Raw genomic sequence first — 461,373 nt, 5'->3', positions numbered from 1 at the left:
CACCAAGGGGACCGCTCATGAACATGCTCCAGCACCTCGCCTCGCAGACGCCAATCTGGGTGTGGCTGCTCCTGGCCTTCCTGATCACCCGTGGCATCGCCGCCATGAAGCCGGCCGAGACCTCGCTGCAGAAGCTTGCGATCGTACCCGCCTTGTTCGCCGTCTGGGGTGCGTGGTCGGTCAGTCATCGCTTCGGCGCTTCGCTGAGCGCCTGGAGCGAATGGCTGGCCGGCATCGCCACGGGCGCGACGCTTGCCTGGCTGCTGTTGAATCGATTGAAGCTGACGCTGGACCGCAGCACCGGCAAGCTCTGGCGCAGCGCGGACTTCAGCCTGCTGCCGCTGCTGCTGGCCACCTTCCTGGTGAAGTACGGCTTCGAAGTCGCATTTGCGGTGTCGCCGTCGCTGTCCGCCCATGCCGGCTTCAGTGCCGCCTACCTGCTGCTGACGGGCGGGTTCACTGGCATCTTCGTGGGCAAATACTGCCGGTACCTGGGCTCGCTGCGGATGGATGCGGCGGGCAAGGGGCTGGAAACCGCAGGCTGATTGTCCGAGGCGTGCCGGCCGCTGGCCCGCGGCCCCAGGCAGGGTTGTGCGGCGCTGGCGCAGGCGTCACGATGCCCGCCACTGGCCACCACCGGAAACGCTGACGTCATGAAGACCACATCCTGGTTCTGGATCAACGTGGTCAGTCACTTCAGCATTGTCGCCGCCCTGGCCTGGCTGCCCGCACGGTGGACGGGGCAACTTGTGGAGGCGCTGGCCGGGACGCAGCCGGCTATCGGTGATACCCGGTATTTGGCCTTCATCAGCGCCATGTTCGGCTTCTGCGTAACCGCGCTGATCCTGATGGGGGCGCTGACAGTCACTGGCGAACTGCTGGGTTTCTCCAGGCCCTATGCGCGGCGGCCGGAGTCCCGGAACGAAGCGCAGGTCGTCCACCGGAAGGTGTTGCTGGTTGCATTCGCCACGCTCTCGTGGGTGGCCGTGGGATCGCTCGCGGGTATTGCGTCGATCTTCGTGGCTTCGTGACGAGGGCGTTCTGTAGGCGCGGCAACGCACGGAAGCTGCTGTCCACCGGCTGGGGCGGAAGGTTGCGAATCCGCAAAGTCCAAGGGTCAGACAGGTTAAATGAAGGCTCCAAGATGAAGATTCTGATCTCTTCCCTCATGTTCCTGGGCCTGGTGGTTGCGGCAGGAATCGTTTGGATAACGTATCCAACCTCTCTCGAATCTGAGCTCAGAACATTCCGCTCACTTCCACCAGAAACATTCAAGATGCTTCGCGACGATGCGATCGCCTTCGCTCGGGCGAACGCATCGAAAGGCATTGCCATCGAAGCAGGCCCCCCGCAATCGAGCGTGTTCGAACTTCGGTGCAGAGAGGTTCCATTACTCCTGGTCGAGAACGGGCATGACCTGCTCACCCTCGATATCTTTGGATACGCAGACCGACGTGCGCCAGGCATTGCCAAGTTTCAGGATCAGACGATATCGAGACTGATCCCGGAGGGTCAGCCCGGCAAGCCCGGCCCGATTTCTGGAGAGCCCTCGGGGCTGGAGGCGCTCATCATGAAGCATCGAGACGGCATCGATGTCGCGCAGCAGTGCCATTGAATCCAGGGGCGATTGAAGTGCGCCAAACGCATTGATCTCCTGACTTCGAATCCGCCGCACCCTATGCACGCCGCCTGATCGACCAGGTGGGCGTGCCCGACGTCGATGCCACCGATGGGCCGCCACCGGCGGTGGCTCTGCAGCAACCGCGCGGTGCCAGCAATGCGCGATCATCGGTGGGGTAGCGTGACCACGCTGTCCAGCCTGGTGCGCATGATGTACTCGCGCGCAGGCGCCTACCCGGCCAACCAGTTCCACCAACATGGCCACTTCACGCGAAAGCGGCTGTCGCTAGAGAGCGGGTATCGTGATCCTCTGCAGATCAAGCTTGGCCCTGAGCGCATAGTGCTTGCGGGTGACCGGCACGGTGCAGGTCAGGCGGGGATCCAGGTAGTCCTTGAACAGCGGTGGCCGCCAAGCATCCAGATAGAACAGCCGATCCTGTTTGACCGCCGCGGGCAACGGCACGTCGGACAGGTCGCTGTCCGACGCATCGGTGATCAGGCAGGGTGCATGGCGGAAGCCCAGCCTGCGCAGCAGCCCAGCCAGATGTCCAGCGCCTTAGACGGTCCCGCGCCACTGGCTCATCAGCATCTGCAGGAATCGCTCCGCCGTGGGCGAGAGCAGGGCGCCGCGGCGGCGGACGATGCCGATCGTGCGTGACACCACCGGGTTGCCGATCGCGCGCGTCACCAGGGTGGGGTGATCCCCATCTGGCGTAGCCATCTTCGGCAGCACCGACACCCCGATGCCCGCCTCGACCATGCCCAGTGACGTCGACAGGTGCGTCACCTCGTAGTGCCAGCTCAACTTGAGGTTCTCGCGCGCCAGCGCGCCGTCCAGCAGCGTGCGGTTGCCGCTGGTGCGATGCACGGTGATCAGCTGGTGCTCGGCCAGATCAGCCCATTCCACCTTGCGCTTGCGGGCCAGCGGATGATCACGTCGGCAGGCGAGGACGAAGGGGTCCTCAGCCAGTACGTCGAAGTCGAGATTGGGATCGTTGGCGCCCATAAAGTTGATGCCGAACTCGACTTCGCCACGTTCCACTGCCTGCAGACCCTCCGTCGCCGGGATATCCAGGATGCGGAAGCGCACGTTCGGGTGCGCTTCGTGGAAACGCGCCATCACGCTGGGCAGGAAGTAGAACGCCGCCGTCGGCAGGCACGCGATGGTCACGGTGGCGCCGCGGGTGTCCTCCCGGCCGCGCAGTGAGAACAGCGAGCCATCGAATTCCTCCAGCATGCGGCGTACCAGCGGCAGCAGGTTCTCGCCGACAGCGGTGGTACTGACGCTGCGCGTGGTGCGCTCCAGCAGTGGCGAACCCACGGCCTGCTCCAGCTTCTGGATCCGTCGGCTGAGTGCTGGCTGGGAGACGTGCAGGATTTCCGCGGCGCGATGGAAGCTGCGGGTCTCCGAGACCAGCAGGAACGCACGCAGATCCAGGATTTCGCAATTGATGCTCATGGGGTATCAATCATCAAAAAATCAGCAATTCACAGATCAATTGGGGTCATGCCAGTATCGAATCACAGAGGGGTCATTCATCCCCTATACGCATCAATCTAGCACACGTATGTCCAACGATCTGCTCAGCATTCCCTGCGTCCTCATGCGCGGCGGCACCTCCAAAGGCCCGTTCTTCCTGGCCAGCGACCTTCCGATGGACATCGCTGAACGCGATCGCCTGCTGCTGGAAGTGATGGGCTCGGGCCATCCGTTGCAGATCGACGGCATCGGCGGTGGCAACGCGCTGACCAGCAAGGTGGCGATCATCGACCGCTCCAGCCGTCCGGACGCCGATGTCGACTACCTGTTCGCCCAGGTACGGGTAGAGCAGCAGGTGGTGGATACCTCGCCCAACTGCGGCAACATGCTGGCGGCCGTAGGCCCGTATGCCATCGAGCGTGGGCTGGTGCAGGCGCAGGATCCGCAGACCGAGGTGCGCATCCACAACGTCAACACCGGCAAGCTGATCATCGCCACGGTGGAAACGCCGGGCGGCAATGTGGTCTACCGCGGTGATACGCGCATTGCCGGCGCGCCGGGCTCGGCCTCGCCGGTCAGGCTCTCCTTCCTTGATGCGGCAGGTGCCCGCACCGGCAAGCTGCTGCCCAGCGGGCACGCGCAGGAGACCATCGATGGCGTGCCGGTCAGCCTGGTGGACTGCGCGATGCCGATGATGCTGGTACGTGCCGAAGACCTGGGCGTGCGCGGCGATGCCCCGCCCGCCGAACTGAACGCGGACGCGGTATTCATGCGCCGGCTGGAAGCGCTGCGCATCGAGGCAGGCGCCCGCATGGGCATCGCCGACGCCGGCAACAAGGTCATTCCGAAGCCGGTGCTGCTGTCGGCGCCGCAACATGGGGGCGATCTGCAGGTGCGCTATTTCATGCCGCATCAATGCCACACCGCGCTGGCCATTACCGGCGCGGTTGGCCTGGCCACCGCCGCCGTTACGCCGGGCACGCTGGCCCACACTTTGGTCGGATGCCTGTCCGTTCCCGGCAGCATTACCCTCGAACATCCGAGCGGGGCCCTGGAGGTGGGCCTCAGTCGCAGCTCGCAGGATGCGCCGGTCGTTGCCAGCGTCGTGCGCACCGCACGCCGCCTGTTCGAGGGCCGCGTGTTTGCCACCACGTCAGCACTTGCCGTGGCCGGTTCCACCCAAGCCCGCCAATGGACGTCAGCGGCATGATCTGAACCCAGACGGGCCGGCGCAGGTGCGCATGCCCGCCATTACAACGTAGATGCTTCACTCCTGGGAGGGATGATGTACAAGCAGTTCTTGATGGCCGCGCTGTGCGCGGCTGGTCTGGCCGCGGCCGGATGCAGCAACAGCGGGCGCACCGAAGGCGCATCCGCCGGCGGTGGTGACAATGCACCGGTACGCATCAGCGTCGGCTCCTACAACCTCAACAACCTGCCGTTCTTCATCGCCGACGCCAAGGGGTACTTCAAGGACGTCGGCCTGCAGGTGAAGACCGAGAACTTCGCCCAGGGCGGCTCCAAGGTATTGCAGGCGCTGGTGGCCAATTCCACCGACGTGGCCGTCGGCTTCTACGACCACACCATCCAGATGCAGGCCAAGGGCAAGGACGTGGTGGCCTTCGTGCTGCTCTCGCGCAACTCCGGCCTGGTGATGGCCGGCCGCGAGGATGCCACCTTCGATCCGGCCGGCCCGGAGACCATCAAGGGCCAGAAGGTCGGCATTACCGCACCGGGCTCATCGTCGGATTTCTTCGTCCGTCACTTCCTCGCCCAGCACGATATTCCGGCTGACAGCATCTCGTTGATCGGCGTCGGCTCGGGCGCCGCAGCGGTAGCCGCGCTGGAGCAGGGCAAGATCGACCTGCTGGTCAACTACGATCCTGCCGCCACCCTGATCACCGAACGCAAGGTCGGCAGGATCCTCCTCGACGCGCGCAGCGACGACGGCGCCCGCCAGGTCTATGGCGGCCTCTATCCAACCTCGGTGATGTACGCCAACCAGAGCTTCCTGGACAAGCGCCCCGAAGCGGCCGAGAAGATCGCCCGCGCCGAGCAGATGGCATTGAAGTTCATCGCCGACAACAGTGCTGAAGACATCGTTGCGGCGCTGCCGGACAGCTACGTCTCCGGCGACCGCGCCACCTATGCCCGCGCAGTGGAGAACGCCCGCGCAATCTTCACCCGCGACGGTCATTTCACGCCGGCTGATCTGGAAACGCCGTTGAAGGTGCTGCGCGAGTTCAATACGGACGTGGCCAAGGCCGACATCGATCTGTCCCGCACCTACACCAATGCCTTCGTCGAGCGTGCCAACGCCGCGGCGCCGGCTGCCCAACCGTAAGCGGAGGTAACCCCATGGCCCTCAATGCCACCGTGCGCCAGCTCAATGGCGCACCGCAGCTGGAGCCTGCACAGACCATGGTCGCGCTCAACAAGGTGACCATGTCCTTCGGCGAATTCACCGCCGTTCGTGATGTCGACATCCAGGTAGGTGATGGCGAGTTCCTTGCCATCGTTGGGCCAACCGGCTGCGGCAAGAGCACCATCCTCAATTCCGTGGCGGGCCTGCTGAAGCCGTCGTCCGGCCAGGTCAGCATCGACGGCCGTGCGGTCAGCGGCGTTCAGGAGTCGGTGGGCTACCTGTTCCAGCAGGACGCGCTGCTGCCGTGGAAGACCGCGTACCAGAACGTTGAGCTCGGCCTGCGTTTCCGTGGCGTGCCCGAAGCCGAACGCAAGGCCAAGGCCAACGCGTGGCTGGCCAAGGTCGGCCTGGCCGGTTTCGAGCATCGCTACCCCACCAGCTGTCCGGTGGCCAGCGCAAGCGCGTGCAGATGGCGCAGGCGTTGATCGTCGAGCCGAAGGTGATCCTGATGGATGAGCCGTTCTCGGCGCTGGACATCCACACCCGGCACCTGATGCAGAACGAGCTGCTGCGCCTGTGGCAGGAGGACCGGCGCTCGGTGATCCTGATCACCCACGATCTGGAAGAAGCGATCGCCCTGGGCGACCGCGTGGTGGTGCTGTCCTCCGGCCCGGCCAGCCGTGTCGTGCGCAGTTTCGACGTGGATCTGGAACGGCCGCGGAACGTGGCCGAAATCAAGCTGGATGACCGTTTCACCGACCTGTACCGCGACATATGGGCCTGCCTGCGCGGCGAAGTGGAGAAGAGCTATGCACGCCAAGACTGACAAGTTCATCCAACTGGCCCTGGTTGTGGCCGTGTTCGGCGGCTGGGAGGGCGGCATCGCGCTGGGCGTGATCGATCCGTTCTTCTTCCCATCGCCAACGGCGATCGTGCAGCAGGCCTGGACCTGGCTGTCCGATACCTCGTTCTACCAGCACGTCTACATCACGCTGACCGAAACCGCGCTGGGCTACATCATCGGCACCGGCCTCGGCGTGGCCGGCGGTGTCTGGCTGGGCCTGAGCCGCCGCTCGGCGCGCATCCTCGATCCCTTCATCAAAGGCTTCAACGCAATTCCGCGCGTGGTGCTGGCCCCGATTTTCGTGTTGTGGCTGGGGCTGGGCCTGTGGTCGAAGGTGGCGCTGGCGGTCACCCTGGTGTTCTTCACCACGTTCTTCAATGCCATGCAGGGCGTACGCGAGGTGAATCCGGTGGTGCTGGCCAATGCCCGCATCCTGGGCGCAAGCCGCAGCGACCTGCTACGCCATGTCTACTTCCCGGCAGCGGCCAGCTGGATCCTGTCCTCGCTGCGCACCTCGGTGGGCTTCGCCGTGGTCGGCGCGATCATCGGTGAGTACCTCGGCGCCTCGGCGGGCCTGGGCTACCTGATCGCGCAGGCAGAAGGCAACTTCAACGCCGTCGGTGTGTTTGCCGGCATCATCATCCTTGCCGCCTTCGTGCTGGTCATCGACGCGCTGCTGGACGTGGTCGAGAACAAGCTGATCACCTGGCGTCCCAACGCCCAGGCCCAGGCCACCAGCTGACCGGGCCGGGCTGAGCCCGCCTGCCGCGCCGCCGGGCCGATCCGGCGGCGCGCGCTTCCTCCCCCGATCTTCCCCCGCACCACCGCAACAGGCCAGCGCCGGGCCAGGGGGCCGGCTGGCCGGAGAGAGTCCATGAACCATTCCACCGTGCTGCCGCTGGCAGCGCTGTCGGTCGCGCTCGGCCTGCTGTTGGCCAGTGGCCATGCTGGCGCCCAGTCCACGTCTTCGCTGCCCGCACCACTGAGCCAGGCCGAACTCTCACGCCTGGTGCAGCAGCAGGCGCTGCAGATCCAGCAGTTGGAGGCGCGCCTGCGTGCCGTGGAGGGCGGGCACAGCACCGCCGGTGCTGTGCCCGCAACGCAGGGCCCCGCGCTGGACACCCGCGTCGCCGCACTGGAATCCAGCCAGGCCAAGGCGCCCAAGGTCACCTGGTCCAAGGGCGCACCGGAGTTCAGCAGTGCCGATGGCAGCGTGGCGTTCCGTCCGCGCGGGCGCCTGTTCGTCGACGCATCCAGCACAGACGGATCGTCAGTGAGTGACCGCAACATCTCCGGTACCGAGATCCGCTCGGTGCGGCTGGGCGCCGAAGGCCGCTATGGCATCCTCGGCTGGGCGGTGGAAGGTGACTTCGCCGACAACGCGGTGGCGTGGAAGTCGGTCTACGCCACCGTGGACCACCGCCTGTTCGGGCTGCCGGCCGACCTGACCGTGGGCAACCGCCTCAACGACCGGGGTATCGACGGCTCCAGCAGCACTTCCAACACGCCGTTCCAGGACCGCAACGTGGTCGGCACGCTGATGCTGCCGCAGCGCGGGCTGTTCGGTGTCGGCCTGACCGAGCGCGTGTACGGCAAGGACTGGCATGCCAGCCTGTCGGTGGCCGGCAACGATCTCAACAACGCCGGCACCGACAACGACAGCCAGACCTGGGCCACGCGCGTGCATTGGAACCCGGTGGCCAATGATACGGTCACGGTGCACCTGGGGGCCTGGGCCTTCCACGAGGAGATCGCCGCAGGCGCCAGCGGCGTCGTCCGCAGTTCGGCCATCGCCGGGCACTTCAACGACCTGGTCAAGATCGCGCCGGGCACACTGCTGGGCGCCGAGCGCAGCACGGCCTATGGCGCGGAACTGGCAGGCTTCTTCGGGCCGGCCTGGGCGACCGGCGAATGGGGTACGCGCAACCTGCGCGGGGCCGACGCCAGCGGGCGCTACGATCTGGACCACCAGGCCTGGGCGATCTCGGCTGGCTGGTTCCTGGCCGGTGCAAGGCCGGCCTATTCTGGCAAGGCCGGCACCTGGGGCCGGGTCAAGGTGGCCGATCCTGTCACCCGCGGCGGTGCCGGGGCATGGGAACTGAAGGGGCGCTACGAGGATGTGGACTATGCCGAGCTGCCCAGTGGCGGTACCGGCCACGCGTGGACGCTGGGTGCGAACTGGTATCTCAACGATTTCAGCCGCGTGATGTTCGAGGCGATCCGTTGGCAGACCCGCAACCGCAGCGGCACCGGCCAGGGCAGGGATGAAGGCACCACCTTCAACACCCGCCTGCAGGTGGCCTTCTAGAAGCGCATGCCGCTCGTGCGCCGATCAGAGCAGCAGCAGTGCTCCGATCAACGCCGGCGGCATCACCAGCGCGCCGACGCGCAGGAAGTCGAGCGCGCTGACATGCTCGCCCTCGCGGCGCAGCGCCACCAGCCACAGCATCGTCGCCAGCGAACCGGTGACCGACAGGTTGGGTCCCAGATCCACGCCGACCAGCAATGCGGCACGGGTCTGCGCCGGCAGGTCGGCCATCTGCCCGAGCGAACCGGCGGCCAGGCCGACCGGCAGATTGTTGGCCACGTTGCTCAGCAGCGCAGCCGCGCCACCGGCCAGCCAGCTGGCCTGGCGTGGAGACGCCTGCGCCACGGCCTGCAGCGCGCTGGCCGCGCTCTGGATGACACCGGTCTGCGCCACCGCTTCCACCAGCACGAACAGTCCCGCCACCAGCGGCAGCACGCCCCAGGACACGTGTCGCAGCAGTGGCAGCGGGCTGCGCCTCTGGCGGATCGCCACCACGGCCACACTCAGCGTGCCCGCACAGAACGTGGTCAGGCCCAATGGCCCGTTCAAGGCGGACGTGACCAGCAACACGGTGCCGGTGAACAGCACGCCCAGTGCGCTCAGTCGGCCGCCGTCGGTCAACGGGCGATGCGCCGGCGCGGCCACCAGCGGCTGGGCGATCTCGCGCCGGTGCACCCAGCGCAGGACCAGATAGGTGGCACCGATCGCCGCCGCCGACGGCAGCGCGAACTGCGCCAGCCATTGCAGCAGCGGCGGCAGGTGCTGGCCGTACACCACCAGGTTGGCCGGATTGGAAATGGGCAGCACGAAGCTGGCCGCATTGGCAATGAATGCACAGACGAACAGGTAGGGCAGGGGATTGGCGCGCGCCGCCTTGCAGGCAGCGTAGACCGCCGGCGTCAGCACTACGGCCGTTGCATCGTTGGACAGGAACACCGTCACCAGCGTGCCGACCAGGAACACCAGGTCGAACAGGCGTCGCCCGGATCCGCCCGCATGCCGCACCGCGTACAACGCGACCCAATCGAACAGGCCTTCGCGCCGCGCCAGTTCGGCCAGCATCATCATGCCGACCAGGAACAGGTAGACGTCGCGGCCTTCGGCCACCGCACCCCATGCGGTATGCAGCGACACCGCGCCCAGCAACGGCAACAGGGCGGCAGCGCCCAACGCCCACACATATTCGGGGATGCGCAAAGGACGGAACAGCAGACCGAGGGTGGCAACGGCGACCGCTGCCCAGATCACGAGGGGGGCTTGGGGGCGAGCATGGAGTGGGGCTTCAGCGGCACCTGCAGCGACCCCGGCGCAGGTGGGGCCTGGCGCGCGCGATCAGCGGATGGGCGGCCGCTGCAAATCATCGCAGGTTCCGGGTCGCCGCATCATACCGTGCGGCGCGGCTTGGCGACCGCTGCCGTCGACCGCGTTGCAGGTGGGCCGGGGGGCGGCGCCCAGCCCACGTTCAGCACTCAAGCGCGCCATGACTTCAGGCACTGCAGCGTGACTACACATGTAGTCAATCTACGCACACACCCATTGGACGAGATTGCGATGCCAAGATCCTGCTGGTTGTCCTGCGCCCTGGCCCTGGTGTTCGGCATCGCCGGGCCCAGCCAAGCGGCGACACGTGCCGATGCCCTTGCCGCGATTGAGCGCAATGCACGCGCCGCGCATTCCGATGCGGTCCTGGTGATGCATGAGCGGGAGACGCTGCTTGAGCTGAAGCCCGCCGCCGGGCAGGAATCCGTTCACCTGATGTCGGCCACCAAGTCGGTCGTCGCGCTGGCCATTGCATTGCTGCTGGACGAAGGAAAGCTGGCTTCGATCGATACGCCGGTCAGCCGGATCTATCCCGAATGGAAGCAGGGCAGGAAGAGCGCCATTACCGTGCGCATGCTGCTGGACCATACCTCGGGCCTGCAGAACGTGGCGAACGCGGGCGAAGAGCTGGAAGGGGCCCCGGACCTGGTCAAGCTGGCACTGGCTGCCGAGCTGAGCGATGACCCGGGCAACGTGTTCTCCTACAACAACAAGGCTACCAACCTGCTGCCCGGCATTGTCGAGCGCCTGGCAGGCGAGCCTGTGGACGCGTATCTGGACGCGCGGCTGTTCAAGCCCCTGGGCATTGCCCACTACACCTGGATGAAGGATGAGGCAGGCACCCCGCTGGGCATGGCCGGGCTGTCCCTGCGCGCGGCCGATCTTGCCGCCATCGGGCAACTGTTGCTGGACGGAGGCGTGGCACCGGATGGCAGGCGTCTCCTGAGTGAGCAGTCGGTCGCGTTGATGACGACCGAAAGCGCCCGTGCGCCAGATGTTGGGCTGCTGTGGTGGCGGATACCGGCCTGGGAACGGTACCAGCTCAAGCCCCGGCTACGGGATCTGCTGGTGAAAAGGGGCGTGGATGACGACGTACAGCGCGCACTGCAGGCCAGCGCAGGGCGAGTATTCGAAAGCCGCAGCGCACTGGTCGCCTTCCTCGCCAATCAGCTGGGCGCGGACTGGTCCCAGCGCTACGGCAGCCAGATCTCCGCGCGCGGCCTGAAGCTCGCCGATCTCTACGACATCTCACGGGGACCGGTCGTCGGCTTTGCCGCCAACGGCTACCTGGGCCAATACCTGATGATCGTCCCGGAACAGCGCGTGGTCGCCGTGCGTCTGGTTCACCGGCGCGAGACCCACAGCGCTCCACAGGACGACTATCCCTCCTTCTTCGCCGATGTCCTGCAGTTGGCGCGGACACTGCAATAGGCCCTGTCGTCATCATGTCCACGCGCTCTGAACATCCTCCTGGAGCGTTCTTCACTGCCGTGCCGCTAAAAGTGGGATGACATCTTGGCCGCACACCTACTGAAGCATGTTTGATTATCAGGACTGGACCTTCCACGCCAATGGCCGCACGGTAGTGGCGCGGGTAGCGCTGGACGGCGACGGTGGCGGTACCATCAACCGCTACCAGCTGGTGCCGGGGCCGGCGCAGTCGGGGCTGAGCATCAAGGTCGCCTCCCAGGATGAGGCCGCGCAGAAACTGGAGGCCGAGGTGACCAAGCTGCTCGGGCCGGAGTGGTAGCCACGACGCCATGCCGGGCAGGGATCCGCATGGTGACGTCGGGATGACCGGCCCGGGCAACGGGCATCGCGCCGGATGCCCGTTGCGTGAGGCCGCTTACTTGGGCATCAGCACGGTGTCGACCACGTGGATGACGCCGTTGGACTGGCCGACATCTGCAATGCTGATGCCTGCCTTTCCACCCTTTGCGTCGATGAGCCAGAGCTTGCCATCGTGGAGCGCCACGGTGAGAGGCTCACCCTGCACGGTCTTCAGGGTGGCCTTGCCGCTGTGCTTGCGGGCATCGGCCAGAAGCTGGGCGGAACTGTAGTTGCCCGGGACGACGTGGTAGGTCAGGATCCGGGTCAGCTGTGCCTTGTTTTCAGGCTTCACCAGTGTCTCGACAGTGCCTGCAGGCAGCTTTTCGAAGGCCGCATTGGTGGGCGCGAAAACAGTGAAGGGCCCGGCGCCGTTGAGGGTGTCGACCAGGCCGGCTGCTTTGACCGCTGCAACCAGCGTGGTGTGATCCTTGGAATTGACGGCGTTCTCGACGATGGTCCTGGCGGGGTACATTTCTGCCCCGCCCACGATGACGGTGTTGGCGGCGAAAACCGAGGAGCCGGACGAAACGAGTACGGCGAAGCCGACTGCGGCGGCGATGCGCTGAAGAGCGTTCACGGTGCGTTCCTTTCTGGATGACCCGCAAGTGCGGGCATTTTTCCTACGTCGGGTGAGCGTGACCGGATGCAGCAACGGCCGAGTCATCAGCTGTTTGGCCCGCAGGCGGTTTTGCTGCGCTGCATGGTGACAACGGCGAACCTCGGTGATTACTCTCCGCTGCAACGCGATGGTAGCGCTACCAGTCGGACGGGGATCCAGGGTCCGGGAGGCTGCCTTCTTTGCCGCGTGTTTGTCCTGGCAGGCTTGAAAAGCAAGTGTAAGTCGCGGCGTGCCCGAGCACCCGTGCTGTTCGGTTTGGAATGCGGGCCACGCCCGTGCGTGCCCCTGGGAGGGGGCGGTACATCCATTCGATCGTATGTCAGAGGGGACTTTCATGAGCACTTGCAGTTTCCGCGGCACCCTGGCCCCGAGGTCCGGTTCATGAGCCGCGCATTGGCGAAGTTCCGGTCCCGGGCCATGTTCACCTTCGTGGGTGGCGCCCTGGTCATCAATCCTGCCTTTGCGCAGGACGCAGCACCGGCGACCGGGCAGCAGCCGCAGAGCCAGTCGCAGCCCACCCAGCTCGATGCAGTGCAGGTCACGGGCATACGCAACAGCCTGAGCCAGGCCATGGACATCAAGCGCGACTCGGCGGGCGTGGTCGACGCGATCAGCGCTGAGGACATCGGCAAGTTCCCCGATACCAATCTTGCCGAGTCGTTGCAGCGCATCACCGGCATCTCCATCGAGCGCCGTGACGGCGAGGGTGCGCAGGTGACCGCGCGTGGCTTCGGCCCCAGTTCAACATGGTCACGCTCAACGGTCGGCAGATGCCGGGTGCCGATGCATTCGGTGCCTCTGGACAGGTCGCCATCGGCGGTGTCGACGGCGGCACCCGCGCCTTCAACTTCGCGCAGCTGGCCGCCGAGGCCATCAATGGTATCGAGGTCTACAAGACCAGCCAGGCACAGGTGCCCAGCGGTGGCATCGGTGCGACGATCAACATCCTGACCTCGCGCCCGCTCGATCACGCCGGCATCGTGGCCAACGCCGGGGCGAAGCTGGTGTCCGACCAGAGCCAGCCGTTCGACAATGACCTGACACCGGAGCTGTCGGGCATCTTCAGCTACAGCAATCCGGAAAAGACCTTTGGCGTCAGCCTCAGCGCGAGCCAGCAGAAGCGCAAGGGTGGCTCGGTGCAGGCCACGGAGAACTACTGGAACGTGCAGCCGTGGACAGGGTCGATGCCGGGCAATCCGACCGTGGTCAATGCCCCGGCCGTCGGCCAGCTTTACGCGCGGCCCAACGACCTGCGCTACGCGTTCTCCGAATTCGAGCGCGAACGCGTCAACGGCCAGGCCGTGCTGCAGTTCGCACCGACGGACAGCCTGACCCTGACCGTGGATTACACCTACTCGACCAACGAGATCACCGAGAATCGCGGCGAGCAGGGCATGTGGTTGCAGAACAGCAACTACACCAACGTCGAGTTCGACACCAGTGGCGCCGTCGCGACGCCGGTATACATCCGTGAAATCGCCGGCACCAAGGATTTCGGCCTGGAACAGCAGCGCAGCATGCAGGAATACAAGCTGGGTTCGCTGGGTTTCAATGCCGTCTGGAATGTCAGCGACCGCTTCAAGCTCAGTTTCGATGCGCACAACTCGAAGAACGAGAGCCGCCCGAATGACCCGCTCACCGGCGGTGGTTCGATCTTCATGAGCATCGCCGGCACCAACAACTGCACCCGTGGCCCGCATTGCGGTGGCTCCTGGGTGCAGGAGTTGAACTTCAACAATGGCCTGCCGGTTGGCACCCAGGTCTGGTATCCCAGCACCGCCGATGCGCTCGCCGGGACCAATGGCGTGGTCAATCCGGGCTTCCAGGAAGGCGAGGTCGGCACGCAGGTGCTGCGCGTCAACGCGCAGACCCAGATCAGCGAGATCAAGCAGGCGCGCGTCGATGGCGAATGGAACTTCGACCACGGGCGCTTCCAGTTCGGCGTGGACACCAACAAGTCCACCACCCACCGCATCCAGGCCGCCGAGGCCTACTCGACCCTGGGCGACTGGGGCGTGGCCAACGTGGACCGGGATACCGCCGCAGGCCTGATGGACCTGCTGCAGCCGGTCAGCATCGTCGGCCTGTTCGACGACTACAGTGCCAACAGCTGGCCCGCCTGGCGCGGCAATGCCGGGCAGCTCGCGCAATGGGCATCGCGCGAGTACGGCGTCGGCCTGGGTGTGAACCCGCAACGCGCGGCCGACAACTTCGTGGAAGAGAAGACCAAGGCGGCGTACTTCCAGGTGGAGCTGGACGGGGAGCTGGGTGGCATGCGCACCAACACCCGCCTGGGCGTGCGCTATGAAACCACTGACGTGGTGTCGACCTCGGTCATTGCCGTCCCCGAGTCCATCGAGTGGCAGGCCAACAACGATTTCCGCATCGTGCTGTCCGATGAGCAGCAGCCCTTCACGGAGAAGGCGCGCTACAGCTACATCCTGCCCAACCTTGATTTCAGCATCGACCTCACCGAGGAGCTGAAGGGCCGCGTTTCGTTCGGCAAAAGCATCGCCCGCGCGCCGTATGGCAATCTCTATGCAGGACCCGGGGCCCAGCAGCCGTTCGGCTCGGTGCTGATCGATCCCTCGTCGCGCGCCAGCGGAAATTCGCAGAACCCGAGCCTGAAGCCGTTGGAATCGGACAACCTCGACCTGGGGCTGGAGTGGTACTTCGCCGACGCCAGCTATGTGTCATTGACCTACTGGAACAAGTCGGTCAGCAACTTCATCGGCAACACCGTCGTGCAGGAAAGCCTGTACGGCCTCACCGACCCGACCTCCGGGCCGGATGCGCGGGCGGCGTTGGACTTCCTGACCAGCGGCGCCTGCGTCGCCCAGGTCGGGCCGGCCAATGCGGCCGCCTGCTCGGCCAACGACACCTCGCTGTTCACCGCGCTGGCATTGCTGCGCAACAATCCTGCCGGCCTCGGCGCCTACAACGGCACTGATGCGCAGGTGCTGGCCACCGAAGCGGCCTACGATCTGTATGGGCAGCCCAACGATCCGCTGTACCAGTTCAACGTCAATCGCCCGATCAACCAGAACAAATCCAAGCTGCATGGCTGGGAGCTGGGCGGCCAGTACTTCTTCGGTGACACCGGCTTCGGCGTGCTGGCCAACTACACGGTGGTCAAAGGTGATGTCGGCTACAACAATGGCGGTGACCCGGGCATCGACCAGTTCTCGCTCACCGGCCTGAGCGACACCGCCAACGCCATGCTGATGTACGAGAAGTACGGGTGGTCGGTACGCCTGGCATGGAACTGGCGCGACCAGTACCTGATCCTGGCCAACCAGGGCTCCAGCCGCAATCCGTACTATGTGGAGCCGTACGAGCAGTGGGATCTCAGCGTCAACTATGCGCTGGATGACCACTGGTCCTTCAGCCTGGAGGCGATCAACCTGACCGGCGAGGATGTGCGGTGGCGCTCGCGCACCTCGCAGATGATCGTCAAGCTGGCAGACCAGAGCCCGCGCTACATGCTGGGCGTCCGCTACAAGTTCTGAGCCTGGTTGCCGATGCGTCCGGCATGGCACCACTGCCCGCCAGCGGTGCCGTGCCGGGACGGTGTCGCCGCACCTGTCGCGCCTGCGCTACGCTGCCGGCCAGCCACCCCGCACTGGACTGGATACCCTGATGGCCCGCTACGAAATGCTCAACAACATCGCGCATCGGGACCTGAGGGTCGCCACCGGATTCGGGCCGCAGTTCGGCGATGCCGTGGGCATGGTGCCGGCCTATCCCAGCGAGTTCGCCGAACTGCAGCGTGAGTATCCGATCTTCCTGCGCAGGGATACCGGGACGAAGGCGTGGCAGTCCGTGGCCCTGCTGGGTTTCGAACAACACGAGAACCTGTTCCTGCAGGACGGGCGCTGGAATGCTTCCTACCTGCCAGGCGCGGCGGCCAAAGGGCCGTTCCTGATCGGCTTCCAGGAGCACTACGTGGATGGCGTGCTCACCCAGGATTCGGTGATGCACGTGGACCTGGACCATCCGCGCGTCACCGACGGCGCCGGTGAGCCGGTGTTCCTGCCGCAGGGCGGCAACACGCCCTACCTGGACCACATCGCCGGCGTTCTGCGCGGCATCCACGAGGGCAGTGCCTTCGCGGCCAGTATGTTCACGATGCTCGACGACTGCGGGCTCATCCAGCCGGTCACGCTCGATGTGCAGCTCGCGCCGCACCACCGGGTGAGCGTGAGCGGATTGCACGGCATCGACCGCGAGCGCCTGGCTGCGCTGGACAGTCCACGCCTGGCTGCGTTGAACCGCGCCGGTTACCTGGAGGGTGCGTACCTGATGCTTGCCTCGCTGCATAACATGCGCCACCTGATCGCCGAGAAGCAGCGCCGTCTCCGCGTCCAGGACGGCACCGCGCAGGCGGCCAGGAACTGACCGGTGCAGGCCACCCTGCCGATGCGGATGCTGGAAGGCATCGATCCTGCCGCCTTGCCACTGGCTGACCTGGTGGAGGCCGGTGAGCCGGTCGTACTGCGTGGCATCGCCACCGATTGGCCACTGGTCCAGGCCGGGCTGGGCGGGGTGCAGGATGCAATGGCGTACCTGTGCAGCGTCGATGCGGGTGCACCCATCCAGTACTCGTTCGGCGGCGCCGAGATCGGGGGGCGCCCGTTCTACAGCACGGACTTCACCCGGTTGAACTTCGAAGTGCGGCGCGGCGTGCTGGCCCAGGTGCTGGAAGAGATCGCCATGACGCTGCATGCACCGCAACCGCCCACTTACTACGTGGCCTCGCTGCCGATTGCGCGGGCACTGCTGCCGGCATTCGCGCAGGCCAACGACGCCGGTCTGGCGAAGCAGGGCATCGACGCCACCGCCAGCATCTGGATCGGCAACCGGGTGACGGCCTCGTGCCATTTCGACACACCCGACAACCTCGCCTGCTGCGCGGTGGGGCGGCGCGAGTTCACCCTGTTCCCGCCCGCCCAGATCGACAACCTCTATCCGGGCCCGCTCGATCCCACGCCGGGCGGACAGGTGGTCAGCGTGGTGGACTTCGAACAGCCAGACTTCGATCGGCATCCACGTTTCCGCGAGGCGCTGGCGCACGCGCGCAGTGCGGTGCTTGGGCCCGGCGATGCGATCTTCATTCCCAGCATGTGGTGGCACCATGTACGCAGCCTGGAACCGTTCAACGTGCTGGTGAACTACTGGTGGCGAAGCTCGCCGGCCTGGCTGGGATCCGCGCTGGCGGCGCTGCACCACGCGATGTGGGCCGTGCGTGATCTGCCGGCGCGCGAAAAGCAGGCCTGGGAAGGGCTCTTCCGCTACTACGCATTCGGCCCTGGCGAGCGCGCGGGGCAGCACCTGCCTGACGCCGCGCGCGGGGATCTGGCACCGTTTGACGAGCAGCGCGCCCGCCGCATGCGCGCGATGCTGCTGGGCAGGCTTAACCGTTGAGAGAGGGGCACCATGTTGGATACCCAGAGCACGCCCTCAGGGCGCATCCGCAAGGTGGTCATTGCCGGTGGCGGTACGGCGGGTTGGCTGGCCGGCTGCGCGCTTGCGCACCAGTTCCGTGACCAGCTGCAGATCACGCTGGTCGAGTCCGAGCAGATCGGCACGGTCGGTGTCGGTGAGTCCACTGTGCCGCCGATCCGCACCTTCCACCGCTTCCTGCAGATCGACGAGCAGGAGTTCCTGCGCGCGGTGGCCGGCACCTTCAAGCTGTCGATCTCGTTCGAGAACTGGCGCCTGCCGGGCGATCGCTTCTTCCATCCGTTCGGCACCATCGGCCATGGCACCTGGGCGGCCCCCTTCCATCACTTCTGGCTGGACAGCCTGCGCCGCGGCATGCCCTCGGACCTGGGCGACTTCTGCCTGGAGAGCATCGCCTCGCGTGGCGACCGCTTCTCGCTGCACACCCAGCCGCAGGCCAGCTATGCGTATCACTTCGATGCCGGGCTGTATGCGAGGTTCCTGCGCGGCAGGGCCGAGGCCCACGGCCTGCGCCGGATCGAAGGCCGGATCGCCCAGGTCAGGCAGCACGCGCACGACGGGTCGGTGCAGGCGCTGGTGCTGGACGACGGCCAGGTGATCGAGGGCGATCTGTTCATCGACTGCACCGGCTTCCGCGGACTGCTGATCGAGCAGGCACTGGGCACCGGCTACGAGGACTGGCACGAATGGCTGCCATGCGACCGGGCCGTGGCGGTGCAGACCGAAGCGGTGGCGCCGCCGGTACCCTATACCCGGGCGATCGCCCACGAGGCGGGGTGGCGCTGGCACATCGCGCTGCAGCACCGCGTTGGCTGCGGGCTGGTGTATGACAGCCGCCATCTGTCCGATGACGAGGCCGCCGCGAAACTGTTGCGCGATGCCGGGGCTCCACCCTTGCGCGATCCATGGAAGGTGCCGTTCCGCAGTGGACGCCGGCTGAAGGCCTGGAACAGGAACGTGGTGTCGCTCGGGCTGGCCAGCGGCTTCATCGAACCGCTGGAGTCGACCAGCATCCATCTGACGATCAGCGCGGTAGTGCGCCTGATCCAGCTGTTCCCGTTCGACGGCATCAGTGCGTCGCTGGTGCAGCTGTACAACGATGTCAGCCGCCAGGAAATGGAGCACGTGCGCGACTTCATCATCCTGCACTACCACGCCACGCAGCGCAGCGAACCGATGTGGAAGGCCTGTCGCGAGATGCGCGTGCCCGAGTCCCTGCAGCAGCGGCTGCAGGCGTGGCGCGAGCGTGCGCATGCGTGGCAGGACCCCGGCGAGCTGTTCCGCGTCGAATCCTGGACCAGCGTGCTGCTCGGGCAGGGCATCGCGCCCGGTCCTGCGCACCCGCTGGCGCAGGCCGTGAGTGATGTCGATCTGCGCACCTTGTTGAAGGGCATCCAACGGCCTGTGCAGCAGGCCGCCGCGCAGATGCCGGCGCAGGCGGAGTTCATCGCGCAGTACTGCAGGTCCGGCGTGGACGTGTGGCGTTCGACGGCAGCAAGCGCGTAGCAGGCTTTTGCGTTGCAGCACGCTTTTTCCGCTGCAGCTGGTTACAGTGCGGCAACACCGCTGGCGATGACGCGCGCGGTGGCAACGAGGGGCCGGACACCACGCCCCCTTTTTGAGTCCACGGAATGTTAGCGCTACCTTTTTGTTGATCGGAGGCGGTTTCGATGGGTCTGGTTGCAGGGATCGATGCAGGGACGCAGAGCCTGAAGGTGCTGGTCTATGACCCGCGGAAGCAGGCGGTGGTGGCCTCGGCCAGCGCGCCGCTCGCGCTGGACAGCGGTGCCGACGGCAGCCGCGAACAGGCGCCGGCCGACTGGGTGTCGGCCCTGCGCGACTGTTTTGCCCGGATCGATCCCTCGCTGCGCGCACGCATCGTCGCGCTGGCGGTATCGGGGCAGCAGCATGGGTTCGTGCCGGTCGATGATGCTGGCGAGGTACTGGCGCCGGCCAAGCTGTGGTGCGACACCAGCACCTCGGTCGAATGCATCCAGATCATGGACGCCGTGGGTGGGTTCCAACGGACCATCGCGCTGGCGGGCAATCCGATCCTGGCCGGCTACACGGCCTCCAAGCTGCCCTGGACCCGGACCCACCGTGCCGACGCCTATGCGCGGCTGGCGACCATCCTGCTGCCACACGACTACCTGAATTTCGTGTTGACCGGGCAGCGGTTCTGCGAGCTTGGCGATGCGTCCGGCACCGGCTGGCTGGACGTGCGCACACGCACATGGTCGCAGGAACTGCTGCGCGCAACCGATCCTGATCGTGATCTTGCTGCCTGCCTGCCGCCGATCGCTGCGCCCGATGCCCTGTTCGATATCGCGCCGAAGGCAGCCGCCGAGTTCGGGCTGCCGGCGGCCGTGAAGATTGCCGTGGGTGGCGGCGACAACATGATGGCGGCGATCGGCACCGGCTGCGTCACGGAAGGACGGCTGGCGATGAGCCTGGGAACCTCCGGAACGCTGTTTGCGTATTCCGGCTCGCCAGTGATCGATCCGGACGGCGCGTGGGCGGCGTTCTGCTCGTCCACGGGGGCTGGCTGCCGCTGATCTGCACCATGAACTGCACCGTGGCCACCGAACGCGTGGCCAGCGCCTTCGGTTTCAGCAGCCGCGACGGTGACGCGCATCTTCGCGCAACGCCGCCCGGGGCAGGGGGCCTGGTGATGCTGCCGTTCCTCAATGGCGAACGTACCCCTGACCTGCCGCTGGGCAAGGGCGTGCTGGCTGGCCTGGACATTGCCAATTTCACCCCGGCGCATGTGTACCGCGCCGCCATGGAGGGCGCGACCTACAGCCTGAAGTACGGCTACGACGCCTTCGTCCGCGCGGGCATGCAGTTCGATCGCATCGTGCTCACCGGCGGTGGCAGCAACAGCGCTGCCTGGCGTCAGCTGGTGGCCGATGTGTTCGGCCTGCCGGTGGAGGTCCCGATGCAGGCCGAAGGCGCGGCGTTTGGTGCGGCACTGCAGGCGTTGTGGGCGCTCGCCCGGGCGCAGGGAGAGGCCACGTCGATCTGCGACATCACCGCGCGCCACGTCACCGTCGATCCCGCGCTGTCCGCACGGCCGGATCCGGCCCGCAGCGATGCCTATGCACGGGCCTACGCACGCTTCCTCAGTCATCTCGATGCCATCACGCCGCTGCAGCGCGGCTGATGACTCCTCCACGACACCCCGTACAACGACAGGAGCACGCACCATGAGCACGCAGCCCTTCATCGGCGCCAAGGAATACTTCCCCGGCGTCGGCCGCATTCCGTTCGAGGGCAAGGGCTCGGACAATCCGCTTGCCTTCAAGGTCTACGATGCCAACCGGGTCATCGGTGGCAAGACCATGCAGGAGCATCTGCGCTTCGCCGTGTGCTACTGGCACACCTTCTGCAATGCCGGGCACGATCCGTTCGGCCCGGGCACCCGGCAGTTTCCGTGGGAGGCCGCCTCGCCACTGGCCACGGCCGAAGCAAAGGTGGACGCGGCGTTCGAGTTCTTCACCAAGCTGGGGGTGCCGTACTGGTGCTTCCACGATATCGACCTGGCGCCGGATGCCGACGACATCGCCCAGTACCAGAAAAACCTCTCGCATATGGTGGGCCTGGCCAAGGCGCGCCAGGAGGCCACCGGCGTCAAGCTGCTGTGGGGCACGGCCAACCTGTTCTCGCACCCGCGCTACATGAACGGCGCATCGACCAATCCCGACTTCGCGGTGGTCGCGCGTGCAGCCGTACAGGTCAAGGCCGCCCTGGAGGCCACGGTCGAACTCGGTGGCGAGCACTATGTGTTCTGGGGCGGGCGCGAAGGCTATGCGTCGCTGGCCAATACCCAGATGAAGCGGGAGATCGAGCATTTCGCGCGCTTCCTGACCATGGCACGCGACTATGGCCGCAGCATCGGGCTGAAGGGCAACTTCCTGATCGAGCCCAAGCCGATGGAGCCGATGAAGCACCAGTACGACTTCGACAGTGCCACGGTGGTGGGCTTCCTGAAGGAACACGGGCTGGACAAGGACTTCAAGCTCAACATCGAGGCCAACCACGCCACGTTGTCCGGCCATACCTTCGAGCACGACCTGCAGGTCGCGTCCGATCATGGCCTGCTCGGCAGCATCGATGCCAACCGCGGCAACGCACAGAACGGCTGGGACACCGACCAGTTCCCCAGCGATCTGTACGACACCGTGGGCGCAATGCTGGTCGTGCTGCGCCAGGGCGGGCTGGAGGGCGGGTTGAACTTCGATGCGAAGGTGCGCCGTGAGTCGACCGACCTGGAGGATCTGTTCATTGCCCACATTGGCGGCATGGATGCGTTCGCACGCGGGCTGGAGGTTGCCCATGCACTGCTGACCGAGTCGCCGTGGGAGCAATGGCGTGCGCAGCGCTACGCAAGCTTCGATTCCGGCGCCGGCCAGGATTTCGAGCGTGGCACGCTCAGCCTGCCGGACCTTGCGGCACTGGCCGCCCGCCTCGGCGAACCGCGCCAGGCCAGCGGCAAGCAGGAGCGTTACGAAAACCTGCTCAACCAGTACCTGCTGCGCTGAGCGCGGCCACGGTGCACTCAAGGGGATGGGGATGAACCAGGCAGCAGGCAGCGGTGAGAACACGCGGCTGATCGTACTGATCAGCGTGGTGGCGACGATTGGCGGTTTTCTGTTCGGCTTCGACAGCGGCGTGATCAACGGTACCCAGGATGGCCTGCACCAGGCGTTCCGGTCCGGCGAATGGATGCAGGGGTTCGAGATCGCGTCGATGCTGCTGGGCTGTGCGGTGGGCGCGTTCAGTGCAGGCCGGCTGGCCGATCGCCTGGGCCGCCGCAACGTGCTGATCCTGTCGGCAGTGATGTTCCTGCTGTCGGCACTCGGTGCCGGGGCGGCGGTCTCGTCGGCCTGGTTCATTGCCGCGCGGGTGGTGGGTGGATTCGCGGTCGGCGCGGCCAGCGTGATCTCGCCGGCCTACATTGCGGAGGTCGCTCCGGCCCGTTACCGCGGACGCCTGGCTACCGTGCAGCAGATCGCGATCATCACCGGCCTCACCGCCGCGTTCCTGTCCAACTACCTGCTGGCGGCCGCAGCGGGCGCGTCGACCGAACCGCTGTGGGGCGGGCAGGCCGCCTGGCGCTGGATGTTCTGGATGCAGGCCGCGCCATCACTGGTGTTCCTGCTGCTGTTGCTGACCATTCCGGAGAGCCCGCGCTACCTGGTGGTGAAACGACGCAAGGACGACGCCCTGCGGGTACTGACCCGGCTGCTGGGCAGCGACAAGGCCAGGGCCACGCTCGAGGAGATCGATGCCTCGCTGTCCAACGACCATCATCGCCCGCGACTGTCGGACCTGAAGAGCACGCTGACCGGGCGGATCCGCCCGATCGTGTGGGTCGGCGTCGGGCTGGCCTGCTTCCAGCAGCTGGTCGGCATCAACGTGGTGTTCTATTACGGCGCCGTGCTGTGGCAGGCGGTCGGCTTTTCCGAGAACGACGCACTGCTGATCAACGTGCTGTCCGGCGCACTGAGCATCGGCGCCTGCGTGGTCACCGTGCTGCTGATTGACCGGATCGGCCGCAAGCCCCTGCTGTGGTTCGGCTCGGCCGGGATGTCGCTGTCGCTTGCACTGGTGGTGGTGGCGTTTGCCAGCGGTTCGCTGGCCGACGGGCATCTGCAGCTGCCCGGCCGCATGGGCACGCTGGCGCTGGTGGCGGCCAATGCCTACGTCGTGTTCTTCAATCTGTCCTGGGGGCCGGTGATGTGGGTGATGCTGGGCGAGATGTTCCCGAACCAGATCCGGGGTTCGGCACTGGCGGTCGCCGGCGCGGCGCAGTGGACCTCCAACTTCGTGGTCACGGTGACGTTCCCGATGCTGCTGGCCGCGGCAGGGCTGGCAGCCACCTACGGCATCTACCTGGCCGCTGCCGTGATCTCGGTGATCTTCGTCGTCCGGCATGTGCACGAGACCAAGGGCAAGGAACTGGAGCAGATGGAAGGATGAGCGCCATGACATCGCAGACCTTCGTAAACCGCAGCGGCGCGCTGGTCGCCGCACTGATGCTGGGATTGCTCGGCTGCCGCGGCCAGGACCGGGCTGCCGCCGCCGCAGCCAACGACAACGATCCCTGGCCGGAGGTCACCTGGCCGCTGGCTGCGGACCCGGCACTGGAGAAGCGCATCACCGACCTGATGGCCGGCATGACGGTGGAGGACAAGGTCGGCCAGCTGGTGCAGGGTGACATCGCCAGCGTCACCCCCGACGATGTGCGCCGCTACCGGCTCGGCTCGATCCTGGCCGGTGGCAACTCCGATCCCGGTGGCCGCTATGACGCGTCGCCGGCCGATTGGCTGGCGCTGGCCGACGCCTTCTACGACGCCTCGATGGACACTTCGAAAGGCGGCAAGGCCATTCCGCTGCTGTTCGGCATCGATGCCGTGCACGGGCAGAGCAACATCATTGGCGCCACGTTGTTCCCGCACAACATCGGGCTGGGCGCCACGCGCAATCCGGGGCTGCTGCGGCAGATCGGTGGCATCACCGCGCTGGAGACCCGCGTCACCGGCATGGAATGGACGTTCGCGCCGACCGTTGCCGTACCCCAGGATGATCGCTGGGGACGCACCTACGAAGGCTACTCCGAATCGCCGGACGTGGTGGCCAGCTATGCCGCCGCCATGGTGGAGGGATTGCAGGGCAGGGTGGGAACGCCGGAGTTCCTCGATGGCCGCCATGTGATCGCCTCGGTGAAGCACTTCCTAGGCGATGGGGGCACCACTGACGGCAAGGACCAGGGCGACACCCGCATCAGCGAGTCAGATCTGGTGCGCATCCACGCCGCCGGATATCCGCCGGCAATCGCCGCCGGCGCGCAGACCGCGATGGCGTCGTTCAACAGTGTCAACGGCGAAAAGATGCATGGGCACCGGCATTACCTCACCGATGTGCTCAAGGGCCGCATGAACTTCGGTGGCTTCGTGGTGGGTGACTGGAATGGTCATGGACAGGTCAAGGGCTGCACCACCACAGACTGCCCGGCCACGATCAACGCGGGCCTGGACATGGCGATGGCCTCGGACAGCTGGAAAGGGTTCTACGATACGACGCTGGCTGCGGTGAAGGATGGGCGGATCACGCCGCAACGCCTGGACGATGCGGTGCGCCGGATCCTGCGGGTCAAGTTCCGCCTTGGGCTGTTCGAGGCCGGCAGGCCATCCACGCGGGCCGTCGGCGGGCAGTTCGCACTGATCGGCGCGCCGGCCCATCGCGCGGTTGCCCGGCAGGCCGTGCGCGAGTCGCTGGTCCTGCTGAAGAACCAGAACGGCCTCCTGCCGCTGTCGCCGAAGCAGCGGATCCTCGTGGCCGGCGACGGTGCCGACGATGTCGGCAAGCAGGCCGGCGGCTGGACGCTCAACTGGCAGGGCACCGGCACCACCCGCAAGGACTTCCCCAATGCGGACACGATCTACGAGGGCATCGCGCGCCAGGCCAGCGCGGCGGGTGGTGAAGCCGTGCTTGCCGTCGACGGACGCTATGCAGTGAAGCCCGACGTGGCGGTGGTGGTGTTTGGCGAAGACCCCTATGCCGAGTTCCAGGGAGACCGGCCGACGCTGGCCTACAAGCCCGGCAACGAAACGGACCTGGCGCTGCTCAAGCGGCTCAAGGCCGAAGGCATACCGGTTGTTGCGGTTTTCCTGAGCGGGCGACCGCTCTGGGTGAACCGGGAAATCAATGCCGCCAATGCCTTCGTGGCTGCATGGCTGCCGGGCTCGGAAGGCGCCGGCATTGCCGATGTGCTGCTGCGCGGAAGCGATGGCCGCGTGCAGCACGATTTCAAGGGCAAGCTCAGTTTCAGCTGGCCGCGCACTGCCACCCAGTACGCCAACAACGTGGGCCAGAAGGACTACGATCCGTTGTTTGCGTTCGGCTTCGGCCTGACCTACGCCGACAACGGCGACCTGGCCGCGCTGCCGGAGGCATCGGGCGTGACCGGCAACGAAGGCGCGACCGGCGTCTTCTTCGCGCGTGGTGACGCAGGCCCTGGCATGGCACTGCGGCTCGAGGATGCCGCTGGCCAGGGCCTGACCGTGACCCGCGTACCGGACGCATTGCCCGATGACCGGCTGAAGATCACCGGCGTGGATCATCTGGCGCAGGAGGACGGGCGACGCCTGGCCTGGTCGGGCAAGGGCGAGGCCGTCGCTGCACTGCAGTCGCACACGGCGCTGGACCTGCAGCGCGAATCCAACGGCGACCTGATGCTGCTGACCACGCTACGGGTGGACGCAGCCCCGAAGGGTGAGGCGTGGCTGTCGGTGGGCTGCAGTGCGGGCTGCTCGGCGCGCGTCGCCATCGGGCCGGCGTTGGCGGCGCTTCCACAGGGCCAGTGGAAGCGTGTCGGCGTGCCGCTGAAGTGCCTGGCCAGGGCGGGTGCAAGGATGGACGCGATCGACCGACCGTGGTCGGTGGTGACGGGCGATGCGATGACGATCTCCGTGTCACGCGTCGCGCTGGGTGCGCTGAACGAAGCCGAGGTCACCCTCGGATGCGGAGCATGATGCCTGCGCTACCGCCGCCGGGGCGGCGCGGCGACCGAATCGCGTGCGATCAGCCGATGCGGCATCACATGATCGCGCAGCACCGTTGCGTCCGCCGCCGGACGGCGGATGGTGCGCAGCAGGATGTCGACGGCCGCGTTGGCCATCGAGGCGATGGGCTGGTGGATCGTGGTCAGTTCCGGCCACACGGTGGTGGCGGCCGAGGTGTCATCGAAACCCACGACCGACAGGTCGCGCGGCACTTCCAGCCCGCGCCGGTGCGCGACGGAGATGGCGGCAGCGCCCATGTCGTCGTTGCTGGCGAAAATCGCGGTCGGTGGGCGGCGTTGGGACAACAGCTTTTCGGCGGCAGCCAGGCCGGACCGGTAGGTGTAGTCACCGTGCTGGACCAGGCCAGGCTCCACCGCCAGCCCGGCCTCGCGCAGGGCGGTGACGAAGCCGTCGTAGCGGAGCGCACTTGCGCTCAGGTCATCGCGCCCACGGATGAAACCGATGCGGGTGTGTCCCTGCCGAAGCAGGTGATCGGTCATTTCCTTGCCGGCACTGAAATCGTCGATGCGGACGCAGGACAGGGCCTCGCTCAGGCGCCCCGATGCGATGGCCACGACCGGAATGCCTGCCTTGACCAGTTCGCTTACGGCGGCCTGCGATTCGCACAGGGGTGGCGGCAGGATCACCCCGTCGACGCGTCCGGCGAGCGCACGCGCCGCCTTGCGTTCGGATTCGGCATCCAGGTTGTCCCAGTAGTCGATGACCAGCTGGATGGCGGAACTGGAGGCGACGCGCAGCAGGCCCACCAGCAGTTCGCGCAGGTAGGCGCCGCTGGGGTTGGTGTAGATCAGCGCAATGCGCGTGTGCTGTGCGGCGGCCAGCGAACTGGCGGCAAGATTGGGTGTATAGCCGAGCTCACGCACGGCGCGCAGCACGCGCTCGCGGGTGACGTCGCGCACCTTGCCCTGGTTGATCACCCGCGACACGGTCATCGGCGAAACGCCGGCAAGGGCCGCAACCTCGTCGATCGTCACGCCTGCGGTTCTGCGGCGAACCGATTTCTTCGGCTTGTCCAATGCACGATCCCTTTGTTCTTGGTGGCGCTGCCGCGCGGGTTCGAAGGACGATGATGCGCCGCCCCGGGCCCGGACGTAGTTTACAAAGGCGCATGTTAACGCCGTTGTTGCGTGCTGTCGGCACGCGCCTGTGCGCCGTGCTCGCACTGCTGGCCTGTGCTGGCGGGGCAGGGGCGGAGGATGGCTACAGGCTGTGGATGCGCTACCAGCCGGTTGCCACAACGGTCGCTGCCGTCTACCGGCGGCAGCTGGCCGAAGTGGTGGCGCCGGATGGCACGCCGATGCAGCGCGCCACCCGCGACGAGCTTGCGCGGGGCCTTTCTGGACTGCTGGAAACGGCCCCGCCAATGCGAACGGCAATCACTACTGACCATGCCCTGGTGCTGGGTACGCCGCAGTCTTCGGCGCTGGTTGCCGCGTTCGGCAACGAGATCGCCACGTTGGGCGACGAGGGCTTCCTGATCCGGCAGGTCCGGACCGGGGGGCGCGATGTGCTGCTGGTGGCGGCACGCCGGGATGTCGGCGTGCTGTATGGCATGTTCCACCTGCTGCGCCTGTTGCAGCGTGGCATGCCGCTGCAGGGCCTGGACGTGCGGGAGTCGCCGCGGGTCGCACTGCGCGTGCTCGACCATTGGGACAACCTGGACCGCTACGTCGAGCGTGGCTATGCGGGCAGCTCGCTATGGGACTGGCAGACGTTGCCGCAATGGCGTGACCCGCGCTACACCGACTACGCCCGTGCCAACGCCTCGCTCGGCATCAACGGCACCGTCCTCAACAACGTCAATGCCAGTGCGATGAGCCTGTCGCCGGCCTATCTGGCCAAGGCCGCAGCGCTGGCCGACCTGTTCCGCCCCTATGGCATCCGGGTCTACCTGAGCGCGCGCTTCAGTGCGCCCATCGAGCTCGGCGGCCTGGCAACGGCCGATCCCCTGGATCCGGCTGTGCGGCGCTGGTGGCGCGACAAGGTCGATGAGATCCAGGCGCGCATTCCGGATTTCGGCGGATTCCTGGTCAAGGCGAACTCGGAGGGGCAACCCGGCCCGCAGGATTACGGTCGTTCCCATGCCGACGGCGCCAACCTGCTGGCCGACGCGCTGGCGCCCTACAACGGCGTGGTGATGTGGCGGGCCTTCGTGTATTCGCACGAGGTTCCCGAAGATCGCGCCAAGCAGGCGTACAGCGAGTTTGTCGGGCTGGACGGTGCCTTCCGCCCCAACGTGATCGTGCAGGTGAAGAACGGCCCCATCGACTTCCAGCCGCGCGAGCCGTTCCATCCGCTGTTCGGCGCGATGCCACGCACGCCGCTGATGATGGAACTGCAGATCACCAAGGAATACCTGGGTTTTGCGACGCACCTGGTCTACCTGGGAACGCTCTACGAGGAAGTGCTGCAGGCCGACACCCATGCCCGCGGCGAGGGCTCCACGGTTGCCCGCGTGATCGATGGCTCGCTGGAGGGCCACGCACTGACCGGTATTGCCGGCGTCGCCAACATCGGCGTGGACCGTACCTGGAGTGGCTCGCACTTCGACCAGGCCAACTGGTACGCCTTCGGCCGGCTGGCCTGGAACCCGCAGCAATCCGCGCGCGCGATTGCCGAAGACTGGGCAGCGTTGACGTTCTCGCCCGACCCGCAGGTGACCGGCCCGATCGTGCGGATGATGATGGACTCGCGCGAGGCGGCAGTGGATTACATGACGCCGCTGGGCCTGCACCACCTGATGGCACGCGGCCATCACTACGGCCCCGGCCCCTGGGTGGACGGAGGCCCACGTGCGGACTGGACGTCGGTGTACTACCACCGCGCAGACAGCCAGGGCATCGGTTTTGACCGCAGCGCCGGCGGAAGCAACGCAGTAGGCCAGTACGCCCCGCAGGTCGCCGAGATCTACGGCGATTCCGCGCGGGTGCCCGAGTCGCTGCTGCTGTGGTTCCATCATGTGCCGTGGGACCGCCGCATGCGCTCGGGCAGGACGCTCTGGGATGAGCTGGTCGGGCGCTATTCGCGCGGTGTGCGCCAGGTGCGCTCGATGCAGGACACCTGGGCAGCCCTGCGCGACCGGATCGATCCGCAGCGGCATCGGCACGTCGCGGCGTTCCTGCAGATCCAGCACGATGAAGCGCAATGGTGGCGTGACGCCAGCGTGGCGTACTTCCAGTCGCTCAGTGGCCGCCCGCTGCCCGCCGGCGAACAGCCACCGCCGCAGCCATTGTCGTACTACCAGGCCTTGCAGTTTCCGTCCGCACCGGGGATGGCCGATGAGCAGGTTCGGAGCAGTCGGGTGTGCGCTGTTGATGATGGCTGCGGCAGTGGTGGCGATGCCGGCCGCGGCGCGGGAAACGACGGGATTGCTGCATCCGCTGTTCAGCGATCACGCCGTCCTGCAGCGTGACCGGCCCATTGTGGTCTGGGGGCACGCAGGCCCTCGGCAGCCGGTTTCCGTGACGTTTGCCGGGCAGGCGGTAAGCACCCGGGCGGACGCCGCAGGCGGCTGGCAGGCAACGCTGCCCCGGTGGCCGCGGGCGGTCCGCACACGCTGGAAGTAAGCGCCGGGACACGTCGGGAGATGGCGCGCGATGTGCTGGTCGGCGACGTATGGCTGTGTTCGGGCCAGTCGAACATGGAGTTGCCGGTGTGGCGCTCGCTCAACGCAGCCAGCGAGATCGCCGCAGCCACGATGCCACGGATCCGGCTGTTCACCGTGCCGCAGCACGCCGCCGTGCAGGCACAGGAGAGCTTCAACGGCAGCACTGCCTGGACATCGGCAACGCCTGATACGGCGCGCGATTTCTCCGCCACCTGCTTCTACTTCGCGCGCGAACTGCAGCGCACGGTCGACGTGCCGATGGGGCTGATCGAGGCAGCGTGGGGTGGCTCGCGGATCGAGGCCTGGACCAGCGTGGGTGCGCTGCGCGGGCAGGGCGGCCTGGACGAGGCCCCCGATATCCTCGCGCGGTCTGCGCGTGATCCGCTGGAGGCACGCGCAGCCTGGGGCCGCTACTGGCAGCACTGGTGGGCCACACGCGAGGGCACGCTGCCCGGCGACGCCCCATGGCGCGCGGATGCCGATGACCGAGGATGGTCGCGCGCACCGGCCACACTGGGCGCATGGGAGCGTTGGAACGTGCCCGCGCTTGCCGATTACAACGGTATGGTCTGGTATCGCACGCAGGTGGTGCTGAGCGCTGAACAGGCTGCACGCGGCGCCACCCTGGAGCTGGGATCGGCCGACGAGGCGGACGTGACCTGGGTGAACGGCGTCTCCGTGGGCAGCCAGTACGGCACCGGCGAGAGGCGCTACCCGTTGCCCAGCGGCCTGCTGAAGGCAGGGTCCAACAGCATTGCGGTCAACGTGCTCGACACCTACGGTGAAGGCGGCCTGGCTGGCCCCGCCACGGCATACGGCCTGCAGTTCGACAACGGCGATCGGGTGGCACTGCAGGGTCCGTGGAAGTACCGGGTGGCGCCGGGCCAACAGGCGCCGCCATTCGCCCCCTGGCAGGCCGCCACCGGGTTGTCGACGCTGTACAACGGAATGATCGCACCGCTCGGCGCTTTCGGGCTGCGCGGCATGCTGTGGTACCAGGGTGAATCGAACACCGGTGATGGCGCGGCGTACGCGGCGCGGTTGCGTGCGCTGCGCGACGATTGGCGGCGTCAGTTCGGTGCGCGCACGCCACTGCTGCTCGCGCAGCTGGCCAGCTATGGCCAGGCACCGGTTTCGCCCGCCGATAGCGGTTGGGCGCAGGTGCGCGAGGCGCAGCGGCGCGTCGCAGCCGAGGATGCGCAGAGCGGGCTCGCCATCGCCATCGACATCGGCGATGCCTACGACATCCACCCGCCGAACAAGCAGGAGCTCGGGCGCCGCCTGGCGCGCGTGGCCCGCCACGTGGTGTACGGCGAGCAGGATCTGGCACCGTCAGGTCCGCGGGCGGTAACGGCCGTGCGGACGCCCACGGCCGTGGCCATTGCGTTCGAGGATGTCGAAGGCGCGCTCACCGCAAGCGGTTCGCTGCGTCCGATCGGCTTTGAACTGTGCGAGGCCAAGGGCCATGCGCGCCACTGCGAGTACGCCGACGCCGAACTGGATGCGCGCCGGATCCTGCTGCGCGGCCCACGGTCGACGCACGCAACGCACGTCCGCTACTGCTGGGCCGATGGCCCGGTGTGCACGCTGCGCGATCGCAGCGGGGCGCCGGCCGGCCCGTTCGAACTTCCCATTGCCGAAGCCGAGGCCCGACGATGATGACGTTGTCCACGCAGTCCCCTCTGGCCCGCGACAGGGCCGGCCTGAGGTCGATGGCGCGCCGCCTGCTGGGGGCGTTGTTCCTGCTGTCGGCCGCTGCCACCCGGGCCAGCGCGCCGCCGGACGCTCCGCCGGTGTACTTCGACTGGTTCGAGTACCGCGGCGATGACCAGGCGTTTGAAGTGCCGCTGCCGGCCGGCCATTACCGCAATCCCGTCCTGGCCGGCTTCCATGCCGATCCCAGCATCGTGCGCGCGAACGGCCGGTTCTATCTGGTCAATTCCAGCTTCACCTACTTCCCGGGCATTCCGGTGTTCGAGAGTGCTGACCTGGTGCACTGGAAGCAGATCGGCAATGTGATTGACCGCCCCACGCAGCTGGATTTCGACGGGCTGAGCGTCTCGCGCGGCATCTTTGCCCCCACAATCGAGTACCACGACGGGGTCTTCTACGTGGTGACCACGGCCACCGACAGCGGCGGCAACTTCATTGCCACTGCGCGCGACCCGGCCGGGCCGTGGTCCGATCCGCACTGGCTGCCCGGCATCGATGGCATCGATCCATCACTGTTTTTCGACGACGACGGCAAGGTGTACCTGATCAACAACGATGCACCGCCCGGTCCGCCGCGCTACGACGGGCACCGCGCCATCTGGATGCAGCAGATCGATCTGGCGGCATTCAAGCCGGTCGGGCCACGCCGGGTGCTGGTTGATGGAGGCGTGGAGCCAGCGAAGAATCCGATCTGGATCGAGGGACCGCACATCTACAAGCGGGAGGGCTGGTATTACCTGTCCGACGCTGAAGGGGTACCGGGCCGCAGCATTCGCAGGTGGTGCTGCGCAGCCGCACGGTGTGGGGACCCTACGTTGCCTATGCGGGCAATCCGATCCTGACCCAGCGCGAACTGCCGGACGACCGTCCGCTTCCGATCACCAATGCCGGCCACGCCGACCTGGTCGAAGGCCCGGATGGCTCGTGGTGGGCGGTGTTCCTGGCCAGCCGCAACTATCAGAAGCGCCACTACAACACCGGGCGCGAGACCTACCTGTTGCCGGTGCGCTGGCAGGATGGCTGGCCGCAGATCCTGCCGACCGACCAGGCCATTCCCTACGTGGCCGAGGCGCCGTCATGGATGCAGGGCGAGGCATCGCAGGCCCCGTCGACCGGCAATTTCGTGGCGCGCGACAATTTTGATGGCCCAGCGCTCGATCGCCAGTGGCTGCGCGTGCGCGTGCCCAGGCATGCCTGGGCTGACCTGCACAAGCGCCCCGGCATGCTGGCCGTGCACCCGCTTGCCGAGGATCTGGACACGTTGCGCAATCCGGCATTTCTTGGCCGGCGCCAGCAGCACCTGCGCTTCGAGGCGAGCACCGCGATGACCCCGCCAGCCCCCGGTGTCGCCGCCGGTCTGGCGGCGTTCCAGAGCGAGGCGTACTGGTACTTCCTCGGCGTTCGTGACCTTGGCGGGGGCGCCTCTCGCTCTTCCTCGAAGCGCGTGACGGGGGTGGCAGCACGCGGACGCTGGCCAGCCATGACGTGCCGGCGTCTGCAGCGCTGCGCCTGAAGATTGCCGGCAACGAGGGCGACTACGCGTTCTCGTTCGACACCGGCGACGGGCAGGGCTGGCAACTGCTCGCAGGCGACGTGGACGGCACCGTTCTGAGTACGGACCGGGCAGGCGGCTTCGTGGGCGCACTGCTGGGTCCCTTCGCGCGCGACGAGCGCACCGGGAGAAGCAAATGAGACTGTCGATTTCGTCCAGGGCCCGCCGCCGTACGTGGCGTGGACGGGCCACCGTGTTCGTCCTGAGCTGCGTGGCGGCCGCCGCATCCGCGGCCGCGCCACGGCCCTGGCTGGATGTCTCGGCAAGCTTCGAGCAACGGGCCGCCGCACTCGTCGCGCAGATGACCCTGGAAGAGAAGGCCGCGCAGATGCAGAATGCCGCGCCGGCAATCGAACGGCTGGGTGTGCCCGCCTACGACTGGTGGAATGAGGGGTTGCATGGCGTGGCACGGGCAGGGCAGGCCACGGTGTTTCCGCAGGCAATCGGCCTGGCCGCGACCTTCGATGTACCGTTGATGGGGCAGGTGGCCACGACCATCAGCGACGAGGCCCGCGCAAAGCACCACCAGTTCCTCCGCGAAGGCGCGCATGGCCGTTACCAGGGCCTGACCTTCTGGTCGCCGAACGTCAACATCTTCCGCGACCCGCGCTGGGTCGCGGACAGGAGACCTACGGCGAGGATCCCTACCTCACCGCGCGCATGGGCGTGGCCTTCGTACGCGGCCTGCAGGGCGACGACCCCGTCTACCGCAAGCTGGACGCCACCGCCAAGCACCTGGCCGTGCACAGCGGACCGGAGGCCGACCGCCATCACTTCGATGCACGCCCCAGCCGGCGCGACCTCTACGACACCTACCTGCCGGCGTTCGAGGCGCTGGTGAAGGAAGGCGAAGTGGATGCGGTCATGGGCGCCTACAACCGCGTGTACGGCGAGTCCGCCAGCGCCAGCCGCTTCCTGCTGCGTGATCTGCTGCGACGCGACTGGGGCTTCAAGGGCTACGTGGTCTCGGACTGCTGGGCCATCGTCGACATCTGGAAGCACCACCGTATCGTCGGCACGCGCGAAGCCGCCGCGGCGCTGGCGGTCAGGAACGGCACGGAGCTGGAATGCGGCCAGGAGTACGCAACGCTGCCTGCGGCAGTGCGCCAGGGGCTGATCAGCGAAGCGGAGATCGACGATGCGGTGACTCGCCTGTTCACCGCACGGATGCGCCTGGGCATGTTCGATCCGCCGGAGCGGGTGCGCTGGGCGCGCATTCCGGCCTCGGTGAACCAGGCGCCGGCCCATGATGCGCTCGCGCTCAAGGCCGCGCAGGCATCGCTGGTGCTGCTGAAGAACGATGGCATCCTGCCGCTGTCGCGCGACACCAGGCGCATTGCCGTGGTTGGACCCACCGCCGACGACACCATGGCGCTGCTCGGCAACTACTTCGGCACACCGGCCGCGCCGGTCACGATCCTGCAGGGCATACGCGAGGCGGCCAAGGGCGCTGAGGTGCGGTATGCGCGTGGCGTGGACCTGGTGGAAGGGCGCGACGATCCCGGTGCAACGCCGTTGATCGAGCCGACCTTCCTGCGGCCCTCGGCGGACTCGCCCGAGCGCGGCCTGCGCGGCGAGTACTTCCGCACGCCCGACCTGTCTGGCACTCCGGCCCTGGTGCGTACCGACGCGCAGATCGGCTTCCGCTGGGACCGGGGCTCGCCGACCGACAACCTGCTGGCACGCGGCGAAGCGGCACCGGGGCAGGGGATTCCCAACGACCGCTTCAGCATCCGCTGGAGCGGCCAGCTGCTGCCCCCCGTGTCCGGTCGCTACCGGCTGGAGGTGGCCGGCGATGATGGCTACCGCCTGTACATTGACGGCAAGCGTGTGATCGATCACTGGGTGAACACGGATCGCCTGCATGCCGAGGGTGTCGAACTCGACCTGCAGGCGGGGCGTGCCTATGACCTGAAACTGGAATACTACGATGACCAGCGCGATGCCGGCGTGCGCCTGGGGTGGCGCATGCCCGGTGCCAAGGCGCCGTTCGATGAAGCGCTCGATGCTGCACGCGAGGCCGATGTGGTGGTGTTCGTCGGTGGACTCACCGGCGATGTCGAAGGCGAGGAGATGACGGTCAACTATCCGGGCTTTGCCGGTGGCGACCGCACCGACCTGCGGTTGCCCGCGCCGCAGCGCACCCTGCTGGAGGCCCTGCACGCTACCGGCAAGCCGGTGGTGATGGTACTCACCGGCGGCTCGGCCATCGCGGTGGACTGGGCGCAGGCGCATCTGCCGGCGATCCTGATGAGCTGGTACCCCGGGCAGCGCGGCGGCACCGCCGTCGGCCAGGCGCTGTTCGGCGATGTCAATCCCGCTGGCCGTTTGCCGGTCACGTTCTACCAGGCCGGCGAAGCAATGCCGGCATTCGAAGACTACGCCATGGAGGGCCGCACCTACCGCTACTTCCGCGGTACGCCGCTGTATCCGTTCGGTCACGGTCTGTCGTATACGCGATTCGACTATGGAACGCTTCGCCTCGATGCAGACAGCCTCCGCGCCGATGGCCGCCTGGGCGTGGCGGTGGATGTGGCCAACGCAGGCACGCGCAGCGGTGACGAAGTGGTACAGCTGTACGTGCGGCGCGAACACGCCGGTGGCGGTGATGCCGTGCAGGAACTGCGCGGCTTCCAGCGGGTCCATCTGGCTCCGGGCGAACGCCGCACGGTGACGTTCACCCTGGAGGCAGCGCAGGCCCTGCGCCACTATGACCAAGCGCGTGCGGCGTACGCGGTGCAGCCCGGTGCCTACGAGGTCAGGGTAGGGGCGTCCAGTGCCGATATTCGTGCGCAGGGCAGGTTCACCGTGGTGCCCGCGCATGACTGATCGCCCTCGTTGGCATCGATTCCCCTTCGACCAGATCCCTTTTCCAGGACGTCCGCTGCATGGCAAGCACTGAACACGCGCTGTCGGTTCGCGAGAAGCTCGGCTACAGCCTGGGCGATCTCGCTGCCAACCTGATCTTCCAGACCCTGATCACCTACCTGGCATTCTTCTACACCGACGTCTACCGCCTGCCAGCGGCGACCGCGGCCACGATCATCTTTGTGGTCGGCCTGCTGGGCGCGTTCGTGTTCACGCCGTTGATCGGCATCGCGGCTGACCGAACGTCCACCCGTTGGGGCCGCTTCCGCCCGTGGATCCTGTGGACGGCCATCCCCTTTGGCGTACTGTCCCTGCTGGCGTTCAGCACCCCGGACCTGGGCGAGCGCGGAAAGGTGATCTATGCACTGGGCACCTACGCGCTGCTGGTCTGTGTTTACGCCGCGAACAACCTGCCGTACTCGGCGCTGAGCGGCGTGCTGACCGGCAGCATGGCCCAGCGCAACAGCCTTTCGGCTTACCGCTTCGTGGCCGTGATGATCGCGCAGTTCATCATCCAGGTGCTGCTGATGCCGCTGGTGCTGATTCTGGGTGACGGCGACCGGGTGCGCGGCTTCGAACAGGTCATGACCGCCTTCGCACTGATCGGAACAGTGTTCTTCCTGATCACCTTCGCCACCACCCGCGAACGCATCGTACCGACGCGCGAGCAGACCGGCGGCATAGTGCAGGACCTGTCGGACCTGCTGCACAACCGCCCGTGGCAGGTGATGCTGGCGCTGACCGTGCTGGTGTTCATCAACCTGGCGTTGAAAGGCGGCACCTACATCTATTACTTCCAGTACTACATGAGCGAAGCGGCGCTGGCCGGCTTTCTGGAAAACTCAGGCTTCAACGGCCTGATCCGTGCATTGAATGGCGCCCTCGCCAGCGCCGGTTTCGCGGCGTTCACCTGGCCGAAGGACGCGGCCACCTCGGCGTTCAGCCTGTTCAACGCGTGCGGCATCCTCTGCATGATCCTGGGTATTGGTGCATCACGGCGGCTGGCGGATCGCTTCGGCAAGCGCGATGTCTTCGGTGGCGCCTTGTTTGTCTCGACCCTGTTCCTGCTGGCCTTCTACCTGTTCCCACCCACGGCGGTGGCGGTGGCGTTCGCAGCCTTCATGCTGCATGGCTTCTGCTATGGCATCACCATCCCGCTGCTGTGGGCGATGATCGCCGACGTCGCGGACTACTCCGAGTGGAAGAACCATCGCCGGGCCACTGCGATCATCTTCTCGGCGATGCTGTGTGGCCTGAAGATCGGCCTCAGCGTGGGCGGCGCACTGGTCGCCGCGATCCTTGCCCACTACGGCTACCAGGCAGGCCTGGTGCAGCAGCCTGAGGCCGTGGTGCAGGGCATCCGCCTGACCGTAAGCGTCTATTGCTCCCTTCCGTTCCTGCTCGCCGTGGCGCTGCTGTTCTTCTACCGGATCGACAAGCGCGCGGAAACGCGCATCGAGCAGGATCTCCACCTGCGTCGCCGTTCCGCCGACGCCTCCGCGTAACGCCAAGATGACAACCATGATCGACCTCTCTGCCGGTGAAGACGGCCAGGCCAGCGAAGCCCGTCTTGCGCAGCTCAGCGCACACGCCATTTCGCAACCGCTGGTGACCCACATCTACACCGCCGACCCTTCGGCGCACGTGTTCGAGGGACGCCTGTACATCTATCCGTCGCACGACATCGACGGTGGCCAGCCCTTCGACGATGAAGGCGGCCATTTCGGCATGCAGGATTACCATGTGCTGAAGATGGATACGCCCAACGGCACTGCCGTCGATTGCGGCATGGCGTTGCACGTGCGTGACGTGCCCTGGGCGCGGAAACAGATGTGGGCCCCCGATGCCGCCTGCCGTGATGGCCGCTACTACCTCTACTTTCCGGCCAAGGATGCCGGGGGCCGGTTCCGGATCGGCGTGGCGATCGGTGCGCGACCGGAGGGCCCGTTCGTGCCCCAGCCGGAGCCGATCAAGGGCGCGTACTCGATCGACCCGGCCGTGTTCGAGGACGACGATGGCAGCCACTACCTGTACTTCGGCGGCATCTGGGGCGGGCAGCTGCAGAAGTATCGTGACAACCAGTACAGCGAAGCGCACGAGGAACCCGAGGGCAGCGCGCCGGCCCTGGGGCCGCGCGTGGGCCGCCTGGATGCCGGCATGACCGAGCTGGCCGAGCCTACCCGCGAAGTGCAGATCCTGGATGAGCATGGCCAGCCGCTGCGTGCGGACGACCACGCGCGCCGCTTCTTCGAAGGCCCGTGGCTGCACAGGTACCAGGGTCGCTACTACCTGTCGTACTCCACTGGCAACACCCACCAGCTGTGCTACGCCGTGGGAGACAGCCCGTACGGGCCGTTCACCTATGCTGGCGTGATCCTCACCCCGTGGTCGGTTGGACCACCCACCACTCCATCTGCCAGTTCCAGGGGCAGTGGTACCTGTTCTATCACGATGCGCTGATGTCCGGCGGCATCACCCACCTGCGCTCGGCCAAGTGCACGCCGCTGCACATGGAGCCGGACGGACGCATCCGAACGATCAATCCCTATGGGGCCTGAGCGCATGCTGCCGATGGATGATGCGCTGGCCCCGCTGGCGGCCGGTGAGCTGCATTGGCTGAGGTGCGGCGAACTGGAGGTTGCGCTCGCCGCAGGGGCGGGCGGGCGCATCGCGCACCTGCGTTACAGAGGCGCGGAATGGTTGGTGGACGCGCAGGAGACCGTGGCGGCGGCGATCGCCTGGGGCTGCTACCCGATGGTGCCGTGGGCCGGGCGCATCCGCCGTGGACAGTTCCGTTTTGACGGCAGGCCGCATCGGCTGCCGCTCAACTTCGACGGGCATGCCATCCATGGGGTGGGCTTCTCGCGACCCTGGCAGATCGACCGGCTCGATGCGGCCGCAGCCGAGGTGTCGCTGCAGCTGCCGCGCGACAGCTACTGGCCCTTCGGTGGCATTGCCCTCCAGGAAGTGAGCCTGCACCCTCACACCCTGCAGCTGCGCCTTTCGGTCCAGGCCGGCGAGCAGGCGATGCCGGCGGTGCTGGGCTGGCACCCCTGGTTCAGGAAGCCGGACCGGTTGCTGTTCAATCCTCGCGCGATGTATCCGCGGGACAGGGAAGGTATTGCCACGCTGCCCCACGTGGAGCCCACCACCGGCCCCTGGGATGACTGCTTCGTTGCCGACGGTGACATCACGCTGGTACGCGAAGGCCAACGCCTGCGGCTGAGGTCGGACCACGACCACTGGGTGGTCTACGACGCTGCGCCGCACGCCACCTGTGTCGAACCGCAGAGTGGCCCGCCGGACGGCTTCACGCTGGCGCCGCACCGGCTGGAGCCTGGCCAGCGCCTCGCGTTGACGTTCGAACTGGCGTGGGTGGCGGACAGCAGTTGAAGCCCGGCCGGAGTGTCGGTACGCCGCCCGGAGCGGGTGTGGACCCTGGTGCCTGGCACGGGCTGCGCCTCACCACCACGTGCGATCTGCTACAGGTTCCAGTCAACCCGCATGCCCGCGATCAGTGCATTCGGCAGGTCCCGCTGCCGCGCAGGTTCGTTGAACGGGTCCGGATGCACGATGTAGTGCAGGTTCGGTGCAATCCTGAGCTGCGGGGTGAGCTGGATGCCATAGCTCAGCTCCATCATCACCTGGCTTCCGTGCGGGGTGCCGCTGCCGCCGGCGGCAGCGCGGGCCAGGCGGAGGTTCTCCAGCGCGATGCCGCTGTACTTCTGCCGGGTGACGACGAAGCCGATGCTGTCCTGCGGCCGGCGGGCGAACGTGCCTTTCTGCACAAGCCCGGCCTGCAGGAAGTGATCCTCGATCAGCTGCCCGGAGGTACCCTTGAGCGCGGCGCCGAAAAGGGTCAGGCCGCGGCCATTGCCATCGCCGGTAAGCTGCTGCTCGAAGCGCGCGAACGCACCGGAGCGACCGTGGCGTGCCGCGTACTCCTGGCCACTGAGCAGCGCGGGAATGCCGTTGGCATCGCGCAGCGGATCGCGATAGGTCGAGTTGTCCTGCCAGCCACCGAGTTCGTAGCGGGCATTCAGTCGTGCCGAAGCCGGGCTGCGCCAGCCGATCGTGTAGGGCACGATCCACCCGGTGGCCTGGTTCGTATTCCACTTCAGGCCATGCTGGCCATCCTCGGCCTGGCTGGGATCGACCTGGTAGGCACCGATGCGGACATAGACATCGGGCGTCACCCAGGCCGTGGCGTCGGCCATCCAGCTCGACACCGGCCACCAGGTGAAGTTGCTGGTGCGGAAAACGTAGGTCGGGTTGCCGCACGCCGAGTTGCCCTGGAAGTACTGGCACAGCTCCGACCCGAGGTGGTGGATGTTGGCGACGCTGCGACCGGCCTCCAGCACCAGCCGGTCGTTGAACAGCTTCTGTTCCAGGGTCAGGTTGGCCAGGCGGGTCCCCTGGCCGCCGTAGATTTCCTGCACCGAGGTGCTGTTGCCGGTGCTGCTGTTGGCGAGGTTGGTGCCGTGGCGATTGATGCCATAGGCCTTGATCGTGGCCCCCGCCAGCCGAACGCAGCGTCGAGGTCAACATCGGCGCCGAACATCAGCTGGCCGGCGTAAGCGGTGCCGCTGTGCTTGCCGCCATCGAGCGTGGCGGCCGCCTCGCCGGTGTAAGCCAGCTTGGGAGTGAGGACATCACTCGCGTTGGCAGCTACGGTCAGTGAGGGCAGGGTCAGCAGGATCGCTACCGGCACCAGGTGGCAGGAAGGGCAGGTCATGGGCGGGGTTCCTTTTACAGGGTGGGGCCGTGACCGGCTTCTTGAGGATGCGCAGTGCAATCGCGGTGACCAACACGCCGGCCAACAGCGCCAGCAGGTAGACACCAAGATGGGTGACCGCGTTCGGGATCGGCAGCACGAACACACCGCCGTGCGGCACCTTCAATTCGACGCCTGCGGCCATCGAGATCGCACCGGCCACGGCCGAGCCGAGGATCAGCGCAGGAATGGTGCGCAGCGGATCGCGTGCCGCGTAGGGAATAGCCCCCTCGGTCACGAAGCTCAGGCCGAGCACGCCGGCGGCACCGGCGGTGCCGCGCTCCTCGGCAGTGAAGCGGTTGCTGAACAACCACGTCGCCAGCGCGATGCCCAGCGGTGGCGTCATGCCGCCGATCATGGTCGCCGCCATCGGCGTGTAGACCTGGCTGGAAATCAGGGCGGTGGAGAAGGCGTAGGACGCCTTGTTGACCGGTCCACCCATGTCAACGGCCATCATGCCGCCCAGCAGCAAACCGAGCAGGATCGCGCTGCTGCCCTCCATGCCGCGCAGCCAGTCGGTCAGCCAGGCCAGCAGTGCGGCCACCGGCGTGCCGATCACGTACATCATCAGCAGGCCGACCAGCAGCGTGCCCAGCACCGGCAGGATCAGCACCGGCTTGAGGCCTTCCAGGCTGCGCGGCAGGCGCAGCGCACGGTTGATCCAGTGCACGCCATAGCCGGCGATGAAGCCCGCCAGGATGCCGCCGATGAAACCTGCGTCCATGTTGACCGCAACCAGCCCGCCGATCATGCCGGGCGCGATGCCGGGGCGGTCGGCGATGGAGTAGGCGATGTAGCCGGCAAGCGCCGGCACCATCAGCATGAAACCGGACTTGGCGCCGATCTGGAACAGCGACCAGGCCAGCGTTCCCTTGTGGGCATCGTCGAAGGCATAGATGCCGCCGAGCGCGAACGCCAGGGCGATCAACAGGCCGCCGGCTGTCACGAAAGGCAGCATGAACGACACCCCGGTCATCAGGTGCTTGTAAGGGCCGGTGCTCTTGTTCTTTTCTGCGGTACGGCCCGAAGCCGCTGTCCCCGCGTGCACGCCGACCTCGGCCAGCGCCTTGCGGATCAGGTTCTGGCCGTCATTGATCGCCGGCTTGGTACCACTCTTGAACAGGCGCTTGCCAGCGAAACGCGCCAGATCGACTTCGCGGTCGGCGGCGATCAGCACCACATCGGCAGCGGCGATTTCCGCATCGCTCAACGCATCCTGCGCGCCGACCGAGCCCTGTGTTTCCACCCGGATCGCATGGCCCAGCGCTTTGGCAGCCTGTTGCAGGCCTTCTGCCGCCATGAAGGTGTGAGCGATGCCGGTGGGGCAGGAGGTGACGGCAACGATGCGCTTGCCAGCCCCGGTGGCGGGGACACTGGCCGGCGCGGCTGCGAGCGGTGCAAGCGCGGCGACCGGATCGTCCAATACCTCGCCCAGGCTGGCATGCACGATCCGGGCATTGCCGAAGCGTGCGATGTCTGCCTCGCCATCGCCCACCAGCAGCAGTTGGGTCGCGGAGGCGGCGTCCGAGGCGGGCAGCGCGCCGGTCACGCCCTGGTCGCTGCGGATTTCGATCATCAGCTCAAGCCCGCGCTGGCGGGCCGCGCGACGCAGGGCCTCGGCGGCAAGTACCGCCTCGATGCTGCGTTCGCCAGCGGCGATGACTACGGTGGAAGCGTGCATGGGAACTCCTGGAATGCTTCGGGTTCGTCCTTGCCGGAGGCATCGCGGGTGGCCCGAAGCCAACCGCTGCTCCTCCGGCAGGTGTTTCAATCCAACCGCTCGATCAGTACATCGCCGGCCCCGGCGCGCACCTGCGCCGGATCGAGCCGCCGCGCGTCTCCGCTATCCAACCGGCTCATCGAGAACGCCGTGGCCAGTCGTGCACAGGCGGCCAGGTCGAGGGAGCGCTCCAACAGCGCGGCGGCGATGCCGGCGACCATGGCATCACCGGCGCCCACCGTGCTGCCCTGGGCCAGACGCGGCGGTCGCGCGACCAGGGCGCCGGCGCGATCAATGAACAGCGCGCCGTCGGTCCCCATGGAGATGGCAACGAGTGCGACACCGCGTTCGACCAAGGCCTGGCCTGCAGCGCGCAGTGCGCTGCGATCCGGCAGCGACGTGCCGGTCCAGGCCTCCAGTTCGTGGCGGTTGGGCTTGATGGCGTAGGGCAGCGCGCCCGCGCGCCGTCCAGCGCAGCTGCAAGCGCATCGCCGCTGGTGTCCAGCAGCACGCGCGCACCGGCCGTTCCGGCCTGCGCCTGCAACCGCGCCCATGCATCGGCCGGCAGTCCATGCGGCAGGCTGCCGGACAGCACAACCGGCAGGCCGGGGCGAGCAGGGCGCCGAGCTGGCGCGACACCGCGTCCAGGCCGGCAGCGTCCACGGCCAGGCCTGGCAGGTTGATGTCCGTCGTTTCGCCGTTGGCCTCTTCGACCAGCTTGATGTTGGTGCGGGTATGGCCCGGAACGCGCAGGCAGCCGTCAATGATGCCCCGCTCACGGAACAGCGTTCGGAACACGCCGTCGTTGCCGTCGCCCAGCACACCCAGCGCGGTGATCGGCACGCCCCAGTCGGCCAGGCAGGCCGCCACGTTGATGCCCTTGCCGCCTGCGTCGTCGCGGGAGCTGCCGGCGCGATGCACCCGGCCTGGCTGCAGGCGGGCCAGGCGCACGGTCTGGTCGATGGCCGGGTTCAGGGTCACGGTGACGGCGCGGGCAGTCATGCGCGCGCTCCATCGAGGCCGCGCACCTGCTCGGCGGTTTCGCACCCCAGTGCGGTGCTGGCCAGCGCTTGCAGTTCGGTCATCGCGGTGCCACGCAGGCGCGCCTTCACCGCCGGGATGTCGTTCGGGGTCATCGACAGTTCGTCCACGCCCAGGCCAGCCAGCAACATGGCGCCGAAGGGATCGCCGGCCAGGCCGCCACAGACGCCGACCCAGCGCCCATGCAGCCGTGCGCCTTCAACCGTGGCGCGGACCGCGCGCAGCACCGCCGGATGCAGGCTGTCGGCCTCGGCGGCGAGTTCCGGGTTCTGGCGGTCGATCGCCAGCACGTACTGGGTCAGATCATTGGTACCGATCGAGAAGAAGTCGGCATGGCGCGCCAGTACGTCGCTCTGAGCGGCGGCAGCCGGCACTTCGATCATGATGCCGATCGGCACCACCGGCGCCTCCAGCTCGGCACGCAGGCGCTCACAGATGGCGCGCAGTGCGACCAGCTCGGTCACCGACGTGATCATCGGGAACATGATGGACAGGCGTGCACCGTCCTTGGCGGCGCGATACAGCGCACGCAGTTGCGGCTCCAGCAGGTCAGGGCGGCGCAGCAGCAGGCGCGCGCCGCGCACGCCGAGGAACGGGTTCTCCTCGCGTGGCAGTTCCAGGTGCGCCACCTGCTTGTCGCCGCCGATGTCGAGCGCGCGCACGATCAGCGGGCGGCCGTTGAGTGCCTTGGCCATCGCCAGATAGGTGGTGTACTGCTCCTCCTCGCTGGGCGTACTGCCACGTTCGAGGAACAGGAACTCGGTGCGCATCAGGCCGACGCCTTCCGCACCCTGTTCCAGTGCCAGTGGCACCTGGTCGGGCAGGTTGACGTTGGCGCCGATGTCGATGCGGTGGCCGTCGAGGGTCTGGGCGGGTTGCGCGCGTTGCGCGGCTTCGCGCTCGCGGATCTGCTGCTGTTCGGCGATCCATTCGCGTGCCGAGGCGAGATCGGCTTCGGAGGGGGACAGGTAGAGCCGTCCGCTGCTGCCGTCCAGGATCGCTTCGCGGCCTGGCTGGATCGCCAACAGCCCGGCGCCGCCGGCCACCAGCGCCGGCAGGCCCAGCGTGCGCGAGAGGATGGCGGTGTGCGAGGTCGGCCCGCCCTGCGCGGTGGCCAGGCCGAGCACGCGACCGGTGTCGAGATTGGCGGTATCCGAAGGCGACAGATCTGTGGCGATCAGGATGCACGGTTGCGACGGCAGATCCGCAAGGCCACCACCTTCAGCAGAAGGGTCAAGCTGCGCCAGCACGCGTCGGCCGACATCACGCAGGTCCGCCGCGCGCCCGGCCAGCACCGGATTGCCCAGCGCCGCCAGCCCGGAGGCGATCTGCTCGATGGCCTGGTGCCATGACCACGCCACACCATGGCCTTCGACCATCAGCTGGCAGGTGCGGGTGATCAGGTCGGTGTCGTCGAGCAGCGCGGCCTGCGCCTTGAAGATCGCCGCATCCGAAGCGCCAAGGCGGCGCTGGGTGTCGTCCTGCAGGACGGCCAGCTGCTGGCGGGTGCGGCCGAGTGCATCCTGCAGGCGTGCGCCGCCCTCGCCAAGCGGGGCAGGACGGTCGGTGACTTCCGCCTGCGTGCTGGCCAGCACATGCACCGGGCCGATCGCCAATCCGGGGCTGGCGCCGATGCCAATGATCGTCGCCTGCGCTTCGGGCGGTTTCCACCCGGCGACAGGGGCTGCTGCCTTGCGCTGGGCTGCACGCTCGGCATCAGCCCTTTCCTGTGCGACCAATCCATCCATGACCTTGCGCAGCGCAGCCAGCAGCGCGGGGGCATCGGCGCCCTCGGCAGAAACACGCACGGCATCGCCCTCACGCAGCCCGAGCTGAAGCAGCGCTACCAGACTCTTGGCATCGGCCACCTGATCGCCTGCGCGGACCTGCGCGCGGGCTGCGAAGCCGCGCGCCGTCTCGGCCCAGCGCGTGGCAGGACGGGCGTGCAGTCCGTTGGGGTAGGCGATGGTCCATTCGAAGCGCTCGGCCAGATCCACCGCTGGCGCGTGGGTGGCGGCAATCGCAACATCGCCGGCCAGCGCGTTCATGATCTCACCCGCCTCGGTGGTGGTGAACAGCCGCTGCAGCGTGGACTCGTCCTGGATCAGCCGGGTCAAGCGGCGCAGCACCGTGATGTGGGTATCCGACTGGGCAGCGATGCCGACCACCAGACGGGTGATCTGTCCCGGGTTCCATTCCACGCCTTGCGGCAACTGCAGCACGGCGATGCCATCGCGGAGCACCAGATGGCGGTCCTCGCCAAGCCCGTGCGGGATTGCTACGCCGTGTCCAAGGAAGGTGTTCGCCAGCGTTTCGCGCCGCCCCATGCTGGCTTCGTAACCCGGCGCCACGCAGCCGGACGCGACCAGCATCTGGGCGACCTGCGCAATGGCATCGGTCTTGTCCTGCGCCCGCGCGTCCAGGCGGATCAGTTCTCGGCTGGCCGGGGAAGGGGAGGTCTGGGGCGACAAAGGGGGCTCCGCGGAAGGGGTGGCTGAGATGTATTGGGAACGTTCCCACTCGCCATTTCAATGTGCAGTGCACAAAAATCCAATAGTCCTTTGGCGTTAACATGGTCCTGGACGGCCGTCCGGCCCAGAAAAGCGCTCGATTCCGGGAACGATACCAGTGAGCATCAGCATCAATGACGTCGCACGCGTGGCGGGGGTATCCAAGTCCACGGTGTCGCGGGTGCTCGGCGGCGGCCCGGTCAGCGAGGCCGTGCGCGGCCGGGTGGAGGCGGCGATTCGCCAGACCGGATATCACCCCAACCTGCAGGCAAGACGCCTGCGCGCCCGGCATACCGGCATCATCGGCCTGATCGTGGCCGATATCCGCAACCCGTTCTTTACCGCGCTGATCCGCGCCGTGGAGGAAGTCGCGTACCGGGAAGGCCTTCGCGTCACGCTCTGCAACACCGATGAGGACCCCGAGCGCGAGGCGCTGTATCTGCAGTTGATGCATGAGGAACGCATCAGTGGGCTGATTTTTGCGCCCACCCGGACCACGGTGGGGCGGCTGGACCGGCTCACGCTGGATTACCCGACGGTACTGGTCGATCGTGCCGCACCCGGTGGCTCGATCGACAGCGTGGTCCTCGACAACGCAGCGGCGATGGCGGGCCTGGTCGAACACCTGGCCGAGCGCGGCTATTGCCGCATCGGTGGCCTGTTCGGCAGCACCAGTACCACGGCGGCCGAACGCCGCGACGGCTATATCGCTGCAATGCGCAGGCACGGGCTGGAACCGGACTACCGCGAGGTAGAGCCCACGGCCGAGGCCGCCATCGCAACGGTCGAGCAGTGGTTGACCAGTCCTTCGCGTCCCGATGCGCTGGTCGCCAGCAACAGCCTGCTGCTCATGGGCGCATTGAAAGCGGCCCGCAGCGCTGGGCTTGCGATTCCAGGAGAGCTGGCGCTGGCAGGCTTCGACAACGAGCGATGGACCGAGCTGGTCGAACCGGGTATTACCGTGGTCGAGCAGCCGGTTGAAGAGATGGGGCGGGCTGCGATGTCGTTGTTGCTGGAGCGCCTGCGCATGCCGGAGCTGCCGGTACGCAGACTGGTGATGACGGGAAGATGCGTGGTGAGAGGGTCAACGGCTGCGCGATAGTCCGGCGCAGCGTCTGCGGCAGTAGCAGTCGCAGTCGCAGTCCATGAGGCTGGCACTGGGGTGTTGGCGGGGCGCGCGTTGTCTGCTAAAAGCCATCTGGACACGCAGACCGGATGGGTCATCGCCTTGTCAGAGCCTTATTCAGCGCTGTTGCGCCTGCAGTTGCGCCACGAAGATCTCTCCAGATGGCTGGCGGCGCCCCTGCCTTCGCCATCCCGATGGTCCGACTGGCGATGCATCGCCGGGCCGTGGCGCTTGGGCAACGGTGAATGCCTGGCGTCTTCAAGCGACGAGGCGTTGGATGAACTGCTCATAGCCTGCCAGGCCCTGCTGGCCCGCTACCCGACAATCGCGCCGCATTGAAGGCCTTCCTTGCATCCGCGCAGGCCGAGAATATCCAGGTTGCCGCCTATGACCGCACTGGTACGCACTTTGTTGCGGGATCGCTGACGTATTCGGAAAGCCTCTACGATCTCATCGCGTTTCTGGCTGTGGCACGGGGCGCGGCCGATTTCCTGAAGGCGGGCGACCATGGGGTGGCACTGGTCCACGACTATCTCTGGGCAGAGGAAGGTGAGCGCGAGACCGTTGCCGCGATTGCCCTGGCCGGCCAGGGGGAATCCGGATTCCTTTCTTCCACGGACCTGGATACCGCTGCCGCGCCCTTCGACGCCTTGGTGGAAGCCATGCTGGAAGCTGAGGACGACCCGGCGTTTCAACCACGCAACCAGCTTGATCAACTCTGACCGGCGCCGCGTGGAATCCAGAAAAACGACAGCCAGGACCCCGATATGAAAGGACATCACGCCCGCCTCGCGCACCGCCGCATGCGTTGGCTCCTGACACTGTGCCTCGGCGCCCTGGTGGGACCCGCCGTGGCAGGCACAACGCAACCGGAACGCACTTGGCTTGTCAGTGGGGCCGAGCTCATCACGCTGCTGCAGGGCAAAGGCGCTGACGGGTTCTGCGATGGCGAACACTGCCGGGGCTGTCCAGCGCCCGGGCCAGCAGCTATATCCTGGGTGTCGCCGATGCCAGCCGCGGTCAGTGGTGTGGGCAGGGCCGGATCCTTCCGCATGAACTGGTCGATCAGGTGTCTTCCCATCTCCGGCAGCTGCCCCGCGAGCGATTGCAACAGGATGCGTCTCCCCTGGTTGTCGAAGGGCTGCGCGCGGCGTTTCCCTGTGGTCGCGGCACATCGCCTGGTGGCAGTGCCGAGCCCGGCAAGGCACGCTGAGACGCGTGGACTGGGCGTTGGCAACGCGGGCTGCAGCCTGCGTAATGAACACATCGGTGTTCTGCACGCTGGCGACACGATGCATTCACGACCGCCGACCCCGCGCCCGCGACACTGCATGCTCCTTTCTCCGCATGAGGTGCCCCATGGCTACCTGTGATGTCTGCGGCAATGACTACGACAAGAGCTTCACCCTCCAGCAGGGTGGACGCAGCGGCACCTTCGATTCGTTCGAGTGCGCCATCCATGCGTTCGCACCGCGCTGCGCACATTGCGACTGCGCGATCATCGGGCATGGCGTTGAAGGAAACGGTCATATCTTCTGCTGCGCACATTGCGCCGGTCACGCCGGTGTAAAGGGAATCGCAGACCGGGCCTGAGCCCGCTCCGGCCGGTCATGCCGGGACCAGCGAGGCGAGCCGCGCGACCCGGGCCGCGCCCGAATCGGCGAGCAGCGCCATCGCACACTGTTTCCGGGCCGGCGTCCCCGCCACAGCCTCCCGTGCCACCACTACGTCGAATTCCCTGGCGTTGGCGTCCAGCGCGGTAGCCAGGACACATGAATCGGCCGTCATCCCACCGAGCCAAAGGCTGCGCACGCCAAGCTTCGCCAGCAGAATCGGCAACGGGCTGGCCAGGAACGCCGAATGCTTGGGCTTGAGCACGAAGTAGTGGCCGGGCAGGGGAGAGAGGAGGTCGGCAATCCGCCCGGCCGGTCCTCCATCCCGCTGGCACTGTGCTACCTGCTGGCGGAAGTCACGCTTCCAGTCGGAGAAGTTGTCATTGGCGTAGATGACCGGCCATCCGTGGCCATCAAAGTGGTCTCTCAAGCGTCGGATCTGTGCGGCCGCCCGCTCCGCTGCTGGTGCCAGCGCCTGCGCGCCCGGGAAGTCGAAGCGACTGAACATGTCGATGATCAGCAAGGCGGTTGACGGAGCATTTCCCATGGTTCAATCCCCTGTCTGCGCGTGCGGAGCTTCGACCGGCTTGGATTGCGGTGAGTCCTTCTGCCGCAGGAAGATCGTGAGCACGACCAGGGACAGCACGGCAAGGAATTCGCTCTGCCAGTTCTGCATCGATTCGAACCAGAACGTGCTGCTGCCCAGATGCTCCAGGAAACCCGGCACCGGCAACCCCTGCAACTGCTGCTCGACCTGATCGGCGCGCCAGCTACCCAAGGCGTGCAATGTAAAACTGAGCAGGAACAACAGCCCGAAGGCGATCGCAAGCGAGTGACCGTAAAGCACCTTCCATGCGCCGCCGCGACGAACCGGCCACGGCGCAGGTCCCGGCTCCACGCGGTTCTGCTCCTGCGCGGGGTCCAGCGGCCGGGATTCGGCTGAGCCACGCTGGCGCAGACTGACGGTCAGAAGAACGTACATCCCCATCTGCAGGAACTCGCTCTCCCAGTTTTCGAATGTAGCGCTGACAAAATGCCCGGTCGCCAGGTAGTGCCACAGGTCGACCGGCGCGCGTCCGTGCTGGGTCAACCCCTGATTGTGCACGTGATGTCCCGCAACTGCCTGCCCGGCAATGAAGACGACAGTGAGTGCAAGCAGTACCAGCGAGAGACCGTTGCGTTTCCACATGCAACACCTCGTTCAGGCCGACCAGAAATCGTGCATGCAGCTTGCGCCGGCAGCGCACCATGACGCGTGAATCCGGCGCATCCAGGATGTGAGGCGGCCTCAACGCTTGCCCGTCGGATCGGGATCGGGACGCTCGTAGTCCTCGGGCACGGCCTTGGGGCCATCGCCGTCGTCCGGCATGTCGTGCTCTTTCCACTTCGCTCGATCATTGCGTCGCTTGTCCGGCGTGTGCGCTTTCGATTGATCGTCCACGTCTGTTGTTGGATTGAAAGGCAGCTTGTCGTTCATGCTGGGCTCCTGTGGCGGGTGTTCGCAGCGTGGCCCGGGCGGGGTTAACGCCACGACGCCGCGGAATGAACGCTGCGCACACCTGGATGTCACCGGGCGGGAGGACGTCCCTGACATGCTGTCGTTCCGATCTTCTGGAGAAGCACGATGCAGGCATTGACCTATCACGGCCGCAAGGATGTGCGCGTCGAGACCGTGCCGGACCCGGTGCTGGCGGCTGAGGACGATCTGATCCTGAGGGTTACCGCCACCGCCATCTGTGGTTCGGACCTGCACCTGTATCGGGGCAAGATTCCCGATCTGCACGACGGCGATGTGCTGGGCCACGAATTCATGGGCGTGGTGGAAGAGGTCGGCAGCGGCGTAACGCAGGTGAGGCCGGGCGATCGCGTGGTGATCCCCTTCGTGATCGCCTGTGGCGAGTGCTTCCACTGCCGGCTGGCCGAGTATGCCGCCTGCGAGACCACCAACACGGGCAAGGGCGCTGCGCTGAACCAGAAGGGCCTTCTGCCTCCGGCGGCGTTGTTCGGGTACAGCCATCTGTATGGCGGCGTGGCAGGCGGACAGGCCGAATTCGTGCGCGTGCCCAAGGCGAATGTGGGCCCACTGCGCATTCCGGAAGGCGTGGCCGACGAACAGGTTCTGTTCCTGTCGGACATTCTGCCCACCGGCTATCAGGCCGCGCTGAACGCTGGGGTCAAGCCGGGCTCGACAGTAGCCATCTTCGGTGCCGGTCCGGTGGGACTGATGAGCGCGGCCTGCTGCCGGCTGCTGGGTGCGGAGACCATCTTCATGGTCGACCATCTTCGCTACCGCCTGGACTACGCGCGCCGTGCCTATGGTGTGACGCCGATCGACTTCAAGGAGATCGAGGACCCGGCCGATTACATCCTGACCCAGACCAGTGGACGCGGCGTGGATGCCTGCATCGAGGCCGTCGGTTTCGAGGCCGAGGGCAGTGCCCTGGAGTCAGCGCTGACCGCCGTGAAACTGGAAGGCAGCAGCGGCGTGGCCATCCGTCAGTGCATCGCTGCCGCCCGCCGCGGCGGCGTGGTCAGCATTCCCGGTGTCTATGCCGGTTTCATCCACGGGTTCCTGCTGGGCGATGCGTTCGACAAGGGGCTGACATTCAAGATGGGACAGACCCACGTGCAGGGACTGATGCCGGAACTGCTCGACGCAATCATCGAAGGAAAGCTGGATCCGGGGGACATCATCTCGCACCGGATGCGCCTGGCCGATGCAGCGCAAGGCTATGCGATGTTCGATGCCAAGGACGACGACTGCCGCAAGATCGTATTGACACCCTGAGCGAGCCGTCATGAGCGGGATTGTCATGGCCTGTGTCTACGCAGTCTGGTTGACCGCCGGTGCGCTGGACTTCCACTTTCACCGGCGTACCGATCTGCCGCACACGTCCGCGATGCGCGAGAGCCTGCTGCATGGGCTGCAGCTGCTGCTCATCGGCAGCGGCGTGCTGGCGTGGCTCGTGCTGGAAAGCACGTGGTTGCTCGTCACGCTGCTGGCAGTCCTGGTCATCGCGCATGCAATCGCCGGCTACCTCGACACCGTCAGCGCGGACGGGCGGCGACGCATCAGCCCGGCCGAGCAGCACGTGCACAGTGTGCTCGACGCCGCTCCCTGGGTGCTGCTGGGCGGAGTGGCGTGGCAGGCCGAGCCTCGTTGGGCAGTCAATGTGGCACCGGCAGCACCGGCGCTGTGGGGGTTTGTATTGCTGCCGGCGCTTGGCCTGGTGGTGTTGCCGTGGCTATGGGAACTGCGCCAGTGCGTGCGTGCAAGCGAACAGCGCCAGCGGTGACCGCGTGAGGAACACTGCGCCAGGTATTCATGTGGCCGCCACATCGCCAAGACAGTGATGTGACCGCAGGGCGCCTACGTTCATGACCTATCTTCATTGCAGACCGGCCATGCAGGATGTGACGTCGCCTTCTTCGCTGTTCAACCGCGCGCGCCAGGTTCTCGCCCAGCAGCCCGCGCTGCCTTTGCCCGGAAGTGGCCACACGCTGCAGCGTTGGCGGGCGCTGGCGGCGTGGGGGCAGAGGACCTCTGCTTGGCCAAGGTACTGGAAGCGCATTACGACGCCCAGGCGATCATTGCCGAGCTGAACGCGCCTAGGGTTGCTGAAGGGCAGCTGCTGGCGGTGTGGGCCGCAGAAGGCCCAGCCAACACCCTGCGCATCGACGCCGGCGGTGGACTGTATGGTGACAAGCCCTGGTGTTCAGGCAGCGCGTGGGTGGATGCGGCACTGGTAACCGTGCGGAACACACACGGCGTGTGGCTGTGCCATGTGCCGGCGGAGCATTGGTGCACGCTTTCGGGTGAGCCCTGGCCGGCGGCTGGCATGGCCGGCATTCCGTCCACGACGGTGCGCTTCGACGGCGCACCGATGACGATTCTGGGACCGCGCGACGCCTACCTGCAACGGCCGGGCTTCTGGCATGGCGGAGCCGGTATCGCGGCGGTCTGGTTTGGCGCAGCGGTGGCACTGGCTGAACGCATGCGGCCGGCCTGCAGCGACGGCAACCGCGCACGGCTGCTGGGTGCAGCGGACCTTGTGCTGGGGCCGGCTGCGGCGCTGCTTCGCGAAGTGGCCGCACGCATCGACGACGCGCCTCAATCGGCGCATCGGGAAGACGTAGTGCGGCTGCGCTGCGTGGTCGAACGGGCGGCGACGCGCGTCCTGGACCTTGCAGGCCGGGCGCTCGGTCCGGCGCCGATGTGCCTGGAAGACGGTCACGCCCGCCGCTGGGCGGACCTGACGGTGTTCCTCAGGCAGTGCCATGCCGATCGCGATTGGCAGTGGCTGGGTGAGCAGCGGGCAGCCGAGGAGACCGCATGGGCGCTGTAGCCAGCACACCCCTGCAAGGACAGGGAACTCAGGAACAGGCCTGGCTGCGCTGCGATTGGCTCTGGCAGCAACCGTCCACGCCCGCCCGTTCACTGTGCGCCGGCCACGACCGCCTTGTGGTCGTTGCGCCGCATCCCGACGACGAGATTCTTGGCTGTGGTGGGCTGCTCCATCATGCCGCGGCACAGGGCATGGAGGTTGGCGTCATTGCCGTGACCGATGGTGAAGCGTGTTATCCGGGTGAACCGTGGTGGACACCGGAGCGCCTGCGGTCGGCGCGTCGGGCAGAGCTTGCTGCGGCATTGGCGGAACTTGGGATTGCGGCCGACGCGACGTTTCATCTCGGCATCGGCGATGGCGCGGTCAGCAAGCACGAACAGGGCCTGCAGGACTGGCTGCAGCAGCACCTGCAGCCGGGCGATCTGGTACTGGCGCCCTGGCGCTTCGATGGGCACCCCGATCACGAAGCGGCAGGGCGTGCAGCCTGCCGCGCCGCGCGCAGTGGGTTGCCGTCGCCTGGAGTACCCGGTATGGGGCTGGCACTGGCTGGATCCGGCCTGCGCGCACATGGCGTGGGAGCTGCCGCGACTTGTCGACATTTCCGCAGCAGCGTCGGTAAAACGGAGTGCGATCGCCCGGTTCCGGACGCAGACGGGCAACGTGCCGGGCCTGAACAGCCCGCCGGTGCTGCCTTCCCATGTACTGGCCCGATTTTTCCGCGATTACGAGGTATTTCTGGCATGAGCGCGCAACCGTACTTCGATGAACTGCATGAGCAGGAAGACCCTTTTGGCTACCGCAGTCGGTGGTATGAAGAACGCAAGCGTGCGTTGCTGCTGGCCAGCCTGAGCCAGCGCCAGTTCAATCGTGGCTGGGAGCTGGGATGCTCCAACGGCGTGCTGACCGAGGCCCTGGCGGCCCGCTGTGAGCGCCTGCTGGCCACCGATATCAGCCCGCGCGCAGCGTTCCGGGCCCGCCGCAACCTGGCCTACCTGCCGCACGTGCAGGTCCACTGCGCCAGCCACCCCGAGCAATGGCCGCCGGGGCGCTTCGACCTGATCGTCTGCGGTGAGATGGGCTACTACCTGGGGACGAGCGCCCTTCGCGAGCTGCGGGCCGGAATCGATCAAGCACTTCGTGACGACGGATTGCTGGTCGCCTGCCATTGGTTGCCCTCGTTCCCCGGCGGGTGAGCCGGACCGAAGTCGTGCATCGCTGCCTTGCCGACGGCCTGCACGAAGCCTTCCACTATCGCGATGCGGACTTCGTGCTGCAGGGCTGGACGCGCGGCACGCTGTCACTGGCCCGCAACGAGGGCCTGCGGTGATAGGCGTTCTGGTCCCCGCGCACAACGAGGCAGCCAGCATGGCGCGCTGCCTGCAATCGATCCGAAGGGCGGCCCTGCACCCGGGCCTGGGCGGCGAAGCGGTCGAAGTGGTGGTTGCACTGGACGCTTGCTCGGATGCGACGGCGTCCATCTGCCACCAACAGCGCGTCGGCATTGTGCGGCTGGATGCACGCTGCGTGGGGATTGCCCGCGCAGCGGCCGCCGTCGAGCTGCTGGGTCGCGGCGCCAGGTGGTTGGCCAGCACCGACGCTGATAGCGAGGTCCCTGGCGACTGGTTGGTTGGACAACTGGAGCAGCCGTGTGACGCCTTCTGCGGACTGGTGGACATTGCGGCGCGCTGCCCGTCCGAACATCGCCTGCGCAGGGTATTCCAGGGGCGGCAGCAGTGGGGGGAAGGTCACGGGCGCATCCATGGTGCCAACCTGGGTGTCTCTGCCCATTTCTATCGTGCGGTCGGCGGTTTTCCTGCCTTGCGCTGCGGGGAAGACGTTCAGATGGTGAGGGCGCTGCAGGCCTGCGGCGCGGATGTACGCTGGGCCGGTGCTCCCGTCGTCTTCACCAGTGCGCGTCTGGAAGGGCGCGCCGCAGGGGGATTTTCAGCCTATTTGGCTGAAATGGGGGCGGCGGGTGCCCCTGCCGTGCTGACCGGGCCGGCCATTGCGTAAACACCGGCCATTTCGCCGCACCGCAGCAGGGGGCGCGCCGTCAGGCGTCTCCGATTCAGGCCGAATCCCATGAAACCCGGGCACATCGGCCGATATGTGACGCGCTCCCTGTACGCGTTTACGGCGCGTGAACGCTGCCGACCTTAGATTGATCGGCTCGGAGAGCAGGAGCGGCCGATGCCGAACAGCGCGATTGTCTACGCCAGCCGGGCTGCCCCGGGTTCACGCCGGAACGCCTGGCTGCACTGATGGAAGATGCGGCCCGCTTCAATCGATCAGCGGGCGTGACCGGGGTCCTGTTGTTTGACGGGCAGCGCTTCCTGCAATACATGGAAGGCCCGCGGACGGGCTGGATGTTGCCTTCTCCCGCGTAAGCGGCGCCCGCAGCCACACCGAACTGACCGAACTCGGGCGTGGCCGTGTCGGGCAGCGGCGGTTGCCGTTCTGGCCGATGCGCTGCCTGTCGGTCAGCGCGGGCGAGCTGCAGAGGATCGCCCTTGCTGACTGGAGCCGTTTCATCCAGCGGGCGGTAACGAGCCAGGACGAAGCCGAAGCGATGGAGAAGCTGCTTGCAGTCGTTGAGCCCTACGCGAACGCCGCTTGAAGTGCGGGACGGGTGCTAGCATGTTGTGCAGCTGATCACACGCCGCACAGTGTCCTGCAACTGATCGATGTGGAATGGCTTGGTCACGAAGGCGGCGCGGCGGTGGCGCTGTGGCACCAGCTGGTCATAGACCGCAGAGACGAAAAGAAAGGGATGCCAAGTTCCGCTAGGCGATCAGCGACTGGAAATACCACGCCGTCTCGAAGCTCGACGTCCAGCACGGCGCCGTCGAACCGCTGGGTATCCAGCAGTCCCAGCGCGTCGAACACGCTGTAGGCGTGTGTCACCTGGTCGCCAGCGTCCTCAAGTGCATGTTCCATCAGTGCTGCCAGGTCGAGCTGGTCTTCCACCAGCAGCAGGTTGCATCTGCGCTGGCTCAATCCGGATTGCATGTGTGCAGCCTGTGTTGCTTCGGGAACGCCAGTCTGTGCTGTGTAGCATCAATACGGTGCGTGCGGCTTGTCAGCCCGGCGCGAAGCCCGTGAAGCGCGCTTCCAGCACCGTATAGGCAGCGTGCAGGGCCGGATGGAGTTTGTTGACGGCGCCTTGGCACGTGCCATGGATACTGCCGCCGTCCCCCGCATCGGAGCTTTTCTCATGCCGCTATCCGGAACCGATTCTGCTTCCCCCCGCGTGCTGCGTGTCGAGTGCATGCCGCTGGACTGCGGTGGCACGGCCGTCGTAGTGGAACTGGACCGCATGCCTGAACGGACGTGGATGAAGTCGCTCAAGCGGGCGCTGCAGGCCGACGATGTCCTGGAGGACGCGCACGCCAAGTTCGATGGGCGCTTCGTGTATGTCGTGGGCGTGGAAGGCGGCGCTCACCGTATGCAACATCGTGTGGTACAGGCGCTGGTGGCAGCGGACGCTCCGCGCGCTCCGGCTGGCAGCCTGCGAAGTCGAGCCGGCGGCACGGCACTGTCCAGCCCGATGCCCTGAGCGCAGACCAGGGCCATCCCGAAGTCCGTAGATGCTATCGCTGCATCAGGGCTGCGTGCAGCGCACACCTTGGGCGGTTCACACCTCCCGACGAGGCGGTCCCCTGCTGAGGTGGCTGCGTACCGGGCGCGCCGGACATTGCGGTGGTCTGCGGCTTGTGCCCGATCAGCGCGTCATGCCCAAGCGGCGTGGACGCGCCGCAACTCGACGCAGCCTCCACACCGGACTCACCGCGCGTACGACCGGCATCGCTAAGGTAAAGCGGTCCGCAACCATCGGTGGTGCCATGCCTCTTCGTGCGATTGCCTACGTGAGTGAAGCCTCCCGCAACCTGACCGCAGCGCGGCTGCAGCAGCTTGTGGCCGAAGCGGTGCAGTTCAACGAATCCGTCGATGTCACCGGCACGCTGCTGTTCGATGGCTCGCGCTTCCTGCAGTATCTGGAGGGCCCGGAGGCCGGGATCAATGCGGCGTACACGCGCATTCTCGCGGCCTGCAGCCACAGTGGGATCGTCGAGCTGAACCGGGGCAGGGTGGGGCGCCGACAGTTTCCGCACTGGCGGATGCGCAGCGTGCGGGTGGACGAACTGGCGCTGGGAAAGATCGCCATCTCCGACTGGACCGGCTTCGTACGTAGCGCGTCGGCGCTCGACTCGGGAAGCAGTGCGCTGGATCGTCTGCTGTCGGTCTCGCCGTTGCAGACGGATGCAGGTGCGGGAGAGACCCTGGAACCGTACCGGCAGTCGGTACGATGAAGGCCGCGGCCGCCCCGCGTGCATCCGCCCCACTGCGTGTTGGCTGTGCGGGCTGGTCGCTGCCGCGGGCGGTTCACGAAGCGTTCGGCGCGGGCGACAGCGCACTGCAGCGCTATGCCACACGCCTGCCGATGGTGGAGATCAACTCGTCCTTCTATCGACCGCACCAGCCCAGCACCTACGCGCGATGGGCGGTGAGCGTTCCGGAGGGCTTCCGGTTCGCGGTGAAACTGCCGCGGGAGATCAGCCATGAGCGTCGGCTGCGCGATGCGATGCAGCCGTTCGAACAGTTCCTGGATGGCGTGCTGGAGCTGGGTGGAAAGCTGGGGCCGCTACTGCTGCAGTTGCCGCCAAGCCTGGTGTACGACGCGGCCACGACCAGGGAATTCCTGCGGGGCCTGCGTTCACGCACCCAGGCCGATGTGGCGTGCGAGCCGCGCCACCCAAGCTGGTTCACGCCGGAAGTGGATGCACTTCTGAGTGCGCATGGCGTGGCACGGGTCGCTGCGGATCCGGCACGTGTGCCGGCGGCAGCGATTCCCGGCGGTGACCGTACGTGGAGCTACTGGCGCTGGCACGGTCAACCGCAGATCTATCGCAGTGCGTACAGCGAACAGGCCCTGGCGGAGCTGGCGGAACGACTGCGGCGCGAATCCGGCGCGCAACGACCCGCCTGGTTCGTACTGGACAATACCGCACTGGGCCTTGCCACCGGCAACGCCCTGCGCCTACAGGCGCTTCTGCAGGAGAATGCACATGCCTGAAGGCCCTTCCATCGTGCTGCTGCGCGAAGCAGCGAGCCACTTCAAGGGGCACGCGGTCCGCGCCGTGTCCGGTAACAGCCGCATCGACCTGTCACCGCTGCAGGGCCGCAGGGTCAAGTCGGTCCGCAGTTGGGGCAAGCACTTCCTGCTGGAATTCAGCCGCCACACGCTGCGCATCCACCTGATGATGTTCGGCAGCTGGCGCATCGACGAACGGAAGCCAGGCCCGGCGCGGGTATCGCTGGTGTTCGACAACGGTGAGCTGAACTTCTACGCGTGCTCCGTGCGCCTGATCGACCAGCCGCTGGACGACATCTACGATTGGCGTGCGGACGTGATGAACGAGGCCTGGGATCCAAAGCTGGCCCGGCGCAAGCTGAAGGCCATGCCGGATGTCATGGTCTGTGATGCGCTTCTGGACCAGACCGTCTTCGCCGGCGTGGGCAACATCATCAAGAACGAGGTGCTGTTCCGGATAGGTGTCCATCCGGCCACCCGGCTGGGCGACCTGCCGCCACGCAGGCTTACCGCCATGATCGAGCAGGCCCGCGCCTACAGCTTTGATTTCCTGGAGTGGAACCGCCGTTTCGAACTGAAGAAGCATTGGCAGGTGCACACGAAAAAGGTCTGTCCCCTGTGTGGTGGCCCGATCAGCAAGCTCTATCTGGGGACCACGCGGCGACGCACGTTCTTCTGTCCCAATGATCAGGTACTGTACGGGACCTGAGGCTGCCGTCCGTGGCAGCCGGGTTCCGCGGCGCGCCGATCAGGCGGCCTGTGCAGCCTTGGCATTGCCGCCGCCCTTGGCCAGCAGGGTCAGCTTCTCGTCGGTGGCCTTCTCTTCCTCCAGCGTCTCCAGCAGCAGCGGAAGGGCATCCTTGTAGCCCAGCTGCTTGGCCAGCGCGGCGATGGTGCCGTAGGACGCAATCTCGTAATGCTCGACCTTCTGCGCGCCGCCGATCAGGGCCGCATCCCGCACCGGCCCCTTGTCGATGCTGTCGATCACTTCCTCGCCTTCCTCCACCAGGCCCTCCATCGCCGCACACTTGATGCGCTTCAGGCGAATGCCAAGCACCTCCACCACCTGATCGATGCGTTCGATCTGGCCCTGCGTTTCTTCCAGGTGCGTTTCGAACGCTGCGGCCAGGTCCGGGTTCTCGGCCGCACGGGCCAGGCGCGGGAGGGCCTTGGTCAGCTGCTTCTCGGCACTGTAGATATCCGAGAGTTCGTGGATGAACAGGTCTTCCGCCGTCTTGATAGCCATACTGGGCTCCGCAGTGAGTGGAGTGCTCAGCGTAGGTCCTGCCCGGTTGCGATCGGGCAGGGGCCAGGTGAAGGCGGCATGTGAGCGCCCGCAGGATTACTGCGCACGGTCTTTACGAGAGTGCGCCAGAACCGTACGGCATGCAGCGGCCTCCTCATCCCTGTGACGGTCCGGCCCCATCAACGGTGGGGGAAAGTAATGTCAAACCTTCAGGCAACGCGCATTAACAATCAGCAGGGCGGGGGAGCCCGGCGTCGGCCGCGGCGGCGCCACGCCATCACCTGGCCCACCACCGCCGTCAACAGCAGCATCGCATTGGTCACCACGAAGACCACGCTGCCCAGCATCGCGCTGTACACCGTGAACAGCGCAGATGCGGTCATCTGGCCTGCGAACAGCCACCTGGATACGGCTTCCGGGTTGGACGACTGCCACTGCTTCACCATCTGCCGGATCAAGGTTGCCATCAGTACCGCCGTGGCGGCCCAGCCAAGTATGTCGGGGTGCATGAGGGCCTCCGGTGTGTGGGCAGCCCCACGCTAGCCCTTGGCTGGGCAACGCCGTACGAACGAGAGGTGAAGACAGCATCCCGCCTCCGGCGCCCTCGCGCCATTCACTCCGGACCGGTGACAATGGCCGCTCGGGCGCACCATGCGCGATCCGCCCACCGAATGCAGGAATGCTAAGATGTCCAACACCCCCTTTGGCGAATCGTCATGTGCTGCCGCAGCCAGCGGCTGCATCGAGGTCCGCGGTGCGCGCGAGCACAACCTGAAGAATGTCGATGTCTCCATTCCACGCAATGCACTGGTGGTGTTCTCCGGCGTGTCGGGGTCCGGCAAGTCCTCGCTGGCCTTCGGCACGGTCTTCGCCGAGGCGCAGCGGCGCTACTTCGAATCCGTCGCGCCCTACGCGCGTCGCCTGATCGATCAGGCCGGCGTGCCCGACGTGGATGCCATTGACGGGCTGCCACCGGCGGTCGCCCTGCAGCAGCAACGCGGTGCCAGCAATGCGCGCTCATCGGTGGGCAGCGTGACGACGTTGTCCAGCCTGGTGCGCATGATGTACTCGCGGGCAGGGGCCTACCCGGCCCACCAGCCCATGCTGTACGCCGAAGACTTCTCGCCCAACACCCCACAGGGTGCCTGCAGCACCTGCCACGGCCTGGGGCACGTCTACGAGGTGACCGAAGCGCTGATGGTGCCGGACCCGTCGTTGAGCATCCGCGAGCGCGCCATCGCCTCCTGGCCACCGGCATGGCATGGCCAGAACCTGCGCGACATCCTGGTCACGCTGGGCTATGACGTCGATGTGCCGTGGAAGAAGCTGCCGAAGAAGGACCGGGACTGGATCCTGTTCACCGAGGAAACGCCCACGGTGCCGGTCTATGCCGGCTTCACGCCGGCCGAGACCCGCGCCGCGCTCAAGCGCAAGCTGGAGCCCAGCTACATGGGCACGTACACCGGCGCACGCCGCTACGTGCTGCACACCTTTGCCAACACCCAGAGCGCGCTGATGCGCAAGCGTGTTTCCCGCTACATGGAAGGCCGGCTGTGCCCCGCTTGCCAGGGAAAGCGCCTGAAGCCGGAAGCGCTTTCGGTCACCTTCGCCGGCGTGGACATCGGCGAGTTCATGCGGCTGCCGCTGGACCAGCTGGCGGCCTTGCTCGAGCCCATCGCGCAGGGCGATTTCAGTGCACACAGCCACGGCGCGCGTACCAGCAGGCGTGCAACGCCCAGCGATCGCGCCAAGCGGGCAGCAACTGGCCGCGCGACCCACGCCGGCGCACCCGACGTGCGTCTGACCTCAGCCTTGTCCGAGGAAAAGCGCCTGGCGGCACAACGGCTGGCGGGTGGGGTCATGGCGCGGGTACGACAACTTCGCGAGCTCGGCCTGGGCTATCTCTCACTGGACCGCGCCACGCCCACACTGTCGGCCGGCGAACTGCAGCGCCTGCGCCTGGCCACGCAGCTCAGCTCGTTGCTGTTCGGCGTGCTGTACGTGCTCGACGAACCCTCGGCCGGCCTGCATCCGGCCGACAGCCAGACGCTGTACGACGCACTGGAACGGCTGCGCGACGGCGGTAACTCGGTGTTCGTTGTTGAACATGATCTGGAGCTGATGCGCCGCGCGCAGTGGCTGGTGGATGTGGGCCCGCAGGCAGGAGAGCATGGCGGACGCGTTCTCTACAGTGGCGAGCCCGACGGCCTGCGCAACGTTCAGGATTCGCGCACGGCGCAGTACCTGTTCGACCGGGTGCCCGCGCCGGCCAGCCGGCAGCGCAGTGCCAACAGCTGGCTGGCGCTGCAAGGCATCCATCGCCACAACCTGCACGGCGTGGATGCGCAGGTGCCGTTGGGGTTGCTGACTGCAGTGACCGGCATTTCCGGATCGGGCAAGTCCAGCCTGATGGCGCAGGCGCTGCCTGAGCTGATGCTGCTGCACCTTGGGCATGAGACAGCAGACGACGGCGCCGACAGCGCGCCCACGGATGGACCCACCGTGATCGAAGCCACTCGGGGCCAGCTGGCCGGCGACGTAGACGCCATTCAACGCGTGTTACAGGTAGACCAGAAGCCCATCGGGCGTACGCCACGCTCCAACCTGGCTACCTACACGGGCCTGTTCGACCACGTGCGCAAGCTGTTCGCCGCGACATCCGACGCGCGCCGCCGCCGATTCGACGCGGGCCGCTTTTCGTTCAACGTGGCCAAGGGCCGATGCGAAACCTGCGAAGGCGAGGGCTTCGTCAGCGTCGAACTGCTGTTCATGCCCAGCGTCTATGCACCATGCCCCACCTGCCACGGCGCCCGCTACAACGAAGCCACGCTGAGGGTGCAGTGGAACGGCCGCAACATTGCCGAGGTCCTGCAGATGACGGTGGACCAGGCCCATGCGTTCTTCGCCGAAGAGGAGGCCATCGCCCGCCCGCTGCAGCTGCTGCAGGAGATCGGCCTGGGCTACCTGCGGCTGGGCCAGCCAGCTACCGAACTTTCAGGTGGCGAGGCGCAACGCATCAAGCTGGCCACAGAGTTGCAGCGCAGCCAGCGCGGGCGCACGCTGTACGTGCTGGACGAACCCACCACCGGCCTGCATGCGGCAGACGCGGACAGGCTGCTGATGCAGCTTCAGCGGCTGGTGGACGCAGGCAACACGGTAGTGATGATCGAGCACGACATGCGTTCTGTCGCGCAGGCCGACTGGGTGATCGACGTCGGCTCGGGCGCTGGCAGCGCGGGCGGCACCATCGTGGCGAAGGGCACGCCGCAACAGGTGGCCCACGCCAAGGGCAGCAGGACTGCGCCGTTCCTTGCGCGCGAGCTGGGGCAGGCCAGCTGACGCCATCTCATCTGGGGCTGCATGCATTCTGTTGTACTGTGGGAGTACTCACAGCGCCCATCAGCGAGAGGATGGTCAGGTGAACGCTTCCATGCTCCCAAGAATCGTCGGCTTCGATGTCCCGTTGTTGCATGAGCGTGTAGACGCATCCACCGACGAAGCCATCACCGCGCTGCTGGATCTGGCGCCGGGCGCTCGCTGGACAGAGATGTTCCTCATCAAGTGCAGGGCCCTGGCGTCCCAGCTCCAGCTGGCGGATGTTCGCATTGAAGGCGCCAGGATCTACTTCTACGGATCCATCAGCGATTCTCGTGGACTTGCCGACGCGGTGATGTCCATTGTCAACGTACTGAATGATGAGTTGATGCGCGAGCGGAATCACGCAGCCAGCCGCGCCTAGGCGCAGCCAAGCAGGGACCAGCAACGATCGGCAATCTCTGCCGCGCCAGGGTTGCCGCGCAGGCTTGATCGTTTCGCAAGGCGGCACTGCAGATCGTCGATCCATGCCGACCGGGTGCCATGCGGATCTCTCACATAGATATCGCAGGCAAGCCGGATGACCGGCGCCACTTCGTGCCGGAAACTCATCGCGGGCAGCGCACCCAGATTGAACGCGGTTTCCCAGTGGGCCAGCTCGCGCTCCACATCGACAACGTGCTTGCTTCTTCCGTGGCTCACGGCGCCTACCCCTATTCGAAACCTCACTGTACACGCTCGCTGCCGGGAGCCTGTTCATCACAACCATTCATACAACGCGCTTGCCGGCACGTTCCCGTAACGGCGACACGCCCACAGTCAATCGGCAGCAGACTTGCTGCGGCGGAGAATCGAAATGAACAGCGTCCCCGAACAGAACAGGAATGACCGCTCCAACGCGTCCGCTGAAGCAGAGCAGCCTGCACCGCAGGGGCGGGGCGAGGGGGGCGAACCCGGCGGGGAGGAGCCCGGCAAGCAAGGACAGCAACAGCAGCAGGACAACAAGGATATCGAGAGCCCGAAGCCAGCGGATGAAAAGAAGGGCGGTCTCGGCGGCGATACCCGCCGCTGAGGAACAGGAGGAGCCGCGCGCCGCGCGGCTGCTTCCGCAGCAGACAGGGAGCGCGCATGTCCTCGCAAAGCCAGGCGATCAGCCTGATGACCAAGATCATGTACCAGTGCCGCCCGGAGAGAACGACGACGATGGCGCAATGCCGTTGCTGCGATGCGCCCAGTCCTGGCGGGATGGAGTGCGCACGGTGCCTGACCGGAAGGCTTGGCGAAACGATTCACAATCGTGGCGCAGCGTTCGGCTGGCTGGAGTCGTTCCGCAGGGTCCAGCAGGACGAAGCACACGTATTCGAATGCGCAAAGCGCGTCGATGCGGCATCTTCCTAGGCGTCGCATCCAGACCTGACATCGCGCAGGCGTATGCTCGGGTCATCCAGGAGCAACGCCATGACTTTTCCGATCTGCATCTACGATAGAACGGGCACGGGGCTCCGGCTGCCCACGGGGTGGTGGATCGACCTTCAGTCCGATCTGCCCGCGCTGGTGAACGGCGCCGCACGTATCGACCTTCCGCGCTCTTCGAAAGACGAGCATCCACGCTTGGATCCAGAGGTCCTGAGGGACCTTTTCCGGCGCATCGGGGGTTCGCAGTGGCTAGGTTGAATCCGGTGCGTTCCCTGGGAGTGCGCTGGCTGTTCTTCCGTCTTCGCAACGGCCAATCCATCAGTCCCGCCAGGTTGATGTCCGTCTGGTCCGAGGCTGCCGAATCCAATGAGTGCGCCGTGCGCCGCGAGATCATCGACGGCGCAGGCTACGTCTATGCCCTGTACGCGCCCAACAGCCTGCTTTCCCCCCGGCGTGTGGAGCTGCGCATGAGAGCGCTGCTGGAGGAGGCGGGCTACGCCTTCACGATGGGTAGCCTGGCAGGGCGTCACCCCGGCGACGGTTGAGGCGCGGCGCTGGGGCGCCGGCCGGACAGTCCATGTGTCGCTCTCATTCGGGGCCATCAGGCTCCAGAGGTTCGTCAGGTGCGGGATCGAAGAGCGCCAGCATCCGTTCCCGCCGGCACTGTTCGAGCCAGTGGTGCCATATCTCCACCTCGTCCATCAGCCCCGTGGCACCGCACGCGGGGCACGTGAGCGTCGTGCCCAATGGACTCGTCTTGAGGCCCTCGTCCTGAGTCATTGATGAGCGCAAGCCGCAGCTCTTGCAGGTCGATCGCAACTGATCGAGGCGAACGATGGCGCCATTGCGCGCAAGAAGGGGCTGGATCGCGTGGATCCGGAAGGCATTGGGAGGATGCATGGCCGTGTCGTCTGGGGCTGGACACGGGAGCAAAGGATTCTGCGCCGGAGAAGAGCCGTGAGAGCGCAGTGTGCTTTGTTGGAGGTTAACCCTTCATCAAGGTGCACACCGCGCGCCATGACTGGCCTGAAATCCCACGGCCGCAATCGTGCACTGACGTGGCAGCCGGCGCTCGTCCGGTGCCGGCCCTGCCTCTGGGCAGGAAGGGCTCCGCCGTCACGACGGAGCCCCGTACACTCACTTTTCCTGCAGGAACGCCAGCAGATCCTGGTTGACCTTGTCCTTGTGGGTGTCGGTCAGGCCGTGCGGCGCACCCGGGTAGACAATCAGCTTTGCGCCCTTGATGAGCTTCGCCGATTGGCGGCCTGAGATATCGATCGGCACGATCTGGTCGTCGTCACCGTGGATGACCAGGGTGGGCACATCGAATTTCTTCAGGTCTGCGCGGAAATCGGTGGCCGAGAACGCAGCGATCGAGTCGTAGGTGTTCTTGTGGCCGCCCTGCATGCCCTGTGCCCACCACGCATCGATCAGCCCCTGCGACACCTTCGCGCCCGGGCGGTTGAAGCCATAGAACGGGCCCGACGGAATGTCCTTGTACAGCTGCGCGCGGTTATCCATCTGTGCCTTGCGGATGCCATCGAACACTTCGATCGGCAGGCCGTTCGGGTTGTCGGCGGTCTTCAGCATGAACGGCGGCACCGAGCTGATCAGCACGGCCTTCTTCACCCGCCCGGTGCCATGCCGGCCGATGTAGCGCGCCACTTCGCCGCCACCGGTGGAGAAGCCCACCAGGGTCACATCGTGCAGGTCCAGCGTATTGATCACCGTGGCCAGGTCATCGGCGTAGTGATCCATGTCGTTGCCATCCCACGGCTGGCTGGAACGGCCGTGGCCGCGACGGTCATGGGCAATGACGCGGTAGCCGTGGTTGGCCAGGAAGATCATCTGCGATTCCCAGCTGTCCGAGTTCAACGGCCAGCCGTGGCTGAAGGTCACGACCGGGCCGTTCTTCGGGCCCCAGTCCTTGTAGTACAGCTGCACGCCATCGGCGGTGGTGATGTAGCTGGCGGTGCGCGCGATGCTGGTGACTGCCGCCGGCGTGGCCGGTTCGGCGGCCTGCGCGGACAGGCCGGCCTGGACCGAGAGGGCGAGGGTGGCAACGGCCAGGGTACGGGCGAAGGTGTTCATGCGGGAACTCTCATGGGTGGGTGGTGAGACGTACTTTGCGCCAGCAATCAGGCATCTTGGATATGACAAGTCCGAATTTCTTGATAGATCGTCCTGCTTGCGCGGACCCACAGTGGGGTCGACTGGATGATCATCCGAAGCTGCCCGACCTGGACCTGCGCACTACCGAACGAGCCAGAGGCGCTTGCGATGGTGACATTGCAGCCGGTTCTGCATTGCTTCCCGGAACGCAACATGACGTACCCCTTCACGGAGCTACCGCACCTGCGGCGTGCTGCCTAGGCTGATCCCACACGGCACCTGCCGTGTTCCGGGCCCATTGCCCGCGCAGTGGCCCGTCTTCCCATGAACTCCGCAGCGCTGGCCTGCCAGGCAACCGTGCCCTGGCAATGTCACGGCCTGCGCCATGGGCAAGCGCCCGGATTCGTTCGCGCCAGCCTTGCATTGCTGCCCGCCAAATGGCTCTTCGTGGAGATCCCTCATGTTCAGTATGGAAAACACCGCCGCGCCCATTGCTCCCGCCCTCGATGAACTGGTGCCCTCGCGCTACGCCCTGAAAGTGGGCGACGTCGAGGTGCTGGTGATCAGCGATGGCGTCCTGCCGTTGCCCACCCAGATGCTCGGCCACAACGTGCCGGCCGCCGACCGTGCCGAATGGTTCGAAGAGATGTACCTGCCGCAGGATGCCTTCGACTGGGCATTGAACGTGATGGTGGTGCACAGCGGTGATCGCACCATCCTCATCGATGCCGGCCTGGGCATGGACCCGGACCTGCAGCTGCCGCGCGCCGGCCAGCTGATCCGCCGCCTCGGTGCCGCCGGCATCAACCTGGGCGAAATCACCGACGTGGTGATTACCCACATGCACATGGACCACGTCGGCGGCCTGCTGGTTGAAGGCGTAAAGGAACGGCTGCGCCCGGACCTGAAAATCCACGTCGCAGCCGCGGAAGTGGAGTTCTGGAAGTCGCCGGACTTCAGCCGTACCAACATGCCGCAGGGCTTCCCCGATGCACTGCGCGCCACGGCCAAGCACTTCTGGGCCGAGTACAGCAGCTATGTGCACACCTTCCAGGACGAACAGCAGATCGCGCCGGGCGTGACGGCCCGCCGTACCGGTGGGCATACCCCGGGCCACTGCGTGGTGCGCGTAGCGTCCGCGGGGCAGGCCCTGACCTTTGCCGGTGACGCGGTGTTCGCGGTCGGCTTCGACCAGCCGAACTGGCACAACGGCTTCGAGCACGACCCGGAGGAATCCGCACGCGTTCGCATTGCTCTGCTGAAGGAACTGGCCGGCACCGGTGAAATGCTGGTGGCCACGCATCTTCCGTTCCCGTCAGTGGGCCGGGTGTCGCTGGAGGGCGAGACTTTCCGCTGGGTGCCGGTGTTCTGGGACTTCTGATCGGATCCTGCGGATACAGCGCAAGCAGAAGTTTTCGACAGGGCGCATCGGCGCCCCGCTCGAATCCCGCAAGGGCGGCCGGCAACGGACGCCATCCCTGGCTGGCGTGGAACTACTGGATGGCGATAGGGCGAGCCAACCGCTGCAGCTTGCGCGGGTTGCGCTGCACCAGAACCTGCGTGATCCGCTCGCCATCGGTCTCGAAGGCCATCGCCGCCTCCAGCTCGCCATCGAAATAGCGCAGCAGTCCCAGCCGTCCGTTGAGCATGGCCGGTACCATCCGCAACTGCGCGCTGCGCCGCAGGTGCGGGGCATACAGCAGCTGGGCAATGCGTGCGCCCCCGACCATCGGCCCTGGGAAGCTGGTGACGATACCGCCGCCGTCACCCACCAGCTCGGCCGATTCGGCCATCAACGCCTTCATCGTGCGGAAATCGCCACTGGATGCAGCCTCGGCGAAGCGGCGCAGCAGTTTCTGGTGCACGTCCTGCGGGACGTTGTAGCGCGGGCGCTCCTGCCTGAGCTGCTGGCGCGCGCGATGCACGATCTGCCGGCAGGCGGCCTCTGTCTTGTCCAGGGTGCGCGCAACCACCGCGTAATCCTGATCGAACACATCGTGCAGCAGGAAAGCCGCACGCGCATCCGGGCCAACCGTTCCAGCACACTGAGGAAGGCGACCGACAGATCGCTGGCGGTTTCCAGCACGTACTCGGGCGTGGCGGTGTCATCGGTCAGCAGCGGCTCGGGCAACCACATGCCCACATAGTGTTCGCGCGCATGCCGGGCCAGGCGCAGGCCATCAATGGCGCGACGGGTGGTGGTCGCCACCAGCCAGGCTTCCGGATTCTCGATCTGTGACTGGTCGGTGCCATGCCAGCGCAGCCAGACATCCTGCACCACGTCTTCGGCTTCGTGCGAAGACCCAAGCATGCGGTAGGCCACGCCGAACAGGCGTGGGCGGAGACGTGAGAACAGCGCAGTGGATTCGTCCATGCCAGCGTAGACGGGACAGGTCCCCGGATTGTGACACCCGGGAACCTGTCGCTGGTGCCAGCGCCGGACGTGCGATCAGTGCGGCGGCAGCACCGCCGGCTTGCCGATGTCCTTGATCAGGAACACCACGAACTTCGCCGGCTCGGTGGCGCTGGCGTTGCGGCCTACGGTGTGCAGATCGGCCGGGCCTTCATGGAAGGCCTCGCCCGGGCCAAGGGTGACTTCCTTGCCGCCGGCCACACCCATCACGATCCGCCCTTCCAGGACATAGACGAAGCCATGGGCATCGTGGCGGTGGACAGGATCGGCGCCACCCGGCGGATACTCCACGGTAAGGATCAGCGCTTCCTTGCCGGGCTGCTCCGGCAGGGCGCGGGTCATCACCTCGCGCACCAAGGGCTGGGGCGCAGGAGAGGGCGGGGTGGCGGCAGCGCCGCACAGTGGCAGCAGCGCAAACAGGACCAGAACAGAGCGACGCATGGCAGGTCTCCAAAGCGGTAGAGGAGGGCCGCAGCATGGGGCAGCGGCCGAAGGATCAGGCCAGGCCGGCCTTGTCCAGGCCAAAGGCCGTATCCAGGGTGCCGGGCGTGGTACGGAAGGCAACGTTGGCGCGGTTCCAGGCGTTGATCGCCATCACCGCGTGGGTGAGGTCGACAATTTCCTGATCGGACAGCTGGCCGCGCACGCGTGCGTACAGCTCGTCGGGCACGCCCTGCGCCGGCAGCTGGGTCAGTACTTCGGTCCAGGCCAGGCAGGCGCGCTCGCGCGGGCTGAACAGCGTTGATTCACGCCATGCCGCCAGGTGATGCAGGCGCAGCGGACGCTCGCCGCGCAGGGTGGCTTCCTTCACGTGCATGTCCAGGCAGAAGCCACAGCCGTTGAGCTGCGATGCACGGATGTTGACCAGATCGATGATGGCCGCTTCGATCGAGGCGGTGTGGGCGGCATGCGAGTACAGGCCGAGCTTCTTGAACAGTTCGGGGGATTGCGCGGCGTAATCCAGGCGTGCGGTCATGGTGTGTTCCTGTAGCGTGTGAAGGGCACAGCGAGGCTAGGCCTGCATTCGCAATGCCGGTAGGCGGGGGCCGGGCCGCACGCTGTTGCATGAAAAGCACCAATGTCCTGTCACAGCGGCCGATGCTCGGCCGTCTGCCGGGCATGGACACCTCATCGCACCTGCGCACCGCATCGCGCCCTGCCAGCGAACAGGTCTGGCAGGCCTTCCTCACCGCATTGCGCGAACTGCCGCCCGATGCACGTGCGGTACTGTTGCTGCACGACGTGCTGGGTGCCGGATTCGAGGACATCGTGCCCCTGCTGGGGCTCGATCTTGCCGCGTGCAGGCAACGGTTGAAGCTGGCGCGGAGCCACCTGCACGCACAACGTGCCCGCCCGGAGCCAGGCCACCCATGAACGCCTCAACGCCCCGCCTGGCCAGCGACGGCCACGATGCGCTCAATGCGTCCTTCTCCACCAGCTACGCCGGCGTGCTGGCCTTCATTGCAGTGGCGTCCGAGGGCAGCTTCGCGCGCGCGGCCGACCGCCTCGGCATCGGCCGCTCGGCCGTCAGCCGCAGCGTGCAGAAGCTGGAAAGCCAGCTGGGCGTGCGGTTGTTCCTGCGCACCACGCGCTCGACCACGCTCACCCGCGAAGGCGAGCTGTTCCTGGAGGGCTGCAACCCGGGCGTGACCTGCATCCTGCAGGCGCTGGAGGAAATGCGCGACCTGCGCGAGGGCCCGCCGCGCGGGCACCTGCGCATCAGTGCCAGCCACGGCTTCGGCCGTCGGGTGATTGCGCCCTTGCTGGCAGCCTTCCGTGCCGAGTACCCGCAGGTATCCGTGGAGCTGCTGCTGGACGAGCAGGCCCCCGACCTGGCCGGTGATCGCATCGACGTGGCGTTTCGCGACGGCCTACTGGAAGACAGCCAAGTGATTGCCAAGCAGCTGGTGCCGATGCAGCTGGTCGTATGTGCATCACCGGCGTACGCGCAGGTGCACGGCCTTCCCGCGTCGGTGGACACGCTGCCCACGCATGCCTGCATCGGGCGGCGCCTGCCGGGCGGACGCATGCAGCCCTGGGAATTCCGTGTCGACGGTGCCGAAGTACACCTTCAGCCGCCTGCTGCACTGGTGTTCAACGATGCCGACCTGGCCCTGCAGGCCGTCATCGACGGGCTGGGCATCGCCCAGCTGCCCAGCTATCAGGTGCGTGAAGCGCTGTGGGCGGGCAGGGTGGTGACCTGCCTGGATCGGCATGCGCCGCTCGATCGCGGCCACTACCTGTGCTACCTCAGCCGCCGCCAGCTGCCCAAGCGCGTGCGTGCCTTCATCGACTTCAGCACGCAGCGGGTGCGCGCGCTCGAACTGGATGTGATCTCGCACTGGGAAGTACGCCAGCAGGCCACCCCTCTGAAGCCAGGCGCACAGCCTGCCTTGGCCTGAGCGTACTGGTGCGTGCCGGGCAACAGTGCGCGGCCGGTCACGGACCTACTGCCTCGCGCCCGCGCCACCTACGATGCCTGCGCCCGGCCACACCCGGCAGCCCCTCTACATACCAGGAGACACGCAATGAAGTTCCTCGTCATCGGTGGTACCGGCCGCATCGGCAGCAAGGTGGTGGAGCGCCTGCGTTTCGCCGGGCATGCGGTCGTGGTGGCAGCGCCCTCCACCGGGGTGGATGTACTGACCGGCGAGGGCTTGGATGCCGCCATGGACGGCGTCGACGTGGTGGTGGACCTGGCCAACTCGCCCTCGTTCGAAGACGCAGCAGTGCTTTCGTTCTTCGTGACCGCCGGCCACAACATACTTGCGGCCGCCACCCGTGCCGGCGTGCGCCACCATGTCGCGCTTTCTGTTGTGGGCACCGACAAGCTTGCCGCCAGTGGCTACTTCCGCGGCAAGATCGCCCAGGAGCGGCTGATCCGCGACTCGGGCCTGCCGTACACCATCATCCATTCCACGCAGTTCTTCGAGTTCCTGCCGGGCATCATCCAGTCCGCCGGCGACGGGACGGCCGTGCGGCTGCCGGCCGCCGACGTGCAGCCGATTGCCGCCGAGGATGTTGCCGAAGCGGTGGCACGCATCGCGCAGCAGGCGCCAGCCAATGGCGTGCTGGAGATCGCCGGGCCGCAGCGCAGCGCGATGGCGGATCTGGCCAGGCGCTATCTGCAACTGACGGGTGATTCCCGGCAGGTGGTGGCGGACGCCGATGCACTGTACTTCGGCGCGCCGCTGCAGACCGAGACGCTGGTGCCCGCGGGCCACGCGTGGCTGGGGCAGGTCGATTTCGAAGCCTGGCTGCAGCAGTCCGGTCTGTTGCAGCGGCAGCCTGCCTGAGCGGCGAATCGATCGCCTGCCGCAGCTGCGTTTGATGGAGCCGTGCAATGACCGAGCTGAAGCCGCCTTCGCCTGCCATGCTGGACCGCTACCAGGGCGACGACGTGAAGCCGCTGTACACCGGCCGCGTGCGGGTGAGCGGAGGCCAGGCCCAGCATGGGCGGGCGTCCGGCGTCGTGCGATCGGACGACGGTGCACTGGCGGTGGACCTGCGCCTGCCGCCGGAGCTCGGCGGGCCTGGCGGCGGCGCCAATCCCGAGCAGCTGCTGGCTGCGGGCTATGCCGGCTGCTTCCACGGCGCCATGGTGCTGGTGGCCGCGCGCGCCGGCCTGCTGCTGCACAACCCCAGCATCGAAGTGGCGGTCACCTTCGCCCGTGATCCGGCAGATGGGCTGTACCTGCTGTCGGCCGAGATCGTGGTACATCTTCCCGGCATGGATGAGAACCTGGCCTGCGAACTCGTTCGCAACACCGAACGCGTCTGCCCATACGCCAAGATGTTCCATCGTGGCGTCAGCCATGCGGTGCATGTGCGGGTCGGCCCGCAGGCTTCGCCTCTGTAGAGTCGAGCCATGCTCGACCATGGGAAGTGGCAACTCAGACAAGCCCGCCGTAGTTGGCCTGCAGGCTGGGAATGAGTCCGGGTGTCTTTGAAAGGGCTGGATGCAGTCGATTTCTTCGGACTTGCTACAACATGTTCTTCTGGCACTCAGGCTGGTTGCCTGCCTCGGTAGGGTCGTACATTTCGCCGACTTCACAGATCTGTACCCCGCAGATGGGCATAGTGGCCCTTCGGTAGTGTGAGCGCGTCCATCCAGCCACGGGGTTTCCCCGAACGCCAGGAGGTCACTGTGCCAAGTTGTGATGAAGGAATGAAGTTGACGCGTCGCCAGGTGATCGCCGGCGGCGTCACGACCGTGGCGATGTCTGCCGCACCGGGGGCGTCATCGCTCGCCGCCGAACTGGCGGCGCCCCCGCCGCCCAGGCCGCCGGTCATCAGCACGGTGGCATTGACCGTCAACGGCAAGCGGCGGGAGCTTGAACTCGACACCCGGACCACGCTGCTCGATGCCCTGCGCGAACGTCTGAAGCTGACCGGAACGAAAAAGGGCTGCGACCACGGTCAATGCGGCGCCTGTACCGTGCTGGTCAACGGTGAGCGCATCAATGCCTGCCTCAGCCTGGCGGTACAGCACCAGGGCGATGCCATCACCACCATCGAAGGCCTCGGAACCCCCGATGACCTGCATCCGATGCAGGCCGCCTTCATCAAGCATGATGGCTACCAGTGCGGGTATTGCACGCCGGGGCAGATCTGTTCGGCGGTGGCGGTACTGGACGAGATCAAGCGGGGTGTGCCCAGCCATGTGCAGGCGGATGTCAGCGCACGCCCCGGGCCACCAACATGGAAATGCGCGAACGCATGAGCGGCAACCTCTGCCGTTGCGGCGCCTATTCCAACATTGCCGAGGCGATGGCAGAGGTCGCTGGCGTGACCTCTGCAGGGAGGCGCTCATGAGGGCCTTCAGTTACGAACGCGCGAAATCCCCGGCCGAGGCCGCCAGGGCCGTCGCCGGTACCGAGGGCGCGAAGTTTCTGGCCGGAGGGACCAACCTGCTCGACCTGATGAAGCTGGAGGTCGAGACGCCAGCGCACCTGGTCGATGTGCAGGACATCGGCCTGGACAGGATCGAACCCACCGACGAAGGCGGCCTGCGCATCGGCACGCTGGTCACCAATACCGCACTGGCCTCGCATGAGCGCGTGCGCCGCGACTACGCGGTGCTGACCCGCGCGATCGTGGCAGGTGCCTCCGGGCAGTTGCGCAACAAAGCCACCACCGGCGGCAACCTGCTGCAGCGCACGCGCTGCCCGTATTTCTACGACCCCAATCTGCCCTGCAACAAGCGCCTGCCCGGATCCGGCTGCGGCGCACTCGAGGGGTTCTCCCGGCAGATGGGCGTGATCGGCACTTCGGACAGCTGCATCGCCACCTATCCGGGCGACTTGGCGGTGGCCCTGCGGGTGCTGGACGCCTCGATCCAGACCGTCAGGGGTGACGGCAGTACGCGCAGCATCCCGATTGCCGATTTCCATCGTTCCCCCGGCGACAAGCCGCAGCAGGACAACGTGCTGCAGCGCGGTGAGCTGATCACCCACGTCACGCTGCCGAAGCCCCTGGGCGGTCGGCACGTGTACCACAAGGTGCGTGACCGCGCGTCCTATGCGTTCGCACTGGTGTCGGTCGCCGCGGTCGTGCAGCGTGACGGCTCGGCGCGGTTCGCCTTCGGTGGAGTTGCGCCGAAGCCGTGGCGCGTCGAGGCAGCCGAACCGCTGCTGCGCGACGGCGTAAAGGCCGCGGCCCGGCAGGTGTTCGCCGGTGCCCGTCCGACGCGGGAGAACGCGTTCAAGATCGCGCTCGCCGAGCGCACCCTCGCGGCGGTGCTGGTGGAAGGAGAGCGCTGATGCCCCTTGAATTCAACGCCCCCGCCGGCGACAACCTGTTCGACAAGGCCAAGGTCGTCGGCAAGTCGACGCCGCGCATCGACGGTCCACGCAAGACCACCGGTACCGCCCCCTATGCCTACGAGCGCCATGACGTGGCGCCGAACCAAGCCTACGGCTACATCGTCGGTGCGGGCATCGGCAAGGGGCGCATCATTTCGATGGATGCCTCCCGCGCACGTGCCGCGCCCGGCGTACTGGCGGTCATCGCCGCACCGGAAACCAAGCCGGTCGGCAAATCGAACTGGAACAATGCACCGTTGTTCGGCGGAGCCGAGGTGGCCCACTACCACCAGGCCATCGCCTGCGTGGTGGCAGAGACCTTCGAGCAGGCCCGCGCCGCCGCGGCGCTGATCCGCACCCGCTACGAGCGCAGCAAGGGCCGCTTCGATTTCCCGGCTCTGGCACCGTCCGCGCCGCTGGCAAAGGGGCGTGACGGCAAGCCCGACCGGCAGGCGCTGGGCGATTTCGACACTGCCTACGCGAGCGCCGCGGTCAAGCTCGACGAGACTTACCACACCTCCGACGAAAGTCATTCGATGATGGAGCCGCACGCCACCATCGCCGCCTGGGAGGGTGACACGCTCACGCTGTGGACGGCGAACCAGATGATCGACTGGGCCAGGCAGGGCATGGCGGCGATCCTCGGCATCGATCCTGCCAAGGTGCGCGTGGACTCGCCCTATATCGGCGGCGGCTTCGGCGGCAAGCTGTTCATCCGTGCCGACGCGGTGCTGGCCGCGCTGGCGGCCAAGCAGGTCGGGCGGCCGGTGAAGATCGCGCTGCAACGCCCGCTGATGCCCAACAACACCACGCACCGGCACGCCACCCTCCAGCGCGTGCGGATCGGCTGCGCAAAGGATGGCCGGATCTCCGCCATCGCCCACGAGAACTGGTCGGGCAACATCAACGGCGAGGACGGCGAGAACGGTACCCTGCAGACGCCCAAGCTCTATGCAGGCGCCAACCGCCTGGTGGCCAATTACATCGCCACGCTCGACATGCCCGAAGGCAATGCGATGCGCGCACCGGGCGAAGCACCGGGCCACATGGCGCTGGAAGTGGCGATGGACGAAATGGCCGAGAAGCTGGGCCTCGACCCGATCGCGTTCCGCATCCTCAACGAACCCGAGGTGGTACCCGGCGATCCGTCCAAGAAGTTCTCCGACCGCAACCTGGTGCGCTGCCTGCGCGAAGGCGCGGAGCGCTTCAACTGGAACAAGCGCAACCCCAGGCCGGCGCAGGTCAGGGAAGGGGACTGGCTGGTCGGCATGGGCGTGTCTGCGGGCTATCGCGGCGCACCGACGATGAAGTCGGCGGCGCGGGTCCGGCTTGACGGCCAGGGCGGGGTGATTGTGGAGACCGACATGACCGACATCGGCACCGGCTCCTACACGATCATCGCGCAGACGGCAGCCGAGACCATGGGCGTGCCGCTGGAGCGGGTCCAGGTGACCCTCGGCGACTCCCGTCATCCCGCCTCCGCCGGTTCCGGCGGCCAGTGGGGCGCGGCAAGCTCCACCGCGGGCGTGTACGCGGCGTGCGTCAGCCTGCGCCGCAAGGTGGGCGAGAAACTGGGCTTCGACGGCGACACCGCAGACTTCGCCAATGGCCGCATCCAGGTGGGTGGGCGGACCATCAAGCTGGCGGAGGCGGACACACTGTCGGCGGAGGACGGCATTGCCTTCGGCGAATTCAAGCAAGGCTACGACGTCGGCACCTATGCAGGGCATTTCTGCGAGGTTGCCGTGCATGCCTACACGGGAGAGACACGCATCCGCCGCATGCTTGCCGTATGCGATGGCGGCCGGATCCTCAATCCGCTGTCTGCACGCAGCCAGGTCATCGGCGGGATGGTGATGGGTGCGGGCGCGACCCTGATGGAGGAGCTGGTGGTCGACAAACGGCTTGGTTTGTTCATCAACCACGACCTGGCCGGCTACGAGGTTCCCGTGCACGCCGACATCCCGTATCAGGAGGTGGTCTTCCTCGACACGCTGGATCCGGTGATCTCGCCGATGAAGGCCAAGGGCGTGGGTGAACTGGGCATCTGCGGGGTCGGCGCCGCGATCGCCAATGCGGTCTACAACGCAACCGGCGTGCGCGTGCGCAACTATCCCATTACCCTGGACAAGCTGCTGCCCGGCTTGCCCGACGTGGGCTGACCCTTGCGCATGGACCGACCCGCAGCCTCGCCCACTCTGGAGGCCTCCGCCGCAGGCGGAGGGGAGCCCTGCGATCTTGCCGAGCACCTGTCGGCAGCGCCGGGCTTCCTCGCCGAAGGCAGCCCGCGCGGCGTGCTCGAGACGGCCTTTACGCGCGTGCGCGCGGGGGAGCACGCCGTGCTCGCGCTGGTGCTGGAAACCGATGGCTCCACTTACGCCGGTGCCGGCGACATGGTGCTGTTCTGCAACGGCAGCCAGGTCGGCTGGCTGAGCGGCGGATGCCTGGAGCCCGAGCTCGCGCGACGCGCGGAGCAGGTGAGCGCGGCAGGGCGGGTCGACTGGATCGAGATCGACACCCGCAGTGACGACGACCTGTTGAGTGGGTCTGCGCTCGGCTGCCGCGGCCGGCTGCGGATTGCGCTTCTGCCGTTGCGTGCCATGGCCGGCATCGACGACGTGATCGAGGCTTGGCTGCGCGAGGGCGTGTCACTCCAGCGCGACCTTCGCACGTCGGGGCAGGTCGTTTTCCGCGCCGGCCATCGCGAGCAGGCATGGCAGCTGCATCCGATGGACGGGGCGCATTCCTTTGGCGAGGGCGCATGGCATTTGCCGTTGCCCCGGCTTCCGCGGGCCCTGGTGTTGGGGGGCGGTCCCGAAACGCCCTTGCTGGTTCCGTTGCTGAGGGGCCTGGGGTGGCGGGTGAGCGTGGCCGAACGGCGAGCGCGCTGGGCCTCAGCCGGGCAGTACGCGGATGCGCATCTTCAGACCAGCCCGGCCGAGGCCCTTCATGACGACCCGTGCGACGCGGTACTGGTGATGCATCACGATTTCGAACTGGACCGGGAGGCGCTGGTGGCCCTGGCTGATACCAACGTCGCGTTCATTGGACTGCTGGGGCCGCGGCGAAGGCGCGAGGACCTGTTCAAGCTGCTGACACCGGAACAGCGCCACCGCCTGTCCCCGAGACTTCGGTCACCGGTCGGCCTGAGCATCGGCGGCCGGGGGCCCGAGGCGATTTCGCTCAGCATCGCCGCGCAGCTGCAGCAATGGCGAAGCGCGCACGGCAGGTGACTGATGCGCATGCGGTCGTCGTGCTGGCTGCCGGCGGGAGCACCCGGCTTGGCCAGCCCAAGCAGCTTCTGACCCGGCAGGGCGAGATCTTGGTACATCGCGTGGTGCGGTTGGCGCGCGAGCTCGCGCCAGCGCAGGTACTGGTCGTGGTGGGCGCGAACGCACAGGCCGTGACATCCAGCATTGCCGGGCTGGAGGCCACTCCGGTAACCAACCAGCACTGGGAACGCGGTCTGGCGAGCAGTCTGCAGGTTGCCGGCGCACGCCTGCTGCCCACGGTGACCGCGGTGATGGTCGTGGCATGCGACCAGCCCGCAATCGAGCGCTCCCATCTGCAGGCGCTGCTTTCGGGTGCCAGCGTCTCGGCGTCAGGGTGCGCGGGTACCCGCCACGGAAATGTGCTTGGCATTCCCGCAGTAGTGCCGCGTGCATGGTTCAACTCTGCGGGCGCAACCGGTGACCGCGGCTTTGGAGCGCGCCTGCGGCAACTTCCTGTCGATACGGTGCATGTCCTACAGGCACCGGAACTGGGCCTGGATATCGATACGCCAGAAGATCTTGCGCGTGCGCGCGATGCGGGCTGGATCGATGCCGAGGTCGAGTCGCACGATCACGGTGCCAACGCCCGTCGCGCAGATGACTAGCGGCAGAGCCGGAGCCCGAACCCTCGCTGCCCGCAGCCCTGTAGAGTCGAGCCACGCTCGACTACGGCACGCCACATCGCACCCCATCAGGCACATCACTGGCAAGAATCTGCAGCACCCGATCCAACAGAACAGGTTCCGGCACGCCAGCCAGTACCTGCTCCAGGTAATCCAACGGCTCCAACTGCCATTCGAGGAACGCCCGCAACCGCACAACGGCAGGCGCCCGCTGCTTCGCGTCCAGTGAGACCTGCAACAGCAGATGTTGCTGGCGCCTCTCCAGCCACAGCACGGGTATGCCTCGGCAATGAACCTGGAACTCGGCATCTCGATGCCGCTCAACGAACTGGAAGCCCTGTCGTGGCCGAGCCTCCACGAACTGCATGGCTTGGCGGCGCAACTGCAGAAAGCGATCGCCGGGGATGCTGTGGAAACCGATAGGCGAGGGCTTGGGCGGTGCCAGCCACTGCGTCTGTGCCGCAACCACCACCACAAGACACAGCGCGGTGGCCGCCCGGCGCCACCAGGCCACTCAGCCCTCCGGATGCAGTCGGGTACTGGCGTGTGCGGTAAGGCCGATTCCGGCCATGATCAGCCCCTCCATCACGCGCGGGCCGACGTACTGCCCCAGCTCGCCATTTTCGCGGGCGCGCTGAGCGGCCAGCAGAATCTCCAGGACCACGCGAAGGCCGGCCAGCGAGCAGTCGGTATCCGCCAAGGCAATGCGCCGGCCCGGCATCTGATGGCGCTCTGGCCACGGTTGACCATCGGAGGCGGCGCCGGAGCCGATGCTGTGCAGCAGGGCGATGAGGGTGTTCGGGTCCAGCGCAGGGCCATTCGCAGGCACGTCGTGGATCGGGTGTGGGGCAGGGGAGTGGGGCTGGGTCATGGCTGGGCTCCTTGCGTGCATGCAGAAGCCGCCACCGATAAAGGTGGCGGACGATGCGTGGTTCGAAACCCGGCGTTCGCTGAACCGGCGGGCACAAGGCCCCCACGCACCGCCCGCCATAGCCGGCCGACGGATTGCCAGCCGGCACCACACAGGGTGATGCCGGCTGGCAAGCGTTTACTTCAACGAACTACCGGGGTTTCGAATCCCGACCACCCGTTTCCGGTGGCACGCAAAGAAATACGCCCGGTTGTGCGCGATGCCAATGCAGTAAGGCCGATGCCGTCACCACATTCAACATTTTCAGAATCGTTGCATACGACGCAACGAAGCTGGAGCCTTGCGCTGCAACGCTATCGACTATGTCGATGGTGCACGCCGGACGAGTGTCGGCATCCGCCCGGCGAGGCCGTGAGCGAGGCGAATGCGACAGGATTGCCAAGGGCCGCCAGGCGTCAGTAACCCTTCAACGCAGCCTTGGTCCGCTCCAGCCACGCGGCATTGTGGCTGCGCGCGTGGCGCGACCAGTGCTGGGCATCATCGATGATGCTGGCGAACAGGCTGCGGGCTTGCTCGCGATCGTCGGGTTGCGGCTGCGCCATCAGCCATTCGGCGTAGAGGCAGCGAGCGGCCGCATCGTTTCCGCATTCCACGGCGCGCTCGAACGCGGCGCGGGCGCCGGGGGCTTGGGCGGTTGCCAATGCCTGCGCGTAAAGCAGCGTCTGTTCCGGCTTGCGGCGCACGTCCGGATGGCGGGCGAACAGGCCGTCCAGCGTCTCCACCGCAAGCGCAGCGTGCCCGGACTCGAGGCGGGCACGGGCAAGGCCGGTCAGGATGTAGGCATCGTCGCCCAGCGGCGAGCTGGCTGCCTGCTCAAGCAGGGTTCTGGCTTCCTCGGCCTGGCCGGCATCCAGCAGCGTCACGCCCAGCCGAACCCGATTCTGCACGGTGGGCGTGCGCGCCAGTTCGGCACGGGCGTTGCGAAGGTCCTGGCCTGGGTCCATGAGCTGCTTGGCGGAACGGACGACCTGCCGGGCGCCGCGCGAGTGACGGACTTCCGGAAAATAGATCGCCAGGAAGTAGACGACGCTGCCCAGCAGCGGGAACGAGAAGAGCAGGATGAGCCAGTAGAGGCTCTGGCCTGAGCGGATGGCGTGCACCGCGAAGTAGATGGCGGCCAGTACGTGGAGTCCGATTCCGATATAGGGCATGTGTGCCGCCTCGTCCTTGTGAGGGTTGGCACTATAGTGGGGGAGGGGTAGGGCGCCAATGGGGTGGCAGCGATCGAGCGTGACGCGTCACGTTAATAGGGTGGATGATCTGGCCCCCCGTCAGCGGACGCCAAGAAGCGATACTTTGATCGCACTTGGAGGTCCCTTATGTCCCGTATCACCCGTCGTAGCTATACCGATGAGTTCAAGCACCAAGCCGTGGAGTTGGCCGAGTCGCTCGGGCCTGCCGCAGCAGCCCGTCAGCTGGAGATGTCGGTCAAGACGCTGGCAAATTGGCTTGACGCGGTCCGTGCTGGCCGGTCTCTGACCTCTGAGGCTCGCAGGCCAACCACCGACCTGGAAAGCGAGATCAGCCGCCTTCGGGCCGAGAACGCCAATCTGAAGATGGAGCGGGAAATCCTAAAAAAAGCGGCGGCGTTCTTTGCCAGAGAGTCCAAGTGAGGTACGCCTTCGTCGCCAGTCAAAGGACTCACTACCCGACCAGGTTGTTGTGTCGGGTTCTTGGGGTTTCTGTCTCTGGATTCCATGATTACCTGCGTCGGCAATGTGCCCAAGCGTGCGATGCCGATTCGGCCCTGCGTACCGAGCTTCGGGCCATTCATGTGACCAGCAAGCGCAGTTATGGGCGACGTCGGCTGGTCAGGGCCTTACGAGCCAGGAATCATCCAGTCGGCCACAAGCGCGTGGCACGGTTAATGGCCGAGGAGCGAATCCAGGGCAAGACCAAAGGCCGATTCCGACCCAAGTCCTCCGGCGGCTCATCTCAGCTCGCCCCCAACCTGCTGGATCGGCAATTTGCCCCCGGAACCGGACCGACGGCGTGGGTCGGGGATATCACGTATGTCCCCACCCGCCAGGGATGGCTGCATCTGGCCGTGGTCATCAGCGTCCAGACCCGGCAGGTGCTGGGCTACAGCGTTTCCAAGCGTCTGACTGAAGAGCTGGTGGTGAAAGCATTTGCCAATGCCTGGGCTCTGCATCCACAACGACCCGGCCTGATCTTCCATTCAGATCGTGGTGGGCAGTACTGGGGGAACGAGTTTCGCCAGCTGCTGCAGTCCCATGACGTGGTCCAAAGCATGAGCCGGCCTGGCAATTGCTGGGACAACGCGGTGGCCGAGAGCTTCTTTGCGACGCTCAAGACAGAAGAGGCTGCCGAGCCTTACGCCAGTAGGGAACAAGCCAGCCAGTGCATCGCTGCTTACATCCACGGCTTCTACAATCCAGCCCGGCTACACTCGGCGCTGGGCTACCACTCGCCTAACAACTACGCCCGGCAGCTCCGGGCTGCCGCCTGAAACGGCTTCATGGCGTCCGTTTTCAGGGGGCCAGATCAGGATTCTGCAGGGCGGAGCGCTGAATGCCACTATGTGGCGGGCTGCATCGATGGAAGGGGATACATGGAACATACGCAGAAGACGCTAACGATGGCTGATGTTGCTGGATGGGGTTCGGCGCTCGTCACCTTTGGATTGATTCAAGGGGCTTTGTACCTAAAGGAGTATTGGGGGCACTTCGGCCTCGATCCCTTTCAGTTTGTTGCGGTGAGTGAGCTTGCACTGGCAGGGCTTGCTGGGATCGGCATGGTGTTATTTCTCATGCTGCTGGCCTCGCTGTTTGGCGGCTGGGTGGAGATGAAGGTCACGAGCGGCAGCTCCAAAAGCAAGCTGTTCGCATGGCTGTTTCCAGTGCTTTTCTTCACTGTCCTGGGGCTGCTGCTTTGGTGGTCGAACACGTGGCCTCTTCTGATAGGGGTTCTTTTAACGGTCATCTGTGCGTTGATCGTGCATCTTTCGCCGGTGGTGCCCACCGCAGTGAAAGATTCCCCTTGGCTGATCTACGCCTTGGTAATGCTGGTCTACGTCTCGATAGCGTCAAGCATGCTTGGCTCCCAGCGTGCCGAGAAGATTTCCTCTGGTGGCGGCAAGCACGTGACGGCTGTGACTGTTGATGGAAAGGTGCAGGGCGACCTAAGCCTGATTGGTCGTCTTGGTGACAGCTATGCACTGTGGGACCCGGCGCGGAAAGCTACAGTGCTTGTGCCTGTTGGCGATGTTGGGAGGTTGGAGATTCTGCGAAAGGGTGTGATTCCTGTTCCGGCAGCCCAATAGGGCTGGATCTCGGCAAGCGCCAAGCTGAGAGTGGCATTGCACTTCAGTACGGGGAGTAGCGATAAGGGATGTTTATCGGGGGTAGGGAAGGGCAGCTTCCGAACCAAAGCAGGCATCCATCTGCGTTAGGGCTGAGACCTGGCGAGGTCCTCAGCATTATTTCTGGGTCCGGCTGTACGCCGGCTTGTTAACCGGCGCTCGCCGCCCTAAGATCGGGCTGCATCAAGGGGAAAGCTCACCATACGGTGCTTTCTGGATAAATCGTAGAACCGGACCTTCGGGTCCGTCTATTAGGTAGTTGGCAGCTACTGGGGTCATGATGAATCAAGATGATGCAACCTTCCTCGCAAACGCGCACAACTCACTTGAACGCCTGGGGGATCTAAACACTAGCTTCCTTAGTCACGTCAGAAACTACGGAGGCTCACCTCGCTTTCCCAACTCGCTAGGGGAGTCGGAGGGTACTCTAACCACGGCAGCATTTGGCCATGAGCTACGCGCAGCACCCCGGCCCGTTCGCACTGGGCTACGCGACTTTGCAATGGAGTACACGTTCCATGCCAAGTTCGCCGGCGAGGATGTCCCGGTCTGGACGTTCTACCTTCTAGAGCAAGGTGAGCTGTTCACTGCTCCGAGCAACGGGACCAAGATCTGCGACTTTAACAACCGATATCTTGGCGAGCAGCTTTTGGTGCCGCTAAATCTGGCAATACTGCAGACCGAGCTGTTTGCGCCTCGCGATGCAGCGAGCGGCTAACAGTTCCTTCAAGCTGAAGCCGCTTCGCGGTGGACCTTGAGCAGCGACTTCATGTCTCCAAGCTTGCGAAGGGGGAAGAGCAAACGTCGGATGCTACTGTTACCGGAAGAAGTCATGGAAAGAGAGCTCAACGCCCGCGCAGAGGACCTTCCGTAGCCAACTGATGCGGGCTCGCGGCGAGCGCTCCAGCACGTGTAGACGCAGCCGCGCAGTGTCCGCCACGGTAAAAGCACCCCAATCGAAGCGACCTCAATGCGATCCGAAGCCGACAGTCCCGAACATCATCGACAGCGCTCGGAGTTCATCAGGAGCCTTGTCCAAAAATCACGGGTACTGCAGAACGCCGACAGCGAAGCGCCAAGCGTCCCCAACACCATCGTGCAGTTCTGGCACAACCTTGCGCAGCTACCTGAAGACGTTCGGGAGTGCATTTCCTCTTGGTCCAGGTGGGAATCCCATGGCTTTGCCCACCGTGTATTCGACATGACGGGAGCAGGGGAATTTGTCGGTCGCTCGTTAGGTCCGGACCACGCGCACGCTCTCACGCGTTGCTACCACCCCGCGATGCAGGCCGATTATTTCCGACTGTGCTATCTGTTCGTCGAAGGTGGTATGTATGTCGATGCGGATGATGTGTGCATCGCGAGCGATATCGCGAGTCTGTTCGATGGCTGCCAACTCAAAGTCCAGCCTCTCTGCTACGACATTGGATCCGACTCGATGGTGAGTCCAACAGAGTTTCTACAGCCGGGCGCGAACGACGAAGGCTGGATCTTCTACTTCAACAACAATCCACTGATTGCGAGAAAGGGGGATCCGGTCATCAGGCGCGCACTTCAGCGGGCGACTCAGCTTCTAAGCAGCGTTTCGGATGGGGAATTCCCTGAAATCCAGTCGACCACAGGCCCGGGCAACCTCTCGAGGACAATTTTTGAGCTAGGAACGGCATCCTCGATCGATGATCGGGTTCTGGTATTGCATAACTGGGATTCGATCGCCGTATCGCGTTGGCCGCTGAGCTACCGTCGCGACGCGAGGAATTGGCGTCTATCGAACGGAAAACGCTTCCACATCGCAGCACAGGAGATGCAATGAATTTGTTCGAGCCGTTAGGGGGCGCGCGGCGACTGTTGCATTCACTTTTTCTACGCGCACGTGCGTTTCTGCCGGTACAGCAATCAATGGCGTTCAGCCCGACATTCACGGCCGGGCGCGACCGCATCGCTGACATCCACGTGATCAATCTGGACCGGCAACCAGAGCGATTATCAGCCGTTCATCGTGAGTTGGGTCGGATTGTCGACGCTGCGGGCCAACCGCTATCCCAGCGGCTCATTCGACATCCGGCTTGCGACGCTCGGGCCGTCCCTGTGGGAACGCTGGAAAGCCCGGACATCGATCCGTACTACACGCTCGCCGATCAGTTGTTCGTCGAACCGCAGCCGCATGCGCTTCCGGCAAACTTCGACCTTAGCCGTCCGATCCGGATGAGCGACGCAGAGGTCGCTGTCGCCCAATCGCATATCGACGTTTGGAAAAAAATCGCAAACTCGGCAGCTCCGTATTCGCTGGTTCTTGAGGACGACGTCTGGTTCGAACGGGGGTTCGGGCGGCTCGTCGACATGGCTTGGCGTGAAATGCGAGCAGCCGATCAGACCGAGCCTTCCTTTGACGTACTGTACCTGTCGTACAAGGAAGTCAGGCATGGGGCTCCAAAGATCTTCGTCTCGCAGAGCGTCTTCCGGCCCGAGCGTGGGCTCTGGTATCTATCCGGATACGTGCTGTCCAAACGGGGCGCACAGCGGCTTCTTGCGCTTTTACCGTGCCGCGGACCTGTCGACCTATGGATCAACCAAAAGTTTCACGAACTGGACGTGCGCGCCGTGCGCCGTTCCGTTATAGCCCAGCGGCTCGACTTGCAGTCGACGAACTCCTACTCAGTTCTGCCTGCGCTCAGTCAGATTGGCATCCTCAACCATGGGACCCCAGGTGCGTTTCGCCAACTCCCCACTGAAATTCCCATATTTGCGTTCGGCGCGCCGGGCTCCGGCTTGTCGTCGCTGGCTATGGCATTGTCGATGCTCGGCTATCGCTGCTGCAGTGACCTGGACGACTTGCCGGACTCGGAGCTTGATCGGCTGCTCGAAGTACGGCGCGGGCGCATATTCGACGCCTATGTCAACGTCGCCTCGCTTGCTCCGCACATTGCGACGCTCAGGCAACAGTACCCAGGCGCGAGGTTCATCGTGTGCGGCGAGACCGGCCTTTGCTCCACGGAGATCGCAGCACTTACCACTGCGGTCGGGGAAGGCGTGTTGCACCTGGATGAAGGCGGTGTCTCGGACTGGCAAGCCCTCTGTGAGTATCTCCGCCTTGCACCGCCGAGCGCTCGCTACCCGCACGTTCCGGATCGCGGTCACCGCACGCTTCGACGCACCGCAATCAGCAGGCCAGCTGCGGTGACTTGGAAGCGGCCTCGACACGATGTTTCGCCCTGGGTGGCACCAGCGCGAGGCGAGTGGACAGGCATTGACGTCGGTCCCATCGAGCCATCGGCGCCTTCGGCAGCGGAGTGGACGCGTTTCGAGGATGACTTGGTCGCGCTCAACCCATCGCGCTGGATGCTTCGCGACGACACTTTCCCTGGGAACCTGGCGCTGTTCCGGCCTGCGAACATCAGCGCGAGTCCAGCTGGGGGCATTGAACTGCGGGTTGCGCAGGCGTCGCTCGGTGTTCGGAACCTGAGCGCGGCGGCGGTCTGTAGTCGGGACCACTACCTGTACGGTCGCTTCGAGGCGACGCTGCAAGCTACGGACGTCCCCGGCCTGGTAACCGGCTTATTCCTCCACCGTGATTCACCGCGCCAGGAGATCGACGTCGAGATTACCGGCGACCGTCCGGACCGGATTCTGGTGAACGTGTTTTACAACCCGGGTTCGGACGGCGCGAAGTTCGACTACGGCTACCGTGGCACACCCGTCAGTATCGATCTCGGATTCGACGCCTCAAAGGCGTTGCATACGTATGTGATCGAATGGGAGCCCGATGAAATCCGCTGGCTAGTCGACGGCCTTCTCGTCCATCGACGTGTGCTATGGGATCCGACGCCGATTCCGCACTTGCCGATGAAGTTGCACGTGAATACGTGGCCAACCAGATCCCGCGAGCTGGCAGGTCGGCTGGTGCTCCGTGCACTCCCGGCAGCAGCGCGAGTCCGGAGAATCGCCGTTGGCGCGATCAACGCAGACGCTGCCCGCCACGCAGGCTCGACCGCATTTGGGGCCGGACATGTCATATCTGCGGTAACGGCCTGAAGTGCCTGAGCCAAGACGATCGTGCGTGTCCGCTGCTAGCCGGAAGCGGGCATCGACAAGGGCAGGGATTAGATTGCTTTATCGAGGGTAGGGTATGCCGTTTTCGGTCCAGAGCAGACAGCTGATACTGCGAGCACCGGTCAAGTCATCCCAGCAAACGTCAGCTTGCTAGTCGAGGCCGCCCCTCCATAAAATTGAACCGTCTCTAGGGAGTGGCGCACCAAAGGATCTCAGGTGCTGAAGCAAATTCTAGCTGACTATTCTTCAGGCCGATTCCCATTCTCGGCACAGCTTAACTCAGGCGGCGGGGACATATGGTAATTGCCGAGAACCACGACGGACATGTTTACAACTGGATCATGTTTGAGCGTGAAACAGTCGAATTTGTACTGCGAGCTATTGACTTCTATGTATCACTACTTGGCGATGAGTCGCGCGAGCTTGCGGAGGACCCGGATCTCGCGAGCTTGATCACAGACGATACGCGCAGAGAACTTGGCCTTGGGCGTGATAAGGAGCGAGCAAACCGTCTTAGGCAATGGATCAAGAGCAAATCGGAAGAGAGCGGCGATTCCTACCACGTAGACATCTCCATGAGCCATGGTACTGTCCGCTTCATCAAGGCGGTCAGCCTTCTTTACCTTGCAAAGCTAAAGACGAAAAGAAACAGGCTGGCCAGTCGGCCCAATGTAACGACTTCGACTCTTTCGGCATTAGACCGTGAAATATCCAGGAAAGAAGAGCTCTTCTCTTCATCTGGCGTGTTTAAGAACGCGTCTCCTGTTCAACTACTTGCGGAGTACGGCGAAGCACCAGGAGCCGAGGAAGCGGTGACCCCGCCGCAGCCTAATGAAGAAATCGCCCTCCTTACCGCGTCGAGGCCACGCCCGGTGCTCGTCGGCTCCATCGAAATTCTGGATCATGAGCTGAGGAGGAGGTGCTTGGACCTGTTCAACCAGTTCCAGGAAGCGGGCCAATCTGAGCGCAATGATACAGTTGTCTCGGAAGCATCACGCATTCTGGAAAGCCGCCTTCGAGCAGTGACGGGATGTACCGATGGGAGCACTGGCAAGCAACTGGTCACTCTCGCATTTAATGGTCAGAAGCCTAAGTTGCGGGTTAGCTCCGTGCCGTCTGAGCAAGAGGCAGCGCAACTTCTCTTTATGGGCACCTTTGGCTTCATCCGGAACCAGGTTCAGCACAAACTCTTGGGCAGCCTTCCTGCCGAGCGTACACTGCAGATACTTGGTTGGATTGACTATCTTTTGGCAGTCATAGAGCAGGCGGAGCGAGTCGCAGATCCTCCCTAACGACCGGACAGCCAGCAGGGGGACGAAGAAAGCCATCATGTAAACAATGAGAGAATAGGCTGTGGCCATTTCGTTCCATTTCGACGGCGATGACGTGGCAAGCCAAGCCGGTGGAGGGCATCGAGATCGTGAGGGTAGGGGTGAGCAACTGATCGGCTCATTGTTTATGTGGACGACTTTCGCTAGCGCTCTTCCCTTTGGGTTGCCCACGGCCAATGGAAGTTACTTGGACCGACTCCACAATCCGGAAATCAAAATTATCACCATTGGCGGCACGAATAAGCAGCAAGTGAGACCCGCTAATTGCTCTCAGTAGTCGCCAGGTTTGATCTTGTGAGTTCTCAAGTTGGACGATGGCGAGGGACTGGGCTCGCGAATCTATGATGGCTCGAGTTCTAATATTTGCTGCGGCGGGTGTAGCAACTAGCGCGAGTGCACCCATGGAGAGTACAAACGTCCATGCGCCTAACTTGCGACCGAGCGAATCCCTCAGCCTTCTGAGATATATGAGCCCTCCCATTAGCGCGGATATCAAGGCCAGAACAAAGGCGCAGAAGCTCCAGTAAGAGGTATATTCATTCATCCACTTGCTGACCGCCAGGTGGATTGCATACGTTGCTATGGCTAAGAGCGCCAGTGCTCCCGCCACCCTTATGGGTGGAACAGGCAAGGGGTCTCCGTGGAGCACTAGGCTGGCAAGAGTTGTGGCAAGCAATGCCGCCACGACTGCCGGAGTCTGGGCAATGGTCGTTACATCGAATAGATCCACGGCCCACACCGCGCGGAGATCGGTAAAGTAAAATGTCAGATATGCGTATCCCAGTAGATAGGAGTAGGCATATACGACAACAAGACCCCCGGCTAACGACGCAAAACGAGCGGCCATCCATTCCGCCGAAGATTGCCGCGATCCACTCGCTTTGCTCTGCTCAATGCTCATAAGATGCCTTTGCTAGGGTTTTCCGCCGCGCTATTGTAGGGTTGAGGCTAGCTTTATGAAGGCGTGCGGAAGCTGGGGATAGCTCTAAACTCAGACACTCCCTTCGCCATCACAAGTCATCTTCCAATAGACGTGCAGCGGGATTTGTTGCCGCGCCGCCAGCTTGGAAGTATCCGACAACACTCGATATCGATCGGTGCTCGGTCAGCTGCATGATCGCGGGCAGCGCCACGCCCTGGTGACTGGCTTCGGTCACGAACCCGGACCTGAGGCTATGCCCGCCAAACTCCCCCTCCAGTCCCGCCATACGCGCCCGCCGCTGCACGATCTCCCCCACTGCGGGGCCGACGCGCTGCTTCCACAGCCGCCTGAAGATGGCCCCCTCGGTGATGCCTGAGACCTCCAACCAGTCCTGGAGGGCGAGGGCGGCCCGATCGAGCACCGGCTTATCCGGGGTCGAAGTGGCCGCAACCCCAGCCTGCTGGGTCTTGCTGTGCTCCAGCCGGTAGATATAGCCCGCCTCGCCAATACGGCGCAGGTCGCGAAGGTCGGCCGCGGCGATCTCGCTGCGCCGGCGGTCGCCACTAGCGAACCCGAAGCAGAGTAAGGCGCGATCCCGAATTCCGTCCAAGCTGTTGTCGCAGGTGGCCAACATGGCCTCTAGCTCGGCCAGGGTGATCGCAGTCTTTTTGCGTGGGCGCTCGCCGCGTTTGACCGCAGCCCGCGCGGCGCGACTGAGCACGGTGCGGATCGCCGGGTGCTCGCAGGGATTGGTGGCTTGCTTGAGCCGGTGTGCGGTGGATAGCACAGCAACGCGATGCCGCACGGTAGCCAGCGTCCAAGGCCCAAGTTTGGCTTTCAGGCCGGCCGCCACCAAGGCCTGATCGACGGCCGGCGGCAGTTCCCAGGCCAATTCGCCGTCAGCCGACCGGCGCTGTACGTGGTCGACCACAAACTGCAGCACGGTGGCTTCGGATACCGGCAAGGCCAACTCGATGCCGTAGCGCGCCGCATGCCAGCCGGCCCAGTAGCGCCGAGCGCTGATGTAGCTGCGGGTAGTGTTCTCGGCCGCGGCTTCGGCCAGCAACTCGCGGACCGCATCGGCAGCCTGCCGGGCCAGTTGTTCGTGCAGCATTTCGCAATCTTGGTAGGTATGTTTAGTGTTGCATCAGTAACGGACTAAATTTAAAAGCGTTTTTGCCGATATAGCACATTAATCTGTTGCGCCTTTTGCATCGAGCCTTGTGTTGCGCGACTCAGGCTCCTAAGCGCAACAGGCCAACTCGTGGTCCGCAACACCCAGAACAGTCGCTGCAAGGCTTCTGACTAGTGGCCAGTCCCCCTCGCCGCTTGTCCCCTCTTTGAGCTTCAAAGCTTGCGGCTTCATGGGTCAACGCATTTTTTTATCGGTGGGGCTGAAAGAGGTCGCCATTACCGTCTCCATGAACCAGCTCGACGTGGAGACCTTGCCTCCCGACAATGATCGAAAGCTGCGGTCGCTTGTCTTTTCTCCCCGTAGCCAGTCGGCGCCATTCCGAGCGGTCCAATCCGGACGGGGTCGGGTAGTCCTCCGGGTGGGTGTGCCATTCGCCCAGATATCGTACCGTGCCACGTGAGGCGCGCCAGCGATCAAGGGCAAGCTTGGCATGACCGAATGGGGAGCGGTGAAAAAAGGTGCGCAGCCTGAGGTCCCAGATAGTTGGGGCTGTGGCCTGTTCAATGATCAGATGCTCGCCATGAACTGTCCCAAGAAGTAGCCCGCCTGACTCGGGAGCTTGATCGCCGTCTTGCACGTAGCGGGCAAACACATCCAAAGTGGCCGGCGAGAGATGAATGAGCTCGCCCAAGCCCGCCAGGTCATCGCCGACTGGCGACGCGACTACAACCAGGTGCGACCACACAGCAGCTGCGGTCGAATCCCGCCTGCCCAGTTCGCTGCCAACCACCGAGCACAACAAGCCGACAACGCAGTAACCTTCAACCCCGGGCTTTATCAGTAATCACTGGTATGGCCAGTGGGGGCAGGTCAAAGCTGAAGTCTGATCCGGATGGCCCAGATATCTTTCAGCTTGAGCGGAGCCTTCTGTCCGATCAGCTTTCCCTTGTTCCAAGGCTCGTGGGGCTGAGATGTGTGAAGAATTGCCATGACCTACTCCTGATGAAGGGGGTGGTCAGGGTTCTCCCACGTCAAGAATCAAGGCGTGATGCGACCCGAAGCGGACATCTGCTGATTGAGGGTATTGCCAACGGACTGTACAAGGCCGAGGTGATCCACCGTCGCTCCTGGCAAAGCCTCGAGGCCGTCGAGCTGGCCACGCTGGAATGGGTGAACTGGTTCAATCTTCGACGCCTGCTGGAGCCGATCAGCAACATCCCCCAGCCGAAGCTGAAGCAGCCTACTATCAGCAGACCCGTGAGCTCGCCATGGCGGCGTGACTCACACCAACGAGCCTCCGGGATTTCCGGGGCGGTTCAGCCAGCAGATCGCTGGATGTTGACGCTTGACTTTCGGCATGGTAAGCGCAATATCTTGCAAAGTCTTGCAAGAACTTCCTCAGGCGAGGCCGCGTGACGACGGAACTTGTGGGGGTGGTATGACAGCGCGCCAGCAGGCGATCTTCACACTCGACGAGTTGGCTGCCTACTTGAAAGTCGGCAAGCGGACGCTTTACCGGCTCGCCGCGCACGGGGACATTCCGGCCTTCAAGGTCGGCGGGACGTGGCGGTTTCGTCAAAGTGAAATCGATCGATGGATCAATGATCAGACCCAAGCAGGCAGAAAGAAGGAGGTGATACGCACGGATGAGCAGCCAAAGTCAGCGGAACAACCCGTGTCGCCAGGGCGCGCTGTCCGTCGCCGCAGGCAAACGGAGTGAGCGAGAGTCTTCAATTTTTCTTCTGGAGGTGTGACATGGACATTGATCTCAAGAAATTGGCTCCCTGGAACTGGTTCAAGAAGGAGCAGGAAGAACAACAGAGCACTGCCTCGCTGCCGGTGCAGCGCAATGACCTGCCGGTGGCGGGTGGGTCGGTCAGTCCCATCCTGCAATTGCATCGCGAGATCGATCGCCTGTTCGACGACGCGTTTCGAGGCTTCGGTTTCCCGACGCTGGCCATGCCACGCTGGCCGTCGGAGTGGCCGGGCCTGCTGAAGCCGGCCCTGGACATCCAGGAGACCGACAAGCAGTACAAGATCGCCCTGGAAGTGCCCGGGGTCGAGGAAAAGGACATCCAGATCACGCTCGATAACGATGTGTTGCTGGTGCGCGGTGAGAAGCATCGGGAACAGGAAACGAAGGATGGTGGTTTCCACCGCGTGGAGCGTTCCTACGGCAGCTTTCAGCGCGCCCTGAATCTGCCGGCCGATGCCAACCAGGAAACGATCAAGGCCGCTTTCAAGAACGGCGTGCTCACGATCACGATGGACAAGCGCGAGGCCAGTGCCCCCAGGCAGGGGCGCTCGATCCCGATCAACGGCTGACGCCGATCGGCTCGTCCTCCGAAAAACAACCAAGTGAATGGCGAGGCGCCGTGACCTTCGGTGCCTCGTCAAATCAGTCCTTTAAGGAGCATCAGCATGGCCAGAAAGCAGTGCCAAGTCTGCGGCCAGCCCGCCACGGTGCGGGTGGAAGCCAATCTCAATGGTCGCCACAGCACCATGCTGTTGTGTGACGATCACTATCGCCAACTGGCGCGCCAGCAAAAGCGCACCGTCTCGCCGCTGGAGGCTCTGTTTGGCTCGCGCAGCGGTTTGTTCGAAGACTTCCTCGGCAGCGACTTCTTCCGCATCGGTGACGATGCACCGTCCGTGGCGGCCGATACCGACGAGGTCGTCGATGCCTCGTTCGGCGAATCCGCTCCCGCAACGGCGGGCACGGCGCGCCGCCGCGGCAGTGGGCTGGCCAGCCGTATCAGCGAACAGTCTGAGGCCCTGTTGCAGGAAGCCGCCAAACATGCTGCCGAGTTCGGCCGGCCCGAAGTCGATACCGAACACCTGCTGCTGGCGCTGACCGACAGCGACGTGGTCAAGACCATCCTGGGGCAGTTCAAGATCAAGGTCGATGACCTCAAGCGGCAGATCGAATCCGAAGCCAAGCGTGGCGACAAGCCGTTCGAAGGCGAGATCGGCGTGTCGCCACGTGTCAAGGATGCGCTCAGCCGTGCCTTCGTGGCCTCCAACGAGTTGAGTCATTCCTATGTGGGGCCAGAGCACTTTCTGATCGGCCTGGCCGAAGAAGGCGAAGGCTTGGCAGCCAACCTGCTGCGCCGCTACGGGCTCACGCCGCAGGCGCTGCGCCAGCAGGTGAGCAAGGTGGTCGGCAAGGGGGCCGAGGACGGCCGTGCCGAGACGCCGACCAATACGCCGGAACTCGACAAGTATTCGCGCGACCTCACCAAGATGGCGCGCGAGGGCAAGCTCGATCCGGTCATCGGCCGCGCGCAGGAGATCGAGACGACCATCGAAGTGCTGGCCCGGCGCAAGAAGAACAACCCGGTGCTGATCGGCGAGCCTGGCGTGGGCAAGACCGCCATCGTCGAAGGGCTGGCGCAGCGCATGGTCGCAGGCGAGGTGCCCGAGACGCTGCGCGACAAGCGCCTGGTGGAACTCAACATCAACGCCATGGTGGCCGGCGCCAAGTACCGCGGCGAGTTCGAGGAGCGTGTGCAGAAGGTGCTCAAGGAAGTGACCGAGCACCAGGGCGAGCTGATTCTCTTCATCGACGAGGTGCACACCATCGTCGGTGCCGGCCAGGGTGGCGGCGAAGGCGGCTGGACGTGGCCAACGTGTTCAAGCCGATGATGGCGCGCGGCGAGCTGAACCTGATCGGCGCCACCACGCTCAACGAGTATCAGAAGTACATCGAAAAGGATGCCGCGCTGGAGCGTCGCTTCCAGCCGGTGATGGTGCCCGAGCCGACGGTAGCGCAGACCATTATGATCCTGCGCGGCCTGCGCGACACGTTCGAAGCGCACCACAAGGTCAGTATCACAGAGGACGCGATCATCGCCGCCGCCGAGTTGTCCGACCGTTACATCACCGCCCGCTTTCTGCCCGACAAGGCCATCGACCTGCTCGACCAGGCAGCCGCACGCGTGAAGCTGTCAGCCACGGCCCGCCCGGTTGCCGTGCAGGAGCTGGAGGCCGAACTGCACCAGCTGCGGCGTGAGCAGGACTACATGGCCTCGCGCAAGCAGTACGACAAGGCCGCCGAGCTGGGCAAGCGCATCGAGGCCAAGGAGGCCGAACTCAAGAAGCTCGTCGAGGAATGGGAACGCGAGCGCGCCTCGGGCAGCGCCGAGGTCAAAGCCGAGCATGTCGCGCAGATCGTCTCGCGGCTGACCGGCATCCCGGTCAGCGAGCTGACGGTGGAAGAGCGCGAGAAGCTGCTGCATCTGGAGCAGCGGCTGCACGAGCGCGTGGTGGGCCAGGACGAAGCGGTGCGCGCGGTGGCCGATGCCGTGCGTCTGGCGCGCGCGGGCCTGCGCGAAGCAGCAAGCGGTGGCGACTTTTCTGTTCCCAAGGGCCGGGTGGTGGATTTCACCAACACCATCATCATCGCCACCTCGAATCTGGGCTCGGACATCATCCAGCGTCGGCTGAAGGCCCGTGGCGCCGCCGGCGAGGAATACGAGAGGACCAAGTCGAGGTGATGGACGTGCTGCGCGACACTTCCGCCCGAGTTCCTCAACCGCATCGACGAGATCATCGTCTTCCATGCGCTGGGCAAGGAGGAGATCCGCCATATCGCGCCCCCGACGTCTACCACCTGCTACAGGTGTGACGCTGCCTCACCGACGGCACCGGGTGGTGGCACAACCCATTCATCGCCACTCAATCGGCTGATCCCAGCGTCTGAGGCCGTGCGCGCGAGATACGGGGACGTCGAGGGATGGACGTGCGCGCGGACACTTCCGCCGTTCCTCAACCGCATCGACGAGATCATCGTCTTCCATGCGCTGGGCAAGGAGGAGATCGCCATATCGTCGGCCTGCAGCTCGATCGTGTGGCCCGCAACGCGCAGCCAGGCGTGACGCTGACCTTCGATCAGACCTTGATCGATCACTTCGGAGGAAGGCTACAAGCCCGAGTTCGGCGCGCGTGAGCTCAAGCGGCTGATCCGCAGCGAACTGGAGACCGCATTGGCGCGCGAGATGCTGGGTGGCGGTATCGGCAAGGGCGATCACGCCAGCGCCCCTGGGACGACAAGGCCGAACGCGTCGTCTTCGAGCGCAAGGAGCCACCGCGCAGCCGGCCGAGCCTGATAAGTCCGATGCCGCGAACGTGGCCGAGGCACCGCCGAACGGCGAGAGCAAGCCTAGCGCAAGAAGAAGCCGGCGGCGGCGAATCTTGAGTCATGAGGAGGCTATCGTGTCCGACCCCAACGGGCTGACATGGGCAGCCACCCTCGTGTCGCTGGCGGTCGCTGTCCCACGGCGGGGCACGCGGTCATCTACAAGCGTGACCCTCGATCGGCCACGCTGTGGATACTGCTGATCGCCTTGTTGCCGCTGGGCGGTTCGCTGCTGTATGGCTGTTCGGCATCAACCGTTACCAGCGGCGGGCACGGCGGCTGTTTCCGGGACGGATCTTGCTGTTCGACAGGATCTCTCGCCCACGGTGCCCGAGCCCGTATCGCCGCCGCTTGCCGGCCTGGCGCACCTGGTAGGACGCGCCACCGGCCAGTCGCTGACCGGCGGCAACCGCATCGAGCCGCTTGTCGATGGCGAGCGGGCCTACCCGGCCATGCTCGCCGCCATCGAATCGGGCGGAACAGCGTCGCCTTGGCCTCGTACATCTTCGACAGCCAAGGCATCGGGGCGCAGTTCGTCGATGCGCTGCGCCGGGCTCATGAGCGCGGCGTGCAAGTGCGGGTGCTGATCGACGACGTGTATGCCCGCTGGACGCCCCGCAGCGCCTACCGCGCCTTGCAACGCGCCGGCGTTCCGGCGGCGACGTTCAACCCGACGTTGATTCCCGCGCGCCTGCATGCCGCGCATCTGCGCAATCACCGCAAGCTGCTGGTGATCGATGGCGAGGCAGGTTTCACCGGTGGCATGAATATCTGCAGCCCGTATTGGCGGCCCGATGCGCCGGGCCAGGCCTGTCACGATTTGCACTTTCGTCTGCGCGGGCCGGTGGTTGCGCATCTGATGCAGTGCTTCACCGATGATTGGTGCGATGCCACGGGCGAGCAGCTCGGCGAGGGTTTCTGGCGCGAATCGCCCGCAATGGCTGATGAGCAAGGGACCTCTTGGGCGCGCGGCATCGAGGCCGGTCCCGACGAGGCCCTGGACAGGATGCGCTGGACCTTCATGGGCGCTTTGAGCGCGGCGAAGCATTCGGTGCGCATCTGGACACCTTATTTCGTCCCCGATCAGCCGATGATCGCGGCGCTTAGCACGGCTGCGTTGCGCGGGGTGCGTATCGACGTGCTGACGCCCGCAAACGGTGACCATCCACGGTGCAATGGGCCGCGCGCGCCACTACTGGCAGGTGCTGGAGCACGGTGTGCGCATCTTCGAACGTCCTGGCCCGTTCGACCACAGCAAGCTGATGCTGATAGACGGCCAGTGGTGCTGCCTGGGTTCGGCCAACTGGGATGCGCGCAGCCTGCGCCTCAACTTCGAGTTCAATGTGGAGGTGTACGACACCGCGCTGTCTACGCGGCTGGAATCCCTTTTTGATGCCGCCCGTGATGCATCGAACGAGATATCGGCCATGGCGTTGCGCGCCCGCCCGCTGGCCATCCGCTTGCGCGACGGGGTGGCCCGTCTGTTCACCCCATTCTCTAGCGACACGACTTGCGAGGAACATTGCCGATGGAAAAGAAAGATCAATGGAACATCGGCTACTGGATCGTCGCCGGCCTGTTGCTGCTGACGCTGCAGAACTACTGGCAGGCGGCGAAGACGGTTGAACCCGTTCCCTATAGTGAGTTCGAGAAAGCGCTGGCCGAGGGGCGCGTCGCCGAAGTACTGGTGTCGGACCGCACGGTGACCGGGCGCCTGAAATCACCGGACAGCCGGGGCAAGACCACCATCGTGGCCACCCGTGTCGAACCCGACCTGGCCGAGCGGCTGTCCAAATACGACGTGCCTTACGCGCGGGTGGTGGAAAGCACCTGGCTGCGTGATGTGCTCTCCTGGATTCTGCCGGCGGTGGCCTTCTTCGGCGTCTGGTTCTTCCTGTTCCGCCGCTTTGCCGAGAAGCAGGGCATGGGCGGTTTCCTGAGCATCGGCAAGAGCCGCGCCAAGGTATTCATGGAGAAGAACACTGGCGTGACCTTTGCCGATGTCGCTGGCGTCGATGAAGCCAAGGCGGAGTTGGTTGAGATCGTCGATTTCCTCAAGAATCCGCAGGAGTGTGGACGGCTCGGGGCGCGCATTCCCAAGGGCGTGTTGCTGGTGGGCCCACCGGGCACCGGCAAGACATTGCTGGCCAAGGCTGTTGCCGGCGAGGCGGCGGTGCCCTTCTTCTCCATCTCCGGATCAGAGTTTGTCGAGATGTTCGTCGGCGTGGGTGCGGCGCGCGTGCGCGACCTGTTCGAGCAGGCGCGCGGGCAGGCGCCCGGCATCATCTTCATCGACGAACTCGACGCACTGGGCCGCGCGCGCGGTGTCGGCGGCCCCATCGGCGGCCACGACGAGCGCGAGCAGACCTTGAACCAGTTGCTTACCGAGATGGATGGCTTCGACAGTTCGGTGGGGCTCATCATCCTGGCTGCCACCAACCGGCCCGAAATCCTCGACCAGGCGCTGCTGCGCGCCGGTCGCTTCGACCGTCAGGTGCTGGTGGACCGGCCCGACAAGAAAGGTCGCCTGGATATCCTGAAGGTCCATGTCAAGAAGATCACCCTGGCCCACGGTGTAGATCTGGAACAGGTGGCGGCGCTGACCACCGGCTTTTCCGGCGCTGATCTGGCCAATCTCGTGAACGAAGCAGCGCTGAACGCGACGCGGCGCAAGGCGCAGGCTGTGGAACTGCAAAACTTCACCGCCGCCATCGAGCGCATCGTGGCGGGCCTGGAGAAGAAGAACCGCGTGCTCAATCCCAAGGAGCGGGAAACCGTGGCCTATCACGAGATGGGCCATGCGCCGGTGGCGCTGGCGCTGCCCGGCACCGACCCCGTGCACAAGATCTCGATCATCCCGCGCGGCATCGGCGCGCTGGGCTACACCCTGCAACGCCCCACCGAAGACCGCTTCCTGATGACGCGCGCCGATCTGGAGTACAAGATCGCCGTGCTGTTGGGCGGGCGCGCCGCAGAGAAGTTGGTGTTTGGCGAACTGTCGACCGGTGCCGCAGACGATCTCGCGCGGGCCACCGACATCGCCCGCGACATGATTACACGCTTCGGCATGGATGAGGGCTTGGGGTACGTTGCTTTTGAGGCACAGAGGCCGCGTTTTCTTGATGCGCCTGAACTGGTTCAGGGTGGCTGCCGGGTAGCCGAATCGACTCAGACACGCATCGACCAAGCCATCCGTGACATCGTGATGGGTGTGTTTGATCGTGCATACCGAATTCTCGAAATCAACCGAGAAGTGCTGGAGCGCTGCGCGCGCGAGCTGCTGGCGCGGGAAACGCTCGACGAAAGCGATATCCGTCAATTGACTCAAGGACTTGCTCGGAACTGAAAACAGTAGTAGGTGCCATTCAGAGTAAGCCGACGGCTCTGTTCAGTGCGTCATCCAATTCGCCGGCATTGTTCAAGGAGAACCGATATGTCTGCATTGACTCCGTGGGACCCCTTCCGGGAGCTGGATGAATTGCAAAACCGCCTGGCGACGATGTTGGGACGGACACCCCAGCGACAGGGCGCCCGTACCGGCAACGAAGCCATGACCACGGCGGACTGGGCACCAATGGTGGACGTCAGCGAGGATGAGAACGCATTCATCCTCAAGCTGGATCTGCCGGAGGTCCCCAAGGATGCCGTGCGCGTCAGCGCGGAAAACGGCGTGCTCACCATCAGCGGCGAGCGCAAACTGGAAAAAGAGGAGCAGGGCAAGAAGTTCCACCGCATCGAACGTGCGTATGGCCGCTTTGTGCGCAGCTTTGTCTTGCCTGACAACGTTGATCCGACCAAGGTGACGGCTTCGATGAAAGACGGCGTGCTGGAAGTGCGGCTTGTCAAGGCCGAGCAAGCCAAACCGAAACAGATTGAAATCTCAGTCAACTAACTTCAATCAGGAGCCCAAGATCATGAATATCAAACAGCCACAATACATCTTCTCCGCACTTGCCCTGGCGGTCGTCGTCGGACTGAGCGGACCGGCTCTGGCCCAATCGGCGGCAGGTTCTAACCCAGGTGCTGCAGCACCCTCTGCCGCATCCAAGGCGGCACAGCCACAGGTAGATGACAAGGTCGCCCGGGAAGCCGCGGGAAAGCGCGCCAAACTCGCCCAAGATGCAATCACTGCGCTGGCCAAGACCCATGAGGCATTGATCCTCCTTGATGCAAGGAAGACCAAGGAGGCGCTCGCTGCGCTGGAACTGGCCAGCGGAAAGCTGGAACTGGTATTGGCGCGTGACCCAAAACTTGCTTTGGCGCCCGTCGATGTACGCGTCATCACCCATGACATCCACGCCGACGTGGAATCGGTCAAGAAAGCGGTCAAGTTGTCTCGGGAGTTGTTGGATGATGGCGAGGTGCAAAAGGCACGGCCCATCGTCGCCAATCTTGCCAGCGAAATCGTGATCGAAACCGACAACCTGCCGATGGCAACGTACCCGGCAGCGATCAAGTCGGCCGCACGGCTCATCGACAGCGGCAAGATTGACGATGCCAAGGCGGTGCTCGCCCGAGCGCTGAACACGATGGTGATGACCTCGGTCGCCTTTCCTCTGCCCGTGCTACGGGCCGAAGCCGCGATGGCAAAAGCGGAAAAGCTGGCCGAGACCGGCAAGCGCAATGCCAAACAGAGCGAGGAGCTCAGCGCCCTGCTGGCCTACGTGCGCACGGAAATCGAGCTGGCGCAGATCCTGGGTTATGGCAAGAAGGCGGACTTCAAGCCCATCTTCGATCAGGTGAAGGCTATCGAGCAGAAATCCGCCGGAGGAAAAAGCGGCAAGGGGTGGTTCGACGAGTTGAAGATGCGCATCCAAAGGCTGTCTTGATGTGGTGAAGGAGCTGACTGCACCATCGGCTAGTCTCGCGATGGGCGCAGTCAGCCCAATAGATTCGCCTATTTTCACTAACTCATACGAGACATATCACCATGAATGAGCAAACATCGAATCCCAATGCGACGAACAAAGAAATAAACGAACAGGCCGCGGTAAGCAGCCTTCCTGTCAGTCCAGAGGCCAAGCCTGAAGTCGTCACGGAGGTACAGCCTGAGGTTCAGAAGGAAACGGACTCGCAGGCGGCAGACAAACGTAAACAAGTCCTCGATGAGGCCGTCTCGGCCTTGGCGCTGACCAAATCAGCGCTGGCCGCACTTGACGGCAAGGACGCTGCACGCGCATTGGCAACGCTGGCCGAAGTGACGGGAAAGCTGGAGCTGATCGTTGCGCGCGAACCCACGCTCGCCCTGGCCCCCGTTGATGTGCGCACCATCGTGCACGACCTGTTCGCCAACACGGACACCATTGAGGCGATGACCGACGAGGCGCTGGATGCCCTCAAACATGGCGAGGTGCAACAGGCACGTCACGTGCTGGCTTTGCTGGCCAGTGAGATCGTGATCGCGGTCACCAACATCCCTCTGGCGTCCTATCCCGCAGCCGTGAAGTCAGTCGTGCCGCTGATCGATCAGGGCAAGATCGAAGAAGCCAAAGCCGCGCTGCAGGCAGCGCTCAGCACGCTGGTCGAGACGCGCAGCGTGCATCCGCTGCCCGCCCTGCGCGCCAGGCTGCTCCTGAAGCGCGCCGAGCCCCTGGTAGAAGATGGTCAGCGCAGCGAAGCATCCAATGAGCGCCTGGAGACATTGTTGAACGAAGCCCGGCAGCAGTTGGAAATGGCAGAACTGCTGGGCTATGGAAAAAGGAAGGACTTTGAGTCCATGTACGATGAACTCAAGAAAATCAAGCAGAAGACGGGAGGGGGAGGCGGCGGAAAAGGCTGGCTCGATGAAGTCAAGGCAAAACTGTCCAGGTTGTTCTGAAACCGCTGGAGAGGGGGCGCATAGCGCCCCCTCTCTTGTCCCATGAGTGTTTGATTTTTCATCTCGTATAGGTCTTTAGGAGATATTGCATGAACACAGACACCATCGCCAATTCCAATGCGGATGACCCCACCAAAGCACTGTGTTCGCTGAGCCAAAATTGGTGGCTTTTTGCGCTGCGCGGTGTCTTGGCATTGATTTTCGCAGCCCTTGCGTTCTGGATGCCACAATCGGCTCTGTTGGCCACGACCTTAGTGTTCGGCGCATTCTCCTTGGTCAATGGCGCTTTCAACTTGGTTGCAGCGGTGCGCCATATCCAGAAAAAAGAGCGCTGGGGCTGGCTGCTGTTCAGCGGCATTGTCGGTATGCTTACCGGCGTTGTCGTCCTGGTTGCTCCTTTGGTCGCCACGATGGTCATGGCTTCTTTTTTATGGGCTAGCGTGGGGGTCTGGGCGATTTTCACCGGTGTGCTGGAGATATCCGCCGCGGTTCGGCTGCGTCAAGAAATCAAGGGTGAAATCTGGCTTGCCTTCAGTGGACTGCTCTCGATAGTCCTTGGCGCTATCGTCTTGTGGATATTTTTCTCCCGTCCGGCCGAGTCATTCCTGGCCGCAGGCTGGCTGCTGGGCTTCTATGCGGCAGTCTATGGTGTCACGCTTTTGTTCTTGAGTTGGCGTCTTCGCAGAACGCGCCAGGGATAAGAGCGGGTCAAACTAAATTCTATGGATATGAGCATTTTCGGTTCGTGCCTCCATAGAAATGACATCAAAGGAGTCATACATGCAGACGCAATATAGCTATCGAGCTGTCGACAAAGAGTTTCATGAACCATGGCAGAGAGCTTTGGGAAATGCGGTCGAGCACGCCCTCAAGCCATTGCTCGACAAACACACTAAAGATTCAGTGCGACTTCGAATCGTCCTTGATCGCGACAAGACCAAGCGGCAATTTCTGGCCAGTGGCTATATGCACCTGCCCGGCAGAAAGATTGTCAGCGTTACTGCATCACATGACGAGCTGACGCCCCTCGCGCAGATGCTCGCACAGTCGTTGTGCCGTCAGGCCAAGAAGCATTTTGACCGGCTGCATGCTCAGGACCAGATCAAGCGCAAAGCACGACGCGAGCGCTTGCGCGAGCTCAAGGTGCGAATTGCCGCAAAACCCGCGTCAGCCGCCCATGAGGCCAAAGTGACCCGAATGCCTCTACTGTCGAAACTTGAGGCTGTCGCAAGGCGTGAGCTGGCTTATCTGCGTGCCGTCGGCGATTTACCGCGCGATTATCCGACGCTGCGCGACGTGGTGGATGAAGCGATTGTCCAAGCTGAGGTGGAATGGCAATCCGTGCCGGAAGAAAAAGCGGCTTACTTCGGTCTTCTGAAGCATCTGTTCGCCGTGCTGGATCACGAAGTGGCAAACAGCCGGCAATTTGGCGAATTCGTTTCTCTGGACGCGCCGGTCGAAGCGGATGCCCAGGACGTCGCCGAGGCCATGGTGGAAGAGGAAGTCTTCGAATTTTATCAGCCCGATGACACACTCAGGCTGGCCGATATCATCGCTGACAGTCAGCATCCCGATGCCGCAACGATCGCGGAACAGCAGGAGCTAGTTGATCGGTCGAGCGAGTTCGCTTTTGCATTCGACCTGCTGAAGGACATGCCGCGTTTGTGGCGGCGCATTTTTCTGCTTATCCGTGTGGACGGGCTGGATGCCAGCAGCGTCTCTGAAATCCTGCTGATTCCTAGTAAGGAAGATACTGTCCAAAGGTGGCTCATGCAGGCCGAAGCGTTCATCGCTGCTCATTTGGAAGAGGCCGGAGTAAGCAAAGACGGGAACGATTGGCTCCAAGGCGTTGATTGGTCGGCATTGTCTGTGACCCGAAGCGCGGCAGCCTCACTGTGGTCCAAGGAGGCGAACCATGAAGAATGATCTTCACCTCGTCTGTCCGCATTGCCAGTCCATCAACCGCGTACCGACTGCGAAGCTATCGGAACATCCCAACTGCGGCCGCTGCCAGCAGCCCTTGTTCACGGGCGAACCCATCGAGTTGACCACGGCGACGTTCTCGCGCCACGTGGAGCGCAGCGACCTGCCACTGTTGGTAGATTTCTGGGCACCTTGGTGCGGGCCGTGCAAGATGATGGCCCGCAGTTCCAGCAAGCGGCGCGTCAGCTCGAACCCAGGGTCAGGCTGGCCAAGGTCAATACCGAGGCAGAACCCCACCTGGCCGCGCAGTTCGGCATCCGCAGCATTCCGACGCTCGCCCTGTTCCAAGGTGGGCGGGAGATCGGGCGTCAGGCGGGCGCCATGGGCGCGCAGGACATCGTGCGCTGGGCATCTGCACAGGTGGGGCGCTGACCGATGCAGGACTTGCTCGGCGCCACCCTGATCCTGCTGGCGGCATGCAGTCTCGCGGCGGTGGCGACGGCGGCGTTCAGAGTACCCGCCTTGCTGGGTTACCTCGCCGTCGGCGCCTTGCTGGGCCCGTCGGTCAGCGGTGTAGTCGCGCCGGGAGAAGCGCTTGATTTTCTGTCCGAGCTGGGCGTGGCCCTGCTGCTGTTCATGGTTGGGCTGGAGTTCTCCCTCGGGCACTTCTGGCTTTCCCGTAAAACCGTATTGGCGGCCGGCAGCTTGCAGATGATCGCTGTCGCCACGCCACTGACCTTGATGTTGATGTGGCTGGGACAGCCAGTTCAGTGCGCTGCGTTGCTCAGCACTGCGGCGGCCATGTCGTCCACGGCGCTGGTCAGCCGACAGCTGGCCGACCAAGGCGAGCTCACCACCCGCCACGGCCGCAGCGCCATCGCCGTGCTGGTCTTTCAGGACCTGGCCAGCGTGCCCCTGCTGGCCCTGCTGGCGATCTGGGCGCGCGGCGAGTCGCCGAAGATCGAGAGCGTGCTGCTCGAAGTGTTGGGCGTGCTGATGTTGTTCGCGGCAGCGGCCCTCGCCTCCCGTCGTCTGTTGCATGGCCTGCTGGGCTGGGTGGCGCGGCAGGGCCACGAAGAATCCTTCGTGCTGGTTTCCTTGTGCGTGGTGGTGGCTGCCGCCGCTGCTGCACACGCGGTCGGCGTATCCGCCGCCCTGGGTGCGTTTTTGGCCGGCATGGTGCTGGGCGAGAGCGACTTCCGTCACCACATGGAAAGCCACCTCAAACCGTTTCGCGATGTGTTGTCGGGGGTGTTCTTCGTGACCATCGGCCTGCAGTTGGACGGAGCGCAGATTCTTTCGGCACCACTGGCGGTGTTCGCGTGGCTGGCAGTGCTGGTACCGGTCAAGATCGGGCTCAACACCCTGGCCTTGCGGGCGACGCGCCTGTCCGCCTTCGATGCCTGGCGCACGGGCATAGCGTTGGGGCATGGCGGCGAGTTCGCCCTGCTGTTGTTGGGCATGGTCTTGCAGCAGCATCTGATTCCCGCGACCGTCGTACAACCCATGCTGGTCGCGCTGGTGCTCAGCATGGCCTTGGCACCGCTGCTGATCCGCCATCACGATGTACTTGCCCGGTTCTTGAGCCGCACCGGCGGCGTCATTCAGCCACCCCAGGCTGAAGAAGTTGAGATCACCGCGCAGACAGCGCGATTTCGAGACCACGTCATCATCTGCGGCGCAGGCGAGCTTGGCCTGACAGTCAGCGAAATTCTTCGACACGCGGGCGTGGCGCATCTGCTGCTGGAAGCAGACGAGCAGAAGGTCGAGGCCGCACGTGCCGCCGGCGCGCCGGTGTTCCATGGCGATGCCAGTCGCCCCGATACCTTGCTGGCTGCCGGGTTGGCGCAAGCGCGTCTGGTGGTGCTCACGTTCGACCATGCCCAGCAAGTGCTGCGCATCGCCCAGGCGATTGCCGAGCGCCGTCCGGCGCTGACCTTGTGGGTGTCATGCAGAAGTACGACCGCGGCCGATGCACTTCGCGCCATGCCCAACGTGCATGTACACCAGCAATCCTTTGCCGCGGCCCTTGGGCTGGCGGAACAGGTGATGTCGTCGCTTGGCATGTCGGCCGAGCTCGTCGAACGAAACATCAGTGCGATGCGCCGCCGTCTCGACAGCGGCAATGTCGCAGGGAGTCCATCTGCATGAAGTCAACAGGCCGCAATCCATTTCAGGTCTTCCGTGACCAATGGGCCATCATGAGTTTATACGATCGCTTCGAGCAGGTCGTCGCCCTCGTTCTGTCGGCGGTAATTGCCGTCATCATCGTGGTGTCGCTGTTCCAGCTCATCGCCATCGTCTTCACGCTGCTGGTCCTCGATGCCTTCAATCCCCTGGATCACAAGGTATTCCAGAGTGTGTTCGGCATGATCATGACGCTCTTGATCGCGATGGAGTTCAAGCATTCCATTGTGCGCGTGGCGCTGCGTCGGGACAGCATCATCCAGGTCAAGACCGTGATCCTCATCGGTCTGATCGCGCTGGCGCGCAAGTTCGTGATCCTTGACCCCGAGGCGAGCCCCGCAAAGATAGCCGCGCTGGCAGGCGCCACGCTGGCTCTGGGTGCGACCTACTGGCTGCTGCGCGAGCGCGGCGACCGCGCCGCCGAGACCTCTTGACCTGCCCCCACTGAGCCGTACCACGTGAAGCTGTAAAGTCCGTCAACCCGAGAGGACGGACATGCGCAAGAGTCGCTTCACCACCGAACAGATCATCGGATTCATCAAGCAGGCCGAGGCCGGCATGGCAGTCGCGGAACTGGGCCGCCAGCACGGCTTCAGCCCGCCAGCTTCTACGCCTGGCGGGCCAAGTACGGCGGCATGGAGGCCGAGGACGCCAAGCGCCTGAAGGAGCTGGAAGCCGAGAACAACCGGCTCAAGCGGTTGCTGGCCGACGCCCATTTGGACATCGAGGTGCTGAAGATCGGCTTCGGGGTAAAACGCTAGCCCCGCAACGCAAGCGCGAGGCAGTCCGACGCATGCTCGACCAGACGGTGTTGAGCGAGCGCCGGGCTTGCCGCCTTGCGGGGCTGTCCCGCGATGCCTTCCGCCACCCGCCCGTGCCGACGCCTGCCACCCAGGCACTGTCGGCACGGATCATCGAACTGGCCCAGATCCGCCGCAGGTTCGGCTATCGCCGCCTGCACGACCTGCTGCGCCCGGAGTTCCCAGACGTGAACCACAAGAAGGTCTATCGGCTCTACAGCGAGGCCAGCCTCGCCGTGCGCCGACGCAAGAAGGCCAAGCGCCCCCGCTTGAGCGACAGCCTCTGGCGATCGCTACGGCGCCCAACCAGGTCTGGAGCATGGACTTCGTCAGCGACGCCCTGGCCAACGCCCGGCGGCTCAAGTGCCTGACCGTGGCCGACGACTTCACCCACGAGTGCGTGGACATCACGGTTGACCATGGCATGGGTGGCGCCTACGTCGTCCGGGTCCTCGACCAGGCCGCCTGCTTCCGGGGCTACCCGCGGGCCGTACGCACGGACAACGTGCTAACTCTGGAGTCAACAACAAATTGGGAGCGAACGGATCCGCGGACGTCGCTGACGTCCGGTCAGGCAAGTCGCACCGCTATTTGCACCAAGTCCCGTGGGCTTCCACGTCTTCAGGGTCTCCTGGTCTGACCATAGTGAACACGAGGTCCAGAACGGCCTCGAACGTGCCTAAAACAGCATGGAGTCCCGTGGAAGGCCCGAGCATTATCTACAGGATCCTAAGAGGCCCCGACGGCCCTACGGAGAGGGGTCGATCCACGGGGTAAAGCATTTTCGAAGTAGCAGCGGTATTGGGTTTGTTGCTTGACCAGGCCATAGGCGACACGCGCCATCTTCGCGGCCACGGCAGTCAGTGCTTTTCTTTTGCGGTCGGCGTTGGATGGATCGTTCCGGATGTAGCGCTCGTACTTCTCCCGGAAGCTGTTCTCCCGCATCCGGATGGCCACTGTGGCGGCAAACCAGAAGGCGAAGCGAAGGCGCGCATTGCCGCGCTTGGACAGCCGCTCCTGGCCCTTGTATTGGCCTGATTGGCACTTGGCCAGATCGAGGCCGCAGTACTTCAGGAACTGGCGATGGTGGGCGAAGCGACGCAGGTCGCCAGCCTCGGCCAGAATGGTCAGTGCAAGCACAGGTCCAATACCCGGAATCGAACGCAGCGACTCATAGTCTGGGCGCCCCGAAAGGGTCTGGTGCGCCTGTTCCGCGAGCCGGTCGCGCTGCTGGACCAGCTCCTGGAAGCGCTGCAATTGCAGGCGGAAGCTCTGAACCTCGAGCGAGTCATCGGCGACAGGCAAGCCAATGCTTCGCAGGGCGATTTCATATAGTTCGCGTAGCCATGCCGCCTTGTTGACCTTGCGCCCACCAGGTCCCACGCCTCCTTGCGGAACGTCTCGTAGTCACGCTGTTGGATTGATGCCGCAGTAGGAAAGCGGAGCATGAAGCGGGCGAACCAGTCCGCATGTGCGCTGTCGAAGTAGCGCTCGATTTCGGGAAAGTACAGCGGCAGATAGTGCGTCATCAAGCTGTGCTGCAGTCGCGTCCTTGCCAGGCTGATCTGATAGTGAGTCTTGGACAGCTCCTGCAATCCGTGGTGCCCGGCCAGCAAGGGATCAATGTAGCGCAGCGTCATGCCCTGCTTGAGCAGTGCGAGAATCACGCGGGCATCTTTCGGGTCGTTCTTGTCCCATGAGTTGAACATTGCTTCGCGGTAGCGGGCGCCAGCGACTGATGAGACAAGGCAAACGTCGAAGCCTTCCGTGAGAAGCCGGAAAGCCAGCGTTCGATGGCAGTCTCCAGTGGGTTCCATGGCGATCCTGGCAGGCTGGGGTAATCCACGCAGCAGAGCGACCAGACGATCGTGCTCTTCCATCGAGCTGGCCATCCGAAACTGCTGCTGCTTGCCGTCAGGCGTTTCAATCAGGACGGCATGGTGACGCTTGGCAATATCAATCGCGACCCACGTGGCCGCAGGCGTAGCATTGGGCTGGGCAGTCATCGTCGGCAAGCTCCTGTGGTGTGTGAGAACCCTCAGGATGACCTTGGAGACGGTGGCTGCCCACGTCTTGGGGATGCTTCCAGATGTACTACGGCCCCGAGTTCACCAGCCGGGCCTTCATCGCATGGACGCAACGCCACGGCATCAAGCACCTGTTGATCGAGCCGGGCAGGCCCATGCAGAACGGCTACATCGAGAGCTTCAACGGCAAGTTCAGGGACGAGTGCCTCAACGAACACTGGTTCACCTCGCTCGCCCAAGCCCGCCAGGTCATCGCCGACTGGCGACGCGACTACAACCAGGTGCGACCACACAGCAGCTGCGGTCGAATCCCGCCTGCCCAGTTCGCTGCCAACCACCGAGCACAACAAGCCGACAACGCAGTAACCTTCAACCCCGGGCTTTATCAGTAATCACTGGTATGGCCAGTGGGGGCAGGTCAGCCGCGTGAATCCGCGAGATGCACGAGGACAGCCGTGGCACTCTCGGCGCCGGTCGCATGCACGAAGACCTGGTCGATCAGGGCGAGTCGGCCAGCTTGAACCGCGTGGCGCGACTGATGGCGGCCGAGGGTTTGCAGGGCTGGCCGCGCCCGAAGCGGCGCGGTCAGCGCGGACGGCCGGCGCTCACGCCTCCGGGCGTGCGCAACCTGCTGGAGCGGGACTTCACCGCACTGGAGCCGGAGACCAAATGGGTCACCGACATCACTGAGATCAAAACAGGACAAGGCAAGCTGTATCTATGCATCGTGCTGGATTTGTTCGACCAGCGCGTGGTGGGTTGGTCGATGCACCACAGGCAGGACCGGCACATGGTGATCCGGGCGGTGCAGATGGCGGTATGGCAGCGGCAAGGCGCGGAGCCGGTGATCCTGCATTCCGATCGCGGCAGTCAATTCCGAAGCGGCGACTACCAGCGGTATCTGTCGAGAAACGGCCTGGTCTGTTCGATGAGCGCGGTGGGACACTGCGGCGACAACGCGGCCTGCGAAGGGTTTTTCGGCGTGCTCAAGCGCGAGCGGATCTACCGCACGAAGTACCTGACACTCGATGCAGCGAAGACTGATGTGTTCGAATACGTCGAGCGGTTCCATAACCCGAGGATGCGGCGAAGAGTCGCCAGGCGCGATCGGGAGTTCCAAGCTCTTTCACAACCGTCCGTGATTTCGGGGTAGAACCCCTGCTCCAATGCAGGGGGCAAGATCCTCTCGTTACACAGCCGCCGCGCTAGCAAAGACGTTCTGAGTCGGCTGGCAGGGCATCCGAGCGCTGGAATTCCTATCCTTCATTGGTTCAGTGGTACGGCGAAAGAGGTCGACAAGGCGGTGGAGCAGGGATGCTGGTTCAGTGTGGGCCCAGCGATGCTAGGGAGTTCAAAGGGACGCGCTCTGGTGGATCGCATGCCAAGGGAGAGGGTGCTCACCGAATCCGATGGTCCGTTTGCGCAATTTGATGGCCGCTCTATTCTTCCGTGGGAGGCGTCGTTCGCCGTACTCGGATTGAGTGCTGTGTGGGCAGTGCAGCCCGCGGAAGCAGAGCAGCAACTTGCTGAGAATCTGATGCGCTTAGGCTCGGCACCGTTCTAGAAGTGCCTCCGAGCGCACGGTCAGCCGTCGCGGAGGCGAGCAGACGCCTTGTCGATGAAGAGTGACATCTCCAACCGGGAGGACAATGCCCCGGGCGGCACATCCGTAGCTAGTTTTTGGGCAAGCACCGATGCCAGAGCCATCTGGGCATCAGTTGGTGCTTTTATGTCCCAGTCCAAGGCTTCAGACAGTGCGCTGGTCAAGTGCTTGCCAAGCCTAATGTTGAATCGCTCACGCGCGGTCGCCTCTCGCAACCGGGCCCATTGACGAACGAGGGCGCGCTCGTCCGACTCCGAGATCGGGACCTCGAGGGCTATGCCGTGCTCAGGTGCGACCAGATAGAGGCCCATGAAGCAGTTGGATCCTTGAAGACTTGACCGGATACTAAGTATATCTTAGTGTGAAAGCGTGGACGCTTGCGCCATCCTATGGTTCCAACCGTAGGGGGCCCAGTGTCCGACACCTCGCGTCCGATCTTTGCCCGGAGACTGGCCGAAGCCCGCAAGCGCGCGGGTTTTTCCCGGGCTCAGCTTGGCGTTTTGGCCGGTATGGAGCCTGAAGTGGCGAGCCCTCGCGTCAACCAGTACGAACGCGGCGTGCATGAGCCTCGCGCCGAGATGGCGAAGAAGCTTGCGGAAGCCTTGAATGTCCCTGCTGCGTTCTTGTACACCGAGGACGAAATGTTGGCCAAGCTGCTCCTACGCTGGAATGATCTCAGCAAGACGCAGAAGCGCGATCTGGTGAAGCAGGTCGAGCAGTCAACTGCCACAAGCAAGTGACGGCCGAACCGGCAGTGCGCGCCTTCCAGTCGGACGATGAGTCGGGAGACGTGAATGCCTGACGTTCGGAACGAATCCGTGAGGGTCGCTTTTACCTCCGAGGAGAAGCGCAAGCTTGTCGAGTCCGCCCGCATAGAAGGCCGATCACTCGCTGACTACATCCGCGAGCGTGTCCTTGCGGAATGCCGAGTAGAGGACGAGGTGTTACATTTCCTGCTAAACGACTTGGCTCGCGCAGCGATGCCGCTGCAACGTGCCGGAACCGGTCAGCCCGATCCGGACGACGCTAGTGCGCCACAAGAACTGCCGGAGCAGCAGCGCGCACGCATAGCCAAGGAAGTGCGGGCTTCATTGTCTGGCGAGCAGATCGAAGCTTTGTCCCAGTTCTTGAATCCTGCGTTCGAGCGAGGGCTTTGGCCCGGCCCCGCGCCGCGAAATGGGAGGATGGAAGATGGGCAGCCAGGATCCAAATGATTCCCTGTCCAATGGTCCAACGAGCTTCATCTGCATCCGGTAGACGGTGGCCGTTGGATCGGGGTGGTATACGGAAAGATGCCAACCGGATGGACACTGGGCGGCTGTCAAGTATCGACACCGTATGTGGCCGATGTACCGATTAGGCCATCTGCCACATGATGCAGCCATACGCGATTAGGGGACGTTTATCGGGGTAGGGCGGCTGAGCCCACTCCTTCAGCCTGCATCTTGCGCGTTAAGCAATGACCGCCCGACAAGGCGCACCGGGTCAAACGAGAACACGTGCTCCAGCGGCGCATCATGGCAGCGACCAACCAATCGGTCAGGAAACGCGGCCCGTCCGTAATCCAGATCCACCTCGGCCGAGCAGATCGGGCACGTGCCCCAGTGGCGCACGACGGAGAACTCTCGGGACTTCAACTTTCGACCTGGCGCCGGCATGGTGCGGAGCTGACCGTAGAGCTCGCTCAGCGCCAGGAACGAGGGCTCCGCTATGGTTACCCGCTGTGTGGGCAGAAGGATCACCGGCCGCAACAACCACCAGAGCCCGGCCGTCACCAGCATCACCAGGCCGAGCTGGGCCAGTGTCGCGGTGGTCACCGCGTGGCCACGGCTCCATGAGGTGTACAGCCAGAACCAGACGAGTCCGATGAGCACCATGTTCAAGGCCGCGGTTCCGATAAGCACGTAGCCGCGCCAGGACTGCACCGGGAATGGCCGGCTGCCCACCAACAGCCGGAGCCATAGCGCTGGCTTGGCTGGATCCATCTGGTAGCGGATCTTGGTCGGATCGGCCTCTGGTGGCGCGACGTCCTCCTCGGGCTCCGCTTCGGGCGTCGGGCGGAAATCGAAAGACAGCCGAGAGGGCAGGCCACGGCCGCCCCCTTTCTTGACCACGAGGTAAGGGGTAAGGGCAGAGCCTGCCTGAGCGCACCGCTGTCGAAGCTGTTCCTGTCGCGATTCCCACCAGTTCCCCAGCTCGGCCGCCCGGAATACCTTGGACTGGCCATCGCCAGTTCCTTCCAACTGCTGAAAGAGCGCCCGAAGGGTAGTGGTGTCCGTCTCGGGGGGCGGCTCGCCGCGCGAGATGGCGGTCAGGGTCGTGTCCATGACCTCCCGAAGGACCCGGGCATTGCGCTGCTGTCCCCCCTCCCGATCCAGCCATTCAAGCGCCAATTGGAGGGATTCAACCTGTGGATTACCCGTTTGGGCGGGTTTAGATCTGTTTGCGTCCATGGCCTGCCGCGAATTTCTGCTTTCCCTCCGATCAAGGAAAGCGCCATGGACACCATCCCAGAGCCGTTCTCACTTCGCAATCCGTCGGGCAACCCGCTGGCGCGGCGTGGCGGGTTCCGCGTCCCGTTTGGCCTGAAGGATGGCCGTGTCTGGGCCCCCAGCGAGGTGTCCAAAGGCAAGGCGTGCGGCTGCATCTGCCCGGGGTGCCATGCCCCGCTGTCGGCCAAGGCCAAGGAGAGTCGCCGCAAGCGCCCCCACTTCGCCCACCTGACTGACACCGGCTGCCAGACGGGTCGTGAAACCGGAATTCACGAACGGGCCAAGCAGCTGATCGCAGACCACCAGCGGCTGGTGATCCCGGCCTGGACCGGCGACCCGATCGACATGCCCAACCCGCCGCATGCCCGTGACGACGATGGCCGGCTCCACTGGGGGCGGAAGGTCGACCAGCCGAGCCGCAGCATGTCGTTGCGCGACATCGAGATCGAGCGATCGCTGGGCAGCTACAAGCCCGATGTCGTTGCCCGGGATGAGGTGGGCGAGTTGCTGATCGAGATCCGCGTGACCCATGCCGTTGGCGACATCAAGGCGGCGCGCGTCCAGGCGCAGGGCCGGAGGATGGTCGAGATCGACCTGTCCCAGCTGCACCGCGACACTCCCCACGACCTGGCCGCCTTCGAGCACGCCGTGCTCGATGACGCTGCCAATCGCAGTTGGATCTCCTGTCCCGAGGCGGTAGCGGAGTGGGGGGCTTCCAAGCAGGAACTGGACGAGCAGGTTGCGGCGAGGAACCAGCAGATCGCACAGCTGCGGGAGCAGATGGCCAAGGCGGCCCAGGCCCGCAAGGAACGCGAGGCCCAGGAGACCAGGGACAAGGAGGGCCGGAAGGCCTACATGCGCCGCCAGGAGCGTGCGAGACACGCTGAGGACCTGGGCCATCTCATGGAACTGACCTCGCCTGAGCGGATCGAGCGGATCCTGCGCGAGTATCGGGTCAGCGCGGAAGACCGCGTCAGCGAGCTCCTGGACGCCGTGCCAGCGGCGATTCGGTCCGCCTGCCTTCGAGCCCATGAAGATGCCTGGATCTTCGGAGTGGACCCGGTTCTTTGGCAGCTCCTGGCCCATGACCACTTCGTGGCAAAGCGGTCCCCGGGTGATCGCTTCAACCAGAGGGACGTCGCCGCGTGGGTCCGGCGTAGCTTCTACCCAGAGAGGGCGCTGTACAGGCTCTTCGTCACCCAGTACGCCGCCCGCGCCGAGGCCCAGCGCGCAGGGTTCGCCAAGAGAAGGCTGGCTTACTGGGTTTTCACCGACGAAGAGAACGAGCGGATTCCGAACTTCTACACGCCCGTCAACGACTTCGTCGACAGGCTGGAGTCCGCCCGGGTCATCCGACAACTGCCGGCGCCCAGGGGCGAGTGCGAAGTCCTTCCACCGCCCGCCGGTGGCTGGCACCCGGTCGCCTACGTGGATCCGGGCAACGATTCCGGTGACCGATCATCCTCGCTTGTCGCCCTTTGAGCCGGCGGCACCTAGAATCGAGGTCTGGAGGGGCACGCGATGCCATGAATGTCATTGATTTCAAATGGCGTGGGAGTCCTGTCGCCCCCTTTCTTCCTTCGATTCACCGTTTTGCCAGGATCCGGAATCTGTGACCGTACTTGAGACTCTGCTCGACACCCTGCGCCAGTCCTCGATGACCGAGCGCGAGAAGGGCACCTACTTCGAAGAATTGATCCTGGCCTACCTGCGCAACGAGGCCACCTACCGCGACCTGTATGCCAAGGTCTGGACCTGGTCCGACTGGGCGCCCGCCCACGGCTTCAGCGCGAAGGATGACGGCATTGACCTGGTCGCCGAGGAAGCCGGAACCGGCGCGATCCACGCCATCCAGTGCAAGTTTTACGACCCGGACTACCGGCTGCAGAAGAAGGACATCGACAGCTTCTTCACCGCCTCGGGCCGCAAGCCATTCGCGCACCGGGTCATCGTTTCCAGCACCGACCACTGGTCCGACAATGCCGAAAACGCGCTGATCGACCAGCAGCCGCCGGTCAGCAAGATCACCCTGCACGATCTCGAAGCCAGCCAGATCGACTGGTCGCGCTTCCAGCCCAACGCCCCGGTCGCGCTGAAGGCGAAGAAATCCCTGCGCCCGCACCAGCAATCCGCGCTCAAGGCGGTCACCGCCGGGCTGCAGGACGCAGACCGCGGCAAGCTGATCATGGCCTGCGGCACCGGCAAGACCTTCACCAGTCTCAAGATCGCGGAAAGCATGGCTGGCAAGGGCGGCCGCGTGCTGTTCCTGGTGCCCAGCCTGTCGCTGCTGCAGCAGACGCTGACCGAGTGGACCCAGGAAAGCGCGATTCCCCTGCACAGTTTCGCGGTGTGTTCCGACAGCGACGTCGGCAAGAAGAAGGGCCGCAAGGAGGACGACGCCGTCCAGACCCTCGCCCACGAACTGCGCTACCCGGCCACCACCGACGCCCGCGCACTGGCCAAAGGTGTCGCCGCGCGCAGCGACAACGCGCACATGACCGTGGTGTTTAGCACCTACCACTCCATCGAGGTCATCCACGACGCCCAGCAGCAGGGGCTGGCCGATTTTGACCTGATCGTCTGCGACGAGGCCCACCGCACCACCGGCGCCACCTTCGAAGGCGACGACGAATCCGCCTTCGTGCGCGTGCACGACGCCGCCTACATCCGCGCCGGCAAGCGCCTGTACATGACCGCCACCCCGCGCATCTACGGCAACGAGGCCAAGGCCGTGGCCGAGCGCGACAACGTGGCGCTGTACTCGATGGACAACGAGGCCTGGTACGGCAAACAGCTGTTCGTCATCACCTTCTCGGAAGCCGTCAAGCGCGGCCTGCTGGTCGACTACAAGGTCATCGTGCTGGCAGTCGAGGAAAGCCACATCAATCGCCGCCTCCAGACTCTGCTGAAGGACGAGAACAACAGCCTGCGCGTGGACGATGCCGCCAAGATCGTCGGCTGCTGGAAGGCGCTGGCCAAGCTCGGCATCCACGAGGGTGCCGGCGAAAGCGCAGAACCGATGAAGCGCGCGGTCGCGTTCTGCCAGGTCATCGAGCCCAGCCGGGGTGGCAAGACCCACAAGGTCAGCTCGAAGGAAATCGCCGACATGTTCAAGGCGGTCGTGGACGCCTACCAGGACGCCGAGGACATCGAAGACGCCGCGCGCATGACCTGCGAGGCCAAGCACGTCGACGGCAGCATGAACGCCGGCGAGAAGGAAGCGAAGCTTGACTGGCTCAAGGCACCCACGCCACCGGACACCTGTCGCGTGCTGAGCAACGTGCGCTGCCTTTCCGAAGGCGTGGACGTGCCGGCGCTGGACGCGGTGCTGTTCCTCACTCCGCGCAACTCGCAGGTGGACGTGGTGCAGTCGGTCGGCCGGGTGATGCGCAATGCCCCGGGCAAGCAGCGCGGCTACGTGGTGCTGCCGGTGGTGATCCCTGCCGGCATCGAGCCGCACGAAGCGCTGAACGATAACCGCACCTATGCAGTGGTCTGGCAGGTGCTGCAGGCGTTGCGCAGCCATGACGACCGCTTCGACGCGATGGTCAACAAGCTCGACCTCGTCGGCCCGGACCGCAGCCGGATGGAAGTCGTCGCCGTCGCCGACACGGTGCAGCGCAAGACCGCGCGGCTGCTGGACGGCAATGCCCGCAAGGCGGCCAAAGCCAAGAGCAGGCACAGTATCGGTGAAGCCCAGCCCGGCTACGAAGCCGAAGTGCAAAGCGAATTCGAGTTCGAGATCGGCGAAGTCGAGCGCGCGCTCTACGCCAAAGTGGTCGAGAAGTGCGGCAACCGCCACCATTGGGAGGACTGGGCCAACGACATCGCCAAAATCGCGCAGACCCACATCGACCGTATCAAGGCGCTGCTGGAAGACCCCAGTCAGGCCAAGGCCCGCGAAGCCTTCAGCGCCTTCGCCAACGAACTGCGCGACGACCTCAACGACAAGGTCTCGGACGCCGAGATCATCGAGATGCTGGCCCAGCACCTGATCACCAAGCCGGTGTTCGACGCGCTGTTCGCCGACTACAGCTTCGCCAGCCACAACCCGATGTCCAAGGCGATGCAGGCCGTGCTCGACGTACTCGACGAACTGCACCTGGAGAAGGAAGCCGACACCCTGCAGGCGTTCTACGACAGCGTGAAGCTGCGCGCCGAAGGCATCAACAGCGCCGCCGGCAAGCAGAAGATCGTGGTCGAGCTGTACGACAAGTTCTTCCGCAACGCCTTCCCGAAGATGACCGAGCGCCTGGGTATCGTCTACACCCCGGTGGAAGTGGTGGACTTCATCCTGCACAGCGTGAATCACTTGCTGGAGCAGGAGTTCGGGCAGACCCTCGGCAGCAATGGCGTGCACATCCTCGACCCCTTCACCGGCACCGGCACCTTCATCACCCGTCTGCTGCAGTCCGGCCTGATCAAGCCGGAAGAGCTGGATCACAAGTACCGGCACGAGATCCACGCCAACGAACTTGTGCTGCTGGCCTACTACATCGCCGCGATCAATATCGAGGCCACGTATCACGGCATCGCCGGCGGCGACTACGTGCCCTTCGAGGGTATCTGCCTGACCGACACCTTCCAGATGTACGAGAAGGAGGATCTGGTCGATGCGCTGCTGGTGGACAACAGCCAGCGGCGCAGGCGGCAGAAGACGCTCGACATTCGCGTGATTGTAGGCAATCCGCCGTATTCGATCGGACAAGGCAGCCAAAACGACAACAATCAGAACATCGGCTATCCGGCGTTGGATGCACGCATCGCGGAAACCTATGCCGCACGCTCAGGCGCGGCGTTGTCCAAGGGGCTTTACGACAGCTACGTCCGTGCCATCCGCTGGGCCAGCGACCGCATCGGCAATGCCGGCATCATCGGTTTCGTCACCAATGGTGGCTATCTAGAGAAGGCCGCCATGGACGGGGTGCGGCGCTGCTTAGTGGCCGAGTTCTCCAGCCTGCATGTATTCAATCTCCGCGGCGATATCCGCAAGAACATGCTGAGCAAAGGACAAGCGAAGGAAGGTCAGAACATTTTCGGAAGCGGCAGCATGGCGGGCATTGCCATCTCACTTCTGATCAGAAATCCTGAAGCCAATCAGCGTGGTCACGTCTACTACCACGATATTGGTGACGATCTAAGCCGCGATGAGAAGCTGGGCAGGATAGAAGCCTATGCCAGCGTCGACGGTATTCCCGAACAGGAATGGCAGCACATCATCCCGGATGCGCATGGCGACTGGCTGAAGCAGCGCGATGACAGCTTCGGGCGTTTCATCTCGCTGGGCGACAAGAAGGGCGACGCGTCCAAGATGTTCGACAACTTCTCGCTAGGCGTGGCCACCAACCGAGATGCCTGGGCCTACAGCCATAGCAAGGCCAAGCTTGCGGAAAACATGCGCAACATGATCGGCTTCTACAACGCCGAAGTGGCGCGCTTCGATGCCGCGCATATTGGACTGGACACCAAGGCGCGGCAGGAGCGCGTGGACGGATTCATTGACAGCGACCCACTCCGCATCAGTTGGACTCGCGCGCTCAAGCAGAACTTGACCAAGAATCGCACCTACACATTCGATGCCGAGTGCATCGTTCCCAGCCTGTATCGCCCGTTCACCAAACAATGGCTGTACTTCAATCGGACTTTCAACGAGATGGTGCTGCAGATGCCGCGCATCTTCCCAGATGCTGCTGCAAAAAACGTAGTAATTCAGCTAAGCGGAGCTGGAGCACGATCTGGATTTTCCGCGATTATTTCTGGCCATATACCGTCCCTTGACACCATTGAGAAGGGCCAGTGTTTTCCGCTCTATCTCTACGATGAAGCCGCCCAACAATCCGATGACGGCCTGTTCGCGAGCATTCCCAATGATGGCCCACGCCGACGCGAGGCCATCACCGATGCCGGCCTCGCGCATTTCCAGTCCGCCTATCCGGGCGAGACGATCAGCAAGGAAGACCTGTTCTATTACATCTACGGCCTGCTGCATTCCCCCGACTACCGCGAACGCTATGCCGACAACCTGAGCAAGGAGCTGCCGCGCATCCCGCGTGTGCGCACGGCACAGGATTTCTGGCATTTCAGCCGCGCCGGCCGCGACCTCGCCGCGCTGCACCTGAACTACGAAACGGTGGACAAGTACCCGCTCACCATCGAGACCAAGGGCAAGCTGTTGGATGCCGACTACCGCGTCGAGAAGATGAAGTTCGCCAAGAAGAAAGACCCGGACACCGGCAAGTCCGTCAACGACCGCGGCACCGTGATCTACAACGGCAAAATCACACTGCGCGACATTCCCGAAACCGCATGGGGCTGAAGAGGGTCGGCAGGGAATCATTACGTACAGGGCCAAAAGCTGCCTAAGCGACTGAATTTCAAAGTTGATTGCTCGTCTCTCGATCAGGTTCTCCCCATCTATGGGGTCTGTTCAAGCACCTTGGCTGTGTAGCTCAGCGGCGCCACTTCCCTTTCAAGATCCAGGTGGTAGTCGCCGAAGCGATTGATGTGGCTGGTCCGATAAGGCGACAGGCCGGCCAGGATCTCGGGCGTCAGTTCAATCCCCTCCTTCCTCATCTCGGCCAAGGTCCGGCTCATGCCTTCCACGTTGTGGAGGATGATCATGTTGGCCACCAGCTGGCTGTACTTGATGATCTTGCGCTGCTCGTGTTGGACGTTCTCAGCAATGATCCCCTGGCTGCCAAAGAACACCCATTTCACGAAGCCGTTGTATTCCTCGCTCTTGTTGGTGGCAGCATGGATCGTTTTGCGGATCTCATTGTCATCAATGTAGCGCAGCAAGAACAGCGTTCGAACGGCCTTGCCAAGTTCCCGGAAGGCGAAGTACAGCTTGTTCTTCCGGCTGTAGGTGCCCAGCCGGCGCAGGATCGAGGACGCGGTGATCTTGCCCAATCGGATTGAGATCACCACCCGCAGCATGTCGTGGAGATGGGTGGCGATCAGTTGCCAGTCGATGCTGTCCCCGAACAGTGCCTGGATGTTCTTATAAGCCCTACCCGGTTCGGGCCGAAAGAATGTCAGGTCCTTGATGTTCCGGATCCGGGGCATCAGCTGGATGCCCAGCATGTGGGCCAGGCCGAAGACCGGATAGCTTTGGGCCTGCGTGTCGCCATGGACGATCTCAGGCTGGATGTCGGAAGTGTTGGCCAACAGACCGTCGAGGATGTAGATGCCCTCGTGCACGCCACAGGGAATGAAGTGGCTGAACGGCGCTACGTATTTGTCGGACACGTGGCAGTAGCCGATGCCACCGTAGCCGCCGTAGCGGATGTGATACTCCGACAGCAGGTTGTCCTCGTAGACGCTCCACTTCGTGCCATCAGCTGATGCGCTCTTGCCGCTGCCCCAATAGCCAGGCAGGTCGAATCTGTTGTAGGTATTGATGACCTCCACGATGGCCTTCTCAAGCACATCCTCGGTCACGTATTTCAGGTTGAGCCAAGCGACTTGGCGCCGGCTGAAGCCCTTGATCGACCGCGCCGTCTGCGTCGGCCCCAGGTTGCAGCCATAGCAGAATAGCGTGGTGATCACACGTCGGGGCAGATCTTCGACCTGGCTCTCGGTGCCGGCGATCGGGCGGAAGAAACGGTGCAGATCCAGCCATTGGCTGGCATCGATCAGGACATCGACGATGCTGGATTCTGGAAGCCGTTCGGCGATGAGGCGATCCACCGTGGTAATCGCGCTGGAGACTTCGGCGCGTTGCCCCTTCCGCAGCACCAGGCGCCCATCCAGGATGTCCGCATGTACGTTCTCCGGGAAACGCGCGTCGACCTCATCGGCCAGGGAGGTCAGTTGTGCACGTAATCCCGCCACGAAAGACTCGGCGTCGGTGGGCAGGCCTGACACCTGGCCGTAGGCTTCCAGTTCCTGGGCCAAGGTGGCTTCATCGACCAGCTGCTCACGGTAGTCATCAAACCGTTCGCTGCTGGGAATGAAGAGATCTCCGGACTTCAGTTCGTCCTTGACCTGCACCAGCACGGCCAGCTCGAAGTACTTACGGTGCATCCAGCCGGCGCCGGCTGCACTGGCCCGCTTGCCGAACACGTGCTGACACCAGAGCTTGGACATCCAGTCAAAGTCCTTTTCCGGGTCCAAACCGAGGGAGGCGACCTCGATCAGCTCACGGCGCTGGTTGCGCAGCGAGAGCACCGCTGCGATCAGCGGCTCCATGCCGGCGTCGTGGCTGGTCGCCCGAAGTTTCATCAGCTCCAGCCCATTGAACAGCAGCGGCCTGACCGCGCCATAGGGCTGCAGCATGAAAGGCAGGTAGTTCTTCCCGGCGTAGGCCATATGTTCTTCGCATTCGGCCAGCAAGGTCGACACTTCCGCTTCCAGGCTGTTGTCGATGGCATCCACGCGCTGACTATCGCTGCCGTCTAGCTGATAGGCCTGCAGGATTTCCTTGAGCTGGCCGATGAGGAAGTCGGCCCGTTTGGCATGTTCGAGCTGGTAGGCCAGCAATTTCTGCTGGGCCGTGTTCTCCAGCCCGCGCACCTGCTTGATGAACAACTCGGCTGCATCATCCAGTGTCTTGGCATGCTGGGCGCGAATGAAGATGGTGGCCAGCGCATAGCGCTTGTCCGGAGCCAGTTCGGCCAGCTCGCTGGCGTCATAGGCCCGAGCCATTGCACGGAACTGCTTGAGCTTGGGCACCGGCACATCGATGGGAGGCAGCTGGTCGGCCAACTGCTGCAGCATGCGGATGTGCTGCAGGTAGAACCGAACTTCCTTGTTGGTGGGCCGGCCGGGCTCGCGCTTGAGTGATTGCCAGCCGGTGAACCTGGACCCTTCCGGTGCGCGCAGCAGTTCGTCGATGAGCGTGCGCGTGGCAGGCGTCAGCGCGTGGCTGATGCTGCGGTAGTAGCCCAGATTGACCCGCTCACGGGCGCCGATGGCGGCCAGCTCCAGAGTGCGGAAACCGGGCAGTTCGTAGCGATGGTGCACCAGCTCTTCGAGCAGGACGTTCACGATGTCCGGGATGGTGTGCTTGGTCTGGGCTGCTCCGGTGGCCACTGTGTCCAGCCAAGCCAAGCCCGATTTATCCAGGGGACGTACCCCGATGAATTGCCGAAGCTGCGGCATATGCCGGCGCTGGCTACCGGAAGCGTCGTAGCGTTCGAGCTGGTCGGTGTCCAATACGCGCCCGAGTCGGGCGGCCTTGGCGATGTGCTTCCGGATCCGCTCGGGTACGTCGGCCAACAGCGTGAAGTAGCCCAAGCGTTGGAAGAGCTTGAGATGAATCAGTACCGCCAGCTGCGGACCCGGCTGGGTGGTCAGCTGCTTGGCGAATGCAATCTCAGCGGCGGTCGGGGTATAGATCTCCTCCAGTTCCTTGGCGGTGGGATCAGGCTTCAGTCGCGGGTAGGCGGTCTCGTGAAGGGTAGCCATTGGATCCGGAGGGTGTGAGGGGATCAGTCCCAGTGCCGGCCGTCGTCTGTACTGAGCGACGCTTCCAGGAAGCACTGGTGCGTATCGGCCATGCGGTGCATGTCATCGAGCAACGTGGCCAGGATTTCATCCAGATCCCTTTCGGGATCGGTGGGAGCAGTCAACTGGTACTCGCTGCTGGCGGTGTTCAGGCGCACAGCCTGGAACGGGGCCAAGCAGATCTCTTCAATTCGGCCTCGGGCCTTGGCCGCGCCGCGGCCCGTGCGGGCAAACGGGGTCAGCACCATGCGCAGGCGCAGCTGCAGGGCCGATTTGCCCTCCGGCGCCGGCAGTGCCATCGCCGGTACCGGCACGGTTGGACTGGGCAGGCTTGCTTCAATGCGGTCCCGGGCAAACGGGTCACGCCCGTCCAGGTAACGCATGGCCGACTGCACATCGCGCCAGCCCACGTACTCCATCAAGGCCTTCATGTCCCAGCCTTGGTCGTTGGCCCAGCTGGCAAAGCCGCGGCGCAACGAATGGCTGCTGTGGAGCCCCGCATCGGCAAAGCCTGCACTGGTCAGCAACTCGCGCAGCAGGCGCACCAAGCTGTTGGGATGCAGGCCTTCGGCGCTCACCTGGCCCCATTGGTTGACTGCCCGAAACACCGGCCCTTCTTGCAGGTCGGCCGCCTGCAGCCACGCCTGGGTCGCCTCCACCGGACATAACCGCGACAGCGCCGGCACCTTGTAGGTGACGCCGGCTGCTTGGCGATCACCCTTGCTGCGTGGCAAGAAGCAGGTCATCCCCTGTCCCGGCACCAGCGTGAGATGGGCCACGTCCAGACGCAGCAGTTCATCGCCACGGAATCCCCGCCAGAACCCGAGCAGCACCAGCGCTCGGTCTCGTTGATGGCGCAGCGCCGCCGGCCCATCGCCCCGGGCATGTGCCGCAGCGATCGCCGCGGCCAGCCAGTCATCGAGCTCGACCAGCCGCCGAATCTGGAGCGGCGCGGCTTGCTTGACCTGGCCCGGGTGCAGGGTCTGGATGCCTTTGAGCACCTTGCGCACCAGCGGCGATCGGGTCGGGTCGACAAAGCCGTGGTCGCGGTGCCAAGAGGCGATGGCCGCCAGACGTTGGCGGAGGGTGCTGGTCGCCAAGGTCTGCGCATAAGCGGCCAGGTACCGGGCCACGCTGTCAGGTGTCGCTGGGAGGTGGCCTTGCCATTCAACCTCGAAGTGCCGCAGCGCCGACGCATAGCTGCGCACCGTGTTCTGGCGCGTGGCCGCATCGAGGTAGCGGTCCAGTTCGGTCACTGGCGCGTGGCCTCCACCGAGGTCGTCTGGCGCAGCGTCGACAGGATGGTGCATTCCGCCCGCTGCCCGCCATGGCAACTGGCAATCACCCGTTCCAGCTCGCTGGCCATGCGCTGCAGGTCGGCCATGCGGGCGCGCACGTCGGCCAGATGGCTGCGGGCCAACCGGTCCACGTCCCCGCACGAAAGCTCCTCATCGCCGGCCAGCTGCAGCAGGCTGCGGACCTCCTCCAGGCTGAAGCCCAGGTCCCGGCCACGCGCAATGAAGCGCAGCCGCTCGATGTCGGCCGGGCCATAGACCCGGTAGCCGTTGCCCGTGCGCCCCGGGCGCGGCAGCAACCCGATCCGCTCGTAATAGCGAATCGTCTCCAAGTGGCATCCGCTGGCGTCGGCAGCCTCACTGATTTTCATTCGTAGTACGCTTGACTCCGTAGTAGCTACGGACTTTACGCTGAACCCGTATCCGCCGCCACTCCGGCCGCGGCGCTGCATGTGACGACCATGCCACTGCCCATCGCCTTGATTCGCTACTGCCTGATTGCCTTGCTGATCGGCTGGGTTCTGCCCGCTTCTGCTCAGGCGGAGCCTGCCGCAGCAGACCTGCGCCAAACCTGGCAGATGCTCGATTACATCGCGGTCGACTACCCCGGCGCGGTCCAGGCCGGTCGCGTAATTGCCCCCAACGAATACGCCGAAATGAGCGAGTTTGCCGGCGCCGTGCGCAGTCAGCTGGCAGCATTGCCCAGTGGCCAGAACCAGCAGGAGCTGACGGCCCAGGCCGACCGCCTGGTCCAGGCGGTGGCAGAGAAGGCCGACCCGGCGCAAGTGGCAACGTTGGCGCGCGGGCTCGGCACGACGCTGTTGGCCCGCTACCCGATCGGCGCTGTTCCGGCGAGCGCGCCGAAGACCTCCCAGGCCGCGTCCATCTACAGCCAGCAGTGCGCGGCCTGTCACGGCCCCACAGGTCACGGTGATGGCCCCGCCGCGCAAGCGTTAAGTCCGCCGCCGATCGCGTTCACCGATGCCACTCGCGCCGCGCAGCGAACGCCGCTGTCGTTGTACGAGGTCATTTCCCAGGGTGTGCCGGGTACCGGCATGGTCAGCTTCTCTGGGCTGTCAGAAAGTGATCGCTGGGCGTTGGCATTCTATGTGGGCAGCTTGGGGTACTCCTCGCAAGCCAAGGCTCAAGGTGAGGCGTTATGGCGCACCAGTGCCGAGGCCCATACGCACATTCCCTCGCTCGAAGCGCTGACACGCACGCGAGAGGCCGATCTTGCCACCACGATGCCCGCCGATCAGGCAAACGCGATCATCGCCTACCTGCGTTCGCAGCCACAGGTAGTAAACGAAGCGGTACCAGGAGCCGATCGCTTTGCGGTGGCGCGGCAGCGACTGGCCGCCAGCCAGCGCGCTTACGCTGATGAGGACCTGGCTCAAGCCAAAAAGCTTGCGCTCTCGTCCTATCTGGATGGTGTAGAGCCGCTTGAACCCACGCTGGCCACGCGCAATCCGTCATTGCTGCGAGAGATCGAGACGGCCATGGCAGGCTACCGCGCGCAGCTGGATCAGCATGCGCCCGCGGCTGACGTTGCCGGGCAGGCAGCGCAAATTGCCCAGCTGTTTGATCGCGCGGACGTGGCGCTGCAGGACACCCGAATAGGCGCCAGCACCGCGTTTCTAGGCAGCTTTACCATCTTGGTACGCGAAGGACTGGAAGCGCTGCTGATCGTGATTGGTATCGTGGCGTTCTTGCGTAAAGCCGAGCGGTCTGATGTGTTGCCGTATGTGCATGCGGGTTGGATCTGCGCGTTGTTGGCAGGCGCAGCTACCTGGGCGGTGGCCACTTACTTTGTTGATATCAGCGGTGCGAACCGGGAAGTCACTGAGGGCGTCTCGGCCTTGTTCGCTGCCGCTGTCCTGCTCAGCGTAGGCATCTGGATGCACCAAAAGAGCCTTGCAGGGCGGTGGCAGGAGTACCTGCACGCCAAGCTGACGACTGCGCTGACACGGCGCTCGGCTGTTTTCCTGTTCATGCTGGCCTTTGTCGCGGTGTACCGCGAGGTGTTTGAGACGATCTTGTTCTACATCGCGATGTGGAGCGATCAGGCGTCCACCGCCATCCTCGCAGGCCTGGCGGCGGGAATCGCGGTGTTGGCTGCGGTGGCGTACTGGATGCTGCGCATGAGCAGGCGGCTGCCGATTGGCCGGTTCTTTTCGATCAGCTCGATTCTCATCGCGGTGATGGCGGTCATCCTGATCGGTAAAGGCGTGGCCGCGTTGCAGGAAGCGGGCTGGATCTCTCAAACACCGCTCGCGTTGCCGCGCATCGAGTGGATCGGCCTGTATCCCACCTGGCAGTCGCTGCTGGCGCAGGTATTGGTAGGCACCGCCGCCATCGTGGGGTTCCTCGCCAATGCCCGTTCCGGTGTGCGTAGACAGCCAGGCGCAAACAAGCAATGAAACAACACAGCAGAGGACCAAGACATGAGTGATTGCGGGTGCCACCACGAAGCCAAGAACAAGGAGGAGCGACGCATCCTCTGGATCGCCTTGGTCCTGAATGCAGCGATGGCCGTGATCGGCGGCATTGCCGGCTGGATTGCCCATTCCACCGGGCTGCTGGCTGACGCGCTGGACATGCTGTCTGACGCCACCGCCTATGCCATTGGCCTGGTCGCTATCGGGCGCACGGCGCGCTTCAAGGCCAACGCCGCGTGGGTCAGTGGCAGCGTGCTGCTGGTGCTGGGCGTAGGCGTGCTGGTCGAAGTCGGCCGCCGGGTGATGTACGGCGCCGAGCCGGTCAGCGGTTGGATGATCGGTACCGCTCTGGTCTCGCTGGCCGTGAACCTGAAGGTGCTCCGTATGCTCGCCCCCTTGAAGTCTGGCGAAGTGCATCTGCGAGCGACCTGGCTGTTTACCCGCGCCGATGTGGTGGCCAACGTTGGGGTGATTCTGGCCGGCCTGTTGGTGTGGTGGCTGGCCAGCCCCTACCCGGATTTCGTGATCGGCGCCCTGATCGGCCTGTATGTGATCAAGGAGGCTTTCGAGATCTTGGGTGATGCTCGCCGGGCGCGTGCCGACGCGCGCAAAACGCCTGCATGACAGCGCTTGGCCGGCTGAGCTGTGGCCTGCGCTGGCTGCTGCTGGCGCACTTGGCCGTGGGCCTTGTGACGCAGCCGGTGCTGGCAGTGGTTGGCGAGCTCCATGCTCAAACCCATCTGGCCGCGGCCGACCATGACCCGGCAGTGGCATCACCAGCTTCCGAGCGTGGCGTAGACGCCGCGCTGCACCGGCTACAGCAGCTGGTGCTGTGCTGTAGCCAGGCCGCGCCGGCTCCAGAAATAGTGTTGGCCATTGCTCATATCGGCCGGCATTGGCCGTCGGCGACAGCCCATGCGGACAGATATCGGCATGAGCACCTGCTCGCGCCGTTCCGGCCGCCGATCGCAGGGTGATGCGCGCCGGCGTGCGCCGGATCCCTGTTGGCTATCGAAAATTCTGGAGTACTTCATGCATGTGCGATTGGCGGCCCTGGCCGCGTGGCTACTGTTGAGCGCGGCGGCAACGCCGGCGACAGCAGAAGAGCTGATGACCTTGGACGACGCGTTTGCACGCGTGGCCCAAACCCACCCCGAGCTGCGCCTGGTCGATGCGCGAGCCACGGTGCTCGCTGCCGAGCGCGACCAGGCCGTGCAGCGGCCACCGTGGACGTTGGGGGCGGAGGTTGAAAATGCGCTGGGCACGGGCGCGGCCCGTGGCCTGGACAGCGCGGAGTTGACCTTGAGCCTGAGCTCGGTCCTGGAGCGCGGCGGCAAGCTCGACGCCCGCCGCACCTTGGCCCAAAGCCGGATTGATGCACTGGCCGTGCAGCGCGAGACCAGGCGGCTGGACCTGCTCGCCGAGACGGCGCAGCGCTATTTGGCCGTTGTCGGTGCCGACCGGCAACGCAGCCTGACGAACATGGATGTCGGCCAGCGCCAGCGGACCGTCGCCGCTGCCCGGCAGCGCCTGCAGGCTGGCGCGTCTCCCGAATCGGTGATGCTCACCGCACAAGCAGCACTGGCGAGAGCAGAGTTGACCCGTGATCGGGCCGAGCAGCAGCGCATTGCCGCCCGGCAGCACCTTGCTGCCCTCTGGGGCGAACGTGCTCCGAGCTTCGAGGTGGCCGCGGCGGATCCCATGACCCTGCCGGCGATCGCGTCCATGCAGTCGCTGGCCGAGGAATTGGAGCGCACTCCCGAGTTGGCGCAGTTTGCCGATGCCCGCCGGATCGCGCAGGCACGACTGCAGCTGGCGCGTTCGGCGGCCTCGCCGGACTTGTCGTGGCAGCTGGGCGTGCGCCGCCTGCAGGAGACTGACGACACCGCGCTGGTGGCCAGCCTGTCCATGCCACTGGGCAGCCGCAGCCGCGCGCAGCCGGAGATCCGCGCCGGCGAAGCCGAGCTGGAGGTTCTGACGATCGAGCGCGAGGCCAAGGGCCTGTCGCTGTATTCCACGCTGGTCGAAGCCCATGGTCGCTACACCGTGGCGCAGGCCGAGGTGGCACGGCTGCAAGGCGAGGTGCTGCCGAAGTTGGCCCGGGCTGAGAAGGCCGCCGAGCGCGCCTATCGCGCCGGCGCGATCAGCTACCTGGAATGGGCACAGCTGCAGTCCGAACGCACGGCCATGGCCCAGCAGCAGCTGGACGTGGCGCTCGATGCGCAGCGCGCCCTGATCGAAATTCAACGCCTGACCGGCCAAGCGCTTGTCGCGCCGCCGGCGGCTGCTTCCACCGGAGAGACCCCATGAATCGCTTTTCTTGGACCGCACTGGGCATGGCCCTGATGATGCTGGCCGCCTGCAACGCGTCGGCCCCCAACGAAGCGTCCGAAGGCGGCGCCGCCGCTGAGGGCGAAGAGCACGGCGAGCACGAGGAAGCGCCGCTGGAAACCAAGATTGCCGCCAAAGCTGCGCAGGCAGCGGGTATCCAGGTCGCACCGGCAGGCCCCGGTGAGATTGCTGACGAGCATGAGGTGCAAGGGCTGTTGACCCCGATTGACGGTCGCATCGCGCAGGTCACGGCACGCTTCCCCGGACCGGTCCGCTCCGTGCGTGCGGGCGTGGGTGATCAGGTACGGGCCGGCCAGGCACTGGCCACGGTAGAGAGCAACCTGAGCCTGACCACCTATACCGTCACCGCGCCGATCAGTGGCGTGGTCATGGCGCGCACGGCCGCCGTAGGCATGGCCGCCGCTGAGGGCGCGCCGCTGTTTGAGGTCGCCGACCTGTCCACGCTGTGGGTGGACCTGCACATCTTCGGCGCCGACGCCCAGCACATCGGTGCTGGCGTGCCGGTGACGGTTACCCGCTTGAGCGATGGCGTCACCGCACAGACCACCTTGGAGCGCGTCCTGCCCGGCACCGCCACCGCCAGCCAAAGCACCATTGCGCGCGGCACGGTGGCCAACACCGATGGCCTGTGGCGGCCGGGGTCGGCGGTCAAGGCGCGGGTCACCGTGGATCGCCAATCGGCAGCGTTGGTGGTGCCGATCACGGCGCTGCAGACCGCAGAAGACCAGGACGTGGTCTACGTGCAGCAGGGCGAAACCTACCACACCCGGCCGGTGAAGCTGGGGCGCCGCGACGCCGAACGCGCCGAAGTGCTGGAAGGCCTCAAGGCCGGTGAACAGGTGGTGGTGGCCCAAAGCTTCCTGATCAAGGCCGACATCGAAAAGTCCACCGTGGAAGAAGAATGAGGCCCGCCATGCTCGAACGCCTCATTGGGCTGTCCATCCGCCATCGCTGGCTGACGCTAGTGCTCACCGCTGCGCTGGTTGCGCTGGGCGTGTGGAGCTACCGTCACCTTTCCATTGACGCCACACCCGACATCACCAACGTCCAGGTCCAGATCAACACCCAGGCCCCGGGTTACTCGCCGCTGGAGGCCGAACAACGGGTCACCTTTGCCATCGAAACGGCCATGGCCGGTCTGCCCAAGCTGGACTACAGCCGCTCGCTGTCGCGCTACGGGCTTTCGCAGGTCACCGTCGTCTTCAAGGACGGCACCGACCTGTACTTTGCCCGCCAGCAGGTCGCCGAGCGCCTGCAGCAGATCGCCTCCCAGCTTCCCGAAGGGTTGGACCCGGAAATGGGGCCGATCTCCACCGGGTTGGGCGAGATCTTCATGTACACCGTGGAGGCCGAGCCCAACGCTCGCAAGCCCGACGGCACCCCGTACACGGCCACGGACCTGCGCACCCTGCAGGACTGGGTGATCCGGCCGCAGCTGCGCACCACGCCCGGCGTCACCGAGGTCAACACCATCGGCGGCTTCGAGCGGCAGATCCACATCACTCCCGATCCAGCTCAGTTGGTGGCGCTGGGCTTCACGTTGAACGACGTGGTCGCCGCGGTCATGCGCAACAACCAGAACATCGGCGCCGGCTACATCGAGCGCAACGGACAGCAGTTCCTGGTGCGCGTGCCGGGCCAGCTAGCCAATCTGGAGGCAATCGGCAACATCGTGCTGGACCGGCGCGATGGCGTGCCCATTCGGGTGCGCGACGTCGCTAGCGTGGGCGAAGGCAAGGAGCTGCGCACGGGCGCGGCCACCCAGAATGGCCACGAGGTCGTGGTCGGTACCGCCTTCATGTTGTTCGGCGCCAACAGCCGGGAAGTCTCCCAGGCGGCCGCGGCCAAGCTGGATGCCGCCAACGCCAGCCTGCCTGCCGGCGTCCATGCCAAGGCCGTCTATGACCGCACCGCGCTGGTGGATCGCACCATCGGCACGGTGTCCAAGAACCTGATCGAGGGCGCGCTGCTGGTGGTGGTGGTGCTGTTCCTGCTGCTGGGCAATGTGCGCGCCTCGTTGATCACCGCGGCGGTGATCCCGTTGGCGATGCTGTTCACCATCATCGGCATGGTGCGTGGCGGCGTGTCGGGCAACCTGATGAGCCTGGGCGCGCTGGACTTCGGCCTGATCGTGGACGGGGCGGTGATCATCATCGAGAACTGTCTGCGCCGGTTCGGCGAGGCGCAGCACGCGCTAGGCCGCCAGCTCAACGATGAAGAGCGCTATGACCTGACCGCCTCGGCCACCGCCGAGGTGATCCGTCCCAGCCTGTTTGGCCTGGGCATCATCGCCGCGGTCTACCTGCCGATCTTCTCGCTGTCCGGGGTAGAAGGAAAAATGTTCCACCCGATGGCGATCACGGTGGTGCTGGCCCTGACCGGCGCCATGGTGTTGTCGCTGACCTTCGTGCCGGCGGCGATCGCCAGCTTCCTGCGCGGCCGTGTGGCTGAGCACGACAACCGCCTGATGCGCTGGTCGCGTGCCCGTTATACGCCGCTGCTGGATTGGGCCCTGCGTCGGCGCGTGGTGGTGCTGGCCGGCGCGGCCGTGCTGGTGGTGGGCTGTGGCGTGCTGGCCACCCGCTTGGGTTCGGAGTTCGTGCCGAGCCTGGATGAGGGCGACATCACCTTGCAGCCCATGCGTATTCCCGGCACCAGCTTGGAGCAGTCGGTGGCCATGCAGGAAACGCTGGAGAAGCGCCTGGCCCAGTTCCCGGAGGTGGCCAACATCTTCTCAAAGATCGGCACCGCCGAGGTGGCCACCGATCCTATGCCGCCGTCGATGGCCGACACCTTCCTGATGCTCAAGCCCCGCGACCAGTGGCCCGACCCGCGCAAGCCCAAGGCCGAGCTGGTGGAAGAGCTGGAGGCGGCGGCCAAGGAAATCCCGGGCAGCAACTACGAGTTCACCCAGCCCATCCAGATGCGCACCAACGAGTTGATCTCCGGCGTCCGTTCGGACGTGGCGGTCAAGGTCTACGGCGACAACCTTGACCAGTTGACGCGCCTGGCCAGCCGGGTCGAGCGGGTCATGCGTAGCGTCCCCGGCGCCGAAGACGTCAAGGCCGAGCAGGTCTCCGGCCTGCCGCTGCTGACCATCACGCCAGATCCGGCGGCATTGGCACGGTATGGCCTGAACCCGGGCGATGTGCAGGAAACGGTGGCCACCGCCATTGGGGGCAGTGTTGCCGGCCAGTTGATCGAGGGCGACCGCCGCTTCGACCTGGTCGTGCGCCTGCCCGAAGCGCAGCGCCAAGACCCCGCTGTGCTGGCAGATCTGCCCATTCCGCTGCCGGCAAGCACCAGTGTCGATGAGTCCAGCCGTCTGGCCGCCGGCGCCAATGGGGGGCCTCGCACGGTGCCGCTGCGGGAAGTGGCGAAGATCCAGGTAGAGCGCGGGCCCAATCAGATCAACCGCGAGAACGGCAAGCGCCGCGTGGTGATCACCGCCAACGTGCGCGAGCGCGATCTGGGCGGGTTCGTCGGCGAGTTGCGCACACGCATCGGCCAGGATGTCGCGCTTCCAGAGGGCTACTGGATCGATTACGGCGGCACCTTCAAGCAGCTGATCTCGGCCACCCAACGCCTGGGCGTGGTCGTTCCGGTGACACTGGCGTTGATCTTCGCTCTGCTATTCATGGCCTTCGGCTCGGCCAAGGATGCGGCCATTGTGTTCAGTGGCGTGCCGCTGGCGCTGACCGGCGGTGTGCTGGCACTGGCTCTGCGCGGGATTCCGTTGTCGATCTCTGCCGGCGTGGGCTTCATCGCGCTGTCGGGCGTGGCCGTACTCAACGGGCTGGTCATGATCGCCTTCATCCGCCGTCTGCGCGAACAGGGCGATCCGCTAGACGACGCTGTGCGCGACGGCGCCCTTGGACGCCTGCGACCGGTGTTGATGACCGCCCTGGTAGCCTCGCTGGGCTTCCTACCCATGGCCTTGAATGTCGGTGCTGGCTCGGAAGTGCAGCGGCCGCTGGCCACTGTCGTCATCGGCGGCATCGTCTCATCCACCGCATTGACCTTGTTGGTGCTGCCGGTGCTCTATCGTTGGCTGCATCGCGACCGAGCTCCCCGCGCCGGTAGCACTGCTTTGGAGTCCCCATGAACGAGCTCAACCTGGAACAGGTCCGTGCGGCGATGTTTACCGACCCGGGCGTGAAAGCGGTGGACGACCTGCGCCTGGTCGCCGGTGAGCATGGCCGTGCGATCGCGGCCACCATCACGGTCGCGGCGCCCTCGGTCGACCTGGACCTGGTGCATGCTGTGATTGCCCAGGTCCTGGCCGATCAATTCGGCATCGATCAGATCATGCTGTGTTTCAACGACCCGGGCCCGGTACCGCCGCCGCCCACCGCGGCGCCGTTAAAGAAGATGTGATCGCAGCCCCTGGCTCTATGCGTCTGCGCTGGCAGGCGCATAGAGCTGATGACCCGGCAACGCGCACGCGCCGGCATACACAAAGGCCACGCTTTGCCGCGCCCGGGTGAAGGCCACGTAGTATTTCGGCGGCGCGGTGATACGCGCTGCATCGGCCGTGCGCAGGTACTGCGTCAACGGCCCGTTCGGAAAGATGAGGACCCGACTGTAGGTGCGGCCCTTGCACTGCCCAAAGTTCACCGCCGGCAGTCCGTCGCACGCCTGCCGCCGGTCATGCCGGAGCACGGTGGGGGCGAACTCCTGCATGTACGCGGCCACATCCCCTGGAGCGACGAGGTAGATGCCATCGTGTCCGGTGACCTCGCCATTGCCTGATTGGGTCCGCGGCATCTGCGGATAGAGCGTGTCAGCCATATCGCACAGGGCCTGGACGCAGCGCAGACTGGTGAGGCGGTGATCCAGCCGGCATAAGCCGTCGGCCTCCCAAATCTGAAACAGCGCTGCCAGATTCGGACCACGGTATTGGCTGTACCTTTGCGCATAGTTGGTCGCATACGTGGCTTGGCGCGTATCGCCTACCAACGTGATGGCAATCTCGCTCTTCAACAGCCGTTCGACCAGATCCAGATCAAAGCCGGCCAGATCCTGGACTTCGTCGATGTAGAGCTCGTCGTACATCGCCGCCAATCGCGCCACGACCTGGCCTTGGGTCAGCTCATCGCAGCGCACAGCGAAATCGGCCGCTCGGTCCGAATACATCCGGTTGCCCGCCAGGTAGTGGCGCGCCACCTGGGTGCGTGGGGCGCGGTTGTTGGTGACACCTTCTACGAACAGGATGGTCTCGATGCGAGGCTCAGGGCAAAGCGCAGCCTGGTACGGGCGAATGCACTGGCGCAGCAGAAAGCCATACCAGCTGTGCAAGGTGACATGCGCGGGGACCGCGCCTGCGTGGGCCTCAAACGAGCGCCGGATCTCTTCCAGGTTTTCCAGCGTGTAGGTGACAATCGCGATGCGGCGCTCAGGTCGCTCCAAGGCCTGCCGGACCAGCAACGTGGTCTTGCCCGAGCCGGCTGCCGAGAGCAGGACCCGGTTAGGTGATGGCACGCTGGACATAGTCCGGGAACCTGATCGAGTGCGGGCTATTGAAAATCGCCAAGGCCGTATCGGTCTTATGGCCCTTCATGTACTTGAGCAGCGCCACCTCATCGGCAAAGGCCTTGCCCAGCACGGTATTGAGTTCGGCCAGCGAGTTGGCTTTGATCAGCTGCTCTTCCAGCGAAGGGGCGCTCTCGTCGGAATCGTAATAGATCGCGTTGATGTGCTCGGCATAGCGCTCTTGCACAACTGCGATATCACCGTCGTTGTCGGTGATCACCTTGGCCTGAATCCTCAGTCGATCGGCAATCTGCAAGAAGCGTTTGAATGCCAACGACTTGACCGAAATGATGTCTACGCCGTGAGCCATCGGCGCCACGCCGTGATGGTCACTGTAGGCACGCTGCACGATCAGTTCGTCGGAAGGGCCTTCCACCAGGATCGCCTGCTTGGCCAGGATCAACCGCAGCGTGTCGTGGCCCGGCAGCTTCATGAAATAGTCGTGGGTATCGCTGGGCAGCTGGTCCAGCTTCATCTGGCCTTGCGCGCTGAACAGGATCACGTTGTCCACGCCCAGCTTGTTCAACACGAAGCTGCTGTGGGTGGCGATGATCACCTGCTGGGCGGTGGAGAGGGCCGCAATCTTGTCGATCAGCTGGGTCATGCTGGAATAGGACAGATGGTTCTCCGGCTCCTCGATCAGCAGCACGTGAGCCGCGCCGGCCGCGTGCATCGCCAGCTTCATCTTCACCGCGCTTTGCTCGCCCTTGCCGGCCTGGGTGAACGGGAGCTCATCCAGGTAGGGTGACAGGCTGGTTTCCCACGTTGAGCGCGGCGATGTGTCCACGCCTACCGTCAATGCCCTGTGGCTGATGTCCCGGTGTGCTCGGTCAAGTAGGCATTGATCGCTGCCACATCCGCTTCTTCGGAAAAGCTCTGCCGCATGCGGCGGAAGCTCAGCGACAGCGAGACGCGCTGCGCAGGCGTCAGTGCCTGCTCGATGATGCCGGCGATATAGCGATCGGCACCGGACAAGGTCTTGATGCCGTGCGTGTCGATGATGGTCGAGTCGAACGGAATACTACGGGCGGTGACGCCATTGTTGGCGAAGGAGTACCAGCGCACCGTGTAGTACTCCACCGGCAGGCTGACCGCGCCCTGGTGCTGCTGCAGGTAGGCGTTGAACTCCTCGCGGTAGTCGTCGTTGAGCTCGACCAGCAGCCGGATGCCGGCGGTATCCAGACGCAGGGAGTTGTTGGTGCCGCGTAACGACGCCAGCGCGGCGTCGGCGCCCAGATAGGCTTCGATGGAGATCCGTGGCGGCGAGGCCGGCGTGCCCGTGGCAAGCGCTCCCAAGTACTCCTGCACCGTGGGCTGGTGGAACAGGTAGGGCGTGAGCTCGTAGGCAAGATTGCGCCCATGCAGCTGGCCGGTGACCACCGCGTGGATGGCCTCCAGCAGGGTGGATTTACCGACCTCGTTGTCGCCCACCACCAGGTTCATGTGGGCATTGAGGGGCAGGTCCAGATGGCGAAACGACTTGAAGTTGTCGATGACGATACGTTCGATCGGCATGCACAGTCCTATGATGGCCAACGGGCTCGGTGGCGGAGCCTGCCTGCACCCTGGCTGGCCTCCTTTCCGCTCTGGGCCATACTACCCAGCGATCGCCGGCCCTGGGCGGTTTCGTACTGCTTGGGACGCCGGGAAGGGTCAGAATCCGCCTTACGCGGGATAATTCAATATTATCCCGTATAACTATTTTCGCCGACGAGCGGTCGTCTACCTGCTTTAATAGTATGTAATTACATGGTATGTAATACATTACGAAATAAAGTGAGGTGGCACGATGGCGCGCGCAGGACTCTATAAGAGTGACGTCCAGAAGGCGCGCGACGCGCTGCTGGCCCAACGCAAGAAGCCGTCAGTCGACGCGGTGCGAGTGGCCTTGGGCAACACGGGCTCCAAGACCACGATCCACCGCTACTTGCGTGAACTGGAAGGAGAGGAAGGCGGCGGTCCGGCGAGGACGGTAGCCGTTAGTGATGCTTTGCAGGACTTGGTTGCGCGCTTGGCCTCGCGGCTCCAGGAGGAAGCAGAGGCCATCCTCACCCAGGAGCGTGAGCGCCATCAGGCTGAGCTCCACAGTCGGCAACAGGCGCTTTCCGGTGCCCAAGAGGAGGCTGCCGCCTTGAGCAGTCGGCTGCAGCGCACCGAAGCAAGCCTGCACCAAGAGCAAGCTGCTCACGCCCTCCTTCAACAGAATCTAGGTGACAGGATCGCGGAAATCGCCCAGTTGAACGAGCGCATCGCTGGCATGACGGTGCGGCTGGCTGATCATGAGGCGCATACGCGTTCTCTGGAGGACAAGCATGCCCATGCCCGGGAAGCGCTTGAGCACTACCGCACTTCAACCAAAGAGCAGCGTGAGCAAGAGCTTCGCCGTCACGAGCATCAGGTCCAAGAGCTGCAAGTAGCCTTACGTCAGGCCAATGAAGCCTTGGGCGCGAAGAATCAGGAGCTGTTGGTGCTGAACCGCGACAATGGTCAATGGCTGGAGCGCCACGGGCGGATTGAGCGTGAGCTTGCCCAGCTACGACAGGCCCACGAAGGCCAACACAGCGAGGTCGTGGCGTTGCGCCAGACCGCGACGGACTATTTGGCACTGCAGGAGCGCTGGAAGACTGACGCCAAGACCTTGGATACCATGCGCAACGAGCTAGCTCAAGTTCAAGACACCCTTGCGCGGGAGCGTGAGCGCCGCGAGAGCGCTGAAGCCGATGCGTTGCGTGCCAATGCACGTCTTGAAGCGCTAGAGCCTCTACTGAATCAACTGACGCCAGCACAAAATGCGGTGAAGAAAACTCGGCGCGGCCATGCGCAAGATGGGGGAGCCGACTGACGAGGCTGCTCGTTTGTCTGCTAGCGGCTGGGGTGGCGCTCACCTGTCCAGTACGCCCATTCCATAGGGACGACCCAATCTACAAACAGTTTGGCTACTGAGGACTCCGGTGCCAAATGATAGGGCTTGAACATGCCTTGCTCGGGCGAACTGGTCATCAGGTAGCGCAGGCGCTTCTGGACCTCCTGAAAGATGGCTTCCCGCACATGGGCGCTGTCGTGCACGCCAAGACGCATCGCCACCGAGGCACCTTGGCGTACCGCCGCCCAGCAGCAGTAACGCCACCGCGCGATCGGCAAGCCCCGCGGTCCGGATTGAAAGACGAACCCCACATCACGTGCCCAGCCTGGGTCGAAGTGATGTTTGAGCAATTGCTGCTCCAGAAACTGCTCGGTCTCCCAGAGTGCAAGTTCATCCCACAGCTCCAGTTTCGCGTCCGCCAAGTCTACATCGTGTGCCATATCGCCGAGTTGGTCTTCCAGCACCGGGAGCAGGTGCCTGCGCTCGTGGGTAGACCAGGCGAAAGCCCATTGCAGATCTTCGATGGGCGTGACCTCGGCATCGGGGCGGATCTGCCATCGATCCGCTGGCCAGGGAACTTGGATCAAGGCCAAGTCTCGCAGCGTGTCCAGCACCAGCAAGGTGGAGCGGCGTGTGGGCGCCACCGGTAGGCGTCGTAGCTGCGCGGCTAACAGTGCGGCTAGGAAAAGGGTGCCACGAAGGCCCAACTCCTCGATGCTGGCGACCCCAGATGGCGTCATTGACGAGGTTCCGGGCATGCGGTTTCCGGGGATGAGGGAGCGGCGTGGCTCCTGGGGGGGGGCGGCGCTACCGGTGTCGCCGGTTGCCTCAAAGCTAAGAATATCTTAGTATGCAAGGCTGGGTACATCCGCCATCCTTATGGGGTCTCCATGGGGTGCGCGCGTGACTTTGTCCGTCGACTCAACACCGACCTTCGCTCGACGCCTCAAACAAGCCCGCCTGCACACGGGTTTGTCGCAGAAGGAGTTGGGCATCCGGGCCGGTCTGGATCCTCACGTGGCCAGCCCCGAATCAACCAGTACGAGCGTGGCAAGCACGAGCCCATGCTGGAGATTGCTGAGCGGTTGGCCCAAGCGTTGGGGATCCCCGCCGCCTTCCTTTACACCGACGATGATCTGCTGGCCAAGTTGCTCCTGCGCTGGGGCTCGCTAAGCAAGCAGCAGAAGCGCGAGTTGGTGAAGCTGATCGAGGCCACGCCCGAGAAGTAAACCGAACAAGCGCTCGCCCTATGGGCAACTCTTCGCCTCAACCCGCCCTTTGGGCGCTTCTGGAGGGAGCTGCAGTGTCCGCGGCTAGTGCGACTGACAAGTCGCGACATCTCAGGCTTACTTGAGATTTTGTTCACGACCGATACACACGCGCCTTGTCTAAAGTGATATACCATGTCGCCCGTGTCAGCCTCCTCACTTCTACTGCGACTGTTCCTGATCGCCATGCTCGTGCTTAACGGCGCGTGGTCGGCGTTTGCGTCCGTCAGTATGAACCCGGTCATGGAAGAGCAGGCCAGCGAAGTGGCTGCCGCGGTGCAAGTCGACGAAGACTGCTTCGCCCATCACAGTGCTGAGCATCATCCCGATGCCACATCGATTGAAAAGGCTGGCACTGGGCATGGCGACCATGCCGGTCCCGACTGTTGCAAGTCTTCTGCGTGCCGGTGCGCCTGCGTACACGCTTGCGCGAGCGCACTTCCTGCGCGCCTGCATGTTTCGGTGCAACTGGCCTTGGGCCTGGATGTCATGCCGCTGCCCCTAGGGCATGCGGCACCTGCCTTGCCTCATCTGATCCGACCACCGATCGGCTAAGCGTCCCTAGGCGCCGCAATGGCGCCGTTGGTGTGGCTTGCATGCCTGTTTAGGCCAGCCGCCCGCTCTGTACCACCGCCCGCCGGTGGCAACACGACGCTTGGAGCATTTTCATGTCGCATGATGATTTTCGTGGTCCACGCGGTGGACCGCTGCTGCCTTCGCGGCGGCGATTTGTCCAAGGCTTGGCCTTGGGAGGCGCAGTCGCAGGATTAGGTTTCTGGCCCAAAGCCAGTTGGGCGCTCAAGGGGCCGGGACAACCCAACGTACTATCGGGCACTGAGTTTGACCTGACCATTGGCGAGACGCCGATGAACTTCACCGGCAAGACCCGCACCGCGATCACGGTCAACGGGTCCGTTCCGGCGCCGTTGCTGCGGTGGCGGGAAGGCACCACGGTCAACTTGCGCGTCTCTAATGCATTGCCCGCTAACTCCATCCATGGCGCGGACACCTCCATCCATTGGCACGGCATCATTTTGCCGGCCAACATGGACGGCGTGCCGGGTCTGAGCTTTGACGGTATCGGACGTGGTGAGACCTACCACTACCGGTTCACCCTGCATCAGGGCGGAACCTACTGGTACCACAGCCACTCAGGGTTCCAGGAACAAGCCGGGCTCTATGGCCCGATCGTCATCGACCCATTGGAGCCGGAGCCCTTCAGTTTCGATCGCGACTACGTCGTGATGCTGAGCGATTGGACAGACCTGGACCCGACGGCCCTGTTCGATCGTTTGAAGAAGATGCCGGGCCATGACAATTACTACAAGCGCACGGTCGGCGATTTTGCGCGCGATGTGAAGCGCAACGGCCTGTCGGCCACGTTGGAAGATCGCAAGATGTGGGGCGTGATGCGGATGACGCCCACGGACCTGTCCGACGTCAACGCCAACACCTACACCTACCTGATGAACGGCACGACCTCACTGGGCAACTGGACCGGTTTGTTCCGCAGTGGCGAGAAGGTGCGCCTGCGTTTCATCAATGGCTCTGCCATGACGTACTTCGATGTGCGTATTCCGGGGCTGAAGATGACCGTGGTGGCGGCAGATGGCTTGTATGTCCATCCGGTTTCCGTCGACGAGTTCCGCATCGCGGTAGCAGAAACCTTCGATGTGATCGTGGAGCCCTCCGGGCAGGACGCATTCACCATCTTTGCCCAAGACTCCGGTCGCACCGGCTACATCAGCGGCACGCTCGCTGTGCGCGAAGGATTACGCGCGCCCGTTCCGTCTGTGGATCCCCGGCCGCTGCTGACGATGGCAGACATGGGCATGGATCATGGGTCGATGGATATGTCTGGCGGCAGCAAGGGCATGGAAGGCGGCTGTGGTGCGGCCATGGGCATGCCTGGCATGACCCCACCTGTCAGCGGTAACGCGACCTCGGCCCATGCAGGCCATGCGATGCCCGCCGCCGGCGATGGTGCCATGGCAGGCATGCAGCACGGGGGCATGCAATCACACCCTGCTAGCGAGACCAACAATCCCCTGTTGGACAACCAAGCCATGAGCGTGAGTTCGCGCTTGGATGATCCGGGCAATGGCCTGCGCGATAACGGCCGTCATGTGCTGACGTATTCCATGCTCAAGAGCACCTTTGAAGACCCTGACGGACGCGACCCCGGTCGCGAGATCGAGCTGCATCTGACCGGACACATGGAGAAATTCTCCTGGGGCTTCAACGGTCAGAAGTTTTCCGATGTCGAGCCGCTGCGGCTGAACTACGGCGAGCGTATGCGCATCGTATTGGTTAACGACACGATGATGACCCATCCCATCCATTTGCACGGCATGTGGAGTGACGTGGAGGACGACAACGGCAACTTCATGGTGCGCAAGCACACGGTGGATATGCCGCCAGGTAGCCGACGCACGTATCGCGTGCGTGCCGATGCGTTGGGCAGCTGGGCGTTCCATTGCCACCTGCTTTATCACATGGAAGCCGGAATGATGCGCACGGTGAGGGTCGACGAATGAACATCAATAGACGCGATACCACCCTGACTGCGCTGACGGCTATCTCGCTGGCCCTGGCCAATGCGGCCAGCGCCCAATCTATGCAGCACGGCTCCATGCAGATGGAGCAGGGCGCGCAGACCCAGACTCAGGATCACTCTGCACATCAGGCACCGACATCAAAACCTGCGCCAGCCCAAAAGCCTGCAACACCGGCCAAGACGAGCGAAGCGACGATCGATCATGCGGCGATGGGCCACGCCGAGCCGCAGGCTAACGCAGCCGAGCCTGCCATGCAGGGCATGGACCATTCGCAGATGGGGCACGGCTCGCCCGCGAGCACACCTGCGGCGCCCACAGCGCAGGCGCAGTCGATGCAGGGCATGGATCACAGTCAGATGGCACAGCCCGCTGCAGCCGACACCTCCGGCACGGCCACGCCTGCGATGCAGGGGATGGACCATTCGCAGATGGGCCATGATTCGCCCGCGCCCGCTACACCAGAAGCGGGAATGCAATCGATGGAGGGCATGGACCACAGTCAGATGGGACACGGGCCTGCAGCGCCAACGCAGCCGCGCACCCCGATTCCCGCGGTGACGGACGCGGATCGCAAGGCGGCCATCGCGCCGGAACACGCGCATCCGGTGCATGACAACTCGATCAAGAGCTACGTGCTGCTCAATCGCCTGGAAACCTGGGATGCCGATCCGGGCACCGGGCTGGGCTGGGAGGGCCAGGGCTGGATCGGTACGGACCTCAATCGCGTCTGGCTCCGCAGTGAAGGCGAACGCACGGATGGTCAGACCGAGTCGGCTGATCTGGAAGTGCTTTACGGCCGCAGTATCTCCACGTGGTGGGATGTGGTGGCCGGTGTGCGTCATGACTTCAAGCCTGGGGCATCGCAGAACTTCGCCGCTATCGGTGTACAGGGCTTGGCGCCGATGAAGTTCGAAGTGTCCGCCACAGCCTATCTCGGCGAAGGGGGCCAGACTGCCGCCAATGTCGAGGCCGAGTACGAATTGCTGCTAACCAACCGGCTGATCTTGCAGCCGCTGGTGGAAGTCACCGCCTATGGCAAGAACGATCCATTGCGCGGGATAGGTTCGGGTCTGAGTGCCGCTGAGGCGGGGCTACGACTTCGCTATGAGTTCACCCGAAAGTTCGCTCCCTACATCGGCGTGGTGTACGAGCGCGCGTTTGGCAATACCGCAGACATGCGACGCGAGCATGGCGAGTCCTTTGAAGACACGCGCTTGGTCATCGGCCTTCGTACCTGGTTCTAAGGGGAACTGACAATGAAATCCAACAAAAAGATGTGGGTATGGCTCGGTGCCGGCGTGGCATTGGTTGCGGTGGTCGCAACCGCCACGCTCTCTCTGGGCGTGTACAACGTGGCCGCCGACGATCCGCATAGTCGCCCGGTGTATGCGCTACTTGAAACGGCGCGCGAGCGTTCCATTGAGGTGCGCGCCGCCAAGCTTCAGCTACCCACGAACCTTGATGATCCTGAGCGTATCCGCCAGGGTGCGGGCAACTACAACGCCATGTGCGTGACCTGCCATCTTTCACCAGACGCGGCGGCCACCGAGATGAGCAAGGGCCTGTACCCCGCGCCACCGAACCTAAGCAAACAGCCGGTCGCTCCAGCTGAGGCGTTCTGGGTGATCAAGCACGGCATCAAGGCCAGCGGCATGCCCGCTTGGGGCGGCAGCATGGACGATGAGTTCATATGGAACATGTCGGCCTTCCTGCAGAAGTTGCCCACGCTGGACGCGACTGCGTACAAGGAACTTGTCGACAGCAGCGAGGGCCATTCGCATGGCGGCGGCGAGACGCAAGGCCACCATGACGACGAAAAGGCCGAGGATCACCCTGCCTTATTCGAGCCGGGCAACAACTCCATGCCGCATGCGCACCCGCCGGGCGTGGACGACGATCACCACGGCCCGACACCCAGCGACACGGAAGTCGGGTTGGTGAGCCACGGCCATCCCGACGGCAAGGTGGAGTCGCACCCTGCACCACACACGCCCGTGGCCGATGACGGCCATGCGCACCCCCATTGATCTTCTTGGAGCCCACGCAATGAACGCAACAGCAATCTCGTTCACCCTCGCACTGGCACTGGCCGTCGTGTCCCCCGCAATGGCGCAGGCGACACAGCCGCACGCACATCACCCCGCTGCCGCGGCATCTGCGGACGTCGACGTCCCAGTCACTGCAGAGGCCGCGGTCGCCGTAGCGGAGCGTTTCAACAGGGCCCTGTCTAGCGGCGATCTGGCCACGGTCGAAGCCCTGCTCGCTGCCGACGTTCTCATCCTCGAGTCCGGGGGCGCCGAACGCAGCCGCGAGGAATACATGGGCCATCACGCAGTCAGCGATGCGGCGTTCCTCAAGGGCGCCCATCGCCAGCTGCTCCGTCAGCGCGCACGAGCCGCTGGCGAGTTCGCGTGGGTCGGAACCGAAAGCGAGTTGCATGCCCAGAAGGACGGCCAGCCACTGACCGTCCAGAGCGACGAGACGATGGTGCTGAAGGAGACCGCGGACGGCTGGCGGATCGTCCACATCCACTGGTCCTCGCGGACCAAGCGCTGAGTCGAGAGATTGAAATGACTACGCTCACATTGCACCGTCTGACTTTTGTGGTCCTTGCCGTGGCTGGTCTGGGTGCTTGCACCCAGGATGCTTCATCCGCGCAACCCACAACCTCGCCCTCCGCACAGGTTGTCGTCCAATCAGCCGACGCGACTCCAGCAGCCCTGCCACGCATGACCGTCCACAAGACCCCGACCTGCGGGTGCTGCGGTGTCTGGATCGACCACGTGCAGAAGGCGGGATTCACCGTGGATGTGCACGACATGGATGACCTGGGTCTGGTCAAGGAGCGGTTGGGTGTCCCCTATGCAAAGGGCTCCTGCCACACGGCCGAGATCGGCGGATACGTCATCGAAGGCCACGTTCCGGCCGCGGACATCAAGCGTCTCCTCGAAGAAAAGCCGAACGCACGCGGCCTGGTCCTCCCAGGGATGCCGCTTGGTTCTCCGGGCATGGAGGTCCCGGAGGGACGCCAGCAGCCGTTCACGGTCGAGCTGATACATCGCGACGGAACCACTGAACCGTTCGCACAGCACTGATCCGTCGCAGCAACAGGGGACGGTGTTGCGGGCGCGCCGATTCTCGCCCGCGAGGAAGAAGGAGAACTACATGACTCACCATTCCGCAGCACACCGGCCCCAGGCCATGAACGAGTGCATCGACAACTGCACGCAATGCCATGCGATCTGCCTGGAGACCATCAACTACTGCCTGACCAAAGGAGGTGTTCACGCGGCCCCGGAGCACATCGCCCTGTTGGCGACGTGTGCCGATACCTGCGCAACCAGTGCCGACGCGATGCTGCGCGGTGCCAGCGTTCACGACGTGGTTTGCGGTGCCTGCGCGGAGATCTGCCGCCAGTGCGCCGATGCATGCGACGCCATGAACGACCCTGAGATGACGCGCTGCGCCGAAGTTTGTCGCCGCTGCGCGGAAAGCTGCAGCGCCATGGCAGCGTAATGCGTCGAGGATCCCGCCTGAGCCGGTGGGATCCTCGTCTCGCGAAAGCGGAAGTATCAAGAAAATCCGACAAATCGTGGTTTCAGTGACAGTCCGACATCTAACGCTTGTCGCATCGAACACAGCGCGGCCCCTCCCGAACGGGCTTTGCATCACATTCCAATGAGGATTTATCCATATGAAGTCGTCCAACGTCATTCGCTCCTTCGCGCTCGTCCTCGCAATCGCGGCCGGGCAGTTTTCGCTGCAGGTCGCGCACGCCCACGCCGCGCTGCAGCAGTCCACACCGGCGGCAAATGCGGTGGTGGCCTCGCCAGGCCAGATCGATCTCGTGTTCAACGAGACATTGATTCCGCGGGCGTCGCGTCTCAAGTTGCTCATGAAGCACGGCAGTTCCACCATGCCGATCGAGAATTTCACGACCGAGATCGTCAACAACGGCAAGACCCTGCGTGCCAAGTTGCCTGGACCGCTGGCTCCGGGCGTCTATACCGTGGAATACCGCGCCGTCGGTGGTGACAACCACCCCATGCCGGGCAGCTTCAGCTTCACGGTGCGCTGAGGAGTCGCGAATGTTCGACCTGTCGGCTTATGCACTGAGATTCTTGGAATACCTTGTCATCATGGTTCTTTTCGGGGTTCCACTCTTCGGTTGGTACGGGTCGCGTCGATCGGCACTCGCCGACGCCTTGGCCGGGTGGTCACTCATGGGCGTTCTATTGGCGGGTGCCGTAGCCGGTCTCGTGCTCACCGGGCTCGATGTCGTCTTCAAGACCGCGGGCATCATGGGAATGCCGCTTGCCGAGGTTGATCGCGCATCGCTTGGCTGGTATCTGCTCGAGACGTCCGCGGGCCGGGCAGCCATGGCGAGAGGCGCGCTGCTGGTCGCCCTGATGTTCGTGCTCGGATGGCATCGTCGCCGCGGGAAGGTGGAGACCGCCTTCCCGCTGGGGGCGATGCTGGCGGGCGGCGCACTCGCTTCGCTGGCATGGAACGGCCACGCCGCCGCTGGCGAGGGCTTGGCAGGCGCGGTCCGGCTTGCTGCAGGCATCGTCCATCTTCTCGCGGCAGGCGGCTGGATCGCAGCGGTCCTGATGTTCCTTGCCATGCTGCTGCGCGGCAAAGAGACGAACGGCAGCGGGCGTCTGCGATCAACGCATGACTTTCTGCATGGTTTTTCGACGCTGGGAACGATCTTCGTTGGTGCGCTCATCGTGTCCGGCATCGCGCACTACGGGGATCTCACCGCGTGGTCGTTTTCGGCCCTGTTCCAGAGCACCTACGGGAAGTTGCTGCTTTTCAAACTGGCCCTGTTCGCTGGAATGCTGGGTTTGGGAGCGCTGCACCGATGGACGCTGGTGCCGCGCTTGGAACGAGCGCTGACCAGCGGAGATCCCGCGCAGGAGGTGCGGGCTTTGCGGCAGAGTGTTACGGCTGAGGCCGCGCTGGCCATCTTGATCCTGATTGTTGTTTCAGTGCTCGGGACGCTCAGCCCCGAATAGCTGTGTAACCCGCAATGGCACACTGCCTTGGCAGTCCATCCCCACTAAAGCGAGCATCGGCATGAACTCACCGTCGTCCCATGACCATCACCATTCTGCAGGCGCAGCCCCTGTCGAGGCTGCGGATGGACGGGTCATCACCAATCCCGTCCGCTATACGGACGATGCTCCCCAGCAAGTTGAAGTGACCGCCCCAGCAGCGGTGGCCCAACCCAGCGGTACCCACGCCACGGTCTACACCTGCCCGATGCATCCGCAGATTCGTCAGCCAGGTCCCGGCACCTGTCCGATCTGCGGCATGGCGCTGGAGCCGGAGATGCCCTCGCTGGAGGAGGACGACAATCCAGAGTTACGCGATTTCACCCGAAGGTTCTGGTGGACGTTGCCTTTGACGTTGATCGTCCTGGTCTTGGCCATGCTGGGACACCGTCTGCCCGGCTTGTCCACGCAGGCGCGCACCTGGATTGAGCTCGTGCTGAGCGCCCCGGTGGTGCTCTGGGCGGGGTGGCCTTTCTTTGAGCGCTGCCTACAGTCCATCGGCAATCGCAGCCCCAACATGTGGACGCTGATCGGCATCGGCGTGGCCGCCGCGTTTGGCTACAGCGTGGTGGCCACCGTGGCACCGGACCTGTTTCCGGACTCTTTCCGCGAGCATGGACGGGTAGGGGTCTACTTCGAGGCGGCAGCGGTCATCGTCTCGCTCACCCTGCTCGGACAGCTGCTGGAACTGCGGGCGCGTTCCAAAACCTCGGCGGCCATCAAGTCCCTGCTGGGATTGGCGCCCAAGACGGCTCGCCGCGTCAAACCCGATGGGGGCGAAGAGGACGTTGCGCTGGATCACGTGCACGTGGGTGATCTGCTTCGCGTACGACCGGGCGAGAAGGTGCCGGTCGATGGGGAAGTCATCGAAGGCCGCGCCAGTGTCGATGAGTCGATGCTGACCGGTGAACCCATTCCGGTGGAGAAGGCTGTCGGTGATCACGTTATAGGCGCCACGCTCAACGGGACGGGCGCCTTAGTCATCCGGGCGGACAAAGTCGGATCCGGGACGGTACTGGCGCAGATTGTGCAGTTGGTAGCCCAAGCCCAGCGCTCCCGCGCGCCGATGCAGCGTATGGCGGACAAGGTGGCGTACTGGTTTGTCCTGGCCGTGCTGGCCACGGCGGTGCTCACGTTCTTCGGATGGGGTCTGTTTGGACCCGAACCGTCCTGGACCTTTGCCGTCCTCAATGCCGTATCGGTTCTGATCATTGCTTGCCCGTGTGCCTTGGGTTTGGCTACCCCCATGTCGATCATGGTCGCCACTGGCCGCGCTGCGCAGGTCGGGGTCCTGTTCCGCGATGCTCAGGCGATCGAGCAGCTACGTCTGATCGACACGTTGATCGTGGACAAGACCGGTACGTTGACCGAGGGGCGTCCAGCCTTTCGCGACACGCTCTCCAACGCCGGCTTCGACGCCGATCAGATCCTTTGTTTGGCCGGCAGCTTGGAGCAGGGCAGTGAGCACCCCTTGGCCGAGGCCATCGTGGCTGAAGCCCAGCGACGTGGCTTGAACCTGGTGGCCGCCCAAGATTTTGATTCGCTCACCGGCCAAGGCGTCCGCGGGCGCGTGTCCGATCAGGATGTCGTGCTCGGCAACCAAAGCCTGATGGCGTCGGTTGGCGCCGATGTAGCACCTTTGCAAAGCAGCGCCGAGCGTCTTCGGAAAGAAGGCGCTAGCGTGATGTTCCTGGCGGTCAATGGTCGGTTGGCCGGCGCCATTGCGGTGGCTGATCCCATCAAAGCCACGACCTTGCCTGCCTTGAACCTGCTACGTGCCGATGGCCTGCACGTGGTGATGGCCTCCGGTGACGCACAGGCGACGGCCGAGGCCGTGGGGCGCACGCTGGGCATCGAGGATGTGCGTGGTGGCGTCAAGCCGCAGGACAAGGCCGACCTGGTCCAGCAACTCAAAGCCCAGGGTCGTCGCGTGGCCATGGCTGGCGATGGCATCAACGATGCGCCGGCCCTGGCGGCAGCCGATGTGGGCATCGCGATGGGGACGGGCACGGATGTGGCCATGTCCAGCGCCCAGCTCACCCTGGTCAAGGGTGATTTGAGGCGCATCGTGCAAGCCCGTGCCATCTCGTCTTTGACGGTGGCCAATATGAAGCAGAACCTGGGCTTCGCCTTCGTCTACAACGCCATCGGCGTGCCTATCGCCGCCGGCTTGCTGTATCCCAGCTTTGGCCTTTTGCTCAGTCCGATGATGGCGGCCCTGGCCATGAGCCTGAGCTCGGTTTCGGTGGTCACCAATGCCCTGCGTTTGTCCGGCTCCACCGTTGTTGCCACCCCCCCCTGACCGCGCCGATGAGCCTGCGCGCGGCCATTCCTGTCACTGATATCCCACAAGGAGTACTGCAATGAAGCGTTATGCCTCCCTCTCGATGATGGCCTTGTTCCTGATGGCGGGCGCGGCCTTCGCCGGCGGCCAGACCACCACGCCCACCACCGACCACGGTCAGCACAAGCCGGCGGCGGCCGATGCCGATTTCACCAAGCTCGATGCCAACAAGGACGGCTCGCTGTCCAAGGAAGAACTGGCCAAGCACAAGCTGGCGCCGCACTTTGGCATGCTCGATAGCAACAAAGATGGCAAGCTGAGCCCGCAGGAATTCGCTGCCGGCAAGGGTATGTAAGTGTTCTCAGCCCGGGAGCTGTTCCAACAGTTCGCGGGTTCTTCCGCCGTTCTGCCATTCCCACGGAGATTGTTATGTCCTCTTCGCACGGTACGCACGAAAACGCGCAAGACCCGCAGTCCCAGCACGCAAAACCGCACGCCTCACACCAACCTGCCCACCAGGCACAACAAGGGCATCAAGGCCATTACGGCCGCCTGTTGTTGATGATGGGCCTGTCTTTCGTGGCCATGTACGCATTGATGTACGCAATGGTCGATCAGTGGGCTAACGTCTATAACAACGTGAACCAGTTCTACATGGCGGGCCTGATGGCCGCTCCCATGCTGCTGATCGAGCTGTGGCTAATGTCCAGCATGTACCCCGATCGCCGACGCAATCTGATTCTGGCTGGTCTGACGGTGGCGTTCATGCTGTTCTGCTGGTGGGGCATTCGCACTCAAGCAGCGGTCACTGACAAACAGTTCATCCGTTCGATGATTCCCCACCACGCTGGCGCCATCCTGATGTGTGAGGAGAATCGTCTGAAGGATCCTGAGTTGGTGAAGCTCTGCCAGGACATTATTACCTCGCAGACACAGGAGATCGCGCAAATGAAGCAGTTGCTGGCTGAGCGTTCCCATTAGCTCACTGCCTTTTGCCAGCCGATATCACTTCACTGAGCCTGCGCACTGACCATTCGGTGGATCAAACGCGCGGCCACACGTGCGGTGGCTTGATCCGGATCCAGGGGCGGACACAGTTCCGCCACGTCGACCACACGTACCTTGCCCGAGGCCATGACCAGATCCAGCAGGGCTTCCAGGACCTCCAGACTCACCCCGCGTGGGTTGGGGGCGCTCACGCCCGGGGCCACCACCATTGAGTACGCCGGCAAGATCACCAGCGGCTTGGGTAGCTACACCCAGTGGCGTGGCTTGGGCTCACTGCGTATGGGCAAGAACCGTTGGACCGGCGTCTATTCGGCGCAGTACATCGGCAGCGCGGACGACATCATCGCCGTGCCCGACACGATCGGCTCGCATGTGTCCAGCGTGGTGTACCACAGCCTGCAACTGAGCTACGGCATCAAGAAGAAGTGGGATATCTCCGCCGGCGTTGAAAAAGTGCTCGATAAGAAGGCGCCGTTCGTGAAGAACAACCCCAACACCGACACCGACACCATGACGTACGACTTGCTGGGTCGTCGCTGGAATGTCCGCTTTGGTTACCACTGGTAAGCCACGATCACGAGGAGCTACACATCATGAGAAACACGCAACTATCCGCCACACTACTGCTGTTCGCTGTGGCCGGCAGTGCCGGTGCGCACGACCTGTTTGTCGCTTTCTCCAAGCCTGGCACCGCAGCGGGCGAGGCGAACACAGCGTTGGTGAACAATGGCACCTTCGATGAAAGTGCAGGTGCAGTCACCCGAGCGCGTCTACAGGACGTTTCGCTGAGTCAGGGCGGCGCTAAGGCTGCACCGGACTTGGCCAGTTGGAAAGAGGTCGGCAAGCAGAGCCAGCTCACCGTGCATCCGGCGGGCGAGGGCACCTATCTGCTGGGGTCTCGACGATGGCCTCCACCAGCACGCGTACGGCCAGCGAGTTCGGCAAGTACCTGGAGTTGGAAGACTTGCCCGATACCCTGGCCACCTATGATGCGAGCAAGTTTCCCAAAGGGGTCACCTATAGCTATACCAAGCATGCTCGTACCATTGGACAGGTGGGCACAAAACTGACCGACGATTTCGCTGCCTCGCTGGGCTATCCGCTGGAGATCCGCTTGGCCCGCAATCCTGGAAGCGTGAAGGTCGGCGAACAGCTGTCGTTCCAGGTGCTGCAGCAGGGCACGCCAGTGCCCAACCTACGCGTGTACGTCGGTCATCGTGCTGACGCACCGGTCAAGGGTGGGCACGGTAGCGCTACGCTCCTGCGCACCGATGCCCAAGGCCAAGCCAGTTTCCAGGTGACCACCGCCAAGACCTGGTACATCCACACCAATCACATTGTGCCCTCTACACAAAAGGGTTTGGATTTTGTGTCGGATCGGGCGTCGCTGAGCTTTGAGATTTCCCCGCACGCCGGGCACTGATAAGTAAGCATGTAGGCGGTACTCTCCCCTTTGACGCCAGTCATGACTTCTTCCATGACTGGCGTCTTTTTGTGGGGACTTACCTCAAGTGCTCAGTCTGTCTCTCATTGGTCGCCCCGCGCCGCGCGCAATCCACGTCGCCGCACTAGATAGAACGCTGCGGGAATCACCACCATAGAGAGCACCGGTGCGGTGAGCATGCCACCCAGCATCGGCGCGGCGATACGTTGCATGACCTCCGAGCCGGCACCGGCACCGACGAAAAGCGGAAACAACCCGGCCAGGATGACGGCTACCGTCATCGCCTTCGGGCGCACCCGTTGCACGGCGCCTTCGTAGATAGCCTCTTGCAGGGTAGACACATCTTCCGGCGCACCGCTGGCCAAGCGCTGCTCCCAGGCATGACGCAGGTACAGCAGCATGATGACGCCGAACTCAGCCGCAACGCCGCCCAGGGCGATGAATCCGATCATGCTGGCCACCGAAATCGCATGGCCCAGCCCCAGATCAACCAGAAACCGCCCACCAACGCCAAGGGCAAGCTGAGCAGGATGATGGATACATCGCTAAGCCGGCGAAACACCATCCAGATGACCAGGAAGATGATCGCCAACGCCGCGGGCACCACCCATTGCAGGCGTGCCAAAGCCCGTTGCAGATACTCGTACTGCCCCGACCACGCCAGACCATAGCCGGCAGGCAAACTCACCTGGGTCTGCACCGCGGCTTGCAGGTCCTGGACCACCGATCCCAAGTCGCGATCGGCCACATCCACGTAGATGTAGCCCACCAACCGGCCGTTATCGCTCTTGAGCATCGGCGGGCCTGGGCTGATTGACAGCTCCGCCACCTGGCTCAAGGTCAGTTGCACACCGCCTGGCGCGATCAGCGGCAGATCCTGCAAGGCCTGCAACGAGTCACGCTGGCCACGGGGGTAGCGCAAGACGATGGGATAGCGTTCGCGCCCCTCGATCGTTTCCCGATTGGATCACCGCCAACGACCGTGGCAATCAGTTGCTGGAGTTGGCCTTGAGTGAATCCGTAACGTGCAGCGATTTCCGGGCGCACCTGTACATCGACATAGCGCCCACCCGTGACGCGTTCGGCCAGTGCCGAACTCACGCCGGGCACAGTCTTGGCCACCTGCTCGATCTGCTGGCTCAGGCGCTCGATCTGCTCCACATCGGGTCCGGAGACCTTGATCCCAATCGGGCTCTTGATGCCGGTGGCCAACATATCGATGCGATTGCGAATGGGCGGGACCCATAGGTTGGTCAGACCGGGAATCTTGACCGCTGCGTCCAACTCCTGGCGTAGCTTCTGGGGGTCATGCCCGGGCGCCATTGATCCCGCGGCTTGAAGGTCACGGTGGTCTCAAACATTTCGATCGGTGCCGGATCGGTCGCACTTTCGGCACGGCCCGCCTTGCCGAACACGTGCTCAACCTCCGGTACGGTCTTGATCATCCGGCCCGAGAGCTGGAGCAACTGACGGGCCTTGTCGGCGGACAGGCCGGGCAGGGCCGTGGGCATGTACAACAGGCTGCCTTCTTCCAAGGGCGGCATGAACTCACTGCCCAACCGGCTAAAGGGGATCAAGGTGAGCACTAGCAGCAGGCCGCTGAGCAGCAAGGTGACACCGGGATGTTTGAGGACCCACAGCAGGATGGGCCGATAGCCAGCGATCAGGATGCGATTGATGGGGTTCTGCTGTTCCGGGCGGATGCGGCCGCGGATCAGGTAGCCCATCAAGACGGGGATCAAGGTCACCGACAACCCTGCTGCGGCGGCCATCGCGTAGGTCTTGGTGTAGGCCAGAGGCGAGAACAATCGCCCTTCCTGCGCCTGCAGGGCAAAAACCGGCACGAAAGACAGGGTGATGACCAGCAAGCTGGCGAACAGGGCCGGTCCGACCTCGGCCGCCGAGCGGGCCATCAGCTGCCAGCGCTCCTCACCCTGAGGTTCCCGGCCGTGCGCCTCCCGCCAGTGCTCCAGATGCTTGTGTGCATTTTCGATCATCACCACCGCTGCATCGACCATCGCACCAATGGCGATGGCGATGCCGCCTAATGACAGCAAGTTGGCGGAGATCCCCTGGGCGTGCATCACGATGAAGGCCGCCAGGATACCCAAAGGCAGGGTGATGACGGCCACCAACGCCGAGCGTAGGTGCCACAGGAACAGCAGGCATACCAGCGCTACGACCAGAAACTCTTCGCCAAGCTTGTGGGTGAGGTTGCGTACCGCATCCTGGATCAGCTCGGAGCGGTCGTACACCGGCACCACTTCCACGCCCTCGGGCAAGCTGGATTGCAACGCCTGCAGTCGCGCTTTGACGTTCCGAATGGCCCCCAAGGCATCCTTGCCGGTCCGCAGGACGATCACGCCGCCGGCCACCTCACCTTGACCATCCAACTCTGCGATACCACGACGGAAGACCGGCCCGCGACTGATCGTGGCCACCTCGCCGAGCAGGACGGGGATGCCGTCGTTGCCGGTTACCGGCACCTGTTCGAACGCCTCCTGTGTGCGCAGGTAGCCTTCGCTGCGCACCATCAGTTCGGCTTCGCCTTGTTCGATCACCGAGCCCCCGGTAGCGCCGTTGGCCGCATCCACCGCCTCGATGAGCTCGGCCACCGTCAGTCCACGGGCCGCCAACGCCTGCGGATCGGGCTGGATCTGCCAGGCGCGCACCGCACCGCCCACACTGGCTACTTCAGCCACGTCCGGCACGGTTTTTAGCTCATAACGAAGAAACCAGTCCTGCAACGCACGCAGCTGCCCCACATCACGTTGACCTGTCCGATCCACCAAGGCGTACTGGTAGATCCAGCCCAGTCCTGTCGCATCAGGACCCAGCGCCGGATTCACATTCGGCGGAAGTCGATCGCGTACCTGGCTCAAGTACTCGAGCACTCGAGAGCGCGCCCAGTAAAGATCAGTGGCATCGTCAAACAGGATGTAGACGAATGAATCACCGAAGAAGGAGAAGCCGCGTACCGCCTTCACGCCCGGCACGGACAACATCGTGGTGGCCAACGGGTAGGTGACCTGGTCTTCGATGATGCGCGGGGTTTGCCCCGCCCATTGCGTGCGGATGATGACCTGGGTATCGGACAGGTCCGGCAGCGCATCCAGCGGCGTGTTCTTTACCGACCAGATACCGACCACCGCCAGCAGCGCGGCGGCAACCAGCACCAGCACGCGATTGGCGATGCAAGCATGGATCAGGCGCGCGATCATGGTGTGCCCTCCATCGCTTCGGACATGACCTCGCTTGCCTGGCAATCAGCGGCTGCGGCGGGGCCGAACTTGGGTACCAACTGCATATCCATGAACGGTGACTTGCCCGGCTTGTCGAAATGCTTCTCCGGCACCATCGGGTCATACCAGTACTGCACCGGGCAGCGCGGCGGCGTAGAGGTGGAGGTGTCTGGCGCGACAGGCGCCGGCTGTCTGGACGGTGACGGCACGACAGTGCGTGGTTCGTGCCCGGCGTCATGGCGCTCGTGCACACCTGATGCGCTGGCAGGGCGTGTCGGTTGTGCAGCACCCAGGCGCTCCAACGCACCGGAGAGACTGGCTTCGGAGTCGAGCAAGAACTGACCCGAGACGACCACGCGTTCACCACCGGCCAAGCCTGCCACGATCTGCGTGCGCCCTTGCACGCTACGTCCCACACTCACCCGCACTGGCCGGAAGCTCCCGTCCGGATCCTGCACGATGACCCGGCTGTCCCGCCCGGTGGCGATCAGCGCCTCCGTGGGAACGACTGGCAGGGCCTGCTCGGCGTCGGGCTGCACCAGAACCTCGGCGAACATGCCCGGCACCAGCCGACGCTGCGGGTTGCGCAGCACAATTCGCGCCCGCTGCGTGCGACTAGCCATGTCGACCTGGGGAAGCAACGCCTGGATCTGTCCGGCAAAGCGCTCTGCCGGCCAGGCACTGACCGTGGCCTGCACTGAGGTCCCCGGCCGCAAGGTGCCCAGCGCTGCCTGGGGTACCGAGGCCTCCAGCCACAACGTGTCCAGCCCATTGATCTTGAACAGTGGCGTACCGGGCATCACCGTCTGTCCCTCGCGTGCCAGGATCTCGGTCACGACACCACTGTGGTCTGCGCTAAGCACGACGCCACTTCTGGCCGAGGCGCCAGAAGGAACACCCAACGAACGCAACCGTTGTTGCGCCGCACCCTGCAGCTCACGCGCGCCCGCGGACTGAGCTTGGCTCAGGGCATGTGCTTCGGCGATGGCCGCGTTCCATGCCGGGGCCTGCACGGTGGCCAGCGTTTGACCACGACGAACCTCGGTAAACGGCGCCTTTACCTGCACGTGGGTGATCAAGCCTTCCATGCGCGCACTGATCACGCTTTCCTGGGTCAGATCCCACGTCAGTGTGCCCGGCACGCGTACGGCAGTCCCTAGTAACTCTACCGTCACTTCCTGAGTGCGTATGCCCACGTTCTGCTGCAGGCGCGGATCGATCTGCGTTCCGCCCCCTATGGCCTCATCTGCGTATTTGGGCAGCAACTCCATATCCATGAACGGAGATTTGCCCGGCTTGTCGAATCGCTGCTCCGGCGCCATGGGTCGTACCAGTACAGCACCTTGCGTGCTTGATCTGCGACGCTCGTGCCGGGGGCGGGGTGGTATCAGAGGTTCGAGTCATCCAGGCGTAGCCGCCGGCAAAGCCGAGCGCCAGCAACCCGAGGGCCACGGCGAGCTGTGTGAGACGCGTCTTGGTCGGGCTCATGGCGTGTTCTCCTCATGGGGTAGCAGATAGGCCAGTGCCGCCCAGGCACGGCCCTGTTCGCCCAGCAGACGGGCGTTCTCCAGGTGCAATTCGATCTCATCGCGCCGCGCTTCCAGCCACGGCTGCAGGTCGGCACCGGCGCCGTAGGCGGCCAACGCCGTGCGTGCACGATCGCGCGCCAAAGGCAGGCTCTGCGTGTTCTGGCGCTCCAACTGGCCGGTTAACCCGCGCCATCGCGCTATCGCGCGTTGCACCGACTCGGCTTGGATGCGCCGGGCCTCATCGCGCTCTGCGGACACCGCCTCCAGCTCGGCCCGCCGTGCCGCGATGCCTCGTGCTTGGCGGTTCTTCTGGAACAGCGGCAGGCCCACACCCACTTCCACCATGAGCATGTCGCTGCGCGCCATGCCGTCGGGTGCGCGCTCGCGACGTCCGTAGGTGAGCTCCACACTCCAATCCGGGCGGGTTTCGGCCACGGCCGCATCCACCTGGGCCTGGGCTAAGCTCTCGCGTGCCTCCCAGCCCAGTAGTGGCGTGTGTTGGTCCAGTTTGGCCAGCAGTTGGGTGGGCTCCAATGGCAACTGCGAAAAATCCGGTGCCGCACCACTGGCCAAGATCGCCTCTGGTGCAATACCCAACCACCGCGCCAGGCCGGCCTGCGCGGCGGCGTGCTCCGCATGTACCTGCTCCAGGCGATTGTCCAACTGCAGTAGGGCGGCCTGGGCGGCAAGCACATCACTGGCCCCGGCCGTGCCGCCTGCCAAGCGAGCACGCGCCGCACGCTCGGCTATACGGGCCGGCTCGCGCAGACCTTCCAACGCATCTACGGCTTGCTGCGTACTCCACAGCTCGATCCAGGCCAGCGCGGCCGCTTGGGCCACCATCTGCTGTTCGGCCATCGACAGTGAGCGCGCTTGCGCCAGCGTCGCTTGCGCCAACGCGTGCTCGGCACGTCGTTTCGCACGCGCAGGAAACTCCTGCATCAGACCGATTTGCTGGGTGGTCATCTCATCGGCCCGCAAGCTGAAGGCATCGGGTCCGCTGACGGGCCAGTTCGCCAGCCCCACGATCAAACGTGGGTCGGGAAGCGCGCCAGCACGCGCGGCTTCTTCGGTACTGGCATCGATCTGCGATCGGCGCACCTGCAGGGTTGGGGCGTTAGCAAGCGCCCGTTGTAGGGCTTCTGTGTAGCTGATCGGGATAGCGGGCGATGCCGCCAGCACAGGACCACTGAGCGCCAGGGCAAACACGAACCCACACGCCATCTTGCGCCTTGCACGCAAGAAGAAAGACATCTCCATAAGACCTCCGGGAAACGACAACGAGCGCGCTGCAACGCATGCAGCACGAGCACGGGTCAATCCAGGAGGGGGCTTAAATCAGCAGGCTACAGAAGCGCTGCAGGGGAGGCGGATCGGACACGCACACCGGAACATCCCGATACAACTGCGCGTGTACCGGTGGCAACAGAGCCTGCACCAGCGCGAAGGCGGCCAGCGCGGGCTGGTAAGGCACTTGAGGGGCCTTCGCATCGGCCGTGGCGATGTGATCGCGCTGGCAATGCTGGTCGCACAACGCCGGAGCATCGGGATCCGGCGTGGACATCTCTTCGCAACCGACCATCAGGGTCGCTTGTCCAGCTTCCACCGATTCCAGCGGACAGGCGTAAGCCACCAGCGCGAGTTGCTGCAGCAGCAGCGCCCACAGTCCCAGCCATGCCAGTCGGGCACGAGAACGGGGTCGCCGCCATCGCCTCAGCAGCCTCACCATGACAGCTCCCGCACGCCCGAAGCAGCGCCTGCGGACGCTGGGCAGATCAGGGCAGGGGACGTGCGAGCTCTCATGATGGCCAGTCTAGCCCTCTTGGGGCCGACTGTCATTGATCAGGATCAAGCCCTCGCGCGGACTCAGCGGTGGCATCCGCCGCAGCAGGAGGATGCGACGGCCGGGGCGGCCGGCGTACCAGCCTCAGAAGGGAGCACCGCAGCGATCACATAGCCTTGCCGCTGGATAGCCTCAACCGCCTGTTCTACGGCAAGCAGGCCCTCGATCTTGACCACGCCACTGCCCAGATCGACGTCCACCTGGGCGTGGGGTCAAGGGCCTGAATGGCTTGGGTGACCGTTCGGACACAGTGACCACAGGTCATACCTTCAACAACGAGATTCATGGACAACCCTCCAAAAGCATCGGCGGTTTGCCGACGGCGTGACGATGAGCCTTCCCACGGTGGGAAGGTCAAACGACAGGCAAGTTGAGTGGTAATCCGTCCCGCGTTGTTGACCTTCCCATCATGGGAAGGCTCAGGCTACCTGCTCGTTCCTATTGGCCCTCACTCCATGGACATAACGCTCACTTATGCGAATTAAGTTATTGATTATATTACATTAATACAGGAATCGCAAGGTCTGTAGTTGCACCGTGCCCTGGCCGGCCACAAACGCGATAAGCTAAGCATTCCTTAGTGCTAGTCATTCTTGATGTCATGACGATGCCATCTGAGCGCACCCGCAATGTGCTGCAGGCGGGCGCGTTCCTCAGGCAGCTAGCGGCCAGCCAAGCCGTGCCTAAAGAGGTGCGGCAAGAGGCATATCGACTGCTGCGGCACTATCCAACCGTCAGCGACATCGAGGCGATTGCTGAGCACGAAGAGCGGCTGCGAGCGCTGACCCAGTCGGCCTTCGTACGACCCTACCTGAGCAGCGAGATCGAGGCGGATTGGTTCTCCGGGTACCCGCTCGGCCCTCATCGCATCTGACCATGAAGCAACCGAGCAGGCCGCGTGGAAGAGGGACTACGTCTGCGGAGACAGCGCTGGAGGCTTCCTTTGAACGGGCCCGCGACAGTGCGGCCGAGGAACGCGCATTCTTCAAGCGACTGATGGATGCGATCGTGTACGTGCATGCGCCCATCTCGGACGACGCGCAGACACTGCGGCTGGTCCAGTTCCGCCATCCTGACGGTTTCGATGCGATCCCTTTCTTTACCTCGCTCGACAAGGCGCAGGCGGCCAGCTCGTCTGCTGTCAGAATTCTGGGAGTTTCAGGCCGTGAGCTGCTAACCGGTACTCGCGGCGCGACGTTGATGCTCAATCCCAACTACGGCGGCGTTGTCCTGTACCCGGAAGAGGTTGCGACATTGTTGGATACGGGCTTTCTGGCCAGGGTGGAACGTCTGGCGCCGGCGGAGTTCGCGGTGAGACCTGCCCAGGCCGCGCCGGCTTGGCTCGCTCCGGCCATCAGCGGCAGCCTTGAGCACGCCGACTTCGTCTCGTCGGCCTATCTCCTGGAAACTCACTCGTCAGGGGGCGTCGAACAGCCTCCCGGTCTGTTGATCTGGCTGGTGGTGGACCTGGCTTTCGCCGAGCGGGCGGCTCGTCTGGTGACCACCGCCATACAGCCCTTATGCTCAGATTTGGACGTCATCATCGACTTGGCGGTCCACGACGTATCGCTGCCTTTGCCGGCGGGCTTGGATGATCCCCAGATCCTGCCCATATTTTTTCACGAGAATCAAGCCAACTTGAGCACAGCTCATCGGCCTATGAGCCCTGAAGATAAGCTACTAGCACTCCTTCCGGGATTGACCGAGGAAGAGAAGGAACGGCGGACCCGCGAGGGTATGGCCGACGTCGACGCTGGACGTACGATCCCGCACGAGGAACTACTGCAATGGATCAGGCGACGGTCAGAGCCTTCTTGAAGGTTTCCGTTGGGTCAGGAGCGTGGAAACTCTTGAATCCAATATTCAAGAAGGGCACGCGTGCCTGAGCAGTACTCCAGGAATGCCTGTGTCACGCGGCTTCTGGTTCAATCAAGCCTAGGTCTGTAATCCACGAACTGCCTGACGTCGAGGGGTGTTTCCTCGTTGAATCATGGTGTTAGAGACGATTCGGCTGTTTTTCTCACGAATCCCTGCCGACCTTCTTGAAAAACTGAACCAGACCTACCCAAACGCTTCCGTAAGGCAGGTGGTGAGAGGGCAGGTTAAGCACATCAGGGATAGCAATCCCAAGGAGATAGAAGCGCTACGACAGGAGGCCAACGATCAACTTCCTACTATCGCCGAGCTAAAGAGGGTCAGTGCGGTTGATCCAGAGTTCCGGATGGAAAACAGCTTCTTTGGGCCCAAGCCAGTCATCACCGCCCGCATCATCAACCGCTCAACACTGCCATTGAGCGAAGCGAGCTGGAATGCGGCGCTGTACATCAATGGCGATGTACAGCCTGTAGCCACGTCGAAGGTGCGCAGCGATTTCCGTTCCATCGAAGGCCTCAAGCCCGAACACCATGTTACGGCTCGATTCACTGTCGGATTCGTCAAGGGCGATAAGGCCTGGACCACCTTGGCGATTCGTCAAGCTACATCCACACGCGTCGAGCTGGAGATGATCCCTGAGACAGCAATGGACTTTACGGACAAAGCCTATCTAAGTGCCGATCTTCAGAAGCGCATTGATTTCCTTGAGAACCAACTCAAGCAAGCGAGCGAGTTCGAAGATGTCTGATGCTACCAAGCCCCGCCGGCGGATCACCCTCCGGCGGGGCTTGGTAGCGGTACCGACGTTCACCCCCGCCAAAGAGGACCATTACACAATGCGCCCCTCCATCCTCGCCTTGGACTTAGAAGGAACGCTGATTTCCAACGCTGTAAGCCAGATCCCGCGCCCGGGCCTCTACGAATTTCTGGAGTCGGCAAAGTCGCTCTTTGAGGGTCTAGTCATCTTCACCACAGTTCCGGAGCCTAGATTTCGCGAGATTGCCGACCTATTGGCTTGCGAAGGAGCGGCCCCGGGTTGGTTTGCCCGCTTGCCATACATAGACTGGACTGGGCCGACGAAGGATCTTGCCAACGTTTCCCAGCCCATCGGCTCTGCATGGCTACTAGATGATTACGCCCCCTATGTACAACCGGGACAGGAACATTGCTGGGTCCCGGTTCAACTGTTTTGTTCTCCTTACCCCGAGGACGACGCGGGACTGGACGATGCCATCGAGGCAATCCGTAAGCGACTGAACGAGTACTAGAGGGCCATCTCTTGGCCAGCGTCCAATGGGCCACAGGCTCGCCGGTCAACCAAGGTCCAGCGCTTCGTTGGAGAACCGTCGATATAGACCTGGGGGGGCGTTTACCGCGATAGAGTCCTGAGCCCCCTCAAACCATCTCATGGACCCGTGGCAGCTGGTCGGTCTACTCAGACTAGAAGCTAAAGCTGCCAACTGCCGCTAGGTTCCAGCCAGTACGCCATGCCCAGCGGCAGGAAAGTCTCCATTGCAACGTCCAGGATCAACGGCTGACGCCAACCCTGACCAGGCAAGAAGCAAAAATCCTTCCGGGCGAGGGTTCCAGCTTGCTCGCGTCCAGCTAACCAGATGCATCTGCGTTTTATCTCGCGATCAAGTGCTCGCCTCGCGGCATGCTCATCCAAACCGCTTTGTATGAACTCCGAGGCAGAATTTCGCATGCTCGCCCACAGCACGTAGCGCTTACGCCCCAAGCTGAGCGCATTCCATTCAGGCGATCCAATCGACTGAAGCCCGTCGCCTAGCTTCGGGTCCAACCGATGCTTCCGCAGAAGGTTTGCCAAGTACGCTCGAGCTTCGGTGGATGCCAGTGAAATTCCGAGATTCCGCCTCGCACTGGGCGTGCACTCAGCCGCCCACTGGGTGAGCGACCGGGTCAATGCCGACTCAAGGTTCAAGTCACTGCGAGACCACGGAGATTTGTAGGACCAAGCCAGGGGCTCATACAGAGATCTTGCGGCAAGCCGAGAACATTCGACTGGTTCGCGATGGAGGACGCGCAGCGTCGCAAGCGTGTCAAGTGCCTGCGAGGCCAACCCCTCAGCAGCTACCGGCGAACTAGCCGTTCTTGAGCGCTCTAGCGCGCACCACGCGCACGCAAGAAAGGGACCTATTGAACGAACGAAATTGTCCAGTTCTGGCCAGGGCGCGATGAGGGTCGGTTGGCTAACGACATAGGCCACACAGCCCTCAAATCGCGATACTAGTTGTCAGGATATCAACCTGCCCACAGACTGTCTATCTGACTTTCCGATATTGACCCTTAGGTGTTCTCTCCAGTTCAACGATATCTGAACATCCGATATCCTAGCCGTGCAGCGAATGAGCGGGGAGCGCCCCGGCGCACGACGCAGAACGTTACCGCATGTTGGGAGAGCCGAAATGATGCGCACCAGCGCTAGCCACCCGTTACTGATTGCAGAGTTGCCTGTTGGAGCCCATGGAGGCGGCATAGGGGTGACATTTGCGCCAGGCAAGTACCAGGAAGTCGCCATGACTGGAGCATGGGCGAGAGACCTAGATGTGGACGTCTCGGCTATTCAGGACTGGGGTGCCACTCACCTAGTCACCTTGCTTGAGCCTTGGGAGCTCAAGGACCTTCGAATCGAGAGCTTACCGGCGATAGTGGCGGGGAAGGGCATCTCTTGGCATGGACTGCCAATCACTGATGGAGCCGCACCAGACGACAGACTCCTCAAAGATTGGCTACAGCTAAGTGCTGAGCTCGTCGCTGACATGCTGAGCGGTCAAAGGATCGTGGTCCACTGCAAGGGGGGTTGGGACGCGCGGGAACGGTCGCTGCCATGCTTTTGCTGCAGTCTGGCGAGGCCAAGCGGGCATCGGATGCCATCCACATGGTGCGGCATGCCAGGCCAGGCGCAATCGAAACGATTGCTCAAGAGGAGTTCCTAGAGTACTGGGCGCAGAGCCTTCACCCGGGCGGAGCTTGACCACTCAGGTGCGCAGTCAGGAACTCAAGGACGAGTTGCCTGTGGATCCAGAACTCGAGGGCTTCTTAGGTCTGGATCCAGAAATCGACGGCGTCTCCATAGTGGATCTTCGCGAGGGTTCAGGGCACATCAAAAATTCGCTGCCTCGAAAGCTAAGAACCTTGCTGTCGCACGAATCAGGGTCTTGTGCTGGGGCCGGACCAGCGCTATCGCTGACTAAGGCAGGGCAACCTCCAGGGACTGTACTGCGACGGCGCGATCAATAGACATCTGTCAGATGTATCGCCACCACTATCGATCTAATGAATGCTGACTCAGCCGATGCGTGCTGCCTTAGGAGTTACGATCTGACTGCACTCGTGGCCGAGGCGAAACGCCACGACGTACAGGACCGTGGCATCCATCGGCATACCTGAGCCCATCCGAATGACGACCTTACGCTGACCGTGCGACAGTGATACTCCCAGTTCCCGCAGGACCTCAATGCGCTGCTGCAGCCCGTCGTAGATGTCTAGCTTGTCGACTTCTGAATACAGGTCTTGGCAGTCGCGATACTCACGGTAGTAGTCGACCAGTGCAGCAAACTCGCTCGCCGCCTCGCGCGACAGCTCGAAAGCCGGTTCGGACAGATCCATGTCGCACGAAACGATCAGGCTGGCCAGCTCGCGCCCAGCAGCAAGCGGGGACACCGCCAGGGTGATGTAGTCGCGCTCAAACTGCGCTTGCGCCGCCTGCAGTTCCTCGTCTGTCGGCAGCGAGAAAGGCTTGTTGAGTGCATCGATGTCATTGAAATCGAAGGCGCGCGCCAGTGCGCGACGGGTGTCGAAACTGGCCGAGTCACCCTGCTCAACCCGCTGAACTGTTCGCACGTTCAGGCCCGAGATCTCGGCCAATTGTTCTTGCGACCAATGACGCAACTGGCGGAACTGGCGAATGCAGGCGCCAACCTCAGCAGCGGTAAGCAGGCGAGGCGGGGTCTTGGTGGTCATAGAAGATAACTCCGGAGGGGTAGGGAGCCCAGATTAGGAGGGTGCCGAACTTGGAAACATGACAGTCGCCCGACAGGCCCCCGACACAGATCAACTGCCAGGACTTGCCCCAACGAGAAATCCGGGCAACTGCTTATGCGCCCGTGATGTTCTCCCCGTGCCCCCAGAGGGGGCGAGGCCCAACTGCCTAGTCACTCACCACAGACCCCACCCTAGACGCGCAGGCGATCCGGGACAGCTCTATGGCGAGGGCTGATGGGGGGTCAATGGCTCCAACTCTGGCAAAACACCCCCAAATTGATGATGCAGTGCATTCATCCATGCCAGAACTGGTTCGCCTGGCCACAGGTGCGCCAGATTCAGAAGGGTTAGCATGGCAAGCGCATTGCTGTTCATGGCCACCCCCGCCAGAAGCGCGCCCGGGTAGCCATTTAACTGCCTTGCCAAGGGGTGAATCCCGGCATGGAGATAGGAGTTCAAGCCGACATAAAGGCATTGTCTGGCTCTGCCCAACAACTGTGATGCTCCTCGGGGCCCAGAGGACTCAAGCTTTACGAGCATGTCCTGAACGCCAGGGAGCCTCTTTGCCGCTTGCTGACTCTCCAGAGTCAGGGGCGCAAGAAGCTTCTCGATGTCGGTGTCGGTAGCTGCATAACATGCCCAGGTTGCACGCACGAGGGCCTCATACTGGGGCCGGACCAGCGAGATTGCTGACTGGGGCAGAGTAGCGATCAGGGACTGTACTGCCACGGCGTGATCAAGGGACATCTGGCAAAGTGCCGCCACCGCCGTCGATCTTCGGTCACGTCCATGCTCTATCTCCATCCAAGCGGCTCGAATTTCACCCAAGAGCTCTAAGGAGCCCTCCAGCACAGACGCCCGATCCTGGTCAGCCGATTGAGGCACAAGTCATCCTAGAATCGTGATCTGCAGGCAAGAGTAACGGCTCGTCCATCGGGCAAAGCCCTCAGTTGGCCGGCTGGGCTGCAGCATCTGTTAGCCGGTAATCTCTGCATTGCATCATCCGTGCATCAGCAATTTCTGCGTTGCGTCAGTCGCAAGTCAAATTTTTCTGCAATGGACCGTCTTGCACTGAAATTTTATTCCTCAAAAGCTGAAATCTCTGCAATGGCACCCTAAGAATGTCTGCGATGAACAGCGTTCTGGTCCGCGCGCGATTGCTTCCTATATTGCAACCATACGCTCAGCCAGCCAACCGCCGGGATCCATGATCGCGCGAGCGGACGATCCCGGTCGCAAATGGCTGGCTGCCGTCACTCTCGTGGCTTTGAGCGATCAAGGGGAGCAGTCTGGCCCACGTGTCGAACAGAAGCCTTGGATCTTGGTGGATCAGAAGCGAAACCCGCAGCGCATCTTCCATCGCCTTGAGGTAGCCGCGGCGTATCTCAAGTGCGTTCTCGCAAGCATTGGGGCGACCAAGAATTTGTGTGATCGCGGAGGCCATAGCAGTCTGGACAGGAGGGGAGGGGAAGGCGATAGTCTGCAAACGTCTAGACGATCCCGCAATGAGCATCCTCAACGTTCTCCTCACTCGTGACCACCTCGTCGTCGCAGCGGATACCCTGGCAGAGGATGCTCTCACAGGGGCGTATTCCGCGGGGCAAAGCTGCTGCTGATCCCTCAGCACAACGTAGTGCTTGCTGCGCGCGGGTCTACGCAATTCTTCCTGGGGGGCTCGCAGAATTCGGAAAAAATCGTACGCTAAGGTTTTCCGGGCATCCGTAGGGGCCGAAACTTCCCGTCTTCCAGTCTGCGGCTCTGCCGCCAGACGTAATCGCCGGTGAGGTTGATGTGCTCCCAGCCCAGCGGCGACAGGAATTGCAGCAGCTCGCCGTCCACCGGCTTGCCGGCCTCGACCAACCCCTGGGTGGCGCGCTCCAGGTACACCGTGTTCCACAGCACGATAGCCGCCGTCACCAGGTTGAGGCCGCTGGCCCGGTAGCGCTGCTGCTCGAAGCTCCGATCCCTGATTTCCCCAAGGCGGTTGAAGAACACCGCCCTGGCCAGCGAGTTGCGCGCCTCACCTTTGTTCAGGCCGGCATGCACGCGGCGGCGCAGCTCAACACTTTGCAGCCAGTCTAGGATGAACAGCGTGCGTTCGATCCGGCCCAGCTCGCGCAGGGCCACGGCCAGGCCGTTCTGGCGCGGATAGCTGCCGAGCTTGCGCAGCATCAGCGAGGCAGTGACGGTGCCCTGTTTGATCGAGCTGGCCAGGCGCAGGATGTCGTCCCAATGGGCGCGGACGTGCTTGATGTTCAGGGTGCCGCCGATCAGCGGCCGCAGCGTCGGGTAGGTCTGCACGCCCTGCGGCACGTACAGCTTGGTTTCGCCGAGGTCGCGGATGCGCGGCGCGAAACGGAAGCCCAGCAGGTGCATCAGGGCGAAGACGTGATCGGTGAAGCCGGCCGTGTCGGTGTAGTGCTCCTCGATCCGCAGGTCGGACTCGTGGTACAGCAGGCCGTCGAGCACATAGGTGGAATCGCGCACGCCGACATTCACCACGCGGGTGCTGAACGGCGCGTACTGGTCGGAGATATGGGTGTAGAACAGCCGTCCCGGCTCACTGCCGTACTTCGGGTTGACGTGTCTGGTGCTCTCGCCCCGGCCGCCAGCCCGGAAACGCTGGCCATCGGAGGATGAGGTGGTGCCGTCGCCCCAGTGGGCGGCGAAGGCATGCTGGTACTGGTGGTTGACCAGCTCGGCCAGGGCCGCCGAATAGGTCTCGTCGCGGATGTGCCAGGCTTGCAGCCAGGACAGCTTGGCGTAGGTCAGACCGGGGCTCGACTCGGCCATCTTGGTCAGCCCGAGGTTGATCGCATCACCGAGGATCGCGGACAGCAGCAACGTCCGGTCTTTGGCCTCGGCCCCGTCCTTCAGGTGGGTGAAGTGGCGGCTGAAGCCCGTCCAGTCGTCCACGTCCATCAGCAGTTCGGTGATCTTGATGCGCGGCAGTAACTGACTGGTCTGGTCGATCAGCGCCTGCGCCCGATCCGGCACCGCCGCATCCAGCGGGGTGATCTTCAACCCGGACTCGGTGAGGATGGCATCGGGCAGCTCGTTGTCCTTGGCCAGGCGGGCGACAGTGGCCAACTGCTCGTCCAGCAGCTGCAAGCGCTCTTCCAGATACTGGTCGCTGTTCGGGTTGATCGCCAGCGGCAGGGCCTGTTCCCGCTTGAGCGCGGCGAACTTCTCGGCCGGCAGCAGGTAGTCGTCGAAGTCGCGGAACTGCCGCGAGCCCTTGACCCAGATGTCGCCGGAGCGCAGGGCGTTCTTCAGCTCGGACAGGGCGCAGATTTCGTAGAAGCGCCGGTCGAGGCCTTCCGGGGTGATCACCAGTGGCTTCCAGCGCGGCTTGATGAAGGCGGTGGGAGCATCGGCCGGCACCTTGCGCAGGTTGTCGGCGTTCATCTCGCGCAGCGTCTGCACGGCTGCCAGCACGCCCTGCGCGGCCGGGGCGGCGCGCAGCTCCAATACCTCCAGCAGAGCCGGCGTGTAGCGGCGCAGGGTGGCGAAGTTCTCGCCGACCAGGTGCAGGTGGTCGAAGCCCTCCGGCCGGGCCAGCAGCTCGGCTTCGCTGACGCTCTCGGTGAACTCGTCCCAGGGGATCACCGCCTCGATGGCGGCATAGGGGTCGCTGCCGGCTTCCTTGGCCTCCAGCAGCGCCTGGCCGATCTTGGAGTACAGGCGCACCTTGTCGTTGATCGCCTTGCCCTGCTTCTGGAACTGCTGCTGATGCTTGTGCTTCGCGCCGCTGAACAGCTTGACTAGGATGCGGTCGTGCAGATCCACCAGCTCATCAATCACGGTTGCAGTGCTCTCCAGCACCACGGCGGCCAGGGTCGCATAGCGCCGCTGCGGCTCGAACTTGCCGAGGTCTTTGGGCGTCATCTGCCCACCCTCGCGGGCCAGCTTGAGCAGGCGGTTCTGGTGGATGTGCCGGCCCAGGACTTCGGGCAAGTCCACCAGCTGAAATGTCTTCAGCCGCTCGATGTGCTCAAGCATGTGCCGAGAGTTGGGTTTCAGCGGTGCCTGGCGCAGCCAGGTCAACCAGGTGATGCTGCTGCCGGCCTTGAGCTTCAACAGCTCGTCCAGCTTGGCCCGATGCGAGTCCGTGAGCGGTTCAACCAGGGCGCGGTAGACCCGCCGATTGGCCCGTGCAATGGCCTCCGAGCAAGCCCGGTCGATCACGCTCAACGCCGGCAGGATGCGTCGCTTCTGCCGCAGGCTCTCCAGCGCCTGGCCGGCCAGCAGCAAGCCCTTGTCGGTCTGCTGGGCCAGTTCGGTCAGCTCGCGCACCAGGGCGCGGAAGTCGGACAGGCCGAACGGGGCCAGTTGAAGGTAGGTGCGCAGTTCCTGGGCGTGCTCGCGACGGGTCACATCGCGCTCGCCGTACTTCGTCCAACTCGCCGGATCGGTCTGGACTTGCTTGGCCACCCACAGGATGACCGGTTCGGGCAGCTCGCTGTCAGTGCCCAACGCATAGCCGGGGTAGCGCAGCAGGCAGAGTTGCACGGCGAAGCCGAGGCGGTTGGCGTCGCCGCGCCGCTGACGGATCAGCGACAGGTCGGAGTCGTTGAAGGTGTAGTAGCGGATCAGGTCATCCTGGCTTTCTGGCAACGCGAGCAGGGTGCCCCGCTCCGTGGCCGAGAGGATCAAGCGACGCGGCATGTGTCAGTCGTCCGTGCGGAGGTACTGGTAGAGGGTTTCCCGGCTGATGTTGAACTCGCGGGCAAGCTGCGCCTTGGGCTCGCCGGCCGTCGCTCGCTGCCGCAGGGTAGCAGCCTGCTCATCGGACAGGGCTTTCTTGCGGCCCCGGTACGCGCCACGCTGCTTGGCCAAGGTGATGCCCTCACGCTGCCGCTCGCGGATCAGGGCGCGCTCGAACTCAGCGAAGGCCCCCATCACCGACAGCATCAGGTTGGCCATCGGCGAGTCCTCGCCAGTGAACACCAGGCCCTCCTTCAGGAACTCGATGCGCACGCCGCGTTGAGTCAGCTTCTGTACCAAGCGACGCAGGTCATCGAGGTTGCGGGCCAGCCGGTCCATGCTGTGCACCACCACTGTATCGCCTTCGCGGACGAAGCTCAGCAGCGCTTCGAGCTGGGGGCGCTGGGTGTCCTTGCCCGATGCCTTGTCGGTGAACACCTTGCTCACCTGTGTCTGTTCCAGCTGGCGTTCCGGGTTCTGGTCGAAGCTGCTGACCCGGACGTAGCCGATGCGGTGCCCCTGCACGATGTCTCCTTGGTTGAAGGCGGCTTAAGTGCTCCTTCTGTTCCGTTGTGCCTCAAACCCCGTTTCTGTCAGGCTGAAATCTATGACCTTCGCAGGCATGTGTCAAAAAATGCGAAAGATGACTCTATTCTGACTAAGCGGCGCGGCCCTGCCTGACATCCAGTTAGGGTATGCCTCAATCTGACGGTAGCGAGTCGCAGGCGTTCGGATCGGCATCGGTTTCGTTCCCTGTCTTGGCACGCGCTTCGAAGCGTTGATAACACTCCAACCCGCAGAAGTGCTCGACGTATTCCGCGCCTTCCGGGGTGAAGGCGGCATCGAGCGGGATTTCCTTGCAGCACACGCAGCAACTGGTGGTGGTCGAGTCACTTGCATTCATGGTGGCACCCCTCCATTGACTGACGAAGACGGCGAATGCCGCCGCCGGCATTGGCTTCGCGAACAGGAAGCCTTGTCCTGTGTCGCAGTCCGCTTGTCGCAATAGATCAAGACTCGCCGATGTTTCCACGCCTTCAGCCACCACATCCATGCCCAGCCCGTGCGCAAGCTGAATCACGGTGTGCACGATGGTTTGGTCGCGGCGGTCGTTGGCGAGCCCGGCGACAAACGATTGGTCGATCTTGAGCGTGCTGATTGGGCAGCACTTCAGATGTTGCAGACAGGAATACCCCGTCCCGAAGTCATCGGCGGCGAAGCGCACACCGATCTGCCGCAAGGCGTCCAGGGCGGGGAAGATCGCCGGATCACCAAACGCGACCGATTCGGTCAGCTCGATTTCGAGATACTCGGCGGGCAACTCGGCATCAGCCAGCACGCCCTTTACCCACCCGTCGAAGTCCGGTCCCACTTGGCTCGCCGAAACATTGACGGCCAGCCGGAACGGTCGCCATGCCAGCATTCGCCAGTCACGCATCTGGCGGCAGGCTTCGCCCAGCACCCAAGCGCCGATTTCAGGCATCAGGCCGGACGATTCGACCACGGGCAGGAACTGGCCCGGTGGCAATAGTCCAAGCGTCGGATGACGCCAGCGCAACAGGGCTTCCGCGCCGACAATCCCACCACTGCGCAGATCGACGACGGGCTGGTAGTGCAGTTCAAGCTGCCCGCGCTCGACCGCTTGGGCCAGTTCCGGCGTCGTCCATCCATCCGGCCGGAAAGCGCTCATTCTCTTTCCCTGAATGCCCGCAACGCCCGCGACAGGGACAGAAGGAACAGGCCGGTCAAACCGAGCGCCGCGATGACCCAATGCTCGCCGAGGAAAGCACCGGCGGTTGTGCCGGCCAGCACGACAGCGAGGATGGGCAGGTGGCAGGGGCAAGTCAGCACAGCCAGTCCGCCCCACAGGTAGCCGGTGATCGGTTTGTGCGTCTCGGACGGCAAGCGCTCGGGGTTGTTCATGGCAGACTCTCCGCGTGCTGTGCCGGCTCGGTCGGCAGGGTGGCCAACTGCACTTCCAGATCGGCCAACGCTTCGCGCCGACGCTCGACGAACTGACGCAGCAGGGCAAGCTGCGCGGCCGCTTCGTCGCCGTCCGCCGCATCCAGCGCCCGGCACAGCCGCGCCAGCGCGTCGAGGCCGATGCCCGCCTCGAAGGCCGCCCGCACGAAGCACAGCCGTTGCAAGGCGGCGTCATCGAACAAGCCGTAGCCGCCTGGTGTGCACGCCACCGGGCGCAGCAATCCGCGCAGCAGGTAGTCGCGCACGATATGCACGCTCACCCCGGCATCAAGAGCCAGCCGGGACACCGTGTAGGCGTTCATTGAACACCTCCTTTTTCTCACCCGGCGCAGCAGGAAAGCTGCTTCACATCCTTGTTGAAGGTATGCGCCGCGAGCTTCAACCCCTCGACCATCGTCAGGTAGGGGAACAACTGGTCGGCCAGTTCCTGCACCGTCATGCGGTTGCGAATGGCCAGAGCCGCCGTCTGGATCAGTTCACCCGCTTCCGGCGCGACCGCCTGTACGCCGATCAGCCGATGGCTGCCTTCCTCGATAACCAACTTGATGAAGCCGCGTGTGTCGAAGTTGGCGAGCGCACGCGGCACGTTGTCCAAGGTCAAGGTGCGGCTGTCGGTCTCGATCCCGTCGTGGTGGGCTTCCGCCTCGCTGTAGCCCACGGTCGCCACTTGCGGATCGGTGAACACCACGGCCGGCATTGCGGTCAGGTCGAGCGCCGCATCGCCGCCGGTCATGTTGATCGCGGCACGGGTGCCGGCCGCTGCCGCCACATAGACGAACTGCGGCTGGTCGGTGCAGTCGCCGGCCGCGTAGATGTTCGGGTTGCTCGTGCGCATGCCTTGGTCGATGACGATGGCACCTTGCGCATTGACAGTGACCCCCGCTGCGTCCAGCGCGAGGCTGCGCGTGTTCGGTGTCCGACCGGTGGCAACCAGCAGTTTGTCGGCGCGCAATTCACCGTGCGTGGTGGTCAGCACGAATTCACCGTCCATATGGGCGACCTGGCTGGCTTGCGTGTGCTCCAGCACCTCGATGCCCTCGGCACGGAAAGCGGCTGTCACCGCCTCGCCGATGGCCGGGTCTTCACGGAAGAACAAGGTATTGCGCGCCAGGACCGTGACCTTGCTGCCCAGCCGGGCAAAGGCTTGCGCCAGCTCCAGCGCCACCACCGACGAGCCGATTACGGCAAGGCGTTCGGGAATGGTGTCGCTCGCCAGGGCCTCGGTGGAAGTCCAGTAGGGTGACTCTTTCAAGCCCGGAATCGGCGGGACCGCCGGGCTGGCACCCGTGGCGACCAGGCAGCGGTCGAACATCACGACGCGCTCGCCACCCTCGTTCAAACGGACGGTAAGGCTCTGGTCGTCCTTGAAGCGCGCCTCACCGTGCACAACGGTGATGGCCGGATTACCGCCCAGGATGCCTTCGTACTTGGCGTGCCGCAGTTCGTCGACGCGGGCCTGCTGCTGGGCCAGCAGCTTACTGCGGTCAATCGTAGGCACAGTTGCCGCAATACCGCCATCGAACGGGCTTTCCCGGCGCAGATGGGCGATGTGGGCGGCGCGGATCATGATCTTGGACGGCACACAGCCGACATTGACGCAGGTGCCGCCGATGGTGCCGCGCTCGATCAGCGTGACCTGCGCGCCTTGCTCGACGGCCTTCAGCGCCGCCGCCATCGCGGCTCCACCGCTGCCAATGACCGCTACCTGCACCGGGGGCTCGTTGCCACTGTGCTTTTCGGCGGCGGCCATCCATCCCCGCACCTTGTCGAGCAGTCCGACGCGGTTGTCCGCCAGTGGCGCATCGGCTAGCGTTGCCTTGTAGCCCAGTCCGGCCACGGCGGCAGTCAGCGCGTCCGGCGATGTGCCCGGCACGATGGCGAGTTGCGCTGTGCCCTTCGGATAGGACACCAGCGCCGACTGCACGCCTGGCACTTTTTCCAGCGCTTCCTTGACGTGCGCCGCGCACGAGTCGCAAGTCATGCCGGTGATTTTTAGATGGGTCATGCAACAGATCCTTTATCGTTTGTGGCGCCAGACAATGACGTCCGTTGTGCTGCGGTGCCGTTTTCAGTGACTCACTGCTTGACGCTGGACGGATAGCCCGCGTCTGCGGTTGCCTTGGTCAGCTTCTGCACGCTGGTCTTGGCATCGTCGAAGGTGACGACCGCTTGGCGTGTCTCGAAAGTCACGTCAACTTTGCTGACGCCTTCGACCTTGGAAATCGCCTTCTTGACAGTGATCGGGCAGGCGGAGCAGGTCATGCCCGGTACGGACAGCGTGACGGTCTGGGTGGCGGCCCAGACGGGGGCAACAACGGCGGCGAGGGCGAGGGAGGCAAACAGTTTCTTCATGGTGAACTCCGATCAGTAGAAAAATGGCATGACGTAGGGAAATCCGAGCGCGACCAGAACCAGCGCGGCCACGATCCAGAAAATGAGCTTGTAAGTAGCTCGCACTTGGGGAATCGCGCAGACCTCACCCGGTTTGCAGGCCGCTGCCTGCCGGTAGATGCGCCGCCAGGCGAAGAACAACGCCACCAGCGCCACGCCGATAAAGATGGGGCGATAGGGTTCCAACACCGCCAAGTTGCCGATCCAAGCGCCGCTGAACCCCAAGGCGATCAGAACCAACGGCCCGAGGCAGCAAGCCGAGGCGAGGATGGCGGCAAGCCCTCCAGTGAAGAGCGCGCCGCGCCCGGTTTTTGGTTCAGACATGCGCTTGTCCTTTCGAATTGAAATTGGATAGCGTAACCTTACTTCCGTACTCATGTACGGAGTCAAGCGATATGGAAAACAATTTGGAGAACCTGACCATTGGCGTTTTCGCCAAGGCGGCCGGGGTCAATGTGGAGACCATCCGTTTCTATCAGCGCAAGGGCTTGTTGCTGGAGCCTGACAAGCCCTATGGCAGCATCCGCCGCTATGGCGAGGCGAATGTAACGCGGGTGCGCTTCGTGAAATCAGCCCAGCGGCTGGGCTTCAGCCTGGATGAGATCGCCGAGCTGCTGCGGCTGGAGGATGGCACCCATTGCGAGGAAGCCAGCAGTCTGGCCGAGCACAAGCTCAAGGACGTGCGCGAGAAAATGGCTGACCTGGCGCGCATGGAGGCCGTGCTGTCTGAGTTGGTGCGCGCCTGCCATGCGCGAAGGGGGAACGTTTCCTGCCCGCTGATCGCGTCACTACAGGGTGGAGCAAGCTTGGCAGGTTCGGCTATGCCTTAGCGTGCTTTATTTTCCGTTTTCTGAGACGACCCCTTAGAAAGCCTAGTCAAAGAGCTGTCACGAGAACACCGTTAGCTTAGCGTACGATTTTTTCCGAATTCTGCGGTTCCCCCTTCCTCCGCATCTACGAGCTTGCACTGCAGGCCAGCTTCCGCGCAGATTTCACAATAGAACAGCTATCTGCCGAGCTAGGGCTGGTGGTGGACCAACTCTGGCCGAACTTTGAGAAAGCGGTTAGCGAAGCGGGATTGCCGATCGAGCAACTCGGGACCGAGTTGGTGCTTGGTGGATGGTCGTTGAAGAACGGCCGGATGATGGCCACGGCGTATGCGAAGAGTGACAGCCGGCGCCCTTGCGTTGTCCAGCCGATCGGGGGGCAGATGGCGTCGCCGGGCGAACCGCTCCAGGCCGCGACCCCTAGCATGGCCCAGGTGGATCTGCTGGCCCATGCGCGTCTCCAGGTCAGCTACCTCAATGGGCAATTGGGCCGGAAAGTAGCAGGAGGTCGACTGCTAGTTGGGTTTCTGCAGAAGGGGCAAGCCCTGCTCAAGGATCTAGGAGAGATCTAGGTCGCGGGAGTCAAATACGCTAGGGGCTGAAATCGAAGTTCAGGTCTGGCCCTAAGGCAGAAGGCCAAAGCAGACCAAGGTCGTCCGTGGATTTGGGATGTTTATCGAGGGCAGGGTGGATGTCCGCTTCTGGCCGGAAGCGGACATTGGGCGGCGACCGGCCCGGTGATGGCATCCGCCTTCGACCCAAAGCGGGCATCGTTCTCGACACACCTGAGTTGATCCGTACTCCAAAGCCTGTTTCCGCTACCCCTTGTAGTGCTCGACGTAGAGCCCCAAAGCTGCCAACGACGCATACACGGCGGACCCAGCGTTGGTCGCGTACAAGGCAAAGGGAACCGGAGGATCGCAGGGAACTGTTGCGATGAACCACGGAGCTGAGCTCGTCAAGCTCGTCCTAGGTGATGTGAGGAATCCTAGCTCCCTACGCATACCTAGCGCCTCGCGGACGTACGCCTTGTTCCAGCCGCCAGTCTTGCACGAGACCCCAAGAAGTAACTCCGTAAATGCGGGATAGCGACGGGTCTTAATCGGACGATATACACCGACGTCAATCTCGTGACGGTCAGCCGCTTTGACCACCGTCGTGCCTTTCCAGCTATGGCTTAGTGTGGTGACCTGCACTGAAATCCTAATCTCGAGCTTCTCAGTAGACGTAGATCCACTGATGTAATCGTGATCCGGATGGTTTGCTTTGCATGGAGATCCTCCAAACGTCAGGACGCCTGCCATCTTGGGGGTACACGTGAGCTTGTAGCCCGCACTATCGATGATTCGCAGAAGCCTAAGCAGCACCCGAAGTTCGTAAGCCTTTCCTTGCGCGTAGGGAGACCCGCTCGCCTTAGCACGCGAAATGGCTGCTTTCACAGCGTTGAGGATTGCTAACTTACTGATCGTCACAGTCGCGGTCCTCGTGGCGCGTGTTCCTCGCGAGGGTCGTCCGGTGGCAGATATCGAGCGATATAGGCCTCAAGATCTGCCTGCTCGTGATCCGTCAAACGCTGGGGTGATACAGTTGGTAGATGTGACCGGATTGAGCGAACTCGGCGACCTTCTGGTGTCTCAACAGTGTAATGAACGTCCTCCAGTCCGGTGAGACCTTGGACCAGCTTCCCGATCTCACCCAAGGTTTGCGAGAGGGCGTCTTGGGTCGTCACAGGTCTAAAATCGAGAACCGCCGCAAGTGCGGCTGCAGCTTGTGCATTCGTGTCGTCCTCGTAATCAGACATCGCCTGAACAATCGCGGAGCGAAGCGATCTAACAATTTGTGGATCAAGCTCAGACGCAAGGGCTAGCGCCTTCCCTATCTCCCTAATTACCTCTTCACCACCTTGATCTTCTGCCATTCACAACTCCACAGCTGTAGACATTAACGGGCCGCGCGGGATGAACCGCCCGGATTCTCTAAATTCAATTGCCGAAGGTTGCCGTTGGCAATGTTCCTTAAGAGTAAGGCACAGTGCGGTTTGGTTCCATAAGCGGATCGCGCTGGCTGTATCCCGAAGTGTGCGATGACGCCGAAGCTGGATAGTGTCGCTGAATTGGACCATCAGGCACTTAGGTCTGAGCCCTGATACAGATTGATGATATGACTCCAAGTCGCGTACGGGCTGCGAAGAGCACCGGCTACTTTGGTCCGCTTCTGACCGAAAGCGGACATTCGTTTAACCAAGGGTGAAGGAAACTTTTAGGGCCAGGATGGACTTCAACTCTCTCGTTCGCTCGCTTCTATCCGATGCGAAGATGCGCCGTAACAAGCCTCTGCGAGACTAGTGCGCGAGCCAGGTCGCTGACATTGCTCCATGGCCTATGACGTGCCCCGCACCCGCTGGTCAAATGGAACCGCCCTCGGCACCATGGGCACGACCATCTAAGGAGTTCTTCATGCTCTACCAAGATAAGTACGTCGCCTTCATCGAGAAGCATTCATCATGATTCTCAGATGATCTTCGGACCGGCGATGCTGGACGCCTATCGCATGGAATGTAAGGAAGCACGCAATCCCATGGTGCTCGTGAGCGAAGAGGTGCGATCGGATGCTCGCGCTGCGGGGTTAAGCAACCTGTTGACGTGGGATGACGAAGAGCCAGACCGCCACTATGTCCACTATCTGATCTCGTACAGCGCTTATGACTCTAATCCAAGGGCGGGCGTCGTGATTCTCGATAGCCAGGCCGCTCTCATCCGGCATTTCATCGCCAAGAGGCTGCTAGGCGCTCCGGGTAAGATCCTGGATAAAGCCGAGTGGATGGAACGATATTGGAACGAGAAGGTGGCGACAGGTGGAATTCTCGGACGTGTTGACAGGGTCGCAGACCTTGTTAGGCCCAATGCGCGACCATTTCGCAGCAGACTCGCCGTTCTAGCACCGCAATCGGGCGCCACTAGTGTGGACTAGCGAATCAGGCAAGCAGCTGCCGATTCCTTGCAAAGATTCAATTCAATTGGCCATACGGAAGCACGTGCAATCCCTGATGGCAGTCGGGACCACCATCTCCCCATTGCCAGCCGCGTCTGAACCAGCGCCCGGAACGCTTCAGCGGAAGGGGCTGGTCCCTTCCGCTGGTGCCTGCCCTGGTTGCACCGGCTATGCGCGGCCACCACGTTCCCGGACACGTCTCTGCCCCGTCCTGTTGGGCCACCAGGTGCTCGGCGGTGCATTGAAAGGCTCGGGCCTTACTGGCCTTCAGCCCGAGCTCTGAGGGTGCAGTGAGCCACATCGGCAGGCCGCAATAGAAGCAACGGCCCGATTGGGCGTAGAAGGCAGAAGTGCGAAGGGATCTGCGGCGTTTGGCGGTCATGGATGGCTCCGGAATCGAAGGATTCCCGTGCCCCCATTGGGTGGACCTCGGGCACCCGGAGCCTATTGGCTATGCGGGCACAACACCGGCGCTTTATAGCGACTGGCTAAGGCGTTATAGCTCAGCGCTTGAGCCGCTACAAGGCCCAGATGCCGACCAGAACGGGAGGGAGTCACCGACGCCCAGTTAAGGTCAAAGCTTGGTCAGGGGGCGAGCGACGCGCTTGAGCAGGTGGAGCGGGGCGTGGCGCGTCACCCAGGGAAGTCGCGGTGTTGTAGTCCTGCTCAACCCGCTGAACTGTTCGCACGTTCAGGCCCGAGATCTCGTCTAATTGTTCTTGCGACCAATGTCGCGACTGGCGGAACTGGGAAGTGCAGGCGACAAGCTCTGACCGATCAGGTGCGCAGTTGGGAACTCAAGGGCGAGCTGGATGTGGAGCCAGAAATCGAGGGCGTCTTAGGTGCGGATCCAGGAATCAAGGGCATCTTTGGGGAGATCTGGAAATCGCGGGCGTCCTTGTGGGGAAATACGGGCGGACAGCTGTGGGATCTGGGGCGTTTCCGTTGTGGCAGTCACATGATTTGTACCATTTATCACGTCACTGTTGCGGTCAAGTAGGCCTAGAAGGTCTTCTCAACGCAACACCTCAATAACTACCACTTTTTCGCATAATGTATACAACGTGGCCGTTATCGAAGCCCGTTACCGCAGCCTGAGCCTTGTGGGGCAGGGCAAAGCCAACAGCCAAGCACAAGGCCATCGCGGTCGCCGCTAAGCGCTTCCAGAAAGTGCGTTCCGGCGAAGTAAGCGCCGCACGCTTCATGATCTCAATCGCCTGCTTTTCAGGCTCCGGATGCCCTTGGATACGGAGCGCATCCGCCACCACCCACACCTGTGGCACACGCCTGCCCATGCGGTAGTGGCCGATTGCGCCATCCGTAATCCCCAGCAGCGGCGCCAGCTTTGAATAGCTCTCGACCTTGGCCGCTACGCGGGTCCGCTCAAAGAAGTCATTCCAGTCCATAGCCGCCTCGGGTTCGTGTACGGGTGTAGCCTACAGGTGTTGACGCCTACGGATGTAGGCGCGTATAAAGCCCCCATCGCCTACGGATGTAGGCGGTCCCGCCACCGGCACCCCAAGGCCGCTGGCGGGTTTCCTTGGGGCTTGGGGTAGGGGAACAGGGATGATCGATCCGCTCATTACCTTCGCGCTGCTGGCCGCCATCGTGGCCGTGTCCATTGGCGGCGCTCGCATCGTTTCGTGGTTGCTCGACCGGCGTGAGTACACCGCCGCGCAGCAGCTGCGCGAAGCCCAGGTCATCGCACTCGCGCGGGCCGAGATTGCGGCCACGAAGCGCGGTGATCTGCTCGCTGCCGCTGAGCTGGCCGAAGCCCAGGAGCGAGTCGCATGAGCATCCATACCTTTGCCGCCGAACTTGCGGAGGCCGATATGGGCCTTTTCGCATGCGCTGCGCTGATTGTCGCTTGCCTCGGCAGCGCAATAGCTTCAATCGTGATTGAGCAGTCATGGCTTGCGATCCGTCGCCTGTGGAAGCTCTGGAAGGGCCGCGCCAATGGTCGGTGATCGCGCGGTGCTGGCCGGGTCGGGACTCCCCTCGTCTAACAGGGGAGTCAGTGAATTCAGGAACGCCGATGGAACCCTGACGGTCGGCATTGACTGGTTCTCCGCTTCCATCGATCTGCGCGCAGCTCTGGACGAGGTCGCGTTCCGTGATGGCGACAGCTTCGAAGAGGTCCGCCAGTGGATCGAGTTCTCCCCGGAGAACGCACGCATTGCTGCCCTGCAGGTGTTCTGCTGGTTCTTCGCGGGGCTGGGCCTTGAACTGGACGAAGCAGCAGGCGGCGGTCGCTTCTACACGTGGCGAATCAAGATCATCGACGCGGCCAAGAAGTTCGTCGGCATGATCGAACTCGGCGGCGAAGAGTGCCGCCGCGCCGATGGCACGTATACCGCCCGCATCGAGCTAACCGGTGATGGATGCAAGGTGATAGGCGCAGCGCGCTGCGGCCATGCGCAGCGGTGGCTGGAGCTTCGAGCGAAGCTCGAAAGCTGCGCCGGAAGGATCACCCGTGTTGACGTGTGCGCCGATGATCTGGTGGGCGAATACCCATTGCGTCTGGCGCAGAAGTGGTATGCAGCCGGCGAGTTCGATAACCGTGGTCAGCGCCCAAAGGCGCAGCTGGTGGACGACTACGATAGCGGCGACGGCAAGACATTCTATGTGGGCGGCAAGAAGTCGGAAAAGCAGCTGCGCGTCTACGAGAAGGGCAGGGAACAAGGCGACAAGAGTTCGCCGTGGGTGCGCTATGAGGCGCAGTTCCGCAACTCCAACCGCAAGGAACTGCCACTCGACATCCTGCGTGATCCGGCCTCCTACCTGCTCGGGGCCTATCCGGTGCTGTCCTTTCTGCGCTGTGTTGCCACGCGCATCGAAATCACGAAAGCCGCCGTTGAAGCGACGTGGAAGAGCGTACGCCGCCACATCCGCCGCCAGTACGGCGCAGCCCTCAATTTCATCGCCAAGAACTGCCCTGACGATCAGGCATTGCGGGCGGTAATCGAATCCTGCACTTCGCCATCGCTGCCGAAGTGGGTCACAGGTGACACAGCAGCGCACTGGCCCGAAATCGCGGCCGTACAGCAAACCTCAAAGGGGTAACTACATATGAGCATCAAGGTAACCGTCCTGAAAGCCGAAATCGAAGAGCGCGGCGGCACGTTCGAGGGCAACAAGGGTGAGCAGATCAGCTACACCACCCGCAAGCAGAAGGCACGCCTTGAATCGGATGGCTTCGCTTACCCGTATGACGTCCGCCTCCAGGACGGCCAGCCCGGCTACCCGCCCGGCGATTACGAGTTCGATGTCGAGTCCATGCTCCAGATCAACAAGGGCGTGGCCTCGCTGAGCAAGTTCACCGTGCTGCGCCCGCTGTCGAAGGCGCCCGTGCGCCCGGCTGCTCAGGCTTAAGCCATGGCCGTGTGCGTGTCTCTGACAGCTGAGGGGACGCTTGTACCCACCGGGGAGCCTGCATCGCAGTGTGGTGGGTACGTGCTTGTGTCGGCGGCAGAACACGCACAGGCCTCAATCCTCATCGATCTATTCCAGTGGCCCGAACCGGAAGTGGCCACTGGTTGGTTCTCGGGGTGTTCACGCTGGTGCTCGCACTGAACGTGCTGGGCTACATCGTGGGCGCCGTCGTGAAGTCGGTCAGTACAGAGCGGGATTGACCACCCCATCTAACGCGCACAACGCGCACAACAAAGGAGCAGTGCAATGGACTTCGGCGACATTCTGACCGGCCTCGCAGCCGCCAGCGCAGTCAGCGCAATCATCAGCGCAGGTGCCATCAAGGCATCCCCGGGCTTCGCCCGCTGGGCGACCAACAAGGTCGCCACCTTCTTCCGCTGATCGCGGGAGAATTGTGACGGGGAGGGGCTGGGAAACCGGCCCCGATTCCTATGCAGACACAGCCCGATGACGTGAGCGCCGATGAGTGCCAGGACGATTGGTGCCCTGAGTGTGGTGGCGATGACGTGACCGTGTTGGACGACGGCAACCTGTGGTGCATGGAGTGCCGCGCCGTCATCGACTACTAGGGGTGGGTGATGGACTTCAGTGGGGTGTTCCTCGGGCTATCCGTCGCACAGGTGGTGGCAGCAATTGTTAGTGCCGGCACGTTGATGGCGCTCCCTTGGTTCGGGCGATGGTGTGTCGACAAGATCGCAGGCTTCTTTGAGGACCGCGAGGAACAGGACGCGGACGAACACGCTGACGATGAGGCGGGAGAGGTTGAAGAGGCCGTGTGCGCTGACACTGGCCATGACTATGACGGCGGCGAGTGCGTCTTCTGCGGCGCACCGGAAAGGGAGGAGTGACGATGCTTGTGTGCATGGTCTTTGCGTTCATTGGCGGTCTTGCTGGTCATGCGGTCGCCCTGGCATTCAATGAGGCCAGCCAGTGACACGCCTGATACTGCTGATAGCAGTACTGCTAGGCAGCTACTGGATCCCCATGGGCGTCCGTGCTGCTGAGCCGTGCCGATCTGAGTCAGAATGCGATCAAGGTAAGGCCTACGCTGCGGCAATGGCCTACTCGCAACGACAGGCGGCGGGTCGCCCTGGCTATGCAGCTTGTGTGCTTGCATCTGGACCTACCACCTTTGTCGGTGGCATTACGGGCGCCGAATGCGTCAACTACCGCCAGATTGCGGTGGAGTCGTTCTACTACAGCGGCGTGTGCTCCGCGCGACCTGAGGAAACCAGTTGGAAGGGGGCGGTAGCACCGGCCTCGACAGCGTTTGCAGCGATGGTTGCGCATACAGTGGCTCGCTCTATGCACAGTCGCCAACCGGACGCCTCTTCTCTCCCACCGGTGCCACCTGCACGACAGACGATCACCCTGCGCCTACTACGCCCGACCCGGGTGAAGGCGGGGGAGATGGAGGCGGAACCGGCCCAGGTGACGGCGGCGGTGACGGGGGTGGCGATGGTGGAGGTGACGGCGGGGGTGGCGACGGCGGGGGCGGTGATGGCGGCGGTGGCACCGGGCCCGGTGATGGTGATGGTGATGGGGACGGCGACGGGGATGGTGATTGCAAAGACCCGGATGGCTGTGCGGGGCCCGGACCGGGCCCGGGAACGGGCGAGGGCGGTGACGGAGGGGCGCCGGGACCAACGACAGGGCGCCTCTACAAGAAGTCCGGCAAGACGGTTCAGCAGGTGATAGCGGAGTTCAAGACGGCCATTGAAGGCGCCCCGATCTTGTCGAAGGTCAAAGGCTTCTTCGGCAGCTGCACAGGCGGTGGCACTTGTCCGACTGCAACGTGGGATGGTGGACAGTACGCAGGCAAGTTTGACCTGGCCTCGCTGTGCTCTGGCCCATTGCTACAGCTGTTCCAGTACGCCGGATTTGTCTTCCTTGCAGGCATGGGCATCGTGGCGCTGAGGTGGGCACTGCTATGAGGCGCAATCATCTGATCGTGCTGGCTGCTGCGCTGATTGTGCTCGTGCTGTCAGCTTCGTGGGCATATGCCGATGGGGTAGGGCCGGTCACCGCCCTTACCACGTGGGCAAAGGAACAGATCACGTCGTTGTGGGCGGACTTCTCCGACTTCATGACGGATCTGCAGACCGACTTCATCGAGCTGGTGCTGTCGTTCGTCAAGGCCATCGTGTACCTGATTCCAGCGCCTGATTTCCTATCGCAAATCAGCTTCTGCGCAATGCTCAACGCTGCGGGGCCGTGGACCGCCTTCATCGTTGCCCAGTTGCGCGTAGGTGAGGCTATCGCTGTGTTGACGGCTGCACTTGTATTCCGCCTTGTGCGGGTGTTCCTCACTCTCTTCCAGTGGACGTAACGAAATGATCTTCGGCCATGAAGGCTTGCCGCGCAGCGGCAAGAGCTACGAGGCGGTTCTGCATCACATCCTTCCTGCATTGCGCGCTAAGCGCCATGTCTACGTGCGCCTAAACGGGGTAGGGGAGAGCCTCGACAAGATCGCCGCGCACCTGGGCATGCCTGAAGAAGAGGTGCGCGACCTGGTGCACGTGATGGGCGACAAGGAAGTGGTTGATTGGTGCGTATGCGACACCGACAACGATGGCGCCATTTCGTTTCCGCATATCGAGAAGCACGCACTGATCGTGATCGATGAGGCACACGAATACTGGCCTACCAATCGCGCCAACCTGCCCGAGCGCACTGCAAACTTCTTCGCCAAGCACGGCCATATCAGCTTGGACATGGTGATCATTTCGCAGGACTGCAAAGACCTGCATCGCTTGATCATCCGCCGCATGGCGAAGAAGAACACGTATACCAAGCTCGACGCGCTGGGGTCCGATCAGCGCTACTCGGTGAGGTTCTACGCTGCCACCGGCACCGGCAAATACGAAACCGTTGGCACCGAGGTGCGGAAGTATGATCCGGCCATATGGGAGCTGTACCACGGCGTGCAGCCTGGCATCGAGTCCAATGAGGTCTACAAGGGAAACACGCGCACTTTGTGGAAGACCCTGCGCGGCCCATCAATCGTAATGGGCCTCGCGCTTGTCATTGGCGTGGTGATGTTCCTGCGGTTCTTCTTCGCAGACGGTTCCACAGGCGAGGAGAGCAAGCTAAAGGAAGTTGTCAAGACGCAGAAGGCCGCAATTCCCGCGATAGCGCACGCGCCGGGTGCTCAGCCGGCCACGGTGGTCACAAAGGTCGAGACACCCAAGGCGAAGGAGAAGCTTCCTGCGGGCGTTCAGTACATTTTGGACATGGCGGCCAATGCCAGGGCGAGGCACGCCGGGTGGTACGGTCAGCGCGACATCGTGGAGTTTCGCGCGTCAGGCGGCGGGCAAGTGCTCGATCGATTCACCACTGAGCAGCTGTGGGCGCTGGGCTGGTCTGTGAAGCGAACCGAATTCGGCGTGTTACTGAGCGCTAAGGGGCATGAGATTATCGCCACGACTTGGCCCGTGGACCCGTTTGGCGAGCAGTCCGATGCTACGACCGCGCGCATAAAGGCTGCGGCGGGGTCGCCTGTGACGAGCGCGAGCGAGACACAGCCGACCACCGCCGCGGCGAACGGGAGCACCCTAATAGCAGTTGGGAAGCGCCCCATGGGCACGTTCCCAGAGACGCCGCCATATCCGGCGAGCTTCTGATTTTCGCAATGGGATACCATGCCCCCGAACCTTGGGGCGAAATGGACATTCGATCAGGCCTAGTGCTGGCTCTACTGCTGCTGTGGGCACCTGCGCATGCGCAACAACTACGCTCGGCCACCGGTCCACAGCCACCGCCCAGGTACACGCCGCCAACACCGAAGGCGAGCAACCTTGGCGCAGAGCCTCTGAAATGCCAACAACACGTTGATCCACGCATCCGGATCTATTGCGCGGACATTGAGCGATCCCTGATACAGGGCGAGGCGCGTCGCCAAGGGTTACCAACGCCATCGAGCGAGATTGTTCGCATGCCAGCCTACGGGAGCGCCGAGGCAAAGCAGCTGGGCGCTGCCTGCATGGGGGGCACCGCAATGCGCCGCCTAAACAACGGCTGGGAACAGTTGCGAAATGCCAAGGGCGAATGGCTGCGCTGCCGCGAGCAATGAACCGGGGTGTAGGGGCAGCGCCCCTACGGAAACGCTTCACACGCGCTCGCGGCGCCTTGGCCCCGGCGCCGGTAGGTCTGCTGCAGGTGGCTCGGCGTCAGGGCCAGCCATCACCACCGCCGAACGCTGTTTGCGCCGGCTCACCACGTCTCGCAGATTGACGACAGTGGCAGGATGATGGCGAATGCCGGCATCGCGATTGCGCGCATTTCTGGAACTGTCGATCGACGGCCTCGAGCGCGCAGTTTCCATCATCCGGCGCCATTCCTGCGCTTGGCAGGCGGTGAGTGACAGCCAGGCCAGATCTTCGGGAAGCAGCTCGCGGCCCTCGGGGGTGATCAGGCGATCACCGAGGAAAGAAAAACCGGCCCAAGGGCCGGTCAAGTCGATACGTTGGTGCGGGTCAAACTCAATCATGCCGCGATCTCATCCTTGGCCGGGGATTGAGGACGCAGGCAAGAGCCGAGCCAGAGGCCCAGCCATTGCCACGCGGAGCCGACGAACCGTGCCAAGGTCGATACAGCATTTCGCATAATGTATATTATGTTCATTACGCCATTGCCCGATCCAGGCTTCACCAGTCACGCCCCTGATCCACTCCAGGCGCCGGCCTGATTGTCAGTGATTCGATCACTGCCAACCGCCCTTTGGGCTTCCCTCAACCTCTGCAGGAATGGCAAAGGATCTTGCGGATCTGACAGTGGCGGGTAAAGACGGCTTTGCGGGCGTAGTTTTGCCGCTGATCTTGCCGTGGCTGCACGCCAGCCTGGCAAGAGCGCTTTCGCCGATTCGGCACCAACAACCGAGGCCTCAGGAGCGCGTTCTGGCACCCCAGCCGTAGCCACTCAATGGTCGTGACGCGTCACGCTATTGGGCCGTTCCATGCCGGCGAGCTCCATGCCATCTAGGCGCGGGACCGCGTCGATGCGCTGAGGATGAGCGCCACATACGCAATCAACGTGCCGGCCGGCAAACCCCAAACCTCCATCTCCCAGTTCCTCCGGTACGGGGATGGGCCTGTCACCGCCCAAACCAACAGCAAGGCGGCCGTCACCAGCACCGTCCTGTTGGCGATGGAAATGAGCTTGTCTGCAGATTCATGGCCCAGATTGGGATCCCATCCGAAGAGCCAACGCAGGCGCTTCCAGTAGTCGTGCCCCACAGCCAACAGAAGGAGGAACGCGCCCGCCAGCAGACTCAGCAAAAACTGTACCAATGGATTCAAGGGACATCCTCAGGAATTGTGCAGCCAGCTCGGCTGGATATCGCCGACCACGCGCGGCGGACGCATCGCATCACAGGAACCTGTGCATCACAAAGACATCCACCAGACCCAGCGTCCCATGCCGGAACGCCTTGGGTAACGTACCGACCACCTCGAACCCCAGCTTCCTGTACAGCGCCACCGCCGGGGCATTGGTACTGACCACGTAATTGAACTGCATGGCGAGGAATCCTTCCGCCCTCGCCCGTTCCAGACTGTGTTCCACCAAGGCCCGGCCCACGCCCTGCCCCTGTGCGAAAACATCCACCACATACGTGGCGCTCGCCACATGCGCCCCCAGATCAGGGAAGTTCGGGCCCATCTTGTACATGCCCACCACCCGGCCCTGCAGAACGGCCACATAAGGTGTCTGCGACAGGAACCAATGCGCGCGAAAGGTTTCGACCTCAAAAGAGGAGGCAAAAGGCAGCGCATCCTGCGCCGCAATGGCCGCCTTGAACATGCCCCACATCGCGTCGAAATCGCCTGCACGGGCGGGCCGGATCTCCATGCGTCTCCTGCAGATCTGTGGTGGTGACCAGGCCGGACACTACCAGAATCCAGCGCCTGCCCCGTAGCTGCTTCACGCGCCACCGCCATCGGCTCCGCAATAGTTGTGGAAATTCCGGCCCTCAGAGCAGTAGATGTCTCCTGTTTCCGTGCACATCCCGCAGCGGCTTCGACGGTGGCGCGTTCCCGCGTACGTCCTGCTGGGCATCTACCTGCTGTACCTGCTGGCCGGCAACATCTTCCTCAATACCCCGCTGTTCGATCAGGTCACCAACCGCAAGCCGCACAAGTTCGTGATGACCACCGGCCCGGCCATCACGCTGCTGCCCGGCCATGTCATCGCCTGGAACGTGCACATGCGCGGCCACGTGAACCACACGGTCTACGTGCTGCATGCCGAGCGCGCCAGCGCCCGGTTGGCGGTGCTGCCCCTGTTCCAGCGCGAGGTGCGGGTTCCGCGCTTGCAGGCGACGGGGGTTTCCGCCGAGATCAGCCGCGTCGAAGAAGCCATCCCGCCACCACCGCGCAGCGACCGCGGCTGGACGCTCCGTTTCGACGCCATCCACAGCGACAGCATCCGCAGCGCACGCTTTGGCAAGTTGCTGATCATTGGCAAGGGCCGGGGTACGGTGGGCTTTCTCAAGCAGCTGCGCGGCGGGCCGTCGGAGCTCTTCGAATCCGAGGTGGCGTTCAGCGATGCGGACACCAGTTTTGACGGCGTGCAGCTGTTGGGCGACATGGATCTCACCGCGCGCTTCAGCTATCCGCGCCACTATCGGGACCAGGCGCCCGGTCTGGCCAAGTTGAAGTTGCTGCATGCCCAGCTTGAGGTCGACGCCCGCAGCCAGGGCCTGCGCATGGACACGGATGCCACAACGCCGAAGATCTCCAGCGCCCCCGTGCCCGGACGCCTGCAGCTGGCGCTGCACCTGATCGACGGCCAGCTGCAGCCCGGGGACCGCGCCATCTGGCAGGTGCCGCTCTACCTGGGTGATGGTGCCCCCAATCGCGGCGTGCTGGCGCTGCAGCTCAATGTGTCCAACGACCTGCGCCTGCAGGCCCGCCTGCCGCCCAAACCCGGCTCAGGCAGTGAAGTGGATGCGGATCTGCACGTCCGTGGCCGGGACATCCCCTTCCAGCAGCCCGCCCAGCTGCTGGAACGCAGCTCTGGTACCGTGCGCGGCGAATGGACGTTCACTTCGCTCAACTGGATCCCTGCCCTGTTCGTTCGCAAGCCGTGGCTGCAGCTGGACGGCGGTGGCACGCTGAAAGCGGATCTGCGCGTGCGCAACGGCGAACTGATCGAAGGCAGCACTGTGGACATTCCGGCCGCCGAAGCCGTGGCCGAAGTCGCCGGCGTACGACTGGCGGGCACGGCCAGCGCCCATGGCGAACTGAAGGCCGGCAGCCCCAGCCAGGCACAGCTGGCTGTCCGGCTGCCACGATTCACTGCACGGCCAACCGATGCCAAGGATGTGCGCCTGTTCGACGGCCGTGATCTGGCCCTGGACCTGAGCGGCGATGGTCGCCTGCAGGAGCTGCGCAAGGGTGTCCGCGCGCACCTGCGATTCAGCCAGGCAACCATTCCCGACCTGGCCGCCTACAACCGTTACCTGGGCTCGCCGCAGGTGCGGCTGCTCCGTGGCACCGGCAGCCTGAGCGGCGATGCCACGCTCGACACCGATGGACGCGTCGGCCATGGCACTGCCCGGCTGCTGGGGCGCAATGCCAGCGCCAAGGTGGCAGGGCTGGACATGGGCGGCGACGTCGACGTGAAGGCAACACTGCGCCGCGGTGACTTCAATCAGCGTCATTTCGATCTGTCCGGCACCACCGTCGAACTTCGCAATGTGCAGGTGGCGGGCGCAGAGCGGGCAAGCGCATGGAAAGGCCGCGTGGCCTTCAAGCGTGGCCGCATCGACGCGCAGTCGCCCTTCCAGGTCGATGCCACCACGGATCTGGATCTCAGCGATGCCCGGCCGTTGCTTGCACTGTTCGCAGAGCGTACCGACTACCCGCGCTGGACCCTGTCGCTGTTGGATTCCGGCCAGGTGCAGGCACGGGCGACGCTGCGCTGGCGCCCGGGCCATCTGATCATCGATGGACTGCAGGCCGAGAACGATCGGCTTTCGGTACGCGCGCGGCTGGATCTGCTCGACCAGCGCAAGCGCGGTGATCTCTATCTGCGCTGGGGGCTGCTGGGTGCGGGCATCGAGCTGGACGGTGACCAGCGCCAATGGCACCTGGCGAAAGCAAGGGAGTGGTTTGACCAGCGACCTTCCCTGCTGCCAGCGAGCCAGGGAGCGGGTGCCGTCGGTTCTTCAGATTGAAGGCCAGCAACCTGCATCCGTTCGCTGCCCCTGTGCGTAGACAGGCAGCACAAGCATCAGGGAGCTGCACGCTATGAAGCGGAGTTCACAGGTTTCCGGATTTCTGGGATGGGTGGCGATCACCTTCGTCGCGGCAGCCTTGGGGGCGTGGGCGTCCACGTCCGCGGCAAGCTTCTACGCTACCCTCACGCTTCCGGCATGGGCGCCACCGGCCAGCGTCTTTGGTCCGGTGTGGACGCTGCTCTACGCCATGATGGCGGTTGCCGCGTGGCTGGTCTGGCGCGAACGTGGCTGGCGCGGGGCACGACCCGCGCTGCTGCTCTATCTGGTGCAGCTGGCCGTCAACGCACTGTGGAGCTGGCTGTTCTTCGGCTGGAAGCTGGGCGCGCTTGCCTTCGCCGACATTCTCGTATTGATCGTGTTGGTGTGCGCGACGATCGTCGCGTTTGCGCGTACCCGCCCGGCCGCGGCAGTGCTGCTGCTTCCCTATCTCGCCTGGATCCTGTTCGCCTCGGCGCTCAACTTCGCCGTCTGGCGGGCCAATCCAGGGCTGCTGTGACACGCGGATCCAGCGTTCAGGCCTGGGCCACGGCCTGTGGGCACCAGGTCCGCAACAGGCCCGGCTTGAACGCCTGCTGCCCGCAACCGGTGGGGCACCGCACCACTCGCGCTGCAGTATGGCTGACCAGGCCCTGCCCTTCTTCTGCCTTGAAGATCGTCTCGCAGGAAAGGCAACGCGCTACCAGCGAGTACAGGTGCAGCAGCCGGCCACTGGCTGGATCCTGCAGTGCATCCACATCCAGCAATTCAAATTGGCAGCTGTCAGGGAGCATACGGTACTGGGGCGCGGGTGCGGTCTGCAGGTTCACGGGCGTGGCATCTGTTGGAAGTGCAGTCACCGTAGGGCAGCCGCTGTCTAGCTGGCGTGCAGCGCAGATGTGCTGGCCGCGAAACCTGCACCGGTCTCTGCATCGAAATCTGCTAGGGTGCGCGCCGATGCCTACATCCACATTGCCAGCACAACCCGATCACCCCATTGCCCTCAGCGCCGCCCTGAAAGCGCACACCCGAGCGGCCCACGATCGCCTCGACCAGCACCTGTTGCAGCAACACATCTTCGCGTCGCGCCAGCGTTACCTCTGCTTCCTGCGCGTGCAATGGCACTTCCATAGCGCTGTTGCGCCGCTGTACCGGATGCAGGATCCGGGCGCGACCCGCTTGCCGCTGATCGAGGAGGATCTTCGCGACCTCGGCGCTTCCATGCCGGCACCCCATGCCTGGCAACCGCAGCCGCATGTGTTCTCGAAAGCGACTGTTCTGGGCTGGCGCTACGTGGCGGAGGGCTCGACGCTGGGGGCGGCCGTGCTGTTGAAGATGGCCGCTGCGTTGCAGCTTCATGCCGGATACGGAGCGCGCCACCTGCGCCCTTCCAACCTCGGTGTGGCCGAATACTGGAGACGCGAGCGGGAGGAACTGGATGCCCTCGTTTTAAGTGGCCAGGAGCGCGCACAGGCATGCAGGGGCGCGACAGACGCCTTCCAGTTCATCCGTCGCTGCGTAGATGAAGAATTCAGGTTTGAATGAAAGACCCTTCACATTCACGTGGTGGTATGCGGCGGCACGCTTTTGCTTCACCATCCATGCACACCGGATGCAGTGCTGGGCCGTTCCAGCCATCCACGAATCATGAGTCCCGCCCTTGACGCCTCCTACCGAATCCGCGCACGACACTGCCCTGTCCCGTTGCGCGCGCGAACCGATCCACACCCCTGGCGCGATCCAGCCCTACGGTGTGCTTCTGGTCGTTGAACCGCAGTCCCTGCAGGTACGCGAGCGCGCCATCAGCCACCCCGGGCTGCTGAAACAGTTCGGCGAACCGTTGATGCAGCACGTCAGTGAAGTGCTGGGCGGCGTGCTGGCACCGTTCCAGGGCGTGTTGCAACAGGCGACGGTGGGCAGCAGCGCGCATGTCGGTGCGGTGCACCTGGATGGGCACGGCCGCCATCAGCTGCTCGTGCACCGCTCCGCCACGGATCTTCTGGTCGAGCTGGAGGCGCCGGTTCCCGGCCAGCCCGGTTCGCTGGAAGAACTGTATCCAGCCATCCGCGAGCTGATGACCGGCATTGAATCGGCAGCGACGGTGGAAGACCTGTGCAGGCTTGCGGCCGCGCACATGCGGCGGCTCACCGGCTTTGACCGCACCCTGGTCTATCAATTCGATGCTGGCTGGAATGGCATCGTGGTGGCCGAAGATGGCAATGGCCTGTTGCCGTCCTACCTGGACCTGCGCTTTCCCGAGTCGGACATTCCCGCACAGGCCCGCGAACTGTACCGCCGGAACCGGGTGCGCCTGATCGCAGACAACAACTATACCCCTACCCCGCTGATGCGGGCCGAAGACCACCGCGAGGCGCCACCGACCGACCTGAGCCTGGCCGTGCTGCGCAGCGTGTCCCCCGTGCATCTTCAGTACATGCGCAACATGGGGACCGGGGCGTCGATGTCGGTGTCACTGGTACATGAGGGGCGGTTATGGGGCCTGGTGTCCTGCCACACCGTGCAGCCACGCCGCCTGCCCTACCACGTGCGTACCGCCTGCGAGTTCATGGGCCAGATCCTGTCGCTGCAGATTGCACTGAAGGAGCGCGCGCTCGCGATTGAAGAACGCGTCGCGCGTCGCTCGATACTGGTCAAGCTGCTGGGCCGCATGGCCGGCGACGAAGAATTCATGGCGGCCCTGCGCCAGGACGAAGGCAGCCTGCTGTCGCTGACCGGCGCGGCCGGGGCTGCCATCGTGCACAAGGGCGACTGCATGCGCGTGGGTGAGTGCCCGCCCGCCAGCGACGTGCTGGCGCTGGCCGATTGGCTGGCTACCCGGCAGCCCGGCCAGGAAACCTACTGCACCGACCATCTTGCCGCCGACTGGTCGCCTGCCGCGCACCTGGCCGATGTAGCCAGCGGCCTGCTGGCAGTGTCCATTTCGCAGCTGCATGACAGCTACCTGATGTGGTTCCGGCCGGAGGTGGTGCGAACCGTGCGCTGGGGGGAGACCCCCGCAAGACCGCAGCGCCCGGCGTCGCACTCTCCCCGCGGAGCTCCTTCGACGCCTGGAAAGAGACCGTGCGGCAGCGCAGCCTGCCGTGGACCGACGCCGACTGCGATGCGGCACACGAGATGCGCACGGCCATCGTCGATATCGTGCTGCGCAAGGCCGAGGAGATGGCGGAACTGAACGAGCAGCTCCTGCGCAGCAACAAGGAACTGGAAGCCTTTTCCTATTCGGTCAGCCACGACCTGCGCGCCCCCTTCCGCCACATCGTGGGCTATTCGGAGCTGCTTGGCAGCTCGGCGGGCGACCGCCTCAACGAGACCGAGCGCCGCTTCCTGGATACGATCGTCGATTCAGCAAAGTCCGCCGGCACACTGGTGGACGACCTGCTCAGCTTCTCGCAGATGGGACGCTCCACGCTTGGGCGGGTGCGTCTGGACATGGCTGCGCTGGCCGAGGACGTGCGCCGGAGCCTGGCGCTGGATTACGCCGGCCGCGACGTGCAGTGGACGCTCGCGCCGCTGCCGGAGGTGGAAGCCGACCCGACGATGCTTCGCCTGGTCTGGCAGAACCTGCTGGGCAACGCGATCAAGTTCACCCGCGAGCGCGAGCACGCGATGATCGAGATTGGGCACGGCCGCAGCGACGACGAAGATCACTTCTTCGTGCGCGACAACGGCTGCGGCTTCGACATGCGTTACGTCGACAAGCTGTTCGGCGTGTTCCAGCGCCTGCATCACATCGAAGAGTTCGAAGGCACCGGCATCGGCCTGGCCAACGTGCGCCGCATCATCGGCCGCCATGGCGGCCGTACCTGGGCCGAGGGCGAGCCCGGCAAGGGCGCGACCATTCACTTCACCCTACCCCGCTCCACAGGAGAACACCCATGAGGGACCTGCGGCCGATCCTCCTGGTAGAGGACAGCCCCAAGGATGCAGAGCTGACGATGGCCGCGCTTGAGCGCTGCCAGCTGTTGAACGATGTCATCCATGTACGCGACGGCGCCGAAGCGCTGGATTACCTGCGCTGCGAAGGCAAGTTCGCCGGTGCCATGCACGGCGGCCCGGTGGTCGTGCTGCTGGACCTGAAGCTGCCCAAAGTCAATGGCTTGGAGGTACTGGAGCAGGTCCGTGGCGACCCGTACCTGAGCAGCACCCCGGTTGTGATGCTGACCTCTTCGCGCGAGGAGCAGGATCTGGTGCGCAGTTACGAACTGGGCGTCAACGCATTCGTGGTCAAGCCGGTCGACTTCAAGGAATTCTTCGACGCCATCCAGGGCCTGGGCATGTTCTGGGGCATCACCAACCAGCCGCCACCGCATCGACCCAACGGTTCGGGGCAGCGCAATGCGTGATGGATCGCGCCGCAGCGAGCGCCTGCGCATCCTCATGCTGGAGGACAGCGCGCTTGATGCGGAGCTGATCAGCGCCCAGCTGCAGCGTGCCGGCCTCGATTTCGAGGCCGAGCGCCTGTGGACCCGCAACGCGTTCATCGAGGCCATCGAAAACCGCCCGTTCGACGTGATCCTCGCCGATCATGTCCTGCCAGGCTTCGATGGTGACGCAGCACTTGCCCTGGCGCGCGAGTGCGTGCCGCAGACGCCTTTCATCTTTGTTTCCGGCACCCTGACCGAGGAACTGGCGGTACAGGCACTCACGCGCGGTGCCCGCGACTACGTGGTGAAGCAACGCCTGCAACGCTTGCCCGATGCGATCCGACGCGCCCGCCAGGAGGCGCACGAGCGCACCCAGCTGGCCAATGCGCAGGCCGCCCTGAACGAAAGCCAGGCCCAGCTGCAGATGGTGACCGATGCCGTCCCGGCGCTGATCGCCCAGTTGGACAAGGACCATCGCTACCGGTTTGCCAACAAGGCGTTCCTGGACTGGCATGGATTCAGCCTTGCAGAACTGCTGGGTCGGCCGGCTCGGGATGTCAGCGGCATTTCCGCCTTCGAGCACGCCCTGCCCAGCCTGGAACGCGTACTGCAGGGCGAGCGCACCCGCTTCCAGGTCGAACTGATCCATCGCAGTGGCGAATCACGATTCGTGCAGATGGACTGCGTGCCTGAGCATGCCGCCGATGGCAGCGTGGCCGGGTATATCTGCCTGGGCAGCGACGTCTCGCTGCTGAAACAGGCCGAGCTGGCCCTGCGCGAAGACAACCAGCTGCTCGAGCAGCAGGTACAGGCACGCACGGCCGAGTTGCGCGCCAGCAAGCGGCGCCTGCAGACGATCTTCGAATCCAGTTTCCAGCACCAGGTGCTGCTGGATCTGTCCGGACGCGTGGTCGATGCCAATGACGCGTCACTGGCCGCGGTGCTGGCAGACAAGAAGGACGTCGTTGGCCAACGCTTCGCCGAATCGGTCTGGTTCGGCACCACCGAGGGCATCAGCGCGCTGATCGATCGGGCCGTGGCCGCAGCCGTACAGGGCCGCAGTTCACTGCATGCGCTGGAACTGGAACTCCCGACCGGGCGGCGCAGCTTCGATTTCTCGTTCCGTCCACTGCTCGATACGGAAGGGGTGGTCACCGCTGTGGTCTCCGAGGCCGTGGAAACCACCGCGCGCGTGCAGGCTGAGCATGCCCTGCGCCAGTCGCAGAAAATCGAGGCGGTCGGCCAGCTCACCGGCGGCATCGCACATGATTTCAACAACATCCTGACCGTCATTTCCGGCAATGTCGAGCACGCCATGCTGCTCAGTGAAAGGGCTGGCGAGGCCGGTGCGCTGGTGGGCCGTGCGCTGGACAATGCGCTGAAGGGGGTGGGCCGTGCCGCCAGCCTGACCCAGCGCCTACTGGCGTTTGCCCGCCGCCAGCCGCTGCGCAGCCAGGCCGCCAACCTCAACGAGCGCCTGCTGGACATGCACGACATGCTGCAGCGTGCGCTGGGTGAGCTGGTGCAGTTGGAGATCCGCAGCGCCGAGGACATCTGGTGTGTCGAGATCGACGTCAGCCAGCTGGAGGCCTCCGTACTGAACCTGGCGGTGAATGCCCGCGATGCGATGCCGCACGGCGGCCGGCTGGTGATCGAGGTCGACAACAGCCACCTCGACCACGACTACGCTGCGCTGTTCCCGGATGCGACGCCGGGCGAGTACGTGATGCTGCGGGTGCGTGACAACGGCCACGGCATGGATGCGGCGACGCTTGCCCGGGTCTTCGAACCCTTCTTCACCACCAAGCAGGTTGGCCGTGGCACCGGCCTGGGCCTGTCGATGGTGCACGGGTTCGTCAAGCAGTCAGGCGGCCACGTACTGATCGATTCGGTGGAAGGCGGCGGCACCAGTATCACCATGATGTTCCCGCGCTCACCGCTGGCCCTGCCCTCCGAAGCGCGTCCCCCGCAGACCGGCCTGGCGGGCTACTCGCCGCGCGAGGAAACCATCCTGGTGACCGAGGACAACGACGATGTCCGCGCCCACACGGTGGATGCACTGCGGCTGCTGGGCTACCGGGTATTGGAAGCCCACGACGGCCCCTCCGCACTGCGGCTGCTGGAACGCCCTGATACCAAAGTGGACCTGCTGTTCTCTGACGTGGTGATGCCCGGCATGTCGGGCTGGGAGCTGGTGCGTGAAGTCCGTGAACGCTGGCCGGAAGTCGCCGTCCTGTTCACGTCGGGCTATCCGCGCGACCACGACCAGGTGGGCAGCCAGGGACGGGCCGTTGCACTGCTGCCGAAGCCGTTTACCCGCAGTGACCTGGCGACGGCGGTGCGCACCGCGCTGGAGACGGTGCCACTCTGAGATCAGGACGCCGGATCGCGCGCGCCAGCAGCGATCCGGTTGATGTCCGCGCATTCCACCGTGCCCGGCGGATGCTCCCGCCCGGCCAGTGCGATCATCGCCTGGCCCAGCGCCAGATTGCTGGTCATCAACGACGGCGCAACGGCGCCGGCCAGCTTCATCAACGGCGCGCCACCCCAGTACAGGGGCTTGAGCAAGCCGTGACGCGTGCCGGTTCCCGGCACCGGCCGGACGCCCCCGGGCGCAGCATCACCGAGCGCATCGGCAGGGCCTGCAATGCCACCTCGGTCTCGCCCTTGATCCTCAACGGCATCAATCTGCTCTGTGGATCCGCGCCGGCACCGGATACATACAGGAAACATCCCTCGGGATTCGCAGTTGCCCAGGCGCGGGCCACCGCCAGCGTGATGTCCCGGGTCACGCGTCGATACTCGGCCTCAGCCGTGCCGACCGGTGGCGCACCGGCACAGTAGAAGCATGCGTCGAACCCGGCCAGTTCATCCGAGCGCCCCTGGATATGCAGGAAGTCAGGAACAACCAGCTCCCTACCCGCTCCGCTGAGGCTGCCCGGGCGCCGCACCAGCGCGGCCAGATGGCCGACCTGCGGCGAGCGCTGGCAGGCCAACGCCACGCCCTGCCCGACCAAGCCCGAGGCACCGGTCAACAGAATCCTCAACGCACCTTTCCCGGCCATGGTCGCACCCACGCTAGAGTTTCACGAAACGCTGGATCTTCCGCGCCAGCCAGCCACTGAACACCAACGGCGCGTCCAGCGCTGAAACGCAGATGCAGGGAACACCCGGGGCAGTTACCGGTTGATGCTCCACCTCCTCGTCCAGGTCCGCCACGTCGCCCGGCGCGAACAGCCCCAGCGCGTCGTTGTACGAGCCTCGAAGGATGTGGGTCAGTTCGCTGCGGCCATGGCTGTGCATCGGCAGGCACTTGCCCGGGGCAATCTTCAGCATGATCAGCGAGGGCATCTGCTCAGCCCTGATGCAGTGCACGCCGGGCGCCATCCAGCGCCAGCGCAGGGCACTGAGCGAAGCGCCGAAGTAAGGATGCAACGAGGCGGGCAGATGGTCCGGATCGGCCTCGGGCCGCTCCCTCGGCACCGGGCGCCTGGCTCCGGCGATGGCGCTCGGCGCGTCCGAGGCCAGCTGCACCAGCATGGCCTCGCGCAACTGCTCGCGACGCGCGTCGGCCGCGGGCGGTTGGGTCTGCTCCAGCAGCACCGAGCCGATCGCCTCGGCATCGCGCAGGCGCTGGCGGCAGTGGGGGCACTGCTCGAGGTGGGCACCGGCCACGATGCTCAACGGCGCCGGCAGCGCGCCGGCGGCATAGCTCATCAGCGTGGATTCGTGCAGGTGGTGATGCGGATTCACAGCGCACCTCCCACTTTGGCCTGCAGTTGCAGGAACGCACGTCGCAGGTGTGACTTTACCGTTCCAAGCGGCATGCCCAGCGCCTGGGCAATCTCGCTGTGGCTCTTCGCCTCGAAATAGGACATCCGCACCAGCCTCGCCTGCACGGCGGGCAGCTCGTTGATGCGCTGGCGAAGGCGCGCCTGGTCGGCGAACTGCTCGGCGCTGCTGCGCTCGATCATGTCCACGGCCGCGGCGTCTTCCACCGCTGCCTGCACCTGCATCCAGCTGCGCTCTCGACGGATGCGGTCGATATGCAGGTTGCGCGCGATCCGGTACAGCCAGGTACTCAGCGCGCCTTGGGCCGCATCATACTCGGCCGCCCGCAACCACAGGCGCAGCAGGCACTCCTGCGCCATTTCCTCGGCCACGGCGTCGGGTGCCCCCAGGCCACGCAGATACACGCACAGCCGCGGCATGAAGTAGTCATAGATCCGCATGAAACAGTCGCGGTCGCGCAGCCGCGCCACACTGTCCATGTCATCGGCCCAGTTCGTCGGCTCGCTGCTGGGCTGCTGGGAACTGGACACGGTGCGTGCGGTATCGAAGTTGAGGAGGGTGCTGGCAGCGTCAGGGTACATCTGCGTGAGCGGCGGGCAGGTGAAGGTCTGTCCTCTCTACGCGCAGGGGCGGCCATTGGATGCAGCAGGCACTGTGCATCCAAGCAGCCGCGCCTGCCGTATGACCTGAGCCTCCCTACCGGATGAACACCATGCGCACTGCCTGGCTGCTGCTGTGCCTGCCCCATGCCGCGCTGGCGGCGCCCTGGCTGCGCAACGAGGGCGTGGCCACCTCGGCGCAGGGCGATCTGCTCTACCGTGAAGTGCACTGGCGGCGCGGCCCATCGGAGGGTGCCGAGCGCTGGGTGCTCTATCAGTGCCCGGATGGCCGCCCCTTCGCCCGCAAGCATCTGCCGGCCAGCGCCCGCCCGCAGGCCCGGGGCTATTCGCTGCAGGACAGCCGTAGTGGGCAAACCGCTGACGTCGACGCCAGTGGCGAGTCGGTGTCCATCGCCTGGAAAGAAGATGCCGCCAGTGAGCTGCGTCATCGTCGGCTTGAGCTGGCTCCGGATGCGGTGATCGACACGGGCTTCGACGCCGCGGTGCGCCAACATTGGCCAGCGCTGCTGCGAGGTGAACGCATCAGTCTGCCTTTCCTGGTGCCGGGGCGGCAGCGCTTCTTCCCGGTGCAGGTGCGGCACACCGGCCCGGTTCGCTGGCAGGGCATCGACGCCCAGGCCATCGAGGTCAGTCTGGACACCTGGTACGGCGGCATCGCGCCGCGCCTGTCGCTGGTCTATGCCAGCACCGACCGCCGCCTGCTGGAATTCCGCGGAACCAGCAACCTGCGCGATACCCGCGGCACCTACCCACAGGTCACGGTGCGCTTCAGCTCGCCGGTGGCCGAGCGGTCCGCCAACGAATGGCAACAGGCCTGGACGCAACCCCTGGTCGGGCGCTGCAGCGTGATGCCCAAGTGAAGCCGAAATTCTCCACAGCCGGCCGCATCCATTGCGCGCACTGCTGCGTAGAGGAAGACACGACACCCGCCGAGATCCGCCATGGCCTCTGTAGCGCCCCTCCCCCGCCGACGCTGGCGCCTGCTGCGCACCCTGAAGCGCTGGGTCGACACCGGCAGCGCTGCAGACCACGCCGCTGGCGAGCCCGGACGCATCGACTGGCTGCGCGCCGTACCGTTCGCGTTGATGCACCTGGCCTGCATCGCGGTGATCTGGGTAGGTATCTCGTGGACGGCAGTGATCGTCGCCGCAGCCCTCTACGCAGTGCGCATGTTTGCGATCACCGCCTTTTACCACCGCTACTTCTCGCACCGGACGTTCCAGGCATCGCGAACGGTGCAATTCGTGTTCGCGGTGATCGGCGCGTCCAGCGTGCAACGTGGGCCGCTGTGGTGGGCGGCCCACCATCGCCATCACCATCGGCATGCCGACCAACCGCTGGACCCGCACTCGCCGCGCGAAGGCGGCTTCTGGCGCAGCCACATGGGCTGGTTCCTCACCCGCGAGGCATTCGCCACGGATCTATCGCGCGTGCCTGACCTGGCGCGCTTCCCGGAACTGCGCTGGCTGGACCGTTTTGATACGGCGGTGCCGGTACTGCTGGCTGCCGCGCTGTACGCACTCGGCGCCGGCCTGGAGCGCTGGGCGCCCGGACTGCACACCTCTGGCCCGCAGTTGCTGGTGTGGGGCTTCTTCATTTCCACCGTGGTGCTGTTCCACGCCACCGTTACCATCAACTCGCTGGCCCATCGTTTTGGCCGGCGGCGCTTCGAGACCCGTGACGACAGCCGCAACAACCTCTGGCTGGCGCTGCTTACCTTCGGTGAAGGCTGGCACAACAACCACCATTTCTTCCCTGGGACCGTCCGCCAGGGGTTCCGCTGGTGGGAGATCGACCTGACCTGGTACGGGCTGCGCGCAATGGCGGCCATGGGCCTGGTAAGGGGACTCAAGCCCATCCCCGAGTGGGTACTGGTCAAGGCGAGGTACTGACATGCGCATCGCGATCATCGGCTCCGGCATTGCCGGCCTGGCCAGTGCCTGGTGGCTGGACGGCGAACACGAAGTGACGCTGTTCGAGGCCAACGATTACCTGGGCGGGCATACCCACACCCATGACGTGCAGGTGGACGGCACGCGCATGGCGGTGGATACCGGTTTCATCGTCTTCAATCCCCTGCACTACCCACTGCTGACGGCACTGTTCGAAGAACTGGGTGTGGCCTCGCAGCCGACCACCATGAGCTTCTCGATGCACAGCGAGCGCAGTGGCGTCGAGTACAACGCCACTTCGCTGGATGGCCTGTTCTGCCAACGTCGCAATCTGGTTTCGCCGCGCTTCTGGGGAATGCTGGCCGACCTGCGCCGGTTCTACCGGGATGCGCCGCTGCTGCTGGCGGAAGACGAAGGCCCGACACTGGGCCAGTACCTGCGCAGCCAGCGCTACGGCACCGCTTTCATCGACGAGCACCTGCTGCCGATGGCTTCGGCACTGTGGTCGTCACCGACCGCCACGGTCATGCAGTTCCCGGCCCGCTACCTGGCCCAGTTCATGGCCAACCACCAGATGCTGCAGATGACCGGGCGCGCACCCTGGCGGGTAGTCAGCGGTGGCTCGGCACGGTATGTCGATGCCCTTCGCGCCCGCTGGCGGGTGCGCGAGCGGCTGGAATGCCCGGTTCACTCGGTCGAACGCATGCCGTGGGGCGCGCGCGTGCACAGCGCGGCGGGCGTGGAGGGTTTCGACGAGGTCATCCTGGCATGCCACAGCGACCAGGCGCTTGCCCTGCTGCGTGACGCCGATCCGGCCGAACGCGAAGTGCTCGGCGCCATCCGCTACCAGCCCAACGAAGCAGTACTGCATACCGATGCATCGTTGCTGCCGCGCAACCGCAAGGCATGGGCTGCATGGAATGCACACGTTCCCAGGGATCCAGGCGCGCCCTGTACGGTCAGCTATTGCATGAACCTCCTGCAGGGCCTGCCCGGTGACACCCCGCTGGTCGTGACCCTCAACCGCAGCGAGGCGATCGATCCGGCCAAGGTGCTGCGCAGGCTGCACTATGCCCACCCGGTGCACGATCATGCCGCTATCCGTGCCCAGCAGCGCTGGGCAGAGCTGCAGGGCCGCCGCCACACCTGGTTCGCGGGCGCATACTGGGGCTGGGGCTTCCACGAAGACGGCATCCGCAGCGCCCGCCGCGTGGTGGACGCGATGCGCGAGTGCACCGCGCACCGTGACAGCGTTGTGCCCGGCGAGGTGGCAGCGTGAGTGCCAGCGCACTCTACTTCGGGCAGGTGATGCACCGACGGCATCATCCGCAGCCCCACGCATTCCGCTATCCGATCGCGCAGCTGCTGCTCGATCTGGACGAGCTGGAGACCGTGTTCGCCGGGCGCTGGCTGTGGTCGGTCAATCGCCGCAACCTGGCCGAGTTCCGCCGCAGCGACTACTTCGGCAATCCCGCACAACCACTGGCCGATGCGGTGCGCGACCGTGCCGCGGCCACCCTGGGCTATCGGCCTACCGGCCCGGTACGCCTGCTCACCCATCTTCGCTTCGCCGGGCACGTATTCAACCCGGTCAGCTTCTACTACTGCTACCAGTCCGATGGCAGCACCCTGGACTGCATCGTCGCCGAGATCACCAATACGCCCTGGAAGGAACGGCACGCCTATGTGCTGCCAGTCGCCACGGCCACCCACGAAGGCGCCTCGCTGCGCTGGCGGTTCGACAAGCGCTTCCATGTCTCACCGTTCATGCCGATGGATTGCCACTACGACTGGCGGTTCAACTGCCCGGATGATGATCTGCGCGTGCACATGCAGGTCTGGCGCCAAGGCGTTCGCCAGTTTGATGCCACCCAGACCATGCAGCGGCACGCGCTGGATGGCCGCGGGCTGGCCCGGGTCCTGGCCTGCTATCCCTTGATGACCCTGCAGGTGATGGCCGCCATCCACTGGCACGCGCTGCGGCTGTGGCTGAAGCGCAACCCCGTGCATGACCACCCTGCCCTTGCCGAGAAACCGCGATGAACTCGATGACTCCCCTGGTCGCCCTGCCGCGTCCCGGCGCCTTGGATGCCTTCCTGCGCCGCCGCCTGCTGGAACAGCTTGCCCCCATGCGCGACGGCCGCCTGTGCGTGCGTGATGCACTCGGCGAAGTCTGGCTGGGCGAAGCCCATGGCGAACTGCAGGTGACCGTCACCATCGATGACCCGGCGTTCTACCGCAAGGTTGCAGCGCAAGGCAGCGTGGGCGCAGGTGAAAGCTACATCCAGGGCGAATGGCACTGCGATGACCTGGTGGCGCTGATCCGGCTGCTGGTGCGCAATCGCGACCTGCTCGACGGCATGGAGCGCGGCCCGGCCCGCGTGGGTGGCTGGCTGCTGCGCGGCTGGAACCGGCTGCGCCGCAACAGCCGTGAAGGCAGCCGCCGCAACATTGCCGCGCACTACGACCTCGGCAACGACTTCTTTGCCCTGTTCCTGTCGCCCGACCTGATGTATTCCTCCGCCCTGTTCGACACAGAAGACGAGTCGCTGGAATCCGCCTCCCGGCGCAAGCTGGACCGCATCTGCCAGCAGCTCCAGCTCAAGCCGGGCGATCGCGTGGTGGAGATCGGCACGGGCTGGGGTGGTTTTGCGCTGCACGCGGCGCAGCACTACGGCTGCCACGTCACCACCACCACCATCTCCGCCGAGCAGCGCGCGCTGGCTGCCCAGCGCGTGCAGGCGGCCGGCCTGCAGGACCAGGTCACGCTGCTGATGCAGGACTACCGCGACCTGCAGGGCCAGTTCGACAAGCTGGTGTCGATCGAGATGATCGAAGCCATCGGCGCAGAATACCTGGACACCTACATGGCCACGCTGCAGCGCCTGCTCAAGCCTGATGGCGTTGCCCTGCTGCAGGCCATCACCATCGAGGACCATCGCTACGAGCAGGCCCGGCGCAGCGTCGACTACATCAAGCGCTATGTGTTCCCCGGCAGCTTCATTCCGTCGATCAACGCGATCATGGCCGCCAAAACGCGGTCCAGCGACCTGCAGCTGATCGCCCAGCAGGACTTCGGCCACTCCTACGCGCTGACACTGCGCGCCTGGCGCCAGCGCTTCCTTGACCGATTGCCCGACGTGCAGGCGCAAGGCTTCGATACGCGCTTCTGCCGCCTTTGGGAGTTCTACCTGGCCTACTGCGAGGGCGGCTTCCTGGAGCGCTCGATCGGGGTCTCCCATCTGCTGATGGCGCGCCCGGGGCATCGCCCGGGCGCCTCATCGGGCCAAGGCAGCTGAGATGCGCAGATTCTGGCCCAATCTGCTCGGCAACCAACTGGTCTGGGTGTGCGCCGTGGCCGGCGCCGGGCGCGGCTGGCAGTGGCCGGCGTTGCTGGCAGCCTCTCTCTACATCGGCAGCCAGCTGCTGACGTCGCCGCAACCACGGCTGGATCTTCGGTTGATGGTGTTGGCACTGGCCTGCGCATGGCTGGTCGACGCCAGTGCTGCCGCCAGCGGCACCGTGCGCTACGCCGCCGCCCCGCTGGGCTGGGTGCCGCCTCCCTGGATCATGGCGCTGTGGGCCGCGTTCGCGATGACGCTGACCACCTCGATGCGCTTCCTGCTGCGCCACCCTGCCTTGCCGGCCCTGTTCGGCCTGCTGTTGGCACCGCTGGCCTACCTCTCCGCAGCGCGCGGTTTCGATGCGGTCCGTTTCGCCGCACCCACGTGGCAGGGCCTGCTGGTGTTGGGTGCGGGCTGGAGCATCGCGCTTTCGCTGCTGTGCGTCACCGCGCGTCGCGGCTCTCGCACCACCCCGCCCTCCCTGGCCGGAGCATCGTCATGATCAATCTGCTGTGGGTACTGCTGTATGCCGTGCTGGTGATGAGCTGGGGCTGGGCCTGGCAGCGCCGCCACCAGAACATCGGCGTTGTCGACGTGCTCTGGGCCAAGTGCGTGGGTGCCTCGGCCCTGCTGCTGGCGCTGCTCGGCGATGGCGCGATGTTGCCTCGGGTTGCGTTGGGCCTGCTCGGCGGCCTGTGGGGCGGCCGGTTGGCGCTGCACCTGTGGCGCCGGGTCCGTAGTGAACCCGAAGACGGGCGCTACCGCTATCTGCGCGAACACTGGCAGAGCCACCAGGGCAAGATCTTTGGCTTCTTCATGGCGCAGGCGCTGCTGGTCGTGCTGTTCGCCCTGCCCTTCGTTGCGGTGGCAGCCAATCCCCATGCTGGCCTGACACCGTGGACAGTCGCCGCAGCCCTGGCCTGGCTGCTGAGCGTCGGCGGCGAGAGCCTGGCCGACCGCCAACTCGCACGTTTCCGCGCCGACCCGGCGAACAAGGGCCTCACTTGCCGCGAAGGGCTCTGGCGTTATTCACGCCACCCCAACTACTTCTTCGAGTGGCTGCACTGGTTCACCTATGTGCTGCTTGCCGTCGGCTCCCCCCTGTGGTGGCTGGCGTGGGCCGGGCCGCTGCTGATGTATCTGTTCCTGCGCTATCTCAGCGGTATCCCCTTCACCGAGAAGCAGGCGTTGCGCAGCCGCGGCGACGACTACCGTGCCTACCAGCGCAGCACGCCCATGTTCTTTCCCTGGTTCCCCCGTTCTTCCAAGGAGCATTCCGCATGAGCGCGATCCCGTCACTGAATCCGGCCGAAGATGCGGAAACCGGGCTGATCGCCTGGGCCGAACGCGGGCTGGTTCCCGATGCGGCGCTGCGTGCCGGCATCCGGCGCCTGTGCGCGCAACGCCTGCATGAGGAATCGGCGGGAGGTATCGAGGCACAGTCCGCGCGCTTCAGCCGTCGCATCGCAGAACTGACCGACAGTCCGCTCGCATTGCATACCGACGCGGCCAACCGCCAGCACTACGAAGTTCCCGCGGCATTCTTCCAGGCCTGCCTGGGCAAGCGGCTGAAGTACAGCAGCTGCTACTACCCCACCGGGCGCGAAACGCTGGACCAGGCCGAGGAGGCGATGCTGGAACTTTATGGCCAGCGTGCCGGACTTGCCGACGGCCAGCAGATTCTCGAACTGGGCTGTGGCTGGGGTTCGCTGACCCTGTGGATGGCCGAACGCTATCGGCAGGCCAACATCACTGCGGTGTCCAACTCGCACAGCCAGCGCCAGCACATCATGGCGCAATGCCAGGCCAGGGGCCTGCACAACGTCGAGGTACTGACCCGCGACGTCAACCAGCTTGAGCTGCCCACGGCACGCTTCGATCGCTGTGTCTCGGTGGAAATGTTCGAGCATGTGCGCAACTACCAGCGACTGCTGGCGCACATCGCGCAGTGGCTGAAGCCCGACGGTGCGCTGTTCGTGCACATCTTCGCCCATCGCACGTTGATGTACCCGTTCGAGACCGAGGGCGGCGACAACTGGATGGGGCGCCACTTCTTCACCGGCGGCCTGATGCCGGCCGCTGACACCCTGCTGCATTTCCAGCGCGACCTGCGACTCGATCAGCGCTGGCTGCTGGACGGCACCCACTACCAGCGCACCGCCGACCATTGGCTGGCCAACCAGGATGCGGCCCGCGAGGCGGTGATGCCGGTTCTGGTCGCAACCTACGGCCAGGCGGCGGCGAAGATCTGGTGGCAGCGCTGGCGCATGTTCTGGATGGCCTGCGCCGAGCTGTTCGGCTACGACGATGGCCAGCAGTGGCTGGTTGCCCACTATCTGTTCCGTCCCCGTTGAGGTGTGACATGCGCATGCGCTCCCTGCTTCCCCTGCTGGCCTTGAGCCTGTTCGGTTCCGGCTGCAGTTCCAGCGATACCCGTCCTCTGCCCCGCCCGCCCTCGGTGGACGTGCCGCGCTTCATGGGCGACTGGTATGTGATCGCCCACATACCCTCATGGCCGGAGCGCGAGGCCTTCGACGCGGTTGAGAGCTATGCACTGCGGCCGGACGGGCGCATCCAGACGACCTTCACCTATCGCAAGGGCAGTTTCGACGCCCCGCAGAAGTCGATGCACCCGGTTGGCCGGGTGGAGAAGAACGGCAATGGCGCGATCTGGGGCATGCAGTTCGTCTGGCCGATCCAGGCTGAGTATGTGATTGCCTGGCTGGACGACGACTATGGCCAGACCATCGTCGCACGCAGCAAGCGCGACTATGTCTGGTATATGGCGCGTACCCCGCACGTGTCGGACAGCGACTACCAGCACGCCGTGGAGCGCATCGCGGCCATGGGCTACGACACCGGCAGGCTCAGGCGCGTACCTCAGTCGGTGCGATAGATCGCCAACCGCCCACCACTCGGCTCGCGGGTGACCAGGCACTTCGGCGTGATGCGTCACATTAATACCCCCCCTCGAAGGGTGCCGGCAGCCCTGCAACCCAGGCCACCTGTACCCAGCGAGAGCGCGCCAGGACACTGCGTCCACACGGCTTTCAACCTGACGATACGTCCAGCCCATGGATCAGCTCTTATCGATGGAGCTCATACATCGATCTTTAGGAATAGTCGTAAAAGCGCAACAAATTCGATGTTCGACGCGACAGCGGCGCCAGAATGGCGGCCACGCCCACGGGCGCTGACCACCTCCCGCGCATGAATGGATTTCCTGCACCGCGCCGGCTTCGCCTGGCGCTCCTGGACGATCATGAAGTCGTCCGTCGCGGCACCGCCCTGCACCTGTCAGGCGATCTCCGGTTCGACATCGTCGCCAGCCATGGTTGCAGCGGTGCGCTGATCGACAGCCTGCACCGCTTGCCCGTGGATGTGGCCATCATCGATCTCACGCTCGCCCGTGGCGACCTGGGCGGCATCGAGCTGGTTACGCTGCTCTGTCGCGAATTCCCGCGCACACCAATGCTGGCCTTCGCCACGCTCTCTCCCACCACGAATCTCAACAGCCTGATCGATGCCGGACTCGGTGGGTTCGTCAGCAAGGCCGAACCCCTTGCGGCATTGTCCGACGCCATCGTGCGCGTCTTCCAGGGCCTGATCCGGATTCCGCCGGACGTCAGGCTGGCCGGTGATCGTGGCGAGCTCAGCCGCAACGAGCGGGAGGTACTGGAGCTGCTGCTGGAAGGCCTGACCGTATCGGAGATCGCGCTGCGCCGGCACCGCAGCATCAAGACCGTCAGCACACAGAAGGTCGCGGTGCTGCGCAAGCTGGGATTGCGCAGCGATGTGGAGATCTATGCGCTGCGTGAACGGCTGGAGTCGCCGTGAGGCGCCATGCGCCATTGCGCCCGTGCCTGCTGATCCTCGGGTTGCTGGTGCTGCTTCTCCTGCCCGCTGCGTCGGCGGAAGATATCCGGTCACCACGCTGGCTGCCGGGCAGCAGCGTGCGGGTCTCCACCGCCCCGTCCCTACGCCCCGCGCCCGCGGCGATGGCCGATCCGTCATCGCCGCCGACGCTCGCCCATGGCTACGCCAACCTGGTGGCGCGTCACGCCCAACTCAGCTTCCTGGAACAGCCCTACCCGACGACCGCCGCATCAATCCTCGCTGTGTGCCATCACGAGGCCGACCTGGTCATGGTGTTTGGCGGTGCGAGACACCAGAAGCTACCCTGCCCCGACCTTGCCGCGTCCAGCCGCTTCCGGGGTGGCGCCACTCTGCTGGCAGGGCGCGCCGGCGAATGGCTGCCTCGGGAGATACGCGAGCTCGACGGCCGGGTCGTAGCCGTGGTTGAAGGCGGGCCCTACGCCGGCTGGCTGCGCGCGCATCACCCTCAGATCCGGCTGCAGCCCCTGCCTGATCGGTACGCAGCATTGGCGGCAGTGCAATCCGGCGTGGCCGACGTGGCGATTGGCCTGGAATCCACGCTGCGCCCGCTGGTTCGACGCCATTTCAACGGCAGCCTGCGCCTGCAGCCATTCGACAGCGACTTCTCCACCGACCTCTACCTGCTCGTCCGCCAGGAAGACCAGCAGCTGCTTGAACGCATCGGACAGGCATTGCGGGAGATCACACTCGAGGAGCATGCGAGCCTGCTCCACCTGTGGGCAGGCCAGACCCTGCCAGCAGCGGCGGGAAACGCACTGGACTGGATGCAGGCCTCGCCCCCGCGCGGCTGGCTGTTGCTGGCCCCTCTGCTGGTCGCCCTGCTGCTGTGGCCCATGACCCGTCACCTGCGGGTACGGGGCGACCGCCGCAGCGCGCAGGCCATCGGGATGATCAGTCACGAGATGCGCAATTCTGCGCAGGCGGTACTGGCCTCGATCGAGCTGCTTGGACAATCGGCACTGCCGAAAGGCGAGCGCGATCTGCTCGCCGCTGCCAGCAGCGCCAGCCAATCCCTGCGCGGCCTGTTGAATCGCGCACTGGATTTTTCGCGTCTCGCCAGCGGCTCTTTCAGGCCGCATGCACAAGCCTGTGATGCGACCCAGCTTTGCCGGCAGGCACTGGAGGCCATTCGGCCACAGGCGCAACGGAAAGGGCTGCAACTGCATCTTGATGCCCCGGCCGAACCTTCGCCGATCATTCTGGTAGACAGTGATGCGCTACGCCAGATTGCCAGCAATCTGCTGGCCAATGCGGTGAAGTTCAGTGATATCGGCGGCATCGAGCTGCGCCTGCAACTGCTTCCAGCAGCGCGGCCGCAGGAGCTGCTGATGGAGGTGATCGACAGCGGGATCGGGATCGCGCCCGCACAGGTAGCCGAACTGTTCCAGCCTTTCCGTCAAGGCAGCGAGGGGCATCAGCGTGGCGGTAGTGGCCTCGGGCTTTCCATTGCACGCGAGCTGGCGCGTGCGATGGGAGGCGATCTGACCGTGCACAGCGTCCTCGGTCGCGGCAGCCGCTTCATCCTGCGCCTGCCGGTGTGCGCAGCTGACTCTGCCGAGAGTGTCCGGGACATGCCCGTGGAGGGCACGCCATTGGCCGGGCTGCAACTGCTGCTGGTGGAGGACCACGCACTCAATCGCCACGTCATTGCCGAACAGTTGCGGCGCTGGGGCGCCGAGGTATGTGCCCTGGAAGATGCGGCCAGCGCGCTGGCCGAACAGATACGCCACCCCCGCCCTGCCGCGTTGATCGACATCGGGCTGCGTGGCATCGATGGCTACGCATTGGCACGCGAACTGCGCGCCCGTAACGGGCATCCGCTCCGCCTGATCGCCTTGTCCGCCCGCACCGGGCGAGGTCACCACGCACGTTGCCGTCGCTCGGGCTTCGATGCGGTGCTGGCCAAGCCGTTGCGCGCCGCCGAACTGCTCGCTGCTCTGGGCATTCCGGCGCTGGGGAGCCTGGACGCGCTTGAGCCGGCGACTGAAATGGACGCGGCCTACAGCGCCGACATCTGCGATGAACTCAGCAGGATCGAGCGGATTGTCGATCGTGCAGACGCATCGGCGCTCGGTCATCACGCGCACCGATTGCAGGGCGCGCTACAGATGCTGGGTCAATGCGAGCACGCCGCCGTCGCGGCCGAGCTGGTCGACCTGGCGCAGGACGCCACGCCGGACTGGACCGACGCACGTCGCCTGCTGTGCGTACTGCAGGCCGGACAGGGCGCCCGCGTCGCGGGAACCCTGCCCAACCCCTTGATCACGCGGCCAGACGCTCGACCTGGCGACGGGTCAGGTCATTGAAGCGACCCAGCGACATCAGGTGCTGGTGGATCAGTGCCAGCCAGCCACTGCGGTGCCACTCGACCACGGTTGCTTCCGGCAGCGCCACGAACTTCTCGACGTCCACGACCAGGAAGCCGTTGAGGTTGAACTCCCGGCCATCCGGGATACGCACGGTGGCGTTGCGCTCCACCAGCAGGCCGTTGTCGACCAGGGCCTTGGAGAAAGCCTGGGTCTGTTCGTGTTCGCGGGTGTACTGGCCGCAGAATTCCAGGGCCTGCTGCACCATCTCGGTCGCCTTGCCGTCAACGAACAGCGGCTGGCCTTCCTCGCCCCCCTTGACCACGCGCGGGCTCTCTTCGTCGATGCCCAGCAGGAAATCATTCTCCGCACCGGTGTCGATGAAGATGAAGGGGTGGCGGCGCAGGTAGGCGGGAATGTAGGCCTCGTCTTCCCACAGGCCATCCTTGATGAACAGGTTCTGGTCGGACACGCCCACGGCAGCCATCGGAACCGCGCTCGGGCCGGCAAACAGGATCGGGAAGTGGTGCAGGGCCAGCGAGAACTCGCCCAGCACCAGCGGAATGGCATTGTTGCCGGCGGCGAACTCCAGCTTGCCCGGCAGGATGCGCAGATCGGCATGCACATCGGCCTGCAGCGGCACCGGGCGGGTATAGAACAGGGGGGCGCCGCTCGGCGCCGCTTCGGTGGTGGTGTCGCTGGTGGTGGTCATGTTGGGAACCGTTCGATCATGCGCGCCTGCCATCCCGGGCACGCCAGCGGGAACAACCTGAATCCCGCATTATCAACAAGCTCGATGACAACGGCCACCCCACCGGCGAACTATTTCAGCTGCAGGGGTAGCGCTGCCAGAGTACGTGGACCAGGAAACCGGCCAGCTCGGTGTCGCGGGCACTGACCGCCGCACGGATCTTGTCCAGCAGCACCATGTCGCTGCAGGAACGCACGTCGGCATGGTTGGCCTGCCCTGCCCTGCGCGCACGATAGCGCGCCGCCCGCTGCGCATCGCTCATCGCGTACCCGAACTTGGGCGGACGACCGCGCTTGCGCGGCAGGGTCAGCTCCAGGGTTCCGGGGTCTTTGTCATCACGCATGAGAGGGGTGCGGGCGGCGGCGAGCAACGGGGGTGCGCAATTTATCGTGAGGCATCACTTTAATCCAGCTTTTTCTACAGATTTGGTGCGATGCAGCGCCAATGTTGCCGTGTCGGTGCGGATCCATCCACGCATGGCGTGGATCTACTGCAGAGCTCGCGACCCGGTCACCCGGTAGATCCACGCCATGCGTGGATACGGAAACCCGGACAAAAAAAATGGGAGCCCGCGAACGGGCTCCCCTCACCTTGCCTATGCCGCGCGTACTGGCTCATAGCCGTGCAGGTGCGCCTCACTGCTGGCCCGCCCCTGGCTGAGCGAACGCAGCGAGGTGGTGTAACCCACCAACTGCGCCAGTGGCGCGAAACCACTGACCTCGGCACGACCGTCCTGGTCCTCGATGCGGGCGATGCGGCCATGGCGCCGGTTGAGGTCGCCGACCACATCACCCACCGATGCCGACGGCGAATGCACCGTCACCGCCATCACCGGCTCCAGCAGCTGCGTGCCACCCTCGGCCAGCGCCGCCTTGATCGCCTCGGCGCCTGCGCGATGGAATGCCATCTCCGAAGAGTCCTTGGCATGGGTCTGGCCATCGACAAGACTGACCTCGATGCCGACCACCGGATGTCCCTGCGGACCTTCCGACAGCGCAGCACGCACGCCCTTTTCCACCGCCGCGATGAAGCTGCGCGGCACCACGCCACCGACGATGCGGTCGTTGAACACGACAAGGTCGTCGTCGCGCGGCGTCACATCCAGCACCACGTGCGCGAACTGGCCCTGGCCACCGGTCTGCTTGACCAGCCGCCCGACGACACCGGTCATCGGGCGCATCGGCGTCTCCTGGTAGGCCACGCGTGGCGCACCTACGGCCACGTCGACCTTCCATTCGCTGCGCAGGCGCTCGACCATCACTTCCAAGTGCAGCTCGCCCATGCCCCAGACCAGGGTTTCACCCGTTTCCCGGTCCGTTTCCACACGGAACGAGGGGTCTTCCTGGGCCAGGCTGGCCAGTCCCTGCGCCATCCGGATCAGATCCGCCGCACGCGCCGGCTCCAACCGCCAGGCCAGCACCGGCGCCTGGGCCTGGATGTTCTCCAGCCGCAGCGGCTGCGCACGGCTGCTCAGCGTCTCGCCACTGACCGCATCCTTCCAGCCCAGTACCGCGACAATGTCACCGGCCACGGCCTGCTCGATGTCATGGGTCTGGTCGGCCTGCACCCGCACCAGGCGACTGACACGCCGCCCTTGAGGATGCTGCGAACTGGCCACCGCGTCGCCCACCTTCAAGGTGCCCGAGTACAGCCGCACGAAGCTCAGCGCGCCGTGCTGCTGGTGGGTGATCTTGAACAGCAGGCCTGCCAGTGGACCGTCCGGATCCGGCGGCAGCATCACCTCGCCCTCATCGCTTTCGGCGCTGACAGCAGGGCGATCCAGCGGCGACGGCAGGTAATCGACCACGGCATCCAGCAGCGTCTCGATGCCCTTGTCCTTGAACGCAGCACCGGCCAGCACAGGCACGCCTGCACCTGCCAGCGTCGCCCGGCGGATTGCCGCGCGCAGCGCCCCGGCATCGATCACGCGACCTTCCAGCCAGGCATCGGCCAGTTCTTCGTCATGATCGGCCACAGCTTCGACCAGCGCATCGCGCTGGGCCTGCCATTGGGCGCGCGCCGCTTCGTCCCAGGGGTCACCGTGGTTGCGCCGCCTTCCTGCCACTGCAGCATGCGCTCATCGACCAGATCGACCCAGCCATTGAAGCCGCTTTCGCTGCCCAACGGCACGCCCAGCGCCCACGGCCGCGCGCGCAGCTTGTCCTGCAGCTGCTCCAGCACGCGCTCAAACGAAGCGCCTACGCGGTCCATCTTGTTGACGAAAGCGATCAGCGGCACGCGATGGCGACGCGCCTGGCGCCACACCGTCTCGGACTGCGGCTGCACGCCGTCCACGGCCGAGAAGACGGCCACGGCACCGTCGAGCACGCGCAGTGAACGTTCGACTTCGATGGCGAAATCGATGTGGCCGGGAGTATCGATCAGGGTCAATCGATGCGCCGGCAGGTCGCGCGGTGCCCACTGCGCCTGCACGGCGGCCGCGCCAATGGTGATGCCACGTTCGCGCTCGATCGCCGAGAAGTCGGTGGTCGCATTGCCGTCGTGCACTTCGCCGACGCGATGGATCTCGCCGCTTTTCCACAGCAGGCGTTCGGTCAGCGTGGTCTTGCCGGCGTCGATGTGGGCAATGATGCCAAGGTTGCGACGGCGGGAAAGGACTTGGGTGTTCATGAGATAGGTTCCTGCAAAGCCAACGATGGGGCCGCGCACCCCGGTTGGCGACAGGGTGCGCGGCTAGCGTTCGGTCTCGGCGATCTGGTGCATGGCACGTTCTCCTTGCGGTACGTCGGGTTAGGGAAATGAAACTGCAGAAACGAAAAGAGCGCCCCGAAGGGCGCTCTGTGGATGATCCAGCGATAGCCGCTTCAGCGTCCCTGTGGAGCTCCAGGCAGACACGCCCATTCCGCGCTTGCGCGGGTCAGGGTGAAAAACTTCAGGAGCGGCATCCGGTTCATGGGGCGCATTCTAGACCTGCCAATCTGGCGCGCAAGTGAATATTGCGCACATAAATGGAACGATGAGGCCGACAACGATAGGGGTCAGATCCCTTTGCCCCTCGCAAAGGGATCTGACCCCTGGCAGCCCTCACTTGCAGCCGTGCAGCTTGCGCGCCTCGGCCACTGTTGCAGGCTGGTCATCCCCCATCGACATCCAGCCCTTCAACGAAATCGCCGGGTCCACGTGCGGCAGCCGTGGGCCACCATGAATCACGACCTCGATCCAGCTCCCCACCGGCGCCAGCTCGGACAGGCGTGCCGCCTGATCATCTTCGGTGCTGAATGTGTCGTCCGGGCCCGCCGGCGGCGTGGTATTCACGGTTTCCGTCTTACGGGTCCGGACCCGAAGAGCACCATCCGGCAGCCGCTGACTGATCACGTCGTAGCGCTCGATACCGTATGCCCAGCTGTTCTCGCCAACACTGCGGGTCTCGCTACCGTCATCCGCCACGGTTACCACCTCGCCGGCCGGCCCGACAACGCCCGCGACAGCCCCCAAGCCGGACATCAGTGCCTGATAGACGATCATCTGCCGCTGCTCGGTAGTCAGCGCTCCGGCCTTGAGCTTGGCGGCAGGAATCTGCAGGTACGCCGCTTCACTGCAAAGCACAAGTACCTGCTGGCCGTCCCAGCTCACCGACATTTCCTCGTTGGCAAAGTACCGCGTCTTCATCGACGTCACTGCGGCACCGTCGCCACTGGAATGCCGGGTTTCGATCAGCGAGGCATTCTCGGCCGCGTTGGTCAGCGAAACCTGGGAGGTCGACGCTGCATGGGCTGCGCAAACGGAAGCAATCATCGCGGCAAGCAGCACGCTGCGGGTAACCGTGCGGAACATGGCGTCAGTCCATTGAAGAAAACGAAGCCGCCATGATACCCGGAGCAACCTGGCGGACGTTCGCTCAGGTCACCACCACCAGCGGCACCCCACGACGCGGATGCTCCAGCACCACTACATCCTGCTGGTACACGCGCTGCAGGTTGTCTTCGGTGAGCACCTGCAATGGCGTGCCATCGGCCGCCACCGTGCCCTGCTCCAGCAGCACGATGCGGTCGGCATAGCCTGCGGCCAGATTGAGGTCGTGCAGGACCACGATCACGCACGCACCGGCTTCGGCACAGGCACGCACACTGCGCAGCGTGCGCTCCTGATGGCGCAGATCCAGCGCAGCAGTGGGCTCATCCAGCAGCAGCAATGGCGTGTCCTGTGCCAGCACGCGCGCGAACGTGGTCCGGGCGGACTCACCACCGGACAGCTGCTGCACCTCGCGCAGGCGCAGGGCCTGCAGTTCGGCGGCATCGATGGCAGCTTCCACCTGCGCGTCGTCCACACGCGGATCCGGCGGATGCGGCAATCGCCCCATCACCACCACCTCTTCGACGCTGAAAGCAAAACGCACGCCGTGCTCCTGCGGCATTACCGCGCGCTCGCGCGCCAGCGGCCCTGCCTTGTAGCTGGCTAGCGGCCTGCCCAACAGGCTCACCTCGCCCGCATCGGCGCGCAGGTCGCCGGCCGCGACCGCCAACAGCGTGGACTTGCCCGCACCGTTCGGGCCCACCAGCGCGGTCACCGTACCCGGTTCGAACGCCAAGGAAATGCCGTGCAGGATCTCACGTTGCTGGCGGCGCACCACCACCTCGTGCAGCTTCAACAGCACACTCATGGCACCGCCTTGCGGCGCTGCTGCAGCACCAGCCAGAGGAAGAACGGCGCACCCAGCGCCGCCGAGAACAGGCCCAGCGGAATCTCAGCGGGTGGATCCAGCGTGCGCGCCGCGGTATCCGCCACTACGATCAGCACTGCACCCAGCAGGCCGCACAACGGCAGCAACCAGCGATGACCCGGGCCGACCAGCAGGCGTGCCACGTGCGGCACTACCAGGCCAACGAAACTGATCGAACCGGCAAACGCCACCGCCGCGCCCACCAGCAGCGCGCTGAACGCCACCAGGCGACGCCGCGTGCGGGTGACATCCAGCCCGAGGTGCTGTGCCTGGCGCTCCCCCAGCGCCAGCATGTCCAGCGGCGTTGCCAGTCGCTGCAACGCGAACACGCCAATCGCAAACAGCGGCACCACCGCCACCACATCGGCCCAGTTGGCACGTGCCAGCGAGCCCATCTGCCAGAATACCAGCGACTGCAGTTCGCTTTCGCTTGCGATGTAAGTGAGGAAACCAATCAGCGCCGAGCAGAACGCGGCCATCGCGATACCGACCAGCAGCAGCGTGGCGTTACCCGCGCCTTTGCCGGGCCGTGCCAACGCATACGTCAGGCCGATCGCCAGCGCACCGCCGACGAACGCGGCCACAGGCACCAGCCAGCCCGCCGCACCGGCGGCGCCCAGCACGATGGCGGCCACCGCACCCAGTGCAGCACCCTGGCTGACACCGACGATGCCGGGGTCGGCCAACGGATTGCCGAACAGGCCCTGCAGGCTGGCACCGGCCATCGCCAACGACGCACCGACCATCGCGCCCAACAGGGCACGCGGAATACGCAGCTGCCAGACCACCGCCAGATCGCGGCTGCTGACCGCCTGCGGATCAAGCAGGCCCAGCTTCACCGCCAGCGCCTGCATCACCTCCAGCGGTGGCAACCGCAGCGGGCCCACGGCGAACGACGCCAGCACCGCCCCCAGCAGGGCCAGCAAGGCCATCATCAACATCGCCCGCCCGCGACGGCGGCGCCGATCCGCCGGACTCATGCCTTCGGCAACGCTGCTAGGGCCTTGGCCAGCGCCAGCGCGCCCGCACCAGAACCCACGCTGGTGTACTTCAGCTGCACATCCGGCATCACCCAGACCCGGTTGGCCTGCCCGGCCGGGGTCTGCTTCAGCGTCGGGTACGCCTTCCACAGGCCATCGGCACCGCCGAACAGCTGCAGGTCGTGCTCGGTCACCAGGATCACTTCCGGTGCCGCCGCGACCACGCCCTCGTTGCTCAGCTGCGAGTAGTTCTTCACCCCGGCCTCGGTGCCGATGTTGATGCCGCCGGCCAGGGCGATCAGCTGCGCCGAGGCGCTGTCGGCACCCGCAACGGTGGGCGAGCCGCCAGCGCCGGTCGCCGATACGTGGATCAGTCGTGGCGCATGGCCCAGGCCCTTGCCAATCGCTGCAGCCTCGTCGAGCTGGCGCTGCACCTGCGTGGCCAGTGTTTGCCCCGCTTCGGCCAGCCCTAGTGCCGCAGCGACCTTGCGCACCTTGTCCGGCGCCGGCTGCAGGTCATCGATGACCACCGCCGGCTCGCCCACCTCGCGCAGCTTTTTCGCCAGCTCGGTGTGGCGGCGTAGGCTGTTGCCGAGGAACAGCGAGCCCTGCAGGCTCAGCACGCCTTCCACGCCCGTGGTGCGGTTGAACAGGAACTGGTGCGGGGCAGCCAGGCCGGCCTGGGTGGTGGTGTTGGTTGGCGCAGCGAATACCTGCTTGCCCAGCCCCAGCGCCTCGATCACCGCGATGACGTCGTCACCACCGGCAATGATCCGGCTGGTGTCGGACACTTCAATGTCAGCACCGTCATCGGAATGCACTTTGGCCGGCAGCACGGCCCTCTGTTCATGCACCGCTGGCATCTCGGCACCGGCCACGCGCTGCCAGCCTGCCGGCAACGCGGTTTCGGCAGCAGCTGTTGCGGCAGGCGGCTCGGCAGTCTTGTGGCCATCAGACGGCGTTGACGAGCCACTGCAGGCGGCCAGCGCCAGCGAAACAGCCAACGGAAGCGCACACGGGCGCAGACGGGACGCGATGTTCATGGACGTTCTCCTTGCTGGCAGGGCGACGCGCACGCCGCCCTGCCCTGTGACTTACTGCTTCGGGGTGATGCGGGTGATGCGGTCACCCTTCGGATCTTCGGTGCCACGTGACTTGTTCACCGCAAACACGTTGCCCTTGCCGTCGGCACGCACATGGTTCGGAAGGGTGCCGCCATCGAGGTTGGCCACCACCTTGCCGTCACCATTCACCACGGTGACCGTGCCAGCGCCACGGTTGCTGACATAGGCCAGGCCGGAGGCATCATCGAAGGCGACGTTCAGCGCGCCGGCGCCGACCGGCACGTCATGCAGCACCTTGCCGGCGGCCACGTCAACGATCAGCAGGTTGTCGGTGCCCTGCGAGGCCACATAGAGCCGGTTGCGTGCTGCGTCGAAGGCCACGCCAGAGGCGCTGATCGAATTGCCCAGGTCGATGACCTTGTCGACCTTGCCGCTGGCCACATCGATCACCGCCGCTTCCGGGGTACCGATGCTGACGGTGAACAGCTTGCCGCCCTTCTCGTCCAGCACCAGGCTCATCGGGGTGAACTTGCCATCATCCACGCCGGACTCCAGCGTCACCTGCGGCAGTTCCTTGAACGTGTTCGCATCGAACACCGACAGGTGGTCTTCACCCGTGGCCGAGGCGAACACCTTGCCGTGGGTGCCGTCGACCACCACGTCGCGCGCATGCGGCACGGTGTCGACGGGGAACTGGTGGACCAGCGAGAGGTCCTTCTGGCGGTAGACCGCAATCGAGTTCTGCCGGGTATTGGTGACCCAGACATTGCCATTGGCGTCATCCACGCCCACACCGTAGACCGCATAGACCGCGCCGTTGGTGCTGCCCGGCACCTGCGCCGGGGTGATCGCCTTGATCACCTTCAGCGACTTCGGATCCAGCTTCAGCAGCTGCGACTGGGTCACCGGCGGACGGCCCACCGCCGAGGTCACGAACACGGCATTGCTGGCGGCGCTGTAAGCGGACTGATACAGCCCCGGCACCAGCTTGTTGGACTGGGTGGCGAACTGCGCCTGGCCGGACAGCGGCAGCTGCGGCGACACGCGCAGCTTCAGCACGGTGGCTGCAGCCGGCTGGCTGGCGCGCACCACCACCGGGTGGGTGCCCGGCACCGCGTCGGTCGGAATGCTCAGCTGGGTCTTGAAGTTGCCATCGGCATCGACCACCACCGGCTGTGCGTTGAGCACGCTGTCGCCACGCAGCAGGCTGACCTTCTGGCCCGGCACGAAGCCACGGCCGACCACGTCGGCGGTGCTGCCGGGAACCACGTTCTCACCGCGCGAGACGACCTCACCCTTGAAGGTGGCGTTGGCCGGCTGATCGAACACCGGCTGCGCGGTGGCGGTCACCGCGAGCAAAAGGCCGGCGGCGAGAGAGGTGAGACGGAAAGACGGACGGAACGACATGGCAGGCTCCTTGCACACGTAGGCCGCGCCACGTGGCGCGGGATTCATCGGTTGCCTGGGCCGCTGCACGCCGGCAGCCTCGCCTGGGTAGTGGGGTCGCACGGCATGGCGCGCGAAGGCATTCATTCGGCGGCGCTGTCCCCGCCATTGGGCGCGCCATCGCCGGCGCTGCGGTCGGTCACGCCGTACAACTCATGCAGCGCGGCATGGAACGACGCGGGCAGCATCGGGCCGTGGCCGAGGCCATCGAACTCGCGGTACTGCACGCTCAGGCCCGGCACCTTGCCCAGCCGCTCGGACAACTGCATCGCCGCATCCGGGGTGGCGCCACTGATCCGGCGCAGGTGCGCAACCACGCGCGGGTTGCTCATATCGCGCTTGCCGCGATCACCGACGCGCTCGGCGCCGCCCAGCATCAGCCAGAGCTTGGCCGGCTGGCCGTGCACGTTCTGCACGAACTGCTGCTCCGGATCACCCAGCGCCGCGCCCTGGCTCCACCACAGCGACGGACTGGCTGCCAGATAGGACTGGAACGCGGCAGGTCGCGTGTACAGCGCATTGAGCACGAATAGCCCGCCCAGCGAATGGCCCCACAGCGCCTGCTGCTGCGTATCGATGCGTGCGCGACGCTCGACTTCCGGCTTGATGCGGCGCTCGATCACATCAAGGAAAGCCGCAGCGCCGCCGCCGACGGCCTGGGTCGTGCCGCTCTCGTCGTCGGCACGGTCGATCCACGCGGTGTAGTCGCGGGTACGCGCCCTGGAATCGATGCGCAGGTCGTTGTCGTAGCCGATCAGCACCAGTACCGGCGGTGCCTTGCGCGCAGCCAGCTCGGCCAGCAGCCGCTGGTCCAGCACCATGGCCACGGCATTGCCATCCAGCGCGTACAGCACCGGGGATGGGGTCTTGCCGGCCTTGGCCGGGATCGCCAGGTTCACCCGCCAACGGCGCTGCTGGTCCAGGCTGTCCACCACGAAACGCTCGAAGCGATAGCTGGCCGCCGGCTCGTCGAGCACGGTGTGGCCGATCTTCTGCAGCGGATTACGCTGCTGCGCATGGGCGTAAGGAGTGGCCAGGAGCAGACCCATCATCATGGCAGCCAGGCCGCGGGCCAAAGGGCCACGGCGCGAAGGCAGGACGAAAAGCTTCATCAGTGGCGGCAGGAGCGGCCAAGGCCGCCGGTTCTCAGGGGACCGCAGTCTACCTTAAACGCAAATGATTATCACATCGATCAAACGTCACGCTGTGTATCACGCGCGCGATGCATTCATTTTCCCGGTTGCGCCGGAAACACCGGATCCACTATTTTGCCGGGCAGCGGGGCGCAGGAGCGCCCTTCCCTCGCAGGGCTGCGGATGGATGGGCAATCGAGTCGCCGGCCGCGCCCTGTCCTTTGCCAAACCCATCCACGCATGGCGTGGATCTACTGACCACCATCCACGGGAATGAATCCCGTGACTGCGAGAACACCTTGAAGCGCACCGCCTTGATCGCCCTTTCCCTCGGCCTGCTTGCACCGCTGGCCGCCCATGCCGCACAGGATCTGCCAACGCTCTACCAGGCCTTTGAAGAGGCCGGCAATTCGTCACTGGGCATGGAAGAACTCAACCAGACGGTGACATTCACTGCCGTTGCCCTGGGCGTCTCCAGCAACCTGGCGGGCGAGCCGCTGATCGAGGCCGGCGACGACCAGGGCAATGTCCTGGCCCGGCTGACCAGCGACGACGAGCACCAGGCGGCCAAGCTGGGCGCACTGGAAGAAGGCGCGACTTTCACCGCAAGCTGCACGCTGCAGTTCAGCTCGGGAACGGACTACCTTTCCTTCGGCGACTGCAGCATCAAGTAAGAAAGAAGCCGGCGAAACGCCGGCTTCGTTTTCCCGCCCTGTAGAAGTCGAGCCATGCTCGACTCACGCAGTCTCACGGCCCCGCAGGCACCGGGCCGTAGACGTTCTCCTGCGGTGTACCTGGCAGCAGCGCGAACACGAAGATCACCAGGCCACCGAACGGAACGAAGGCCAGCAGGTACATCCAGCCCGACTGGTTGCAGTCGTGCAGTCGGCGCACGGTGACGGCGATGACCGGCACGAACGTGGCCAGCCAGAACACGACGAACAGGATGATCGACGCGATGCCCAGCACGTCGGACTGCATCACCAGCCCGGCGATGAGCGGCACCATCAGCACGGCGGAGACGATCAACAGGAACAGCTGGAACATCCAGTACTCGCGACGGTTGGCACGACCCTCGAACTGGGCATAACGCTTCAACGGCAGAATCATTTCCTGCACGGCATCAATCCTTGAAAAAGCAGCCGCGCAGTGTGCCAAAGGAGCGCCCGCAGGACAATGTGGTGACGAACCACACTCGACTGCCATTACCCCTGTAGCGCCGAGCCATGCCCGGCTGCTGCTTCCGCAGGTGCTGCTGGGTCGGTCCAGAGCGGAGTCGAGCATCGCTCGATGCTACATAAGCCAGCTCAACGGCCGTTCGCGGCCCTCGCCGCCTCACGTTCGGCGCGCAGCCGATCAAGCTTTTCCTTCAGCTTGATTTCCAGGCCACGCGGCACCGGGTTGTAGTACACGCGCTCGCCCATCGCATCCGGGAAACCGGTCTGGTCCAGCGCGATGCCGCCTTCGGCGTCGTGGTCGTACTGGTACTCGGCGCCGTAGCCGAGCTCCTTCATCAGCTTGGTCGGCGCATTGCGCAGGTGCAGCGGCACTTCTTCGGTGCCGCTTTCGCGCACGTCGGCCTTGGCCTGGTTGAACGCGGCATAGCCCGCGTTCGACTTGGCGGTGCTGGCCAGGTACAGCACCAGCTGGGCGAACGCGAGCTCGCCTTCCGGGCTGCCGAGCCGCTCGTAGATGTCCCAGGCTTCCAGCGCCATGCTCTGCGCGCGCGGATCGGCCAGGCCGATGTCCTCGATCGCCATGCGGGTCAGTCGACGTGCCAGGTAGGATGGATCGCAACCGCCATCGAGCATGCGGGTCAGCCAGTACAGCGCGGCATCCGGATTGGAACTACGTACCGACTTGTGCAGCGCTGAGATCTGGTCGTAGAACTGCTCGCCGCCCTTGTCGAAGCGGCGGGTACGATCGGCCAGCACCTGGGTCAGGGTCTGCGGGGTGATGCGACCCCCTTCCCCACCCGCCAGTTCGGCGGCGATTTCAAGAAGGGTCAGTGCGCGGCGCACGTCACCATCAGCGGCAGTGGCGATTTCCAGCAGCAGCTCGGGCGCAACCTCGATACCCTCCTCGCCCAGGCCGCGTTCGCGGTCGCCCAGCGCGCGTTCCAGCGCCTCGACGATATCGGTTGGCGATACCGCTTCCAGCACATGTACGCGGCAACGCGACAGCAGCGCCGAGTTCAGCTCGAACGACGGATTCTCGGTGGTGGCACCGACGAACAGGATCGTGCCGCGCTCGATGTGCGGCAGGAAGGCATCCTGCTGCGCCTTGTTGAAGCGATGCACCTCGTCCACGAACAGCACGGTGCGCCTGCCCTCGGCGAACCGTTGCGCAGCCTCGGCCAGCACCTGGCGCACTTCCGGCAAGCCGGACAGCACGGCGGAGATGGCACGGAACTCGGCATCGGAGTACTCGGCCAGCAGCAGTGACAGCGTGGTCTTGCCGCAGCCCGGCGGGCCCCACAGGATCATCGAATGCACGCGCCCGGATTCGACCGCGCGACGCAGCGCGCTGTCCGGCGCCAGCAGGCGCTTTTGCCCGACCATTTCGTCGAGGGTGCGCGGGCGCATGCGCTCGGCCAGCGGGCGCAGATGTTCCCGATCAACGCTCAGCAGATCGGGGCCGGGGAAGGAAGTTGAACGATGTCTTGCCACCCGCACATTGTACCGCGACAAGGTGACGACGATTCCGGTAGTGCCGGCCGCTGGCCGGCAGATCAAAATTGCGTCAACCAAGGTTGACACCCACCAAGGCGGTGCTGGTTGACACCCACCGGAGCAGGTAGCGCCGGGTCATGCCCGGCATCCTCGATCAATTACCGATGACGTCCGTGCCCTTCGGCGGGGTGAAGCTGAAGGTGCCGGCGGCGAAGCCCGGATTGCGCTTCCAGCCACTGAAGCTGATCACGGTGCGCTGTCCGACCGCGTCGGTGATCTCCATCTTGGCCAGGCCCTGGGCATTGAAGCCCAGCGCGGCGTACTGGAAGCTGGCTTCGGTCTCGCGCTTCGGCGACAGCGACAGCCATTGCAGGCCATCACGCTGCGCAGCCTCTTCACTGACGTCGTACTGCTGTTCCAGCAGCGCCGGGTTGATCAGCGCAGTCAGCGGGCTGTTCTGCTCTTCCTTGCCCTGCTCGCGCACGGTGACCTGCTCCAGGTCCGGCTCGTACATCCAGACTTTTTTACCGTCGGCCACGATCAGCTGTTCGTGCGGGCGCACGTATTCCCAGCGGAACAGGCGCGGCGCCGACAGGGCCACCCGGCCACTGGTCGATTCCTTCACCTTGCCGCGGCTGTCGAACACCTGCTGGCTGAACTGGCCATCCAGGCCCTTCAGGCCACTGGTGAAGGTCTTCAGGTCATCGCGGGCACCGGCCCAGGCACTGCCGGCAGCGGCACAGGCGACGGCCAGGGTAGTCGTGGCAAGGAAATGGCGGAAGCGGAAGTTCATGCGGAAATCCTGTGGGCGCGGGCGCCAGGAAAGGTGGTTGCCAGTGTGCCCGGGGGAAGATGAATGGGCGATCAGGGCGACATTATGCCGCCCTGAACGTCCATCGGCGATTCAGCCGCCCGAGCCGGGCAGCTTGCCGTACAGCACCTGCCCACGGAAGCCGCGCCGCACCTCGCGATACAGCGCGCGGAACGCCGGATAGTCCTGCGGCTGGCACAGCGCCTCGGGGCCACGCACCGCGTTCTGCTGCAAGCGGTGGTGCACGATCACCTCCTGGCCCTCGCGGCTCCAGTCCACCCGGTATTCGCCAGCGGCATTGGTAAAGCGCTGGCTGGCCGGAATGGCGATGATCGGCGCGTTGGCCGGGAACTGCAGGCGATAGGTTTCCTCGCGCAGGCTGGCATTGCAGTAGAACGGCGTCTCGTTGGCCGGCGCCGAGGCGGTGGCGTACAAGCCACGCACCGACTCGCCACCCGGCGGGTCCGGCACGGCCATGCCGCCGGCCACGCTGAAGTCGGCGTAGTCCTCGGCCTGGAAGGCCATGCGGTAGCCGAACGGCCGGGTCAGGTCGACCGGTACGCCCTGGATCTGCAGCTGCCCTCGCCCATCGAAACCTGAGGCGGCCATGATCTGCTCCTCAGCGCGCGCACGGTTCTGCGCGTTGAGCTGGGAGAACTGCGCGCGCATGCCGATCTCGGCGTTCTCGCCCAGCTTCGGAATCGTTTCGCCGCGCAGGTTGCCGTTGGCATCAAACGTAAAACGCACTTCCATCGACGTCGCATTGCGCTCCGGCGTATTGGCCGGGGTACGCGCCAGCGTAGCGTCCCGGGTACGCATCACCGGCGCACCCAGGTCACCTTCCGGCAGCTGCCCGAAGCGTGCCCACGCGGTGGTCGAATCCAGGTAAAGATCAAACTCGGGGATATAGGTGATGGCGTGGTTGAAGCGGCCCAGCACCGGAATCCTCGGCAGCGTCGGGCCGCCCCCGCACCGATCAGCACCGGCGAGCTGGCGATACCCTTGGCCGCCAGCAGCGCCTCGAGGATCGTCACGTGGTCCTTGCAGTCACCATAGTGATTGTCGAGGATGCTCTGCGCGCTGTTCGGCTCCAGGCCGCCGTTGCCCAGGTACACCGCCACATAGCGGATGTTCTGCGCGACCCAGCGATACAGCGCATCAGCCTGTTCGCGGCGATCGCTGATGCCGGCGGTGATCTCATCAGCGAGCGCCTGCAGCGCCGGGGTCACCTGGGCCGCCGGGCCCGCCTTGAGCTGGTAGGCGCGCCCCATCTGCGACCAGTCACGATACGTGCTGGCCATGATGTTCGGGCCGAACTCCCAGCCCGCCGCCGACCAGTTCTGCGCCGGCATCGCCTCGCGGCGCTGGTAGCGCCAGCGCCATTGCGCCTGGCCATTCTTCACTGTCGGCCGGTCACTGCCCTGCACGCCGCGGCTGTCGACGAACATCGGCAGGTTGGCCGGCGCACTCAGGGTGACCTCGGCGTCCTCGTACTCGGTGAAGACGTTGAAGGTCTCCCACAGGCCGAAATAGCCCGGGAAGTACGGCGTAGCCTGGGTGCGGCGCACCTGGTAGTACAGGCGCGTGCCCGGCGCCAGGTTCGGGAACACGATCACCCGCACCTTGCGGTCGGCATACATCGCCGCCGAAGCGCTGGAGTAGCTCTCCTGCGTGTAGATACGGTCGGCCGGAACGTCGCGGCGCTGGCCGTCGGCAGTGATGGTGTAGGCGCCGAGCACTTCCAGCGTTTCCATCTTCTCGCTGTAGCTCAGCCGCACCTGGCTGAACTGCTCGACGGAGGCCTTGGTCTTGAGCAGGACTTCGTAGGTTTCGGTCTGCACATTGCCCGCATCGGGCCGCACCTGGTAGTCGGCGCGGTAACGGACAATGCTGAAATTATTGCTGGCTTCGGTATCGCCGCTGGTCGATGGCGGCGCCGTGGCGGGCGCGGAGGTGGCGGTTTCTGCCAGTGCCGGGCCGGCAGCCATCAGGGCAGCCAGCGCCAGCGCCAGCGCGCTTGGTACGGGGTGAAGCATGCGTCGGTTCCTTGGACGTCGTGGGGGATACGTCGGGTCTTACTTCGGCGGCGGCGGTGCCAGCACCGTGCGGTCGCCGTTGTGCTCGGGCGGGCTGACCACGCCGGCCGCTTCCATGGCCTCGATCAGTCGCGCTGCACGGTTGTAGCCGATCTTCAGCCGGCGCTGCACGCCGGAAATCGAGGCACGGCGGGTCTCGGTGACCACCCGCAGCGCTTCGTCATACAGCGGGTCGGACTCGTCGCCGGCCGCACTGGTCTCGGGCAGGCCAGTGGCGCCGACGACCACGCCGTCGCCCATCGTCTGCACTTCGTCCAGCACGCCGTCGACATAGTCGGCCGGGCCCATCGCCTTGAGGTGCTCGACCACGCGATGTACTTCGTCGTCGGACACGAACGCACCATGCACGCGCTCGGGCAGCGCGGTGCCCGGCGGCAGGTACAGCATGTCGCCGTGGCCCAGCAGGGTCTCCGCGCCAGACTGGTCGAGAATGGTGCGCGAGTCGATCTTGGAGCTGACCTGGAAGGCGATGCGGGTCGGGATGTTGGCCTTGATCAGGCCGGTGATCACATCCACCGACGGGCGCTGCGTGGCCAGGATCAGGTGGATGCCAGCCGCACGCGCCTTCTGTGCCAGGCGCGCGATCAGCTCTTCCACCTTCTTGCCGACGATCATCATCATGTCGGCGAATTCGTCGATGAAGATGACGATGAACGGCAGCGTTTCCAGCGGACGCGGCGCCTCGCCCAGCTCCGGGTTCGGCTTGAACAGCGGATCCATCAGCGGCTGGCCGGCGTCCTGGGCTTCCTTCACCTTCTTGTTGAAGCCAGCCAGGTTGCGCACACCCACCGCGCTCATCAGCTTGTAGCGGCGCTCCATCTCGGCCACGCACCAGCGCAGGCCATTGGCGGCCTCCTTCATGTCGGTGACCACCGGCGCCAGCAGGTGCGGAATGCCCTGGTAGACGCTCAGCTCGAGCATCTTCGGGTCGATCATCAGCATCCGCAGGTCTTTCGGCGAGGCCTTGAACAACAGGCTCAGCACCATCGCGTTGACCGCCACCGACTTGCCCGAACCGGTCGTACCGGCCACCAGCAGGTGCGGCATGCGCGCCAGGTCGGCCACGGTCGGGCGGCCGGCGATGTCCTTGCCCAGCGCCAGGGTCAGCACGCTGGCCGATTTGTCATATTCCTTCGAGCGCAGCAGCTCGGACAGGAAGATCATCTCGCGGGTGACGTTGGGAATTTCCAGGCCGATCACCGACTTGCCCGGAATGACGTCGACCACGCGCACCGACTTCACCGACAGGCCACGCGCGATGTCCTTGTCCAGCGAACTGATCTGGCTGACCTTGATGCCCGGTGCCGGCTCGATCTCGAAGCGGGTGATGACCGGGCCAGGGTTGGCGCCGACCACCTGCGCATCGATGCGGAAGTCCTTCAGCTTGAACTCGATCTGCCGCGACAGGGTCTCCAGTGTCTCTTCGTCGTAGCCCTTCGGCTGTGGCTTGGGATCATCCAGCAGCGCCAGCGGCGGCAGGTCGGAACCATCGCCGTTGACGCCACGGAACATCGGAATCTGGGTATCGCGCTTGGCGCGATCACTCTTCTCGATCACCGGCTCAGGGCGCGGTTCGATCTTTACCGGCTCGCGCTTGGCGCGCACCTCGGCGTCGGCCTTGCGCACTTCCTGGCGCTCCTCGCGCATCACCCGGGTCTGCTTCCACTCGCTGACTTCTTCCTTCTTGCGCTCCAGCAGCGGTGCCAGCGACATTACGCCACGGCCGATCTTCTCCATCACCGTGAACCAGGACAGCCCGGTGGCCAGGGTGATCGAGGCCAGCAGCAATACCAGCACGAACAGGTTCGCCCCCAGCGCACCGAAGCCCACCGTGAGCGAATTGCCCACCAGCTTGCCGAGAATGCCGCCGGCACTGGCGACATCGCCACTGAACAGGCGCACGTGCAGGAAGCCGGTGCCGGCGATCAGGAAACCGACCAGACCGACCAGGCGCAGCGCCGGGTCCAGATCGTTCTCGCCCTTGCTCTCGCGCTTGAGGCCGAACATGGCGATCCACGCCAGTGCGCCGAGCACCACCGGCAACAGGAAAGCGATGTAGCCGAACAGCTGCAGCAGCACGTCGGCAATCCAGGCCCCGGCGCGGCCGCCGAGGTTATGCACCGGCGCGACCACGCTGCCGGTATGCGACCAGCCCGGATCCGTGGCTGAATAGGTGAACAGACTGGCCGCCAGGTACAGCAGGGCCGGCGCGATGGCGATCAGGCCCAGATCGCGCCAGAGGCGCTGGCGGCGTGGATTGTCGGTCGTCGCCGCCGCGGCCGTGCGACGTGACGCCTTGCTGTCGTCCGACTTGGAGCGTTCAGGGACCTGCTTCGCCACCTTAGACCATACCTTTGGAATGCGCTGTTAGTGATTGATAATAAATGAGACGGCGTCAGTTTTCAGTTATGCGACGTCCGGCAAGGCAATCCGAGGCCCGGAACCACCGCTGGATGACGGCGTTCTGTTCATCGGCTTGAATCGCCCTGCCCCAGCCGCCACTCTATGAGCAGCCATGGATGCTGCGCAAACATCGCCAGCGCCTTGTCCCATCTACCTTTTCGCGAGTTTACATGAGCACCAGCCTGCCCTCCCGCCACCAGCGCCTCGTCATCCTCGGTTCCGGCCCGGCCGGTTGGACCGCCGCCGTCTACGCCGCCCGTGCCAACCTGAAGCCGGTCGTCATCACCGGCCTGCAGCAGGGTGGCCAGCTGATGACCACCACCGAGGTGGACAACTGGCCGGGTGACGCCCACGGCCTGATGGGCCCGGACCTGATGGCGCGCATGCAGGCGCACGCCGAGCGCTTCGAGACCGAGGTCATCTTCGACCATATCCACACCGCCGACCTGTCGCAGCGCCCGTTCAAGCTGATCGGCGACAGTCACGAGTACACCTGCGACGCGCTGATCATCGCCACTGGCGCCACCGCCAAATACCTGGGCATCCCGACCGAAGAGACCTTCAAGGGCCGCGGCGTCTCCGCCTGCGCCACCTGTGACGGCTTCTTCTACCGCGACCAGGACGTGGTCGTGGTCGGTGGCGGCAACACCGCCGTGGAAGAGGCGCTGTACCTGTCCAACATCGCCCGCAAGGTCTACCTGGTCCACCGCCGCGACACCCTGAAGGCGGAGAAGATCATGCAGGACAAGCTGTTCAGGAAGGTCGCCGAAGGCAAGATCGAGACCGTCTGGCACCACCAGGTGGAGGAAGTGCTGGGCAACGATGCCGGCGTGACCGGCGTTCGCGTGAAGTCCACCCTGGACGGCAGCACCCGCGACATCGACGCACACGGTTTCTTCGTGGCCATCGGCCACCATCCGAACACGACCCTGTTCGACGGCCAGCTGGCGATGAACAACGGCTACCTGGAAATCCGCTCGGGCCTGGGCGGCAACGCCACCCAGACCTCGGTGGAAGGCGTGTTCGCCGCCGGCGACGTAGCCGACCAGCACTACCGCCAGGCGATCACCTCGGCCGGCTTCGGCTGCATGGCCGCACTGGACGCCGAGCGCTACCTGGACGCGCAGGGCAAGGCCAGCTGAGTCGAGCCATGCTCGACCCCGACCAAAGGCCGGCGCGAGAGCGCCGGCCTTTGTGCTTTCAGTAGTGCCAGGCCATGCCTGGCAGACCGAAGCCTGCCCTCACGCCCGTACGCACGCCTGCGAGAACTCGACCGGTGCCGTGGCAACGCCATCCGCGTCGCGCAGTACAGCACTCCAGCGCGCGACACCCGGGTCTGGGCCATTGCAGGCGAGATTGATGGTCAGCGGTTTGGCAGGGTCATCGAACGTCGTCGCCGATGGCGTGCACGCACCTTCCTCCGAACAGGACGCCAGCGAGAGCTCAACCGACACCGGATACTGGGGATTCCCGGCATATCCAAGTTCAATGTCCCGGGCCGCTTGGATCGGCACGTCGGTATCCGGCACCGGATGCAATGCCAGGGGCTCGCAGGTCTTTCCTGATGCCCACAGGCGATAGCCCTTCTCCACCCCTTTCATCGACGCCGAGCGGAAGACGGGGTCCTGCAGCGCCTTGGCATCATCCGGATTCGTGTGAAACGCCGTCTCTACGATGATCGATGGCATGTGCGCCTCTCGGTTCTCCCCCTTGTCCAGCGCGTGCGGAGCGGGAGCCACGGTGAATGCCGCATACTCAGGTAGCGAGTGAATCAGCTCCTTCATCGAGCACAGGACACTCTCTGCAAGAGCAGCATCCATCGGCCTACCAGGTTGCACGATCACACGAGTACCGCGCGCGGCCCCCGAGGGTTCTCCATTGCTGTGCAGATGAATCGCCACCTCAGCTCCGTGGTGGTTTGCGAGAAGCGGCCGACTGTTGATGTCTTCACGCTCCTCCCGATCCCAAAGCGTACTGCCTGCGTACGTGTTCCATATCTTTGTCTCGGCCGGATACTGCTCGGCAATCGCGTAGCGCGCAGCTATGGTCCACCACTCCTCACCACTCGGAGGATGAGTCGTTCCCGTGATCTGAACGCGCGGGCGGATGACAGGCATTTGGCTCCTTTGCTCGATCATCGCCTTCAGGTCCGCGGCGTACGACGGAGTCAAGAGCCCCTCCGAGACGCCATTCCATTCATCCCTTGAGGTCACCCACCGGTTGTCCTTGTAGCTGTAGAAATACCCATGCCCGGCTGCGACAAACGCCATCCCGGACCCAGGCGTTCCACGCGTCCGCCGCAGCGCTTCCCCCGCTTCCCGCGCCGCATCGTCCGCAGCCTTTATCTCAGGAAAGTAGTATTCGATCTCTTTCCCGTCATACAGAAAAACGACACGACTGAACGGAGCCGCCTGCTCGGCCCAATGCAGTAGTCCAAAACTGATCTCGCTTCGCTGATCCTCGAACGACGGCCCGTAATCGGCAGGAAGGAAGACCCGATCCAGCGCCACGGTCACTACACCGTTGGCGATATCTGCTGATACCTCAACCCGGCGACTGCGCGCCTGGCCATCCACAAGACGAACGCGCTCCAGAATGTCGCGTGCCTTCTGGGTCAAGAGGATGTCGAGCCCAGTGTCCTGCTCCACCGCACGAGGAGCGTCAACGGCCTGCGCGGGGCTGATCAACAGTCCGCCGCCCACAAGAGACAGCAGAACAGAAAGGGATCCAAGGCGAAGCTTCTGGTTCATTTTGGCTACTCCATGCAAAGAGTGAATGCACCGCTCCAGCGGCGCAGCTCACTCTGTCCTTTCGAATTCAGGCATTCCGCAACCCAGCGCACACGGATGGAGAATTCAAATTTTCCTCACCTCCAACCGAAACAAACCAACCCAGCCCCGCCAACACCATTCGCGATCCACCTGGCCTATCCTTGCCAACCATGCCCTCCCCCGCTTCCTCGACTCCCTGCAGTCCATTCCCGCCACCGATTGGGATGCCCTGCACGACGGCCAGAACCCGTTCGTCAGCCACGCCTTCCTTTCAGGCCTGGAACAGCACGGCTGCCTCCGCGAGGACTGGGGCTGGCAACCCCGGCACTGCACGCTGTGGGAGGGCGAGCGCCTGATCGGCGCCATTCCGGGCTACCTGAAGACCAACTCCCACGGCGAATTCGTGTTTGACCATGCCTGGGCGAACGCCTACGCCCGCCATGGCCGCGACTACTACCCGAAGTGGCTGGGCGCGGTGCCGTACTCGCCGGTCACCGGGCCGCGCCTGCTGGCCCGTCACGATTCAGATCGCACCGCGTTGCTTTCGGTGTTGCGTGATGCACTGCCAGCACTGGAGGTGTCATCGGCCCATATCAATTTCCACACCGCAGCGGACGAGGCGCTGTTCGGCGATGACTGGCTGCTGCGCGAGGACGTGCAGTTCCAGTGGCAGAACCCGGGTGACTGGGCGACATTCGACCAGTTCCTCGGCGCGATGAACCACAAGCACCGCAAGAACATCCGCCAGGAACGGGCCAAGGTCACCCGCCAGGGCATCACGTTCCGCGTGGTGCATGGCGACGAGGCCAGCCGCGCCGACCTGCAGGCGATGTATCGCTTCTACCTGCAGACCTTCCTTGAGTACGGCAATGCCCCGGCGCTGACCGAGGCTTTCCTGCGCCATCTGGCCATTTCATTGGGACGTGGGCTGGTGCTGTTCCTGGCCGAGCAGGAAGGCCAGCCAATCGCCGGCGCACTTTGCCTGCGCGGTGGTGACACGCTGTACGGTCGCTACTGGGGTGGCGCCACATTGCCCGGCCTGCATTTCGAAGCCTGCTACTACCAGGGCATCGAATACTGCCTGCGCGAAGGGCTGAGCCGTTTCGAGCCGGGCGCACAGGGCGAGCACAAACTGGCGCGAGGCTTCCTGCCGACGCTGGTACGCAGCCGGCACTGGGTGGCCGACGCGGATTTCGCCGAGGCGCTGCAGGAGTGGTGCCGGCAGGAGCGGCGCGATGTGCGGCGGTACCGGCAGGAGCTGTTGGGGCACAGCCCATTTCGCGCGGACGGGTGACCAGCCAACCAGCGTTGGCATCTACCACGGCATTCGCGCGGGCCGCGACGACTACAATGCCGGCATGACCCGCCAGCTGCCCTGGCGCCTGGCCGATGCGCCGGACGCTCCCTTCCCTCCTGCCGAGACCGCCCTGCGCCAGCCCGACGGCCTGCTCGCGGTGGGTGGTGACCTGCATCCAGCGCGTCTGCTCAACGCCTACGCAGGCGGCATCTTTCCGTGGTTCAGCGAGGGCGAGCCGATCCTGTGGTGGTCGCCTGATCCGCGCATGGTGTTCCGCACCGACGGCGTGCACCTGTCCAGCCGCTTCCGCCGCCAGCTGCGCAGCAGTACATGGGAGGTCAGCGCGGACACCGCCTTCAGCCAGGTGATGCGCGCCTGTGCGGCGGCACCTCGGCCCGGCCAGGACGGCACCTGGATCAGCCCGGCCATGGTCGAGGCCTACAGCCAGTTGCACGACCTCGGCTTCGCCCATTCCTTCGAAGTCTGGGACCGTCAGTCGCTGGTCGGCGGCATCTACGGGGTGGCCATCGGGTCAATGTTCTTCGGCGAGAGCATGTTCAGTGGCGCCAGCGGTGGTTCCAAGATCGCGCTGGCGGCACTGGCGTCCACGCTTCACGGCTGGGGTTGGGAGCTGATCGACGCCCAGGTGGAAAATCCGCACCTGCTGCGGATGGGCGCCGAACACCTGCCGCGCGCGGAATTCCTGCAGCACGTGCGCCAGGCCGTGCGCCGTGACAGCCGTGAAGGCTCGTGGACACAGGCCGTCGGACGCTTGCCAGCCCAGCATTTGGCCGGCGGTTAACACAAACTTTGCAAGCTGGGCCGGTCACGCGTAAAATACCGCGCCTTAGGCCCAGCGTGGCCGTTTTCTGAACCGCACAGGACTACATGTCGAAAGACGATTCCATCGAGTTCGAGGGCACCGTCAGCGAGACGCTGCCGAACACCACTTTCCGCGTTCGTCTGGAAAATGGGCACGAAATCATCGCCCACATCTCCGGCCGCATGCGCAAGAACTACATCCGCATCCTCACCGGTGACCGGGTCAAGGTTGAAATGACCCCGTACGACCTGACCAAGGGTCGTATCACCTACCGCATGAAGTAAGCGGTCGGCGCGCTGCGCCATTTCGACAAGGCCAGCCCTGGTTGCTGGCCTTTTGTCATGCCTGCAATCCGGCCCTGCCGGAGGTCATCGTGACCGAACTCACCGTGACGTCGGTCAGCCCTGCTTGCGGCAGATTCGCATCTGCATCCGTGGCGGCATCGTGGGACCCGATCCAGTCCGGATCGCCATCCCCTGCCCCGCCATGAACATGCTCCCGCTGACCGCTCTGCTCGTCGCCCTTGCCGTGTCCGCCAGCGCAGCGCCCGTGCACGCCGCCGACACTCTTTCCACCTCCAGTGACTGCGTCCAGCTGGGCAGCGACCAGCAACTGGTGCGCGCCGGCGCCTCGCGCAACATCCTGCTGCGCAATGGCCAGGACCACTACGTCGTGCATTTCCAGGACGACTGCTCGGCGGCAGGCTACTCGCGGAAACTGAGCTTCGCTACGGACGGCCAGCAGGGTCTGCTGTGCGCTGCCGGCCGCAGCCAGCTGAACACCGATTCCAGCCGCTGCATCGTGTCGCAGATCGAACCAGTTGACGAGGCCACCTTCAAGAAGAAAGCCCGCCAGCGCAGCCGCTGACGTCGCGTACAACAAGGGCGGCCGAAGCCGCCCTTGTCATTTCAGGTCCGCCGAAACCGGCCGGGGTCAGTTCATTCCACCGTGACCGGCAGCAGGCGCTCCGGTTCGGCCTGGGTTTCGACCACCAGCTCGTCGTCGCGCACATCGATGCTCACCTTGCCGCCGTTGACCAGCTTGCCGAACAGCAGCTCGTCGGCCAGCGGACGCTTGATCCTGTCCTGGATCACCCGGGCCATCGGACGCGCACCCATCAGCGGGTCGAAGCCGTGGTGGGCCAGCCAGTCGCGCGCGGTCGGCGTGGCCGACAGGCTGACGTGCTTGTCCTGCAGCAGCATCTCCAGCTCGATCAGGAACTTGTCGACTACGCGCAGGATGTGCTCGAAGCCCAGCGCCTGGAACTGCACCACCGCGTCGAGGCGGTTGCGGAATTCCGGGGTGAAGCTGCGGCGGATGGTCTCCATCGCGTCGGTGGCGTGGTCCTGCTTGGTGAAGCCGATCGAGCGCCGCGAGGCCTGCGCCGCACCTGCATTGGTGGTCATCACCAGCACCACGTTCTTGAAGTTGGCCTCGCGACCGTTGGTATCGGTCAGCACGCCGCGATCCATCACCTGCAACAGGATGTTGAAGATGTCCGGGTGCGCCTTCTCGATTTCGTCCAGCAGCAGCACGCAGTGCGGCGTCTTGACGATCTTCTCGGTCAGCAGGCCGCCCTGATCGAAGCCGACGTAGCCTGGAGGGGCACCGATCAGGCGGCTGATCGAATGCGGCTCCATGTATTCGGACATGTCGAAGCGGACCAGCTCGATGCCCAGCTGCAGCGCCAGCTGCTTGGTCACCTCGGTCTTGCCGACACCGGTCGGGCCGGCGAACAGGAAGTTGCCGATCGGCTTTTCCGGATTGCCCAGGCCCGAACGGGCCAGCTTGATTGCCGAGGACAGCGTCTCGATGGCCGGGTCCTGTCCGAAGATCACCATCTTCAGGTTGCGCTCCAGGTGCTGCAGCACGTCCTTGTCGGTGGCACTGACCTGCTTGGTCGGGATCCGCGCCATCTTGGCCACGATCGCCTCCACTTCCTCGACGTCGATCAGTTCCTTGCGCTGCCCTTCCGGCAGCAGGCGCTGGCGGGCACCGGCCTCGTCGATCACGTCGATGGCCTTGTCGGGCAACAGGCGGTCGCCGATGTGCTTCACCGACAGGTCAACCGCCGCCTGCAGCGCCTCGTCGGAGTAGGTCACGCCGTGGTGCAGCTCGTACTTGGACTTCAGGCCCTGCAGGATCTCGTAGGTCTCGCCAACGGTCGGCTCGACGATGTCGATCTTCTGGAAGCGGCGGGCCAGTGCCCGGTCCTTCTCGAAGATGCCGCGGTATTCCTGGAAAGTGGTCGAACCGATGCAGCGCAGCTCGCCGGAGGCCAGGGCCGGCTTGATCAGGTTGGACGCATCCATGGTGCCGCCCGACGCCGAGCCGGCGCCGATGATGGTGTGGATCTCGTCGATGAACAGCACTGCGTTGGGCACCTTCTTCAGCGCGGTCAACACACCCTTCAGGCGCTTCTCGAAGTCGCCACGGTACTTGGTGCCGGCCACCAGCGCGCCCAGGTCGAGCGAATAGATCACCGCGTCGGCAAGCACGTCGGGCACCGAGCCCTCGACGATGCGGCGGGCCAGGCCCTCGGCGATGGCGGTCTTGCCCACGCCGGCCTCGCCCACGTACAGCGGATTGTTCTTGCGGCGACGGCACAGGACCTGGATGGTGCGCTCGATCTCGTCACCACGACCGACCAGGGGATCGATGCGGCCGGACCGGGCCTGTTCGTTGAGGTTGCTGGCGAACTCGGTCAGGGCATCACCCTTCGGCTCACCCTCCCCGCCTTCCATGCGGCCCTCGCCGTCGGAGGAGGAGGACGGCTGCTCGCCTTCCTCGCCCAGCTTGGCGATGCCGTGGGACAGGTAATTGACCACATCCAGCCGGGTCACATCCTGCTGGTTGAGGTAGTAGACGGCGTGGGAGTCCTTCTCGCCGAAGATGGCGACCAGCACGTTGGCGCCGGTGACCTCCTTCTTGCCCGAGGACTGCACGTGGTACACGGCCCGCTGCAGCACGCGCTGGAAGCCCAGGGTCGGCTGGGTATCGCGACCGTCATCTTCGGCCAGGCGCGACACTGAGGCCTCGATGGCCTGCTCCAGCTCCTGGCGCAGGCGTTCGGCGTCGGCACCACAGGCTTTCAGGACGGCCTGGGCGGACGGATTGTCGAGCAGTGCCAACAGCAGGTGTTCGACCGTCATGAACTCATGCCGGGCCTCACGGGCGCGCTTGTAGCACTGGCCGATGGTGTGTTCGAGGTCTTTGCTGAACATGGATTACTCCGGCGGCAGATGGGAACAATATGCGGCCTGACTACGCGATTTCCATCACCCTAGCGGATTGCTGCGTTCAGATGGCGTTAGCACTGCAGAACGCTTGATCTTCGTTCACTCCAGAAGACCTCAACCGGCATGAGCGAACCCTACCTGAGCCGCTGGCGATTGCGGCGTGATGGCCCGGCCATCGAAACGGCCCATGCCCGGCTCTGGCCGGTGCTGACCGCTGCCGGCACGCCGGCGATGCTGAAGATCAGCAGCGAAACCGAGGAGCAGAACAGCCACCGCCTGCTGCGCTGGTGGGACGGCGACGGCGCTGCCCGCCTGCTGGCCCACGCCGGGCCGGCGATCCTGATCGAACGTGCCGGCGGCGACTCGCTGAGGCAACGCTCGATCGAGGGCGACGATGAGGCCTGCACCACGATCCTGTGCCAGGTCCTGCAACGGCTGCACCGGCCACGGAGCGCGCCGCCAGCGGAACTGGTCTGCCTGCGTAAATGGTTCGCCGATCTGCTGCAGCCAAGGGCTGCGCTGCCGCCACTGCTGGAACAGTGCAGATCACTGGCGGAGGGGTTGCTGCAGGAAGAGCGCGAGGTCCGGCCCCTGCATGGCGACCTGCACCACGACAACGTGCTCGATTTCGGCGCGCGCGGCTGGCTGGCGATCGACCCGAAGCGGTTGCTGGGCGACCGTGCGTTCGACTACACGACGATGTTCAGCAATCCGGATCTCTGTGGCCCGGGCATCCTTGTGGCCACGCGGCCGGAGCGGTTTGCTGCCCGGCTGGAACAGGTCAGCGCACTGGCCGGCCTGGAACGCACGCGCCTGCTGCGCTGGATCGCGGCCAGCATGGCGCTGTCGGCAGTGTGGTTCAGGGATGACGGCGACCCGGCCGACGTGGACGAGGCGGTGGCGCGGATGGCGCTGGAGGCGCTGGCGGAGAGCTGAGACCCGCGCTTGGCAGGTGCCTACCTTGCTGGGGGCGCTCCATCCACGATCGATACAGGCCTCTGCTTTGGTAGGTGCCCACCTTGGTGGGCACACTGGGTCCGGGATCGATGTGCCCGGACGCGAATCGGCAGCCGGTCAGGCCTTTTCCATCGTGCACAGCAGCGGATGCTGGTTCATCCGCGAGTACTCGTTGACCTGGGCAACCTTGGTCTCGGCTACTTCGCGGGTGAAGACACCGCAGACGCCGCGGCCGCGGGTATGAACGTGCAGCATCACCTGGGTGGCCTTGTCCAGGTCCATGCTGAAGAACTGCTGCAGCACATCCACCACGAAATCCATCGGGGTGTAGTCGTCGTTGAGCAGCATCACCTGGTAGAACGGTGGCGGCGCCACTTCCGGGCGCGCGGGCTCTACGGCAACGCCGTGCTCGTGCTGGGAATCGGGGGAGGACTCATGGGGCATCCGTCCATTATAGGGGCTCGGGCAGGCCTGCGTCGGCCCGCCGCAGATTGGACGGCACGCACGCCCACCGTCACAATTGCATCCTCTCCCAACACTGTTTCACAGGATCTTCATGAAAAGGACCCTTCTTCCCGCCCTGCTGATCGCGCTGGCCGCTGCCGGCTCTGCCACTGCCGCAACCAGCGCCGACAAGTCCGTGGCCCGCCACCTGGACAAGCTGGGCTATACCTACGAAGTCGACGAGGATGGCGACTACCGCATGGTCTTCGACGTCGAGGGTGACCGCACCCAGATGGTCTACGTGCGCTCGGCGGTGGAGGATTTCGGCAGCCACAACATCCGCGAGATCTGGTCGCCGGCCTACAACGCCAAGACCAAGCAGTTCCCGGTGGCCGTGGCCAACCGCCTGCTGGAAGATTCGCAGGACGCCAAGATGGGCGGCTGGGTGAAGCAGGACACCACCGCCATGTTCGTGGTCAAGATCGACGCCGATGCCACCCCGGACCAGCTCAGCGACGCCATCGATGCGGCCATCCGCACCGCCGACGCGATGGAGCTGGAGCTGACCAAGAAGGACGAGTTCTGAGTTGAACGCCACGCCGGACCCGCGCTGGGCACCGCACGCCACCGTCGCCACGGTAGTGGTTGACGGCGGCCGCGTGCTGCTGGTCGAAGAGACCATTGAAGGCCGCCAGGTGCTGAACCAGCCGGCCGGCCACCTCGAGCCAGGCGAAAGCCTGGCCGAGGCAGCCCTGCGCGAGACCCGGGAGGAAACCGGCTGGACCGTGCAGCTGACCCATTTCATCGGCTGCTACCAGTGGACTGCCGGCGACGGCACCGCCTTCCTGCGCTTCTGCTACGCAGCACACCCGGTCTCGCACGACCCGGCCCAACCGCTGGACACCGGTATCGACCACGCGCTGTGGCTGACCCCGGCCGAGCTGCAGGCCGCCGGCGAGCGCCAGCGCAGCCCGCTGGTCTGGCAGGTGGTGGCGGATTACCTGGGTGGCCAGCGCCATCCGCTTTCGCTGGTCCGGGAGGTCGCATGAGCACGCCGCGCGTGATGGTGGGCGTCTCGGGGGGTGTCGACTCTTCGGTCGCCGCCTGGCGCCTGGTCCAGCAGGGCGAGGCCGTGGCCGGCCTGTTCATGCAGAACTGGGCCGACGACGGCAGCGGTGACTGCCGTGCCGAGGATGACCGCCGCGATGCGGTCGCCGTATGCGGCCTGCTCGGTATCCCGTTCCACTTCCGGGACTTTTCCAGCGAGTACTGGCAGGGCGTGTTCGAGCACTTCCTGGCCGAATACGCCGCCGGCCGCACGCCGAACCCGGACGTGCTGTGCAACCGCGAGGTGAAGTTCAAGCATTTCCTGGATGCCGCCCGCGAGCTGGGCGCCGAGCGCATCGCCACCGGCCACTACGCGCGGGTGACCCAGCGCGGCCACCAGTGGCTGCTGCTGCGCGGTGCCGACCGCTCCAAGGACCAGAGCTACTTCCTGCACCAGCTGGGCCAGGAGCAGCTGGCGGCCACCCTGTTCCCGATCGGCGACCTGGAGAAGACCGACCTGCGACGGATTGCGCGCGACGTCGGCCTGCCGACCCACGCCAAGAAGGATTCCACCGGCATCTGCTTCATCGGCGAGCGGGATTTCCGCGAATTCCTCGGCCGCTACCTGCCGGCCAGGCCCGGCCAGATCCTTGACCCGGCCGACGGCAGCGTGATCGCCGAACATCCGGGCGTGTTCTATTTCACCCTGGGCCAGCGCGAGGGCCTGAACATCGGCGGCGTACGCGGCCGCCCGGCCGCACCGTGGTACGTGGTCGGCAAGGATGTGGTCAGCAACGTGCTGTACGTCGACCAGGACCGCGACAGCCCATGGATGCTGTCCGAGCGCCTGCGATCGGAGCCGGCGCATTGGATCTCGGGCTCGCCACCCGCGCGACGCTTCGAATGCACCGCCCAGACCCGCTACCGCCAGCCCGATGAGCCGTGTACGGTCGACGTGCTGGACGATGGCAGCGTGCTGGTCACTTTCGCGCGCCCGCAGCGTGCCGTTACCCCCGGTCAATCGCTGGTGCTGTATGACGGTGATGTGTGCCTGGGTGGCGCGGTGATCGCCGCCACCGATGCGCCGCTGGAACAGCGCCTGCGCACCACCCCCTCCCCTTTTGAGGTAATCGCTGCATGAGTTTCACTGTCGACGACCGCGTCCTGGCCCTGGCCGGCATTGCCCAGGCCCTGCAGCAGGTACGCCGCATCGCCGATACCGGCCATTCCGACGCCGCCGCCGTGCGCACCGCCGTGGACAGCGTGTTCCGTGTCGATGCGTCCTCGCCGCAGGCGGTGTTCGGTGACCGCCATGCACTGAAGGCCGGGCTGCGCCTGCTGCACAACTACTTCCGCAACCAGGGCCAGGATCCGATCCTGCCGAAACTGGCGCTGTCGGTGCTGCAGCTGGAGCGCCGCTTCGTTCAGGATGGCGCCACCGTGAACAAGGTTGCTTCGGGCATCGAGCGTGCCCAGCGCCAGGCCACCGAACTGGGCGACAGCGGCCACCCGGATGTGCTGGCCAGCCTGGGAAGCCTGTACGCGGACACCATCAGCCACCTCAAGCCGCGGGTGATGGTGCAGGGCAACCCGCACTACCTGGGCCAGGCCGGCGTGGTGGCCGAGATCCGTGCCCTGCTGTTGGCCGCGGTGCGCTCGGCAGTGCTGTGGCGCCAGCTGGGCGGCAGCTACTGGGACTTCCTGTTCGGCCGCAAGGCGATGATCGAGGCCGTGGACCGGCAGCTGGCGTAAGGGTGTGGGGTCAGAGCCCTTTTCCATGAAAAGGGATCCGACCCCGCCGCTGCCTACCCAGGGGTCGGATCCCTTTCCGGCACGGAAAGGGCTCAGACCCGAAGCCGCCAAGCGCCGGAAAACCGGCGCATTCAGAATGCACTTCCAGGCACATCGACGTTAAAGAGAAAGGGGGTACGGCCGATACATCCTCCGTGCACCTCCCGAGAACGTCCATGTACTCACGCATTTTCATCCGTCTGGCCGCCCCGCTGGCTCTGACCCTGCTGCTCCCCTTCGCCATCGGATTCGAATGGCCGGCCGCCCTGCGCTGGGCGATCCTGACCACGATGACGCTGAGTTGGCTCGGCTTCGCGTGGTGGACCACCCGCGCCCAGGCGCATCGTTCCCCGGAACATGCCCGTGTCCTGCGTGAGCAGGACCAGCTGCTGACCGAACTGCGCAACTTCGTCGGCAACGAAATCGACGGTTCGCGTGGTGAAGTGGAACGCGCCCGCGACCTGATCCGCCAGGCGGTCTCCAGCCTGGGCGGCAGCTTCGATGCGATGAACCGCAAGTCGCGCCAGCAGAGCCAGGCGCTGTCGCGCATCGTCGACCGCGCCGGCGATGAAGGCAATGCCGGCCTCGACGTTGCCCGTTTCGCCCAGCACGCCAGCCACCGCATGGAACAGCTGGTGGAAGCGCTGGAACAGGTGAGCGGCCAGAGCAGCACCACCGTGCAGCACATCGACCAGATGGCACAGCACCTGGATGGCATCTTCGCGCTGCTGGAAGACGTCAAGTCGATCGCCGACCAGACCAACCTGCTGGCGCTGAACGCGGCCATCGAAGCCGCGCGTGCCGGTGAAGCCGGCCGAGGCTTCGCGGTGGTCGCCGACGAAGTGCGCAACCTGTCCGAGCGCTCGACCACCTTCAACGAGCAGATCCGCAAGCTGGCGCACAGCTCCAAGGACGCCATCGCCAAGGTGCGCGAGACGGTCTCGCACATGGCCTCGCGTGACATGGACCGTTCCCGCGAAGCGCGCCAGGAAGCGGCGGCAATGCTCGACAACGTCGCGCAGATCAATGCCTCGCTCGGCGACGGCATGCGCGAAGTGTCCGAGTGCGCCCGCGCGATCGATGGCAGCGTGGCCGAAGCCGTGCGCGCCCTGCAGTTCGAAGACATCGCCACCCAGGCGCTGGGCGGCGTGCACACCCACCTGGACCGCCTGACCGCGATCAACCGCGAAGCGGTGGCCCTGCAGGAACTGCTGCACCGCAATGGCGGCGTGTTCGACGAAGAGATCGCCACGGCCCTGCAGCGCACCGGCAACCGCCTGCGCGAACTGCGCAGCGAATGGGAACGCCCGCCGCACAAGCCGGTTGCCCAGCAGAGCATGGGTGCCGGCACGGTAGAGCTGTTCTGATCCTGATGTCCGCTGCCCTCGCCGGCAGCCCGCAAGGCCCCGGTTCGTCCGGGGCCTTTGCCTGTAACCCGCCGCTGGATGCATCCTGTACGCGCACCATGACCCTGATCCGCGCCCTGCCCTCCCTCACCGACACCGAGCGCCCGCGCAACGCGAGCGTGCGTGAGCAGCTGCAAAAGCTGGAAGAGGTCGCCCGCGAGGAAATCTGCGAGCTGCAGCAGCTGGCGGACGCGCGCCCGGCGCCATCGCCGGCGGACGACGAGCTGTTGGGGCTGGCGTGGGACATGGGGTTGGATGGCGAAGCCCTGAAGTAGATCCACGCCCTGCGTGGGTGGGGCATCCCGCATGGCATGATTGCCCGGTCCCGTCCATGGAAGACCTATGGCCATCACCCTGATCGCACTCGTGCTGTTGGAGACCGTCCTCCTGATGGCCTGGGTGGCCGGCTATTTCAGCTGGGGCATCACCCTGTTCAACGAACGCATCGCGGCGCCGCCGGCCATGCAGGCCCGGCTCTCGCTGGGCAGCCTGGAGCGTGACCTGCCGCAGGACAAGTGGCTGCGGCTGGCCTTCCATGCGCTGCCCGATGGCAGCATGGCGTTCCGCGAGAGCTTCGCGCCGAGCTTCGGCCTGCGCTACTTCCCGGTGATGCGTGGACGCATCGTGCTCAACGCACGGCGGCACGAGGTGCGGGTGATCGGCCTGTGCAGCTGGTTCGTGGCGATGCTGTCGCTGCTGCTGTTGCCACTGGTGGCGATGCGCCCGATGGTGGCGCCGATGCTGCTGGTACTGCCACTGTTCCTGGCCAGCTATCTGGTGCAGAAGCGGCGCTATGCGGCCATTGTCGAGGCGCTGCGCATGCAGTTGAAGGCGGAGTTTCCAAGGTAGATCCACGCCGTGCGTGGATGACGCCCCGCGATGCCAGCATTTCCGACTGTTTGCATGGACCGTGAACCATGCGCCCTTCATCGTGAAGGGGCCGATTGCGGTTCAGATCAAGCCAGCCCGATGACCAGCGCCCTTCTCTGCCTCTCAGTTGCTTTGCAGCTTCCGGCACCCCCTTGTCCCATTGACCGTGGATCCCGATTCCCTTGGGGCGCTTCAGCAGGCGCTGAAGACGTTTGGAGCGTTCCAGCAGCCCTACTCCGCTCCGATCGATGCTTACGATCCTGAAGCGGGTGTGATCGATGCAGCAGTTGAAGTGTCCGCGGGGTGCGTGCAAGACGGCCCGCCAGTCATCATCCTTGACGATGATGCCGAACAGGCGCCGCGACGTTATCTGATCCTTGAAGCCCCGTGGCATGAGCTTCCAACGGGCGCCTTGTTGCTTGTCTCCGGAAGCAAGGCAAGCGCCATTCCGGGCGAGGAATCGAACCTGGAGCTTGCACGGGCCGAGAGCATGCTGACATTTCTCAACCTGCTGCCGGAAGGTCCGGAGGACCGGGACCACCCGGAGAACGTCTCGGCAGTCGTGGATACCGATACTTCCGCCCTCTTCACGACGAGCCTTCTGGATCAACTGCAAACCAGTACTCCAGGCTCGCCTGTTGCTGACACCATGCTGACGCTCTGGAAAGGCAGGTTCACGGACGCATTGCTGGCACTGTGGCAGCGCGACGGTCTTGCGCGCTATCACGATGATCGACTGGCTTTGGTGAACCCTGCGGGGTACGAATCGGTGCTCGCCGCCCTTCTGGCGGGCAGTCCTCTATGGGGCAAAGATGATTTCCATGTCTATGCGATCTCGCCATTCGGCCAGATGCTGATCTGTGGCGAGCGAACCGGAGTCGAACTCACGCTTGAACCCCACGAAGGTTACCTATGCGCGCCAGCAACACTGACTCTTCCAGCAAGCAACATCGACCGCGACAGACGCCTGCACGACTTCCTGCTTGCATTGGATGCTGCCGAACTGGATGTTCTGGCCGAGGACGGGGAGCCAATGTTCTGGCGAGCCCGTGAGATGTTGGGGCCGCTGGGCGACGGAGAGATTTACAGCTCGAAGGAGCCGGTGTCAGAGCACGGCTGGCGGCTAGGCAGCCTGGTAAAACGCAAGGCGCTGGATGTGCTCGCAGAGCTTGCGCAGCGTCGCTGACGGCGGACACATCAACGGGCGAACCAGCGTGCACGCCGACCAAGGTCGGCAACTACCAGATGCTGGCTCTTTGAGTAGATCCACGCCATGCGGCAACCGTGCCGACCAACGGTCGGCACCTACCAGCGGCGGGTGGTCAGCGCACCAGCACTGCTTCGCTGCTGGCGTCGGTGCGCATCGGTAACGGACGCTGCTGACGCAGCCACTGCGCCAGGTCACGCGGGCTGAGCGGGCGCGAGTACAGGTAACCCTGGATTTCGTCGCAGCCCTGGCGGCGCAGCATGTCTTCTTCCTGGTGCGTCTCCACGCCCTCGGCCACCACCTTCATGCCCAGCGCGTGGCCCAGGTGCACGATGGCCCGGGTCACTTCGGCCGTGCCCGAATCGTGCAGCATGCCCTGCACGAAACTACGGTCGATCTTCAGGCGACCCACCGGGAAGCGGTTGAGGTAGTTGAGGTTGGAGAAGCCAGTACCGAAGTCGTCCACCGCCAGCGGCACGCCGTGCCGTTCGAGCACGTCGAAGCAGTGGCGCAGGATGTCGGTGTCACGGATCAGCGCCGATTCGGTCAGCTCCAGCTCCAGCCGCTGCGGCGGCCAGCCGTGGGCATGGCAGATCTCGATCACACGTTCGGCGAAGCCACGGTCGCGCAGCTGCACCGCCGATACGTTGACCGCGATGCGGTCGAAGTGCAGTCCAGCCCGGTCCCAGGCGGTTGCCTGACGGCAGGCTTCGTTCAGTACCCAGTCGCCGATGCGTACGATCTCGCCGCATTTCTCGGCGATGGGAATGAACTCGGCCGGGCTGCAATAGCCGATGCCGGGGCGATGCCAGCGCAGCAGTGCTTCAATTGCCGGCGGCTCGCCCTGGTGGGCATGCAGCAGCGGCTGATAGGCCAGGCTGAACTCCTCGCGCTCGATCGCACCGTGCAGCGCGTGCTCAAGCTCCAGCCTGCGCTGGATGCGGGCCAGTGCGTCCTGGCTGTAATACTGGTAGGTGTTGCGTCCGGCTTCCTTGGCCGCGTACATCGCGGCGTCGGCAGCGCGCAGCAGTGAATCGAAATCGGTCTGCGCATCACCCAGCATCGCGATGCCGACACTGGCACCGACCTTCAGCGTGGTCTCACCACGGCGCAGCGGCTCGGCCAGCGAGGCGATCAGCTTGCGGGCGACATGTCCCGCATCCTCGGGCTCAGCCAGGTCGCGCAGTACGACGATGAACTCGTCGCCGCTGAAACGGCCAAACAGATCATTGTTGCGCAGGTTCTGGTGCAGGCGGGTCGCGGCAGCCTTCAGCAGCGCATCACCCGTGGCGTGGCCGAAGCTGTCGTTGATGGTCTTGAAGCCGTCCAGGTCGATGAACAGCATCGCCAACGAGGTGCCGCGATCACGCGCCTCCTCGATGGCCTCGGCGGTCTGTTCGCCGAGCAGCACGCGATTGGGCAGGCCGGTCAGCAGGTCGTAGTGGGCCAGCAGTTCAATGCGCTCGTTGGCCTCGCGCTCGCGGGTGATATCACGGAAAAGCACCACGAAGCGCGGCGGCAGTCCGTCACGACGATCCAGCTCGATCAGCACCTGCACCCAGACACGCAGGCCGGACTGGCGGTAGAAGCACAGGTCCAGCTGCTCGGGCAGGCCGCCGTTGGCGATGCGGGCCAGCGCCGCCTCGAACGCATCGCGCGAGTCTTCGGTATACAGCGCCATCGCCTGATCGAGGGTGATCGGCTCCTTGCGCAGGCCGTGGATGCGATAGCATTCCTCGGTCCATTGCATGCTCCGGGTCTGCACCTCGATCTCGCAGCCGCCGATGCGGCCCAGCGCGGAAACCCGGTTCAGCAGTTCGGTGCGCCAGCGAATCAACGCGTCGGTCTGGTGCTGTTCGGTGATGTTCTGCACCTGGCCGAGCAGGCGCTTGGGCTGCCCGTCCATGTCCAGCAGCGGCTGCATCCACAGCCGCAGGTGCTGTGATGGCTCATGGCCACGGGTCAGCTCCAGCTCGAGATTGGCGGCACGACCATCGCGCCACAGCCGCCGCCATGCCGCACGCAACGCGCCACGCGAGCGCGGATGCAGCTGCTTCAGCCAGCGCCGCTGGCCGGGCACGGCGCCGTGCTCCAGCGCCAGCAGCGAGCGCAGTTCCGGCGACCACCAGAAGTGCCCGCTGTTGGGGTCGAACGACCAGCTGCCCATGCTGGCGATGCGCTGGGCCTCGCTCAGGTGCAGCTGCTGTTCCTGCAGCAGCGATTCGAGCTGCTTCTGCTGCTCGATATCGGTATGCGTGCCGACCATGCGCAGCGGCTGGCCATCAGCGGTGCGCGCGACCACGCGGCCGCGATCCAGCACCCAACGCCACTGGCCATCGGCCTGGCGGAAGCGGAACTGTGCACTGTACTGCTCGCTGCGCCCGCGCAGGTGCTCGTCGAGCGCGGCACGCACCTGGTCGATGTCCTCGCTGTGCACGCGCGACAGCAGTTCGGTGGCCGTCTCGTCGCCCAGCGCCGGCGTGCGCGCCACCCGGTCACTGGGGATGTCCCAGTCCCACAGGCTATGACCGGCGCTGTCCAGTGCCAGTTCCCAGCGCCCACCCCATCGACCGGCACCGGCTCGGGAATGCTCAGGGTGAACGCCAGCAGGTTGCCGGCACCGTCATGCACGGCGCGCAGGTGGCCGTCGTAGTGGCCGCGCGGGCCGCCTGGCAGCGTGCAGGGCACGATGCCGCCATCGGCGGCCATCAGGCGTAGATCTTCCAGCATTGGCGCATAGGCAGCCACGGTGGCCGGCAGGCCATGCTCGCGCGCGGCCGGATTGGCCGCCAGCGGGCGCCCGGTACGGTCGACGATGACCAGCGCCGACGCAAGCGGGTGCTGCAGCAGGCTGGCGATGATCCCTTGGTCCACGCGATCTTGCTCCGGATGACTCGCCCGTCAGCGGGGCACGCAGTGGTTAACGGCGCCTGCGGCGGATAATTGAGTGGTGACGGCACGCTGCGGGGTAAGATGACCGGCGCCCCTTTCACCCTCCCCGTCCATGCCCGCAGAACCGACCGGCAACGCCCCAGTTCCCGACCCGCGGATGGCGCAGGCGCTGAGCCGTGACCGGCGACGGGTGGTGTTGAGCTACCTGGTGATGGCGCTGGCCTGGATGATCTCCACCGACAGCGTGGTGCAGGCGCTGGTGCCCGATCCGCAGCAGGCGGCCCTGTGGCAGGGCCTGAAGGGCTCGTTCTTCGCCCTGGCCAGCGCGGGCCTGCTGTACCTGCTTCTGCGCCCGCTGGCCGAGCACGTGCTGCATACCCACGCCCGCCAGCAGGCCTCGGAGCTGCGCCTGCGGCAGATGTTCGAGGGCAACCCCGGCCCGATCCTCGTCTATGACCTGGACACATTGGCGATCCTCGACGCCAACCCAGCCGCCTGCACCGCTTTCGGCTGGGAGCGCGATGAGCTGCTGGAACAGACCATCGACGCCTTGTGGCCACCCGGACAGGGCCAGGCGCTGCAGGCCAAGCTGGAGGCGATCCGCGAGGCGCCCGACGAGCTGTGCATCCTGCGCGCGCAGCTGCAGCTGCGCGATGGCGCGCTGCGGCAGATGGAACTGCGCTCCAACGCGATCAGTTACGACGGTCACAATGCGCGCCTGCTGATCGCCATCGATCGCACTGCCGAGGACCTGGCCCAGCTGCGTCGCGACCAGGCGCTGGCACGGGTGGAAGAAGCCCACGAACTGGCCCGCATCGGCGCCTGGGAGCTGGACCCGTCCACCGGGCTGGGCCGCTATTCCAACCAGGTCTATCGCCTGCTCGGCCGCCGCCCGCCCGAAGCCCGCCGCTGGCACCGCTTCGACGAACTGCTGGTGCCGGCCGACCCGGCCACCGCCACCCAGACCGAGCAGCTGCTGGCCGAGCTGTGCTCCGGCGAGCCGGTACAGGTGGACGTGCTGCTGCCGCTGCTGTCGATGGACGGGCGCGCGCTGATGGTGCACCTGCGCGCCGCCAGTGGTCTCGATGAGGCTGGCCGCAACCGCGTGCTGGGCACGTTGCAGGACGTGACCGAACGCGAGCAGTCGCGGCGACTGCTGCGCGAGCGCGAGGAGCAGTTCCGCGAGCTGGTGCGGGTACTGCCCGACGGCGTGGTGATCCTCTCCGACGAACATGTGTTGTACGCCAACGCCTGGGCCGCCGGCCTGTTCGGCTACGGCAGCCATACCCTGCTGGGCGAGCCCTTGTCGGCGCTGGTCGCTGCCGCAGACCTGCCGCGGGTGCGCAGCCAGCTGCGTGCCGGCCAGCCGCACCTGGGACCGGGCCACAGCAGCGTGGTGGCCATGCAGCGCGGCGACGGCCGCAGCTTCCATGCCGGCCTGGCGGTGGGCGACGTGCGCTACGGTGGCCGCGACTGCAAGCTGCTGATCGTGCGCGACCTCAGTGATTCCGAGCGCATCCGCAGCGCGCTGGAAACCAGCAACCGCGAACTGCAGGCGATGGCCGGGCGGCTGTTCTCGCTGCAGGAGGACGAACGTCGTGCGATTTCGCGCGACCTGCACGATGACATCGGCCAGGCCATCACCGCGATCAAGCTGTCGGCGCACGCGGCGCTGGAAGAGGACGATCCGCAGCGGCGTGGGCAGGATCTGGCGCAGATCGTCAGCCTGGCCGACACCACCGTGGCCAAACTGCGCGACATCTCCACCCTGCTGCGCCCCCCGCAGCTGGATGCACTGGGCCTGGAGGCAGCACTCAGCTGGCAGGCGCGGGTTCTGTTCCGCTCCTCGCCGGTGGAGCTGCTGGCCGAGATCGAGCCGTTGCCGCATCGCCCCGACAACAGCATCGAACAGGCCTGCTTCCGCATCGCACAGGAAAGCCTGACCAATGCGCTGCGCCATGCGCGCGCCAGCCAGGTCCTGCTGCAGCTGCGCGATGTCGGCCAGCGCGGCCTGCACCTGCAGATCCGCGATGACGGCGAAGGCTTCGATCCGGACGGCCCGCGCGGCCTGGGCCTCATCGTGATGCGCGAGCGCGCACAGAGCGTCGGTGGCCACGTGCGGATTGAATCCGCGCATGGCGAAGGCACCCTGGTCGATGTCCACCTCCCCTACCAGGCGGCCAGCAGGGCTGCCGTCGATTCACCGGAATACTGAACCATGTGGAATCCCAACCTGCCCCCGGTCAGCATCGATGACGCTCCCGACCGCCTTGGCGCCGGCAACCCCGAGCTGCAGGCAATGGTTGCCGAGGCAGCCTCAGGCGGCATCGCACTGATGCTGATGCACGTGGACATCGACCATTTCGCATCGGTCAATGAAAACATGAGTGCCGAAGTGGGCGACCAGGCGCTGGTGCTGGTGGCACAGCGCCTGCAGTCCTACCTGCGCGGGCGCGGCAAGTTGTGGCGACATGGCAGCGACGAGTTCCTGATCGCGGTGCCGCGCACCGCCGATCTGCCGTTGCCGGAGGATTTCGCCGAGGAGATCCGCCAACAGATGGAGCTGCCGCTGTCGGTGCTGCCGTACACGTTGTTCATGACCGGCAAGCTGGGCGTGAGCCTGTGCCCGGAACATGCCAGCAGCACCTCGCGCCTGCTCGACCATGCCGAGGATGCGCTGTACCAGGCCGCCCGCGAAGGCGGCAATGCCGTGCGCATCCATGCGGTGGACACCCCGCCAAGCGCGCACAGCGAGAGCATCATCGCGCGCCAGATCGTCGATGCCATTCCCAATGGCGAGCTGAAGCTGCGCTACCAGCCACTGGTAAGCGCGCGCGACGGCCACGTGGTGGGCATGGAAGCGCTGCTGCGTTGGCAGTCGCCGACCCTGGGCATGCTGGTGCCGGAGCGCTTCATGCGCACCGCCGAACGCCTGGGGATCATCGTGCAGATCGGCACCTGGGTGCTGGAAGGCGCCTTGAAGCAGGCGCGGCTGTGGCGCGACCAGGGCTTCGATGACTTCACCATCGCAGTGAACGTGTCCACCCTGCAGCTGCTGCGGCCGAACTTCTTCGCCGAAGTGATGTCACTGCTGCAGGCGGCGGGCGTACCGGCGCACATGCTGACGCTGGAGATCAACGAGAGTGCGCTGACCAACAACGTCAATTTCGTCCACGAAACGCTGGCCAACCTGCGCAACGAAGGCATCAGCCTGAGCCTGGACAACTTCGGTACCGGCGACTCCAGCCTCAGCGCGCTGGTGCGCTACCCGGTGGACAAGCTGAAGATCGACCGCAGTTTCATCAAGAGCGCGCCGGCCGGCAATCGTGAAGCGGCCATCGCCCGCGCGATCATCGCCATGGGCCACCAGCTGGGCATGACCGTGATTGCCAACGGCGTGGAATCGCAGGCGCAGCTGGGCTTCCTGCGCCGCAACGACTGCGACGTGTTCCAGGGCTACCTGTTCGGCGAACCGATGTCGGCCGATGCCGCCGGCATGACCCTGCGCCGCCGCTACCTGCGCCCGGAAGCCTTCGCCGAGACGCGCCCGGACCGGACGCTGCTGCTGCTGGATGATGAGGAAAACGTGCTGCGCTCACTGGTGCGCCTGTTCCGCCGCGACGGCTACCGCATCCTGGCCGCCGGCAACGTGCGCGATGCGTTCGACCTGCTGGCGATCAACGACGTGCAGGTGATCCTGTCCGACCAGCGAATGAGCGACATGAGCGGCACCGAGTTCCTGGGCCGGGTGAAGATGCTGTACCCGGATACGATCCGCCTGGTGCTGTCGGGCTACACCGATCTGAACACGGTGACCGATGCGATCAACCGCGGCGCGATCTATCGCTTCCTGACCAAGCCGTGGAACGACGACGAGCTGCGCAAGCACATCCACCAGGCGTTCCGCACGTACGAGGAACAGCGCCGCAGCAATGCCGGCCCGGCGCCGGTGGAGAGCGGAGATGGCGGCGAGGATCGCCCATTGCGGTAACCATCCCCTCTGGTAGAGCCGGCCGCTGGCCGGCTGCTCTGGATATCGGGTTCAATGAGGTTGCCGGCCAGCGGCCGGCACTGCCAGAAGCGGTCAGCGCGGCTGCTTGACCGGCAGCACCACGCGGAAGCGCGAGCCCACGCCGGGCGTGCTGTCCAGGTCGATGCGGCCGTGGTGCTTGTTGATGATGCTGTAGGAGATCGACAGGCCCAGGCCGGTGCCACTGCCCACCGGCTTGGTGGTGAAGAACGGATCGAAGATGCGCTGGCGCAGTTCCGGCGAGATGCCACCGCCGGTATCTTCGAACTCGACCCAAACGTGATCGCCATCAACGCCGGTACGCACCGTGATCGTGCCTCGCTCGGCGATGGCATGGCCGGCGTTGAGCAGCAGGTTCATGTAGACCTGGTTCAACTCCGATGGCAGGCACTCCACCAGGGGCAACTGGCCGAACTCGCGCACCAGGGTGACCTTGTACTTGAGTTCGTTCCAGATGATGTTGATGGTCGATTCCAGGCCCGCGTGCAGGTCGACCAGCTTCCACGACTCGTCGCGGCCGGAATACGAGAAATCCTTCAGGTCGCGCACGATGCGGGTGACCCGCTCGATGCCTTCGCGCGATTCCGCCATCAGCTGCGGCAGGTCGCGGCTGATGAAATCGATATCCAGACGGTCACGGATATCATCGATTTCCGGAATCAGCGCTTTCGGGTCCGGCGCGCGCAGGGCGCGCTCGTAGGCTTCGATCACGGTGAACAGGCTGCGCAGGTATTCCTGCAGGCTGCCCAGGTTGGAGTGCACGTAACCGATCGGGTTGTTGATCTCGTGCGCGACGCCGGCGGCCAGCTGGCCGATCGACGCCATCTTCTCCGACTGCAGCAGCTTTTCCTGGGTGCCATTGAGGCGCAGGTAGGCCTGGCGCAGTTCGGCATGGCGCTGCTGCAGCTCGCGTTCGTAGTCTTCCTGCCCTTCGATGTGGCGGAACAGGGCGAGGAAATGCCCCTGGCCGACCGGACCATGGTGGTACAGATGGGCGATGACCACGCCCTCGCCCAGCGGCAGGCTGCCATTCCAGTGACCATGCTGGCGAGCCTGTTCCAGCGCATCGGGCGGCAGCAGTTCGCGCAGGCGCTGCGGCGGCGGCAACCCGCCGTCCTCGCCACTGGCCAGCAGGTTCTGTGCGGCCGGATTGGCCAGGGCCACCCGCCCGTCATCGGTGAACAGCAGCAGGCCTTCGCGCAGGCGCTCAAGCAGGGCCTGCAGCACCGGCTGCGGCGGAAGGGGGGCGGTAACCAGGGCGTTGGCAGCGGACACGGCGACTCGGGACGTTCGAACAGGCGCCCAATATACGCGGTCATGCAGCGGGCTTCAGCCCGCCGGGAGGGGTTATGCGACCGCCGTCGCCTCAGGCGACGGCGAGGGGCCGGCCGATGCTGACCGTGTGCGACTGGCCCTTGGCATCGTAGGCCGAGGCGTCTTCGGTGCGGCCGAGCTGGCGCAGCGCCCAGTTCACCTCGCGGCGGCGGCGCGACAGCAGCACGCCGTTGGCCCGGTTGCGCTCGGCCAGTTCCTGCAGCTGTTCGCTCTCGCCCACCGGTGGCGCGCCTTCCAGCGCACGCAACGCTTCCAGCTTGGCGCCGGTAGCCCGGATCAGGGCGTGCACGTCGTGCTCGACCAGGGCCTGGCGTTCAACGTCCAGGGCCTGGGCGAGACGCTGCAGCGGCTCGCTCATCGCCGCAGTCATCCGTGCAGCTGCTGGTCCAGATCGAGCATGCGCGATGCGATCGCGTCCGGATTGATCTTGTAGGTGCCGTTCTGCAGCGACTCGCGCACGGCGGCCACGCGCTGGGCGTCGATCGCCGGGGCGGTGGTCAGCTCGCGCTCGATGGCCTGCAGATTGGTGGCCTCGCCGGTCAGGCGCAGGCTGTCGGCCGCCTCGACCGGGCGCGCCGCCGCATCGGTGCTGACACCGGGCTTGTTGGCCGGGGTCGTCACGCTGCGCAGTGCCTGGGGACCTGCAGGTTGCCGTCGATTTTCTGGCTCATGGGGTGTCCTGGAGTTGCCGTTCACAAGGGATAACGGCCGCAGGGCCGTGATCTTTAGGGATATTTTGCGGTAATTCAACGCGCCACGATTACGTCACCTGCGGCATCGACCGTGCCTTGCACGATCCGCCGCGAGGACAGGTTCTCGACCGAGACCCGTTCGTTCTCACCGGCATCACCCATCGCACGGCCGGCAATGCGGACCTCGACCGAGCCGCGACGCGACACCAGGGCCACATTGTCTCCTCGCTTGATGAGACGCTGCACCACCAGATCGTTGTTCGACAGCAGGGCTCCGGCCTGCAACGGACGGCGGGCGACGCGGCCGATCGCTGCATTGGGATCGGACAGCACCGCGCCGGCAATCCGGGCAGCGTCACGCTGGGCAGTGGTGATATCGGCGGCAGTGAGGGTTTCTCCAGTGCCGATTCCGCGGTTGAGCACCAGTACGGTCTGGTTGCGCCGCACCTTTACCGGCACGAACAGGCGCCAGCCGCCCGCATCCGGACAGCTGACTTCCACCGTGGTGTTGGCGGTGGGCTGCACCTGTAACGCCCCCCGCACTTCGGCAGGCGCAGCGCATCGGCCACCTGGGCCTCGCCCTCGCTGCCCGCCGGCAGCGTCGACAAGGCCGCCGCGCGGATGCTTGCCACCGGCTGCCAGTCGGCGGCAGCCGCCCACGGCGAGGCCACGGCCAGCGCGATGGCGAATAGAGATGTGACCCGGCACATGGCGCCTCCTTCAATCGGCAAGAGCTGGCCCAGGTGCGTGCAAGGGGTGTGCCAGAGGGGCACTTGTAGAGTCAGGCCATGCTCGACCGCTTTGCGCCCAACAGCCAGCCGAGCATCGCTCGACGCTACAAGAGCCCCGGTCGAACATGGGGCGACGCCACAATTGCGGTGCGGAGCGCGCAGTGGCAGAGCGCCCTCAAGTTTGGCGCCCAACGCGCCGATACAGCAGCCATGTCCCATGACCTGCTCAACCGGATCGACCAGCGGACCCGCCTGGCCGGCCACAACCGCCTGGCGCTGCTGCTGTTCCGTCTCGGCGGACGTCAGCTTTTTGGCGTCAATGTCTTCAAGGTGCAGGAAGTCCTGCGGCGCCCGGAGCTGTTCCAGGTACCCGGCCTGCCCAGCCAGTTCGCCGGCGTGGCCGACGTGCGCGGCCGCTCGGTGCCGGTGCTGGACCTGGGCCTGGCCATCGGCCACCCCGAACGTGAGCCCGATGCCGATACCTCGCCGGGTTACCTGGTCGTCACCGAATTCAACCGCTCGATCCAGGGGTTCCTGGTCAGCGGCGTCGAACGCATCGTCAACATCGCGGTGGAAGACATCCACCCGCCGCCGGAGCTTGGCGCCGAGTCGAGCTACCTGACCGCGGTAACCCGCTTCCAGGGTGAGCTGATCCAGGTGATCGACGTTGAAAGCGTGCTGGCCGATATCGCCCAGGTCCGCGGTGACGCCGTACTCGATCCGGCGATGGCAATGCCCGCCGATGGCCCCCAGCTGCAGGTGCTGGTGGTGGACGACTCGCGCGTGGCCCGCCAGCAGATCCGCAGCGTGCTGGATCAGTTGGGCGTGGGTGCCACCCTGCTTTCCGATGGCAAGCAGGCTCTCGACCACCTCTTGCAGATCCAAGCCTCGGGCGAAAACCCCGCCGAACGCTATGCCATGGTCATCTCCGACATCGAGATGCCGGCCATGGACGGGTACACGCTGACGACGGAAATCCGGCGCCACCCGGGCCTGGCCGGCCTCTACGTGCTGCTGCACACCTCGCTGTCGGGTGTCTTCAACAACGCCATGGTCGAGCGTGTCGGCGCCAACGCCTTCGTCGCCAAGTACTCGCCGCACGAGCTGGCTGACTTCGTGCTGGACCGCCTGCGCAAGGTGGCGATGGCGGCCTGACGGCCACTGATCCGGTAGTGCCGGCCGCTGGCCGGCAACCGCAGATCCATCGGGGAGCCGGCCAGCGGCCGGCACTACCCTCTCGAATTTGGCACACCCCTTGCAGCTTCCCGGGCAACGTTCCCGTGGGAGTGCACCGTGCGCAACCTGATTACCGACTACCTGGGCGTCCACGCCCAGGCCATGCCGTTGCGCGAACAGCGGATGAAGCTGATCGCCAGCAACCTCGGCAATGCCGACACGCCCGGCTACAAGGCCCAGGACCTGGACTTCGATGCCGCCCTGCGCCATGCCCAGGGGCAGGATGCCAACGGCCTGATGGCCACCACCCATGAGCAGCACTACGAAATCAGTAGTGGCCTGAACCCGTTCCAGATCGCGCGCGAGGGCGTGCAGCCCAGCCTGGACGGCAACACCGTCGATCCCGATGCCGAGCGTGCCGCCTATGGCCGAGCCGCGCTCGAGTACCGCGCCTCGCTCAGCTTCGTCGAGAGCAAGGTGCGTTCCATGCTGACCGCGATCACGGGGCAATAAGCCATGAGCAACCTGCCGATCTTCGATATCGCCGGCTCCGCGCTGCAGGCCCAGTCGGTGCGCATGAGCACCATCGCCTCCAACCTCTCCAATGCCGACACCGTCGCCGGTTCTGCCGACGCCGTGTACAAGCCGCTGGAGCCGATCTTCCAGGCCGTCACCAGCAAGAACGATCCCAACATCACCTCGGTGAAGGTGAAGGAGATCACCCAGAGCGAGGCGGCGCCGATCAAGCGCTACGAGCCGGGCCACCCGCTGGCAGACGCCGATGGCTACATCTACCAGCCCGACGTCGATCCGGTGGCGCAGATGGTCAACCTGATCTCGACCTCGCGCAATTACCAGGCCGGCGTGGAGATGTTGACCACCGCCAAGGAACTGGCCCTGGCCACCTTGACCATGGGCCGCTGAGGCCCGCAGCACCGGATACCGCCATGACCACCGCCGTCAACAACCAGACCAGCCAGGACGTCTATTCCGCGCTGGGCCTGAACGCCCCCAACAGCAACGCCACGAAAAAGAAGAACACGCTCGACCAGGCCGACTTCCTGCGCCTGATGACCGAGCAGCTGCAGCACCAGGATCCGCTGAAGCCGATGGACAACACGCAGATGGTCGCGCAGATGGCGCAGATGTCCACCGTGCAGGGCATCACCGATCTGAACAAGACGGTGAAGGGCTTCCAGGAATCGATGGCCAGCGACCAGGTGCTGCGTGGCGCGGCGCTGGTCGGCCACCAGGTGCTGGTGCCATCGGAAAAGCTGGTGCTGGAGAAGGAAGGCAGCGTCGAGGGCACGGTGGCCGCGCCGTCGGCCGGCATCATCACCGTGGATATCACCGATGCCACCGGCGCCAAGGTCACCTCGCTGAGCGTGGAAGCCAAGGCAGCAGGCGAAACCGCCTTCCAGTGGGACGGCAAGGACGCCAATGGCAAGCGCATGGAGCCGGGCAAGTATTCCATCGTTGCCAACCATGTCGATACCGCCGGCAAGAGCACCAAGCTGTCCACCTATGTGCAGGCGCCGGTGGAAAGCGTGACCGTCGGATCCGACGGCCTGTACCTGAACCTCAAGGGCCTGGGCACGGCCCCGATCGACTACGTGCTCCGCGTCAGCTGAGCCGCACATCCCGCATCAACCAGGAGCATCCCATGGGCTTCAATGTCTCGCTGTCCGGCATCAATGCTGCCAACACCGACCTGAGCGTCACCGCCAACAACGTCGCCAACGTCAACACCACCGGCTTCAAGCAGTCGCGCGCCGAGTTCGCCGATCTGTTCGCCTCCACCAGCTATGGCCTGTCGAAGAACCAGACCGGCTCGGGCGTGCGCGTCTCCAACGTCGCCCAGCAGTTCATCCAGGGCCACAACGAGCAGACCGGGCGCAGCCTGGACATGGCCATTTCCGGTGAGGGCTTCTTCACCATGAACATGAACGGTTCGCGTGTGTACTCGCGTGCCGGCAACTTCCAGACCGATTCGGCCGGCTATGTGGTCAATCCGCAGGGCGCGCGCCTGCAGGTGTTCGCGCCGAATGCCGATGGCACCAACTTCGATGCCGGCCGCCTGGTCGACCTGCAGCTGTTGACCACCGACAGCCCGCCGAAGCAGACCAGCGAAGTGAAGGTGGGCTTCACCCTGCCGGCCAACGCCAAGCAGCCGACCGTGGCCACGTTCGACCCGACCGACTCCAACAGCTACAACCACTCCAGCGGCGGCATCACCGTGTACGACTCGCTGGGCGTGAGCCACATCCAGGTCTCGTACTTCGTGAAGGGCGCCAACCCCAACGAATGGACCGTGCACAACTATGTCGATGGCCAGCCCGCTGGCACCCCGACCGCGGTCACCTTCGACAACAGCGGCAAGCTGACCGCCCCGGCCAACGGCAAGGTTGGCCTCGGCACCTTCACCCCGACCACGGGCGCTGGCCAGCTGAACATGACGCTGGACATCAGCGGTTCGACCCAGTACGGCGAGAAGTTCGCCCTGCGCAACACCCAGCAGGACGGCTATGCCGCCGGCAAGCTCAACGAGATCACTGTGTCCGAGTCGGGCGTGGTCTATGCGCGCTACTCCAACGGCGACGACAAGCCGCTGGGCCAGGTCGCACTGACCACCTTCAACAACACCCAGGGACTGGAATCGAAGGGCAACAACCTGTGGGTGGAGACCTTCGAGTCAGGCACGCCGCGCACCGGAATGCCGGACACCTCCAATCTCGGCAAGATCCAGGCCGGCTCGCTGGAAGCGTCCACCGTCGATCTCACCGAGCAGCTGGTCAACATGATCACCGCGCAGCGCAACTTCCAGGCCAACGCGCAGATGATCACCACGCAGGACCAGATCACCCAGACCGTCATCAACATCCGTTGATGAGCTGCTGACCCTGTCACGGAACTCCCCGCATGGATAAAGCCCTTTACGTGGCGATGACCGGTGCCCGCGCCTCCCTGCAGGCGCAGGGAACGCTCAGCCACAACCTCGCCAACTCAGACACTCCTGGCTTCAAGGAAGCGCTGGCCAACACCGAAGCCTTCCCGATCAAGGGTCCGGGCTTTGCCTCGCGGGTGGATGCGCTGCACGTCGACGCCGGCTTCAACCGCCGGCCCGGCGCGCAGCACATCACCGGCAAACCGCTGGACCTTGCACTGCAGAGCGGCACCTGGCTGGCGGTGCAGGCGAGCGATGGCAGCGAAGCGTATACGCGTGGCGCAGCCCTGTCGGTGACGCCGAACGGCCAGCTGGTGACCTCTGGCGGCCGCACGGTGCTGGATGACAACAACAACCCGGTCGCCATTCCGCCCTACCAGGCGATGGAGATCGGCGCCGACGGCACGATCTCGATCATCCCGCAGGGCGAAGGCCCGCAGACGATGGCGCAGATCGGCCGGATCAAGGTGGTGCAGGCGCCGGACGAGCGCCTCGAGCGCGGCCTGGATGGCCTGTTCCGCAACACCGACCCGCGCCAGCCGTTCGCACCGGCACAGGGCACCGCCGTGCACAGCGGGCAACTGGAGGGCAGCAACGTCGATGCCGCCGGTGCGCTGGTGCAGATGATCCAGCTGCAGCGCCAGTACGAAATGCAGGTTCAGGTGATCAAGCACGGCGACGACAACGCGCGCAGCGCCAACAGCCTGCTCCGCCTGGGCAGCTGACGGATTTCCGGCGCCGCCCGGGCGCGGCGCTGGCACACCGCTTGCACACCCGCTACCAAGGGCCGCATTGCGCGGCCGGCTTCACCCAGACAGGACTCCGAAGATGAACCAGGCATTGTGGATCGCGAAAACCGGACTGGATGCGCAGCAGATGCGCATGTCGGTGGTTTCCAACAACCTCGCCAACACCAACACCACCGGCTTCAAGCAGGACCGCGCCAGCTTCGAGGACCTGCTGTACCAGCAGGTGCGCCAGCCGGGCGGCTCTTCGTCGGCGCAGACGCAGCTGCCGACCGGCCTGCAGCTGGGTACCGGCGTGCGCGTGGTCGCCACCGCCAAGAACTTCGAGCAGGGTGGCCAGCAGCAGACCGGCCGCGCACTGGACGTGATGGTCAACGGACGCGGCTTCTTCGAAGTGCAGATGCCCGACGGCAGCTCGGCCTACACCCGTGATGGCTCGTTCAAGATCAACCAGGACAGCGAGCTGGTCACCAACAGCGGCTACCCGGTGCAGCCGGGCATCCAGATTCCCGAGGGCGCGCAGTCGGTCACCATCGGCAGCGACGGCACCATCAGCGTGAAGATGGCCGACAACGCCGCCTCGGTGGAAGTCGGTGCGCTGACCCTGACCGACTTCGTCAATCCGGCCGGCCTGCAGGCGCGTGGCGAGAACCTGTTCCTGGAGACCACGGCCTCGGGCCCGGCACAGAACGGCAATCCCGGCCTGAACGGCCTCGGCACCGTGGTGCAGGGTGCGCTGGAAGGCAGCAACGTCAATGTGGTGGAAGAGCTGGTGTCGATGATCGAAACCCAGCGCGCCTACGAAATGAATGCCAAGGCGATCTCCACCACCGACTCGATGCTCGGCTATCTCAACAACAAGATCTGACCGGCCCAACCGGGAAACCGCCATGTCGCCCATTTCCAACCTCGCCCGTACTGCCCTCGCCTGCACCGTGGTCGCCCTGCTCGGTGGCTGCGTGATCGCGGGCGACGTGCGCCCCTATCCGGCGATGGCACCGATCCAGCCGATCATGCCGCCGCAGGCCGCGCCCACGGCCGGTGCGATCTACGCCGCTGGCCCGACCCTGCAGCTGTATTCGGACCGCCGCGCACGCGATGTCGGCGACCTGCTGACGATCACCCTGCTGGAAAACACCACCGCGCAGACCAGCGCCAACACAGCCACCAACAAGGAATCCAACCTGAGCCTGGGCACGCCGTCCATCCTTGGTGCGCCGGTCACCCTGGGCGGCAAGGACATCCTCAGTGCGACGGCCAAGGGCGCGCGTGACTTCACCGGCAAGGGCAACAGCGCGCAGAGCAACCGCCTGCAGGGCAGCGTCACGGTCACGGTGATCCAGCGCCTGCCCAACGGCAACCTGGTGGTGCAGGGGCAGAAAAACCTGCGGCTGAACCAGGGTGATGAACTGGTGCAGGTGCAGGGCATCGTGCGCCCGGGCGACATCAGCCAGGACAACACCATCCCTTCCAGCCGCGTGGCCGAGGCCCGCATCGTCTACGGCGGCCGCGGCCCGGTCGCGCAGTCCAACGCGATGGGCTGGCTGAGCCGCTTCTTCAATTCCGGCCTGACGCCGTTCTGAGTATGGCCATGAAAGCTCTCTTCTCTTCTACGTGGCAGCGACGCATGGCGTCGCTCTACGGATCATTCTTCCTTCTGCTGGCAATGGCTGCGCCTGCCAGCGCCGAGCGCATCAAGGACCTGGCCCAGGTCGGCGGCGTGCGCGGCAATGCGCTGGTGGGCTATGGCCTGGTGGTCGGCCTGGATGGCAGCGGCGACCGTACCAGCCAGGCACCCTTTACAGTGCAGAGCCTGAAAAACCTGCTTGGCGAGCTGGGCGTGAACGTGCCGCCGAACGTCAATCCGCAGCTGAAGAACGTGGCCGCCGTGGCGATCCACGCCGAACTGCCGCCGTTCGCCAAGCCGGGCCAGCCGATCGACATCACGGTGTCTTCGATCGGCAACGCGGTGTCGCTGCGCGGCGGCTCGCTGCTGATGGCCCCGCTGCGCGGCGCCGATGGCCAGATCTATGCCATCGCCCAGGGCAATCTGATCGTGGGTGGCTTTGGCGCGCAGGGCAAGGACGGCTCCCGTGTCTCGGTGAACGTGCCCAGCGTCGGCCGTATTCCCAACGGCGCCACCGTGGAGCGTGCCCTGCCCGATCCGCTGGCCAACGGCGGCGACATCACCCTGAACCTGCACAACAACGATTTCACCACGGTCTCGCGCATGGTCGCCGCGCTGAACAACGCATTCGGCGAAGGCGCGGCGCGCGCGATCGATGGCGTGACCGTCGCCGTCACCGCACCGACCGATCCGGGCGCACGCATCGGCCTGCTGGCGCGCATCGAGAACCTGGAACTGACCCCGGGCAGCGCCCCGGCCAAGGTGGTGGTCAATTCACGCACCGGCACCGTGGTCATCGGCCAGCAGGTGCGCGTGGGGCCGGCCGCGATATCGCATGGTTCGCTGACCGTGACCATCCAGGAAAACACCAACGTCAGCCAGCCCAATGCGCTGTCGGGCGGCCGTACCGTTGCCAGCCCGCAGTCCACCATCACCGCCACCAACGACGGCAGCCGCATGTTCAAGTTCAGCGGCGGCACCACCCTGGACGAAATCGTGCATGCGGTGAACGCCGTAGGCGCGGCACCGGGCGACCTGATCGCGATCCTGGAAGCCCTGAAGCAGGCCGGCGCACTGAGTGCCGAGCTTGAGGTGATCTGACATGCGCATCAATCCCGCATTCGACCTGCACCCGGCGCAGCAGAACGATCCGGCGAAGATCGACAAGGTCGCTCGCCAGCTGGAAGGCCAGTTCGCACAGATGCTGGTCAAGAGCATGCGCGATGCCAGCTTCGGCGACTCGCTGTTTCCCGGCGAGAACAAGATGTTCCGCGACATGTACGACCAGAAGATTGCCGAGGCGATGACCCGCGGAAAGGGCCTGGGCCTGTCCGGCATGATCACCCGCCAGCTGTCCGGCCAGGCCGCCGAAGGTCCGGCACTGGATACCCGCGTGGATCCGGCCAAGGCCAGCCGCGCTTACCAGCTCAACGCGCCGGCCAGGCCGGCACCGTCGCTGCCCCTGGAAGATGGCAGCCAGGCCGTGCGCATGCTGCAGCAGATGGCCGCAGGCGCGCAGCACGGTGCGCAGGCCGCGCTGGCACCGATGGAGCAGGCACTGGACCTGATCGCCGGCCGTGAGAGCAGCGGCCTGCACCGCTCGCTGGGCACCGAGGATCCGTACATCGGCAGCCTGCAGGGCGAGGACTGGGCCGCCAACAGCGACCAGTGGACGGCGACGGCCAGCAATCGCGGCACGGCCGTGAGCCCGGCCGATGCCCTGGCCACGCGCACCGCGGTCGCCCAGCTCGGCGAGCATACCCCGGAGGGCTTCGTCGCCAGTATCTGGCAGCACGCACAGAGCGCGGCCAGGGAACTGGGCGTGGATGCCCGCGCCCTGGTCGCGCAGGCCGCGCTGGAGACCGGCTGGGGCAAGCGCCACATCAAGCATGCCGATGGCAGCACCTCGCACAACCTGTTCGGCATCAAGGCCACTGGCTGGAACGGCCAGCGCGCCACGGCCGGCACCCATGAATATGTCGATGGCGTGCGCCGCAACGAAACCGCCAGCTTCCGCGCCTACGGTTCAGCGGCCGAGAGCTTTGCCGACTACGTGCGCCTGCTGAAGACCAGCCCGCGCTACCAGCAGGCCCTGCAGGCCGGCACCGACGTGCAGGGCTTCGCCCGTGGCCTCCAGCGCGCCGGTTACGCCACCGATCCGCGCTACGCCGCCAAGATCGCTGCGATCGCCGGCGGCCCGACCATCGAGCGCGCCGTAGCCGCCGTGGCCGACGCCGGCTCGCGCCTTGGCCAGACCTTCGCCAGCACCGCGACCGCGGCGCTGGGTATCACCCGTCGTTGAGGAACACCATGTCCAGCGTACTTTCCACCGGTACCGGTGCCCTGCTCGCCTTCCAGCGAGCGTTGGCGACCACCAGCCACAACGTGGCCAACCTCAATACACCCGGCTACAGCCGGCAGAAGGTCAACTTCGCCACCGCCGATCCACAGAACTATGGCTACGGCACGGTCGGCAACGGCACCCGCATCACCGACATCCGTCGCACGGCCGACCAGCTGGCGATCTCGCGCCTGCTCGACAGCAGCGGTGAGCTGGCGCGCCTGAAGCAGCTTTCGGGCATGGCCGACCGGGTCAACGCCCTGTTCTCCGATGCTGCCACCAACGTGGCCGGCGTCTGGTCGAACTTCTTCGACTCGGTCAGTGGCCTGTCGTCCAACGCGGCCGGCACCGCCGACCGCCAGAACATGCTCGACGGTGGCAAGGCGCTGGCCAACCGATTCGTGCAGCTCAACACGCACCTGAACAATCTCAACAGCGAGGTCAACAACGGCCTGCTGGCCGGTGCGACCGAGGTCAACCGCCTTGCGCAGGAGATCGCGCAGATCAACGGTGCCATCGGCACCAACATTGCCTCGGCTGCACCGGACCTGCTCGACCGCCGCGATCAGCTGATCACCCAGCTGATCGGCTACACCGGTGGCACCGCGGTGATCCAGGACGGCGGCATCATGAATGTCTACACTGCCGGCGGCAACGCGCTGGTGGTGGGTACCACGGCCACCAAGGTCACCACCGTGGCCGATCCTTACCAGCCCGAGCGCCTGCAGTTGGCACTGGAGACCCAGGGCAACACCATCCGTCTCGACCCGAAGGCGGTCGGTGGCCAGATCGGTGGCCTGCTGGAATTCCGCGACACCGTGCTGACGCCTGCGCAGGCCGAACTGGGCAAGCTGGCGGTGGGCCTGGCCGAAAGCTTCAACCAGGTCCACCACCAGGGTGTGGATCTGTATGGCCAGATGGGCGGGGACTTCTTCAACATCGGCAGCCCGCGCGTGACCGGCAACAACAGCAATACCGGAACCGCCAGCCTCAGCGCCACCTATGGCGACCTGGGCAAACTGGACGCGCAGAACGTGGTGCTGCAGTTCGATGGCACCACCTGGAAGGCCAGCCGCGCCGACACCGGCGCCAGCATTCCCCTGACCGGTACCGGCACCGCCGCCGATCCGCTGGTGATCAACGGCGTGAACCTGGTCGTCGGCGGCACCCCGGCGGCCAATGACCGCTTCCTGCTGCAGCCCACCGCCGGCGTGGCCGGCAGCCTGGAGATGGCCATCACCGATCCGTCGCGCATTGCCGCGGCCGCCGCAGTCAAGGGCGCAGCCGCCACCGCCAACACCGGTACCGGCAAACTGAGCGGCGTCACCGTCACCGATTCGGCCAACGCGAACCTGCGCAATCCGTCGGCGATCGTGTTCACCTCGGCGACCACCTACACCATCGACGGTGGCCCGCCCCAGACCTATACGCCTGGCCAGACCATCAGTGCCAACGGCTGGAGCTTCGTACTGGACGGTGCGCCGAAGGTGGGCGATACCTTCAACATCACCCCGACCCCGGCTGGTTCGTCGGACAACAGCAACGCCTCCAGGTTGGTCAAGGTGGAAAGCACGAAGGCCTTCAACGCCGGAACGGTGACACTGAACGGTGCACTGGGTGGCCTGACCACCCAGGTCGGCGCCGCCGCCCGCTCGGCCGAGTACTCGCTCGATGCGCAGCTGGTGATCAATGACAAGGCACAGGAAGCCCGCGACGAGGTCTCCGGCGTGAATCTGGACGAAGAGGCCGCCGACATGCTGCGCCTGCAGCAGGCCTACCAGGCCGCCTCGCAGCTGATCTCCACCGCCGACAGCATGTTCCAGACCATCCTGGGAGCCGTCCGCCGATGAGCAGCCGAATCTCCACCAGCATGATGTTCAACCAGTCGGTGTCGCTGATGATGGCCAAGCAGGCCAAGCTCAGCCACCTGGAGCAGCAGATTGCTACTGGCAGCAAGATCGTCAGCGCCAAGGACGATCCGGTTGCCGCCGGCACTGCAGTCGGCCTTGACCGCAGCCTGGCCGCACTGGACCGCATGAAGCTCAACGCCGGCAATGTGCAGAACCGCCTGGGCGTGCAGGAAAACACCCTGGCGCAGGTCAACGACCTGATGGCGCGCGTCAATGATCTGACCATCCAGGCCAGCAATCCGGCGCTGAGCGCGGCGGACAAGAAGACGCTGATCACCGAAGTCAACCAGATCCGCGATGGCCTGCTTTCGCTGGCCAACGCCGACGATGGTACCGGCCGCTATGTGTTCGGTGGCACCAACGACGGTGACCCGCCGTTTGCCAAGATCAACGGCAAGGTCGTCTATCGCGGCGACCAGACCCAGCGCCAGATTGAAGTCGGCCCCGATACCTATGTGCGCGACGCCCTGCCCGGCAGCGAGATCTTCATGCGTATTCCCACCGGCGACGGCTTCGTTGACGGCAGCGCCGCGGCCGGCAACACCGGCAACGGCGTGCTGACCAACATCACCCGCGACGGCAGCGACAGCTGGAACGGCCAGGGCTTCAGCGTGCGCTTCACCACCGGCACCCAGTACGAGGTGGTGGATGGTGCGGGCAACGTGACCGGCACCGGCACCTACAAGGCTGGCGACGACCTGGAAGTGAACGGTGTACGCCTGCGCATCACGGGTGCACCCGCAGCGGGCGACAGCTTCAGCGTACAGGCCGCCAGCAGCCGCGACATCTTCGCCACCATGGACAACCTGGTCGCCGCGCTGGGTGCCGACACCGGTACCACCGCGCAGATGACTGCGCAGCAGAATCAGCTGCAGAGCGCACTGCGCGACGTGGCGCGCGCCTCGGAGCGGATGATCGATTCGCGCGCTGCGGGAGGCGCGCAGCTGAAGGCACTGGACAACGCGGCGGACATGCGCGAGGCCAATGGCGTGACCCTGAAAACCACGCTGTCGCAGATGCGCGACCTGGATTACGCCGATGCGCTGAGCCAGTACCAGCTGCAGAGCACCGCACTGCAGGCGGCGCAGACGATCTTCTCGCAGATGCAGTCGATGTCGCTGTTCAACAAGCTGCGCTGACGCCACGCCCGAGTCACTCCCGAAAGGCCGCGATGCCCTGCATCGCGGCCTTTTTGGTTTGCGCGCCTGCCCGCCGCCACGCGGCCCTCTGGCCATCTCCGGCCGATTTTCCGTGATTGCCCATCAAGCCGGGTCGCACCTCGCCGATACCTTCATCAGCGCTGGTCAGGCCCTGCCCGACCGCCCCTCCCGGGGTCGCTTCCATCCTGGCAACAGGGCTGAAAACCCCGGGAAAACAGCTTCAGGCAACGAATTCCGGCTTCAGCGGAATTCACGGCTAAAGGTTGTTGACAAAGCGCCGTTATTCATTTGGCAACGGCGAAGCACACAGCCACACAAAAAAACAGGCGGCGCTTCGTTTCATTCACCAACGGGTTCCATATAAGAGGAGACGACCCCATGGCACAGGTAATCAACACCAATACGATGTCGCTCAACGCTCAGCGCAACCTGAGCACCAGCGGCAGCTCGCTCGCTACCACCATCCAGCGCCTCTCGTCCGGCCTGCGCATCAACAGCGCGAAGGACGACGCGGCCGGCCTGGCCATCAGCGAGCGCTTCACCACCCAGATCCGCGGTCTGGACGTGGCCATCCGCAACGCCAACGACGGCATCTCGCTGGCCCAGGTCGCCGAGGGTTCGCTGAACGAAGTCGGCAACAACCTGCAGCGCATCCGCGAACTGGGTGTGCAGGCCTCCAACGCCACCAACTCGGCCAGCGACCGCAAGGCCCTACAGGCGGAAGTGACCCAGCTGGTCTCGGAAATCGATCGTGTGGCCAAGCAGGCCGACTTCAACGGTACCAAGCTGCTGGACGGCAGCTTCACCAGCCAGCTGTTCCAGGTGGGCGCCAACGCCGGCCAGGCCATTGCCATCAACAGCGTGGTCAACGCCAAGGCCGATTCGCTGGGGGCTGCCACCTTCGCCAACGGCTACACCGGCACCGCGCTGGCGGTGGACAAGGCCACGGCCGACACCACCTACTCCGGTCTGCAGGTCTCGGTCACCCCGCCGGGCGGCACCGCCACCACGGTCACCATCAGCGACTTCACCGTGAAGGCCGGCGAGTCGATCACCTCGGCCACCGCTGCGGCGATCAACAACAAGCTGGGTGAAACCGGCGTGGTGGCCTCGGTCAATGCCGGCGTCATCAGCCTGGCTTCGGTCAAGGATGGCCAGACCTTCGCCCTGGGCGTCAGCGCGGCAACCCCGCCGGCCGGCGTCACCGCCGCGACCATCGCCGGCCTGGGCCTGACCGAGACCAGCACCAACGGCGGCACCCTGACCGGTGCAGCAGCCAGCTTCGTCAAGGACCTGAACGTCACCACCGCCGAAGGCGCACAGAAGGCGATGTCGATCGTCGACAAGGCCCTGGAATCGGTCAACAGCGTCCGCGCCGACCTCGGCGCGATCCAGAACCGCTTCACCTCGGTGGTCGCCAACCTGCAGACCTCCTCGGAGAACCTGTCCGCATCGCGCAGCCGCATCCGCGATACCGACTTCGCCAAGGAAACCGCCGAACTGACCCGCACCCAGATCCTGCAGCAGGCCGGTACGGCCATGCTGGCCCAGGCCAACCAGGTACCGCAGAACGTGCTCAGCCTGTTGCAGCGCTGACATGAGCCGCCCCCGGGGCACGTCGGGGGCGTCTGACCCAACTCACGTGCAACCGCTCAAGGACCTCTCCTCATGGCACAAGTCATCAACACCAATACGATGTCGTTGAATGCTCAGCGTAACCTGAGCACCAGCGGCAGCTCGCTGGCTACCACCATCCAGCGCCTGTCCTCCGGTTCGCGCATCAACAGCGCCAAGGACGACGCCGCCGGCCTGGCGATCTCCGAGCGCTTCGGCACGCAGATCCGCGGTACCGACGTCGCCATCCGCAATGCCAACGACGGCATCTCGCTGGCCCAGGTCGCCGAAGGCTCGCTGACCGAGATCGGCAACAACCTGCAGCGCGTCCGCGAGCTGTCGGTGCAGGCCGCCAACGCCACCAACTCGGCCAGCGACCGCAAGGCCCTGCAGGCCGAAGTGACCCAGCTCGTCTCGGAAATCGACCGCGTCGCCAAGCAGTCCGACTTCAACGGCACCAAGCTGCTGGACGGTTCGTTCTCCAGCCAGCTGTTCCAGGTCGGTGCCAACGCCGGCCAGGCCATCGCCATCGACAAGACCATCGATGCCAAGGCCAACGCCCTGGGCGGCGCCAAGTTCGACACCAACTCGCTGGCCCTGGCCGACCCGGGCACCAACGCCGACCTCAAGGTCACTGGCCTGCAGATCAATGGCGTGACCATCGCCGACGTCGATGTCAAGCAGGGTGCCGACGCCGCTGCCACCGGCAAGGCCTCCCGCGAGGCGCTGGTGACTGCCATCAACGCCAAGATCGGTGAGACCGGTGTCTACGCCGAAGTGAACGGCACCGCTGGCGTCACCCTGACCTCGGTCAAGGACAGCGTCAACGCCGATGGTTCGTTCAAGGCCATCACCGCATCGGTGGGCACCTGGACCGGCGCTACCGCACCGACCTTCACCGCCACGCTGGCGACCGCCGCACCGGCGTCCAAGTTCGCCAGTGACCTGGACGTCAGCACGGTCAAGGGCGCACAGCAGGCGATGGAAGTGGTCGACAAGGCCCTGAGTGCGATCAACAGCACTCGTGCCGACCTGGGCGCCGTGCAGAACCGCTTCACCTCGGTGGTGGCCAACCTGCAGACCTCGTCGGAAAACCTGTCGGCTTCGCGTAGCCGCATCAAGGACACCGACTTCGCCAAGGAAACCGCAGAGCTGACCCGCACCCAGATCCTGCAGCAGGCCGGTACGGCCATGCTGGCCCAGGCCAACCAGGTGCCGCAGGGCGTGCTCAGCCTGCTGCGCTGATCCGCTCCCTGATCGACCTCCGGGCGCCGCATGACGCCGCGCCCGGATCCTGAAACACGTTCCACCTTCGCCAAAGGAAAAGCACCATGGCACAAGTCATCAACACCAACACCATGTCCCTGAATGCTCAGCGCAACCTGAGCACCAGCGGCAGCTCGCTGGCCACCACCATCCAGCGCCTGTCCTCCGGTTCGCGCATCAACAGCGCCAAGGACGACGCCGCCGGCCTGGCGATCTCCGAGCGCTTCGGCACGCAGATCCGCGGTACCGACGTCGCCATCCGCAACGCCAACGACGGCATCTCGCTGGCCCAGGTCGCCGAAGGTTCGCTGACCGAAATCGGCAACAACCTGCAGCGCGTCCGCGAGCTGTCGGTGCAGGCCGCCAACGCCACCAACTCGGCCAGCGACCGCAAGGCGCTGCAGGCCGAAGTGACCCAGCTGGTCTCGGAAATCGACCGCGTTGCCAAGCAGTCGGACTTCAACGGCACCAAGCTGCTGGACGGCTCGTTCTCCAGCCAGCTGTTCCAGGTCGGTGCCAACGCCGGCCAGGCCATCGCCATCGACAAGACCATCGACGCCAAGGCCAACGCCCTGGGCGGTGCCCAGTTCGCCACGGCCACTGCTGCCGTCACCGGTGCCGACAACGTTGATACCGCTGTTGCCGCGTTCACCATCACCGACAGCAAGGGCACCGTCGTCAACTTCGACGCGATGACCGTGAAGAGCGTCGGCGATGCGGCCGCCAACACCGCGGCAGCCGGCAAGGCCGTCGCAACCGCGATCAATGCCAAGATCGGCGAAACCGGCGTCTATGCCGAAGCCGACGCGGCCGGCGCGCTCACCCTGACCTCGGTCAAGGACAGCGTCAACAATGCCGGTGCTTTCACGGCCTTCAGCAGCACCATCGCTGGGTTCACCGCAGGTGCCGCGCCGACCGCCAAGTTCGCCGACAAGATCGACGTGTCCACCGTGAAGGGTGCACAGCAGGCGATGGAAGTGGTCGACAAGGCCCTGGGTGCGATCAACAGCACCCGCGCCGACCTCGGTGCGATCCAGAACCGCTTCACCTCGGTGGTGGCCAACCTGCAGACCTCGTCGGAAAACCTGTCGGCTTCGCGCAGCCGCATCAAGGACACCGACTTTGCCAAGGAAACCGCAGAGCTGACCCGCACCCAGATCCTGCAGCAGGCCGGTACGGCCATGCTGGCCCAGGCCAACCAGGTGCCGCAGGGCGTGCTCAGCCTGCTGCGCTGATCCACGGCAAGAAGGCGCCGCTACCGTCGGGTCGAACCGACGGTAGCGGCAACCGGGAAGCCACGATGCACGAAGGCGCGGGCCATGCCCGGCCCGGGATCAGTCCCGAACCGGCTTGGCATCGCCCGCTCCTGCGGACCTCTCTTTCAGCGCTGTACCTTTGACTGTACGTACCGGGCGGCTTCGTCTCCCCCGATTGTCAGTAGCCTGATCCCTCCCCTGCATTGGGGGAGGGCTTTTTGCAGACTCCCGGCAGCCCGCGGTGAACCCACCCGCACCCTGCCCCAGCTCTCCTGCAACCCGCGTGCCAGAACCTGCGCCAGGCGAGTGGCACGGCACGTGCATCAACGAAGTCCTCAAGACCCAGCGGCGCAGGCCGCTATTTTCGTTGACGACGGGCCAGCGCACGACGGCCGGGCCCGGATACCAGGAGAAACGACGTGGCAGACTTTGGATACGGTGGCATTGGCTCGGGACTGGATATTTCCAGCATCGTCAACCAGCTGGTCGCAGCTGACCGCAAGCCCGCCGACAATGCGCTGAACCTGCAGCAGTCCAAGGCCAAGATGCAATTGTCGTCGATCGGCACCATCACCTCGGCCTTCGACAAGCTGAAGACGGCGCTGACCGCACTGAAGGCCACCACCGCGTTCGACACGCGCACGGTGACCGCCAGCAAAGGCGGCGACAAGGGCACCGACGAGATCCTGACGGCGTCGGTCGCGCTGTATGACGTTGGCACCACCAAGGCTGCGGCCTCCAACGGCACGCACGTGGTCAATGTCACCTCGCTGGCCACTGCGCACAAACTGATCGCCGATACTTCGGTACCCAAGACCGACACGTTTGCTGCCGGAACCTTGACGCTGACCGTTGGCGTGGGCGACAAGGCCAAGACCATGAACGTGGAGGTGGAGGACGGCGACACGCTGACCACCATCCGCAACAAGATCGATGCGGCCGGCCGCAAGGAAGGCGTGCAGGCCACCCTGATCAGCTCCGGCGACAACCAGTACCTGTCGATCGCACAGGAGAAGACCGGTGCCGCCAACGCGATCAAGCTCGAGTACGCAGGCAGCGACGCCAAGCTGGGGGGGCTGGTCAACAGCCTGAAGCAGAACACCGCCGCCGCCGACGCCGAGCTGACCATCGATGGCGTGAAGGTCGTCAGCGCCAGCAACACCGTGGCCGATGCGGTTCCGGGCCTGACCCTGAACCTGAAGATGCCGGGCACCAGCACGGTGACCATCAGCACCGACACTGCGGCGGCCACCAAGGTGATGCAGGAGTTCGTAACGGCCTACAACGCCGCACTGGCGGCGATCAACACCGAAACCAAGTACGACGCCAAGACCAAGGAAGCCTCCACGCTGACCGGCGATGCGCAGATGCGCGGCGCCACCAGCCAGCTGCGCTCGGTGATGTCGAGCGTGCTCAAGGACCTGGCCGGTGACAAGCTCGATGCCAAGGCGATCGGTCTGGATACCCGCGGCTACCCCAATGCCGACGGCACGCTGATCCTGGACACCACCAAGTTCGCCGCCGCACTGGCCAGCCAGCCGGAGAAGATGCGCCAGGCGATCACCGGTGATTCCGGCGGTGCCGGCAAGCTGTACACGCTGGTCGACGGCTATGTCAGCACCACGGTCGGCAAGGAAGGCGCGTTCGTCGCGCGCACCAAGGGCCTGAACACCACGCTGGACAACATCGACAAGCGCCGCAAGGACCTCGACACGCGGATGAAGAGCGTGGAAGAGCGCTACAAGAAGCAGTTCATCGCGCTGGACAGCCTGATGGGCAAGTTGCAGCAGAGCAACACGGCGCTGCAGCAGCAGCTGGCACAGTTGAACCGCTGACGATGCGTGCGTGGCACTCAAGTTTGCCGCGCAATGCACCGATAACGGACGCAACAGCAATCATCGCCGCGCCGCCGGCACCGATCCCCACGATCACCCGACGGCACCCCGCGCAAGGAGAATCACGAATGTACGGTTCCAGCCGTCAATATGCCGAGCAGTACCGCCAGGTGGGAGTGACCAGTGCGGTCGCCGATGCCGATCCGCACAAGCTGGTGGCGATGCTGCTGGCCGGCGCGCTGGAGCGCGTGCGTCGCGCCCTGGCCAGCCTCGAGCGCGGCGACCAGGCCGGCAAGGGCAAGGCGATCGGCGAAGTCTGCGCGATCGTCGGCCACCTCAACGGCTCGCTGGACCATGAGGCCGGCGGCGAGATCGCCGGCAACCTGTCGGCCCTGTACGATTACGTGCTGCAGCGCCTCACCGAAGCCAACCTGCACAACGACCGCGCCGCGCTGGATGAATCGCTGCAGCTGCTGGGCGAGATAGACAGCGCCTGGAACGCGATCCCGCACGAACAGCGCCGCCCGGCCGCGGTGGCGCCATGAGCCTGCCCGAGCTGCACGCGCAGCTGGATGCCTTCGAGAAAGCACTGGGCGATGATGCCCTGGACCAGGCCGACAGCCTGCTCGACGGGCATGACAGCACCCTGCATGCCCTGCTCAGCCAGCCGCTGACCGCTGCGGACCACGCGCCGCTGAGCGCCCTGTTCGAGCGCCAGCAGAGCCTTCTGGGCCTGCTGCGCCAGCGCCGCGATGCAGCGGCCGCACTGATGAATGACGGCCAGCGCTCGCTTCGCGCCGCCCATGCCTACCTGCAGGCAGGATCGCTGGCATGACCCAGCTGCCGACCACGTCGCTGCACCATCCTGCCGAAAGCGAGCTGTTCGACGAAACGCTCAGCTGCGAGCTGGCCCTGCCGGCCGAGTTCCAGGCGGGCAGCGCGGCCGGACGCACCAGCGGTGCCGAAGGCCTGCTGCGCAGCCTGGCACTGGTCGAAGACAGCCGTGTTGACGAGCACGACGAACGCAACGAGGCCACCCTGCAGCTGCAACGCCTTGAAGCCAAGCTGGACCTGGCGATGGTGCTGCTCGGCCGCTTGGTGCGCCAGCAGGGCCTGGAACTGCCCCTGCGGCCGGTGCGCTGGTCGCGCCGTGGCATCCGCCTGCAGCTGGGCCCGCGCAGCGGTGCCAGCCCCGGCCAGGCCGGCGTGGTGCGCCTGCAGCCCAGCGACTGGCTGCCCGACCACATCGACCTGCCGGTGGAAGTGATCGCCGAGGCAGCCGACGGCGGCGGCGGCCACTTCCTATGGCTGCGCTTCCAGCGCCTGGGCGACGGCCTGGAAATGGCCATGGAGCGGCACCTGTTCCGACTGCACCGCCGCCAGGTGGCCGAGGCACGCCGGGCGCGCTGAAAGCTGCCACCATCACGCTTGGCGGGCAAGCCTTGGCGCGCCCGTTCAGCTAAGTTAAGGTGGACTCCCCTACATGGATCTGTTGCGTGCCTGTGCGAGTTCTCATCGTCGACGATCACACCCTCGTCCGCGCCGGCCTGGCGCGGCTGCTGCAGGGGTTTGCCGACGTGCAGCTCGTCGCCGAGGCCAGCAACGCCGAACAGGCATTGCAGCTGGCCCTGCAGCACGCGCCGGATGTGGTGCTGATGGATCTCTCGTTGCCGGGCCGCACCGGCCTGGAAGCGCTCAGCGACATCCGCCTGCGCGCCCCCGGCACCCGGGTGGTGATGATGACCATGCACGACGATGCCGCGCATGTGCGCGATGCCCTGGATCGCGGCGCGGTCGGGTTCGTGGTGAAGGATGCAGCACCGCAGGAGCTGGAACTGGCGCTACGCGCCGCGCATGCCGGCCAGGTGTTCCTGAGTCCCCAGATCTCGGCCAAGATGCTGGCCCCATGCTGGGCCGCGAGAAGCCTACCGGCATTGCCGCGCTGTCGCCGCGCCAGCGCGAGATCCTGCGCCGCATCGGCAAGGGCGAAAGCAACAAGGAAATCGCCGCCGACCTCGGCATCAGCGTGAAGACGGTGGAAACCCACCGCGCACGCATGATGGAGTCATTGGGCTGCCGCCGCGCCAATGACCTGTTGCTGCTGGCCGCGCGCCACCAGCACGAGCTGGAGTGATTGCCTGCGAATGGGGTCAGATCCCTTTCCGCAGGAAAGGGATCTGACCCCTGCCCGGCACTGCACCGGCGACGAATTCCCGTCACCCCGACCTTCCCTGACAGGAATCCGTACACCGGCCGCTGCAAAACCCGCTGCGTCGGCACGACGAATCAATGACTTGGCGGCCCGTTTCGTCAATATCCCGAGCCAATGTAGGGATAACCCCTACATCCTGTCGGGACAACCACGAATCCCCTCAGGAACCCCCGATTCCGCCCACGCCGGATCAAAAGCAAGATGCGTTCCACAAGGCGCCGGGGAGCGGCGCCGGGGAACCACGATGAAGGCTGCACTCTCGACCCAGCTGGGCCAACAACTTCACCTCACCCCGCAGCTGCTGCAGTCGATACGGCTGTTGCAGCTTGATGGCCTGCACCTGGAACAGGAAATCCAGCGCCTGCTGGACTCCAACCCGCTGCTGGAGATCGAAGAGGCCGAAGCGCCTGCCGCTGATGCCACCGAGGTCAGCGCCACCACGCTGGAAACCGCCGCGTTCGACGAGCTGCCGGAGTCTTCGATGTGGGACGTGACCGGCGCCAGCTGGCAGGACGGCGACGACGACCGCATGGCGCGCATTGCCGCCGGTGAGTCGACCGACCCTCAGCTGCGCGTGCTGCAGCGCCTGGCGCTGGACATGGACGACAGCGAACTGGCGGTGGCCGCGTTCTGGCTCGACCACTGCGACGAGGCAGGCTACCTGCAGGCGCCACTGGCGCAGCTGCAGCTCCTGGCCAGCGCCCAGTTCGACATCGCCGCCGAAGGCGTCGAGGCCATCCGCCAGCAGCTGCTGCACGGTGAACCGGCTGGCATGGCTGCGCAGGACCTGCGCGAAGGCCTGCAGGCACAACTGCGCAGCCTGCACGGCGTGGTCCCGCGCGTCACCTGGCCGCCCGCATCCTCGCTGGCGCGCTCGAGGCACTGGCCGCGCACGACTACCCGCCCTCGCCCGCCAGCACGACGCCGAGATCGACGACGTGCGCGAGGCGGTGCGCCTGATCCTCTCGCTGCAGCCGCGCCCCGGCGACAGCCTGCTGCCCGAACGCAACGCTGTGGTAGTGCCGGACGTCGTCGCCTGGCACGCCGATGGGCAATGGAAGGTGGCACTGAACCCGGCCACCAGCCGCCGCGTCTCGATCAACAGCCAGTACGAACAGGCGCTGGCCGAAACCAGCGAAGCCGCGCCGGCACTGCGCGAGATGCTGCAGGAGGCGCGCTGGTTCAGCCGCGGCCTGTCGATGCGCTACGACACCCTGCTGCGCACCGCGCGCGTGATCGTCGAGCGCCAGGCCGCCTTCCTGGTGAGTGGCGAAGAGGCGATGGCGCCGCTGACCCTGAAGGAAGTGGCCGAGGAAATCGGCATGCACGAGTCCACCGTCTCGCGCATCACCACCGGCAAGTTCCTGCAGACCCCGCGCGGCACCTTCGAACTGAAGCACTTCTTCGCCGTGCGCCTGGAAGGCGCCAGCGTCTCCGGCCAGGCGGTGAAAGCCATGGTCCGCCGCCTGATCGACGCCGAACCCGCCGGCCGTCCGCTGGCCGACGAGGCCATTGCCGGCCTGCTGTCACGCCAGGGGGTGAACATTGCCCGCCGAACCGTCGCAAAATACCGAGAACAACTGGATATCGCCCCGGCCCGCGAACGGCGCCGGCTCAGCGCCAGGCAACCGCAGCTGGCCCGGGTGGGCTGAAAAGGATGTTGGACATGAACAAGCTCACGGTCCTGCTGGTCGATGACCACGAGGGCTTCATCAACGCGGCGATGCGCCATTTCCGCAAGATCGACTGGCTGCAGATCGTCGGCAGTGCCGGCAACGGCCTGGAAGCGATCGAGCGCTCGGAAACGCTGCGCCCGCAGGTGGTGCTGATGGACCTGGCCATGCCGGAGATGGGCGGCCTGCAGGCCACCCGCCTGATCAAGTCGCAGGACGATGCACCGTACATCGTGATCGCCAGCCACTTCGACGACGCCGAGCACCGCGAACACGCGCTGCGTGCCGGTGCCGACAACTTTGTCAGCAAGCTGTCCTACATCCAGGAAGTCATGCCGATCCTGGAAGGCCTCAGGGAGGAACAGTCGTGAGTGAATCGCGCATCCTGGTGCTGGACAACGACGCCGTGCGCGCAGAGCGCACCGTTGCCCTGCTGGAATTCATGGACTTCAATCCGCGCTGGGTGTCCGACGCGGCCGACTTCGACCTGGGCCGGCAGCGCCAGAACGACTGGATGGCGGTGATCGTCGGCAGCCTGGACGACAGCCCCGCCAGCACCGCGCTGTACAACTGGCTGGGCGGCAGCAGCCTGCCGCCTCCGGTGCTGCTGGCCGATGGTGATGCCGCAGTGTTTGCCCAGCAGCACGGGCTGCATGAAGCGAATATCTGGCCGCTGGAAACGCCGCTGCGCCACGCGCAGATGGAAGCCCTGCTGCGCCGCGCCAGCCTCAAGCGCCTGGATGCCGAGCATCAGGCCGGCGCCGCGCAGGACCAGGGACCCACCGGCAACGGCCCGGCAGTGAGCGCCCTGCGCACCATGATCGAGCAGGTGGCCGCATTCGATACTACCGTGCTGGTGCTGGGTGAATCCGGTACCGGCAAGGAAGTGGTGTCGCGCGCCATCCACCAGCGTTCGCCACGCCGTGACGGACCGTTTGTGGCGATCAACTGCGGCGCCATTCCGGCCGACCTGCTGGAAAGCGAACTGTTCGGCCATGAGAAGGGCGCCTTCACCGGCGCGCTCACCGCGCGCAAGGGCCGTTTCGAAATGGCCGAGGGCGGCACCCTGCTGCTCGACGAAATCGGCGACATGAGCCTGCCGATGCAGGTGAAGCTGCTGCGCGTGCTGCAGGAGCGCAGTTTCGAGCGCGTGGGTGGCAACCAGACCATCCGCTGCAACGTGCGCGTGGTGGCCGCGACCCATCGCGACCTGGAGACCCGCATCGCTGAGGGCAAGTTCCGCGAGGATCTGTTCTACCGCCTCAACGTGTTCCCGATTGAAGTACCCGCGCTGCGCGAGCGTCGCGAAGACCTGCCGGCACTGGTGGAAACCATCGCCGCGCAGCTGGCCCGCACTGGCCGTGGCGAAGTGCGCTTCACCCCGGAAGCCCTGCAGGCGCTGGCCGGCTACGAATGGCCGGGCAACGTGCGCGAGCTGACCAACCTGGTCGAGCGCCTGGCGGTGCTGCATCCGGGTGGTTCGGTGCGCGTGCAGGACCTGCCGGCCCGTTACCGTGGCGATGCGGCACTGGCCGCCGTCGCTGCGCTGGCGCCGGCACCGCCCGCCGCCAGCGAAGAACGCCTGGACCTGCGCAGCTTCTCCTTCCACACCCCGGGCAGCGGCAACCAGCCGGCGCTGGAGCACGGCATCGCCGTCAATCGCCCGGCGGCACCGGCGGCGCTGCCTGACGAAGGCATGGACCTGCGCAACCACATGGCCAACATCGAACTGGGCCTGATCAACGAAGCACTGGAACGCACCCAGGGCGTTGTCGCCCACGCCGCCCAGCTGCTCGGCCTGCGCCGCACCACCCTGGTGGAAAAGCTGCGCAAGTACGGCATCGAGCGCGAGCAGGCCGAACTGGCCGGCTGAAACGCATTGCCAGCATGAAGGGGGCACGAACGCCTGGGCTTGCCCGGGCGTTGGTGTTTCTGGCGCCTGGGCTCACATCCCTTTGCTGCGGAACGCGATCTGAGCCCATTGCTTTTGCATGTTTTCCTAGAGACAACACGGCCGCAGTGCGGAGCATGGCAAGGACACACCCATGGAGGTTCCACCATGCATCGCCTTGCCCTGCTCGCCAGCCTGCTCTACCCGGCCCTGGTCACTGCCGCCAACTGCACCCTGCCCGCAACGCTGGACCAGCGCCAGTTCATCAACCTCAGCGACCCGCTGTACGCCCCGGACAACCCCAACGCCGGACGCATGGTGCAGCTCAGCTTTGCCGGCAGCCAGTACGTGCTGGACATCCTCGGCACTGACTTGCGCATCGGCGGCAGCTACCGCTACCAGCGCCTGGCCCCGCATATCGCGGAAATCCAGATGACCGAGGCCCACCCGGCCGGTCCCGCCCACTACACCCTGCTGCTGACCTGCCAGAGCGACCGCCAGGGCCGCTTCATCTACACCCAGCACGACGGCCCCATCGCCCCGCGCCGGCGCCAGAATTCCGGCCGCTGGACCCTGCAGCCGTAGGCCAGAAAACCGACGCCGGTTAAATGGCGCCTTCAATGGGGTCAGAGCCCGTTGCGTTGCAACGGGATCCGACCCCGTGCCGACCAACGGTCGGCACCCACCATCAGTAGCAGGTTTCAACAGATCGCGGCCACCTGTCGCCGGACCCAGCCCGCCACCCCACGGATAGCCCGATTTTGACGTTGACGTTGACGTTGATTCGGCGAGTGCAGGGCGCAGCCCTGCCAGCACACACACACCAGACCCTCACGTCACTGAATCGAAAACCGGTTTCGGCACGGCACTTGCACCTGCTCCAGCAGACAACCCCATCCCTGTTTCTGGAACCGTTGCAGATGTCCCACTCCGTCACTTCGATCCTTTCGCAGATCCGCTCCTATCAGACCCAGATGGGACAGCCGGCGCTCAACCCGCTGGGCGAAGCGCCGCGCAGCAACGCCCTGCCGGGCACGGTGCTGGACGCGCCGCAGGCCCAGCCGGCCAGCTTCACCGAAACCCTGCGTGGTGCGATTGCCGGCGTCAACGATGCGCAGCAGAAGTCCGGCGCCCTCGCCAAGGCCTTCGAAATGGGCGACCCCAGCGCCGACCTGGCCAAGGTGATGGTCGCCTCGCAGCAGTCCCAGATCGCCTTCCGCGCCACCGTGGAAGTCCGCAACCGTCTCGTCCAGGCCTACCAGGACGTGATGAACATGCCGCTGTAAGGAACATTGACGCATGGCACTGACGCTCTCCAAGGACAGCCTGAACGCCGAGAAGGCCGGGCAATGGTTCGACCGCCTGCAGAGTCTGCAGATCACCCGTCGGCTGGGCCTGATGGCGATGATCGCGGTGGCGGTGGCGGCAGGCCTGTCCGTGTTCTTCTGGTCACAGAAGCCGGGCATGGTCCCGCTGTACACCGGCCTGGACCAGAAGGCGACCGCTGAAGCGACCGACCTGCTGCGCGCGGCACAGATTCCGTTCGCGCTCGATCCGGCCACCGGTGGCATCACCGTGCCGGAAAAGAACCTGCACGACGCCCGCCTGAAACTGGCCGGCTCCGGCCTGACCGACAGCGGCAAGCTCGGCTTCGAGCTGATGGAACGCGATCCGGGCTTCGGCGTCAGCCAGTTCGTGGAAAGCGCGCGCTACCAGCACGCGTTGGAAACAGAGCTGTCGCGCACCATCAACACGCTGCGCCCGGTACGTGATTCACGCGTGCATCTGGCCATTCCCAAGCCCAGCGCCTTCACCCGCCAGCGTGACGTGGCCAGCGCCTCGGTCACCCTGGAACTGCGTGGCGGCCAGCAGCTGGAACGCAGCCAGGTGGATGCCATCGTGCACATGGTTGCGGCCAGCATTCCGGACCTGGCGCCGGAACGGGTGACCGTGGTCGACCAGAGCGGGCGCATGCTCAGCATCACCGACCCGAACAGCGAGGCGGCGGTCAACGCCGCGCAGTTTGAGCAGGTGCGCCGCCAGGAAACCTCGTTCAACCAGCGCATCCGCGAGCTGCTGGAGCCGATGACCGGCCCCGGCCGGGTCAATCCGGAAGTGAGCGTGGACATGGACTTCTCGGTGACCGAGGAAGCCCGTGAGCTCTACAACGGTGAACCGCAGAAGCTGCGCAGCGAGCAGATGAGCGAGAACACCACCAGCACGCCGGGTCCGCAGGGCGTGCCGGGTGCCACCAGCAACAGCCCGCCGGGCCAGCAGGCCGCGCCGGCCGCCGCGCAGGCCCCGACCGAAAGCAGCAAGAACGCCACCCGCAACTACGAGCTGGACCGCACCCTGCAGCACACCCGCCAGCCGGCCGGCCGCATCAAGCGCGTGTCGGTGGCGGTGCTGGTGGACAACGTGCCGCGCGCCGGCGCCAACGCAAGGTCAGCCCGCAGCCGCTGTCGGCGGAACTGACCCGCGTCGAGGCGCTGGTGAAGCAGGCCGTCGGCTTCAACGCCGAGCGTGGCGACACCGTGTCGGTGATGAACGCCCCGTTCGTGCGTGACACCACGCCGGTCGAAGGCCCGGCCTGGTGGGAACTGCCATGGGTGCACGATGCCGGCCGCATGCTCCTCGGCGCGGTGGTGGTGCTGGCGTTGTTGTTCGGCGTACTGCGCCCGGCGCTGCGCGCGATCACCGGCCAGAACAGGAAGGACGACCCGCAGGCACTGGAGCCGCACACCGCGGACGTGCAGCTGGTGGATGACGATGGCATGCCGCTGCCGGCGCTGGGCACCGACCGGGCAAGCCTGGGCGGACCGGATGCGCTCGCACTGCCGGTGGATTCATATGAGGAACGACTGCGGATGGCGCGTGAAGCCGTGAAGACCGACTCCAAGCGCGTGGCCCAGGTGGTCAAGGGCTGGGTGGCCAATGACTGAGGCACAACTGACCGGTGTACAGCGCGCGGCCGTGCTGCTGCTTTCGCTGGGTGAGCTGGATGCGGCCGAAGTGCTGCGCCACATGGAACCCAAGGAGGTGCAGAAGATCGGCATCGCCATGGCCACCATGACCGACATCACCGCGAGCAGGTGGAGCGAGTGATGGACCAGTTCGGCCAGGAACTGGGCTCGAAGACCTCGCTGGGCGTGGGCTCGGATGACTACATCCGCAACATGCTGGTGCAGGCGCTGGGCAGCGAGAAGGCCGGCAACCTGATCGACCGCATCCTGCTCGGCCGCAACACCACCGGCCTGGACGCGCTGAAGTGGATGGACCCGCGTGCGGTGGCCGACCTGGTGCGCAACGAGCACCCGCAGATCATCGCCATCGTGATGGCGCACCTGGAAACCGACCAGGCTGCCGACGCGCTGAAGCTGCTGCCGGACCGTACCCGCGTGGATGTGCTGCTGCGCATCGCCACCCTCGACGGTATTCCGCCGAACGCGCTCAATGAACTCAACGAGATCATGGAGCGCCAGTTCGCCGGCAACCAGAACCTGAAGTCGTCCAACATCGGCGGCGTGCAGTGCGCAGCCAACATCCTGAACTTCATGGACAGTGGCCAGGACCAGGCGATCCTGGGCGAAATCGCGCGCATCGATGCGCCGTTGAGCAACCGCATCCAGGACCTGATGTTCGTGTTCGACGACCTGGTCGACCTGGACGACCGCGAGATGCAGCTGGTGCTGCGCGAGGTGAGCGGCGAGCGCCTGGGCCTGGCCCTGCGCGGTGCCGACATCAAGGTGCGCGACAAGATCACCCGCAACATGTCGCAGCGCGCGGCCGAAATCCTGCTCGAAGACATGGAGGCCCGCGGTCCGGTGCGCCTGTCCGACGTGGAAGGCGCGCAGCGCGAGATCCTGGCCATCGTCAAGCGCATGGCCGATGAAGGCACCGTCACCATCGGTGGCAGCGCGGAGGCCATGCTGTGAGCAACGTCGTGCGCTGGCTTGCCCCGGACCTGCTGGCCCAGCCCGAACCGGTGCTGGAGCAGGAGGGTGCGTTCGAACTCACCGAGCCGGATCCGGAACACGATCCGGAGCCGCCGCTGCAGCTGCCGACCCTTGAAGAGATCCAGGCAATCCAGGACAGCGCCGAGAAGGAAGGGTTCGAACAGGGCCATGCCGACGGCTACGGCCAGGGCCAGGCCGAAGTACGTCGCCTCGCCGCGCAGATCGAAGGGATCCTGGACAACTTCAGCCGGCCGCTGGTGCGGCTGGAGAACGAAGTGGTCGGTGCACTCGGCGAACTGGCGGTTCGCATCGCCGGCGCACTGGTCGGCCGCGCCTACGAAGCCGAGCCGGCACTGCTGGCGCAGCTGGTCGGCGAAGCGATCGACGCCGTGGGCGGCAGCACCCGCGAGGTGGAAGTGCGGCTGCATCCGGATGACATCGCTGCCCTCGCCCGCTGTTGAATCTTTCGCCGACGCAGCGCCTGGTACCGGATACCAGCCTCAGCCGTGGCGACCTGCGCGTGCACGCCGAAGCCGTGCGCATCGACGGCACCCTGGAAGCCCGCCTGCGCGGTGCGCTGGATGCAGTGATCCGCCAGACCGGAGCGACGGCATGAGTGCCGGACCACAAACCACTCCGCCGCCGGCCGACTGGGCCGTGGCCCGCAACCTGCGCCTGGCCCGGCGCCTGGATGGCCTGCGCGTGGACACCGCGCATGGTCGTGGCCTGATCCGCGAGGGCGTGTTGCGCCGTGCGGTCGGGCTGACCCTGGAAGCGGTCGGCTGCGAAGCGCCGCTGGGTGCCAGCTGCAAGGTGGAAGTGGTCGATGGTGGCTGGGTCGACGCCGAAGTGGTCGGCTTCGCCGGCGAACGCACCTACCTGATGCCCAGCGCCGAACTGCATGGCCTGCTGCCCAACGCCCGGGTGGTGCCATCGGCGCGCCGGGGCGGCGTGGAAGTGGGCGAAGGCCTGCTCGGCCGCGTCATCGACAGCGACGGCGTGCCGCTGGATGGCAAGGGCCCGATCCGCGCCGAAGGCCATGTTGGCATGGCCGGCGTGTCGATCAATCCGCTGGCGCGTGAACCGATCACCCAGCCGCTGGACGTGGGCGTGCGCGCGATCAACGCGCTGCTGCCGATCGGCCGCGGCCAGCGCGTCGGCCTGTTCGCCGGCTCCGGCGTCGGCAAGTCGACGCTGTTGGGCATGATGACCCGCTACACCGCCGCCGACGTGATCGTGGTCGGCCTGATCGGTGAACGTGGCCGCGAAGTGCGCGATTTCGTCGAGACCACGCTGGGCGAGGAAGGCCTGCGCCGCGCCGTGGTGGTCGCCAGCCCTGCCGACCGGCCGCCGCTGGCGCGACTGCATGGTGCCTACCGCGCCACCGCCATTGCCGAGTGGTTCCGCGACCAGGGCCTGAACGTGCTGTTGCTGATGGACTCGCTGACCCGCTTCGCCCAGGCGCAGCGCGAGATCGGGCTGTCGGTCGGCGAACCGCCGACCACCCGCGGCTATCCGCCGTCGGTGTTCGCCAAGCTGCCGGCACTGGTCGAACGCGCCGGCAATGGCGCCAAGGGCCGTGGCTCGATCACCGCGTTCTACACGGTGCTGACCGAAGGCGATGATCCGCAGGAACCGATCGCCGATGCCGCGCGCGCGATCCTCGATGGCCACATCCTGCTCTCGCGCCGCGTGGCCGACAGCGGCTTGTACCCGGCCATCGACGTCGAGTCGTCGGTCAGCCGCGTGGTCACGGAAATCGCCGACGAACCGTGGCGCCTGCGCATCCGCAAGTTGAAGCGACTGGTCTCGGCCTACTCGGCCAACCGGGACCTGATCGCGATCGGTGCCTACCAGCGCGGCAACGACGCGGCCACCGACGAAGCCCTGGAACGCTGGCCGGAAATCATGGAGTTCCTCGGCCAGGACGTTGCCAAGGCCGCAGATCTCCCGCACAGCCAGGCGGCGCTGCAGCGCCTGGTGGAACAAGAGAGTTAAGCCATGAACCAGTCCAAGCGCATCGATCCCCTGCTCAAGCGGGCCCAGGAACATGAGGACGCGGTCGCCCGCGACCTGGCCGAACGCCAGCGCGTGCTCGACACCCATCTGTCGCGACTGGACGAACTGCGCCGCTATGCCGAGGAGTACGCCAACGCACAGATGGCGGCGACCAGCCCGGCACAGTTGCTCAACCGCCGCGCCTTCCTCGATCGACTGGACAGCGCGGTCGAGCAGCAGCAGGCCACGGTCAATGGCAACCGCGAGAAAGTGGAGGCCGAGCGCGCACGCCTGATCCTGGCCAGCCGTGACAAGGCGGTGCTGGAGCAGCTGGCCGCCAGCTACCGGGCGCAGGAGAAGGTGGTGACCGACCGCCGCGACCAGCGCGAGATGGACGACATTGGCGCACGGCGTGCACGCCTGGTGCAGGCCGAAGACCAGGACGGCGCCGAGCAGGGAGGCCGCTCGTGATGCCCGCCCCGCTCGCCAGCAGCGCCAACACGGCCACGCCCGCCACCAGCAACAGTGCCGCACGCGCCTCGCGCAGCGAAGGCGGAAAGGACTTCAGCCAGCTGCTGCAGGGCGGTGCGCCCTGCGCGCCCGCGTCTGCGGGAAACGCCACGACGCCGACGCCATCCACGCCGAGCCCGCCATCGACTGCCGACAGCAATGGCCAGGCACCGGATGAACGCAATGCGGGCGCCGAAGCGGCAACCGCTGAAACGCCGTCGCTGCCACCCGTTGCCGCGACCCCGGCTGGACCCAGCACCGAAAAGGACAGGCCCACCGCGTCCGAAGACGCGCCGTGGCCACCGCCCGGCCTGGCCGGCCTGGTGCTGGCGATGCCGATGCCTGCCGATCCGGCCGCTGCTCTGCCGACCACCGCTGCACCGGCGCTGGCCAGCGACGGTAGCGCGCTGCCTGCTGCTGCCCCCGCCACGAACGCGACACTGCCTGCAGCCGCGCCGGCAGCGGCAACCGCAGCCCCAGTGGCGGCCGACGGCAAACCGGCGGCGACCAGCGCGGACGATGCCACGGCGCTGCCACTGCCGGAGATGATCCTGCCCGGCAAGCGCGCCGAGCGTGGCGAAGGCAGCGACGTGGCTGCACTTGGCGACCGCACCAGCGTACCCCTGCTGCACGCACCGCCAGCGGCCGCCGTACAGGACCTCAAGGCGGCGCTCGCCACCGGCAACGCGATCTTCAATGGCGAACCGACGCCGAAGCCCGTGCTCGGTGACGATGGCTTCGACCAGGCCATCGGCGCACGCCTGGGCTGGCTGGCCGACCAGAAGATCGGCCACGCCCACATCCGCCTGAGCCCGGACGACCTGGGCCCGGTCGACGTGCGCCTGCAGTTGAACGGCGACAAGGTGCATGCCAGCTTCAGCAGCCCGCACGTGGACGTTCGGCAAGCGCTGGAAAGCAGCCTGCCGCGCCTGCGCGAGCTGCTGGGCGAACAGGGCTTCCAGCTGGCCCACGCCGATGTCGGCCACCAGGCACCGGGCGGTGGCGGCAATGCGCCGGGCCAGCCCGGTGGCAGCGGCATCATCGGCGACGGAGAACCGACGCCGGGCGACGCCAGCGTGTCGTCGGCGCAGTTGATCCGCCAGCGCGGACTGCTGGACGCTTACGCCTGACAGGCGTGCCGACCAAGGTTGGCACCTACCGGCACAGGTATCCGACGGAATTCCGTCGCATCCCGCTGCCCGGCCTTCGGCACGCCCCTTGCATATCCCGGTGAAGCAACCCTCAGGAGCTTCACCCGTGGCCGCAGCCGCCGACAAAACCAAGAAGACCGCAGAGAAGGACAAGGCCGCCAAGCCGCGTAGTCCGATCCTGATCACCGCGCTGGTGGCCGTATTGGCCGCCGCTGCTGCCGGTGGCGGCGTGTGGTTCTTCACCCAGTCCAAGCACGAAGAGAAGACCGCACAGGCGCCGAAGAAGAGCGCGACTCCAGCCCCGGCCCAGTACTTCGCACTGGATCCGGCCTTCGTGGTCAACCTCAATGGCCCGGTCGACGGCCCACGTTACCTGCAGCTGGAGGTTCAGCTGATGACCCGCGACCCGGCCGCGCTGGAAGCGATCAAGACCCACGCCCCGGCCATCCGTGCGCGCCTGCTGATGCTGTTCTCGCAGGTCAGCCCGGACCAGATCGCCGATGTCGCCGGCAAGCAGAAGCTGCAGGCCGCCTCATTGGCCGAGGTGCAGAAGGTGCTCAAGGCCGAGACCGGCAGCAACGGCGCCGACGATCTGCTGTTCACCAGCTTCGTGACCCAGTAAGGGCCCACCGATGAATGATCTGCTGTCCCAGGACGAGATCGATGCCCTGCTCCACGGCGTGGACAGTGGCGCGGTCGAGACCGATGCGGAACCCCCGTCAGGCGAAGCGCGCTCGTACGACTTCGCCAGCCAGGACCGCATCATCCGTGGTCGCATGCCGACCCTGGAAATGGTCCATGAGCGCTTCGCGCGCCTGTGGCGGATCGGCCTGTTCAACCTGATCCGCCGCTCGGCCGAACTGTCGGTGCGCGGCATCGAGCTGATCAAGTTCAACGACTACATGCACTCGCTGTATGTACCGACCAACCTGAACCTGATCCGCTTCAAGCCGCTGCGCGGCACCGGCCTGATCGTGTTCGAGCCGACCCTGGTGTTCGCCATCGTCGACAATTTCTTCGGTGGCGACGGGCGCTACCCCACCCGCATCGAGGGCCGCGAGTTCACAGCTACTGAAATGCGGGTGATCCACCTGCTGCTGAAGCAGACCTTCGCCGATCTGCGCGAAGCGTGGGCACCGGTGATGGATGTCGACTTCGAGTACATCAACTCGGAGATCAACCCGCATTTCGCCAACATCGTGACCCCGCGCGAGTACGTGGTCGTGTGCCGCCTGCACGTCGAGCTCGACGGTGGCGGCGGCGACATCCACGTCACCCTGCCCTACTCGATGCTGGAACCGATCCGCGAACTGCTCGACGCCGGCATCCAGAGCGACCGCAACGACCGCGACGAGAGCTGGGGCAAGACCCTGCGTGAGCAGCTCAACGTCGCCGAAGTCACCCTGTCCAGCGTGCTGGCCAGCAAGCGCATGACCCTGCGCGACCTGACCCAGTTGAAGGTCGGCGACATCCTGCCGATCGAGCTGAGCCCGCAGGTGCCGCTGTGCGTGGAGAACATCCCGTGTTCACCGGCGAGTTCGGCATCGCCAACGGCATGAACGCCGTGAAGATCACCGCTACCCATCCGCCGGGCACCCGCCCGCGCGTACCCGTCATCCAGGAAGACCCGCAATGAACGATATCGACGCCCTCGAACCGACCCCGGCCCAGTTCAGCAGCCTGCAGGCCGATGAGGCGAATGGTCCGGACCTGAACCTGGACGTGATCCTCGATGTGCCGGTGACCCTGTCACTGGAAGTCGGTCGTGCCCGCCTGCCGATCCGCAACCTGCTGCAGCTCAACCAGGGGTCGGTGGTGGAACTGGAGCGCGGTGCTGGCGAATCGCTGGACGTGTTCGTCAACGGCACCCTGATCGCCCACGGCGAAGTAGTAGTGATCAATGACCGCTTCGGCGTGCGCCTGACCGACGTGGTCAGCCCCAGCGAGCGTATCCGGAGACTGCGTTGAGCCTGCTGGCCTCCACCCTGCTGGCGGTCGGCAAGGCCGCCGCGCCGGTCGGCCCGCAGGTCGGCCAGCATGCGGCCGCCGCACCCAGCCTGTTCGGTGCGGTGCTGGCGCTGCTGGCGGTACTGGCACTGGTGATCGGCCTGGGCTGGCTGCTCAAGCGCATGCCCGGCAGCGGCTTCCGCCCGGCCGAAGGCATGAAGGTGGTGGCCAGCCTCAGTGTCGGTGCCAAGGAACGCGTGGTGGTGGTGGAGGTCAACGGCCAGCAGCTGCTGCTGGGCGTCACCGCCGGCGGCATCAACACCCTGCACACCCTGCCCGAACCGCTGCCGCCACCGGCGCCGGTGCGCGTGCCGGACTTCAAGAATCTGCCGAATTTCGCCCAGCTGCTGCAGCAGCGGCTGCGCAAGGATCCCTGACATGCGTGTCCCCCGTACCCGTCCCGCCACCCTGATGCCGTGGCTGCTGTTGCTTGCCCTGTGCCTGTTGCCGGCACTGGCGTTCGCCGCGCCCGGCGCTCCGGCCACCCCGCTGCCGGACGTCAACGTCGGCAAGATCGGCGGCCAGCCGGTCAGCCTGCCGCTGCAGACCCTGCTGCTGATGACCGCGATCACCCTGATCCCGTCGATGCTGCTGGTGCTGACCTCGTTCACCCGCATCATCATCGTGCTGGGCCTGCTGCGCCAGGCGCTGGGCACCGGCCAGACGCCGTCCAACCAGGTGCTGCTGGGCCTGGCCCTGTTCCTCACCGCAATGGTGATGATGCCGACCTGGGACAAGGCGTGGAGCACGGGCATGGCGCCCTACCTCAACGGCGACATCGACTTCCAGACCGCATGGACGCTGACCACGCAGCCACTGCGCGGCTTCATGCTGGCGCAGATCCGCGAGACCGACCTGATGACCTTTGCCGGCATCGCCGGGCATGGCACCTACGCCAGCCCCGACGCGATCCCGTTCCCGGTGCTGGTCGCTTCGTTCGTCACCAGTGAACTGAAGACCGCCTTCGAGATCGGATTCCTGATCTTCATCCCGTTCGTGATCATCGACCTGGTCGTTGCCAGCGTGCTGATGTCGATGGGCATGATGATGCTGTCGCCGATGCTGGTCTCGGCGCCCTTCAAGATCCTGCTGTTCGTGCTGGTTGATGGCTGGGTGCTGACCGTGGGTACGTTGGCGGCGAGCTTCAATCCGGCCTGATATCCCCCGTAACGCGCAATCGAGCAGGGCTCGACTCTACATGAGCAGATGGAACCCGAATGTCTCCCGAACTTGCCCTGACTGAACTGCGTGGCGGCCTGATCACCGTATTGTGGGTGGCCGGCCCGCTGCTGCTCACCGTACTGGTGGTGGGCGTGGTGGTCGGTGTCGTGCAGGCCGCGACCCAGCTCAACGAACCGACCATCGCCTTCGTCGCCAAGGCGGCAGCGCTGACCGCAGTGCTGTTCGCGCTGGGCAGCCTGCTGATCGGCCACCTGGTTGAATTCACCACGCTGCTGTTCCAGCGCATCCCACACCTGATCGGCTAGGGCACGCGCTTCGATGGACGCCGCGACACAGATGGCGGCCGACGGCCTGCAGGCCTTCGGCATGATCGGCACGGTGCTGTGGACCATGCTGCGCATCGGCGCAGTGGCCATGGCCATGCCCATGGTCGGCACGCGTGCGGTGCCATCGCGGGTGCGCGTGGTGCTGGCCGGCACCCTGGCCATCGCACTGGCCCCGCTCCTGCCCCGGTGCCGGACTGGACCGGCTTCGACGCCGCCACGGTGCTGACCATCGCGCGCGAGCTGGCCATTGGCGTATCCATCGGCTTCCTGCTGCGGCTTGTGTTCGAAGCCGGTGCGATGGCGGGCGAACTGATCGCGCAGGGCACCGGCCTGGCCTTCGCGCAGATGAGCGACCCGCTGCGCGGTGGTACGTCCGGCGTGATCGGACAGTGGTTCTATCTGCTGTTCGGGCTGCTGTTCTTCACCGCCAACGGCCACCTGGCGCTGATCTCGCTGCTGGTGGACAGCTATCGCGCGCTGCCGATTGGCGCCCCGCTGCCTGATCCCCATGCCTTCTTCAGCATCGCTCCGGCCTTCCTGCTGACCGTGCTGCGCGGTGCGCTGACCCTGGCCATCCCGCTGACCGTGGCGATGCTGGCGGTGAACCTGGCCTTCGGTGTCCTGGCGCGAGCCGCCCCTGCGCTGAACCCGATCCAGCTGGGCCTGCCGGTTTCGCTGCTGCTGGGCCTGTTCCTCCTGGCGCTGCTGGCCGGGGAAATGGGGCCGCCGGTACAGCGCCTGTTCGACGCCGCCTTCCAGGCCGCGGACGCGGTCACACGCTGACCCGGTCGTCACGTTCTACTGCTTGCCATGCATTTGTTTCTGTAGAGCCGAGCCCATGCTCGGCTACCTTCGGCAGGAGTGGCAGCCGAGCATGGGCTCGGCTCTACAGGGGCGCAATTTCACGGATTGCCGCTTGAAGTCCCCCCGGGTCTGCGCGTTAGAGTGAATGCGCGGCAACCGGGGGGATGCCGCACCTGGCCGACGCCCGTTCGCGTTGGCCTGCCTCATGCATGCCCCACCGTGGTTTCCGTCGACAGGCAGGTCCGGGAGACTGACGAATGCTGGTAGGCACGTACAACCCGTGGCTGGTGGCGATCTCACTGCTGGTCGCCGTGATGGCGTCGTACACAGCGCTGGCCATGGCCGGGCGCACGGTCACCGCCCCGGGCCGGGCAGCCGCCTGGTGGTGGCGCCTGGGGGGCGGATTCGCCATGGGCCTGGGCATCTGGTCGATGCACTTCATCGGCATGCTGGCGTTCGATCTGCCCATTGCACTGGGCTACGACCTGCCCATCACCCTGCTCTCGCTGGCCCTGGCGATCGCCTCGTCGGTGTTCGCACTGTGGCTGGTCTCGCTGCGCACCTTGCCCCATCCGCGATTGGCCGGCGGTGCCCTGCTGATGGGCACCGGCATTGCCGGCATGCACTACGTCGGCATGGCAGCGATGCGCATGCAGCCCGGGATCGACTACGACCCGGGCTGGCTGCTGCTCTCCCTGGTGGTGGCGGTGGCCGCGTCGTGGACCGCGCTCTACGTTGCGTTCCGCCTGCGCGCGCAGCGCACCCGCGTCGGTGACCGGTTGGCAGCCGCGGGCCTGCTCGGCCTGGCCATCGTCGGCATGCACTACACCGGCATGGCCGCCGCGCGTTTCCCGGAAGGCAGCATCTGCGGCGCGGCGGTCGGCGATGGCCTGCAGAGCGAGTGGCTGGCGATGCTGGTGGTGGTGCTGACGGTTGCGATCCTGGCGGTGGTGCTGGTGGTCTCGTGGCTGGACCAGCGGGTGGAGGCGCAGCTGCTGCGGCTGCGCAACTCGATGCTGAGCACCTCGTTGACCGATGCCCAGCAGGAACTGACCCAGGCCGCGCTGCACGACCCGCTGACCCGCCTGCCGAACCGCCTGCTGCTGCAGCGGCGCATCGTGCAGGCGCTGGCAGAAGCCGAACAGGGCGGCAGCCGATTTGCGGTAATGTTCATGGACCTGGACGGATTCAAGCAGGTCAATGATGCCTACGGCCATCAGGCCGGCGACGCACTGCTGGTGGCGGTGGCCGAGCGTACCCGCCAGCTGCTCCGGCCCAACGATATGCTGGCCCGTCTGGGCGGCGACGAATTCGTGCTGGTGATGCGCATCGAGCACGACGAGGACCTGCCCACCCTCGCCCGGCGCATCCTGCAGGCGGTGGGCAGCGGCCCGTTGCTGCCGGACAACGAACTGCAGGTGACTGCCAGCATCGGCGTGGCGATCTGCCCCGACCACGCTGCCAGCGAGCGCCAGTTGATGGCCTTCGCCGACGCGGCGATGTACCAGGCCAAGGAATCCGGACGCAACGCCTTCGTGCTGTTCGCCGACTGGATGAACGACAGTGCCGAGCAGCAGTTCCGGCTGCTGGCCGACCTGCGCCGTGCGATCGGCAGCGAGCAGCTGTTCCTGCACTATCAGCCGAAGATCCGCGTGGCCACCCAGAAGGTGGCCGGTGCCGAAGCGCTGATCCGCTGGAAGCACCCGGAGCACGGGCTGATCCCACCGGACCGCTTCATCCGCCTGGCCGAACGCAGCGGCGCGATCAACGAGATCGGTCGCTGGGCACTGGACCAGGCCTGCCAGCAGCTGCGGCGCTGGCGCGACGCCGGGCATGAAGGCTGGTCGATGTCGGTGAACCTGTCGCCGGTGCAGTTCAGTTCGCCGCACCTGCTGCAGGATGTGCGTGAAGTGATCGAACGCTACGACATTGCCCCGCGCCACCTGGTGCTGGAGATCACCGAAAGCACGGTCATGCGCGATACCGATGCCAGCCTTCGCCTGCTGCAGGCGCTGTCTGCGCTGGGCGTGGGCATCTCCATCGATGATTTCGGAACTGGGTATTCCAGCCTGCTGTACCTGAAGCGGCTGCCCGCCACGGAGATCAAGATCGACCACGCCTTCGTGCGTGACCTGGAGCACAGTGCGGAGGACGTGGTGATCGTCTCGGCGATCGTGGCGCTGGGCCATGCACTGGACATGGACATCGTCGCCGAAGGCGTGGAAACCGCCGCGCAGCGCGCCTACCTGGAGCGCCTGGGCTGCGACTTCCTGCAGGGCTACCTGCTCGGCCGCCCGGTCGACGCGGCGCGCTTCATGCAGCTGCACGACCTGCCCCGGCCGCGGGTGGAGCTGGCGCAGAGCCCGCCGCAACAACACCCGCCCGGATAGCGCCGGGCAGCGCGACCACCTGCCATCACGGAACGATTCCTGCGGCACCCTCCTGTAGAGCCGAGCCCACGCTCGGCTGCGCTTCGCGCCTGCACCCAACCGCAGCCGAGCGTGGGCTCGGCTCTACAAAAGGGTCGTCGGTGGATCCACGCCATGCGTGGAACAGTTCTTGCACGCCCTCCGGCAACCCCTGCCGCAGTACCCGTGATGTCCGAGAACGAATCCGCCGGCGAAAAGACCGAACAACCGACCGAAAAACGCCTGCGCGACGCCCGTGAACAGGGCAACCTGCCGCGCTCGCGCGAACTGGGCACGGCCGCCGTGTTCGGCGCCGGCGTGCTGGCGGTGATGGCCATGAGCGGCTCGATCGGACGCGGCGCCAGCGCCTGGATGAAGCAGGCGCTCAGCCCCGAGCAGAGCCTGCGGCAGAACCCGAAGGCACTGTTCGGCCACTTCGGTGATCTGCTGCTGCAGTTCATGCTGGTGATCGCACCGCTGGTGCTGGTCTGCCTGCTGGCCAGCTTCGTCGCCCCGCTGGTGATGGGCGGCCTGCGCTGGTCGCAGAAGGCGTTGCTGCCCGACATCAACCGCATGAACCCGATGAGCGGGTTCAAGCGCCTGTATGGCCCGGAAGCCATCGCCGAGTTCACCAAATCGCTGCTGCGCGTGGCCTTCGTCGGTGTCGCTGCCGGGATGGTGGTGTGGTCCGGCTTCGACACCCTGCGCGGGCTGATCCACCACCCGCTGGAGACCGCCATCACCGACGGCCTCGGCTTCACCCTGCGCCTGCTGCTGGCCACCGCCGGCGCCATGCTGGTGCTGGCCGCCATCGATGCCCCGTACCAGCGCTGGAACTGGATGCGCAAGCTGAAGATGACCCGTGAAGAGCTGCGCCGGGAAATGAAGGAAAGCGAAGGCAGCCCAGAGGTGAAGGGCCGTATCCGCCAGCTGCAGCAGCAGATGGCCAACCGCCGGATGATGGAGGCGGTACCCACGGCGGACGTGGTGGTGGTCAACCCCACCCACTACGCGGTGGCCCTGAAGTACGAGGGCGGCGCCATGAACGCCCCCACCGTGGTCGCGCTGGGCGTGGACGAGACCGCCCTGCGCATCCGTGAAGTGGCCGACGGCAACAAGGTCGCGATCGTCTCTGCCCCGCCTTTGGCACGCGCCTTGTATCGGGAAGGCCAACTCGGAAAGGAAATCCCCGTGAGACTGTATTCGGCCGTCGCCCAGGTCCTGTCCTACGTCTACCAGCTGCGCGCCTGGCGCACTGGCCCGATGCCGGACGCCCCGCACATCCAGGTGGATGAATTCGGCAAGGGAGGCCGCCCGTGAGCGCCCAGCCCGCCACCGGATTCAACACCCGCCGTGCCCTGGAAATGATCCGCCAGGGCCTTGGCGCGCCGCTGATCGTGCTGGCCCTGCTGGCCATGGTCGTGGTGCCGCTGGCCGCGCCAGTCCTTGATGCGCTGTTCACCTTCAACATCGCCATCTCGCTGATGGTGCTGCTGGCGGTGGTCTACGTGAAGCGCCCGCTGGACTTCACCATCTTCCCGATCGTGCTGCTGATCACCACCATGCTGCGGCTGGCGCTGAACGTGGCCTCCACCCGCGTGATCCTGCTCAACGGCCAGAACGGCCACGATGCCGCAGGCAAGGTCATCGCCGCCTTCGGTGAATTCGTGATCGGCGGCAACTATGCGGTCGGCATCGTGGTGTTCGCGATCCTGACCATCATCAATTTCGTGGTCATCACCAAGGGCGCCGGCCGCGTCTCGGAAGTGACCGCGCGCTTCATCCTGGACGCGATGCCCGGCAAGCAGATGGCGATCGACGCCGACCTCAACGCCGGTTTGCTGACGCGCGAGGAAGCCAAGCTGCGCCGCGAGGAAGTCCGCGAGGAAGCCGACTTCTACGGTGCAATGGACGGTGCCAGCAAGTTCATCCGCGGCGACGCCATCGCCGGCATCCTGATCCTGTTCATCAACATGCTCGGCGGCCTGGCCGTGGGCGTGCTGCAGCATGGCATGCCGTTCGGCGACGCCGCTGCCACCTACACCCTGCTCTCCATCGGTGACGGCCTGGTGGCGCAGCTGCCGGCACTGCTGGTGTCCAGCGCGGTGGCGATGCTGGTCACCCGCGCCTCGCGCTCGCAGGACATGGCCCAGGCCATGACCGGGCAGGTGTTCGGCCAGTACCGCGCGCTGGCGATCACCGCCGGCATCATCGGCGTCGTTGGCCTGGTGCCGGGCATGCCCAACGTCGCTTTCCTGACGCTGGCCTCGATCCTTGGCTTCATCGCCTGGAAGCTGTATCGCAAGACCAAGGCACCGGCTGCCGATGCAACAGGCAGTGGCACCGATGCTGCCGCGCTCACTGCGCTCGGGCGCCCGGCCGTCGCGGCCCCCACTGCCGAACTGAGCTGGGACGAGCTGCGCCCGGTCGATCCGCTGGGCCTGGAGGTCGGCTACCGGCTGATTCCGCTGGTGGACAGCAACCAGGGCGGCGAACTGATGGCGCGCATCAAGGGCGTGCGCCGCAAGCTGACCCAGGATGTCGGCTTCCTGATTCCCTCGGTGCACATCCGCGACAACCTGGAACTGCCGGCCAACGGCTACCGCGTGCTGGTGCATGGCGTGCCGGTGGCCACCGCCGAGATCCACCCCGACCGCGAGCTGGCCTTGGATCCGGGCAGCGCGCTCGGCGCACTGGAGGGCATTGCCGGCAAGGATCCCGCGTTCGGCCTGGATGCCACCTGGATCCAGCCGCACCAGCGCGCCCAGGCCGAAACGCTGGGCTACACGGTGGTCGACCCGGCCACCGTGGTCGCCACCCATCTGTCGCACCTGATCCGCGAACACGCACCCGAGCTGCTCGGCCATGAGGAAGTGCAGCACCTGCTGGCCAACCTGGCCAAGAGCGCACCCAAGCTCGTCGAAGATCTGACGCCGAAGGCGCTGCCGCTGTCGGCGGTGGTGCGCGTGCTGCAGAACCTGCTGGTCGAGCGCATTCCGATCCGCCAGCTGCGCAAGATCGCCGAGGCACTGGTCGAACATGCGCCCAGCAGCCAGGACCCGGCCGTGCTGACCGCCGCGGTGCGCACCGCACTGGGCCGCTTCATCGTGCAGGAGATCGCCGGAATGTCGGCGGAGCTGCCGGTGTTCACCCTCAACCCGCAATTGGAACGTGTCTTGCAGGAGTCCACGCAGGGCAACGGCGCCGCGCTGGAACCCGGACTCGCTGAGCGACTGCACCAGAGCCTGGCCGAATGTGTCAGCAAGCAGGAAGCCCGCAACGAGCCCGCGGTCGTGCTGGTACCTGGCCCGGTGCGCGCCGCGCTGGCCCGCCTGGTCCGCCACAGCGTTCCTTCGCTGTCGGTCCTGGCCTACAGCGAGGTGCCGGAGGACAAGCGCCTGAAGCTGGTCGGAACGATCAGCTGACGCCGCCCGCCGATGCGCCAGAAAACAGACACCACTTTCGAACCAACGCAACAGACAGACACCAAGGGGAACCCGCACCGTGCAGACCACCGACCACCCGAGTTCCCCGACCGCCACCCCGCCGTCTTCGCCTCGTGACCACAGCATGAAAATCAAACGATTCGTCGCCGCCGACATGCGCTCGGCCATGAACCTGGTGCGCAAGGAGCATGGTCCTGACGCCGTGATCCTGTCCAACCGCCGGATCGAGGAAGGCATCGAGATCGTCGCCGCCGCCAACTACGACGAGAGCGCGGTGCAGCGTGCGCTGGAAGCCTCGCGCCGCGACGTTGCACCGCCGCCGGCACCCAAGCCGCGCACCGCCGCCGACGCGGTGATCGCCGCCGTCACCCGCCGCCGCAGCAGTACCCCGGCACCGGAACCGGTTGCCGCCACCACCTCGGCGGTGGCCGCCCTCGCCCGTGCAGCAGTGGGCGCTACCGGCCGCACCCTCGACAGCGCCGACGAGATCGTGCCAACCCGCGGCAGCACCGGCTTCGCCGCCACGCTGGCACGCGCCGCCGTCAATGAACCGGCACTGCCGGACCAGATCTTCGCCCCGTTCGCCGAGGCCATCATTGCACCGGCACCGGCACCGGCCGTCGCCGCGCCGGCCAACCGCGCCCGTTTCCAGATCGATCCGCCGCACGAGGCGCATCACGAAAGCGTGGCGCCGGCGGTGCAGCCGCCACCGCTGCCGACCGCAGCCCTGTCTGAAACGCAGCCGGAGGTCGCCGTCAGCGAACCGGCGTTGGCCGATGCCACCGTCGAAGCCGCGCCGACGCCGACGTTCGCCCCAGCCCCGGTGCTGACCGTGGTCGCCCAGGACGACGCCGAGATCCGCCAGCTGCGCCAGGAAGTGGCCGGCATGCGCCAGGTCATCGAGCGCGAAATGAATCGCTTCACCGACGAGCGCCTGCGCGGCTGCCCGGTGCGCGCCACCGCGCTGGACCTGATGGACGAGTACGGCTTCGATGCTGGCCTGGCCCGCGACGTCGCCATGCAGATTCCGCTGGAGACCGAGGCGCACCGAGGCCGCGGCCTGATGCTGGGGCTGATCTCGCGCAAGCTGCCGATCGCCCCGGTCGACCCGCTGGAGGAAGGCGGCGTGATCGCGCTGGTGGGCCCGACCGGCGCCGGCAAGACCACCACCATCGCCAAGCTGGCCTCGCGGTTCGCCGAGAAGCACGCGCCGCGTGACGTGGCTCTGGTCACCACTGACACCACCCGCATCGGCGCCCGCGAGCAGCTGTATGGCTACGGCCGGCAGCTCGGCATCGCCGTGCACGAGGCCAACAGCGGCACCGACCTGGACCAGCTGCTGGAACGCCTGAAGGACTACAAGCTGGTACTGATCGACACCGCCGGACTGGGCCCGCGCGACCGCGCGCTGGCCGCCCAGCTGCAGTGGCTGCGCGCCGCGCGCCAGGTGCGCACCCTGCTGGTGCTGCCGGCCAACACCAGCTTCGGCGACATGGACGAGGTGGTCCGCCGCTTCGGTGCCGCCAACCTGCAGGGCCTGGTGCTGAGCAAGCTGGACGAAACCGGCCGCTTCGGCAACGCCCTGTCGGTGGCCGTGGACCACGCCCTGCCGATCACCTGGGTGACCGACGGCCAGGACGTTCCGGACGACCTGCACCGGGCCAGTGCGGCCAATCTCGTACTTCGCCTTGAAGATTTGCGCCGAGCGGCCGATATGCCCTGCAACCCGGAGTTGAACCATGCCGTCGCGTGAGTACGCCAAGCTGACCAAGACCTTCCCGCTGTCGGCCACCCGCAGCGAGCCGCTCGGCCCTGTGCGCACCATCGCCGTGACCGGCGGCAAGGGCGGCGTGGGCAAGACCAACGTGTCGGCCAACCTGGCCGTGGCGCTGGCCGGCATGGGCAAGCGCACGCTACTGCTGGACGCCGACCTCGGCCTGGCCAACATCGACGTGATCCTGGGCTTGAACCCCACCTTTACGCTGGCCGACCTGGTTGCCGGCCGCTGCTCGCTGGACGACGTCATCGTCGAAGGCCCGAACGGCGTGCTGGTGGTCCCGGCCGCGTCCGGCCGCCGGCACATGGCCGAGCTGGCCCCGGCCGAGCACGTCGGCCTGGTCAACGTGTTCTCCGAGCTGGAACGCGAGCTGGACATCATGGTGGTGGACACCGCCGCGGGCATCACCGACGGCGTGCTGACCTTCTGCCAGGCCGCGCAGGACACCGTGGTGGTGGTCTGTGACGAGCCGGCGTCGATCACCGACGCCTACGCGCTGATCAAGGTGCTCTCGCGCGAACGTGGCGTGGACCGCGTCCAGGTGGTGGCCAACATGGTGCGCGACCCCAACGAGGGCCGCGTGCTGTACGAGAAGCTGACCCGCGTCTGCGAGAAGTTCCTCGCCGATGTCTCGCTGAACTACCTGGGCTGCGTGCCGCAGGATGACTGGCTGCGCCTGTCGGTGCAGCGCCAGCAGCCGGTGGTGAAGGCCTACCCGTCCAGCCCGTCCGCACTGGCGATCACCGAGATCGCGCGCCGCACGGCCCGCTGGCAGGCGCCCACCGAACCACGCGGCGGCGTCGAGTTCTTCCTCGAACGCATTCTCAAGCAGCGCGGGGTGGCGGCATGAAAGGCGCGGCCCAGTACAGGGAAGTCCAGCGCTCGGCGGCCAACGAGGTCATCGCCCAGCACTCGGACCTGGTGCGGCGCATCGCCCACCATCTGGCCGCGCGCCTGCCGGCCAGCGTCGAAGTCGACGACCTGATCCAGGCGGGCATGATGGGCCTGATCGAGGCTTCGCGCAGCTACGACGCCGACCAGGGCGCCTCGTTCGAGACCTATGCCTCGATCCGTATCCGTGGCTCGATGATCGACGAGATCCGCCGTGGCGACTGGGTGCCGCGCTCGGTGCACCGCCGTGCACGCGATGCTGCGGCCACCATCCGCCGCCTGGAACAGAGCAGCGGCCGCGCCGCCAGCGCCACCGAAGTGGCCGCCGCGATGGAGATGCCACTGCCCGAGTACCTGCGCCTGATGGAAGACGCTGCGCGTGGCCAGGTGCTGAGCCTGGAGTCGCGCATTGAGGACCAGGGCGAGCTGGACACGGTCGCCCAGGGTGGCCCGACCCCGCAGCAGGTGCTGGAGCGCAGCGAGTTCGGCCGCGAGCTGGGCAAGGCCATCGGCCATCTGCCCGAGCGCGAACAGCTGGTGCTCTCGCTCTACTACGAGCAGGAACTCAATCTGAAGGAGATCGGCGCGGTGCTCGGCGTGAGCGAGTCGCGGGTCTGCCAGATCCACGGCCAGGCCGTGCTGCGCCTGCGCGGCCGGCTGAAGGTATTCGAGGCTGTCGACGCCGGCCTCGAAGAATGAACATCCCGAGGCAGCTGCCCCCGGCCGCCCGGAATGAACAACAAAGGAACTCTGCTTTGAACAAGAACATGCGCATCCTGATCGTCGACGACTTCTCGACCATGCGTCGCATCGTCAAGAACCTGCTGGGCGATCTGGGCTTCACCAACACCGCCGAAGCCGAGGACGGGCATGCCGCGCTGTCGCTGCTGCAGAGCCAGCCGTTCGATTTCGTGGTCACCGACTGGAACATGCCGGTCATGACCGGCATCGAGCTGCTCAAGGCGATCCGTGCCGACGCCAAGCTGAAGACCCTGCCGGTGCTGATGGTCACCGCCGAAGCCAAGCGCGAGCAGATCATCGAAGCCGCCCAGAACGGCGTGAACGGCTACATCATCAAGCCGTTCACCGCGCAGACGCTGGAAGAAAAGCTCGGCAAGATCTTTGAACGCCTGGCGGCCAGCGCCTGATGGATACCACGGTCGACAAGAACGCCCTCGCCCTGCGCCTGCAGGAAGCCTTGGACGCACTGGAGTCCGGTGACGAAGCTGCCTGGCGGCAACGCATCGACGGACTGGTCGCGCTGCGCACGCAGCCGATGATGAGCGGCCTGTCGCGGCTGGCCCGCGAGCTGGGACAGGCGCTGGGTGAACTGCCGACCGTGCCCAGCGAGGCCGGTGAGCTGGATGACGCCTGCGCGCGCCTGGACCACGTGGTGGCAATGACCGAACAGGCCACCCACCGTACCCTGGACCTGGCCGAGGAATGCCGCAGCCTGACCGAACAGCTGCGTGCCGAAGGCCTGCAGCCAGGCCAGGACGCGCAGCTCGAGCGCATCCGCCACAACCTGACCGAGATCGCCCTGACCCAGAGCTACCAGGACCTGACGGGGCAGATCATCCGTCGCGTGGTCGGCATCGTCCGCCGTGTGCATGAGGGCTTCGGCGCGCTCGGCCTGCCGCCGGAACAGCATCGCACCGATCCGGAACTGGCCGGGCCGGCACTGAAGGGACTGGACCGCCACGCGGTCTCGCAGAACGACGCCGACGACCTGCTGTCGGACCTGGGGCTGTAAGCATGAGCGCGGTATCCGACGACATCACTGCCGATTTCATCATCGAGGCGCAGGAAATCCTGGATCGCCTGGGCGAACAGCTGGTGTCGCTGGAGCAGGCACCACAGGACACCGAGCAGCTCAACGCGGTGTTCCGGGGCTACCACACGCTCAAGGGCGGCGCCGGCTTCCTCGGCGTCACCGCCATGGTCGAGTTGTGCCACGCCGCCGAAGAAGCGCTGGGAATCGCGCGCGCGGGCCAGGCCGTGCTGCAGGCCCATCACTTCGATGCCGCCCAGCAATCGCTGGACTACCTGCAAGCGATGCTGGATGCAGTTTCCTCCGGCACCGAGCCGGGCTATGCGCCGCCGGAGCTGATCGCCCAGTTCGACATGCACGGAGGCGCCACCGCGCCGGCCGCCCCGACCGCCGTAGCGGCGGCCGGTAGCGGCGACCTGATCACCGACGACGAATTCGAGGCCCTGCTCGACCAGCTGCACGGTGGTAACGCGCCGACTGCGGTCGCGCCGGCAAAGAAGGCTGACGACGGCCTGATCAGCGAAGACGAGTTCGAAGCCCTGCTCGACCAGCTGCACGGTGGCGCCGCACCCGGCGCCAAGCCCATCGCTGCGGTAGCGCCCGCACCGATCGCGGCACCACGCCCACTGGCCGCACCGGCCGCACCGGCAACTGCAGCGGCGACCAAGCCGGCCGCCAAGCCGCTGGCCGAAGCCGAACATACCGTGCGCGTGGACACCAAGCGCCTGGACGCGATCGTCAATCTGATCGGCGAACTGGTGCTGTCACGCAACCGGCTCAAGACCCTGCGTGCGCGCCTGCGCGACGAGGAACTGGACCGCGCCGTGTCGACCCTGGACATCGCCACCGCGCGCCTGCAGTCGGCGGTGATGCGTACCCGCATGCAGCCGGTGGGCAAGGTCTTCTCGCGCTTCCCCAAGGTCGCCCGAGACGTTGCCCGCTCGCTGAAGAAGGAAGTGGACCTGGAGCTGATCGGTGCCGAGACCGAGCTCGACCGCAACCTGGTCGAAGCGCTGGCCGACCCGCTGGTGCACCTGGTCCGCAACGCCATCGACCATGGCGTGGAAATGCCCGATCTGCGCGAAGCACAGGGCAAGCCGCGGATGGGCCATGTACGCCTGTCGGCCCAGCAGGAAGGCGACTACGTCAGCATCGAAGTGCAGGACGACGGTGCCGGCATCGATCCGGAGAAGCTGCGCGCGAAGGCGCGTGAGAAGGGCCTGATCGATCCGGAAGCTGCCGCCCGCCTGAGCAGCGAGGAGTGCCTGCACCTGGTGTTCCTGCCTGGCTTCTCGACCAAGCAGCAGGTCACGGATATCTCCGGCCGTGGCGTTGGCATGGATGTGGTGCAGTCGCGCATCCGCGAACTGAGTGGCCAGATCCAGATCCAGTCCGAGCTGGGCCGTGGCAGCCGCTTCCTGATCCGCGTGCCGCTCACCCTGGCGATCCTGCCGACCCTGCTGGTGCAGGCCGGCGAGGACGTCTATGCACTGCCGCTGGCGCGCGTGATGGAAGTGCTGCACGCGCCGCGCACCTCGCTGGGCTGGTTCGATGGCCGCGCCGTGCTCGACCGTCGTTCGCATACGCTGCCGCTGGTCGATCTGCGCCAGTGGCTGGATGTGACGCCGGCCGCCTCGACCCTGCTGACGATCGTGGTGCTGCAGGCCGGTGAAGCGCGCTTCGGCTTGGTCGTGGACCAGGTGCGCGGGCGCGAGGAAGTGGTCATCAAGCCACTGCCGAAAGCCCTGCGCGGCCTGCGCGGTTACGCAGGTGCAACCCTGATCGGCGATGGTCGCATGGCACTGATCCTGGATGTGGACGGCCTGCGCAGCCCGCACGACTGACCCGCTTGCTGAACCCGTAAAACTGTGAAGTCGCACCAGTAGACCGTACCGGTGTCTCAAGTCCCATTCATACAAGCCGATACCGGATCCATGGATAGACTCAGCCTCATTGGACTCTTTCTCGCCCTGGCCTCGCTGGTCGGCGGCAGCATCCTCAAGGGCGCCGGCCTGGCGTCGCTGTGGTCGCCTGCGGCGTTCGTGATCGTCATCGTCGGCACCGTCGCTGCGATCCTGCTGCACACCTCGCCGGCGGTGTTCAAGCATGCGTTCAGCATCGTGCGCTGGGTCGTGCGTCCACCGCACAGCGACCGCCGCGAGCTGATCCAGCAGATCGTCGAGTGGAGCAACATCGCCCGCCGCCAGGGCCTGCTGGGCTTGGAATCGCAGGTGGAAGCACAGCAGGACCCGTTCCTGCGCAAGGGCCTGCAGCTGCTGGTGGACGGCGTCGAGCCCGAATCCATGCGGCACATGCTGGAAATCGAACTGGGCAGCCAGGAACACCAGGACCAGGCCGGCGCCAAGGTGTTCGAAGCAATGGGCATCTATGCACCGACGCTGGGCATCATCGGTGCCGTGCTGGGCCTGATCGCAGTGATGAAGAACCTGGCCGACCCGAGCAAGCTCGGCCACGGCATCGCCGCCGCGTTCACCGCCACCATCTACGGCATCGCTTCGGCCAACCTGCTGTTCCTGCCGATCGCCGCCAAGCTCAAGAGTGTGATCTCGCACAACACGCGCGACCGCGAGATGGTCATCGAAGGCCTGATCTCGATCGCCCAGGGCGAGAACCCGCGCAACATCGAAACCAACCTCTCCGGCTTCCTGCACTGACATGGCCCGCCGCAAGCACCACGAAGAGCACGCCAACCACGAAGCATGGGCGATCCCCTATGCCGACCTGATGACGCTGCTGCTCGCCTTCTTCGTGGTCATGTATGCGATCTCCTCGGTGAACGAGGGCAAGTACCGGATCATGGCCGACGCGCTGACCGATGCCTTCGGTGGCGCACCGCGCACCATCAACCCGGTGCAGGTGGGCAACAAGCAGGTGCAGGGCGGCGGCTGGGACAGCCCCTCGGTGATCAAGTCCGGCACCAAGATCGGTCCCTCCGCGCCGGCGCCCTCGCACGACCCGACCCTGCTGCCGTCGATGGCCTCGCAGATGCGCATGCCGGTGTCAGTGCACAACCAGGAGCAGATCGCCCGTGCCGAGCGCCAGCTCAACACGATTGCCGATCGCCTCACCGCCGCACTGGCGCCGCTGATCGAGCGCGGCATGATCAGCGTGCGCCGCACCGAACTGTGGATCGAAGTCGAGATCAACAGCGATATCCTGTTCCCTACCGGCTCGGCCGCGCTGGACGTGCATGCGCGGCAGACCCTGGCCAGCCTGGCCGAGGTGCTGCGCGACGTGCCCAACAGCGTGCGCGTGGAAGGCCACACCGACAACGTGCCGATCGCCACCGCCACTTTCCCGTCGAACTGGGAACTGTCGGCCGGGCGCGCCGCCAGCGTAGTGCACCTGTTCGCCGATCAGGGCGTGCAGCCGTCGCGGCTGGCGATGGTCGGCTATGGCCAGTTCCGCCCGCGCGAAGAGAACGACAGCGCGCAGGGCCGCAACCGCAACCGCCGGGTGATGGTCATCATCCTGGCCGACACGTCGCACTCGGTGGATCCGCTCGGCCAGCGCCTGAACGCAGCCACCGGCGCCACCGACAGCACCGTCACCGAACAGGCCGCCGCAACTCCGGCCAGCGCCCCCACCTCCCCCATCGCACCGGTGAAGTTGCCGCCGGTGCCGGCTGGCAGCCGCGTCGGCGCCGCCGTTCCCCCGGCAATGAAGGAGTAATCCGATGCGCATCTGGGCAGTCGCCAACCAGAAGGGCGGAGTCGGCAAGACCACCACCACCCTCGCCCTCGGCCGCGGCCTGGCCGCACTCGGCCATCGCGTGCTGCTGATCGACCTCGATCCGCATGCCTCGCTCAGCCGCGCCTTCGGCGTGCCGGTGGACCCGCCGCCGGCCGGCGTGCTGGAGCTGTTCGGCACACCGCCAGCGGACCTGTCCGGCCTCTGCCATGCCAGCAACATCCATGGCCTGGACTACGTCTGCGCACAGTCGGCGCTGGCCACGCTGGAACGCCGCAGCGCCAACCAGCCCGGCCTCGGCCTGGCCCTGCAGAACGCGCTGGCGCGCCACCAGGGCCAGCACGACTACATCCTGCTGGACTGCGCACCCACCCTCGGCCTGCTGATGATCAACGCACTGGCTGCCGCCGATCGCCTGATCATCCCGACCCAGGCCGAGCCCCTGGCACTGCACGGCCTGGATGGCATGGTCCGCACCGGCGAGATGGTCGAGCGTTCGCGCCGCCGCCCGCTGCCGATCTCGATCCTGCCGACCCTGTTCGACCGCCGCACCCGCGCCGGCAACGAATCGCTGCGCACCATGCAGGATCGCCACGGCAACCGCGTGTGGGAAGACGCCATTCCGATCGATACCCGCATCAGCAACGCCGCCGGGCTGACCCTGCCGAGCGCTGGCGAGGACTACCCGGGCCGTGGCCTGGCCGCCTACCGGCGCGCCTTGAACTGGATCCTCGGCGAGGATGCCCGCGCCCTGGAGCAGGCCGCATGAACAGTACCGGCATCCTCGACGACTACCTGGACGAACTGCTGGGCGAGGCGATGGTCGCGCCGCCGCCTGCCGTTCTGCCGCCCGCAGGCGCCGGGCCAGGCCCGGCGATCGAAGCAGTCGCCGAACGCGAACCGACCTGGGACGACCTGCCGGCCGAAGTGATCTACGAAACCGAAACCATCGCCGCCACGCCGAGCGGGGACAGCGCTGCGCTGGAAGCCGCCTTCGAGAGCACCGCACCACCCACGCGCGAACCCACCTGGGATGACCTGCCCGCCGAGGTGATCTACGAAACAGAATCCGTCGCCGCCGCGCCAAGCCCGGACGACGCGGTGCTGGAAGCGGCCTTCGAGAGCGCTGCCGCCTCCGCTAGCGCTGGGCCGGGTCCGGCGGGAGAAGCGGTTTCCGAACGCGAGCCGACCTGGGATGACCTGCCTGAGGAAGTCATCCACGAAACCGCGCCGGCACCCGCCGTCGTTGCAAAAGCCGGTCCGGAACCTACCTGGGACGACCTGCCGGACGAGGTGATCTACGAGACCGATCCGGCGGACAGCCATCGCCTCGCCCACACCGACAGCCCCGGCCTGCAGGCCGCGTTCGAGGCGGCCGCCGGTGGCGAAGACGTAGCCACGCCACCGCCCGCCGTGGTCGCAGCTCCGGTGGCCCCGACGGTTGCACCTGCAGCCCCGGCCGCGCGCACCGCCACTCCGCCGCCGCGCGCCGCCGTCGATGCCCCGGCAGGCAACCGTCCCGGCACCTGGCAGGAGCTGCAGGCGCAGGCCCACCAACCGGCTCGCAGCCCGCATCCGCAGAACCGACGCGCCGGCGAACGCACTTCGCGCTGGCTGCGCCTTCGTTGCGGCACCCAGGCCTATGCGCTGGAACTGCTGAAGGTGCAGGAAGTGGTGCTGCCGGTGCCGCTGCTGCCACTGCGTGGCACTGCAGCGGCCATGCTCGGCATCATGAACCTGCGCGGCCAGGTGGTACCGGTGATGGATCTGGGCCTGCACCTTGGCGCCGCGGCCGCCGAAGACGACGCACAGACCCGCATCGTGGTCCTGGAGGAGGACGGCGAGACCATCGGCCTGCGCGTGTCAGCGGTCGAAGATGTCGCCAACCTCACCGATTCGCAGATCGAACCGCCCGATACCGCGCGCATCTGCCAGATCTCAAACGACCTGTTCCGCGGCGTGGCCCGGGTCAGCCAGCGGCCGATGATCCTGCTCGACGCCACCCGACTGTTGAGCTGAGCCGCCAAGAAAAAGGGGACGGAGGGGATTAAGTCGCGACTGACCCGGCGCTTTGCGCCGAAGGGGTGCCTGTCGGGGACGCAAGGAGTTGATCCGTTGGATCAACACCTTACGTCCCCACTGCGCGGTCGCCGTTGCCGAGGGAGCTGCAGTAGAGCCAGGTCGATTGCGACTTAATTCCCTCCGTCCCCTTTTAAGCAGCGACCGCATCGACGTACCGCGTCGATTCTTCTAAAGAACCCCACCGGGGTGCCGTTATGGATCACGGAACCGTTTGTCCGGAGCAACGATGAGCACTGTCGAACTGGGTGGGGATCTCGGCATCGAGAGCACTACCGAGCTCAAGAACCGCCTCGCCCACTCGTGGACCAGGCTGGCGAGCTGACCCTGGATGCCAGCCAGGTCGCCCGCATCCACACGGCCGCCGTGCAGGTGCTGTGTGCGTTCGTGCAGGCCCGCCGCGAGGCAGGCCTGGGCACCGGCTTCCACGGTTGCACTGCAACCTTCAGTGACGCCGCGCGCCTGCTGGGCGTCACCCAGGCCCTGGGCCTGGACGTAACCCATGACAACCTGAAATCTGTGGAGAACGCTGCATGAGCGCACGTATCTTGGTGGTGGACGATTCGGCGTCGATGCGCCAGATGGTGTCCTTCGCCCTCACCTCGGCCGGTTTTGCCGTCGAAGAAGCTGAAGACGGCGCGGTCGCGCTCGGTCGTGCCAAGGGCCAGCGCTTCAATGCGGTGGTGACCGACGTCAACATGCCGAACATGGACGGCATCGCGCTGATCCGCGAACTGCGCCAGCTGCCGGACTACAAGTTCACCCCGCTGCTGATGCTGACCACCGAATCGGCCGCCGACAAGAAGTCCGAAGGCAAGGCCGCCGGTGCCACCGGCTGGCTGGTCAAGCCGTTCAATCCCGAACAGCTGGTCGCCACCGTGCAGAAAGTGCTGGGCTGATCGCCCGGCGCCGCTCCCCCTCTTCGCTTCCGGATCACCACTGCCATGAGCATGGACCTGCAACGCTTCCACGCCACCTTCTTCGAGGAGAGCCGCGAAGGCCTCGATGCGATGGAGGCTGGCCTGCTGGCCCTGGAATCGGGGCAGCAGGACGCGGAGATCATCAATTCGGTGTTCCGCGCCGCCCACTCGATCAAGGGCGGCGCCGGCACCTTCGGCTTCGACGCGATCGCCGGCCTGACCCACGTGCTGGAAACGCTGCTCGATGAGCTGCGCGCCGGCAAGCGGGCCCTGGAAGGCCACGCCGTCGACGCCATGCTGTCCTCGGTGGACGTGCTGCGCGCCCTGCTGCGCGAAGCCGAACACGGCCAGGCTGCCGATCCGGCTGCAGTCGCTGCGGTGAAGGCGCGCCTGGAAGCGGTTCTTTCCGGCCAGGCCGCAGCGAGCGCCCCGTCGGCCGCCGCAGCCAAGGTGGACGATACGCCGGAAGCCTGGCAGATCGGTTTCACTCCGGCGCCGTCGCTGTTCATGAGCGGCAACGATCCGCTTCGCATCATCCGCGAACTGGAACACCTCGGTTCGCTGCAGGTCGCCGCGCGCATGGAGCGCCTGCCGGGCTTCGCCCAGCTTGATCCGCTCGAAGCGCATCTTGCGTGGGACCTGGGCCTGGTTGGCAAGGTGCCGCGCAGCAAGATCGAAGACACCTTCGCCTGGGTGCTGGACGATTGCGAGCTGGACATCCGTCCCGCCGCGCCGCCGAGCCTGGCCACCCAGGCGCCGGCCGCAGCGGCTCCCGCTCCGGTCGCAGCGGCCCCGTCTGCACCTGCCACGCCTGCTGCCAACGGTGGTGCCAGCCAGGAAGCGGAAACCTCGATCCGCGTCAGCGTCGACAAGGTCGATGCGCTGATCAACCTGGTTGGCGAACTGGTCATCACCCAGGCCATGCTCAAGCAGGTCTCGCACGCACTGGACCCGGTCCACGCCGAGAGCCTGTTCGCTGGCCTGGACCAGCTTGAACGCAACACCCGCGACCTGCAGGAAGCGGTGATCGGCGTGCGCATGCTGCCCGTCGATGCGGTGTTCCGTCGCTTCCCGCGCCTGGTTCGTGACCTGTCCAGCCGCCTCGGCAAGCAGGTGCGCCTGCGCACCGTCGGCGAAGGCACCGAACTGGACAAGGGCCTGATCGAAAAGATCGCCGATCCGCTGGTGCACCTGGTGCGCAACTCGATCGACCACGGCCTGGAAATGCCCGACGTCCGCCGCGGTGCGGGCAAGGACGAGACCGGCACGATCACGCTGGCAGCTTCGCATCAGGGCGGCCATATCGTCATCGAAGTCAGCGACGACGGTCGCGGCCTGGACCGCGCCAAGATCCTGGCCAAGGCTCACGAACGCGGCCTGGCCGTGCCGGACAACCCGACCGATTCGCAGGTCTGGGACCTGATCTTCCAACCTGGCTTCTCCACGGCCGATGCGGTCACCGACCTGTCCGGGCGTGGCGTCGGCATGGACGTGGTCCGCCGCAACATCCAGGCACTGGGCGGCGAGGTGCAGATCGAAAGCAGCCTCGGTATCGGCACCCGCACGCTGATCCGCCTGCCGCTGACCCTGGCCATCCTCGATGGCATGACGGTGGCCGTGGCCGGCGAAACCCTGATCCTGCCGCTTGCCTATGTGCTTGAGGCGTTGCAGCCGCAGCCCGAGGATATCCGCAGCATGGCCGGCGAAGGCCGCGTGCTGCGCGTGCGCGGCGAGTACCTGCCGATCCTGTCGTTGAGCGAGTACTACGGCTACGGCAACCGCGCACCGGGCAGCGAATCGCTGGTGGTGGTGGTGGAAGGCGATGGCCAGAAAATCGCGCTGGAAGTGGACGAACTGGTCGGCCAGCAGCAGGTGGTGGTGAAGAACATCGAGAACAACTACCGCCGTATCGGCGGGGTGTCCGGTGCCACCATCCTTGGCGACGGCCGCGTCGCGTTGATCGTCGACATCGGCGGACTGGTGCGCTCGCTGCGGATGCCGCAGGCCGCCTGATCCACGCCGCATGCGGGTCATGGACCGCCGCCCTTCGGGGCGGCGGTTTTGTTTGTGTGCTCCATTCCAGCCGGGGTCAGATCCCTTTTCAGGGAAAAGGGATCTGACCCCATCCCTTCTGTGAACTCCGTCGAGGCGATGGTTTCGCGCGCAACCACGTCATCCGAGCGCAAGCCCCGCCAGACCAGCACTTTCGCGCCGTCATCCCTACGCAACCGAATGTGATCTGCGTCCATAAAGTCCGCGCGGACGGCGCCGTTATTTCGCTTTGACGGTCGTCACCGAACCCCACCGGGCACCCCGTTCGCTCTGCAACCACCCCCAAACCGGCGCACAGACGCCGGCACTCTGCCCACCTGGAGCACCCTGCATGAAGTGGTTCCAAGATCTGCCCATCGCCCGCAAGCTGGCCGTGGGGTTCACCCTCACCACCTTGATGACCCTGATCCTCGGCGCCTTCGCACTGCTGCGCCTGAGCGAGGCCAACGCGCAGTTGCGCGACATGGCTGGCAACGATATCCCCTCGGTCCAGCATCTGGGCGAGGCACGCTCGCAGCTGGGCGAGTTCCGCACCTACGAACTGGCCCAGCTGAGCATGCTCGACCAGCCGGACAAGGTCGCCGACTACAACAAGCGCATGGACGACACCGCCAAGGCCGTGCATGACGAGTTGGCGGCGTACGCGGCGCTGCCGGCGCTGGACAAGGAGCGTGAACTGTATCGCGCGGCCAGCGCGCAGCTGGATCGCTACTTCGCCGCAAACAAGGCGATGCGCGACGCCGTGGCCGCCGATGATGGCGCACAGGCCCAGCAGATCTCCGACGAGCAGTCGCGCCCGGCGCGTCGCGACCTCTTCGCTGCAATGAAGGCACTGGGAACCCACATCGCCGGCCAGATGGACGGCAAGATTGCCGACGCCAACGCCACCCACCGCACCAGCATGATTGCCATCATCGGCTGCATCGTGCTGCTGTCGCTGGTCGCTGCCGCGCTGGCCATCGTCATCTCGCGGGCAGTGACCGGCCCACTCGGCAAGGCCGTGCATGCCATCCAGGCCGTTGCCCGCGGTGATCTCAGCGTCAGCACCCAGGCCACCAGCAAGGATGAAGCCGGCAGGATGCTCGCTGCCACCGCCGAGATGACGGCGATGCTGCGACGCTTCAGCGAGCAGACACAGCTGATGGCACAGATGCACGCTGGCCCGGACATCAGCCATCGCATCCCGGAAGATTTCCCGGGTGTCTACGGCCAGCTGGCCAACGGCATCAACACGGTGATCTTCGAACACCTCGATGCGATCGTCGATGCCATTGAAGTACTCAACCAGTACGCCATCGGCAATCTGAGCCCGGATGCACGCCGCCTGCCCGGCAGCCGCGCGATCCTGCACGAATCCATGGACGCGGCCAAGGCCAGCCTGCTGGCCATCAATTCGCAGATCCAGCACCTGGCTGCGGCGGCCGCCGCCGGTGACTTCAGCCAGCGCGGCGACGCACAGCGGTTCCAGCACGACTTCAAGCTGATGATCGAGCACCTCAACACCATGATGCAGGTGGCTGACGGCAACCTGGGCCAGCTCTCGCAGCTGCTGCAGTCGATCGCCACCGGCGACCTGACCGCACGCATGGAAGGCCAGTTCAATGGCGTGTTCGCCCGCATGCGCGACGATGCCAACGCCACGGTCGCGCAGCTGACCCAGATCGTCGGCCAGATCCAGGCCAGCGCTTCCAGCATCACCCTGGCCGCCGGCGAGATCGCCTCGGGCAACAGCGACCTGTCACGCCGCACCGAGCAGCAGGCCGCCAACCTGGAGGAAACCGCGGCCTCGATGGAGGAACTGACCTCCACCGTGCGCCAGAACGCCGAGCACGCCCGCCAGGCCAACCAGCTCGCCATCGGCGCCCATGGCGTCGCCTCGCAGGGCGGCGAGGTCGTCGGCCAGGTGGTCACCACCATGTCGGCCATCGAAGCCTCGTCGAAGAAGATCGCCGAGATCATCAGCGTCATCGACGGCATTGCGTTCCAGACCAACATCCTGGCGCTGAATGCCGCCGTGGAAGCCGCGCGTGCCGGTGAACAGGGCCGCGGCTTCGCCGTGGTTGCCAGTGAAGTGCGCACCCTCGCCCAGCGCTCGGCCGCTGCCGCCAAGGAGATCAAGGGCCTGATCGACGACTCGGTCGGCAAGGTCGCCGAGGGCTCCAGCCTGGTGCACCAGGCCGGCAGCACCATGGGCGAGATCGTCGCCTCGGTGCAGCGTGTGACCGACATCATGGCCGAGATTTCCGCCGCCTCGCAGGAACAGAGCGCGGGCATCGAGCAGGTCAACCAGACCGTGGTACAGATGGACGAGACCACCCAGCAGAACGCCGCACTGGTGGAGGAAGCCACCGCTGCCGCACGTGCGATGGAGGACCAGGCCGTGCAGCTGGGTGAAGCCGTGGCCCGCTTCCGGCTGGCATCGCACGGCACGACGGCCACTCCGGCACGCCCGCTGGCGGCACCGGTACCGCGCCAGGTCGCCGCCGCCGCACCGGCGGCAAGAACGGTCCCGGCACGTGCGCTGCGCACCGCGACAGCCCAGCCGGCACTGGCTGCGGACGGCGACTGGCAGGAGTTCTGACAGAACCACGGGGTCAGACCCCTTTCCTGCGGGAAAGGGATCTGACCCCTTACGCGTGGCCCCTCACGCGCTGAAAGTGATGCAAATCTCACTTCATAATCCGGTGCAGAGGCCGATATCCCCATCGAGCCTCGCACCAACGCGTGCTGGCGCCCGCCCCTGACCGTAGATTCCATGTCCGACGGCAACGACACTGCAGTGCATGATGTCCACGCGGCCGACGCCGCTGACGAGCGCTTCCTGGTCCGCAACCCGCGCCAGCTGCGGCAGCTGCTGCGCTCGCTGATCGACCAGCGATCACTGATCAACGCGCACATCGACGGCCGTGACCGTTCGTTCCCCACTGCGCTGCTCGACCTCGACGAGGACGAGGACTACCTGCTGCTCGATGGCAGCCCGCAGGAAGCCTCCAACCGCGCCGCCGAGCAGGCCGATCACCTGCTGTGCTTCGCCCAGCTCGAACGGGTGCTGGTGCGTTTCCGCCTGCACGAACTGCAGCGCGTGGACAACGACGGCCACGTGGCCTTCCGCGCTCCGCTTCCGGAAGAACTGGTGCACCTGCAGCGCCGCGAGCTGTATCGGCTGGAGACCCCGGTCACCGACTCACCGCAGCTGCTGCTGCCCCCCGGCGAAGCGCGCGCCGAAGCGTTGTCGATGCGCGTGGTGGACATCAGTGGCGGTGGCCTGGCCGTGGTGGTTCCCAATGACTGCGCGGTGTTCGGCCTGCAGAAGCGCTATCCGGCGCAGCTGTCCCTGCCCGACGGTCCCGACCTGGACATCGCGCTGGTGGTCTGCAACCTGTTGCCGCAGCGCCAGCCCAACGGCATCGAGGTCAAGCGCGTGGGCATGCGCTTCGACAGCCTGCCGCGCGGCGCCGACAGCGCCATCCAGCGCTACATCTTCCGCATCGACCGCCAACGCAAGGCACGCCGCAACGGCGAGCTCTGAGGCCGCCCGACCGGTAGTGCCGGCCGATGGCCGGCAACCCTGGAACGCATGCCGGGGTCAGATCCCTTTTCCCTTAAAAGGGATTTGACCCCATCCACTGCCCGGGCACCTAAAGTCCCCCCAGCGGGGCCGATATCGAGCCTGACACCGGGACTTCCGGCAGAACCAGGACCCCTCGATGAACGACAAGACCAGCTCCGCCGCCAGCACCGGTGGCGAATTCCTCAGCTTCACCCTTGGTGACGAGCACTACGGCGTGGACATCCTCAAGGTGCAGGAAATCCGTGGCTACGACGCGGTTACCCGCGTGCCGGATGCCCCGGACTACATCAAGGGTGTGATCAACCTGCGTGGCACCATCGTCCCGGTGATCGACCTGCGCCTGAAGCTGCGCCTGGACAACGCCCGCTACGACGCCTTCACCGTGATGATCGTGCTGAACGTCGAAGACCGCGTGGTCGGCATCGTCGTCGACAGCGTCTCCGACGTGATCCCGCTGTCGGCCGAGCAGATCCGACCGACCCCGGAATTCGGTGCCGCCGTCGATACCCGCTTCATCTCCGGCATCGGTACCCACGACGATCGCATGCTGATCCTGCTGGACATCGAGACCCTGCTCGACAGCGCCGACATGGGCCAGGCCAGCCTCACCGAAGACGTCGCCGCCTGAGTAAACGGAACTGCTTCACGTTCCGGTCACAAAACCCTTCAGTTCCCCCCGGCGATGCCGATAGGGGGACAGAAGCCGGCCGCGCAGGAGCGCGCAGGGCCGGCCCGACCGTTACCATCCCCGGAGATACCCCTCGATGAAGTCCCTGCTTGCGTTCGTTTCGGCCGCTGTCCTGGCCACCACCGCCGCCTCCGCTTTCGCCCAGTCGGCTGACATGATCCCGCCGGAACTGGCCCCGCGTTCGGTCGGCAAGGACGGCATGGTCTGTGGCAAGGTTGAAAAGGCCCGCTACGCAGAAGGTTCCGAAGGCCAGCCGACCTTCCTGTACATGGGCGGCGCCTTCCCGCGCCACACCTTCTCGGCCCGCATCGCCGGCGAGAACCGCGGCAAGTTCTCCTTCCCGCTGGAAACCCTGGAAGGCAAGACCGTCTGCGTGATCGGCAAGATCCAGCGCGACGCCTCGCGCGCGGAAATCGAAGTCAGCTCGCCGGCTGGGCTGAAGCTGGCCAACATCAAGTAATCCGCTGTCCGTCGAACCACGCCGGACCTGGTGCCGGCGTGGTTTCTGCTGCAACCGGGCCCGATGCCCGGGCGCGTCTGCCTTAGGAGCTCGCAACGCCCATGCCGTGGATCAACAACCTGAAACTGATGCCGAAGCTGCTGCTGACCTTCGGCGTCCTCCTGCTGGTGATGCTGCTGCAGGGCATCGTCGCCTATCGCGGCCTGCATTCGCTGAACAACGTCACCACCGAGCTGGCCGGTTCACGCATGGAAAGCATCCGCCTCGCCGGCGAGATGCGCGGCATGCTGGGCGAGTACCGCAATGCCGCCTACCAGCAGTTGATCCGCGCCAGCGACGACGTCAAGGCCGATGCGCGCAAGCAGGCCGTCGACCTGCGCACCAGCATGGACAAGTCGATCAAGGACTATCCGAAGCTGGTCGACAACGCACAACAGAAGAAGTTGTTCGACACCTTCGCCAAGGAATGGAAGGATGCGCTGGCGTCCTATGACAGCGTCACCGAGATGCTGGAACTTGACCTGCCAGACGATGCCATCGATACCTTCGTCGGCGAAACCCGTACCAAGCACCGCAAGGCTGCATCGGCGCTGGAAGCGCTGATCGCCGAAGACAACCGCCTCGCCCGCGCCTCGCGCGAAGAGGCCGCCTCCACCTATTCCGCCTCGGCCGTGCTGACCGTGATCGCCCTGCTGGGTGGCGCCGCACTCGGCCTGGTGCTGGTGTGGCTGTTCGCCCGCGCACTGGTCGGCAGCGTGCGTGGCGCCGTCTCGGTCGCCAACGACGTCGCCGGTGGCAAGCTCGATGGTCATATCGACGTCAGCCGCCAGGACGAAGTGGGCGAACTGATGCAGGCCATGCAGCGCATGCAGCGCGACCTCCGCGAGCGCATCGAGACCGACCAGGCCGTGGCCCGCGAGAATCTGCGCATCCGTACCGCGCTGGACTACAGCTCGACCGGCGTGTACCTGACCGACACCAGCAACACCATCGTCTACAGCAACCGCGCCCTGCAGCAGACCCTGAGCCAGTACCAGGACGAAGTTCGCCGCGACCTGCCGGACTTCGATGCCCAGGCCTCGCTGATCGGCAAGCCGGTCACCGTGCTTGAACACCGCGGCGAGATGGACCAGACCCTGCTGGGTAACCTGAAGGCACACGGCGTCGCCCGTCGCCCGATGCAGTATGGCGATGCCCAGTTCGCCCAGGTGGTCTCGACCATCCGCAATGAAGGCGGCGACACCGTCGGCTACGTGGTGGAATGGCGCGACCGTACCCAGGAAGCGCAGGTCGAAGCCGAAGTGGCCCGCGTGATCGCCCAGGCTGCCGCCGGCGACCTGTCCGGCCGCATCGACGCGACCGACAAGGAAGGCTTCTTCCTGCAGCTGGCCCAGCAGATCAACGGCCTGCTGGATGCCAACGCTGGCAGCATCGAACAGATCTCCGGCCTGCTTGCGGCACTGTCGCAGGGTGACCTGACCGTGCGCATGCACGGCGACTACCAGGGCGTGTTCGCCCGCATGCGTGACGATGCCAACGCCACCGCCGCGCAGCTGAGCGAGATCGTCACCCGCATCAAGCAGTCCAGCCGCGCGATCAGTTCGGCCGCCGGCGAGATCGCCTCGGGCAACAGCGACCTGTCGCGCCGCACCGAGCAGCAGGCTGCCAACCTCGAGGAAACCGCGGCCTCGATGGAGGAACTGACCTCCACCGTGCGCCAGAACGCCGAGCACGCCCGCCAGGCCAACCAGCTCGCCATCGGCGCGCATGGCGTCGCCTCGCAGGGTGGCGAGGTCGTCGGCCAGGTGGTCACCACCATGTCCGCCATCGAAGCCTCGTCGAAGAAGATCGCCGAGATCATCAGCGTCATCGACGGCATTGCGTTCCAGACCAACATCCTGGCACTGAACGCCGCCGTGGAAGCCGCGCGTGCCGGTGAACAGGGCCGCGGCTTTGCCGTGGTTGCCAGCGAAGTGCGCACCCTCGCCCAGCGCTCGGCCGCCGCCGCCAAGGAGATCAAGGGCCTGATCGACGACTCGGTCGGCAAGGTCAACGATGGCTCGGCGCTGGTGCACAAGGCCGGCGCCACCATGGGCGAGATTGTCGCCTCGGTGCAGCGCGTGACCGACATCATGGCCGAGATCTCCGCCGCCTCGCAGGAACAGTCGGCCGGCATCGAGCAGGTCAACCAGACCGTGGTGCAGATGGACGAAACCACCCAGCAGAATGCCGCGCTGGTGGAGGAAGCCACCGCTGCCGCACGTGCGATGGAAGAACAGGCCGGCCATCTCAGCGAAGCGGTGTCGATCTTCGTGGTCGATGAGGCCGAGGTCGTCGCCGCCCCGCGCGTCGCCGCAGCCCCGGCCCCGCGAGCCACCGCGCCGGCCGCCCCGGCACCGGTCGCACCGCCGGCCCGCCGCACCGCCGGCGGTCGCCCGATGGCCACCGAACTGGCCGACGGAGACTGGCAGGAATTCTGATGCCGGCCTGACCTGATCCACGAACACGCCCTGGCCCTGTGCTGGGGCGTTTTTGTTTACGGGGTATCTGGATATCCAGCCAACGGCGAAGCCCCTCGGGGTGGTCACGGAAAGCTGCGGATTTCCTTCGCTCGGGCCGGGAGGGTGGGTCGCGCAGGGGACGCCGTGAACCCGTCCATGGGGGCTTGGCCGCGGCATCCATGCCGCGGACTGATCTGGCCCCCCGTCAGCGGACGCCAAGAAGCGATACTTTGATCGCACTTGGAGGTCCCTTATGTCCCGTATCACCCGTCGTAGCTATACCGATGAGTTCAAGCACCAAGCCGTGGAGTTGGCCGAGTCGCTCGGGCCTGCCGCAGCAGCCCGTCAGCTGGAGATGTCGGTCAAGACGCTGGCAAATTGGCTTGACGCGGTCCGTGCTGGCCGGTCTCTGACCTCTGAGGCTCGCAGGCCAACCACCGACCTGGAAAGCGAGATCAGCCGCCTTCGGGCCGAGAACGCCAATCTGAAGATGGAGCGGGAAATCCTAAAAAAAGCGGCGGCGTTCTTTGCCAGAGAGTCCAAGTGAGGTACGCCTTCGTCGCCAGTCAAAGGACTCACTACCCGACCAGGTTGTTGTGTCGGGTTCTTGGGGTTTCTGTCTCTGGATTCCATGATTACCTGCGTCGGCAATGTGCCCAAGCGTGCGATGCCGATTCGGCCCTGCGTACCGAGCTTCGGGCCATTCATGTGACCAGCAAGCGCAGTTATGGGCGACGTCGGCTGGTCAGGGCCTTACGAGCCAGGAATCATCCAGTCGGCCACAAGCGCGTGGCACGGTTAATGGCCGAGGAGCGAATCCAGGGCAAGACCAAAGGCCGATTCCGACCCAAGTCCTCCGGCGGCTCATCTCAGCTCGCCCCAACCTGCTGGATCGGCAATTTGCCCCCGGAACCGGACCGACGGCGTGGGTCGGGGATATCACGTATGTCCCCACCCGCCAGGGATGGCTGCATCTGGCCGTGGTCATCAGCGTCCAGACCCGGCAGGTGCTGGGCTACAGCGTTTCCAAGCGTCTGACTGAAGAGCTGGTGGTGAAAGCATTTGCCAATGCCTGGGCTCTGCATCCACAACGACCCGGCCTGATCTTCCATTCAGATCGTGGTGGGCAGTACTGGGGGAACGAGTTTCGCCAGCTGCTGCAGTCCCATGACGTGGTCCAAAGCATGAGCCGGCCTGGCAATTGCTGGGACAACGCGGTGGCCGAGAGCTTCTTTGCGACGCTCAAGACAGAAGAGGCTGCCGAGCCTTACGCCAGTAGGGAACAAGCCAGCCAGTGCATCGCTGCTTACATCCACGGCTTCTACAATCCAGCCCGGCTACACTCGGCGCTGGGCTACCACTCGCCTAACAACTACGCCCGGCAGCTCCGGGCTGCCGCCTGAAACGGCTTCATGGCGTCCGTTTTCAGGGGGCCAGATCAGACACCCCTGCGCAACCCACCCTCCCGGCCACGGACAGTTTCCGTGCGCGTCCACCCCGGATTGAAGAAAGAAGAGCAAAAAACAAAAGCCAGGTCACTTCCGGGGTCAGATCCGTTTTCCTGCGGAAAACGGATCTGCCCCCTCTTTCCACCTGGAACCCCAACGCTCTTTCCGTCCGACACCGAAATGCCGAGAGGGCTGGGCCGGGGTGGGTAGGCAGGACCGTTGGCGCCATGGATGGCGCCATCGCGCCCCCATGGACGGGTTTACGGCGTGTCCTGGCTGCCCACCCCGGCCCAGCCACCTACTGACAATCCAGCGCCGACCAACTGCTGTTGCTGTTGCTGTTGCTTCAAAACCAGCCTGCCGCAGGCAGCGCCGCAGCCGCCGCTGCACGGAAACCTGAATGCGTTCGGACACCGCACCTCAATCCCCCGCCCTGACGGCCGATAACGGGGTTGTCACCGCTTGTCCCGCCGTGACCGGCACGGCGCCGCCCGCCCGCTTCGACCTGGTCCTGCTCGATGAATCTCCTGCATCGCTGGCAACACTACTTCAGCAATCTTTCCGTCCGGCGCAAGCTCAACCTGCTGACGCTGCTCATCGCGCTCGGCGTGATCGCGCTCTCGGTGATCGCCGCGCGCATGCAGTACCTGGATCTCACCGAGACCCGCAAGACCGCACTGAAGACCCAGGTCGAACTGAGCTACGGCATCCTGCAGCACTACCACCGCCTGGCCGCTACCGGCGAACTCAGCGAAGAGGCTGCCAAGCGCGCCGCGCTGCAGGCATTGGAAGTGATGCGTGCAGAGAGCGATACCTACTATTTCAACGTCTACGACACCGGCTACCGGCTGCTGATGCACCCGTTCCGCAAGGACCTGGTCGGCAAGGACATGAAGGACTTCCACACCGACGACGGCGTACGGATCTACTACGACCAGGTCGAAGCGGCTCGCGCCGGCGGCGGCTTCGTCAACTACCGCTGGGCCAAGCCGGGCAGCAAGGGCGACGTCGAGAAGGTCGCCTACGCCGGCCTGTTTGCGCCGTGGAACTGGGTGGTCAGCAGTGGCGTCTACATGGACGACGTGCAGAAGCAGGCGCTGGTGTTCACTGCCATCATGACAGTCTCCGGCGGCGTCCTGGTGCTGATCGTACTGGCCCTGAGCTGGGTCATCGGCAATCGCATCGCCGTGCCGTTGAAGCAGGCCACGGCCGTCGCCGAGGGCATCGCCGCCGGCAAGCTCGACAGCCATATCGGCCCGCAGCCGCACGATGAAACCGGCCGCCTGCTGGACGCCATGGCCGGCATGCAGCAGCAGTTGCATGCCGTAATCACCGGCCAGCGCGAAATGGCCCGCCGCCACGACGGTGGCGAACTCAGCTACCGCATCGACGCCAGCGCCTTCCCCGGCGAGTACGGGCTGATGGTCCAGGAAACCAACGCCCTGGTGGGTAGCCACGTGCAGACCCTGCACGATGTGCTGGACGTGGTGCAGCAGTACGCGGTTGGTGACCTGAGCCGCGACATCGCCCGCTACCCGGGCGAGAAGGCGGCGATGACCACCACCGTCGACACCGTCAAGGCCAACCTCGGCCGCATCAACGCCGAGATCAAGCAGTTGGCCAGCGCCGCTGCTGCCGGCGACTTCAGCCGCCGAGGCGATGCGCAGCGCTTCGACCACGATTTCCGCCTGATGCTGGAAAACCTCAACGCGATGATGGCGGTCAGCGATGACAACCTCGGCAAGCTGTCGCAGCTGCTGTCGGCCATCGCCGAGGGCGACCTGACCGCGCGCATGCACGGCGATTACCAGGGCGTGTTCGCCCGCATGCGCGACGATGCCAACGCCACGGTCGCGCAGCTGACCCAGATCGTCGGCCAGATCCAGGCCAGCGCCTCCAGCATCACCCTGGCCGCCGGCGAGATCGCCTCGGGCAACAGCGACCTGTCGCGCCGTACCGAGCAGCAGGCCGCCAACCTGGAGGAAACCGCGGCCTCGATGGAGGAACTGACCTCCACCGTGCGCCAGAACGCCGAGCACGCCCGCCAGGCCAACCAGCTCGCCATCGGCGCCCATGGCGTCGCCTCGCAGGGCGGTGAAGTCGTCGGCCAAGTGGTCACCACCATGTCGGCCATCGAAGCCTCGTCGAAGAAGATCGCCGAGATCATCAGCGTCATCGACGGCATTGCGTTCCAGACCAACATCCTGGCGCTGAATGCCGCCGTGGAAGCCGCGCGTGCCGGTGAACAGGGCCGCGGCTTCGCCGTGGTCGCCAGCGAAGTGCGCACCCTCGCCCAGCGCTCGGCGGCTGCCGCCAAAGAGATCAAGGGCCTGATCGACGACTCCGTCGGCAAGGTTGCCGAGGGCTCCAGCCTGGTCCACCAGGCCGGCAGCACCATGGGCGAGATCGTCGCCTCGGTGCAGCGCGTGACCGACATCATGGCCGAGATTTCCGCCGCCTCGCAGGAGCAGAGCGCGGGCATCGAGCAGGTCAACCAGACCGTGGTGCAGATGGACGAAACCACCCAGCAGAACGCCGCGCTGGTGGAGGAAGCCACCGCTGCCGCACGTGCGATGGAAGACCAGGCCGCACAGCTTGCAGATGCCGTGGCGATCTTCCGGCTCGACAACCAGGTCTCGGCCGCGATGCAGGCCGTTGCCGCGCGGGTCGAGCCGGCGAGAGTCACCACCGTGGCACCTCCGCAGCCAAGCCGCGCGGCAGCACCTGCACCGATATCGCCACGTCGTAGCAGCAACGCCGGCACCTTCGTCGCCAGCGACAGCGACTGGCAGGAATTCTGAGACCCACCCGTAGCGGCTTCGGCCGCTGCCCCCGCCGATGGACACGTCCCCCGTGCAAAGTCCTACTCCCATCGTTACCGGCCCACGCGAATTCGAGTTCGCCGACCGTGATTTCCGCCGCGTCTGCGACCTGATCTACCAGCGCGTGGGCATTGCGCTTGCGCCGGCAAAGCGCGACATGGTCTATGGCCGCCTTTCGCGCCGCCTGCGCACGCTGGGCATGCGCAGCTTCCAGCAGTACCTGGACCATCTGGAGCAGGAAGATGGTGACGAGTGGCAGGCGTTCACCAACGCCCTGACCACCAATCTGACCTCGTTCTTCCGCGAACCGCACCACTTCGACAAGCTGCGCGAAGAACTGCAGCAGCGCTCCAGCCGCACGCCGTTGCTGCTGTGGTCGTGCGCGGCGTCCACCGGCGAAGAGCCCTATTCGATGGCGATCACCGCGTGCGAGGCCTTTGGCACCCTGAAGCCGCCGGTACGCATCATCGCCACTGACGTCGACACCCAGGTGCTGGCCACCGCCGGCCGTGGCGTCTACAACATCGATCGCGTCGCCAGCCTCGATCCGGACCTGCGCCGCCGCTACTTCCAGCGTGGCAGCGGCCCCAACGAGGGCCAGTGCCGCGTGCTGCCTGCGCTGCGCGAGCTGATCGAATTCCGCCCGTTGAACCTGCTCGCCCCGCGCTACGACGTCGGTGGCCCGTTCGACGCACTGTTCTGCCGCAACGTGATGATCTACTTCGACAAGCCGACCCAGCGCGCGATCCTCGGCCGCCTGGTGCAGCACCTGGCCGATGACGGTCTGCTCTACACCGGCCATTCGGAGAACTATCTGCACGCCGCCGACCTGATCCAGCCCTGCGGCCGCACCCTGTACCGCCGTGCGGCGAAGGCCGGCGCATGAATGCCTCGCTGCGTACCGACGATGTCATGCGCTACCAGGATGCGCGCTTCCAGACCGTCGCCGCCAAGCTGCTGCCGACCCAGTACCTGGTGGTCGATGACACCACCGCGCTGACCACCACGCTGGGCTCGTGCGTAGCCGCCTGCCTGCGCGACCCGGTGCTGAAGATCGGCGGCATGAACCACTTCCTGCTGCCCGAGGGCAACGCCGGTGACGGCGCGCCCGCGCGCTACGGCAGCTACGCGATGGAACTGCTGATCAACGACATGCTCAAGCGTGGTGCCCACCGCAAGCGCATCGAGGCCAAGGTGTTCGGTGGCGCCAACGTGCTGAAGGGCTTCACCAGCAACCCGGTTGGCACCCGCAACGCCGAGTTTGTCCGCCAGTACCTTCAGGCCGAGCACATTCCGATCATTGCCGAGGACCTGTGCGGCATCCATCCGCGCAAGATCTGGTTCTTCGCCGATACCGGCCGCGTGGTGGTGCAGCGCCTGCCGCATGCCCATGAGGCCGAAGTGGCCGCGACCGAATCGGCGGTACGTGCACGCCTGTCCAAGGCGCCGGTCACCGGCGGCGTGGAGCTGTTCGAATGACCCTGACCGGCAACGCCCCCTGCCGGGTCCTGATCGTCGACGACTCCGCCGTCGTGCGGCAGATGCTCACGGAAATCCTGTCCAGCGACCCGGCCATCGACGTGGTCGGCACCGCTGCCGACCCGCTGTTGGCACGCGAGAAGATCAAGCGCCTGCTCCCGGACGTGATCACCCTGGACGTGGAAATGCCGCGCATGGACGGGCTGGCGTTCCTGGAAAACCTGATGCGCCTGCATCCGCTGCCGGTGGTGATGATTTCTTCGCTGACCGAGCGAGGCGCCGACACCACCCTGCAGGCACTGGCGCTGGGCGCCGTGGATTTCGTCTCCAAGCCCAAGCTGGACGTGGCCCGCGGCCTGCAGGGCTATGCCGAGGAGATCATCGCCAAGGTCAAGATGGCGGCGCGCTCGCGCGTGCGTCCGCTTGTGCGTGCCAGCGCCCCCAAGCTCACGCTGGACGCAGCGCCGGCGACGCGTGCTGCCTCGCCGCAGTTCCGTACCACCGACCGCCTGATCGCGATCGGCTCGTCAGCCGGTGGCACCGAAGCGCTGCGCGTGGTGCTGGAAGGCATGCCTGCCGATGCACCCGCCGTGGTGATGACCCAGCACCTGCCGGCCAGCTTCAGCAGCGCCTTTGCCGAACGCCTGGACCGACACTCGGCAATGGCCGTGCGCGAGGCCAGCGACGGCGAAGCGGTGCTGCCCGGCCACGCCTACCTCCCGCCCGGCGGCAAGCACCTGCGCATCATCCGCGACGGTGCGCGCTGGCGCTGCCGCGTCGACGACGGCCCGGCAGTGAACCGGCACAAGCCCGCGGTGGACGTGCTGTTCCGCTCGGTCGCGCAGAGCGCCGGTGGCAATGCCATCGGTGCCATCCTCACCGGCATGGGTGACGACGGCGCGCGCGGCCTGCTGGAAATGCGCCAGGCCGGCGCCCCAACGCTGGTGCAGGACGAAGCGACCAGCGTGGTCTGGGGCATGCCCGGTGCCGCGTTCAAGCTGCGCGCTGCCGAGGAACAGGTGCCACTGGAGAGGATCGCCGAGCGGTTGCTCGCCCTCGCCCGCGGCTGACAGGCCCCTGTAGAGCCGAGCCCACGCTCGGCTCCGCTCCCTGCTGGACACCTGCAAGAGACGTCAGGCTCCATTGCCGATCCGCCGCCAGCACTTTCGACATGTTTCAACGGCGCTGATCGAGGTTTGATCCTGCCGCAAGCCATGCGCGCCAAACGGGAGGCCCGCAGGACACCGACTTGGAGCGCGGCTGGAGCGGGTCGTATAGTCAGGTATCGCACAGCAATGGAACGCCGATGAACGTTACCCCGCAAGGCCGCGCTGCTCGGGTACACAGGGTGGGAAGTCCGGGTAACGGACAATACCCGCTGCGCAACCTGTCGCATTTGCCCGGATGTGGCGCCGTCGTTCGTGATGAGACCGCATGTTCCAAGGATCAAGGACAATCCTGCTGCGACATGGACCGCTCATGCTGAAATCCGTCCCCAGCCTTGCTCGTGTTGCGTTGATCGCCTTGATCACACTGGTTGTCGCAGGCTGCAACAAGGAACGCTCGTTCCCGGTCTATCGCGAGAATCCTGCGCCAAGGGATGCGCTGCCGATTGTGATTCGGGTCCACGATGCACCCGTGGATGTTCCCGTTCCTTCGGTCTTCGTCACGTATGAGATAGACCCACTCTGTCTGCCTCCGGTCAACAATTGGGAGGGGGTGCAGTACGAGCCGAACCAGCACAAGGTTGAGGTTCAGGCACAGCGCCTCAGTGCAACTGAATTCAGCAGTGCTGTTTTCAACGACGGTATGGAAGTTGCCGACTATTACGGTCGTGGTCCGTGCACTTGGACACCCGTGCTCGTGGAAGCTTCATTCGCCTTCATCATTGATGGTCGCCCTATCCAAGCAACCGCATGGACTTCATTTACAAAGCTTGAAACCGGGAAACTCTCTACTACCTACGTACATCGCGCCTTACGCCCTATGACTTCAGGGGGATCGCCAGAGTGGACGCCTACCGAGCCTTCGACTTGGTACGAGAAGATGTCTCAGGATAAGCGAAAGGATTACTTCCCAATCGAAATCTCCACACGGACTGAAGGAACAGCCCAATGAATCCTGGAGCAAATGCAGCCCTCTCCGATCATGTCTACAAGGATCCGCTCCCTGAACCCAAGACCATTGTTACCATTGCCGGGACGGAATATCGAGTATTGGCCAGCCTAAACTCCGCCACCGGCTACCAAAGCGTCATTTACCATAATCTCGAATCCAAAGAAGTAATCGTCACCCATCGCGGTACCGAGTTTGATCGCCAGCCTCTGATTGATGGCGGCATCGATGCGGCGATGGTCACCGCCAGAATCAACGCGCAAATTGATGATGCCCTCGCGCTGACCAAGCAGGCAATCGAGCTGGCTTACGCAAATGGATATGGCCAAGTTTCCGTCACCGGCCACTCCCTGGGCGGCGCGCTCGCACAGATCACTGCACACCACTACAACCTCCCCGGCGACGCGTTCAATCCCTACGGTGCCGCCGGGCTGGCATATCGCCTTCCTGAAGGCCAGCCAGCCAGCGCGGCGCCCTTCACCAACCACGTCTTGGCAGGCGACCTGGTCAGTGCCAGCGGTCCCCATTACGGCAAGGTCGAGATGTATGCGCTGCCCAGGGAACTGGAGATCCTGCGCAACGCCGAGCACGGCCAGCGCATCGCCTCTATCGGAACACCCGGGATGAAGAGCGGCCATGTCATGTCCGCCGCGGTGGCGGTCCAGTTGGGCGACTCCCATCGAGTGGTTCATTTCCTTGATCGCATGACCGATAAGGGCCCGGTGCAATCTGTACTGGACAATCCACAGGCGCGCGTTACGGATCCTGAGGACCTGCGCCGGATTGCCGACTACCGCAGGGATGTTCATCAACTACGTGCGGGTGCGACCGTGCTTGTCGGCGGCGGGCCCGGTCTGCTGCGCGACGGTATCAATTTCCTGCGCGGTGTCGAGGAAGCCGGTGCATACGCCCGCCACGAAGCTGAAGCCGAGCAGCGGGCCCGCAATGCGCTCAGGCCTGGCGATAAACTGATCCAGGATGCAACCGACAAGGGCTCGCCCTCTCTCAGCAATCCCGCTTTCTCTCCCAGGACCCCTTTGCAGGAGAGCATTGAATCAACCTTGGACAGGGCAGGCCAGGATCCCAGGAAGGAAGGCCATCCAGACCATGCGCTCTACCGGCAGATTCGCGAGGGTGTATCCGCCGTGGATGCCAGGCACGGGCGCAGCTTCGATGAAACCAGTGAGCGCGTGACGGCCGGCCTGCTTGCGGCGGCCAAGGCCAGCGGCCTGGAACGCGTCGATCATGTTGTACTGGGCAATTCACCGAGCGATGGCTCAGCCTCTCGCATGTTCGTTGTGCAGGGAGCGCTCGACAATCCAGCACACCTGCGGGCGTCGGTTCCAATCAGTGAGGCCGTCAATACGCCCGTAGAACAGTCGCTCGCCAAGGCCGAGCAGATTTCGCAGGCACAGCAGGTCGCCCAGGAGGACCTCGCCCACGAGCAGGCCCTCACCGCGAGGCGGATGGGCTAGGCCACCTGGCCGGGCACAATGAAAAACCCGGCTTTCACCTGCGGTTCTTCGTTTCAACGGGTTGCCTACCAGCGGCCGGCACTACCATGCGTCGTCCGCTCACAAAAAAACCCCCGGCGCGAGCCGGGGGTTTTCCGTTACCGCATCAGGCAGCGACCGTGCTGGCCACGTCCTGGTATTCCTCGATCTGGTCGAAGTTCATGTAGCGGTAGATCTCCGCACCATTGGCGTTGATCACGCCGATGTCCGCCATGTACTCCTCCTTGGTCGGGATGCGGCCCAGGCGCGAGCAGATCGCCGCCAGTTCCGCCGAACCCAGGTACACGTTGGTGTTGCGGCCCAGACGGTTCGGGAAGTTGCGGGTCGAGGTCGACATCGCGGTGGAGCCTTCGCGGATCTGCGCCTGGTTGCCCATGCACAGCGAGCAGCCCGGCATTTCCATGCGTGCGCCGGTAGCGCCGAAGGTGCCGTACACGCCTTCCTTGGTCAGCTCCGAGGCGTCCATCTTGGTCGGCGGGGCCACCCACAGGCGGGTCGGCAGGTCACGCTTGCCTTCCAGCAGCTTGGCAGCGGCGCGGAAGTGGCCGATGTTGGTCATGCACGAACCGATGAACACCTCGTCGATCTTGGCACCGGCCACTTCGGACAGGGTCTTCACGTCGTCCGGGTCGTTCGGGCAGGCCACGATCGGCTCGTGGATGTCAGCAAGGTCGATTTCGATGACGGCGGCGTACTCGGCGTCCGCATCCGGCTCCAGCAGCTGCGGGTTGGCCAGCCACGCTTCCATCTTCTCGATACGGCGCTGCAGCGAGCGCGGATCCTGGTAACCCTCGGCAATCATCCACTTCAGCAGGGTGATGTTGCTGGTCAGGTACTCGATGATCGGCTCCTTGTTCAGGCGCACCGAGCAACCTGCCGCCGAACGCTCGGCCGAGGCGTCGGACAGTTCGAACGCCTGTTCGACCTTCAGCTCCGGCAGGCCTTCGATTTCCAGGATACGGCCGGAGAAGATGTTCTTCTTGCCCGCCTTGGCCACGGTCAGCAGGCCCGACTTGATCGCGTACAGCGGGATCGCGTTGACCAGGTCACGCAGGGTCACGCCCGGCTGCATCTTGCCCTTGAAGCGCACCAGCACCGACTCCGGCATGTCCAGCGGCATCACGCCGGTGGCAGCGGCGAAGGCGACCAGGCCCGAGCCGGCCGGGAACGAAATACCCACCGGGAAACGGGTGTGCGAGTCACCGCCGGTGCCGACCGTGTCCGGCAGCAGCATGCGGTTGAGCCAGCTGTGGATCACGCCGTCGCCCGGGCGCAGGGAAACGCCGCCACGGGTGGAGATGAACTCCGGCAGAGTGTGGTGCGTCTTCACGTCCACCGGCTTCGGGTAAGCGGCGGTGTGGCAGAACGACTGCATCACCAGGTCGGCCGAGAAGCCCAGGCAGGCCAGGTCCTTCAGCTCGTCACGGGTCATCGGGCCGGTGGTGTCCTGCGAGCCGACCGAGGTCATCTTCGGTTCGCAGTAGGTGCCCGGGCGCATGCCCTGGCCTTCCGGCAGGCCACAGGCGCGACCAACCATCTTCTGCGCCAGCGAGAAGCCCTTGCCGGTATCGGCCGGCTGCACCGGCAGGCGGAACAGGTCGGTCGGGGCCAGGCCCAGCGCTTCGCGCGCCTTGCCGGTCAGGCCACGGCCGATGATCAGCGGGATGCGGCCACCGGCACGCACTTCGTCGAACAGCACGTCGGACTTGACCTGGAACTCGGCGATCACTTCGCCGTTCTTCAGCGCCTTGCCTTCGTACGGACGCAGCTCGATGACATCGCCGTGCTCCATCTTCGACACGTCCAGCTCGATCGGCAGCGCACCGGCATCTTCCATGGTGTTGTAGAAGATCGGGGCGATCTTGCCGCCCAGGCACACGCCGCCAGCGCGCTTGTTCGGGATGTACGGAATGTCATCGCCGGTCCACCACAGCACGCTGTTGGTGGCCGACTTGCGCGAGGAGCCGGTGCCGACCACGTCGCCGACGTAGGCGACCAGGTGGCCCTTGTCCTTCAGCGACAGGATCTGCTGGATCGGGCCGCGCTTGCCGTCTTCTTCCGGGGTGAACGGCGCGTCGTCGCGCTTGTTCTTCAGCATCGCCAGCGCGTGCATCGGAATGTCCGGGCGGGTGGTCGCGTCCGGTGCTGGCGACAGGTCATCGGTGTTGGTTTCGCCCGGCACCTTGAACACGGTGACGGTCAGGCTCTGCGGCACTTCCGGGTTGCTGGTGAACCACTCGGCATCGGCCCAGCTCTGCAGCACGGCCTGGGCGTTGGCGTTGCCGGCCTTGGCCTTCTCCTGCACGTCATGGAACGCATCGAACACCAGCAGGGTCTTCTTCAGGCCGTTGGCGGCGATGGTGCCGACGCTGGCGTCGTCCAGCAGCTGCACCAGCGGTGCAACGTTGTAGCCGCCGAGCATGGTACCCAGCAGTTCGGTGGCGCGCTCGCGGCTGATCAGCCGGTTCTGCTCGCTGCCCAGCGCGATCGCCGCCAGGTACGAGGCCTTGACCTTGGCCGCGTCATCGACGCCGGCCGGCACGCGGTGGGTCAGCAGGTCGAGCAGGAACTCGGCCTCGCCCTGCGGCGGGTTCTTCAGCAGTTCGATGACATCGGCCGTCTGCTGCGCGCTCAGCGGCAGCGGCGGGATGCCAAGCGCAGCGCGCTCGGCGACGTGGTGGCGGTAGGCTTCCAACATGACAACTCCCGGGTAATGCGTAGGTTGAAAAATCAAAAGTGGGCTCAGGCGTGCGGCACGATCAGCTTCAGGCCCTTGAAGTAGTCGCGGTAAAACGTGTCGTTCCAGGTGATCAGGCCGTCGCACTGCAGCAGTGCGTGGGCGCCGACCATGAATTCGTCCAGGCTGCGACGGCTACCGCCGCGCTGGCGGTGACGGCGGTGCATCTCGCCGGCGCGCAGCGCCGACTTGGCTTCCATCGGGTTGAAGTGCACGCCCATCTCTTCCAGCGCTTCGAGCACCTCGGCACCACCGCGCAGCGATGCGCACACTTCGGCGAGGGTTGCGCCACAGACCACCACGCGGCCACCGACCAGGCTCTGCCGGAGGATGGCTTCCACGGCATCGGCCTGCGGGCCATTGCTGAGCAGCTCGACCAGCACCGGCGAATCGACGGCGATCATCACGGCTTACTCCTCGTCACGCACCGCGCGCACGGCCGCGTCGGATGACTCGAAGCCGTCCAGCGCGAACTTGCCGCGCGCCCGTGAAATGGCATCGTCAACACTCTTGCGCAGGATGATGCGGCTGCCGTCCAGCTCGACCTTCAGCAGCGTGCCCTTGGTCAGGCCGAGGGCATCACGCACCGCCTTGGGCAGGGTGATCTGTCCGCGTTCTGCAACGGTGGCTTCCATGGGTAGGCCTCAAAAAGTATGTATGAATTATACATACCTGACGTAAACACCTCAAATCGGGCGAACTGTGACCTTGAACCAGAATCAGTCGCATTCGACCGCTAGACTGGCCGGGCAGCACTCGCTGTACCGGGCCGGGACACTCCGGCACCGCACGCCCCCTTCGTCATAAAAGGACGTTCAATGCGCGCATTCATCCTGACCCTGGCTCTGGCCACCCCCCTGGCCCTGGCCGCAGGCCCGGCCCACGCCAATCCGTTCGCGGCCCACACCACCGGCACTGAGATCACCCAGAAGCAACTGGACGAGCTGGAGGTGGGCAAGGCGACCCAGGACCAGGTCCGCGAGAAGTTTGGAGCGCCGACGCGTCGTGAGCAGCTTGGCGACATCCAGGTCTGGTACTACGACTACGCCAAGATCAAGCACTTCGGAAAGAACGTGCAGGAATCGACCGTCTTTGAGTTCGGCAAGGACAACGTACTCAAGGTGAAATCCAAGGGCGCGGCTCCCGCCAAGACCGGCAATCCGTTCCTGGGTGGCTGATCGCCACTGACTGGCGCGCTGCCCGTCGGCGGCGCGCCCCCCGTGCCCGGTCAAGAACGCCTCGACCGCCACGATGACCATCGCTCAGCACGGCTCCGCCCCCAGCGCCTGCAGCCCCCCATGCTGTCGTCCTCCTGTCCCCCGGCGCCATACGGCACTGCCTCGAGCCTGTCAGCCCGCACTAGGTTCGGCGGCGCCATGACACGAAAACTACATACGAATTTATAACCTTGCGTTCTGAGCCCGCAGTTCTGCGGCCCCGACGGCATCGGCGATACTGGCCTTCTGCCCGGCGGCACGGACTGCCGGCCACCGCAAGCAGGCCTGCCCATGCGCGGGCCACTGCAAGCCATCCGCAAGAAGGAGTTAACCCGCATGAGCGATTCGTTCTCCACCCGCAGCCAGCTGAATGTCGGTGGCAAGACCTACGACTACTTCAGCCTGCCCACGCTGGGCCAGCGCTTCGATATCTCCCACCTGCCCTACTCGATGAAGATCCTGCTGGAGAACCTGCTCCGGCACGAGGACGGCGGCATCACTGTCGGCAAGGACCACATCGAAGCCGTGGCCCGCTGGAACCCGGCGGCCGAGCCGGACACCGAGATCGCGTTCATGCCGGCGCGCGTGGTCCTGCAGGACTTCACCGGCGTGCCCTGCGTGGTCGACCTGGCCGCGATGCGCGATGCGGTGGTCAAGCTCGGCGGCAAGCCGGAGCAGATCAATCCGCAGATTCCCTCCGAACTGGTCATCGACCACTCGGTGCAGGTCGATGTGTTCGGCAAGCCCGACGCGCTGGACCTCAACGGCAAGATCGAGTTCCAGCGCAACCAGGAACGCTATGGCTTCCTGCGCTGGGGCCAGAAGGCCTTCGACAACTTCAAGGTGGTGCCACCCAACACCGGTATCGTCCACCAGGTGAACCTGGAAAACCTGGCCCGCGTGGTGATGACCGCGCAGAAGGATGGCAAGGACATTGCCTACCCCGACACCGTGTTCGGTACCGACAGCCATACCACCATGATCAACGGCATCGGCGTGCTCGGCTGGGGCGTGGGTGGCATCGAAGCGGAGGCCGCCATGCTCGGCCAGCCGTCGTCGATGCTGATCCCGCAGGTGGTCGGCTTCAAGCTGACCGGCAAGCTGCCCGAGGGCGCCACCGCCACCGACCTGGTGCTGACCGTCACCCAGATGCTGCGCAAGCTGGGCGTGGTGGGCAAGTTCGTCGAGTTCTACGGTGACGGCCTGCAGCACCTGCCGCTGGCCGACCGCGCCACCATCGGCAACATGGCCCCGGAGTACGGCGCCACCTGCGGCATCTTCCCGATCGACGCGGAATCGCTGAACTACCTGCGCCTGTCGGGCCGCAGCGAAGAGCAGATCAACCTGGTCGAGGCCTACGCCAAGGCGCAGGGCCTGTGGCACGAACCCGGCAGCCCGCACGCCCAATACAGCAGCACGCTGGAACTGGACATGGGCACGGTGAAGCCGTCGCTCGCCGGCCCGAAGCGCCCGCAGGACCGCGTGCTGCTGGAAGACGTGCAGAAGAACTACCGCGAAGCGCTGGTCGGCATGACCGCCAACCGTGACAAGCGCAGCGAGGACGTTGCCACCTTCGTCAACGAAGGCGGCGGCGCCGCGGTCGGCAACGAGCAGCTGACCAAGGGCTTCGCCGACATCGAGATCGAAGGCCGCAAGGTGCGGCTGAAGGATGGCGCGGTGGTGATCGCGGCCATCACCTCCTGCACCAACACCTCCAACCCGGCGGTGATGATCGGTGCCGGCCTGCTGGCCCGCAACGCGGCCGCCAAGGGCCTGAACCGCCAGCCGTGGGTCAAGACCTCGCTCGGCCCAGGCTCGCGCGTGGTGACCGATTACCTGGAAAAGGCCGGCGTGCTGAAGGAGCTGGAGAAGATCGGCTTCTACGTGGTCGGCTACGGCTGCACCACCTGCATCGGCAACTCCGGCCCGCTGCCGACCGAAGTCAGCGCCGGCATTGCCGCCGGCGACCTGGTGGTCACCTCGGTGCTGTCGGGCAACCGCAACTTCGAGGGCCGCGTGCACCCCGAAGTGAAGATGAACTACCTGGCCAGCCCGCCGCTGGTGGTGGCCTATGCCATCGCCGGCACCACCGACATCGACCTGACCACCCAGCCGCTCGGCACCGGCAGCGACGGCCAGCCGGTGTTCCTGCGCGACATCTGGCCGAGCAACAAGGAAATCGGCGACGTCATCGCCGCCACCATTGGCCCGGAGATGTTCAAGCAGAACTACGCCGATGTGTTCAAGGGTGACACCCGCTGGAACACCATCGCCTCGCCGGACGGCAACCTGTACGCGTGGAGCGACGCCTCCACCTACATCAAGAACCCGCCCTACTTCGATGGCATGACCATGCAGACCGGCAGCATCGACGACGTGCACGGCGCACGCGTGATGGGCCTGTTCGGCGACTCGATCACCACCGACCACATTTCCCCGGCAGGCAACATCAAGAAGGACTCGCCGGCAGGCCGCTTCCTGCAGGAGCGCGGCGTGCAGCCGGCCGACTTCAACAGCTACGGCAGCCGTCGCGGCAACGATGACGTGATGGTCCGCGGCACCTTCGCCAACATCCGCATCAAGAACCTGATGTTCGGTGGCGAGGAAGGCGGCAACACCCTGTACTACCCGACCGGTGGTGGCCAGCCGGAAAAGCTGGCGATCTACGACGCGGCCATGAAGTACAAGGCCGACAAGGTGCCGCTGGTGGTGCTGGCCGGCAAGGAATACGGCACCGGATCGTCGCGTGACTGGGCGGCCAAGGGCACCCTGCTGCTGGGGTGAAGGCGGTCATCGCCGAGAGCTTCGAGCGCATCCACCGCTCCAACCTGGTCGGCATGGGCGTGCTGCCGCTGCAGTTCCGCAACGGCGAGAACGCACAGACGCTGGGCCTGGACGGCTCGGAAGTGATCGACATCACCGGCCTGCAGGACGGTGCCAGCAAGCGCGCCACGGTCACCGCGACCAAGGCCGATGGCACGAAGAAGACCTTTGAGGTCTCGGTAATGCTGCTGACCCCGAAGGAAGTCGAGTACTTCCGTCATGGCGGCCTGCTGCAGTACGTGCTTCGCCAGCTGGCAGCCAAGTAACGGGTAACGCCGGGCCATGCCCGGCGAATCCCGGGAGCAAACAGCAAGGGCCGGATCCTCACGGATCCGGCCCTTGCTGTTTCACCGCAGCCAGGCATGGCCTGGCTCTACTGCCTCATCGGCGGCATCGGGATGGATGCCGGATGCCCGCTCAGCGGCGCGGCGCATCCGGGTCGGTGCGCAGGGCCTTCAACAGGCCCCACATGTAGAACGCCAGGGTGAACGAGAACGGCAGGCCGCACAGCACCACCGCCGTCTGCATCGCGCTGAAATTGCCAGCCAGCAGCAGGCCGACGCTGGCCACAGTGATGCCGGCGGCCCAGAACACGCGCAGCCAGATCGGCGCGTCATGGCCATCTTCCACGCCATCGTCAACGCGACGGGTGCACAGGTTGGCGATCATCAGCGTGCCCGAGTCGACCGGGGTCAGGAACAGCACGAAGCCGATCACCACCGCAGCACCGGCCACGTACGGCGCCGCAGGCAGGTATTCCAGCAGCTTGAACAAGGTCATCGCTGCATCGTGCTGGGCCACGTCACCCAGGATCGCCTGGCCATGGTTGAGCACCAGGTCGATGGCGGTGTTGCCGAAGATCGACAGCCAGGCCAGGGTGAAGCCGAGCGGGATCAGCAACACGCCCAAGATCACTTCGCGGATGGTGCGGCCGCGCGAGATGCGCGCCACGAAAAGGCCGACGAACGGCGCCCAGGCGATCCACCACGCCCAGTAGAACAGCGTCCACGAACCCATCCACTCACGGCCCTTGGGGTCGTTGAGGTACATGTCGAAGCTCTTGCGCACGAACGCGCCGAGGTAATCGCCGGTGTTCTGGATCAGGCCATCGAACAGGTGCAGGGTCGGGCCGGTGACCAGCACGAACAGCAGCAGGCCACACAGCAGGCGCACGTTGAGGTTGGACAGCCAGGCAATGCCCTTTTCCACGCCAGCGACCACGCCGATGGTGGCCACGACCATCATCACCAGCACGATCACCACCAGCACCTGCGGCGTATCCGGGATGTGGAACAGGTAGACCAGGCCGGACTGCACCACCAGGGCGCCGATGCCGAGGTTGGTCACCATCGAGATCAGCGTGGCCAGAATGCCGAAGCCATCGACCATGTCGCCGATGCGGCCATGAATTCGCTCACCGAAGACCGGGTACAACGCAGAGCGCAGCGCCAGCGGCAGGTCCCGGCGATAGGCGAAATAGCCCAGTGCCACGCCGACCAGCGCATACAGCGCCCAGCCATGCAGGCCCCAGTGCAGGAAGGTCAGCACCATCGCCTCGCGGCCGGCGGCCACGGTGCCGCCGGGCTGCCCGGGCGGGTGCAGGAAATGGTCCAGCGGCTCATAGGCGCCGTAGTACAGCAGCGCGATGCCGATGCCGGCCGAGAACAGCATCGAGACCCAGGCAACATAGCCAAAGGCCGGTGACTCTTCGTTGTGGCCCAGGCGGATGCGGCCGTACGGCGAGAACGCCAGCCACAGCACGAAGCCCAGGCACAGCACGATCAGCAGCATGTACCACCAGCCGAACGCGGCCGAGACCTCGGCCTGCGCCCATTGCAGCCAGTGCTCGCTGCCTTCGGGATAGAGCACGGTGAGCAGCCCGAGGATGCCGATCGACACTGAGGAGCTGAGGAAGACAAAACGGTTCAAGCGCAGGGGCGAACGCTTGGGATGAGCCAGGGAAGACATGGGGTCGTCTCATCAAGTCCGAGGGAGCACATGGGCGGGGCCGGACCGGTAAACCGGGCCCATGGCGTGGGGCGCGAGCGCATCCTATGGTTTATTGATTGAACGTTCAATCAATAAAAAGCATAATGGCGGGCAGCCCGATCCTTCGGGTCGCAAACCGTGGAGAGACAATGCCGAAGAAAGGCGTGGAACCGGTACGGCGCGAACAGCTGATCCGGGCCACTTTCCAGACCATCGACGAGATCGGCATGGCCGATGCCACCGTCGCCACCATCGCGAAGAAGGCGGGGTTGTCCAGCGGCATCGTCGCCCACTACTTCGGCGACAAGGACGGCCTGCTCAATGCTGCAATGCGGCAGATCCTGCGCGAACTGAAGGACGCCGTCGCCCGCTATCGCGCAGACGCCAGCGACAACCCGCGCGAGCAGCTGCGCGCCATCGTCGATGGCAACTTCGACGACAGCCAGATCAACGGCACCGCGATGCGCGTCTGGCTCACCTTCTGGGCCGCCAGCATGCACCAGCCGGAACTGGCCCGGCTGCAGCGCGCCAACGACCAGCGCCTGTTCTCCAACCTGTGCCACCAGTTCAACCGCCTGCTGCCCCACCCGCAGGCCCGCCTGGCCGCCCGCGGCCTGGCCGCGATGATCGATGGCCTGTGGCTGCGCGGCAGCCTGGTCGGCGGCCAGTTCAACGCCGAGAAGTCCCGGCGCATCGCTTACGGCTACATCGACTTCCAGTTGCAGGCTGCCGCGCTATAAGCGCTTCAGCGCCCGCCCCCTTCCAAGGAGTACGCCCCATGACCACCCTGCCCGTCCAACAGCTCTACATCCACGGCCAGCGCGTCGATGCCACCAGCGGCAAGACCTTCAAGACCGTCAACCCGGCCACCGGCGAGGTGATCGCCGAGGTGCAGGTCGCCAGCCAGGCCGACGTCGAACGTGCCGTGCAGAGCGCAGCCGAAGGCCAGAAGGTGTGGGCCGCGATGACCGCCATGGAGCGCTCGCGCATCCTGCGCCGCGCCGTCGAGCTCCTGCGCGAGCGCAATGACGAACTGGCCCACCTGGAAACCCTGGACACCGGCAAGGCGCTGGCCGAGACCACCACCGTGGACATCGTCACCGGTGCCGACGTGGTCGAGTACTACGCCGGCCTGGCCACCGCCATCGAAGGCATCCAGCTGCCGCTGCGCGAATCGAGCTTCTTCTACACCCGTCGCGAGCCGCTGGGCGTGGTCGCCGGCATCGGCGCATGGAACTACCCGATCCAGATCGCCATGTGGAAGTCGGCGCCGGCGCTGGCTGCCGGCAACGCGATGGTGTTCAAGCCGTCGGAAGTGACGCCGCTGACCGCGATCCGGCTGGCCGAAATCTACACCGAAGCCGGCGTGCCGGCCGGCGTGTTCAACGTCGTGCAGGGCCCGGGCCGCGAGATCGGCCAGTGGCTGACCGAGGACCCGGTGATCGAGAAGATCTCCTTCACCGGTGGCGTCGCCACCGGCAAGAAGGTCATGGCCAGCGCGGCGTCCTCGTCGCTGAAGGAAGTGACCATGGAGCTGGGCGGCAAGTCACCGCTGGTGATCTGCGATGACGCCGATCTGGACCGCGCCGCCGACATTGCGGTGATGGCCAACTTCTTCAGCTCCGGCCAGGTCTGCACCAACGGCACCCGCGTGTTCGTGCCGCGCAGCATGCTGGCCGCATTCGAGGTGGCCGTCGTCGAGCGCGTCAAGCGCATCCGCATCGGCGACCCGATGGCCGCCGACACCAACTTCGGCCCGTTGACCAGCTTCCCGCACATGGAAAACGTGCTGCGCTACATCGAGAGCGGCAAGGCCGAAGGTGCCCGCCTGCTGACGGGTGGCGGCCGTGCCACCGAAGGTGCGCTGGCCCAGGGCGCCTACGTGCTGCCGACCGTGTTCTCCGACTGCCGCGATGACATGACCATCGTCAAGGAAGAGATCTTCGGGCCGGTGATGAGCATCCTCGCCTATGACGACGAAGACGAAGTGGTGCGTCGTGCCAACGACACCACCTTCGGCCTCGCTGCCGGCGTGGTCAGCAAGGACATCAGCCGCGCCCACCGCATCATCCATCGCCTGGAAGCCGGCATCTGCTGGATCAACACCTGGGGTGAATCGCCGGCCGAAATGCCGGTCGGTGGCTACAAGGAATCCGGCGTCGGCCGCGAGAACGGTATCTCCACCCTCGGCCACTACACCCGCATCAAGTCGGTGCAGGTCGAGCTGGGCGACTACGCCAGCGTGTTCTGACCGGCGCGCCCCGAGCACGCCCCATCGTCCGGCCACCGCGCCGATCCGACATTCCGCCGGGACGCCTGCATGCAGCGCGCCCCGGCCTGCAGGAGACACCCATGAGCACCCATAACGAGTACGACTACATCATCATCGGCGCCGGTTCAGCCGGCAACGTGCTGGCCACCCGCCTCACCGAAGATGCCGATGTCAGCGTGCTGCTGCTGGAAGCCGGTGGCCCGGACTACCGGCTCGACTTCCGTACCCAGATGCCGGCTGCACTGGCCTTCCCGCTGCAGGGCAAGCGCTACAACTGGGCGTACAAGACCGATCCGGAGCCCTTCATGAACAACCGCCGCATGGACTGCGGCCGCGGCAAGGGCCTGGGTGGCTCGTCGCTGATCAACGGCATGTGCTACATCCGCGGCAACGCGATGGACTACGACAACTGGGCCAGCATGCCGGGCCTGGAAGACTGGACCTATCTGGACTGCCTGCCCTACTTCCGCAAGGCCGAAACCCGCGACATCGGCCCCAACGACTACCACGGTGGTGATGGCCCGCTGCGGGTGACCACGCCGAAGGCCGGCAACAACGAACTGTTCGCTGCGATGGTCGAAGCCGGCGTGCAGGCCGGCTACCCGCGCACCGACGACCTCAACGGCTATCAGCAGGAAGGCTTCGGCCCGATGGACCGCACGGTGACCCGAACGGCCGTCGTTCCAGCACCGCCCGCGGCTACCTGGACCTGGCCAAGCCACGCCCGAACCTGACCATCGTCACCCACGCGCTGACCGACCGCATCCTGTTCTCGGGCAAGCGCGCGGTGGGCGTGCAGTGGCTGCACAACGACCAGCCGCAGCGCGCCACCGCCCGCCGCGAAGTGCTGCTGTGCGGCGGCGCCATCGCCTCGCCGCAGATCCTGCAGCGCTCGGGTGTCGGCCCGGCCGACCTGCTGCGCAGCCTGGACATCGACCTGGTGCACCACCTGCCCGGCGTCGGCGCCAACCTGCAGGATCACCTTGAGATGTACCTGCAGTACGAATGCAAGAAGCCGGTGTCGCTGGCGCCGGCGCTGAAGCTGTACAACCAGCCGGCGATCGGTGCCGAGTGGCTGTTCCTGGGCACCGGCATCGGCGCCAGCAACCAGTTCGAGGCCGGTGGCTTCATCCGCAGCGACGCCGAGTTCGACTGGCCGAACCTGCAGTACCACTTCCTGCCGGTGGCGATCAACTACAACGGCTCCAACCCGATCAAGGCGCACAGCTTCCAGATGCACGTCGGCTCGATGCGCTCGCCCAGCCGTGGCCGCATCCATGTGCGCTCGAAGGACCCGCGCGAACATCCGAGCATTCTGTTCAACTACATGTCGCACGAGCAGGACTGGCGCGAATTCCGCGCGGCGATCCGCATCACCCGCGAGATCTTCGCGCAGCCGGCGCTGGCCCCGTACAGCGGCCGCGAGATCTCGCCGGGCAGTGCACTGCAGACCGACGCGCAGATCGATGCATTCGTGCGCGAGCATGCCGAAACCGCCTACCACCCGTCGTGCTCGAACAAGATGGGCCATGCTGATGACCCGATGGCGGTGGTCGATGGCCAGGGTCGCGTGCACGGCCTGGAAGGCCTCCGCATCGTCGATGCCTCGATCATGCCGCAGGTGGTGACCGGCAACCTCAACGCGCCGACCATCATGATGGCCGAGAAGCTGGCCGACGTGATCCGCGGCCGCACCCCGCTGGCCCGCAGCACTGCGCCGTACTACAAGGCCAACGGCGCACCGGTGCGCAAGCAGGGCTGACGCAAGCGGCCCGGTTGGCGCCACGGTAGTGCCGGCCGCTGGCCGGCACCAACCGGAATCCCGATCGAGCACAGATGCCGGCCAGCGGCCGGCACTACCCAGCAAAGAGGCCCTTCGGGCCTCTTCGCGTTTTCCCTACGGCGGGGTATGCTGCAATGACCGGCCATTGTCGATACGCTCAGGGCCGGAACCTAATACATCACGATTCCTGGAGGGGGAATATGAGTCTGGATCGTCCCTGGCTGCAGAGCTATCCGAAAGGCGTTCCCGCCGAGATCGACGTCAACGAGTTCCATTCGGTAGCTTCGGTCTTCGACGCTTCCGTCGCGAAATTCCGCGACCGTCCCGCCTACTCCAGCTTCGGCAAGGTCCTCACCTATGGCGAGACCGACGCGCTGGTCAATCAGTTCGCGGCCTACCTGCTGGGAGAGCTCAAGCTCAAGAAGGGTGACCGCGTCGCCCTGATGATGCCCAACTGCCTGCAGTACCCGGTGGCCACCTTCGGCGTGCTGCGCGCCGGCCTGACCGTGGTCAATGTCAATCCGTTGTACACCGCGCGCGAGCTCAAGCACCAGCTGATCGATGCCGGCGTGACCGCACTGGTGGTGGTCGACAACTTCGGCGACACCGTCGAGCAGGTCATCGCCGATACGCCGGTCAAGCACGTGATCACCACCGGCCTGGGCGACCTGCTTGGCGCCAAGGGCGTGATCGTCAACTTCGTGCTGAAGTACATCAAGAAGATGGTGCCCAACTACCATCTCAAGGGCGCGGTGCGCTTCCGCCAGGCGCTGAAGATCGGCAGCCGCCACAGCCTGCCCCAGGTCGAGATCGACCACGACGACATTGCGTTCCTGCAGTACACCGGCGGCACCACCGGCGTGGCCAAGGGCGCGATGCTGACCAACCGCAACCTAATCGCCAACATGCAGCAGGCCTCGGCCTGGATCAGTGCGTCGGGCATCGAGATGGGCAAGGAGTGGATCATCACCGCCCTGCCGCTGTACCACATCTTCGCACTGACCGCGAACGGGCTGGTCTTCATGAAGTTCGGTGGCTGCAACCACCTGATCACCAATCCGCGTGACATGAAGGGCTTCGTCAAGGAGCTCAAGTCGGTGCGCTTCACCGCCATCACCGGCGTCAACACGCTGTTCAATGGCCTGCTCAACACCCCGGCTTCGACACGGTCGACTTTTCCTCGCTGAAGGTCACCCTGGGCGGCGGCATGGCGGTGCAACGCGCCGTGGCCGAGCGTTGGAAGAAGGTCACCGGGGTGACCCTGGTCGAGGCGTATGGCCTGACCGAGACCTCGCCGGCGGCCTGCATCAACCCGCTCACCCTGACCGAATACAACGGCTCGATCGGCTTGCCGATCCCGTCCACCGATGCCTGCATCAAGGACGACAACAGCGCCATCCTGCCGCTGGGCGAGGTCGGCGAGCTCTGCATCAAGGGCCCGCAGGTGATGAAGGGCTACTGGCAGCGCCCGGAGGAAACCGCCAAGGCGATCGATGCCGACGGCTGGCTGCATACCGGCGACATGGCGAAGATGGACGAACACGGCTTCTTCTACATCGTCGACCGCAAGAAGGACATGATCCTGGTGTCCGGCTTCAACGTGTACCCGAATGAAGTCGAGGACGTGATCGCGATGATGCCGGGCGTGCTGGAAGTGGCCGCGGTCGGCGTGCCGGACGAAAAGTCCGGGGAAGTGGTCAAGGTGGTCATCGTGAAGAAGGACCCGAACCTGACCGCCGAAATGGTCAAGGAGCATGCCCGGGCCAACCTGACCGGCTACAAGCACCCAAAATCGTTGAATTCCGAAAGGAGCTGCCGAAGACCAATGTCGGCAAGATCCTCCGCCGCGAACTCCGCGATACGCCCGCCCAGTAAGGGTTTGCGGCAATTTGAACGATGCAGGGCCCGGGGCGGAAACGTCCCGGGCCCTTTCGCATGCGACGCCCTGGGGCGGTGTAGCATCGCCGCGTGTGTGGACCGTTCGGCCCGCCGGCCACCCACCTGACACTGCGGGCCGCATGCCGAGGACCCTTCCATGAGTACCATCGAAAAGCTGCCTTCAAGCGGCTCACCGTTCGCCACCATCCGCACCGAAGACAGCGCCGGCGGCGCTGCCCACTGGCTGTTCATGCACGCCGATGCCGCCACCGGGATCCGCCCCTGCTGCCGCAAGGACATGCTCGACGAGATGTGGAGCTACATGGCGGCCATCACCCGCAGCCCTGCCGAACGCCACAGCGGAACATTGCGGCATTTCGTGCTGGCCTCCGATGCCGTCGCCTACAATCTGGGCGGCGACCTGGACCTGTTCACACGCCTGATCCGCGAAGGCAACCGCGACCTCCTGCTGAACTATGCCCAGCGCTGCGTGGAGGGCGTGCACCACCTGCACACCGGGTTCGGCGGCGACGTCCGTTCGATCGCCCTGATCCAGGGTGACGCCCTCGGCGGCGGGCTGGAAATGGCCCTGGCCTGCCACACCATCGTCGCCGAGGAAGGCAGCGGACTGGGCCTGCCGGAGGTGCTGTTCGGCCTGTTCCCGGGCATGGGTGCGTACTCCTTCCTGTGCCGGCGCGTGTCCCCCCACCTCGCCGAGAAGATCATCCTCGACGGCCGGGTCTACAGCGCCGAGGAGATGCACGCGATGGGCGTGGTCGACGTGCTGGTGAAGAAGGGCGAAGGCCGGGCGGCGGTGGAAGAACTGATCCGCCAGCAGCAGCGCACACCGCAGTCCTATCTGGCGATGAACGCCGCACGCGCCATCGCCCAGCCGGTCAGCTACGACGAACTGCTGGAGATCACCAAGGTTTGGGTCGATTCCGCCCTGGCCCTCGGCGACCGTTCGCTGCGCACCATGGACCGCCTGATCAAGGCCCAGACCCGTCGCGCCAGCCTCGACGCGGCCTGATTCATCCCTCCCCCAGGATGGGTTCAAGCCCGGTTGGCCACCGGGCTTTTTTTATGCACCCTGCCGTGGTTCAACGCGCCTCGCCATCGTCGGCAGCGCCGCGCAGCCGGCGTTCGGCCCGTGCCTCCAGCGCGCGCCGGCCTTCCTTGATCGCCTCCTGCAGGATGCCCAGGCGCTGGCGCCATTCGGTCTTCAGCTGCCAGTCGGCCATCCGCATCAGCTCGCCGGCACGGTTGGACGCGCGCATCAGGCCAAGGTTGCTGGCCACGCCCTTGATCGCGTGGGATTGTTCGCGGAACACATCCCACTGCGTGGCCTCACCGGCCTGCTCGGCCTTGCCCATGCAGCCCGCCACGTCCTCCAGGCATTGGCGGATGAACTCACGTTCGAAGCCCTCGCCCATGCCCAGCGAGGCCAGCTCGTCCAGCACGCTGCTGTCGAGCACCCCATCCTGCAGCGCCATCGGTCGCACCACCGGTGCGGCCATGGTCTTCAGCTGGGCGTTGCTGGCGATCTCGGCCAGGGTATCGAGCAGGCGCACCGCCACCACGGGCTTGGCCAGGAACGCATGCGCCCCAGCCTGGGTACAGCGCTGGATCGCCTCGGGCGTGACATCGGCGCTGAGCACCAGCACCGGCGTGCGCGGTCCGCCGCCGGCCTGCATCACCCGCAACTCCTTCAGCATGTCCAGCCCGCTCATGCCCGGCATGTGCAGGTCGACGATGACCGCGTCGAACTCACTGTCGGCCAGCGCATCCAGCACCGCCTCACCGCCATCCACGCACAGCACGCGATGCCCGGCCTTCTGCAGCAGGCGCTGCAGGACCATGCGGTTGGCCTCGTGGTCGTCGGCCACCAGGATCTGCATGCTGCGCACGCGGGCGCGATGGCGCAGGAACGGGTCGGCAAATGCGATCACGTTGCCGCCCGGCCCCACGTCGTCGTCGCCGGTCAGGCTCGGCACCGCACCCGGCACCTGCGGCTGCGGCGGCGCGAACGGCAACTCGACCCAGAAGTGGCTGCCGCGCGGCGGGTTTTCCAGATAACCGATATCGCCGTCCATTGCTTCGACCAGGCCCTTGGCGATGGTCGTGCCCAGCCCGGTGCCCTCGTGGCGACGCGCCATGCTGACGTCAGCCTGCTCGAAGGCATCGAACAGCCGCGCACGCATGGCCGGCGCTACACCGATGCCGGTGTCGAGGATGTCGAAGCGCAGCCGCACCGCGCCACTGGTATCGGCCTGCACCACGCTGACACGGATTTCGACCCGGCCGTGATCGGTGAACTTGACCGCGTTGCCGGCCAGGTTCAGCAGGATCTGCCGCAGGTGCCCGACGTCCCGCGCACGCGTGGCGGTACACCGTCAGCCACCTTCACCCGGTAATCCAGGCGCTTGGCCTTGGCCTGCGGCAACAGGATCAGCCCGATCGCCTGGATCACGTCGGCCACGGCGAAGTCTTCGGCCACCACGCGCAGCTTGCCGGCCTCGATGGCCGAGATGTCCAGCACTTCCTCCACCAGCGCCAGCAGGCTGCGCGAAGACGCCTGGATGGTGTTGAGGCACTCGCGCTGCTCATCGTCCAGGCGCGTGGTCGCCAGTACTTCGGTCATGCCGTTGAGGCCGTTCAACGGCGTGCGGAACTCGTGGCTCATGTTGGCCAGGAAACGGCTCTTGGCCTCGCTGGCACGGCGCGCCTCGGCCATCGCTTCGGTCAGCTGCCGCAGCAGCGTCGAGAAGTACAGCGGCACCGCCGCCAGGCCGAGCCAGAGGCCGATGGCCAGACGGAAATTCTGTTGCCAGTAAGGCGTCAGCAGCACCGTGCAACCGAAGCTCACCATCGCCATCGCCACCGCCACGTACAGGTAGTGGTTGCCGAAGCGCATGCCGTTGCCGACTGTCACCCACATCACCACGATGTAGACCCAGGCCAGCGGCTCCCCCATCTGCACCATGCCGGCAGCGATCAGGCCATAGTCGGCGAGCATGCCCAGCACGCGGCGGGGATCGGAACGCGCCGGCCGCCACAGCAGCCAGCCGAACAGCAGCAGCGACAGGCTCAGGCCGGTCAAGACGATCGCCAGCACGCCCACGTACTGCGTGTGCGGCAGATCGTGGCGCGGCGCCGGCAACAGCACGTAGGCCAGGATCAGGCTGATCAGGACAATACGGACGATCTGCTGGCCGTGTTCGCTGTCCTGGCGCTGGGACAGGCGCAGCCGCAGCTGCGACAACAGCCGTTTCACGCGCCCAGCCCCGGGCGCGCGGACGCCATCGAATGCTCGGCGCAGATCTGGTCCAGCTGTTCGCGGCCGCGCAGCAGCGCGTCCACACATCGGGGATCGAACAGCCGGCCACGCTGGGCGTAGAGATAAGCCAGGGTGGCTTCCATGGTCCATGCTTCCTTGTACGGACGGGGCGAAATCAGGGCGTCGAAGACATCGGCGACAGCCACGATGCGCGCTTCCAGCGGAATCGCATCGCCGACCAGCCCATCGGGATAGCCGCTGCCATCGTAGCGCTCATGATGACGCAGTGCGATCAAGGCGCCAACCTGGATGAAACGATTCTGGCTGCCGCTCAGCAGTTCATGGCCAATCCGCGGGTGCCGGCGCATGATCGCCAGCTCCTCCTCGTTGAGCTTGCCCTGCTTGAGCAGCACCGCATCGGGAATGGCAATCTTGCCCATGTCATGCAGCGGCGCAGCCATTTCGATCAGGCGCACGTCCTCCTCGGGCAGCCCGAGCTGGTCGGCGATCAGGCCGGCCACGCGCGCCATGCGCTCCAGATAGGCACTGGTGCCTGCATCACGGAACTCGATCGCCCGCGCCAGCCGCGACAGCGTTTCGCGCTCCCGCTCTTCGACCTCATGCATGCTGGCCAGCAGGCGCTGCTCCAGCGACAGCGCCCGTTGCTTCACGTTCTCGGTCTGTTGGCGCAGCTGCAGCAGGTTGTAGCAGCGCGCACGCAGTTCGCGCGGGCGGATCGGCTTGACCAGGAAGTCGATGACGCCGGCTTCCAGTGCCGCCTGGCGGATCGGCTCGTCACCGACCACGGTGATCAGGATCACCGGAATGTCGCGGTGCTTGGGCAGCCGACGGAAACGGCGAGCGAATTCCAGCCCGTCCATCTCCGGCATGCGGTAATCGAGCAGCAGCAGGTCGACCGGATGGGCTTCACACCAGGCCAATGCGGTCAGCGGATCGCCGAAGTCATACACGCTCAGTTCCGGCGCGATGTCTTCGATGACGTGACGCAGCATCGTCCGGGCGGAAGTCTGGTCATCAACGATGACGATATTCAACGCGTACTCTGCCTGGTTTTTCGACCACGCTGGATCATCAGCAGGCGAGGATACTCTGCCGCTGCGAACGCTCGCACCCTGCATCGGCCTGACTCCCGTGTCGTGCATCCCGATTCATGATCGTCATCACAATGTGAAGCGGACTCCCCACACCGTGCCCTCCCCTAACGCCGATCAAGCCATAGCAGGCGTCAAGGTAGTGCAATTACGATACGCCGAGTGCGGGACGCGTCAATCGCGCCGTCTCGTTTCGGGACGGCGCGCACAATCGGGAGTCAAAAAGGTGACTTACTGCTCCGGACGCATGTACGGGAACAGCAGCACATCGCGGATCGAGCTGCTGCCGGTCAGCAGCATCACCAGACGATCGACGCCGATACCCAGGCCGCCGGTCGGGGCCATGCCGTACTCCAGCGCACGGATGTAGTCGGCGTCGTAGTGCATGGCCTCGTCGTCGCCACCTTCCTTCGCGGCCACCTGGGCCTGGAAGCGCTGGGCCTGGTCTTCCGGGTCGTTCAACTCGGAGAAGCCATTGGCCAGCTCCTTGCCGTTGACGAACAGCTCGAAGCGGTCGGTGTAGCCCGGATCATTGTCGTTGGCACGGGCCAGCGGCGAGACTTCCACCGGATGGTCGGTGATGAAGGTCGGCTGGATCAGGGTGTGCTCGACGGTGGCCTCGAAGATCTCAAGCAGCAGCTTGCCCCAGCCGTAGGACGGCTTGACGCGGATGTTCAAGCGCTCGCAATGGCGCAGTAGCGCGTCACGGTCGGTGCAGTCGGCAACCGAGATTTCCGGGTTGTGGTGGCGCACGGCTTCGTCCATGCGCCAGCGGCGGAACGCCGGGCCCAGGTCGATCTTCGCCCCGTCCCACTCGACCTCGGTGCTGCCGTTGACTGTCCTGGCCACGTCACGGATCACGCCTTCGGTCAGGTCCATGATCTCGTTGTACGTGGCATAGGCCTCGTACAGCTCCATCATGGTGAATTCTGGATTGTGGCGGGTGCTGACGCCTTCGTTGCGGAAGTTGCGGTTGATCTCGTACACGCGCTCCAGGCCGCCCACCGTCAGGCGCTTGAGGTACAGCTCCGGCGCCACGCGCAGGTACAGGTCCAGGTCCAGCGCGTTGTGGTGGGTGGTGAACGGCTTGGCCGCCGCGCCGCCGGGGATGTAATGCATCATCGGCGTCTCGACTTCCAGGAAGTCGCGGTTGTCCAGCCACGCACGCATGGCGCGGATGATCTTCGAGCGCTTGATGAAGACCGCGCGCGACTCCGGGGTGACGATCAGGTCGACGTAACGCTGGCGGTAACGCTGCTCGACGTCGGCCAGGCCATGCCACTTGTCCGGCAACGGACGCAGCGACTTGGTCAGCAGGCGGATCGACTCGGCCTTGACCGACAGCTCGCCGGTCTTGGTGCGGGTCAGGCCACCTTCTACGGCGATGATGTCGCCCACGTCCCAGCCCTTGAACGCGGTGTAGGCATCGCCCAGCACGGCCCCCTGCAGGAACAGCTGGATGCGGCCGGACTCGTCCTGGATCTGCGCGAAGCTCGCCTTGCCCATGATGCGCTTGGCCATCAGGCGGCCGGCCATCTTCACCTGGCGGCCGTTGCCTTCCAGCGCCTCGGCGGTCCACTGTTCGGCATCGGCGAATTCGTCCTGCAGGCGGCCGGCGAAGTCCTCACGACGGAAATCGTTCGGGTACGCGATGCCCTGCCCACGCAGCGCTTTGAGTTTCTCACGGCGCTCGGCGATCAACTTGTTCTCGTCGACGGGGGGGTATCGGTAGCTTCGCTCATGGATCTGCGGGAATCGTGTAGTGAGGGGGGATGCTGCGCCCGGCACAGCCGGTTGCCCAGCATACCAAAACCGCCCTGCCCAAGCCGGGAGAGGGGTCAGATCCCTTTGCGCAGCAAAGGGATCTGACCCCATCCGGGACCCTACCTGGCCCCTGGATATCTACCTGTTCCCGGGGAACGCCTGGCGCAGCTCGTCCACCAGCACCCGCTGGTTTTCCGAGTAATCGATCGGTACCGACACCAGGTGCACCCCGCCCTCGTTGAAGGCCGCCTGCAGGGTCGGGATGAACTGCTCGATGGCGGTCACCTCATGCCCCTTGCAGCCATAGGCCTCGGCGTACTTCACGAAGTCGGGGTTGCTGAAGGTCATGCCGTAGTCGGTGAAGCCATCCACCGCCTGCTTCCAGCGGATCATGCCGTAGGCGCCGTCATTGAGGATCAGCACCACCAGGTTGAGCCCCAGCCGGCGCGCTGTCTCCAGCTCCTGGCTGTTCATCATGAAACCACCATCACCACACACCGCCAGCACCCGCCGCTGTGGATACAGGATCGAGGCCATGATCGCCGATGGCAGGCCCGCGCCCATGGTCGCCAGCGCGTTGTCCAGCAGCAATGTGTTGGCGACCTGGGTACGGTAGTTGCGGGCGAACCAGATCTTGTACATGCCGTTGTCCAGCGCCACGATGCCGTCCGGCGGCATCACCTGGCGCACGTCGTGCACCAGCCGCTGCGGTGTGAACCCGGCCTCTTCGGCGCGGTCGGCCAGATGCTCGAGGATGGTCGCGCGCAGCGGCAGCAAAGCATAGGCGTTCGGCACCGCGCCTTCGATGCGGTCGGCCAGTTGGGTGAGCGAACGGCCGATGTCGCCGATCACCTCCACCTGCGGGAAGTACACCTGTTCCACCGCCGCCTGCGAGTAGCCGATATGGATCACGGTCGGGCCACCCGGGCGCATCACGAACGGCGGCTTTTCGGTCACCTCGTGGCCGATGGTCACGATCACGTCAGCCTGGTCGATCGCCATGTGCACGTAGTCACGCTCGGTCAGCGCGGCGGTGCCCATGTACAGGCCCGAACCTCCGGCCACCGCGCCCTTGCCCATCTGCGTGGTGAAGAACGGGATGCCGGCGCGCAACACAAAGGCCGACAGCGCTTCACTGGACTGCGGTCGCGACGCCGCCGATGCGATCATCAACAACGGCCGCTTGGCATTGCGGATGATCTCAGCCGCCCGATCCAGCGCCTCCGGGCTGGCAATGGGACGGTCCACCGCATGCGGCGGAATCAGCGCCACGCCCTCGACCTCATCGGCCGCGATGTCTTCGGGCAGCTCCAGCAGCACCGGGCCCGGGCGCTCCTCCTGAGCGACACGGAACGCCTCGCGGACGATGGTCGGGATCGTGCGCGCCGAGACGATCTGCCGCGCCTGCTTGGTCAGCGGCTTCATCGTGCCGACGATGTCGACAATCTGGAAGCGCGCCTGCTTGCTGGCGACGATGCCCTTCTGGCCGGTGATCATGATCACCGGCCACGCACCCAGCAGCGCATAGGCGGCGCCGGTGGTGAAGTTGAGCGCGCCGGGGCCGAGCGTGGCCAGGCACACGCCGGGCTTGCCGGTCAGGCGGCCATAGGTTGCAGCCATGAACACCGCTGCCTGTTCGTGGCGGGTGATGACCAGCTCGATGCTGGAATGACGAAGCGACTCGACCACGTCGAGGTTCTCTTCGCCGGGAATACCGAAAATGCGCTCGACGCCTTCGTTCTCAAGCGCGGCGACGAGCAGGTCTGAACCCTTGGTCATTGGAATGCCGTCCTTTTCGCTGGACTGGTGGTGGATCGTTGCAGGAAGGATGAGAGCCGCGCGTCAACGCTTGTCGAACCACACCGTCTGCGCGTTGACGAATTCGCGGATGCCGAAGTGCGAGAGCTCACGACCGAAGCCACTCTTTTTCACGCCGCCGATCGGCACGCGCGGGTCTGAAGCGGAGAAGCCGTTGACGAACACGCCGCCGGTCTGCAGCCGGCGCGCCAGCTGCATGGCCCGTGCGCGGTCGCCGGTCCACAGGTTGCCGCTCAGGCCGAATTCGCTCTGGTTGGCCAGTTCCACCGCATGGTCGGCGTCGCGGGCGCGACTGATCGAGGCCACCGGCCCGAAGGTCTCGGTATCGAAGGCCTGCATGCCAGGCTCTACGTCGGCCAGCACGGTGGGTGCATAGAAGGCTCCAGGGCGATCCAGCGGGTGGCCGCCAACCAGCAGCCGCGCACCGGCCTCCACCGAAGCCCGTACCTGCGCATCGAGCTGCTCCAGCAGGTCCTGGCGCGCCATCGGGCCGATGCGGTTGGCCGGGTCGCGGCCATCGCCGATGGTCAGTGCCTGCACCTTCTGGCAGAACTGCGCCACGAAACGATCGTAGACCGCGTCTTCGACGATGATGCGCTTTCCGGCGATGCAGACCTGCCCGGTGTTCTGGAAGCGCGAGGCCACCGCCGCATCAACGGCGGCGTCCAGATCGGCGTCGGCCAGCACGATGAACGGATCCGAGCCCCCCAGCTCCAGCACCACCTTCTTCAGCGCCTGCCCGGCCTGGGCGGCGATGCTGCGGCCTGCGGCCACGCTGCCGGTCAGGGTCACTGCGGCGATGCGATCATCGGCGATCGCGCGGCTGGTGCCCTCGCGGCTGATGTTGGCGGCGATGAAGGTGCCTTCCGGCAGCCCGGCATCGCGCCAGGCCGCGTCGAGCAGCTGCGCGGTACCGACGATGTTCTCGGCCGGCTTCAGCAGGAAGCCGTTGCCGCCCATCAGGATCGGCACCGCCGCACGCATCACCTGCCAGTACGGGAAGTTCCACGGCATGATGCCCAGCACCACGCCCAGCGGCAGGTAGGCCACATAGGCCTTGTCGTCGGGCACCTGGGTCGGCTCGTCGCGCAGGAACTGCGCACCGTGGTCGGCGTACCAGTCGCACAGCACGGCGCACTTCTCGATCTCGGCCAGCGATTCGGCCTGCACCTTGCCCATCTCGGCGGTAGCCAGCGCGGCCAGCTTCTCACGGTCACGCCGCAGTACGGCGGCCATTGCACGCAGTACGTCTGCGCGCTGTTCGAGGCTCTTGACGCTCCAGGCCGCAAAGCCGACCTGGCCGCGATCGAGGATGGCTTCCAGTTCGGCGTCGGTAGCGAAGGGGTGGCTGGCGATCTGCTGGCCGGTGGCCGGATCACGGGAAATGGCGGTGGTGGGGGCAGCGGACATGCAGGGCTCCTGTTGTCTCGGCAACGGGCAGCGGCCCGTCTTCTGCACAGGAATGTGAACCCGATTGGCGGAGGCAACAAGGCGTCTGCTTATCCTGTGACCTGCACTTACCTGTCTGAATGGGGCTGTTTGCAGGGCTGCGCCCTGCACCCGCAGAGGCCAGGGCAACGTCAAGGTCAAAGGCCTGCATTCCGTGGGATGGCGGGGTGGGTCCGGTTGCGGGGGACGGCGTGAATCCCCCTCCGGGGTCCGGCCCAGCCGCCGGCGGCTGGGCGTTCGGGCGCTTGCGAAGCAGTGCTTCGCAAGCAAAGCGCCCTCACCCATGTAGCCTCGGTCGCGCCATCCATGGCGCTCACGCCCCCGCAACCGGGCCCACCCCGCCTTCGACAGTTTTCCGCGATCTGTTGGAAATACTCTTGGGGTCAGATCCGTTTTCCCTGGGAAAACGGATCTGACCCCGGAATTTCTTTCGATATCTGACAGATGTGTCGACCAAGGTCGACACCTGCCAACAGCCGCGGGAAATTGTCAGAGGTGGGGCGGTGTGGGTTGGCAGGACCGTTGGCGCCATGGATGGCGCCATCGAGCCCCCATGGACGGGTTTACGGCGTGTCCTGCCAACCCACACCGCCCCGCCATCCAACGGAATGCCCGCTGTTGCTGTTGCTGTTGCTCGGCCTCTGCGGGTGCAGGGCTGCAAGCCCTGCCGAACACCCCTACTTTCGCGGCAGGTAGGTCACCAGGGAAAGGTCGTGCCGGCTCTCCGGCACCAGCGCCACGTACTGCAGGTCCAGCAATCCCCGCGTGGGATGGTTGAGCTTCTTCGCACCTTCATCGAACCGCCGCACGTCGTGCTCCGGCCACCACCGCCGGAACGCCTCGCTGTGCGCGGCGATGTCCTCCACCAGCGCCAGGAACGGCGCCTTGTCCGGCGCCTGCGCCATCGCCGCGCGGAAGCCGGCCAGCAGGCCGCGGGTCATTTCTTCCCAGTTGAGGATCAGCGTGCGGTACGGCGGGTACAGGAACATCAGCCGCAGCGTGTTGCGCTCATGCGGCGCCAGCTGGCTGTAGTCCACGAACAGATCGGCGATGGCCGGGTTCCAGGCCAGGATATCGAACCGGGTGTTGCGCACATAGGCCGGGATCGGCTGCATCGCTTCGACCAGCTGGCGCAGGCCGTCGGTCACGCTCTCGTCCGGCGATTCCAGCGGTACGCCATAGCCGGACAGCGCGAATGCATAGGCGCGTTCGTCGTCGCTCATGCGCAGCACCTTGGCCAGGCGCTCGAGCACTTCGGGCGAGGCGCGCACTTCACGGCCCTGCTCGATCCAGGTGTACCAGCTGACACTGACCCCGATGGCCAGCGCCACTTCCTCGCGCTTCAGGCCCGGGGTGCGCCGCCGCCCGGCCGGGAGGCCGAGCGTGGCGGGGTCGACACGGGCGCGGCAGGCCTTCAGGAAGCTACCGAGTTCCTTGCGTTCACTTTCGCTGCGCATCATCGCCCTCCGCTGCGGAAGGCGATGATATCCGCGCAGGCGCGTCGATCAGGCATCGGCGCGCTTGGAGCCCACGGCCAAACCGGCCTTCAGGCTGGCCTCGACGAACTCGTCCAGGTCGCCGTCCAGCACCTTCTGCGTATCCGAACGCTCGATGCCGGTACGCAGGTCCTTGATACGGCTCTGGTCCAGCACGTAGTTGCGGATCTGGCTGCCCCAGCCGATGTCGGACTTGGTGGCTTCCACCGCGTCCTTCTCGGCGTTGCGCTTCTGGATCTCCAGCTCGTACAGCTTGGCGGCCAGCATCTTCATCGCGTTGTCGCGGTTCTGGTGCTGGCTGCGGCCGGTCTGGCACGCCACAACGATGTTGGTCGGGATGTGGGTGATACGCACCGCCGACTCGGTCTTGTTCACGTGCTGGCCACCGGCACCGGACGAGCGGTACACGTCGGTACGCAGGTCGGCCGGGTTGATGGTGATGTCGATGTTGTCATCGATTTCCGGCGACACGAACACCGAGGTGAAGCTGGTGTGGCGGCGGTTGTCGGAGTCGAACGGCGACTTGCGCACCAGGCGGTGCACGCCGGTCTCGGTCTTCAGCCAGCCATAGGCATAGTCGCCTTCCACGCGCAGCGTGGCCGACTTGATGCCGGCGACGTCGCCACCGGAGACTTCCATCAGCTCGGTCTTCCAGCCGCGCGATTCGCACCAGCGCAGGTACATGCGCAGCAGGATCTCGGCCCAGTCCTGGGCTTCGGTACCACCGGCACCGGCCTGGATGTCGACGAACGCCGCCGCATTGTCCATCTCGCCGGAGAACATGCGCTGGAACTCCAGCTTCTCCACGTGCGCCTGGTGCTTGTCGAGGTCGGCGACCACCGCCAGTGCGGTCTCCTCGTCCTGCTCGGACTCGGCCAGCTCCAGCAGTTCAGTGGCGTCGTTCAGGCCATCGAGCACCGAGGCGATCCCGCCCACGGTCTTTTCCAGGCTGGAACGCTCGCGGCCCAGGTTCTGGGCGTACTCGGCGTTGTTCCAGACGTCGGGGCTTTCCAGCTCCCGCGTTACTTCTTCAAGACGCTCTTTCTTGGCGTCGTAGTCAAAGATACCCCCGAAGCGACAGCACGCGATCGGTCAGATCGGTGATGCGCTGGCGGACAGGATTCAGTTCGATCATGTCGGCGGTTATGCATTCAAAAGATGACTGGTAATGATACCGCAGGCCGTGGGCGCCCGGAATGAGGGCCTGGGCCTGCGCCGGGGAGGCGCGAGCGTGATGCGTCGGCGCTGCATTCAGGCAGGCGGTACCCGCCTTGGCGCGGGGAGCCAGCCAGGCTGCAGCCGCCCCCACACAGGGCCTCCTTGCCCCAGAGCGGCGTCGACGAGGGTCTTCCTTGGCCCACCCTCGGACGGCCATTTGGGGCAGTTGACTATTTAACCTCGAACTCGCCCACCAGCACGGTCTCGGCACGGTCCTTCAGTCGCATCGTCACCATCTGATCCTTCTGCTTGGCCGTGCCCCAATGAGTGGTCAGACGCAGCATCAGTGTCGTCGCGCCGGTGACCAGTTGCTGGCGGCTGCCAAAGTAGTTCGCCTCCACCTTGTACTTGCCCGGCTTGGCGTTGCGCAGCGAGAACTGTTCGGGGCCATAGCCGCCGGTGAAGTCCTGCGACATCTGCCCGCCCTGGTAGGTCAGCCGGTTGCCGTAGTAGGCGCGCTCGCCGTTCGGGTCGGTTACCCACAGGTCCATGTCGCTGTTGTCGGCGTCCCACGACAGCACCACGCGCAGGTCCAGCGGCATCGCCTGCAACAGGCGCGGGTCGATGCCGGTGGTATCCAGCCGGGGCGTGCTGCCGGCCACCAGGTTGGTCAGCTCATCCAGCGCGATCAGGGCGATGCCATCGAAGCGGCTGTCCCACGGCCGCACCACCACCTGGTACAGCGGCGCCAGTGCCTGCTGTGGCTTGCCGGCCGCTGCCAGCGCCAGGCCCAGGTCGCGGAAGCTCTGCGGTTCTTCCTGGCCCATCGCCAGCACCTGCTCGAACACCGGCACCGCCAGTGCGGGAGCATCGGCCTGCATCAGTCGGTAACCGAGCACGCGCAGCAGGTGGCGGTTATCCAGATCCATTTCGGCCAGGTTCGACAGCACCCGCAGTGCCAGCTCGCGCTGGCCCTGCTCCAGCAGCAGGTCGGCCACATCGAGGAAGAAGGCGCTGCTGTCGGCGAGGGCATCGCGCTCGGCCAGATAGCGGTCATAGAGCTGCGACGGCGGGCCCTGGCGCAGGCGCCGGGCGATGGCCGAGTCCGGCTGCCAGGCCGCCAGCTGGATGCCGAGCTGGCCATCGTTGGCGGCCGCAGCGGCATCGACCGTGCCGCCGGTGACCACAATCGCATCCAGTGCATTCTCCGACGCGGGCGCCGGACGACGCGCGCGTGCGCTGGCGGCCTGCATACGCTGCTCGGCCGCTGCTGCCGTCGGTGCAGGGGCGGGCGGAGCAGCAGGTGCAGGGGCTGCCAGCATCGCCACGGGTGCGGATTCGGTTGCGTAGTCTGCGGATGCAACGTCCAGCGCCATTTCCTTGGCCTGCGGCGGCGCATCCTTCGGCCAGCTACGGCTCCACCACTGCTGGCGCTCCTTCCAGCGGGCGGCCACTTCATCCAGGCGCTGGCGATCCCCAGCGGCGCGATCCCTGACCTGCACTGCAAACCTGGCGTCGTACTCCGCGCGCAGCGTGCCCGAAGGACGGATCGCATAGCGCAGGTAGTCCTCCAACGTCTCCAGCACGATCAGCGAGGTATCCGGCCCCACCAGGCCAAACCGTTGTGACAGGCGCTGCATCGCCTCGCGGTTGCCACGACGGTCGGCGGCCAGCTGCTGCAGGCGCGCCTGCGCCCACAAACCGGCCAGCAGTTCACCGTCCTTGCTCTTCTGCGTCGCTGGCAGCGCTTCCCACTCGCCGTCGCCCACGCGCACCCGCATCGGCACACCGTCGGCTGCCAGTCGTGCGTGCAGCCACAGCCAGCCGTGGGCTTCACTGCGGCGATCGATCACTACATCCTGCACGCCGCGTCCCGCATCGACCTGCACATCCATCGGCGACGCCAGCAACGCGTGCGCCGCCGCATCGACATCCTTGCCCAGCGCGATGAAGCGACCGCCATGCGCCTCACTCCAACCACGCAGTCGCACGGCATCGGTGCGCGCACCCGCACTGCTGACCGCAAACAGGCGCTGATCGGGTGCCATCGCCGGTAGCTGTTCCGGGCCATAGGTCAGCAGGCCATCGCTGACCAGCAGGTATTCCTTCACGCCCGGCTGCGGCTGCCACTGTGCCAGCGCGCTGGCACCGTCCGGGAGCACGGCCTGCAGGGCTGCGCGCAGTTCACTCCAGTTGCCGGCGCGGATGCGGAAGCGACGCACCGGCTCGGCGCGATCGCGCAGCACGGTCAAGGCCACGGTGCCGTCGCGCAGCGCAGCGAAATAGCGATCCAGCAGGGCGAACTCACGTGTGTGATCGCGCTGGCCCGCCGAACCGGAGCCATCCCACAGCAGGCCGATTTCGCTCGGCAGTTTGCGCGGCGTGCTGCTGGCCGCCACCGGCAGCTGCGCCAGCAGATAGTGGCCATCCTGCCAGGGCGCCACCTGCACCTGTGCCTGGCGGGTCGCCGGCAGATCCCACTGCAGCTGCTTCGGCAGCTGCGCCCCTTGCCCTGCCACTGCAGCTGGCCCGCGCTGATGCGGAATGGCGCCGTACCTGCGGTGGTCGTGCCAGGTGCCTGCAGTTTCAGTTCAACCGAGGCTGCACCGGCGGCAAACTGCAGCGGCAGCGTCCACTGCCAGCCTTGGCCGGCGAAGGCCAACGGCTCGCGAATCACCAGCTGCACGCGCCGGCTGCCGCCGGCCGGCAGCGGATAGATGCGCAGGCGGAACTGGTTGCCGGCGGTCTGTTCCAGCAGGCCCGGGTCAACGCCGCGGCGGGCAATCTCCTCGAACACCTGGCGGCCGCGGTCCTTCGGCACCGGCACCGCGTCACGCATCTCGCCGTTGATATCCAGCGCGAAGCCGCTGATCTGCTGGCCATCGGCCAGGGGGAACTGCAGCTCGCCCTCCAGCACGCGCCGGTTCGGGTTGTGGAATTCCAGGATGATCCGGGTCTGGGCGATGCCCGCCTGGACCCCGCCCTCGATGCGGGCGTGTCGCAGTTGGACCGCCTGCTCAGCCGCCGGTGCGATCAGCAGCGGCGTGGCGGCCTGCGGCCGGGAGATCGGCGGCGACTGCGCGCCAGCGGGCCAGGCCGCAAGGGCCAGCAACAACACAATGCAGCAACGGGCGAAGACCATGACCGGACTCCAGTGGGATCGTGGACCCTTGAACGCACCAGCAGCCGTAACGGGGTTGGGAGACCCAAAAAGGGGACGGAGGGAATTAAGTCGCTTATGCCCTGTTTGCCAGTTGCGACTTAATCCCCTCCGTCCCCTTTTTCTCAGGCGGGCAGGCAGTGCTCCACGATCAGCTGGATGGCGCTGCCGCCGCGATAGTCGTCGCAGGCCAGCCGGTAGGCGAGGTGCACGTGTCGGCCGGGCGCATTGCCGTGCCAGCCGCCGAAGTGGATCGCGTTGATCGTGCCAGGCACGCCCGGCAGGCGCAGTTCCAGCTTCAGGTGGCGCTCCTTCAGCACGCGCCAGTTGGCCACTTCGAAGTGGCCGTCGAACAGGGGTTCGGGGAAGCCCTGGCCCCATGGGCCGGCCAACCGCAGCGCATCGGCGTGGCGATGATCGAGCTCGTCCGCGGCCAGTTCGCCGTCGCTGAGCACCTGCTGCTGCAGTGCCGCCGGGTCGAGCATTTCCAGCACCACGGCGACGAAGGCGGCCTTGAAGTCATCAACGTGGTCAAGCCGCAGGCTGAGGCCGGCCGCCATGGCGTGACCGCCGAAGCGGTCGATCAGGCCCGGATGGCGCGCATCGACCAGCGCCAGGGCGTCACGGATGTGCAGGCCGGGAATCGAGCGCGCCGAGCCACGCAGCGTGTCGGCGCCCGGTTCGGCCGGAGCGAAGGCAATTACCGGGCGATGCAGGCGATCCTTCATCTTCGAAGCGACCAGGCCGACCACACCGGGATGCCAGTCGGCATCAAACAGGCAGGCGGCCACCGGCCGTTGCCCGGCCATGTCCAGCACCACGCGGGTCAGGGCCTGCTCGGCATCGTCGGTCATCGACTGCTGCACCGCGCGGCGTTCTGCGTTGATCTGCTCCAGCGTCTGCGCGATCTCGCGCGCCTGGCGCGGATCTTCGGTGAGCAGCAGCGCGATGCCCAGCGCCATGTCTTCCAGCCGGCCCGCCGCGTTCAGGCGCGGGCCGAGTGCGAAGCCGATGTCGGTGGCGGTCAGTCGCGCGGCATCCCGGCCACTGGCTTCGATCAGTGCACGCAGGCCGACACAGCCCTGCCCTGCGCGCAGACGGCGCAGGCCTGCGCTGACCAGCGCACGGTTGTTCGGGTCCAGCGCTACCAGGTCCGCAACGGTGCCCACCGCCACCAGATCCAGCAGCGTGGTCAGGTCCGGCCCCTTGCCATCTGCGAAGACGCCGGCCTCGCGCATATGCCGGCGCAGCGCCATCAGCACATAGAAGATCACACCAACACCGGCCAGCGATTTGCTGGGGAAGGCATCGCCATCCAGGTTGGGATCGACGATCACGTCGGCCGGCGGCAGCTGCGGCCCCGGCAGATGGTGGTCGGTGACCAGCACCTGCCAGCCGCGCGCCTTGGCCGCGGTGACACCGGCATGGCAGGCAATACCGTGGTCGACCGTGACCAGCAGGTCCGGCTGCAGCGCGGCCAACTCTTCCACCAGCGACGGTGACAGGCCATAGCCATGCACCATGCGGTTCGGCACCGCGTGGAAGACGTGTTGCGCGCCGAGCATGCGCAGGCCACGCACGCCGACCGCACAGGCGGTGGCGCCATCGCAATCGAAATCGCCGACCACCAGGATGCGCTTGTCGTTGGCGATGGCTTCGATCAGCAGGCCCACTGCATCATCGATACCGGTCAGCAGCTCGGGCGCGTGTAGGCTGCCCAGTTTCGGCAGCGCCAGCTCTGGCGTTCCCGCACCACGGCTGGCATAGAGTCTGGCCAGCAATGGCAGCGTGCCCTCTGGCCAGCTGCCGGGCACGACCGCATCGCGGCGGCGGATCAGCGGTGTATCAGAGGGCGGCTGCGCAGCATCGGCGGCAAGGGACATCGGCATCGCCGGTTACGAAAGACCCGCACATCATAACGTGCACCGCTCCCCGGTCGGCTGCCGCTGCTGACGAGGCAACCTGGCTCTTCGGCCAGCAGCATTTGGATTTCACGACCGCATCTTCCATGCTTGCCTGCCCTGGAACGGACTTCCATCCATGACCCGCACCCTGCTGACCGCGCTGATGGCACTCACCGTGGCCCCGGCCGCCCACTCCGCGACGCCTGAGCCCAGGCCCGGGGTCGAATTCGAACACAACGACTGGTCGCTGGCCTGTGACAACACCCGCACCTGCCGCGCCGCCGGCTACAGTCCGGAAGAACCCGGCAACCTGCTCAGCCTGATGCTTGAGCGCGCCGGCGGCCCGGGTGCGAAGGTGATCGCGCGGCTGCGCAATGGCGAGGATGGCGAAAGCCCGACGCCGACCGGGGCACTGCGCCTGCGCCTGAACGGCAAGGACCTGGGCCCGGTGCGCGACACCGGCGACGGGGACAAAGTGTTGTTGCAGCAGGCACAGACCGATGCACTGGTCGCCGCACTGCCGCGCCAGGCACGCATCGAGATCATCGACGGCAAGGGCAAGGCCTGGCCGATCTCCGACCGCGGTGCAGCGGCCGTACTGCTGAAGATGGACGAGGCACAGGGCCGGCTGGGCACCCCGGTGCGCTGGTGCGGCGTGGCGACAAGCCCGAAGCAAGCGTGCCTGCGGCGTTGCCGGTGCCAGTGATCGTGCGCGGCACGCTGGTGGCACCGCGCGCCTCGGACGCGGCACTGGCGAAAGCACCGGGCCTGCGCAAGGCACTGATCGCCAGCCTGCCCAAGCCGGATGAGTGCGGCCACCTGAGCGAGGGCGGGACAGATGAAATCGAGATCCAGCGACTGGACACCCAACATGTGCTGGCAAGCACCAGCTGCTTCGTGGGTGCCTACAACTTCAGCAGCGGCTACTGGGTAGTGCAGGACAAGCCGCCGTACGAAGCACGCTTCGTCACGTCCGATGCAGAAGACTTCGATCGCGACGACGCTACGTTGAGCGGTCGCTTCCGTGGGCGCGGCGTCGGTGACTGCTTCTCCGGCCACGACTGGGCTTGGGATGGCGCGCGATTCGTGAAGAGCAGCGAGTTCACCACCGGGCAGTGCCGGGGCGTTGCGGGTGGGCACTGGACGCTGCCGACGGTGGTCAGCGAGGTCCGTTGAGGCGCCGCTACCTGCGGTAGTGCCGACCGCTGGCCGGCAACCCCGACAAACCCTGGGGGTCAGAGCCGTTTTCCGATGGAAAACGGATCCGACCCCGGTCAGTCGTGCAGCTGGCGCGGCTTCTTCCAGAACTGCCAGCGCTGGCCACGGTCCAGCTGGAACTGCAGGCCGTCCTCGAAGTCCAGTACCAGCCGCTGCAGTTCGCCACGCTTGAGCGCGGCCAGCAGCGGCCGGATCGCATCATTGCCGAGCTGCTGCAAAGAGCGCAGCTGGCGCAGGTCGACCAGCGCATCCACCGCCTGCTCGCCATCCACGGCCACACCAGCCGCCAGGGCCAGGCCCTGCAGCAGCGCGTCCCGGCTGCGCACCTGCGCGTGCGGCGTGCTGACCGACACCGGCATCACGCCACCGCCCCAGAACCACAGCGAATTGATCGGCTGTTGTCCCTGTGCGGCACGCTGCTGGTTCCAGGAATGGTTGTGCAGCAGCACCTGCGCCTCGGTCATCAGCGCCCGCCAGCGACGACCGCCCTCGCCTTCGGGCAGATGCGAGAACAGGTCATCGCCGAGGACCTCGTCGGGGCTGTCGAAGTCCGGCAGCTCGCTGTCGATCGGCAGCCGCAGGTACCAGCGCGAGGGATCGGGTGCGTCGAGCACGAAGCCGGCATCGGCGAACAATGGCTGCAGCACCGGCAGCAACGCGAGGCTGTCGGCCAGCGTCGGCCGCAGTGTTTCGCCGTAGGCCATCATCCGCGCGCCGTGCATGTCCGGCACCATGCAGGCCGGATCGGCACGCAGCCAGCTGGCGCCGGCGGCATCGCCGACGTCGCGCTGGCGGGTCAACGCGGCCACCGGCCAGTGCGGCGCGGCAACCGAGAAATGGCGTGTCAGCTGCGCGCGCTCGCCCGGCACGACCTGCACCGTCGTGGCACGGCCGAGCGCGCGTGCCACATCGTCCGGCAGCGCAGCCGCGGCAAAGCGGCTGCGTGCAGGCAACAGCAGGGTCGCCGTCGCCACGCGGTCAGTCCACGTAGCTGACGCTGACGATCTCGTACTCGCGCTGGCCGGCCGGGGCGTCGATCACGATCGAATCGCCTTCCAGCTTGCCGATCATCGCCCGCGCCACCGGCGAGGAAATCGCGATCAGGCCCAGCTTGATGTCCGCTTCCAGGTCACCGACGATCTGGTACTTCTTCTCTTCGTCGGTTTCCACGTCGGCCAGCGTCACGCTGGCGCCGAACACCACCTTGGAGCCGGCATTGAGCTTGCTCACGTCGATGATCTCGGCGTGCGACAGCTCGCCCTCCAGCTGCTTGATGCGGCCTTCGATGAAGCCCTGTTCCTCGCGCGCGGCGTGGTACTCGGCATTCTCCTTCAGGTCACCGTGCTCACGCGCTTCGGCAATGGCGGCGATGACCTTCGGGCGCTTGACCGACTTCAGGTGATCCAGTTCGTCGCGCAGCTTCTGCGCGCCCTTCATGGTGATGGGGGCTCTCATGCATTCAACTCCTTGTGCAGCTCCTGCAGCGACCAGACGGGGCCGGTGCCGCGGAATTCCAGTGAATCCACCAGCGCCTTGGCGCCGGCAATGGTGGTCGAGTAGGTGACGCGATGCTGCAGCGCCTCGCGGCGGATCGAGAACGAGTCGTTGATCGCCGAACGACCTTCGGTCGTGTTGACGATGTAGACGATCTCGCCGTTCTTGATCGAGTCGACGATGTGCGGACGGCCTTCGACCACCTTGTTGATGATCTCGCAGTCCATGCCGTGCTGCTGCAGCCACGCGGCGGTGCCACGGGTGGCGACCAGGCTGTAGCCACGCGCCAGCAGCGCCTTGGCCACCGGCAGCACGCGCTTCTTGTCCGGGTCGCGGACCGAGACGAAGGCCTTGCCGACCGGCGGTGCCTTGATGCCACCGGCTTCCTGCGCACGCGCAAAGGCGGCGTTGAAGGTGCGGCCGACGCCCATCACCTCGCCGGTGGAGCGCATCTCCGGCCCGAGGATCGGATCGACGCCCTGGAACTTGGCGAACGGGAAGATCGCTTCCTTCACCGAGTAGTAGTCCGGCACGATTTCCTTGGTCGCGCCCTGCTCGGCCAGGCTCTTGCCAGCCATGCAACGGGCGGCGATCTTCGCCAGCGCCATGCCGGTGGCCTTGGACACGAACGGCACGGTGCGCGAGGCACGCGGGTTCACTTCCAGCAGGTAGATGGTGTCGGCACCCTCGTCGCTGGTCTGGATCGCGAACTGGGTGTTCATCAGGCCGACCACGTTCAGGGCCTTGGCCAGCTCCACCACCTGGCGGCGCAGTTCGGCCTGGGTTTCAGCCGACAGCGAATACGGCGGCAGCGAGCACGAGGAATCGCCCGAGTGCACGCCAGCTTCTTCGATGTGCTCCATCACGCCACCGATCAGGACGTTGCCATCCTTGTCGGCAATGATGTCGACGTCGCACTCGACAGCATTGTCGAGGAAGCGGTCCAGCAGCACCGGCGAATCGTTGGACACCTTCACAGCGTCGCGCACGTAACGGGCCAGGTCGGCTTCGCCGTAGACGATTTCCATGGCACGGCCGCCCAGCACGTAGCTCGGGCGCACCACCAGCGGGTAGCCGATCTCGCGGGCCAGCAGCAGGGCTTCCTGATCATTGCGGGCGATGCGGTTCGGCGGCTGCTTCAGGCCCAGCTTGTCCACCAGCTGCTGGAAGCGCTCGCGGTCTTCGGCCAGGTCGATCGAGTCCGGGCTGGTGCCAATCACCGGCACGCCGTTGGCTTCCAGCGCGCGCGCCAGCTTCAGCGGGGTCTGGCCGCCGTACTGCACGATCACGCCCTTCGGCTGTTCCAGTTCGACGATTTCCAGCACGTCTTCCAGGGTCAGCGGCTCGAAGTACAGGCGGTCGGAGGTGTCGTAGTCGGTCGACACGGTTTCCGGGTTGCAGTTGACCATGATGGTTTCATAGCCATCCTCGCGCAGCGCCAGTGCCGCGTGCACGCAGCAGTAGTCGAACTCGATGCCCTGGCCGATGCGGTTCGGGCCACCGCCCAGGATCATGATCTTGTCGCGGTTGCTCGGCGCGGCCTCGCACTCGTCCTCGTAGGTCGAGTACAGGTAGGCGGTACCGGTGGAGAACTCACCGGCACAGGAGTCCACGCGCTTGTAGACCGGGCGCACCTTGTGCGCACGACGCAGCGCGCGGATGGCGGCTTCGTTGGTGCCGGTCAGCTGCGCCAGGCGCGCGTCGGAGAAGCCAGCGCGCTTCAGCTTGCGCAGGCGTGCGGCATCCAGCGCATCGATGCCGCCGGCAGCGACTTCGGCTTCGGCCGCGATGATTTCCTCGATCTGGTCCAGGAACCAGTGATCGATGAACGACAGTGCGTAGATCTCTTCCACGCTCATGCCGGCGCGGAACGCATCGGCCACATAGAACAGGCGCTCCGGGCCCGGCGCCTTCAGCTCGCGACGCAGGGTCTGCAGGTCGTCTTCGTTGCCCAGGTCCAGGCCGGTCGGGTCGAAGCCGACCTTGCCGGTTTCCAGGCCACGCAGGGCCTTCTGCACCGACTCCTGGAAGGTGCGGCCCATCGCCATCACCTCGCCCACCGACTTCATCTGGGTGGTCAGGCGGGCATCGGCGGCCGGGAACTTCTCGAAGGCGAAGCGCGGGATCTTGGTGACGACGTAGTCGATGGACGGCTCGAACGAGGCCGGGGTCAGGCCGCCGGTGATTTCGTTCTTCAGTTCGTCCAGGGTGTAGCCCACGGCCAGCTTGGCGGCGACCTTGGCGATCGGGAAGCCGGTGGCCTTGGAAGCCAGCGCCGAGGAACGCGACACGCGCGGGTTCATCTCGATGACGACCACGCGGCCGGTCTTCGGGTTGATGCCGAACTGCACGTTCGAGCCACCGGTATCGACGCCGATCTTGCGCAGCACGGCGATGGAGGCATCGCGCAGGCGCTGGTATTCCTTGTCGGTCAGGGTCTGCGCCGGGCCACGGTGATCGAGTCACCGGTGTGCACGCCCATCGGGTCCAGGTTTTCGATCGAGCAGACGATGATGCAGTTGTCCGCGGTATCGCGGACCACTTCCATCTCGAATTCCTTCCAGCCCAGCACCGACTCTTCCACCAGCACTTCGGTGGTCGGCGACAGTTCCAGGCCGCGGCTGACGATCTCGACCAGCTCTTCGCGGTTGTAGGCAATGCCGCCACCGCTGCCGCCCAGGGTGAAGCTGGGGCGGATGATGGTCGGATAGCCGACGCGGGTCTGGATTTCCAGCGCTTCGTCCAGGGTGTGGGCGACGGCGGCAGTCGGGCACTCCAGGCCGATCTCACCCATGGCCACGCGGAACAGCTCGCGGTCTTCGGCCATGCGGATCGCTTCGCGCTTGGCGCCGATCAGTTCGACGTTGTACTTCTCCAGCACGCCGTGGTCGGCCAGGTCCAGCGCGCAGTTCAGCGCGGTCTGGCCACCCATGGTCGGCAGCAGCGCATCGGGCTTTTCCTTGGCGATGATCTTCTCGACCGTCTGCCAGTTGATCGGCTCGATGTAGACGGCGTCGGCCATCTCCGGGTCGGTCATGATCGTGGCCGGGTTGCTGTTGACCAGCACCACGCGGTAACCCTCGTCACGCAGGGCCTTGCAGGCCTGGGCACCGGAGTAGTCGAACTCGCAGGCCTGGCCGATGACGATCGGGCCAGCACCGATGATGAGGATGGTCTTGAGGTCAGTGCGCTTGGGCATTTTCTTCTCTAAGTCAGTACAGCGTGACAAGGGGGGTGATCGCACGCTGTCGATCAGGAATCTTGATCCGCAGCGCCGCGCCGGGGCAGCAGCGATGCGGGGTTTACGGTCCATCGCGACGCCACCGGCAGGCCGGCGGCGTACTGATCACGCCTTGGCCTGCTCCATCAGCACCACGAAGCGGTCGAACAGCGGGCCGACGTCGTGCGGGCCCGGCGACGCTTCCGGATGGCCCTGGAACGAGAACGCCGGCACGTCGGTGCGGGCCACGCCCTGGTTGGTGCCGTCGAACAGCGAACGGTGGGTCACGCGCAGGGTCGGCGGCAGGGTTGCTTCATCGATCGCGAAACCGTGGTTCTGCGAGGTGATCATCACCCGGCCGCTGTCCAGGTCCTGCACCGGATGGTTGGCACCGTGGTGGCCGTGGCCCATCTTCATGGTCTGCGCGCCCGAGGCCAGGCCGAGCAGCTGGTGGCCCAGGCAGATGCCGAAGGTCGGGATCTTCACATCGATGAAGGTCTTGATCGCTTCGATGGCGTAGTCGCACGGTTCCGGGTCACCCGGGCCGTTGGACAGGAACACGCCGTCCGGCTTCAGTGCCAGCACCTCGGCGGCCGGGGTCTGCGCCGGCACCACGGTCACTTCGCAGCCGCGCTCGGCCAGCATGCGCAGGATGTTGGTCTTCACGCCGAAGTCGTAGGCCACGACCTTGTACTTGGCCGGCACGCTGACGAAGGCGTTGGCATCCAGGTCCAGCTGGCCCTCGGTCCAGGTGTAGGTCTTCTCGGTAGTGACGACCTTGGCCAGATCCATGCCCTTCAGCCCCGGGAACTTGCGGGCGGCTTCCAGTGCCTTTTCCACGTCGATGTCGCCGGCCATCAGCGCACCGTTCTGCGCACCCTTCTCGCGCAGGATGCGGGTCAGCTTGCGGGTGTCGATGCCGGCGATGGCGACCACGCCACGCTGGATCAGCCAGTCCTGCAGCGACACCTGGCTGCGCCAGTTGCTGGGGCGGCGCGGAACGTCGCGCACGATCAGGCCGGCCGACCACACCTTGGACGCTTCGTCGTCCTGGTCGGTCATGCCGGTGTTGCCGATATGCGGATAGGTCAGCGTGACCATCTGCCGGGCGTAGGACGGGTCGGTCAACACTTCCTGATAGCCGGTCATGGCGGTGTTGAACACCACTTCACCGACGGACAGGCCGGGCGCGCCTACGGATTCGCCCTCGAATACGGTGCCGTCTTCGAGGACGAGGATTGCGGCTTGGGTCACGGGAATCTCACTTTGGCTACCGAGGGGGCTGCCGAAGTCACGCCTGCGCTTCACGGAAATCCGGTTGCAAAAAAGCGCGGACGTACGGTCTGGGACCGGTCCGGCTTTCGTGATTCGGCGAGTGCGAATTGTAGCGCTGCCGGGACGCTCACGCCAGCGGTTATCGCGCTTCATGAACAGGCGATTGCGCATTCATTTCAATCCGGCGGCGTATGCGGGCCGGAGGCGGGGTCGGATCCATTCCCGAATGGGAAAGGCTCTGACCCCAGGCGCCCTCGGATGGGGTCAGAGCCCTCTCCGCTGGAAAGGGATCCAGCCCCAGGAATCAGCCCGCCTTACTGCAGCAGGTCCCGCACGCGGTAGCTGCCCGGGGCCCGGCCCTGCAGCTGGCGGGCGGCAAACAGGGCGCCGCGGGCGAAGATGTCGCGATTGGTGGCCCGGTGTACCAGCTCGATGCGCTCGCCCAGCCCGGTGAACTGCACCAGATGCTCGCCTACGATGTCGCCGGCGCGCAGGCTGGCGTAGTGCGGCTCCGCCCCGCCCCGCTGCGCGGCCGCGCCCAGGGTCAATGCAGTGCCCGATGGCGCGTCCTTCTTCTGGGTGTGGTGCGATTCGACGATGTCGCAGTCCCAGCCGGCCAGCGCCTGCGCCGCGCGCTCCACCAGTTCGTCCAGTACCGCCACGCCCAGGCTGAAGTTCGAGGCCCATACCAGCGGGATCTTCGCCGCCGCGGCGTCCAGCGCCTGGCGCTGTGTGCTGGAGATACCGGTGGTACCCGACACCAGCCCGGCCCCGCGATCCACGCACAGCGCCAGCAGCGGGTCGAAGCCCTCCGGCAGGCTGAAGTCAATAGCCACGTCGAACACCGGCGCACCGGGCAATTCGCTGGCCGCGAAGAACGGCACACCGTCGACTACGCGCTGGGCCGGCGCGCGACCGGTCACGGCGGCCACGATCTGCAGGGTTTCGGAATGTTCGGCGGCCAGCCGCAGCAGGGCTTGGCCCATGCGCCCGGAGGCACCGTGAATGAGCAATCGCAGGGGAGTCTGGTTCATGCCTGCAGGCTAGCGGCAGCACGCCCGCTCCGGCAAGCGCCATCGCTGCGATGCTGCATGCCCCTGCGATGACGGGTTTGCCACTGGACGCGGCAACGCTCCACTTCAAGTCTGTGGCCCTTCCCTCAGCCCGGGCAAAACCCATGAAATCCTCGACCGTCTTCAGCAAATGCGCCAGGAAGACCGGTTATGCCGGGACGTCGACCACGCGCTACCGCTTGCTGGATGCCGCCCTGCTTGTCGTTAATCACCAGCGCGCCAGCGAAAGCCGGGGCTTCTATGTGAATGCTGGACTCTACTTTCCAGAGCTGCTCGCGTATCCCCTCGCGCCTGACGATCTTGAAACGGCTTTCCGGTACCGCTCCAGCATTCCCACGCCCCATGTCGACTGGCGGATCGAAGAAACGCCGGGCCTGCGCCGGACCTTCATCCAGCAGGATCTTGATGACCTGCTGGAGGCCGGCAACCGCGACGCGCTGAAGGCCCTGCTGCTCGATGCCCTGGCCGACGTGGCGGGTTTCGCAGCAGCCCATGGAAACCGCGAATCGGTGCGGCGATTGAATCAGGGCGGGAACTTCCGCGCGATCATCCGCAGAGAGGTCTGAACCCGGCGCGTGCGAACCAAGCTTCGCATCGACAGGTCGAAAGTTCGCACCCTCCGGACAGCCGCCGTCGAGCATGGCTGGACGCTACTTCTTGGTCGGCCCGCAGCTGTCGCACCCCCCACAGGCACCGCCCCCACCGCTGGCCGGTGGTGCGATCTTCCGCCCCAGCGCCTGCAGCCAGGCCGCGCGACCCGGCTTCAGCAGGGCCAGCGCCAAGGCCCCGCGCAGCGTGCGCACGGTGCCCGGGAACTGCTTCTTCAGCACCACCCAGGCACTGACCAGCACGGCCACCGCGATGATCAGGTACTGGATCAGCAGCCCGGTATCCATCAGCCGCCTCCCAGCGCCTTGGTCACCTGGTAGGTGATCAGCGCGGCCACGTAAGCCGCGGCAAACAGGTAGAACGCGGCAAAGCCCATCTGCTTCCACGAGTTGGTCTCGCGCTTGATGGTGGCCAGCGTCGAGATGCACATCGGGGCGTAGATGTACCAGACCAGCAGCGACAGCGCGGTCGCCAGCGACCAGCCATCGCTGATCAGCGGGGTCAGCGCCTGGCTGGCGGCATCGTCATCGGCGGCCGACAGCGCATACACGGTGGCCAGCGAAGACACCGCCACCTCGCGCGCGGCCAGTCCCGGGATCAGCGCAATGCAGATCTGCCAGTTGAAGCCCAGCGGCGCGAAGAACACCGCCATCGCATGGCCGATCTGGCCGGCGTAGCTGTAGTCGATGGCTGGCATCGTGGCATCGGCCGGGGCCGCCGGGAACGACAGCAGCACCCACAGCAGGATGGTCAGCGCCAGGATGATGCCGCCGACACGCTTGAGGAAGATCATGCCGCGCTCATACAGGCCCACCGCCAGGTCACGCACATGTGGCAGGCGGTACGACGGCAGCTCCAGCATCAGCGGATGCTCGCTCTTGTCGCGGCGCCACTTCTTCATGATCCACGACATCGCCAGCGCACTGAGGATGCCGGCGGCGTACAGGCCGAACAGCACCAGGCCCTGCTGGTTGAACACCCCCACACCGTCTTCTGCGGAATGAACGCACCGATCAGCAGGGCGTACACCGGCAGGCGCGCCGAGCAGGTCATCAGCGGTGCGACCAGGATGGTGGCCAGGCGGTCACGCGGGTCCTGGATGCTGCGCGTGGACATGATGCCCGGCACCGCGCAGGCGAAGCTGGACAGCAGCGGGATGAACGAGCGGCCGGACAGGCCGGCGGCGGCCATCATGCGGTCGAGCAGGAACGCCGCACGTGGCAGGTAGCCGGATTCCTCCAGCACCAGGATGAAGAAGAACAGGATCAGGATCTGCGGCAGGAACACCACCACGCCACCGACGCCGGCGATGATGCCGTCGGTCAGCAGGCTGGCCAGCGGACCCTCCGGCAACACGCTGCCAACGAGAGCGCCGAGCCAGGCGAAGCCAGCCTCGATGCCATCCATCAACGGCGTCGCCCAGGCGTACACCGCCTGGAAGATCAGGAACATCACCACTGCAAGGCTGATCAGCCCGAACACCGGGTGCAGCAGCCAGCGGTCCAGCGCGTCGTCGATCTTCGCGGTCCGCGCCGGCATCCGCACGGCGACCGACAGGATCTCGCGCACCTTGGCGTGGTAGTCGATGCCACCTTCCGGGCCCGGCACCGGTGCATCCAGGTGCGGCACCATCGCATCGAGGCGTTCGACCAGGGCCTTGGCACCCTGCTTGCGCACCGCTACGGTCTCCACCACCGGTACGCCCAGCTCGCGCTCCAGCGCGGCCACGTCCACCTGGATGCCACGGCGCTGGGCCGCATCGACCATGTTCAGGGCGACCACCATCGGCTTGCCCAGTTCACGCAGCTCCAGCGCGAAGCGCAGGTGCAGGCGCAGGTTGGTGGCGTCGATCACGCACAGCAGCACGTCCGGCGCAGCTTCGCCCGGGTAGAAGCCCCGGCACAGGTCACGGGTGATCGCCTCATCCAGGCTGGCCGGATGCAGGCTGTAGGCACCCGGCAGGTCGAGCACGGCGAATTCGCGGCCGGACGGCGCGCGCAGGCGACCTTCCTTGCGCTCTACGGTGACGCCGGTGTAGTTGGCGACCTTCTGCCGGCTGCCGGTCAGCTGGTTGAACAGCGCGGTCTTGCCGCTGTTGGGGTTCCCGACCAGCGCGATGCGCAGCGGTGAGGCGGAGACAGTGGCGGTCATGCACGTCGTTCCTGGCTGGCAGCGTCGACCACGACGCGCTTGGCTTCACTGATCCGCAGCGCGAACCGGGTGAACCCGACCTGCACCAGCAGCGGCTCGCCCCCCACCGGGCCCTTGGCCACCAAGCGTACTTCCTCGCCATTCACGAAACCCAGCTCGCGCAGGCGACGGGCAATGGCATCGTTGGCATGCAGGTCCTGCACGGACTCGACCACGGCCGAGGTGTGCAGCGGCAGTTCGGACAGCGTCATCTAGCGTGTTCTCTGCTGGATGTAAATGGTTCTCGATTCTAACATTCCCGCGTCGCGTCATGGCCCATGACCAATGGCCCGCTATGATCCATACAGGTATGGAGTGACCCTGGAATCCCATGAACGATGCTTTGCAGATCGAGCGCCGTGGCGCTGTCCTCACCCTCTGGCTGAACCGGCCGGAGCTGCACAACGCCTTTGACGCCAGCCTGATCGCCCGGCTGACTGCCGCACTGGAAGCCGCCGGCGGCGATGATTCGGTCCGGGCCGTGGTGGTCGCCGGTCACGGCGCTTCCTTCTCGGCCGGTGCCGACATGCAGTGGATGCGCGGCATGGCCGCCGCCAGCGAGGCCGACAACCGCGAGGACTCGCTGGCCCTGGCGCGGCTGATGCGCACCCTGGACGAGCTGCCCAAGCCGACCCTGGCCCGGGTCCATGGCGCCGCCTTCGGGGCGGCGTCGGCCTGGTCGCCTGCTGCGACATCGCCATCGCCAGCACCTCGGCCCGCTTCGGCCTGACCGAAAGCCGCCTCGGCCTGCTGCCGGCGGTGATCTCGCCCTACGTGATCGAGGCCATCGGCCCGCGCCAGGCGCGGCGCTGGTTCGCCACCGGCGAGCACTTCGATGCCGACACCGCGCTGCGCATCGGCCTGGTCCACCAGCTGGTCGAGCCCGAACGCCTGGACGAAGCCCTGGAACGCCAGCTGGCCCTGCTCGACAAGGCCGGCCCGATCGCCTCGTCCACCGCCAAGCAGCTGGTGCGGCAGGTCCGCGACAGCCATGACCGCGACGCGCTGGATCGGGATAATGCCGCCCTGATCGCGCGCCTGCGGGTGTCCGCCGAGGGCCAGGAAGGCCTGGGCGCCTTCCTCGACAAGCGCGCCCCCACTGGGTCACGGAAGCCTGAACATGCTCGATCATCTTGGTTTGACCAGCGCCGACCTGGCGCGCAGCAGGACCTTCTTCCTGCAGGCACTGGCGCCGCTGCAGATCGACGTCGTGATGGAAGTGAGCGCCGAAGAAACCGGTGACCACGACCACATCGGCTTCGGCAGCGACGGCAAGCCGTTCTTCTGGCTCGGCAATGGCGGCACCACCAGTCACGGCGTGCACGTGGCCTTTGCCTGCACCCGCCGCGCGCAGGTGGACGCCTTCCACGCCGCCGCTCTCGCCGCCGGTGGCCGCGACAACGGCGCCCCGGGCCTGCGCCCGTGGTACCACCCGGATTACTACGCCGCCTTCGTGCTCGACCCGGACGGCAACAACATCGAAGCGGTCTGCCACCGTCCGTCCGATGGGGCAGCCGCATGAGCGATTACGTCCGCATCGTCGAGGTCGGCCCGCGTGATGGGCTGCAGAACGAAAAGCAGTCGGTGTCCACCGCCGACAAGATCGAACTGATCAACCGCCTGTCGGCCACCGGCCTGCGCAGCATCGAGGCGACCAGTTTCGTCAGCCCGAAGTGGATCCCGCAACTGGCCGACGCCGCCGAGGTCTATGCCGGCATCCAGCGCCGGCCGGGCGTGCACTACCCGGTACTGGTGCCGAACGAACAGGGCTACGACCGCGCCCGTGCGGTGGGCGTGGAGGAAGTGGCGGTGTTCACCGCCGCCTCCGAGGCCTTCAACCGTACCAATACCAATGCCGGCATCGACGAATCGCTGGCCCGGTTCGAGCCGATCCTGCGCCGCGCCGCCGCCGATGGCGTGCGCGTGCGCGGCTATGTCTCCACCGCACTCGGCTGCCCCTACCAGGGCGAGGTGCCGCTGGCCGACGTGGTGCGGGTGGCGCGCGCCCTGCACCAGATGGGTTGTTACGAAATCTCACTGGGCGACACCATCGGCGTCGGCACCCCGCGCAAGGCACGGGCGATGCTGCAGGCGGTTGCCGCCGAGATTCCGATGACGGCACTGGCCGTGCACTTCCACGACACCTACGGCCAGGCCATCGCCAACATCGCCACCTGCCTGGAAGAAGGCGTGCGCGTGGTCGACAGCGCGGTCTCCGGCGCCGGTGGCTGCCCGTATGCCAAGGGCGCCAGCGGCAACGTCGCCAGCGAGGATGTGGTCTACCTGCTGCAGGGCCTGGGCCTGGACAGCGGCGTGGACCTGCCGGCACTGGCCGAGACCGGCCGCTGGCTGGCCGGCCTGCTCGGTCGCGCCACCGCCAGCCGCACCGGCCAGGCGCTGGCCGCCGGCTGACCGCTGCACTGCGCCGCCCTGCACCGGCGGCGCAGTGCACAACAGCGGCGGTCACGGCTTCCGTTAGAATCGGCGGTTCTCGAACCTGCAGGACCGTTCAATGCAGCTGTCTTCCGTACGTGCCGTGATCACTGGCGGCGTCTCCGGCCTCGGCCTGGCCGTGGCCCAGCACCTCGTCGCCCAGGGCGGCAAGGTGGCCCTGTTCGACCTCAACGACGCCAAGGGCGCCGCCGCCGTTGCCGATCTGGGTGCCGACAAGGCCCGCTATTTCAACGTCAACGTCAGCGATGAAGCGGCCGTCTCGGCAGCCATCGACCAGGCCCACGATTTCCTCGGCGGCCTGAACGTGGCGATGAACTGCGCCGGCATCCTCGGCGCCGGCCGCGTGCTGGGCAAGGACGGCCCGATGCCGCTGGCCGGCTTCCAGGGCACGGTGATGGTCAATCTGGTCGGCAGCTTCAATGTCGCCAAGGCCGCCGCCAACCGCATGCAGCACAACGAGGCCGGCATCGATGGCGAGCGCGGGGTGATCATCAACACCGCCAGCATCGCCGCCTATGAGGGCCAGATCGGCCAGGCCGCGTATGCCGCCAGCAAGGGCGGCGTGGTGTCGATGACGCTGCCGATGGCACGCGAACTGTCGCGCTTCGGCATCCGCGTCAATACCATCGCCCCGGGCGTGTTCTGGACGCCGATGGTCGATGGCATGCCCGAAGCCGTGCAGCAGTCGCTGGCCGCCTCGATCCCGTTCCCGCCGCGCCTGGGCAAGCCGGAAGACTTCGCCAGCCTGGTCGGCTTCATCCTTGGCAACACCTACCTCAACGGCGAGACCATCCGCCTGGACGGCGCTACCCGCCTCGCTCCGAAGTGATTCCCCCGGGCGCCGGGACGGCGCCCTCCCCAACGACCTAGATCACCATGAAAGCCAACGACATTAAGAAGGGCAACGTCGTCGAGTACAACAACGGCGTGTACCAGATCCGCGACATCGAGCGCAGCTCGCCTCAGGGTCGCGGCGGCAACGTCCGCTTCCGCTTCATCATGTACAGCGTGCCGGGAGGCAACAAGCTCGACGCCAGCTTCGATGCCGACGACAACCTGGTCGAGGTCGAACTGCTGCGCCGCCAGTCCACCTATTCGTACAAGGACGGCGATGCCTTCGTGTTCCTGGATGACGAGGACTACACCCCGTACACCCTGGATGCGGACGTGATCGGCGATGACGCCGGTTACATCACCGACGGCCTGACCGGCATCTACGTGCAGGTGATCGACGAGCAGCCGGTGGCGATCCAGCTGCCGGCCTCCGTGGTGCTGGAAGTGATCGAGACGCCGCCGGAACTGAAGGGTGGCACCGCCACCAAGCGCCCGAAGCCGGCCAAGCTCAACACCGGCATCGAGATCATGGTGCCGGAGTACATCGTCAACGGCGAGCGCGTGCTGGTGAACACCGCCACCGGCGAATTCGCCGGCCGTGCCGACTAAGCACCCTGCGCCGATCGCCTGCCGATCGCTGCCTGCGGCAAGTTCGCCGCAGGCAGCAAGCAGCGCATCGCTGACAGTAGTTGTGTAGAGCCGAGCCCGTGCTCGGCTGCGGTGGGTTGGACAGGTACTGCAGCCGAGCGTGGGCTCGGCTCTACAGGTAACTTACGGCTGCTTCGCGCCGAAATTGCCGCAGCCGTGGTACTGGCGCGTACCGACGGTCAGCATCACCTTCGCCTCGAACGCCTCCCCGCTCATATCGTCCTGGCAGGTAGTGCGCTGGAAACTCAGCTTGACGTCGGTACCATCGGACGCCTTGCCGCTCCAGCCGTCGGCTCCCTTGGTTGGCTTGGCCACGTCAAAGCGGCGCTCGCCATAGTCAACTTCCACCTGCAGGCCCGGCATATTGCCATCGACGACTGCAAGCCATCCGGGTTCATTGCCGGTGGCACGGAACGCGGCATTGCCGGCGCTGCCATCGCCTTCGCCAGCTTCCACCGCATGGCACTCGCGATCCGGCTCGCCCTTCAGGCTCAGCAGGCCATCATCGCTGCCCTTGGTCCAGAAGCTGTTGCCAAGGCCATCGCTGTACTTGGCGCCGGATGCCGCGCGCTCGGAGGTCATGGCGAAGCTACGCTCGCCGATCACCAGCGTGGCAGCATCCTCGCCATTGAAGGTCGCGCGCACGCTCAGATCACCACACTGGTAGGCGGTCTCGCTGCCACCTTCCGTGTTGGCGCTCGGCTTCGGCGTGGCAGGCGAGGGGTCATTGCTGCCCGCCGCGGGTGCCTGGGCCGGCTGGCACGCGGCCAGGACCAACCCCAGGGAGGCTGCCAACAGACTGGGAACTACACGCATGGCTCGACTCCTTGTCGACACTACAGGAATGCTCGACCCTACCACCTCGCGGTGAGCGGGGCCTGAAAACAGCCTGACCGCACTCATGCGGCCAGCACCGCCATCGACAGCAGCTGCGCGCCACTGCCGCCGGAACTGCAGGTCCAGACCCGCAACAGGCGCAGCTTCAGTTCACGCTCCCGGCCCTGCCGCCACACCGACATCCGCACGTCGCTGGACAGCAACGCCAGACGGCCACACAGCAGCGTTTCCACCGCGTGCAGCTGCAGGCTTCGTACCTGCAGGTCACCGGCCAACCAATCACGCAGCCACGGCAGATCGAGCATGCGGCCACCGTGGCCGTCCATCAGGAACAGGGCCGGCGATACCAGCGCGTTCAACGCATCGTGATTGTTATCCAGCAGCGCTGCGCACAGGCGCTGCTCCAGCGCCATCAACTGCTGCTCATGCAGATCTTCAACGATGTTCCGTTCCATCCACGGTTCCTCCCGGCATCGGCCGGCGCCTGCGCAGGCGCTGCGCGATCCACTGCCGCGCGCCCTGCACCACTACATAGAAGACCGGCACGAAGAACACCGCCAGCACGGTCGCACTGACCATGCCGCCGAACACGCCGGTTCCAATTGCCTGCTGGGTTTCCTTCGACGCGCCCTGTGCCAGCATCAGTGGCACCACGCCCAGCGCGAACGCCAGCGAGGTCATCACGATCGGACGCAGGCGCAGCCGCGCCGCCTCCAGCGCTGCTTCAACCAGGCCGCGCCCCTGCTGCTGCAGCTGCCGCGCGAATTCGACGATGAGGATCGCGTTCTTCGCCGACAGCCCGATCACGGTGATCATGCCGACCTTGAAGAACACGTCGTTGGGCATGCCGCGCAACAGCACCGCGGCGACCGCGCCAAGCAGGCCCAGGGGCACCACCAGCAGCACCGCCAACGGAATCGACCAGCTCTCGTACAGCGCGGCAAGCACCAGGAAGACCACCAGCATCGACAACAGCAGCAGCCACGGCGCCTGCGCCCCCGACTCACGCTCCTGCAGCGACTGGCTGGTCCATTGCAGGGCGAAGCCGGACGGCAGCTTTTCGGCCAACCGCTCCATCTCCGCCATGGCCTGGCCGGTCGACACGCCAGAGGCCGGGGCGCCGGACAGGTTCAGCGCCGGGAAACCAAGATAGCGTTGCAGCTGCAACGGCGCCTCGGTCCAGTGCGGGGTGACCAGCTCGGACAACGCCACCATGCCGCCCTCGCTGTTGCGCACGTACAGCTTCAGCACGTCTTCCAGCTCCATCCGGTGCGGCGCATCGGCCTGCAGGATCACCTGCTGCAGCCGTCCCTTGTTCGGGAAGTCGTTGACGTACTGCGAGCCCATGGCCGCCGACAGCGTGCTGCTGATGTGCTCGAAGCCCACGCCCATCGCCTCGGCCTTGGCGCGGTCGATCTCCAGCCGCACGCTGGTGCCGGCTGGCAGGCCATCGGCATGCACCTCCGACAGCAGCGGGCTGGCTTCGGCCAGCTTCAGCAGCTGCTGCAGGGCTGCGCGCAGTTCGGCCTGGCCCTGCCCGGTACGCGCCTGCAGGGCCAGCGAGAAGCCGGAGGAACGACCCAGGCTGTCGATGGCCGGCGGCATCACGCTCATCACCTCACCCTCGGCAACCGTGGCCATCGCCTGCTGTGCGGCCTCCACCTCACCGGCCGCGGTTGCGCCTGCGCGCTCACCCCAGTCCTTCAGCATGGTGTAGGTCAGCGCCGCACTCGGGCCGGAACCGGAAAAGCTGTAGCCGAGGATCGACTGGTTGGAGCCGATGCCCGGACGCGAGGCCACGTGCCGTTCGTAGGCTTCGACAACGGCCAGCGTACGCTCGGCCGTCGCCTCGGCCGGCAGCTGGATCGAGGTCATGAAATAGCCCTGGTCTTCTTCCGGCAGGAATGCACCCGGCAGCCAGTGCAGGCCCAGCAGCAACGCCGCCACCAGCGCGGCGAACACGCCCATCACCCGCCCGCTCCGCTGCAGCACCGACGCCACACCACGCTGGTAACGCCCGGTCATCCGCTCGAAGCCCCGGTTGAAACCGCCGAACAGCCCGCCGCGACCGTAATGGCCGTGGGTGGCCTGGCGCAGCAGGGTCGCGCACAGCGCCGGCGTCAGACTCAGGGCCAGCAGCGCAGAGAACAGGATCGACACCGCCATCGCCACGGTGAACTGGCGGTAGATCGCGCCCACCGAACCGCTGGCCAGCGCCATCGGGATGAACACCGCAGTCAGCACCAGGGTAATGCCGATCACTGCGCCGGTCAGTTCACGCATCGCCTTGATGGTGGCCTCGCGCGGCGGCAGGCCCTCCTCGGCCATGATCCGTTCCACGCCCTCGACCACCACGATCGCGTCGTCGACGATGATGCCGATGGCCAGCACCATGCCGAACATGGTCAGTACGTTGATCGAGAAGCCCAGCGCCAGCATCACCGCGAACGTACCCAGCAGCGCGATCGGTGCGACCAACGCCGGGATCAGCGTGTAACGCCAGTTCTGCAGGAACAGGTACATCACCGCGAACACCAGCAGCATCGCCTCCAGCAGGGTCTGCACCACCTTCTGAATCGAGATCTTCACGAACGGCGCGGTGTCGAACGGGATGCTCGCTTCCACCCCGCGCGGCAGCAGGGGCGCCAGCTCAGCAATGCGCTCACGCACCGCCGCAGCGGTACGCACCGCGTTCGCGCCCGGGCGCAGCTGCACGCCGGCGGCGGTGGCTGGATGGCCGTCCTCGCGGGTGCCCCAGGCATAGCTCTGCGCGCCCAGCTCGACGCGGGCGACATCACCCAGCACCACCCGTGAACCGTCGGCGCCGGCACGCAGTACGATCGCCGCGAACTGTTCGGGCGTGGACAACTGGCCGTCGGCACTGAGCGGCACGGTGATGCGCTGGCCTGGAACACCCGGCGAATCACCAATGCGTCCTGGCGAAATCTCCAGATTCTGCTGCTCGATCGCGGTTGCCACATCGCCCATGGTCAGGCCGTAGCCGGTCAACCGGGTCGGGTCCAGCCACACGCGCATCGCCTGCTCGGCACCGAACAACTGCACGCGGCCGACGCCATCGATACGGCGCAGCTCTTCGATGATGTTGCGCGCCATGAAATCGCCCAGCGCCGCCTCGCTGACGCTGGCATCGGGCGAACGCAGGCCGACCAGCATCAGGAGGCCGGAATCAGCGGCCTCCACGAACAGCCCGTTCTGGCGCACGCTGCGCGGCAGCCGCGGTTCGATCGCCTTGATCCGGTTCTGCACGTCCACCTGCGCCAGCTCCGGATTGGTGCCGGGCTTGAAGGTGGCAGTGATCGACGCTTCGCCGGACGCGTCCACCGACGACTCGAAGTACAGCAGGTGCTTGACGCTGGACAGCTCGCGCTCGATCAGGCCAACCACGGCATCATTCAGCGTCTGCGGGCTGGCACCCGGGTAGCTGGCATAGATGCTGACGCTGGGCGGGGCGACTGCTGGATAGCGCTCCACCGCCAGCCGCGGGATCGCCAGCACGCCGGCCAGGATGATGAAGATCGCCAGCACCCAGGCGAACACCGGGCGATCGATGAAGAAACGTGCCATGTTGGATTTCCCTGGAGGGACCGGCCCCGGAAAGGCTCAGCCCTTGCTGCCGGCCTGCACTGCACCGGCGCTGGCGACCGGCATCTGCCAGTCGCGCGCATCGACCACCACGCCTTCCTGCAGGCGCTCCTGGCCCTCGACCACCACCTTCTCGCCGGCCTTCAGGCCCGTGCGCACCAGCCACTGGCGATCGACACTGCCGTCCACTTCCAGCGTGCGGATCACCGCCTTGCCGTCGGCGCCGATCACCCAGGCATAGGCCTGGCCACCGGCGCTGCGCAGCACCGCCTGCTGTGGCACGGTCAATGCACTGGCCGGCGCGCCACGTGGCACCCTCGCGCGCACGTACATGCCGGGCAGCAGCTGTCGCTGCGGGTTGTCGACCAGGATGCGCAGGATGACATCACCGGTTCGCGCATCGACATTGATGCCGGAGAACAGCAGTTGGCCGCGTTCGGGCAGTGGCTTGCCGCTGGCACCGATGATCGTCACCGGCAGCTCGCCGCCACCGGCGGCACTGCGCTGCAGAGACTCCAGCTGCGCCGCCGGTTGGCGCACATCGACGTAGACCTGGTCGATCTGCTGCACCACTGCCATCGGCTCGGCATCGGCCACGCCCACCAGTGCGCCTTCGGTCACCAGCGCCTGGTCGATGCGGCCGGCAATCGGCGCGCTGACCGTGGCATAGCGCAGGTCAAGCTGGCGACGGGCCAGGATCGCGCGCGCTTCGTTCACCGCGGCACGGGCCTGTTCGTACTCGGCACTGGCATCGTCGCGATGCTGTTGGCTGACCGCCTGTGCGGCGGCCAGCGCATGCAGGCGCTGCGACTGCACGCGGCTGCGGCCCAGCGCCGCTTCGCTGCGCTGAAGGGCTGCCAGTGCCGAATCAACATCTGCACGGAACGCCGCCGGATCGATCTGGAACAGGGCCTGGCCGGCGCTCACTTCTGCGCCTTGGTCGAACAGGCGGCGCTGCACGATGCCGCCCACCTGGGCACGGATCTGTGCGGTGCGCACGGCAGCCACGCGGCCGGGCAGTTCGTCATCGCGCTGTACCACCTGCGGGCCGACGGTGACCACGCTGACACGCGGTGCGGCTTCGGGAGTGGCTTCGGGGGTTGAGCAGGCCGTCATGGCCAGGGCGAGGGCCGCGATCAACGCGACCGGAGTCCTGAAGGTTCTCATTGCTGTGCACAATGCCGCGCAGGCGGCGGATAGGTTCTGAAGCGCGCAGTGTGCGTGGCAATGATGGGGTTTCGATGGAGGAACTGTGGAGATACGATGGAGGCAAGCACCTTACGGCCCCGCCCCTGCATGCATGCCTCCCCCGCCCTCGCCGCCCTGGTCCTGATCGTCGAGGATGAGGCCGAGATCGCCGATATTCTCAGCGCCTACCTGGAACGCGAAGGACTGCGCACGCTGCGCGCGGCCGATGGCCATAGCGCACTGGACCTGCATCGCAGCGCCCGCCCCGACCTGGTCCTGCTCGATGTACAGCTGCCACGCCTGGATGGCTGGAGCGTGCTGACCCAGCTGCGCCAGCGTGGTGAGACGCCGGTGATCATGCTGACCGCGCTGGACCAGGACCTGGACAAGCTGACCGCGCTGCGCATGGGTGCCGACGACTACGTGGTCAAGCCGTTCAACCCGGCCGAGGTGGCGGCGCGCGTGCGCGCGGTGCTGCGGCGTACGCTGCGCGCCTCGCGCGTGGACGCGCCCACTGCGCTGCGCGTCGGCCCGCTGCTGATCGACTCGGCCACCCACGCCGTGCACGTGGAGGGCGAAGGCTATAGTCACGAAGTGCTGCTCACGCTCACCGAGTTCAAGCTGCTGCACTGCATGGCGCTGGCACCGACCCGCATCTTCAGCCGCAGCGAGCTGATGCACGAATGCCTGCCGGAAAGCGAAGCGCTGGAGCGCACTGTCGACAGCCATGTCAGCAAGCTGCGCCGCAAGCTGGACGAAGTGGGCATGGTCAATGTTCCGGCCAGTGTGCGCGGCGTCGGCTACCGGTTGATGGCTGACCGCTGATGGCCCGACTGCGCCGTTCCGGGCTCAGCCGCCACATCATCGTCTCGATGTCGCTGATGGTGATCGGCGTCATCGTGATGATGATCCTGTCGTCGTGGCTGCTGTACGCGGTGCTGGTCGAGTTCTTCCCCGGAAGTACCGAAGAGCCGGAAAGTTGGCTGCCGACCGGGCCGGAGCTTGCATGGATGGTGGGCGTGATCCTGACCGGCCTGGCGCTGGCCATCGCCGCCTCGTTCCGCCTCGCCCACCGCATCCTGTCGCCGTTGAATTCGCTGGTGGACAGCGTGCGTGCGCTCGCCAGCGGTGACCTTGGGGCGCGCGCCAACGTCGAGGAGAATTCGCCGGGCGAAGTGGCAACCCTGGTTGAGGACTTCAATGCGATGGCGCGCCGCCTGCAGCACATGGAGAGCGAGCGCGCGATGTGGCATGCGGCCATCGCACATGAGCTGCGTACTCCGGTGACGATCCTGCGCGGCCGCCTGCAGGGACTGGCCGAGGGCGTGTTCCAGCCGGACGAGTCGCAGTTCCGCAGCCTGCTCGCCCAGGTCGAAGGGCTGTCGCGACTGATTGAAGATCTGCGCGTGCTGAGCCTGTCCGACAATGCGCGGCTGGACGTGCGTCGCGCACGCACCGACGTGGTGGCCGAGGTGCATTCGGTGATGACGCTGGTCGACCCGCAGTTCCGCGCTGCGGGCTTCGTGCTGGAACTGGAAACCAGCCGCGAGGAACACAACGCGCACTGTGATCCCACGCGCCTGCGCCAGGCGCTGCTGGCGCTGCTGGAGAACGCGCGTCGCTATGCCAGCCCAGGCAAGGTGCGCATCGCCGTGCATGACACGCCGGGCCATGTGCAGGTGGCCATCGAGGATGAAGGCCCGGGGATCGATCCCGGACTGCATGCCGACATCTTCACTCCGTTCATGCGCGCCGACGGCTCACGTTCGCGCCAGGGCGGTGGCAGCGGGCTTGGCCTGGCGGTGGTCAAGGCCATCGCCGATGCACATGGTGGCCGTGCCTGCTGCACGCCCGGCAGCTGCGGCGGCAGCCGTTTCGTCATCGAACTGCCGCGCCAGTAGCCGGACCAGCGGCCTGCGTGCGCAGGTGTGCTCCCAGCGCGGCCAGATTGGCGTCGATCGCATCCATTTCCTCACGCTGCTGCGCCGGCAACTGCTGGCGAAGCTGCACACGCAATGCCTGCCATGCCGGTACCGCCTGCGCACTGGCAGTGGCCACGGCCGCAGACAGCAGTACCTGCTCGTCGCCCAGCGGCAACCCATAGCCGCCGTCCTGCAGCAGCGTCCCCGGGCGCAACCACTGCCCACTCTGCGCCAGCAGGCCGCGCAGGCTGCGGGTTTCCGCGCTGTCCGCAGCAGCCAGCAGCTGCCGCTTGAGCACATCGCGTGCCCGCAGCTCGGCACGCCGCTGTGCGGCCTGTTCCAGCAACAGCAGGCCGGCACTGGCGCGCAGGTCGCCCTTCAGCAGCCACGGTGCCCGTTGTTCCGCCGGCAGCTTCAACCAGCCGCGCACATCGCGGGCAGGCAGGCTCAGCTGGGTCGCCGCCACTGTGAACAACTGCTGGTAGTGGTCGCGCGCGGAAGCGAAGTAATACCCCTGTGCCTGCGCGGCGTTGCGGTCCGTGAGTACCCGCTCGTCGAGCATGCCCAGCCGCGCCAGCCGGCGCTTGAGACCACGCGGACTCAGCTGGGCCAGCCCGGCCTCGCCCAGCCGCGGCACTCCGGCCTGCAGCAGCTTGGCGGTCTCCACCGCACAGTTGTTGCTGACGAAGTAATAGCGCCCGTCATAGCTCCAGTGCACCTGGGCGGTGCGCTCGAGCAGGCTGGCGATCTCATCGCGCTGCAGCCGCAATGGCAGCGACTGCAGGCCGCGCAGTTCGACCTTGGTGTACTCGTCCACCACCTGCTGCAGCGGCAGCACGAACAGCCGCGACGGGTAGCCGCCGGTCAAGCCGCGCCAGTTGGATATCTGTACGTCGCCCACGAACGCGCGGAAGGACAGCACGCGATGGTATTCAAGATCCAGCCGGCAGTCCGGTCCCGGCGCGCGCCCGGGCCTGCAGATCACCAATCGCAGCATGCTGTGGCCCCAGCGGCTCATCGGCTGCGCGCTGCCTTCGGCGAACAGGTAATCCACGGCGTAGACACGCGCGGGGTCGAGCTGCAGCAGCGATGCCGCCCCCTCTTCCGATTCGGCCTGCAGCAAGGGCAACGCGGTCGCGCAGTGCGACTGCGGCAGCGATGGCGGGGTTCCGAAATGGGCCTGGTACCACCGCGCCAGTGCCGGGCGCCGGCAGGCGAACTCGCTGTCGAGCACGAAATGCTCGGCGTTCACTGCCAGGTACTCGGCCGGGTCCTTCAGTTCATACGCATCGGGGCTGCGGTCACGGAAGTCGTTGTCGCCACGGCCGAGATGCCAGGGCTTGCGCTGCCAACCCGCGAGGTCACGCCATCGCATGCTCTGCGACCAGTTCGCACCGCCACGGTCGGCGACGTGCGTCAGTTCGTGTACCAGCGCGCTGCGGCGTGCGCGCCGGGCGCCCGGCGCACTGTCGCCCAGCAGACTCCGGCGCAACGCGATACGGCCAGCGAAGGTGCGGCCATGCACATCGGCCGGCAGGTCATCCGTCCAGCGCACCCGTACCTGCGCCGGCAACGCAGCCAGCAGGCCGTCCGGCAATAGTGACTGCACGTCGGCCAGGGTCTGGCTGGCGAGCCGCTGCTGCGCCGGATCGAGACCGGACGGATCAAGCTGCAGGCGATCAGCTGCAGACGCGACGTGGGCGGTCAGCAGTAGAGCCACGCCAAGCGTGGCGGCGTTCCGTGCAGATGTCATGGAATTGCCGGCCAGCGGCCGGCACTACCCGAAGGCCGGATCAACGCGCCAGCAGTGTGCGGGCCAGTTCCAGGTCGCTCTGCTGCTGCGCGGCGGCGCTCTGCTCACGCAGGTGGGCCAGTGCGGCCTGCAGGCGGGCGCCACGGATCTGGCCGTCGCTGGCAACGAACGCAGCGGCATCGTCGCGCGCGGCCAGCACCACCTTGTCGTCACCCGAGCTGCTGCCCGAGGAGCCGGAGGAAGCACCGGTGGCAGAACCGGCCGAGGTGCCGGCGAAGCTGGAAGCAAAGCCGGCCAGCGGCAGGGACAGCAGGGCGAGCAGCAGAAGCGGACGGGTCATCGGTTCGAAGCCGGTTGTGAGGATGGGTGGAGCGTAACGGGTGCGTGAAGGATTTGCCCGGCTCAGGCGTCAAACAGCTTGCCGGGATTCAGCCGCGCTTGGGGATCGAACGCGCGTTTGACCGCCTTCATCAGCGCGATTTCGGCCGGGCCGCGGGTGCTGTCCAGGTAGCCCTTCTTGACCAGGCCGATGCCATGCTCGGCCGAGATGCTGCCATCGAAACGCGCCAGCACCTGCGCCAGCAGCTTGGTGACGTGCTCGCACTGCGCCACGAAATCGGCGTCACTGGTGTCGTCGGGCTTGATCACGTTGATATGCAGGTTGCCGTCGCCGATGTGGCCGAACCAGACCACGTCGAAGTGCGGGTAGGCTTGCCCGATCAGCGCCTGGGTCTCGGCCAGGAACGCCGGCATCGCCGAGATCCGTACCGAGACGTCGTTCTTGTAGGGTTTGTAGCGCGCCAGCGATTCGGTGATGCCTTCGCGCAGGCGCCACAGCTGGGCGGCCTGGGCGTCGCTGGCACTGATCACCCCGTCGCTGACCCAGCCGTTGCCCATGCAGTCCTCGAAGGCCGCCATCGCCGCCGCTTCCTGCGCTTCGTCGTTGGCGGCGAACTCGGTGACCACGTAGTACGGGTGCACCTCGTCGAACGGCGCCTGCGCGCCGTGCGCCAGCACATGTTCCAGCGCGCGGTCGGTGAAGAACTCGAAGGCCTGCAGTTGCAGGCGCGCGCGGAACGCGGCGAACACCTGCATCAGCACTTCGAAGCTGGGTACTGCCAGCAGCATCACGTTGCTGGCCGGCGGCGGGTCAGTCAGCTTAACGGTGGCTTCGACGATCACGCCCAGCGTGCCCTCCGAACCGATCAACAGCTGGCGGAAGTCATAGCCGCTGGAGTTCTTGATCAGGCCCTTGTTGAGCTCGAGCAGTTCGCCACTGGCGGTGACCACCTTCAGCCCGGCGATCCACTCGCGGGTGTTGCCGTAGCGGATCACGCGGATGCCGCCGGCATTGGTGGCAATGTTGCCGCCGATCGTGCACGAGCCGCGCGCGGCGAAATCCACCGGGTAGATCAGGCCGTGGTCCAGCGCGGCGTTGTGCACGGCCTCCAGCGGCATGCCGGCCTGCACCACCAGGGTGCGATCGACCGCGTCGTAGTCCAGCGCCCTGTTCATCCTCTCCAGGCTGAGCACCAGCTCGCCGTTGGCCGCCACCGCGCCACCCGAGAGGCCGGTGCGGCCGCCCGACGGCACCACCGCCACGCCCTCGGCGGCACTCCAGCGCATCACCGCCTGTACCTCCTCGACCGTGGCCGGCAGTGCGATCGCCAGCGGCGCCGGCGTCCAGCGCCGGGTCCAGTCGCGCCCGTAATGCTCCAGGTCGGCCGGGTCGGTCTTCAGCTTCAGGCCGGGACAGGCCTGCTGCAGCGAGGCAATGCGGGAATCGGTCATGACGGTCCAGCGCGGGGCGTGAAGAACGGGCAAGCGTGCCAGCGGCACGCGCCAGCGTCCAGCCCTGCAGACAGGCAGATAGCTACGGATGCAACCAATTGCGCACTGCACCATGAGCGCCGTGATCTGGCATAGTGGTTGGCCCCTGTCCCACTGGCCGTGTTGCCCCATGTCGCCGAAGAAGACCTCGTTCCCGAAGCAGGATATCCGCGTGCTGTTGCTGGAGGGGGTCAGCCAGACCGCCGTGGAGGTGTTCAGCGCCGCCGGCTACAGCCAGATCGAGGCACACACCAAGGCGCTGCCCGAGGACGAGTTGAAGGCGCGCATCGCCGAGGCACATATTGTCGGCATCCGTTCGCGCACCCAGCTCAGCGCCGAGGTGCTGGCCGAGGCGAAGCGCCTGATCGCGGTGGGCTGCTTCTGCATCGGCACCAACCAGGTCGACCTGGATGCGGCCGAACTGGCCGGCATCCCGGTGTTCAATGCGCCCTATTCCAATACCCGCAGCGTGGCCGAGCTGGTGATCGCCGAGGCGATCATGCTGACCCGCGGCATCCCGCAGAAGAACGCCGAATGCCATCGCGGCGGCTGGTCGAAGTCGGCCAGCGGCAGCCATGAAGTGCGTGGCAAGACGCTGGGCATCATTGGTTATGGCCACATCGGCACCCAGGTCGGCGTGCTGGCCGAATCGCTGGGCATGCAGGTGATCTTCCACGACGTGGAAACCAAGCTGGCGCTGGGCAATGCGCGTGCCGCGGCCAGCCTGGACGACCTGCTGGCGCGCGCCGACATCGTCACCCTGCACGTGCCGGAGACGCCGGCCACGCAGTGGATGATCGGCAGCACCGAGCTGGCGAAGATGCGCAAGGGTGCGCACCTGATCAACGCCGCGCGCGGCACCGTGGTCGACATCGATGCGCTGGATGCTGCGCTGGCCAGCGGCCACGTCGGCGGTGCCGCGCTGGACGTGTTCCCGGTCGAACCGAAGGGCAACGGCGATATCTTCGAGTCGCCGCTGACCCGCCACGACAACGTGATCCTGACCCCGCACGTGGGCGGCAGCACGCTGGAAGCGCAGGACAACATCGGCGTGGAAGTAGCAGCCAAGCTGGTGCGCTACAGCGACAACGGCAGCACCCTGTCGGCGGTCAACTTCCCGGAAGTGACCCTGCCCGAACACGAAGACAGCCTGCGCCTGCTGCACATCCACCAGAACGTGCCGGGCGTGCTGTCCAGGGTCAACGAGATCTTCTCGCGCCACAACGTCAACATCGACGGCCAGTTCCTGCGTACCGACCCGAAGGTGGGCTACGTGGTGATCGACATCACCGCCAGCGAGGCACAGGCCGCCGCCGTGCGCGACGAGCTGGCCGCGATTCCGGGCACGCTGCGGACGCGCATTCTGTATTGAGCAAGGCGTCGCCGGGCATACCCCGGCGGAGTGCTTCCGGCATCGCGCCATCCACGCATGGCGTGGATCTACTGGCGTTTCGCGCGATCCCGCAGTAGATCCACGCCATGCGTGGATGGAACACCTCAGAACCTTACGGCGTGGAGGTTCTTGTAAAAGTCCCAATGGATCAGAACCCTGTCTTCCATCGACAGGAACAGCGTATCGACGAAATCCAGCTCCTCGGCATGAACCAGCCAGTCCTGCAGGCGGCTGCCCAGCGAAGGTACCGCCCCATCCACCTGGACAACCGTCAACGCAGCCTCGCTTGGCAAGCCAACAGCATCTGCAATGTCGCTCAACTCCTGCGCCAGCCGCTCCCGCCCCACCCCGGGGACCTCCAGGCGTGATGGCACGCGCTCCCAGTCGATGGATGTGATGACTGGCAATGCAGCCTTGATCATCGCAAGGGCAGCATCCTGCTTCGCCTCGCCACACGCATGAGCCGCAACAAACGCGGCACAGCCGTCCGAGAGCATCAACGTGCCAGCCAGCGGCGCGCCATGCGCTGCATGGATTCATCCGATTCGGGGTCGGCCGCGACTTCGGTCACCTGCCGCCAGGCCAGGTCGAGCGATTCCTCGCTGAGCACGAAGGCCTCGCCACCCAGCGCCCGGATCACGAAACGCACGTCGTAGTGCCAGTGCCCCGGCACGTCCTTGCGCTCCGGAATCCAATGCTTGTCCAGATCGAAGATGGCCGGGTCTTCCAGTACCAGGCCGCTCAGCCCGGACTCCTCCTCGGCTTCCTTCAGCGCCACCTGCGCCAGATCACGGTCGCCGTCGGCGTGACCGCCCAGCTGCAGCCAGCGCTGCAGCTTTCGGTGATGGGTGAGCAGCAGGCGCTGGCCGTCGGCACTGACCAGCCAGCAGCTGGCGGTGAAATGCCCGGCCAGCCGTTCGCGACGGAACGGATCTTCTGGATCGTCCAGCAATGTGCCGAATTCGGCAGCCAGTGCGTCGTGGGCGGGCTCGCGGCGGGCATAGTCCCGCAACAGACCGCGCAGGCGATCATCAAGCACGGCAAGGGTTTCGGCGATCTGGCGCATGAATGGGGGCGGTTCGGAAAAATACTGCTCATTATCGCCGTTCATTGTTGCGATTGCGCTTGTGCGTTGGCTTCAGCTTTGGCTAAGGTACAGCGGGCCGTTCGCACGGCCTTCACCATTCAAGGTTGCCGGCAACGTATCGGCGGCCCACCCCATCCGATCATTAGGAAGTACTGCATGCTGAAAGCTCTGTTGAGGGTCAAGCCGGTCCAGCCGGCCGGGCACGTCGATGCCGGCGAACCCATCGAAGGCAGCCTGGACGGCGAAGCCACGTTGAAACGGACCCTCACGGCTAAACACCTCATCCTGCTGGGCGTGGGTGCGGTGATCGGCGCTGGTATCTTCGTGCTGACCGGCCAGGCCGCGGCCAACCACGCCGGCCCGGCGGTGATGCTGTCCTTCGTGCTGGCCGGTTTCGCCTGTGCCCTGGCGGGCCTGTGCTACGCCGAGTTCGCGGCGATGATGCCGGTCTCCGGCAGTGCCTACTCCTACTCCTACGCCACCCTCGGCGAGGGCATGGCCTGGTTCATCGGCTGGTGCCTGGTGCTGGAGTACCTGTTCGCCTCGGCGTCGGTCGCGGTGGGTTGGTCGGCCTACCTGATCAGCTTCATCACCACCACGCTGCACATGCCCTTCCCGGACCTGCTCAGCGCCGCGCCCATCGCCTGGACCGGCAGCGAGTTCGTCTCTTCCGGCAAGCTGTTCAACCTGCCGGCGGTGCTGATCGTGGCGGCGGTGTCCGGCCTGCTGTACGTGGGCGTGACCCAGTCGGCGTTCGTCAACGCCATCATCGTGGCGATCAAGGTCACCGTCATCTGCCTGTTCATCGGCATCGGCGCGGCCCACATCGATCCGGCCAACTGGCAGCCCTTCATTCCGGAAAACACCGGCGTGCCGGGTGAGTTCGGCTGGAGCGGCATCTTCCGCGCCGCCACCATCGTGTTCTTCGCCTACATCGGCTTCGACGCGGTCTCCACCGCCGCCGGCGAAACCAAGGATCCCCAGCGCAACATGCCGATCGGCCTGCTCGGCTCGCTGGCCGTGTGCACCATCGTCTACATCATCGTCTGCGCGGTGCTGACCGGCATGATGCCGTACCACCTGCTGGGCACCGACAAGCCGGTGGCCACCGCGCTGGAGCCCTACCCGACCCTGTCCTGGCTGAAGACCCTGGTCGAGATCGGCGCCATCGCCGGCCTGTCCTCGGTGGTGCTGGTGATGATGATGGGCCAGACCCGCATCGCCTACACCATTTCCCGCGACGGCCTGCTGCCGAAGTTCTTCGGCAAGGTCCACGCTCGTTTCCGCACCCCCTATTGGGCCACGATCGTGGTCGGCGTGATCGCCGCCGCACTGGCCGGCCTGGTGCCGCTGAACGTGCTGGGCGAACTGGTGTCGATGGGCACCCTGTTGGCTTTCGCCACGGTCTGCATCGGCGTGCTGGTGCTGCGCTATACCAAGCCGGAGATCCACCGCCCGTTCCGCGTGCCGGCGGTGTGGATCATCTGCCCGCTTGGCGCTGCGGCCTGCCTGTTCCTGTTCTGGCAGGCGTTCGTGGTGCACTGGCACCTGTTCGTCGGCTGGACCGTGCTGGGCATGCTGATCTATCTCGGCTATGGCATGCGCAACAGCAAGCTGGCCAAGTCACCCTGATCCGCCTACGGGCCGGCCCTGTGCCGGCCCGTCCGTTTTCCCCGCGCGCCAGACACGGCGCGCTTCGACAAGACCACCAGACATGTTCAAGCAACTGTGGGCCACCAAGCACCCGCATGCCGCCCATGAAGACGCCAACGGCCTGAGCCTGCGCCGCCACCTCGGCCCCTGGGGCCTGACCGCCCTCGGCATCGGTGCCGTGATCGGCGGCGGCATCTTCGTCATCACCGGCCAGGCCGCCGCCAATCACGCCGGCCCCGCGATCATGCTGTCGTTCGTGCTGGCCGCCATCTGCTGCGCCTTCTGCGCGCTGGCCTACGCCGAGTTCGCCTCGATGGTGCCGGTTTCCGGCAGCGCCTATACCTATACCTACGCCACCTTCGGCGAACTGTCGGCCTGGTTCATCGGCTGGATGCTGGTGCTTGAGTACGGCGTCTCTGCGTCGGCGGTGGCGGTCAGCTGGACCGGCTATTTCCTCAGCCTGCTCAGCCAGTTCGACATCCATCTACCGGCGGCGCTGGTCAGTGCGCCACTCGATGCACAGCTGCGCCCCACCGGCGCGATCGCCAACCTGCCGGCCGCTGCGCTGGTACTGCTGCTGACCTGGCTGTGCTACGTCGGCATCAGCAAGTCATCGGCAATGAACATGGCGATGGTCGTGCTCAAGACCGGCCTGATCCTGCTGGTCATCGTGGTCGGCTGGAAGTACGTGGACACCAGCAACTGGACGCCGTTCATCCCAGCCAATGAAGGCCCCGGCAAGTACGGCATGGAAGGCGTGCTGCGTGGCGCGGCGATGGTGTTCTTCGCCTACATCGGCTTCGAGGCGGTGTCGGTGGCGGCGCAGGAATCGAAGAATCCGCAGCGCGACATGCCGATCGGCATGATGCTGTCGCTGGTGGTCTGCACCGTGCTCTACATCGCGATGGCGGCGGTGATGACCGGCCTGGTGCCGTTCCAGCTGCTGGGCACCGACGAACCGGTGGTGACCGCGGTGGCCGCGCATCCGCAGCTGGGTTGGCTGCGCTGGGTGGTCGAGGTCGGCGCGCTGGTCGGCCTGTCCTCGGTGGTACTGGTGATGATCATCGGCCAGCCGCGCATCTTCATGATCATGGGGCGCGACGGCCTGCTGCCGCCGGTGTTCACCAGGATCCACCCGAAGTACCGCACCCCGCACATCAACACGGTGATCACCGGCATCGGCATCGCGCTGCTGGCGGCGCTGTTCCCACTGGACATCCTTGGCGAGCTGACCTCGATGGGCACGCTGATCGCGTTCGCGGCGGTGTGTGCCGGCGTGCTGATCCTGCGCCGCACCCAGCCGGACCTGCCGCGCCCGTTCCGCATGCCGATGGCCTGGCTGATCTGCAGCCTGGGCGTGCTGAGTTGCGTTGCCCTGCTGTCGGCGATGACGATGCACAACTGGATGCTGATGGGCGTCTGGACCTTCGTCGGTTTCGTGATCTATTTCTGCTACGGCTTCAGGCACAGCCGGCTGCGTGTGAAGTAGGGTTTTTTGCATTGCAGGGCCTGCGGCCCTGCACCCGCTGGAGCAACGTCAACAGCAACAGCTGGACTGAGGGTTTGGCGAGGAGGGGGAGATTGCGGGGGACGCTGCAAGTACATCCCTGTAAGCTCGGTCGCCGCATCCATGCGGCTCACGCCCCCGCAACCTCCCCCCTCCCCGCCTCCGACAGTCTCCTGGCACGTCCGGTAGATCCACGCCATGCGTGGATGAATTGCGTCTGAGAGATGAATTCTCTCCGGTCGATGAATTCCCTGTAGAGCCGAGCCATGCTCGGCTCCGAGCAAGCGCAGCGCCGCGACCCGCTTTTCGCTTTTCCTTCTTCACTCCGTGGCCGGCCGTACACCGGAACCTGTCAGAGGCGGGGCGGGTGGGCCGTGTAGGGGCGCTGGCGCCATGGATGGCGCCATCGAGCTTACAGGGACGTACTTGCAGCGTCCCCTGCACGGCCCACCTGCCCCGCCCCGCCCATGAACCGCTCTATACGACCCGCCACGAGGGGCTCAGCCGTTGGCCGAATCCAGTAAAATCGTCGGCATGAACGCCCCCACCTTCCCCTACGACACCGCGCGCCTGAGCGAACTGGCCCAGCTGCTGATCGACAACGTCCGCGAACTGGCCCACGCCGGCTGGACCCCGGCCACCAGCAGCAACTTCTCCCACCGCCTGGACGATCGCCACGCCGCGATCACGGTGTCCGGCAAGGACAAGGGCCGCCTGATCGAGGACGACATCATGGTGGTGGACTTCGACGGCCAGGCCGTCGGCCGTCCGCTGCGCCCGTCCGCCGAGACCCTGCTGCACACCCAGTTGTACCGCCGCTTCCCGGACGTCGGCTGCGTGCTGCATACGCACTCGCCGGTACAGACCATCGCCTCGCGCCTGTACGCGCCGCAGGGTCATATCCGCCTGGAAGGCTACGAGCTGTTGAAGGCCTTCGCCGGCAACAGTACTCACGAAATGGCCATCGATGTGCCGGTGTTCGCCAACACCCAGGACATGAACGTGCTGTCGAAGCAGGTCGATAACCTGCTCGACCGGCAGAACCTGTGGGGCTATCTGATCGATGGCCACGGCCTGTACGCCTGGGGCCGCGACATGGCCGAGGCACGCCGCCACCTGGAAGCGTTCGAGTTCCTGTTCCACTGCGAACTGGAGCTGCGCAGGCTGCGCGGCTGAACCGGCGCGCAGGTGCAGATGCTGATCCGGAATCTGCGCCCTACACCCACCCTGCTACCCTGTCTTCCCCCCAAGACGTTCAAGCTGCCGCCATGAGCCGACTGCGCATCTACGACGACACCCGCCCCGATTCGCCGCTGCTGGACACCCAGGACGGCGCGGTCATCACTGCCGAGCTGCAGAAGATCGGCGTCACCTTCGAGCGCTGGCAGGCCACCGCGCCCGTCGCACCGGGCGCCAGCCAGGAGGAAGTATTCGCCGCCTACCGCGCTGACATCGACCGCCTGGTCGCCGAGCGCGGCTTCAAGAGCGTGGACGTAGCCTCGATCGCCCCGGACAACCCGAATCGCGCCGAGCTGCGCAAGAAGTTCCTCGACGAGCACTTCCACAAGGAAGACGAAGTGCGCTTCTTCGTTGCTGGCTCGGGCCTGTTCACCCTGCACGTGGGTGACAAGGTCTATGAGATCGAATGCGTGAAGGACGACCTGATCGCCGTGCCCGATGGCACCACCCACTGGTTCGACATGGGCGAGGAACCCAGCTTCGTGGCGATCCGCTTCTTCACCGAGCCGGACGGCTGGGTCGGTCACTTCACCGGCACCGACATCGCGCAGAAGTTCCCTCGTTACGTACCCACCCAGGCGTCCTGATCCATGCAAGCCCGCGTCATCCTGACCGACATCGAAGGCACCACCAGCAGCATCTCGTTCGTCAAGAACGTGCTGTTCCCCTATGCGCGCAAGGCGTTGCCCGCGTTTGTCGCCGAGCATGGCCAGCAGCCGGACGTCCGCCGCTGGCTGGATGCGGTGGCTACCGAGATCGGCGGTGCCTGCCAGGACAGCCTCGTGGCCGAGACGCTGCAGGGCTGGATCGACCAGGACCGCAAGCACACTGCACTGAAGGCGCTGCAGGGGCTGATCTGGGACGAAGGCTACCGCCGTGGCGACTACACCGCGCACTTCTACCCGGAAGTAGCGCCGGTGCTGAAGGGCTGGCACGCTTCCGGCCTGCCGCTGTACGTGTACTCCTCCGGCTCGGTGCCGGCGCAGAAGCTGTTCTTCGGGTTCAGCGACGCCGGCGACCTCAGCCCGCTGGTGTCGGGCTGGTTCGATACCGAAGTCGGCGGCAAGCGCGAGGCCGACAGCTACCGCCGCATCGTGCAGGCCATCGGCGTACCGGCCGGCGAGATCCTGTTCCTGTCCGATGTGGTGGAAGAACTGGATGCCGCCCGCGAAGCCGGGTTGCAGACCCGCCTGATCGATCGCCTGGATGATTACCCGATGCCGCGTACCGGCCAGGCCGCCAACGGCCACGAACGGGTCGAGAATTTCCAGCAGATCCAGCTGTAAGCAAAATGGTAGGTGCCAACCTTGGTTGGCATGCTGCTGGTGTGCCAACCAAGGTTGGCACCTACCAAAGCGGGAAACCCCTCAACGGTCGTTGAGGGTCTTCACCTTCAGCGCTTCGCGCAGGGTAACCAGATCCACCGGGCCGCGCACCGCGATATCACGTGTTTCGCCCGGCAGCAGGTCCAGCAGGTTGTCTTCGACCTGCACATCCAGCGCGCCGAAGTCGATCCACGCCGCGCGCACGTACGCCGCGCTTTCCAGCCGCAGACGATAGTGGTCCCCTTCGATGGACAACGTGGCCTTGAGTTTCTGCCGCGGCAACAGCTGGTCCTTGGCCTCAACGAAACCGACCACCTGCCGCGCGCTCACGTCGCCGTGCTGCAGCAGCTCGAACACCGCCACCGTACGCGTCGGGTCGGCACCGGCCAGCAGCTCTGCATCGCTGAAATCGCCCATCGAGGTGACACCCGCCGCCACCAACGTCACCGTTTCCTCGCGACGACGCAGCACCTTCCCCTCCACGTCCATCACCCGCAGACGCCAGCGCGCTTCCAGTGAGGCGCCATCATTGATCAGGCGCACCCGCGTGCTGCCCTCGTCGCGCAGCGCTGCCACCGTCACTGGCGCGAAGAAACGCCGCGCGGCGAAGTGCAGCGCCTTCCAGCGGCCGAAATAGTCCACGCTGGACCACGAGGCGCCGGGCCAGACATCGTTGAGCTGCCAGTACAGCGAACCCATCGTGTATGGCCGCGAGGCGCGATGATGCAGCGCCGCCAGTGCGATGCCATCGGCCTGCATCACTTGGCTGAGATAGACGAAGTCCTCGAAGTCCTTCGGCGTGCCGTAACCCAGTTCGATGTAGTGCAGCAGGCGGCTGTTGCCCTCGCCGGCCATGAATTTCTGGTGCGCGCGGATCACCGGGCTGTCGATGCGCTGTTCGGCGCGGGTGGCGATCTGGTCCACTGTCGCCACCGACGGCCACGCCTGCAGCCCGTACTCGGACATGAAGCGCGGCGTCTCGCGCAGGTAGGCCTGCACCGGCAACGCCGGATTGCCCCAGACCTGCCAGTAGTGCTTGTCGCCACGCGTTGAATCGTTGGCCTTCTCGTCAAGGTCGTTGCTCGGTGAGCTGGACCAGTACGGCACGCCCAGCCCCTCCTCGCCCACTACCTGGCGCAGGTCGTTGCCGAACAGGTCGACGTAGCCCTGCCAGACCTTCGCCGCAAATGCCGGGTTGGCCGCCTTCAGGTCGCGGCCGTGGCCCCAGTCCTTCCAGGCGGTTTCTTCCTCGTTGTTGCCACACCACAGCACGATGCTGGGGTGATGGCGCAGACGGCGCACGTTGTCGCGTGCTTCGGCCACCACGTTGGCACGAAACGCCGGATCGTAGCCCGGCTGCATGCCGCCGCCGAACATGAAGTCCTGCCAGACCAGCAGGCCCAGTTCGTCGGCGATGTCGAAGAACGCGTCGTCCTCGTAGTAGCCGCCGCCCCAGTTGCGCAGCATGTTCATGTTGGCGTCGCGCGCGGCCGTCAGCACTTAGCGCAGACGTGCGGCATCGACGCGAGCGGGAAAGGCATCGAACGGAATGACGTTGGCGCCCTTGGCGAAGATCTCCACGCCGTTGATGACGAAGGCAAAGCCCTGCCCGCCCTTGCGGTCTTCCTCGCGGCGCAGTTCGACCGTGCGCAGGCCGATGCGCTGTTCGCGCGCCAGCTCCGGCGTGCCACCTTGGTCCAGGCGGGCCTGCACCATGTAGCGGTCCTGCGCACCGTGGCCGACTGGCCACCAGCGCCGCGGATCGGCCAGTTCAACCGGAACCTCGATGCTGTTCTGGCCGGGCTTCAGCAGCACCGTGCGCTGCACCTGGGCCACGTTGCGGCCCTGCGGATCGCGCACATCCACATTCACCACGGCCGAGCCCGCCGCCGCGCCCTGCTCCACTTGCAGCAGCACGGCCAGCTTCGCCTGCTCCGCGCTCAATGCATCTGTACGCACCGCAAGATCGGTCAGGCGGTGAGCCTCCCAGGCCTGCAGGTCAACCCCGCGCCAGACGCCGGCGGTGACATAGCGAGGCCCCCAGTCCCAGCCAAAGTGGTAGGCCGGCTTCCGCGCGAAGTTGCCGACCATCGCCTCCTTCGGCTCATCGCCATACGGCGACGGGTAGTTGCCAGCGATTTTGTGCGGCATTGCCTGCACGCCCGGCAGCAGGGTGCGGATAGGCGAACGGAACACGATCTGCAGTTCATTGTCCCTGGCCCGCAGGCGCCCATTCACGCGCGCGCGCCAGGTCCGGTGCGCGTTGTCCGCGCGCAACAGCGGCTTGCCGTTGAGGCTGACGTCGGCGTAGGTATCCAGACCGTCGAAGCGCAGCTCGGCATTGGGCTTGGCCAGCGTCGCCGCATCCACGTCGAAGCGGGCGCGGTACTCCCAGGCGGCCAGGCCGATCCATTGCAGTTCGGCCTCTGGTGCGCCGACATACGGATCACGGATCAGTTCGTGAGCCAGCAGGTCGGTGTGCACGCTGCCCGGCACCGTCGCCGCCCGCCATTGCTGCAGACCTGGATGAGCGGCGCCCTGCGCGTCGCCGGGCAGCATACGGAACTCCCACTGTGCCTGCAGCGGCGTGGCAGCGACCGGGAAGGCGGACGCCGCGATCAGCAGCAGGAGCAGGCGGACAACGAGGGGAAGGCGATGCACGGGATGCTCCTGTCTTTCCGCCGGGCATGGTCCGGCGCTACCTGCAAGTCCAGTTCACGGCAGCGCCGGGCCATGCCCGGCGCGCCAACCTCAACGCACCACGTTCAACACTTCGTAGCACGCACCCATGGTGTGGTAATCCACCTTGCCGGCCGGGCTCTTCTCGTCGCTGTACTTGCGATTGTCGGCATCGAGGATGCGGAACCAGGCGCCGTACCGGTGATCGACGAAGTGTTCCCACGAATACGCCCAGATACGCTCGTACCACTGCCAATAGCGGTCATCGCCGGTACGCTTGGCCATCAGTGCGGCGGTCGCAAGCGTCTCCGCCTGTACCCAGAAATACTTGTCGTCGTCGCAGACGAAACTGTCGCCACCGATCGGGGCGCCATCCATGCCCGGCTGCCGGCGCGACTCCGGCGCGAAACCGTAGTACAGGCCACCCCGCGCCTCGTCCCAGCTGCGCGCCACGGCCACGTCGAACAGGTGCTGCGCGGTCGGCACCAGCCAGTCGACCTGCACATGGCGGTCCAGGATCAACAACAGCTTGGCCCATTCGGTCTGGTGGCCCGGCTGGAAGCCCCACGGGCGGAACAGGTGCTTGGGGTCGTCCAGGTTGTAGTCCCAGTCGATCTCCCAGTTGGAATCGTAGTGCTCCCACACCAGGCCACCGGCCTTGGCGGCCTGGCGGCGGGTCATGTTGTCGGCCAGCTGCAGCGCGCGCTCCACATAGCGCTGTTCGCCGCTGGCCTCGAAGGCGGCCAGCATCGCCTCGCACATGTGCATGTTGGCGTTCTGGCCACGGTAGCCGGTGAAATTCCACTGCCCATCGGCTTCGTCCTTGTAGAGGCCGTGCTGCGGGTCCCAGAAGCGCGCTTCCAGCAGCTGCCAGGTCTCGTCCATCCATGCGCGGGCCTGTTCGAGACCGGCCTTCAGTGCGCAGCTGTAGGCCAGCAGCACGAACGCCACGCCGTAGCAGTGGTTCATGTCATCCTCGACCTTGCCATCGCGCAGGGTCCAGGCGTAACCGCCGGTGGCCGGGTTGCGGTGCACCTCGCGCAGGTAGCGCACGCCGTGCTCGACTGCCTCACGGTATTCGGCGTTGCCGAATTCGCGGTAGGCCATCGCATAGTTGAAGACGAAACGCGTGCTGCTCACCAGATGGCGATGGTTGGCGTCGTAGATGCTGCCGTCGTCACGGAAGTAGTGGAAGAAGCCACCGTTCGGGTCGATGCAGCGCGGGTGGTAGAACGCCATCGTGTCGGCGATATGCGCGCGCAGGAACGCGGGCGAACGGAAGTCGGGGGAGGTGCTCATGCGGTAATGTCCTGGGCCTGCAGCAGCTGCTGCACTTCATCGAGCGAGGGCATCGCGGCGAACGCGCCCTTGCGGGTAACAGCCAGCGCACCGACCGCAGCACCGAAGCGCAGCGTGGCGGTGATCGCCTCCGGGTCCTTGCAGAAGGCGGCAAAACCGGCACCGGCGCCGCCGCGCTCCAGCAGCCCAACCAGCACGCCACCGACGAAAGCATCGCCAGCCGCCGTGGTGTCGACGGTAGCCACGCGGAAGCTTGTGATCGTGCCGTGGTTGTCGCGCGTGTACCAGTGCAGCGTGGCCGCACCGTCGGTGACGATCACCCAGCGCGCGCGCGCAGCGAGCAGGCGCCGCAGTACCGCTGCCTCGCCATCGGCACCCAGCGGCGCGGCCAGGTAGTCCAGCTCCTCGCGCGACAGCTTGACCAGGTCGGCGCGTTCCAGCGCCTGCCACAGGCGCGGTGTCGGGTCCTCGTTCGCCGGCCACAGCGCCGGACGCAGATTGAGGTCGAGGCTGACCACCGCGCCAGCCGCACGCGCGCGATCCATGCCGGCGAAGGTCGCCTCGGCGATGGCCGCTTCGGTCAGGCTGTTGGAACAGACATGGAAGCACTGTGCGCTGTCGAAGCACGCCGCCTGGAAGTCGCTGTCACGGAACAGCAGGTCGGCTGCCGGCGGGCGATAGAAGCTGAAGCTGCGCTCGCCGCTGGCATCCAGTGCGACGAAGGCCAGTGCGGTCTTGGCCGCATCGGTACGCACGATGTAATCCGTGCCCACGCCGTGCTCGACCAGGCTGTCGGCCAGGAAGTCGCCGAACATGTCGCGGCCCAGCGTGCCGACGAACTGCGTCTTCGCACCCAACCGTGCGGCCGCAACGGCAACGTTGGCCGGTGCACCACCGGCGTACTGCAGGAAGGCGCGCGGCGTGTCGGCCGAGGCCGGCGGCTGCGCTAGTAGATCGATCAAAATTTCGCCGAAGCAAACGATGGCACCCATTCCGGACTCAGCCTCCCTGCGTTGCGGAGGCCGGCGTACGCGCGCCGACCAGTCCGTAGAAAATGATGTAGCCGTAGCACAGCAGCGGCAGGATGAAGCTGGCCTGCACACCGATGTGGTCGGCCAGGACGCCCTGCAGGTACGGCACCACGGCACCGCCGACGATGGCCATGATCAGCAGGCTGGAGCCCTTGTTGGTCAGTGGCCCCAGGCGCTCGATGCTCAGCGCGAAGATGGTCGGGAACATGATCGAGTTGAACAGGCCGATCGCCACCACCGAGTACAGCGCGATGTTGCCGGAGCTCAGCATGGTCGTGACCAGCAGCGCCACGTTGACCAGCGCGAAGATCGCCAGCAGGCGGCTGGGCGAGAAGCGCGCCAGCAGCGCTGAACCCGCGAAGCGGCCGATCATCGCCATCGTCCAGTAGGCCGACACGTAGTGCGTGGCTTCCTGTTCGCTGAAGCCACCGATGTTGGGCATCGACAGGTAGTTGACCAGGAAGCTGCCGATCGACACCTCAGCGCCGACGTAGAAGAAGATGCCCAGCACGCCCAGCAGCAGGTGGCGCTTGCGCAGCGCATCCAGGTAGCTGTGGTGGTGGCCCTGGTCGGCCTGCTCGGTGGCGTCGCTCAGCGCCGGCAGGCGGAACAGGAACACGAACAGCGCCAGCAGCACCAGCGCCACGGCCAGGCCCACGTACGGTCCCTGCACGGCCTGCGCCTCGGCGGCACGGTAGGCCAGCTGCTCGGCCGCCGGCAGCGCCGCGATGTCGTCAGCGCTCTTGACAGTGTTGGACAGGATCAGCATGCCGCCGAAGATCGGCGCGATGGCCGTGCCCAGCGAGTTCAGCGCCTGCGCCAGGGTCAGGCGGCTGGAACTGGTCTGTTCCGGGCCCAGCAGCGCGACGTACGGGTTGGCGGCGACCTGCAGCACGGTAATGCCCGTGGCCAGTACGAACAACGCACCGAGGAAGGCGCCGTACACGCGCAGTTCGGCCGCCGGCCAGAAGCCCAGCGCGCCAATGCCGGCGATCACCAGTCCAGCCACGATGCCCTTCTTGTAGCCCAGCGCCGCCACCAGGCGGCCCGCCGGCAGCGACATCAGGAAGTAAGTACCGAAGAAGGTGAACTGCACCAGCATCGCCTTGGCGTAGTTCAGTTCGAACACCGCCTTCAGGTGCGGGATCAGGATGTCATTGAGGCAGGTCAGGAAGCCCCACATGAAGAAGATCGTGGTCACGACAGCCAACGCCTTGCCGTTGGTGACGGCGGGTGCGTTGCCCGAAGAACCCGATGGACGGGGCGTTGCGGAGATCGGCATGCGGTACGCGCCTCGATGCGCGGAAGGTCGTTGTTGCGTGGAAGGGGTATGCGGAAGGAATCAGTTCGGTCGTGCGGCACTGCTTTCGCGGATGCGCAACTGCACCGGCGCGACCGTGCGCCGAGGCGGCGCGTCGGGTTCGTCCAGCCGCTGCAACAGCAGCGCCGCAGCCTGGCGGCCACGCTCGCGCGGGTCGGCGGTGAGCGTGGTCAACGGCGGTACGGCCACCGCCGCCTCGGAAATATCATCGAAGCCGGTGACGGCGAAATCGCCGCCCGGACGGATGCCGCGCGAGTTCAAGCCCAGCATCAGGCCCAGCGCGACGGTGTCGTTGTAGCAGACCGCCGCACTCGGCCGATGACCGTCGGCGAAGAGTTCATCGGTGCGCGCTGCCGCTTCCAGGCGGTTCGGGGCCGACTCGATCATCCAGCCCGGCGGCAGCGAAAGACCGGCCTCGGCCAGCGCCTGCTGGAAACCCGCGCGGCGCTGGTGGCAGGAACTGGATGCGGCGTGGCCCCCGAAGAACGCGATCTGGCGGTGGCCGCGCTCGATCAGGTGGCGCGTGGCCAGATAGGCGCCGTGCTGGTTGTCCAGGGTCAGGAAGTCCCAGTCGGCCCGGCCAGTTCGCGGTTGAACAGCAGCACGTTGGCATTGGCACCCAGTGCCTGCCGCAGCTGTGCGGTATCGCTGCCCTCGGCCGGCGACAGGATCAGGCCGGCCGGGGTGTGCTCCATCAGCGTGGACAGCACCGCCTGCTGCCGCTCCGGCGATTCACCCGTGCTGCCGAGCAGGGTCACGTAGCCACGCCCGCCCAACGCCTCGTCCACACCCGATGCGAACTCGGCGAAGAACGGGTTGGAGAGATCGTTGATCACCAGCGCGATGCTCGACGAGGTACGACGGCGCAGGTTGGCCGCCGCGCGGTTGTAGACGTAACGCTGGCGGCGCAGTTCGGCCTCGACCTTGGCGCGGGTATCGACGTTGACCAGCGGGCTGCCACGCAGCACCAGCGACACGGTTGCCCGTGACACGCCGATCGCGCGCGCGATGTCGGTCACCGTCACCGCCTTGCCGGCGCGCTTGCTGGGACTGTTGCCGTTGTCGTTCATCGTCTTCCCGGACTCCGCTGGAGGCTCAAGCCTAATGGATCAGGGCCGTGTCGTGCCGTGCCGTTCGCTGGGTCAGCGCGAACGGCACAGTCCGGCTCAGCGCAGCTGGCTGCCCGGTGCCGCGCACCAGGACACCGGCAGGTCCTTCACCGCGGTGCCCCAGCCCTGCTCCGGCGCCTTCGCGTCGAGCGCGAACTGCAGGCGCGGGCCCTGCTGCAGGCGGTCCCAGTCCAACCACACCGGTGCATGCGCCTGGCCGTCGACCCGCACACCCTGCACGTATTGCAGGCGGCGGCCATCGGCTCCCTGCGCGTCGATGCGCAGGGTTCGGCCATTGCCCATATCCACTTCGACCTTGCTGAAGCGCGGCGCGTGCAGCAGGAACTGGCCGCTGCCCGGCACCGCCGGGTACACGCCGATGGCGCTGAACAGGTACCAGGCCGACATCGTGCCGAGGTCATCGTTGCCGGTCACGCCATTAGGGGCATTGGTGAACAACTGCTGCGCGGCACGCACCACGGCGGCGGTCTTCCACGGCTGGCCGATCAGCGTGTACAGCCACGGCGAGTGCAGGTCCGGCTCGTTGTTCGGGTTGTAGCGGAACTGGTTGTAGTAGCTGTACGGCCCCACCACCCACGCCTTGCGGGCGGCATTGAGCGGATCGGCCTGCAGCGCGTCCATCGCGAAGAACGCATCCAGGCGGCGACCGGCCTGTTCGCGGCCGTCCATCGCTTCGACCAGGCCCGGCACGTCCTGCTGCGCCAGCCACTGGTACTGCCACGCCGTGCCCTCATGGAAACCGTGGTGCGAACGCGGGCTGTAGTGGCCATCGGCCGGCGTGTACCACTGGCCATCCTCGGTGCGCGGGCGCGGGAAGCCGGTGAAACCCGTCTCGGCATCCCGCACCTGCGGGTCCCACACCTTGCGCCAGTTGCGGCCACGCTCACGGAGTGTCGCCGCATCCTGCGCATGGCCCAGGCCATCGGCCATCTGCGAGAGCGCGCAGTCGGCCAGTGCGTATTCCAAGGTCGCCGAACCGCCGTGGTGCGGGTCGACGTCCATGCCCTTGGACGGGAACGCGCGGTCGTAGACCACATAGCCCTTGTCCAGGTAGGTCGGGTTGCCGGAACGGCCGGCCATGCGCGAGTTCAGTGGTGGCGTGCCGAAGGCATTGCGGCGCAGTGCATCCCAGGCTTGCGATTCACGGCCCTTGAGCGCGCCGAAGCGCCACAGGTCGACCATGAACGGCGTGACCGGATCGCCGGTCATGATGTTGGTCTCGAAGTTGGCATAACCCCAGCGCGGCAGCCAACCGACCTGTTCGTCGATCGCCAGCAGGGTACGGCCGATGTCGCGCGCTACGTCCGGGCGGGTCAGCGCCAGCCACTGGTTCTGCGCGCGGTAGGTATCCCACAGCGAGAAGTACTCGTAATAGGTCCAACCATCAGCGCGGTGGATACCGTCGTCATAACCACGGTAGCGGCCGTCGGCGTCGTTGCCGGTCATCGGCTGCAGCAGCGCGTGGTAGACCGCGCTGTAGAACACGGTGCGGTCATCGGCGGTGCCGCCCTGCACGCGCACCCGGCCCAACTGCTCACGCCAGGCCTGCTGGGACAGCGCGCGCATGCGGTCGAAGCCGAGCAGCGCCCCATTCTGCATGCCTTCTGCGCGCAGGTTGGTGCGCGCGCCTTCGGCGTCCACATGCGAGATCGCGCTGACCGCCGTCACCGACTGGCCCTTGGCCAGGTCGAAACTGAGCCAGGCGCCGTTCGGCTTCTGCTCGCCTTCCATGCTGTGGCGCGCGCCCGGCAGGCCACCGCCCTCCCCCAGGTGCCATGCGCCTTGAAGGGACGGTCGAACTCGATGCGGAACCAGGTGGTGTACTGGTGGCCACCACAGAAGCTCTTGGTGACCAGCTTGCCTTCCACCACACGATCGCCGACCACATCGACCACGCTGCCGATCACCGAATGGCGCTCGTTAGCCTGGCCGACGTTGACGAGGACGTGGCCATCGCCGCTGCGCTGGCTGAAGGTGTAGCGCTCGGCCGCGGCACGGGTACGCGCGGTCGCCTCGGCATCGATGCCACCGTAGCTGGTCAGGCGCACCTTGTAGTAGCCGGCCTGGCCGACCTCGCCATCGTGGGTGTAAGCCGACGCATAGGCCTTGTGGTCGAACTGCTTGGCATTGCCGGTATCGAAATCGCCACCCGGACCGATCGAGCCGGTCACCGGCAGCACCGACACCTGCCCGCCCTGTTCCCAGCAACCCGCGCCGGACAGGAAGGAGTGGCCGAACCCGCGGATCTTCTCGTCGTCATAGCGCCAGCCCGAGTAGTGGCTGCCGATCGGACTGACCTGGATCAGGCCGAACGGTGCCGACGCACCCGGGAACGTGTTGCCGTCGTCCTTGCTGCCGATGAAGGTATTGACCTCGCGTTCCAGCGCGGCCGGTGCGGCCTGCAGCAGCACCGGCACTGACGACAGCGCGAGCAGGCAGGCCAGGCGCACCAGCGGGCGCGAGGACAATGGGACGGCGGGAGCGGACGGCACTGGACGCATGTCGGGTTCCTGTAGTCGATGACGCGGAGGCAGACGGCCGGGGCCGTCCGGCACCGTTCCGCTGAGCCCTGCCCTGACCTGCAGAGAGCTCCCCCTGGAATGACGCCCGACCCACCAGACCGTGAATTTAGATCGATTCAAGTAGAGCATGCAGGTTCAGCCGAATGCATTCTGCGGCGCAGCATGAGATGGGGTGTTCGGCAGGGCTGCGCCCTGCACCTGCCGAAGCAACAGCCGAAGCCGAAGCAAAGGCCGAAGCAAAAGCTGGTTTCCTGAGGGATGGCGGGACGGGTCCGGTTGCGGGGACGCCGTAAACCCATCCCTGGGGCTTGGCCGCGGCATCCATGCCGCGGACTGATCTGGCCCCCCGCAACCGGACCCACCCCGCCTTCGACAGATTTCCGCGATCTGTGGATCCACGCCATGCGTGGATGAATCTCTGTCGGATAACGAAATCAATCGGGGTCAGATCCGTTTTCCAACGGAAAACGGATCTGACCCCATGCCGTTCCACATTCCGTCGCCAGGACAATCCAACCGTCACCGGGAAACTGTCGAAGGTGGGGCGGTGTCGGATTGCGGGGTGTCCGCGGCATGGATGCCGCAGCCAAGCCCCCATGGACGGGTTTACGGCGTCCCCGCAATCCGACACCGCCCCGCCAAGCCACAGACAACCCAGAGCCGCTTTGGCTTTGGCTTTGGCTGTTGCCGGCCAGCGGCCGGCACTACCGCAGGTGCAGGGCGCAGCCCTGCCAACTCCCCCTCCCCTGCGCACGAAAACGATTTCACTGATTTCAGCAAACCGTCATCCCTTCGCCACGCCAGTACCATATTGCGCAGCAGCATGCGCCTGCGGGCGACCCGTGCTAAAAAACGCCCGCCCATCGCTTAGATCGATCCAAGACGACGCTGCGATGGCCGGGAGTTGGGGGAGCAGCAACAGGACGTACCAGGCCACGCGCGCGGCGCCACTGGCAGTTGCTTGGCGACAGCGACAAAGTCACTTCAAATTAGATCGATTCAAGTTGTCCGTGCCACGTCACCGGATCAATCCATGAGAGAGGGAGAGATGGGAATGAAGCATTCAACACGTACGCATGGCCAGGACGCATTGTCGTTGGCCATCGCGCTGGCCTTGGCCGCCGCCGTCATTCCGGGTGGCGCCGCCGCGCAACAGGCCGCTTCCACCGGCTCGCAGGACGCCATCACCCTGGACAGCGTCCAGGTCACCGGCTACCGCTACGCCATTGAAAAGAGCCTCGAGCAGAAGCGCGACGCCAACGCGGTGGTCGAGGTGATCACCGCCGAGGACGTCGGCAAGTTCCCCGACAAGAACGTGGCCGACGCACTGCAGCGCGTGCCCGGCGTGGTCATCACCCGCAGCGGTGGCGAAGGCAAGAGTGTCAGCGTGCGCGGCCTCGCGCCGGACCTGACCCTGACCCAGTTGAACGGCAACTTCGTCGCCTCGTCGGAGACCAACAACGAAGCGACGCGCTCCTTCAACTACACCCTGCTGCCATCGAACATGTTGTCCAGCGCGGAGCTGTTCAAGTCGCCGGAAGCACGCATCGACGAAGGCGGCATCGGCGGCACGGTCATCCTGCATACCCGCCGCCCGCTGGACATGGAATCCAACTCCGGCTACGTGAACCTGGAGGGCACCACCTCCGATACCAGCCACGATGTCGATCCGCAGGCGTCCGCGCTGTACTCGTGGCACAGCAAGGATGAGCGCTTCGGCGTCCTCGTCGGCGTGACCCAGCAGAAGCGCACCACCCGCACCATGGAAGCCAGCACCGAGGACTACCAGTGGTACGGCAATGGCACCACGGCCCGCGATGCCAACGGCAACCTGCTGGAGCAGGATGGCATCCACTACTGGTGGGGCCAGTCCGGCTTCAACAACCAGGCTGGCAAGAACTACAGCGAATTCTTCATGCCGACCTCGGTGAACTTCGCGGTGAAGGAAGAAAAGCGCGAGCGCAAGGGCGGCCAGCTGACCTTCCAGTTCAAGCCGGTCGACAACGTCACGATGACCGCGAACTACTTCCGCTTCGAGCTGCAGGGTGACTACACCCAGAACATGCTGAAGGTGCCGGAGTGGAACCTGGCCCGCTACAACCAGGACGGCAACTGGGCCGGCGGCCGCCTGCTCAACGGCCTGGATTTCGACCCGAGTGGCAGCATCGTCACGGGCGCGCAGTACCAGAAGCTGGCCGGAAAGACCTATTACTGCAGTGAGGAAGAAGCAGCGGCAGCCGGCCTGGAACCCGGTGGCTGGGGCCCGGACGACTGCACCATCCCCACTCCGCAGCTCACCGGTGGATACAGCAAGGAAAAGGCACTGTCGCAGACCGCCGACCTGACCATCGACTGGGATATCAGCCCGCTGTGGAAGGCCTCGTTCACCGGCGGCCGCACCTGGTCCGAAGGTGGTCCGTCGATGAATTTCCGCATGTCGGCCAAGCCGCGCCGCAAGGTTGGCAACCAGTGGCAGTCCGGCAACCAGTACACCGCCTGGGACCTGACCGGCACGCCGTCGGTGCAGTTCTCGCCGGACCTGCAGCAGCAGTTGATGGCGGGCGTGGCCGAAGTCGATACCGGCTCGACCGATTCGTCGTGGATGCAGACCGAGGTCAAGCAGAACTACTTCCAGGCCGACGTCACCAAGCTGTTCGAGGCCGGCTGGCTGGATTCGATCCAGTTCGGCGCCAAGTACCGCGATGGCAAGGTCCACCGCAACACCGGCAACACCTATTGGGTGTGCCCGGGCCTGGATCCGTCCGACTATGACAACAACCGCTACCAGGCCGGTTGCGATCCGACCGCAGGCGATGCGCAGCCGGGCTTCTTCCTGTCCAACCCGATCAGCAACATCACCGGCGCGTTCAACGCCAACGTGTTCCCGGGCATCAACTACCCGGCCTACATCGACTACCTGAACAAGACCTACGGTGGCTCGCACAACCGCACCGAAGAAGACTTCGTCTACGACGTCAACGAGAAGATTTATTCCGGCTACTTCCAGGCCAACTTCCGCACTGAGCGGGTACGCGGCAACATCGGCGTGCGCGTGGTGCGGACCAAGCAGTTCGCCCAGTCCAGCGATTCGGTCGAGCGCTTCAACGACTATTTCATCGACAACGCCAGCGGCGCGCCGATGAGCTGCGATGATCCGGCCGCCGACCCGAACCTGCGCTGCCAGGGTGGCTTCGTCCGCCTGCCCGACCCGCAGGTGCGCGACAAGGTGTATGCCCTGTCGTCGCTGGAAAAGACCTATACCGACGTGCTGCCCAGCTTCAACATTGCCTGGGACATCACCGACAACCTGGTGCTGCGTGGCGCGGCGTCGAAGGTGGTCGCGCGCCCGAGCTACACCAGCATCGCCTATCCCGGTGGCCTGCGCTACATCAGCGAAGAGTACGCCAACGACCGCCGCGTCACCGGCGGCACCGACACGCCCGGCTGGTACGGCTCGGGCAGCAACAAGGCGCTGGAACCGTTCAAGGCGGTCCAGTTCGACCTGGGCCTGGAGTGGTACTTCAAGCCGGGCGCGGTCGCAGGTGTTTCGCTGTTCCGCAAGAACGTGGACAACTTCACCGTGCCGGTGGTGCGCGACCAGCAGATGAACGTCGGCGGGCAGTCGGTCACCGTGCAGAAGTACGAGACCCAGGCCAATGGCCGCGATGGCGTGTCGCAGGGCGTGGAACTGTATGGCCAGTACACGTTCGACTTCGGGCTGGGCGTGCAGGCCAACTACACCTACAACGACACCAACCTGGCCTCGATCGTGCTGGATGGCGAGGAAATCGGCTCCTCGCCGCTGGTCGGCAGTGCCAAGAACCAGGCCAACGTTACGGTGTTCTACGAGAACGAAAAGTTCCTGGCGCGCGCCTCGTACAACCGTCGAGGTGAAGTGGTCGGCGGCCTGAACAATGGCATGACCACCTACACCAAGCCTTACAGCCAGCTTGACCTGAACGTGGCCTACAACCTCACCCCGGACTGGACGGTGACCGCGGCCGTACTGAACGCCACCAAGTCCGAGCTGCGCAGCTACATCGGCAACGACAGCCAGGCCCGCCTGCTGTCCAATCTGTACGCCGGGCGCCAGCTGTATTTCGGCGTGAACTGGAAGTTCTGAGGCAGCGCCGGGCCTGGCCCGGCGCAGTCTTGCCCGCCCCGACGGGAATGGTCCTCCACGGCAGCCGCGCTGGTACAGGCGGCTGCCGTTTTCATTTGCCTGCACCGCCGTTCAGCCACCTGCTTGACCCTGCCATCGTTGGAAGGTGCACACTGGTTTCACCTCACGAGCACCGAAGGAGCTACAGATGGAATTCCATGTTGACGGCATGACCTGCGGCGGCTGCGCGCGCAGCGTGACCCGCGCGATCCAGCAGATCGATCCGAGCGCCAGTGTGGTGGCCGATCCGCCGACCGGCCTGGTCAAGGTGCAGACCACTGCATCACAGGAGCAGGTGTTCGCCGCGCTGAAGGATGCGGGGTTCCCGCCGCGCACTGCCTGATCCCCTGCTTTCTGCCACAGCGGAGCCCGCCCCCTGCACTGTCACTGGGCGGGCTTTTCAGTGCATGCGAACATGAAAACTCAGTGCTTGCGTGCGCGGCGGCGCACCGCGCCGGTCTTGGCCGCTTCCACCGGCAGCGGAGCCTCATCGTCTTCACCCAGCCGCTGCAGGATCGGGCATTCCGGGCGCTCATCGCCGGCACAGCAGCGGATCAGCGATTTCAGCGTGTCGGCCATCTGCCGCATGTGCTCGATGCGCTGTTCCAGGTCGGCGATGTGCTGCTCGGCCAGCTGCTTGACGTCGGCACTGTGGCGCGACGTGTCGTTCCACAGGCCCAGCAGGTCGCCGATTTCGGCCACCTGGAAGCCGAGATCGCGCGCGCGGCGGATGAAGCGCAGGCGATGGATGTCGGCCTGCGAATACGCCCGATAGCCCGACTCCGTTCTATCCGCCGCAGGAATCAGGCCGATCTGTTCGTAGTAGCGGATCATTTTCGCCGACACGCTGGAGGCCTTGGCGGCGTCACCGATATTCATGCGATTCTCCTTCAGTGGGTCGCAACGGCGGCATCCGCCATCGGCGGCTGGAAGCGGCGCAGGCGCAGTGCGTTGCCCAGCACGAACACACTGGACAGTGCCATCGCACCGGCCGCGAACACCGGCGACAGCAGCACGCCCCAGACCGGGTACAGCACGCCGGCGGCCACCGGAATCAACGCGGTGTTGTAGGCGAAGGCCCAGAACAGGTTCTGCCGGATGTTGCCCAACGTCGCCTTCGATAGCGCAATGGCGTTCGGTACGCCCTGCAGGTTGCCCGACATCAGCACCACGTCGGCCGACTCCACCGCGATATCGGTGCCGGTACCAATGGCAAGGCCGACATCGGCTTCAGCCAACGCAGGGGCATCGTTGATGCCGTCACCAACGAAGGCGACGTGGCCGTGCGTGGCCTTCAGCCGGCGCACTGCCTCGACCTTGCCTTCCGGCAGCACCTCGGCCACCACTTCATCGATGCCGAGCTGGCGCGCGATCGCCTGCGCGGTCCCGGCGTTGTCGCCGGTGATCATCGCCACCTTCAGGCCCAACCGATGCAGTGCCGCGATCGCTGCCGGGGTGCTCGGCTTGATCGGATCGGATACCGCGATGATCGCGGCCAGGCGACCGTCGATGGCGGCATACAGCGGCGACTTGCCCTGCGTGCCGAGTTCCGCCGCCAATGCTGCGAATGCAGTGATGTCCACGCCCAGGTCGCGCATGAAGCGATCGGCACCGACCTCCACGCGTGCACCCTCGACACTGGCCCGCACGCCCATGCCGGTGACCGATTCGAAGTCGACCATGCCCGGCAACGTGATGCCCTGCCCGGTCGCGGCATCAACAATCGCGCGGGCGATGGGATGCTCCGAGCGCGACTCCACCGCGGCCACTGCCGCCAGAACCCTGTTGCGATCGAAGCCGGCAGCAATCTCCAGGTCGGTCAGGCGCGGGCGGCCTTCGGTCAGCGTGCCGGTCTTGTCCACCGCCACCACCTGCGCGTCCTTCAGCAGCTGCAGTGCTTCGCCCTTGCGGAACAGCACGCCCATTTCGGCGCCACGACCGGTTCCGACCATGATCGAGGTCGGCGTGGCCAGGCCCATCGCGCACGGGCAGGCAATGATCAGCACCGCCACCGCATTGACCAGTGCAAAGCTCAGTGCCGGCGATGGACCGAAGATCAACCAGACCGCGAAGGTCGCCAGCGCGGCCAGCATCACCGCCGGCACAAACCACAACGTGACCTTGTCGACCACCGCTTGGATCGGCAGCTTCGAGCCCTGCGCCTGTTCGACCATGCGGATGATCTGCGCCAGCAGGGTCTGCGCGCCCACGGCCGTCGCCCGCACCGTCAGTGCGCCCTTCTGGTTGACCGTGCCACCCACCACGCTGCTGCCCGGCAGCTTCTCGACCGGAATCGGCTCGCCGCTGATCATCGATTCATCGATGTAGCTGCGGCCTTCAACCACCTCGCCATCCACCGGCACGCGCTCGCCCGGGCGCACTTCCACCAGGTCGCCGCTCTGCACTTCATTGATCGGGATGTCGACCGCGCGGCCGTCGCGGATCACATGGGCCACCTTGGCCTGCAGGTTGACCAGGCGCTTGATCGCTTCAGAGGTGCGGCCCTTGGCCCGGGCCTCCAGGAAGCGGCCGAGCAGGATCAGCGCGACGATCACCGCCGCCGCTTCGTAGTAGACGTTCACCGTGCCCGGCGGCAGCAGCCGCGGTGCAAAGGTCGCTACCACCGAATAGCCGAACGCCGCGGCGGTGCCCACCGCCACCAGCGAATTCATGTCCGGCGCCAACCGCAGCAGCGCCGGGAACCCCTTCTGGTAGAAACGGCGGCCCGGAATGGCCAGCACCAGCGCGGTCAGCACGAACTGCAGGTACCAGCTGGCCTGCATGCCGAGGGTGGACATCACCCATGCGTGCATGCCGGGAATCAGGTGCGAGCCCATTTCCAGTACGAACACCGGCAGTGCCAGCGCGGCCGCCACGATCAGGTCGCGCTTCAGTTCGGCGCGCTCGGCATCCTTCTTTTCCGCAGCCTGGTCATCGGACTGCACACCCGCCTCGATCACACGTGCGTCATAGCCGGCCTTGTCGATCGCGGCGACCAGCGCAGCCACGTCCGCCATGCCACGCACCGTGGCGCGCTCGGTGGCCAGGTTGACGCTGGCCTGGCTGACGCCGGGCACGGCCAACAGCGCGCGTTCGACACGGCCCACGCAGGAAGCGCAGGTCATGCCTTCGACCGCCAGTTCGGTGGTCGCTGCGGGCACGTCATAGCCCACCCGCTCCACTGCCTGGACAAGCGCCGCGCGATCCACCGGGCCCGACGGACGAATATCCGCCCGCTCGGTGGCCAGGTTCACCGAGACACTGCCCACGCCCTCGACCTTGGACAGTGCTGCCTCGACCCGGCCTACGCAGCTGGCGCAGGTCATGCCCTCGATGGGCAGGCTGATGGTGGAGGGGCTGGCGGGGCGGCAGCGGCGCGCGGCGTGCTCATGATCGGATTCCCGGGTTTCCTTCTGGATGCGGACAGGCTAAACCTTGCCATCGTGGGAAGGTCAAATCCAGCCTGTCCGCATGCCTGAAGGGGGGCGCCGCCCCCGGTGTTCCGTTTCCGCATCCACGCATGGCGTGGATCTACCGGCGGAGGCCGGTCTCCTCAGAAGGTGAACACATACTCCAATGCGAACTCGCGGCCGACCGCGCTCAGCAACCGGGTCGGGGCGAAGTCATAGTCCAGCTTGTACGGGTCCTTGTGGTTCCAGCTGGCCGAATTGAACACGTTGTTGACGTAGACATTGACCTTGGCGTGCTCGGTCACCTGGTAACCCACGTTGACGTTCCAGGTGATGAACGGCCCGACCCGGCCGAAGTAGCGCGAGGTCTGCTGGCCCGCGTTGGGGTTAGGGTTCACCGAGCCATCCGGCAGCTGTGCCGGTTCCAGGCAGTTCAGCGACGGACTGTCACTGGGCACGTAGCCGTCGGCGAACGGCAGGCAACCGCCGGGATTGTCCAGGCGATCGGTGCCCCAGTGATAGCGCACGCCCGGCACCGAACCCACGCGGTCGGCATAGACGTTGGCGTTCCAGTTGCCGCGCTGCCAGGCCAGGCTCGCGCGCAGCTTGCTGCGCAGGTCCCGGTCGCGCCGTTCCGGGTTCGGGTCGTTGGCGTAGCGCTGTTCCTTGGTCGAGATCTGGTTGGTGTAGTTCAGGCCCAGCTGGAAGCTGCCCCACTGCGCGGTTTCCAGGCGATAGCGTGCAGTCAGGTCGATACCGCGCACTTCCCGGCTGGCCAGGTTGAACGGGCCGCGCTCGATCGACACCAGCCGGCCGCTGCTGTCACGGTTCACGCGGGCAAGGATGCCGGCGCAATAATCGCCACCGGCCGGATTGGCCCACGGCGTGCCATCGATGTTCTTGCCGGTCAGGCAGCCGGCCTCGCTGGCCAGCACCTCGTCAGCGCCGACATCGACGATCATGTCTTCCAGCTTGATCGCCCAGTAGTCGGCGCTGACCGACAGGTTCGGCATCACGTCCCAGACGAAGCCGACCGTCCACGAATCGCCGGTTTCCGAACGCAGCAGCGGCGTGCCACGCCGGTTCACGTCGAAGGTGTACCAGACATCGGTGTTGCCCACGCCACAGTTGTTGACCAGGTAGGCACCGCTCTGGATGCAGCGCAGGCGGTCATAGGTCTGCACTTCGGAACTGCTCGGCTGGCCCAGCAGATAGTGCATGTCCGGCGCGTGGAAACTGGTGGCGTACGAGCCACGCACCAGCAGCGATTCGACCGGGCGCCATTCCAGGCCGACGTTCCAGGTGGTCTCCTTCTGGCTGCCGATATCCAGCGCTTCACTGCTGTCATCGGCCTTGTAGTTGCCATAGCGGTCGTAGCGGGCGGCCGCAGTGGCCGTCACGCTCTCCAGCAGCGGGATCTTGAACTCGACGCCGGCCGAGTAACGGGTGCGCTCGCCGCCACCGCGATCGACGTTCTGCAGATCGAAGTCGATGCCGGCGCGCGGGTCCGGGCTGAGGTGATAACCCTGCTGCGCGACTTCGGCCACGGCGGCGAACGAGATCGGGCCGGCCCAGCCCTGGAACAGTTCGCCGGTGATATCCGCCGAGGCCTGGTTGACCCACGATGACGCGCGGTTCCTGGCCACCGCACCCATCTGCCAGTACTGGTCCGGCGTGAGCGGATTCCACCAGCGCGATTCGTTCAGCGCGTAGATCGCCTCGCCGTTGGCGGTGGTGCCCAGGCGCGGGCCGAGGAAGTAGTCGTACGACTTCTGCTTGTCGACCACGTTCTGCCGTTCTTCCACGCGATAGTAGGAACGGCCCACCGTGGCGCTCCAGTCGAAGCTGTCGGCAAGGCGTCCACGCAGGCCCGCGCTCCAGTCCCATGACAGCTCGCGGTTGGTGTTGCGCAGGGTGTCCAAGCCGCCGACTTCGTTCGGGGTGAACTGGCGCACGCCCAGGATCGGGCGGTTGCGGTTGGCATCCCAGTAGTAGCCGTTGTCATCGTCGATCAGCGAGACGCTGGGTGGATTGGTGCCCCAGATCGCTTCGGAGCGGTACGCCGCCAGGTTGGTCCAGGCCTGCAGGTCGCTGCTGAAATCGAAGGTGGCATACAGGTTGCCGGACACGTTCTCGGCACCACCGGTCAGCAGCCAGTTGGCGTAGTCGGCGCTCATGCCGCACAGGCGGCCGGTGTTGGTGATGCGGTTGGCGGCGTAGTTGTAGACCAGTCGATCGGCCGTGTAGTACTCACCGTCGAACTTCTCGCAGGTACCGGTGGGCGGCGCCAGGCGCTGGCCCGTCGTCGGATCGATCAGCGCCAGCCCGGCCGTGGGACGGAAGCCGACCTTGCGCTGCTCCATGTTCCAGGACGCATACGGCGCATCATCGGCATCGTCCATCTGCGGGCGGTCGCGGCCGAACAACGGATCGCGCTTGGTGTACTGCAACGCATAGGTCACGCTCCAGTTGTCACCCGTTTTGCCGCCGGCCCATGACAGGTCCCAGGTGTCGCGCCCGCCTTCGGTGGAGGTGCCGCCGCGCACGCGCACTTCGTCGCCGTCGTAGTTGGTTTTGAGGATGACGTTGACCACGCCGGCGATCGCGTCCGAACCATAGATGGCCGAGGCGCCGCCGGTCAGTACTTCGATGCGTTCCACCGCTGCGGCCGGAATGTTGCCGTAGTTGGAGAAATTGGTTTCACCGCCATACGGCAGCGGGTAATCGGCCACGCGACGGCCGTTGACCAACAGCAGCGAGCGATTCGGGCCCATCCCGCGCAGGTTCAGCCCGCTGGCATTTGGCGTGTGCGAACCCCACTGCGAGGCGGCTTCGACGGTACCGGTCGCTTCGGTGAGCGTCTTCAGCGCGTCGTACACGCTGACGAAGCCCTCTTTCTGGATCTGCTGCGCGGTGATCACGTTGACCGGGGCCGGACCTTCGACCGCGGCGCGCTTGATGCGCGAACCGGTAACGGTGACCGCGTCCAAGTCCTTGGTGGACGAACTGGCCGCTTCCTGTGCACCAGCGGCCAGGGGAAACAGGACCAGGACCAGTGCCTGGGACAGCAGGTGACGACGCTTGCGAACGGACTGAGCCATGGGTGGTTGCTCTTGGAAAGGGTGGACGCACGGACGGGTGGTGGCGTAGCACGACGGCTGATCCGGGTACCGGGATCGGTTCACGACCGTCCCAGCCCCTCCCCTGTGGATCGATCCAAACTAAAGCACAGCTGAACAGCGCCGGGCATGCGGCGATGCAGCAACCGCTGGCGGAATGCCGCTATCGGCTGCCGGTATCCAGAACAATCAAAGGGTTGCGCAACATCGCTGAGAGAACGGCGCACACGACAATGACACGAACGCGACAATCGCGCGCGGAACGGTTTTGTCCGCGTTGTCGCGTGCGGCGGCAGCGGGGCGTTGTAGAGCCGAGCCCGTGCCCGGTTGCTGTCGTTTGTCGCAAAGCGCAGCCGAGCGTTGGCTCGGCTCTACAGGAGAAGCGGGTTACCTTGCGCCGTCCAGCGCCTGCCGCAGTGCGGCCACGGTGGCGGTGGCGGTCTGGCTCCAGTCCGGGTCCAGGCCGCGCAGCGCCGGGTTCTGGAACTGCATGGCCGAGCGCCGCAGGCCCTTGGCCGAGGCGTGCAGTTCGGTGCAGCCGCTCCGTCGCGCAACGGCCGCGATGTTGGCCGGTCCCAGCCCGGCGCCGGCCATCACCGTGATACGTCCCGCCGCCTGGGTGACCAGACCCGCCAGCACATCCGCGCCGGCCTCGGCGCTGACCTGGCCGCCCGAGGTCAGCACGCGCTGGCAACCCAGCTCAACCACCTGCTCAAGTGCCGCCGGCAGATCGCGGGCAGCATCGAAGGCGCGATGGAAGGTCACCTGCAGCGGCCCGGCGGCCTGCACCAGTTCACGGCACAGCGCCAGATCGATCCCGCCCTGCACATCCAGCGCACCGATCACCACGCCATCGCAGCCGAGCGCGCGGCACTGCGCGATGTCACGCAGCATCAGTTCGGTTTCCAATGCGTCGTAGTGGAAATCACCCGGGCGCGGGCGCACCAGCACGAACAGCGGAATCGACAGGCGTTCCCGGGCAATCGCGATGGTGGCAAACGACGGCGTGGTGCCACCCTCGGCCAGGTTCTCGAACAGTTCGATGCGGTCGGCACCGCCGGCCTGCGCGGCCAGCGCCGAGGCCAGCGAGTTGCTGGCGATCTCCAGGGTCAGCCGCGTGCTCACGCCTGAGTGCTCGTGTAGATCGACGGCGAGTCGCGCAGGTCGTCCTGGCGCTGTCCATCGCACACGGCGTAGACGAAGCCGCGGTGCAACGCGTAGGCACCCACCTCGCCCTGCTTGTTCATGGCCAGGAAGCACACCTGCAATGTTCTGCTCGCTTCGGGGCGCTTGCGCACCACGCGGTCGATGGCTTCGCGGCAGGCCTGCGCGGGCGAGCGCCCTTGGCGCATCAGCTCAACCACCAGGAACGAGGCGGCGTTGCGGATCATCTCCTCACCCACGCCCGAAGCAGTGGCCGCGCCCACTTCGTTGTCGACATACAGGCCGGCACCGATGATCGGGCTGTCGCCGACCCGGCCGTGCAGCTTCCAGGCCATGCCGCTGGTGGTGCAGGCGCCGGCCAGCTTACCGCGGGCATCCAGCGCCAGCATGCCGATGGTGTCGTGGTTGTCGCTGTTGCCAGGAATATTACGACGCTCGGCATTGATCTGCGGCTGGTACTTCTCGGTCTTCAGCCACTCGCGCCAGGCCGCTTCGGCCTGCGGCGTCAGCAGGTGCCTGCGTTCAAAACCCTGCTGCACCGCGAACTGCTGCGCGCCCTCGCCCACCAGCAGCACGTGCGGGCTGTTTTCCATCACTTTGCGGGCCACCGACACCGGATGCAGGATGTCCACCAGCGCGGCCACTGCGCCACAACGGCCATCACCATCCATGATGCTCGCATCCAGGCTCAGCACCCCGTCGCGATCCGGGTTACCGCAATGGCCGACGGTGGGGTTGCACAGCTCGCTCTCGGCCCAGCGTGCACCGGCTTCAACTGCATCCAGTGCGCTGCCACCCTGCGCCAGCACCTTCCACGCGGCCTGGTTGGCCGGCACGCCGAAGTCCCAGGTCGAAACCACCTTGGCCCCACCCTGCGTGCGCGCCTGCACGCCCGGCAAGGCCACCATGCCTGCGGCCAGTGCGCCGGCCTGCAGGAACTGCCTGCGATCCACCATCTTCCCCTCCCAGTCTGCAATGCACGGCCGGCCCGATGCCGGCCACGCCGATCAGTCGTGCGTGGGCTGCCGTGCGGCGTACCAGACCGCTGCGCCGAGAACGCCCAGCTGGCCATGCTCCACGCGCCATACCGGCACCTGGCGCAGCACCTCGGTCAGCACGCCCTTGTTGAGGAAGCGCTCACGGAAGCGACCATCGGCCAGGAAATCCTGCACATGCGCGGAAATACCCCCGGCCAGGTACACCGAACGCGCACCCACCGCGATCGCTGCGTCGCCGGCCAGGCTGCCCAGCCAGGCACAGAACACCTGCAGCGTTTCCACGGCCAGCGCATCCTCACCGCTGCGCGCGGCACCGATCAGTGCCTCGGTACTGCTCCACACCGGAGTGACGCCACGCAGTTCGCACAGGCACGGATACAGGTTCATCAGGCCACTGCCGGACAGCACGCGCTCGTTGTCCACGTGCGGCCAGCGCTGCAGCAGCTTGTCCAGCACCTGCAGTTCCAGCGCGTTGCCGGCGCCGAGCGCGGCATGGCCGATCTCGCTGGCCAGCACCGGACGCTCGCCGTCGGCAAAGCGCAATGCTGCACCCAGGCCGGTTCCGGCGCCCAGCACCAGCGCCGGGAACGCCTGCGCCGGGTCAGCATCGCCATTGAGCGGCACCAGGGTGTCAGGCTGCAGGTAGGGAATGGCCAACGCCACCGCTTCAAAATCATTGATCAGCTGCAGCTCATACAGCCCGGACTGCACCCGCGTGGCCGACAGCGAGACCGTCCACGGCAGGTTGGAATTGATCAGCACATCGCCATCGAGCAGGCCGGCGATGGCGACCACCGCGGCCTGTACCGGCTGGCCGAGGCCAGCGGTGAAATCGGCCAGGATCGCGGCCAGGCTGGGGTGCTCGGCGCAGGCGTAGGTGCGATGGCTGCCCAGCAGTGGTGCCTGGCCGGCTTGCGTTTCAGCCAGCGCCAAACGGGCGAAGGTGCCGCCGACATCGGCGACAACGAGACTGCGCGGAAGACCGCCGCGGGCGGAGTCGGTGGAAACCGGAGACGCTGCTGCGATGGTCACGCTGGCCTGCTTGGATCGATTGAATCGCCCCGATTCTCAGGCATCGGGGCGGCTTTGCCTAGCGCGCCGGCGGTTCAGGTTGGACTACATGCCTTCCTGTTCGGCCACCTGCACACCATCCACCAGCACGCGCAGGCGCTGCGGGCGGAAGCCGGCGAACAACAGCGGCCGGGTGCGCTCGACCAGCACCTCATGGCCGGCGATGTGGCGCAGCCACGACTGTACCAGCGAGAACGAGAAGTGGGTGCCCGGATGCAGCGGATGCTGCACCCAGACCTTCTCGGTGGCGCTCTGCAGCAGCATCGCGCCGGTGAACCAGTGGCGGCTGAGGGTGACTGGCGTGGTGCCGGCCATGAAGCGGATATCCATGCGGGGTCCTTTCGCTGGAGCGGAGATGCGGGGGATCAGGGCTGTGCCGTCTGCAGGCTGTAGCGGGTGGTGGCGGTGAATACTGCACCATCAGGCTGGGTAGAGCGTACTTCGACCTTGTGACTGCCCACTGCCAGGTCGGTCGGCAGCGCGCCACGCCACAGGTGCGGCGACGCGGTGGCCTCCGGCGAACGGTCGTAGCCGCGCAGGCTGTCAGCCAGATCGTCAGCCACGTTCTCCACCATCAGGCGCGGATCGGGCTGACTGACCTGCTTCATCGGCTGCCAGGCACCGCCATCGACGCGGTACTCGACCACGCTGGCGTCCTCGCCCATGTAGACGTTGGCGTAGACACCCCACGCCGGATAGGCCCCCTGGCGCAGCACCTTCGGCGCATGCAGGCCGATCTGCTCGCTGGCCGGCTTGCCGGCCACGCGGTACTGCAGTTTGTAGCTGCCATTGCCGGCGACGTCCAGCAACGCGTAGCCCTTTGGCGTGCCATCACTCATGGCGCTGTCCGGCACGCCGGCGGCATCCTTCACCCCGGACCAGAATGCGCCGCAGTTGGCACCGACGTTGTATTCGTGCAGCGGCTTGTCACCGTTCCAGCCGTCGGCCTTGCCGTGGTAGACGTGCTGCTGGGTGTGGCTGTGCCCGCTGAGCACCAGCACGTTGCGGAAGTCCTTCAGCAGGTCGAACAGGCGCTGGCGGTCAGCATGACGGAAGGTCTCGCGCCCCGGCGCGGCGTCGAACAGCGGGATGTGCATGCCCAGCACCAGCAGGCGGTCCTTGTGCAGGCCTTTCAGGTAGCTGGCAAGGAAAGCGAACTGGTCTTCGCGCAGGCCACCGACATACTTCGGCCTTGCGTTGGGGTCATACACCACGTCGTCGAGGAACACGAAACTGGCACCGCCCTCTTCCACCGCGTAGGTGTCCGGGCCGTAGATGTTGCGCCAGCTGTCCAGCGAATGCTCGTCGCTGGCTGCATCGAAATCGAGGTCGTGATTGCCCGGCACATGGAACCACGGCACGCCCAGCGACGTGGTGACCTTGTTGATTGCCGGATACAGGGTCAGATCGTCGTTGACGATGTCACCCAGGGTGGTGCCCATGCGCGCCTTGGTCTGGCCGACCAGCGGCGACACGATCGACTGCTGGTAGTAGCCGATGTCCTTCAGGCTGGCGGTCTGGGAGTCGGTGAAGACCAGCATCTGGAAGCCGCGACGGCTGTCATGGCGATCCGACTGCAGCGCGAAATCCCAGTTGCGGGTGACATCGCTGGTGGCGGCGATGCCGCCGTACTTCAGCGCCGGCGAGCCGTTCGGGCGGAAGTGGCGCCAGAACGAAGGCAGGCCGTCTGTCGCCTTCGGGAACGAATACGCATCGGGCTTGATCACGAACACGGTCTGGCCGTCACGCACCGGAAGGCTGTAGCTGCCATCGGCGGCGGTCTTGACGATCGTCTCGCCGTTGGAGACCTGCACCCCGGCCAGGCCCGGATCGGTCGCACCGCGGCCCGGCTTGCCGTCACGCTCCAGATAGACCTTGCCGGTGACCACGGTGTCCGCAGCCCAGGCCGGCGAGGTCAGCAACAGGCAGCACAGCCAGGCAGCAGGCAGTTTCATGGGAGGCATCCGGCAGAAAGAGACGCGGTATTGTAGAGCCGAGCCACGCTCGGCTGCATTGCCGGCGGGTAGTGCCGGCCGCTGGCCGGCAACCCTTGGATGTCCGGCGATCAGGAGGTTGCCGGCCAGCGGCCGGCACTACCACGCTTCAACGATGGCGTTTTTCCAGCACCGCCCGCGCATCGTCCAGCGACAGACCGCGCGCGCGCAGCAGTACCAGCAGGTGGTACAGCAGGTCCGAAGCCTCACCGAGCAGCGCCTCGTCATCCTGCGCAACCGCAGCCAGAGCGGTCTCCACCCCCTCCTCACCCACCTTCTGTGCGATGCGGCGGATGCCGCCCTCGAACAGGCTGGTCGTATAGCTGCCCGGCGGGCGCTGCGCCTCACGCATCGCGACCAACTGGTCCAGCCCGCCCAGGAAGTCCTTCGGCGCCTGGTCGAAACAGCTCTCCGCACCCGTGTGGCAGGTTGGCCCCGCCGGGCGTGCCGTCACCAGCAGCGTGTCGGCATCGCAGTCGACACTGATCGATTGCACCGCCAGGACGTTGCCGGACTGCTCGCCCTTGGTCCACAACCGCTGCTTGCTGCGGCTGAAGAAGGTCATGTGGCCGATGGCCAGCGTGGCCGCCAGCGATTCGGCGCTGACATAGCCCAGCATCAGCACCTGCAGCGTATCGGCATCCTGCACCACGGCCGGCAGCAAGCCGTCACCCTTGCCCCAGTCCAGTGCCTGCAATGCGTCCAACGAAGGCCTGACTTCAATAGACATCCCGCACCTCGATCTGCTGTCCGCGCAGGTAGCGCTTCAATTCTGGAATGGCGATGGCGCCGCTGTGGAACACGCTCGCCGCCAGCGCACCATCGACGTCGGCCTGATCAAAGGCTTCGGCGAAGTGCTCCATCGCACCGGCGCCACCGGAGGCGATCAGTGGCACCTGGCACAGTGCCCGCGCCTGCTGCAGCTGCACGACATCGTAGCCACGGCGCACACCGTCGCTGTCCATGCAGTTCAGCACGATCTCGCCAGCGCCACGCCGTTGAGCTTCGACGATCCAGTCCAGGGTACGCAGCGGTACCGCCTGGGTCTTGTCCGGGTCGCCACTGAAACGGCGCACACGCCACTGGCCGTCCGCTTCACGTACCGAGTCGACGCCCACCACCACGCACTGCACGCCGAACTCGTCGGCCAGTTCAGTGATCAGTTCCGGGCGGCCAGCGCGGGAGAGTTGATCGACACCTTGTCGGCACCGGCGAACAACACGCGACGCGCGGCTTCCACGCTGTCGATGCCACCGGCCACGCAGAACGGAATGTCGATCAGGCGCGCGATGCGCTCGATCCACGCCACGTCCACCGAACGCGCCTCGGGGCTGGCGCCGATGTCATAGAACACCAACTCGTCGGCACCTTGGTCGCGGTAGCGCTGCGCCAGCTCGGCGATGTCGCCCATGTCGACGTGATCGCGGAAGCGCACGCCCTTCACCACGCGGCCATCGCGCACGTCAAGGCAGGGAATGATGCGGCGGCTCAACATGCCAGCGCCTCCGCCAGGTCCATGCGCTGCTCCAGCAGTGCCTTGCCGAGAATCGCACCACCGCAGCCAGCGGCACGCGCCTCGGCCACATCGGCCACGTCACGGATGCCGCCGGACGCCTGCACCGCCACCCCGGCAGCAATGCCGACAGGTGCTGGTAGAGGCCGATATTGGGCCCGGCCAGCATGCCGTCGCGGGCGATGTCGGTGCACAAGAGGTGGCGCATGCCGGCGCGCGCGTAGCGCTGGGCCAGGTCATCCAGGGTCACCCCGGCGTTCTCGGTCCAGCCGTGCACCGGCAGCTGCCACTGCCCCTGTGCGTCCTGGCGCGCGTCCAGCGCAATCGTGATGCGCTCGGCGCCAAATTCCTCCAGCCAGCCGACCACTTCATCGGGGCGGCGCACCGCCAGCGAGCCGACCACCACGCGGCCGGCGCCAGCATCAAGCATGCGCGCCACATCGTCGCGGCCACGCACGCCACCACCGGTCTGCACCTGCAGCGGCGTCTGCGCGCGGATCGCCGCCAGCAGCGGTGCCAGCGTATAGCCACCTGCGCGTGCAGCATCCAGGTCGACCAGATGCATCCACTGCGCGCCCTGTGCGGCGAAGGCCTGCGCGCGCGGCAGCGGATCGTCGCCGTAGGAGGTTTCCTGCGCGTAGTCGCCCTGGCGCAGCCGCACCACGCGGTCATCGCGGATATCCAGCGCGGGGTAGACGATGAAACTCATGCAGCAGTGCCCTCAAGGAAGTTGCGCAGCATCAGCGAGCCGGTCTCGCCGGAGCGCTCGGGATGGAACTGCGCGCCGTAGTAGCGCCCCTGCTCCACCACGGCAGTGAACAGCCCACCGTGGTCGCACGCCGCGACGGTGTGGGCATTCAGCGGCGCCGCATAGCTGTGCACGAAGTAGGCGCTGGCGCGCTCCGGCACACCCTGCAACAGCACCGACTCACGTAGCGGCAGCAGGCGGTTCCAGCCCATGTGCGGCACGCGGATGCCACAGGCCGGCACCAGCTTGCGCACCACGCCCGGAATCAGTCCCAGTGTCTCCACACCCGCTTCCTCGGAGCGTTCGAACAGCAGCTGCATGCCAAGGCAGATGCCCATCAGCGGCACCTCCAGCCGCTGCAACGGCTCCACCAGGCCCTGCGCGTGCAGGCGCTGCATGCCGGGACCGGCGGCGCCGACACCGGGCAGGATCACCCGCTGCGCACCCACCAGTTCGTCCGCATCGCGCACCAGCCGCACCGTCGCGCCGAGGCGCTCCAGTGCGTAGCGCACCGAGCCCAGGTTGGCACCACCGGCATCGATCAGCGCGACGTCGCTCACAATGCCCCCTTGGTGCTCGGCAGTGCCGTGCCCTGCCGGGCCAGCGCCGGGCGCAGTGCGCGCGCCAGCGCCTTGAAGCAGGCCTCCACCTTGTGGTGATCGTTGTCGCCGCGTACCTGCAGGTTGAGGTTCAGGCCACTGGCATCGCACAGCGAACGGAAGAAGTGCGGCACCAGCTCGGTCGGCATGTCGCCCACCCGCTCGCGCTTGAATTCGCCCTCGAACACGAAGTACGGGCGGCCGCTGAAGTCCAGCGCAGCGCTGGCCAGGGTCTCGTCCATCGGCAGGGTGAAGCCGTAGCGGCCGATGCCGCGCTTGTCGCCCAGCGCCTCGCGCAGGGCCTGACCCAGCGCCAGCCCGGTGTCCTCGATGGTGTGGTGCTCGTCGATGTGCAGGTCGCCCTCGGCCTGGATGTCCAGCGCGAACCCGCCGTGCTTGCCGATCTGTTCCAGCATGTGGTCGAAGAAGGGCAGTCCGGTGGCGATGCGCGCATCACCGGCACGGTCCAGATCGAGTTCAACGCGGATCTTCGTCTCCTTGGTGTTGCGCTGGACCACGGCAGTACGCGGCGCGTCGGCCAGCGCATGGGCGATGCCCGGCCAGTTCCACTCGCCACCGAACTGTTCGGTGCGCAGCTGGAAGCCACGGATGTTGAGGTTGTCGGCGAACTGCAGGTCGGTGATACGGTCCCCCACCATGCCCGAACGCGCCCAGTCGATGCTGCGGTCCTGCAGGTAGGCGGTCATCAGGCCGATGCCCGGCTTGCGCGTGGGCGCGTTGTCCTGCGGCCAACTGCAGTCGATCAGCACGTCACGGAAGGTGATGCCCTGGCTCTCGAAGATCTGCAGCATCAGGTCGTTGGGGCCATCGAAGCTGGCGCGTGGGTAGCTGTCGCTGCCCAGGCCATCCTGGTTGGTGACGATCACGAACTGGTAGCCGGCATCACGCAGCTTCAGCAGCGCCGGGATCACCTGCGGCACGAAGCGCAGCTTCTCGTAGGCGTCGATCTGGAAGTCGGACGGCTCCTCGATGAGGGTACCGTCGCGGTCGATGAACAGGATCGGGGTCATGCTGCGGCCCTCCGCGCCGACAGGGCCGCAAGCACGCGGTCGTTCTCTTCGGGACTGCCGATACTGATGCGCAGTGCATCACCCAACTGCGGCGCGGCGCGCTGGTCGCGCACCACCACGCCCACAGCCAGCAGCGTATCGAACGCGGCCTGGGCATCGGCGAAGCGAACCAGCAGGTAGTTGCCGGATGAGCGGTAGACGCGACGCACGCCGGGCAGACCCGGCAGCGCCTCGCGCAGGCGTTCGCGCTCGGCAATCACCGTGGCTACGCGCTCGGCGGTGATGGTCAGCGCGGCGGGTTGCAGCGCCTGCACCGCCAGTTCCGTGCATGGCGTCGGCACCGGGTACGGCGCCTGGCAGCGGCGCAGCACGGCAATCAGCTCCGGGGCGGCGATCAGGGTGCCAACGCGGGCGGCGGCAAGAGCGTGCGCCTTCGACAGCGTGCGCAGCACCGCCAGATTCGGGTTCGCGGCCAGCAGCGTGGTCGCCGACGGACGCTGCGCGTACTCGACATAGGCCTCGTCCACCACCACCAGTGCTTGCCCGCGCAGCGCAACCACCACCCGCTCGACTTCGTCCAGGGCGATGTCACTGCCGGCCGGGTTCGACGGGGCGCACAGGAACACCAGCTTGGCACCTTGCGCCTTGGCCGCGTCGACCACCGCATCCAGATCGGCACGCAGGCCATCTTCGCTGTCCACCAGCGGCACTTCAATCAATGCGGCGCCCTGCAGGCGTGCGCAGACGGCGTACATGCCGAACACCGGCGGCGTGACCACCACGCCGTCGCGGCCCGGCACGCACAGCGCGCGCACCAGCAGATCAATGGCCTCGTCGCTGCCGCGGCCGACCAGCAGCTGCTGTGGCGTCACGCCGTACAGCGCCGCCAAGCCTTCGCGCAACGCCAACGGTTGCGGCTCCGGATAGCGCCGGCTGCTGCCAGCCGCGTCGGCCGTATTGGCCCAGGCGGACTCGTTGGCGTTCAACCAGACCTCGCCCTGCACCGCTGCGCTGCGTGCCGAGCTGTAGCCGGCGAACGCCTGCAGATCCGGACGCACCAGCGCCAGCACCTCCTCGACAGCCGCGCTCATGCCGCCACCTCCATGCGCAATGCCACCGCACGCTCGTGGGCATCCAGGCCTTCGGCGCTGGCGATGATGCGCGCGCAGCCGCCGATCGCGGCCAGGCCGGCGGCACTGGCGCTCTGCACGCTGATCAGGTTCTGGAAGCTGGCAACGCTCACGCCGCTGTAAGCACGCGCGGCGCCGGCGGTGGGCAGCACGTGGTTGGTGCCGCTGCAGTAGTCACCCAGTGCTTCGGGGGTGTAGTCGCCGAGGAACACCGAGCCGGCCGCCTGCACCTTGTCCAGCCAATCGCGCGGTTCACGCAGCGCCAGGATCAGGTGTTCGGGCGCATAGCGGTTGCTGATCGCGAAGGCCTCGTCCAACGAATCAACCTGGATCAGGCGCGACGCTGACAGCGCCTGCCGCGCAATCTGCTGGCGCGGCAGCAGGGCCACCTGGCGCTCGACCTCAACCTCGACCGCGGCCAGCATCGCGGCATCGTCGGTCAACAGCAGCACCTGTGAATCCGGGCCGTGCTCGGCCTGCGACAGCAGGTCGGCGGCGACGAACGCCGGATTGGCGCCAGCATCGGCAATCACCAGCACTTCGGAGGGACCGGCCGGCATATCGATGGCGGCGGCGCCATCCTGCGCGACCTGCTGCTTGGCTTCGGTGACGAAGCTGTTGCCGGGCCCGAACAGCTTGTCGCAGGCCGGAACGCTGGCGGTGCCATAGGCCATCGCGGCGATCGCCTGCGCGCCGCCCAACTTGAACACGCGCTGCACGCCGGTCAGGCGCGCGGCTACCAGCACTGCCGGATCGGCGCTGCCGTCGGCGCGCGGCGGCGTGCACAGCACCACCTGCGGGCAACCGGCCAACTGCGCCGGAACGCCCAGCATCAACGCGGTGGACGGCAATGGCGCGCTGCCAGCAGGTACGTACAGGCCCACCCGGCCGATCGGGCGCAGCATGCGTTCGCAGACCACGCCCGGCGCGGTTTCAACTGCATAGCCTTTACCCATGCCGGCGGCGTGGAAGCGCGCGATGCGCTCGGCGGCGTCCACCATCGCCTGGCGCAGTTCGGCGGGCACGGCCGCTTCAGCAGCGGCGAATTCGGCTTCGGAGACTTCAAACGAGGCCAGCTCGACACCATCGAAGCGCGCGGTGATCGCACGCAGCGCACCGTCGCCCTGTGCACGCACCTGCGCGATCAGGGCCGTCACGGCATCGCGGGTCTGCTGCGCCACGGTCTGCACCGGGCGGGTCAATGCCGCGCTGCGCGCGGCCTCATCAAGTTGGGACCAGATCAGACGGTTCATGCCAGCGACCGCTCCACGCTCAGTACCATGAGGCCCTGCGCACCCGCGCGCTCGAGTTCTTCCATGCGCTGCCAGCTCAGCGGGCCGGGGCACATGGTCTGCAGGCGCAGCGCACCGCCATCGGCCGGCAACCGCACCAGCGGCTCGGCATCGGCCAGCAACTGCGCCAGCGCGTCGACGCGATCCTCGCTGGCGCGGAACATCAGCAGCTTGCGGTCCTGGCGCTGCACCACGCCATCGAGGCGGCGCAGCAGCATCGCGCGCAGCGATGCACGTGCATCATCGGGCACCCGTACTGCACCGGCCAGCACCGCCTCGCTGTCGAGCAGGTTGTGCACCGGGGTCAGCTGATTGGCGCGCAGGGTGGCGCCGCTGGACACCAGATCGCAGATCAGGTCGGCGGTGCCCAGGCGCGGGGCGATTTCCACCGAACCGGACAGCTCGACCACCTGTGCGTCCACTCCCTGCTCGGCCAGCCACTGCGTGAGGATGGCCGGGTAGCTGGTGGCGATGCGGGTGCCGGCCAGCTGCGCCGGACCCTGCCACTGCCATTCCTCCGGCACCGCCAGCATCAGCCGGCACTGGCCGAAGCCCAGCCCGCGCAGCGCCTGATAGGCGTCCGGCAGGCCGACCTGGCGGCGTGCCGCGGCCTGTTCGTCCAGCTCGTTGCGGCCGACGATGCCGAGGTCGCAGACGCCGTCGGCGATCAGGCCGGGGATGTCGTCGTCGCGCACCAGCAGCAGGTCCACCGGCAGCGATTCGCCGTAGCAGAACAGCTTGTCGCGGCTTTCGCGCCAGCTCAGGCCACAGGCGCTGAGCAGGTTACGGGCGGGCTCGGCCAGCCGGCCACTCTTCTGGATGGCGATACGCAGCCGGTCTCGTGCCGGCGCTGCCTGGGTTGCACTCATGGGGGAGGTCTCGAAGTTCGGAACGGGGCGCGGATCAGCGCGAAGCAAGGCGGTCGATGGCAGCGGCATAGCCTCGATGGCCGTGCTCGAGCGTGCGCGCCACCCGTCCGGTGGTGGTCACGCTGACCCCGGTGCGCTCGTGGATCTCGCGGTACGGCACGCCCTGCTGCAGCAACGGCACCACCTTCCAGCGGTCGGCCATGGCTTCCAGTTCGGCCGGAGTGCACAGGTCGCGCAGGAAGGCTTCCACCTCCTCCGGCTCGCGCAGGGCGGCAAAGGCCAGGGCCAAGGCTTCCAGGTCGGCCTTCGGGTCTTTGGCGGCAATCTCGGGGCGGGCTTTCACGGGGTCGTTTCCATGCATCAATGTAATAGCGCGTTAGTACATTAGCGCATTCTTGCGCAGTGCGTCAAATCGGGGTTGAGGGGGCGGCAAGGCTGCTGCCCTGCACCCGCTAGATGCCGAAGCGACGTCAAATGCTGGATGGCTGAGGGTTGGCGGGGTGGGTCCGGTGGCAGGGGACGCCGTAAACCCGTCCATGGGGGCTTGGCCGCGGCATCCATGCCGCGGACACCCCTGCCTCCGGACCCACCCCGCCGTCGACAGTTTCCTGCGAGCTGTTGGAACAGCAAGGGGTCGGATCCGTTTTCTGAAGGAAAACGGCTCTGACCCCGGAACGCGGCCCGGAAACGAAAACGCCCACCGGGTGGTGGGCGTTTTCGTGGCGTGTTGGCATGCGGCCAACCGGCCGTTACATCACCTTCGACTGCTCCAGCTCCACCTGCAGGGTGCTCGCCAGCTCATCGCGCGACACTTCGAACTGCTGCTCGCGCAGCAGGTCCTTCACCGCCACCACGCCCGCGCCAGCTCGTCCTCACCGGCCAGCACCACGAAGCGGATGCCCGCCTTGGCCGCGTACTGGAACTGCTTGCCGATCTTCTTCGGCTCCATCTGCACTTCGGTGTTGATGCCACCGGCGCGCAGGCGGCGCGCGATGTCCAGCGACTGCGGCATGCCCTGCTCGTCCATCAGCGCCACCAGCGCCTGCACGCTGCTGGCCTCGATGCCATCGATCAGGCCGGCCTCGCGCAGCTGCCAGAACAGGCGCGACAGGCCGATGGAAATGCCCACGCCCGGCAACTTGGACTTGCTGTAGTGGCTGGCCAGGTCTTCGTAGCGGCCGCCCGAGCAGATCGAGCCGATCTGCGGGTGGTCGGTCAACGTTGTCTCGTAGACGGTGCCGGTGTAGTAGTCCAGGCCGCGCGCAATGGAGAAGTTCAGGCAGTACGCGGTTTCCGGCACGCCCAGCGCCTGCACCAGCTGCAGCACTTCGCGCAGTTCGGCCACGCCGGTACGCAGGATCTCCGAAGAACCGGCGTCGGCTTCAAGCGTTGCCAGCTGCGCCAGCGCATCGGCATGGCCCTGCGAACGCACGGCCACAAAGGCCAGGATCTTCTCGACCTGCTCGCCCGGGATGTTGAAGCCCTCGCCCACCAGCGTCTCGCGCACGTAATCGGCGCCGCGCTTGTCCAGCTTATCCACTTCACGCAGCACCGCCAGCTGGCGCTCGCCTTCGGCCACGCCCAGGCTCTCGAAGAAGCCGCGCATGAGCTTGCGGTTGTTCAGCTGGATGCTGAAGTCACCGATGCGCAGTTCCGAGAACACGGCGTGGATGACCGCCAGAACTTCGGCATCATAGCGAACGCTCAGGCTGTCCTTGCCGATCACGTCGATGTCGCACTGGTAGAACTCGCGGAAACGGCCGCGCTGGGCACGCTCGCCGCGGTACACGCGCTGCATCTGGTAGCGACGGAACGGGAAGGTGAGTTCGTGTTCGTGCTCGGCCACGTAGCGTGCCAGCGGCACGGTCAGGTCGAAGCGCAGCGCCATTTCCGGCAGCGAACGGTCGCCCGATTCGGCCGCATTGGCCAGCGCACCGGTGGATTGCACGAAGTACACCTGGCGCTCGGTCTCGCCGCCGGACTTGGTCAGCAGCACGTCGGACAGCTCGAACACCGGCGTCTCCACCGGCAGGAACCCGAAGCGCTCGTAGTTGCGGCGGATCACGTCCAGCATGCGCTGGAACGCAATCTGCTCGCGCGGCAGCAGTTCAAGGGTGCCGGGCGGGGTACGGGGCTTGATCACGGGCGGAACTCCTGCTGGAACGGGACGTGGGAGGGGGCGACATTCTAGCGCCCCCGCCTCGGGCAGGGTCGAACGGCCGCTTGAAGTATCATAAGGCCCTCCCCCGCCCGCGATACGCCCCCGCAACATGTCACGGCCTTCCGGCGCTCCGCCCGCCACCAACGATCCCGCCTCGCCGTCCTGCACCACGCTGGACTGCCTGCACTGCTCGGTTCGCCACCTTGCGGTGTGCTCGGCGCTGTCGCCCGATGAAGTGCAGGCGCTGGAACAGGTCACCGTTTCGCAGCAGGTCAGCATGGGCAGCACGCTGGCCCGCACGGGTGAAGAACGCGACCATGTCTATACATTGACTGCCGGCGCACTGCGCCTGGTACGCACCCTGGCCGACGGCCGCCGCCAGATCAACGGCTTCGTGCTGCCCGGCGACTACCTGGGCCTGAGCGGCAGCGACCATCACCGCTACGACATCGAAGCCATCGCCGACAGCCGTGTCTGCCGCGTCGCGCTGCCACAGATGAAGGCGCTCCGCAGCCGCTTCCCGCACCTGGAGCGCAAGCTGCTGCAGCGTGCCTGCCAGGAACTGGATGCCGCGCAGGACGCTGCACTGGCGCTGGCACGCCTGCAGCCGGCCGAGAAGCTGGCCGATTTCCTGCTGCGCCTGGCCGCGCGTGAAGCCAGGCTGGGCGGCGACGGCCTGCGCGTGTCGCTGCCGATGGGCCGAGGCGACATCGCCGACCATCTGGGTCTGACCATGGAAACGGTCAGCCGCACCTTCACCAAGCTGCGCCAGCAAGGGCTGATTGCCCTGCCCCACCTGAACGTAGTGGAGATCCTCGACGAGGACGGGCTGCGCACGCTGGCCGGTGAAGGGTTGATCTGACCGCACTGCGGTTGCTGGGATTGCCGGCCAGCGGCCGGCAATCCCATCCATCTCCGATCAACGCAACAACACCTCGCGCAACGCCGCGTAATCGGCGGCCAACGGTTCGGCGTGCGCCGCCCGTTGCAACAACGCATCCAATGCCGGTGGCACGGCCACAGGTTCGCCGATCAACGGCTCGACCACGGCCTCGAACTTGGCCGGATGCGCGGTGGCCACCACCGCCCAGTCGCCCTTGGCACCACGGGCGCGCAGGTCCTGCAGCACCTTCACCGCCGTAGCCGTATGCGGGCAGAACAGCTCGCCCGTGCTGGCATGCGCGGCGGCAATGGTGGCCCGGATGGTCACGTCATCCACCGCAAACGCCCGGAAGGCAGCACGCAGTTCGGCATCGTCGCCCTGGTAGAGCCAGCGCAGGCGTTCGAAGTTGCTTGGCGCACCCACGTCCATTGCATTGGCCACGGTGGCCACACTGGCCTGCGGCTGGTAGTCGCCGCCACTGAAGTACGCGGGCAGCACGGCATTGGCATTGGTGGCCAGCACGATCTGCCCGATCGGCACTCCCAGTGCGCGCGCCAGCACCGCGGCCATCGCGTTGCCAAGATTGCCGGTCGGCACCACCAGGTTGAGCCGGCGACGATGCAACGCGTAGTGGCTCAGTGCCGCATGTGCGTAGTAACTCATCTGCGGCAGCAGGCGACCGAGGCTGATGCTGTTGGCCGAGCTCAGCGGCACCTGTGCCTGCAGTTCGCGGTCGGCCAGCGCCTGCTTGACCATGGCCTGGCAGTCATCGAAGGCACCGGCCACGCGCAGCGCCAGGATGTTGTCACCAAAGCAGCCGAGCTGGTGCGCCTGGCGCGGTGATACGCGACCATTCGGATACAGCACCACCACGCGTACGCCTGGCTGGCGATGGAAGGCCGCGGCAACGGCCGCGCCGGTATCGCCGGAGGTGGCGACGACGATGGTCAGGTCACGGTCCTTGCCGGCCTGCAGCCGCGACAGCGTACCGGCCAGGAAACGCGCACCAATGTCCTTGAACGCCGCCGTCGGCCCATGGAACAGTTCCAGCACGTGGTCACCGTCGCCGAGCGCACGCAGCGGCACCGGGAAGTCGAACGCCTCGCGGCAGATCGACGGTAATCCGGCCTCCAGCGCATCTCCGGCGAAGAACGGTGCCAGCAGGTCTGCAGCGGTATCGGCCAGGGTCGCACCGGCTTCCAGCTCACGTGGCGCCGGCAGTACCTGGGGCACGTACAGGCCACCATCGGGCGCCAAGCCTGCAGCGATGGCCGCACTGAGGCCAACGGCCGGGGACCGGCCGCGGGTCGAAACGAATTGCATGGGTTCAGTATCCAAAGAGGGAGAATGATTCAGCACAGCCGGGCTCCGGGCGCATCCAGCGGCGACACCCAGGCATCGCTGTCGAAGCCGGCAGCAGCGAATGCCGCCTGCACCGGCGCCGCGGCAGCGTGGGCCTGGTCGGCATCTTCGAACCAGGCGAACACGCTGGGGCCGGCACCGGAGATACCTGCGCCCATTGCACGGGCTGACAACGCCGCATCACGAGCCGCCTCGAAGCCGCCGATCAGTCCCGCCCGTCGCGGCTCCACCAGCACATCGCGCAGGCCAGCGCGGACCAGCGCCGCGTCGCTGCGATGGCAGCCGCTGAGCACCAGCGCAAGATTCGCACTCTGCGCCACGAATTCACCCAGCGCATAGCTGCCTTGCAGCGCCTGGCGTGCCAGACGGGTTTCCAGCACCGCGTGCGGGTGCACCAGCAGGCTGTGCCAACTGGCTGGCACAGGGATCGGCAGCAGGCGGTCGGCCGTGCACAACGCCAGCCCGCCGAGCAGCAGCGGCCCCACGTTGTCACCATGGCGGCCCCCACTGGCCACGGCCTCGCCGTCCAGCGCAAACGGGTACAGCGCCTCGCGCGCGAGTGGCGCATCCAGCAATGCGTTGGCAGCAACCAGCGCAGCGACGCACGACGCTGCCGAGCCGCCCATGCCGGAGCCGAATGGAATGCCCTTGTCGATCTCCACCGCGAAGCCGAAGTCCAGGTCCAGCCCTGCACGCAGCGACATCAACGCCGCACCAGCGGTGTTTCCGGCCGCCTCCAGCGGCAGTTCGACCGCACTGCCACGGATCGCCTCGATGCGCACCACCGGCTCATCGATACGCCGCACGCTCACCGTATCGCCAACGCCTGCGATGGCATGCCCCAGAATATCGAAGCCCACCGCCACATTGGCCACCGTGGCGGGCGCAAATGCACGTGCGATCACAGGCGTGCCCCCTCGCCAGCGGCTACCCGCAGCAGGTCGGCGAACACGCCCGCCGCCGTCACTTCCGGTCCAGCGCCCGGCCCCTGCACCACCAGCGGGTTGTCGCAGTAGCGGCGGGTACGGAACTGCACCACGTTGTCGGTCAGCCGCAGGTTGGCGAAGGCATGGTCGACCGGCAGTTCCTGCAGGCCCACCGAGGCGCCGTCGGTGCCCAGCCGTGCCACGTAGCGCAGCACCGCGCCACGCGCCCGCGCATCCTGCAGGCGCAGCAGCAAGCTGGCGTCGGACTCGCCCAGCCGCGCCATGAAGTCATCCACGCTGCCGTCGCGCAGCAGTGCCGGCACCAGGCTTTCCACCTGTACCTGTTCCAGGCTGAGCGCGTGACCGGCCTCGCGTGCAAGGATCACCAGCTTGCGTGCCACGTCCACACCGGACAGATCATCGCGCGGGTCCGGCTCGGTATAGCCCATTGACCGCGCCTGCGCGACCAGCTGCGAGAACGGCTGGCTGCCATCGAAGCGGTTGAACAGCCAGGCCAGCGTGCCGGAGAAGATGCCCTCGATGGCCAGCACCTCGTCACCGGTATCGACCAGATCGCGCAGCGTGGTGATCACCGGCAGGCCCGCGCCCACCGTGGCCTCGTAGCGGAAGCGCGCACCACTGGCCGCTGCGGCGGCGCGGATGCGCTGGTAGCGCGGCAGCGGCCCGGCACCCGCCTGTTTGTTCGGGGTGACCACATGGATGCCTGCCGCCAGCCAGCCCTCGTAGCGCTCGGCCACCTCGGCACTGCCACTGCAGTCGATCACCACCGCATGCGGCAGGTGCGCAGCCAACAGGTGCTCGGTGAAACGATCAAGATCGCTGGATTCACCCGCGTCCCGCAGGGCCTCGCGCCAGTCCGCATGCAGGCCGTCCACTTCCAGGCGCATGCGCGAACGCGAGGCCAGCGCACGCAGGCGAAGATCCACATTGGCCTTGGCCAGCAGCTGCGGGCGCGCGGCCAGCAACTGGTCCAGCAGTGCGGCGCCAACGTTGCCGGGCCCGATCACACCGACCGCGAAGGTCTGCGGCGACAACCAGAAGCCTGCATGCGCCGCGCGCAGCGCTCGGGTGGCATCGGCGCTATCCACTGCGACCGAGATGTTGCGCTCGGACGAGCCCTGCGCAATCGCCAGGATGTTCACCTGCGCACGCCCCAGTGCCTCGAACAGGCGCGCCGCCACACCTGGCTGCCCGGCCATGCCGTCACCGACCGCGGCCAGTACGCTGACGCCCTCACTGACCTGCACGCGCTGCACCTGTCCCACTGACAACTCGTGCGCAAATGCGTGCAGCAGTGCATCACGGCCACGGCCGGCTTCGGCAGCACGCACCACGCAGCAGATTGAATGTTCCGAGGAACCCTGCGAGATCATCACCACCGACACCTGCGCCTGGCGCAGCGCGGCAAACACGCGCTCGGCGGTACCCGGCACGCCGATCAGGCCGGTGCCTTCCAGGTTCAGCAGGGCCAGCCCGGGACTCAGGGTCAGGCCCTTCACCGGCCCGCGCGGCGAGCGCTCGGCGCTGATCCGCGTCCCCGGATGCGCCGGCTGGAACGTATTGCGGATGAAGATCGGCAGGCCGAGGCGGATCGCCGGCGACATCGTCTGCGGGTGCACCACCTTGGCGCCGAAGTACGCCAGTTCGCAGGCCTCGTCGTAGCTCAGCGCTTCCAGCTGCACCGCCTCGGGCACCAGCCGTGGGTCCGCCGACAGCACGCCATCGACATCGGTCCAGATGTGCAGCTCGTCAGCGTTGAACAGCGCGGCAAAGATCGCACCGGAATAGTCGCTGCCGTTGCGGCCGAGGGTGGTGATGCGGTCATCGCGATCGCGTGCGACGAATCCGGTGGCAACCAGGCGCGACTGCGGATGCTGCAGGCGCCACTTGGCCAGGCGGTCGGCACTGGCTTCCCAGTCGACATCCACGCCGAGTTCGCCATGCCCGACCACCAGCACATCGCGCGCGTCGAGTACCGCGCAGTCTTCGCCCAGCGCGCGCAGATGCGTGCCGAGCAGCTGTGCGGAAAACACTTCGCCCAAGCCCTGCACACGGTCCAGCACCTCGCGCGGCAGCTCGCCGATCACCGCCAGCGCGGCCAGCACTTCGGCCAACTGATCGAAGCGGGCGTCGATCCATTCGACCGTCTCGCCCACCTGCTCGCCCAGCAGCGCCACGGCAGCGCCGCGATGGCGTGCGCGCAGGGCATGCCAGGCCTCACGCCAGCCTTGATCGCCCTTGGCCGCCAGCTGGGCCAGTTCGATCAGCGCGTCGGTGACGCCCTTCATCGCCGAGACGACAGTGACCTGCAGCGATTCAGGACGGGCCAGCAGCAGGCCGCCCACATGGCGATAGCGTTCGGCATCGGCCACCGAGGTGCCGCCGAACTTGTGCACGACGGTGAACGGGGCAGCCAGGTCGGCCGGGGCAACGGAATGAGCGGGAGCGTGGGAAGACATGCAGACCTCGGTAGGAGGCCCCGTCGCATGCAGGTGTCGAGTTTCCCCGCCACCTGTAGGGTGCGGGGCCGTGGTTTTCGGGAGTTACACGAAGACGACGGGCCGCACCAGGGCAGTGGTGACGGTGGTGGTGGTAATGGTGGTGATGGTCGCGACCGGCGCAGTCGAACGGCCCGCAATGGTGGGGGCGATCAGGCTGGCGTGGGCGGCATCAAGGACCATGGCGCACAGAAAACACCGTGCGCCCTGCCGCTGTCAAGTGCTGCGATGCAAAAAACCGATGCAGCGATCATCGGCCAACGTGCCGACATTTGGTTGCAACTGAGACAAAGCCGGCATCAGCACGCTTGACGACTGCATTCAGCCGGCATGTTCGGCAATCGCCCGTGGTGTGCGATGCGCATGCGCGCACAGCATCACGCCAGCCACCAGGAACACGATTGCCAGCGCTTCCAGCAGCGAGGGCCAGCGCTGCTGCCATGCAAAGGCGTACAGCAGCGCGAACAGGGTCTCGAACACGATCATCTGGCCAGTCAGGGTCAGTGGCAGCAGGCGGCTGGCACGGTTCCAGAATGCGTTGCCGAGGATCGAGGCCACCACTGCCACGCCGGCGCTGATCGCCCAGAACCCGCTCCATTGCGCCGCCGTATGGCTGCCGGTGTGCCCGATGAAGGCCATCGGCACCAGCAGCAGGGCCAGGCCGCCGGTGGTGACGCCGGTCAGCAGCGACCAGTCATGGCTGGACAGGTCCGGCCTGCGCGCCAGCCAGCGGCTGTTGCCGATCGAATACAGCGCCCACGAGAACAGCGCACCGAACGCGCACAGCAGCCCGATCAGGCGCTGCCGCCACGGGGTGGCCAGGTGCTCGGACATCAGCGCTTCCCAACCCACCAGGGCGACCCCCAGCACGCACAGCCCCAGTGCCGGCAGCAGCTGTTTCAGTGGTACAGCGCCCTGCTCGCGCACGCCAACGAGGGTGACCACCACCGGAATCAGGCCGACGATCAGCGATGCTGCAGCGCCACCGGCCCACTGCACGGCGGTCGCCAGCAGCAGGAAATACACCAGGTTGCCTGCCAGGCTCAGCCACAGCAGGCCGATCCATTCGGCACGGCCCAGCCGCGGTGCCAGCCGCTTCCATCGCGGCAGCAGCAGGGCGACTGCCATCAGGCCATAGACCAGGTAGCGGCCGGCGGACAGTTGCAACGCATTGAACGACTGAAGCACGGCAGGCGCGAGAAAGACCACGCCCCACAGTGCGCCAGCGGCCACGCCATTGGCGATGCCCACGGCCATCGGGTTGTTGCGCATTCGGATTGTCCGGGCGGATGGAACGGGCCGCGCAGTGTAAGCGCTGGCCGCTGGGCGCTCTTGACCCAGGCTGCTGCCTTGTCACCTCTGTAGAGCCGAGCCAATGCTCGGCTGCGATTCACCGTTGTGCAGATAAGGGCAACCGAGCGTGGGCTCGGCTCTACAGATCAGCCGGCCCCCTGCGCCACGCAGCGGGGGTCTGGCCACATTCGCGGCGCAGCGCACGGGTCAGTGCACTCTGTTCGGAATAGCCTGCGGCCAGTGCGATATCGCTGATCGGCGCGGCAGTGGTGCGCAGCTGATGCTTGGCCCAACGCAAGCGGCACGCGCTGAGCCAGGCCTGCGGGCTCAGCCCGAACTCGCGCTGGAACAATGTGTGCAACCGACTCTCGCTGACACCGACAACTCCGGCCATCCGGGCAACCGGCCAGGCCCGGCCGGGATCGGCCTGCACCGCCGCGCACAGGCCCTGCATGCGCGCGCCACTGCCCGCCGGTGCAAATACCTGCAGCAACTGCGGCAGCAACGCCGGCATCGGCTGCCCTGCCTGCACGGCGGCCAGGCGCTGCCGCAACGCCAGCGGCAGATGCAGCCAGCGCTGGCGGCACAGATGCTCCTGCGTGCCGTCATCCAGCACGCCTGGAGGACAATCAACGATCACGAAACCATTGGGGCCGTCCGCCATCTGGTCATGTGCTTCGCCGGCGGCGACAAATGCCCCCTGCAGCAGGTCCAGCCGGCCGCCGCGCCCTTCCATCTCGAACTGCAGTTCCCCCTGCAGCGGCAGCACCCACTGCGCGTAGTCATGGCGGTCCAGGCCGGTGGCCTGCCCGTAGTGCCGCAGATGGAAGATGGCGCCCATCCGGGCAGTGTGCGCGTGTAACAACGGCCGTGCAAACCGCTGCTATAGTCGATCCGTCATCCAACGCAGGGAGTGCAGGTCATGACCCATCAGCAGCTGTCCCTGGTGCTTGCCACCAGCCTCGGCCTGGCGCTCACCGCCTCGGCCTCCGCGCAGGAACGTACGCCACCGGCCCCGCACTGCATGGACGCGGTCGGCGTCCAGGAAGTGGAGCAGGCTTCATCGCGTTCAATCGCTCTGCGAGCCGCCTCGGGCCAGGCCTATCGGATCGACTTCAGCGAAGAGTGCCCCGGCGTCCGCGGTGCCACCACGCTGAAACTTGAAGCACCCGCCGGCTGGGCCTGCGGTCGCCCCAGCGAGCGTGTGGTGGTCGATGGCCGCAGCTGCGCGATCAGCGCGGTGACCCCCGTGCAGGATCGCGACTACGCCAGCGTGGCCCGCGACAGCGACCGCCTGCGCATGGCCACCCTGCCCGCTCTGACCATCCGCGAGCGCAGGGACATCCGCCGCAGTTTCGGTGGTTCGCCGTCGTACTGCTTTGCCACGCGCAACGTGCGCGCGTGGTCGTCCGACCCGCAGGGCATGCTGGTGGAGACCAATCCGCATCGCAATGGGGGGCACCGCTACTATCGCGTGGAGCTTGGCAGCCACTGCCGCCAGCTCGACCGTGCGCCACAGCTGAGCTTCCACTCCGGCATGCAGAACGGCCTGATCTGTGGCAATCCGGGCGATCGCATCCTCACCGCCGGATTCGAGAATGGTGACCTGCGCAACGACGCGCTGGCGCCGCTGCCGCAGTACACCCGCGGCGGCTGCACGATCCAGGCGGTCTATCCGGCTTCCAGCCAGGCGTCGAACTAACCGTCGACGCCGAGGAACGCGAACGGTGCGCTGGGCACGAAGTGGCCCAGCGCGTCGCCGGAAAAGGTATTGCGCTGGTCCGGACCGAGATCGAGCTTGAGCACCTTGCCGCCGAAATCCACCTTGTTGAGGTCGACCCAGAACGTGTTCGGGGTCAATGCCGATTCGAAGAAGTACAAGCGCCGCTTGTGGTCGGCGACGGTACGCCAGCGCGTGGAGGAGATGTTCGGCTCGCCCGGCGTGGTAATGCCGTAGGGCACCGACGTATTGCGGATCACGCTGAACACGCTGGCCAGCGCCACCACCGGGTCTTCGGACTTGGGAATGGCGTTGATGTAGAACGAGGCGCGCGCGAAACGGTCGGCTGAGCGGTTGGTACCCGGCAGCATCACCGTGCCGCCGATCTGCTGCCAGTAGCTGTTGAGTGCCAGCTGCTGCTCGAAGATCGGTGAATTGGTCATCACCTGGTAGCGCCGGTCATGGTGGATCACCTGGCGACCGCCGATGTATTCGACGATGGCACTGTCGCCACTGGCATCTGACAGCGACAGGTGCAGCGTGGCCTGGCGGTCTTCGCCCGGCACCTTGTCGGTGACGATCGAGTACGGCTCGCGCTGCAGCGCCGCGACCGCCTCGTCGACGGTGGCGAAGTTGTCCAGCACATACTGCGCCCATAGTGAGATGGCCAGGCCCGGCTTGTTGCCGCGCTGCTTCGGATACTCCGATTCGACCAGCCACAGCAGGTTGGCCACTAGGCCCTTCTCGTTCATGCCATCGGTGGTCGATACGTCATAGCCGGTGGCCACCACCGAGCCGTAGCGCGCCGTCCAGGCCAGCGACTTCGGCCCGGCCTGGCCAGTGCGCGCGATGCCGCGCGGCAGCACGTAGAGGTTGGTCGCCACATCGACCTTCCAGTCCATCGAGCGCGCGGTGATCACATCACCGTTGTCGCCCAGGTAGACCGCGCGCGTGCAGGCCAGCGCGGGTGCCACTGCGGCGGCCAGCGCGACCGCCAGCAGTGCCCTTTCCTTCCACTTCATCCGTGCCATGTCGTTGCGCTCCTTTCCCCGTGATCCGTGGATATGACCCGATTCAGGGTGACACAGCGGTGAAGCCCCGGCGAACCAGGCGATCGTGCAGCCAGAAACCTGCAAGCATGGCCGGCACGAACCAAAGCGCTTCGCGCGATCCCACCGCCAGCCCGGCGATGGCAGGGCCCGGGCAATAGCCTGCCCAACCCCAACCCATTCCGAACAATGCCGCGCCCAGCACCAGGCGTACATCAACACCGCGCGCAGCGGGCAGTTGGAAGCGCGTTGCGCATGACGGCCGCGGGCGCCGCAGCACCCAGCGCTGGCCGACCGCGCTGACCAGCAGTGCCGAGGCCAGCACCCAGGCCAAGGTGGGATCGAAATCGCCGGCGATGTCGAGGAAACCGAGGATGCGGCGCGGATCGGTCATGCCGGCCAGCGCCAGGCCCGCGCCGAACAGCGCCCCTGCCGCGCCGGCGGCCACCATCATGCGGCTCATGCGAAGCCCCCGCCATGACGGATCAGGAATGTAGTCAGCATTGCGCAGGCCATGAATACCAGCACCGCCAGCAGCGACCGCATTGAGCCGCGGGCCATGCCGCACACTCCATGACCACTGGTGCAGCCGTTGCCCAACCGCGTACCGAATCCGACCAGCAGGCCGGCGCCAACCAGCTGCCACGCCGGCAAGGCGTCACGCAACAGGTCGCGGGGCGCTTGATCTGGCACGGCCTGCCAGCACAGCACACCCCCTGCAGCGGCAAGCAGGCCGAGCAGGAATGCCCAGCGCCAGCCTCGATCGCCGGGCGTTGCGCGCACGCTGCCAGCGGCGATGCCGCTGATGCCGGCTACCCGGCCCGTGGTTGCCAGCAAGACCACCGCCGCCGCACCGATCAACGCGCCCCCGCGACGGCGGCCCACGGCACGGTCATGACCTGCCTCCAGTTGTCGCGTTCATTCGCTTGCCTTTTGAATTAGCTTTTTCTAAATTAGCGTCTTCTAAAGCAAAAGGTCAACCATGGCCCGAATCGAGCTCGACAGTGCCGCGATGGCCGAGCATGCCGCCCAGGCCGCGGCGCTGCTCAAAAGCCTGGCCCATCCTGCACGGCTGCGCGTGCTGTGCCGGCTGGTCGAAGGCGAGGCGCCAGTACCGGAACTGCAGGCACTGACCGGGCTCAGCGCATCAGCGCTGTCCCAGCATCTGGCGGTGCTGCGCGGACTTGGCATCGTCTCGACCCGGCGCGAAGCGCAGTCGATCCACTACCGGGTAGTGGAAGGGCCGGCGCTGGGCGTATTGCAGGCGTTGCACGCGGCGTACTGCGGAAGTGCAGCGCGCTGAACCTTCCACGCAGGTTCAACCTGCGTGCAGCACCGGTTGCACGACCTGATCGAGCAGATCCACCGGGGTCGGCGCCGACAGGTCACCATGCAACGCGCGGGTGAAACCTGACCAGTCGCTGGAAGACAGTTGCCGCAGCAGCGCCTCCTCCACCGGCAACGCGCGCATCGACCAGTACGGAAACTGGCGCTGGCCAAGGCGGCCACGCGCCAGTTCGATGATGTCGATATGGCTACCGGCCTGCAGGATCCGTTCGTACACCGAATCGATACCATCCGGCGGCCCTTCGATGTACTGCAGGAATCGCCCGCCGTCATGCAGCAGCACACCGGTCACGCCCGCCATCTTGTTGAAACGGGCTGCATCATCGACCAGCGCCCGCAGCCGTTCAGCGGAAAGATCCGGCAGCGCCTGGCTGACGTAGGCGATGGCACGCAGTGGCATGGCGCTTCCTTGACAAGATGTACACCCACGGTAGCAGCTGCGGACGAGTCCGTCTCGGTGCCCGCAGGTGTTCCCTGAAGAATTCAGGTAGCGGCCGCCGGCAGCCCCTCTGTGCGCCTCGGCAACCGGGCTTCGAACACCACCTGACCGGCTTCATTGCGCGCTGCGATGTGCCCGCCGTGCGCGCGCACGAACTGATCGACGATATACAGGCCCAACCCCAGGCCATTGCTGGGATGGAAGCTGGCCTTGAACGGCTCGAACAGGCGCGGCAGCAGCGCGTCGTCGATCCGTCCCGCGTTGCTCACCCGCAGCAGCACGCTGCGCGGATCACGGCCGTCCACCTCCACCCTCGCCTCACCGCCATGGGTGAGCGCATTGCCGATCAGGTTGGCGGCAACCTGTCCCAGCCGATCCAGATCACCCTGCAGGCGGGTATCGCCCAGCATATCCAGATGCACCCGTGCGTGGCCGTGGGCGCTGCCCGCTTCGGCCACCACCGCACGCGTGACCTCGGCAAGATCACAGGCGCTGGCCTGCAGGCGCAGCCCGCCGCTGCGGATCCGCGAAAAGTCCAGCAGCTGCTCGACCATGCGCGCCATGCGCAGCGTGCTGGCTTCCAGGTGCTTCAGGGTCTGCTGCGCGCCGTCATTGCCCGCAGGAAGCTCCAGCGCCAGCTTGTCGGCACACAGCAGGATCGCCGACAGCGGCGTGCGCAGATCATGGGTGAGCACCGCCGCCATCGTCTCGTTGAGCTTGAGCGAGCGCTCCAGCGCCTCGTTGCGCGCCTTCAGCAGCTGCCGCTGCTGGTACAGCTCGATGAAGACATTGACCTTGCTCAGGATCACCTGCGGCGCCACCGGCTTGTGCAGGAAGTCGACCGCGCCGGTTTCGTAGCCCTTGAACGCGCGCAGCGGGTCGTCCGGCGAGGCGGTCAGGAAGATGATCGGCACATCCCGGCTGCGGTGTGATCCGCGCATCAGCTCGGCCAGGGTGAAGCCATCGATCTCCGGCATGTGCACGTCCAGCAGCGCCAGCGCCACCTCATGCTCGAGCAGCAGTTCCAGCGCCTGCGCGCCCGAGCCCGCCAGCAGCAGGTTCACGCCTTCGCGCTGCAGCAGCGCCTGCATGGCCACCAGGTTCTGCGGCACGTCATCGACGATCAGCAGGTTGACCGGGGTCTGCGACTGCGCAGGGTCCGGTGGCAGCAGGTTCATGCAAACAACTCCTTCAGGCGACGGCACATCAGTTCGAGGGGCAGCACGGCATCGGCGCCGGCGTGCTGCAGGGCGGAGGCCGGCATCATCGATGCCTCGGCCTCCTCGGGACATTGCAGCCAGGCGCGGCCACCGGCGGCGCGCACCGCGGCCACCCCTTCACTACCATCGCTGCTGGCACCGGTCAGCAGCAGGGCCAGCACCTGCGCGCCGAACACGGCCGCAGCCGACTCGAACAATGGATCGATGGCCGGCGCGAAAACAGCACCGGCGCGTCCACCGACAACGCCAGCGAACCGGCGTCTTCCACCAGCAGGTGATAGTCCGGTGGCGCAAAGGTCACCGTGCCTGGCTGCAGCGGCTGCTTGTCTTCGGCCTCGCGCACCGGCAGCGCGCAGTACGGCGCCAGCACTTCGGCGATGCGGCTGCTGCGGTCGCGCGGAAGGTGCAGCACGGCCAGCACCGGCGCCGGTAGAGCCGCGGGCAGCGCGCCGAGCACCGCCTGCAGCGCCGCAACCCCACCCGCAGAGGCCCCGATCACCAGCACGGCCGGTCGTGTCGGCAGTGCCATCAGGCAACCTTCCGGTACAGGCGATGCTCCCGCGAGCAGGTCTCGAATGCGCCGTGGTGGCGCCCGAACTGCAGCGACTCCTTGCTGCCCAGGCCAAGGAAGCCGCGATGCACCAGCGCTTCACGGAACAGGCCCACCGCGCGGTCCTGCAGATCGCGGTTGAAATAGATCAGCACATTGCGGCACGACACCAGATGCACCTCGGAGAACACGGTGTCGGTGGCCAGGCTGTGGTCGGCGAACACCACGTTGCGGCGCAGCTGGCGATCGAACACCGCGCCATCGTAGGCCGTGGCGTAGTAGTCGGACAGCGAGGCGGTGCCACCGGCCGCCAGGTAGTTCCGGCTGAACTGGGCCATTCGGTCGATGCCATAGGCGCCGGCCTCGGCGGTGGCCAGGGCTGCCGGATTGATGTCGGTGGCGTAGACGATGCTGCGCTCCAGCAGGCCTTCCTCGTGCAACAGGATCGCCAGCGACCACGTTTCCTCGCCGGTACTGCAACCGGCCACCCACAGCTTCACCGACGGGTAGGTGCGCAGCACCGGCACCACCTGCTCGCGCAGCTCGCGGAAATAGGCCGGGTCACGGAACATCTCCGAGACCTGCACGGTGAAGAACTGCATCGCCTGCGCGAACAGGTCCGGCTCGTGCAGCAGGCGGTGCTGCAGGTCGGCCAGCCGCTCGCACTCATAGCGCTGCATGGCCTGGCGGATCCGCCGGCGCAGCGACGACACCGCATAACTGCGGAAATCGTAGTGGTAGCGCTGGTAAAGCGCTTCCAGCAGCACCTTCAGCTCCAGGTCGAACAGGGCCTGCTCGTTCATTGCCGCGAGCACCAGACCCGGCACAGCGAGACCAGCTTGTCGACGTCGATGGGTTTGGCGATGTAGTCGTTGGCGCCGGCCTGCAGGCAGCGCTCACGGTCGTCCGGCATGGCCTTGGCGGTCAGCGCGATGATCGGCAGGTCCTGCAGGTGGCGCTGCGCGCGGATTTCGCGCATCGCAGCAAGGCCATCCTTCTCCGGCATCATGATGTCCATCAGCACCAGGTCGACCTCGCGCTCGGCCAGGCGATCCACCGCTTCCTGGCCATTGCGCGCGATCTCCAGCGTGACGCCGAGGGGTTCGAGCACGCTGGACAGTGCGAAGATGTTGCGAACGTCGTCCTCGGCCAGCAGCACCGTCCGACCGTCGAGCACGGTGTCGCGACGGCGGGCCTCGCGCAGCAGGCGCTGCTGGTCGCTGGGCAGGCTGGCCTCCACGCTGTGCAGGAACAGGGTCACCTCGTCCAGCAGGCGCTCGGGCGAACGCGCGCCCTTGATGATGATGCTCTTGGAATAGCGGCGCAGTCGCTGCTCTTCCTCGCGACTGAGTGCGCGGCCGGTATAGACGATCACCGGCGGGAAACCGACATCGTCGTTGCCGGCCATGTGCTCGAGCAGGTCGTAGCCGCTCCCGTCGGGCAGCGACAGGTCCATCACCATGCAGTCGAACGTGACCGTACTGAGCTGTTCCAGTGCGCTGGCCAGGGTGCCTACAGCGACGATCCGCAGCTGGTCGCGGCCCAGCAACAGTTCCAGGTTGTGGCGCAGCTCGTTGTCGTCCTCCACGATCAGCAGCCGCCGCATGTCGCGCTGGCTGGTCTGTTCCAGCTGTTCGATCGCCGTCACCAGCCGCTCGCGCGTGGTCGGCTTGATCGCGAAACCGATCGCGCCCAGCTCGCGCGCCACCTGGCTGCGGTCCGTGGCCGAGACCACATGCACCGGGATGTGGCGGGTGTCCGGGTTGCGCTTCAGGCGTTCCAGCACGCTCAGGCCCGACACGTCCGGCAGGCCGATATCGAGCAGGATGCCGTTCGGGCGCAGTTCACTGGCCAGGGCCAGCGCCTCTTCCGCCGTGCCCGCTACCACGCAGTCGAAGTCCAGTTCATGGGCCAGCGCCACCAGTGCTTCGGCGAACGTGGCATCGTCCTCGACCGCCAGGATCAGGCGCCCGGCGCGCTGGCGGCGACCGCGGTCGTCGGCTACGCCGGCCATCGCAGTAACCGGCGCTGCTGCGGTCGCAGCGCGTACGGGCGCGGCCGGCAGCACGGCCGGCGCCGTCGGCGGCGCTGCCACGGGGACATCGGCAGCGACGGCTGCGCTCGCCGCGGGCGCTCCCTGCAGCGGCAGCTCCAGGATGAAGCAGCTGCCGCGCCCGGGCTCACTGTCGACCTGGATGCCGCCGCCCATGCGCTCGGCCAGATCGCGCGAGATCGACAGGCCCAGGCCGGTACCGCCGTAGCGACGGCGGGTGCTGCCATCGGCCTGGCGGAACGCTTCGAAGATGACATCCAGCTGCTCGCGGGCAATGCCGATGCCGGTGTCACAGACCTCGAACCGGATGCGGCCGTTGCCGCCGGCACGCACGTGCAGGCTGACCTTGCCATGCTCGGTGAACTTCACCGCGTTGGCCAGCAGGTTCTTCAGGATCTGCTGCAGCCGCTGGCTGTCAACCACCATCTGGGTCGGTGCCAGGGCGTCGGCTTCGATCTGCAGGGCCAGGCCCTTCTGCCGCGCCATCGGCTCGAAGGTCTCGCGCAGGCGCTGCAGCGCGCTCTCGACCACCACCACTTCATCGGACAGTTCGACATGGCCGGCCTCGATGCGCGACAGGTCGAGGATGTCGTTGATCAGCGCGAGCAGGTCGTTGTTGGACGACAGGATCGCTCGCGCGTACTTCACCTGTTCCTCGGTCAGCGTGCCGTCCTTGTTGTCGGCCAGCAGCTTGGCCAGGATCAGCGAGCTGTTCAGCGGCGTGCGCAGCTCATGCGACATGTTGGCCAGGAACTCGGACTTGTAGCGCGAGGTCGCCGCCAGCTCGTTGCTGTTGCGCACCAGCTGGCTCTGCGCAACCAGCAGTGCCTGCTTCTGCGCCTCCAGCTCGTGGGTGCGCTCTTCCAGCTGCACGTTGCTCTGTTCCAGCTCAGCCTGCTGTTCTTCCAGGTGGCTCTGCGACTGCAACAGGCTGCGGCTCTGCTCTTCCAGTTCCTCGTTGGCCACGCGCAGCTCTTCCTGCTGGGCCTGCAGCTCCTCGCCCTGGCGCTGCGACTCTTCCAGCAGAACCACCAGCTGCGCACGCAGCAGCGATGCGCGCAGTGCCATGCCGATGGTGTCGGCGCAGCGCTCCAGCAGCTCGCGATCCAGGTCACGCTGTTCACCCGCCCGCGCGCGGCCCAGCTCGATGACACCGACCACCGCACCATCGCTGCTGATCGGCGCCAGGATGCGCTCGCGCACCGGCAGCCGGCCCAGGCTGGTCTGCAGTTCGAGCACGGCAGCATCTTCGCCGTGCAGGTGGCGGATGCGTTCGTCCCGGGCAACCTGCCCGGCCAGTCCTTCGTGCAGGGCCAGCGAGGCCGGCGTCCCAGAGGGCAGCGCCACGCCACCGGTCAGCTGCAGCCGGCCGCCGTCCAGGCGATAGACCGCACCGACCTCTGCATCCAGCTGCCCGGCCAGGCTTACTGCTGCCGCCTCGGCGATCTGCTCCGGCCCGAGGTCACCGCGCAGGCTCATCGCCACCGCGTTCTCGGCCTCCTGCAGCCAGAGCGCGCGCATCGCCTGGCGCCGGGCCTGGATCGCGCGCGACACGATCAGTGCGATCATCAGGAAGGCGCAGCCACCGACGGTACGGTTGACAAGCGAGAAGGACGAATTGTTGCTGGCTGGCGCAACGTTGAAGCCGATCACCAGCAGGACACAGGCGATCACCGCGACCACGAACGGCGCGCGTGCACTGCGCTGGAACACCGTCACGCCGACCGCGAGGAAGTAGGCCAGCCATACCGCGTAGCCGAGCGGGACGACCAGTTCCAACGCGATGGTCGCGGCCAGCAGCACGGCGGACGTCATCCAGATCCAGCGGTCACGCGTAGTCGCACCAGGACGCATGCAGGTCGGTTCCAGAAGGCAAAGGGTGGAAGATGGTACTCCGTGTCGCATTCAGCCGCACAGGACAAATGGCACGTGTCAGGTGTGCACGCATCCTTCACACTTGAGTGCCTAGCTTCACGTCCCTCACAGGGGTAACACTTATTTACACTTGGACGCAGCCGCCTCTACTACGTCCGTGCTGACGGACCCTTCCCGACAACTGCGACTGCTGATCGACAGCGTGCGCGACCATGCGCTGTACCTGCTTGATCCTGAAGGCATCGTGTGCAGCTGGAACCCGGGCGCCGAACGTATCAAAGGCTATTCAGTCGATGAAGTGGTGGGAACGCACTTCAGCCGCTTCTACCTGGCCGCCGACCGCGAGGCCGGTGAACCGAAGCGCCTGCTTCGCGTGGCAGCGCAGCAGGGTCATGCCGCCAGTGAGGGCTGGCGCGTTCGCCGCGATGGCTCGTCGTTCCGCGCCAGCGTGGTCATCGAACCGGTCGTGGAAGCCGGCGAACTGCTCGGCTTCGTCAAGATCACCCGTGACATCACCGAGCAGTGGCAGGCGCAGCGGCTGCTGCGCGATGCCCAGCGTGCGCTGCGCAATACGCAGCAGTTCGAGACGGTCGGCCGGCTCACTCGCGGCCTCTCACATGAGTTCAACAACCTGCTGACCACCATCGGCAACGCCCTTGACCTGCTGTCGCTGCGTGTCAGCAGTGACGATGCACGCGCAGCCGAGCTGCTGGATGCCGCGCAGGCAGCCACCGACCGCGGCGCGCTGCTGACCCGCCAGCTGCTGGCCTTCAGCACCGGCCAGACCCTGATCCGGGAATCGGTGGACATCAATGCGCTGGTACGACAGTGGCTGCCGGACCTGCAACGCGCCTGCCCGCCCACGGTGGTACTGGAAGCCCATCTCACCCCGGGCCTGCCGCTGGTGAGCACCGATGCGATGCAGCTCCAGACCGCCCTGGCGAACCTGGTGGCCAATGCCGTGGAGGCCACCGCCGATGGCGGCCGCATCCTGATCGGCACCGCGTTGGAACATCGCCTCGACCCGGATGCGGACACCACGCTGCAACGCGGCTATGTCACCCTCAGCGTCTGCGACGAAGGCCACGGCATGGCCGCCGACATCGCCGAGCGGGCCAGCGAGCCCTTCTTCACCACCAAGGACATCGGCAAGGGCAGCGGCCTGGGCCTGAGCCAGGTGTTCGGATTCACTACCCAGAGCGGCGGCTTCGTCGATGTGTCCACCACGCCCGGTGTCGGCACCACGGTCAGCCTGCTGCTCCCCGCAACCGAGGATGCAACCCATGACCGATGACCCGATCCGCGTACTGATGGTGGAGGACCAGAACGATCTGCGCGAGATGATCGGCATGGCCCTGCGCGATTTCGGCATCGAGGTGTCCACCACCGCCGACGGGCATGAAGCCGCTGCGTTGTTGAAGGGCGACGCACGCTTCGACGTGGTGTTCAGCGATGTCAGCATGCCCAATGGCATGTCCGGCATCGAGCTCAGCGAGCACGTCGCGCGTGAGCAGCCGCATGCACGCATGATCCTGTCCTCCGGCTATGCGCGTTCGCAGCTGCCGCCGCTTCCTGAGCAGGTGGAGTTCCTGCCCAAGCCCTATCGCTTGCGCCAGCTGGTTGAACTGCTCAAGCAGGACTGAAGGCGTACCGGCCTGCGTGGCCATGCTCAGCGCCGGGCCCGCTGCATGAACAGCAGCGCCGGCGTGGATGCAGTGTCCACCGGCTCGAAGCCGAGGGACCGGTACAACGCAACTGCGGCGGCATTGTCCCGATAGACCCGCAAGGTCAGCCGTTCAACGGCATCAGACTGGAACGCCTGCTCGATCAGCGCGTGTACCAACCTCCGCCCGAGACCGCAGCCCCGTGCCTGCGGGGCAACCACCAGACGGCCCAGATGCATCGTACCCGGCTCGGTGCACCAGGCCTGGCCGAAACCCACGCGCATGCCGTTTTCTGCCAGCAGCAGCCATCCCGGGCGTTCGCGCAGCTGCAATACCTGCTCGAACTGCTCGGGTCGCAGTGGATAGGACACGCCCGGTCCGGCCCAGCGCCGCGTGGCTGCGGCCGAATCCAGCCACCCGGCGATGAGCGCGTAGTCCTGGGGTTGCACGGGCTGCAGGCGGTGGTCCATAGCGGGCGGATCGCGTGGCGAGGCGCCAGCATATCCGAGTGGCCTCGCGGGCAGCGTGCGGACGTGGCGCCGCAAACAGGGGGACCCCGGCCCGATTCGGACGGGCGACCTTCCCCTTAGGAAAGCTTCCATTGCGACCTAAGATCAGTGATTTGCAGGTTTGATGGGGTCGCTGCTGGCGTTCGACCTGCGAAAGGACCCTGACCCTCTACTGCCCGGGGACAACGTGGGTGACTTGCACATTTTCACCATCATCGTCCGTCCGCGACGCCAGAAAATCGGGGCAGAGCTCACTACGCAGCTGACCCAACAGACATTCATGTACTGCGGTTCGCTACCAGCAGGATCGCCATAGCCTCTTCGGCGTTCGCTTGAAGAATCACCGCCGCGATCTCTTGGAGGCAGTCGCGACTGCCTCCTTATCTGACAGTGGCGCAGATCATCGATAAATCAGAGCCAGATGTAGCCCATGATTCCTTCGTTTACCGGATACTTCACGCCTTCGCAGTTGGCATCCAATGTATCGAAGTGATCTGCCCAGTTGTTCGGCTTCAGACCACCGCGCATGCAGCGGTACAAGGGGACAGTGCCCGGGAGCTGCGTAGCAGCGATGTAACCCGTAATCGGCATGCCGTTCGTGGTCTTCATATGGCCTTCGCAATTCGGATCCATCGAAGAGAAGCTATCCAGCCAGTTGTTGTTGAGGCATGCGTACATTGTCACACTGCCTTCGAATGGATAGTAGGAAATGAAGCCCAAAGTGCCTTCCTTCCTGCCTGGATGCTGCATTCCACCCGGAGTGTTCAGCGGCCGCGCCGAGAAGGTATCATCCCTACTGCGCCAACGCTCAAGTTCAACCAGCTGAACACCCGCCGGCAAGTCCGCCGCCTGCGCATTGGCTTCTGCCAAGAGCTTGGGCGAGGCTCCCAGGTAATCCACCTCTTGGGCGGACGCGTTCACGGCCAGAGCTCCGGCCAATACGGCTGCTACAACGATCATCTTCTTCACATCTACTCCTTAGAGAATGGACATACAGATTTCCAGCGGGCGTCTTGCCCGCTCCTCGATTCTAGGACATGGAAATTTGCGTTACCGAGACCCGTGTCGAATTTGAGGTGCAAAAGAGCGGAGTTTTAGCGGTCGCTCGGCAATACCTCTAAGTGCACCAGCCAGTTCGGCACCTGTCGCAGGAACAGCAGTAGCGAGCAACATGCTTCGGCCAGGGCCTTGATAAAGATCGCAGTGTTCTGCGGCCATATCGGCGCATGGCAGGCGGAGGCGTCTTAATGGTCAAAGTCTGCTGCTTAATGGTCAAAGTCTGCTGCGCCATGCAACCCAGAAACGAGCATCCAGTTTTGGCTCATCCTCTGAAGGCATTCGGCAGGCATCGTGCCTCGGTCCTGAGATGGCGAGTTGTGGTGGACGGGAAGATGCCGCACCACATGCGCGATCTCTTTCCCGGGACGGTCATCTACGGCATGTAGTCCGATAGCAGGCGCCGCATCATCCGCCATAAGAGGTGCCGACCATGACTGAGCGCCTGCGCACCGTTCAGCTGGTGCCCCAACCGACACGGGAGAGGTCATTTTCGCGCTCGGCATACTGCCATCCCGCCTCCAGGAAGTTCCTGGCCGCCTGCAACAATCGCGGCATTGAGTCCACCGTGTTCGCGGAGTCAGGCAAGTGGCGCGGGGTGTTGCCGAACCAGTACGCCCGCTGGGCGCTTCGCCGCCTACCCCATCTGCTATTGTCGCGCACAACGACATGCTTTCCGACTGGTTCGCCTCGGATGCCAAGCGTGTGGGAATCGGCGGTAGCCTCAACCGGCTGCGGCACACCTTCTGCGCCCACATGGTGATGGCCGGAGTTCCGTTGCGAAGGGTGCAGATTCTGGCCGGGCACGCTGATTACGCCACGACAGAGAAGTTCTATGCCCACCTGACGCCTGAGGGCGACGACGGTACTGTGGCGAAGCTCAGGTACTGATCCGCGCGGCTAAGAGCGCTGGGACCACTGGGACCAAATCCTGTGAATATGCAGAAAACAGTGGGAAATGCTCACCACTGAGTCCGCCTAAGTTATTGATTCTGGTGACCCCGGCCCGATTCGAACGGGCGACCTTCCCCTTAGGAGGGGGACGCTCTATCCAGCTGAGCTACGGGGCCATGCAGCCGGGAAGTTTACAGCCAACGTGCCCTGCCCTCCAAGCATTCATGTCCAGCCCGGTTCCGCTGGCGCGTTGCACCATGGCCGGTCGGGGCGCTCTGCTACCATCGGCGATTCAGTTCATCGCGTCCCCCACTGCCCGCGATGGCGCCAAACAACGTAACGAAACACAGGAGTCTGCATGTCTTCCGAGCTGCTCAAGTCCCTTGGCCTGGACGCGATCAACGCTGGCACGTACCTGGGCAACGGGGAGTGGTCGAGCGCGACCAGCGGTGAGCTGATCACCCCGGTCAACCCGACCACCGGCGAGCCGATCGCGCAGGTCCGCGCCACCACCGAGGCCGAGTACGAGACCGTCGTCGCCCGCGCCCAGGAAGCCTTCAAGGTCTGGCGTACCACGCCGGCGCCGCGCCGCGGTGAAGCCGTGCGCCTGTGCGGTGAAGCGCTGCGCAGGCACAAGGACGCCCTGGGTTCGCTGGTTGCCCTGGAAATGGGCAAGAGCAAGCCGGAAGGCGATGGCGAGGTGCAGGAGATGATCGACATCGCCGATTTCGCCGTGGGCCAGAGCCGCATGCTGTACGGCTACACCATGCATTCCGAGCGTCCCGGCCACCGCATGTACGAGCAGTACCATCCGCTGGGCCTGGTCGGCATCATCTCGGCCTTCAACTTCCCGGTCGCGGTGTGGAGCTGGAACTCGTTCCTGGCGGCGATCTGTGGCGACGTGTGCATCTGGAAGCCGTCCAACAAGACGCCGCTGACCGCCATCGCCTCGCTGAAGATCTGCAACGATGCCCTGCGCGAAGCGGGCTTCCCGGACATCTTCTTCCTGATCAACGATGCCGGCACCGCGCTGTCGGAAAAGATGGTCGATGACCGCCGCGTGCCGCTGATCAGCTTCACCGGCTCGACCCAGGTCGGCCGCACCGTCAACGAGAAGGTCGCACGCCGCCTCGGCCGCTGCCTGCTGGAACTGGGCGGCAACAACGCGATCATCCTGGACGAAACCGCCGACCTGAAGCTGGCCGTGCCGGGCATCGTGTTCGGTGCGGTCGGCACTGCCGGCCAGCGTTGCACCACCACCCGCCGCCTGATCGTGCACCGCTCGATCTACGCCGACGTGCTGGCCACCCTGGTCAAGGCCTACAAGCAGGTGGAAGGCAAGATCGGCGATCCGACCGATGCCGCCAACCTGATGGGCCCGCTGAACAGCGAAGGCGCCGTGCAGCAGTTCCTCGATGCCATTGCCCAGGCCAAGGCGGCCGGCGGCACCATCGAGACCGGCGGCACCCGCATCGACCGCGCCGGCAACTTCGTGCTGCCTGCAATCGTCACGGGCCTGAAGAACAGCGACGCGGTGGTCCAGCACGAGACCTTCGCACCGATCCTGTACGTGATGCCGTACGACACCCTCGACGAAGCCATCGACATGCAGAACGGCGTGCCCCAGGGCCTGTCGTCCTCGATCTTCACCCAGAACCTGAAGACCGCCGAGAAGTTCCTGTCGGCCGCCGGCAGCGACTGCGGCATCGCCAACATCAACATCGGCACGTCCGGTGCGGAGATCGGCGGCGCCTTCGGTGGCGAGAAGGACACCGGCGGTGGCCGCGAGTCCGGTTCGGATGCCTGGAAGGTCTACATGCGCCGCCAGACCAACACCATCAACTATTCGGATTCGCTGCCGCTGGCGCAGGGCATCAAGTTCGACCTGTGATGGCAAGCGACGCAGACACGTCTGTGGGTCAGAGCCCCTCCGGGGATCTGAGCCATGCCCAGGGTCGGATCCCCGCAGGGGCTCCGATCCTCGATTTCAGCGGCCGCCGCGTGCTCATTGCCGGCGGCAGCAAGGGCATTGGTCGTGAAATGGCACTGGCCTTTGCGGGTGCCGGTGCGCAGGTCTCGGTCTGCGCGCGCGGCCAGGCCGGCCTGGAGGCCCTGCGCACCGATGCACAGGCGCAGGGCACGCCATTGCATGCGTTTTCCACCGATCTGGCCGATCCCGGCCAGATCCAGGCCTGGCTGCAGGCCGCCGCCGATGCCTTCGGCGGCATCGATGTGCTGGTCAACAATGCCACCGGCTACGGCATGGCCGACAATGAGGAGGGCTGGTCCGCGAGCCTGCAGATCGACCTGATGGCGGCGGTGCGTGCCTCACGCCTGGCCCTGCCCTGGCTGCGCGCATCCAGCGATGCCTGCATCCTCAATCTGTCGTCGATTGCCGCGCAGCAGCCGCGCCCCGGTGGCGCGCCCTACGCCGCTGCCAAGGCCGCGCTTTCGCACTACACCACCTCGCAGGCGCTGGCGCTGGCCAAGGACCGGATCCGGGTCAACGCCATCGCACCGGGCTCGATCGAGTTCGATGACGGGCTCTGGGACCGTCGCCGCATCGAGGATCCAGCGCTGTACCACGGCACCCTGGCGAAGATCCCGTTCGGTCGCTTTGGCCACCCGCGTGAGATCGCCGACGCCGCCCTGTTCCTGTGCTCGCCACTGGCGCGCTGGGTTACCGGCAGCGTGCTCAACGTGGATGGCGGCCAGGTGTTGATGGGCTGAATTTGTAGAGCCGAGCCCATGCTCGGCTTGCACGCAAGACGCGGTCGATCCCGCATGAGCCCAAGGGGGCAGCCGAGCATGGGCTCGGCTCTACAGGGCACTGCCCATGGGATTGCCCGGGCAGAGGCACTATCATGTGCATACTGCCAAGGAGGACCCGATGAGCGTGGCACCCCGACAGACAAGCGCCCTGGCCGTGGTCAGCCTGGTCATGGGCATCGCCAGCTGGACCGTCCTGCCCTTCGTGGCCAGCATCGTCGCCATCATCACCGGCCACATGGCCCGCGCCGAGATCCGCCGCCGCCCGCATGAACTGGAAGGCGACGGCCTGGCCGTTACCGGCCTGGTGCTGGGCTGGGTCATGGTCGGCGCCGTGCTTGCCGCCGTCCTGGTCTTCATCCTGTTCTTCGGCGGCCTGGCATGGCTGGCGGCGGTGTCGAACTGACGCCATGACCGCCTCCGACAGCACTGAACGCTTCAGCAGCCGCGTCGCCGACTACGTCCGCTACCGGCCCGACTACCCGCCCGCACTGCTGGACTGGCTGCACGGCCCGATGGGCGTCAGCCACCAGGCCCGTGTCGCCGACATCGGCGCCGGCACCGGCATCTCCAGCCGTCCGTTTCTCGCCAGCGGTCATCCGCTGGTGGCGGTCGAGCCCAACGCTGCGATGCGCGCCGCCGCCGAACAGTGGCTGGCACCGCAGTACCCGCAGTTCCGTGCGGTGGACGGCCGCGCCGAGGCCACCACACTGGACGATGCCAGCATCGATCTGGTCAGCGTCGCGCAGGCCTTTCACTGGTTCGACACCGTGGCGGTGCGCGCCGAGTGGCAGCGCATCCTGCGCCCCGGTGGCCAGGCACTGATCTACTGGAATTCGCGCCTGCTCGATGCCAGCCCGTTCCTGATCGGCTACGAACAGTTGCTGCTGGACTATGGCACCGACTACACCGCTGTGGCCGAGCGCTACCAGGACGATGCCACCATGCAGGCCTGGTTCGGCCCCGGCCTGCGCGGCAGGGTAGAGCTGTCGAACGTGCAGCATCTGGAGTTCGACGCCCTGCGCGGGCGCCTGCTGTCCTCCTCCTACGCACCCCAATCCGGTCATCCCCGCCACGCGGCGATGATCGACGCTTTGCAGGACCTGTTCGCCGCCCATGCGGTGGACGGCCAGGTCGCTTTTGAATATCGAACCCGAGCCTTCCTCGGCACGCTGGACTGAACCGACGCATGTATTCGCTTGCCCGCCCCTTCCTGTTCTCGCTCGACGCCGAGCGCGCCCACGGCCTCGGCCTGTCCGCACTGGACCTGGCCTATCGCACCGGCACCACGCCGCTGCTGGCCGCACGCATCGCGCCGATGCCCAGCACGGTGTTCGGGCTGACCTTCCCCAATCCGGTCGGCCTGGCCGCCGGCCTGGACAAGAACGGCGAGCACATCGATGCACTGTTCGCGCTCGGCTTCGGCTTCGTCGAAATCGGCACCATCACCCCGCGCCCGCAGGCCGGCAATCCGCAACCGCGCCTGTTCCGCCTGCCGGAACACAACGCCATCATCAACCGCATGGGCTTCAACAATGCGGGCGTGGATGCGCTGGTGCGCAACGTCGAGCGCGCGCGCAACCGCCGCGGCCTGCTCGGCATCAACATCGGCAAGAACAAAGACACACCCAACGAACAGGCCGTGGACGATTACATCGCCTGCCTGGACAAGGTGTACCCGCTGGCCGATTACATCACCGTCAACATCTCCTCGCCCAACACCGCCGGCCTGCGTGAGCTGCAGGAAGAGACCGCGCTGCGCCAGCTGGTCAGCCAGTTGCGCGACCGCCAGGAAGACCTTGCTGCCCGCCACGGCCGACGCGTGCCGATGCTGGTGAAGGTGGCGCCGGACCTCAGCGAACGCGATATCGACGCCGCCGCCCGCGTGCTGGGCGAACTGCAGGTGGACGGCGTGATCGCCACCAACACCACCATCGACCACAGCAAGGTGGCCGGCGATCCGCTGGCCAATGAGGCTGGCGGCCTGTCCGGTGCACCGGTGCTGGAGCAGTCCACGCTGGTGCTGCGCCGCCTGCGCGCGCGCCTGCCCGAATCGGTGCCGCTGGTCGGCGTCGGCGGCATCCTGTCCGGCGCCGATGCAGTAGCCAAGATGGCGGCCGGTGCCGCACTGGTGCAGTGCTACAGCGGCCTGATCTTCCGTGGACCGGCGCTGGTTTCCGAATGCGTCGAGGCGATCCGTCGCCGCCGCGAAGCGCCGAGCCGCGGCGCGGTGGCCCCGCTGTGAGCGCGCCCATGGATACCATCGACGGCAACGCCCCGCTGCGCTGGACGCTCACCCGCAATGCGCCGCTGCAGGCGCTGAATACCTTCCACGTGCAGGCCAGCGCCGCGCAGCTGCTGGAACTGCACGATGCCGCGCTGCTGCCGGAGGTGCTGGCATTGCCCGAGGTGGCCAGCGACCCACTGCTGGTGCTGGGCAGCGGCAGCAACGTTCTGATCGCCGAGGACCTGCCGGGCACCGTACTGGTGTTCGGCAACCGTGACATCAGTTTCCTTGAACACCGCGCCGACCATGCCGTGATCCGTGCCGGCGCCGGCGTGCCGTGGCATGGCCTGGTGATGTGGTCGCTGCAGGAAGGCCTGTCCGGGCTGGAGAACCTGGCGCTGATTCCCGGCACCGCCGGTGCCGCGCCGATCCAGAACATCGGCGCCTATGGCGCGCAGGTCGGCGAGTTCATCCAGGCCGTCGAGGCCTGGGACTGCCAGCAACAGGCCTGGGTACGGCTGGACAACGAACAGTGTGGCTTCGCCTACCGCGACAGCGTGTTCAAGCAGCAACCGGATCGCTACCTGATCACCGCCATCGAACTGAAGCTGCCACTGCTGCACGATCTGCGCATGGACTACGCCGGCATCCGCGAGGAACTGCAGGCACAGGGCGTGGAGCTGCCGAGCGCAGTGGACGTTGCCAATGCCGTGATCGCGATCCGCCGCCGCAAGCTGCCCGACCCGGATGTACTGGGCAACGCCGGCAGCTTCTTCAAAAACCCGGTGCTGCCGCTGGAACAGGTCGACGTGCTGCTGCAGCACTTCCCCGACCTGCCGGTGTTCCCGGCCGAGCAGGACGGCAAGCGCAAGGTCTCGGCGGCATGGATGATCGAGTCCTGCGGCTGGAAGGGCTTCCGCGAAGGCGATGCCGGCGTGGCCCCCAGCCACGCGCTGGTACTGGTCAACCACGGCAATGCCAGCGGTGCTGAGCTGCTGGCGCTGGCGCGCCGCATCTCGGCCTCGGTGCTGGAGAAGTTCGGCGTGCCGATCGAACCGGAGCCCCGCCTGCTCGGCGCACAGTGGTGAACACCCCCGCCCTTTCCCCAAGCGCCCCGATGCGGGCGGCGCTGCTGATGCTTGGCAGCACGATGGCATTCGGCCTGATGGCGGTCGCGATCCGCTACGCCACCCGGTACGTGCCAACCCAGGAAGTGGCGTTCTTCCGCAATGCCTTCGGCCTGCTGGCGTTGCTGCCGATGCTGCTGCGGCCGGGCCGTGCTCCGCTGAAGACGCGGCAGCTGCCGCGCTATTTCGTGCGCAGTGCGATCGGCCTGGGCTCGATGCTGTGCGCGTTCTGGGCGCTGGGCCACCTGCCGTTGGCGCAAGCGGTGTCGCTGTCGTACTCCACGCCACTGTTCGTCACGATTGCCGCCGTGCTGTGGCTGGGTGAAACCGTGCGCGTGCGCCGCTGGGCCGCGGTCGTGATCGGCTTCATCGGTGTGCTGGTGATCGTGCGACCCGGTACCGCCGGCTTCACCGCGGGCAGCCTGGTCGCCGTGGCCGCCGCGGTGCTCAGTTCGCTGGTGGCGATCCAGATCAAGCAGCTCACCCGCGTCGACAGCGCCGATACCGTGGTGCTCTACACCTACGTGTTCTGGGTGCCGCTGTCGCTGGTTCCGGCGCTGTTCGTCTGGGTCTGGCCGAGCGGCATGGCCTGGCTGTGGCTGCTGGCCACCGGCGTGCTCGGCACCATCGGCCAGCTGTTGTGGACGCGGGCGCTGCGCCTGGGTGAAGTCTCGGCGCTGACCCCGATCAGCTTCCTGCAGCTGCCGCTGGTGACGCTGTTCGGCTGGCTGCTGTTCAACGAAAGCGTGGACCGCTGGACGATCATCGGCGCCGGCATCATCCTCGCCGCCAACGCCTACATTGCCCACCGCGAGGCCGTGCTGTCGCGCCGCGCCGCCAGCGCAGCCGCCTCATCAGCGGCGAAGCCCGCCGAGTAAATCCGCGCCACGCGTGGATGACGCTGCACTCCTCTGTAGAGCCGAGCCTACGCTCGGCTGCTCTTCGCGCCTCCACCGTTGACTGAGCGCGCAGGGTTCATCCACGCATGGCGTGGATCTACAGCGCGCGATACACCCGCTCGGCCGCGTCGAACACATTGCCCGGTGCGAACTGTTCGCTGAGGAAATGCAGCGACTGCCGGCGCAGCTGCGGCGACCGGTCCTCTCCATCGCTGCCCAGCAGGACCTGCTGGAACTCGATCAGGTCCTGCAGGATGCGCCAGTGACGGTACCAGGCGATCCAGCGAGGGTCGCCGCGGTCGCTGCCATAGCCTTCCTCGAATCCCAACGGGTTCTCGCGGCCCCAGCGCCCGCCGACAGCGCCACCGATGAACATCAGGTCGCGCTCGCGCGGTGCCAGCGACAGGCCATCCCAGTCGATCAGGTGCAGGCCGCCGTCATTGCCCATCAGCAGATTGCCGGCATGAAGGTCGGTGTGGCACAGGTGCAGCCGCACCGGCACATCCTGCAACGCCGCGTGCAGCTGCAGTGCCTGCGCGTGCAGCGCCGCGATGCGCGCGTGCTGCTGGTCCCAGACGGAAACGAAGGCACGGCCCAGCCCATCCTTGGCAGCCGCCAGGCCTTCGCCGGCCAGCCACTGCCCGACGGTATCAAGCGCCGCGGTTTCCATCCGGATGCTTGGCAGCGCTTCCTGCAGCGCCGGTGGCGGGCACGCCTCGTGCAGGCGCCGCAGCACCTCGCCCAACCGTTGCCATTGCGTGCGGCTCAATGCCGCCTCGAAACCGGACTGGCCTTCCACATACGGGAACAGGGTGAACTGCAGGCCCCAGCGCTGCACCGATGCCCCGCCGGTCAACGCCGGCCAGGGCGCAACGATCTCCTCGATACCCAGCGTGCCGCGCAGCCAATGCAGGGTGTCCCAGACGGCAGGGGCCACCTGATAACTGCGGCATTTCAACCACCACTGCCCGCGCCGTGCATCGATGCGATACACGCTGGCGTTGGCATCGGCGCCAACCGGGCGTGGCACCACGGCGGTCGCGGTGATGCCATAGGATTGCTGGAGGACTTCGCCGAGATGCTGCGCCGAAGCGGATGACATGGATGCAAGCAGTAAGTGTTATCTGCGACAACTATCGCAGATGTGCCCGCCACGACACAGACATGTCCGTCACAACATCGTGCCTGCGCGACCAACGTGCTAGCCGGCGACGCGACGCATCACCGCTTCCAATGGCCCCCGCGTGAACCGCCACGACCACAGCCACGCTGCGCCCGTGGCCAGCATCAGGAACAACAGCGCCCACAGCAGCACGGTCGGTAGCGACGCGCTGCCATCGAGCAGCCCCAACCATTCCAGCGTACCCATGCCCAGCAGGATGTGGCCGACGTAGAGGGTCAGGGTCATTCGCCCTGCTGCAGTCAGCGGTTCCAGCCAATCCCCCGGATACCGGCGGCTGATCCAGAGGCACGCGGCAATCGCGCTGCAGGCTGCGCCCGCACCGGTCAACACGTAGGCCGGTCCCGGCGGCATCGGCTGCGTTCCCAGCCACGGCTGCCAGGGCGTTCCCTGCGCAAGCTGCTGCACGGCCTGGCCTGCGCCGATCAGCAGCAGGCCCGCCAGCAGCAACGCACGCTGCACCCGCGCTTGTGACAACGGCAGGCGCGCCAGCAGCATGCCCAGCAGGAAGAAGCACATCCAGGGCAGCAAGGGATGGAAGCCGTTGAACAACAGGTTGCGCGCGGCACCCGGCCACTGCCAGAGACCGGCATACTCCAGCGTCTGCCAGTTCCAGCCCTGGCTGTAATTCCAGTGCAGCAGTGCCCAGAACGACCCGGCCGCCAGGCCGGCGATGCTGGCCAGCAGCACCCGTGACGACGCACGCAGCCACAGCACCGCCAGCGCGAAGTACACCGCGTAGTAGTGCAGGATGTCGGCCGGGAACAGGGTCAGGTTGAGCAGGCCCAGTACCAGCAGGAACAGCGCGCGCCGCCAGGTCTGCGCGCCGGCCGGCATCCAGCCAAGGCGCTGTGTGGCCAGTACCAGGCCAAGTCCGGCCAGGGTGACGAAGGTCGCAGAGGCCTTGCCTTCCAGCAGATGGAAGAAGCCGGCCAGCCAACCCTGACCCTCTGCCGGCACGGCCATCGCCAGGCGGAAATTGACCAGCACCATGCCGGCCAGCGCCAGATACCGTGCCAGATCGAGGCCGTGCAATCGCCGCTCAACCGCGCTCATGCGCGTGCACCGAGCAGCAGCGCGAGCAGGCCAGGGTCCAGCGGAGCCTCATCGGTGCCACCGGCTTCGCCCAGCCCGCGACGCAGCGCATCGCTTTCGATGGCATCCAGCAGCACCTGCGCCTGCAGTGCCGGGGCCAGCACGGGACGCCGACGTTCACGCTGTGCCACCTGCTGCAGCGCTCCGGCCAGCACAGCCTGCAACTGCCTGCGATTGGCCGCAAATGCCTCGGCCACGGCCCGATTGCGTGCGCTCTCGGCCAGCACTTCGACGGCGAGCGTCGCCCATTCCGGATGGCTGCACAGCGCGTGGAAGTCCTGCAGGAACGCCAGCACCTGCGTGCGATCACCGTCGGCCACGGCCAGCTGCTGCAGCAACGGCGCCAATTCCTCGCTCTCGGCCACGGCCACTGCAAGGATGATCGCTTCCTTGCCAGGGAAGTGGTTGTAGAGATTGCCCAGGCTGACGTCGGCCGCCTGCGCGATGTCACGCATGCTGGTCTGGTGGAATCCCTTGGCGAGGAAGCACTGCAGGGCGGCCTGCAGGATCTGCGCGTTGCGTTGCGCGTTGCGGTCGGCTCGGTTCATGGCGCCAATAATGAACGAACGTTCGTCCAACTGGAAGATGGCAACCCGGCCAACCAGCGAGTTCCGTTCAGCCGGCCCTTGACCTCAACTGCGGTTGAGGCCCGATGCTGCGCGGCCCGTTCCAAGCCCAACCCGGAGAGACTTCATGCCGCGGATGATCACCGCCCTGCTCGACAGCCGCGTGCTGTGGTTTCTGGCCCGACTGCTGCTGGCCGTGGTGTTCCTGTCATCGGGTCTGGCCAAGCTGCTGGCGTGGGACAACAGCGTGGCCGAAATGCAGGCGGCCGGGCTGCAACCGCCTGTGCTGTTCAACCTCGCCAGCGCCGTGGTGCTGCTGGGTGGCTCACTGTGCCTGCTGCTTGATCGCCTGCTCTGGCTGGGCAGCGGCGCGCTGGCGGTGTTCATGCTGCTGACCATCGCCATCGTGCATGCCTTCTGGACCAAGCACGGCGCGGAACAGCAGCTGGCCCTGTTCTTCGCACTGGAACACCTGAGCGTGATCGGTGGGCTGATCTGCGCGGCCATCGCCAGCCGCGCGCGGGCTCAGAAGAACTCGTCGAGCAGCCGGTAGAACGCCAACCGGCGCTCGTCGGCTACAGCGCCGTAGCGTTGGAACAACGGCGTGACCCAACGCGTATCACCGAAGTTGTGGACCAGGCTGCGCGCGGCCAGCGCCAGGTCCTGGTAACGGTCGGCCACGCCCAGCCGCCCACAGTCGATGAACCCGCTGAAACGCCCCTCGGCCACCATCAGATTCGGAAGGCAGGCATCGCCATGACTGACCACCAGATCTTCATGATCGGGACGGGTGCTGCACAGTTGGGCGAAGACCTGCTGTGGACTCTGTCCCAGGCGTTCGTCATCGAAGTCATCGGCGTCCACGCGCCCCGCCTCGACCCGTGCCTGCGCGGCCGGCAGGCGCGAGGCCAGCCGCTGATCGAACGGACAGGCTGCTACCGGCAACGCATGCAGCCCGCGCAGCGCGTCGGCCAGTATCTCCACCCGTTGCTGCGGCGCGAGTTCCGGCGACGAAGCCAGATCGCGGCCAGGCAGCGCGCTCATCAGCAACCAGTGCCGGCCCGCTTCTTCGGCCGTGGCAATCACCGTTGGCGCCGGTTGTCCCTGTGCCTGGAGCCAGCGCAGGCGTGCGATCTCATCGCCCAGCTCACTGAAGGCATCGATCAGTTCCGACTTGAGGAAGGCGTCGGGTCTACCTGGCCGCAGCACGCGGGCAACGTCGGCCCGCGAAACACCCATCGACTGCCGCTCGATGCGCGCGTCGGCCAACGCTTTCTGCCACGCCAACGGCAGCGGCATGCCATCAGTGGTGGCGTTGTGCTCGTCCATGCCAGGAGATTCCTGTTGCCGGTGACCCTACGCATTCTCGCTCATCCTGGCGCACATCGCCCCCGTGCGGGAGGCAGCCTGAGCGAGATGACCGGGCCGTCGGCGGCCACTGCGTCCCAGCGCCTGCAGCAGCGACGGCTGCTGCCACGGTACCGGTGCCAGTTCGACGACACGGCCTCGACCCTTACCGCCGAACGCGGCGGCCTGCGCGCGTTCGCCAAGTGGAGCACCGTTCTGGCAGCCGATCGTGGCTGCCGCAGTACAACGAGGAAGCAACATGAAACTGATGGTCATCGGCGCCAGCAAGGGCCTGGGCCGCGCGTTCGTGGAAGGCCTCTGTGCCACGGGTGACACTGTGATTGGTGTCTCGCGCAACCGCCCGTGCGGCATCGCCTGCGCTGACGGCGTCACCCTGCAATGGATCGAAGCAGACCTGTCCCGGCCGACCGTGGCTGCCGACCACATCGCAGCGCAGGCACCGGCCGATATCGATGTGCTGATCCACAACCTGGGTATCTGGGAAGACAAGGCCTTCAGCGGCGAGTACGCCTTCCTCGATGAAAGCGACGCTGCACTCACGACGCTGGTCGACGTCAACATCACCGCGACCCTTGTACTGCTGCAACGCCTGCTGCCCCGCGTACTGGGCGCAGCGCGCCCGCAGCTGGTGCTGACCGGTTCGACCTCGGCCCTGCCTCGCAGTGGCCGCCCGGAAGTGGCGTTCGGCGCCTCGAAGTTCGCCCTCAACGGCATCGCCGATGCGCTGCGCGAAGGCTTCCGCGATCGCCGGCTGGCGGTGACCAGCCTGCAGTTGGGCTACCTCAACACCGACGACGCCTTGTCGGTGCCGGTGGCCGAGGCCGCAGCGCGCGGCGACGGTGAGCAGGTGCCGGTCCACGATGTCGTGGCCATGGTAAGCGCCCTGTTGCAGCTGTCATCCTCCGGCTTCGTGCGCGAACTGGTGCTGCCCGCCATCGCCGACCCGCGCTACTGACCTTGCCGGCCGCGGCAGAGCACCCTCAGTGGCCGCGCGCGCGGTCGTGGTTTACCCTGCTCGTCACTGGCCGTCGGTCACAGGCGGGAACCTGCTATGGATGCGCTTTCACGGGTCTCGGCCCAGGTCCTGGACAGCGCCCTGCCCAGCCTGCCGCTGTATCTGCTGCAGGCCACGGCAGTGATCGGCATGATCGGCGTGCTGCTGATCGCCACCCGTCGCGCCGGGCACGCCATAGAAGGCCGTCGCCTGTATGTCGGCGTAGCGCTGGGCCTGATCTACCTGTTCAATTCCTGGTTCGTGGCCCGTTATTCCCAGGGTGTCGTCAAACTGCACCTGGGCTTCGACATCCTACTGGTCAGTGGCCTGCTGGGCGGCTGGCGCGGCGGCTTGGCCTGCCTGGCTGCCGCCCTCCTGGCCCGCTACCAGTTCGTCGGTATCCCGTTCTTCCTGCCTGCCAGCCTTGAGGCCGTGTTGCAGATGGTGGCCGGCGTCTGGCTGCGCAGGCACCTGTACCCGCGCATGCTCAACGAGCTCTCGCCGCGCATGATCCTGCAGGCATGGTCCGTGCGCATCGGGGTAACCGCTCTGGGTTTGGCGCTGGGTGTGGCGATCATTGGCGCCGATCAACTGCCGGTGGCCGAGCTGGCGATCCAGCGCGTGCTGGCACTGCCGGTCTCGCTGCTCGTGCTCGGCGCTGTGTTCGCGCTGGTCTACAACGATGCCCAGATCGATGCGCAACGCCAGCGCGAACAGGCCTGGCTCCGCATCGATCCGATCAGCGGGCTGCCCAACATGCGTGCGCTCGGTGAACGCCTGCAACAGTACTGGCGGGATAACGACGGCACGGGCAAGGCCTGCCTGATCGTGGCCGAGATGGGCAACCTGCGCGATCTGCGCCTGCGCTACGGGCCGTTGCAGGACAACGGCCTGTGGCAGCGCGACAGCACCGAGGAGGTGCATCGGTTGCTGCCCTCGCTGTCGGCTGCGCAGCTGGAGATCTACCAGTTCGGTGATGCCGCGCTGGCGATCCTGGTGCGCGGCCTGACCTTGTCCACACTGCGGACGCAACCGCAGATCACCGAGCTGGCCAGCAATCTGGCCGATCGGGTCGGCCGCGATTGGCCGGGCTTCCGGCCACTGTTCCGCTGTGCAGTGGTTGAATTGAAGCCCCCCGCTGATGCCGACGAAGGACATCTTCCGTTCCGCGCCATAACCGTGGCACTGAGCGCGATCGAGTCGGGCGTGGTGTTCTTCGATGACCCGATCCAGCGCGACAGCGAGATCGACGCCCTGATCGAGGCTGCGCTCGAGCACTGGCTGCAGCAGGGCAATGCGCCGCTGTGCTACCAGCCCAAGCATCGTCTGCAGGACCGCCAACTGGTCGGCGCCGAAGCACTGCTGCGCATGCGCGACGGCGAAGGCCGGCCGATTGCCCCGATGCGGGTGATCTCGCTGCTGCGCCGGCAGGGGCGGCTGGCAGACCTGGAATGGGCCACGCTGCGGTCGGCGGTGCACTTCCTGCAGCACTGCCGGCGGGACGGCGCGGCGCTGACAATTGCAGTCAATGTTTCAGCCGAATCGCTGCGCCTGCCCGACTTCGGCCTGCGCCTGCAGGAGCTGCTTCAGCTGCATGACATCCCCGGTGCGATGCTGCGCCTGGAGATCGTCGAATGGACCGAAATCGTCGAGCGCGACGTGGTCGATGCCAACATCGCACAGCTGCTGGCAGCCGGGGTCACCCTGTCGCTGGATGATTTCGGCGCCGGCTATTCAACCCTGATCCTGCTTTCGCAGCTGGCCATCGCCGAGGTCAAGATCGAGCAGGCGCTGATCGCCACGCTGTCCGACGCCAAGTCGCAGTCGATCGTGCGCTTCATCGTCGAGGTCGCGCACCGCTGCGGCGCGATCGTGGTGGCCGAGGGTACCGAGACCCTGGCCCAGGAACAGAAGCTGCGCGCACTCGGGGTGGATGTCGGCCAGGGCTACCTGTACTCGGCGGCGCTGCCGGCCGACGAGTTCCGTCGCTTCGCAGCCAGCTAGACCGCGTAGAACCCCAGGAACATCGCCACCGCCGATTCGGCCACGCGCGCACGTTCCTGCGCGGTCAACGGTGGCTGCCCCATCGTGACCTGCGGCCAGAACGCGAAGCTCTTCACCAGCCCATGCAACTGGTGGCCGGCAAAGTCCGGATCCACCTCGCGCAGGCGGCCATCGGCAATTGCTGCGCGGATCCAGGCACTCTCGCCACTTTCCTTCTCGCCCATGCGGCAGACGATGGCCTGCGCGCGCTCCGGTGAATGGATGATCTCGGCCATCGCGACCCGCGCCAGATCGATGAAATTCCCATCGCTGAGCAGGTCCAGCTTCTGGCCCAGCAACTGCAGCAGCTGCGTCTGCAGCGGCTGGTCGGCGCGGTACGGCAGTGCGTCGCTGGCCACGCTGCGCTCCCACAGCTCCTCCAGGATCATCGAGAACAGTGCTTCCTTGCTCGGGAAATGGTTGTAGACGGTGCGCTTGGAGACCCCCGCCGCCTCGGCGATGCGGTCCATGCTGGTCGCCTCGTAGCCCGATGCACGGAACTCCTCCACCGCCGCGCGCACGATGGCGTCACGTTTGCGGTCGGTCAGGCGTTGCGGGGGACGGGACATGGCGGGAACCGGATAACTGAACGGATGCCTCCATTTTACACTCGACAGTGTACTTTTTAAAAAACACGAAACTACACTGTGCAGTGTACCCAGCGGACGTCACCCATGAAGCGCCTGCTCCTTGTCCTCCTGCTCGGAATCCTCGCCGTGACCACCTACACCTTCTGCAAGTCCTGGTCCCTTCCCGACTTCCCCGATTCGCCGCAGTACCGTGATGGCAAGTTCCGCAATGCCCTGCCCCGTCCGGCGATGGGCCTGCGCGACGGCGCGGAGATCTGGTGGACGTTCCTGTTCAACAAGCCCAAGGGCACCGTGCCCGCGCACCCGATTCCGGTGAAGCCGCTGGACCGCGCCACGCTGGACGCCGCACCGGATCGCAGCCTGTTCCGGCTGGGGCACTCCACGATCCTGCTGAAGCTGCGTGGCCAGTACTGGCTGACCGATCCGGTGTTCTCCGAGCGCGCCTCGCCGGTGCAGTGGATGGGGCCGGCACGCTTCCATGCACCGCCGATCAGCATCGACGCGCTGCCGCCGATCGCCGGTGTGATCCTCTCGCACAACCACTATGACCACCTGGACCATGCCGCGGTCATGCAGCTGGCCGGCAAGACCGCGCGCTTCATCGCACCGCTTGGCGTTGGCGACCAGCTGGTCGCGTGGGGGTGGATGCGCGCAAGGTCGAGCAGCTGGACTGGTGGCAATCCACCGAAGCCAACGGCCTGCGCCTGACCGCGACCCCGGGCCAGCACTTCTCCGGCCGCGGGCTGGGTGACAGCGACCGCAGCCTGTGGGCTTCATGGGTGATCCAGGACGGTGACTTCCGCATTTTCTTCAGCGGCGACACCGGCTACTTCGACGGCTTCAAGGCCATCGGCGAGAAATACGGTCCGTTCGACCTGACCATGATCGAGACCGGCGCCTATGATCGACGCTGGGCATTCGTGCACATGCAGCCGGAACAGACCCTGCAGGCGCACCTGGACCTGCGCGGCAAGTGGCTGCTGCCGATCCACAACGGCACCTTCGACCTGGCCCTGCACGCATGGCAGCAGCCATTCGAACGCATCACCGCGCTGGCCGCTGCAAACAATGTTGCAGTGGCTACGCCGATGATGGGCGAAGCACTGGACATGCAGGCGCCGCAGGCAGGTACGCGCTGGTGGGAGACGGTGGAGCTGTAATGCGGTGGGCTACAATTCTGGCCGCCGCTACGTCTTCGGGTGAAGCCTGCGCCCTTCCCGGGCCAGATTGATCTGTAGCGCAGCGGCGGCGAGCTCGGTCATTTCCGTCGTGACTTTCCCGCTGCCGCGCGCTCGCAGCCAACCGAGAATGTCGACGAGATGCCAGATCGAGGTCGAGCCGTCATGCACGGGGATGGAAACGACTGCGGGTTGGCCAGCATGAGCTTCCGCATGTTCTGGCGCGACATTCCGAGCAGGTCTGCGACGTCAGTGAGCCCAACCAGATCGGGGCTCACTTCAACCAGTTCGGCACCGGGCACGGCCCGCTGCACATCGTCCAGCGCCGAACGCAGGGCAGCCCCTGCGCTATCTGCTTCGCGGCAGAACGCCAAGGCCAGCCGTCCCGGCAGCCCAAGGCCCACAAGCGCGTCGTCACAGCCGCCTTCGGCCAGGCGCTGCTCGAGGACACCGATTTCAATACCTGTGTCCGGCAAGCGGTACTTCAGGGTGAAGTTGAATTCCATGATTGACCCCTTCGCTTCTGACGAAGCGAGATCTCATTGCTCACGACTGCAGTTCTCGACCACACGCCGCAAGGCCCTTGCATGATGGCTGCCGCTACGCGGTGTGCTCCAGATGCTGACGATGCAGAACTCC

General features: G+C 65.7%; 377 protein-coding genes, 1 tRNA gene and 64 pseudogenes. 277 read left to right on the top strand and 165 right to left on the bottom strand.

Annotated features, from left to right (window positions below):
• Positions 1-17 precede the first annotated feature (17 nt).
• The 4 genes and pseudogenes from DL544_RS11150 to DL544_RS22455 form a co-directional block, all read left to right on the top strand.
• Positions 18-545 (top strand): DUF6622 family protein, encoded by a 528-nt coding sequence (locus tag DL544_RS11150; RefSeq protein WP_139727130.1) that lies wholly within the window; start codon positions 18-20, stop codon positions 543-545.
• Between the two features lie 108 nt (positions 546-653).
• The gene (locus DL544_RS11145) at positions 654-1,031 is read left to right on the top strand and encodes a hypothetical protein (RefSeq protein WP_139727129.1); all 378 of its coding nucleotides are present in this window, start codon (positions 654-656) and stop codon (positions 1,029-1,031) included.
• A 113-nt stretch (positions 1,032-1,144) separates the two neighbouring features.
• Entirely contained in the window at positions 1,145-1,615 is a 471-nt protein-coding gene (locus DL544_RS11140; RefSeq protein ID WP_065177789.1) for a hypothetical protein, read from the top strand.
• A 44-nt stretch (positions 1,616-1,659) separates the two neighbouring features.
• Positions 1,660-1,867: pseudogene (locus tag DL544_RS22455) on the top strand (hypothetical protein); the annotation flags it as partial.
• A gap of 309 nt (positions 1,868-2,176) precedes the next feature.
• Here the strand turns inward: DL544_RS22455 and DL544_RS11125 are convergent.
• Positions 2,177-3,079, bottom strand: coding sequence for a LysR family transcriptional regulator (locus DL544_RS11125; RefSeq protein ID WP_053496567.1), 903 nt, complete (start codon positions 3,077-3,079; stop codon positions 2,177-2,179).
• A 109-nt stretch (positions 3,080-3,188) separates the two neighbouring features.
• Here DL544_RS11125 and DL544_RS11120 point away from each other — a divergent pair, with 109 nt between their 5' ends.
• The 5 genes and pseudogenes from DL544_RS11120 to DL544_RS11100 all read left to right on the top strand — a co-directional run bounded on the left by DL544_RS11120 (position 3,189) and on the right by DL544_RS11100 (position 8,617).
• The gene (locus DL544_RS11120) at positions 3,189-4,310 is read left to right on the top strand and encodes a 4-oxalomesaconate tautomerase (protein WP_139727128.1); all 1,122 of its coding nucleotides are present in this window, start codon (positions 3,189-3,191) and stop codon (positions 4,308-4,310) included.
• A gap of 75 nt (positions 4,311-4,385) precedes the next feature.
• On the top strand, positions 4,386-5,444 hold the full coding sequence (locus tag DL544_RS11115; RefSeq protein WP_139727127.1) for an ABC transporter substrate-binding protein: 1,059 nt from the start codon (positions 4,386-4,388) through the stop codon (positions 5,442-5,444).
• Positions 5,445-5,458: 14 nt separating this feature from the next.
• Positions 5,459-6,291 (top strand): annotated as a pseudogene (locus tag DL544_RS22450) (ABC transporter ATP-binding protein).
• Complete coding sequence (locus DL544_RS11105) at positions 6,275-7,051, top strand: ABC transporter permease (protein WP_005409726.1); 777 nt, start codon at positions 6,275-6,277, stop codon at positions 7,049-7,051. The pseudogene DL544_RS22450 and the gene DL544_RS11105 overlap by 17 nt, the downstream one beginning before the upstream one ends.
• A 132-nt stretch (positions 7,052-7,183) precedes the next feature.
• Positions 7,184-8,617: an OprO/OprP family phosphate-selective porin gene (locus DL544_RS11100; RefSeq protein ID WP_139727126.1), complete on the top strand. Its 1,434-nt coding sequence runs from the start codon at positions 7,184-7,186 to the stop codon at positions 8,615-8,617.
• 24 nt (positions 8,618-8,641) lie between these two features.
• Here the strand turns inward: DL544_RS11100 and DL544_RS11095 are convergent, their stop codons facing one another.
• Positions 8,642-9,865, bottom strand: coding sequence for an arsenic transporter (locus DL544_RS11095; RefSeq protein ID WP_139727125.1), 1,224 nt, complete (start codon positions 9,863-9,865; stop codon positions 8,642-8,644).
• Between the two features lie 321 nt (positions 9,866-10,186).
• Here DL544_RS11095 and DL544_RS11090 point away from each other — a divergent pair, with 321 nt between their 5' ends.
• Positions 10,187-11,368: a serine hydrolase domain-containing protein gene (locus tag DL544_RS11090; RefSeq protein ID WP_005416610.1), complete on the top strand. Its 1,182-nt coding sequence runs from the start codon at positions 10,187-10,189 to the stop codon at positions 11,366-11,368.
• Positions 11,369-11,474: 106 nt separating this feature from the next.
• Positions 11,475-11,687, top strand: a complete 213-nt coding sequence (locus DL544_RS11085) for a hypothetical protein (protein WP_005416609.1) — start codon at positions 11,475-11,477, stop codon at positions 11,685-11,687.
• 96 nt (positions 11,688-11,783) lie between these two features.
• Here DL544_RS11085 and DL544_RS11080 read toward each other — a convergent pair whose 3' ends face one another.
• The gene (locus tag DL544_RS11080; protein ID WP_139727124.1) at positions 11,784-12,344 is read right to left on the bottom strand and encodes a fasciclin domain-containing protein; all 561 of its coding nucleotides are present in this window, start codon (positions 12,342-12,344) and stop codon (positions 11,784-11,786) included.
• A gap of 423 nt (positions 12,345-12,767) precedes the next feature.
• Here DL544_RS11080 and DL544_RS11075 point away from each other — a divergent pair.
• The 8 genes and pseudogenes from DL544_RS11075 (at position 12,768) to DL544_RS11040 (ending at position 26,386) form a co-directional block, all read left to right on the top strand.
• A pseudogene (locus DL544_RS11075) lies at positions 12,768-15,895 on the top strand (TonB-dependent receptor).
• A gap of 130 nt (positions 15,896-16,025) precedes the next feature.
• The gene (locus tag DL544_RS11070) at positions 16,026-16,784 is read left to right on the top strand and encodes a SapC family protein (RefSeq protein ID WP_139727123.1); all 759 of its coding nucleotides are present in this window, start codon (positions 16,026-16,028) and stop codon (positions 16,782-16,784) included.
• Positions 16,785-16,787: 3 nt separating this feature from the next.
• The gene (locus tag DL544_RS11065) at positions 16,788-17,810 is read left to right on the top strand and encodes a cupin-like domain-containing protein (protein ID WP_139727122.1); all 1,023 of its coding nucleotides are present in this window, start codon (positions 16,788-16,790) and stop codon (positions 17,808-17,810) included.
• 12 nt (positions 17,811-17,822) lie between these two features.
• Positions 17,823-19,355 carry a tryptophan halogenase family protein gene (locus DL544_RS11060; protein WP_139727121.1) on the top strand — a complete coding sequence of 511 codons (1,533 nt, stop codon included), beginning with the start codon at positions 17,823-17,825 and terminating at the stop codon, positions 19,353-19,355.
• A 164-nt stretch (positions 19,356-19,519) separates the two neighbouring features.
• Positions 19,520-21,012 (top strand): annotated as a pseudogene (xylB, locus tag DL544_RS11055) (xylulokinase).
• A gap of 43 nt (positions 21,013-21,055) precedes the next feature.
• Positions 21,056-22,390, top strand: a complete 1,335-nt coding sequence (gene xylA / locus DL544_RS11050) for a xylose isomerase (RefSeq protein WP_065196308.1) — start codon at positions 21,056-21,058, stop codon at positions 22,388-22,390.
• A 31-nt stretch (positions 22,391-22,421) separates the two neighbouring features.
• Complete coding sequence (locus DL544_RS11045) at positions 22,422-23,831, top strand: sugar porter family MFS transporter (protein WP_005416600.1); 1,410 nt, start codon at positions 22,422-22,424, stop codon at positions 23,829-23,831.
• Positions 23,828-26,386: a glycoside hydrolase family 3 protein gene (locus DL544_RS11040; RefSeq protein ID WP_139727120.1), complete on the top strand. Its 2,559-nt coding sequence runs from the start codon at positions 23,828-23,830 to the stop codon at positions 26,384-26,386. Before DL544_RS11045 ends, DL544_RS11040 begins: the two co-directional genes overlap by 4 nt.
• An 8-nt stretch (positions 26,387-26,394) precedes the next feature.
• On the opposite strand, the gene DL544_RS11035 is transcribed toward DL544_RS11040, so the two are convergent.
• A complete protein-coding gene (locus DL544_RS11035; RefSeq protein WP_032954175.1) occupies positions 26,395-27,453 on the bottom strand; it encodes a LacI family DNA-binding transcriptional regulator in 1,059 nt (352 codons plus the stop codon).
• Between the two features lie 92 nt (positions 27,454-27,545).
• Here DL544_RS11035 and DL544_RS11030 point away from each other — a divergent pair.
• The 7 genes and pseudogenes from DL544_RS11030 to DL544_RS11000 form a co-directional block, all read left to right on the top strand.
• A pseudogene (locus DL544_RS11030) lies at positions 27,546-29,708 on the top strand (alpha-glucuronidase family glycosyl hydrolase); the annotation flags it as partial.
• A gap of 43 nt (positions 29,709-29,751) precedes the next feature.
• Positions 29,752-31,703 (top strand): annotated as a pseudogene (locus DL544_RS11025) (sialate O-acetylesterase).
• Positions 31,704-31,756: 53 nt separating this feature from the next.
• Positions 31,757-33,449, top strand: a pseudogene (locus tag DL544_RS11020) (glycoside hydrolase family 43 protein).
• Positions 33,446-36,138: pseudogene (locus tag DL544_RS11015) on the top strand (glycoside hydrolase family 3 protein). Before DL544_RS11020 ends, DL544_RS11015 begins: the two co-directional pseudogenes overlap by 4 nt.
• Positions 36,139-36,197: 59 nt before the next feature.
• Positions 36,198-37,682, top strand: a complete 1,485-nt coding sequence (locus DL544_RS11010; RefSeq protein WP_065186401.1) for an MFS transporter — start codon at positions 36,198-36,200, stop codon at positions 37,680-37,682.
• A 16-nt stretch (positions 37,683-37,698) separates the two neighbouring features.
• Positions 37,699-38,735, top strand: a pseudogene (locus tag DL544_RS11005) (glycoside hydrolase family 43 protein).
• Positions 38,725-39,570 carry an aldose epimerase family protein gene (locus tag DL544_RS11000; RefSeq protein WP_139727119.1) on the top strand — a complete coding sequence of 282 codons (846 nt, stop codon included), beginning with the start codon at positions 38,725-38,727 and terminating at the stop codon, positions 39,568-39,570. The pseudogene DL544_RS11005 and the gene DL544_RS11000 overlap by 11 nt, the downstream one beginning before the upstream one ends.
• Before the next feature lie 89 nt (positions 39,571-39,659).
• Here DL544_RS11000 and DL544_RS10995 read toward each other — a convergent pair.
• The 4 genes and pseudogenes from DL544_RS10995 to ptsP form a co-directional block, all read right to left on the bottom strand.
• Positions 39,660-40,912 (bottom strand): annotated as a pseudogene (locus tag DL544_RS10995) (carbohydrate porin).
• 31 nt (positions 40,913-40,943) lie between these two features.
• Positions 40,944-42,632: pseudogene (locus DL544_RS10990) on the bottom strand (PTS fructose transporter subunit IIC); the annotation flags it as partial.
• Positions 42,633-42,718: 86 nt separating this feature from the next.
• A pseudogene (locus DL544_RS10985) lies at positions 42,719-43,673 on the bottom strand (1-phosphofructokinase family hexose kinase).
• The gene (gene ptsP / locus DL544_RS10980) at positions 43,670-46,183 is read right to left on the bottom strand and encodes a phosphoenolpyruvate--protein phosphotransferase (protein ID WP_139727118.1); all 2,514 of its coding nucleotides are present in this window, start codon (positions 46,181-46,183) and stop codon (positions 43,670-43,672) included. Before ptsP ends, DL544_RS10985 begins: the two are co-directional and overlap by 4 nt.
• Positions 46,184-46,340: 157 nt before the next feature.
• Here ptsP and DL544_RS10975 point away from each other — a divergent pair, with 157 nt between their 5' ends.
• From DL544_RS10975 to DL544_RS10960, 5 genes are all read left to right on the top strand, one after another.
• The gene (locus tag DL544_RS10975) at positions 46,341-47,324 is read left to right on the top strand and encodes a LacI family DNA-binding transcriptional regulator (protein ID WP_005416586.1); all 984 of its coding nucleotides are present in this window, start codon (positions 46,341-46,343) and stop codon (positions 47,322-47,324) included.
• Positions 47,325-47,384: 60 nt separating this feature from the next.
• Positions 47,385-47,687: a hypothetical protein gene (locus tag DL544_RS21880; RefSeq protein WP_255312929.1), complete on the top strand. Its 303-nt coding sequence runs from the start codon at positions 47,385-47,387 to the stop codon at positions 47,685-47,687.
• Complete coding sequence (locus DL544_RS21875) at positions 47,684-48,070, top strand: hypothetical protein (RefSeq protein WP_255312928.1); 387 nt, start codon at positions 47,684-47,686, stop codon at positions 48,068-48,070. The genes DL544_RS21880 and DL544_RS21875 overlap by 4 nt, the downstream gene beginning before the upstream one ends.
• 218 nt (positions 48,071-48,288) lie before the next feature.
• Positions 48,289-48,561 (top strand): Rap1a/Tai family immunity protein, encoded by a 273-nt coding sequence (locus DL544_RS21870; protein WP_479692447.1) that lies wholly within the window; start codon positions 48,289-48,291, stop codon positions 48,559-48,561.
• Between the two features lie 146 nt (positions 48,562-48,707).
• Entirely contained in the window at positions 48,708-48,941 is a 234-nt protein-coding gene (locus tag DL544_RS10960) for a hypothetical protein (protein WP_061478271.1), read from the top strand.
• A 15-nt stretch (positions 48,942-48,956) separates the two neighbouring features.
• On the opposite strand, the gene DL544_RS10955 is transcribed toward DL544_RS10960, so the two are convergent.
• From DL544_RS10955 to DL544_RS10945, 3 genes are all read right to left on the bottom strand, one after another.
• Positions 48,957-49,508 carry a cysteine hydrolase family protein gene (locus DL544_RS10955; protein ID WP_139727117.1) on the bottom strand — a complete coding sequence of 184 codons (552 nt, stop codon included), beginning with the start codon at positions 49,506-49,508 and terminating at the stop codon, positions 48,957-48,959.
• A 3-nt stretch (positions 49,509-49,511) separates the two neighbouring features.
• Positions 49,512-50,150 carry a DUF6766 family protein gene (locus DL544_RS10950; RefSeq protein ID WP_139727116.1) on the bottom strand — a complete coding sequence of 213 codons (639 nt, stop codon included), beginning with the start codon at positions 50,148-50,150 and terminating at the stop codon, positions 49,512-49,514.
• A gap of 99 nt (positions 50,151-50,249) precedes the next feature.
• The gene (locus DL544_RS10945; protein WP_005409707.1) at positions 50,250-50,438 is read right to left on the bottom strand and encodes a hypothetical protein; all 189 of its coding nucleotides are present in this window, start codon (positions 50,436-50,438) and stop codon (positions 50,250-50,252) included.
• A 147-nt stretch (positions 50,439-50,585) separates the two neighbouring features.
• On the opposite strand from DL544_RS10945, the gene DL544_RS10940 reads away from it, so the two are divergent.
• From DL544_RS10940 to DL544_RS10910, 8 genes and pseudogenes are all read left to right on the top strand, one after another.
• Positions 50,586-51,749 carry a zinc-dependent alcohol dehydrogenase gene (locus DL544_RS10940; RefSeq protein ID WP_111128454.1) on the top strand — a complete coding sequence of 388 codons (1,164 nt, stop codon included), beginning with the start codon at positions 50,586-50,588 and terminating at the stop codon, positions 51,747-51,749.
• A 10-nt stretch (positions 51,750-51,759) separates the two neighbouring features.
• Positions 51,760-52,257, top strand: a complete 498-nt coding sequence (locus DL544_RS10935; protein WP_065186752.1) for a hypothetical protein — start codon at positions 51,760-51,762, stop codon at positions 52,255-52,257.
• Between the two features lie 109 nt (positions 52,258-52,366).
• Positions 52,367-53,307 (top strand): annotated as a pseudogene (locus DL544_RS10930) (acyl-CoA dehydrogenase family protein).
• Positions 53,295-53,741, top strand: a pseudogene (locus DL544_RS21865) (PIG-L deacetylase family protein); the annotation flags it as partial. The pseudogenes DL544_RS10930 and DL544_RS21865, both read left to right, overlap by 13 nt.
• Positions 53,742-53,754: 13 nt before the next feature.
• The gene (locus tag DL544_RS21860; RefSeq protein ID WP_255313144.1) at positions 53,755-54,051 is read left to right on the top strand and encodes a hypothetical protein; all 297 of its coding nucleotides are present in this window, start codon (positions 53,755-53,757) and stop codon (positions 54,049-54,051) included.
• A pseudogene (locus tag DL544_RS10920) lies at positions 54,048-54,634 on the top strand (class I SAM-dependent DNA methyltransferase). The gene DL544_RS21860 and the pseudogene DL544_RS10920 overlap by 4 nt, the downstream one beginning before the upstream one ends.
• Positions 54,631-55,320, top strand: a complete 690-nt coding sequence (locus DL544_RS10915; RefSeq protein WP_005416574.1) for a glycosyltransferase family 2 protein — start codon at positions 54,631-54,633, stop codon at positions 55,318-55,320. Before DL544_RS10920 ends, DL544_RS10915 begins: the two are co-directional and overlap by 4 nt.
• Positions 55,321-55,497: 177 nt before the next feature.
• A pseudogene (locus tag DL544_RS10910) lies at positions 55,498-55,924 on the top strand (BLUF domain-containing protein).
• Between the two features lie 15 nt (positions 55,925-55,939).
• Here the strand turns inward: DL544_RS10910 and DL544_RS10905 are convergent.
• A pseudogene (locus DL544_RS10905) lies at positions 55,940-56,316 on the bottom strand (response regulator).
• 166 nt (positions 56,317-56,482) lie between these two features.
• Between DL544_RS10905 and DL544_RS21855 the strand changes: the two are divergent.
• From DL544_RS21855 to DL544_RS10885, 4 genes are all read left to right on the top strand, one after another.
• The gene (locus DL544_RS21855) at positions 56,483-56,863 is read left to right on the top strand and encodes a hypothetical protein (RefSeq protein WP_229765966.1); all 381 of its coding nucleotides are present in this window, start codon (positions 56,483-56,485) and stop codon (positions 56,861-56,863) included.
• Between the two features lie 286 nt (positions 56,864-57,149).
• Positions 57,150-57,617 (top strand): BLUF domain-containing protein, encoded by a 468-nt coding sequence (locus DL544_RS10895; RefSeq protein ID WP_139728110.1) that lies wholly within the window; start codon positions 57,150-57,152, stop codon positions 57,615-57,617.
• Positions 57,614-58,381 (top strand): DUF72 domain-containing protein, encoded by a 768-nt coding sequence (locus DL544_RS10890; protein WP_139727115.1) that lies wholly within the window; start codon positions 57,614-57,616, stop codon positions 58,379-58,381. Before DL544_RS10895 ends, DL544_RS10890 begins: the two co-directional genes overlap by 4 nt.
• A complete protein-coding gene (locus DL544_RS10885) occupies positions 58,374-59,108 on the top strand; it encodes a DNA-formamidopyrimidine glycosylase family protein (RefSeq protein WP_139727114.1) in 735 nt (244 codons plus the stop codon). The genes DL544_RS10890 and DL544_RS10885 overlap by 8 nt, the downstream gene beginning before the upstream one ends.
• A 39-nt stretch (positions 59,109-59,147) precedes the next feature.
• On the opposite strand, the gene DL544_RS10880 is transcribed toward DL544_RS10885, so the two are convergent.
• Positions 59,148-59,645, bottom strand: a complete 498-nt coding sequence (locus DL544_RS10880) for a YciE/YciF ferroxidase family protein (RefSeq protein ID WP_139727113.1) — start codon at positions 59,643-59,645, stop codon at positions 59,148-59,150.
• Positions 59,646-59,875: 230 nt separating this feature from the next.
• Positions 59,876-60,154, bottom strand: a complete 279-nt coding sequence (locus DL544_RS10875) for a hypothetical protein (RefSeq protein WP_139727112.1) — start codon at positions 60,152-60,154, stop codon at positions 59,876-59,878.
• 178 nt (positions 60,155-60,332) lie between these two features.
• Here DL544_RS10875 and DL544_RS10870 point away from each other — a divergent pair, with 178 nt between their 5' ends.
• Together DL544_RS10870 and DL544_RS10865 are read left to right on the top strand one after the other, a co-directional pair.
• Positions 60,333-62,984 (top strand): excinuclease ABC subunit UvrA, encoded by a 2,652-nt coding sequence (locus DL544_RS10870; protein ID WP_139727111.1) that lies wholly within the window; start codon positions 60,333-60,335, stop codon positions 62,982-62,984.
• 79 nt (positions 62,985-63,063) lie between these two features.
• Complete coding sequence (locus DL544_RS10865; protein WP_231109146.1) at positions 63,064-63,384, top strand: hypothetical protein; 321 nt, start codon at positions 63,064-63,066, stop codon at positions 63,382-63,384.
• Here DL544_RS10865 and DL544_RS10860 read toward each other — a convergent pair.
• Positions 63,381-63,629: a hypothetical protein gene (locus tag DL544_RS10860; protein ID WP_235646125.1), complete on the bottom strand. Its 249-nt coding sequence runs from the start codon at positions 63,627-63,629 to the stop codon at positions 63,381-63,383. The genes DL544_RS10865 and DL544_RS10860 overlap by 4 nt on opposite strands.
• A 187-nt stretch (positions 63,630-63,816) precedes the next feature.
• On the opposite strand from DL544_RS10860, the gene DL544_RS10855 reads away from it, so the two are divergent.
• The 3 genes from DL544_RS10855 to DL544_RS10840 all read left to right on the top strand — a co-directional run bounded on the left by DL544_RS10855 (position 63,817) and on the right by DL544_RS10840 (position 64,921).
• Positions 63,817-64,032 carry a hypothetical protein gene (locus tag DL544_RS10855; RefSeq protein ID WP_139727110.1) on the top strand — a complete coding sequence of 72 codons (216 nt, stop codon included), beginning with the start codon at positions 63,817-63,819 and terminating at the stop codon, positions 64,030-64,032.
• A gap of 56 nt (positions 64,033-64,088) precedes the next feature.
• The gene (locus tag DL544_RS10850) at positions 64,089-64,358 is read left to right on the top strand and encodes a hypothetical protein (RefSeq protein WP_065196287.1); all 270 of its coding nucleotides are present in this window, start codon (positions 64,089-64,091) and stop codon (positions 64,356-64,358) included.
• A 263-nt stretch (positions 64,359-64,621) separates the two neighbouring features.
• A complete protein-coding gene (locus DL544_RS10840) occupies positions 64,622-64,921 on the top strand; it encodes a hypothetical protein (RefSeq protein WP_061478250.1) in 300 nt (99 codons plus the stop codon).
• A gap of 43 nt (positions 64,922-64,964) precedes the next feature.
• On the opposite strand, the gene DL544_RS10835 is transcribed toward DL544_RS10840, so the two are convergent.
• Both DL544_RS10835 and DL544_RS10830 read right to left on the bottom strand, forming a co-directional pair.
• Complete coding sequence (locus DL544_RS10835) at positions 64,965-65,276, bottom strand: hypothetical protein (protein WP_061478249.1); 312 nt, start codon at positions 65,274-65,276, stop codon at positions 64,965-64,967.
• 237 nt (positions 65,277-65,513) lie between these two features.
• Positions 65,514-66,467 carry an alpha/beta fold hydrolase gene (locus DL544_RS10830; protein ID WP_005416558.1) on the bottom strand — a complete coding sequence of 318 codons (954 nt, stop codon included), beginning with the start codon at positions 66,465-66,467 and terminating at the stop codon, positions 65,514-65,516.
• 481 nt (positions 66,468-66,948) lie between these two features.
• Here DL544_RS10830 and DL544_RS10825 point away from each other — a divergent pair, with 481 nt between their 5' ends.
• Positions 66,949-67,869: an MBL fold metallo-hydrolase gene (locus DL544_RS10825; RefSeq protein ID WP_065186739.1), complete on the top strand. Its 921-nt coding sequence runs from the start codon at positions 66,949-66,951 to the stop codon at positions 67,867-67,869.
• Positions 67,870-67,981: 112 nt separating this feature from the next.
• Here DL544_RS10825 and DL544_RS22445 read toward each other — a convergent pair whose 3' ends face one another.
• The 4 genes and pseudogenes from DL544_RS22445 to DL544_RS10810 form a co-directional block, all read right to left on the bottom strand.
• The gene (locus DL544_RS22445; RefSeq protein ID WP_479692419.1) at positions 67,982-68,461 is read right to left on the bottom strand and encodes a sigma-70 family RNA polymerase sigma factor family protein; all 480 of its coding nucleotides are present in this window, start codon (positions 68,459-68,461) and stop codon (positions 67,982-67,984) included.
• Between the two features lie 251 nt (positions 68,462-68,712).
• A pseudogene (locus tag DL544_RS22440) lies at positions 68,713-68,799 on the bottom strand (sigma factor); the annotation flags it as partial.
• Positions 68,800-68,937: 138 nt separating this feature from the next.
• Positions 68,938-69,342, bottom strand: coding sequence for a cupin domain-containing protein (locus DL544_RS10815; protein ID WP_125436986.1), 405 nt, complete (start codon positions 69,340-69,342; stop codon positions 68,938-68,940).
• 55 nt (positions 69,343-69,397) lie between these two features.
• Entirely contained in the window at positions 69,398-69,877 is a 480-nt protein-coding gene (locus tag DL544_RS10810) for a carboxymuconolactone decarboxylase family protein (protein WP_139727109.1), read from the bottom strand.
• A gap of 89 nt (positions 69,878-69,966) precedes the next feature.
• On the opposite strand from DL544_RS10810, the gene DL544_RS10805 reads away from it, so the two are divergent.
• From DL544_RS10805 to DL544_RS10765, 9 genes and pseudogenes are all read left to right on the top strand, one after another.
• Positions 69,967-70,275: a sigma factor-like helix-turn-helix DNA-binding protein gene (locus DL544_RS10805; protein WP_065186736.1), complete on the top strand. Its 309-nt coding sequence runs from the start codon at positions 69,967-69,969 to the stop codon at positions 70,273-70,275.
• Positions 70,272-71,303 (top strand): LysR family transcriptional regulator, encoded by a 1,032-nt coding sequence (locus DL544_RS10800; protein WP_139727108.1) that lies wholly within the window; start codon positions 70,272-70,274, stop codon positions 71,301-71,303. Before DL544_RS10805 ends, DL544_RS10800 begins: the two co-directional genes overlap by 4 nt.
• 126 nt (positions 71,304-71,429) lie before the next feature.
• Complete coding sequence (locus DL544_RS10795; RefSeq protein ID WP_139727107.1) at positions 71,430-72,197, top strand: SDR family oxidoreductase; 768 nt, start codon at positions 71,430-71,432, stop codon at positions 72,195-72,197.
• A gap of 47 nt (positions 72,198-72,244) precedes the next feature.
• Positions 72,245-72,760, top strand: a complete 516-nt coding sequence (locus DL544_RS10790) for an Ohr family peroxiredoxin (RefSeq protein ID WP_065186733.1) — start codon at positions 72,245-72,247, stop codon at positions 72,758-72,760.
• A gap of 309 nt (positions 72,761-73,069) precedes the next feature.
• Positions 73,070-73,716, top strand: a pseudogene (gene paoA / locus DL544_RS10785) (aldehyde dehydrogenase iron-sulfur subunit PaoA).
• Positions 73,713-74,663: an FAD binding domain-containing protein gene (locus DL544_RS10780; protein ID WP_139727106.1), complete on the top strand. Its 951-nt coding sequence runs from the start codon at positions 73,713-73,715 to the stop codon at positions 74,661-74,663. Before paoA ends, DL544_RS10780 begins: the two are co-directional and overlap by 4 nt.
• Complete coding sequence (paoC, locus tag DL544_RS10775; RefSeq protein WP_139727105.1) at positions 74,663-76,867, top strand: aldehyde oxidoreductase molybdenum-binding subunit PaoC; 2,205 nt, start codon at positions 74,663-74,665, stop codon at positions 76,865-76,867. The genes DL544_RS10780 and paoC overlap by 1 nt, the downstream gene beginning before the upstream one ends.
• Before the next feature lie 9 nt (positions 76,868-76,876).
• On the top strand, positions 76,877-77,938 hold the full coding sequence (locus DL544_RS10770; RefSeq protein WP_139727104.1) for an XdhC family protein: 1,062 nt from the start codon (positions 76,877-76,879) through the stop codon (positions 77,936-77,938).
• Positions 77,914-78,582 carry a nucleotidyltransferase family protein gene (locus DL544_RS10765; protein ID WP_139727103.1) on the top strand — a complete coding sequence of 223 codons (669 nt, stop codon included), beginning with the start codon at positions 77,914-77,916 and terminating at the stop codon, positions 78,580-78,582. The genes DL544_RS10770 and DL544_RS10765 overlap by 25 nt, the downstream gene beginning before the upstream one ends.
• 61 nt (positions 78,583-78,643) lie before the next feature.
• Here the strand turns inward: DL544_RS10765 and DL544_RS10760 are convergent, their stop codons facing one another.
• The 3 genes from DL544_RS10760 to DL544_RS10750 all read right to left on the bottom strand — a co-directional run bounded on the left by DL544_RS10760 (position 78,644) and on the right by DL544_RS10750 (position 80,682).
• Positions 78,644-79,114, bottom strand: coding sequence for a hypothetical protein (locus DL544_RS10760; protein WP_139727102.1), 471 nt, complete (start codon positions 79,112-79,114; stop codon positions 78,644-78,646).
• Positions 79,115-79,471, bottom strand: coding sequence for a hypothetical protein (locus tag DL544_RS10755; protein ID WP_139727101.1), 357 nt, complete (start codon positions 79,469-79,471; stop codon positions 79,115-79,117). It abuts the gene before it with no gap.
• A gap of 455 nt (positions 79,472-79,926) precedes the next feature.
• On the bottom strand, positions 79,927-80,682 hold the full coding sequence (locus tag DL544_RS10750; RefSeq protein WP_139727100.1) for a tetratricopeptide repeat protein: 756 nt from the start codon (positions 80,680-80,682) through the stop codon (positions 79,927-79,929).
• Between the two features lie 168 nt (positions 80,683-80,850).
• On the opposite strand from DL544_RS10750, the gene DL544_RS10745 reads away from it, so the two are divergent.
• The 7 genes from DL544_RS10745 to DL544_RS10715 all read left to right on the top strand — a co-directional run bounded on the left by DL544_RS10745 (position 80,851) and on the right by DL544_RS10715 (position 88,195).
• On the top strand, positions 80,851-81,144 hold the full coding sequence (locus tag DL544_RS10745; RefSeq protein WP_032954795.1) for a transposase: 294 nt from the start codon (positions 80,851-80,853) through the stop codon (positions 81,142-81,144).
• Positions 81,141-82,001 carry an IS3 family transposase gene (locus DL544_RS10740; protein WP_065185370.1) on the top strand — a complete coding sequence of 287 codons (861 nt, stop codon included), beginning with the start codon at positions 81,141-81,143 and terminating at the stop codon, positions 81,999-82,001. Before DL544_RS10745 ends, DL544_RS10740 begins: the two co-directional genes overlap by 4 nt.
• A gap of 102 nt (positions 82,002-82,103) precedes the next feature.
• On the top strand, positions 82,104-82,814 hold the full coding sequence (locus tag DL544_RS10735) for a hypothetical protein (RefSeq protein ID WP_139727099.1): 711 nt from the start codon (positions 82,104-82,106) through the stop codon (positions 82,812-82,814).
• Between the two features lie 541 nt (positions 82,815-83,355).
• Entirely contained in the window at positions 83,356-83,571 is a 216-nt protein-coding gene (locus DL544_RS10730) for a hypothetical protein (protein ID WP_139727098.1), read from the top strand.
• Between the two features lie 252 nt (positions 83,572-83,823).
• Positions 83,824-84,666: a glycosyltransferase family 32 protein gene (locus tag DL544_RS10725; protein ID WP_139727097.1), complete on the top strand. Its 843-nt coding sequence runs from the start codon at positions 83,824-83,826 to the stop codon at positions 84,664-84,666.
• Positions 84,663-86,885, top strand: a complete 2,223-nt coding sequence (locus tag DL544_RS10720) for a family 16 glycosylhydrolase (RefSeq protein ID WP_139727096.1) — start codon at positions 84,663-84,665, stop codon at positions 86,883-86,885. Before DL544_RS10725 ends, DL544_RS10720 begins: the two co-directional genes overlap by 4 nt.
• Before the next feature lie 314 nt (positions 86,886-87,199).
• Positions 87,200-88,195, top strand: coding sequence for a TIGR02391 family protein (locus DL544_RS10715; protein WP_139727095.1), 996 nt, complete (start codon positions 87,200-87,202; stop codon positions 88,193-88,195).
• Between the two features lie 157 nt (positions 88,196-88,352).
• On the opposite strand, the gene DL544_RS10710 is transcribed toward DL544_RS10715, so the two are convergent.
• The 3 genes from DL544_RS10710 to DL544_RS10700 all read right to left on the bottom strand — a co-directional run bounded on the left by DL544_RS10710 (position 88,353) and on the right by DL544_RS10700 (position 90,928).
• Positions 88,353-89,135 carry a hypothetical protein gene (locus DL544_RS10710; protein ID WP_139727094.1) on the bottom strand — a complete coding sequence of 261 codons (783 nt, stop codon included), beginning with the start codon at positions 89,133-89,135 and terminating at the stop codon, positions 88,353-88,355.
• 109 nt (positions 89,136-89,244) lie between these two features.
• A complete protein-coding gene (locus DL544_RS10705) occupies positions 89,245-90,270 on the bottom strand; it encodes a site-specific integrase (RefSeq protein WP_139727093.1) in 1,026 nt (341 codons plus the stop codon).
• 268 nt (positions 90,271-90,538) lie between these two features.
• Positions 90,539-90,928, bottom strand: a complete 390-nt coding sequence (locus DL544_RS10700; protein WP_229298564.1) for a Mov34/MPN/PAD-1 family protein — start codon at positions 90,926-90,928, stop codon at positions 90,539-90,541.
• Positions 90,929-90,973: 45 nt separating this feature from the next.
• Between DL544_RS10700 and DL544_RS10695 the strand changes: the two are divergent.
• The 20 genes and pseudogenes from DL544_RS10695 to DL544_RS10610 form a co-directional block, all read left to right on the top strand.
• Positions 90,974-91,135, top strand: a pseudogene (locus tag DL544_RS10695) (integrase core domain-containing protein); the annotation flags it as partial.
• A 245-nt stretch (positions 91,136-91,380) separates the two neighbouring features.
• A pseudogene (locus tag DL544_RS10685) lies at positions 91,381-91,571 on the top strand (IS3 family transposase); the annotation flags it as partial.
• A gap of 158 nt (positions 91,572-91,729) precedes the next feature.
• Positions 91,730-92,011 carry a helix-turn-helix domain-containing protein gene (locus tag DL544_RS10680; RefSeq protein WP_032961707.1) on the top strand — a complete coding sequence of 94 codons (282 nt, stop codon included), beginning with the start codon at positions 91,730-91,732 and terminating at the stop codon, positions 92,009-92,011.
• A gap of 35 nt (positions 92,012-92,046) precedes the next feature.
• On the top strand, positions 92,047-92,616 hold the full coding sequence (locus DL544_RS10675) for an Hsp20/alpha crystallin family protein (protein WP_005409669.1): 570 nt from the start codon (positions 92,047-92,049) through the stop codon (positions 92,614-92,616).
• Positions 92,617-92,712: 96 nt separating this feature from the next.
• Positions 92,713-93,936 (top strand): Clp protease N-terminal domain-containing protein, encoded by a 1,224-nt coding sequence (locus tag DL544_RS22435; protein ID WP_479692440.1) that lies wholly within the window; start codon positions 92,713-92,715, stop codon positions 93,934-93,936.
• Entirely contained in the window at positions 93,912-94,787 is an 876-nt protein-coding gene (locus DL544_RS22430; RefSeq protein ID WP_479692439.1) for a hypothetical protein, read from the top strand. The genes DL544_RS22435 and DL544_RS22430 overlap by 25 nt, the downstream gene beginning before the upstream one ends.
• A 210-nt stretch (positions 94,788-94,997) precedes the next feature.
• Positions 94,998-95,168 carry a hypothetical protein gene (locus DL544_RS22425; protein WP_479692438.1) on the top strand — a complete coding sequence of 57 codons (171 nt, stop codon included), beginning with the start codon at positions 94,998-95,000 and terminating at the stop codon, positions 95,166-95,168.
• A gap of 27 nt (positions 95,169-95,195) precedes the next feature.
• Entirely contained in the window at positions 95,196-95,399 is a 204-nt protein-coding gene (locus DL544_RS22420; protein ID WP_479692446.1) for a hypothetical protein, read from the top strand.
• A 129-nt stretch (positions 95,400-95,528) separates the two neighbouring features.
• A pseudogene (locus tag DL544_RS10660) lies at positions 95,529-96,539 on the top strand (phospholipase D-like domain-containing protein); the annotation flags it as partial.
• Positions 96,540-96,603: 64 nt separating this feature from the next.
• A complete protein-coding gene (locus tag DL544_RS22415; protein ID WP_479692437.1) occupies positions 96,604-97,017 on the top strand; it encodes a phospholipase D-like domain-containing protein in 414 nt (137 codons plus the stop codon).
• A complete protein-coding gene (ftsH, locus tag DL544_RS10655) occupies positions 96,957-98,774 on the top strand; it encodes an ATP-dependent zinc metalloprotease FtsH (protein WP_049397306.1) in 1,818 nt (605 codons plus the stop codon). The genes DL544_RS22415 and ftsH overlap by 61 nt, the downstream gene beginning before the upstream one ends.
• A gap of 87 nt (positions 98,775-98,861) precedes the next feature.
• Complete coding sequence (gene hsp20-GI, locus DL544_RS10650; protein ID WP_005409665.1) at positions 98,862-99,320, top strand: small heat shock protein sHSP20-GI; 459 nt, start codon at positions 98,862-98,864, stop codon at positions 99,318-99,320.
• Between the two features lie 22 nt (positions 99,321-99,342).
• Positions 99,343-100,257 (top strand): heat resistance protein YfdX1, encoded by a 915-nt coding sequence (gene yfdX1 / locus DL544_RS10645; RefSeq protein ID WP_139727092.1) that lies wholly within the window; start codon positions 99,343-99,345, stop codon positions 100,255-100,257.
• Between the two features lie 101 nt (positions 100,258-100,358).
• Positions 100,359-101,246 (top strand): heat resistance protein YfdX2, encoded by an 888-nt coding sequence (gene yfdX2 / locus DL544_RS10640; RefSeq protein ID WP_005409663.1) that lies wholly within the window; start codon positions 100,359-100,361, stop codon positions 101,244-101,246.
• 89 nt (positions 101,247-101,335) lie between these two features.
• Entirely contained in the window at positions 101,336-101,947 is a 612-nt protein-coding gene (locus tag DL544_RS10635) for an HdeD family acid-resistance protein (protein WP_005409662.1), read from the top strand.
• A gap of 79 nt (positions 101,948-102,026) precedes the next feature.
• Positions 102,027-103,172 (top strand): hypothetical protein, encoded by a 1,146-nt coding sequence (locus DL544_RS10630; protein WP_005409661.1) that lies wholly within the window; start codon positions 102,027-102,029, stop codon positions 103,170-103,172.
• Positions 103,162-103,601 (top strand): annotated as a pseudogene (gene trx-GI, locus DL544_RS10625) (heat resistance system thioredoxin Trx-GI). The gene DL544_RS10630 and the pseudogene trx-GI overlap by 11 nt, the downstream one beginning before the upstream one ends.
• 3 nt (positions 103,602-103,604) lie before the next feature.
• A complete protein-coding gene (gene kefB-GI / locus DL544_RS10620; RefSeq protein ID WP_005409659.1) occupies positions 103,605-105,320 on the top strand; it encodes a heat resistance system K+/H+ antiporter KefB-GI in 1,716 nt (571 codons plus the stop codon).
• Positions 105,317-105,790 carry a heat resistance protein PsiE-GI gene (psiE-GI, locus tag DL544_RS10615; RefSeq protein ID WP_032961714.1) on the top strand — a complete coding sequence of 158 codons (474 nt, stop codon included), beginning with the start codon at positions 105,317-105,319 and terminating at the stop codon, positions 105,788-105,790. Before kefB-GI ends, psiE-GI begins: the two co-directional genes overlap by 4 nt.
• A 61-nt stretch (positions 105,791-105,851) precedes the next feature.
• Positions 105,852-106,661 (top strand): annotated as a pseudogene (locus DL544_RS10610) (IS3 family transposase); the annotation flags it as partial.
• A gap of 224 nt (positions 106,662-106,885) precedes the next feature.
• Here the strand turns inward: DL544_RS10610 and DL544_RS10605 are convergent.
• A pseudogene (locus tag DL544_RS10605) lies at positions 106,886-108,162 on the bottom strand (IS110 family RNA-guided transposase).
• A 92-nt stretch (positions 108,163-108,254) separates the two neighbouring features.
• Between DL544_RS10605 and DL544_RS10600 the strand changes: the two are divergent.
• From DL544_RS10600 to DL544_RS10590, 3 genes and pseudogenes are all read left to right on the top strand, one after another.
• A pseudogene (locus tag DL544_RS10600) lies at positions 108,255-108,575 on the top strand (integrase core domain-containing protein); the annotation flags it as partial.
• Between the two features lie 38 nt (positions 108,576-108,613).
• Positions 108,614-109,336 (top strand): annotated as a pseudogene (locus DL544_RS10595) (IS3 family transposase); the annotation flags it as partial.
• Between the two features lie 27 nt (positions 109,337-109,363).
• A complete protein-coding gene (locus DL544_RS10590) occupies positions 109,364-109,747 on the top strand; it encodes a TatD family hydrolase (protein ID WP_080052373.1) in 384 nt (127 codons plus the stop codon).
• Positions 109,748-109,767: 20 nt separating this feature from the next.
• On the opposite strand, the gene DL544_RS10585 is transcribed toward DL544_RS10590, so the two are convergent.
• Positions 109,768-110,097 (bottom strand): hypothetical protein, encoded by a 330-nt coding sequence (locus tag DL544_RS10585; RefSeq protein ID WP_005409652.1) that lies wholly within the window; start codon positions 110,095-110,097, stop codon positions 109,768-109,770.
• 102 nt (positions 110,098-110,199) lie between these two features.
• Here DL544_RS10585 and DL544_RS10580 point away from each other — a divergent pair, with 102 nt between their 5' ends.
• Both DL544_RS10580 and DL544_RS10575 read left to right on the top strand, forming a co-directional pair.
• Positions 110,200-110,526: a helix-turn-helix domain-containing protein gene (locus DL544_RS10580; protein ID WP_080354095.1), complete on the top strand. Its 327-nt coding sequence runs from the start codon at positions 110,200-110,202 to the stop codon at positions 110,524-110,526.
• A 78-nt stretch (positions 110,527-110,604) separates the two neighbouring features.
• Complete coding sequence (locus DL544_RS10575; protein ID WP_049426085.1) at positions 110,605-111,000, top strand: hypothetical protein; 396 nt, start codon at positions 110,605-110,607, stop codon at positions 110,998-111,000.
• A 219-nt stretch (positions 111,001-111,219) separates the two neighbouring features.
• Here the strand turns inward: DL544_RS10575 and DL544_RS10570 are convergent, their stop codons facing one another.
• On the bottom strand, positions 111,220-112,113 hold the full coding sequence (locus DL544_RS10570) for a hypothetical protein (protein WP_125899029.1): 894 nt from the start codon (positions 112,111-112,113) through the stop codon (positions 111,220-111,222).
• Positions 112,114-112,284: 171 nt separating this feature from the next.
• On the opposite strand from DL544_RS10570, the gene DL544_RS10565 reads away from it, so the two are divergent.
• Both DL544_RS10565 and DL544_RS10560 read left to right on the top strand, forming a co-directional pair.
• Complete coding sequence (locus tag DL544_RS10565; RefSeq protein ID WP_049450194.1) at positions 112,285-113,760, top strand: competence protein CoiA family protein; 1,476 nt, start codon at positions 112,285-112,287, stop codon at positions 113,758-113,760.
• 130 nt (positions 113,761-113,890) lie between these two features.
• Positions 113,891-118,594 carry a type ISP restriction/modification enzyme gene (locus tag DL544_RS10560; protein ID WP_176556919.1) on the top strand — a complete coding sequence of 1,568 codons (4,704 nt, stop codon included), beginning with the start codon at positions 113,891-113,893 and terminating at the stop codon, positions 118,592-118,594.
• Positions 118,595-118,692: 98 nt separating this feature from the next.
• Here the strand turns inward: DL544_RS10560 and DL544_RS10555 are convergent, their stop codons facing one another.
• From DL544_RS10555 to DL544_RS10545, 3 genes are read right to left on the bottom strand one after another with little or no spacing between them, the layout of a single operon-like run.
• A complete protein-coding gene (locus DL544_RS10555; protein WP_043033507.1) occupies positions 118,693-121,686 on the bottom strand; it encodes a Tn3 family transposase in 2,994 nt (997 codons plus the stop codon).
• A 23-nt stretch (positions 121,687-121,709) separates the two neighbouring features.
• The gene (locus DL544_RS10550; RefSeq protein ID WP_005413373.1) at positions 121,710-122,981 is read right to left on the bottom strand and encodes a site-specific integrase; all 1,272 of its coding nucleotides are present in this window, start codon (positions 122,979-122,981) and stop codon (positions 121,710-121,712) included.
• Complete coding sequence (locus DL544_RS10545; protein ID WP_012480230.1) at positions 122,978-123,391, bottom strand: MerR family transcriptional regulator; 414 nt, start codon at positions 123,389-123,391, stop codon at positions 122,978-122,980. The genes DL544_RS10550 and DL544_RS10545 overlap by 4 nt, the downstream gene beginning before the upstream one ends.
• A 90-nt stretch (positions 123,392-123,481) precedes the next feature.
• On the opposite strand from DL544_RS10545, the gene DL544_RS10540 reads away from it, so the two are divergent.
• Genes DL544_RS10540 through DL544_RS10510 form a run of 7 tightly spaced genes read left to right on the top strand, consistent with a single transcriptional unit; the run spans position 123,482 to position 132,187 of the window.
• Entirely contained in the window at positions 123,482-125,440 is a 1,959-nt protein-coding gene (locus DL544_RS10540) for a cytochrome c/FTR1 family iron permease (protein WP_043033508.1), read from the top strand.
• Between the two features lie 24 nt (positions 125,441-125,464).
• A complete protein-coding gene (locus DL544_RS10535) occupies positions 125,465-126,082 on the top strand; it encodes a cation efflux transmembrane domain-containing protein (RefSeq protein ID WP_005413376.1) in 618 nt (205 codons plus the stop codon).
• Positions 126,079-126,435 (top strand): hypothetical protein, encoded by a 357-nt coding sequence (locus DL544_RS10530; RefSeq protein ID WP_012480228.1) that lies wholly within the window; start codon positions 126,079-126,081, stop codon positions 126,433-126,435. The genes DL544_RS10535 and DL544_RS10530 overlap by 4 nt, the downstream gene beginning before the upstream one ends.
• A 55-nt stretch (positions 126,436-126,490) precedes the next feature.
• Positions 126,491-127,768: a TolC family protein gene (locus DL544_RS10525; protein ID WP_043033510.1), complete on the top strand. Its 1,278-nt coding sequence runs from the start codon at positions 126,491-126,493 to the stop codon at positions 127,766-127,768.
• Complete coding sequence (locus tag DL544_RS10520; RefSeq protein WP_021201906.1) at positions 127,765-128,715, top strand: efflux RND transporter periplasmic adaptor subunit; 951 nt, start codon at positions 127,765-127,767, stop codon at positions 128,713-128,715. The genes DL544_RS10525 and DL544_RS10520 overlap by 4 nt, the downstream gene beginning before the upstream one ends.
• An 8-nt stretch (positions 128,716-128,723) precedes the next feature.
• The gene (locus DL544_RS10515) at positions 128,724-131,915 is read left to right on the top strand and encodes an efflux RND transporter permease subunit (protein ID WP_099481972.1); all 3,192 of its coding nucleotides are present in this window, start codon (positions 128,724-128,726) and stop codon (positions 131,913-131,915) included.
• Complete coding sequence (locus DL544_RS10510; RefSeq protein ID WP_019184735.1) at positions 131,912-132,187, top strand: hypothetical protein; 276 nt, start codon at positions 131,912-131,914, stop codon at positions 132,185-132,187. Before DL544_RS10515 ends, DL544_RS10510 begins: the two co-directional genes overlap by 4 nt.
• A 15-nt stretch (positions 132,188-132,202) precedes the next feature.
• Here DL544_RS10510 and DL544_RS10505 read toward each other — a convergent pair whose 3' ends face one another.
• Genes DL544_RS10505 through DL544_RS21845 form a run of 3 tightly spaced genes read right to left on the bottom strand, consistent with a single transcriptional unit; the run spans position 132,203 to position 134,857 of the window.
• The gene (locus DL544_RS10505; protein WP_043033512.1) at positions 132,203-133,300 is read right to left on the bottom strand and encodes a UvrD-helicase domain-containing protein; all 1,098 of its coding nucleotides are present in this window, start codon (positions 133,298-133,300) and stop codon (positions 132,203-132,205) included.
• The gene (locus tag DL544_RS21850) at positions 133,278-134,129 is read right to left on the bottom strand and encodes a TOPRIM nucleotidyl transferase/hydrolase domain-containing protein (protein WP_255313115.1); all 852 of its coding nucleotides are present in this window, start codon (positions 134,127-134,129) and stop codon (positions 133,278-133,280) included. Before DL544_RS21850 ends, DL544_RS10505 begins: the two co-directional genes overlap by 23 nt.
• A gap of 8 nt (positions 134,130-134,137) precedes the next feature.
• Positions 134,138-134,857 carry an ATP-binding protein gene (locus DL544_RS21845; RefSeq protein ID WP_255313114.1) on the bottom strand — a complete coding sequence of 240 codons (720 nt, stop codon included), beginning with the start codon at positions 134,855-134,857 and terminating at the stop codon, positions 134,138-134,140.
• 274 nt (positions 134,858-135,131) lie between these two features.
• Here DL544_RS21845 and DL544_RS10495 point away from each other — a divergent pair, with 274 nt between their 5' ends.
• Positions 135,132-136,184: a DNA-binding protein gene (locus DL544_RS10495; protein ID WP_021201903.1), complete on the top strand. Its 1,053-nt coding sequence runs from the start codon at positions 135,132-135,134 to the stop codon at positions 136,182-136,184.
• A gap of 20 nt (positions 136,185-136,204) precedes the next feature.
• On the opposite strand, the gene DL544_RS10490 is transcribed toward DL544_RS10495, so the two are convergent.
• Positions 136,205-136,819 carry a hypothetical protein gene (locus DL544_RS10490; protein WP_238379596.1) on the bottom strand — a complete coding sequence of 205 codons (615 nt, stop codon included), beginning with the start codon at positions 136,817-136,819 and terminating at the stop codon, positions 136,205-136,207.
• Between the two features lie 450 nt (positions 136,820-137,269).
• Between DL544_RS10490 and DL544_RS22410 the strand changes: the two genes are divergently transcribed.
• The 13 genes from DL544_RS22410 (at position 137,270) to DL544_RS10425 (ending at position 148,353) form a co-directional block, all read left to right on the top strand.
• The gene (locus DL544_RS22410) at positions 137,270-137,434 is read left to right on the top strand and encodes a hypothetical protein (RefSeq protein ID WP_237761885.1); all 165 of its coding nucleotides are present in this window, start codon (positions 137,270-137,272) and stop codon (positions 137,432-137,434) included.
• Positions 137,435-137,608: 174 nt separating this feature from the next.
• The gene (gene copL / locus DL544_RS10480) at positions 137,609-138,028 is read left to right on the top strand and encodes a transcriptional regulator CopL (protein ID WP_012480218.1); all 420 of its coding nucleotides are present in this window, start codon (positions 137,609-137,611) and stop codon (positions 138,026-138,028) included.
• Between the two features lie 113 nt (positions 138,029-138,141).
• Positions 138,142-140,010, top strand: coding sequence for a copper resistance system multicopper oxidase (locus tag DL544_RS10475; protein WP_012480217.1), 1,869 nt, complete (start codon positions 138,142-138,144; stop codon positions 140,008-140,010).
• Positions 140,007-141,275 (top strand): copper-binding protein CopB, encoded by a 1,269-nt coding sequence (locus DL544_RS10470; protein WP_005413421.1) that lies wholly within the window; start codon positions 140,007-140,009, stop codon positions 141,273-141,275. Before DL544_RS10475 ends, DL544_RS10470 begins: the two co-directional genes overlap by 4 nt.
• A 12-nt stretch (positions 141,276-141,287) precedes the next feature.
• On the top strand, positions 141,288-142,058 hold the full coding sequence (locus tag DL544_RS10465) for a c-type cytochrome (RefSeq protein WP_005413420.1): 771 nt from the start codon (positions 141,288-141,290) through the stop codon (positions 142,056-142,058).
• A complete protein-coding gene (locus DL544_RS10460) occupies positions 142,042-142,587 on the top strand; it encodes a nuclear transport factor 2 family protein (protein WP_223224792.1) in 546 nt (181 codons plus the stop codon). Before DL544_RS10465 ends, DL544_RS10460 begins: the two co-directional genes overlap by 17 nt.
• Positions 142,588-142,601: 14 nt before the next feature.
• Entirely contained in the window at positions 142,602-143,126 is a 525-nt protein-coding gene (locus tag DL544_RS10455; protein ID WP_012480214.1) for a DUF411 domain-containing protein, read from the top strand.
• Positions 143,127-143,196: 70 nt separating this feature from the next.
• A complete protein-coding gene (locus DL544_RS10450) occupies positions 143,197-143,547 on the top strand; it encodes a four-helix bundle copper-binding protein (RefSeq protein ID WP_012480213.1) in 351 nt (116 codons plus the stop codon).
• A 178-nt stretch (positions 143,548-143,725) separates the two neighbouring features.
• The gene (copC, locus tag DL544_RS10445) at positions 143,726-144,109 is read left to right on the top strand and encodes a copper homeostasis periplasmic binding protein CopC (RefSeq protein WP_005413416.1); all 384 of its coding nucleotides are present in this window, start codon (positions 143,726-143,728) and stop codon (positions 144,107-144,109) included.
• A 10-nt stretch (positions 144,110-144,119) separates the two neighbouring features.
• Positions 144,120-145,049, top strand: a complete 930-nt coding sequence (gene copD, locus DL544_RS10440) for a copper homeostasis membrane protein CopD (protein ID WP_017354978.1) — start codon at positions 144,120-144,122, stop codon at positions 145,047-145,049.
• A gap of 247 nt (positions 145,050-145,296) precedes the next feature.
• On the top strand, positions 145,297-147,390 hold the full coding sequence (locus DL544_RS10435) for a copper-transporting P-type ATPase (RefSeq protein WP_139728108.1): 2,094 nt from the start codon (positions 145,297-145,299) through the stop codon (positions 147,388-147,390).
• A 61-nt stretch (positions 147,391-147,451) separates the two neighbouring features.
• A complete protein-coding gene (locus DL544_RS10430; protein WP_005413412.1) occupies positions 147,452-147,727 on the top strand; it encodes a hypothetical protein in 276 nt (91 codons plus the stop codon).
• A 74-nt stretch (positions 147,728-147,801) separates the two neighbouring features.
• Complete coding sequence (locus DL544_RS10425) at positions 147,802-148,353, top strand: DUF305 domain-containing protein (RefSeq protein WP_031269107.1); 552 nt, start codon at positions 147,802-147,804, stop codon at positions 148,351-148,353.
• A gap of 29 nt (positions 148,354-148,382) precedes the next feature.
• On the opposite strand, the gene DL544_RS10420 is transcribed toward DL544_RS10425, so the two are convergent.
• A complete protein-coding gene (locus DL544_RS10420) occupies positions 148,383-148,547 on the bottom strand; it encodes an arginase family protein (protein WP_005995735.1) in 165 nt (54 codons plus the stop codon).
• Between the two features lie 10 nt (positions 148,548-148,557).
• Between DL544_RS10420 and DL544_RS10415 the strand changes: the two genes are divergently transcribed.
• Together DL544_RS10415 and DL544_RS21840 are read left to right on the top strand one after the other, a co-directional pair.
• Positions 148,558-148,947: a TonB-dependent receptor gene (locus DL544_RS10415; RefSeq protein ID WP_005995736.1), complete on the top strand. Its 390-nt coding sequence runs from the start codon at positions 148,558-148,560 to the stop codon at positions 148,945-148,947.
• Positions 148,948-149,284: 337 nt separating this feature from the next.
• Complete coding sequence (locus tag DL544_RS21840; RefSeq protein ID WP_255313113.1) at positions 149,285-149,803, top strand: DUF4198 domain-containing protein; 519 nt, start codon at positions 149,285-149,287, stop codon at positions 149,801-149,803.
• A gap of 104 nt (positions 149,804-149,907) precedes the next feature.
• On the opposite strand, the pseudogene DL544_RS21835 reads toward DL544_RS21840, so the two are convergent.
• The 6 genes and pseudogenes from DL544_RS21835 to DL544_RS10390 all read right to left on the bottom strand — a co-directional run bounded on the left by DL544_RS21835 (position 149,908) and on the right by DL544_RS10390 (position 156,324).
• A pseudogene (locus DL544_RS21835) lies at positions 149,908-150,716 on the bottom strand (efflux RND transporter permease subunit).
• Entirely contained in the window at positions 150,689-151,108 is a 420-nt protein-coding gene (locus DL544_RS21830; RefSeq protein ID WP_255313112.1) for an efflux RND transporter permease subunit, read from the bottom strand. The pseudogene DL544_RS21835 and the gene DL544_RS21830 overlap by 28 nt, the downstream one beginning before the upstream one ends.
• The gene (locus DL544_RS21825) at positions 151,078-153,045 is read right to left on the bottom strand and encodes a CusA/CzcA family heavy metal efflux RND transporter (RefSeq protein ID WP_255313111.1); all 1,968 of its coding nucleotides are present in this window, start codon (positions 153,043-153,045) and stop codon (positions 151,078-151,080) included. Before DL544_RS21825 ends, DL544_RS21830 begins: the two co-directional genes overlap by 31 nt.
• Positions 153,042-154,388 (bottom strand): efflux RND transporter periplasmic adaptor subunit, encoded by a 1,347-nt coding sequence (locus DL544_RS10400; protein ID WP_187756564.1) that lies wholly within the window; start codon positions 154,386-154,388, stop codon positions 153,042-153,044. The genes DL544_RS21825 and DL544_RS10400 overlap by 4 nt, the downstream gene beginning before the upstream one ends.
• A 162-nt stretch (positions 154,389-154,550) precedes the next feature.
• Positions 154,551-155,855 carry a TolC family protein gene (locus DL544_RS10395; RefSeq protein ID WP_170935783.1) on the bottom strand — a complete coding sequence of 435 codons (1,305 nt, stop codon included), beginning with the start codon at positions 155,853-155,855 and terminating at the stop codon, positions 154,551-154,553.
• Between the two features lie 73 nt (positions 155,856-155,928).
• Positions 155,929-156,324 (bottom strand): hypothetical protein, encoded by a 396-nt coding sequence (locus tag DL544_RS10390; protein ID WP_005413404.1) that lies wholly within the window; start codon positions 156,322-156,324, stop codon positions 155,929-155,931.
• 694 nt (positions 156,325-157,018) lie between these two features.
• Here DL544_RS10390 and DL544_RS10380 point away from each other — a divergent pair.
• The 5 genes from DL544_RS10380 (at position 157,019) to DL544_RS22405 (ending at position 161,308) form a co-directional block, all read left to right on the top strand.
• The gene (locus DL544_RS10380; protein WP_223224794.1) at positions 157,019-157,312 is read left to right on the top strand and encodes a BPSL0761 family protein; all 294 of its coding nucleotides are present in this window, start codon (positions 157,019-157,021) and stop codon (positions 157,310-157,312) included.
• 2 nt (positions 157,313-157,314) lie between these two features.
• Complete coding sequence (locus DL544_RS10375) at positions 157,315-158,256, top strand: SseB family protein (RefSeq protein ID WP_049401588.1); 942 nt, start codon at positions 157,315-157,317, stop codon at positions 158,254-158,256.
• A 172-nt stretch (positions 158,257-158,428) separates the two neighbouring features.
• Entirely contained in the window at positions 158,429-159,061 is a 633-nt protein-coding gene (locus DL544_RS10370; protein ID WP_021201832.1) for a hypothetical protein, read from the top strand.
• Positions 159,062-159,149: 88 nt separating this feature from the next.
• Positions 159,150-159,581 carry an NIF family HAD-type phosphatase gene (locus DL544_RS10365; protein WP_031269101.1) on the top strand — a complete coding sequence of 144 codons (432 nt, stop codon included), beginning with the start codon at positions 159,150-159,152 and terminating at the stop codon, positions 159,579-159,581.
• Positions 159,582-161,161: 1,580 nt separating this feature from the next.
• Positions 161,162-161,308, top strand: a complete 147-nt coding sequence (locus tag DL544_RS22405; protein ID WP_414608417.1) for a protein-tyrosine phosphatase family protein — start codon at positions 161,162-161,164, stop codon at positions 161,306-161,308.
• Positions 161,309-161,622: 314 nt separating this feature from the next.
• Here DL544_RS22405 and DL544_RS10355 read toward each other — a convergent pair whose 3' ends face one another.
• The 11 genes from DL544_RS10355 to merT form a co-directional block, all read right to left on the bottom strand.
• Positions 161,623-162,297: a helix-turn-helix domain-containing protein gene (locus DL544_RS10355; RefSeq protein ID WP_005413401.1), complete on the bottom strand. Its 675-nt coding sequence runs from the start codon at positions 162,295-162,297 to the stop codon at positions 161,623-161,625.
• 240 nt (positions 162,298-162,537) lie between these two features.
• Positions 162,538-163,065: a DUF6988 family protein gene (locus DL544_RS22400; protein ID WP_395760189.1), complete on the bottom strand. Its 528-nt coding sequence runs from the start codon at positions 163,063-163,065 to the stop codon at positions 162,538-162,540.
• Between the two features lie 436 nt (positions 163,066-163,501).
• Complete coding sequence (locus DL544_RS10350) at positions 163,502-163,762, bottom strand: hypothetical protein (RefSeq protein WP_049401600.1); 261 nt, start codon at positions 163,760-163,762, stop codon at positions 163,502-163,504.
• A 257-nt stretch (positions 163,763-164,019) separates the two neighbouring features.
• Positions 164,020-166,986, bottom strand: a complete 2,967-nt coding sequence (locus DL544_RS10345; RefSeq protein ID WP_005413400.1) for a Tn3-like element TnAs1 family transposase — start codon at positions 166,984-166,986, stop codon at positions 164,020-164,022.
• Between the two features lie 3 nt (positions 166,987-166,989).
• Positions 166,990-167,550, bottom strand: coding sequence for a recombinase family protein (locus tag DL544_RS10340; RefSeq protein WP_010921730.1), 561 nt, complete (start codon positions 167,548-167,550; stop codon positions 166,990-166,992).
• Between the two features lie 175 nt (positions 167,551-167,725).
• Entirely contained in the window at positions 167,726-168,715 is a 990-nt protein-coding gene (locus DL544_RS10335) for a DUF3330 domain-containing protein (RefSeq protein WP_003132006.1), read from the bottom strand.
• Positions 168,712-168,948, bottom strand: coding sequence for a broad-spectrum mercury transporter MerE (merE, locus tag DL544_RS10330; RefSeq protein ID WP_003132004.1), 237 nt, complete (start codon positions 168,946-168,948; stop codon positions 168,712-168,714). The genes DL544_RS10335 and merE overlap by 4 nt, the downstream gene beginning before the upstream one ends.
• Positions 168,945-169,310: a mercury resistance co-regulator MerD gene (gene merD / locus DL544_RS10325; RefSeq protein WP_000995360.1), complete on the bottom strand. Its 366-nt coding sequence runs from the start codon at positions 169,308-169,310 to the stop codon at positions 168,945-168,947. The genes merE and merD overlap by 4 nt, the downstream gene beginning before the upstream one ends.
• Before the next feature lie 17 nt (positions 169,311-169,327).
• A complete protein-coding gene (gene merA, locus DL544_RS10320) occupies positions 169,328-171,013 on the bottom strand; it encodes a mercury(II) reductase (protein ID WP_139727091.1) in 1,686 nt (561 codons plus the stop codon).
• 71 nt (positions 171,014-171,084) lie between these two features.
• Positions 171,085-171,360 (bottom strand): mercury resistance system periplasmic binding protein MerP, encoded by a 276-nt coding sequence (gene merP / locus DL544_RS10315; RefSeq protein ID WP_003131987.1) that lies wholly within the window; start codon positions 171,358-171,360, stop codon positions 171,085-171,087.
• A gap of 12 nt (positions 171,361-171,372) precedes the next feature.
• Positions 171,373-171,723 carry a mercuric ion transporter MerT gene (gene merT / locus DL544_RS10310; protein WP_003131974.1) on the bottom strand — a complete coding sequence of 117 codons (351 nt, stop codon included), beginning with the start codon at positions 171,721-171,723 and terminating at the stop codon, positions 171,373-171,375.
• 71 nt (positions 171,724-171,794) lie between these two features.
• On the opposite strand from merT, the gene merR reads away from it, so the two are divergent.
• The 3 genes from merR (at position 171,795) to DL544_RS10295 (ending at position 175,196) form a co-directional block, all read left to right on the top strand.
• On the top strand, positions 171,795-172,229 hold the full coding sequence (gene merR, locus DL544_RS10305; protein WP_005413387.1) for an Hg(II)-responsive transcriptional regulator: 435 nt from the start codon (positions 171,795-171,797) through the stop codon (positions 172,227-172,229).
• Positions 172,230-172,426: 197 nt separating this feature from the next.
• Positions 172,427-172,798: a hypothetical protein gene (locus tag DL544_RS10300; protein WP_021201824.1), complete on the top strand. Its 372-nt coding sequence runs from the start codon at positions 172,427-172,429 to the stop codon at positions 172,796-172,798.
• Between the two features lie 1,942 nt (positions 172,799-174,740).
• Positions 174,741-175,196 carry a hypothetical protein gene (locus DL544_RS10295; protein ID WP_139727090.1) on the top strand — a complete coding sequence of 152 codons (456 nt, stop codon included), beginning with the start codon at positions 174,741-174,743 and terminating at the stop codon, positions 175,194-175,196.
• A gap of 575 nt (positions 175,197-175,771) precedes the next feature.
• On the opposite strand, the pseudogene DL544_RS22395 reads toward DL544_RS10295, so the two are convergent.
• A pseudogene (locus DL544_RS22395) lies at positions 175,772-175,954 on the bottom strand (hypothetical protein); the annotation flags it as partial.
• Between the two features lie 291 nt (positions 175,955-176,245).
• On the bottom strand, positions 176,246-176,623 hold the full coding sequence (locus DL544_RS10280; protein ID WP_139727089.1) for a DUF3693 domain-containing protein: 378 nt from the start codon (positions 176,621-176,623) through the stop codon (positions 176,246-176,248).
• Between the two features lie 160 nt (positions 176,624-176,783).
• On the opposite strand from DL544_RS10280, the gene DL544_RS10275 reads away from it, so the two are divergent.
• The 10 genes from DL544_RS10275 (at position 176,784) to DL544_RS10235 (ending at position 182,272) form a co-directional block, all read left to right on the top strand.
• Positions 176,784-177,011 carry a hypothetical protein gene (locus tag DL544_RS10275; RefSeq protein WP_139727088.1) on the top strand — a complete coding sequence of 76 codons (228 nt, stop codon included), beginning with the start codon at positions 176,784-176,786 and terminating at the stop codon, positions 177,009-177,011.
• Positions 177,008-177,184: a hypothetical protein gene (locus DL544_RS21275; RefSeq protein ID WP_176422332.1), complete on the top strand. Its 177-nt coding sequence runs from the start codon at positions 177,008-177,010 to the stop codon at positions 177,182-177,184. Before DL544_RS10275 ends, DL544_RS21275 begins: the two co-directional genes overlap by 4 nt.
• The gene (locus tag DL544_RS10270) at positions 177,174-178,280 is read left to right on the top strand and encodes a replication initiation factor domain-containing protein (RefSeq protein WP_139727087.1); all 1,107 of its coding nucleotides are present in this window, start codon (positions 177,174-177,176) and stop codon (positions 178,278-178,280) included. The genes DL544_RS21275 and DL544_RS10270 overlap by 11 nt, the downstream gene beginning before the upstream one ends.
• A gap of 6 nt (positions 178,281-178,286) precedes the next feature.
• Positions 178,287-178,589, top strand: a complete 303-nt coding sequence (locus DL544_RS10265; RefSeq protein ID WP_088375548.1) for a single-stranded DNA-binding protein — start codon at positions 178,287-178,289, stop codon at positions 178,587-178,589.
• Between the two features lie 137 nt (positions 178,590-178,726).
• Positions 178,727-178,849, top strand: coding sequence for a hypothetical protein (locus DL544_RS21810; protein WP_255313110.1), 123 nt, complete (start codon positions 178,727-178,729; stop codon positions 178,847-178,849).
• A 46-nt stretch (positions 178,850-178,895) separates the two neighbouring features.
• Complete coding sequence (locus DL544_RS10255; RefSeq protein ID WP_049396927.1) at positions 178,896-179,030, top strand: hypothetical protein; 135 nt, start codon at positions 178,896-178,898, stop codon at positions 179,028-179,030.
• Between the two features lie 50 nt (positions 179,031-179,080).
• Entirely contained in the window at positions 179,081-179,218 is a 138-nt protein-coding gene (locus tag DL544_RS21270; RefSeq protein WP_176556918.1) for a hypothetical protein, read from the top strand.
• Between the two features lie 9 nt (positions 179,219-179,227).
• Complete coding sequence (locus DL544_RS10250) at positions 179,228-179,497, top strand: hypothetical protein (RefSeq protein WP_139727086.1); 270 nt, start codon at positions 179,228-179,230, stop codon at positions 179,495-179,497.
• A gap of 1,082 nt (positions 179,498-180,579) precedes the next feature.
• Entirely contained in the window at positions 180,580-180,978 is a 399-nt protein-coding gene (locus DL544_RS10240; RefSeq protein WP_088431654.1) for a hypothetical protein, read from the top strand.
• 4 nt (positions 180,979-180,982) lie between these two features.
• Entirely contained in the window at positions 180,983-182,272 is a 1,290-nt protein-coding gene (locus tag DL544_RS10235; RefSeq protein ID WP_139727085.1) for a zonular occludens toxin domain-containing protein, read from the top strand.
• A 485-nt stretch (positions 182,273-182,757) separates the two neighbouring features.
• On the opposite strand, the gene DL544_RS10225 is transcribed toward DL544_RS10235, so the two are convergent.
• From DL544_RS10225 to DL544_RS10215, 3 genes are all read right to left on the bottom strand, one after another.
• The gene (locus tag DL544_RS10225; protein ID WP_139727084.1) at positions 182,758-183,138 is read right to left on the bottom strand and encodes a DUF3653 domain-containing protein; all 381 of its coding nucleotides are present in this window, start codon (positions 183,136-183,138) and stop codon (positions 182,758-182,760) included.
• A gap of 487 nt (positions 183,139-183,625) precedes the next feature.
• On the bottom strand, positions 183,626-183,946 hold the full coding sequence (locus DL544_RS10220; protein WP_139727083.1) for a hypothetical protein: 321 nt from the start codon (positions 183,944-183,946) through the stop codon (positions 183,626-183,628).
• A gap of 70 nt (positions 183,947-184,016) precedes the next feature.
• A complete protein-coding gene (locus tag DL544_RS10215; protein WP_139727082.1) occupies positions 184,017-184,496 on the bottom strand; it encodes a GNAT family N-acetyltransferase in 480 nt (159 codons plus the stop codon).
• Between the two features lie 133 nt (positions 184,497-184,629).
• Between DL544_RS10215 and DL544_RS10210 the strand changes: the two genes are divergently transcribed.
• Positions 184,630-186,825 carry an AsmA family protein gene (locus tag DL544_RS10210; RefSeq protein ID WP_139727081.1) on the top strand — a complete coding sequence of 732 codons (2,196 nt, stop codon included), beginning with the start codon at positions 184,630-184,632 and terminating at the stop codon, positions 186,823-186,825.
• 73 nt (positions 186,826-186,898) lie between these two features.
• A complete protein-coding gene (locus DL544_RS10205; protein WP_065184851.1) occupies positions 186,899-187,384 on the top strand; it encodes a TspO/MBR family protein in 486 nt (161 codons plus the stop codon).
• A 16-nt stretch (positions 187,385-187,400) separates the two neighbouring features.
• Here DL544_RS10205 and DL544_RS10200 read toward each other — a convergent pair whose 3' ends face one another.
• Positions 187,401-187,694 carry a hypothetical protein gene (locus tag DL544_RS10200; protein ID WP_065178588.1) on the bottom strand — a complete coding sequence of 98 codons (294 nt, stop codon included), beginning with the start codon at positions 187,692-187,694 and terminating at the stop codon, positions 187,401-187,403.
• 127 nt (positions 187,695-187,821) lie between these two features.
• Between DL544_RS10200 and DL544_RS10195 the strand changes: the two genes are divergently transcribed.
• From DL544_RS10195 to DL544_RS10180, 5 genes and pseudogenes are all read left to right on the top strand, one after another.
• Positions 187,822-188,409 carry a biliverdin-producing heme oxygenase gene (locus DL544_RS10195; RefSeq protein ID WP_176556917.1) on the top strand — a complete coding sequence of 196 codons (588 nt, stop codon included), beginning with the start codon at positions 187,822-187,824 and terminating at the stop codon, positions 188,407-188,409.
• Positions 188,410-188,617: 208 nt separating this feature from the next.
• A pseudogene (locus tag DL544_RS21805) lies at positions 188,618-189,978 on the top strand (GAF domain-containing protein); the annotation flags it as partial.
• A gap of 21 nt (positions 189,979-189,999) precedes the next feature.
• Positions 190,000-190,764: a sensor histidine kinase gene (locus DL544_RS21795; RefSeq protein WP_235648692.1), complete on the top strand. Its 765-nt coding sequence runs from the start codon at positions 190,000-190,002 to the stop codon at positions 190,762-190,764.
• Entirely contained in the window at positions 190,761-191,228 is a 468-nt protein-coding gene (locus DL544_RS10185; RefSeq protein WP_005416517.1) for a response regulator, read from the top strand. The genes DL544_RS21795 and DL544_RS10185 overlap by 4 nt, the downstream gene beginning before the upstream one ends.
• Positions 191,221-193,620, top strand: a complete 2,400-nt coding sequence (locus DL544_RS10180; RefSeq protein ID WP_139727079.1) for a hybrid sensor histidine kinase/response regulator — start codon at positions 191,221-191,223, stop codon at positions 193,618-193,620. The genes DL544_RS10185 and DL544_RS10180 overlap by 8 nt, the downstream gene beginning before the upstream one ends.
• Positions 193,621-193,622: 2 nt before the next feature.
• Here the strand turns inward: DL544_RS10180 and DL544_RS10175 are convergent.
• The 3 genes and pseudogenes from DL544_RS10175 to DL544_RS10165 form a co-directional block, all read right to left on the bottom strand.
• Positions 193,623-194,314 (bottom strand): annotated as a pseudogene (locus DL544_RS10175) (Rossmann-fold NAD(P)-binding domain-containing protein).
• Positions 194,315-194,327: 13 nt separating this feature from the next.
• Positions 194,328-195,002: a ChrR family anti-sigma-E factor gene (locus DL544_RS10170; RefSeq protein ID WP_065178584.1), complete on the bottom strand. Its 675-nt coding sequence runs from the start codon at positions 195,000-195,002 to the stop codon at positions 194,328-194,330.
• On the bottom strand, positions 194,999-195,622 hold the full coding sequence (locus DL544_RS10165; protein ID WP_049414756.1) for a sigma-70 family RNA polymerase sigma factor: 624 nt from the start codon (positions 195,620-195,622) through the stop codon (positions 194,999-195,001). The genes DL544_RS10170 and DL544_RS10165 overlap by 4 nt, the downstream gene beginning before the upstream one ends.
• Positions 195,623-195,753: 131 nt before the next feature.
• Here DL544_RS10165 and DL544_RS10160 point away from each other — a divergent pair, with 131 nt between their 5' ends.
• The 11 genes from DL544_RS10160 (at position 195,754) to DL544_RS10110 (ending at position 207,100) form a co-directional block, all read left to right on the top strand.
• Positions 195,754-196,521 (top strand): hypothetical protein, encoded by a 768-nt coding sequence (locus DL544_RS10160; protein WP_065178596.1) that lies wholly within the window; start codon positions 195,754-195,756, stop codon positions 196,519-196,521.
• Positions 196,522-196,602: 81 nt separating this feature from the next.
• Positions 196,603-197,553 (top strand): acyl-CoA desaturase, encoded by a 951-nt coding sequence (locus DL544_RS10155; protein WP_139727078.1) that lies wholly within the window; start codon positions 196,603-196,605, stop codon positions 197,551-197,553.
• A 1-nt stretch (position 197,554) separates the two neighbouring features.
• Entirely contained in the window at positions 197,555-198,832 is a 1,278-nt protein-coding gene (locus DL544_RS10150; protein WP_053496656.1) for an NAD(P)/FAD-dependent oxidoreductase, read from the top strand.
• Positions 198,829-199,596: a DUF1365 domain-containing protein gene (locus tag DL544_RS10145; RefSeq protein WP_065178582.1), complete on the top strand. Its 768-nt coding sequence runs from the start codon at positions 198,829-198,831 to the stop codon at positions 199,594-199,596. Before DL544_RS10150 ends, DL544_RS10145 begins: the two co-directional genes overlap by 4 nt.
• Entirely contained in the window at positions 199,593-200,852 is a 1,260-nt protein-coding gene (locus DL544_RS10140; protein WP_139727077.1) for an SAM-dependent methyltransferase, read from the top strand. Before DL544_RS10145 ends, DL544_RS10140 begins: the two co-directional genes overlap by 4 nt.
• A gap of 1 nt (position 200,853) precedes the next feature.
• Positions 200,854-201,399, top strand: a complete 546-nt coding sequence (locus tag DL544_RS10135; protein WP_139727076.1) for a DUF2878 domain-containing protein — start codon at positions 200,854-200,856, stop codon at positions 201,397-201,399.
• Positions 201,396-202,181, top strand: a complete 786-nt coding sequence (locus DL544_RS10130; RefSeq protein ID WP_139727075.1) for a DUF1295 domain-containing protein — start codon at positions 201,396-201,398, stop codon at positions 202,179-202,181. Before DL544_RS10135 ends, DL544_RS10130 begins: the two co-directional genes overlap by 4 nt.
• A complete protein-coding gene (locus tag DL544_RS10125; protein ID WP_005416505.1) occupies positions 202,178-203,251 on the top strand; it encodes an SAM-dependent methyltransferase in 1,074 nt (357 codons plus the stop codon). Before DL544_RS10130 ends, DL544_RS10125 begins: the two co-directional genes overlap by 4 nt.
• 8 nt (positions 203,252-203,259) lie before the next feature.
• A complete protein-coding gene (locus DL544_RS10120; protein ID WP_005416504.1) occupies positions 203,260-203,793 on the top strand; it encodes a lipocalin family protein in 534 nt (177 codons plus the stop codon).
• 314 nt (positions 203,794-204,107) lie between these two features.
• The gene (locus tag DL544_RS10115; RefSeq protein WP_053496660.1) at positions 204,108-204,734 is read left to right on the top strand and encodes a response regulator transcription factor; all 627 of its coding nucleotides are present in this window, start codon (positions 204,108-204,110) and stop codon (positions 204,732-204,734) included.
• On the top strand, positions 204,731-207,100 hold the full coding sequence (locus DL544_RS10110; RefSeq protein ID WP_429000816.1) for an ATP-binding protein: 2,370 nt from the start codon (positions 204,731-204,733) through the stop codon (positions 207,098-207,100). The genes DL544_RS10115 and DL544_RS10110 overlap by 4 nt, the downstream gene beginning before the upstream one ends.
• On the opposite strand, the gene DL544_RS10105 is transcribed toward DL544_RS10110, so the two are convergent.
• From DL544_RS10105 to DL544_RS10065, 9 genes and pseudogenes are all read right to left on the bottom strand, one after another.
• The gene (locus tag DL544_RS10105) at positions 207,057-207,812 is read right to left on the bottom strand and encodes a SapC family protein (protein WP_053496662.1); all 756 of its coding nucleotides are present in this window, start codon (positions 207,810-207,812) and stop codon (positions 207,057-207,059) included. The two genes, DL544_RS10110 and DL544_RS10105, sit on opposite strands and share 44 nt — an antisense overlap.
• Positions 207,813-207,927: 115 nt before the next feature.
• Positions 207,928-208,194 carry a hypothetical protein gene (locus DL544_RS10100; RefSeq protein WP_139727074.1) on the bottom strand — a complete coding sequence of 89 codons (267 nt, stop codon included), beginning with the start codon at positions 208,192-208,194 and terminating at the stop codon, positions 207,928-207,930.
• A gap of 252 nt (positions 208,195-208,446) precedes the next feature.
• A pseudogene (fusA, locus tag DL544_RS22230) lies at positions 208,447-210,482 on the bottom strand (elongation factor G).
• A 414-nt stretch (positions 210,483-210,896) separates the two neighbouring features.
• Positions 210,897-211,646 (bottom strand): hypothetical protein, encoded by a 750-nt coding sequence (locus DL544_RS10090; protein ID WP_139727073.1) that lies wholly within the window; start codon positions 211,644-211,646, stop codon positions 210,897-210,899.
• 64 nt (positions 211,647-211,710) lie between these two features.
• Positions 211,711-212,472 (bottom strand): heme ABC transporter ATP-binding protein, encoded by a 762-nt coding sequence (locus DL544_RS10085; RefSeq protein WP_139727072.1) that lies wholly within the window; start codon positions 212,470-212,472, stop codon positions 211,711-211,713.
• Complete coding sequence (locus tag DL544_RS10080; RefSeq protein WP_139727071.1) at positions 212,469-213,512, bottom strand: FecCD family ABC transporter permease; 1,044 nt, start codon at positions 213,510-213,512, stop codon at positions 212,469-212,471. Before DL544_RS10080 ends, DL544_RS10085 begins: the two co-directional genes overlap by 4 nt.
• On the bottom strand, positions 213,509-214,555 hold the full coding sequence (locus tag DL544_RS10075; protein ID WP_065178574.1) for a heme/hemin ABC transporter substrate-binding protein: 1,047 nt from the start codon (positions 214,553-214,555) through the stop codon (positions 213,509-213,511). Before DL544_RS10075 ends, DL544_RS10080 begins: the two co-directional genes overlap by 4 nt.
• A 51-nt stretch (positions 214,556-214,606) precedes the next feature.
• Positions 214,607-215,983, bottom strand: a complete 1,377-nt coding sequence (locus DL544_RS10070) for a YncE family protein (protein ID WP_139727070.1) — start codon at positions 215,981-215,983, stop codon at positions 214,607-214,609.
• A 122-nt stretch (positions 215,984-216,105) separates the two neighbouring features.
• Positions 216,106-217,134 (bottom strand): alpha/beta hydrolase, encoded by a 1,029-nt coding sequence (locus DL544_RS10065; protein ID WP_139727069.1) that lies wholly within the window; start codon positions 217,132-217,134, stop codon positions 216,106-216,108.
• 320 nt (positions 217,135-217,454) lie between these two features.
• Here DL544_RS10065 and DL544_RS10060 point away from each other — a divergent pair, with 320 nt between their 5' ends.
• Positions 217,455-217,829 carry a hypothetical protein gene (locus DL544_RS10060; RefSeq protein WP_005416493.1) on the top strand — a complete coding sequence of 125 codons (375 nt, stop codon included), beginning with the start codon at positions 217,455-217,457 and terminating at the stop codon, positions 217,827-217,829.
• 73 nt (positions 217,830-217,902) lie between these two features.
• Here the strand turns inward: DL544_RS10060 and DL544_RS10055 are convergent, their stop codons facing one another.
• The 5 genes and pseudogenes from DL544_RS10055 to DL544_RS10035 all read right to left on the bottom strand — a co-directional run bounded on the left by DL544_RS10055 (position 217,903) and on the right by DL544_RS10035 (position 225,074).
• On the bottom strand, positions 217,903-218,274 hold the full coding sequence (locus DL544_RS10055; protein ID WP_026346975.1) for a DUF805 domain-containing protein: 372 nt from the start codon (positions 218,272-218,274) through the stop codon (positions 217,903-217,905).
• Between the two features lie 188 nt (positions 218,275-218,462).
• Positions 218,463-219,740 (bottom strand): replication-associated recombination protein A, encoded by a 1,278-nt coding sequence (locus DL544_RS10050; RefSeq protein ID WP_231114053.1) that lies wholly within the window; start codon positions 219,738-219,740, stop codon positions 218,463-218,465.
• 241 nt (positions 219,741-219,981) lie between these two features.
• A complete protein-coding gene (lolA, locus tag DL544_RS10045) occupies positions 219,982-220,620 on the bottom strand; it encodes an outer membrane lipoprotein periplasmic chaperone LolA (RefSeq protein WP_111127699.1) in 639 nt (212 codons plus the stop codon).
• A gap of 111 nt (positions 220,621-220,731) precedes the next feature.
• A pseudogene (locus DL544_RS10040) lies at positions 220,732-222,674 on the bottom strand (DUF3857 domain-containing protein).
• 39 nt (positions 222,675-222,713) lie between these two features.
• Positions 222,714-225,074 carry a DNA translocase FtsK gene (locus tag DL544_RS10035; protein WP_005416487.1) on the bottom strand — a complete coding sequence of 787 codons (2,361 nt, stop codon included), beginning with the start codon at positions 225,072-225,074 and terminating at the stop codon, positions 222,714-222,716.
• A gap of 233 nt (positions 225,075-225,307) precedes the next feature.
• On the opposite strand from DL544_RS10035, the gene trxB reads away from it, so the two are divergent.
• Positions 225,308-226,279, top strand: coding sequence for a thioredoxin-disulfide reductase (trxB, locus tag DL544_RS10030; protein ID WP_005416486.1), 972 nt, complete (start codon positions 225,308-225,310; stop codon positions 226,277-226,279).
• A 99-nt stretch (positions 226,280-226,378) separates the two neighbouring features.
• Here trxB and DL544_RS10025 read toward each other — a convergent pair whose 3' ends face one another.
• Positions 226,379-227,887 (bottom strand): N-acetylmuramoyl-L-alanine amidase family protein, encoded by a 1,509-nt coding sequence (locus DL544_RS10025; RefSeq protein ID WP_139727068.1) that lies wholly within the window; start codon positions 227,885-227,887, stop codon positions 226,379-226,381.
• Positions 227,888-228,065: 178 nt separating this feature from the next.
• Here DL544_RS10025 and DL544_RS10020 point away from each other — a divergent pair, with 178 nt between their 5' ends.
• The 4 genes from DL544_RS10020 to DL544_RS10005 all read left to right on the top strand — a co-directional run bounded on the left by DL544_RS10020 (position 228,066) and on the right by DL544_RS10005 (position 230,895).
• Positions 228,066-229,202, top strand: coding sequence for a GNAT family N-acetyltransferase (locus DL544_RS10020; protein ID WP_139728102.1), 1,137 nt, complete (start codon positions 228,066-228,068; stop codon positions 229,200-229,202).
• 64 nt (positions 229,203-229,266) lie between these two features.
• The gene (gene aat / locus DL544_RS10015; RefSeq protein ID WP_065185236.1) at positions 229,267-230,007 is read left to right on the top strand and encodes a leucyl/phenylalanyl-tRNA--protein transferase; all 741 of its coding nucleotides are present in this window, start codon (positions 229,267-229,269) and stop codon (positions 230,005-230,007) included.
• Between the two features lie 86 nt (positions 230,008-230,093).
• Entirely contained in the window at positions 230,094-230,312 is a 219-nt protein-coding gene (gene infA / locus DL544_RS10010; protein ID WP_005409596.1) for a translation initiation factor IF-1, read from the top strand.
• 202 nt (positions 230,313-230,514) lie between these two features.
• Positions 230,515-230,895 (top strand): hypothetical protein, encoded by a 381-nt coding sequence (locus DL544_RS10005; RefSeq protein ID WP_049460780.1) that lies wholly within the window; start codon positions 230,515-230,517, stop codon positions 230,893-230,895.
• A 71-nt stretch (positions 230,896-230,966) separates the two neighbouring features.
• Here DL544_RS10005 and clpA read toward each other — a convergent pair whose 3' ends face one another.
• The gene (gene clpA, locus DL544_RS10000; RefSeq protein WP_065178564.1) at positions 230,967-233,252 is read right to left on the bottom strand and encodes an ATP-dependent Clp protease ATP-binding subunit ClpA; all 2,286 of its coding nucleotides are present in this window, start codon (positions 233,250-233,252) and stop codon (positions 230,967-230,969) included.
• Between the two features lie 138 nt (positions 233,253-233,390).
• On the opposite strand from clpA, the gene DL544_RS09995 reads away from it, so the two are divergent.
• The gene (locus tag DL544_RS09995) at positions 233,391-234,203 is read left to right on the top strand and encodes an APH(6) family putative aminoglycoside O-phosphotransferase (RefSeq protein ID WP_139727067.1); all 813 of its coding nucleotides are present in this window, start codon (positions 233,391-233,393) and stop codon (positions 234,201-234,203) included.
• Positions 234,204-234,341: 138 nt separating this feature from the next.
• On the opposite strand, the gene clpS is transcribed toward DL544_RS09995, so the two are convergent.
• The gene (clpS, locus tag DL544_RS09990) at positions 234,342-234,668 is read right to left on the bottom strand and encodes an ATP-dependent Clp protease adapter ClpS (RefSeq protein ID WP_005416477.1); all 327 of its coding nucleotides are present in this window, start codon (positions 234,666-234,668) and stop codon (positions 234,342-234,344) included.
• A gap of 112 nt (positions 234,669-234,780) precedes the next feature.
• On the opposite strand from clpS, the gene DL544_RS09985 reads away from it, so the two are divergent.
• The 8 genes from DL544_RS09985 (at position 234,781) to DL544_RS09950 (ending at position 240,968) form a co-directional block, all read left to right on the top strand.
• Positions 234,781-235,254: a hypothetical protein gene (locus DL544_RS09985; RefSeq protein WP_005416476.1), complete on the top strand. Its 474-nt coding sequence runs from the start codon at positions 234,781-234,783 to the stop codon at positions 235,252-235,254.
• A 1-nt stretch (position 235,255) separates the two neighbouring features.
• Positions 235,256-235,717 carry an NUDIX hydrolase gene (locus tag DL544_RS09980; RefSeq protein ID WP_139727066.1) on the top strand — a complete coding sequence of 154 codons (462 nt, stop codon included), beginning with the start codon at positions 235,256-235,258 and terminating at the stop codon, positions 235,715-235,717.
• Positions 235,714-236,856, top strand: coding sequence for a tRNA 2-thiouridine(34) synthase MnmA (mnmA, locus tag DL544_RS09975; protein ID WP_139727065.1), 1,143 nt, complete (start codon positions 235,714-235,716; stop codon positions 236,854-236,856). The genes DL544_RS09980 and mnmA overlap by 4 nt, the downstream gene beginning before the upstream one ends.
• Positions 236,853-237,467 carry a high frequency lysogenization protein HflD gene (gene hflD, locus DL544_RS09970; RefSeq protein ID WP_005416473.1) on the top strand — a complete coding sequence of 205 codons (615 nt, stop codon included), beginning with the start codon at positions 236,853-236,855 and terminating at the stop codon, positions 237,465-237,467. Before mnmA ends, hflD begins: the two co-directional genes overlap by 4 nt.
• Before the next feature lie 215 nt (positions 237,468-237,682).
• Entirely contained in the window at positions 237,683-238,873 is a 1,191-nt protein-coding gene (locus DL544_RS09965) for a methyl-accepting chemotaxis protein (protein ID WP_005416472.1), read from the top strand.
• 5 nt (positions 238,874-238,878) lie between these two features.
• A complete protein-coding gene (locus DL544_RS09960) occupies positions 238,879-239,187 on the top strand; it encodes a hypothetical protein (protein WP_255313108.1) in 309 nt (102 codons plus the stop codon).
• A gap of 67 nt (positions 239,188-239,254) precedes the next feature.
• The gene (locus DL544_RS09955; protein ID WP_049461081.1) at positions 239,255-239,761 is read left to right on the top strand and encodes a hypothetical protein; all 507 of its coding nucleotides are present in this window, start codon (positions 239,255-239,257) and stop codon (positions 239,759-239,761) included.
• A gap of 187 nt (positions 239,762-239,948) precedes the next feature.
• Complete coding sequence (locus DL544_RS09950) at positions 239,949-240,968, top strand: GAD-like domain-containing protein (protein ID WP_139727064.1); 1,020 nt, start codon at positions 239,949-239,951, stop codon at positions 240,966-240,968.
• A 136-nt stretch (positions 240,969-241,104) separates the two neighbouring features.
• Here the strand turns inward: DL544_RS09950 and DL544_RS09945 are convergent.
• Positions 241,105-243,863 (bottom strand): annotated as a pseudogene (locus DL544_RS09945) (bifunctional diguanylate cyclase/phosphodiesterase).
• Between the two features lie 130 nt (positions 243,864-243,993).
• Here DL544_RS09945 and DL544_RS09940 point away from each other — a divergent pair.
• Together DL544_RS09940 and DL544_RS09935 are read left to right on the top strand one after the other, a co-directional pair.
• Complete coding sequence (locus DL544_RS09940; RefSeq protein ID WP_032954159.1) at positions 243,994-246,096, top strand: sensor histidine kinase; 2,103 nt, start codon at positions 243,994-243,996, stop codon at positions 246,094-246,096.
• A gap of 3 nt (positions 246,097-246,099) precedes the next feature.
• A complete protein-coding gene (locus tag DL544_RS09935) occupies positions 246,100-247,872 on the top strand; it encodes an EAL domain-containing protein (protein WP_005416466.1) in 1,773 nt (590 codons plus the stop codon).
• Between the two features lie 93 nt (positions 247,873-247,965).
• Here the strand turns inward: DL544_RS09935 and DL544_RS09930 are convergent, their stop codons facing one another.
• The 4 genes and pseudogenes from DL544_RS09930 to flgA all read right to left on the bottom strand — a co-directional run bounded on the left by DL544_RS09930 (position 247,966) and on the right by flgA (position 250,648).
• On the bottom strand, positions 247,966-249,186 hold the full coding sequence (locus DL544_RS09930; RefSeq protein WP_053496680.1) for an ATP-binding protein: 1,221 nt from the start codon (positions 249,184-249,186) through the stop codon (positions 247,966-247,968).
• 91 nt (positions 249,187-249,277) lie between these two features.
• Entirely contained in the window at positions 249,278-249,616 is a 339-nt protein-coding gene (locus tag DL544_RS09925; protein ID WP_065178557.1) for a flagella protein, read from the bottom strand.
• Positions 249,613-249,917: pseudogene (flgM, locus tag DL544_RS09920) on the bottom strand (flagellar biosynthesis anti-sigma factor FlgM). The gene DL544_RS09925 and the pseudogene flgM overlap by 4 nt, the downstream one beginning before the upstream one ends.
• 75 nt (positions 249,918-249,992) lie before the next feature.
• A pseudogene (gene flgA, locus DL544_RS09915) lies at positions 249,993-250,648 on the bottom strand (flagellar basal body P-ring formation chaperone FlgA).
• Positions 250,649-250,879: 231 nt separating this feature from the next.
• Here flgA and DL544_RS09910 point away from each other — a divergent pair.
• The 12 genes from DL544_RS09910 (at position 250,880) to flgL (ending at position 262,552) form a co-directional block, all read left to right on the top strand.
• A complete protein-coding gene (locus DL544_RS09910; RefSeq protein WP_005416462.1) occupies positions 250,880-251,824 on the top strand; it encodes a chemotaxis protein in 945 nt (314 codons plus the stop codon).
• A gap of 138 nt (positions 251,825-251,962) precedes the next feature.
• Positions 251,963-252,358: a flagellar basal body rod protein FlgB gene (gene flgB, locus DL544_RS09905; protein WP_005409576.1), complete on the top strand. Its 396-nt coding sequence runs from the start codon at positions 251,963-251,965 to the stop codon at positions 252,356-252,358.
• Positions 252,359-252,361: 3 nt separating this feature from the next.
• Complete coding sequence (flgC, locus tag DL544_RS09900) at positions 252,362-252,769, top strand: flagellar basal body rod protein FlgC (RefSeq protein ID WP_005416461.1); 408 nt, start codon at positions 252,362-252,364, stop codon at positions 252,767-252,769.
• Between the two features lie 23 nt (positions 252,770-252,792).
• The gene (locus DL544_RS09895; RefSeq protein WP_005416460.1) at positions 252,793-253,476 is read left to right on the top strand and encodes a flagellar hook assembly protein FlgD; all 684 of its coding nucleotides are present in this window, start codon (positions 252,793-252,795) and stop codon (positions 253,474-253,476) included.
• 32 nt (positions 253,477-253,508) lie between these two features.
• Positions 253,509-254,732, top strand: a complete 1,224-nt coding sequence (gene flgE, locus DL544_RS09890) for a flagellar hook protein FlgE (protein ID WP_005416459.1) — start codon at positions 253,509-253,511, stop codon at positions 254,730-254,732.
• A 32-nt stretch (positions 254,733-254,764) separates the two neighbouring features.
• Positions 254,765-255,514 (top strand): flagellar basal body rod protein FlgF, encoded by a 750-nt coding sequence (locus DL544_RS09885; protein WP_139727063.1) that lies wholly within the window; start codon positions 254,765-254,767, stop codon positions 255,512-255,514.
• A 103-nt stretch (positions 255,515-255,617) separates the two neighbouring features.
• Complete coding sequence (gene flgG, locus DL544_RS09880; RefSeq protein WP_005416457.1) at positions 255,618-256,403, top strand: flagellar basal-body rod protein FlgG; 786 nt, start codon at positions 255,618-255,620, stop codon at positions 256,401-256,403.
• A gap of 22 nt (positions 256,404-256,425) precedes the next feature.
• Positions 256,426-257,118, top strand: coding sequence for a flagellar basal body L-ring protein FlgH (gene flgH / locus DL544_RS09875; RefSeq protein ID WP_005416456.1), 693 nt, complete (start codon positions 256,426-256,428; stop codon positions 257,116-257,118).
• Positions 257,119-257,120: 2 nt separating this feature from the next.
• Positions 257,121-258,263: a flagellar basal body P-ring protein FlgI gene (locus DL544_RS09870; protein ID WP_032954158.1), complete on the top strand. Its 1,143-nt coding sequence runs from the start codon at positions 257,121-257,123 to the stop codon at positions 258,261-258,263.
• A 1-nt stretch (position 258,264) separates the two neighbouring features.
• Positions 258,265-259,464: a flagellar assembly peptidoglycan hydrolase FlgJ gene (gene flgJ / locus DL544_RS09865; RefSeq protein WP_005416454.1), complete on the top strand. Its 1,200-nt coding sequence runs from the start codon at positions 258,265-258,267 to the stop codon at positions 259,462-259,464.
• Positions 259,465-259,472: 8 nt separating this feature from the next.
• Positions 259,473-261,353, top strand: coding sequence for a flagellar hook-associated protein FlgK (flgK, locus tag DL544_RS09860; RefSeq protein WP_139727062.1), 1,881 nt, complete (start codon positions 259,473-259,475; stop codon positions 261,351-261,353).
• Complete coding sequence (gene flgL / locus DL544_RS09855) at positions 261,350-262,552, top strand: flagellar hook-associated protein FlgL (protein WP_139727061.1); 1,203 nt, start codon at positions 261,350-261,352, stop codon at positions 262,550-262,552. The genes flgK and flgL overlap by 4 nt, the downstream gene beginning before the upstream one ends.
• Positions 262,553-262,565: 13 nt before the next feature.
• On the opposite strand, the gene DL544_RS21265 is transcribed toward flgL, so the two are convergent.
• Positions 262,566-262,757: a hypothetical protein gene (locus DL544_RS21265; protein ID WP_176556915.1), complete on the bottom strand. Its 192-nt coding sequence runs from the start codon at positions 262,755-262,757 to the stop codon at positions 262,566-262,568.
• 194 nt (positions 262,758-262,951) lie between these two features.
• On the opposite strand from DL544_RS21265, the gene DL544_RS09850 reads away from it, so the two are divergent.
• The 56 genes and pseudogenes from DL544_RS09850 to DL544_RS09575 all read left to right on the top strand — a co-directional run bounded on the left by DL544_RS09850 (position 262,952) and on the right by DL544_RS09575 (position 321,868).
• A complete protein-coding gene (locus DL544_RS09850) occupies positions 262,952-264,169 on the top strand; it encodes a flagellin (RefSeq protein ID WP_005416451.1) in 1,218 nt (405 codons plus the stop codon).
• Between the two features lie 72 nt (positions 264,170-264,241).
• Positions 264,242-265,432, top strand: coding sequence for a flagellin (locus DL544_RS09845; RefSeq protein WP_061478705.1), 1,191 nt, complete (start codon positions 264,242-264,244; stop codon positions 265,430-265,432).
• An 86-nt stretch (positions 265,433-265,518) separates the two neighbouring features.
• Positions 265,519-266,688, top strand: a complete 1,170-nt coding sequence (locus DL544_RS09840) for a flagellin (RefSeq protein ID WP_061478706.1) — start codon at positions 265,519-265,521, stop codon at positions 266,686-266,688.
• 440 nt (positions 266,689-267,128) lie between these two features.
• Positions 267,129-268,544, top strand: coding sequence for a flagellar filament capping protein FliD (fliD, locus tag DL544_RS09835; protein ID WP_061478707.1), 1,416 nt, complete (start codon positions 267,129-267,131; stop codon positions 268,542-268,544).
• 128 nt (positions 268,545-268,672) lie between these two features.
• Positions 268,673-269,089 (top strand): flagellar export chaperone FliS, encoded by a 417-nt coding sequence (gene fliS / locus DL544_RS09830; RefSeq protein ID WP_005416447.1) that lies wholly within the window; start codon positions 268,673-268,675, stop codon positions 269,087-269,089.
• The gene (locus DL544_RS09825; protein WP_139727060.1) at positions 269,086-269,379 is read left to right on the top strand and encodes a hypothetical protein; all 294 of its coding nucleotides are present in this window, start codon (positions 269,086-269,088) and stop codon (positions 269,377-269,379) included. The genes fliS and DL544_RS09825 overlap by 4 nt, the downstream gene beginning before the upstream one ends.
• Entirely contained in the window at positions 269,376-269,954 is a 579-nt protein-coding gene (locus DL544_RS09820) for a PilZ domain-containing protein (protein WP_061478708.1), read from the top strand. The genes DL544_RS09825 and DL544_RS09820 overlap by 4 nt, the downstream gene beginning before the upstream one ends.
• A gap of 92 nt (positions 269,955-270,046) precedes the next feature.
• Positions 270,047-270,678: pseudogene (locus DL544_RS09815) on the top strand (response regulator).
• Positions 270,679-271,000: 322 nt separating this feature from the next.
• Positions 271,001-272,408 (top strand): annotated as a pseudogene (gene rpoN / locus DL544_RS09810) (RNA polymerase factor sigma-54).
• 14 nt (positions 272,409-272,422) lie between these two features.
• Complete coding sequence (locus tag DL544_RS09805) at positions 272,423-272,800, top strand: response regulator (protein ID WP_005409556.1); 378 nt, start codon at positions 272,423-272,425, stop codon at positions 272,798-272,800.
• Positions 272,797-274,302 carry a sigma-54 dependent transcriptional regulator gene (locus DL544_RS09800; RefSeq protein WP_139727059.1) on the top strand — a complete coding sequence of 502 codons (1,506 nt, stop codon included), beginning with the start codon at positions 272,797-272,799 and terminating at the stop codon, positions 274,300-274,302. The genes DL544_RS09805 and DL544_RS09800 overlap by 4 nt, the downstream gene beginning before the upstream one ends.
• Before the next feature lie 186 nt (positions 274,303-274,488).
• Positions 274,489-274,905, top strand: a complete 417-nt coding sequence (locus tag DL544_RS09795; RefSeq protein ID WP_139727058.1) for a hypothetical protein — start codon at positions 274,489-274,491, stop codon at positions 274,903-274,905.
• A 335-nt stretch (positions 274,906-275,240) separates the two neighbouring features.
• On the top strand, positions 275,241-275,606 hold the full coding sequence (gene fliE / locus DL544_RS09790) for a flagellar hook-basal body complex protein FliE (protein WP_061478712.1): 366 nt from the start codon (positions 275,241-275,243) through the stop codon (positions 275,604-275,606).
• A 13-nt stretch (positions 275,607-275,619) separates the two neighbouring features.
• Positions 275,620-277,262 (top strand): annotated as a pseudogene (gene fliF, locus DL544_RS09785) (flagellar basal-body MS-ring/collar protein FliF).
• A gap of 7 nt (positions 277,263-277,269) precedes the next feature.
• Positions 277,270-278,255: pseudogene (gene fliG / locus DL544_RS09780) on the top strand (flagellar motor switch protein FliG).
• Positions 278,252-278,892 (top strand): annotated as a pseudogene (locus DL544_RS09775) (FliH/SctL family protein). Before fliG ends, DL544_RS09775 begins: the two co-directional pseudogenes overlap by 4 nt.
• Entirely contained in the window at positions 278,889-280,274 is a 1,386-nt protein-coding gene (locus DL544_RS09770; protein ID WP_139727057.1) for a FliI/YscN family ATPase, read from the top strand. Before DL544_RS09775 ends, DL544_RS09770 begins: the two are co-directional and overlap by 4 nt.
• A gap of 3 nt (positions 280,275-280,277) precedes the next feature.
• The gene (gene fliJ, locus DL544_RS09765) at positions 280,278-280,745 is read left to right on the top strand and encodes a flagellar export protein FliJ (protein WP_005416437.1); all 468 of its coding nucleotides are present in this window, start codon (positions 280,278-280,280) and stop codon (positions 280,743-280,745) included.
• Positions 280,745-281,914, top strand: a complete 1,170-nt coding sequence (locus DL544_RS09760; RefSeq protein WP_139727056.1) for a flagellar hook-length control protein FliK — start codon at positions 280,745-280,747, stop codon at positions 281,912-281,914. Before fliJ ends, DL544_RS09760 begins: the two co-directional genes overlap by 1 nt.
• Positions 281,915-282,041: 127 nt before the next feature.
• Positions 282,042-282,557 (top strand): flagellar basal body-associated FliL family protein, encoded by a 516-nt coding sequence (locus DL544_RS09755; protein WP_005416435.1) that lies wholly within the window; start codon positions 282,042-282,044, stop codon positions 282,555-282,557.
• A 10-nt stretch (positions 282,558-282,567) separates the two neighbouring features.
• Positions 282,568-283,571: pseudogene (fliM, locus tag DL544_RS09750) on the top strand (flagellar motor switch protein FliM).
• Positions 283,568-283,903, top strand: a complete 336-nt coding sequence (fliN, locus tag DL544_RS09745; protein WP_005409543.1) for a flagellar motor switch protein FliN — start codon at positions 283,568-283,570, stop codon at positions 283,901-283,903. Before fliM ends, fliN begins: the two are co-directional and overlap by 4 nt.
• A 17-nt stretch (positions 283,904-283,920) precedes the next feature.
• Positions 283,921-284,319 (top strand): flagellar biosynthetic protein FliO, encoded by a 399-nt coding sequence (fliO, locus tag DL544_RS09740; protein ID WP_176556944.1) that lies wholly within the window; start codon positions 283,921-283,923, stop codon positions 284,317-284,319.
• Position 284,320: 1 nt separating this feature from the next.
• A complete protein-coding gene (gene fliP / locus DL544_RS09735) occupies positions 284,321-285,100 on the top strand; it encodes a flagellar type III secretion system pore protein FliP (protein ID WP_134972542.1) in 780 nt (259 codons plus the stop codon).
• A 59-nt stretch (positions 285,101-285,159) separates the two neighbouring features.
• Positions 285,160-285,429, top strand: a complete 270-nt coding sequence (locus DL544_RS09730; RefSeq protein WP_005413254.1) for a flagellar biosynthetic protein FliQ — start codon at positions 285,160-285,162, stop codon at positions 285,427-285,429.
• Positions 285,430-285,442: 13 nt separating this feature from the next.
• Positions 285,443-286,233: pseudogene (gene fliR, locus DL544_RS09725) on the top strand (flagellar biosynthetic protein FliR).
• A gap of 278 nt (positions 286,234-286,511) precedes the next feature.
• Positions 286,512-288,644: a putative bifunctional diguanylate cyclase/phosphodiesterase gene (locus DL544_RS09720; protein WP_139727054.1), complete on the top strand. Its 2,133-nt coding sequence runs from the start codon at positions 286,512-286,514 to the stop codon at positions 288,642-288,644.
• A 207-nt stretch (positions 288,645-288,851) separates the two neighbouring features.
• A complete protein-coding gene (flhB, locus tag DL544_RS09715; RefSeq protein ID WP_139727053.1) occupies positions 288,852-289,982 on the top strand; it encodes a flagellar biosynthesis protein FlhB in 1,131 nt (376 codons plus the stop codon).
• Between the two features lie 44 nt (positions 289,983-290,026).
• Positions 290,027-292,087, top strand: coding sequence for a flagellar biosynthesis protein FlhA (gene flhA / locus DL544_RS09710; RefSeq protein ID WP_176556943.1), 2,061 nt, complete (start codon positions 290,027-290,029; stop codon positions 292,085-292,087).
• A 145-nt stretch (positions 292,088-292,232) separates the two neighbouring features.
• Positions 292,233-293,861, top strand: a complete 1,629-nt coding sequence (gene flhF / locus DL544_RS09705; RefSeq protein WP_111200865.1) for a flagellar biosynthesis GTPase FlhF — start codon at positions 292,233-292,235, stop codon at positions 293,859-293,861.
• The gene (locus DL544_RS09700; RefSeq protein ID WP_032959426.1) at positions 293,848-294,735 is read left to right on the top strand and encodes a MinD/ParA family ATP-binding protein; all 888 of its coding nucleotides are present in this window, start codon (positions 293,848-293,850) and stop codon (positions 294,733-294,735) included. The genes flhF and DL544_RS09700 overlap by 14 nt, the downstream gene beginning before the upstream one ends.
• Entirely contained in the window at positions 294,732-295,475 is a 744-nt protein-coding gene (locus DL544_RS09695; protein ID WP_005416423.1) for an RNA polymerase sigma factor FliA, read from the top strand. The genes DL544_RS09700 and DL544_RS09695 overlap by 4 nt, the downstream gene beginning before the upstream one ends.
• Before the next feature lie 56 nt (positions 295,476-295,531).
• Entirely contained in the window at positions 295,532-295,924 is a 393-nt protein-coding gene (gene cheY / locus DL544_RS09690) for a chemotaxis response regulator CheY (RefSeq protein ID WP_005413247.1), read from the top strand.
• Positions 295,924-296,529, top strand: a complete 606-nt coding sequence (locus DL544_RS09685; RefSeq protein WP_006442968.1) for a protein phosphatase CheZ — start codon at positions 295,924-295,926, stop codon at positions 296,527-296,529. The genes cheY and DL544_RS09685 overlap by 1 nt, the downstream gene beginning before the upstream one ends.
• A 2-nt stretch (positions 296,530-296,531) precedes the next feature.
• Positions 296,532-298,391 (top strand): chemotaxis protein CheA, encoded by a 1,860-nt coding sequence (locus DL544_RS09680; protein WP_088497672.1) that lies wholly within the window; start codon positions 296,532-296,534, stop codon positions 298,389-298,391.
• A 90-nt stretch (positions 298,392-298,481) separates the two neighbouring features.
• A complete protein-coding gene (locus tag DL544_RS09675; RefSeq protein ID WP_049413360.1) occupies positions 298,482-299,222 on the top strand; it encodes a flagellar motor protein in 741 nt (246 codons plus the stop codon).
• A gap of 1 nt (position 299,223) precedes the next feature.
• Positions 299,224-300,240, top strand: a complete 1,017-nt coding sequence (gene motD / locus DL544_RS09670) for a flagellar motor protein MotD (protein ID WP_139727051.1) — start codon at positions 299,224-299,226, stop codon at positions 300,238-300,240.
• A gap of 4 nt (positions 300,241-300,244) precedes the next feature.
• The gene (locus DL544_RS09665) at positions 300,245-301,027 is read left to right on the top strand and encodes a ParA family protein (RefSeq protein WP_069138615.1); all 783 of its coding nucleotides are present in this window, start codon (positions 300,245-300,247) and stop codon (positions 301,025-301,027) included.
• Complete coding sequence (locus tag DL544_RS09660) at positions 301,024-302,277, top strand: chemotaxis protein CheW (protein WP_139727050.1); 1,254 nt, start codon at positions 301,024-301,026, stop codon at positions 302,275-302,277. Before DL544_RS09665 ends, DL544_RS09660 begins: the two co-directional genes overlap by 4 nt.
• Positions 302,278-302,566: 289 nt before the next feature.
• A pseudogene (locus tag DL544_RS09655) lies at positions 302,567-302,874 on the top strand (STAS domain-containing protein).
• The gene (locus DL544_RS09650; protein WP_005409521.1) at positions 302,871-303,236 is read left to right on the top strand and encodes a response regulator; all 366 of its coding nucleotides are present in this window, start codon (positions 302,871-302,873) and stop codon (positions 303,234-303,236) included. The pseudogene DL544_RS09655 and the gene DL544_RS09650 overlap by 4 nt, the downstream one beginning before the upstream one ends.
• Before the next feature lie 45 nt (positions 303,237-303,281).
• A complete protein-coding gene (locus DL544_RS09645; RefSeq protein WP_139727049.1) occupies positions 303,282-305,270 on the top strand; it encodes a chemotaxis protein CheA in 1,989 nt (662 codons plus the stop codon).
• 370 nt (positions 305,271-305,640) lie between these two features.
• Entirely contained in the window at positions 305,641-307,890 is a 2,250-nt protein-coding gene (locus tag DL544_RS09640) for a methyl-accepting chemotaxis protein (RefSeq protein WP_139727048.1), read from the top strand.
• Between the two features lie 174 nt (positions 307,891-308,064).
• Entirely contained in the window at positions 308,065-308,838 is a 774-nt protein-coding gene (locus DL544_RS09635) for a flagellar brake protein (RefSeq protein WP_005416413.1), read from the top strand.
• Between the two features lie 178 nt (positions 308,839-309,016).
• Positions 309,017-309,508: a chemotaxis protein CheW gene (locus tag DL544_RS09630; protein WP_005416412.1), complete on the top strand. Its 492-nt coding sequence runs from the start codon at positions 309,017-309,019 to the stop codon at positions 309,506-309,508.
• Positions 309,509-309,644: 136 nt separating this feature from the next.
• Positions 309,645-310,028, top strand: a complete 384-nt coding sequence (locus DL544_RS09625; RefSeq protein ID WP_005416411.1) for a hypothetical protein — start codon at positions 309,645-309,647, stop codon at positions 310,026-310,028.
• 101 nt (positions 310,029-310,129) lie between these two features.
• Positions 310,130-312,508 carry a methyl-accepting chemotaxis protein gene (locus DL544_RS09620; protein ID WP_065178536.1) on the top strand — a complete coding sequence of 793 codons (2,379 nt, stop codon included), beginning with the start codon at positions 310,130-310,132 and terminating at the stop codon, positions 312,506-312,508.
• Between the two features lie 274 nt (positions 312,509-312,782).
• Positions 312,783-313,076, top strand: a complete 294-nt coding sequence (locus tag DL544_RS09615) for a transposase (RefSeq protein ID WP_032954795.1) — start codon at positions 312,783-312,785, stop codon at positions 313,074-313,076.
• A pseudogene (locus DL544_RS22390) lies at positions 313,073-313,360 on the top strand (IS3 family transposase); the annotation flags it as partial. The gene DL544_RS09615 and the pseudogene DL544_RS22390, both read left to right, overlap by 4 nt.
• 8 nt (positions 313,361-313,368) lie before the next feature.
• Positions 313,369-313,932, top strand: a complete 564-nt coding sequence (locus DL544_RS21775) for an IS3 family transposase (RefSeq protein WP_479692445.1) — start codon at positions 313,369-313,371, stop codon at positions 313,930-313,932.
• A 563-nt stretch (positions 313,933-314,495) separates the two neighbouring features.
• Positions 314,496-316,778 (top strand): methyl-accepting chemotaxis protein, encoded by a 2,283-nt coding sequence (locus DL544_RS09600; RefSeq protein ID WP_065197374.1) that lies wholly within the window; start codon positions 314,496-314,498, stop codon positions 316,776-316,778.
• Positions 316,779-316,815: 37 nt separating this feature from the next.
• On the top strand, positions 316,816-317,685 hold the full coding sequence (locus tag DL544_RS09595) for a CheR family methyltransferase (RefSeq protein WP_049416359.1): 870 nt from the start codon (positions 316,816-316,818) through the stop codon (positions 317,683-317,685).
• Positions 317,682-318,278, top strand: a complete 597-nt coding sequence (cheD, locus tag DL544_RS09590; protein ID WP_065177632.1) for a chemoreceptor glutamine deamidase CheD — start codon at positions 317,682-317,684, stop codon at positions 318,276-318,278. Before DL544_RS09595 ends, cheD begins: the two co-directional genes overlap by 4 nt.
• Entirely contained in the window at positions 318,275-319,348 is a 1,074-nt protein-coding gene (locus DL544_RS09585; RefSeq protein ID WP_139727046.1) for a protein-glutamate methylesterase/protein-glutamine glutaminase, read from the top strand. Before cheD ends, DL544_RS09585 begins: the two co-directional genes overlap by 4 nt.
• A 409-nt stretch (positions 319,349-319,757) precedes the next feature.
• Positions 319,758-320,396 carry a hypothetical protein gene (locus tag DL544_RS09580; protein WP_095379478.1) on the top strand — a complete coding sequence of 213 codons (639 nt, stop codon included), beginning with the start codon at positions 319,758-319,760 and terminating at the stop codon, positions 320,394-320,396.
• The gene (locus tag DL544_RS09575; protein ID WP_139727045.1) at positions 320,393-321,868 is read left to right on the top strand and encodes an XVIPCD domain-containing protein; all 1,476 of its coding nucleotides are present in this window, start codon (positions 320,393-320,395) and stop codon (positions 321,866-321,868) included. The genes DL544_RS09580 and DL544_RS09575 overlap by 4 nt, the downstream gene beginning before the upstream one ends.
• Before the next feature lie 145 nt (positions 321,869-322,013).
• Here DL544_RS09575 and acnB read toward each other — a convergent pair whose 3' ends face one another.
• The 3 genes from acnB to DL544_RS09560 are packed head-to-tail and all read right to left on the bottom strand — an operon-like array spanning position 322,014 to position 325,279.
• Positions 322,014-324,605, bottom strand: a complete 2,592-nt coding sequence (gene acnB, locus DL544_RS09570; protein WP_065177630.1) for a bifunctional aconitate hydratase 2/2-methylisocitrate dehydratase — start codon at positions 324,603-324,605, stop codon at positions 322,014-322,016.
• Between the two features lie 44 nt (positions 324,606-324,649).
• Positions 324,650-325,048 carry a type II toxin-antitoxin system VapC family toxin gene (locus DL544_RS09565; protein WP_005416402.1) on the bottom strand — a complete coding sequence of 133 codons (399 nt, stop codon included), beginning with the start codon at positions 325,046-325,048 and terminating at the stop codon, positions 324,650-324,652.
• Between the two features lie 6 nt (positions 325,049-325,054).
• On the bottom strand, positions 325,055-325,279 hold the full coding sequence (locus DL544_RS09560) for an AbrB/MazE/SpoVT family DNA-binding domain-containing protein (protein ID WP_005409505.1): 225 nt from the start codon (positions 325,277-325,279) through the stop codon (positions 325,055-325,057).
• A 183-nt stretch (positions 325,280-325,462) separates the two neighbouring features.
• Here DL544_RS09560 and bamE point away from each other — a divergent pair, with 183 nt between their 5' ends.
• Together bamE and acnA are read left to right on the top strand one after the other, a co-directional pair.
• Positions 325,463-325,822 carry an outer membrane protein assembly factor BamE domain-containing protein gene (gene bamE, locus DL544_RS09555; RefSeq protein WP_065177629.1) on the top strand — a complete coding sequence of 120 codons (360 nt, stop codon included), beginning with the start codon at positions 325,463-325,465 and terminating at the stop codon, positions 325,820-325,822.
• A gap of 375 nt (positions 325,823-326,197) precedes the next feature.
• Positions 326,198-328,950: pseudogene (gene acnA, locus DL544_RS09550) on the top strand (aconitate hydratase AcnA).
• A gap of 151 nt (positions 328,951-329,101) precedes the next feature.
• Here acnA and DL544_RS09545 read toward each other — a convergent pair.
• Positions 329,102-330,652, bottom strand: coding sequence for a BCCT family transporter (locus DL544_RS09545; protein WP_065184928.1), 1,551 nt, complete (start codon positions 330,650-330,652; stop codon positions 329,102-329,104).
• Between the two features lie 170 nt (positions 330,653-330,822).
• On the opposite strand from DL544_RS09545, the gene betI reads away from it, so the two are divergent.
• The 5 genes and pseudogenes from betI to DL544_RS09520 all read left to right on the top strand — a co-directional run bounded on the left by betI (position 330,823) and on the right by DL544_RS09520 (position 337,636).
• On the top strand, positions 330,823-331,413 hold the full coding sequence (gene betI, locus DL544_RS09540) for a transcriptional regulator BetI (protein ID WP_065177626.1): 591 nt from the start codon (positions 330,823-330,825) through the stop codon (positions 331,411-331,413).
• 38 nt (positions 331,414-331,451) lie between these two features.
• Positions 331,452-332,924, top strand: a complete 1,473-nt coding sequence (gene betB / locus DL544_RS09535) for a betaine-aldehyde dehydrogenase (protein ID WP_139727044.1) — start codon at positions 331,452-331,454, stop codon at positions 332,922-332,924.
• Between the two features lie 101 nt (positions 332,925-333,025).
• Positions 333,026-334,707 (top strand): annotated as a pseudogene (gene betA, locus DL544_RS09530) (choline dehydrogenase).
• Positions 334,708-334,928: 221 nt separating this feature from the next.
• A pseudogene (locus DL544_RS09525) lies at positions 334,929-336,603 on the top strand (long-chain fatty acid--CoA ligase).
• A gap of 160 nt (positions 336,604-336,763) precedes the next feature.
• The gene (locus DL544_RS09520; RefSeq protein WP_065184932.1) at positions 336,764-337,636 is read left to right on the top strand and encodes a crotonase/enoyl-CoA hydratase family protein; all 873 of its coding nucleotides are present in this window, start codon (positions 336,764-336,766) and stop codon (positions 337,634-337,636) included.
• 70 nt (positions 337,637-337,706) lie between these two features.
• Here the strand turns inward: DL544_RS09520 and DL544_RS09515 are convergent.
• The 10 genes and pseudogenes from DL544_RS09515 to recJ all read right to left on the bottom strand — a co-directional run bounded on the left by DL544_RS09515 (position 337,707) and on the right by recJ (position 353,723).
• Positions 337,707-339,880 (bottom strand): annotated as a pseudogene (locus tag DL544_RS09515) (response regulator).
• Entirely contained in the window at positions 339,877-341,022 is a 1,146-nt protein-coding gene (rpfG, locus tag DL544_RS09510) for a cyclic di-GMP phosphodiesterase response regulator RpfG (protein WP_032954148.1), read from the bottom strand. The pseudogene DL544_RS09515 and the gene rpfG overlap by 4 nt, the downstream one beginning before the upstream one ends.
• A 204-nt stretch (positions 341,023-341,226) precedes the next feature.
• Positions 341,227-342,741, bottom strand: a complete 1,515-nt coding sequence (gene lysS, locus DL544_RS09505; protein WP_139728098.1) for a lysine--tRNA ligase — start codon at positions 342,739-342,741, stop codon at positions 341,227-341,229.
• Positions 342,742-342,897: 156 nt separating this feature from the next.
• The gene (locus DL544_RS09500) at positions 342,898-344,538 is read right to left on the bottom strand and encodes an acetolactate synthase large subunit (protein ID WP_065184933.1); all 1,641 of its coding nucleotides are present in this window, start codon (positions 344,536-344,538) and stop codon (positions 342,898-342,900) included.
• A 63-nt stretch (positions 344,539-344,601) separates the two neighbouring features.
• Positions 344,602-345,987 carry an NAD-dependent succinate-semialdehyde dehydrogenase gene (locus DL544_RS09495; protein WP_065177620.1) on the bottom strand — a complete coding sequence of 462 codons (1,386 nt, stop codon included), beginning with the start codon at positions 345,985-345,987 and terminating at the stop codon, positions 344,602-344,604.
• Between the two features lie 716 nt (positions 345,988-346,703).
• On the bottom strand, positions 346,704-347,486 hold the full coding sequence (locus DL544_RS09490; protein WP_065177619.1) for a helix-turn-helix transcriptional regulator: 783 nt from the start codon (positions 347,484-347,486) through the stop codon (positions 346,704-346,706).
• Between the two features lie 45 nt (positions 347,487-347,531).
• A protein-coding gene (gene prfB / locus DL544_RS09485) for a peptide chain release factor 2 (RefSeq protein WP_111008336.1) occupies positions 347,532-348,657 on the bottom strand; the annotation gives its coding sequence in 2 pieces (ribosomal slippage) (positions 347,532-348,581 and positions 348,583-348,657; 1,125 coding nt in all).
• The gene (locus DL544_RS21255; protein ID WP_065177618.1) at positions 348,580-348,831 is read right to left on the bottom strand and encodes a hypothetical protein; all 252 of its coding nucleotides are present in this window, start codon (positions 348,829-348,831) and stop codon (positions 348,580-348,582) included. The genes prfB and DL544_RS21255 overlap by 78 nt, the downstream gene beginning before the upstream one ends.
• Before the next feature lie 79 nt (positions 348,832-348,910).
• Positions 348,911-351,822, bottom strand: a pseudogene (locus DL544_RS09480) (VIT domain-containing protein).
• 143 nt (positions 351,823-351,965) lie between these two features.
• Complete coding sequence (recJ, locus tag DL544_RS09475) at positions 351,966-353,723, bottom strand: single-stranded-DNA-specific exonuclease RecJ (protein WP_065185237.1); 1,758 nt, start codon at positions 353,721-353,723, stop codon at positions 351,966-351,968.
• Positions 353,724-353,880: 157 nt separating this feature from the next.
• Between recJ and DL544_RS22385 the strand changes: the two are divergent.
• Positions 353,881-354,920 (top strand): annotated as a pseudogene (locus tag DL544_RS22385) (DUF1176 domain-containing protein).
• Between the two features lie 98 nt (positions 354,921-355,018).
• On the opposite strand, the gene DL544_RS09465 reads toward DL544_RS22385, so the two are convergent.
• The 5 genes and pseudogenes from DL544_RS09465 to dapB all read right to left on the bottom strand — a co-directional run bounded on the left by DL544_RS09465 (position 355,019) and on the right by dapB (position 361,985).
• Positions 355,019-355,936, bottom strand: a complete 918-nt coding sequence (locus DL544_RS09465; RefSeq protein ID WP_065184938.1) for a phosphoglycerate mutase — start codon at positions 355,934-355,936, stop codon at positions 355,019-355,021.
• Between the two features lie 4 nt (positions 355,937-355,940).
• Positions 355,941-356,405 carry a transcription elongation factor GreA gene (gene greA, locus DL544_RS09460; RefSeq protein ID WP_026347191.1) on the bottom strand — a complete coding sequence of 155 codons (465 nt, stop codon included), beginning with the start codon at positions 356,403-356,405 and terminating at the stop codon, positions 355,941-355,943.
• Between the two features lie 8 nt (positions 356,406-356,413).
• Positions 356,414-359,655: pseudogene (gene carB / locus DL544_RS09455) on the bottom strand (carbamoyl-phosphate synthase large subunit).
• A gap of 147 nt (positions 359,656-359,802) precedes the next feature.
• Entirely contained in the window at positions 359,803-360,930 is a 1,128-nt protein-coding gene (gene carA / locus DL544_RS09450) for a glutamine-hydrolyzing carbamoyl-phosphate synthase small subunit (protein WP_005416375.1), read from the bottom strand.
• Positions 360,931-361,265: 335 nt separating this feature from the next.
• Positions 361,266-361,985 (bottom strand): 4-hydroxy-tetrahydrodipicolinate reductase, encoded by a 720-nt coding sequence (dapB, locus tag DL544_RS09445; protein WP_080375120.1) that lies wholly within the window; start codon positions 361,983-361,985, stop codon positions 361,266-361,268.
• A gap of 143 nt (positions 361,986-362,128) precedes the next feature.
• On the opposite strand from dapB, the gene DL544_RS09440 reads away from it, so the two are divergent.
• Positions 362,129-362,590 carry a DUF4304 domain-containing protein gene (locus tag DL544_RS09440; protein WP_065177640.1) on the top strand — a complete coding sequence of 154 codons (462 nt, stop codon included), beginning with the start codon at positions 362,129-362,131 and terminating at the stop codon, positions 362,588-362,590.
• Positions 362,591-362,674: 84 nt separating this feature from the next.
• Here the strand turns inward: DL544_RS09440 and DL544_RS09435 are convergent, their stop codons facing one another.
• The 3 genes and pseudogenes from DL544_RS09435 to DL544_RS09425 form a co-directional block, all read right to left on the bottom strand.
• On the bottom strand, positions 362,675-362,920 hold the full coding sequence (locus DL544_RS09435; protein WP_065177612.1) for a DUF6587 family protein: 246 nt from the start codon (positions 362,918-362,920) through the stop codon (positions 362,675-362,677).
• Positions 362,920-364,784, bottom strand: a pseudogene (gene feoB, locus DL544_RS09430) (ferrous iron transporter B). Before feoB ends, DL544_RS09435 begins: the two are co-directional and overlap by 1 nt.
• Positions 364,781-365,035 (bottom strand): FeoA family protein, encoded by a 255-nt coding sequence (locus DL544_RS09425; RefSeq protein WP_005416370.1) that lies wholly within the window; start codon positions 365,033-365,035, stop codon positions 364,781-364,783. The pseudogene feoB and the gene DL544_RS09425 overlap by 4 nt, the downstream one beginning before the upstream one ends.
• A gap of 119 nt (positions 365,036-365,154) precedes the next feature.
• Between DL544_RS09425 and DL544_RS09420 the strand changes: the two are divergent.
• The 5 genes and pseudogenes from DL544_RS09420 to yeiP form a co-directional block, all read left to right on the top strand.
• Positions 365,155-365,918, top strand: a pseudogene (locus DL544_RS09420) (enoyl-CoA hydratase-related protein); the annotation flags it as partial.
• A gap of 25 nt (positions 365,919-365,943) precedes the next feature.
• Positions 365,944-366,345, top strand: coding sequence for a VOC family protein (locus DL544_RS09415; RefSeq protein ID WP_095378822.1), 402 nt, complete (start codon positions 365,944-365,946; stop codon positions 366,343-366,345).
• On the top strand, positions 366,342-367,235 hold the full coding sequence (locus DL544_RS09410; RefSeq protein WP_139727043.1) for a hydroxymethylglutaryl-CoA lyase: 894 nt from the start codon (positions 366,342-366,344) through the stop codon (positions 367,233-367,235). Before DL544_RS09415 ends, DL544_RS09410 begins: the two co-directional genes overlap by 4 nt.
• Positions 367,236-367,335: 100 nt before the next feature.
• Complete coding sequence (locus DL544_RS09405; RefSeq protein ID WP_139727042.1) at positions 367,336-368,106, top strand: SDR family oxidoreductase; 771 nt, start codon at positions 367,336-367,338, stop codon at positions 368,104-368,106.
• A gap of 47 nt (positions 368,107-368,153) precedes the next feature.
• On the top strand, positions 368,154-368,720 hold the full coding sequence (gene yeiP / locus DL544_RS09400; protein ID WP_005409468.1) for an elongation factor P-like protein YeiP: 567 nt from the start codon (positions 368,154-368,156) through the stop codon (positions 368,718-368,720).
• Between the two features lie 162 nt (positions 368,721-368,882).
• Here the strand turns inward: yeiP and DL544_RS09395 are convergent, their stop codons facing one another.
• The 4 genes from DL544_RS09395 to DL544_RS09380 form a co-directional block, all read right to left on the bottom strand.
• Complete coding sequence (locus DL544_RS09395; protein WP_139727041.1) at positions 368,883-369,575, bottom strand: COG3650 family protein; 693 nt, start codon at positions 369,573-369,575, stop codon at positions 368,883-368,885.
• 83 nt (positions 369,576-369,658) lie between these two features.
• Positions 369,659-370,051, bottom strand: coding sequence for a nuclear transport factor 2 family protein (locus tag DL544_RS09390; protein ID WP_005416364.1), 393 nt, complete (start codon positions 370,049-370,051; stop codon positions 369,659-369,661).
• On the bottom strand, positions 370,032-373,181 hold the full coding sequence (locus DL544_RS09385) for a multidrug efflux RND transporter permease subunit (RefSeq protein WP_139727040.1): 3,150 nt from the start codon (positions 373,179-373,181) through the stop codon (positions 370,032-370,034). The genes DL544_RS09390 and DL544_RS09385 overlap by 20 nt, the downstream gene beginning before the upstream one ends.
• 36 nt (positions 373,182-373,217) lie before the next feature.
• Positions 373,218-374,366, bottom strand: a complete 1,149-nt coding sequence (locus DL544_RS09380; RefSeq protein ID WP_065196766.1) for an efflux RND transporter periplasmic adaptor subunit — start codon at positions 374,364-374,366, stop codon at positions 373,218-373,220.
• A 129-nt stretch (positions 374,367-374,495) separates the two neighbouring features.
• Between DL544_RS09380 and DL544_RS09375 the strand changes: the two genes are divergently transcribed.
• Positions 374,496-375,212: a response regulator gene (locus DL544_RS09375; RefSeq protein ID WP_005416361.1), complete on the top strand. Its 717-nt coding sequence runs from the start codon at positions 374,496-374,498 to the stop codon at positions 375,210-375,212.
• Positions 375,212-376,288, top strand: a complete 1,077-nt coding sequence (locus tag DL544_RS09370; RefSeq protein WP_065177603.1) for an ATP-binding protein — start codon at positions 375,212-375,214, stop codon at positions 376,286-376,288. The genes DL544_RS09375 and DL544_RS09370 overlap by 1 nt, the downstream gene beginning before the upstream one ends.
• Here the strand turns inward: DL544_RS09370 and DL544_RS09365 are convergent.
• The 3 genes from DL544_RS09365 to DL544_RS09355 form a co-directional block, all read right to left on the bottom strand.
• Complete coding sequence (locus DL544_RS09365; protein WP_139727039.1) at positions 376,266-378,062, bottom strand: DUF7844 domain-containing protein; 1,797 nt, start codon at positions 378,060-378,062, stop codon at positions 376,266-376,268. The genes DL544_RS09370 and DL544_RS09365 overlap by 23 nt on opposite strands.
• Before the next feature lie 40 nt (positions 378,063-378,102).
• Entirely contained in the window at positions 378,103-378,402 is a 300-nt protein-coding gene (locus DL544_RS09360; protein ID WP_065196996.1) for a DUF2388 domain-containing protein, read from the bottom strand.
• Positions 378,403-378,464: 62 nt separating this feature from the next.
• Entirely contained in the window at positions 378,465-379,853 is a 1,389-nt protein-coding gene (locus DL544_RS09355) for an FAD-binding oxidoreductase (RefSeq protein ID WP_139727038.1), read from the bottom strand.
• Positions 379,854-380,022: 169 nt separating this feature from the next.
• Between DL544_RS09355 and serA the strand changes: the two genes are divergently transcribed.
• The gene (gene serA, locus DL544_RS09350) at positions 380,023-381,264 is read left to right on the top strand and encodes a phosphoglycerate dehydrogenase (protein ID WP_005416356.1); all 1,242 of its coding nucleotides are present in this window, start codon (positions 380,023-380,025) and stop codon (positions 381,262-381,264) included.
• Between the two features lie 125 nt (positions 381,265-381,389).
• Here the strand turns inward: serA and DL544_RS09345 are convergent, their stop codons facing one another.
• Positions 381,390-381,782, bottom strand: coding sequence for a hypothetical protein (locus DL544_RS09345; RefSeq protein ID WP_065184959.1), 393 nt, complete (start codon positions 381,780-381,782; stop codon positions 381,390-381,392).
• Entirely contained in the window at positions 381,782-382,396 is a 615-nt protein-coding gene (locus DL544_RS09340; RefSeq protein WP_081275722.1) for an NUDIX hydrolase, read from the bottom strand. Before DL544_RS09340 ends, DL544_RS09345 begins: the two co-directional genes overlap by 1 nt.
• 132 nt (positions 382,397-382,528) lie before the next feature.
• Here DL544_RS09340 and DL544_RS09335 point away from each other — a divergent pair, with 132 nt between their 5' ends.
• The 5 genes from DL544_RS09335 (at position 382,529) to mtnC (ending at position 388,057) form a co-directional block, all read left to right on the top strand.
• Entirely contained in the window at positions 382,529-384,004 is a 1,476-nt protein-coding gene (locus DL544_RS09335; protein ID WP_005416354.1) for an amino acid permease, read from the top strand.
• An 82-nt stretch (positions 384,005-384,086) separates the two neighbouring features.
• Positions 384,087-385,514 (top strand): amino acid permease, encoded by a 1,428-nt coding sequence (locus tag DL544_RS09330; protein WP_005416353.1) that lies wholly within the window; start codon positions 384,087-384,089, stop codon positions 385,512-385,514.
• Positions 385,515-386,066: 552 nt separating this feature from the next.
• A complete protein-coding gene (locus tag DL544_RS09325) occupies positions 386,067-386,708 on the top strand; it encodes a methylthioribulose 1-phosphate dehydratase (protein ID WP_139727037.1) in 642 nt (213 codons plus the stop codon).
• Positions 386,709-386,800: 92 nt separating this feature from the next.
• Positions 386,801-387,358, top strand: a complete 558-nt coding sequence (locus DL544_RS09320) for a 1,2-dihydroxy-3-keto-5-methylthiopentene dioxygenase (protein ID WP_065177596.1) — start codon at positions 386,801-386,803, stop codon at positions 387,356-387,358.
• Between the two features lie 3 nt (positions 387,359-387,361).
• Positions 387,362-388,057: an acireductone synthase gene (gene mtnC, locus DL544_RS09315; RefSeq protein ID WP_061479251.1), complete on the top strand. Its 696-nt coding sequence runs from the start codon at positions 387,362-387,364 to the stop codon at positions 388,055-388,057.
• A gap of 81 nt (positions 388,058-388,138) precedes the next feature.
• Here the strand turns inward: mtnC and DL544_RS22380 are convergent.
• The 6 genes and pseudogenes from DL544_RS22380 to DL544_RS09285 form a co-directional block, all read right to left on the bottom strand.
• A pseudogene (locus DL544_RS22380) lies at positions 388,139-390,757 on the bottom strand (beta-mannosidase).
• Between the two features lie 90 nt (positions 390,758-390,847).
• A complete protein-coding gene (locus tag DL544_RS09305; RefSeq protein WP_139727036.1) occupies positions 390,848-392,074 on the bottom strand; it encodes an AGE family epimerase/isomerase in 1,227 nt (408 codons plus the stop codon).
• Positions 392,071-393,066: a carbohydrate kinase family protein gene (locus DL544_RS09300; RefSeq protein ID WP_065184967.1), complete on the bottom strand. Its 996-nt coding sequence runs from the start codon at positions 393,064-393,066 to the stop codon at positions 392,071-392,073. Before DL544_RS09300 ends, DL544_RS09305 begins: the two co-directional genes overlap by 4 nt.
• 7 nt (positions 393,067-393,073) lie before the next feature.
• A complete protein-coding gene (fucP, locus tag DL544_RS09295; protein ID WP_005416346.1) occupies positions 393,074-394,387 on the bottom strand; it encodes an L-fucose:H+ symporter permease in 1,314 nt (437 codons plus the stop codon).
• 60 nt (positions 394,388-394,447) lie between these two features.
• Positions 394,448-395,496, bottom strand: a pseudogene (locus DL544_RS09290) (LacI family DNA-binding transcriptional regulator).
• Positions 395,497-395,592: 96 nt separating this feature from the next.
• Positions 395,593-398,057: pseudogene (locus DL544_RS09285) on the bottom strand (GH92 family glycosyl hydrolase).
• A gap of 1,069 nt (positions 398,058-399,126) precedes the next feature.
• Between DL544_RS09285 and DL544_RS09275 the strand changes: the two are divergent.
• Both DL544_RS09275 and DL544_RS09270 read left to right on the top strand, forming a co-directional pair.
• Complete coding sequence (locus tag DL544_RS09275; protein ID WP_139728096.1) at positions 399,127-402,201, top strand: TonB-dependent receptor; 3,075 nt, start codon at positions 399,127-399,129, stop codon at positions 402,199-402,201.
• Positions 402,202-402,388: 187 nt separating this feature from the next.
• On the top strand, positions 402,389-402,583 hold the full coding sequence (locus DL544_RS09270) for a heavy-metal-associated domain-containing protein (RefSeq protein WP_065184972.1): 195 nt from the start codon (positions 402,389-402,391) through the stop codon (positions 402,581-402,583).
• 80 nt (positions 402,584-402,663) lie between these two features.
• Here DL544_RS09270 and cueR read toward each other — a convergent pair whose 3' ends face one another.
• From cueR to hisS, 18 genes and pseudogenes are all read right to left on the bottom strand, one after another.
• Positions 402,664-403,119: a Cu(I)-responsive transcriptional regulator gene (cueR, locus tag DL544_RS09265; protein WP_065177589.1), complete on the bottom strand. Its 456-nt coding sequence runs from the start codon at positions 403,117-403,119 to the stop codon at positions 402,664-402,666.
• 11 nt (positions 403,120-403,130) lie between these two features.
• Positions 403,131-405,631, bottom strand: a pseudogene (locus tag DL544_RS09260) (heavy metal translocating P-type ATPase).
• Between the two features lie 162 nt (positions 405,632-405,793).
• A complete protein-coding gene (locus tag DL544_RS09255) occupies positions 405,794-408,751 on the bottom strand; it encodes a TonB-dependent receptor plug domain-containing protein (protein WP_139727033.1) in 2,958 nt (985 codons plus the stop codon).
• 405 nt (positions 408,752-409,156) lie between these two features.
• Positions 409,157-409,894 carry a copper homeostasis protein CutC gene (locus tag DL544_RS09250; RefSeq protein WP_065197006.1) on the bottom strand — a complete coding sequence of 246 codons (738 nt, stop codon included), beginning with the start codon at positions 409,892-409,894 and terminating at the stop codon, positions 409,157-409,159.
• Complete coding sequence (locus tag DL544_RS09245) at positions 409,891-410,889, bottom strand: glycosylasparaginase (RefSeq protein WP_139727032.1); 999 nt, start codon at positions 410,887-410,889, stop codon at positions 409,891-409,893. The genes DL544_RS09250 and DL544_RS09245 overlap by 4 nt, the downstream gene beginning before the upstream one ends.
• Positions 410,890-410,940: 51 nt before the next feature.
• Complete coding sequence (locus DL544_RS09240; RefSeq protein WP_065197007.1) at positions 410,941-411,963, bottom strand: glucokinase; 1,023 nt, start codon at positions 411,961-411,963, stop codon at positions 410,941-410,943.
• A gap of 84 nt (positions 411,964-412,047) precedes the next feature.
• Complete coding sequence (locus DL544_RS09235) at positions 412,048-412,332, bottom strand: hypothetical protein (RefSeq protein ID WP_005409434.1); 285 nt, start codon at positions 412,330-412,332, stop codon at positions 412,048-412,050.
• 35 nt (positions 412,333-412,367) lie between these two features.
• Positions 412,368-413,957 (bottom strand): calcineurin-like phosphoesterase C-terminal domain-containing protein, encoded by a 1,590-nt coding sequence (locus tag DL544_RS09230; protein WP_065177583.1) that lies wholly within the window; start codon positions 413,955-413,957, stop codon positions 412,368-412,370.
• Between the two features lie 148 nt (positions 413,958-414,105).
• Positions 414,106-414,726: a bifunctional phosphoribosyl-AMP cyclohydrolase/phosphoribosyl-ATP diphosphatase HisIE gene (gene hisIE / locus DL544_RS09225; RefSeq protein ID WP_065184989.1), complete on the bottom strand. Its 621-nt coding sequence runs from the start codon at positions 414,724-414,726 to the stop codon at positions 414,106-414,108.
• Positions 414,716-415,491 (bottom strand): annotated as a pseudogene (gene hisF / locus DL544_RS09220) (imidazole glycerol phosphate synthase subunit HisF). The gene hisIE and the pseudogene hisF overlap by 11 nt, the downstream one beginning before the upstream one ends.
• A pseudogene (gene hisA, locus DL544_RS09215) lies at positions 415,485-416,218 on the bottom strand (1-(5-phosphoribosyl)-5-[(5-phosphoribosylamino)methylideneamino]imidazole-4-carboxamide isomerase). The pseudogenes hisF and hisA overlap by 7 nt, the downstream one beginning before the upstream one ends.
• Entirely contained in the window at positions 416,215-416,817 is a 603-nt protein-coding gene (gene hisH, locus DL544_RS09210) for an imidazole glycerol phosphate synthase subunit HisH (protein ID WP_139727031.1), read from the bottom strand. The pseudogene hisA and the gene hisH overlap by 4 nt, the downstream one beginning before the upstream one ends.
• Positions 416,814-417,887: a bifunctional histidinol-phosphatase/imidazoleglycerol-phosphate dehydratase HisB gene (gene hisB / locus DL544_RS09205; protein ID WP_053499882.1), complete on the bottom strand. Its 1,074-nt coding sequence runs from the start codon at positions 417,885-417,887 to the stop codon at positions 416,814-416,816. Before hisB ends, hisH begins: the two co-directional genes overlap by 4 nt.
• Positions 417,884-418,978 (bottom strand): histidinol-phosphate transaminase, encoded by a 1,095-nt coding sequence (gene hisC / locus DL544_RS09200; protein ID WP_065184993.1) that lies wholly within the window; start codon positions 418,976-418,978, stop codon positions 417,884-417,886. The genes hisB and hisC overlap by 4 nt, the downstream gene beginning before the upstream one ends.
• The gene (gene hisD / locus DL544_RS09195) at positions 418,975-420,270 is read right to left on the bottom strand and encodes a histidinol dehydrogenase (RefSeq protein ID WP_139727030.1); all 1,296 of its coding nucleotides are present in this window, start codon (positions 420,268-420,270) and stop codon (positions 418,975-418,977) included. The genes hisC and hisD overlap by 4 nt, the downstream gene beginning before the upstream one ends.
• Complete coding sequence (hisG, locus tag DL544_RS09190) at positions 420,267-421,178, bottom strand: ATP phosphoribosyltransferase (RefSeq protein WP_053499888.1); 912 nt, start codon at positions 421,176-421,178, stop codon at positions 420,267-420,269. The genes hisD and hisG overlap by 4 nt, the downstream gene beginning before the upstream one ends.
• 34 nt (positions 421,179-421,212) lie before the next feature.
• Positions 421,213-421,521, bottom strand: a complete 309-nt coding sequence (locus DL544_RS09185; RefSeq protein WP_111173367.1) for a YerC/YecD family TrpR-related protein — start codon at positions 421,519-421,521, stop codon at positions 421,213-421,215.
• A gap of 406 nt (positions 421,522-421,927) precedes the next feature.
• A pseudogene (gene hisS, locus DL544_RS09180) lies at positions 421,928-423,321 on the bottom strand (histidine--tRNA ligase).
• Positions 423,322-423,448: 127 nt separating this feature from the next.
• On the opposite strand from hisS, the gene DL544_RS09175 reads away from it, so the two are divergent.
• Positions 423,449-424,201 (top strand): Crp/Fnr family transcriptional regulator, encoded by a 753-nt coding sequence (locus tag DL544_RS09175; protein ID WP_005416324.1) that lies wholly within the window; start codon positions 423,449-423,451, stop codon positions 424,199-424,201.
• A gap of 57 nt (positions 424,202-424,258) precedes the next feature.
• Here the strand turns inward: DL544_RS09175 and thrC are convergent, their stop codons facing one another.
• The 6 genes from thrC to DL544_RS09150 form a co-directional block, all read right to left on the bottom strand.
• Complete coding sequence (thrC, locus tag DL544_RS09170) at positions 424,259-425,545, bottom strand: threonine synthase (RefSeq protein ID WP_139727029.1); 1,287 nt, start codon at positions 425,543-425,545, stop codon at positions 424,259-424,261.
• A 29-nt stretch (positions 425,546-425,574) separates the two neighbouring features.
• Positions 425,575-426,489, bottom strand: a complete 915-nt coding sequence (locus tag DL544_RS09165) for a homoserine kinase (RefSeq protein WP_065197014.1) — start codon at positions 426,487-426,489, stop codon at positions 425,575-425,577.
• Positions 426,486-428,990 (bottom strand): bifunctional aspartate kinase/homoserine dehydrogenase I, encoded by a 2,505-nt coding sequence (thrA, locus tag DL544_RS09160; RefSeq protein WP_139727028.1) that lies wholly within the window; start codon positions 428,988-428,990, stop codon positions 426,486-426,488. The genes DL544_RS09165 and thrA overlap by 4 nt, the downstream gene beginning before the upstream one ends.
• An 84-nt stretch (positions 428,991-429,074) precedes the next feature.
• On the bottom strand, positions 429,075-429,212 hold the full coding sequence (locus DL544_RS21250) for a hypothetical protein (RefSeq protein WP_176556914.1): 138 nt from the start codon (positions 429,210-429,212) through the stop codon (positions 429,075-429,077).
• Positions 429,213-429,350: 138 nt separating this feature from the next.
• A complete protein-coding gene (locus DL544_RS09155) occupies positions 429,351-430,301 on the bottom strand; it encodes a DMT family transporter (RefSeq protein ID WP_005416320.1) in 951 nt (316 codons plus the stop codon).
• A gap of 160 nt (positions 430,302-430,461) precedes the next feature.
• Positions 430,462-431,163, bottom strand: coding sequence for a helix-turn-helix transcriptional regulator (locus DL544_RS09150; RefSeq protein ID WP_065185003.1), 702 nt, complete (start codon positions 431,161-431,163; stop codon positions 430,462-430,464).
• Between the two features lie 81 nt (positions 431,164-431,244).
• Between DL544_RS09150 and DL544_RS09145 the strand changes: the two genes are divergently transcribed.
• Complete coding sequence (locus DL544_RS09145; protein WP_005416318.1) at positions 431,245-432,024, top strand: DUF6491 family protein; 780 nt, start codon at positions 431,245-431,247, stop codon at positions 432,022-432,024.
• Here the strand turns inward: DL544_RS09145 and DL544_RS09140 are convergent.
• The 3 genes and pseudogenes from DL544_RS09140 to DL544_RS09130 all read right to left on the bottom strand — a co-directional run bounded on the left by DL544_RS09140 (position 432,021) and on the right by DL544_RS09130 (position 433,987).
• Entirely contained in the window at positions 432,021-433,073 is a 1,053-nt protein-coding gene (locus tag DL544_RS09140) for a linear amide C-N hydrolase (RefSeq protein WP_053499905.1), read from the bottom strand. The two genes, DL544_RS09145 and DL544_RS09140, sit on opposite strands and share 4 nt — an antisense overlap.
• A gap of 43 nt (positions 433,074-433,116) precedes the next feature.
• Positions 433,117-433,554 (bottom strand): DUF6691 family protein, encoded by a 438-nt coding sequence (locus DL544_RS09135; protein WP_005416316.1) that lies wholly within the window; start codon positions 433,552-433,554, stop codon positions 433,117-433,119.
• A pseudogene (locus DL544_RS09130) lies at positions 433,551-433,987 on the bottom strand (YeeE/YedE family protein). The gene DL544_RS09135 and the pseudogene DL544_RS09130 overlap by 4 nt, the downstream one beginning before the upstream one ends.
• An 86-nt stretch (positions 433,988-434,073) precedes the next feature.
• Here DL544_RS09130 and DL544_RS09125 point away from each other — a divergent pair.
• Positions 434,074-434,394 (top strand): ArsR/SmtB family transcription factor, encoded by a 321-nt coding sequence (locus DL544_RS09125; protein ID WP_005416314.1) that lies wholly within the window; start codon positions 434,074-434,076, stop codon positions 434,392-434,394.
• Positions 434,395-434,409: 15 nt separating this feature from the next.
• On the opposite strand, the gene DL544_RS09120 is transcribed toward DL544_RS09125, so the two are convergent.
• From DL544_RS09120 to DL544_RS09100, 5 genes and pseudogenes are all read right to left on the bottom strand, one after another.
• Positions 434,410-434,838 (bottom strand): BLUF domain-containing protein, encoded by a 429-nt coding sequence (locus DL544_RS09120; protein WP_005416313.1) that lies wholly within the window; start codon positions 434,836-434,838, stop codon positions 434,410-434,412.
• A gap of 83 nt (positions 434,839-434,921) precedes the next feature.
• A complete protein-coding gene (locus DL544_RS09115) occupies positions 434,922-436,055 on the bottom strand; it encodes a hybrid sensor histidine kinase/response regulator (protein WP_005416312.1) in 1,134 nt (377 codons plus the stop codon).
• Positions 436,052-436,626 (bottom strand): annotated as a pseudogene (locus tag DL544_RS09110) (chemotaxis protein CheB). Before DL544_RS09110 ends, DL544_RS09115 begins: the two are co-directional and overlap by 4 nt.
• Complete coding sequence (locus tag DL544_RS09105) at positions 436,626-437,450, bottom strand: CheR family methyltransferase (RefSeq protein WP_139727027.1); 825 nt, start codon at positions 437,448-437,450, stop codon at positions 436,626-436,628. Before DL544_RS09105 ends, DL544_RS09110 begins: the two are co-directional and overlap by 1 nt.
• A complete protein-coding gene (locus DL544_RS09100; protein WP_139727026.1) occupies positions 437,447-440,554 on the bottom strand; it encodes a response regulator in 3,108 nt (1,035 codons plus the stop codon). The genes DL544_RS09105 and DL544_RS09100 overlap by 4 nt, the downstream gene beginning before the upstream one ends.
• A gap of 151 nt (positions 440,555-440,705) precedes the next feature.
• Here DL544_RS09100 and DL544_RS09095 point away from each other — a divergent pair, with 151 nt between their 5' ends.
• Together DL544_RS09095 and DL544_RS09090 are read left to right on the top strand one after the other, a co-directional pair.
• A complete protein-coding gene (locus tag DL544_RS09095) occupies positions 440,706-441,869 on the top strand; it encodes a two-component system sensor histidine kinase NtrB (RefSeq protein ID WP_265329437.1) in 1,164 nt (387 codons plus the stop codon).
• Positions 441,859-442,218 carry a response regulator gene (locus DL544_RS09090; protein WP_049413819.1) on the top strand — a complete coding sequence of 120 codons (360 nt, stop codon included), beginning with the start codon at positions 441,859-441,861 and terminating at the stop codon, positions 442,216-442,218. The genes DL544_RS09095 and DL544_RS09090 overlap by 11 nt, the downstream gene beginning before the upstream one ends.
• 26 nt (positions 442,219-442,244) lie before the next feature.
• On the opposite strand, the gene DL544_RS09085 is transcribed toward DL544_RS09090, so the two are convergent.
• Positions 442,245-442,709 carry a GNAT family N-acetyltransferase gene (locus DL544_RS09085; protein WP_139727024.1) on the bottom strand — a complete coding sequence of 155 codons (465 nt, stop codon included), beginning with the start codon at positions 442,707-442,709 and terminating at the stop codon, positions 442,245-442,247.
• Between the two features lie 450 nt (positions 442,710-443,159).
• Positions 443,160-443,717 carry a hypothetical protein gene (locus DL544_RS09080; protein ID WP_139727023.1) on the bottom strand — a complete coding sequence of 186 codons (558 nt, stop codon included), beginning with the start codon at positions 443,715-443,717 and terminating at the stop codon, positions 443,160-443,162.
• 756 nt (positions 443,718-444,473) lie between these two features.
• Here DL544_RS09080 and DL544_RS21750 point away from each other — a divergent pair.
• Complete coding sequence (locus DL544_RS21750) at positions 444,474-444,695, top strand: tyrosine-type recombinase/integrase (protein ID WP_235645937.1); 222 nt, start codon at positions 444,474-444,476, stop codon at positions 444,693-444,695.
• A 102-nt stretch (positions 444,696-444,797) separates the two neighbouring features.
• Here DL544_RS21750 and DL544_RS09070 read toward each other — a convergent pair.
• Positions 444,798-444,874, bottom strand: a tRNA-Arg gene (locus DL544_RS09070).
• A 182-nt stretch (positions 444,875-445,056) separates the two neighbouring features.
• Between DL544_RS09070 and amaB the strand changes: the two genes are divergently transcribed.
• The 7 genes from amaB to DL544_RS09035 all read left to right on the top strand — a co-directional run bounded on the left by amaB (position 445,057) and on the right by DL544_RS09035 (position 451,699).
• A complete protein-coding gene (gene amaB, locus DL544_RS09065) occupies positions 445,057-446,589 on the top strand; it encodes an L-piperidine-6-carboxylate dehydrogenase (protein ID WP_005416301.1) in 1,533 nt (510 codons plus the stop codon).
• Complete coding sequence (locus DL544_RS09060) at positions 446,589-447,428, top strand: SDR family NAD(P)-dependent oxidoreductase (RefSeq protein ID WP_032954130.1); 840 nt, start codon at positions 446,589-446,591, stop codon at positions 447,426-447,428. The genes amaB and DL544_RS09060 overlap by 1 nt, the downstream gene beginning before the upstream one ends.
• A gap of 160 nt (positions 447,429-447,588) precedes the next feature.
• On the top strand, positions 447,589-447,873 hold the full coding sequence (locus DL544_RS09055; RefSeq protein WP_005416299.1) for a DUF4190 domain-containing protein: 285 nt from the start codon (positions 447,589-447,591) through the stop codon (positions 447,871-447,873).
• 4 nt (positions 447,874-447,877) lie between these two features.
• A complete protein-coding gene (locus tag DL544_RS09050) occupies positions 447,878-448,648 on the top strand; it encodes a class I SAM-dependent methyltransferase (protein WP_065177505.1) in 771 nt (256 codons plus the stop codon).
• 8 nt (positions 448,649-448,656) lie between these two features.
• A complete protein-coding gene (locus DL544_RS09045; RefSeq protein ID WP_061477858.1) occupies positions 448,657-449,712 on the top strand; it encodes a quinone-dependent dihydroorotate dehydrogenase in 1,056 nt (351 codons plus the stop codon).
• An 8-nt stretch (positions 449,713-449,720) separates the two neighbouring features.
• A complete protein-coding gene (gene murB, locus DL544_RS09040) occupies positions 449,721-450,782 on the top strand; it encodes a UDP-N-acetylmuramate dehydrogenase (RefSeq protein WP_065177504.1) in 1,062 nt (353 codons plus the stop codon).
• Between the two features lie 29 nt (positions 450,783-450,811).
• Positions 450,812-451,699: a DMT family transporter gene (locus DL544_RS09035; protein WP_065185121.1), complete on the top strand. Its 888-nt coding sequence runs from the start codon at positions 450,812-450,814 to the stop codon at positions 451,697-451,699.
• Between the two features lie 118 nt (positions 451,700-451,817).
• Here DL544_RS09035 and DL544_RS09030 read toward each other — a convergent pair whose 3' ends face one another.
• The 3 genes from DL544_RS09030 to DL544_RS09020 all read right to left on the bottom strand — a co-directional run bounded on the left by DL544_RS09030 (position 451,818) and on the right by DL544_RS09020 (position 454,543).
• Entirely contained in the window at positions 451,818-452,822 is a 1,005-nt protein-coding gene (locus tag DL544_RS09030) for an aminoglycoside phosphotransferase family protein (RefSeq protein WP_005416294.1), read from the bottom strand.
• A gap of 99 nt (positions 452,823-452,921) precedes the next feature.
• Entirely contained in the window at positions 452,922-453,956 is a 1,035-nt protein-coding gene (locus DL544_RS09025; RefSeq protein WP_139727022.1) for a heparan-alpha-glucosaminide N-acetyltransferase domain-containing protein, read from the bottom strand.
• Positions 453,953-454,543 carry a TetR/AcrR family transcriptional regulator gene (locus tag DL544_RS09020; protein ID WP_139727021.1) on the bottom strand — a complete coding sequence of 197 codons (591 nt, stop codon included), beginning with the start codon at positions 454,541-454,543 and terminating at the stop codon, positions 453,953-453,955. Before DL544_RS09020 ends, DL544_RS09025 begins: the two co-directional genes overlap by 4 nt.
• A 145-nt stretch (positions 454,544-454,688) precedes the next feature.
• Here DL544_RS09020 and DL544_RS09015 point away from each other — a divergent pair, with 145 nt between their 5' ends.
• Positions 454,689-455,114, top strand: coding sequence for a DoxX family protein (locus DL544_RS09015; protein ID WP_005416291.1), 426 nt, complete (start codon positions 454,689-454,691; stop codon positions 455,112-455,114).
• On the opposite strand, the gene DL544_RS09010 is transcribed toward DL544_RS09015, so the two are convergent.
• The gene (locus DL544_RS09010; RefSeq protein WP_065177500.1) at positions 455,087-455,890 is read right to left on the bottom strand and encodes an APH(3')-II family aminoglycoside O-phosphotransferase; all 804 of its coding nucleotides are present in this window, start codon (positions 455,888-455,890) and stop codon (positions 455,087-455,089) included. The genes DL544_RS09015 and DL544_RS09010 overlap by 28 nt on opposite strands.
• A 277-nt stretch (positions 455,891-456,167) precedes the next feature.
• Here DL544_RS09010 and DL544_RS09005 point away from each other — a divergent pair, with 277 nt between their 5' ends.
• Together DL544_RS09005 and DL544_RS09000 are read left to right on the top strand one after the other, a co-directional pair.
• Positions 456,168-456,884, top strand: coding sequence for an SDR family NAD(P)-dependent oxidoreductase (locus DL544_RS09005; RefSeq protein ID WP_095377703.1), 717 nt, complete (start codon positions 456,168-456,170; stop codon positions 456,882-456,884).
• A gap of 96 nt (positions 456,885-456,980) precedes the next feature.
• Positions 456,981-458,927 (top strand): EAL domain-containing protein, encoded by a 1,947-nt coding sequence (locus DL544_RS09000; protein ID WP_139727020.1) that lies wholly within the window; start codon positions 456,981-456,983, stop codon positions 458,925-458,927.
• On the opposite strand, the gene DL544_RS08995 is transcribed toward DL544_RS09000, so the two are convergent.
• A complete protein-coding gene (locus tag DL544_RS08995) occupies positions 458,924-459,535 on the bottom strand; it encodes a TetR/AcrR family transcriptional regulator (protein ID WP_005416287.1) in 612 nt (203 codons plus the stop codon). The two genes, DL544_RS09000 and DL544_RS08995, sit on opposite strands and share 4 nt — an antisense overlap.
• Positions 459,536-459,640: 105 nt before the next feature.
• Between DL544_RS08995 and DL544_RS08990 the strand changes: the two are divergent.
• Positions 459,641-460,716: pseudogene (locus DL544_RS08990) on the top strand (MBL fold metallo-hydrolase).
• 98 nt (positions 460,717-460,814) lie between these two features.
• Here DL544_RS08990 and DL544_RS08985 read toward each other — a convergent pair.
• Complete coding sequence (locus tag DL544_RS08985; RefSeq protein WP_479692436.1) at positions 460,815-461,240, bottom strand: hypothetical protein; 426 nt, start codon at positions 461,238-461,240, stop codon at positions 460,815-460,817.
• Positions 461,241-461,373 lie beyond the last annotated feature (133 nt).

Origin of the sequence: Stenotrophomonas sp. pho (assembly GCF_006228405.1) — a bacterium.
GTDB classification, from domain to species: domain Bacteria; phylum Pseudomonadota; class Gammaproteobacteria; order Xanthomonadales; family Xanthomonadaceae; genus Stenotrophomonas; species Stenotrophomonas sepilia.
This window is presented reverse-complemented; position numbering and strand designations above follow the sequence as displayed.

Coding starts and splice junctions, on each gene's coding strand:
- DL544_RS10885 (WP_139727114.1), top strand. CDS start 58,374: ATGCCTGAAGGCCCTTCCATCGTGCTGCTGCGCGAAGCAGCGAGCCAC.
- DL544_RS10280 (WP_139727089.1), bottom strand. CDS start 176,623: ATGGACTGGAATGACTTCTTTGAGCGGACCCGCGTAGCGGCCAAGGTC.
- DL544_RS10935 (WP_065186752.1), top strand. CDS start 51,760: ATGAGCGGGATTGTCATGGCCTGTGTCTACGCAGTCTGGTTGACCGCC.
- DL544_RS09030 (WP_005416294.1), bottom strand. CDS start 452,822: ATGTCATCCGCTTCGGCGCAGCATCTCGGCGAAGTCCTCCAGCAATCC.
- rpfG (WP_032954148.1), bottom strand. CDS start 341,022: ATGCAGGGTGCGAGCGTTCGCAGCGGCAGAGTATCCTCGCCTGCTGAT.
- DL544_RS10470 (WP_005413421.1), top strand. CDS start 140,007: ATGAACATCAATAGACGCGATACCACCCTGACTGCGCTGACGGCTATC.
- DL544_RS10240 (WP_088431654.1), top strand. CDS start 180,580: ATGAGGCGCAATCATCTGATCGTGCTGGCTGCTGCGCTGATTGTGCTC.
- DL544_RS09995 (WP_139727067.1), top strand. CDS start 233,391: ATGAGCGAACCCTACCTGAGCCGCTGGCGATTGCGGCGTGATGGCCCG.
- DL544_RS10855 (WP_139727110.1), top strand. CDS start 63,817: ATGAACAGCGTCCCCGAACAGAACAGGAATGACCGCTCCAACGCGTCC.
- DL544_RS09045 (WP_061477858.1), top strand. CDS start 448,657: ATGTATTCGCTTGCCCGCCCCTTCCTGTTCTCGCTCGACGCCGAGCGC.
- flgL (WP_139727061.1), top strand. CDS start 261,350: ATGAGCAGCCGAATCTCCACCAGCATGATGTTCAACCAGTCGGTGTCG.
- DL544_RS09595 (WP_049416359.1), top strand. CDS start 316,816: ATGGACACGTCCCCCGTGCAAAGTCCTACTCCCATCGTTACCGGCCCA.
- DL544_RS09675 (WP_049413360.1), top strand. CDS start 298,482: ATGGATAGACTCAGCCTCATTGGACTCTTTCTCGCCCTGGCCTCGCTG.
- DL544_RS10705 (WP_139727093.1), bottom strand. CDS start 90,270: ATGCTGCACGAACAACTGGCCCGGCAGGCTGCCGATGCGGTCCGCGAG.
- psiE-GI (WP_032961714.1), top strand. CDS start 105,317: ATGAAGTCAACAGGCCGCAATCCATTTCAGGTCTTCCGTGACCAATGG.
- DL544_RS09585 (WP_139727046.1), top strand. CDS start 318,275: ATGACCCTGACCGGCAACGCCCCCTGCCGGGTCCTGATCGTCGACGAC.
- DL544_RS10790 (WP_065186733.1), top strand. CDS start 72,245: ATGACCGAGCTGAAGCCGCCTTCGCCTGCCATGCTGGACCGCTACCAG.
- DL544_RS11120 (WP_139727128.1), top strand. CDS start 3,189: ATGTCCAACGATCTGCTCAGCATTCCCTGCGTCCTCATGCGCGGCGGC.
- fliS (WP_005416447.1), top strand. CDS start 268,673: ATGTACGGTTCCAGCCGTCAATATGCCGAGCAGTACCGCCAGGTGGGA.
- DL544_RS09580 (WP_095379478.1), top strand. CDS start 319,758: ATGCTGAAATCCGTCCCCAGCCTTGCTCGTGTTGCGTTGATCGCCTTG.
- DL544_RS09145 (WP_005416318.1), top strand. CDS start 431,245: ATGACCCATCAGCAGCTGTCCCTGGTGCTTGCCACCAGCCTCGGCCTG.
- DL544_RS21840 (WP_255313113.1), top strand. CDS start 149,285: ATGGCCTCCACCAGCACGCGTACGGCCAGCGAGTTCGGCAAGTACCTG.
- DL544_RS21275 (WP_176422332.1), top strand. CDS start 177,008: ATGAGCATCCATACCTTTGCCGCCGAACTTGCGGAGGCCGATATGGGC.
- hisIE (WP_065184989.1), bottom strand. CDS start 414,726: ATGTCTATTGAAGTCAGGCCTTCGTTGGACGCATTGCAGGCACTGGAC.
- DL544_RS09360 (WP_065196996.1), bottom strand. CDS start 378,402: ATGACCCGTCCGCTTCTGCTGCTCGCCCTGCTGTCCCTGCCGCTGGCC.
- mnmA (WP_139727065.1), top strand. CDS start 235,714: ATGAGCACGCCGCGCGTGATGGTGGGCGTCTCGGGGGGTGTCGACTCT.
- DL544_RS22410 (WP_237761885.1), top strand. CDS start 137,270: ATGCTGGAGATTGCTGAGCGGTTGGCCCAAGCGTTGGGGATCCCCGCC.
- flgG (WP_005416457.1), top strand. CDS start 255,618: ATGAACCAGGCATTGTGGATCGCGAAAACCGGACTGGATGCGCAGCAG.
- DL544_RS09495 (WP_065177620.1), bottom strand. CDS start 345,987: ATGTCCGCTGCCCCCACCACCGCCATTTCCCGTGATCCGGCCACCGGC.
- flgH (WP_005416456.1), top strand. CDS start 256,426: ATGTCGCCCATTTCCAACCTCGCCCGTACTGCCCTCGCCTGCACCGTG.
- DL544_RS10155 (WP_139727078.1), top strand. CDS start 196,603: ATGGCCTCTGTAGCGCCCCTCCCCCGCCGACGCTGGCGCCTGCTGCGC.
- DL544_RS10800 (WP_139727108.1), top strand. CDS start 70,272: ATGAACGCCTCAACGCCCCGCCTGGCCAGCGACGGCCACGATGCGCTC.
- DL544_RS10225 (WP_139727084.1), bottom strand. CDS start 183,138: ATGATTGAGTTTGACCCGCACCAACGTATCGACTTGACCGGCCCTTGG.
- DL544_RS09035 (WP_065185121.1), top strand. CDS start 450,812: ATGCGGGCGGCGCTGCTGATGCTTGGCAGCACGATGGCATTCGGCCTG.
- DL544_RS10265 (WP_088375548.1), top strand. CDS start 178,287: ATGAGCATCAAGGTAACCGTCCTGAAAGCCGAAATCGAAGAGCGCGGC.
- DL544_RS10250 (WP_139727086.1), top strand. CDS start 179,228: ATGGACTTCAGTGGGGTGTTCCTCGGGCTATCCGTCGCACAGGTGGTG.
- DL544_RS09720 (WP_139727054.1), top strand. CDS start 286,512: ATGCTGGTAGGCACGTACAACCCGTGGCTGGTGGCGATCTCACTGCTG.
- fliP (WP_134972542.1), top strand. CDS start 284,321: ATGCGTGTCCCCCGTACCCGTCCCGCCACCCTGATGCCGTGGCTGCTG.
- DL544_RS09770 (WP_139727057.1), top strand. CDS start 278,889: ATGAGTGCCGGACCACAAACCACTCCGCCGCCGGCCGACTGGGCCGTG.
- DL544_RS09125 (WP_005416314.1), top strand. CDS start 434,074: ATGGCCCGAATCGAGCTCGACAGTGCCGCGATGGCCGAGCATGCCGCC.
- DL544_RS09015 (WP_005416291.1), top strand. CDS start 454,689: ATGCCGCGGATGATCACCGCCCTGCTCGACAGCCGCGTGCTGTGGTTT.
- DL544_RS09730 (WP_005413254.1), top strand. CDS start 285,160: ATGTCTCCCGAACTTGCCCTGACTGAACTGCGTGGCGGCCTGATCACC.
- acnB (WP_065177630.1), bottom strand. CDS start 324,605: ATGTTGGAAGCCTACCGCCACCACGTCGCCGAGCGCGCTGCGCTTGGC.
- merD (WP_000995360.1), bottom strand. CDS start 169,310: ATGAACGCCTACACGGTGTCCCGGCTGGCTCTTGATGCCGGGGTGAGC.
- DL544_RS10295 (WP_139727090.1), top strand. CDS start 174,741: ATGATCTTCGGACCGGCGATGCTGGACGCCTATCGCATGGAATGTAAG.
- DL544_RS10880 (WP_139727113.1), bottom strand. CDS start 59,645: ATGGCTATCAAGACGGCGGAAGACCTGTTCATCCACGAACTCTCGGAT.
- DL544_RS09565 (WP_005416402.1), bottom strand. CDS start 325,048: ATGATCGCCGTCGATTCGCCGGTGCTGGTCGAGCTGCTCAGCAATGGC.
- DL544_RS09025 (WP_139727022.1), bottom strand. CDS start 453,956: ATGAGCGCGGTTGAGCGGCGATTGCACGGCCTCGATCTGGCACGGTAT.
- hisD (WP_139727030.1), bottom strand. CDS start 420,270: ATGAACCGTCTGATCTGGTCCCAACTTGATGAGGCCGCGCGCAGCGCG.
- DL544_RS11140 (WP_065177789.1), top strand. CDS start 1,145: ATGAAGATTCTGATCTCTTCCCTCATGTTCCTGGGCCTGGTGGTTGCG.
- DL544_RS09365 (WP_139727039.1), bottom strand. CDS start 378,062: ATGACATCTGCACGGAACGCCGCCACGCTTGGCGTGGCTCTACTGCTG.
- bamE (WP_065177629.1), top strand. CDS start 325,463: ATGCGCGCATTCATCCTGACCCTGGCTCTGGCCACCCCCCTGGCCCTG.
- DL544_RS08995 (WP_005416287.1), bottom strand. CDS start 459,535: ATGTCCCGTCCCCCGCAACGCCTGACCGACCGCAAACGTGACGCCATC.
- merE (WP_003132004.1), bottom strand. CDS start 168,948: ATGAACAACCCCGAGCGCTTGCCGTCCGAGACGCACAAACCGATCACC.
- merA (WP_139727091.1), bottom strand. CDS start 171,013: ATGACCCATCTAAAAATCACCGGCATGACTTGCGACTCGTGCGCGGCG.
- recJ (WP_065185237.1), bottom strand. CDS start 353,723: ATGTCCCTTGCCGCCGATGCTGCGCAGCCGCCCTCTGATACACCGCTG.
- DL544_RS09795 (WP_139727058.1), top strand. CDS start 274,489: ATGCATCGCCTTGCCCTGCTCGCCAGCCTGCTCTACCCGGCCCTGGTC.
- DL544_RS21795 (WP_235648692.1), top strand. CDS start 190,000: ATGCGCACGGCCATCGTCGATATCGTGCTGCGCAAGGCCGAGGAGATG.
- DL544_RS10750 (WP_139727100.1), bottom strand. CDS start 80,682: ATGCCCTATATCGGAATCGGACTCCACGTACTGGCCGCCATCTACTTC.
- DL544_RS10460 (WP_223224792.1), top strand. CDS start 142,042: ATGCGCACCCCCATTGATCTTCTTGGAGCCCACGCAATGAACGCAACA.
- hisC (WP_065184993.1), bottom strand. CDS start 418,978: ATGAGCGCGGCTGTCGAGGAGGTGCTGGCGCTGGTGCGTCCGGATCTG.
- DL544_RS22405 (WP_414608417.1), top strand. CDS start 161,162: ATGCTTTTGCTGCAGTCTGGCGAGGCCAAGCGGGCATCGGATGCCATC.
- DL544_RS10945 (WP_005409707.1), bottom strand. CDS start 50,438: ATGAACGACAAGCTGCCTTTCAATCCAACAACAGACGTGGACGATCAA.
- DL544_RS10205 (WP_065184851.1), top strand. CDS start 186,899: ATGAAGCGGAGTTCACAGGTTTCCGGATTTCTGGGATGGGTGGCGATC.
- DL544_RS10585 (WP_005409652.1), bottom strand. CDS start 110,097: ATGGGCCTCTATCTGGTCGCACCTGAGCACGGCATAGCCCTCGAGGTC.
- DL544_RS11125 (WP_053496567.1), bottom strand. CDS start 3,079: ATGAGCATCAATTGCGAAATCCTGGATCTGCGTGCGTTCCTGCTGGTC.
- DL544_RS10950 (WP_139727116.1), bottom strand. CDS start 50,150: ATGTGGAAACGCAACGGTCTCTCGCTGGTACTGCTTGCACTCACTGTC.
- DL544_RS09700 (WP_032959426.1), top strand. CDS start 293,848: ATGCCGTCGCGTGAGTACGCCAAGCTGACCAAGACCTTCCCGCTGTCG.
- DL544_RS10715 (WP_139727095.1), top strand. CDS start 87,200: ATGGTAATTGCCGAGAACCACGACGGACATGTTTACAACTGGATCATG.
- DL544_RS09000 (WP_139727020.1), top strand. CDS start 456,981: ATGGATGCGCTTTCACGGGTCTCGGCCCAGGTCCTGGACAGCGCCCTG.
- DL544_RS10505 (WP_043033512.1), bottom strand. CDS start 133,300: ATGTCCAGCGTGCCATCACCTAACCGGGTCCTGCTCTCGGCAGCCGGC.
- cheD (WP_065177632.1), top strand. CDS start 317,682: ATGAATGCCTCGCTGCGTACCGACGATGTCATGCGCTACCAGGATGCG.
- DL544_RS10425 (WP_031269107.1), top strand. CDS start 147,802: ATGTCCTCTTCGCACGGTACGCACGAAAACGCGCAAGACCCGCAGTCC.
- DL544_RS09560 (WP_005409505.1), bottom strand. CDS start 325,279: ATGGAAGCCACCGTTGCAGAACGCGGACAGATCACCCTGCCCAAGGCG.
- DL544_RS09390 (WP_005416364.1), bottom strand. CDS start 370,051: ATGGAACGGAACATCGTTGAAGATCTGCATGAGCAGCAGTTGATGGCG.
- DL544_RS10270 (WP_139727087.1), top strand. CDS start 177,174: ATGGTCGGTGATCGCGCGGTGCTGGCCGGGTCGGGACTCCCCTCGTCT.
- DL544_RS10720 (WP_139727096.1), top strand. CDS start 84,663: ATGAATTTGTTCGAGCCGTTAGGGGGCGCGCGGCGACTGTTGCATTCA.
- DL544_RS10435 (WP_139728108.1), top strand. CDS start 145,297: ATGCATCCGCAGATTCGTCAGCCAGGTCCCGGCACCTGTCCGATCTGC.
- DL544_RS09150 (WP_065185003.1), bottom strand. CDS start 431,163: ATGGGCGCCATCTTCCATCTGCGGCACTACGGGCAGGCCACCGGCCTG.
- DL544_RS09155 (WP_005416320.1), bottom strand. CDS start 430,301: ATGCGCAACAACCCGATGGCCGTGGGCATCGCCAATGGCGTGGCCGCT.
- merT (WP_003131974.1), bottom strand. CDS start 171,723: ATGTCTGAACCAAAAACCGGGCGCGGCGCGCTCTTCACTGGAGGGCTT.
- DL544_RS10215 (WP_139727082.1), bottom strand. CDS start 184,496: ATGGAGATCCGGCCCGCCCGTGCAGGCGATTTCGACGCGATGTGGGGC.
- serA (WP_005416356.1), top strand. CDS start 380,023: ATGTCGCCGAAGAAGACCTCGTTCCCGAAGCAGGATATCCGCGTGCTG.
- DL544_RS10535 (WP_005413376.1), top strand. CDS start 125,465: ATGAGTGATTGCGGGTGCCACCACGAAGCCAAGAACAAGGAGGAGCGA.
- DL544_RS10115 (WP_053496660.1), top strand. CDS start 204,108: ATGAATGGATTTCCTGCACCGCGCCGGCTTCGCCTGGCGCTCCTGGAC.
- DL544_RS10745 (WP_032954795.1), top strand. CDS start 80,851: ATGTCCCGTATCACCCGTCGTAGCTATACCGATGAGTTCAAGCACCAA.
- DL544_RS11070 (WP_139727123.1), top strand. CDS start 16,026: ATGGCCCGCTACGAAATGCTCAACAACATCGCGCATCGGGACCTGAGG.
- yeiP (WP_005409468.1), top strand. CDS start 368,154: ATGAAAGCCAACGACATTAAGAAGGGCAACGTCGTCGAGTACAACAAC.
- DL544_RS11150 (WP_139727130.1), top strand. CDS start 18: ATGAACATGCTCCAGCACCTCGCCTCGCAGACGCCAATCTGGGTGTGG.
- DL544_RS10555 (WP_043033507.1), bottom strand. CDS start 121,686: ATGGCTACCCTTCACGAGACCGCCTACCCGCGACTGAAGCCTGATCCC.
- DL544_RS10565 (WP_049450194.1), top strand. CDS start 112,285: ATGGACACCATCCCAGAGCCGTTCTCACTTCGCAATCCGTCGGGCAAC.
- DL544_RS10130 (WP_139727075.1), top strand. CDS start 201,396: ATGATCAATCTGCTGTGGGTACTGCTGTATGCCGTGCTGGTGATGAGC.
- DL544_RS10680 (WP_032961707.1), top strand. CDS start 91,730: ATGACAGCGCGCCAGCAGGCGATCTTCACACTCGACGAGTTGGCTGCC.
- DL544_RS09960 (WP_255313108.1), top strand. CDS start 238,879: ATGTCCGCTGCCCTCGCCGGCAGCCCGCAAGGCCCCGGTTCGTCCGGG.
- fucP (WP_005416346.1), bottom strand. CDS start 394,387: ATGCCGATCTCCGCAACGCCCCGTCCATCGGGTTCTTCGGGCAACGCA.
- DL544_RS09105 (WP_139727027.1), bottom strand. CDS start 437,450: ATGAACGAGCAGGCCCTGTTCGACCTGGAGCTGAAGGTGCTGCTGGAA.
- DL544_RS10825 (WP_065186739.1), top strand. CDS start 66,949: ATGTTCAGTATGGAAAACACCGCCGCGCCCATTGCTCCCGCCCTCGAT.
- dapB (WP_080375120.1), bottom strand. CDS start 361,985: ATGAACCAGACTCCCCTGCGATTGCTCATTCACGGTGCCTCCGGGCGC.
- flgC (WP_005416461.1), top strand. CDS start 252,362: ATGAGCAACCTGCCGATCTTCGATATCGCCGGCTCCGCGCTGCAGGCC.
- DL544_RS10520 (WP_021201906.1), top strand. CDS start 127,765: ATGAATCGCTTTTCTTGGACCGCACTGGGCATGGCCCTGATGATGCTG.
- DL544_RS09490 (WP_065177619.1), bottom strand. CDS start 347,486: ATGATGCGCAGCGAAAGTGAACGCAAGGAACTCGGTAGCTTCCTGAAG.
- mtnC (WP_061479251.1), top strand. CDS start 387,362: ATGCAAGCCCGCGTCATCCTGACCGACATCGAAGGCACCACCAGCAGC.
- DL544_RS09410 (WP_139727043.1), top strand. CDS start 366,342: ATGAGCGATTACGTCCGCATCGTCGAGGTCGGCCCGCGTGATGGGCTG.
- DL544_RS10455 (WP_012480214.1), top strand. CDS start 142,602: ATGACTACGCTCACATTGCACCGTCTGACTTTTGTGGTCCTTGCCGTG.
- DL544_RS10765 (WP_139727103.1), top strand. CDS start 77,914: ATGGCGAAGCGCGCACGGCAGGTGACTGATGCGCATGCGGTCGTCGTG.
- DL544_RS10275 (WP_139727088.1), top strand. CDS start 176,784: ATGATCGATCCGCTCATTACCTTCGCGCTGCTGGCCGCCATCGTGGCC.
- DL544_RS10365 (WP_031269101.1), top strand. CDS start 159,150: ATGCGCCCCTCCATCCTCGCCTTGGACTTAGAAGGAACGCTGATTTCC.
- DL544_RS10150 (WP_053496656.1), top strand. CDS start 197,555: ATGCGCATCGCGATCATCGGCTCCGGCATTGCCGGCCTGGCCAGTGCC.
- DL544_RS09840 (WP_061478706.1), top strand. CDS start 265,519: ATGGCACAAGTCATCAACACCAACACCATGTCCCTGAATGCTCAGCGC.
- DL544_RS10105 (WP_053496662.1), bottom strand. CDS start 207,812: ATGACCACCACCAGCGACACCACCACCGAAGCGGCGCCGAGCGGCGCC.
- DL544_RS09275 (WP_139728096.1), top strand. CDS start 399,127: ATGGGAATGAAGCATTCAACACGTACGCATGGCCAGGACGCATTGTCG.
- DL544_RS10795 (WP_139727107.1), top strand. CDS start 71,430: ATGAAGTTCCTCGTCATCGGTGGTACCGGCCGCATCGGCAGCAAGGTG.
- clpA (WP_065178564.1), bottom strand. CDS start 233,252: ATGTTCAGCAAAGACCTCGAACACACCATCGGCCAGTGCTACAAGCGC.
- DL544_RS11000 (WP_139727119.1), top strand. CDS start 38,725: ATGGGGCCTGAGCGCATGCTGCCGATGGATGATGCGCTGGCCCCGCTG.
- DL544_RS10510 (WP_019184735.1), top strand. CDS start 131,912: ATGAACGAGCTCAACCTGGAACAGGTCCGTGCGGCGATGTTTACCGAC.
- DL544_RS10890 (WP_139727115.1), top strand. CDS start 57,614: ATGAAGGCCGCGGCCGCCCCGCGTGCATCCGCCCCACTGCGTGTTGGC.
- aat (WP_065185236.1), top strand. CDS start 229,267: ATGACCCGCCAGCTGCCCTGGCGCCTGGCCGATGCGCCGGACGCTCCC.
- DL544_RS09615 (WP_032954795.1), top strand. CDS start 312,783: ATGTCCCGTATCACCCGTCGTAGCTATACCGATGAGTTCAAGCACCAA.
- DL544_RS10080 (WP_139727071.1), bottom strand. CDS start 213,512: ATGAGTCCGGCGGATCGGCGCCGCCGTCGCGGGCGGGCGATGTTGATG.
- copD (WP_017354978.1), top strand. CDS start 144,120: ATGTTCGACCTGTCGGCTTATGCACTGAGATTCTTGGAATACCTTGTC.
- DL544_RS09620 (WP_065178536.1), top strand. CDS start 310,130: ATGCCGTGGATCAACAACCTGAAACTGATGCCGAAGCTGCTGCTGACC.
- DL544_RS09440 (WP_065177640.1), top strand. CDS start 362,129: ATGAAATCCTCGACCGTCTTCAGCAAATGCGCCAGGAAGACCGGTTAT.
- DL544_RS10530 (WP_012480228.1), top strand. CDS start 126,079: ATGACAGCGCTTGGCCGGCTGAGCTGTGGCCTGCGCTGGCTGCTGCTG.
- DL544_RS09850 (WP_005416451.1), top strand. CDS start 262,952: ATGGCACAGGTAATCAACACCAATACGATGTCGCTCAACGCTCAGCGC.
- DL544_RS09235 (WP_005409434.1), bottom strand. CDS start 412,332: ATGGATATCCGCTTCATGGCCGGCACCACGCCAGTCACCCTCAGCCGC.
- DL544_RS09695 (WP_005416423.1), top strand. CDS start 294,732: ATGAAAGGCGCGGCCCAGTACAGGGAAGTCCAGCGCTCGGCGGCCAAC.
- DL544_RS10780 (WP_139727106.1), top strand. CDS start 73,713: ATGAGGGCCTTCAGTTACGAACGCGCGAAATCCCCGGCCGAGGCCGCC.
- DL544_RS09600 (WP_065197374.1), top strand. CDS start 314,496: ATGAATCTCCTGCATCGCTGGCAACACTACTTCAGCAATCTTTCCGTC.
- DL544_RS10400 (WP_187756564.1), bottom strand. CDS start 154,388: ATGGCGCCGGAGCAGCGATTCGACAAGCCGGGCAAATCTCCGTTCATG.
- DL544_RS09325 (WP_139727037.1), top strand. CDS start 386,067: ATGAACGCCCCCACCTTCCCCTACGACACCGCGCGCCTGAGCGAACTG.
- DL544_RS10770 (WP_139727104.1), top strand. CDS start 76,877: ATGGACCGACCCGCAGCCTCGCCCACTCTGGAGGCCTCCGCCGCAGGC.
- DL544_RS09625 (WP_005416411.1), top strand. CDS start 309,645: ATGAAGTCCCTGCTTGCGTTCGTTTCGGCCGCTGTCCTGGCCACCACC.
- DL544_RS09020 (WP_139727021.1), bottom strand. CDS start 454,543: ATGAACCGAGCCGACCGCAACGCGCAACGCAACGCGCAGATCCTGCAG.
- DL544_RS21270 (WP_176556918.1), top strand. CDS start 179,081: ATGCAGACACAGCCCGATGACGTGAGCGCCGATGAGTGCCAGGACGAT.
- DL544_RS10675 (WP_005409669.1), top strand. CDS start 92,047: ATGGACATTGATCTCAAGAAATTGGCTCCCTGGAACTGGTTCAAGAAG.
- DL544_RS10135 (WP_139727076.1), top strand. CDS start 200,854: ATGCGCAGATTCTGGCCCAATCTGCTCGGCAACCAACTGGTCTGGGTG.
- DL544_RS10850 (WP_065196287.1), top strand. CDS start 64,089: ATGTCCTCGCAAAGCCAGGCGATCAGCCTGATGACCAAGATCATGTAC.
- DL544_RS10895 (WP_139728110.1), top strand. CDS start 57,150: ATGCCTCTTCGTGCGATTGCCTACGTGAGTGAAGCCTCCCGCAACCTG.
- DL544_RS09545 (WP_065184928.1), bottom strand. CDS start 330,652: ATGTCTTCCCTGGCTCATCCCAAGCGTTCGCCCCTGCGCTTGAACCGT.
- flgJ (WP_005416454.1), top strand. CDS start 258,265: ATGCGCATCAATCCCGCATTCGACCTGCACCCGGCGCAGCAGAACGAT.
- DL544_RS09940 (WP_032954159.1), top strand. CDS start 243,994: ATGCCCGCAGAACCGACCGGCAACGCCCCAGTTCCCGACCCGCGGATG.
- DL544_RS09255 (WP_139727033.1), bottom strand. CDS start 408,751: ATGGCTCAGTCCGTTCGCAAGCGTCGTCACCTGCTGTCCCAGGCACTG.
- DL544_RS10335 (WP_003132006.1), bottom strand. CDS start 168,715: ATGAGCGCTTTCCGGCCGGATGGATGGACGACGCCGGAACTGGCCCAA.
- copC (WP_005413416.1), top strand. CDS start 143,726: ATGAAGTCGTCCAACGTCATTCGCTCCTTCGCGCTCGTCCTCGCAATC.
- DL544_RS09050 (WP_065177505.1), top strand. CDS start 447,878: ATGACCGCCTCCGACAGCACTGAACGCTTCAGCAGCCGCGTCGCCGAC.
- cueR (WP_065177589.1), bottom strand. CDS start 403,119: ATGAATATCGGTGACGCCGCCAAGGCCTCCAGCGTGTCGGCGAAAATG.
- DL544_RS21845 (WP_255313114.1), bottom strand. CDS start 134,857: ATGCCGATCGAACGTATCGTCATCGACAACTTCAAGTCGTTTCGCCAT.
- DL544_RS09925 (WP_065178557.1), bottom strand. CDS start 249,616: ATGACTGCGGCGATGAGCGAGCCGCTGCAGCGTCTCGCCCAGGCCCTG.
- DL544_RS10570 (WP_125899029.1), bottom strand. CDS start 112,113: ATGGACACGACCCTGACCGCCATCTCGCGCGGCGAGCCGCCCCCCGAG.
- DL544_RS10635 (WP_005409662.1), top strand. CDS start 101,336: ATGAACACAGACACCATCGCCAATTCCAATGCGGATGACCCCACCAAA.
- DL544_RS09760 (WP_139727056.1), top strand. CDS start 280,745: ATGCCCGCCCCGCTCGCCAGCAGCGCCAACACGGCCACGCCCGCCACC.
- hisB (WP_053499882.1), bottom strand. CDS start 417,887: ATGACCCCGATCCTGTTCATCGACCGCGACGGTACCCTCATCGAGGAG.
- DL544_RS09935 (WP_005416466.1), top strand. CDS start 246,100: ATGTGGAATCCCAACCTGCCCCCGGTCAGCATCGATGACGCTCCCGAC.
- DL544_RS09685 (WP_006442968.1), top strand. CDS start 295,924: ATGGATACCACGGTCGACAAGAACGCCCTCGCCCTGCGCCTGCAGGAA.
- DL544_RS09320 (WP_065177596.1), top strand. CDS start 386,801: ATGAGCCGACTGCGCATCTACGACGACACCCGCCCCGATTCGCCGCTG.
- DL544_RS10100 (WP_139727074.1), bottom strand. CDS start 208,194: ATGCGTGATGACAAAGACCCCGGAACCCTGGAGCTGACCCTGCCGCGC.
- DL544_RS10140 (WP_139727077.1), top strand. CDS start 199,593: ATGAACTCGATGACTCCCCTGGTCGCCCTGCCGCGTCCCGGCGCCTTG.
- DL544_RS09910 (WP_005416462.1), top strand. CDS start 250,880: ATGTCCCATGACCTGCTCAACCGGATCGACCAGCGGACCCGCCTGGCC.
- thrA (WP_139727028.1), bottom strand. CDS start 428,990: ATGTCTTCCCACGCTCCCGCTCATTCCGTTGCCCCGGCCGACCTGGCT.
- DL544_RS10630 (WP_005409661.1), top strand. CDS start 102,027: ATGCAGACGCAATATAGCTATCGAGCTGTCGACAAAGAGTTTCATGAA.
- DL544_RS10370 (WP_021201832.1), top strand. CDS start 158,429: ATGGTGTTAGAGACGATTCGGCTGTTTTTCTCACGAATCCCTGCCGAC.
- DL544_RS09060 (WP_032954130.1), top strand. CDS start 446,589: ATGGCAAGCGACGCAGACACGTCTGTGGGTCAGAGCCCCTCCGGGGAT.
- DL544_RS10160 (WP_065178596.1), top strand. CDS start 195,754: ATGCGCACTGCCTGGCTGCTGCTGTGCCTGCCCCATGCCGCGCTGGCG.
- DL544_RS09090 (WP_049413819.1), top strand. CDS start 441,859: ATGACCGATGACCCGATCCGCGTACTGATGGTGGAGGACCAGAACGAT.
- clpS (WP_005416477.1), bottom strand. CDS start 234,668: ATGCCCCATGAGTCCTCCCCCGATTCCCAGCACGAGCACGGCGTTGCC.
- fliJ (WP_005416437.1), top strand. CDS start 280,278: ATGAACCAGTCCAAGCGCATCGATCCCCTGCTCAAGCGGGCCCAGGAA.
- hsp20-GI (WP_005409665.1), top strand. CDS start 98,862: ATGTCTGCATTGACTCCGTGGGACCCCTTCCGGGAGCTGGATGAATTG.
- copL (WP_012480218.1), top strand. CDS start 137,609: ATGTCGCCCGTGTCAGCCTCCTCACTTCTACTGCGACTGTTCCTGATC.
- DL544_RS09135 (WP_005416316.1), bottom strand. CDS start 433,554: ATGAGCCGCATGATGGTGGCCGCCGGCGCGGCAGGGGCGCTGTTCGGC.
- paoC (WP_139727105.1), top strand. CDS start 74,663: ATGCCCCTTGAATTCAACGCCCCCGCCGGCGACAACCTGTTCGACAAG.
- DL544_RS10355 (WP_005413401.1), bottom strand. CDS start 162,297: ATGACCACCAAGACCCCGCCTCGCCTGCTTACCGCTGCTGAGGTTGGC.
- DL544_RS09140 (WP_053499905.1), bottom strand. CDS start 433,073: ATGGCACGGATGAAGTGGAAGGAAAGGGCACTGCTGGCGGTCGCGCTG.
- DL544_RS10065 (WP_139727069.1), bottom strand. CDS start 217,134: ATGAAGCTTTTCGTCCTGCCTTCGCGCCGTGGCCCTTTGGCCCGCGGC.
- merP (WP_003131987.1), bottom strand. CDS start 171,360: ATGAAGAAACTGTTTGCCTCCCTCGCCCTCGCCGCCGTTGTTGCCCCC.
- DL544_RS10805 (WP_065186736.1), top strand. CDS start 69,967: ATGAAAAGCACCAATGTCCTGTCACAGCGGCCGATGCTCGGCCGTCTG.
- DL544_RS09010 (WP_065177500.1), bottom strand. CDS start 455,890: ATGGACGAGCACAACGCCACCACTGATGGCATGCCGCTGCCGTTGGCG.
- flhB (WP_139727053.1), top strand. CDS start 288,852: ATGTCCGAGAACGAATCCGCCGGCGAAAAGACCGAACAACCGACCGAA.
- ftsH (WP_049397306.1), top strand. CDS start 96,957: ATGGAAAAGAAAGATCAATGGAACATCGGCTACTGGATCGTCGCCGGC.
- DL544_RS09375 (WP_005416361.1), top strand. CDS start 374,496: ATGCATGCCTCCCCCGCCCTCGCCGCCCTGGTCCTGATCGTCGAGGAT.
- DL544_RS09115 (WP_005416312.1), bottom strand. CDS start 436,055: ATGAACCTGCTGCCACCGGACCCTGCGCAGTCGCAGACCCCGGTCAAC.
- DL544_RS22415 (WP_479692437.1), top strand. CDS start 96,604: ATGGGCCGCGCGCGCCACTACTGGCAGGTGCTGGAGCACGGTGTGCGC.
- infA (WP_005409596.1), top strand. CDS start 230,094: ATGTCGAAAGACGATTCCATCGAGTTCGAGGGCACCGTCAGCGAGACG.
- DL544_RS09665 (WP_069138615.1), top strand. CDS start 300,245: ATGCGCATCTGGGCAGTCGCCAACCAGAAGGGCGGAGTCGGCAAGACC.
- DL544_RS10755 (WP_139727101.1), bottom strand. CDS start 79,471: ATGACCCAGCCCCACTCCCCTGCCCCACACCCGATCCACGACGTGCCT.
- DL544_RS11145 (WP_139727129.1), top strand. CDS start 654: ATGAAGACCACATCCTGGTTCTGGATCAACGTGGTCAGTCACTTCAGC.
- DL544_RS09055 (WP_005416299.1), top strand. CDS start 447,589: ATGAGCGTGGCACCCCGACAGACAAGCGCCCTGGCCGTGGTCAGCCTG.
- DL544_RS09385 (WP_139727040.1), bottom strand. CDS start 373,181: ATGGCACGTTTCTTCATCGATCGCCCGGTGTTCGCCTGGGTGCTGGCG.
- motD (WP_139727051.1), top strand. CDS start 299,224: ATGGCCCGCCGCAAGCACCACGAAGAGCACGCCAACCACGAAGCATGG.
- DL544_RS09305 (WP_139727036.1), bottom strand. CDS start 392,074: ATGAGCACCTCCCCCGACTTCCGTTCGCCCGCGTTCCTGCGCGCGCAT.
- flhF (WP_111200865.1), top strand. CDS start 292,233: ATGAAAATCAAACGATTCGTCGCCGCCGACATGCGCTCGGCCATGAAC.
- DL544_RS10210 (WP_139727081.1), top strand. CDS start 184,630: ATGTCTCCTGTTTCCGTGCACATCCCGCAGCGGCTTCGACGGTGGCGC.
- DL544_RS22400 (WP_395760189.1), bottom strand. CDS start 163,065: ATGTCCCTTGATCACGCCGTGGCAGTACAGTCCCTGATCGCTACTCTG.
- flhA (WP_176556943.1), top strand. CDS start 290,027: ATGATCCGCCAGGGCCTTGGCGCGCCGCTGATCGTGCTGGCCCTGCTG.
- DL544_RS10390 (WP_005413404.1), bottom strand. CDS start 156,324: ATGGTGAGGCTGCTGAGGCGATGGCGGCGACCCCGTTCTCGTGCCCGA.
- DL544_RS09845 (WP_061478705.1), top strand. CDS start 264,242: ATGGCACAAGTCATCAACACCAATACGATGTCGTTGAATGCTCAGCGT.
- DL544_RS10875 (WP_139727112.1), bottom strand. CDS start 60,154: ATGCACCCCGACATACTTGGCTGGGCCGCCACGGCGGTACTGATGGCA.
- DL544_RS09825 (WP_139727060.1), top strand. CDS start 269,086: ATGAGCCTGCCCGAGCTGCACGCGCAGCTGGATGCCTTCGAGAAAGCA.
- DL544_RS11040 (WP_139727120.1), top strand. CDS start 23,828: ATGAGCGCCATGACATCGCAGACCTTCGTAAACCGCAGCGGCGCGCTG.
- DL544_RS10195 (WP_176556917.1), top strand. CDS start 187,822: ATGCCTACATCCACATTGCCAGCACAACCCGATCACCCCATTGCCCTC.
- DL544_RS09435 (WP_065177612.1), bottom strand. CDS start 362,920: ATGGATACCGGGCTGCTGATCCAGTACCTGATCATCGCGGTGGCCGTG.
- DL544_RS09965 (WP_005416472.1), top strand. CDS start 237,683: ATGTACTCACGCATTTTCATCCGTCTGGCCGCCCCGCTGGCTCTGACC.
- thrC (WP_139727029.1), bottom strand. CDS start 425,545: ATGCAATTCGTTTCGACCCGCGGCCGGTCCCCGGCCGTTGGCCTCAGT.
- DL544_RS10180 (WP_139727079.1), top strand. CDS start 191,221: ATGCGTGATGGATCGCGCCGCAGCGAGCGCCTGCGCATCCTCATGCTG.
- murB (WP_065177504.1), top strand. CDS start 449,721: ATGGATACCATCGACGGCAACGCCCCGCTGCGCTGGACGCTCACCCGC.
- DL544_RS10710 (WP_139727094.1), bottom strand. CDS start 89,135: ATGAGCATTGAGCAGAGCAAAGCGAGTGGATCGCGGCAATCTTCGGCG.
- DL544_RS09955 (WP_049461081.1), top strand. CDS start 239,255: ATGGCCATCACCCTGATCGCACTCGTGCTGTTGGAGACCGTCCTCCTG.
- DL544_RS09630 (WP_005416412.1), top strand. CDS start 309,017: ATGAACGACAAGACCAGCTCCGCCGCCAGCACCGGTGGCGAATTCCTC.
- flgK (WP_139727062.1), top strand. CDS start 259,473: ATGTCCAGCGTACTTTCCACCGGTACCGGTGCCCTGCTCGCCTTCCAG.
- DL544_RS10870 (WP_139727111.1), top strand. CDS start 60,333: ATGTCCAACACCCCCTTTGGCGAATCGTCATGTGCTGCCGCAGCCAGC.
- DL544_RS10495 (WP_021201903.1), top strand. CDS start 135,132: ATGGCGCGCGCAGGACTCTATAAGAGTGACGTCCAGAAGGCGCGCGAC.
- merR (WP_005413387.1), top strand. CDS start 171,795: ATGGAAAACAATTTGGAGAACCTGACCATTGGCGTTTTCGCCAAGGCG.
- fliE (WP_061478712.1), top strand. CDS start 275,241: ATGTCCCACTCCGTCACTTCGATCCTTTCGCAGATCCGCTCCTATCAG.
- DL544_RS10185 (WP_005416517.1), top strand. CDS start 190,761: ATGAGGGACCTGCGGCCGATCCTCCTGGTAGAGGACAGCCCCAAGGAT.
- DL544_RS09820 (WP_061478708.1), top strand. CDS start 269,376: ATGACCCAGCTGCCGACCACGTCGCTGCACCATCCTGCCGAAAGCGAG.
- DL544_RS10815 (WP_125436986.1), bottom strand. CDS start 69,342: ATGCGTCGCTCTGTTCTGGTCCTGTTTGCGCTGCTGCCACTGTGCGGC.
- hflD (WP_005416473.1), top strand. CDS start 236,853: ATGAGTTTCACTGTCGACGACCGCGTCCTGGCCCTGGCCGGCATTGCC.
- DL544_RS10255 (WP_049396927.1), top strand. CDS start 178,896: ATGGACTTCGGCGACATTCTGACCGGCCTCGCAGCCGCCAGCGCAGTC.
- DL544_RS10475 (WP_012480217.1), top strand. CDS start 138,142: ATGTCGCATGATGATTTTCGTGGTCCACGCGGTGGACCGCTGCTGCCT.
- flgE (WP_005416459.1), top strand. CDS start 253,509: ATGGGCTTCAATGTCTCGCTGTCCGGCATCAATGCTGCCAACACCGAC.
- fliN (WP_005409543.1), top strand. CDS start 283,568: ATGAACGATATCGACGCCCTCGAACCGACCCCGGCCCAGTTCAGCAGC.
- DL544_RS10090 (WP_139727073.1), bottom strand. CDS start 211,646: ATGTTCCGCACGGTTACCCGCAGCGTGCTGCTTGCCGCGATGATTGCT.
- DL544_RS09230 (WP_065177583.1), bottom strand. CDS start 413,957: ATGAAACTGCCTGCTGCCTGGCTGTGCTGCCTGTTGCTGACCTCGCCG.
- DL544_RS09415 (WP_095378822.1), top strand. CDS start 365,944: ATGCTCGATCATCTTGGTTTGACCAGCGCCGACCTGGCGCGCAGCAGG.
- betB (WP_139727044.1), top strand. CDS start 331,452: ATGACCACCCTGCCCGTCCAACAGCTCTACATCCACGGCCAGCGCGTC.
- DL544_RS21860 (WP_255313144.1), top strand. CDS start 53,755: ATGGGCACCCCGATCACGAAGCGGCAGGGCGTGCAGCCTGCCGCGCCG.
- DL544_RS11010 (WP_065186401.1), top strand. CDS start 36,198: ATGGCAAGCACTGAACACGCGCTGTCGGTTCGCGAGAAGCTCGGCTAC.
- DL544_RS10120 (WP_005416504.1), top strand. CDS start 203,260: ATGCGCATGCGCTCCCTGCTTCCCCTGCTGGCCTTGAGCCTGTTCGGT.
- DL544_RS09270 (WP_065184972.1), top strand. CDS start 402,389: ATGGAATTCCATGTTGACGGCATGACCTGCGGCGGCTGCGCGCGCAGC.
- DL544_RS09340 (WP_081275722.1), bottom strand. CDS start 382,396: ATGAACGGCGATAATGAGCAGTATTTTTCCGAACCGCCCCCATTCATG.
- DL544_RS11085 (WP_005416609.1), top strand. CDS start 11,475: ATGTTTGATTATCAGGACTGGACCTTCCACGCCAATGGCCGCACGGTA.
- DL544_RS09660 (WP_139727050.1), top strand. CDS start 301,024: ATGAACAGTACCGGCATCCTCGACGACTACCTGGACGAACTGCTGGGC.
- DL544_RS10725 (WP_139727097.1), top strand. CDS start 83,824: ATGCGATCCGAAGCCGACAGTCCCGAACATCATCGACAGCGCTCGGAG.
- DL544_RS09885 (WP_139727063.1), top strand. CDS start 254,765: ATGGATAAAGCCCTTTACGTGGCGATGACCGGTGCCCGCGCCTCCCTG.
- DL544_RS10940 (WP_111128454.1), top strand. CDS start 50,586: ATGCAGGCATTGACCTATCACGGCCGCAAGGATGTGCGCGTCGAGACC.
- DL544_RS10465 (WP_005413420.1), top strand. CDS start 141,288: ATGAAATCCAACAAAAAGATGTGGGTATGGCTCGGTGCCGGCGTGGCA.
- DL544_RS21855 (WP_229765966.1), top strand. CDS start 56,483: ATGGATACTGCCGCCGTCCCCCGCATCGGAGCTTTTCTCATGCCGCTA.
- betI (WP_065177626.1), top strand. CDS start 330,823: ATGCCGAAGAAAGGCGTGGAACCGGTACGGCGCGAACAGCTGATCCGG.
- DL544_RS10085 (WP_139727072.1), bottom strand. CDS start 212,472: ATGAGTGTGCTGTTGAAGCTGCACGAGGTGGTGGTGCGCCGCCAGCAA.
- DL544_RS10350 (WP_049401600.1), bottom strand. CDS start 163,762: ATGGCCTCCGCGATCACACAAATTCTTGGTCGCCCCAATGCTTGCGAG.
- DL544_RS10430 (WP_005413412.1), top strand. CDS start 147,452: ATGAAGCGTTATGCCTCCCTCTCGATGATGGCCTTGTTCCTGATGGCG.
- DL544_RS09345 (WP_065184959.1), bottom strand. CDS start 381,782: ATGCTCTCGGACGGCTGTGCCGCGTTTGTTGCGGCTCATGCGTGTGGC.
- DL544_RS09100 (WP_139727026.1), bottom strand. CDS start 440,554: ATGCGTCCTGGTGCGACTACGCGTGACCGCTGGATCTGGATGACGTCC.
- DL544_RS10070 (WP_139727070.1), bottom strand. CDS start 215,983: ATGTCGTTCCGTCCGTCTTTCCGTCTCACCTCTCTCGCCGCCGGCCTT.
- DL544_RS09680 (WP_088497672.1), top strand. CDS start 296,532: ATGAGCGCGGTATCCGACGACATCACTGCCGATTTCATCATCGAGGCG.
- lolA (WP_111127699.1), bottom strand. CDS start 220,620: ATGAACTTCCGCTTCCGCCATTTCCTTGCCACGACTACCCTGGCCGTC.
- DL544_RS21750 (WP_235645937.1), top strand. CDS start 444,474: ATGCTTTCCGACTGGTTCGCCTCGGATGCCAAGCGTGTGGGAATCGGC.
- DL544_RS10395 (WP_170935783.1), bottom strand. CDS start 155,855: ATGGAGATGTCTTTCTTCTTGCGTGCAAGGCGCAAGATGGCGTGTGGG.
- trxB (WP_005416486.1), top strand. CDS start 225,308: ATGAGCACCAGCCTGCCCTCCCGCCACCAGCGCCTCGTCATCCTCGGT.
- DL544_RS10960 (WP_061478271.1), top strand. CDS start 48,708: ATGGCTACCTGTGATGTCTGCGGCAATGACTACGACAAGAGCTTCACC.
- DL544_RS09425 (WP_005416370.1), bottom strand. CDS start 365,035: ATGACGCTGTCCGAACTGCCGCTGCACACCTCGGCCGTGGTCGAGTCC.
- DL544_RS09645 (WP_139727049.1), top strand. CDS start 303,282: ATGAGCATGGACCTGCAACGCTTCCACGCCACCTTCTTCGAGGAGAGC.
- DL544_RS11060 (WP_139727121.1), top strand. CDS start 17,823: ATGTTGGATACCCAGAGCACGCCCTCAGGGCGCATCCGCAAGGTGGTC.
- DL544_RS09120 (WP_005416313.1), bottom strand. CDS start 434,838: ATGCCACTGCGTGCCATCGCCTACGTCAGCCAGGCGCTGCCGGATCTT.
- DL544_RS10025 (WP_139727068.1), bottom strand. CDS start 227,887: ATGAACCAGAAGCTTCGCCTTGGATCCCTTTCTGTTCTGCTGTCTCTT.
- DL544_RS10735 (WP_139727099.1), top strand. CDS start 82,104: ATGGAACATACGCAGAAGACGCTAACGATGGCTGATGTTGCTGGATGG.
- DL544_RS11115 (WP_139727127.1), top strand. CDS start 4,386: ATGTACAAGCAGTTCTTGATGGCCGCGCTGTGCGCGGCTGGTCTGGCC.
- DL544_RS21265 (WP_176556915.1), bottom strand. CDS start 262,757: ATGGAAGCGACCCCGGGAGGGGCGGTCGGGCAGGGCCTGACCAGCGCT.
- DL544_RS09985 (WP_005416476.1), top strand. CDS start 234,781: ATGAAAAGGACCCTTCTTCCCGCCCTGCTGATCGCGCTGGCCGCTGCC.
- DL544_RS10345 (WP_005413400.1), bottom strand. CDS start 166,986: ATGCCGCGTCGCTTGATCCTCTCGGCCACGGAGCGGGGCACCCTGCTC.
- xylA (WP_065196308.1), top strand. CDS start 21,056: ATGAGCACGCAGCCCTTCATCGGCGCCAAGGAATACTTCCCCGGCGTC.
- DL544_RS10545 (WP_012480230.1), bottom strand. CDS start 123,391: ATGAAAATCAGTGAGGCTGCCGACGCCAGCGGATGCCACTTGGAGACG.
- DL544_RS11100 (WP_139727126.1), top strand. CDS start 7,184: ATGAACCATTCCACCGTGCTGCCGCTGGCAGCGCTGTCGGTCGCGCTC.
- DL544_RS10050 (WP_231114053.1), bottom strand. CDS start 219,740: ATGCGCCCGCGCACCCTCGACGAAATGGTCGGGCAAAAGCGCCTGCTG.
- DL544_RS10450 (WP_012480213.1), top strand. CDS start 143,197: ATGACTCACCATTCCGCAGCACACCGGCCCCAGGCCATGAACGAGTGC.
- DL544_RS11105 (WP_005409726.1), top strand. CDS start 6,275: ATGCACGCCAAGACTGACAAGTTCATCCAACTGGCCCTGGTTGTGGCC.
- DL544_RS09330 (WP_005416353.1), top strand. CDS start 384,087: ATGTTCAAGCAACTGTGGGCCACCAAGCACCCGCATGCCGCCCATGAA.
- DL544_RS10235 (WP_139727085.1), top strand. CDS start 180,983: ATGATCTTCGGCCATGAAGGCTTGCCGCGCAGCGGCAAGAGCTACGAG.
- DL544_RS09175 (WP_005416324.1), top strand. CDS start 423,449: ATGTCACGGCCTTCCGGCGCTCCGCCCGCCACCAACGATCCCGCCTCG.
- DL544_RS09005 (WP_095377703.1), top strand. CDS start 456,168: ATGAAACTGATGGTCATCGGCGCCAGCAAGGGCCTGGGCCGCGCGTTC.
- DL544_RS10075 (WP_065178574.1), bottom strand. CDS start 214,555: ATGAACATCGCGTCCCGTCTGCGCCCGTGTGCGCTTCCGTTGGCTGTT.
- DL544_RS10165 (WP_049414756.1), bottom strand. CDS start 195,622: ATGTACCCTGACGCTGCCAGCACCCTCCTCAACTTCGATACCGCACGC.
- DL544_RS10125 (WP_005416505.1), top strand. CDS start 202,178: ATGAGCGCGATCCCGTCACTGAATCCGGCCGAAGATGCGGAAACCGGG.
- DL544_RS10540 (WP_043033508.1), top strand. CDS start 123,482: ATGCCACTGCCCATCGCCTTGATTCGCTACTGCCTGATTGCCTTGCTG.
- DL544_RS09370 (WP_065177603.1), top strand. CDS start 375,212: ATGGCCCGACTGCGCCGTTCCGGGCTCAGCCGCCACATCATCGTCTCG.
- DL544_RS09395 (WP_139727041.1), bottom strand. CDS start 369,575: ATGCGTGTAGTTCCCAGTCTGTTGGCAGCCTCCCTGGGGTTGGTCCTG.
- yfdX1 (WP_139727092.1), top strand. CDS start 99,343: ATGAATATCAAACAGCCACAATACATCTTCTCCGCACTTGCCCTGGCG.
- DL544_RS10375 (WP_049401588.1), top strand. CDS start 157,315: ATGAAGCAACCGAGCAGGCCGCGTGGAAGAGGGACTACGTCTGCGGAG.
- DL544_RS11045 (WP_005416600.1), top strand. CDS start 22,422: ATGAACCAGGCAGCAGGCAGCGGTGAGAACACGCGGCTGATCGTACTG.
- DL544_RS08985 (WP_479692436.1), bottom strand. CDS start 461,240: ATGGAATTCAACTTCACCCTGAAGTACCGCTTGCCGGACACAGGTATT.
- DL544_RS10730 (WP_139727098.1), top strand. CDS start 83,356: ATGGAGTACACGTTCCATGCCAAGTTCGCCGGCGAGGATGTCCCGGTC.
- kefB-GI (WP_005409659.1), top strand. CDS start 103,605: ATGCAGGACTTGCTCGGCGCCACCCTGATCCTGCTGGCGGCATGCAGT.
- DL544_RS21825 (WP_255313111.1), bottom strand. CDS start 153,045: ATGATCGCGCGCCTGATCCATGCTTGCATCGCCAATCGCGTGCTGGTG.
- DL544_RS22435 (WP_479692440.1), top strand. CDS start 92,713: ATGGCCAGAAAGCAGTGCCAAGTCTGCGGCCAGCCCGCCACGGTGCGG.
- DL544_RS09635 (WP_005416413.1), top strand. CDS start 308,065: ATGTCCGACGGCAACGACACTGCAGTGCATGATGTCCACGCGGCCGAC.
- DL544_RS21250 (WP_176556914.1), bottom strand. CDS start 429,212: ATGGTCCTTGATGCCGCCCACGCCAGCCTGATCGCCCCCACCATTGCG.
- DL544_RS10810 (WP_139727109.1), bottom strand. CDS start 69,877: ATGACCGCACGCCTGGATTACGCCGCGCAATCCCCCGAACTGTTCAAG.
- DL544_RS09650 (WP_005409521.1), top strand. CDS start 302,871: ATGAGCGCACGTATCTTGGTGGTGGACGATTCGGCGTCGATGCGCCAG.
- hisG (WP_053499888.1), bottom strand. CDS start 421,178: ATGAGTGCAACCCAGGCAGCGCCGGCACGAGACCGGCTGCGTATCGCC.
- DL544_RS09640 (WP_139727048.1), top strand. CDS start 305,641: ATGAAGTGGTTCCAAGATCTGCCCATCGCCCGCAAGCTGGCCGTGGGG.
- DL544_RS09405 (WP_139727042.1), top strand. CDS start 367,336: ATGCAGCTGTCTTCCGTACGTGCCGTGATCACTGGCGGCGTCTCCGGC.
- DL544_RS09355 (WP_139727038.1), bottom strand. CDS start 379,853: ATGACCGATTCCCGCATTGCCTCGCTGCAGCAGGCCTGTCCCGGCCTG.
- DL544_RS10515 (WP_099481972.1), top strand. CDS start 128,724: ATGCTCGAACGCCTCATTGGGCTGTCCATCCGCCATCGCTGGCTGACG.
- DL544_RS09380 (WP_065196766.1), bottom strand. CDS start 374,366: ATGAGAACCTTCAGGACTCCGGTCGCGTTGATCGCGGCCCTCGCCCTG.
- DL544_RS09520 (WP_065184932.1), top strand. CDS start 336,764: ATGAGTACCATCGAAAAGCTGCCTTCAAGCGGCTCACCGTTCGCCACC.
- DL544_RS10955 (WP_139727117.1), bottom strand. CDS start 49,508: ATGGGAAATGCTCCGTCAACCGCCTTGCTGATCATCGACATGTTCAGT.
- DL544_RS09870 (WP_032954158.1), top strand. CDS start 257,121: ATGGCCATGAAAGCTCTCTTCTCTTCTACGTGGCAGCGACGCATGGCG.
- DL544_RS09500 (WP_065184933.1), bottom strand. CDS start 344,538: ATGACCAAGGGTTCAGACCTGCTCGTCGCCGCGCTTGAGAACGAAGGC.
- DL544_RS10005 (WP_049460780.1), top strand. CDS start 230,515: ATGAACATGCTCCCGCTGACCGCTCTGCTCGTCGCCCTTGCCGTGTCC.
- DL544_RS10525 (WP_043033510.1), top strand. CDS start 126,491: ATGCATGTGCGATTGGCGGCCCTGGCCGCGTGGCTACTGTTGAGCGCG.
- DL544_RS09245 (WP_139727032.1), bottom strand. CDS start 410,889: ATGGTGGATCGCAGGCAGTTCCTGCAGGCCGGCGCACTGGCCGCAGGC.
- DL544_RS09575 (WP_139727045.1), top strand. CDS start 320,393: ATGAATCCTGGAGCAAATGCAGCCCTCTCCGATCATGTCTACAAGGAT.
- DL544_RS09300 (WP_065184967.1), bottom strand. CDS start 393,066: ATGGGTGCCATCGTTTGCTTCGGCGAAATTTTGATCGATCTACTAGCG.
- DL544_RS10835 (WP_061478249.1), bottom strand. CDS start 65,276: ATGCATCCTCCCAATGCCTTCCGGATCCACGCGATCCAGCCCCTTCTT.
- DL544_RS10830 (WP_005416558.1), bottom strand. CDS start 66,467: ATGAACACCTTCGCCCGTACCCTGGCCGTTGCCACCCTCGCCCTCTCG.
- amaB (WP_005416301.1), top strand. CDS start 445,057: ATGTCTTCCGAGCTGCTCAAGTCCCTTGGCCTGGACGCGATCAACGCT.
- yfdX2 (WP_005409663.1), top strand. CDS start 100,359: ATGAATGAGCAAACATCGAATCCCAATGCGACGAACAAAGAAATAAAC.
- DL544_RS09895 (WP_005416460.1), top strand. CDS start 252,793: ATGACCACCGCCGTCAACAACCAGACCAGCCAGGACGTCTATTCCGCG.
- DL544_RS09335 (WP_005416354.1), top strand. CDS start 382,529: ATGCTGAAAGCTCTGTTGAGGGTCAAGCCGGTCCAGCCGGCCGGGCAC.
- DL544_RS09085 (WP_139727024.1), bottom strand. CDS start 442,709: ATGGACCACCGCCTGCAGCCCGTGCAACCCCAGGACTACGCGCTCATC.
- DL544_RS09805 (WP_005409556.1), top strand. CDS start 272,423: ATGAACAAGCTCACGGTCCTGCTGGTCGATGACCACGAGGGCTTCATC.